Genomic DNA, 461373 nt, shown 5'->3' on the forward strand with positions numbered 1-461373 from the left:
TTTGTGTCTATTGAATGGTCTATGTTCGATTGAATAAAGGCTAATTAAACCTACTTCAACAACTCAACCAACTGCTCCAAATACTCAGCATCGACTTCATCAAAAGTCGCCAGTTTATCTGAGTCGATATCCAATACAGCGATAATCTCATCATCTTTATTTTTCACCGGCACCACAATTTCTGACTGTGATAACGAAGAGCAAGCAATGTGATTGGGATGTGCATTCACATCATCGACGATTTGGGTCTCGCCGGACTGCCAAACCTCACCACAGACGCCTTTGCCATAGTTAATACGAGTACAAGCTAGAGGGCCTTGGAATGGTGCAAGAATAAGCTGATTAGACTCAGTATCAACGCGATAAAAACCAATCCAAAACCAATTAAACGTATCTTTAAGTAGCGCCGTCAGGTTCGCCATATTGGCAATTAAATCACTTTCACTGCTGATTAAACCTTCAGCTTGTTTCAGCAAAAGTTTATATTTTTCAGCTTTATCAGTGTTTGGAACAATAGGGTTCATTGGTTGCATAGTCTTCTCTTATCTATTTTTATTAATGCTTATTATTGATGCTAATGACTTGTTGCTTACGATAAATTGCTTATCACTGGTTTCGCTCAAGCAGCATGGCATCACCATAGCTAAAGAAACGGTATTTTTGCTCGATAGCATGTTGATAGGCTTGCTCAATATTAGGCTTGCCGGCAAACGCAGAAACTAGCATTAGTAACGTTGATTTAGGCAAGTGAAAGTTGGTCAATAGCGTATCAATTACACCAAACTTAAAGCCAGGATAGATAAAGATATCAGTATCTCCCGACCATGCTGAAACTTCTCCCTTCTCATTGGCCGTCTTCTGATAAGCGGTTTCTAATACACGGGTAACTGTGGTGCCAATAGCGATGACTTTATTGCCGTTTTTATGGGTTTGATTAATCAAATCTGCGGTATCTTGCGGTAGATTGGCATACTCACTGTGCATGGTGTGATTAAGCAAATTATCGGTCTTGACTGGTGCAAAGGTGCCAGCGCCAACGTGCAAAGTAACGTAAGCAGTATTAATGCCTTTGTCAGCCAGTTGCTGCAACACTTTGTCATCAAAGTGAAGACTGGCGGTTGGTGCTGCCACGCTGGCTAGCTTGGCTGGGTCATGGAATACGGTTTGGTAACGGACATTATCAGTCTCATCGGCATGACGTTCAAAGTACGGTGGAATCGGCAATTCACCATATTGCTCTAAATCAGGCAAGATTGGATTTTTGAAACTTAAGATAAACAAGTTTTCATGACGACCTATCATCACACATTCGATATTACCATCACCGAGTAACAAGGTCTGCCCAAGTTTCGGTGCTTTGCTGGCACGCACATGACACAGTGCCACATTCTCAAAACTTTGACCATTCTCATCCGTCGTAAACTGCGTATCATCGGTTAAACGCTCAACCAATACCTCAACTTTACCGCCGGTGTCTTTTTGACCAAATAGACGTGCTTTCATGACCTTGGTGTCATTAAACACAATCAAGTCGCCAGCGTTTAGCAAGTCTGGTAAATCAGCGAATTGCTTATCTTGTACACCAACTGTCGAGCCAGTTTGCGCCGGCAAGTACATTAAGCGTGAGGCACTGCGCTCGGCCAGTGGATAACGGGCGATATACTCATCAGGCAGGTCGTAGTCATAATCGTTGACACTCAGATAGCTTTCGCTGTCTGCTGATTGGTCATTGTTTTGATGATTGTTTTGGTCAGTAGAGTGAGTCATATGTGGTCTTAAATCGGTTTGAAAGTATAAGAAACTTGGCCCAGAGTCAGGCTTTCGATAATGGCGGTTAGTTTAACAGAAACACAGCTTTTTTGAGTTAGGTTTTAGTGGCTATCGGTCATATATAGACGCTACAAACCGAATAAATCAGGCTGAACGCTGACATCTTCTAAAGTGGTTAGATTGGAGTAAGTGACACCGACCAGGCGAATGGGTAGATGACGTGGGGCATCGGCAAGCAGCTTTTGCAGCCAATAGTGTGCAGACTCAGCGCTTGGAAAAGGGGTGTGCAAAGTGTGCGAGCGTGTGATTTGGCTAAAGTCTGAATACTTAATTTTAAGGGTAATGGTGTGCGCTAAGCGCTCTTTTTTGGACAGCTGATAAAAGGCATCAGCGTTTTGCTCATATATTTGCGCCAACAAGCTATCGGTATCACTGATATTGTCTCGAAACGTAGTCTCGGAGCCGACCGATTTGTATTTACGTTCCGACTTGACCGGTCTGGTGTCATTGCCGTGGGCAATCTGTGAATAAAAGCGACCGCGTTTACCAAATTCAAATTCCAAGGTATCAACCGGCGTTGCTTTTAGATCAGCGCCAGTATAAATCCCCATTTCATGCAGACGTTTGGCAGTGGCTTTGCCGATACCATGAAAGCGCTCAATGGGTAGGCTGGCGATAAAGTCTGGCGCTTGTTCGGGGGTAATGACCGCAATGCCATTGGGCTTATTGATATCAGAGGCAATCTTGGCCAGCATTTTATTAAACGACACACCGGCGGATGCACGCAGCTGCGTCTTTTCATAAATTTGTGCGCGTAGCCAGTTCGCCATCAAGGTCGCTGAGCCGTGATGCTCTTGGATACCGGTGACATCAAGATAGGCCTCATCTAAAGATAGCGGCTCAACTTTGTCGGTTAAGCTCAGCATAATCTCACGAATCTGTTGACTGACACTGCGATAGACATCGAAGCGAGGGCGCACAAATATCGCCTCAGGACAGCGTCGCTTAGCCTCATAACAGGACATTGCTGAGCGCACACCAAACTTACGAATCTCATAACTGGCAGCCGCCACTACGCCACGACCATTCGGATCACCGCCGACTACCAAAGGCTTGCCGCGCAGCTGTGGATTATCACGCTGCTCAACACTGGCATAAAAGGCATCCATGTCGAGGTGAATAATCTTGCGCTGCGGCTTTGCTTCAGTCGTGTCAGTCACAGTCGGGTCTTTGTTTGAGGCAGTCATCGGGTTCTCGTGGTGTCAGTTACCGTCATCTAAGCTAGTGTCATAGGGGTGCGGCTGGCTTGAGCTTATTATTATAGCATTTCGCTTTATCCACAAAAATCACCCCCAATAGCATCGAAACTATCAGGGGCACACTGTACTTAAACCTATGGAGGAATTTATTAAGGTTAGTATTAAGGTCAATAGTTATTGGTTCTGCTCACTTATTAACTTACTAACTATTTAACCTACTAATTCATTAGCTCACTAACTATTTAACTCACTAACTATGAATCACGTTGTGACTTAACGACTTCGCCACTATTGGCATCAACGTTAATCTCGTGTTTTTCACCATTTTGTACCATTTTAATTTCATACACAGGGCGGTCATCTTCAATATCGAATTCAGCGTCGATCACTTGACCTTTGCTATCGCGTGCGGCAATCTGCATGGCTTCGGTCAGGTCGATTTTGGTCGAGTTTAAAGTCTGGTATTTTTCTTTATCATCAGCGTCTATGCGCTTTTCTTCGCTGCTGTTTACTTTGCCTGTGCGCGAATCAACTTTGACCTCATATTTGTTAGTGGGAGAGGCGAACACTACTTCGTATTCTGAATCATCTTGATCGTATTCAACGCTTTTTAATTTGCCTTGAGCATTTTTCTTAGCAATGGTGATGGCTTGGTTGATATCAATTTGAGTTGCGGCTTGAGTTTCAGCGGCTGCTTGTTTGGTTACAGCGGTCGCTTTAGTCTCAGCAGTAGCCGCTTTGGTCGCAGCAACACTAGGGGCAACGGCGCCAAAGGTTAGCAATAGTGATGTGGCTAATACAGGTAGAGTTTTCATAATGGTCTCCTTATATTATTAACGATTCTATTATTAACGACTTTTAAGATAATAATTGTCTTAACTTTACAGTCTTCATTTTTTAGTTAATTGGTTTATAAACACTATTGAATTCAACTAGATCAAATTTGGCTTTATTAAAATCAACCAGATTAAAACCAGCCAGTATTAAATCCAACAGGTGCTTCGTAATTGATGATTTTATTATTCCAAATCGATTGGCTGATTTCTCGGCAGTTTTTGTTAATACTGAATAAGTCATGTAATCAGATATTTACTAGCTCATGAGTCATTTGTGGTTATGTTATCTAAGTAATCGCCGCGCTAAATCAGCAAAGTTAAGTTGCTGGCTATTGGCTATACTGTGTTTTTTGTTATAAAAAGCGTTATCAATCACAGCGTTTGCAGCACTTATTAAATAAACAAAGAACAGACATTGAGCAGGGAGAAATTAATCAAATGACAACCAATGACATTCAACACGCCTTTCAAGATGATCCATTAATAACGCAGCTGCGTGATGCCAAGCCTGTGTTGTGGCGCAATGACAAGCTAACCACGTTTGAGCAAGCAGTATCCGATGTGGGCCTAACCTTGGCCGATGTCGAGGCGGCGCAGGCGAGATTACAACGCTTTGCGCCTTATATTGAGCAGGTATTTCCAGAGACAGCGGCTGCCAAAGGCATTATCGAAAGTGCGTTTTATCGTACCCCAAAGCTACAACAGGCGCTCAGTGAGTCGGGCACACCTATCAAAGGTGAGCTGTATCTTAAGGCGGACAATGAGCTGCCTATCTCAGGGTCAATTAAAGCGCGTGGCGGCATTTATGAAGTATTGCAATATGCCGAAGCGCTGGCACTTGAGCAGGGCTTAATCCGTGAGACAGATGATTATCGTCAGCTAGATTCTGAGGAATGTCGTCAGTTTTTCTCCCAATATTCGATAGCGGTGGGTTCAACCGGTAACCTTGGTTTATCAATCGGTATTATGTCCGCCAAGCTTGGCTTTCAGGCGCAAGTACACATGTCAGCGGATGCTAAGCAGTGGAAAAAGGACAAGCTAAGATCGCATGGGGTGCAGGTGTTCGAATATGAGGGCGACTATGGGCAAGCGGTCGAAAATGGTCGCAAACTTAGCGAAGCCGATCCGTATGGCTACTTTGTCGATGATGAAAACTCAAAGCATTTGTTCGTTGGTTATGCGGTCGCAGGCTTGCGCTTAAAGCAGCAGTTTGAGCAGGCCGGCATTGAGATTAGTGCCGATCGCCCATTATATGTGTATCTGCCTTGCGGTGTCGGCGGTGGTCCTGGCGGCGTGGCGTTTGGCTTAAAGCTGGCCTTTGGTGATGATGTGCACTGCATCTTTGCTGAGCCGGTGCAGTCGCCCTGTATGCTGCTCGGAGTATATACCGGTTTGCATGATCAAATCAGTGTGCAAGATATTGGGCTGAGCAATCACACCATCGCTGATGGCTTGGCGGTCGGTCGTGCTTCTGGCTTTGTCGGTCATGCGATGCAGCGCTCGTTAGAGGCCTTTTACACCGTAGAGGATGCCCTCTTAAATGAGCTGGTGCGTCAGGTATATCAGTTAGAAGGACTCAAGCTTGAGCCGTCTGCTTGCGCGGGTATCGCTGGGTTGCAGCATTTCGCTGAGGTGGATAATGCGCTACATCTGGTATGGGCTACTGGTGGCAATATGATGCCGGATGAGGTGTTTAAGGCGATATTGCAGGGGTGAGGTGTCGGTTGGAGTTAGGGGTTAATTATCATCGCTAAATAGCAACTTCCCTAAGATGGGATGTTAAAAACCATAAAAGTGTGTTTAAGTTTACACAGGCCATAAAATATTACATATACTGTAATATCGGTTGTGCAAAACAGTCTTATTCAATAGCGATTAGGATGAGACTGATTTATCCAATAATTGAGTATCAGCAGATGCTTAGCCACTGCCGTGTTTGGTGTTAAATAAACGGATTTATTCTTACATTAAGGGTGTGACATTGAGCGCATGGCATGAACCATATAGTTGGTATGTGCCTTGCCGAATCACCCCATAACCATCTGAAAGGAACTCATGATGAACAACACACTATTGTACGGCTTGGCGTTGAGCGGCAGCTTGATATTGGCAGGCTGTGGCGACAAACCACAAACCACTGAATCAAGCGCTGATGAGGTTATCACCCTCAGAATGTCACACTTTATGGCCCAAACCGATCCATTCAATAAGCAAGTATTTGAGCCCTGGGCAAAGAAGATAGAAGAAGACTCTAACGGTCGCTTAAAAATTGACATCTATCCGTCAGCATCGCTAAGTAAACCTGATAATACCTATGACGCGGTGGTTAAAGGCGTGGTCGATATTGGCGTGCAGCCACAAGGCTATTCGAGCGGTCGATTCCCTTTAAGTCAGATTGCTGAGCTGCCAGGTATCGCCAATACCGCTGAGCAATTGGCCTGTGTGTTGCATACCCTTTATGATAATGGGTCGATTTCTGGTGAGTATGAGGATACCCATGTTTTATACATGATGGCTTCTGGACTGCAAGTATTTCATACCAAGGGTAAGGCAATTAACAAGCCGAGCGATCTAAAAGGGATGCGTATTCGTCGTACCTCAACGGTTTCAGCCAGTCTGCTTGAGTCTCTCGGCGCGGTGCCAGTGGGTCTGCCGGTGACCGAAACCTATCCTTCCTTACAACGCGGTGTGATTGATGGTGTGACTCTACCTTGGCAGCCGATTCAGGCGTTTGGTCTTGATGAGCTGGTTGATACGCATAGCATTGTGCCGTTTTATAATGCTGAATTTGTGGTTAATATGAACCAAGAAAAATACAACAGCTTGCCAGACGATCTAAAGCAAGTGATAGACAGTAATTCAGGTATGCAGATGGGGGTTAAAGCGTCGCAAGCATTTGATCGCTTTAACCAAGAGGTGATGCAGGCCGCTATTGATAAAGGCGATACCATTATTGATATTGATCCGGCCAATGATCCGGATTGGCAGCAGCCGCTTGAAGATGGCAAGCAAGCCTATTTAAGTAGCCTTGAAGAGCAGGGGCTTGATGCACAAGCCATCTACGCCAAAGCACAGCAGGCGAGTACCAGTTGTCAAAGTTAGTGTCTGATTCATAGTGCATGTTTAGCCCGTCAAGTAACGGATGAGTGGATAGAGTCAGCCGAGAAAGATTACAGAATGACTTGTAGCCTAGAGCGATTAGACACTAAGGATATCGTCACGTTTAAACGCACTGGCGCTACCGGTCAATTTGTCAGTACGCCTGATAAATTTGAATTAGATGCCAAGCTTGGGTTTTTGTTCAAGAGTTTTCTGCCGAAGATAAAAGAGCAGATTGAACAGAATTTGGATAAGGTTATTGATGCGAAGGGTCTTGAGTAAGTGTTTTGGAGAATGTATTAAAAAGAGCAAAAGATAGCAATCAAGATGTTATCGTTAGCATTAAACCAATTTATGAAGAAGGTAGTAGACGTCTATCAGAGTTTTAGTTGAATAGGTCATAAACAACGGTGAAAAAGTCACAGTAATTCTCAAAAATACATCTACTGGAGAATAGCATGAAAACAGACGACCAAGAAATTTATCAACAATTAGGCGAATTATTATGGTCGGTTATGCCTTTTGAGTCTGAAGAGTTAATATTCAAAGGTCAGTTGTATGTCGAACATCAGGAATTCCAACTAATTAGCAAGACTAAGGACGAAGTCATATCTTTATCAATTCCAACCGATGTATTATTAAGTTCTAGAGATTTGATGAAGAAATTACAAAAGTGTGAAATATATGCCAATGAACCCTGGACACAATTTGAAGTCATTCTGAGTAATGAAGGTAATTTTAAGATTAATTTCGCTTATATACCTGAGAAAGATAGTTGGCCTAGAATTTACATGAAAGGGATAAGTGACTTTTCTGAAAAGGAGTGGCAGGAAACTTCAATACCAAAAGAGTTATGGGAAGAACGAGTTAGGCTAAAGAAACCATCTTAAATTGATATATGTCTCTATTATGGCATATTCCTATTTGGATTATGTGGTTAAAATGAAAGAGATTTTAATCAAAAAAAACTTTAATTAAGAGAGATAAATTGATATTTAATTATAATGATATTCAAGAAATGATTTTCTCATATGCAAGCAAAATAGGCCTGCATAATTCTGAGGTTTTTTTAAATACAAGTGCATCAGATTATGGATATCCGTATATAGAAATTAAAAACAATTTTTATCATTTAGTTGTAAGTGAAAGAGGAAAAGAAGTTTATAGATATACTACTAAAAATATAGATGAATTATTGTATGAGTTTTTCAGTATGAAAATATCAACTATGTCTATTAAATATGAACTAGAGCATAGAGTTGAGAATCAGGATTCAAGAAGAATTATTTTTAGTAGAAGGATATATTTAATGAGTGCTATGAATCCAGAGTGGGGTGAAAAAATGAAAAGAGAAGTTTCGTATATATTGTCAAAAAATCCTTACAATGATATTTCATAATTTAATTAATGATATTGAATATATATTGCAAAATAATTTGTCGCAAAAAGTTTTCGCAGATAATGACTTTGACCTTGTCCCATTGTTAGAGGATTATAAGAGTGAAAAAGAACGGCTTGAATATGCTTACATGATTTTATCGGGAAAAAACAATAGATTATGACGTATTAGGCCTATTAATAGTTGAACGAATCCAGAAACATATAAACCATCTGAAGAAATATATTTACTGTAGGATTTGTAATTATCACTTCATACCCTTCATTATCATTACGGGGAATATAATGCTTAAAACATTTATATACATTATGGAGTGTTATTTTTATCAGGATTGGCAGTCAGAATTCTCTCAAGCGAAAGATGTATTGCTTTATTTTGCTTCAAAAGAGAATCCAATGATATTACATAATTTAATTACTGATATTGAATATATATTGCAAAATAATTTGTCGCAAAAAGTTTTCGCAGATACTGACTTTAACCTTGACCCATTGTTAGAGGGTTATAATAGTAAAAAAGAATGGTTTGAAGATGCTTACATGATTTTATCGGAAAAAAACAATAAATTATGACCTATTAGGCCTGTTATTTGAATAAATATGAATCTAAAGAATCTGCAAACCAGAATGGCTGGGAGAGGTTGAAAGTAACTATTTACTACGTTAAAGATAGTGATTGTTTACGATAAATCTTTGCAAGCTTAAGCTAGAGTTGAAACCAGTGTACATCAGCGTGTACATCAAATATAAAAATTAACATCGCAAAACAAAAAAGCCCCTAAAATCATTTAGGGGCTTAATCATATATGGTACCGGTGGTCGGACTCGAACCGACACGCTTTTAAAGGCAACGGATTTTGAATCCGTCATGTCTACCAATTCCATCACACCGGCGTGTATGGTTAGCTTATCTTGCGTCAAGCTAGGTGACGTATTATAGCAACTTCTCAACCTGGGTCAAGAATTTTTATTGCTAAAGTATGCGCTAATAATTAGACGCGTCTCATCAAGAGCTTAACCACAGTTTTGACTGTTTAGCCAACGAATGCACGCTCAACCACATAATCGGCAGGCTCGCCCATACGTGGAGAGACAGTCAAGCCAAAGCCATCCATAATTTCAGAGATATCTGCGTTGAACGGCATGCTGCCACAGATCATAACGCGGTCATCTTCTTTATTAATAGGTGGTAAGCCGATGTCTTCAAATAGCTTGCCAGACTTCATTAAGTCAGTAATACGGCCAGTATTGCGGAAGTCTTCACGGGTTACCGTTGGGTAATAGATGAACTTCTCACGATACCATTCACCAAATAGCTCATCATTTGGCAGCTCTTCTTCGAACATCTCACGGTAAGCTAAGTCTTCAACCTTACGCACAGCGTGACATAAGATGATCTTATCGAATCTTTCGTAAACTTCAGGGTCACGAGACAGGGCTAAGAAAGGCGCAAGTCCAGTACCTGTTGCTAACATATATAGGTTTTTGCCAGGTAATAAGTCGTCGATGACTAATGTACCGGTTGGTTTTTTACTGATGATAAGCTCATCGCCCACTTGAATGTGCTGTAAGCGTGAGGTCAGAGGACCGTCTTGTACTTTAATTGACAAGAACTCAAGGTGCTCTTCATAGTTAGGGCTGGCGATAGAGTAGGCACGCATCAGTGGTTTACCATCTACCATAATGCCGATCATGGCAAACTCACCGTTGCGGAAACGTAAGCCTGCATCACGTGTGGTTTTGATGGTAAATAGTGAGTCATTCCAGTGATGTACGTAAGTCACTGTTTCGGTATGGAATTTTGACATAAAAGCCTCAGTTAATAATGAATAACAGTGGTTAAATTAAAATGTCTATCTCGGGGGTAAGTATCTTTTTAATTGATAAGTTTAAGTGATAAGTTAAAATTTTTAAGGTCAAAATCTTGTTTAGTGCAAAACTTGTTTATCTTAAAACTTATTTGTCTTAAAAATGGCAACTTATTATATGTAAAGCGTTACGTGTAAAGCGACTTAAAGTTTAGTGTGTGCTCTATCAAGAGGTTTGCTTTATAAATTAAATAAGGGCAAAACGTTTGGTTTACAATGCCATTGAATAAAGCGCGACGCTTTTTTTACGTGGCACATAATAACAAATTATTGTGTATCATAGCGGCTAATCGAGCAAAATTGGATGAAAGCATCATTATAAAATGGAATAACGGCTGTATAAAATATTATAAGCACCGTATTTCGTTTGCTTATGCACTGTGTTTTAATTTATTAATCACAGTGTTGAATGAATTAAATGGCTATTTTTGAGCGGTTTTGGCTTAGCAGTTTTGGCTAAATGAAGCTTATTTAGTGATTTGTTCTCGTTATTTCGATGCATCCTAATCGCAACCATACTGGCAAAACTAAGCCATCTACTGATTAAGGTTCTCAACACTCAATGCACTCAACGATGTCAGACGCCAACGCTTCACACTCATATCCGCAGATATCTGTGCCCATTATCGGTTATCATCGCTCCGCACTGACGCAAAAGTTTGGCATACCCAGACAGCCAAATCTCGTGGCTTTACCGAGTGTGATTGAGTTAATCGTCCCTTATAATACGCCAGAAGCCTTTGACGGTATAGAGCAATTTAGTCATTTGTGGATCAGTTGGCACACGCATCATAACAATAACCTTAAAAATCATAACAACCACTCAAAAAATAATAACAACTTTAAAACTCACACTGCTAATAATGACGAGCACAATAATAATCACAATCAGACCGAGCTAACTCAGCAGCCCTCGGCATTTAAGCCACCAGTATTTAAACCAAAGGTGCGTCCGCCAAGGCTGGGCGGTAATACCAAACTTGGCGTATTTGCGACGCGTAGTACGTTTCGACCCTCACAGCTTGGGCTATCTGTGGTCAAGCTAGAGCGAGTTGAGGTTGTGAATTCACAGGTTCGGCTACATATAAGTGGTGCGGATATGGTTGATGGCACGCCGATAGTAGATATTAAGCCTTATATTGCTTATAGTGATGCGCTCACTGATGCGGTCAGTGGCTTTGCGCCTGATAGGCCGCAGCTACAGCCGGTGTCAATTAATACGGCAGTGCAAGCTGAGCTTGAGCAGTTGTTATCGCCAGCTGATATAGAGATTATTTGCCAGCTCATTGCTCAAGATCCACGTCCTGCGTATCGTAAGGCTCATTCAAAAGCTAATGATGTAGACGGACAAGATCAGCAGCGGGTTTATTTTTTAAGATATAAGCAGTTTGATATTGGTTTTGTTTGGCAGTCAGCAGATGCAAAGTTTTGTATTGTGTCGCTGCGAGTGCTAGATTAGAGGCTGTTTTCACTCAAGCATTCGACTACCAACTTATCGTATTTTTTATTCACTTGTTTATTTAACGGGTAACAGTATTTATGTTTACAGACACTCATTGTCATCTCAATCGTTTGGATTTAACTCAGCATGATGGTCAGCTTGACGGCGTGATTGATGCCATGAAACAGGCTAAGGTCACCCGCGCAATGGCCATTATGTGCGACTTTGCAGAGTATGATGAGATTTATGACATTATCACTAAGTTTGGTGATGATGAGCTTAATCTGGGTATGAGTGTGGGCATTCATCCCTGTGAAGACTTGTCGGTGTTACAGTCTGCTACCACAGAGCGTTTAGTAGAGATGGCTGATGCTGATCATGTGTGGGCCATTGGTGAAACAGGACTAGATTATTACTGGAGTGATGAGAATAAAAAAGAGCAGCAGGCGAGCCTAGCCCGTCATATTCATGCTAGCCAAACCTTAAATAAGCCATTGGTAGTACACACCCGTGAAGCCAAACACGATACCATTGATATCCTAAAAGCAGAAAAAGCAGAGCATGGTATTATTCATTGCTTTACCGAAGATTGGGATACGGCCAAAAAAGCTTTAGACTTGGGCTTTTATATCTCTTTTTCAGGCATTGTTAGCTTCAAAAATGCCCAAAGCTTACGTGATGCCGCCTTAAAAGTACCTAAAGACAGACTGTTAATTGAAACCGACAGCCCTTATTTAGCACCTGTTCCTAAGCGTGGTAAGTCAAATGAGCCAGCTTACGTGGTTTATGTTGCTGAATGCTTGGGTGACCTATTTGGTGTCAGCAGTGAGGAAGTAGGGCGACTAACAACAAAAAATTTCGATGATTTACTAGCACAAAGGGCATAAAATGGGTATCCTATGCAAGGTATGACCAAGCAGTCATAACTCTTTTGTGCTGTAGAGCCAAGGAATCATCCTTTTTTCTATAGTAGATATTTTTGTCAAAGTAGATACAGGTTAGGAGTTTGCATGAGCAGGCAGCAGCAATTCAAGGACCGTGAAGAGAAGATTTTAGCTACAGCTGAGCAACTCTTACTTGAAGCAGGAAGTGGCGATATCACCTTGGATAGTTTGGCAGACCAGCTGGACTTGGCTAAAGGCACCTTATATAAGCACTTTTCAAGTAAAGATGAGCTATATTTACGTATTATTATCCGCTATGAAGAGCAGTTGTTTGATATTAACAAAATTGATGACAGTGTCGCCGCGGGTGTCTCGCGAATGATTTTGCAGCAGCTAATGAACCCTCAAAAAGCACTACTGTTTAATCAAATTGAAGAGCGACTGGCCGCATCAGCACAAGGGCTAAATAGAATGTTCGGCGAGCTATATGAGATACGCCGCGCACGTATGAAGCGCCTGATTGACATCTCTAGCCAGTATCTACAAAGTCAGAACAGTGGATTAAGCACCCGTGATTACTTGTCTACCATTTGGTCAATTGGTCAGGGCGGTGCAAGTCTATTAAACTCAAGCTTTTATCAGCGTTACTTAGGTCGCCGTGATACGCTACGGTTGGCATTGATTCAGCAGATGTTAGATTTACCAAAGCAGTATCCAAGTTTGCAGCAGACGGATGAAGATATGATGGAATTGGTGAATCAAATCGATTTAGAAAGTCAGGCACACCAGCAGTCGCAAGAATAGCGGATTGTTCTGCTTTGATTAAATAAAAACTTTGGTTGAATAAAAAATATAGCGTATAAAAAACGGTCATTTAAACTAATTTAAATGACCGTTTTTTATTTGTGAGTTCTATTTATGCTGATTTAATTTCTATTGAGTCAGTGCTTACTCAATAGAATGGATGATTTAAGGTTAATCATCCGGCATTAAGGTTTCTTCATTTGAGCGCCAGTTTTCGGCACCATAAAACAGCATCTGCGCTTGACGCGTACACTGTCTGAGCATTTGCTCTTTTTTGGCAGTGACATTGTCCGTATCACTGTCTTCATCATGTGCCTGAGAGTAGGTTAGGTCTAACCAGTCAATAATCCAAGTCAAAAATAAGTTCAATCCCGCCTCAGCAAGTAAGCGTCTGTCTTCAGCATTGATGTGTTTAAACGCAGGCTGGATGCCTAAATCTTCACCCATGATTCGGGCGAACAGTTTAATCTGAGCATCAATGGCATTGCGCACCGACTCTGAACCGCCAAAGCGCTCGCTGACCATAAACTGCCAGTAGCGTGGGTGCTCATCAATTGAGGCAAAGAACAGCTGAATACTTTTTGCAATTTGACGATCATAGCTGCGGGTACGTCCCATCTGTAAGCCACTACGTAAGGTCGATAAGGCCTCGCCAAGCTCTTCTTCTACCAAGCTGCGGCCTAAGCTTTCCATATCATCAAAATGGCGGTAAAAGGCCGTAGGCACCACGCCGACTTCACGCGTGACCTGACGCAAGCTGATAGACGCAAACTGTAACTATCCCCTAAAATAACACAGCTCAAACGTAGAATTTCTTATAAAATACCCATAAGGAGTTTTAATATGAGCAAACGAATGACTGAGACCCAAATAGTATCCATTTTAAAAGAAGCAGAAGCAGGAATACCTGCTAAAGAGCTGTGCCGTAAGTACGGAATTGCTAATTCGACTTTCTATAAATGGCGTTCCAAGTATGGAGGCATGGAAGCCTCTGATGTTAAGCGACTAAAAGAGCTTGAAGAAGAAAACCGTAGGCTTAAACAGATGTATGCTGATTTAAGCCTCAAAGCGCAAATGCAGGAAGATATCATAAAAAAGCTATAGCGCCTGCTTGTGAGCGCAAAGTCTGGGCTCAAGAATTGCAGGCGCAGTATGGTGTCAGTATTGCATCGAGCTGTCAGGTGGTCTGTATGAGTCGAACCGCTTATTACTATAAGCCTAAGCTATCTGATGATAGTGAGATTATTGATGTCTTAAATGAACTAACAGATAAGCACAATCGTTGGGGTTTCCCAAAGTGTTTTAAGCGTATACGCAAGCTTGGCTATTCATGGAATCATAAACGAGTACACCGTGTTTATAAAGCTTTAAACTTAAACCTACGCCGTAAGTCTAAAAGACGGCTACCAACACGTAACCCCCAGCCGTTAAGTGTGCCAAACGCATTGGGTCATACTTGGTCTATGGACTTTATGAGCGATAAGCTGCACAATAATATTCGCTTTCGAACCTTTAATGTGATTGATGATTACAACCGCGAAATACTCGGCATTGATATTGGTACCAGCATTCCCTCACTCCGAGTGATTCGCTACCTTGACCAGTTAGCCGAGTGGCATGGTTATCCTAAGCAAATTCGTGTGGATAATGGTAGTGAGTTCACCTCTAAAGTGTTTACTGATTGGGCAACGGCTCACGGTATCTATATTGACTATATTGAGCCTGGCTGTCCTTATCAGAATGCTTATATTGAACGGTTTAATCGTAGTTACCGCAATGAGGTTTTGGATTGTTATTTATTCAATGATTTAAATGAAGTCAGTCAACTGACTGAGGAGTGGATCACGGTTTATAACACCGAAAGACCCCATGATTCACTTAATGATATGACACCTGCCCAGTATAGACAGGTGGCTTAATTATTCTACGATGATGTTGTGTTAAGAATGGGGTATTTACAAAACGATTGCCCCATCATACATAGGTCTAACACCGCATTAAAAAAGGCTTGACGGGTCTGTCGTTTTTTTTGCTCACGACTGTTTAGCGGTGGATTCGATGTTGTACTTGGGTGTGATGTGTTACTCATGTTTAATTGTCTCAGACGAAAAATGAATGCCAGCTTTCGGCTCACGTTGCTTCTACTGATTATGCTTCTTTGCAGTGACTTATTCTACGTTAGTTTTTTTGTGGTCTATCCGTTTTTGTTGTATACCCCTTATTTCATTCTATTTTTATGACAATGTTGATTGCTATATTTTTTACTATAATTTTTTACTGTATTAAGTCAGCTACATAATCAGTGCTTTAAAGATAATATACTAAAACCACCCCATATATCAAAACTTACTGCACACGCACAATTGTATTCACTGCACGCGCATGAGTGTTAAATCATGGACAGTTTTATAGAGTGTGAATAGGCTGTCGGATAGCGATAGGTTATAGAGCAAAGGCCGTTCGTTTTTAAACTACCACACCTTATCACCAATGCCATTTAAATCCTGCGCCAGTCGGTAGGCTTCATGATCATTCATGCCAGTAATATAGTCCAAAATATTGAGCGCATTGGCATAGACATCGGTTCTAAGCTCACGGTGTAGCGTATGCAGATGCTGATTTAACAGTTGGATCAAATGCTTTTGCTCAAAGTGTAACGGCTGCTGCTCAATGGGCAGCAATGCCAGTGGCATAAAAGCATCCAAAAGGGTCTGCAAGCAGCGGTTGGCCATCAGCTCCATACGTATCTTGCTTGGATGAGCGAAGATTTGTGAAGAGGCCAGATGTTTGGCTTCTGCTATACCGTCTTTGACGCTGGGCTCACAGTGCTCAAATAGGCTGCCATGTAGCTCACCTGCTAATAGCGTATCCGAGTGGGTGGCGAAGGCTTGTGTCACCTTATCAACCAAGCGCATCATGGTGCGTCCACGTAACGCCGCTAGCTTTTGAACCACCGGCGCATTTTGAGTCACTTCTGGCGGTGCACCACGTGAGCCAATCAGCCGTAGCATTAACGGCTCAACCTGCTGATATTCCAGCATATTCAGATGAATACCATCTTCTAAGTCAATCAATGCATAGCAAATATCGTCGGCTGCTTCTAGCAGATAGGCTAGGGGGTGGCGGGCGTAGCCATCATGATCGAGTGCATAAGGCAGTCGCAGCTGTCCGGCCAGCTTGTCGAGGACATTGGCATCGTTATAAAAGCAGCCGTATTTTTTGATATTAAGCGCACTAAAGGCGTTGGGCTGTTGCTGAGGGTTTCTGATATTGGCGTTTGGCTCAAGATGGCTGGGATAGTCAGCGGTGATGTTGCTGTGTTTGGCCAGCCAAGGGTACTTCATAAACGCCCCTAAAGTAGCGCAGGTTAAGCGCATACCGCCACGATCGGGATGATGCTCGTTGCGAGTGAGCAGGCGAAAACCTTGAGCGTTGCCTTCATAGCCTTGTAAATCCAGACGCTGCTCTGGACTTAAATAACTCAAAAACGCTTGTTGTGAGGGCTGATTGAACCAGTCTCGTATCGCATATTCACCAGCGTGACCAAAAGGCGGATTGCCGATATCATGCGCCAAACAAGCCGCCTGCACAATCACCCCAACATCGCCAACAGTAATACCGCGTGGTAAACCTTCGGGCAAGATATCATGCAGCCTTTCAGCCGCCATCATGCCTAACGAGCGACCAATACAAGACACTTCAAGCGAGTGGGTCAGGCGGGTATGGATACCAAGCTGATTGGTCAAGGGGTGAACTTGGGTCTTTTGATTGAGCTGACGAAAAGACTGAGAAAAAATCAGACGATCATAGTCTTTATGGAAAGGCGTGCGCGATTTTTCAGAAGTGTTTTGCTTTTTGCGACTGCCCAAACGTCGGTCACTAAATAGGTATGACCAACGTTGGCTGGCACTCAAGCGATTTAAGCTAGATTCATTAAGATGGTTATTTAGATTAAGGCTGGGCTGGGTCATAAAGCATCCATAAAAGCTGTCACAGAAAAGGCGTTATTATTTGTCTTGTCTACTATAGTCATGAACTACTAAGCGGTTACGGTGTTAACCTCGCTAAGCCTACATTTGTAGTACCTGCGCTCAGTTGCCTTGTAACCACTTTAGACTTCTCTGACTATATTATTTTTAGCGCTCAATATTGTATTGTTGAGACAGATAATAGCGTAAAGGGCTTATGACTTAAGCCCTTTAACCCTTAGCATAACAGAAAATTATGAAGCATAAATGATTCAAGCGAGGCCTGATTAGCTTTGCTGCTGGCAGCTATACAGTTTATCGAATTGCTCAAGGTCATTTAGTGATGCTATGGTATCTACTTTTGCCATTGCTGTCGGTACTGAGTATAAGCTGGCAGCTTGTTGATCGACAGTCCATACCAAGCCATGATCGTCTTGCAGACCAAAGTCACTGATATAGGTCTTTTCTCCCAAGTTGCTATCTTGAACAAAGTCGTATTCGATACCGTCTATTAAGATATGCGCTGTACTTGGGGTCTCGTCTTCATGATAGAACACACCCAGTTGCTTTTCAGGTTGGCAATCAAAAACAATGCGGTTGTTGGCATGCTCGTGTCCCTCGTGTCCGGCGTGATCGTGGCCACTGTGGTCATGGTCAGCGTGTTCATCTTCTGCTGCATGCATTTTATCTGCGTGTTCTTCATGTTCTGCATGAGCCTCTTCATCGTGCTCATGTGTGATAGCACTGCTTTCTGATTCTGAGTGCGCTTGTGCATCAGACTCATCGGCAGGCTGACAGCCTGTTAATACAAGGCTTAAACTGCTGCCTAATAGGGCAGTGGTGATAAGTTTTGATAGGGCTGGCTTTGGCATAAAAGTCCTTAAGGTTAAACAGTAATCGTTAGCACAATGTTAATACAATACTTAGTGAAGTATTGTTATGTTATATAATAACATTATTTTGAGAAAATAAAACTGATAGTGACAAGTCAGCTATCAGTTTTATTGATATGAATGTATTAACGCTGTTTTATTTAAGCGCTTTGTTAACTATTAAACGTTAAATCTAAAGTGCATCACATCGCCATCTTGTACGATGTAAGTTTTACCTTCTAAGCGTGATTTACCGGCAGCTGCAGCACCTTTTTCACCGCCATACTCAATGAAGTCTTCATAGGCAATCACTTCTGCACGGATAAACCCACGCTCAAAGTCAGTATGAATCACACCGGCTGCTTCTGGCGCAGTAGCACCCACTTTAACGGTCCAAGCGCGTACTTCTTTAACACCAGCAGTGAAGTAAGTCTGCATATCTAGCAATTTATAGCCTAAGCGGATTACCTGATCTAAGCCTGCTTCTTCCATGCCCATGCCTTCAAGGAAGTCGACTTTATCATCCTCATCTAACTGTGAGATTTCGGCTTCGATTTGGTTACATAGTGGCAGCACAATAGAATCTTCTTTCGCTGCATATTCACGAACGGCATCTAAGTATGGGTTATTTTCAAAGCCATCTTCGCTAACGTTAGCAATGTACATGGTTGGCTTTAAGGTGATTAAACCATAGCTTTTGATCAGTTTTTTCTCGTCATCGTCTAGGTTGGCTAGACGTGCCGCTTTACCTTCGGCTAAGAAAGGTTCGATTTTTTTGAACACATCAAGCGCGGCTTGTGCGTCTTTATCGTTACCTTTGGCTTTTTTGGTTAAGTTGACGATAGCGCGTTCGACCGCTTCTAAGTCAGCCAGTGCCAACTCAGTGTTGATGGTTTCAATATCATCAATTGGGCTAACACGACCATCAACGTGAATCACGTTGTCATCATCAAAGCAGCGAACCACATGTGCGATGGCGTCGGTTTCACGGATGTTGGCCAAAAACTGGTTACCCATACCTTCACCTTGTGACGCACCAGCAACCAAACCTGCAATGTCCACAAATTCCATAGTGGTTGGTAGTACGCGCTCTGGATTCACAATCGCAGCCAGCTTTTGTAGGCGTGGATCAGGAACAGGCACGATACCAACGTTTGGATCTTTGGTACAAAATGGGAAGTTCTCAGCAGCAATACCTGCTTTGGTCAAGGCATTGAATAAAGTTGATTTTCCGACGTTCGGTAAGCCGACGATGCCACAGTTAAAGCCCATGTCTTGTCTCTCTTAATATAAAAGGTTGTAAAAGTAATTAATAAAACGGATAACTTAATAGAAAAAAGGTGTCGAAAATAGACGGTTATCACAAACCGTCTGCTGTCACACACTATCTGCTGTTATAAATTGCCGCTATTGTAGCAAAAACTGGTGATAAAGGGGTGCTATTGTCGCAGTAAATAGGGTAAATCCTACCTGAAACAGGTTGATGCCAGACTTTAATCACCCATTAAATATGGATCAGTATCATGCACTCAGTAATAAGTTAGTCTTTGTCTTCGATCAAGCCCAACATCACGCCCATATTTTTGTCATCTTTATGATCAGTATCAGGGGCATATAGTGCCGAGGCAATGCCGCCATCCAAAAATAGTGCATTGGGGCAGTGCAGCTGTTGCTTGAAGTAGTCTGCAAACTGATAGAAATTGACCGGCTCATGGCTGGTAACAAACTGAATCTGACCCTCAGCGCAAACACCGACACCGTTACGAATCTTTTTGGAAGTGCTGCTTTGATTAAACTTAGGATGGATACTGTCATCAATGACCAACATGGGCCCAGATTGGGTTGCGTACCAAGGGGTTATTTGCTTGTCGTTTAGCAGCTTAGAAAATTGCTGGCTTTCGGTGATCTGCACCTGATTATTGTTATCCCACCACAACACGCCATTGGGTAGCAAATGAAAGTTACCGGCACCTTCATTTAAATTTAACGACAAGATTTGCTTGCCTTGTATCACCGTATAGCCGATGGGCGCAAACTCTCGATCATACATGCCGGCATTAATCGCAAATTTAAGTTCACGGCTCTTAGGTAAATCGGCTAGCAATGCATCAAAGGTGTACAGCGGCGGCAACGCGCTATTCTGATCTGACTCAGCCCGATCATCTTGTCTAGACTTCCAAAACAACTGCAGCGATAGCGGACTATCCGCCTGTTGTAAGCTGTCCTGTGACACGCTACATAAAGTATGCGCAAACGGCGCAGCTTGAGCGCTACAAACCGATTGCCCAGAGGACTGATGAGTGGACTCAATCAAAGCATCCAGATCACCCTCGGTGCAGCCGCTGAGCATCAGCCCCGTTAGTAATGCAGCACCCGCAGAGCGTATCAAAGAGCGATTAGCCATAGTGTTAGCCTTCAGACCGCTTATAGTTTTGACAGCTTTGACAGCTTTGTGCAATGCATGCCCTAGTGAAGGTTGCACATACTGCGGCTGTTTATTTAATGGCTTCTTATTTAATAGCTTCGGATTTGGCTGCTGTGAGTGCTGTTGCATGGGCTGTCCTAGATAGAGTCGTCGCTGCCCATATTATTACTGGCGTAAATATGGCTGTTGTTATTAATACTACTGGTTTGTTTAGAAGGTTTTTTGACACTACGCGAGTCTCTGTTGTAGGCAATATAGGCTTCGTTATCTGCTTTAAAACTATCAGGATCAGCCATTACCCACATCTGGTTGTAGATATCAGAGCGTGCTTCGACGGTCAGTAGTGCGCCTTCATCGATGAAGTAGAAACATCTAGATAATAGCTTGATTGAACCATCATGCATGCGGCGTGCGATATGATATGGCTGCAAGTCATATGGGTGTGATAGTCCGACAGCGCCAACGAAGTTCGCCAATGATTTGATGGTGTTTTTGTGGAAGTTGGCCACGCGTGCAGACTTGCTGGGCACGTCTAACGCTTTTTCACGATATGGATCTTGGGTCGCAACACCGGTTGGGCAGGTATTGGTATGACAAGAGCGAGATTGGATACAACCCACGGCGAACATAAAGCCACGCGCTGAGTTACACCAGTCGGCACCTAGGGCCAACATTTTGGCAATATCAAAGGCAGAAACAATTTTGCCACTGACACCAATTTTGATTTTATCACGAATGCCGGCACCGACTAGGGTGTTGTGTACTAACATAAAGCCGTCAATTAATGGCATGCCCACATTATCCATAAACTCAACAGGCGCTGCACCCGTACCGCCTTCAGCACCATCGACCACAATAAAGTCCGGATAGTTGTTTTCTTCAATCATGGCTTTAACAATGGCCATAAACTCCCAAGGCTGACCAATACACAGCTTAAACCCGACTGGTTTGCCGCCTGATAGCTCACGCAGCTGCTGCCAAAAATGTACCAACTCACGTGGGGTGTTAAAGGCAGAGTGAGTCGATGGAGAGATACAGTCAACGCCCATAGGAATATGGCGGGTTTCAGCAACTTCTTCGGTAATTTTCTCAGCAGGTAATACCCCGCCTTTACCCGGTTTTGCACCTTGAGATAGTTTAATCTCGATCATTTTTACCTGATCTTCAGTGGCATTTTTTTGGAACAAATCAGGGTTAAAGTTACCTTCATCATCACGGCAACCAAAATAGCCGGTACCCAATTCCCAAATCAGGTCACCACCATATTTGCGGTGATAAGGGCTGATGGCACCTTCACCAGTATCGTGGGCAAAGCCGCCCATTTTTGCGCCATGGTTTAGTGCCATAATTGCGCGCCCAGATAAGCTACCAAAGCTCATGGCTGAGATGTTAAATACCGACATAGAGTAGGGCTGTTCGCAATGATCATTACCGACGATGATGCGAAAGTCTTCGACATCTAACGGATGACTGGTTTGAGATTGCAAAAACCACTCTTTATCTTGCGCATACAGATCATCTAAGGTACCAAAAGCGTTGGTATCACTGACGTTTTTTGCTCTTTGGTACACCAGTGCACGTTGCTGGCGTGAGAAGGGCACTTCTTCTTTATCGTTTTCAATGAAGTATTGACGAATCTCAGGACGATAGCTTTCTAAGAAGTAGCGGATATGACCGGCGATTGGGTAGTTATAGAGCACCGCATGTTTCGATTGTAATAGGTCATAGATACCAACCAACATCAAGGCCCCTGCGATAATGGCCAGCCACCATAGCGACAAAAATATGGACACAAAGGTCATGACGGTCACACCTATTAATAGACCGTATCTTTTGACAACACCAACTTGATATTGGCGTTCATTTTGTTCAACCATAGGGATTCTGTTAGGAGCCTTGCTTGGAGATTGTGACATGAAATATCCTCTGTCAAATTTTGGAGCCAGATGTTTAATCAGATGTTTAAAAATAGGATTTTAGTAATGTGGTGTGTTTTGCAATAAAACCTTTATATAATTATAGCCAATATTGACGATTAAGCCTAATGGTGACGTGTTATCAATTGTCGCTAAACCCCGATTTTTGTCGATTTGCACATTTTTTTAATCTGTTTGGTAATAACAAATAACCTATTGGTACAATCCATGTTAAAATCAGCCACAAAATTGGCAATGGGATAGCATAGGCTGCTAAAATTAATCACATCAATTAGTACCTGTCCCTGCATTTACCTTATTTAATAAACCATTACTTAATAAACCCCCACTTAATAAACCCCCACTTAATAAACCAAAGGAGCTTATCATGGCTATCGAACGTACTTTATCAATTATCAAACCTGACGCTGTTGGCGGCAATCACATCGGCGCTATCTACAGCCGTTTTGAAGAAGCCGGTCTTAAAATTGTTGGCGCAAAAATGCTACATCTTGATGATGAAAAAGCAGGCGGTTTCTACGCTGAGCACAAAGAGCGTCCATTCTACAACGACCTAGTATCTTTCATGACTTCAGGTCCTGTGGTTGTTTCAGTTCTAGAAGGCGAAAATGCAATTGCTAAGCACCGTGAAATCATGGGCGCAACCAACCCAGCTGAAGCTGCTGAAGGCACAATCCGTAAAGATTTCGCTTCAAGCATCGACGAAAACGCGGTACACGGTTCAGATTCTGCTGAATCAGCAAAACGCGAAATCGCTTATTTCTTCGCTGATAACGAAGTACTAGACCGTACTCGTTAATTCATGTTTTTAGCCCGTTTTTATTTACTTATCTTAGTTATCTAAAAACGTAAGGTTTTAAACGAAACGGCTGAGCACTTGCTCGGCCGTTTTCATTGTTATTTCACAGGCATCGTAAGATACGACAACATGCGATTAACAAAATTAAGTTATAATGTGTGTTTTAAAGGCAGCACATACCAAGATGCTATCTCAAACTTGTAAAAGCTATCTCAAGATTGTAGGTGTTGTAGACCAAGGTGTTTGCCACATCTTTAAACGTAAAACATATACGCTTACCACTCACACTCATATTAGGTTAGATAAGTTATCATGACCAAAATTCCTATGCAGCCTGCTGACAGCCAGCCGACCTCTTTTGACCCCTCTGATGCCAACGCGAATGACACCCGAACCAATATTTTGGGTATGAGTCAAGAAGAGCTTGGTGCCTATTTCAAAGAGATAGGCGAGAAGCCATTTCGTGCCACACAGGTGATGAAATGGATTTATCAACATGGCGTCACTGACTTTGATGAGATGACCAATCTATCAAAAGGGCTGCGCGAAAAGTTAAAGCAGCAAGCCTGCGTGCGTCCGCCAGAAGTGGTGCACAAAGAGTTTAGTAATGATGGCACGCGTAAGTGGGTGTTCAAAGTAGCAGGCGGCTCTTTGGTTGAAACCGTATTAATTCCAGCCGATGACAGTAAAGTCAATGGCCGTAAGACTCTGTGCGTGTCTTCACAAGTAGGTTGTGCGCTAGATTGCAGCTTCTGTAGTACCGGTAAGCAAGGCTTTGAGCGTGACTTGACCCCGGCAGAAATCATTGGCCAGCTTTGGGTTGCCAACGCCTCGTATATGGAAGGCGTGGACAATAGCGAATGGCATAATAACGTCACCAACGTAGTAATGATGGGTATGGGTGAGCCACTGCTCAACTACAAGCCTGTGGTGTCATCTATGAGCTTGATGCTATCAGACCACGCTTATGGCTTATCAAAACGCCGCGTGACCTTATCAACGTCAGGTGTTGTGCCTAAGATGTACGATTTATACAAAGACATCGATGTGGCACTGGCAATTTCATTACACGCGCCAAATGATGAGCTGCGCAATGAGTTGGTGCCTATTAATAAGAAGTATCCATTAAGTGAGCTGATTGCTGCGGCGAAAGCCTATGTGCATGACAATAATCCACGTCACAAAAAGCACGTTACCATTGAATATGTGATGCTGGCTGGCGTTAATGACAGCGATGAGCACGCGCATCAGTTGGTTGAACTGTTAGAAGGGTTACCTAGCAAAATTAACTTGATTCCATTTAACCCATTCCCGCATGCGCCATACGATCGCTCAAGTAACAACCGCATCCATGCGTTTAGTAATATCTTAAATAACGCCGGCTTTGTGTGTACTATTCGTCAGACCCGTGGTGATGATATTGATGCCGCTTGTGGTCAATTGGTTGGTCAAGTTGCTGATAGAACCCGCCGTTCAGCCAAATGGCAGCAAAGTATTAAAGATCGTGAGCAACAGGCCGCTGGTGAATAAGGTTAGATGAATGGATGGTTTTCTAACTGTATTTAACGCCACTATTTATTAACTATAAAATGTGATAAAAACAGTGCAAACCATTACAAATGGTTTAAGCTGATGTTAATATTATGTGTATTGCTTATGTCTGATTGAGACATGTTGCCAATCAATAAATCTTTATCGATCAATAAACTTAGGATAAGACATGAGCAAGGCTAGGATGGCCAATCAATGACTGTTAATAATGAGTATGACAGGCATGACAGCTGTCAGGAAGCCAGACGTTATCAGTATAATACGCTTGAGTTTAAACCGAGGCATAGTTTTAAACGATTAATATTAACAGCCAGTATCCTGTTGGGTGTTCCGTTATTAGGTTGCCAAACCAACTCATCTGTTAATGGCTTTGATTCTCAAGTAACGTCTCAGACAGCTGGGCAGCCGAATGCAAGCAGTCTGAATAACACAAACATAACGGCAAGCAATCGGTCTAAATCAGGGACTAAAAGCAATCAGCAACAAGCCGCTGAAATTAGAACCCAAATTGCAGCGCAATACCTGCGCGATCGCCAACTTGATGAGGCCAGTCGCCAATTGCAAATGGCCTTCAATGCGGATGCAGACTATGCACCGGCTTATGATATGATGGGCGTGTTGTTGCAGCAAGAAGGCAGCGCTGACAATTTGCTTAACGCTGAGGCTTACTTTTTAAAAGCCATTGCGCTTGATGCTCAGTTTATGCAGGCACATAACAACTATGGCGTTTATTTGTCAAAAGTTGGAAAACCGCAACAGGCGATAGAGCACTTTAAAATCGCGGGCTCAGCGCTAGGTTATTATGGCCGCATTGGTGCGCTAGAGAACTTAGGCTTAACCGCGTTAAAAGTAGGTGATCGCCAGTTGGCAACCGATACTTTTGTTCGAGTGCTTGGCAGTGAGCGTGGTAATATTACCGCTCATATAGAATTGATCGACATATTGATTGACAGTAAACAAGTCGAACAGGCAAAAAACTTGTATAATGAGCTGTTAATATTGTTAAATGATCAGCCTAACCGTCATCCTCGCATCGTCTCGCAAGGTATTCGACTGAGTCAATTAAGTGCGGACAGTTAAGCCTAGATTATGAAATATAGCAGCCAAATGCAGGCATTAAAGCGTGGCTTGCGGTATTTGCTCAGTCTAAGCATATGACACACAGTAAACTGATTGATTTATAATAAAACATAACTTTCTCGACAGCGGCTCGCTGACTCATGACTTAGCCGATTTAGCAGGGATGATATCTGTTGCTAGATCACTAACATGACCCAGCTAATCGTTTGGATTCGTAACCCAGAGGCATCATGGACATAGATAATAAAGAATCGTCAACCCCGAACTTCGACACATCTAATCAAAATTTCGGTTCATTCGGTAATCGACTAAAGCAAGCACGTATCAACAAAAACCTAACCTTAGATGACGTGGCAGGCGAGCTATTTATTTTGCGTCGTCACCTAGAAGCCATTGAAGCTGAAGACTTTAAAGAGCTGCCACAAATGGCGTTTGCGCGTGGTTTTGTCATCAACTATGCCAAGTTTTTGGGTTTAGATCCAGAGCAGGTCGCAGAGAGCTTTAATCGTAACTATCCTGATGAGCTAAAAAGAAAAAGCGTCGATGACATTGAGTCGCCATTGAAGCCAATGGGCACCTTGCAGCGTGAAGGTAGACGTTCTATCCGCATCAATCCATTATTGGTATTGGGTGTGATTGGTCTGATTATCTTAGCGGTATTTTTAATTCGTACCGTGTCTAATGCTCAAGATGCGTCTGCAACCAATGATCAACAAGACAACAGCAGCCTAGCCGATGAATTGTCAGATAGCGAACAATCAGCCGGTGCCGCAATTAATACCACGGGTGCGCTAAGTAATAGTGGTTCAGCGATTGGTGTTGGTGATGATGCCGCACAGTCAGCGACACTAGACTTTTGGATTCAAGGTGATACGCAGCTAAATGTGGTAGACGCTTCAGGCCAAACCTTGATTGCCGGCGAGCAACCTAGAGGCGGCTATAAGTTATCAGGTCAACCACCGTTTAATATTAAGATTAATCCAGCCTCTAGTGCGACCTTAAACTTAAATGGCACACCGGTACAATTAAACGATTATATCGAAAATGGTGCTGCCAACTTTACTTTAGCGCCGTAATCAGCTTAGCGTCATAATCCACTGCTATACTTATTGGCTGGCACAATCTTGTGCTGGCTAATAAACAAGCCGCTAACGAGTTAGTAAGACTCTTAATGGTTAGCCTGTTATGAGTCGACCCCTTTTAAATACATGTATCAGTTAACTGAGAAGCTTTATGTCAACTCCCTCTCCAATTAAACGTCGTGAAACCAAAAAAATATATGTCGGTGATGTGGCTGTCGGTGGTGATGCGCCTATAAGCGTCCAAAGTATGACCAACACAGATACGTGTGATGTGGATGCGACAGTCGCACAGATTGAGCGTTGTGTTGATGCAGGCGCCGATATGATGCGCGTATCGACCCCAACCATGGACACGGTCGCTGCCTTTGCTGAGATTAGAAAACGGGTTGATATCCCGCTGATTGCCGACGTTCACTTTGACTATAAAATTGCATTAGCGGTTGCAGAAGCCGGTGCTGACTGCTTACGTATTAACCCAGGTAATATTGGTAATGATGCCAAGGTGCGTGAAGTGGTTGCCAGTGCCCGTGACCACAATATTCCAATCCGTATTGGGGTAAACGCCGGTTCATTAGAAAAAGAGATTCAGCGTAAGTATAAAGAACCGACTGGGGCGGCAATGGTAGAGTCTGCCATGCGCCATATTGATATCTTAGATCGTTTAAGCTTTGATCAATATAAAGTATCGGTAAAAGCCAGTAATGTGTTTTTGACCTTAGATGCTTATCGTCTATTGTCACAACAAATCGATAACCCACTACATCTAGGGGTGACCGAAGCAGGTGTTTATCGCACAGGTACTGTTAAATCAGCGATCGCATTGGGCGGCTTATTACTAGATGGCATCGGCGATACCATTCGTATTTCGTTAGCCGCAGAGCCAGAAGATGAAATTAAAATTGGCTTTGATATCTTAAAATCATTGGGCATACGTGCCAACGGCATTAACTTTATTGCTTGTCCAAGCTGCTCACGTCAAGAATTTGATGTGATTGGGGTAATGAATGAGCTAGAAGCCCGCTTAGAAGATGTGCGCGTGCCGATGGATGTATCGGTCATTGGCTGTAAGGTCAATGGTCCTGGTGAAGCCAAAGAGAGTGATATCGGTGTGGTTGGTGCCTCTCCAAATTCACTGGTATATTTAGAAGGTCAAAAAAGCCACTTAATTGATACCACTACTTTGGTTGATAATATTGAAAAAATGGTACGTGAGCGTGTGGCGAAAGCAGAAGCACAAGCGGCCAATGAGATATTACGTGTGGATGGCGGTAAATAAGACAGTAGGGCAAAACCGTTTGCATAACTGAATAACAAATTGAAATACTAAAGATTATAAAAACTGGGCGATTATATGATTAAGTCAATCAAAGGGTTTAATGACATCCTGCACGTTGCAACGTCAAGCAGTCAGGCTAGTGGAATTTGGCGCCGTTTAGAAAGCACGCTGCGCAGCGTGTTGGATCAGTTTGGCTACGAAGAAATTCGTCTGCCTATTGTTGAAGAAACGCAGCTGTTTGCCCGTGCCATCGGTGATGCAACTGACATCGTTGAAAAAGAGATGTTTAGCTTTACCGATAAATCAGATCCTCCGACTCCGATTACCCTTCGCCCAGAAGGTACGGCGGGTGCAGTACGTGCAGTGATTGAGCACAACTTATTACGCGGTGATAACCCTAAACTGTGGTACATGGGCCCAATGTTCCGTTATGAGCAGCCACAAAAAGGCCGTTATCGTCAGTTCCATCAATTAGGTGTTGAAGCCTTTGGTAGCGAGCATGTCGATGTCGAAGCCGAGCTGATTGCGATGACCTATATGATGTGGCAGCGCTTGGGTATTGATCATGAATTAACCTTAGAGATTAACAGTCTCGGTGAGCTTGATGAGCGTCATGCTTATCGTGCCGCTTTGGTTGATTTCTTAACTGATAAAAAAGATCAGCTGGATGCCGACAGCCAGCGCCGATTGACAACCAATCCTTTACGTATCTTAGACAGTAAAGACCCAAATACGCAGGCATTATTAACTGATGCGCCACGTCTAGCAGACTTCTTGGGTGAACAAAGCCGTGCAGATTTTGAAAAACTGCAGCGTTATTTAACCGCGCTAGGCATTGAATTTGTCATCAATCCTAAGCTAGTACGTGGATTGGATTACTATAATAAGACAGTATTTGAGTGGGTTACTGACAAGTTAGGCTCACAAGCAACGGTATGTGCGGGTGGTCGCTATGACGGTCTTATCGGTCAGCTAAAGTCTATTGGCCAAGCCAAAAAGTCTGCGGATAATGCAAAACCGGTTAAATCAGATCCAGCAGTAGGGTTTGCAATGGGACTTGAGCGCTTGTTGTTATTAGTGCAAGCCGTTAACCCAATGCCAGAAGAGCCTGCCTGTGATATCTTTGTGGTGGTGCACCCCGATGTGTATGACCAAGGCTTGATTTATGCTCAGTCATTACGCACCGAGCGTCACGATTTGCGCGTTAAGATGGCCAGTGCCAGTAGCTTAAAAGCGCAAATGAAAAAGGCCGATAAGTCGGGCGCAAAACTGACGGTGATTTTGGCACAAGATGAAATTGATACCAATCGCATCAGCGTTAAAGATATGCAAACCGGTGAGCAAAGCAGTCAAGACAGACTGTGGCTACATGACGCGCAAAACTTTAGTGTATAACCGCTTGAGCAGATAGAGCTATTTAAACGTATAAGCATGACAATCACCATCAACGCATTGATGGGCTGCTTTTGAAACTAATTTTTTAATACACGCTCTTTTTTTAATACTCGCTTTTGATAATAGCCAATTAACATATATTAGGTAGATTTATGGCCAAACGTCCCAATCCCGCTACTCCAGAGCAGCATGATCCCAATGCAGACACTCAGTCAATTGAGAAATTAAAGAAGTCTGCTGGTTATATCATTGGCGCCATTTTGATTGCGTTAATCGGCTATTTTGGTTGGAACTATCTACAAAATTCTGGCATGAAGGCAGATACGGTAGCGGCTGATAAATATGCCGCCATTGAAACCGCGAATGATAACTTGCACAGTACGCCAGAAATTGATGCTGAAGCCTCTGCTAAATTAAATAAAGACATTGATGCTTTGGTTGCAGAGCATGGTAAGACGGTCTATGCCTGGCAGGCGCTAATGATCAAAGCACGTAATGCGGTTGATGCTAAAGATAATGACACCGCTTTGGCTGCGCTGAAAAAAGCATTAGAGATTGACCTGCAAGATGCCGGCCTACATTCTATTACTCAGCTGCGCTATGCCACTGTGTTACTGGCTAATGGTAATGTTGATGAAGCATTAACAGAAGCATCAAAAGATGTGCCTGTTGCCTTTGAAGGAACTCAGCAAGAGCTGCTAGGTGATATCTTCTTGGCTCAAAAAGAACAAGAAAAAGCGATACGTGCTTATCAAAATGCATGGAGCATCTTATCTAAGCGCAATGAAAATCGTCCATTTTTATACTTAAAACTGGAAAGCTTAGGTGTTGCGCCTGAGCCGATTGAGCCTGAAGCACAAGTGGTTAATCAAGCTGCGATGCAAGCCAATATGGAAGCTCAGCAAGCGCAAGCGGGTGCTGACTTAGATCAAATGGTTGTTGCGGCAACTGAAGAAGCGCCGGCAGCACAAGACACTCAAGCTACTCAAAATACTGAAGCACAAACTGCTGCTGAAGGTGACGAGGCGACTGAAGCTGCGCAATAAGTTGTCATCAGGCGTTACATGCATATGCGACATAACCTTGTAACGCCTTATGTGCGATTGAGATTGCTTTTAAAATAAATTAGATAACACAGATTAGACTTTTTGTTTACAACCAAATTTGCTATAAATACACAACGAGTTGATTAGCACCTCCGATACCAAATGATGAACGTGCTATGACTTTTAACCTGATTGAGCTGACCAAATTATGTATAACAACACTATCCAACCCTCACGAGCAAAAGCTGTTAACAGTTTGATGCAAGTATCCAAAATTGGTTTATTATGTGCGGCCGTTGCCTTGGTATCTGCTTGCGGTAAAACAATTAAGCCTGAAGTTCATAAGCCCACTAAATTGACTCAAATAGCTGAGTCAGTATCTATCGTTGAGCCTGTGTTCCAGACTTCAATTAACAACCGCTCAAAACTGGCAGAAGTGAATCGCTTCGAAGTCGGTTTTGACGGTCAGCAATTGGTTGTGGCAGGTAGCTCAGGCAATGTTGAAAGCTATAACATTGCTGGACAAAAGCTATGGGAAGCCGACTTAAAAGAAGACATCGTTGGTGGTGTTGCTTTTGATGGTGCCAGTCAGACAGCAGTCGTTACTACTAAGTCTGCACGCGTGATAGCCTTTAATAGCGCAGATGGCTCAATTAAATGGCAAAACAAGATTGATGGTACGGTGTTAGCCCCAGCGTTAATTCATAACAATAGAGTTATCTTGTCGGGCAATGATGGCATTATGTATGGCTTATCATTGCAGACAGGCGACACTATTTGGCAGTTTGCGACTCAGTCACCAAGCATCAGTGTGCGTGGTACTGCTAAGCCGACATTGCTGAATAACCAAACAGCCTTACTTGCCAGTGCTGATGGGCGCTTGCATGGTGTGGACATTGAGTCGGGTATTCCACAGTGGAACCGCCGTGTCGGTGTACCAACCGGTGCCAGTGAAATTCAGCGCATGACAGACATTGATGGCACGCCAACGGTCGATCAAGGTCAACTATTTGCTGTGAGCTACAGTGGTCAGCTATTAGCGGCAGACTTGGCCAGTGGTCAGGTTGGTTTTATTCAAGATGCAGCTAGCAGAAACCGTTTAGCAGTGACCAATGATGCCGTGATTACCACGACCTTAGATGGCGCAGTAAAAGCATTTAGCCGTCAGTCTGGTGATCTGCTTTGGGAAAACAACGATTTGGCATATCGTAAGCTAAGTAACCCTGAGCGTGTGGGCAACTATATCGCAATTGGTGATTTAGAGGGAGTGGTTCACTTCTTATCTCCACAAGATGGTCGTATTGTTAGCCGCACTCAATCAAAAGGTGCTATCAATAAATTAACCTTTGTTAACGGTTATCTATTAACCCAAACACAGTCTGGACAAGTATCGGTTTGGCGTCAACTTCGCTAATATTTGCCACTTAAATCCAAGCTTGTTTCAATAAAAAAGAACCGCTATCACTGATAGTGGTTCTTTTTTTAGGGCTAAATATTAAGCTTTTTCACGTAGATTAGTGATTAAGCTGTCTAATCAACTACCAATACTACTGGCTCAGCATGCTTCATATATAAATTGGTATCTATATCCTCAAACTCTAATGGCTGATAAGGCCAGTGTGCCAAACGATAGCGGCGCCGGCGCAACTCATCTTTATCTAAGCTAGGATCTAAAGGCAGCGGTCTGCTAGCCAGAAAGCTGGCATCATAGAAGTGGCGCTGAGTAAACCATTCAATATAATGCGCTGGGCGTAGCGCCTCTTTATCCAGTGTATCTTGATGTAAGGCCTCCCAGTCACTTCGATTATGCAGACGATGCCAGCGGTGCATAGGGAAGCTGTCATTTAGCCACTCAGGTCGGACAAACGCTCGATCAGTTGCTTGATCACTTGATTGATGAGCGGGCTGAAAAAAGCGACCTTTAAGTACCACATAGCGCTTATCAATCTTAATCTTATGGTAGCCGTCTAAGTCCACCCAGACACTACGAAACGGCTTGCTTTGCATATGTATCAGCTTGCGCTCTAAATTATCACGCGAGTTAATACCCACCCAATTCACATAGTCATAAGGCGCTGAGCCTAAATAAAACTTAATTGCCAGCTCCCAATGCTCGATTTGATCGGTGTCATGATTGCGCAAAATAAAATCTAACTCACCTGTGGTCTGCATACCGTTATACAGCTGCACATTGTGTGCCACCACTTCATAGGGATGTAGCCCAAGTCGGTAGCCATCTTCAAGCCAAAAATGGATCAGCCCTTCAAAGTGGAAACCCAATCGGTACGGGCTAGGTCGGGACATCAAGTAACGGGTTAGATCCTGATAGGCATTAGTATTATCAAGCTGCTGCAAACGCTGCGCATAACGCTGAAACTGACTTTGCCAAAAGCTTGGCTCATGCACAAAAATAGGCGGCGACGCCAAATTAGGCTCGGGCGACTGCCAACGCTTTAGCGCATCGGGACAGGCCAGTGCAAACGCCAAGTCACGTACAAATGGACGTCGATAGGCTTCCCAAGGGGTATCATTATCTGTATTCATAGAAAAACAAATTTGTTAGAGTGGTAGTTGCTGATAAGCGTTAACTGAGTATAACAACTTATAACCCCCAACAATAACCCTTCAAGAACTACGTTAACCAAAAACAATCATTAACCAAGCATAATAATCAGCGACAAGTAACTATCGATGACAAGCTCTAATCAATGAAAAGTAATAATCAACCAAGAAGACCAATATGAAGTCAATCGCATCAAATAATGCTGAACAGCTGTCTGCAACCGGCTTAGTTATAGATACTGAAACCGATCAGGGTCGTGATCCAAGGCCAGTGCAAGTTGCGACCATAGATGTGCTGACCGGGCAAGAGTGGATGTCGTATTTTAATAGTGGGCGTCCAATCTCTGCTTTTGTGACTAAGATTCATGGCATCACCGATGCCGATGTCGCAGGATGTCCTCGATTTCAACTAGAGAAGTTTCAATTAAGCGACTATCTTATTGGGCACAATGTACGTTTTGACTGGGGTGTTATCGGCCGTCCGTCAGTGAAGCTGATATGTACAGTGCGTATGGCACGCGCTGCGTTTCCAGAGTGGCAGGGCTATTCACAGTCTCGATGTATCGAGCAGCTGATTGGGAAGCAACAGGCGGCCAGTATGACCGCATTGGCGCATGATGCACTGGGCGATGCACGTATGTGCTATTTGTTATACCAAGCCTGTTGCGAGCGTTTGAATATTGAACCAACAGATTTTGAGGCAGCGCACCGTATTTCTAATACTGCTAAGCCGCTGGCAAAAATGCCCTTTGGCAAATATAAAGGGCAGCTTATCAGTAGTGTGCCTATTGGCTATATTAAATGGATGCTGGGCAATATAGACAGCTTAACACCAGCGCTTTATTCGGCATTACAGCAGCGCCTGCGTCAGCAAGATGCTGCATTAAAACAAGACGATGTATTAAATGAAAATGAAGTACGAGATGAATAAGCTGTAATGGATTATATAAGCAGTCTTTCTATTCGCAATGTACCTCTATTTGCTATGCGCCTGAATCCAATCGGTAGCCATTTGCCATAGCTCCGGCGCTTTAGCATGGGTTTTACTGCTAAAGAACTTCATATGCCCGATATGCTTTAAGCCAAACTGCTGTGGTGTCATCATGCGTTTTTCGGCCGGCATGGCGGTAAATACAGCCAACATATCATCTACATTTTTAGCATTGGCGATGTCGTCATCTGTGAAGTTTAACCACAGTGATGGTGCCGCAAATTCATCATAATAATGGGTGAATACGGTTTTGCCAAAAGCGGTCTTGATATAGCCTTTGCCATTACACCAATCACGCCATTGTTTGGCCACGCCGCGCGGCAGTGGCTCACCCATATCAAATTTATCAGAAGGGGTGTAGCCCAATAGTAGATTGCCTAAGGTAATCGCGCCATCCATAAATACCATGGCTTGGGCTTTAAATGGCATGTCCATATTCTTAATACGACCAGAAGAGCAGGCCACATTTACTACCGAGCTTAATGCTTGATAGTTTGGCATCAGACCAATGAGCTGTCCGCCGGCACTGTGACCGACTAAATGATAGTTGGCATTGGGGAACTCATCTTGTAGTGCTTCAAGTACCGCCGTAGCATCGTGACGACCCCAACTGATTAACGACGCATCGCATTTGGGCAACGGGCAGGTCAATGAGTCGCCTATACCTTCATTATCATAGGTAATGACCCCAAAGCCTTGGCTGGCCAAATAGCTGGCAAAGCTTTTATAAAACAGACGTTTGATACCGGTTGCGGGGGCAATCATAATGGCGTCTTTTATGTCATCATGGCCTTTGCCGGTAGGGGTGTAGATGCTAGCTGTGAGTGGCTGATTGCGCTCGGTGATAATGGTCAATGTGCTGGTATTGTGAGTCATATAAACTACCCTGTAAATGTGTATGACAAGTCAAAGTGCAACAGTTATGGGCTATCCTAATAAACAGCTAAAATTAAACCGTCTTATTAAAAAGGGCTGCTAAACAGTTTTAGCAAACGGCTGTTTGGTTTTGTTAGGATTAATAGGGGCTGTAAGCGGTTACAGACGCTTGATATCATAAGAGATTTAAACAGTCATTTATAGTAGCAATTAGAAACCCACTGTTCATTATTGTTTGATAATCATCGATTGATAATGGATGGGTTTAGTGTAGGTCGATGTATAACAATAACAGACTAGGTGATAATGATTAATGACCAGCAAATTGATTGAATGCAAATTGCTTGATATATCTTGCGATAGAGTGATTAAAAGGGCAAAAAAAGTTAATAACAAATCAACGTGGTGATAATTAAAAAATACATAGTGATAAATGCCAATCTTTTTGGGTATGTTATTATAATGAGTCTCTATCTATTTATTATAAACACACACTATTTAATCCATACCTATCTTACTTAGGTAACCCATTTACCCTTAAAGGGGGCAGAACTTTATGACACAAGCGGCAAAACCAAGCTATAAAACCATCACCAGTAAAGATGTGGTCAACGTTAGCGATGCAGTGGATAAATCAGATATCACTCAGCCTTTAGTGGCGGTCTACTGCGGATCGCGTACTGGCAACAATCCTGTTTATGAACAAGCAGCCAAAGAGCTGGGTGCTGCACTGGCCAAAAATGATATGGGATTGGTTTATGGCGGTGCCAGTATTGGTTTGATGGGTGCAGTAGCCGATGCTGTGGTGAAAGGCGGTGCACAAGCGGTCGGTGTGATTCCAACCTTCATGCTAGATCACGAAATTGCACACGATGGGCTGACCAGCTTGCATCTGACCGATACCATGCACACCCGTAAGGCCATCATGGCAGAATATGCAGATGCCTTTATCACTCTACCAGGCGGGCTGGGTACGCTTGAAGAGATTATGGAAATTGCCACTTGGCGTCAGTTGTATCAACACGAAAAGCCAATGATTATTTTAAATATCAATGGCTTCTATGATCCGTTAATCGCGCACTTAAAGCACACCACCGAAGAAGGCTTTATGAAGCAACAAGATCTAGACAGATTGGTGGTGTGCAATGACATCGACTCAGCAATCGAGTTGTTAAATAAATACGTGCATATTCATGACCCGATAGCAACCCACAAAATCTAGGGCTGGTAAGGGGTTACTACACCTGCCATTGGCAGTGGGAATGCGCGCTGCTTCGTTAACTGCTCAGCCAGTTGGTCAATAATGGCTTTATCTACCTGTTGTAGATAGTGCCATTGATGCTGATGGCGGGCCTTGTTTTGTGACTCAACAGCACCAATCAATTGTTGCTGCTGCAACTGTCGTACCAAATCATCAGAGGCCTCTAAAGCAGAAGAGGCCTTTACGTTTTCTGCACGCGCGTAATGCTGTTCTGGGTAAAGACTGATATCAGCGACGCGCAACGTATCATTGTCACCAGGAATTTGTTGACCGCCATAGAGTGCATTTTGAGTCGGTTTGGCTGAAGCAAAACGCGGCACAAATTCACTGACCTGTTCTATGGCACGTTGGCTGCGCTGCTGTAAGGTTTTTGGATTCCAACCCTCGTCAATAAAGTCTATATACTTATCTTTCAGCTCAGGCTGAGCATCATCCTTGGTGGCAGCAACCAGACCATCATCAAACAGGGTCACCTTTTTGTTCATGCTATGAATTTGATAGTAGCCATCAGGGTAGGGTGTCAGTTGCACCATGCCCTGCGGCGTACCGCGTGTGCCATGAATAATAATCTCAGGTAATTTGCGGTGATTGCTGTTACTGGTTTGAGTATCCGTGCTTGAGTTTGAGCTTATATCGTTGCCTGAGTTGTCATTACGATCCCAATGGGTAACATAAGAGGCTTTAAACTCAACCATGCGCTCAGCGGAGACACCGACCATATTATCGATCACACCGGTACGAAAACCACAAGCGTTGATTAAATAATCCACTTCTAACAGTTGTGGTTGTGAGGCGCTAGTTGACTCTGTATCAGCTACTGTTTTAGAAGCGTCTGTTTGATTGGTTCGATAGTGCAGCTGCCATTTTTTATGGTTGTCGTTGCTGCTGTCTGTTTGAGTGACATCAACCACTTGGGTGTTTAACAATAAATGAGCATTAGGATAAGACTTAAGTGCCAGCTGCGCCGAAGCCGCTAAGCGGAAGATATTCCAACCATATTCTTGCGCCACGATAAGTGGGAATTTTAATTTATCCAAATCTAATTGCTGTGCAGCCGCTGTCACCCAATCATCCATTTTATCTTTAGGGTTAGCGTGCTCAACCGACTTATTATCACTGTCTGAATTAGACTCAGCGATAAGCGCTTCAAGCTGGTCACGCTGGTACAAACGATAATAGTCTTCTGGCTCACCCAATACCTTATTGGCTGGGTCATCATCGATCATCTGCTGATATTCTTGAGTAAGCAGTTCTAACCGAGGCAATAGGTCTTGTGGGTCACCGTCATCACGGGTAGGAACTGCAAATACCGTAGGGCGTACATCAATACTATAAGGATATAGGCGCAGCATATCGATGGATTGCTTTAATAGCTCAACACAGTCACTGTCTGGAATTTCACGATACAGATTGCCGCCAGCGTGCAAGTGACACATGGGCGGACCATCGATTAAGCTGGCTTTGCTTTCGAGCAAATAAGTGTCTATGCCTAATGCAGCTAGACGAATGGCAATAGTCGATCCGGCAACACCGCCGCCGATAATCCCCACTTTAATAGGTGAGTGAGCGTGGTCGGGTGCGTCAGTCTGTGTTAACTTGGTGTGTACATCAGCATCCATGATTGAGGCCTTAGGGGTTGTATTTATCATTATATTTAACGCAGTTATTATTTGGTTTTTGCACAATAGAGTGAATCGTGTGTTATGTTCTAAAGTTGTGTTTTAACAACAAAAATAATTTAATAAAAATAGGATAAAGCCAGTGCGGCTATGACTAGTTTATGGTGATGATTGCGCTAAGTTGCAAGATTCAAAGTGAGTACGGCTAACAAACCGCTACACTGGCAGAGTATAATAAATATTTAGATGCTAATGAGAAAATAATGACCAAACGCAACAAATCAAAACAACAACACTCAAAAAGATCACGCCGCCAAAAAAGCTTTTCACAACAGCAAAAACAGCAGCTGTTAGTGACGATCGGGTTTTATGTGGTACTGGCTATCTTGGTAATTTCTGGCAGTATTAGCCTATTGGTCGCCGGTTGGTATGTGGCTTTGGGTGTGGTGACTTATGCTGTCTATGCCAAAGACAAAAAGGCAGCGCAGCAAGGGCGCTGGCGTACACCGGAAGCAACTTTGCATCTGCTCAGTGTCCTTGGAGGTTGGGTTGGGGCGATGTTGGCGCAAAATAGATTACGTCATAAAACCCAAAAGCCAGAGTTTCGTATGACCTATTATCTGACCGTTATTATTAATTTGGCAGGATTGTTTTATATCATTACAGGCGGTGATATTTCTCAGCTTTAAATTAGCAGTTTTAAATTCGGCAGTTTTAAATTCGGCAGCTTTAAATTTCTCAGCTTTAATTAATAACCGATTTATATTCGCCATAAAAAATACCGTCTATATTAGCCCAGTGAAACGGGTGATAGACGGTATTTTAGTTTGTTGCAAGTTGGTTTGTCGCTAGGTAGCTATTAACCACTAAGGTTGAACGGCTAATTTGCTTTCTGATACTGGATATTGCGCTTGTTTTCAAAAAACAGCATGTCAATAATGACCAAGGCAACCCCAGTACAAATAGCGATATCTGCCACGTTAAAAATAGGGTAATGCCAGACATCAGCATAATGTACATGGATAAAGTCGATCACTTTACCAATGCGCACGCGGTCAATTAAATTACCAACAGCACCGCCTAAAATCAGCGCTAAGCCCACATTAAGCAGCTTAGCTTGACGAGGCGCGCGGGTTAGATAAACCAGCAAGAATAATGACATTACAAATGACAGACTGGCAAAAAACCACTTCTGCCAGCCGCCTTGATCTGCCAAAAAGCTAAACGCAGCGCCATAGTTATATGCCAATGTCCAGTTCAAATAAGGCTCAATCACAGGTATCGGGTCATGGAAGTTAAGCCGAGTATCTGCCAGCCATTTTGTCCATTGATCGAGACCAATTGCAATTAAAGACAGCACATACCACAACAGCGCTTGTCTGCCGTTGGGTATCAGCTTCGGCCGCTTATTGGGGCTAGGCTCTGGCGTAACATAGGCCGGCTTGGTTGTGCTTGGGTCTGGCTGTCTAGACTCAGGATTTGCGGGGTTAGGCATAGTGGCGAACCTCACCTGAGCCTGCAATGTTGCTTACGCAGCGAGTACAAATGCCAGGGTGTGCTGGGTCAGCATTGACATCTTGACGCACATGCCAGCAGCGAACACATTTCTCGCCTTCAGCAGAGCCGACACTAACACGTAAGTTGTCTAGCTCAGTGGCTTCGCCTTGTTCATCCTCTAACGCTTGCAAGCTAGCGGCACTGGTAATCAACACAAAGCGCAGCTCATCTTCGAGCTTCGCTAAGCTGTTATAAATGTCACCAGCAGCATAAATAGTCACAGCCGCTGATAAGTTGGCATTGATAATCTTTTGCTCACGTGCGTGCTCGATGACCTTGTTAATCGCATCTTTGGCTTCCAAAATCAGGGTCCAATCGGCTTCGCTGATTTTGTCCATTTTGAACTCAGGCAGTACATACCAATCTTGAGTAAACACATAAGCGTTATCGCCTGTGGCACGCTCTTTTAATAACGCTTCCCATGCCTCTTGAGCGGTGAAGCTTAAGATAGGCGCAATCCAGCGCAGTAGGGCATGTGCGATATGATACATGGCTGTCTGTGCTGAGCGACGTGGCTCACCGTCTGCCTTAGTGGTGTACTGACGGTCTTTAATGATGTCTAAGTAGAAACCGCCTAGATCCTGCGAGCAGAATGCAGTGACTTGCTGTGTAACTTGGTGGAAGTCCATCGCATCATACGCACTGATGATCGCTTGTTGTATCGTATGCGCTCTGTGCATGATGTACTTATCTAAGCTCACTAGCTCATCCATTGGCAGCGCATCGCTTTCTGGATTAAAGTCATCGGTGTTGGCCAATAAGAAGCGAATGGTGTTACGAATACGGCGGTACATGTCGGTTGCGCCTTTAAAGGCTTGTTTACCGGCATTCATCTCGTAACGATAATCACTGGCAGCAATCCACATACGCAGCATATCGGCGCCAGTTTTGTTAATTTCATCTTGTGGGTTAATGATATTGCCCAAAGACTTACTCATCTTACGGCCATTTTCATCAACCACGAAGCCGTGGGTCAACACTTGCTTGTAAGGTGCGCGACCATACATGGCTTCTGACGTTAATAGTGAGGTCTGGAACCAACCACGATGCTGATCCGAGCCTTCAAGGTACATGTCAGCTGGATTGGTTAAGCTGTCATCTTGCTCAAGTACCGCAAAGTGAGTGGTCCCTGAGTCAAACCAAACATCTAGAGTATCGGTTGACTTCACGTAAGATTCGGCATCATCACCGATAAATTGAGCAGCATCGGCTTCAAACCATGCCTCAACGCCGCCTTTTTCGATCAATTGAGCGATATCTTCCATCAGCTCAAGGGTATTTGGGTGTAGCTCGTCGGTATCTTTATGAATAAAGAAAGGAATCGGCACGCCCCAAGTACGCTGACGTGAGATACACCAGTCAGGACGACCGGCAACCATCGCTTCAATACGGTTTTGGCCCCAAGCTGGCGTCCAAGTCACATTTGGAATATCATGCATGGTTTGCTGACGTAAAGTGTTATGACGACCTTCTACCTGATGGTCCATACGAATAAACCACTGAGGCGTCGCACGGAAGATAATAGGGCTCTTATGGCGCCAGCAATGCGGATAGCTGTGCTCCATTTTGTAATGCTTTAACAGATGGCCGGTCTCATTTAGAGCGGCGATAATTTTTGGTTGTGCTTTATAGATGTGCTCACCAACAAATACTTCTGCGGTATCCAAATAAACACCGTTACCGGCCACTGGGTTAAACACAGGCAGGTCGTAACGCAGGCTTACCACATAGTCATCGGCACCATGGGCTGGGGCTGTGTGAACTAAGCCAGTACCACTTTCGGTGGTCACATGGTCACCTAGAATGATAGGCACTTGGCGATCAGCAATCAGTGGGTGCTGAGCTTTGATTAGCTCTAATTTGTCACCAGTTAAGGTATTAACCAAACCTTCATTTTCTAAGCCCAAAGCGTTTAGTGCGTCTTCAACTAGGTCGCTGGCAAGTAGTAGGTTGCCTTTACTGGTTTTGACAACGCTGTATTCATAATCAGCACTCACCGCAATCGCTTGGTTGGCTGGCAATGTCCAAGGGGTTGTGGTCCAGATAACCGCTGATGTTTTGTCAGCTGCATCACTTGTGCTGCCTTCAGGCAATACTTGTGAAGGATCGACTAGGTCAAAGGCCACATAGATAGCATCTGAGGTCTTGTCTTCGTATTCGACTTCTGCTTCTGCCAATGAAGAGCCACAATCTAGACACCAGTTGACCGGCTTCATACCACGGGTCACATAACCGTTGGCATAGATTTTTGACAAGGCACGAACGATGTTGGCTTCTTGATGGAAGTTCATGGTCAGATAAGGGTTGTCCCAATCACCGAATACGCCCAAACGTTTAAAGTCTGCCATTTGCATGTCAATCTGACTGCGTGCATATTCACGGCACAGACCACGAAATTCAGTCGCAGAAACTTTTTGACCGACTTTACCGACTTTGGCTTCTACTTTTTGCTCAATTGGCAAACCATGACAGTCCCAACCTGGTACGTAAGGTGCATCGTAGCCTGATAAGGTTTTTGACTTAACAATAATGTCTTTTAGTACCTTGTTTACCGCATGGCCTAAGTGAATTTGACCGTTTGCATACGGAGGGCCATCGTGCAAAATATATTTTTCACGGCCCGCTTTTGCTTGGCGAATCTTGCCATACACATCATCCGCTTCCCACGCCTTTAACCACTCAGGCTCACGCTTAGCTAAATTGCCTCGCATTGGAAATGCGGTATCTGCAAGGTTGAGGGTATCTTTATAGTCAGGGTAATCTGGAGTTGTCTTAGTAGAATCAGTCATAGAAGCCGTCTTATCAAAAGTTAGTCAGTTAAATTAATGGGTTGAATTAGGGTAAAAAGTTCAATACTTACAGTCTATTGTTAGGTTAGCGTAACGCTTGTCGCAAGTTATTATAAAATAAAAACGCAAGCAATTATAAGATAAAAGCTACGTTAAGGGTAATCAGCGTTATTGGTGCTTAAAGCTAGCATAAATTTATTCAGCTGAGCCTGTATCCGTATCTTTATTTGAGTCTGTAGGCTCTTCAATATGTAACCAGCGCCCCATAACCTCAGCCAGCTCATCGACACCTTCTTTTTTCAATGCCGAAAACAGTTGGATACTAAAGGGTAGGTCCAGTTTTTCTAACTCACGTTTGGTCTTTAGCAAAATATTTTTGGCTGGTCCGTATTTGAATTTATCCGCTTTGGTCAATAGCACGTGAACCGGTAGCTCACCATCTTTTGCCCATAATAGCATCTGCTCGTCAAAGAACTTTAACGGATGGCGACTGTCCATTAATAGCACCAAGCCCGATAGACTTTCACGCGACACCAAGTATTCTTCTAACTCAGTTTGCCAAACCAGTTTCATTTTTTCTGGCACTGCCGCATAGCCATAACCAGGTAAATCGACCAAACGGGTCTGTTCATTACCAATGGTAAAAAAGTTGATCATTTGCGTGCGCCCTGGTGTCTTCGACGAGCGTGCCAGTTGACGTTGATTGGTCAATACATTAATAGCAGAAGACTTACCGGCATTAGAACGTCCAGCAAAGGCCACTTCATATCCCACGTCTGGCGGGCACAGTTTAAAGGTCGGAGCAGACATCAAAAACTCAGTTTGCTCTAAGCGTTTTCTAGCAGACAGATGCGATAAATCTGTAGCTGACTCTGGCGCAACATACTCTGGTGCTTTGGCTTTTTTCTTCGATTTTGGTGCGGTACTCATAGGGTGTCTCAGGATGTTAACTTAATTAAGAGTCCCATTATAACGACTCTTAGCTATTATTGATAATTATTGGTAATAAAGTCGGCTACTGCTTAGATAAACTGGCTTTCTAGCAATAAAAAGTGCGCTATTTCTCAGATTTAAGTGCGCTATTAAAGGTGCTATGTAGTGATTGAGATTTGTAATTAACATGCTAAACAATGCAGCCGCCGGGTAAGCACACGTAAAAAATAGTAACCGATACTAGGCTTTTTTCAAATAATTATTTAAAATAGACACTATTAATTAATATTTAAATAATATATCCATATGTTTAGTAATATTTAATTTATTTAAATATAAACTTTGGGTGATAATAACGGATATTAATTAGCTACTAGTGACTCACAACAGTGACTCATAAATAGCGACTAAATTAATATTAATAATGACTTACGCTGTACTGATGTTGATTAGCTTATGACATTAATTGTTGCCTAACAGATTAATTACAGCAATATCTTTTAATGTTAATTGTATTGAAATTTGAGCAAATAGCATCATAATAATAGTTAGTGAATGAGTGTTAACTGAGTTTTTGTGCGTTCTTGTGCGCTTGTACTGAAATATAAGAGATATAAGAAGTGTAGCAAGAGAGCACGAGTGAAGTGACATAGCCAGCTGCTTAGTTAACGATTAAACCCATTATTAAATAAATTCAACTGATTACTATAGTTAAAGATAAATAATCACCTTGGTTGATGTTGCTAGATAGCCTAAACAACGGGCCTAATCGCAACACATCAAAGGCAAGGAGAATACAAATGACACTGAAGCAAGCAATAGCACCGCTATTTTTCGGACTACTGGTCAGTAGTGCCCCTGTGCTAGCGACTGCAAATGTCGCGCAGCAATATGAAGACAGTTGTGCCGCTTGTCATGCTACAGGTGCCTTAAACGCCCCAAAAACAGGCGATAGCGCAACGTGGAAAAAATTAACCGCTCAAAAAGGCATGCCAGCATTGGTCGACTCTGTCAAAGAGGGTATGTCACAAATGCCAGCGGGTGGACTGTGCAGCAGCTGTAGTGATGCTGACTACAAAGCGTTAATCGAATATATGTCTAAGTAGCGGTTATATCTAAATAGTGGTTTATAAGCTAAATTTATTTGAAAAAATATAAACCCTTAAGTCATTAGTAACAAAAAGCCTTGATTAAATCAGGGCTTTTTTGCTGTGTAAGTGACTGATAGCAATATATTTACACAGGCTTTGACTAATATGTCACTCATGGCTAGCTATTTTTACAAAACTATTGATATAATAATGGCATTAAATATTCTCAGTGAGTAGTTATAGCTTACCGCTTAGTGTTATATTATTCTTAACAATTGTTATTTTTAATTATCAATGTTAACAATTGCCACATAATAGGCACTTATTGAAGTTATAAGTACTTAGCTACCGCCTGAAAGACTTAGTAGGATTAGACTACAATGAAAAAATTGCTCGTTGCCACCAGCCTATGTATTGCCAGTCTCAGCGCCCATGCAGTTATTACTGTGCCAAAATATGATGTTGAGGCAGGACAAAAGATAGTTGAAAATAACTGTGCTGCCTGTCATGGCGCTACAGGGGTGAGTGTTATTCCAACACAGCCTAACCTAGCCGGTCAAAACATCCGTTATTTATTCAAACAGTTGAGAGACTTTAAAACAGGATATCGTGTCAACGGTATCATGCAAGGTCAGATTGCTACCTTATCAGAGCAAGACTTAGCGAACGTTGCTGGTTACTACTCTCAACAAAAGCCATGGGGCGCCTTCGCAGGTAACCCAGCGACCACAGACGCAGCGACCAAGCTATTCTTAGGTGGTGATAAAACACGTGGCGTTATCTCATGTGCAGGCTGTCATGATCCAAAAGGTGCTGGTAACGCCTATGCCGCGTTCCCTCGTATCGGTGGTCAACACGCTGAGTACATTGGCCTACAACTTAAGATGTTCCGTGCTGCTGGTCGTGAAGACGATGTTGGTAAAGACCAAATGCGTGTGAACGATGCTCAAAAAGCAGGCGATAAAGGCATGATGCAGATTGTTGCTTCAAAACTTTCTGATAAAGACATCAAAATGTTATCGCAGTACGTGAGTGCACTTCACTAAGCCGACTGACACTATTATTGAGTCAGATCATCGCTTATATGTATCGCATATAATGAAAACCCCGTTCATCGGGGTTTTTTGCTATGAGAGCTTGTTGAAATGGTCACAACACCCCATTAATAATCACGACCAACAATCACTATCAACAATCAAATACGAATACAGTCGTAAAACAGTTGGCTGAATGAGAGCCATAACCTATGCGTTTTATTGTTTACAGACTTTATTTGATTTCATGCTCAATTTGATTTCATGCTCAATTTGATTTAATGCTCTAAAATCGGTTAGATTGTCATCATAAAAACATTAACCCATGGATATTCGCATGCAAAATCGTTCTGCTTCTTTGTTTATTGCTGCACTATTGCCTTTACTGCTGTTTAGATGGTTTTTACCCACGCCAAGTGGTCAGATAGACTTTTGGTTGATGTGGTTGGCTGCCATGTTGGTGGTGGGTTTGCCACTGCTGTATGCTGAGATTGGACTGGCGCATCGCAGTCAAAAGACCCCAGCACGAGGCATCCAGGAATTAACCAGGCAAGCCGACACCAGTACTATTTGGCGTAGCTTTGTGTGGTTGACGGTTGTTTTATCATTAGTTATTGCCAGCTTAAGCATCGATGCGGTCAGCGAAAACTTACTTGATGCCATCAGCAGACTGGGCATGGATCTTCAAGTGCCGTCTTTTGCCTTGGCAGCAGTGATGATGGTGATTGCGGGCTTATTGAGCTTACTAGGTGGTAGTACCTTAATTATCTCTTTGGTACTGATTGCGATTGCCTTTGTGATGGGCGCGGTATCGCAAGCCTCTTCACTAGCACTGGTAATGACAGAGCCAAGTTTGGGTGAGTGGGCAAGAGCCGTCACCTTAGCCTTGGTGAGTGTTGGTGTCGGTACTGGCTTATATTGGTTTAACAATCCGCTGGTCAGTCCTGATCCGAATCACAGTGCTGAGGTGGGACGTAATACCCGTGAGATAGCAACCAAAACAGTATTACCGATTTGGCTAACTCAGCTTTTCATTGGTAGTGTGGCGTTAATCTTTAGCACTGGTGCGCTTACACCGGTAGCTACCTTAGTTTATGCTATTGGTGTTCTGGTGGCCGCTGCCTTCTTTATGCATTACGCCAGCACCCAAATTGCGACCCGTTTCCAACGTTTTGGTATTTGGATTGCCACGTTGATAACCATTATTATTGGCGTATTGATGGTGTTATTGGCAACGCCAAGCGTGTTGTCGGTGTTATTGGTAGTACTGAGCGTGATAAGCGCATTGATACTGGCTATTTTCTCAGGGTGGCAGATGAAGATCAGTCACATGCGTAAATCGTTAAACTTTAAGTCAGAAGCCATTTATAACGTGTGGCGTGTTGCTATTCGTATCTTAGCGCCGCTATTGATTATTGTGGCCGTTGTTGGTTGGTTGTCATCATGAGTCATCTTGATAGTATGCAGCAAGCCAGTCATAGCAATAGCTCGCAGCAGCAAAGCAGTGGTGAAACGCTACCAATCAGCTTGGCCTACGCACCAAGTGCAAATGAGCAGCTTTATCTAGAGATGCAAGTTGCTCCAGGCACACAGTTGTATCAAGCACTGCAGCAGTCAGGCTGGCTTGAGCAATATCCTGAGCTGCAGCAGTGGTGTGCAGCGCAACGCGATGCCACAGAGATAAACAACAAGCAGTGGTTTGTGGGTGTGTTTTCACAAAAGAAGCTACTTAGCTATCCATTGCAAGCGCATGATAGAATTGAGGTATATAGACCGCTAACCATCGACCCGATGCGTAAGCGCAAGCGCAGAGCCAATAAGCAGTAAGTTTATCGGGCATAAACCAACAAGGCGTATTGACTGCTGCCATACGCCTTGTTATTTAAGAGAGTAGATTCTTTAAGCTGCTTAAGATATTAAGCTAAGAGCGACACACAGTAGCGAGGTGTCATTTGATAGATGTCACTGACGCTACAATGCGTAATAAAGCTACTGGTTTTTAACCGGAAGCGTTTCAACCCCTTCAACGCGTGTCACAATATCTGATTCGTCAAAGTAGATAATCAGGTGCTGGCTGGCATTGTGAATGATTTCTTTGCCTTCACGCTTTCCATAAGTTCCTGGTGTATAATCATAGATATAGTCCCAGCGATTTGGTGCAAGCGTATCACGTACCGCAGGGCTACCAATTAAATAAATCACTTGGTTCTTATTCATTCCAGGCTGAATTTGCTGAGCTTGCTGCTGAGTGATGGGCGTGCCCTGTGGTAAATCAATGGTATAAACACCAAAAATTGAACAAGCAGAAAGTGACAGCGTGGCTGTTATGGCGATAGGGTAAAGTAAGGTTTTTAATGGTTTCATAATTTCACGTTTCAATAATCTATTAATATCGCTAAAAAAGTGATTATAGCGAAAGAAGACAGTGACTGGGCTTATCAAGGCTCTGATAAGAAAAATATAAAATGACACTGATTAGGTTTTAATGATTTTGATAGATATTTTAAAGATTCTGATGGATAAATGATACGTCAATTACTTGCAATTGCCTACCACTTACGAGATTATTTAACTAAATTTTGCAATTAAGCTCAATACGCTATTTTTTAGGCCATAAATCAATCATTTAATTCATTACTATACTCATTACAGCAACCGCTTATAGCGAAAAACACATAAAACCAATTATAACGTCTAAGGATCGCAATGAAAATTACCAATCAAGATTTACGTAAAGCTGGATTAAAAATTACCTTACCGAGGGTAAAAATCCTTGAGCTTTTAGAAAATGCAGAAGATCATCACATGAGCGCCGAAGAAGTGTATAAAGCACTGATTGAGCAGGGTGAAGATGTGGGTTTGGCCACGGTTTATCGAGTACTAACTCAGTTTGAGCAAGCCGGCATTGTTGAACGTCACAACTTTGAGAATAATCTATCTGTGTTTGAGATTACCCAAGAAGAGCATCACGACCATATGGTTTGTGATATTTGCGGTAAAATCATTGAGTTTCATAACGAAATCATCGAAGAGCAACAAGAAAAAGTGGCCAAAGAATATGGCTTTACCTTGTCTGGACACTCTCTAGTGTTGTACGGTCTATGTGATAACGAAGAGTGTCATGATGCAGCCAAATAGTCCAAGTAGGGGCTCACTAGGCGTTTAGCCTTGTATTAGAATGCTATCCGTTTTAAACAACTGATAACAAAGCCTGCTCGTGCAGGCTTTTTTTATAGGCTAGGGTTAACGGTTATAATTTAGCCTAAGCAAAGCCATCACTGTGCTTTGCATACTGCTGAGCAGTCGCTGCACTGATAATATTTTGTTGCTGCAGTTTTTTGAGACTGTCATCTAAAGTGACCATGCCTAATTGGGAGCCAGTTTGGATAGCAGAATACAGCTGCGCCAGCTTATTTTGACGAATTAAGTTGCGGGTAGCAGCAGTCGATAGCAGTATCTCAAAGGCCGCCACTCTACCGCCTAAGCGGCGCTTAATTAAACTTTGTGACACCACGGCTTGTAATGACTCAGACAACATGGCTCGAATCATGGGTTTTTCATCAGCAGGGAAAACGTCTATGATACGGTCAATGGTCTTCACCGCTGAGCGGGTATGCAAGGTTGCAAACACCAAATGTCCGGTTTCAGCAGCGGTGAGCGCTAAGCGGATGCTAGCCAAATCACGTAGTTCACCAATCAAAATAACATCTGGATCCTCACGCAGCGCAGCACGTAAGCCGCTATCAAAATTGGGCGTGTGCTGCGATATTTCACGCTGATTAATCAGGCTTTTGTCACAGTGATGTATAAACTCTATCGGATCTTCTAGGGTTAAAATATGCGCTGGCCGAGTTTGGTTAATGTGATGGATTAAAGCGGCAAGCGTGGTCGATTTCCCTGAGCCAGTAGCACCGGTAATCAGCACCAGACCTTGGTTAAGCTGTGCTATCTTTGATAAGGTAGTGCCATGTTCTACGCTTAATTGCTCTAGCTGTAATAAGTTGCTCGCTAGATATCGAAATACAGCGGCACTGCCACGTTGCTGCACAAAGGCATTGACTCGAAAGCGCTCACCACTGGGCAGGCTGATGGCATAGTCTATATTTTGTGATTGTGCAAATTGCTGGCGTTGAGAGTCATTTAAACTGCTGTCAATAAACTGATCGACTTGGGCGGCATCGAGCGCTGGCATATCTACTTTGAGCATATCACCGTCAACACGTAACATCGCCGGTCTGCCTGCTGATAAATGTAGATCTGAAGCCTTATGCTCAATCATGTGCTGTAGTAGCTGATGGATGTGTTCAAACGGGGTAGTGTCAATGGATTCTGACGGTGCTATCTGTTCATTAGTACTGTTGATATTGGGCAAAGCTGTAATGAGGGTTGACATGCACAGATGTCCTTATCTGAATGCGGAGGGGCTGTAAAATGGAGATTGGATTTTGGCCAATCAGGTTTTGACTATACAGCACAATCACAGACGATAGCGCAAAAGCTTGAAAGCTGACGACATTGTTAAACAATAGGGTACACATTAGCAGCGTAATAAGGCGTAAACTAATGCCAGATGAACTTAAAAATTACAAATCGAACATTAAACATCAAACATCAAACATCAAACATTAAACATTAAATAGCGAATAGTGAATACATTGAGCGAAGAGGTGAGTCTATGACACAACAAGATTTTTCGTCTGAACAATTATTACAACACTGGCAGCAAGTAAAGCAGCAAGTAGCTACTGCCAGTGCAGCAGTCGATCGTGAGCCTGTTACCTTACTGGCGGTTTCAAAGACTAAGCCGGCTGAGATGGTCGCTACCCTTGCTAAAGCAGGACAGAGCCACTTTGGTGAGAACTATCTGCAAGAAGCCGTGGATAAAATAGAAGCGGTTAAAGACTTGGTTGCTGATCAAGTAGATACTGACATTGTTTGGCACTATATTGGCCACATTCAACGTAATAAAACTCGTGATATTGCGCAGACCTTTGACTGGGTGCACACCATAGAGCGAGATATTATCGCTAAACGCCTGAATAACCAACGCCCTGAAGGATTGCCAAAGCTAAATGTGCTGATTCAGGTCAATATTGATCAAGAAGAGAGCAAGTCAGGCTGCTTACCAGAAGCGCTTGATGAGCTAGTGAATACGGTTAAAGGTTATGATAATTTATGCCTACGTGGGCTGATGATTATCCCTTCAAAAGAGGGCACTGATGCATTCGAGCGTACTAAGCAACTGTTTGATGAGATGAAGCAGGCGCATCCTGAGCTAACGCATTGGGATACCTTGAGTATGGGTATGAGCGCTGATATGACCCACGCCATTGCACAAGGCTCAACCATGGTTCGAGTCGGCAGTGCTATTTTTGGTGCCAGAGATTAGATATAAAAGCTGACAGGATTCGTGCTAAAACAAACCAAAGGCATATGTTTAAAATAAAAAACCTCCCTATTAGAGTTAACGGTCTAATAAGGAGGTTTTATTTTTTAATGGGTTACTTTTTAATCAATTACTTCTCAATAGTCCAGCCATTAACTAATGGATAACGACGCTCACGGCCAAACGCCTTATGGCTTACCTTAGTACCAATTGGGGCTTGACGGCGCTTATATTCGCTTCTGTCGACCAATAAGATAGTTTGACGAACAATATTAGGATCGAAACCTTTGGCAGTGATTTCATCAAAGCCTAGGTCGTTATCAATATAGTCTTTTAAAATGGCATCTAAAATATCATAGTCAGGTAGGCTGTCTTGATCTTTTTGATCTGGACGCAGCTCTGCAGATGGCGGACGCGTAATCACACGCTCAGGAATCACATCTGTGTCTTCTAAGCGGTTGCGATAATTGGCCAGTGCATAGACTTGAGTTTTATACACGTCTTTTAACACATCAAAGCCGCCTGCCATATCACCGTATAAGGTCGAGTAGCCCACAGCCATCTCAGACTTATTGCCAGTGGTGATAACCAGATGACCAAATTTATTAGACAATGCCATCAAGATCATACCGCGTGCACGGGCTTGGATATTCTCTTCAGTGGTATCAGCTTTGGCTTTGTTAAATAAAGGCGCTAACGTATGGCGCATACCATTGACCGCATCGTGAATTGGGCAGACGGTATAGGACACATTTAGGCGACGAGCCTGTGCTTGAGCATCTTCTAAGCTAATCTGTGAGGTGTACTCATAAGGCATCATCACTGCGTAAACCTTATCTGAGCCTAAGGCGTCTACCGCAATACATAGGGTTAATGCAGAATCGATACCGCCTGATAAACCAACAATCACACCTTCAAATCCTGAATGATTGACATAATCTCGTAGGCCAACCACTAAAGCCTGATAGGTCTCAGACTCAGCGCTCAGTTGTAATGGTGCTTTTTGTTGGGTATCAAAGTGACCGCCTTCAGCATGATAGGTAGCGTATAACAGATGCTCGAGGAATCGTGGGGCTTCATGGGCAAGCTCACCATTGGGTTGAATCACCATTGAGCCGCCATCAAATACCAAGTCATCTTGGCCGCCAACACAGTTACAATAAATAATCGGCAACTGATGATCATTGGCACGTTTGGTCAATAACGCCTGACGTGCATGCTGCTTGCCGGCTTCAAAAGGTGAGGCGTTGATACTAACGATGAGGTCAGCACCTTGTTCTTTAAGGGCTTTAATCGGGTCGTCTTCCCACAGATCTTCACAGATTAGCAGGCCAATAGTCACGCCTTGGTAGTTGAACAATACTTGGTTGCGACCTTTGTCAAAATAACGACGCTCATCAAACACACCATAATTCGGTAAATACTGTTTGTGATAAAAGCCTTTTTGCTGACCATTTTGAATAATAGCCGCAGAGTTAAAGGTGCCATGATAATCGACATGCGGATAGCCGATAATCATCACGATATCATTAATGTCGCTTAATGAGCTTAACGCTGCTTTGACGCGGTCTGCTAGGCTAGGGCGCAGTAGCAAGTCTTCTGGCGGATAGCCCAGTAGTGCCAGCTCAGGAAAGACAATGATATCGGCACCATTATCGCGGGCTTCGATGGCCAGCTGGCGCATCTTTTCAATATTTTCTTGGATGTCACCGACCATAAAGTGGGCTTGAGCCAGTGCAAATTTTAAAGCGCCTCCTTGGGCCGGGGTATTATTATGATTAGACATTATTGGGTCCTATTTGTATAGAATATGGTTTTTAAGTTTTAAGGCGTGAGCACTGCATGGTTAGCCATTCACCTGTCAGCCACACACAGAAGTCAAATTATTGAGTTTTTATTATTGAGTTCCTGTTGTGTACGCGGTGCCAGACTTTGCCCTGTGTTGTCCGCTATTGTGATACGTCGCTGCGACTGACGTTGGCTGGTGCTCTATTGCCTTAGCTATTCATTGCTTTAATAAGTTATCTTTTATGACGACCGTTATTTGTATATGATGGCCATCATTTATTATTAAATTTCATTGTGCCGCTGTGTTGATAGCCATTGTAGTCGAAACACGTGACAAAGGGCTATACTGCTTATGGCTGTATTTTTTATGGTTGCCTAGCAATCTTTAGTATAACATCAATATTTTATCAGTTGTCGTTGTAAGCTTCGCTAAGGTCATGTTAAGCATTTGTAAAGCTATTAAGTTTTATTTTTATGCCAGATAGGTTCTTATAGGAGACGCATGACCTATCTAGACTAATGCTAAGCGCATTGATAACTGTTAAACTGAGCGGTTACTTATTGCTGTCATTTTATAGTAGGGCACTTTTTAAAGCAGGGCAAATGTACTGCTGATAGCAAGGTAAGCTGACAGTGGTCATCTCAAAATACACACCGTTTTAAAACATGACTTTTTAGGAAGACACCATGGCTGCTTTTTTTTCAGTACTTTTTTGTTTGCTAATCATGGCAATCGTGATGTGGGGCTTTTTTAAGTTCATGTATCCTAAGCCGCCCAAGGCCTTTATGCCCAAAGCTGGCGATATCATCACTCCCAGAGACTGTAGCTTTTGTGGTTACCCTTTAGCCGAGTATCGCGGTGTATTGGAGAGTAAGCCTGATCAGGCCTTGCAGCCACAGCAGCAGGCTCAGATTGAACAGCTGACAGCTGAGATTGAGCAGTTACAACAACAAATAGCGCAAAGTAAGGCGGCGTTATTTGGTACAGCGGCCGATACAGTCGATGCCACAGCAGGCACTAAGCCAGCAGTAACGACTAAGCAAGTTGCAACCGAGCAGCTAGAACCACAACAAATGACCCGTAAACAAAGAAAGCAGGCCAAACAAGCTTATGAGCAGCAGCAACAACAGCTTCATGACAAGCAGCAAGCGCTAAAACAGCTAACCACTTGGTTTTTTTGTAATTATGAACATCAAGCCAGCTTTCATACAGAGCAGACTGGCCAATCATAGTTTTGATTTAGCGGCGGCTACATTTTAATCGACAATAGCCTTGGACTTGAGTAGTTCTGAAAAGCTTAGTAATAAAAATAGTTAAGCAATAAAAAAGCCTCTAACATGAATGATGTAGAGGCTTTTTTAATTGTTGCAGATAATAAATGACAGGGGATAGACGATAAGCGTTAAGCTCGAATCGCCTGCATCTCTTCAATCATTTTTTCAATCAACTGATTGGCATGCTCAGCGGTGGTGCTATGTTCAAGCGCACTGGCATCAGCAGTTTTGCTGGCTTGCTGTACTTTGCCAAATAAATCTAAGCAGCAAAGGACCAATAGGTTTTCATAACCAACTTGTGGTGCTTGATCACGGATATTACCAATAAAGTCATTAATATGGTTAGTCGCTAGAGCCAGTTCTTGCTCCTCTCCGACGGGACAGTTGATGTTGTATGAGCGGCCTAGAATATTGATATTAACTGTGGTGTACTCGATAGCATCAGAATCATCTTCGCTATCTAGTAGCTCATCATCTGTCTGTTCATAGGTATCGTCAGACAGCTCAGTCTCTTCTAAGCTCATATCTTCATCTTCAGAATTCACCACTTGCTCTATGTCAGAGTCATTATAGTGCTCATCTTCTGATAGCTCGGTCTCAGCGTCAACGGCGCCGTCAGCGTTATAGTTGCCGTCAGTGTTGTAACTGTCATCAGCGTATGAGCTGTCATCTTCGAAATATTCGGTTTCAACCGCATCTGATTTAGGTGCTATTATTTGCTCCGTCGTTTCTGCAGAGGCATCATCAGGGGTTGTTGAGTCAGTCGCATGAGCATCGTCTGTATCAAGCGGCTGATTTGAGTCGGGATAATTGGTTGACATAATATTCTCTTAAAAAAGTAATACTGAATACCTAATACAGGCAGAACAGCTTATGGTTCGATTGCTATGTGAGTGTTCAAAAATAGCATCCATTAATCCAACGATAATGGGTTAGAATAAGGTCGCTTTTAGTCAGCAGTTTGTCTGATAGCTTATTTGGCTATCAGGAATGTATAACATCAAAACTATATATCAGTCGCTTGGTCAATAAGCGTCAAACGCTGCATAACCAATTTGGTCTTTTCTTTGGCCAAACGGTTCTTTTCTAACTGCTCTAAGCTGGATTGTTCTAGCTGTTGATATTTTTTTAGTAGCTCATTGTATTCATCATTTAGGTTATGATGAGCCTCGGCAAGCGTTTGATAATCTTCATCTAGCTTGTCAAACTGGGCTTGCAGCTCTTGCTGTTGCTGAGCGCTTTGCTCATAGGCATGCTGACTATCATTGAGCTGCTGCTGCAACAAAGTAATTTCATTGCTGTCCGTTTGTGGATCATTTTTTAACGCTTGCAGTTCATTATAAGTGGCATCATAACGTTGGCGTATATCATGTAGCACCGTATCTAAGTATTGCAATTTTTCAATCAAAGGTTGGGTCATAAGTGATCACTTCTAATAAAGACATACCGACTGATAATCAATGTCACTGAATAAAATATCGCTAAGTAAAACATCACGGAGTAAAACGTCACTGGGCAAAACGTGCTTCGAAAATTGGTTTGTATAACCCTGTTGTTTGCCTGTTATCAGGACTTGCATCGCTTGCGATAAGAATGTATCAATAAAATTAAAGAGATATATAATTCTGTATAGCTGCGATACTCGTGCTTTTTCTTCAGTGTATTGAGTTTCAGAATAAGGTATTAGATTAAATTTAAATGCAAGATGATGTGTATTGTCCTTTAATAATGCCATAGATGCCCACATTATATCTAGCATTAGATGTTAATGAATGTGTTTTTAATGGTTTTTGCTAATATCCTGTTGATCATTTTTATTAATATCAATGTAATCAGTTTCAATACAATCATCAGCATGTTAAATATAAACAGATAAGTTAAATACAAACAGATAAAACACCAATCTATTAGACATAGACAATAAGACATAAACAAAAGGTAAAGATTATGAATGATGATATTTCAGGCTGGAACGAATGGAGCCGAACATTTGCAGATTGGACAGATGTGAGTATCAGTGAGCTGCATGGCTTGATGACTGGCTTAATGACAGTGTGCCATGCGCCACAAAAGATCGAAGATTGGGAGCGCTTGTTAACTGAGCTGAGTTTTTCTATTCCAGATGAAGCGGCATTAACCTTGCTGGCAGAAGAGGCGGAAGATACCTCGTTTCAATTAAAAGACAAAGATGATGCCTATCAGTATTCGCCATTGGTGCCAGATGATGAGCATGATCTGTATGAACGAGTGGTCGCGTTGAAGCAGTGGGCAAATGGATTTATGACAGGCTTTGGGGTGACAGATAGCACCTTAACTGCTGAAGAAAACAGCCTGTTTGCAGATTTGGCAAAAATTGGTGGTATTCGCATCGAGCCTGATGATGAGTTTGAAGGCGGCGAAGAATCTTACTTGTACTTATATGAGTTCGTGCGTATGGTCCCTGTGAGCTTGGCTGTTCGTCCACGCAAGTCAATGATGAGCTTACCTTTGATTGCTGGATTGCCAATTAGTGCCAAAACTGCAAAAGAACTTGAAGAAGAGGGTCTTAAGCCTAAAGCGATACCGCCTGTCATTGATGCAATGAATAAAAACAACCCGTCGTAATCGATAACGTAGAGGAGGAGCTATGATTACCGATATCGATAAGCGCCATTTACAGCGTTGTGTTGAGCTAGCAGCAGAAGCGGTCGCTGCTGGCGATCGTCCTTTTGGCAGTGTCTTAGTCAGTGCTACTGGCGAAGTATTGCAAGAAGATCGCAATCGTATTCATAGTGTCGAGGCGACCTATCACCCTGAGATTGCGTTAGCACGTTGGGCGGCTCAAAATATGACAGAGGAGCAGCGCGCACAAGCAGTGGTGTATACCTCAGGTGAGCATTGCCCTATGTGTGCCGCAGCACATGCTTGGGCAGGCTTAGGTCGTATTGTTTATGCCAGCTCATCACAGCAGTTGGGTCAGTGGATGCAAGAGGCCGGTGTCACCGTGCCAGCAGCGGTCAATAGCTTGAGTATTAATCAAGTTGCGCCTGATATTGAGGTTGAAGGCCCTGTTGCTGGTCTGGATGAGCAGGTTAAAGCGTTACATCAGCAGTTATGGTAAGCACAGAGTCAGTAGAGTGAAGCGGCTACCAAAGTGGCCTTTGCCTATTAGGCTGTTTATTGGATTATCACCCAGCCATTACTAAGCTGCCATTACTAAGCTTATGAGTACTGAGACTATTAGTTTTAAAATATTATAAAAAAATAAAGTTTAAGGATGACTTATGAACACTTTAGCGCCACAGTCTGACAGCTTGCAGACAAGCACATCGTCTTATCCTAACAATAGTGTGGATTGGCTAAAGCGTTTAATCGGATTTGATACCGTGAGTCGTCATTCAAACTTAGCCTTAATTGAAGACGTCCAAGCTTACTGTCAAAGCTTAGGGCTTGATCCTATATTGACCTTCAGTGAGGATAACAGCAAGGCCAACTTGTTTGTTACGGTGCCGGCAGGTGACGTAAATAGCGATCATAACAATCCAAACAGCCATGTAAATCCCGCTAATAACATGGCTAATAGTGCTGCGAATAAAAAGTCCAGTCACACAGGCGGTATCGTGCTATCAGGGCATACCGATGTGGTGCCTGTTGATGGACAAGACTGGGCTTCAGATCCGTTTGTTGCACAAATACGTGGTGACAAGCTTTATGGTCGTGGTGCTTGTGATATGAAAGGCTTTATCGCCTGTTCACTTAGCCTATTACCAAAAGCCGTTGCCGCCTCAAAGCAGGGCACGCTTAACAAGCCACTGCATTTGGCTTTATCTTTTGATGAAGAAGTCGGGTGCTTGGGAGCGCCGTTGATGCTGGCAGAGTTGCAGCAACGTGGCATTCAGCCTGATTATTGTATTGTTGGTGAGCCCTCATCGATGAAGATGGTGATTGCACACAAAGGCATTTCTGTCTTTAAGTGCATCGTGCATGGCAAGTCAGTGCACTCATCCTTGACTCCACAAGGGGTGAACGCCATTAGCTATGCATCTAAGTTGATTGGCTTTATCGATGAGTTGGCTTGTCAGTTGGCAGAATCTGCACCTCAGGACAATGAGTTTGACGTGCCATTTTCTACCTTATCAATAGGCACCATTGAAGGCGGCACTGCAACTAACATTGTGCCGAATCTGTGTCAGTTCACCTTTGATTATCGCAATTTGCCTATGATGGGCGTGCAGGATATTTTGCTGGCTATTAAACAAAAGATAGAGGCATTAAATCAGCAAATGCAGCAAGTGGATGCCGATTCAGGTATTGAGCTGCAGCAGCTTGAAAGTGTGCCTGCCATGACAGACAGCGAGTCTCAGGCGCTGCAAGATTTGATTGCAGGCTTGGTAGGGGAGTCTGCGCGTCATAAAGTGGCCTATGCCACTGAAGGCGGTCAGTTTACCAATGCCGGTATACCCACTGTGATCTGTGGCCCAGGCAGCATTGAGCAAGCGCATAAGGCCAATGAATATGTTGAGCTTGATCAGTTGGCACAGTGTGATGTGTTTTTGGCAAAACTGCTTCAATCGCTACACGCTTAAATACAGCCTAGGCGCTTGCATATAACGGAGTATGAACTTAACGGATTATATGTTTAACAAGCGATAGACTTAACCGATTACAGACTTATATAGGCTTCGTGCCTTAATCACCAAACGACTGCCTTTGATTGAAGTAACCCCTTATGAGCTTGTCTTTATTTTTAGTATTCTTTTTTACTGTATTTTTTATATCCGCAACCCCAGGCCCGAACATGTTACTGGCCTTTCAACATGGCATTAATCATGGGGTACGCAAGACATTATGGATGCTCTTTGGGCTCAGTTTTGGGTTGTTTGTATTATTGGTATCTGCGCTATTAGGCATTGATATTATTAGCCGTCGATGGCCTTGGTTATTAACCGCAACCAAAGTCGCGGGCGCTTTATATTTGTTTTATTTAGGGGTGCAGGCTTGGCGTCATGCCGATGAAGAGGTGTCCTTTTCTAAAGGTCGCCAAGCAAAGAATAAAATCCTAAAGTCAGCAAGGCAACGCTTCACTCGTGGGATGTGGGTGTCACTTTCTAATCCAAAAGCTATTTTGTTCTTTGCCGCCTTTTTTCCCAAGTTTATTAATTTTGATGCACCGTTATGGCCACAATATATCATTTTGACGCTTGGCTTTTTTGCCAGTGAGACCACTTGGCAGTTCGCTTATACCATAGGCGGCACTAAGCTGTCCGGCTGGCTAGGCAGTGGCTCAAGACTGTTGTGGTTGAACCGAATATGTGGGGTGTTATTTATAATGATTGCAGTGGCGTTACTTTGGGAAGTGCTTTAACATCTTCAATCAATAATCCAAATGAATAGAGTAGCAGCCAACAAAAAGCGCCCAGTAAATGATTACTGGGCGCTTTTTTAATAAAATCTAGAAGTTTAGATTAAAGATTACGGTCTATAAGACTAGTCTAATACCTCAACCAATTCACCACGCACCATATGCGGGCTTACATAATCCGTAATATGAACCGTCACAAATTTACCCATCAGCTCTGATTTCTGCGCTTCAGTGGCTTTGAATAATACTGAGCGGGTGTTGTCAGCAGTACCCAATAATTGATCTGGATAGCGGTCTGCTACTTCTTCAACCATCACGCGTAAGGTTTGGCCAACCATTTGCTCAGTCTTTTTCAGCGTTGACTCACGGATGACTTGTTGGAAGATGGCCAAGCGCTCTTTTTTAGTTGCAAGACTCACATCATCAGGCAGTTCCGCAGCTGGCGTACCAGGACGTTTAGAGTAGATGAAGCTATAAGAGTGGTCAAAATCTAGGTCTTTGGCCAGATTTAATGTGTCTAAAAAGTCTTCTTCGGTTTCACCTGGGAAGCCAATGATAAAGTCACTCGATAAGTGCATATCAGGACGTACCGCCATCAGCTTTTTAATCTGATTGATATAGACGTCTATGGTGTGGTTACGTTTCATAGCAGCCAAGATTTTATTTGAGCCACTTTGTACCGGTAAGTGTAGGTGTGATACCAGTTGTGGTAGCTTGGCGTAAGCGTCAATTATGTCATCAGTGAACTCTAGCGGATGACTGGTGGTATAACGGATACGCTCGATACCATCGACGTGCGCCACATAATGCAGCAGCTCTGCAAAGCGGCAAATGCTGCCATCGTCTTTTTCACCACGATAGCCGTTGACGTTTTGACCCAATAAGGTAATCTCACGTACCCCTTGTTCGGCTAGGCTATCCACTTCGGCCAGTACATCATCTAGTGGGCGTGATAACTCTTCGCCACGGGTGTAAGGCACGACGCAGAACGAGCAGTACTTAGAGCAGCCTTCCATGATTGAGACAAAGGCACGGTAGCCTTCGACTTTGGGCTCTGGTAAGAAGTCAAATTTCTCAATACTTGGAAAAGAGACGTCAACTGTACCGATACGGTCTTTAGGCTTAACTTGTTTTTGCGAAGTTGATTTGTCATATAGCTCTGGCAAACGGTGTAAAGTTTGCGGACCGAATACCATGTCCACATAAGGCGCACGTTTTTGAATATTGTCGCCTTCTTGCGACGCCACACAGCCGCCAACGCCAATAACTAAGTCTGGGTTATCTTCTTTTAGTTTGCGCCAGCGTCCTAATTCAGAAAACACTTTTTCTTGTGCTTTTTCACGAATAGAGCAAGTATTCATGAGCAGCACATCCGCCTCTTCGATATTATCGGTGACAATCATATCGTGAGATTCACCCAACACGTTGCCCATCTTTTCCGAGTCATAGACGTTCATCTGACAGCCTTGGGTGGCAATAAATACTTTCTTTTTCGGTAGACCAGTGGGTTGGCTTGCTTGGTTGCTACTATCCTCACTCAGGCTATTGGCTAAGTTTGTCGCTTGCTCATCTGGGTTTTGGATAGTCTTTGGGTCAAATATAATAGCACTCATATTAAGCAGTCCAAGGTTGTGTATTGAAAAATGTTTAAGGTAGTGATAACGATAGGGGTGTATGGATAAAACGCTAACCGTGTGTCATTCAAACAGTCAGTCATTTATGTAAGAATAAACAAAGAACGATGGTGGCTGAGTTATGGCGGCTATTATATCATAAGCTTTGCTATGTGGTGCTTATTGTCACATTGTATGTGATGCTGCAACATCAGCTTACATAAAGCATTTTGGGTTCGTTTAGGTTGTTGCCTATAATCTACAATTAGGATAAGCATTCATTTATAATCTTAAGCTTAAATCATTTATAACAAATAACGGACACTGCTGTATTTTACAGATAGTGTTAACTATTGATTATTAACCATTCGCTTTCATTTATTGTTCACTTTTTAATTTAACCACATCTACGCCACGTTTGATTGAGCGGTATTGTATTTAGTCATGCTTGTATTTATTCAAGTAGGCTTATTTACAGCCAGATTAATCGGACATCAGCGTGACTATAATAAGACCGTATTTATGACAAACAACACCCATCCTCATATGAGTAAAACCGCAACAAAGCAGACAAGGCAGACACGATTAACCCAGAATTCGGTGGCGCAAGGACTTGCGAAGACCGGTGTGGTTGCCGGCACTAAGATGGCGCTAGCAACTGGTATTCTTGGTGTGCTTGGCTTGACCCAGATTGCCTGCGCGCAACTGTCTTTTCAAGACAACAGCTCAAACTATGCCAACGACACCAGTGTTAACTATTTTATGGAGGCTTACTCAGCCGGTGAGCGTCGTGACTCAAGCGCTTTATATCAGTATGAGCAGATGATGAATGGCGGTCTATTCTCCATGTATCCTGCCTACTGGCGTCTAAATAATGACATCTCAACCTTAAATCCGTCAGTGGTTATCCAGTTTGCCAATCAGTATAAAGGCAGTGTGATGGCCGAGAAGCTAACCGCTGACTATGCTGAGACCAAAGCTCAATCGGGCGACTATGGTGCGGTCAGACAGGTAGCCAGCTATATTATCAATGCCGATGACAGCGAGAAGTGTGCGGTTGCACTTGGCTATAACAATGGCGGTGATGCGATGCGAGCGATTGCGTTAAAGCCGATGGTATGGCTAGCTGCGACAAAAGATCTTCCGGCACTGTGTAGCCAGCTGGCAATGGAGATGAACAACAATCCTATGATCAGCAATACAGACCGTAAAGCGCGTCTGATGCGTATGCTGCGTGATGGCAATACGGGCGATATTATGGCGCTATCACAAACTCTGGGCACACCAATCTCTTATAGCGAGCTAAGTGAAATTCAGTCTAATCCTTCAGGCTTTATCACCCGCTTTAGCCGTGAGCCTTATAGTGTCAAAAACCAGTACTTATATCTTTATGCCTTGGGCCGTATTATCAACAAATCTTATAGCGAAGGTGCGGTTCAGTTAGGCTATGACATCAACTTGACCGATAGCCGTGGTCAAAAACTAATCAGTGATGACACCCGCCAATATGCATATCGTATGCTGGCCATGCGCCGAGTATATTTCAATACTGATGATGGCTACAGCCAAGATGCGCTGAACTGGTTCCGTAACAGTGCGGGTCAAAGCTATAGTGATGAAGAAGCTGAAGAGTATGCCAAAGTGGCTATTCGCTTCAATCAGTGGCGCGATCTAATCACCGCCATTGGGGGTATGCACAATACAACCCAACAAGAAAATATGTGGCAATACTGGCTGGCGCGCGCCTATGAGCAAGCGGGCAGCAGCAGTGAAAAAGGCTTGTCACGACAGATTTATCAGCAGTTGGCCAGACACAATGACTATTATGGCTTATTAGCAAAAGACAAATTGGGTCAGCGTTTTAGCGCCAGCAGTAGCAGCAGTTTGCCACGTGTCTCAAGTGGCGATACTGCACGTATGCTGAATAACCCAAGCTTTGCGCGTGCCTTTGCCCTATATAACGCGGATGCCAGCCGTGCCTATGCCAACCGTGAGTGGAACTGGGCGGTACAAAGAGCATTGGCGAATAATGATGAAAAAATGGTCGTTGCCGCCTCTAAGTATGCGCATGATTTGGGTTGGTTAGATCGCTCGATTTATGCTATTAACATTGCAGACAATCTTGAAATCTTTAGCTTATCGCACCCAATGCCACATCAAAATCAAGTGGTGAGCTACAGTCGTCAAGTGGGTATCGATCCAGCTTGGGCGTACGGTATTATGCGTCAAGAAAGCCGCTTTGTAAGCTCAGCACGTTCTGGTGTCGGCGCTAGTGGTCTGATGCAAATCATGCCAGACACTGCTAAATATATTGCCCGCAATTTAGGCGAAAGCTATAGCGCCAGCCGCGCCAACAGTGGTGATACCAATATCCGCTACGGTACGTGGTACATGAGTGATATTATGGGCAAGCTGCACAACCATCCTGTTGTTGCAACCGCAGGCTATAACGCTGGACCAAACAAAGCGAAGCGTTGGCAGCCGCCTTACGGCACATTAGACGCAGATCAGTATGTTGAGACCATCAACTATCCTGAAACTCGTGACTATGTTAAGCGTGTGATGGAAAATGCGACCATTTATAGTAGCTTGTTAGGCTCGCCAATGTCGTTATCTCAGCGCATGACCGCTGTACCGGCCAGCTACCAGTAGTAGTTGGTTGCTGTACGATTAATTAGATTTATTACTGTGTGTTAAAGCTAAGGCTAGGGCGCACAGTAACTTTTGATTTGCATAGGCAGCATAAGGAATAGGTAGCATGAGTATTTAATGCTGAATTGTTTCTACTATGCAATACAACATAAATTAAACTAAGACATAATTAGGTTTGAGCAATAATTTGAAAGGTGCTAAACTTTTACCGCGTTTAAAAGTCAGCATTTTTGGTTTTAAAAAGTTTTAAGTGTTAATAACTGAGCCCGTATTCAATAATACAAATAACTCAGCTTGCTGATGACGTTAGATGATATGATTTGTTGATAGACAGTTAAAAAAGCTTTTAGGGTTATAGAAAAAGCACTGTCGCAGCAAAACAGTTATGATAACAATGAACTGAATAATATTTACTTTAAGATGGCAAGCCTGTCATAACCTCAAGGTAAAAACCTCAAAAATACACTAGGAGAATTACATGAAACAACCCGTTCGCGTTGCCGTTACTGGTGCTGCTGGTAATATTAGTTATGCCATGCTGTTTCGTATTGCCTCAGGCGAAATGCTAGGTAAAGATCAGCCTGTTATTCTACAGCTTTTAGAAATCACACCAGCACTTGACGCGCTAAAAGGCGTTGTTATGGAGCTTGAAGATTGTGCATTCCCACTATTAGCGGGTGTTGTTCAAACTGATGATGCAAACGTTGCATTTAAAGATGCTGACTACGCATTACTAGTTGGTGCGCGTCCTCGTGGCCCAGGTATGGAGCGTAAAGATCTACTTGAAGCTAACGCGACTATCTTCTCAGCTCAAGGTAAAGCATTAAACGAAGTTGCTAGCCGTGATGTGAAAGTATTGGTTGTTGGTAACCCAGCAAACACTAACGCATTAATCGCTCAGCGTAATGCACCAGATCTAGACCCACGTAACTTCACAGCTATGACTCGTCTAGACCACAACCGTGGTATGGCTCAGCTTGCTGAAGAGACTAACAGCACTGTAAATGACGTTAAGAAAATGATCATTTGGGGTAACCACTCTTCAACTCAGTACCCAGATCTAACCGAGTGTACTGTTAACGGTAAGCCTGCTTTAGACCAAGTTGATCGTAACTGGTACGAAAACACTTACATCCCAAGCGTACAAAAACGTGGCGCAGCTATCATTGAAGCACGTGGTGCGTCATCAGCAGCTTCTGCAGCTAACGCAGCAATCGCTCACATGCGCACTTGGGCACTTGGTTCTGACGAGAACGATTGGGTATCTATGGGCGTTTACTCACAAGGTGAGTACGGTATCGCTAAAGGCTTAATCTACTCTTTCCCATGTACTTGCAGTAATGGCGATTGGAAAATTGTTGAAGGCTTAGACACTTCTTCAGCTTTCTCACAAGAGAAAATGAAAGCCACTGAGCAAGAGCTTAGCGAAGAGCGTGATGCAGTAGAGCACTTACTTCCATAGTAGTAATTTCTCTGAATCATAAGTAATAAAAAAGCCTGCAAATTTGTAGGCTTTTTTTATGCAATTAGTTTGTGGTGGTGTGCGCATAATTAGGTGAGTTGTTAACATAAACGTAAAGCTTTTCAATAGTAAATGCACAGTATCACACTCGCTATTTGCTACAATTTAGATGTGAATTGAAAAGATAGATTTAAAAGCAATCAGCTGAATTTAAAAGTAATAATACTGAAAACAATAAATTTTTGAGGAGACCAGTATGTTAGGCGAACCAGAATACACAATGAATGACCTATTTGCTCAGTTAGGCTTAGACAGCTCTGATGAAGCGATTGAACAATTCATCAGCGAGCATAAGCTTGGCCAAGATGATAATCTTGTAGAAGCAGATTTTTGGAATGATTCACAGCGTGCCTTCTTACAAGAAGAGTGGAAGCTTGATGCGGTGTGGGTTGAAGTAATTGATGAGCTAAACGCACGTTTACACGAATCTGCTTAGTAGGTTTAGTTGAATCGATTGTAGAATTGGCTGGTTTAGATTGTGAGACAGCTGGTCACTAGTGAGAGTTAGTTGAATATGCGAATCGTGAAGTAACTCTTGTAGTTTGTACCCAATTATCTAACCTGCTCATTAAAATAACTAGCTAATAAAAAAGCGAAGCCCTCATGTGAGGGCTTCGCTTTTTTTAGTTGATGCTAATTAGTTTATGCAAATCTTAGAGTGTTTGAGCTATTAGTTTGCTGATCTTTGGCGCAAAATATCAAACGCTTCTTGCGAATAGCCATTACTGGTCGTCGCAAAAGATGGGATGTTGGCATTGTTATAGCTGGCTGTCAGGGTTTGGCTATTTCTATATAAGCTGTTATAGCGGTCTAACACGCGTTTAACATAGTTGCGTGTTTCTTTAAACGGAGGGATACCGCCGTATTTGTCCACATTACCTTCACCAGCGTTATAGCCAGCAAGAATATGTTCTGTTTTGCCATTAAAGCGCTTAGATAGCCACGCGACATACTTAGCAGCCCCTTCGATGTTTTCAGAAGGATTCCAAGCATTTGACACTTTAAAGCGACGGGCAGTGGCTGGCATTAGCTGCATTAATCCTTGCGCACCAACTGGTGAGCGCGCATTAGGATTAAATCCTGATTCAGTATGCATCATTGCTTTTAGTAGGCCAGGATCAACACCATGACGGTTGGCAGAGGCCAAGATATAGTGGTCATAAGTGTGATTGCTTGCGCCAATCATTTGATTTGAATAGCTAGCGCCTGGATAAACGGGCTCTTGATTGCTGTAGTAGCTTGGTGGATTTAGCTTAGGTAGGGTCTTGTTATTACGTGCTTCTTGTTCAGAGCCGGTGTTGGGATAGTAGGTAACTTTTACCTTTTTACTATATTTATCAAAGTTGCCAGAAGGCTTAACATTGGTAAGTAGTACCTGTCCTGAGTCATCTTTATAGATGTACATATTCCCAGCAGCCTGTGCAGTAAGCATGCTTATTGATGCAACGGCAGTGCTAACAACCAGAGTCGCTGAGCATAAGCTTGCTGAGCGGAGTAGGACTTTATTTAACAAGTTAGACATATCTTTTCACTTTTTTTAAAACAGTTTTAAAACAGAATTTTTATAATGTATTAAGCCAAATCTAAAACAAATACAGCCAAGCTATAACAATGATGTGGCTTGTATTAATGTAGATTAGTTTGACTTAAGTAGTAAGCATGATGGTAAGCACTTTATATGACAAATTATAGCGCATACAGTCAATAATTTTGATGGATTATTGAGACTGATATCAGCTTACTTTATAGAGGATTATATTTATAATTTGGTGCATTAGTTGAGAGCACCATTTATGCGTAATAGGTATTCAGTGCTTAGCGATTGCCGCAAAGCCAGCGCTTAATATAGCACTAATGGAAGTCTATATCTAATGTTTAGTGGCTTTGTTAGCGTATTAACAGCAGTACAGAAAGATTAAGAAACATTAAACAGGCGGGCGTGAGAAGCAAGGGTAAGGGGCGTAACAACTAAATAGTACAAGTAAACAGCATAAGAAGCATATAACCATAAAACTAGCATGAAATTAGGGCGTCTGCCAAATGATTAAAGCATTTTGACAAACGCCGGCTATCATCAAACGGATTAAACAAGACTAATTGATGAGTAATAAAGTTTATGGATAACAACCATAGAACCGCTATAAACAAAATCGCTTAGAGTTAGAGTATGGCGGCCAAAAATATCGGTACCCAAACCGCAGTGACCAAACCATTAACGGCCAATCCAAAAGCTGCGTAACGTCCTGCAGTGTGACTAATCTGCCACGCCTCAACTGTACCAAAGGCGTGAGCGGCTAATCCCAGTGCTAAGCCTTTGGCTCTATCGTCTTCAACATTACGAAACAATACTCTAGCGACCGCGCCACCTAATAACCCAGATACAATAATAATCAAGTTAGCCAAGGCCAAAGGCGCTTTAATAATCTCGGCGACACTCAGGCCAATAGGTGTGGTGACTGAGCGAGTGGCAAACGCCAAAATACTGTCGTGACTTAAGGAGAATCCATAGGCCATGCCCATCGGTAATAATGCGCCCACCACGCTGGCTATAATAACAATGATGGTTAGCTTCTTAAGAGGCAAGCCCTTAAAATTCATAGTGGCTAATGGAATGGCCAATAGCACTGTCACGTAGCCAAGCAAGTGATCAAAAATAGGTTTGGCGACTGCATAATAGTGGTCATAGTCCCAGCTAAACAAGAATAAAAAGGTCAATACCAACATTAAGGCAGTAATCACCATCGGCAAGCCTTGGATGCGTTTGGCCAACACACGGGCAATCACGTGTGCAACCAAAGTCAGCATAAAGGCAGCAATAATAGTGAAGTAAGTGGTGCCAACTGGCATTTGCTGTAATAAATCCATAACCTGCTGCCCCTCTTAACGTGTGTTATCAGAAGATGTGGTCTGAGTATTGTCGTGCATAACCTTTTGCTTAATACTCTGATCAGCCTTTGAGTGCAAGTGCTGACTATCAGCATCGTCAGGATCATTAGAGCCGCCTAGCCAAGCATTGGCCAGTTTTGCTAATGCCCACAACGGTAACAGGGTGCTGACCACCATGGTAATGATAATGCCCCAAAGCTCATCACCTAAGGCAAAGATTAATAGACCGGCACCTGCAGATACCGGCAAGAATGCAAAGCCACTATCGACCAATAAGGTATTACTGGCTTGAGTCAGCCACTCAGGCAGTCCTAAAGTAAATCGCCAAAGCATCAGGATAATAAAAAAGGAAATCATACCGACAATATTGGCCGCACTGGCATAACCGACAGCCTGACAGACGAATACTGCACCTTCACGAATAAAAATTACCAATGCCAGAGTTAGCAATATTGCAATAGGCAGCGGTAGTGGTTTTTTTGGTGAGTGCTGAGTAGCGGAGCTAGAGTTGGTTGTCGCCTGGGTCGCTTCAGTAGATTGCGACGTGTCTTGGCGACTGTCTACCTCTGCCATAGCAGACGTATTGGTCGCTGCAGAAGGTGCTTTGTCGGTAAAAGTTGTCATAATTCATCCTTGATTGCACTATGGATAATGAACAATCGACAGCTTTCAATGAAAACGGCAGTCTTTATTCATAAATAATCGTTTAATGAATGAGTGTGGGGTAACAAGGCAGTTATTATAATAGTAGGACGTGCTAAGCATAGCAATAGATAGAGCCAAACGAATAGTGGGTATTTTTTCAATTTATGGCAGTAGACATAAACGATACGCGATAAAAAAAGCAGACCGATACTCGGTCTGCTTTTTTTGATTGCTTTAAGTTCTAGACAGTTATATAGCAGGTATCACAATTCCTATTTTGGCTGCTGCTCAGAGTCATCATAGCTATCATAATCATAATCAGCATCAATATCACTGTCATCCGATGAAGACTGAGCGAGCTTATCAGCCTCGGCCTGAATTTCTTTCTCAAAAGGCTCAAGCTGGGTAATGACCAAATCAGCTTGTTCTTTTGCTAATACCTCAAGTGGGTCGATATTGGCTTGACCCAAAAGCTGCTGTAGCTTATCAGCAGGCAGTCTTAAGGTTAGCACCTCATGACCCATCTCGTCATAGCTTTCTTGCTCAACTACATCCAAACGATACAGCTCGTTTTTGAGATAGCCAGCATCAAAGGGTAGGGTCAACTCAAAGGTATTTAGCTTACCAGTTAGCAGCTGCTGCACCGCGGTATGAAGCATGCTCATACCCAAATCTTCTTTGGCAGAGACATAAACACGGCTAGGTACATTGGGTTCGCTGTACTTAATGCGAGCCGGCTCACCGGTCAAATCAATTTTGTTATAAACATTAAGCACTGGCACGTCGTTATTAATCTGAGCCAACACTTGCTTAACCGCGGTGATTTGCTCATGCATGTCTGGACTTGACGAGTCAATCACGTGTAATAGCAGATCAGCCTCTAGCGTCTCTTCTAATGTGGCGTGAAACGATTCAACCAATTCGTGCGGTAAGTGACGTACGAAACCAACCGTATCGACCAATACCACGCGTCCCACACCTTGCCAATCCAGACGTCTTAAGGTCGGATCTAGGGTTGCGAACAGTTGGTCAGCGGCATAGATATTCTCATCAACCAAACGGTTAAACAGTGATGACTTACCGGCGTTGGTATAGCCAACCAATGACACGGTCAATACGTCTGACTTTTGACGTTTGGCACGGCCTTGCGCACGGGTTTGCTTCACTTTATCAAGACGTGATTTTAGCTGATTGACACGAATCTGTAGCAAACGTCTATCGGTCTCAAGCTGAGTCTCACCTGGACCACGTAAACCAATACCACCTTTTTGACGTTCCAAGTGAGTCCAACCTCGAACCAGGCGAGTGGCTAAGTGGTTTAACTGTGCCAACTCGACTTGCAGCTTACCTTCGTAGGTACGCGCGCGTTGGGCGAAAATATCCAAAATCAGCCCGGTACGGTCAAGCACACGACACTGGCAAATGGCCTCTAAGTTACGCTGCTGTGACGGCGATAGGCTGTGGTCAAAAATGACGATATCAGCGTCTAAAGCTTGAACTTGTTCTGCAATTTCTTGCGCTTTACCACTACCCACAAAATATTTGGCATCTGGCTTTAGCCTAGAGCCTGTAATGACAGCAAGCTGTTGGGCGCCAGCTGAGTCTACCAATAGCTTAAATTCTTCTAAATCATCGGGGTCAGAAATCTGTCTAATGTCTAAATGTACTAAGATGGCACGTTCGCCACCTTTATGTCGCTCAAAATACTCCAAAAATATTCACCTATTTTTCGTTATTAATTTGTTCATTGGATCTACTGTGTGTTGCATTATTTTTATGAATGCTAGGTCGATCCTGATTAAAGTTGCATGCGTTTAAGAGGAGACAATATGATTATTTAGTCTCTACTCGTTCATTTTATGTCGATTCACTTAAGATGCTACTGTTGTTAATAATGGTGCTTTTTAAGCCAAATTAAAAGGGCTAGACTATAAAAGGATACAAATCTAGTGCCTCCAATGACTTAAAAACACTTTTTAATAGAAATTCCAGTGAACAGTTGGTTACTGGGATTGTTTTTTTGCTATACTTTTGCGCGACACCCATAAATTTAAATATCAAATCATACCTACCTATACACTGAAGGCAGTTATATGAGTCAAAAACAAAATATTGCACGTCGTATCAAGCATAACTTGAGTATCAAACATAATATAAAAAGAACCAAAGTCGCTTCTGGTCTGGTACAAACCATGATTGGCGGCTATCGTGCAGCAACCAAGATCGGGGCGTGGCAAGAACCGCCTAGAGATATTTTGCCAAAATACATCCAAGCCTTTTGTAAAAGTGCAGCAGGTGCCTTTGGTGTCGAAGTGGTGCAGGTCGAACCGGTACCAAAAACACACGCGTTATGGGCATCAAATCACGTGTCGTGGATGGATATCCCTGTTATGGGCTCTGTGTCACCGGCATTCTTCTTATCCAAAGCGGAAGTAGAAAAGATGCCAGTATTTGGGGTATTGGCCAAAGCGGCGGGTACCTTATTTATTAATCGTGGTTCAGGTGATGCCGATACCGTTGCTAACCAAATCTCACGATTCTTGCAGCAAGGCTATTCGGTAATATTCTATCCAGAAGCAACCACTACGGATGGCAAAAGAATTAAGAAGCTACATGGTAAATTATTGCAGGCGGCCATTGATGCAGATAAGCCGGTGCAGCCGATCGTGGTGTGCTATGTCAATGAAAAAGGCGAGTTGGATGAAACCGTTCCTTTTTATGGCATTACGCTAAAAGAAAGTCTATTTAGAGTGATTGATAGTGATTTGCCAGTCAAAGCTTACGTGCTGCCTTTAGAGCCGTTATCACCGACAGGCAAGACTCGATCTGAATTGACCGAAGAGTTGCAACAGCGTATGCAATCTGGCTTAGAGGAGCTGCATAGCCGAGTGCTAAATAAAGGTTAAGTGTGCTAATTAGTAACTAAAACAGCGAATAAAGAAGAGCTAAAGACAGACGCTAGCAGGATTAGTCACACAATTATTAGCAAAAGTCATAAAAATTGGCATACAGTAAACACAGATATAAGTTATGCTAATGTCATTAATACAGCAATGATTTAACCAAGGATTTTTATGACCGACAATGCGCCATTGACAGGCAGCAACCAAACCAAACAAAGCACTAACAACCAATCAACCTCTGGTGCTTTAAAACAGTCGTTAAAGAAGCGTATTCCCAAGCCTGTAACGCGTTTGGCTAAACCAGTAACTACCCAGCTTAACCGTGCTCAAGTACTAAAAGGTATGACTACCACTATGGTCAATGGCTATCGTGCCATTACCAAGATTGACGGTTGGGGCGATGAGCCTAAGCGTGACAAAGTTTTGCGTTATAACAAAATATTTTGTGGAAAAATGGCCAGTGCCTTTAACGTTGAAGTGGTTGAAGTAGAACCAATGCCAGATACGCAAGGCTTGTGGGCAGGCAACCATGTGTCTTGGATGGATATCCCAGTGATGGGTAGTGTGGTGCCAGCCTTCTTCCTATCAAAGGCAGAAGTTGAGGCGATGCCAGCGTTTGGCCGTTTAGCGCGTGCTTGTGGCTCATTATTTATCAAACGCGGCTCTGGTGATTCAGGCAAAGTGTCTGGTCAAATTACTGAGTTTCTAAAAAAAGGCTACTCGGTTCTTTTCTATCCTGAGGGCACGACTACTGATGGCACTCAGATTAAGTCGCTATATGGCAAGCTGCTGCAAGCGGCAATTGATGCTGATAAGCCAGTACAGCCGGTTGTGATTTGTTATGTTAATGACAAGGGTGAAATGGATGACAAGATACCTTTTGTCGGAGATACTACGTTTGTGCAAAGCTTTTTAACGGTCATGGATAGCAATCCTGTGACCGCTTATATTCTGCCTTTAGAGCCTTTATCTAGCACCGGTAAGACGCGTGATGAGCTTACCCAAGAGCTACAACAGCATATGCAGCAAGGTCTAGACTCACTCAAACAGCGTGTGCTAACGCAATCGTCTGCTAAAACATCAGCCTAAAACGTTTATCGTTTACTAAGATGAGTGTTTAAACACGTTTAGAGTCATATAAAAAAAGCCCTCACGTTGAGGGCTTTTTTATTAGTACTACTTTTAGTGTTGCAATTTAAGGTGATGGGTTAGGTTGTCTAGTATGTACTGCTTCGATCGCCTGTAACACATCATCGCTTAGCTCAAGATTGATGCTGTCGATATTAGACTTCAACTGATCCATTGAGGTAGCACCAATGATATTAGCAGTCACAAATGAGCGGCTGTTAACGAAGGCCAATGCCATTTGTGCCATATCTAAGCCGGCGTCTTTTGCAATTTGAGCATATTGCTCAGTGGCTGACTTTGCTTCGTCGTTAATATAACGTTGGAAACGGTCATACATGGTAAGACGTGCGCCTTCAGGCTGCTTACCGTTTAAGTATTTGCCCGACAGTACCCCAAAGCCTAGAGGTGAGTAGGCGAGTAAACCCACATTTTCGCGATGTGATACTTCAGCTAGGCCTACTTCATACAGACGGTTTAGCAGGCTATATGGGTTTTGAACCGTAATAGGGCCTTTTAAGCCATTTTTCTCAGCTTCCCACAAATAGCGCATCACACCCCAAGCGGTATCATTGGATAGACCCCAGGCTCTAATGCGTCCATTTTTGATTTCATCATTAAGGGCCTCGATGGTTTCCAAGAATGGAGTAAGACTGCTTAAGTCTTGCTGTGCCATCTCTTCGGTATAACCTCGGGTGCTAAAGAAGTTGGTCTGACGCTCAGGCCAATGCAGCTGATACACATCGATATAGTCCGTCTGCAAGCGTTTTAGATTGCCATCAAGCGCTTCACTGATGTGCTTGGCGTTAAAGCGAGTATTGCCCTCACGCAAAAAGCTCATTGGTGATATCTTGCTGGCAAGCACAACCTCATCTCGGCGTTTATTTTTCGCAAACCAAGTCCCGATAAAACGTTCGGTATCGCCTTGCTTGTCTTTAGCCGGCGGAGAAGGGTACATCTCAGCAGTATCCCAAAAGTTAACGCCTTCTGACAACGCATAATCCATTTGTTCATGAGCTTGTGCTTCAGAGTTTTGCTGACCCCAAGTCATGGTGCCCAAACAAATCTTAGACACTTTTTCGTCAAGCTGTGGCAAGGTGGTATATTGCATAAGCATGTCCTTTATTACTGTTTATAAGCTATTTTTTAAAAGTTAATTTTTATAAGCTGCTTTTTATAATTTGATGAGTTTTATATTTTAAAGCTGCTAAGTTCTATCATTTAAAGCTAAGCTCTAATGTGAAGATTGATGTTTAAACACCAGTTGAAGCGGTAACTGAATAGCAATTGAATAAGAGTACTTTTTAAAAGCTACTTTATAAACGCCACTTCATAAAAGCTACATTAATTGAATGCCCGTTTGTCCTGGCGGTGTCACCTTAAATACTTGCACTTTAAACAGTACTGACTGTCCGGCCAGTGGGTGATTGAAGTCGACTTCAACTTCTTCATCAGTGACTTTGCTGATGACACCTGGCAAGGTATTTTTTCCTTTATCTTCAAATTCCATCATCATGCCCACTTCAGGATTGGGCTCTGATAATGCAAACTGAGTGCGACTGAAGGTCTGCACGTTGTCTTTATTCCATTCACCAAACGCTTGGTCAGGCTCAAGATGGGCAGTTCGAGTATCGCCGGCACGTAAGTTATTAAGTACACTTTCAAAGCCAGGTAGCAAGCTTTCATCACCAATGGTTAAGCTCACCGGTTCTGGGCGGTTAAAGGTCGAGTCAATCACGGTACCATTTTCTAACGACACTTCAAAGTGCAACACAACTTGGCTGCCATGAGTAATGCGGGTATCTTGGTTGGGAGTGACGAAATCATTTGAGGTTGATGAGGTTGTCATGGGTAGGGCTCACTTTGATGGGTGTTAAAATTATTATTGATGAGAATGTCGTAAGTTCAAGCGAACAGATAGCACTTGAAATTAATCAATGAGGTGCTATATAGACAACTGTTGCTTTTAATACTGCTATTAAAGAATACTGTTATTAAAGTTCGGCGCTTAGTTTATCATAAAGGTTATATGGATAACGATGCGCTTGAGTAAGTATAGACAGTACAAATAACTACCTTAGCTGTACTTCAAGTAAGGTATTATGATGGTTTTAATGTTATAGATTGTCTGTCTATCTAACTCTTTAATTCAATATAAATGCAACACAATGAATCGATTAAACTACTTATTTATGACGAGTAATAATCCCCTTAAAACCATCAACTGCTTTAAACAAGTCACGCACTAAGCTAACTGATAGTAGACTGGCTCATCAATGACTAAAATCATTTGAATTAGGCTGTTTAGCACAATCGAGCCATCCATTTAAATATGGCGAATAACCTCATTAAATACCAAGTCAAAGCAGGGTTTTCGACAGTACTGCTAGGGGTTGAGTATTTAGCAAAAATTCTATATAATATAGTGTCCGAAAAATGGGTAGGCTTACGTATTGAGCGGTTGATTACTGATACGTTCATTACCTTGGATTGTTCTTGATGAATATAAGTCGATTCCACGTGAATGGATTTATAAAGAATTGAGAGCCAAATCAAGGCGATAACCATGATGTAATTGGATCACACAGGTAAGCTTAGTGACCCATTTTTTTGTATTTAATAAACGGGAGAAGGATGCCTTATGGCAACAACTAACCAATTGATTCGTAAGGGTCGTAAAGTATTAAAGGAAAAGTCTGGCGTTCCTGCTTTACAATCATGCCCACAACGCCGCGGTGTATGTACTCGTGTATATACTACCACACCTAAAAAACCAAACTCAGCCATGCGTAAAGTATGTCGTGTTCGCTTAACCTCAGGTTATGAAGTGTCTAGCTACATCGGTGGTGAAGGCCATAACTTGCAAGAGCACAGTGTTGTACTAATCCGTGGTGGTCGTGTTAAAGACTTACCAGGTGTGCGTTATCACACTGTTCGCGGCGCACTTGACTGTGCAGGCGTTAAAGACCGTAAGCAAGGTCGTTCTAAATATGGTGCTAAGAAACCTAAGGTTTAATTAGCAGATTACTAAATTTAATGCGTGGGCTTGGTGCCTAGCCAACATAGCTGACTCAATTAATATTAGCAGGCAGGCATACCGCCACGCAGTAAGGCTGGCTGGTAACCACTAAATTATTAACACATATCTTGTATATGGTTATGAATGCCAGACAACCCTGAAGATAAGGAAAATTATTATGCCAAGACGTCGCGTCGTCGCTACTCGTGAGATCCTACCGGATCCTAAATTTGGTAGCCAAACCATCGCAAAATTCATTAACCACGTAATGGTTGATGGCAAAAAATCTACCGCTGAACGTATTGTTTACGGTGCTTTAGATCAAGTAGTAGAAAAGCGTAACATCGAAGATCCAGTTGCGTTCTTCGAAGAAGTACTTGAAAACGTTCGCCCAATGGTTGAGGTTAAAGCTCGCCGTGTTGGTGGTGCTACGTATCAGGTTCCTATGGAAGTACGCCCATCCCGTCGTACCGCCCTAGCAATGCGTTGGTTAGCTGACGCTGCTTCTAAGCGTTCTGAAAAATCAATGGCTTTCCGCTTAGCTGGTGAGTTATCTGATGCACATGAAGGCAAAGGTAATGCTGTTAAAAAGCGTGACGAAGTTCACCGTATGGCAGATGCTAACAAAGCATTCTCTCACTACCGCTTCTAATTTTTGCAAAAAAGCTGCTTAATAATTCGGTTTAAACATTTGTAATTAACTAAGTACTCAAATTAAATGGAATGCTTCAGCTATAATTAAGGTGTTTAGACCAAAAAAGTAGTACACTATAAGTTCACTCTAGAGCCATTAACAACTTCGGTTAGTAATGGCTACTACGACAAGTAATAAAATATACGTTTTATTAAGCAAGTAAAAGAAAGATAAGTAATAAGCGTTAAGTTTTTGATAAATGCTGATTAAGTTTGAGTCACTGTGCTCATGTGTTAATTAACATTGTTGATATTAATATATGATCAGTGTTATGCACTATATCAAAGATGCATCCAAGCAACGCGAAATATCAGTTGTATAACAACACTGTCATCTTGATAAGCTACTCTAGCTTAATACGTATCACAAACTTGTAAAACGAAATAAATTAAAAGACATTCCATTAGGAAAAAATTATGGCACGTGCAACCCCCCTAAACCGATATCGTAATATTGGTATTTCAGCACACATTGATGCTGGTAAAACAACCACGACTGAACGTATTCTATTCTATACCGGTGTAAGCCACAAACTTGGTGAAGTTCACGATGGTGGCGCCACCATGGATTGGATGGAACAAGAGCAGGAGCGTGGCATCACAATCACCTCAGCTGCAACAACTTGCTTCTGGTCAGGCATGGGTAAACAGTTTCCTGAACATCGTATCAATATTATTGATACCCCAGGTCACGTTGACTTCACGATCGAAGTAGAACGTTCAATGCGTGTACTTGATGGTGCATGTATGGTTTATTGTGCGGTTGGTGGTGTACAGCCTCAGTCTGAGACTGTATGGCGTCAAGCTAACAAGTACAAAGTACCTCGTTTAGCGTTCGTTAATAAAATGGACCGTGTAGGTGCTGACTTCTATCGTGTTAAAGAACAAGTTAAGACACGCCTAGGCGGTAACCCAGTTGCTATGGTTATCCCAATTGGTAAAGAAGATGACTTTGAAGGTGTAGTTGACCTAATTACTATGAAGGCTCTTTATTGGGATACTGAATCGCTCGGCATGAAATATGAAGAGCGTGAAATTCCAGCTGAGCTTCAAGATAAAGCTGTAGAATATCGTAGCCAGTTAGTAGAAGTTGCTGCTGAAGCAAATGAAGAGCTAATGAATAAGTATTTAGAAGGCGAAGAGCTAACTGAAGAAGAAATTCATGCGGCCATCCGTCAGCGTACTATCGCTAACGAAATCATTCCAATGTATTGTGGTACTGCCTTTAAGAACAAAGGTGTACAGAAAATGCTGGATGCGGTTATTCAGTATATGCCAGCACCTCAAGATGTTCCTGCTATTAAAGGTATTCTTGATGACAAAAACGAAACTGAAGGCACGCGCGAAGCATCAGACGAAGCACCATTTGCTGCACTAGCATTCAAAATTATGAACGACAAATTCGTTGGTAACTTAACCTTTGTACGCGTTTATTCAGGTATTATCAAGCAGGGCGAGAGCGTATACAACCCAGTTAAGATGAAGCGTGAGCGTATCGGTCGTATTGTACAGATGCATGCTGACTCACAGCAAGAGCTTGAAGAAATTCGTGCTGGCGATATTGCTGCATTAGTTGGTATGAAAGATGTTGGTACTGGTGATACTCTATGTGACGAGAAAGAAGTTATTACTCTTGAGCGCATGGAATTCCCAGACCCAGTTATCTCTCTAGCTGTTGAACCTAAGACCAAGGCTGACCAAGAAAAAATGTCAGTTGCTCTTGGCCGTTTAGCGAAAGAAGACCCTTCATTCCGTGTACACACTGATGAAGAATCTGGTCAGACCATCATTAGTGGTATGGGTGAGCTTCACTTAGAAATTCTAGTTGATCGTATGAAGCGTGAATTTAAAGTTGAAGCAAACATCGGTGCACCTCAGGTTGCTTATCGTGAAACGATTCGCGCCAATGTTGAGCAAGAAGGTAAATTCGTACGTCAGACTGGTGGTCGTGGTAAATTCGGTCACGTTTGGTTACGTCTTGAGCCACTTGATCTTGACGAAGGTCCTGAGTATGAATTCGCTGAAGAAATCGTTGGTGGTGTTGTACCAAAAGAGTACCACAGTGCGGTTGATAAAGGTATTCAAGAGCGCATGAAGAACGGTATCCTAGCTGGTTACCCAATCGTTGGTGTTAAAGCCACTTTATATGATGGTTCTTACCACGATGTTGACTCGGATGAGCTATCGTTCAAAATGGCTGGTTCTATCGCCTTCAAAAAAGGCTTCATGAATGCAAGCCCTGTACTTCTTGAGCCATTAATGAAAGTTGAAGTTGAAACACCTGAAGAATACATGGGTGATATCATGGGTGACTTAAACCGTCGCCGTGGTATGGTTCAAGGTATGGATGACCTACCTGGTGGTAACAAGCAGATCCGTGCTGAAGTACCATTAGCTGAGATGTTTGGTTATGCAACTAACCTACGTTCACAGTCTCAAGGCCGTGCAACGTACTCAATGGAATTCCAAAAGTACGCTGAAACACCTAAGTCTGTTGCTGAAGAGATCATGAAGAAATTCTCTGGCAAAGACGAAGACGAAGAATAATCAATCGTTACTCTTTTTTATCATTGATTGATGATAGATTTTAGTCATTGTTATAATGATAAATATAAGCAGAAGAAAAACATGTTTGCCAGTCAAGCATGTCTTTTAAACAGTAAAACAAGCCATCTGAGCATTCCTATTAGGAATAGTTTGTAATTAGTTGATGAATTTATGAACAATTGCGTATCAGGGGCTTGTCATTGATGACTGTTTTCTTATATCATTTGCAACTGACTTGAGTATCAATTGCAAGATTATGATTATCTAGCAGCATTATTTTCTAGCAGATAGACGCTTAGTTAGCTTATAATTAATGATCGAATCTGTTATTACTGAATTTTAAATTCAAACCCTATAACTAATTTACAAGAGGATAGACACATGGCAAAGGCCAAGTTCGAACGAAGCAAGCCGCACGTAAACGTCGGTACAATTGGTCACGTTGACCACGGTAAAACTACTTTAACGGCAGCTATCGCAACAGTAGCAGCTAAAACTTCTGGCGGCGAAGCCAAAGACTATGCTGCAATTGACTCAGCACCAGAAGAAAAAGCACGTGGTATTACAATTAACACCTCACACATCGAGTATGACACTGAAGCACGTCACTACGCACACGTAGACTGCCCAGGTCACGCTGACTATGTTAAAAACATGATTACTGGTGCAGCACAGATGGACGGCGCTATCCTAGTAGTATCAGCTACTGATGGCCCAATGCCACAAACTCGTGAGCACATCCTACTATCACGTCAGGTTGGTGTACCATACATCATCGTATTCATGAACAAATGTGACATGGTAGATGACGAAGAGCTACTAGAACTAGTAGAAATGGAAGTACGTGAATTACTATCAGACTACGACTTCCCAGGTGATGACACGCCAATCATCAAAGGTTCAGCTCTAGAAGCCCTAAACGGCAATGACGGCAAATACGGTGAGCCAGCAGTAGTAGAACTACTACAAACTCTAGACACTTACATCCCAGAGCCAGAGCGTGACGTAGATAAGCCATTCCTAATGCCTATCGAAGACGTATTCTCAATCTCTGGTCGTGGTACCGTTGTAACTGGTCGTGTTGAATCAGGTATCATCAAAGTTGGTGACGAGATCGAAATCGTTGGTATCAAAGACACAGTGAAAACCACTTGTACTGGTATCGAGATGTTCCGTAAGTTACTAGACGAAGGTCGTGCTGGTGAGAACTGTGGTGTACTACTACGTGGTACTAAGCGTGAAGACGTACAACGTGGCCAAGTACTAGCTAAGCCAGGTTCAATCACGCCACACACTAACTTCGACGCAGAAGTATACGTACTATCAAAAGAAGAAGGTGGTCGTCACACTCCATTCCTAAATGGTTACCGTCCACAGTTCTACTTCCGTACTACTGACGTAACGGGTGCTATCTCATTACAAGAAGGTACTGAAATGGTAATGCCAGGCGATAACGTTGAGATGAGCGTAGAGCTAATCCACCCAATCGCTATGGACAAAGGTTTACGTTTCGCAATTCGCGAAGGTGGTCGTACTGTAGGTGCTGGTGTTGTTGCTAACGTTAAAGACTAATATTAATTAGTTGTTAGCTACGCATTAAGCGAAAAAGACCGTCTCATTGAGGCGGTCTTTTTTTGTGTGTTGTTTTTTATAAGATACCTATCAACTGCTTATAAATTGCATATCATGCGAGAGCTGTCGTAATATAATATGAACTTGGTATATATCATTAGTATGTATGATAAAAAGCAGCCATATAGTGAGCTTGATTCAAGTTAATAAAGATTGTCACTATTGACTCAATTAGACTAGGGAGTGTTAATGAGTGCACTAAAAGCATTAGAGACGGATTGGCAAGAATGGTTGAAGGTTAATCTAGCTCGTGGCGTACCGGTAAATAAGTTAGCAATTACTTTGTTCAATAAAGGTTGGGTGGATGCAGCTTATGAGCTTATTAGCCGTACCGGTAACTTCAATGCACCGCACATCAATACCACTGGTAATCATATTGAGCTGAGCGATCGAAAAGTATCGTTAGGCTTCACCTGCTATAAGCCGTTTGTTGCCGTCATCAATGATTTCTTAAGTCCTGAAGAGTGTGATGCCTTAATTCAAGATGCAGACAGTAAGCTGAAAAACTCAAGAGTAGTCAATCCTGAGGATGGTAACTTCGTAGAGCATGATGCGCGCACCAGTACTAGCACAGGCTATCAGAGAGGGCAGATAGAGGTGATTAAAACCATCGAAGCACGCATCTCTGAGTTGTTACATTGGCCGGTGGATCATGGTGAAGGGTTGCAGGTACTTCGTTATGAAGATGGTGGTGAATATCGTCCTCATTTTGATTTCTTTGATCCTGCTAAAAAGAGCAGTCAAGTGGTTACCAAAAAAGGCGGACAACGTGTCGGTACCTTCTTAATGTATCTCTCTGAGGTTGATACTGGCGGTTCTACTCGCTTTCCGAAGCTTAACTTTGAGGTGCGTCCCAAAAAAGGAACCGCGCTGTACTTTGCTAATACTGATTTGAGTGGTCAAATTGATCCGCTAACACTACATGCGGGTATGCCAGTGACCGAAGGTGTCAAATATTTGGCCACAAAATGGCTATGTGAGAAACCCTATGTATAAGACAGTCTATAATATTGTATTCATATAGAGTCAAAAAAGGTGCCAATAAGGCACCTTTTTTTACATTCAGATTTAGAGCTAAGATTTGGCTATAGTTAGCTGTAATCTCTTTGACGTAAGGTCTCATACATACACAAGGCACCGGCGATAGCCACGTTGAGACTTTCTTGTCCATTAGGCTGCGGCAGAGCAACTGGTGTGGCTTGTTTCATAATAGCATCACACACGCCTTGGCCTTCATGACCCATCACCCAAGCTACCGGACGATTTAGATTTTGCTTATAGATGATATTATCGGTATGTGAGCTGGTCGCATATACCGGTAAGCGGATATAAGACAATACTTCATCGGCTTCTATGCCTTCATATATGGTCAAGCCAAATTGTGCACCCATACCAGCTCGCATGGTTTTTGGTGACCAAGCTTGAGCGCTGCCTTTGGTAAAGATAACGATATTGATGCCCACTGCAGCTGCTGTACGCAGTAGGGTGCCGACATTACCATTGTCCTGAACATCATTTAAGATAAGACAATCGGTGGTTATCGGTGCTTTTAGTGCATGCAAGTTATGCTCAGGCACATCAACAATAGCCATAATTTCAACGCCATTGCCTAAGCTAGTGATACCTTGGTAAACGCTGTCACTGACCACAGTGAGTTTATTGTCTAAATGATGGTTGGCAATTTCACCAAGCAATGCTTGTACTTCTGGGTGAGACAGACCGCTATAGGAAATGATAATTTGATTAGGGAAGTGTTTGGCTTGTAGAGCGGCCTCAATCAAATGTACGCCTTCAAGGACGGTTTGACCGGCTTTTTTACGTTGGCGCGATTGGGTGAGTAGTGCTTTGGCTAATTTAACGGTTGGATTTTTATCTGAAGTGATAACGGGGTTGTTCGAGTATTTATTGGTGATGATATCGGTCATTATTTGCTCATTTAAATTTAATATTGTGACAGACGTGGTCATAACCATTTAGGTTATGGTGTCTACTGTGAGTAGGGTAGCACATCATTAGTAAAAATGAGCAGATAAATAGTAATCAGGCCTTACTAATGAGTAAGGCCTGAAAATATGAGTAGGTTATGTTGTTTATATTGTTCAGAAACTTCGGAAGTTATGCTTATTGTGCATGTAGCGTTTGCACATGTTCAACTTCATTTTTTGCACCTAATACTACCGCAACACGTTGATGGATATCGGTTGGTTCATAATCCATAATGCGGTTGATAGCATCGGTAGAAGCACCGCCTGCACGTTCAATAAGTAAGCTCATAGGATTGGCTTCATACATTAAGCGCAATTTACCGGCTTTGCTAGGATCTTTGGTGTCTTTTGGATAAATAAAGATACCGCCACGGCATAAGATACGATGCACATCACCGACCATGGCTGCTACCCAGCGGGTGTTAAAGTTCTTGCCACGAGGGCCTGTTTTTCCTGCTAATAATTCATCAACGTATTGCTGCATTGGTGGTAACCAATGGCGATAGTTTGATGCGTTAATAGCGTATTCTTGAGTGTCTTCATCGATGCCGATGTTTTTATTGATTAATAAAAACTCACCACTGTCTGGGTCCAAGCTAAACATAACCACGCCATCATCAATACCAACCTGCTGAGCAAGCTGTGGCGCTAAGGTAAAGGTTAGGATGACAGAAGAGGCGTATAGTAAGTAGCCTGAAGCCAGCTGCTCAGTTCCTTTTTGCAAAAAGTCGCTATCTTGCGCTGCTTGGCCTGGTTTGTTGTGTGGCAAAATAGAGAAGATAGTACCGGTAGGCATGTTAATATCTATATTTGATGAGCCATCTAGAGGGTCAAATAATACCAGTAAGCTGCCCTCTGGATGGGCGGCTGTGGCATGATCCAGCTCTTCACTGGCAACACCGGCACAATGTGCATTAGCGGCCAGTGCATCAAGCAATAGATCATTAGCAATGACGTCTAGTTTCTTTTGCTGCTCACCTTGTACGTTTTCTTGTCCCACTTCACCTAGGATATCCGCTAATGCACCTTTACGTAACAGCTGTGCAATGTCTTTGCCCACATTGGCAATGGTCTCGATCACTTCTGTGGTTGGCTGAATGTGCTGCGTATTTTTTGATTGAAAGGGCTGTAAATACTCAGTTAGGGTGGTCATGTTGTTTATCCTTAAGCGGTAATGGGTATGATAATAACAAACAAAAATTTATAATATGACAAGCTTTTCTTTTTGAACGCTAATAAATCCGCTACACTATTGAGCTATGTTTTAATTTGACTAAATTAGTTAGCCTGAAACACTCAGATAGATAGCAGCGGTTAAACTTTGCAAAGTGTAGCAAAAACGAGTCAATATTTCTTGTGCTAGTTGATTATAATAGGCGTTAAACATCACAACAGCCAAAATATATACGCTATTATTGATGAAAGATAAAGATACGGCTCATTAAGTCAGGTCTCGTTTGTTTTTCGCTTGCTAATCGGTACCCAAGGGTATCATTTTGCTTGCTCATATTGATTTGTATAAAGGATGCGGATAACTACCATGACAGATTCTAAAAAGACATCACAACAAGATATCGACGATCGAGCTGCTCAGCAAGCCGCTTTTGATCATACCACGGCTCGGTTAAATGCTTCTTTAAGTAAGCCTCAGCTGAATGAGGATGGCCATATTCGTCACTTTTTGGCAATAGAAGGTTTAAGCCGTGAGCAGTTAATGACTATTATCAAAAAAGCCGAATCCTACTTTGATGACAACGGACAACTGATTAACTGTCCTGAGCTTGAAGGCTGTACAGTGATGAACTTATTTTTTGAGCCATCAACACGTACCCGCACTACTTTTGAAGTGGCAGAAAAGCGATTAGGCGCTAATGTGCTTAATATCGATATTGCACGCTCTAGTACCCAAAAAGGTGAAAGCTTACGTGATACCTTGTGGAATCTACAAGCGATGACTGCAGATATCTTCGTGGTGCGTCATTCTGCCTCTGGTGCAGCACATTTTATGGCAACTGAAGTGACGCCTGAAATTGCTATTATTAATGGCGGTGATGGATGGCATGCGCATCCGACACAAGGCATGTTAGACATGCTCACCATTTATCGAGAAGCGCCTCGTCCTTTTGAAGAGCTTTCTGTGGCCATTATTGGTGATATTAAGCACTCACGCGTTGCGCGCTCGGACATCAATGCATTACAGACATTGGGCGTAAAAGACATTCGTGTCATTGCTCCACGTACATTATTACCTAAAGGTATTGAGCGTTATGGCGTTTCGGTATTTGAAGATATTGATGAAGGTGTGGTCGACTGTGATGTGTTGATGGGTCTGCGTATTCAAAATGAGCGTATCGGCTCGCCTTTAATGGCAGGCTCAAGTGAATACTTCAAAAAGTATGGCATCACGCCTGAGCGCGTTGCTAAAGCCAAACCCGATGCGTTAGTTATGCACCCAGGACCGATGAATAGAGGGGTAGAAATAGCCTCTAGCGTTGCTGACGGACCTCAGTCTGTGATCTTAAAACAAGTGAATAATGGTATTGCTATTCGTATGGCGGTATTATCGCTTGCCATGCAAGGGCAGCGTGAATATCAAGCGCGTCGTCAGCTTGGCTAAGGCAAGACTGCCTATAATTAGATACTAGCTAGCCAACGTTTATTGACGCTTTACTAAGGTGTTATTCAACACAATAAAAACGATACATATTCAGCGTTAAATGAATAATACCCCTTAGTAACGACCTTTAGAGTCATGAGTCATTCTTATTAACCCGGGCTAATTATCGGCTATCACAGCCAATTATTGGCTAATAATGAACTGGATTTATCATGCTAAACCTACTGCCCAACACTTTTACCCAACCAAATATTGATGCCAAAGAAGGCCATTGGTTATTGCCGCCACTGGTTGATTTATGTGCCCGTTTACGTGAGCCAGGCCGACAGCAACATGGCACCTTAAAATCAGAAGGCGCTGCTGCACGTGCCAATGGCTTTTTGCATGTGGTAACACCGCCAGACACTGACCCTGTATTAGAAAATGGTTCTTTGCTAAAAGGGCTACGTGAGCGTGCTAAGCAAGATGGTGGTATTTATCTGCATATTTTAGGCGCATTGACAGATGGCCTACAGGGTGAGCGCCCAGCCAGTATTGCTGGTCTAAAAAAAGGCGGCTGTATCGCTGTAACTAACGCCGGACGTCCATTTACCAATGATTTGGTTATGCTGCGCACATTAGAATATGCAGCAACCTTTGATCTGAAAGTATTCTTTTATCCTAATGAACCAAGTCTTGCGAAAGGCGGGGTAGCGCATGAGGGCTATATCGCCTCATTCCACGGCTTGCAAGGTATCCCTTGGCTGGCAGAGACAGTTGCTTTGTCTACACAGTTATTGATGGTTGAAGAGACGGGTATCGCTGCGCACTTTAGTCAGTTGACTTGTAAATCTTCTGTTGAGCTTATGCGTTGGGCAAAAGGCAAAGGTTTACCTGTGACTTGTGATGTGGCGATGCATCAGTTGCATTTGACGGATGACAGTCTAGAAGGCTTTAATGCTCAGGCATTTGTATTGCCACCACTGCGTAGTAATACCGACCAAAAAGCATTACTTAACGCTCTGCAAGACGGCACCATCGACGCCATTTGTAGTCATCATGAGCCATTAAACGATACTGCTAAAAAAGCACCATTTGCTGAAACCACACCCGGTATTTCGAACTTTGATACCTTTATGGCATTAGGCTGTAAGCTGGTTGCAGATGGCGTATTGACCCCTGAGCAATTGGTAGACAAAATCTGCCTAGCACCAGCACGTATTGCAGGTATTGAGCAGAGCTACAATGACATAGGCGGTGCTGTATTGGTTGATCCTAATCTACAGTGGCAAGTAACACGTGATAGCATGTTGTCTAAGGGTAAAAACACGCCTTTCTTAAATGACACATTGCAGGGCAAAGTAGTGGAGACTTACTTTGACTGAGGAGCCGCCACAGGTTAGTGGTTCTATTAAAGCAGTCACATTATATGAGATCATTAAAGGGGTTGGGGCAATACTGATTGCCCTTGCTTTATGGAGCTACCACAGTCAGGTGTTGGTATTTATTGATGATGCCAATCAGGCCTGGGTGACTCGCTTTGGCAACCTGTTTGAAGTCCAGGTAGACAGCCTAACTCGCTTGGCACAGCGAGGGGCTGAAAACTGGCAGCTGTTTATGTTGATCATTTTTGGTTATGCCGGTCTGCGCTTTATTGAAGCTTATGGCTTATGGCGTGACAAAACCTGGGCGTATTGGTTTAGCCTTTTGGGTTATGGCTTGTTTTTACCACTAGAGTTTTATTATGTGATTGTGCGCCCGTTTGATTGGTTTAAGCTTGGCGTTTTAATATTAAACATCGTCGTGGTGTATGTGGTCTATCGACAGATGCGACACAAAGGCTTGATTTCTTGAGCGCTTCTTTTATTTGGCTTGGATTATTGGATTAGCGCGGACTATCAGACTAGCTCGGACTATTAGGCTAGTTCGCCATCTTCGACTAGCTGTGCTAGTGTTTTCGCCAGTTTTAACGCTAAGAATGAATAGGCGGTTGAGTTGGGGTGAAAGCCATCGATCGAAAACAGCTCATCTGCCGTTAAGCCAGTGTTTTCAAACTGCATGGGTAGTGCCAATACCTTGTCATATTCTTGGCAAACTTCATTCAGCTTTTGATTCATTAACGCCGTTTTCGCTCCCAAAAATTGGTTTAACGGACGCGGAATGGCTGGCATGTGCTGCATTGGCGGTAAGCCTGGGAATAGCACGTAGCGGGCACCAAATTTGCGTTTGCTTAACTCAATAATCTCTCTTAACTGTGCTTGCCACTGAGTGGGGGACACATTGGCGGTGGTGTCATTAACACCGACCAATACAATCACCACATCCATCGGTGTTTTTGGAATAGGTAACACGTATAGCCGACGCAGCACATCATAACTGGTATGCCCAGAGGTGGCATGTAGTGACCAGTTAATATGGGTGTAATTGTCCGTTATTTGTGGCAGCGTCTGTAGATGGTTTAATAAATGACCGACTAAAGCGTTATGCTGAGAGTCAACGCCCACACCCGCTGCTGAAGAATCGCCTGCCATCATAAAAGTAAGCGTTGATGTGTTATCAGTTTCGGTATTTGGCTTTGATGATGCCAACTCTAAGCTGCCGTAGCGCTCACCTTCTGCTTCTGGCAAACGTACTGCAGTGCGCTTTAGCTTTAAGCCCTGATAAAGATAGATCGGGGCAAGAACAATGTCTTTTTTTTGCATAAAAATCATGGTGTTACTTACTCTTGAAGATGGTTGCTCATAGCGTTATTTCTTAAGCATTTATACATTAATAGGCATATATACACTACTAAGTATTTACACACTAAGATTAAACGCTATGAGCAGCGCTATCATAATCGACTACTGCACCCAGCTTAAGCTAAGCGTGGTGTTAGTAATCAACGGGCATTAAATTCTAAATGCTTATACTACCAACCAGTACGCTCGCGGATTCGGGTTAAATTATCATCAACCAACAGTTTACCGTTTACAAACACGTCTTGTAGCAGGTTGTCAGAGGCATCCGATAACTCGCTCTCTTTGATTGTTTTGATATCACCATTGGTCTGTTTGATTAATGCTAAGCGTCCTTTTTTCGAGCGTTTAGAACGGCTGGTAATCGGGTCTTTGAAAATCTCTTTCCATTCCCCGTTAATCTGAATCGCACTGGCTTTCATGGCCCAGCTCATGGTGTCGCGGTTTACTTGTTGAAGTAGACCACCGCCCATACCAAAGGTGACGTTATCTGCGCTAAAGCCGGCTTGCATAATAGTGTTTAGTATTTTGCCTAGAGTATATGGGCTGATACCATCGCCTTGAATCAGGCGCACACAGTCGGGAAGCACTTTGTAGCCTTTGCTATTAACTGTAGTGCCAAATTTCACAGACAGTCTTTCTAATGCTTCACGCACAACCTTGGCAGGATCACCACTGTCGGGACGAATAACCAAGGTACCGCCCATGGTTTGAATTTGCTCTTTCAGCGCATCACCCCAGATATTATCAATGGCATTCCATAAGTCGTAGCTATCAGATACCACAGCGACAGTGTGACCTTCGCCACCAAACTGCTGCAGCATATTGGCAAATGCTTGTTGCTCATGTTCCCGGCCCCAAGCCGTCATGGTGCTGTGCTCAGCAGCTGGGATAGAGAAGGCAGGCATGTCTTTGTCCATACCATACCAACGGCTGGCAGCAACTAAAGCTGTCATGCTGTCGGTACCTGAGAAGTTAACCAAATGTGCCAAGCTGCCTAAGGCAACGGTTTCCATACTAGATGCGCCACGCGCACCAAAGTCATGTAGCTTGAAGGGTAGGCCGGCTGTGCTGTCTGCCGATTTTTCTAATGCAGCCTTGATAATATTTTTACAGTAGTATGACAGGCTTGCCACAGTAGAGGGATACCAAATTGCTCTTAAAATCGACGTTTCAAGATAGCTTGGCAGCCAATAAAACTCAGGGTCTGTGTTGATAATCTGACAGACCACATTAGAGACAGGAATAATACTGCCTTCAGGAACTGCCTGAATACGAACGGGTAGATAACCACCATGCTTCTCAACCAAGCGCTCCCAACCCTGTCGATTAAAGGGAAGACCATGGGCGGTAATGACGGTTTCTGCTTCATCAATATCAGCAACAGTAATTGGCTTGGCCAGATATTCTTTAATATAAGCTTGAAGCCCAAAAAACAGCACGTCAATATCGCCTTTACGCGCTTCAACATAGCTTGACATATACTCACTGTTAGGCGGATATTGCAGCCAATGCGAGGTTTTATAGCTGTCGGCATTTAAGATAAGGTTAGTTAAATTGCTAGTGTACATCACAGAACTCCTCTGCTTGATGGTAAGACACTCAATAAGTGAGTGCCATTTAAAGACCCGCGGCGTCTATCGCTTAGGGTAGGTATAAAAGGGGTGCTCAACAAAAATTGCCAAGCTATAAATAAATTAAACGCACGATAGGCAGTCATTATAATCCCACCATTTTGGTAATGATGGCGTAATGGTCTTCGAACATTTTTTTCGCATCAAGTTCCGCTAAAGGTAACCAAAAGGCTTTTGCGGCATCATCACCGCCTTTCACTTTCGGCAAACCTTTGGCATCATTTTTTAGATGGAAATAAAATGCTTGAGTGATGGTGCGGCCACGTGCTGAGCGATACGGATCGTCAAAGGTATGTTGGCTATGACGTGATCCTCTAAGCACTGGCTCTGGCACTTTGAGCTTGGTCTCTTCTCTTAACTCACGAATACAAGCATCTAACAAGGTCTCTTTTGGATCAACGAAGCCGCCAGGCAATGCCCACAAGCCTCGACCTGGCATACTGCGGCGTTCAACCAGTAAGATATGCCCAGATTGAACAACCACCGCATCCGTGGTCATAAAGGTTGGCGGATAAGGGGTGTCTTGCCACTGCTTTTTGTAGTTGTCGATGAACCAAGCTTCTTCATGCAGCTTTTTATAGTCTTCGGTGTGCTTAAAGTCTTCTAGCACTGAGCGCGTCGAGTCTGGAGTACGCTCACCAGTAGGGGTGGCGCCCATCAGATAGCCTTCACGAATCGGGGTTGACGATAAGTTTTTGTGATTCGGTACTGAAATAGACTGCCAATTTGGGAATAAAGATAAATAGTAAGAGGAGCTGTCTTTGGAGTGACCAATTAAAGCCACATCTTTGCTGATGTCGCCTGTGACTGAGCGCACGGCTGCCTGTACATACTGAAGCCAGCGTGTGTCATTATATAAGGCATCATTAAGACCGACGCAGTGAATACGCTTTGCCTCTTTTTCAGGGAAGGCGCCTTTGATCATTTTAGTGCGCTCTTCTACCGTAAACGGGTTACGAAGGCTTCTGGGCAGGTTGGCTGAACCGACCAAGATAATAACATGCTCGGCTCGGCTAAGTGCTTCATCAATGACGGCTTTGTGCCCTCTGTGAAAGGGCTGAAAACGTCCGATAAATACCAAGTATTTATAACGCTGTTCCGCTTCTTTTGTCGCTTCGGTTAAGCTTTGGTCAGATAACGCACTCATGGGGCTGCTCCTACAAGACAAGCAATTTATTAGTATCAAACACATAAACCGGCGTTGCTTATTGGTTTAATGACCGGCTTATTTTAGGAGGACTATATTGACATATTAAAGACCTTTATGGCAATTATAAGTATTGTAATTGTTATTTATTAAATACAGCATCATTTATTGAGAGCCGCATCGATGAGCTGGCATCAAAAAACCCCTTAAATACTGATTTAAGGGGTTGGTGTTAATCGAGGCTATGTTCTAACTTCTATATTAAGCTTCTTACAAGTATTAACTAATTAACAATATTAAGCATTGTATTAAGTTTAAATGTTATAAAGCCAGAAGTTCATTACTAAACTAATAAACCTTACAGCGAATTAATTTTTTCTAAACCTTCTTGACGTAGCGCTTCAGTCACAGACTCATCTGATTCGATACGTTTGATGAATGGGTTAAGATTGCTGTAAGCAGCCAAATCTAGCTCAAAGTTTTTCGACCAACGCAGGATCACATACAGATATAGGTCAGCTGTGCTTTTGGTACCGGTCAGATAGTCATGCTTGCCTAATTGCTTATTTGGATAATCAAGTAAGTTGACAATTTTTTGTTTTGCTTGGGCGACTAACGCTTTTTGCTCATCATCACCTTTAATAAAGCCATCTGGTCCAAATACTGGAGCAAAGGCTTTGTGTAAATCTGAGTTTAAGAAGGCCAACCAGTGATAAGCGTAAGCAAGATCAGCAGGGGTGTCGTCTTTACCAAAGATGTGCGCATCAGGGTAAGTTGCATTAATAAAGGTTTGTACCGCTAAGTTTTGTGAGATAACAGTGTCACCATCAACGATAGCAGGTACTGAGCCTTGAGGATTAATACGCAGGTATTCTTCAGACTTGACGCTGTCGTGGTCTAATATTTCTAATTCATAATCAGCACCAGCCCATTCAAGCGCAGTATGTGGAACGAAAGAGCAGGCACCAGGTAAAATATATAACTTCATTATTAGATCCTTATTGAGTTATCAAAATTTCTTTAACTTTTATTTATTTAACTATAGTTATTCAACATTTATTTAACCGCCAAAAACTATCAAGCTGTTTATTGGTCGGGTTTATTATTTTCTGATAACCAGTGTAGGTAGCCAATGAACTCAATTCAATTTCATTGTGTGAAGTTAAGTGTGTCCTATGTAGTCTATTCTGTTAGCTTGTCTAATTAACGCAAATATAGTTTACGCGAAACTAACTAACGCGAGCGCCACGTTGCCATTGGTTCTTGTTACGGCGATTGGCTTGCAGTTGTCGAATAGCGTGCAGCAGCAAAAAGCCAATACCAAGCCAAATAAGACCATAGCTATATAACATGGCCAGCTCAAACGGGTTGCCAAGCACGGTCACTGCTAGCAAGAAGAGTATTGCAGGCTCAAGATAGCTCATCATGCCAAACACGTTCACCGGCAGCATCAGGCTAGCATCGAGATTGGTTCTTAGTGCCAGCACACTAATAATACCCAAGCTAATCACCAAAAATAGTGACAGTGCTGAGCCAGTAGCGATTGAGATACTCTCGGGTGAGACAAATACCAAATAGTATAAGGCAATGGGCAAAAATAAGGTTAAGTCGACCAGCATACCGGTCATGGCGGTAATGCCTTGCATACGGCGTATGATGTAGTAAATCGGATAAGTGCCGCATACCCAAAGGGTTGCCCATGACACGCTTTGAGTGCGTATGATTTCAATAGATATGCCTAAAAACGCAAATAATACAGCCAGCCATTGTAAGCGGCTCAAACGCTCACCGAAAATGACAAATCCAAACAGCACCATCATTAGTGGGAATAAAAAGTAGCCCATCGCAACCTGCACGCCTTGATCATTGACAGGCGCCCACATAAATAGCCATAACTGGCTAAAGAAGATAGGGGTTGGCAACAACAGTCGCAGTAGCTGTTTGGGGGTATTGAGATGACGTAATACTTGAAGGTGCAGCTTTAAACGACCACGGAACAGCAAAAAACTGATCAAGGTAAGCCACATGGTCAGCATTCGCCAAATAAAGACTTGTGTCCCGGTCAGAGGCTGCAATAAGGTGCTATAAAAGTACAATACGGCAAATAATAAATTAGAGATGATGGCAAGTACAGCACCGATCATTAACGTCTTCTGATGAGGGTCATGGGTTGACCATACAGGCATAATCGTCACTCCATGTCGTCAATTTCTATTCTTGTCACCAATAACTGGTTTATCTTTAAATTTTCAGTATCTAAAATCTCAAACTTATAGCCGGCGTGCTCAATGACGTCCGTTTTCTTAGGGATTTTGCGTAGCATATACATCATGAATCCACTAATGGTCTCATAATTTTCAGCATTAGGAAAGTTGAGAATATCCAACGTACGAATCACGTCTTCGATAGGAGTCATGCCGTCGATCAGCCACGAGTTTTCGGTACGCTGTACAATAGGCTGCTCATCAATAGTCACCAGCTCACCCATCACAATACTCATCACGTCTTTTAGGGTAATGACACCGACTACCAGTGCATACTCATTAACGATGACCGCAAAGTCTGTACCTGTGGTTTTGAAGGTCTCTAACACATCAAATAGGGTGAGGGTATCTGGAATAAATAATGCGGTGCGTAATATGTTTTGATCGGTTAAGCGCACCTGCTTTTGCTGAAGCACTTGTGCCAAAAAGGTTCGAGACTCAACATAGCCTAAGGTTTGCTCCAAATCATCGTCGGAGCACACCAAAAATTTATGGTGCGGTTCACGTATCATAGTTTGGATGATCAGCTCTTCTGAGGCATGAGAGTCAAAGTAGACGATTTGTTCACGAGTGGTCATCACTGAGGTAACAGTGCGTTCTTGCATCTCAAAAATATTGGCAATCAGGTGATGCTCTTGATGCTTTAATACCCCAGCTTCGGCGCCGGCATCCATGACCGCATAGATATCTTCTGAGGTCATGTCATCTTTGCGAACGGTAGAAACCCCAAGCACCTTAAAAATACTGTTGGCCGCACCGTCAAAAACCCAAACAAAGGGTTTGCAAATAAAGATAACCACCATCATCGGCCGAACCATGCGAATGGCAATGGCTTCAGAGTTAGACATGCCAAGACGCTTGGGCATTAAATCGGCAAGCAATACAAAAGCACTGGTGACAAACACAAACGACAGTATCGATGAGAGGGCATCATGGCCAGTTAGCTCAACCAAATAAGGGCTGAGCGCAGACTCACCGATAACACCTGCCAAAATAGCGACCGCGTTCAACACAATTTGTACCACGGTAATAAAGCTACCTGGATTGTCTTGCATCGCTAACACATCTAGGGCGCGGGTATCGCCTTCTTTGGCCATGATTTGAAGTTTGACTTTTCGCGATGACGCTAAGGCAAGCTCTGAGCTTGACACCAACGCACTGATTCCAATTAGCAAAAGAATAGAGATAACCGCACTAATGACGCTCATAGATAAACCACTTAACCTTAAACTAACTTATTTAGCTTGTTATACAAAACGTATCATTCATCACTTGGATTCAATAAGTAAAATTGAATTAACCTATTGTCCAAGTTATGCAAAAAATGATTATTCAAACAACCTAGCATCCAAACTTGTTAGACAAGTTGATACCCTGCATTCATTAGGCCGCTATTATAGGCCATCTGCTATTATTTAGCTGTGATAATTGTGCCTAGGTAGCCAGATAGAATAGATTAAGGTAGAAACCAATCAATTCATACTAGTTTACCTTGAATTCTGTATAATCAGCATCATAATAGAGTTATTAACGTTATTGCGTTAAACATTCTAGTTTTAGCGTTAGACAGTCACATTACTTGCAGTTTTGTACACTGTTGCTTATGCACAGTGACTAAATATACAGCTATATACAGTTACACCCACTTTAAAAAAATAAGAGAGCTCTTATGACAGATACAACACCAGTTTCTGCAATTGATACAGAACAAACCGATATCAAAAGCAATATTACGATTACTGAGCCGGCACAAGGTTATCTGGCCGAGTTGCTAGCCAAGCAAGGAACGCCAGGAATTGGCGTGCGTATCTTTGTCGAGCATCCAGGCACACCACGTGCTGAGTGCTGCATGGCTTACAACCAGCCAGGCGAAGAAGACGCGGCTGACTTACAGATGCCTTTTGAGCATTTCACAGCCTTTATCGAAGCCGCTTCAGTGCCTTACTTAGAAGATGCGGTGATTGACTATAATAAAGATCGTTTTGGCGGTCAGTTAACCTTCCGCGCACCAAACTCAAAAGTGCCAAAAGTTGGTGAAGATGCTAGCGTAGAAGAGCGCATCAACTATGTATTGCAGTCTGAAATTAACCCAAGCTTGGCCGCACATGGCGGTAACGTACAATTGCTTGAGCTGATTGAAGATGAAGCTGGCTTGACCGCAGTATTAAAATTCGGCGGCGGCTGTCAGGGCTGTTCAGCGGTTGACTTGACCTTGCGTCAAGGCGTTGAAGTTCAATTAAAGCAGCAAATCCCTGAGTTGATGCAAGTGGTTGATGATACCGATCACAGCTTAACCGACAACGCGTACTATAAATAGCGTGTTATAAAAGTTATTTTTTATATAGAAGCTGAGTTATCATAAGATAGCTCAGCTTTTTTATGTTTTGAGTTTTTAAGTTTTTAAGTTTTTATGCTTTATGGCTTTTAGGCCTGTGCCTGTTGTTATCAACATTTATAGACTGTCATACGCTCATTTAAGTTTGTAGGGTTAAATCCCTCAACAGGTGGCAATAACTCAGAAGGTAAAACAATGTTAGGTGAATGGAAGGATATGATTGGGAATCCTGCTACAGCGCATAACTGTTATGGTGTTGGAACTCAAGCGTGCGCAAACGATGATTTACTTGAAAATGATGAGCCTATGAACTGGGAGCCCGTATACCGCCCAAAAAATAACAATCAAGGAGCAAAAGATGAGTAAATGGATACTTTATATACTAATGACAGCATTGATGACGGGTTGTATTACAAGAATTGACCAACCACTACCAGACGCATGGGAATACTTTTACAAACACAAAAAAGGGGATACGCCTTTTGAAGTGATTGAGAAAGATATGTTGTCCTGTGGCTTCGATAATGCTGGTAGTAGCTATATCGAAGCGAATGATGAGTATAAGACACAGTATATTAATGCTATGTTGTGTATGGAAAGCAAAGGCTATCGTAAGGAGTCTGTAGATGAACCAACGATATGTTTGAATCCAGCTTATAAAGATAAACCCGCTTGTAAAAAGCATCTCGGTAAATAGTTTGGCTTAACTTATCGAAAGACACATTAGCGATTGCTGGTGTGTCTTTTTTGTTTGATAATGAAAAAAAACAGACCCTGTCAGTGGTTTGGTTGTGTAAATACCCCATTCTTAACACAACATCATCGTAGAATAATTAAGCCACCTGTCTATACTGGGCAGGTGTCATATCATTAAGTGAATCATGGGGTCTTTCGGTGTTATAAACCGTGATCCACTCCTCAGTCAGTTGACTGACTTCATTTAAATCATTGAATAAATAACAATCCAAAACCTCATTGCGGTAACTACGATTAAACCGTTCAATATAAGCATTCTGATAAGGACAGCCAGGCTCAATATAGTCAATATAGATACCGTGAGCCGTTGCCCAATCAGTAAACACTTTAGAGGTGAACTCACTACCATTATCCACACGAATTTGCTTAGGATAACCATGCCACTCGGCTAACTGGTCAAGGTAGCGAATCACTCGGAGTGAGGGAATGCTGGTACCAATATCAATGCCGAGTATTTCGCGGTTGTAATCATCAATCACATTAAAGGTTCGAAAGCGAATATTATTGTGCAGCTTATCGCTCATAAAGTCCATAGACCAAGTATGACCCAATGCGTTTGGCACACTTAACGGCTGGGGGTTACGTGTTGGTAGCCGTCTTTTAGACTTACGGCGTAGGTTTAAGTTTAAAGCTTTATAAACACGGTGTACTCGTTTATGATTCCATGAATAGCCAAGCTTGCGTATACGCTTAAAACACTTTGGGAAACCCCAACGATTGTGCTTATCTGTTAGTTCATTTAAGACATCAATAATCTCACTATCATCAGATAGCTTAGGCTTATAGTAATAAGCGGTTCGACTCATACAGACCACCTGACAGCTCGATGCAATACTGACACCATACTGCGCCTGCAATTCTTGAGCCCAGACTTTGCGCTCACAAGCAGGCGCTATAGCTTTTTTATGATATCTTCCTGCATTTGCGCTTTGAGGCTTAAATCAGCATACATCTGTTTAAGCCTACGGTTTTCTTCTTCAAGCTCTTTTAGTCGCTTAACATCAGAGGCTTCCATGCCTCCATACTTGGAACGCCATTTATAGAAAGTCGAATTAGCAATTCCGTACTTACGGCACAGCTCTTTAGCAGGTATTCCTGCTTCTGCTTCTTTTAAAATGGATACTATTTGGGTCTCAGTCATTCGTTTGCTCATATTAAAACTCCTTATGGGTATTTTATAAGAAATTCTACGTTTGAGCTGTGTTATTTTAGGGGATAGTTACAGTTGGTGCAAACTCAAGCACAGGTGGTACGACCAAAGACGGTAATAAGTGGGGTATTGTGAAAGGCATTGGAACAGTGCTAAGCGGTGCCACAACCACAGCGCATAACTGTTATGGGGTTGGAACTAAACAGTGCGCAGAGGATGGCTTACTTGAAAACAAGAAACCTATGAATTGGGAGCCTGTATACCGTCCAGAAAATAACAATCAAGGAGCAAAAGATGAGTAAATGGATACTTTATATACTAATGACAGCATTGGTGACGGGTTGTATTACAAGAATTGACCAACCACAACCAGATATATGGGAATACTACTACAAACATAAAAAAGGGGATACGCCTTTTGAAGTGATTAAGAAAGATATGTTGGCCTGTGGCTTCGATAGTACTCGTACTGGCTATATTGAAGGAGATGATGAGCATGATACACAGTATATTAATGCCTCATTATGTATGGAAAGCAAAGGCTATCGTAAGGAGTCTATTAAAGAACCAACGGTATGTTTGAATCCAGCTTATAAAGAAGAACCCGCTTGCCAAAAGTATCTAGGGGAAAAGCATCTAGGGAAATAGTTTTAGTTAGCTTTTTGAAAAGACACATTGGCAATTGCTGATGTGTCTTTTTTGTTTGAAAATGACGTTAAAAGAACAAGCCTATGAGTCCGACCCTGTCAGTGGTTTGATTGGTGCAAACTCAAGCACAGGCGAATCGGAACACTAATAAAAGTGACGAAGTTTGCTACCCTCCTGCTAGACTTGCAGCACTGAGATTTAAGTTGAGTTATTACTTTAGATAATATACCTATTAATAAAAAGTCATTCTTATTGTAAAGTAGCTGGGTTATCATAGGATAACTCGGCTTTTTTTATGTCTTATTTATATCATAATAAGTCTGTCTTAAAGGTCTTGAACTTCAAGCGTATCAAGACACGTGCTACTATTGACTTGCACTGACCATTTAATTCAATTATCAAATTAAGGAAGAATCATGAGTGATAATCAAACAAACAATCAACGTTTAGAAACCCTTGCTATTCACGCAGGATATAGTGTTGAGCCGACTACCAAAGCAGTGGCAGTACCTATTTATCACACCAGCTCTTATGCGTTTGATGACACTCAGCACGGCGCAGATTTATTTGATCTAAAAGTGCAAGGTAACATCTATACTCGTATCATGAACCCAACCAATGCCGTACTTGAAGAGCGTGTGGCTGCACTAGAAGGCGGTATTGGCGCACTGGCAGTAGCGTCAGGTATGGCGGCCATTACTTATGCGGTGCAAACCATCTGTGAAGCAGGCGATAATATCGTTGCGGTATCTACCCTATATGGCGGTACTTATAACCTGTTCGCACACACCTTGCCGCGTCAAGGTATCGAAGTGCGTTTCTTCGATCACACCAATCCAGAGCAAATGCAAGATCTGATTGATGATAAAACCAAAATGGTATTTGCCGAAAGTATTGGTAACCCACTCGGTAATATTATCGATATTCAACGTGTGGCTGATATTGCGCATAAGCATGGTGTGCCAGTAGTGATTGATAATACGGTAGCCACGCCAGCGCTGTGCCGTCCATTCGAGCATGGTGCAGACATCGTGGTTCATTCATTAACCAAGTATATGAGTGGTACGGGTACCTCAATTGGTGGTGCGATTGTCGATAGTGGTCACTTTAATTGGGGTGATTATCCTGAGCGTTTCCCATTATTAAATCAGCCAGATGTGAGTTACCATGGTGTTAACTTTGTACAAGATATTGGTGCTGCTGCCTTTATCGCTCGCGCACGTGTGGCGCCACTACGTAATACCGGTGCAGCGCTTAGCCCACTTAACGCGTTTAGTATTTTGCAAGGTATTCAGACCCTAAGCTTACGTATGGAGCGCCATGTTGAAAACGCTCAAGCAGTTGCTGAGTTCTTAAAAGGCCATGATAAAGTGGCTTGGGTTAAATATGCCGGTTTGTCTGATCACCCTGATCATCAGCTTGCACAAAAATACATGCAAGGTACGCCATCGGCAATCTTAACCTTTGGTGTTAAAGGTGGCCGTGAGGCTGGCGCGCGCTTTATTGATGCGTTAAACCTGATTACGCGTTTGGTTAATATCGGTGATGCAAAATCTCTTGCCAGTCACCCTGCAACTACTACTCACCGTCAGTTAAACGAAGAAGAGCTGGCCAAAGCGGGTGTGAGTGAAGATATGATTCGCTTATCTATTGGTATTGAACATATTGATGATATCAAAGCAGATCTAGAGCAGGCTTTAGCTAACGCTTAAGACAGAGTGGATTATTCTATATAGTCAGCGAACAACTAAACGGTTACGCTGTTAACCATTTTAGACTTCTCTGAATGTATTATATTGATTAACTTTAAACAAAAACCCTAAACCATCAATGTGGTTTAGGGTTTTTGGTTTTAATTAGCTAGGTTATTAAACAGCTAGGTTAGATAAGCCGTTAATAAGCCTAAGAACACGGGTTTAAACTTAACCTAAAATCTGCTGTGTAATCTGTTGGTATTGCTCAGGCTTCAGTCTAGGACCAAACTGCTGCACGATATGACTGGCTACCTTGCCTGCCAATTTACCACACGTATTCAAATCATGGCCTTGGTGTAATGCATACAAAAATGCACCAGAATAATTATCGCCTGCGCCATTAGTATCTATTACTTTATCTACTTTTGGCGGTGTGACACTGGTCATGCTCATCTCATCTGCTGAAAGGCGCTGACAGATTAAGGTGTCGCTTGGGCCATTAGTGACCACAGCAAGCGTGCTGTATTCAGTCAATGCTTTAGCCGCTTGCTGGATGTTATCAGTGTCAGTAAATAGCATGGCTTCTTCTACGTTACAGAAGATGGCATCCACGCCTTCGGCCAAGATTTCAAGCAAACCGTCTTTGGCAAAATTGACAACCGCTGGGTCGGCAAAGCTAACGGCGATTTTGGTGTTATTGGCTTTGGCCTGTTGGTAAAGCTCACGTAGCGCTGGGCGCAAGGCTTCAGACATCGCCAAGTAGCCTTCATAATACAACCAATCGCTTTCGGCCAATGCATTCAGATCGATGTTATTGGCATCAATCTCACTTGAGGTGCCTAAGAAGGTCTGCATGGTGCGCTCACCATCTGGGGTGATAGCAACCACACATGAACCTGTAACCCCATCTTTAGCAACCGATAGCTCGTTATTGGTGGCAACACCGGCTTTGTTTAAGTCATTAAGATAAAAAGCTCCAGCGTCATCATCACCGACACGGCAGCCATAAAATGAGGTACCGCCAAGACTGGCAAACGCAAACATGGCATTGGCCGCTGAGCCACCACCGGCTTGGTTTGAAGGTTGTAGTTGCTGCTCAACAAAAGTATCAAGCAGCTGTGTTTGTTCTTCTAGGCTGGCAAGGGTCATGCTGCCTTTTGATAAGCTGGTTTGAGTCAGTTGCTCATCGCTTAACAGGTATTCGTGATCGACTAGGGCGTTGCCTATGGCCATAACATTGTACATAGTTGGTCCAATTTTAATGTGTTGTAAGGGTGATGTGATTATTGATTATAAAGGGAATGTTATTATAAAAAATAAAGTTTAGTGATGATATCTAGATGCTAAACCATTAAGGCGCACCTTTAATGCTGCTATCATACTGCATATTGAGTTGTTTTTGCAGGGCAGCGATTAAATCTGTTGGCTTGATAATGTTGGTTTGATAATTTAGCGCAGGCCTTTATGCTTAACTATGTGATGCGATGCGTTGGCTTAAAAAAGCCAAAATCAATGATTTAAAATAAAAAATTAAACCGCTAATACTGGTTAAAAAATAGACAATCTAAGGCTGCGCCTTGAAAATACAAACATAATTGCCAGTAAAAAGCGACTTATCCACATGCTTATCCACAGTCTATGGGGGTAACTGCTGGCTTCGCTATTTTCTTTTTTTGTAAAAGAGTTATTGTAAAAAAGAGGGTTATGCAAAAGAGGGCTATAAGAGAGAGGTTATGAGAAAAATATATCTGGTTCGACATGGTCAAAGTACCGCCAATGCAGGGGGAGACGCACAGCCAAACGCTCAAATAGAGCTCACGGAGTTGGGTCATCAGCAGGCGCAGGAAGTAGCGCAGTGGTTGAGCGACACGTTGGGCGATAATGTGGCATCCATCAATGTGTCTAGCTTTGTGCGGACTCAGCAGACGGCGCAGCCGTATCTGGATCAGATGCAAAGGCAGGCACAAGTCATTGATGGGCTAGAGGAGTTTACTTGTCAAAGCTTTGCCAAAATCAATGGTTTGCCTTTTCAGACTCGGCTGGCAATGGTCGATGAGTATTGGGCAAGTGCGCAGCCAGATGAAGCGCATGGGGCAGACGCTGAAAGCTTTTTAAACTTCTATCAGCGCGTACAGCAGGTGTTGGTATATTTTCAAACATTACCCAAAGGCAATCATGTGGTGTACACTCATGGCTATTGGATCAGCATGGTGATTTGGCAATTGCTAGGGTTGTCGGCAGACACTCAGCAAGAGGTAGCTAAATTCCGCCAATTTGAAAAATCCATCCGTGCCAAAAACGGGGAAGTGTTTTGTTTAACCTTGCCCGAATCGGGTTTCGCCGACAGCTACCCACCTAGTATTACTAAGGCTCGATATTGTTTGGATCAATTTTCAGATTTATCTGCCTAAAACCTCAGTCAATGGCTTTAAAAAACAAGAAACGCCACCATTAATAAAGGTTAGCACTTAAAAAAGTAGCCCGAAATCCGCATTAACCTATCAAATCTATATAACCGTAAATAACAAATAATAATCCATTAAGTTCATCGAATTGAATCGATGACGATAACAATGAGTGAGAATATGACTATAAATGAATCTGTAACCACCAGTGATTCTGCCAAACCATCAACTAATTCAGCAAATAACACAGCAACTAATAATGACCTTGATTTAACCCTGCATCCAAGTTTTAAGTTGCTAGAGCATCGTCAAATCGAAGCCTTATCGCTGGACGTGCTTATTTGTCAGCACGTTGATACCGGTGCGATGCATTATCATTTGGCACACCCAAGTGATGAAAATGCGTTTTTGGTAGGTTTTCGTACCCAGCCAATGGATTCAAAAGGTGAGGCGCATATCCTAGAGCATACCGCGCTTTGTGGATCTGCAAAATATCCGGTGCGTGATCCGTTCTTTTCGATGATTAAGCGCTCATTGAACACCTTTATGAATGCGATGACCGCTGCTGATTGGACCGCTTATCCGTTCGCCACTCAGAATAAAAATGATTATTTTAACCTGCTGTCTATCTATCTAGATGCGGCATTTTTCCCGAATTTACATCCGTTAGACTTTGCTCAAGAAGGCATACGTGTCGAGCTTGATGAGCAAGACAAGCCACAGTTTAAAGGCATTGTGTTCAACGAGATGAAAGGCGCAATGAGTGGTGAGATTGATCAGCTGTATCACAGCGTTGCCTCGCATTTATTCCCAACCACTACCTATCATTACAACTCAGGTGGTGATCCAGCCGATATTCCAGACTTAACGCACCAAGAGTTGGTTGATTTTCATCAAAGTCATTATCATCCATCGAACAGTGTGATTATGAGCTTTGGTAATATCCCTGTGGCTGAAACGCAAGCCAAATTACATCAAGATGCTTTGACCCAGTTTGAAGCAGGTAAAAAGCATGAGTCACGTCGCGAGCAGCGTTTAAGCGCTCCGATTCAAGTGACAGAGACTTACAGTGTTGACAGTGCCGGCAAACAACAAACTCATCATGCTATGGCATGGCTATTACCGACCATCACTGATCCTAAGCAGCGTTTGGCGTTACGTTTGCTAGAAGGGGTGCTCATTGAGCATGCCGGCTCGCCGCTACGTGCCTATTTGGACAGTCATCCATTGGCCACAGGACCTAGTCCGTTATTAGGCTTGGATGATAGCCATTATGAAATGGTGTTTTACGCTGGCGTGCGTGGCTCTGAAGCAGAGCATGCTGATGCGATTGAACAAGGTATTTTAGACCTGTTACAGCAAGTGGCGGACAGTGAAATCGATCCTGATGCCATTGAAACCATTTTGCATCAAATTGAAATCGACCAGCGCCACATTGGCGGTGACAGTATTCCTTATGGTCTAAACTTAATGTTAGAGGGCTTTAGTACGGCCATTCATGATGGTAACCCGATTGATATCTGGCAGGTTGACGAGCATTTAAATTGGTTACGTGAACAGGTAAAAGATCCTAACTGGCTGCCTAACTTATTAAAACAGCATCTGCTAGACAATCCGCATCGCGTGCGTGTCACCTTAGTGCCGGATGAGAATAAGAGCGCTGAATTGGCTGCTGCAGAGCAAGCCCGCTTGGATGCTATCGAGGCCAAATTAACAGACGAAGACAAAGCACAATTAAAGCAACAAGCCGCAGACTTGACCGCACGTCAAGCCGCTGAAGATGACTTGAGCTTACTGCCAAAAGTGGGCTTAGAAGATGTGCCTGAGTCAGTCAGTTTTACTCATGGTGAGCAGCTACCGATCAAACTGGTCGGTGAAGACAGTGTGCTGCATCAATATTTAGCGGGCACCAATGGACTGTATTACTATCAGCTATTAATGCCGTTAGAGGGTCAAGATGAGCTGATTAATCATCCGCTGCTGCCATTGTATTTGGGTCTGTTATCTGAGCTAGGCACAGACAGCCTGTCAGCACGTGAGTTTCAGGCAGTGCAAGCCGCGCATTCCTCTGGGGTTACCGCTCGCGTCAGTCAGCGTACCTCTATTCATCATCCCAATAAGCTGACCAGCTATTTTGTGGTCGCCACTCGTGCGTTAAACCGCAAGCCAGAAGCGATTGATTTGGTGAAGCAAGTGCTTGAGCACAGTGTGTTTAGTGAGCATGATCGTATCAAAGAGCTGCTGCAACAAAGACGTGCTGGTTGGCAGTCACGCTTGGCCAATGCCGGTCATGCGTATGCGATGCAGACCGCCAGTCGTCAAATGAGTCGTCAAGCAGAGCTTGAATATGTGCGTAGTGGTTTGCCGGCGTTAAATGCGCTAAAAGACTTCTTGCAACAAGCGGATGACGACAGTTCGCAGTGGGATGAGTTGGCACAGGCGTTAATGACGTTGCATAAGCGCTTGGCGAGCCTACCGAAACAAGCGGTGTTGGTGTGTGAACCCGATCAGGCAGAGCGTTTACAAGGCTTGATTGAGCAAAGCTGGGAGCAGTCACTGTATACCGGTCAGGTCGAGCATGATAATGAGCAGCTAACCGCGCACATTCCATCACAATACAATCAGCTGTCGCAGCAGTTAACACTATCAACCAATATTTCAGATAAGTCAGAACAGCAATCTGATTCTGCTAGCGAAGCGGATAATAAAGAAGCAGCCCAAGCAGCTGATTTGGCTTGGTTGGTAGCGACCAATGTCTATCATAATGCTGCTGTCTATCCAGCAGTCACTGCCGACCATCCAGACTGTGCACCGTTAATGGTACTTGCTCCATACTTACGTAATGGCTATCTACACAGTGCCATCCGTGAACGTGGCGGTGCTTATGGCGGCGGTGCTGGCTATGATGCCAATGCTTGCGCCTTTAAGTTCTTTAGTTATCGTGACCCACATTGTGCCGAGACCTTTGAGCACTTTGCAGCCAGTATCGATTGGTTATTAACTCAGCCGCAACAACCTGAGCAGCTTGAAGAAGCCATCTTGGGTATTGTCTCTGGTATGGATAAGCCAGGTTCGCCAGCGGGTGAAGCGGTGAAGTCCTGCTTTGCAGAGCTGCATCAACGCGGCGAAGCGTGGCAGCAAAAAATGCGCGGCAATATCTTAGCGGTGACATTGGAAGACCTGCAACGTGTGGCGCGTACTTATCTGCAAGACAAGCCGCACACCAAGGCGGTGTTGGCACCGTATGATAAAGAAGCGGTTGTCACTGAGCTTGGCTTTAGCGTAGATAAAGTCGCCAGTTAAACCCAGTTTGGTTTAATTTTAGACCGGTATAGAGTAAGGCTTATTTTAGGTATGATATGTATCTAATCTAAGTTGGCTTTATACCGGTTTATTGTTATTTGCCTGCTAAACTTATTCTCTACCTATTTTTACTTATTATTACGAGCAATCAGTCCTATGCACAATGAACCCTTGTCGCCACAACAAGCCGCAGAAGCGCATGAGCCAGTTGCCATGCATCAAACTGTACAAACTCAGTCTTACAAGACACTGCTGGGCTATGCAGTGCCTTATACCTTGGGCTATGTGTTTATTGCGCCGATATTAACCAGTATGAAGTTTCCGATCACAGGGCTGGCGTTATCTATATTGGTGGTATTGATGTTGCATGCGCTGCTAATTAGTTTCTTTAAGAAGAGACATGGACGTTATCTAGAACCGCTAGAATGCCATCGATTGGGGCTGTTAATTGCGCTGTTAGCACTGGTGATTACTTCAGTGTTAATGCTACGGTCACTGTATGAGCAGCCGTTAAGCAGCTTAAGTCTTAACCAGATGGTTGAGAACGGCACCATTGCGATGTTGGTTATCAGTGGCGCTATTGGTTTGTTTATTAATTATATGGTGGTTCGCTTTGGGCTGTTGGGACTACAAAAGCTGTGGCCGAAATTTAATGCCAACTAAGGCAGGTTTAATCGCTTAAAGCGACAACTGACATTGAGTCAAGCTCGATGTCAGTTTAATTTGAATCAGTCAGTGATAATTGCTGTTCAAACTGTTGCAGCGATTGGTCTAGCAGCTCAGGTAAGTTGCCGATATTTGGCAATATGTCATCACAGCCGAGTATGCCAAAATGAATATGGTCTAGATAACTGGCCAAGGTGATATTAAGCGCCTGACCATCCATCAAAATAGACGCAGGGTAGAGGGACGATAGTTTTGCGCCATTCCAGTACAATGCTTGCTTTGGTCCAGGGACGTTAGAGATTAAAATGTTAAACGCCTGTTTTTTCGGATACGCACTGGTCAGCAAGTTCACGCCTTCCCAAGCATAGGTCAGAGCGCTGTAATTAATCACTTGCGTTTGCTGCATGCGGCCAAACTTATCTTTGCCAACTCTCATGCTGTCGTGTATCGCTTGTAGTCGCTGCAAGGGATTGTCATAGTGAGTGCCTAAATCACACAGTACTAGCGACGCCTGATTGCCAGAAGCACTGTTGTCTTTGCGCAATGAAACAGGAACAAAGGCAATCAAGGGTTGTTCAGGTAACGCCTCTAACTGCAATAAATACTGGCGCAGTGCTCCCGAACAAACCGCCAATACCACGTCATTGACACTGAACTTGACCGTGTCTGTGGTTAAGGCGTCGGCAATTCGCTGGAATCGATCTAGCTTAAACTCAGTGGTTAACAGCTTTCGAGACCCTGTAATGCGTTGATTAAATCGACTGGCCGGGGCTTGTAGGGTTGAAACATGACCTGGATTGCCACGCTGCTGGCGATCTTGCTGTATCTCTTTGAACACCGGTTTGATACTGGTCACTTGTTCTTTAATCACCTCGCGGGCTTTGCGCTTTGATGGTTTAATCTGTTCTAAATAACGTTTATTGCGGGTGAGCAGCGCCCAAGGCGGCAGTCTCATTGTCTCAGTGGCGCGTGCTGATAATGAGTTTTCTACCAAACGCATCGCGGCGATACCATCGACCAAGGCATGATGGATTTTAAAATAGAGCGCAAAGCGTGTCGGCTGTCCATCAACTTGTGGTTCAATACCTTCAATCACATGGCATTCCCAAAGCGGATGAGATTTATCGAGAATATTACTGTGCACATCAGAGATATGGCTTAAAAAGGCTTGTTTGCTATGCGGCTTGGGTAATACGGTATGATGAAAGTGGTAGTGGATATCAAATTGACTGATCGCCTTCCACAAGGTTTGATTGTGTAAAACTTGATCAAAGGGAAAGGTCGGCCAGATATTGTCACTACGCATTTGCTGCACCAGCTGACGTACAAAATGGCTGTTGTCCTGACTGGTATTGCTGTTCTGATTAGCGTTGCTGTTCTGCCCCGTATTTAGTGAATCAGTCTCTTGATTTTGATTAATACTGTCAGAGTTTGGTATATCAAATAAAAACAGCCCACCGACATGCATGGGCTGTTTGCGCTTTTCTAATAACAACAACAGTTGCTCTACTAAAGAGGTTAGACGCATTTAAGTCCTTCTATCTGGGTGAGTGCTGGCTGTTATTCGCGCACTCCCGTTTCTATTTCGTGACATACTTGTTCAAATTGAACCAGCTCATCTTCTAATAATTTGAGCATGTTTTGAACTTTAGGTAAGGTCTTGCTACAAGCCACAATCCCGAATTCAATACGGTCTAAGTAACTGGCAAGCGTAATATTCATTGCTTGGCCGTTGAATAAGATTGACGCGGGGTACAGCGCTCTTAGCTCAGAACCATTCCAGTATAGCTTCTTTTTAGAGCCAGGTACATTAGAGATAATCAAGTTAAACGCTTGTTTTTTCGGATATATACTGGTCAATACGTTAACAAATTCCCAGCTATAAGAGACCAGGCTGTAGTTAATCACTTCAGACTGAGTCATGCGCCCAAAGCGGCTTTTGCCATCATTCATGCTATTGTGGACCAGTTTTAGACGCTCTAGTGGGCTGTCTAAATGAGTGCCTAGATTACACAAAATAAAGGCAAACTGGTTACCGGCTGCGCTCTCATCTTTACGCATTGAGTAGGGTACCCAAGCAATCAGTGGTTCTTTTGGCAGCTCATTCATAGACTCCAAGTATTGACGCAGAGCCCCTGAGCAGATGGCCAATACCACATCATTGATGCTGACGTTTAAGTTTTTGGCAACCCGTTTAAAGCGCTCAAGATCAAAAGAACCTGCAGTAAAGCGGCGTGAGCTTGAGATGCTTTGGTTTAGGATACTTGCCGGTGCTTGCGTGGTTCTCACAAAGTTAGAGTCTGAGCCCTGACTTAATGATTTGGCTAACTCAGAAACCACAGGCTTCGCAGTTTTTAACTGATCTTTGACAATGGCGCCAAAAGTTCGCTTTGGCGGCAAGATGGTTTCTAATTGATAGCGGTGACGCATCATCAGTGCCCATAGCGGCAAGGTAATGGTCTCATTGGGCGATTGTGACAGTGATTTTTGTACCAAGCGCATCGCAGCCACGCCATCGACCAATGAGTGGTGTATCTTAAAGTACAGTCCAAAACGTTTGGGTCGGCCTTCTGATTCCGGCTCAATGCCTTCGATAATGTGACATTCCCAAAGGGGACGCGCTCTATCAAGTAGGCGCCCGTGTTCTTTAGAGATATAAGCCAGCAGCTCACGCACACGTGCCGGTTTTGGTAAGGCAATATGGCGCAAATGATGCTCAACATCGAAGTCCTCGTCAACCTCCCAATATGCCAGATTATGGAGTACCTGGTTAAACGGGAAAGTAGGCGGTGTCTTTGAAGATTGCATTTGTTGTACTAATGACAGTACATAATCAGGATCAGCATCTTCTGGCTGTTCAAATAAGAACAGACCCCCGACATGCATCGGCTGTTTACGCTTCTCTAGAAGTAAAAATAATAAATCTACAATGGATAATAGACGCATGGCATTCCCTTGCTGTGTCAAATTAAGGTGTCAGTTAATTTGATTGGTGTTTGTAAAAAATAGCTGGTTAACATAAGTTTGCTAGCCTAGTCGTCATAGTAATCTAGTATGAGCAGTCAATAAAAGTTGTAGGTGCTGGTTAAAGACTGTCATATCAGCCTATTTATCTACTTCTTTCATTAACTGTTTCAATAGGATTACACCATTTATTTTGCATAAATTGCAATCACTATCAAGAATTTTTTGTCAGTTTTGGTGACTATTAATTTAAATAACGATTAACCTAAACAGCTGTCAACTAATTTTATAGCTTCTTAACAATACTAATAGCAGTTTACTAACTTTAATAGCTATCCATTAGTTTGAGTAACTATTATTTTTTAGTAACTCACATTTTTTTGAGTAACTGACATCTTTAATGACACAGACCGATGATAACGAAAATTTGAGTGTCAAAACCAACAAAAGCCTATGCTCTAGCAGCGAAGTCGCTGTTATCTACAGAGCATAAGCTTTATCAGTAGTGTTGACTTTAATCAGCTCAGTAGCCAGTCAAATCTTATTGAAAGAAATAACCGGTTTGTGGCGAGCTGGGCACGGCCATTTTGCGTTTTGGCATACGTCCTGCTAAGTAAGAGGCGCGACCGGCAATAACGGCATGTCTCATGGCTTCTGCCATCAACACAGGATGTTGAGCATTGGCAATGGCTGAGTTCATTAATACACCGTCACAGCCTAGCTCCATAGCAATCGCAGCATCTGACGCTGCACCGACACCAGCATCGACTAATACAGGGATGTTAAATTCTTTGGTGTTTTCGACGATAATGCTTAACAGATGCGGATTTAATAACCCCAACCCTGAACCAATTAAGCTACCAAGTGGCATAATAGCGACACAGCCCATACTGGCCAATTCTTTGGCAACGATTGGGTCATCTGAGGTATAGACCATCACTTCAAAGCCGTCATCGATCAGCTTTTGAGCGGCGATTAAAGTTTGAGTGACATTAGGGTAGAGGGTATTTTGGTCTCCCAGTACTTCTAACTTAACCAAGTTATGACCATCCAGTAGCTCACGCGCCAGCTGGCAGGTACGAATCGCCGTATCTGCATCAAAGCAGCCAGCAGTATTTGGCAAGATGGTATATTTTGACGGCGGAATCACTTCTAATAAGTTGGGCTGGTCTTTGTGTTGGCCAATATTAGAGCGGCGAATGGCGACTGTGACGATCTCAGCACCAGAGGCAGCAATGGCATCACCGGTTTGTTGCAGGTCTTTGTATTTACCTGTACCAACCAATAATCTTGATGAAAATTTGCGACTGCCGATGGTTAGGGTGTCTTGAGTCAGTTGCGAGGCTAGGGTGTCAGTGTGGTTTTCTGATAAATCCGTTTTCATAATGGTTTCAATGACCTATGTTTATTATAAGAAGGGTTAATAAGAGAGCTGTGACTCACTGATGACTGCCACCAGCGCTTACTGTGTCTGATTATTAATGCGATTTCTGGGTTAGATGTAGCAGCTAAATGTAGCAATTAAATATAGGAGCTTAGTTTGAGTGTTGCGTTATGCAAAGCTTGCAGCCCATTGCGCCACTCATAAAGCAGTTTATAAACAAATTGGCATAAACAACTTGCGCTGGCATCAGTTATTGCAGACACCAACACATTATAACAAATTGACAATCGGCTGTTGTTTAAAACCGGTACTATTAACCACAAAATCGCTATAAAAAAATGACAATATAATTTTTGGCACAATTAACTTAAACCATCGGCAGAGCAAGGATGCAAAAGCGTGCTAATATAAAGCTAGGATAGCAGACATTAGCCAGTGAATCCTTTATAATCTGCTATGATTTTAAAGGGGTGACCGTCAATAACAGTTATTAAACTCATTTATTAACCTTATTGGTTAAAAAGTTAGGACTGTTTTCACAGTAGCTATATAATAAAGACATAATATAACCCTTTTTTATTTGAATGGGTTTAAGACCTTATTGAACACAAATTATTTAAATTAAAACCAAGTTAAGCACAAACAACGAAGGTGTGAATATGAATTCGTCACGACAATTACTATTGGGTACCGGTGTATTTCTTGGCGGTAGCGTGCTACTGTTCGCTATGGTTAAGCAGATGGATGCGCCAAAAAACAGTAGCGTAGACGACACGCCAAAAGTGGCAGAGGTGAGTGTGTCAAACGCCAAAAATGACAATCCTCTGACTGCCGATGTCGAAACCGAAGAGCGTATCTTGGCTCAAAAACGTATTGAGCGCGAAAACAAAATGGCAGAGCTTGAGCGCCGTACCCGTCAGGTGTTAAGTGAGCAAGAAAAAGCCGAAGCTTTGGCGATGCAAAAAGCGCGCTTAGAAAATGAGCAATATGCAACTAATGCAGCTGAGCCTATTATCGAAGAAAAACCAGAAGATGAAGCGCCGGCTAAAACGCCGGTAACGGTGACTAAGCCTGTGGTTAAAGCGCGTCCTGTGCCTGTTGAGCCGGTTATTGTCGCAAAAAATAATGATGCTAAAACAGAGACTAAAAAAACCGCGCCAGCCAAACCTGCTGAGACCAAAGCAGAAACTAAGCCAGCAGCGCCTCAAACAGCGTCTAATAGTAGCCAAAAATACACCATTAAAAGAGGTGATAACCTGACCAAATTGGCACGTCAGTACAATGTGCCGGTTCAAGCCTTGGCTCAGGCGAATAAAATGGCGACCAATAGCACCTTAAGAGTGGGACAAAGCATTACGGTTCCTGCCAGTGGTCAAGTAGATCGTTTGGTGCGTGATTATCAAGCCAGTAACAAAAGCAGCAACAACACCAAGACTGAGACCAACACCAAAGCTAAATCACAGCCAGCGTCTGGACCAAGCCGTCAGACAGGTTATGAAGTCAAAGCAGGTGATGGTCTGATTAAGCTGGCACGCCAATACAATGTACCGGTATCGGCTTTGGCTGAAGCCAATAACATGAGCACTAACAGTACGCTTAGAGTGGGTCAGAAGTTAACCATTCCATCGCGTGCTCAGGTTGCGAGACTGCAACGTGAGGCAGAGCAAAGACAAGCTGCTGAGCAAAACAAACGTGATGCTCAAAAGCGTCTAGCAGAAGCTCGCAGTAAGGCCGCAAGCGGTGAAGCCAAAGGTACCTTTGGGGTTCAAGTGGCATTGGCCAATAACCAAGCCAAAGCGGATGAGATTGTCAAACAGCTGCGTGCTGCAGGATATCCGGCGAAGACCAGTAAGACCAGTAGAGGGGTGCGCGTTATTGTAGGCCCTGAAAAAGGTAAAGAAGCTGCGCTGGCGTTGAAAGATAAGATTAACGCCGACTCACGCACCGATGTGAATAATGCGTGGGTGTTATATTGGCGCTAGTTATTATTAGTGCTAACAGCTAGCCTAGCTTCCTAGACTGATTTACGATTAGACGGCGTACTTTAAACAAGCAGTATCTATTCTAAAAAGCATGGTTCACATTAAAAAGCACGGCCTTTATGGGTCGTGTTTTTTTATGCCTTATCATAAACCAATGAGCTTGCATTTGATTAACGCACTGTATAAATACTTAACCAAATATAAACAGCTGATACAGGGGTTTTGTTTAATATAAATACAGTACCTAGTAAGGAAAGGCTGTACGATAGTAAAACGGTCATAAGAAACAGTAATAATAGACAGTAGTGAAAAAGGATAAAAAAGACTGATAATAGTTATCACTACTGTTTCTTGAAAATAAATAATAATTACTGCTGATTTAAAAATAAAACAAGATAAATCACTCATCCACAATAAGTTTAGCCAAAAAGGATATGGTAATGAAAGACGATATTAATCATAAGGACCCTGCTCAGGATATGAACCCACACGTTGGCGAGGGCGGAGAAACCCATCAACGTGCAGGCAAAGACAGCACCGTACTAACGACTCAGCAAGGCGTGCCCATTGCAGACAATCAAAACTCACTTAAAGCAGGTCCAAGAGGTCCAGCTTTATTAGAAGACTTCATATTACGTGAGAAAATCACCCATTTTGACCATGAGCGTATTCCAGAGCGTATTGTGCATGCGCGTGGTTCCGGTGCGCACGGTTATTTCGAATTAACCGAATCATTGGAAGAATATACCACGGCTAAAATCTTGACCGAAACAGGCAAGCAAACCCCGCTATTTACTCGCTTCTCAACGGTAGCTGGTAATAAAGGCTCAAAAGATACGCCTCGTGATGTGCGCGGCTTTGCAGTCAAAATTTATACTTCCGAGGGCAACTGGGACATAGTGGGTAACAATATGCCCATCTTCTTTATCCAAGATGCCATCAAGTTCCCAGACTTTGTGCATGCAGTGAAGCCAGAGCCAGATCGTGGTTTTCCACAAGCCGCCTCAGCGCATGATACGTTTTGGGACTTTGTGTCATTGAGCCCAGAGACCATGCATAATCTAATCTGGTTGATGAGTGACCGTGCGATTCCACGTAGTTTACGTATGATGGAAGGCTTTGGTATTCACTCGTATCGTCTGATTAACAAAGAGGGTAAAAGCACCTTTGTTCGTTTTCATTGGAAGCCAAAATTAGGCGTTCAAGGGTTAACTTGGGATGAAGCAGTGAAAATTTCAGGTGCGGATCCCGATTACAACCGCCGTGACTTATTTGAAGCCATTGAAGCCGGTAATTATCCAGAATGGGAATTTGGCGTTCAGTTATTCACGGAAGAAGAAGCCGAGAAGTTCCCGTTTGATCACTTAGATGCGACCAAGCTGATTCCTGAAGAATTAGTGCCGGTGAAAATTATCGGTAAGATGGTGTTAAACCGCTATCCAGATAACTTCTTCGCCGAAACCGAGCAAGTGGCGTTTTGTCCATCGCATCTACCACCAGGTATCGACTTTAGTAACGACCCATTATTACAAGGCCGCTTGTTTAGCTACCTAGATACTCAGTTATCACGTCTGGGTTCGCCTAACTTCGCGCAAATTCCAATTAATGCACCAAAGTGTCCGTTTGCCAATATGCAGCAAGATGGTCATATGCAAATGCAAGTGCCTAAAGGCCGCGTGATGTATGAGCCACAAAGCTTAGATCCGACTAAGCCACGTGAAAGTGCGAAGCAAGGCTTTAACTCGTATCCAGAGCAGCTTGATGATGGCGTTAAAGGTCGTGTACGTCCAGAAAGCTTTGCCGATCATTACAGTCAGCCACGTATGTTCTACCGCAGCCAGACTGAAGTGGAACAAAACCACATTGTTGACGCTTACGTGTTTGAGCTAAGCAAAGTCGATACTGCTCACGTGCGTACGCGTATGCTGAGCCATCTGCTCAATATCGATGAAGATTTGGCCAACCGTGTGGCTGATGGCCTCGGCATGGAGCTACCTGATGCGGCACCGACACATGCGCCTATCGTAGATATGGAGAAGTCACCAGCGGTTCAAACCCTTGGTATCACGCCAAAAACCTTACAAGGCCGTCAAGTGGGCATCTTAGTGGGTGCTGGCTCTAACCGTGAAGCGATTGAGAAGTTTGAAAAGGCTGCCAAAAAAGCAGGCGCCAGTGTGAAGATTGTCGCACCGACCAAAGAGGTTGTGCTTAATGATGATTCGCGTATTCAGGCTGATGAAAGTGTACAAGGCGGTCCTTCGGTTATCTTTGATGCCGTGGTAAGTATTATTATGCCAGATGTGGCTAAAAAGTTGGCCAAACAAGGCCCTGCTTTAGACTGGTTCAATGATGCGTACAATCATTGTAAAGCCATTGCTTATTGCCCAGCCACAGAAGAGCATATCCTAAGCAAGCTGCCAATCAAAAAAGACGAGTTTGTGACGCCGCTTGATGAGGTAGATGCCTTTATCGAAAATGCAAAATCACGCTTATGGTCACGTGAAAGCTAGTTATTAAGACTGGTTATAAGATCTAAGTATCTTTGTAGATATTAGATTAGTCGTGTAATTATCCAAACCCAAATGTGCCCTGTGCATGTTTGGGTTTTTTGGTTGTTTTGGCCGATAAAGGATAATCTGCACAAAAACAGCTTAGGTAGCAGAGGACACACCCTGTACTAAGTGTTATCATTGCGCCTTACGGCCATATAGTATCAACAAGGAAATATTATTAATTAAAACAATTGGTTGTGGTTATATTAGCTGCTGTAAATGACAGCTGTATTAACCGTGTATTTTAACTTCTAAGGTGGTAAGCGTTACGTGGATTTAATGATTTTAGGCGTGATGGTGATGATAGCCCTCATTATCATAATGAGTATTGTCAGCCAGCGCCGTTTTGAAAAAAGCAAAGACAAGCCTGTCAAAGGCGATGAGCTGCCTATTTGGCCATTTGAGCCCATGCCGATTATGACGGATACGGAAGTATTGTTTTTTGCAAAGTTGCAGCAGGCAGTGCCTGAGTATCATATCTTTGGTCAGGTGCAGCTGTCACGTATTATCCAGCCCAGTGACGCAGCAGAAGGCGACCGTAGCTTTTGGCTGAACCGCATTTGCCGTCAGAGCGTGGATTATGTATTAGTTGCGCGTGACGCTCAGACCACGTTATTGGCCATTGAGCTTGATGATTGGACACATGACAGTGCTTCTCGTTCGAAAGCGGATGAGAAAAAGGATAAAGCATTGGCCAGCGCTGGTATTCCTATTCTCAGGTTTCATGCTGAGCGTATGCCCAGCGCTGACATTATTCGCCATGATATTAAGGCAGTGCTGCGTAAGTATGGTTCCGGATAGAAGGTAGTGAATAAATTAGTGGCTTTTGTTAACCCCTAACTAGGGTCTGGCGTCAAATTATTGTCAGAGATGCTGTGCATAAAACTTATCGGTCAACATCAATACTTAATAAATAGCAGTTGGCAGTTTACTATGCGCCAATCTAATTTATTAATTATAGGAATATCATGAGCTTAGTAGATGTTGTTGCTATCAAAGGCCATATTCAAAATACTTATTTGGCGGTATATCCTGATAAATTATTATTACTAGATTCTGGTTGTCGCAGTGATGTCGAGCCTATCTTAAGTTATATCACGCAGACATTGCAGCGACCGGTGACACAGCTTAAAACAGTAGTGGTGAGCCATATGCACCCAGACCATGCCGGCGGTGCTAAGCTATTGCAACAAAAAACCGGTTGTCAGATTGTAGCAGCAGCGGTGTCTAAGCCTTGGTATAGTGGCGTGAAGGGTAGGGTGCAGCATTTAAATGACTTGGCACTGACTTATTATGTCGCCAGTCGCCGAGGCAAGTCGGTTACCAATTTGTGGTATCAGCCAATATTAAAAGCAGATATGACACTTGTTGATGGTGATGCTATTCCAGGCTTTGAGGATTGGATCGCAGTGGCAACGCCTGGACATACTGGGTGTGATCTGTCATTTTGGCATCAGCCCAGCAAGCAGGTGTATACCGGTGATTTAATTTTAAAAATTAAAAATAAGCTAGTATCACCTCTGGTAATCAACTTCCCTCAAGATTATAAACAGTCTTTGGCAAAGGTTCAGGCATTGCAGCCAGAGCGGGTGTTATTGGCGCATGGTGGCAAAGTGATGATGACAGATGCAGACTTTGCAAACTTGATACAAGTAGCACCTGATGAACCGCGTGAGATGAAGATATTAGAGACACTCGATATTAAGTTGCCAAAATTTATAGCAGCTAAGCTAAGTACGGCATGCAAGTAAAATGGCGACTAAATAAAATATAGTCAGCGAAATACTAAGCGGTTACGATGTTAACTTCGCTAAGCCTACATTTGTAGTACTTACGCTCGGCTGCCTTGTAACCCTTTTAGATTTCTTTGACCATAGCAAATTAAAAAACAGTAAATCAGAAACTGCTGGCAAAGAAAAACCCCAATTAAACAGTGTTTAATTGGGGTTTTTAAATATATGGTGGGCCGACCGCGACTCGAACGCGGGACCAATAGATTAAAAGTCTACTGCTCTACCAACTGAGCTATCGGCCCTAAACTTGAAGAGTATTGCTTATCTCTATCAGAGACGAATATTATACTCATCAAAAAACAGATTGCAAGATAAAATTGGTTTAAATCATCAAATTTTTAAATGATTATTAAATTCCAAGTAATCACTTAAAACTTATATCAACCAACAATCAGAGACTTGCTGCTGTAAATAGAAAACCCCAGATTTATCTGGGGCATCTTGAATATGGTGGGCCGACCGCGACTCGAACGCGGGACCAATAGATTAAAAGTCTACTGCTCTACCAACTGAGCTATCGGCCCTAACTTTAAGGAGGGTTTGTCTATCCCCTTAACGTGAGAGCACATTATACGCTTCAAAAATGAGAATGCAACCCTAAATCTAATATTTTTTTACTTTTTTTTAAATCGTAGCCATTTATTTAGATTTAAGCCTCAACCTCACCATTTAAATTAGGCCTAATTGCTCTACCAATCTTTTATTCAAGCCATCGTTAGTTATCGTCTAAGCTGATAGCATAGATTTAAACGCAGACTATCACTAGTCTCTAGATAAAGCCTCAACAGGATCAAGTTTAGCGGCGTTGCGGGCAGGTAAGAAGCCAAACATTACCCCAATAAGGGTCGAACATAAAAATGCTGCAATAATCGATGTTGGTGAATAAATAACAGAGAAGCTTTCTGAGCCGACACTGTTAATAGCCTCACCGATAGCGAAGGCCAACAGCACACCCAGCGCCCCACCTAAGATACAGACCAATACCGCCTCGATTAAAAACTGCTGCATTATATCGCTTTGGCGCGCACCGACGGCCATACGCACCCCAATTTCATTGGTACGCTCAGTGACTGACACCAGCATAATATTCATAACCCCAATACCGCCAACTACCAATGAAATAATGGCAATCGATGAGATTAATACGGTCATGGTGTTGGTTGTCGACTCGACAGTTTGGCGAATTGAGTCAGAGTTAATCATACGAAAGTCATCAGTACCATGGCGGCCTTCAATCAAATCAGAAATTGCCGATTCAGCTGCGGCAGTAGATATATTACTGTCAATTAAGGCCACAAAGCGTTCAATCGTTTCGGTACCGGCAATTCGTGACATCATAGTGGTGTAGGGCATATAGATGGTCGGTGTGTCATTGGATTGACCAAAGCTACCGTCACTGGGGGCTAGTACGCCGATCACACGGCCTGGCACGCTACCGATAAGCATCACCTCGCCAATGGGATTTTGCATCTCTGGGAAAAAGGTGTTTTTGGCATTGTCATCGATAATGATATCTTGCATACGCCGATCAATACTTTGCTCATCAAAGCCTTGACCGATGGCCAAGCTTTCACCGGTGACCTCTAGATAATCTTTACCAATACCACTGACGCTTGAAGACTCCTGAATATTGCGATAACGCACACTGGCTGTGGTATCCAGCTGCGGGCTAACGCTGATGACATAGGGCTGACTGGCAACCGCTTGCGCATCCTCTGGGGTCAAATTGTCATCGTGATAACGGCGTCTGGGGTCACCCCAACGATAGCCGTCACGCACAGTAATGGTATTGGTACCCAGTGAGCTAATACTGGATAAAATCTGCTGCTGCGACCCTTGACCAAGCCCGACCACAGACACCACAGAAGCAATACCAATGATAATGCCTAACATGGTAAGTAAGGTACGCATCTTATGAGCGCGCATCGATAACACAGACATGCGAAAGGCTTCGGTCAAGCGGTCAAAGAATGACCCAATAGCACTTTTTTTTTGACTGGATAGGATTTGCGATGGAGTGCTAGATCTAGATTCAGTTGCGCTTGATTGCGCAGGGGAATAGTGGTGAGTCGCTTGTTGTTGGTTATTTATATTATCGGCCACATCATCAGCACTATTCACTTGCTGTGCAGCAGGGTGCTCTGAATCATCTACTGTGCCATGTCGCTGAAAGTGCTTATTACGATAATCGGCAATAATGAGACCATCTTTAATTTCGATCACCCGCTCTGCTTTATCGGCAATCGAGGGGTCATGGGTGACCATGATAACTGTATGACCCTGCTGATTTAGGTTTTTTAAGATTTGTAATACGTCTTTACCAGACTGGCTGTCTAATGCCCCTGTGGGCTCGTCAGCCAAGATAATATCACCACCATTCATGAGTGCACGTGCTACAGAAACACGCTGCTGTTGACCACCTGAGAGTTGATTTGGACGGTTAGTGACTTTATCTCCCAGTCCTAAGTCGGTCAGTAGCTGCTCCGCACGTTGCTTTCTGGCATCAGTATCCATGCCGGCATATACCGCAGGTACCGCCACGTTATCTCGAGCATTAATATCACCCAGCAAATGATAACGCTGGAAGATAAAACCAAAGTGTTCGCGGCGCAGTTTTGCCAAATCATCGGCATCAAACTTTTTGACTGACTTACCAAAGATTAGATACTCACCGGCTGTGGCCTTATCAAGACAGCCCATGATATTCATCAAGGTTGATTTACCAGAGCCCGATTGACCAATAATAGCGACCATTTCACCTTGGTAAATGGTCAGATCAATCCCTTGTAATACACGTATGGTCTGCTCACCGGCTGGAAACTCACGAATGATGCCTGTCAGCTGCATAATTGGCTTGGTGCCGTTATTGCTGTTAGCAGCAGTGTTATTAACAGGCTGAGTTTGGCTGTGCTCAGCGCTGTTATCTACAAGCTTAGGAGAGTGCTTAGGTGTTGTCATGGCAAGTCTTCTATTGAATCCAAATCAGTTAAAGATAAATCAAGTCAGTCAAACGCAGCTTAGCTTACATGCCTGGTATGCGGCGACGTGAATTTGCGCCTCCTGCTTGATCGCCACTGTTTTCACTGATGATGACTTGTTCACCTTGTTTTAAACCACTGAGAATCTGAGCATTCACTCGGTTATCAATACCGACGGTTACTGGTCTGCTTTCTACATTACCTTCAGCGTCTAATACGCGGACATAAGTGCCGTTACCTTTGGCACTCGCTGTGTTGTTTGAGCTGTCATTATTAGGCGCATTATTACTAGCTGTATTGCTATCAGCGCCGTCATTCGAGTTGCCTGTATTGGCGGGTATTGGACCTTTTTTAAGTGCCGCTGACGGAATAAGCAGTGCATTTTCAGCTTTATCGACTACCACATAGACCTGAGCGGTCATATCAATACGGAAGCGACGCTCAGGGTTCGGCACTTCGATATAGCCGACATAATAAATGGCAGAGTCAGTCGAGCTGGTATCACTGATTTGCTCAGGTGCAGGCTCAATGGCGGTTAGTACCGCATCATATTTTTGGTCAGGATTACCGATGGTATTGAAATAAACCGGCATGCCTGCTTGTACATTAATCACGTCTGCTTCAGATATCTGAGCATTGATACGCACGGTTGATAAGTCAGCGAGGGTCACAATGGTAGGTGCTGATTGATTGGCATTCACCGTGGTACCTTGCTCAGTCACTACTGCAACTACCGTACCATCCATTGGCGCGCGTATGGTGGTATATCCAAGGTCTGTACTGGCCGTGTCAACGTTGGTTTGCGCTTTTTGTAAGTCTGCACGGGTACTGGCAATGTCTGCCTTAGCGGTAATTAAAGCGGCTTGTGCGGTTTTTATGGCTGCTTTGGCACTGTCAACACTGGCAGCAGCGGTTTCCATCGTGGTGCGGGCGGCATCAAGCTCTTGCTCACTAATGGCTTGCTTAGCGACCAATGGCTGTAATCTGGCGTAGTCTGCCTGTGCTTGCTTTAGCTCGGCTTGACGACTTTTTAAATCAGCCTGAGCGCTTTGTAGACTGGCCTGACGACTTTGATAATCGGCTTGTGCGCTTTCTACGGCAGCACGGCTTTGCTCTAACGAGGCTTGTTGATTGGAGAGATTGTTCTTCTGAGTGACCTGATCAATCTGCGCAATAAGGTCTCCTTTTTTGACCTCATCACCCACATCGACATATAGCCGAGTCACTTCACCGGATACCTGAGCACCTACATCAACCGTATTGAGTGCCTTTACTTTACCCGATGCCATCACGTTATTCTCAATGTCACCGATCTCGGCAGCCGAGGTGATATAGTTGATGGCCTCTTCTTTCGGCTTGAATTTGTTATAGGCCAAAACAGCAAGAGCGATAACAACCAGAGCAATGATTGTCCACTTAATTAAGGATTTGCGTGTGAATTTATTTGAGGTAAGAGCCATAATACAATCCGCAAACGAAGTTTAAATAGTTTAATGATAACGGATTGATTTAAAAACACCATGGCTTTAAGTTTAAGAAAGGTTACCAGTCATAACATGATTATTAATATTAGGTAACTAAAAATGATTATGAGATAAGGCGGGCTAAATAATGTGGCTAAGTATTGAAGATGAGTAGTCTTGAAGGAGAAAGAATTAGGTTAAACAATCAACAATACTAAAAGCTGCTTAGTAAAGACATATTCAAACTTAGAGAAGCGGTTAGGCGAATAACTTGACCCCAGTCACTCGTAACGCCGCTTGTAGTATCAACTCCCAAGCCGGTTGTCGATTTACGCCTTTAACCGATTTATCACATTGATACAAAATGTCTGCCCAATCAGCAACGCTTTGCGGGGTTTGACGGCGGCAGGCAGACTGATACAACGATTGCTTGCTGCTCCAAATACCAATGCTTTGAGGATCTTGCCCATCGAGTAGCTGTAGAATAAGACGCATATCTTTACTGATGGCCCATAATACCAAAGGCGTTGGCTCTTCAGTGGCACGCAGCTGCTCAATAATCTTAACCACTTGAGTGGCATTACCGGCAAGCATTGCATCAGATAAGTCAAACACGCTGTACTGGGCATCACTGACCAAGGCGGCTTGTAGCGCTTCAACGTCTATACTAAAGCTGGCCGTTGGCTGCTCAGTGTTTTCACTCTGCGCATTGAGCTCTGCAATTTGGGGTGCAAATAGATAAGACAAGCGCCAAAGTGCCTGATAAGCACTTAGCAGATGGTGCTCAGTTTGTACCATCAAAAACTGCCAAGCTTCAGGCTGTAAGGCTAAACCAAAGCGTTGGGCGTGTAGGGACAATAATTGTTGGCGCTGATTTTCATTATAAAGATTGCAATCTATCACCTGCCCAAATTTAGCAAAGGGTGCAAACCACTTACTGCTTTGAGCACGTTTGTCGACTTTAGCGGTCAGCCAAAGCACACAGTTTTGATTGTTACCGGCATTGGCTTCTATCGCAAAGGTTTCAAGCTGCTGTTGAACGTCCTTATCCGGCTTATGATTGCCTGTAATGATAACCGCTGTGGCATCATCAAATAGCGATAAGCTATTTAGCTCTGTGAGCACCTCAAGCCAAGTTTTGGCTGAGACTAATTCGATACGCTTGATGGCTAGGTTTTGAAGATGCCAAGAGCGGCGCATGGCATCTACCAACCACTGCTGTAGCAGCGGCTCATCACCATGTGCAAGCCATAATCCGGTTAGATTCAGATTATGATCCGCTTGCACCTGGGTCAACTTAGGGTAGATGTTTAAAAAGCTATCTTGCATAGGGGCGTTACTCAGACGTCGAGACTGAGTTGCTAGGAGTTGAGCTACTAGATTGTGAACTGCTGGCAGGTCTCGCTTTGGGCGCAACCCTAGGCAGATTTAACGCCACATATTGGTCAGCAATACGTTGGGCTAAGTTTTGATACAACCAATCTTGAATCTGCTCGCCTTGTTTGTCCTCAATACTGACTGATGCCTCGTCGAACTGATAGGTACGTTCAACTTGGATGGTATTTTTGATAATAACAGGTTGGTTCGAGCGCGTATTGGTCGTATCAATGGTCTCGTAAGTAACATCTGCTGAAAGCACCAAACGAATCTCGGTTAAAATACCGACCAACTCATAACGTCTAAACTCAACGTTGTCTACGCGAATAGTCGCTGAATACAAAGCGTCATTCGGGCTGACCTGACGGCCGACATCATCAGCAACTTGCACGCCGACACTATTTAGCTTCTCTTTTAACGGCTGCTTTAAGCGGAAGCTGACCGGATCGTCATCGATACTGAGCACGGCACTGCTAACAGAATAGGTTAGGGGTGTCTCATAGCCACGTAAATGAAAACCACAACCGCTTAATAACAGCGGTGAGCCAATCACCGCTGCTGCCATCAAGGCAGATAATAAGCGTTTTAAAGTGGTTTTTTTATCACACAGGCTTGTGGAAGCCGCGAGGTGACTGGCACCTTGGCGGCTTATGCCCAAATTACTGCGTAGAGTCGTCATCATTAACCTACCACTACAATGTTAACCAGCTTATTTGGTACCACGATCTCTTTTTTGATTTCGCCAGTGAGGTATTTCGCCACACTCTCGACTTCTTTAGCTTGAGCTTTTAGGCTCTCAGGATCGCTGTTTGGCGCCACTTCCATCTTACCGCGTACTTTACCATTTACCTGAATCACCATGGTGATGGTGTCTTGGACCAGTGCTGCCTCATCGAGTTGAGGGTAGCTTAGGTTTAGCGTATCGACACCTAATTTTTCAAGCAGATGTTCAGCGATATGCGGCGCATAAGCGGATAATAGGGTTAATAGACTAGTAATGGCTTCATGCTGTACCGCTAAGGTTTCAGCAGTATGGGTCTTAGTGCTTGACGCAAAGTTACCCAGCTCATTTTCAAGCTCCATTAAGCTTGATACTGGCGTGTTTAATGATAAACGCTCGCCTAAGTCATTATCAATCTTGGCAATCACTTCGTGTGTTTTACGACGTAAGTCTTTCGCCGCTTTGCTTAACTGAGCAGTATCTAGCTCAGCAATAGCTGGCAAGCTGTCGATCGTTAATGACAAGTCTGTAATCGCTTGGGTGTGACTCTGAACAGTACGCCATACTTTTTTCAAGAAGTTATACGGACCTTTTAATGAATCGTCTGACCATTCAAGGGTCTGATCAGCAGGTGCTGCAAATAGAGTGTATAAACGCACTGTATCTGCACCATATTGATCAATGGTGGTTTGTGGGTCGACGCCATTGTTCTTCGACTTCGACATTTTCTCAATCTTACCAATGGTCACCGGTTGACCGTCTTCTTTTAAGATAGCGCTAACTGGTTGACCACGCTCATCAAACTGAATGTCGACATCATCAGCGAAGTAATAGGTTTTACCGCCCTCAGGATTGTCACGATACAAGGTGCCGGCCAATACCATACCTTGAGTCAGTAGGTTTTTGAACGGTTCATCACCAGATACCAGGCCTTCATCACGCATCAATTTGTGATAGAAGCGAGCATATAGTAAGTGCATCACCGCATGTTCAACACCGCCGACGTATTGATCGACTGGCAACCAAGTATCGGCCGCTGCTTTATCAACCATTTGAGTGTCATCATTTGGGCTGGCAAAGCGAGCGTAGTACCAGCTTGATTCCATAAAGGTGTCAAAAGTATCGGTTTCACGCTCTGCTGGGCCACCACATTTTGGACAAGTGGTATTAACAAACTCAGGCATGTTTTTCAGTGGATTACCACGGCCATCTGGCACCACATCTGTTGGCAATTTAATTGGCAAATCAGACTCTTCAACTGGGACGTTACCACAGTATTCACAGTTGATCATTGGGATCGGACAGCCCCAATAGCGCTGACGTGAAACCCCCCAGTCACGTAGACGGAATTGAATCTTACGTGAGGCTAAGTTTTGTGGCTCAAGTTTGGCTAACATCGCTTCAAATGAACCTTCAAAGTCTAAGCCATCGAACTCACCAGAGTTGACCAGCGTGCCACGCTCAGTGTAGGCGCCTTCATGATCTTCAGGCGTTTCAATAACCGTTTTGATAGGTAGGTTATATTTGGTCGCAAATTCGTAGTCGCGCTCATCGTGCGCTGGTACCGCCATTACTGCGCCTGAGCCGTAGCTCATCAATACATAGTTGGCAACCCATACAGGAATCTCTTCACCGGTTAATGGATGGGTGACAGTTAAGCCCGTGTCCATGCCAATTTTATCGGCTTTAGCAAGATCGGCTTCAGCAACTGAGCCTTTTTTGCACAGTTCACAAAATTCAGCAATTTTTGGATCTTGTTCGGCGGCTAATTTGGCCAATCTGTGCTCAGCAGCGACTGCCACATAAGTCACACCCATCAAGGTATCTGGGCGGGTAGTGAACACGTCTAGCGTGCTGATGTCATCGCTGTTTTTGTATGGGAAATGCACTTCCATACCTTGGCTACGGCCAATCCAGTTGCGCTGCATGGTCAATACATCACTTGGCCATTGACCTTCTAGCTTGTCTAAGTCATCTAGCAGCTCGTCAGCATACTCAGTAATTTTGAAGTAGTACATCGGAATGTCACGCTTCTCAACCGGAGCACCACTGCGCCAGCCTTTACCATCGATGACTTGTTCATTGGCCAATACTGTATTATCGACTGGGTCCCAGTTCACTGTGGCCAGTTTTTTATACACCAAGCCTTTTTTGTAAAGCTGTAAGAAGAACCACTGTTCCCAGCGATAATATTCAGGCGTACAGGTCGCAAATTCACGTGACCAATCAATTGATAAACCTAAGGTTTTTAGCTGCGCGCGCATGTTATCAATGTTGGCAAAAGTCCATTTTGCAGGCGCAACTTGGTTGGCAATCGCTGCGTTTTCAGCAGGCATACCAAAGGCATCCCAACCCATGGGTTGCAGCACTTTTTCACCTTTCAAACGATAATAACGGCTTAGCACATCTGAGATGGTATAGTTACGTACGTGGCCCATGTGCAGCTTACCGCTTGGGTAAGGGAACATTGACAGCATATAACGGGTGCGGCTGTCTTTGCTGATGTCATTGCTGACCTCAAAGCGCTTGTCAGCGTCCCATTTGGCTTGCTGCTTCGCTTCAATGGCTTGTGGGTTATAATGATTAGGATTTACTTGATCAGTTGCTGCAGTGCTCATAATAGGCTCTAAGTTAGATGTTTTTGATAAAGTTCTAGAAAAAAAGAGTAATAAATAATGAGAAAAATCAGATACGATAGAATAGCGCAAATTGACTAAAATTGCGATGGTAAAAGCTGATTTGCTAATAAACATAGTGGGTCATTGCCATCAGCACAGCGCTGAAACTATCATTTATTCTATTATAACGCGCCTGACTGTAAATGAAGCGATAACCCAAGCAATAAAACTAGCAATAAAACAAGCCATAAAGGGAGTCGCTATTGACTCATATTTAAAATCTTAAAACATATCCGTCCAGCAAAGGACAGACGATTGAGTTAAGCTACCCAATTGATTTGTATTACACCAAAGCAAGGTTATGGGGCACATTGAGTGGTGTGTTAGTTATGTTTATCGCTGGGTATTTTACAGTGGCAATGGATCGGGCTGATGCGGATTTGACACTACTGCTGATAGGATGGGGGTTTATGCTGCTTTCTGGGTTAGGATTATTGATTCTAATAATCCGAACGGCGCTAAAAAAGCCGGCGTTACGAATCAATGCAGACAGCTTAGAGTATTTCAATCTGTTTAAAGGTAATAAAAAAACTCATATTGGTTGGAATGAGCATTGTATTGCTGACTTTATGGTTTAAATACACTTAACGCTTTTCAACACCATTAATTTCTTCTGCTATTAATCTTTACTACAGTTAGACTAAACGTTTAGTGGTTTAGTGGTTTAGTGGTTTAGTTAAATAGTTGAGTAAAATAATCAATCAAAAAGGAGCTATTATGACAATCACCGTTTATGGCATTAAAGCTTGTAGCACCATGAAAAAAGCCTTTACCAAGCTTGATGAGATGGGCGTGGCGTATGACTTTCATGATTATAAAAAGCAAGGCATTGATAAGGACAGTGTTCAACGTTGGGTCGATGCGTTGGGCATTGCCAAAGTATTAAATAAACGTGGCACCACATGGCGTAATTTGACTGATGAGCAAAAAGCAGCGGCAGATGCCAGTGTCGATACTGCTATCGACTTGTTGGTAGAAAACACCAGCATGATTAAGCGCCCTATGATTGAGGGTGAGATTAATGGTAAATCGGTATGTCTGTGCGGCTTTGATGACGCAGAGTATGAGGCTGTTTTTGGATAAAGTTTGCTCAATTCGTTGAGTAAAGAGCACAATACAAGCCACATCAGGCATTAGCGATACAAAGCCTGAATGAAAAGTGTCTAATTAAAAAAGCCCTAATTAAAAGAGCCTAACTAAAAAGGCCTCTACAAAAAAGGAATGCTATGAAAAATATTGCATCTGCGGCATCGCTTGTCATAACAGCGGCGCTGCTTGCTACCTCAGCTCAGGCAGCAGAACCAACGACTAAGCTTGTGTTTGCTAAAGGCAGTTATTGCGGCAGCTTCAGCGGTGACTTAAAGCGAGGAAAGCGCTTTAGTTTGTGGCTGCTGGCCAATCAAGAAGTGATTATTCGTAATACAGGTTATAGCAAAATCAAAGTGGCTTACATTGACTCACCCAACGGGCGTGTGAAGGGTGAGCATTTTGATAATATGACCTCTTTTTATACCACCAAAAGAGGCAATCACTATATTAAGATTTATGGCAGCGACCATCATAGTTCAGTTGAGATATGTGCCTATTAGATTGCCCTAGAAGTGTTGGGCGCTTTAGCTCAACGCCTCATCAATATTACGACTGATCAGTTTACCGACACCTTCATTGGTGAAGATTTCAAGAATAGTTTTTATTACTTTTAAAAACCTTGAGTTGCTTAGAGGTAGCTTTGTTGTATTTTTATATTTCACTAAATACCAAGTTGTTCAGCTTTAACAATACGCAACTTATAAAGTTTTAATTATATTATTATCAACAACCTATAAGGTATAAGAATAAATTATATAATTAAAAATTCTAAAATAACTGATTAAATTACATTAATAGTGGTGTCCGTAATATCAAATAAAGCTTGATATTATTAGTTTTTTGTATCATATTTCAAAGTGTAAATGTTTAGTTGTTTTTTGTATTTAAGCTAAATGTAATAGAGTAAATGATAAAAAAAATTAAAGGTTTTCAAAAAATAGTGTTTAGTAAATAGCTAACTATAGGGTGTTTTAGTTAAATCATCTAATTTTATATATATAAACAGGGAGATAGTTTAATGCTACCAAATAAACAGTCCATCTTAATGGACATAACAATAGATAAAATTAGTACCAAATTAAAACCAAGTGTTGTGTTATTGACATCGGTAATTCTTGCTTCATGTGGCGGCAGTGGTTCAGGAGGTAATTATACTAGCCCTACAGAGCTCGTTAGCACTACTGATTCATTGGCACAAGCCCAAATAAGCGACGCTCAAAAAGCAGTCGACACTGCCAAGCGACAAGCCTTAGAAGCGCAAGCGGCAGCAAAAGCAGCCAAACAAGAAGCAGACCAAGCCAAAGCCGAAGCGCAAACAGCTAAACAGCAAGCCGAACAAGCAGGTAGTGACAATACCAAGCTAACCCAAGCGCTACAAAAAGCAGAAGCAGCCAAACAAAGCGCAGAAACAGCAGCCACAGCAGCACAAACTGCTAAAGCAGCAGCAGAGGAAACACTAGCTAAAGCTCAAGCGGCAGCGCAACAAGCAATAGGCGCAGCCAAAGCAGACGCACAAGCCCAAGTTGACCAAGCCAAAGCAGAAGTTGCGGTTGCTAATGAAGCCTTACAAGCAGCAGAGCAAGCCAAGAATGAAGCACTAGCAGCAAAAGCACAGGCAGAAGCCGCCAAAGACACAGCCGTCAAACAAGCACAAGCCCAAATAAGCGACGCTCAAAAAGCAGTCGACACTGCCAAGCGACAAGCCTTAGAAGCGCAAGCGGCAGCAAAAGCAGCCAAACAAGAAGCAGACCAAGCCAAAGCCGAAGCGCAAACAGCTAAACAGCAAGCCGAACAAGCAGGTAGTGACAATACCAAGCTAACCCAAGCGCTACAAAAAGCAGAAGCAGCCAAACAAAGCGCAGAAACAGCAGCCACAGCAGCACAAACTGCTAAAGCAGCAGCAGAGGAAACACTAGCTAAAGCTCAAGCGGCAGCGCAACAAGCAATAGGCGCAGCCAAAGCAGACGCACAAGCCCAAGTTGACCAAGCCAAAGCAGAAGTTGCGGTTGCTAACGAAGCCTTACAAGCAGCAGAGCAAGCCAAGAATGAAGCACTAGCAGCAAAAGCACAGGCAGAAGCCGCCAAAGACACAGCCGTCAAACAAGCACAAGCCCAAATAAGCGACGCTCAAAAAGCAGTCGACACTGCCAAGCGACAAGCCTTAGAAGCGCAAGCGGCAGCAAAAGCAGCCAAACAAGAAGCAGACCAAGCCAAAGCCGAAGCGCAAACAGCTAAACAGCAAGCCGAACAAGCAGGTAGTGACAATACCAAGCTAACCCAAGCGCTACAAAAAGCAGAAGCAGCCAAACAAAGCGCAGAAACAGCAGCCACAGCAGCACAAACTGCTAAAGCAGCAGCAGAGGAAACACTAGCTAAAGCTCAAGCGGCAGCGCAACAAGCAATAGGCGCAGCCAAAGCAGACGCACAAGCCCAAGTTGACCAAGCCAAAGCAGAAGTTGCGGTTGCTAACGAAGCCTTACAAGCAGCAGAGCAAGCCAAGAATGAAGCACTAGCAGCAAAAGCACAGGCAGAAGCCGCCAAAGACACAGCCGTCAAACAAGCACAAGCCCAAATAAGCGACGCTCAAAAAGCAGTCGACACTGCCAAGCGACAAGCCTTAGAAGCGCAAGCGGCAGCAAAAGCAGCCAAACAAGAAGCAGACCAAGCCAAAGCCGAAGCGCAAACAGCTAAACAGCAAGCCGAACAAGCAGGTAGTGACAATACCAAGCTAACCCAAGCGCTACAAAAAGCAGAAGCAGCCAAACAAAGCGCAGAAACAGCAGCCACAGCAGCACAAACTGCTAAAGCAGCAGCAGAGGAAACACTAGCTAAAGCTCAAGCGGCAGCGCAACAAGCAATAGGCGCAGCCAAAGCAGACGCACAAGCCCAAGTTGACCAAGCCAAAGCAGAAGTTGCGGTTGCTAATGAAGCCTTACAAGCAGCAGAGCAAGCCAAGAATGAAGCACTAGCAGCAAAAGCACAGGCAGAAGCCGCCAAAGACACAGCCGTCAAACAAGCACAAGCCCAAATAAGCGACGCTCAAAAAGCAGTCGACACTGCCAAGCGACAAGCCTTAGAAGCGCAAGCGGCAGCAAAAGCAGCCAAACAAGAAGCAGACCAAGCCAAAGCCGAAGCGCAAACAGCTAAACAGCAAGCCGAACAAGCAGGTAGTGACAATACCAAGCTAACCCAAGCGCTACAAAAAGCAGAAGCAGCCAAACAAAGCGCAGAAACAGCAGCCACAGCAGCACAAACTGCTAAAGCAGCAGCAGAGGAAACACTAGCTAAAGCTCAAGCGGCAGCGCAACAAGCAATAGGCGCAGCCAAAGCAGACGCACAAGCCCAAGTTGACCAAGCCAAAGCAGAAGTTGCGGTTGCTAATGAAGCCTTACAAGCAGCAGAGCAAGCCAAGAATGAAGCACTAGCAGCATTGGCAGAAACAAGGCTGGGCAATTTTGTTTCACCAGACTCTGTTATATCAGGTGCACAGATTGTAGCGGTTGGGACAGCCTCTGGTGTATTTACTAGTTCGCCAGACAATTTTGATATGCAAAAAGTTAATGTTAATGATGTTAGTGACAAGTCGTCATTGGCACCGCTTGATATTCAATTACGCGGTGAAGATGATACGGCGTACGGAGATGTAGAGGCAGGATTGAAACAGCACTCTGGCAGCCTAAGTTTCAAAGGTTATGATGGTGTAATTACACTTTATAATCGTAGTTTAAACTATGATTCTATTTATAAAAACTTTGATGAAGTCATGCAGATAGGCCATATCAATGGCGACATTAAAAGTAGTATCTTTTTTAATCAGCCACTTGCTACCGTATATGCACAAGGGCGAGCCACGAACTTAGATGATTTTAATGAGCTGGCAGTTCGAGATGAAGGCAAAGTAAATTACAAAGGTATGGCGACTTATAAAGAGCAAGACACTGACGTTGTTAGTGGTAGTTCTGATTTTGATGTTGATTTTATTAATAAGTCAGTTAATGGTACCTTAAAATTTAAAGACGCTGATTATCAATATATGCCTGAAGGTAATGAAATAGCAATTCAGGCTTTAATAGAAGGCAATAAGTTTCAAGGCAGTAGTCAGGGGATAGAAACATCGGGTGGGTTTTATGGATCAGGCGCCAAATACCTAGGTGGCGTCTATGCAAATTCAGGTGATAATAAGCAGTTTATAGGAACCTATGGTGCTAAAAAGATAGCGCCACCTATCAATCCTGATACACCTGTGCAAGATGAGCTAACTGGCTTTCAAAGTAATACAGTCAGCAACTCTTCAGGATTCGTTGTCAGCGCCAAAATTAACACAGACATACATGATGATAAATCAGATTGGATAGAGACAGTAGAGGAAGATGGGCAGCTCATAGCGATAGACAATCGTGAAGGAGATAATTTCACCAGTTATGATAGCTTTTTAATGCGTTCTGATATGACCAACGCTAAAAAAATCAAACAAAAAGTTGCCATCAATATTAAAGCTGATGATGATGCAAGTTATGGTAATGGATTTAAACTTCATAAAGATAAGACTGAAGTTAAAGGATCTTCTACCATGACTATGGATTATACGACGATTTACAAAGACTTTGATGGTGCAATGCAACTGGGTCATGTCTATGGAGAGCCTGATGGTGGTTTTTGGGTAGGTAAAGATGCGAGGCTTTCAACTGTATTTGCTCAAGGTAATGCGACAAGTTTAGATGATATGCAGTATATGAAAGACTTGGCTCAGTATCAGATTGAAAGTGGTAATAGTGGTGATGGTAAGGTGAGTTATGAAGGTGTTGCTACTTATCTAGAAAACATCCATCAAGGCGATAAAGTTCATACCGGACCTGTTGTCGATGGCGTTTCTAAGTTTGATGTTGATTTTGTCGGCAACTCAGTTAAAGGTGAGCTCTCATTTGATCAAGAGCTAGCTTATAACTCAAGTGGCAAGGTTCGTATTGAAGCGGTTATTGATGGAAATCAATTTTCTGGTAATACCAACAATATTGATGCCTCAGGTAGCTTTTATGGTGAAGATGCCAAGTATATAGGCGGTGTTTATCAACAAGTATTGACTGAAGGTGGCAAAGGAGATGAGCCTGGAACAGCAACTACTTTCCAAGGTACCTATGGTGCGACGCAAGTAGATGCTGTGGTAGTTGATCCTGCAGAGCCCGAAGTTCCAGCAGAACCAAAAAGCAATCAATCAGGTGTACAAACACTACAAGTAGCTGTTGATCTGTTAAACAAAAAGTTTGCAACCACAACTCGAGACTTCGAAGTTGATAATGATAAGGTGGTCGCGCGTACAGATATTATTTCTAATGGGCTGTTACCAAAGCTAGATATTAATTTTAACAATGGTTCAGAAACAGATAGAGGTTTTAATACCGCCACTAATGACACCAGTATCAAGACCGAACTAGGCGAACTGCCAGTAACGTATCAGTCTGTATATAAAAATTACGATGATCAGATGATGATTGGTCAGATTGCTGGTAATGCTACCTTTGCGTCAATGGAGATTCCATTAGAAGGTGCATTTGCTGTCGGTAATGCAACTGCCACAGAGAATATGCCAAGCGAGGGTAGAGTATTATATAGCGGTGATGCGACTTATCGTGATATGAGACAAGCTGATAAGGTTGAGTTGGGCGAGTCATCATTTGTTACAGACTTTGTTGCAAAAGAAATGACAGGCAGCTTAAATTTTGCAGACAACAAAAAAGTAGACTTATCAGCAAGAATAGAGGGTAACCAGTTTTCAGGAACAGCTAGAAATAACAAGGGTTTTGAAACTTCTGGTAGTTTTTATGGTGATTTGGCTGAGCACTTAGGTGGGACGTATCAAGGCAATCATATTATAGGGAGCTATGGTGCGTCAAAGCAAGAAACCCCTGCACCAGACGTTTTACCGAAACCTGAGCCGGTCTTACCGGTTAATGTTGAGGTTGCGCCAGATACAGGATTAAGCGGATTTCAAAGTAATACATTAAGTAGTTCAAAAGGCTCATTTACAGATGATGCCATTGGTTATGTGCAAATTAGAAATGATAAATCAGATTGGGATGAAACCATAAAGCTAGGAGGACAGTTTGGTGATGTTGAGCTTGCTATTGATAATAAACAAGGTGATAACTTTACCAGCTATGACAGTTTTCTAGCCCGCGTAGACATGATAAATCCAGACAGCATTAAGGATAAAGTGACGATAGCTGTTAAAGGAGAAAAGGATACTGATTATGGTGATGGCTTCAAAGAGCATCAAGACAGTGTAACAGTACAAGGTCCTATTGGCTTAACTTTGGCGTATTCAGCAGTATACAAAGACTTTGACTCGCAGATGCAAATTGGACATGTCTATGGCGACCCTGATGGCGGATTCTTTGTTGGCAAGCAAGCCAGATTTTCTAATGTATTTTCTCAAGGTAATGCGACGGATCTAGCTGACATGACCTATATGAAAAATTTAGCACAGTATAATTTAGAGACAGGTGTTAATGATGGCCTAATAAACTATACAGGTGTGGCTACTTATATGGAAAATTTACATCTAGGCGACGGCGCGCGTAGTGGACCGATAACCAATGGAACCTCTACATTTGACGTGGACTTTATTAGTAATACGCTCACAGGAGAGTTGTCGTTTGCAGGTGACTTTAAGTATAACCCAAGCGGTAAAGTATTTATCGAGGCGAATATAGAGGGCAATACATTTGCTGGCGATGCTAATAACATTGATACAGCAGGTGGTTTTTATGGAGAAGATGCAAAATATATCGGTGGTATTTACCAGCAAGCTCTAGATATAGGTGGTAAAGGAGATGTACCTGGTACTGGTACTGCTTTCCAAGGTACGTTTGGTGCTGAGAAGCAATAAAGTAGTCTGTACTCGTTGCAGTTGACAGTAATTTATTTGTCATAATAATAATGAATGAACAAAAAGGCAGTTATAATTAATTATAGCTGCCTTTTTTTATCTCTATGTTCCCTACTAATATAAGTTTGTTTCAATATAAGTATTCTGATAAGGACATCCAGGCTCGATATAGTCAATGTAGATACCGTGAGTCGATGCCCAATCAGTGAATGTGCTAGATGTAAACTTACTGCCGTTATCCACACGAATTTGCTTAGGATAGCTATGCCACTCAGCTAACTAATCAAGGTAGCGAATTACTCGGAGTGAAGGCATATTGGTACTAATATCAATACCTAATACTTCACGGTTGTAATCATCAATCACATTAAAGGTTCGAAAGCGAATATTGTCATGCAGTTTGTCGCTCATGAAATCCATAAACCAAGTATGCCCTAATACACTTGGCGCACTTAGCGGCTGAGGATTGCGTATTGGTAGCCGTCTTTTAGATTTACGGTGAAGATTCAAGTTTAACGCTGTGTAAACACGGTGTACGCGCTTATGATTCCATGAGTAGCCAAGCTTGCGTATGCATTTTAAGCACTTTGGGAAACCCCAACGATTATGCTTGTCCGTAAGCTTATTTAAGACATCAACAATCTCGCTATCATCAGATAGTTTAGGCTTATAGTAGTAAGTGGTTCGACTCATGTAGACCACCTGACAACTTACCGCAATACTGACACCATACTGCGCCTGTAACTTTTGCGCCCAGACTTTGCGATCGCAAGCAGGCGCTATAGCTTTTTTATGATCTCTTCCTGCATTTGCGATTTGAGGCTTAAATCAGCATACATCTGTTTAAGCCTACGGTTTTCTTCTTCAAGCTCTTTTAGTCGTTTGACGTCAGAGGCGCTTCTATACAGCCGTATTTCGATTTAACTTCGCTATCGTTCCGTCTTGCGTCACTAAAACAGTCCCTCAGACTGTTTCTTAACGTCTCTTATTATAAAAAGTTGAATTAGCAGTCCCACATTTACGGCACAGCTCTTTAGCAGGTATTCCTGCTTTTGATTCTTTTAAAATCGATACTATTTACGTTTAAGTCATTTGTTTGCTCATATCAAAACTGCTTAAGGGTATGGTATTTTATAAGAAATTCTACGTTTGAGCTGTGCTATTTTAGGGGATAGTTACACAATCTTATTATCCCAAAACCTTGGTCAAAATCCAAACGTAAGCCATCAATGCAGCTGAGACGTACTTTCTCAGGGGCGAAGTTGAGGTTTAAGGTTTCAGGATGTTGTTGTAGCCGTTGGCACAACTGGCTTAGTTTATCACGGACCAGTTGTACTGGGTTTTTACTATTAACTGAATCGGCAACTTTCGCCGGAAATTCATGCGTGTCAGTGTATTTTCCTGCTGCAGACATCTCATCCGGAGAGGCTGTTTCATTCGACAAATCAGGTTCAAGCTCAGACTCAGATAGGCCGGGGCTTAAAGCTAGGTCAGTTAAGCCTGATAGCGGTAAGTACTCATCTGCGGTGCTGACCAGTGGCGGTAGACCATCTAAGATGTCTGACAGTTGTAGCGATTTGTTTGTCACTAACTGATAGCGCTGGGTGTTATAAACCAACCAGTTTAATAGGCGTAATCCAGCATACATCGCATCATCGTGCAATAAGAAGTAGCCATCGTTGAATAAGAAGTGACCGGATAATTCACCGGCAAATAGGGGGCCTTGCTCTTCAGCGTCAGTTGAGTCAGCAGGAGAATAGTTATCGGCTAACTGACGGCTTTTGGCATATACCGCATGACGCAAGATGCTGCTGCCGGTTTTGCTCATTTGCCCAGTCGCACCGATTTGTTCTAATAGCTGTGGCACTTGATGTGCGCATTTAACATCAAAGATGACAATCGGTTTTTGATTGCTATTGTTATTTGCAGCAGATACTTCTACGCGACTGTTAGTATCGTGATTTAAGTCAACATTGTGCTTGTGACCTAAGTAATAGTCCTCTACCGCCACTTGCGCCAATAGATAAAGCAGATGATCCGGTGCTAATGGTCGACCCAGATTATCGACGACCATTAAGCGGTCACCATCACCATCAAAGCCAAGGCCGATATCGGCTTGATGTTCAATCACCGATGCTTGCAATTCACGCAAGCGATGGGGCTGAGTCGGGTCAGGATCACCTTTTGGGAACTGCCCGTTGGGATCTTGGTTTAATAACACAGCCTCAGCACACAGATTTGACAGTTGACCAAAAAACAACGGCGCAAACGGTCCAGTAGCCCCATTTAGGCAGTCAATGACTACCTTTAATGGCTGAGCATTGGGAATGGCAGTATTGGACGCCATATGTGTGAGCTGCGCTTGATACAGCGGTTGGATATGATCGATGGCTTGTTTGGCGCTAGCAAAATAGGGTGCTGTCACTTGTTCACGGCTTAGCGTGATTAAATGAGTAGGGTCTAAGTTAGTAAGGTCAGCAGCTAATTCAGTGGTTTCAAGTTCAGGAGACAGCTCATAAGTCTCGGTCGCCAGTTGATCATACAGGGCGATAATATCTTCGCTACTGGGCGACTGCCCATGCACCACCCACTTAATGCCATTGATAAAACGGGTCGAATGACTGGCAGTAGTAATCAGACCATGTCCCTGATATTGGTTGGCCCAGAACACCATAATCGGTGTGGTCACCAGCCCCAACCAGATGACCTCAACACCCGCCTGACGACAACTGAGCGCAAATTGCTCAGCAATCGTCTGACTATCTTGACGCATATCATAGCCAATCACAATCTGCGACGCGCCAATGCTATCACGCAAATAGCGGGCAAAAACGCGGCTTAACGCGGCAACAAAAGGCGGGGTGAACAGCGCATGTTTACCACGAATATCATAGGCTTTAAACAAGGGGCGCTGAGCGACAAAAGGATGTGAGGGCAAGAGACAACTCCATAAACGAACGCAGTCATTAGCACAGTGCTACTTACCCGTGATGGCCACAGAGCGGCCTAATTTAAGGTAAACCAGTTATTGGTATGGTCCGTTTACGAGTACGGGTATCAAAGTCCACTGTCAATACAGCAGGCAATAATGCAACTGCTATCTTTAAATATAGCACCCGGCACTCGAGTTTGACAATACACACTCTGTTACAGTCTCAGAGCAAGGCATTTATGGATAATTTTTGTAGGTTGCAAATCAATAAAAGGGGCGAATAGTCGTTAACAATGACTACTAACCACTGTCAAAACTAGGCTTAGGAGCCAATCGTGCTATCCGCTCATATCTGCATCACTCATGGCGTGCAGACTATCGTGGCCAGAGTCATTGCTGTTATCTCGACACTGTCTCTAGCCACAGTCCGCATCGCCATGACTTACTGCAGGATAGCCGCTACTATCACGGCTAAACTCCCGCTTCAGACTCTAATAATGTGCCACACTGTCACAATCATGCAACAATGCAGGCGTTACTGACGACCAGAATGTCCAAAGCCGCCAGCACCGCGCGCGCTTTGTTCATCGAATTCTTCCACGATAGCAAATTCAGGGCGCACAACGGGCACTACCATATACTGCGCCATACGTTCAGCAGGATTCAGCACAAAGTCACTGTCGCTACGGTTCCAGACACTCACCATCAGCTCACCTTGATAATCGGCATCAATCAGACCAACCAAGTTGCCCAGCACGATGCCATGCTTATGACCCAAGCCTGAGCGTGGCAGAATGATACCGGCATAGTTAGGATCGGCGATATAAATGGCTAAGCCAGTGCCGATTAGTTGAGTTTCACCAGCTTTAATCGTGATTGGCTCATCAATGCAAGCGCGTAAATCAATACCAGCTGAGCCGTCAGTGGCACGCGTTGGCAGTGGGAAGTTTGGGTCGTTACCAATTTTTGGGTTTAAGATTTTTACTTGTACAGAATTCATGACTGTCCTTTGGTTTTATAATATAAGTTTTATAGTATAAATAGTGAGGCTCGATTATAAGATAAGCAAACTTGCTAAGCCTAAGAATGACATAAAGCCGACGATATCAGTGACTGTGGTCAAGATGACTGAGGCCGATAGCGCAGGGTCAATATCCATCCGCTTGAGCATTAATGGGATACTGATACCGGCCACATTGGCAGCGGTCATATTAATGGCAATCGCAAGGCCAATAACCACGCTAATCATCGGCGTATGGAACCAGAACTGAGCGATAATGGCCATGATAATCGCCCAGATGATGCCATTTAACGCACCGACCCACAGCTCTTTGTTCAATAACCAGATTCGGTTAGAACCACCAATTTGACCCATCGCCAAACCGCGGATGACGACGGTTAATGTCTGGCTTCCAGCGATACCGCCCATACTGGCGACCACTGGCATCAGTACTGCCAACGCTACCACATGTGCCAAGACCTCTTCAAACTGACCAATCACCGAAGCGGCGAGTAGGGCGGTCAATAAGTTAATACCGAGCCACACGCTACGGCTTTTGGCACTGCGCAAGATAGGCGCGAACAGCTCTTCTTCATCACTCACACCGGCTAAGTGCTTCATGGTACTATCGACGTCATCTTGGATAATTTCCATAATATCTTCAGCGTTAAGTTGACCGACCAGCTCGCCAAAGCTGTTAACGACGGGGGCGTAGCGAATATCTGATGAGCGAAAGACCGCAGCCGCATCTTGAATATCCATCCGATCATTAATGGTCACTGCAGGGTCAATCCACTGTTCAACCAACGACTGCTGTGGGTATTTAATCAAATCGACTAAGCTTAATAGCCCCAACAGCTGATGACTGGCATCGACCACGATCAGCTCTTGAGTTTGGTCATCCAGCAGGTCTTCGTCTTGACGCAGCCAGTCTTGAACTTGTTCTAGAGTAATATTGCCTTGAATCTGAATGGTGTCGGGGTCCATATAGTCACCGACCTCGTACTCTTCATAGGTGTTTAGCTGACTGACCTGTAGTCGAATGTCATCATCAAGATTCGACATCACCTCAGAGCGCACCTTGTCATCAACGGTGTCTAGAATCTCAGCAATGTCTTGTGCATCTAGATCTTCAGCAAGCGTTTCAATTTCGCCGGCTTGCATATTCTCCATCAGTGACGGACGAATATCATCCTCAACTTCGGCCAGTACCTCCCCTTTAATATCTATCGGGACTTGTGTCCAAATCAGCTTACGATCATCGCTAGGGAAAGATTCTAGTAGGTTGGCAATCTCATATTCAGACTGCTCCTCTAAGAAATCAGCCATAAGCGTCAAGTCATTATCTGCGACCAAGGTCTGCAAATAAATGAGCTTATCTTCGGCGCGGTCGTAACCTTCAGGGGGAATATCTTGCTTGGATGTGTGCTCAGTATTACTCGACATACGCGCCCCTAATAGAGTTGATGGTAGATTGGATGATTGATAGTAGAAACAAAAATGACAGGAGTGACTCCTGCCATTTTGAGGTTATTTTACAATATTAACCGACAATACGTTAAGTTTTATTGACACTTATAAGCGGGTATTAATAAATTTTTAAACCCAGTAATGAGTGAGTTGACCCAAAAGCCTGCGTCTTGATAGTGGTCATTGTATGACCTTTGAAGTTGAGCTTTATCCAGTCACCATCCAAGGTTTTAACCTGAATTAATCCATAGGATTGGCGACCTACCATATCAAAACGATAGGGAATGACCAACTTTCCAGAGGTGTTGATAAAACCTAAAACACCGTCTTGCTCAACCGCTGCCAACCCATTTTCAAAGCAATAGGCCATGTCATAGTCAAATGCAATAAGCGGCTCGCCTTTACGATTAATAAATCCATATTTGTCATTGAGTTGAACCGGTGCCAAGCCGGCAACAAAAGCAGCAGCACTTTGATAATTAAAGCCAATAACCACCTTACCTTGATGGTCTAAATAGCCCCAGCTGCCATTTTTATTGGCGGCAATTAATCCCTCACTAAAATAGCCTATCTCGTCATATTCTATGGGAATGATGATATTGCGTTGCGTATCGATGACGCCCCATTTACCAGCTTTATTGACTCTAGCTAATCCATCAATAAAGTCAAAATAGGCCATATCAAATTCAAAAGCTATGACGGTATCGCCTGCGGTATTGATGACACCGGATTTACCGTGTTTTCTCACAGTGCTTAGACCATCACGGAACAGGCTTGCATTATCGTAAAGCGGAAAGGCTAATTCGCCATTTAAATGGATAAATCCCCATTGTTCACCGATCTTCACACGAGCCAGATTGCCGTCAGAAAATGCATGAGCATGATCAAATTTAAAAGGGATAACGACCTCATTATTGCGATTTATAAAGCCAAACTTACCCTGCTTTTCAACAGGCGCGAGTCCCTGTGAGAACGCATAGCCATTTTCATACTCGAGAGGTATGACCGTTTCACCCTCAAGATTGATATAGCCAGATAAGATATCAACATCGTCTTTGTCATATTTAATAACTTGGACGCCGATTAGCCCCTCTGAGAAGCTGGTGATACCATCATATTTAGCAGCAATAATGATATCTCCAGATTGGTTTATCAGACCATACTTTTCATTTTGTTCAAAAATGGCTAAGCCGTCTGTGAATTCGACATAACTTTGCAGCTTATATTTCGAAACTACGACCCCGCTGCGGTTGATAAAGGTATAACGAAATGAGTCACAGACTAAAGCTTGACCGTTGTTAAATGACTCGGCATAGTCAAACTTAAACCCAATAACCTCATTGCCATGTTGATCAATGTATCCATATTGATTGTCTAACGATACTGCCGCTAAGCCTTCAGAGAACGTGGCAGCATCCTCATATTTAAAGTCAATAACAATGTCATGATTGTGATTAACATAACCATATTTGCCATCTCTAGACGCTAACAATAGGTCGTTCGGTAGCTCGCTTTGTGATTGACACCCATATACGAAAATATTGTTAGCCTCATCGTAGCAATCACTCACTGCCACGGCTTGAGCGTTTTGCCTCATCAGTATCGACATCATTGTAGAATCAGGTATCTTCTATTTTTTCTTTTTTTGTAATAGCGCTTTAATGTTGGCCATATACTCATTGGCGACCACTTGTGGATCACGCTCTGCTTTTTTCTTTTTGGCATTGGCTGGCCAGTCTAGATGCTCTTCGGGCAGCTCTTCTAAGAAGCGGCTTTGAGTGGTCGTTCGCATTTGACCGCCGCCACGACGTTGAGCCGCCAAGGTTAAGGTCAGCTCACGGCGAGCACGGGTAATGCCCACATACATCAAGCGGCGTTCTTCTTCGATGGTCTCACCAATAATAGAGTTGCGATGTGGCAACAGCTCTTCTTCAAGCCCCATAATGTAGACAAAGTCAAACTCTAGACCTTTGGCAGCGTGCAAGGTCATTAAGTTAACCTTGTTGGTATTTTCTTCTTCTTGTTGCTGCTCTAGCATATCGAGGAGCACCAGCTTACGAATGACAGCATCAATGGTCTTGTCATCGTCATCATCAGCACGGTTGATTAGCGCTTGAATACTGGTATACAGCATTTCGATGTTATCGAGACGGTTTTTCTCTTGCTGCGGGGTTTTGGAGTCGCTGCGAACAAAGTCAATATAACCGGTCTCATCGATCATTTGACGCACTAAAGGCACTGGATCTGGATGCTGATCTAGCTCACGGGTGTAATGCTCGATAAAGTCACCGAAGTCTTTGAGCGTGCTATAGGCTTTGGTTGGCAGCACATGAGGCAGGCCACCGTGAGTACAGGCAGCCAGCAACGACACGCTATGCTCCTGCGCAAATAGCCCCAGTTTCTCTAAAGTGGCTGGACCCAATCCACGTTTTGGAGTATTGACGATACGCAAAAAGGCACTGTCATCTTCAGGGTTTAGGATAAGGCGCAAATAACCCATCACGTCTTTAATTTCACTGCGTGCGAAGAAAGATTGCCCGCCAGAGAGCTTATAAGGCACCTGTAACTGACGCAGCTGCGCTTCTAGCATTCGTGCTTGGAAGTTACTGCGATACAGTACCGCATATTGCTCCCACTCATTGCCATGACGCAGTTTGTGAGTGACGATTTCTTTCGCTACACGCTCTGACTCATCATCATCGTTGCGACAGTTAATAATGCGAATCTTCTCGCCTTGACCTTTGTCCGACCATAATGCTTTTTCGAACAAATGCTCATTGTTCATGATGACCGTATTGGCTGCGTTTAGAATACGGTTGGTTGAGCGGTAGTTTTGCTCAAGCTTAATCACTTTAAGCTTAGGGAAGTCTTGTTTAAGCAGTGCCATGTTTTCTGGTCTGGCACCACGCCAAGCATAAATAGACTGGTCATCATCACCTACCACTGTAAACTTACCGGTCGGCCCAACAATCAACTTAATCAGCTCATACTGAGCGGTGTTGGTATCTTGATATTCATCGACCAATAAGTAACGGATACGGTTTTGCCACTTGTCACGCAGCTGTGCATTTTCACGTAAGATTTTGGCGGGCAACACAATCAGATCATCAAAGTCTACCGCATTATAAGCACGCAAATTACGCTCATATAAGGCATATAAGTTGGCAAAAATCATGTCTTCTGGATCGTCTAAGGTATCCATGGCTTTATCAGGTTCAATTAAGTCGTTTTTCCAATCAGAGATAAACTTAATGGCTTTGCCAACCAGTTCACGGCTCTCAGCACCTGATAGGTTGTCACGCATCATCAGCTCCATTAATAGACGCTTACTGTCTTCAGCATCCATAATAGAGAAGTTACCTTTTAAGGGGGTGTGTAGCAGCTCATAGCGCAAAAACTGTAGGCCAAATTGGTGGAAGGTCGATACGGTTAAGCCACGGGTCTTTTCTTTAGGCAGCAAAGTGGTTACCCTGGCTTTCATCTCACGCGCTGCCTTATTAGTAAAGGTAACCGCAGTAATACGCTCAGCAGGAATGTTGCACTGTTCAATCAGATAAGCAATCTTACGGGTAATAACAGAAGTTTTACCTGAGCCTGCACCCGCTAGAACCAGTAGGGGACCGGATACATAAGTCATGGCCTCTTGTTGTTTGGGATTGAGCTTGCTCATGGTGCACCTTTTGTGTTGTCGATTAAATAGGGGTCAATCAGTGATAAGTGGTTCAATAATGTCGTTCAGTAGTCGTGTCGTCGTAAAGACCAAGAGTCCGTAGCCATTATCGTCATAAATACAATAATCATACACGGCATAAATGCAGCTTGATGACATTAGATTGATAGGATTGTGGTTTTTGAGTCACTATATTTATAAGTGTTTATAAGTCACTTGATATTTAGATAATCGGTTAAAGCGACTGTATTGTATTAATAACAGGGTATTTATAACGAGGTCTTAAATTATCGGTAAATAGGCTATTAATATAGCAGTGATAGACGATACGTTAATGACGTTAAAGGTTATCAATGGGGAAGATGTATTATAGGGGGAAATGCTGAAATCACAACCGGTTAGCGTGAGAAAAAAGTCCTAATGTCGTTTTAGCTTATCAGTCCACTAACAATACCAATGTACCCAAATCAAGCCTCATTAACCGGCGTTTAACTGGTTGTAAAGCCTTGAATTTTGTTATTATTGATACCTTTTATACAGGTTTTTTGTTACCAGAACTATCATTGCTTAGGTTTTTTTATGGTTATTCTGAGTAGTTTTTGGTTTTATTATCTAATCAAAATTAGGGCGTTATGTCGGAATGCCAGTTAAAACTCTCAATGATGATCTATATAAAAGTATACGATCTAATCTGGGCGCCAGGCCTGATATGACCTATGCATAGTGGCTATTAACAGTTACTTAATTCTCTGAATTTAATGATTAGGTTGATGATTTACAAACTATTTAACAGTAGGTTGTGTTGGTTATATATAGGTCCAAAGATAAGTAAAATGAGGTTATGTTTTTTTGCATATTATTAACGCAGTGCCCTATTTTGTTGAATCAATATGTTTGTCTATTACAAAGCTATTCTGTTATAATAAGCTGATTATAAGTTTTGTTATTGTACCTAAATGTGAAGGTGTGAGGGTTTAATTTAGCTAAGCACTTGTCTTACTCGTTTGTAGGTATCAACCTACAAACTTGGTAGGGTCGACTGTGAAGTCGTATGTTTTTAGTTAAAAAACCTTACTCTTTTTGAGGGTATGTAATATAATAGACTTAGGCGGTTAGGAATCACAACAAGCCAGATTCTAACTGTTTAGATGTCAATAAATAAGCGCAAACACTTTTAGGTTGTTTAATTAAGCTGAAATGATGCGCTTTTACCTATGTACTTAAATTAAGTTGAGGATACTATGATTAAACGTCAAGCATTACTATTAGCTGCTCTAGCTGGTCTAAGCATGACATCTGCAATGGCAGAAACCGCTGGTACGTGGACAGTTGGTGCTGGTGCAGCTTATGTTGACCCAAAAAGCAACAACGGTACTTTAGATAACGGTCTTAAAGTAGAAGTTGATTCAGACATCAAACCTACTTTAACTACTGAATACTTTGTTGCTGACAACGTTGGTGTTGAGCTATTATTAGCACACCCATTCCGTCATGACATCGAATTAAAAGATGCTAACGGTGACATCACTAAAGCTAAAACTCAGTTGTTACCACCAACGCTATCTTTACAGTATCACTTTGACAGCGTTCATAACAACATCAAACCATTTATCGGTGTTGGCGCGAACTACACTGCATTCTTTAAAGAGCGCTTACAAGGTTCTGATGCTGATCTTGAGCTGAAAAACAAATGGGCAGTTGCTGGCCATGCTGGTGTTGACTTCAAAGTGACTCCAACTGATGCAATCCGTTTAGACGCTCGTTACATCGACCTAGATACTGATGTACGTGTTGACGGTGACAAGCTAGGTAAAGTTGAGCTTAAGCCATGGGTATATGGCATCTCTTACGTAAAACGTTTCTAATCGAAACTTAATTTACGAAATGCTATTTAGTGTTTAACCTTTATTCGTTACTCATTAATAGCTAGAGAATAAAAAAATCCCCGTAAAATTTACGGGGATTTTTTTATTCTCTATTAGGGTTAAATAACTGATTTGGCTGTACTAACTTGGCTGACTAATACTGTAGCATCAAAGCGCTTACAAGATTTAGCCAGCCAACTACTGCATGTTGTTTTTTCAACTATCTTATTTTGAATTTAGCGCATTCAACTGTTTGGCTGCTTCTAAGGCAAAATAAGTTAAGATGCCATCTGCGCCAGCACGTCTAAAGCCAATCAATGACTCTAAGATAACCGCATCTGATAACCAACCATTTTGGATAGCGGCCATATGCATCGCATACTCACCGGATACTTGATAAGCAAAGGTCGGTACACCGAACGTATCTTTGACTTCACGGATTAAGTCCAAATAAGGTTGACCTGGCTTAATCATCACCATGTCCGCACCTTCATTAATATCCATTGCTACTTCATGCAAGGCTTCAGCACGGTTACCAAAGTCCATCTGATATTGTTTTTTATGACCACCTTTTAAGTTGCCAGCACTGCCAACCGCATCACGGAACGGACCATAATAGGCAGACGCGTATTTAGCAGAGTAGGCCATTAGACCGGTATTAACAAAACCTTCCTCTTCAAAGGCTTCACGAATCGCTAAAATACGACCATCCATCATGTCACTGGGTGAGATGATATCTGCGCCAGCACGAGCATGTGCTAAGGCTTGCTTAACCAAGACGTCAACAGTATCGTCATTGACCACATAGCCATTTTCATCAAGCAGACCATCTTGACCATGTGAAGTATACGGATCTAGTGCCACATCAGTCATAACAACCATTTCGGGTACATGCTGTTTTAGAGCACGAACCGCACGACATGCCAAACCATCTGGATCATAAGCAGCGCGGCCATCTTCAGTTTTTAAGCTGGCATCAATCACTGGGAAGATGTCTACGGTAGTCACGCCTTCAGCCAATAGCTGTTTGGCATAATCAATCAGTAAATCAATCGATAGACGTTCAACCCCTGGCATACTAGGTACGGCTTCACGCTGATTTTCACCTTCAAGCACAAACACCGGTGCGATTAGATGTTTCGGTAGTAGCTCAACTTCACGAATCATAGAACGGACGTGATCATGGACACGTAAGCGGCGTAAGCGGGTATGCGGAAAGGTACGATTAAAGGTATAACTCATAATAAATCCTAAAAGATATGATAAGAATAAAGTTATCTTGTATGAAAAAGCTATCTTGCATAACAGTAGCTTAAAGCTACCCTGAATTGGATCAACAACCTATGCTCTGAGTTAAGTCATGAGCGGGCATAAGTTGTCAGTATGTGTTGTATTTATTGGAAATAAGCACAGGGCTGATTTAAGCTCCTAGTTTTAAGCATCAGATATTAAGCCTCTATTATAACGCAGAGCTGGGTAGTTTTTGGGTTCAAGAATTGATACAAGTTATAATCGCCTTGTTAACATAACCAATCCTATAATAAGCACCGTTAAGATTAGCAGAGTATAGACTTAGACAGATAAAAACAGACAGCAAACAGACAAGAAGAAGGTAACACTATTATGGGCAATCAAAAGCCAGATCAGAACATGATTAATATTAAGCGCAGACAGCTGTTAACCTACACCTTACTAGGTGCAAGTGGTGCTAATGGCTTAAGTGCAGCCAGTGCGCAAAATAGTAGCTCCTTTGCTATTAATCCAAACAGCGCGGCCTTTTATCCGACAGTTGATACCTCAACGGCTGTGGCGACGCGTCTATTTTCATGCTCTAACCTGGTCCCTGACCCCAGTCCGAATGACTCAGTAATAAGACGCATGGCGCAAGCGGGGTTTGTTATTGAAAATGGTGATATTGTGCCGCGTAGACACCTTCGCTTTGGTGGTACTGATGAGCAGCGCGCCAATGATTTGCAGCAGGTAGCAAACGAACAAGTAGCCACACCTAAGCTGCTATGGGCGGTGCGCGGTGGCTATGGCGCAATGAGACTGCTAGAATCTGTCGATTGGCAGCGACTGGGGCAGGTGATGCGGGAGCGCGGTACTATATTGGCCGGCTTTAGTGATGTGACTGCCATACAGTGTGCGCTGCTGGCGCAAGGCGGCATGAGCAGCTTGGCAGCACCGATGCTGTATAGTGAATTTAACAAACCCGAGCCTGACCAAGTCAGCTGTCAAGGTTTTGTCGATGCTTTAACCAATCCCAATCTAACCATTAAGCTAAAAGATGCTGCACCAGTCGGATCAGAAACATCACTATCCGGTGTATTGTGGGGCGGTAATCTTAGCGTGGTCGCTGCGTTAGCAGGCACTGATTATATGCCAAATCCAGACGGCGGTATTGTATTCTTAGAAGAAGTGGGTGAGCAGCCATTTCGTATTGAGCGTATGCTGTATAGCTTGTATTTGTCTGGTGTCTTTAACAATCAACAAGCCATCGTATTGGGTAGCTTTAGCAATGTCGGCACTGATGGCTATAACAGTAGCTATGGGCTATCTGAAGTCATCAAGCAGCTGCAACAGATGACTAAATTACCAGTGTATACCGGTCTGCCGTTTGGGCATACACCCAATAAGCACAGCTTTCCATTGGGAGCGCAGTGTCAGCTAAACGCCACGTCTGAGGGCGTAACTCTAAAGTTTAGCGGTTATCCTGTGATTGACAGTCGTCGTATCAATGCCCAAGCCCTGTGGGAGACGCCTTTATAAAAGCAGATAGCCGTTAATACAGACAGTCATTAACAAGTCATAACACCGTTATAAAAGCAAACAATCGTTTGGTTATAGCCAATCTGCATATGCTTATGCCCAATTGTCGCCAATACTGGCTTTAAGTTTATAAATTTAGCACTATGATAGAGCCACTATACTGATGCGTGTTTTACAACACCATTATTTATTGACAAGCGATTGTTTTTTGAGGCGATTATGAAAACATCACAAACGGTTCATGTGACGGATATACCGTCAAGCCGTCCATCCGCATCCTCCTTGCAGCTTGCTGCACCACAAAAAGGCTTGGTGGCTGGCGGCAGCTTGGTAGGGCTGGCATTGGTAGTTTATTTGTTTGCGACCCAGCAACTGTCACAACCGATATTAATGATATTGGGCTTTTTACTCGGATTTACTTTATTTCATGCCCGTTTTGGGTTTACCTCTGCTTTTCGGCGCATGACCTCAGTGGGTAACGGCCAAGCCCTGCGTGCGCATATGCTAATGCTGGCCATTGCAGTGAGCTTGTTTGCGCCTATTTTGGCGTATGGCATCAGCTTCTTTGGCGGCCCGGTTGCCGGTTATGTGGCGCCAGTGGGGGTAAGCTTACTGGTTGGCTCATTTATGTTCGGTATTGGGATGCAGCTGGGTGGCGGTTGTGCGTCAGGCACCTTATATGCAGTCGGCGGCGGTCGCTCGGTGATGTTTATTACCTTAATTTTCTTTATTATCGGCGCAACCATTGGCGCCTACCACTTACCGTTTTGGACAGAAGAGATGCCGTCAATGGGCGCTTATTCGCTAGCGACCTCGACCGGCCTTGGCTATGGCGGCGCTTGGGCTGTATCTCTTGTGTTGTTTGCTTTGATTGCCTGGATAACTTGGGTGATCGAGAAGAAGAAACATGCGCCCAAAATGGCACCACTGCCAACAGCACAAGGCTGGGTACGTATCTTTCGTGGTGCATGGCCTTTATTTGCGGCAGCCATCGTGTTGGCGGTGCTTAATGCGTTAACTTTAATGACCCGTGGCGAGCCTTGGGGTGTAACCTCAGCCTTTGCCCTGTGGGGCTCTAAGATTGCCAGTCTCGGCGGCTTTGATGTGGCCAACTGGGGCTATTGGCAAGGCGATAATGCGGCTGCTTTACAGTCGTCTATCTTTGCTGATTCAACCACTGTATTAAACTTTGGCATTATGATCGGTGCGTTTGTGGCATCGGCTGCTGGCGGTTTGTTTAAGTTTACTCAGATTACTTTTGGTAATTTCTTGGCCTCAGTAATTGGCGGTTTGTTAATGGGCTATGGCGCACGTTTGGCATTTGGCTGTAACATTGGTGCTTACTTCGGTGGTATCGCCTCGTTTAGTTTGCATGGCTATATTTGGGGTGTATTGGCGATGGCAGGTACTTTTTTAGCCTTATATCTGCGTCCTATATTTGGTTTGTCTGTGCCGAAGATTACCGATTCGTTTTGCTAGCCATCGTTTGGTTTAGCAATAAATCTAGTAGTGTTAACTTAAAAAGAGCTGAAAGATTCAGCTCTTTTTTTATGCTAAATACAAACTGGCTGTGTTATGTTTGCTTAAGCGAATTTAATTCTATGAGCTAAGATAAATGTTGTTTTTATAAATCAAACTATGATAAATCAAGCTGGTATTAAATCCATTCAAAATATAACGGAGAAGGATAAATAATATATGGATACAGTCATAATTATGGTCTGTACCGCAGTTATTATAATGTGGAGAATTAAAGGCCATCCTTATTTAACTGCTATTATTAAATGTTTCATATTCGCCCTAGGTATATTTTTAAGTGATGTAGGCTCGTATCAACAACAAAACATGACATTAGAGGTTTTAAAAAAAGATTTGATATTTTGCTTACTGATATTTTTAGTACTAGTACCAATTACGTTGTTTAGTGTTAAGGTCCGGCAGATCATTAGAGAAGACTTAGATAATCCTCAGTGAATAAACAATACTAGAATAAGGGTATTTAAATGTCAGCAACCCGTAGATTGAAACTAAAATGAAAAAAAGTAAGTTACTGATTTTTGGAGTAGGGGTGCTGATATTGTTATTAGCATACCCGCTAATTATTAGAGTTGTACTATCTACGATGAGCCTTTGAGTGAGAGTAAAGTTATCACTACGAGCTATTTAATATGACAAGCTAAATAAGATTCCGAAAGTTTTTAATCCTGAAACAGGACTTTCATCTCCTATAAAACCTAAGCAGAAGAAATAAGAGGTATTATTATGAAAGAGTATTTAACACATGAAGAAGCTTATAAAGCGATGTTCGTTTTTTTAGAGAGTTATTATGATAGGTCAAAGTCTGATGATATAGGTGGGCTTTTAGGTTCCATGTCTTTAGTTGAAGGAAAGCCAATTGATCAAGCGCTTTGGGATGACTGGTATGAAGCTATAGACACTTCACTTAAAGCCCATGATAGAGCAAAATTTGAACTATCAGATAAAAAATAAGATTACTATTGTTTTCAAAATCAAAATACAGACCTTGCAGGGGTTAATAGCCCACAGCATCTACTCGCTCATGCCATATTAGGTGCAGCAGTGAGCTATGCTACTGGCAATGATATGGTTACTGGTGGATTGGGTGCCAGTGCTGGAGAAGGAACAGCTATTCTATTAACTAAATATATCTACAAAGTAGATAGCCCAAGTGAATTGACCGCTGAACAAAAGGATACCATAAGTAATATCACTACTTTAGCAGGAGTGGCGATTGGCTCTACCACAGGAGAAGTTACTGATGCAGTGAATGCGGGTGAAACGGCTAAGGTGGCGGTTGAGGATAATTATTTAACAGAAGCTCAGGATCGCTCATACTCCATACTACATAATTCTCAAAATGAGCTAAGAATATTAACATTTGTAATTGGTTTGATTGGCGCAGGTGTAGCTGAATTTACTTCATTAAAAATAAGCTGTTGATATCTTATCTTTAGTTTAAATGATAGTAGTCTGGGTTTTTAGCTCAGCCTTCTTTGAGTAAAGGATTCTATAAGTTATGCAGGATAATCATAAATTAAAAGCTTATCATCAACTAATGAAATATAAAAAAATTTTATATGTTTACCATTTCTGACTATGTTTTTAGGCATAAATATATTAGAAATACTAAATTTACCGATAGTTATTTTAATTATTATATTAGCAATTCAGTTATATATCAGTATGTTTATTTTTCTCTCAAAAAATATCTGCCCGTGGTGTGGGCTTCCTTTTTTTGCTTTCGGCAAGTATGGTTTGAGTTGGAATGGCATTAAGTTTATTTTTCAAAAAAAATGTATAAATTGTCAACAGCCAGATATTGAGTAGGTTGGAACAAGGTTTATAAGGCTGAAAGACGCTATCATTCTTTTAGTGATATGACATCTGTCGAGTATAGGCAGGAGGCTTAGCTGATGCTACACCGTTAATAAATTACGGCAAACGCCTTGGGGTAAATGTAATCATAAAGGGGTATAAATAATGAGTTATAACGCATGCCTTGTTTTTAAGAAGAGCTTTCAAGATGCTAAAAAGGTCTGGGATTGTATTTCACCTCTAATGGTGTCAGAAAAAGTAGATGTTTTTAATTTTGAAAAAAATAAATTAACAAAAAACAAGGTAAGAATGCTAATTGCTAGTGATTTTAATGTGGAGTTTGACGGTTATGAAATCGATTTTACTTATATTGCAAATAGTAAAATAAATATATTAATTATAAAAAATATAGAAATTGGTTTTAATGAGTTAGAGAATATATTGATACCTTTATTTAAGAGTTCGTATTTTCTGCAAGGTCGAGTTTATGATGAAGATTATGATACATGGCAAAATATGGATGATGTTAGTTATTATGAAGTCAACGGAAGAAATTATTCAATGTTACCAAAAAAAAGTAATAGACTACCTTATCCTTTAGATAGAACAATTATTGATACGTCTTCAAATCCTGGACGTTATACTTTTCACAACGGATACATCGAGTTTATTGGTTCTGTTATGTGGTTTAGTAAAGAGCTACTTGATTTATTACAATCAGATATAAAAGGACTAAAAGAACATAGTTTTATAAGCCTAGAAGATTGTGATAGTTATATTAAAATAACATCTCATGATCAACTGTTTCTTGAAAATGACGGCTCAGAAAATAAACAGTTTATTTTAAGAAAGTTAATATATCCAGTTTTCTAAATTAATGGCATATAAAAAAATTTTATATGTTTGCCATTTCTGACTATGATTTTAGGCATGACATTATTAGAAACACTAAATTTACCCATATATATTTTAATTATTATATTAGCAATACAGTTATATATCAGCACCATATTCTTTTACTCAAAAAATATCTGCCCATGGTGTGGGCTCCCATTTTTTATTTTCGGCAAGTATAACGTCAGCACCAGTGCCCTTAATGAAAACAATGGTATTGTTAGGGGAGAGGGTCCTAATGGTGAATTAGGCAACAAGCCTGGCGTTTGTGCTGAACCTGCTTGTGCTATGGTAGCAGGTAATAACCCTAGCCCTGCTACGGGTTCGGCAACGCTATGGTGCGGAAAAGATGGCAATCCATATACAGATAAAGATGCTGATATACTAGATAATCAACAGATGGACCCCTGTTTAACGTGCGCCGAACCAAACATTCAACAGATTTATCAAGATACAGCAATACCAAAACGACAAGGACCCAACCTTTTCAAAGGAGAAGAATAATGGACCTAGTCACCTATATCACAGAGCGTCTGATTTCTTATGCTGATGATATTGTGCCTGTCGATAGGCAGGAGATTATTGATTTTTTTGAATCTGAAAATGCCCCTTATCGTGAAGACCATGTTGATTTTTTAGCAAGGTTTGGGGGTAATCACTTTACCACTTTTTTGAAAAATCAAAATGCAAATTTTTCATTTCAGGAAATAAAAGAGCTGTATCAAGCTGATAAAGATTATCCTGATGAGGTTGAGCTGGCAGAGGGGTGTTGTCACTTTGCTAATCCATATGTTGATAATTGGTATTGTATTGAACAAGCCACAGGCATCATATATCGTGAAGCGGTGGATGAGGATAATAATCCGATATTATCAGAGGTGGTATGGTGTAATATTAAAAGTTTATTGTTTATGTCTTCTTTGTACTATTTGGATAGAGTAGGTACTAGGTTATCCATAAAAGACAACTTAACAGATGAGTTCGTTCAGATATTCCAAGATGAAAACAGAGGATATCGTTTGGATGTGTCGCTTTATGGGGCTTATTATATTAAAGAAGATATGTTCTATTACCTATCATTAACGAGGAATTTTCTGACTCCAACCAAATTACACCCATGGTTTTACGAAGAACTAAAAAACTTTAAAGCCAGTCAATAACAACCCATTCTTTATTTGTAGTAAGCAGGTTAAATAATGGATCTAGTCACCTATATCACAGAGCATCTGATTTCGTATGCTGATGATATTGTGCCTGTCGATAGGCAGGAGATTATTGATTTTTTTGAATCTGAAAATGCCCCTTATCGAGATGACCATGTTGATTATTTAGCAAGGTTTGGGGGCAACAATTTTACCAAGTTCTTAAGTAGTCAAGATGTGAATTTCACATTCAAAAAAATAAAAGAGCTGTATCAAGATACCAAAGATTATCCTGATGAGGTTGAACTGGCAGAAGAGATTAATCAGACTTTTTTAAGTGACAGCAACCCATAGTTTAGTAAACCCAATGTTAAAAAAGTTAGATATAGAAGAGAAGTTGAGTTTATTGAGAGATCCGAAGATCAATATTCTAACTAAATATCAATTAGCTATTACCTTATCAGATACAAAGAATGAGCGAGTTTATTATGCATTATGTGAATTAATAAATGATAATGCTTATTTAAATAAAAGAGGGACTTTTGTACATTGTCTTCGTAACTATCCTCCTGAGAAGTCCTTTGATTTAGCCGTAGATTTAATTTTAAATGGAAACTTTGAGGTCTCACATGAAGCATTTGAGATTATTGATCATTTTGAAAATAAAATAGAAGGTGAGAAAGTTAAATTAAACTACAACAAATTGATAGGCTTTTATAACAGTCATAAAACAGTGAGGGTTGGCGTTTAAGATTAATAGAAACAACATTGAAGATGTTTGATTAGAGTTGATAGGCTGGGCATGTAGCTCAGCCTTTTTTGAGTAAAGGATGATATAGGTTATGCAGGATAGTCATAAATTAACAATGCATGAGATTGAGTTTAAAGCAATACCATTCGACTATAAAATACTAATATAAGTATCATCGATAAGGCAGATGAACAATGAGTTATATAATATTTTTAATAGTTAATTTATTAGCAGTTGCTTTGTTCATAACCTATATGACTAATAACTTCCTTATCAATACTATAAGTTTGGCAGGAAGTTTTTATTTCAGCATGTGTGCGACATTAATCGCCTCATATTTCGTCTTGAGTAAGAAACACGATAAAAAAATTATAGCTCTTATAGCTTCTATTATTCTTTTTATATTTAGCTTACTCGCAATTACTAAAAAAGAGGTGATGGTAAATTATTTGGGAGAAGCTTTTTTAAACATATCGATGATAATTTATATTTTATCGGGAATTATATTTTTCTATCTCATAAATCTTATATACAGTTTTTTTCTTACTACAAATAAAGATCATGCATTTGTATGGTCTACGACTATCGTTATAGCTCTTGTATATTTTATCTGCTCACCTACCATTTATTTTATGTTCTAGCAGCCTTGGGACTCAAGCTGAGAGTGCGCTTTCTATCAGTGATGAGTTTTATTTTGGTGAAGAAGGTTTGGTACTGGTATATCAGCCGTATGAGTTAGGCTCCTTTGCACAGGGCTTTATCGAGTTAACTATTCCGTATGCGATGTTAGAGGGTGTGCTTAGACCGGAATATTTGTAAGTTTAGTCGAGATTAGAAGATGAGCGAAAGGCTGGGCATGTAGCTCAGCCTTTTTTTGAGTAAAGGATTCTATAGGTTATGCATGGCATCATAATGCACAATCAGCACCAAATAATATGCAATTAGTACCAGAAAATATTCACAATATACATGTTCCACATACAGGTCAAAATTCTTTAAAGGAAGGTAAATAGGAAATGCATATAAGCGTATACAAAGATAATGGTTTGAATGATGTTAATAATATATCTCTGATTGAAAAACAACTTAACTATAGTTTGCCTCAATCTTATAAAGATATAGTCAAGGATCATGACGCTCTAAGACCAGAGAATGATATTTTCGATTTTGTTGATATTTATGGAAAGCCTGATGACAGAGATGTTAGTTTTTATAGTTTTAAGCAAAACCATATAGATGGTTTTATTATTGAAGAACAAGTTAATATTAATGATCAAGATAATGGAGGTATAAAAGGTTTAGTCACATTTGCATTTACTGCCAATGGTGATTATATATGTTTTGACTATCGAGAAAATCCTAACGGTGATAACCCAAAAGTTGTTTTAGTTTATCATGATAATATTATTGAAAATAAAGATGGAGCGACTTCAATGGTTGTAAATTTTGTAGCAGATAATTTTGAAGAGTTTATGAGTATGTTACATGACTAGATATTAAAGCTTTAATGAAACTTAGTGTTGAGTTAAGAGATAAAATATTGGAGTTAACAGGCGATAGAATATGGAACTTGACCTTTACTCTATATCCTGATGGTCAGTTCGAAATTGACTATGATTATGATAAACCTGATGCTAAAGATTTGCCTGATGTTAACAAAGAAAGACCGGAAACACCAAATAACAACCATACAGATACGCGAAATAATGGTGTTCCTGATCCCGTTAGCTGTTCATTCCGTGGTGACATGATGGTTAAAACGATTGCGGGCTTTAAACCTATTGAGCAGATACAAATAGGTGAGTTAGTTTGGTCACGCAATCAAATAACGGGATTAATGAGTTTTAATAAAGTCCTACAGACCATCAGCAGTATCGACCCAGATACCGCTTATGTAACCATCGCAGATGAAAATGGCAACAGTCAAACCATCGTATCAGATAGCCGTCATCCTTACTTTGGCAACTATGGCGGAGACGCAACTCCACCAAAACCATCACCAGAAAAAGACTATCTAGGCGACATACAAAATGCTTACTGGATAAATGCAGGTGACTTAGAAGTTGGACACAAAGTGCTAGACGATGACGGCAACTGGCAAACCGTCACAAGTGTACGAGTAGAACAAAAACCACTCAACAGTTATAACCTAGAAGTCAATATAGATCACACCTTCTTTATCCGTGGTATTGGTGGCTTAGATGGTATTTGGGTGCATAATAAGAATTGTTTTGATGAGTTACCAAAGAATGTTGGTGAACCCGTTCGCATTGACGGTAAGGATGTTTATACCATCAAACATCCATTAGATGAATCAAAAACAGTTAAGTTAATATTGAACCCTGATGAAGCAGCCAGAGCAAGAGGTCAAAGGTATGTTGAGGTTGATGTTAAGCCTAGAAAAGGTGAGGTGACAATAAAAGAACCTAACAAACCAACCAATACGTTTGTAAGCTCTCCTTCCAGAACTATTATTGCTGAGGCGGGACAAAAAGGTAACTGGAATAGGTTATTAAATAATTATGACCAATATCCAAATGCCACTATACACACAACAAGAGGTCAAGAATTTAAAATAGACTCTCAAGGTCGAGTAGAAAATGTAACGGCAAAACTTTTTAAAGAAACCAATGACCGTAACGGCAATCAACAAGTAAAAGCAGGGGGTAGCGATAGGCTAGATAACGACCATGGCGGGCATTTATTGGCGGCCATGTTTGGAGGGCCGGGCGAAGGCATTAACTTAGTCGCTATGAACAAAAAGTTTAATGGTTCAGGCGGAGACTGGGGCACATTTGAACGCAGATTAAAGGAAGCAAGAGATAACAATCAAGATGTCATCGTCAACATTAAACCCGTTTATTCAGGCACCAGCAAACGCCCTGATAGATTTGATGTTACCTATTCAATTGATGGTGTAAGACAGAAAGCCATTAGGTTAAATAATAAATAGAGGAATTTATGACAGCAAAACAATTAAACGCAACGGTTATTCAACTGGTTAAAAAGCTGTTAGCCAATCATGGTGACAAAGTGGTTTTTCAAGGTTCAGTTTATCCTGAGCATTGGGGAGTATTATTCTATTGGCTCATTGATGGTAAAAGACATGATTATGGTTTTGATGATGAACCACATGAAGTTGATGAGATTTTAGAACTGATGAGAAAAGAACTAGATTATGAACAGTTCACCATTACAGCAGATAAATCAGGAGAGATTACCTTTGAAACAAGGCATATCCCAGAAGAAGACAGTTGGCCTGGCTTACATATGCGCAGGGTCAGTGAACTTGAGGAACATGAATTAGGCTCTCCTATTTTCATACCTAAAAAAGACTGGGAAGAAAGAAAAGCCCTAGCTGAAATGCCTGATAATGAACGCATCACTATTTTATTAGGAGATGAATTAAATGCGCATATAGATGGTGAACAAGGCGTTCAACTTAAAGTAGATATGACGGATGACGCTAATCCAACCGTTAAACTAGCTCGACTGATGAAAGACGGCAGTATTAACGATATAGAATTGCATCCTCTAACCAAAGCATGGCTAATCAAACAAAGCAGAGAACTAAGAGCCAGCCCACCCTATGCAAAAACCCCATGGGCAAAAATGACCGTAAACTTAGATAATCAAGGTGAAATAAAAATGAACTTTGAGTATTTGGATTAGTCATTTTAATCGTAGATACTACTTTGATTTTGTTTATCAGCCTTAGCAAAGGGTAAGGCCTAATTTAGGCTGCTATGATTACTGTTTCTTTAAAATACTCTAAGTTAAAATGCTAGTATCACAGCAGCTAAAGCACTTAATCTAAGCTTTAATCACTTTTCGAATACTAGCATCCTGCCACTTTCTAAATAAGACAACAAAAACAGTCGCCCCAATCAACGCCATAAACATATCAGACTGAGTATCCCAAACATAACCCTGCGTGCCCAAAAACGCCTCAGCATCTTCACCAACTGCAATCGCCACCCACCACTCAATCATCTCATAAAACGCACTAAATGCCAGACAAAATGAGATGACAAAGGTCGTACGCCAGCGTTCATTTTTTACCACATTAAAGCGTATCAAAAGCTCTCTGGCGATACAGGCAGGCACAAAGCCTTGGACAAAATGACCCACTTTATCATAATGATTGCGCCCCCAGCCAAACCATTCCGCCAACGTATCGAACAAAGGCACTTCGGCATAAGTATAATGACCGCCGACCATCAGCACGATGCAATGCAATAATATCAAGGTGTAGGTCAGCCCTGATAGCGGGAATTTGCGGTAGCTCATTGCCAAGATAATCAAGGCCATAATGGCTGGGGCAACCTCCAAAAACCACGTAAAATAACTTTTGGGTGCGATACCTGACCAAGTTAATACTGCAAAAAATACAGTCAGCCATAGATAGGCTCGGGTAGGAAGGTTGGCTTGACTCATAGGGTGTTTGCCTGTCTGTGCTGATAGTCAGATGTTGTGATGACTCAATTATATAGGATAGCTTAGATGAAACCGCATGTTTTTAACAGCTTGCTACTATTATTGATAGCAATCACTGTGCCAAAGCTGATTTATCCAAAAGCGAGTGTTGATACGGTATATCTACAACTGGAAAGCTAAAATAAGTTGGACAAGTAGAGAGGGCTCACATGTTAGTGTTTCTTTAGATGGGAAGGTCAAACATAAGTGATAATATTATTTTTAAAAACATATTGTATATGCGAAGATAAAAAAGTTGCTGAAAAAATTGCAAAGCAAATGCAACGTCGAATTAATAAATTTGGTAAAGCTTCTTTATTTAAAATTGCTAACTATTGGAAGATAAGTAATTATTATGAGATTTCTTTTGAGATTGACAGTAATCTGAAGATTGATGCTGTATCTAAATTAATAGCCAATAAATGGGAGCGACATGGAAGTTTCTATATTTGTAATTATGAAAAAGAATACTGTTTATTATCTGATAAAGTACGTTGGGCTTCTTTAGAATATATAGAGCCGGCTGTGTCAGGATAGTTATTAGCCAGGATTCTTTACGCTGAATAAAAAAAACGTCAGGCTGAAAAAGTGGTGTGTAATGAATGAGCTTATGATGAGTAGGAGTTAATCAATATGAACTTTAAGTTTTGTTATTTCAAGTTCCCTGACTCTGAAGATTTAAACCCTACTGTCTGTCCTAGCACAACAGAAAGTGATGAAGAGAGTTTAATCTCATCGTACCTGATAGATAGTGGAGGGGTGTCGATAAAATCGCATATTGATTATTTGACAGAGTGTTTAAGGTGTTTAAAAGACATCTCAATATATAACGCAGATATCAGCAGTAACTCCTACGGGGTTGAGATAGATGGTGATAATGTAAAAATATATTTTTTATACAGTAAGAATGAGGAAGCCATAGTAGATCGCTTCAAATTAGGAAAGCTACTATATGCATGGATATTATTCTTAAAAAGAGAACCAAAGCAATGGTATGAAGAGATTGCCAATATAGACTAGCAAGCGTAGGCTGGGCTGTCAGCCCAACATAATTAAGCTTAATAAAACCCACACAAAGAAAAAAGGCTTCCAATTGCTTGGAAGCCTTTTTCTGTTTTCATCGTGCTATATAATGGTACCCGGAGCCGGACTTGAACCGGCACGATCTTGCGATCGAGGGATTTTAAATCCCTTGTGTCTACCAATTTCACCACCCGGGCAAAACTTTTTAATCTTTTATAACTAAGTTCTTGGTAGTGAACTCGTTAAGTGCGCGTATATTAGCATAAAAATAATATTCGTCAACACTTTTTTTCTTTAACTTATTAAAAGTTTAAAAAAAAATTTGGAGGCTGAGGTCGGAATCGAACCGGCGTCCACGGATTTGCAATCCGCTGCATAACCACTCTGCCACCCAGCCATTTGAGGTGACTTATAATACCAAAAAAAAATTAAAATACAAGCCATATTAGCAATATATTTCAAATTAATCGGCCAAACTAGTAAAAATTGAGCAAAAGTCGCATTTTGATGGTAAGCGACTCGGATTATTGGTGCATCATGGGTTACAATATAGCCGTTATAATGGATTTGATTATCCTGTTGTTGATTATCCCGTTTTAATCCTTTCAGATTTTAGACATGATGGAGCCAGATATGACTGATGCCACCGCAACACGCCTTGATGGTAAAGCACTTGCGAAACAAATTGAGACAGACTTAAGCCAGCGCGTTGCTGCCCTTATCGAAAAAACAGGTCGTACCCCTATATTGGCGACCATTTTGGTTGGTGATGATCCGGCATCAGCGACTTACGTACGCATGAAAGGCAATGCCTGTAAGCGTGTGGGTATGGAGTCTATCAAGGTTGAAATGCCAGCCAGTACCACCACTGAGGAGCTGTTGGCCAAGATTGATGAGCTTAATAATAATCCAGATGTACACGGTATCTTGCTACAGCATCCAGTACCTGAGCAGATCGATGAGCGTGCTTGCTTTGACGCTATTGATTTAGCGAAAGATGTGGACGGCGTGACCTCACTGGGCTTTGGTCGTATGAGTATGGGTGAGCCAGCTTATGGTTCATGTACCCCTCAAGGTATTATGTATCTACTTGAGCATTATGGTATTGAATTTTCAGGTAAAAATGCAGTGGTCGTCGGCCGTAGTGCTATCCTAGGTAAGCCAATGGCACAAATGCTATTAAATGCCAACTGCACTGTGACTACTTGCCACTCTCGCACTGAAAACCTTGCTGAACACGTTGGCCGTGCTGACATTATCGTCGGTGCTGTGGGCGTGCCTGAGTTGATCAAAAAAGACTGGATTAAACCAGGTGCTGTAGTAGTCGATGCCGGCTTCCATCCGACTGATAATGGTGGTGTCGGTGATATCGAGTTGACGGGTATTGAGTCGATTGCATCCGCTTACACCCCTGTACCAGGCGGAGTGGGTCCAATGACAATTAATACCTTAATTCGCCAAACTGTAGAAGCAGCGGAAAAAGCAGCTGGTTTATAGTTTATAGAGGTTTGCTTTAGACAGTCCGCTTTTGTTGTTGACCGCTAATTAGGAATGTTCACTCACTGCTATTGGCTAATTGCTGACTTAGCGGTCGTTAAAAAATAAAGAAAACTCAACCACTTAACTGGTTATATAGTGTTTATTCTTAAATTAAGAGCAGCATGTCTTTAAGTTAACAAAACAAGTAAAGGTGTTTATGCAGCCTAAAAGCGACTGGGATAGTAAGATTCAAGCACTGGGCGAGCTATTGGTTGATGTCAGCCATTATATTGCGCTGTTGGTGATTGGATTTGTAGTGATATGGGCCGCTGGCAGTGAGTTTATCGGTATTATTCAAAACGGTAAAGCAGCATTAAAAGACATTTTGATGCTGTTTATTTATCTTGAGCTGTTGGCAATGATTGGTATCTATTTTAAAACCCATCGCTTGCCGGTACAGTTCTTAATTTATATTGCGATTACCGCCTTGTCCCGACATTTGGTTGTGGATGTGCAGGCGGTATCCGATACCTTCCATCTGTGGCTACTGATTACCATTACGGTGTCTATCTTTATTCTAAGTTTGGCAGTGTTTTTATTGACCTGGACCGCCAGCTTGTATGGTCGCCCTGATGATAATCTGCCATCAGTAGATCACGCTAAACCAAAGTCTGATCCTAAAACACCAGAAAAGCTAACTGAGTAGTATAACTATTTGGTTCAAACAATATCTGGTCCAATCAATATCTTGTCCAAACAGGCGTTGCAACCAAGCGCTATAGCTTTATAGCCAACCTGATTTTTTAAACTGATAATACAATATCAAACAGGTGACGAAGATGGTGCCTAGAATCACAAAATAGGCATACTCATAATGAAGCTCTGGCATGAAGTCAAAGTTCATGCCATATATCCCCGCCACCGCAGTCGGCACCGCTAAGATACCCGCCCAAGCAGCCAGCTTACGTACTACCTCGTTTTGCCCCATATTCACCACTGCTAAGTAAGTGTCCATCGCGACGCTGAGCATTTCGTTGAGTCCATTGACCGCATCTAAAGCGCGTAGTAGGTGATCGTTGACGTCACGGAAGTAGGGCTTGGCGGCATTGGGGAAGGTAGACACTAAGTCGTCTTTTTTGTGATTAATAAAGAAGTTACAGATGTCTTGTACCGGTAACATTACTGCACGCATGTGAACCAGTTGCGATTTTAGCTTGTATAGGCTTTTTAAGGTGTCTTTACTAAAGGTATAAGAGAAGATATTACGCTCTTGTTCGCGCAGATACTCACCTAAGCTGTCGGTAATCGGCAAGTAGCTGTCGACCACATAGTCAAGCACCGCATGCAGCACAAATACTGGCCCCATCGCCATCTTTTCAGGGCGGCGGTGACAGTAAGCTCGCACTGGCGCATAAGAGTTTGAAGCACCAGTGCGGATGGTAATGATGTAGTTATTGCCCATAAACATCGAAGTGGCACCATAATGAATATGGTTATTGGCCAAAAAGGCAGTTCTGACCACCACGAAAATGGAGTTATTGCCATAGTTTTCGATTTTGGCGCGCTGATTTTCATTAAACGCGTCTTCTAATGCTAGCTCATGGATATCAAACGCGCGTTGCACAGTTTGTACCGTCTCGATACTGGGGTCATACAGGCCGAGCCAAATAAAGTTACTTTTATTGGTCAAGGTGCGACTGACTTCATCTAAGCCAATTTTTTCAACAAACTCACCGGTTTTACGCGAGTAAACGCAGCAGTTAATAACCTCATTAATCCCTGAGTGTTCAAAGTCTTCGATACGTTCTGCATCTGGATCATAGACGGCCATGGTTGAAGACATAATCTCTTTGGCAGCCTCAGGGTCTAGTAGTTGTGTATAGTCGTTATAAATATCACCGGTCATCACGGGTTGCTGCTCTGGCTTGGGCTTGCGTTTTAATCTGTCTGCTATTATCCGCTTTTTTTTGGGTTTTATGGTTGCAGAATGATGACTGTTGGCAGCACTGCTTTCGGCTGAGGACTGCTGGACTGAGGATTGTTGAACTGAGCCTTTCGCAGAGGTTTGTTGGGCTTGATTGTTATCAGCCACATTGCGGCTGCGGCTAGCCAAGTCGTTATCGGTCAAGTGAGTGTCGACTGAGTCGTTCGTTGAATTATTACGAGCTAAATCATTATTGGCTGGGTCATTATTTGGATTGGTCATGATATTTTCGCAGTTAAATGAGACTCAGTTGTCAGTGGTGAAATGACAGACGTCACTGTTTAAACAAAACATTAACTATTTAGTTAAATAAAGCAGTCAGTTATATAGAGCAAGCCGTTAAATATAGGCGTCTGAATAAAAGCCGAACGAATAGACACTACTAAGTTACAGCGAATAGCGCTTTAGTGTCTCTATATCTACCAGCTCAAGCAAACTCTCATGGCAAGCTTCAAGCTTAATATTAGGTGCTACGCCATGATCTAAAGCATCTAACCAACGTAGGGCACAAACACACCAGTAATCACCTGCCTTTAAACCCGGAAAGCCGAATTCTGGCATCGGTGTGACTAAATCATTGCCGGTTTTGACTGAAAAGTTTAAAAACTCACTGGTCATCTTTGCACAAACGGTATGCAATCCAACATCTTGTGGCCCAGTATGACAAAAACCGTTACGATAAAAGCCGGTGATAGGGTCAAAGCAGCAGCTGGCAAGGGCAGTACCTAGGACGTTTCTTTGATTTAATTGTGGATCGGGATGTGGTGATGACATAAAGCGCAATCTCTTATATAGCGGTGAACTTACAGTGAACGCATTTAAACGATTTGCGACACGTTTAAGCATATTGTTTCTGTCTAAAATGGTAACATATCTTGTTCAATAAGACTCAGCTCGTATTGCTCTGTTACATACAATTGCTCTATGGCATAGACCACTATATAGCCTATGTATTATAGATAGGCGTGCAATAACGATTATAGAAGGGCGGTTAATATCCTAGTCTCTTATTACTTTAGTTACTCATTAGCTTTAGTCACTCGTTAGCATTGATCCCCCATAAGCATAATTTCGATGAACGCATTGGGCAGATGACACTTTAATAAAATGTTATCATTTTTAATAAAATTAGACTGTTTCTCTAGTCGAAAGTGACCAGCTATGCTAGACTAAAAAGGTTGTGCTTGTTTTATAACGTTGTCAGATAAAAGTGCGATAATAAAGCAATCTATCTTAAACTTAATGATGCCGCTGACCGATTGATGCTAATGATAGCTTGGAGTCAATGGTCTAAAATGTTGGCCAAACTGTCATAGATAGCTGTTATTGATGACGGTTATTATTGATTGTCATTAAAGTTTAAACCATTCAACGTCCCGATTACTTATACTTTAACTAACACACTTTAACTAACGATTTGGTCATGACGCATAAATTTGTATAATGAAGTGTCACTCCCAAACAAGGATTACTTGTGTCTGAAAGTTCTATCTCCTCAAGCAAAAGTCAAATTCAATCGTCCAATAAATTAGCGCATGTCTCTGATACAGATAACATTTGGTTGCTACCTGATGGGGTTAGCGATTTATTGTCTGATGAGGCGCAAAAGCAAGAGTGGTTGCGTTATAAGTTGACCCGCTTATTAATTAGCCGTGGTTATGAGCTGATTTGTCCGCCGATGATTGAGTTTACCGAGTCATTGTTAGGTAATGCCTCAGAAGATTTGAAACGTCAAACTTTTAAAATTATTGATCAGTTGTCTGGACGATTAATGGGGGTGCGCGCCGATATTACGCCGCAAATCCTACGTATTGATGCCCACTTAAATAAAATGGGTAAAGCCAATGAAATCGCCCGTTACTGCTATGCCGGTCACGTGATTCGTACCTTGCCAAATGGCTTGTTCGGCTCACGCACACCGTTACAGTTGGGTGCTGAAATCTTCGGTAGTGATAGTTTAGATGCTGATATCGAGCTAATTGATGTACTTTATGCTTTGATTGATAACTTGAACTTGAAAGATCATTTGCACATAGACATCGGCCACGTCGCTATCTTTGCACGCCTAAAAGAGCTGGCAGGATTATCAGACAGTGATGCCGACGTATTAATGAATTTATACGCCAATAAAGCGCTGCCAGAGCTACAGCATATCTGTGCTGATCTACCGATGGGCAGTGACTTTTATCAATTGGCTGTGCATGGTCATGACATGGCGGCGCTAAAGCAAGCTTTATCAGATACTGCTACCCAAGATGACGCTATTATTAAAGCGGTGAAAGAAGTTCAGACCATGGTTGCTCACATTAAACAAACATATCAGAGCAATGTCAGTGTTGATATTACTGAGCTTGGCTACCATTATCATACCGGTATTGTGTTTAATGCCTACTTTGATAATGAATCGCAAGCGGTGGTGCGTGGCGGACGCTTTAATGGCGAAAGCTTTAGTGCCGCAGCGCAGCAACAGACAGCGATCGCAGAAGAGTTGCCATCACGCAGTGCCACAGGCTTTAGCTTAGAAGTAACGCGTTTGCAGCGCTATATTAGCTTAAATGAAGCTAAGCTGGTGCTGGTACGCTTTGCCGATATGCAAGGGGTGCGTGCTGATGACAATACGCAATTAGCAAAAGACTTGGATAACAAAATCGCAGAATTACGTGATTTAGGTCACAAAGTGGTGCGTCCATTAAGCGAGCACGATGTGCCCAATAATGTGACCCATCAATTGGTTCTAGAAGATGGTGAGTGGGTTTTAACCGCGGTTTAACAGGCAGCGTAACGCCGAATTAAACAGCAAAAAGCCTAAAAAGATGCGCCACTAATGACGCAGTTTAATTTTTACAGTTCAATACAAGTGGTTAAGGATTTGTTATGGGAAAGAATGTCGTAGTACTAGGTAGCCAATGGGGCGACGAAGGTAAAGGCAAGATTGTTGACTTGCTAACCGAGAAGGCGTCTGCTGTTGCACGTTTCCAAGGTGGTCATAACGCTGGCCATACCTTAGTGGTTGATGGCAAAAAAACCGTTCTACATTTAATTCCATCCGGTATTTTGCGTGATGATGTGACCTGCTTTATCGGTAACGGTGTGGTGCTATCACCTGAAGCCTTGTTGATCGAAATGAAAGAGCTGGAAGACAACAATGTGCCAGTACGTGAGCGTCTAAGAATCTCACCAAACTGCCCATTAATTCTGCCATATCACATTGCGCTAGATCAGGCGCGTGAAGCCAAACGTGGTAGTGGTAAAATTGGTACCACTGGCCGTGGTATTGGTCCTGCATATGAGGACAAAGTGGCACGCCGTGCGATTAAACTGGCCGACCTTTTCCGTGATGATTTAGAAGAAAAGCTACGCAACTTAATCGAATACCACAACTTCCAGTTAACCCAGTATTACAAAGTAGATGCCATCGACTTTGATGAGACTTATGCGCTGTGCCAACAGTGGCGTGATGAGCTAAAAGATTTGGTTTGTGACGTGACCGAAGAGCTAAACCAGTTCCGTTTGGCAGGCAAAAACCTAATGTTTGAAGGTGCGCAAGGTACCTTACTTGACATCGACCATGGTACTTATCCGTTCGTAACTAGCTCAAGCGTTACCGCTGGTGGTGTATCAACCGGTACCGGTATTGGCCCACTTTACTTAGACTACGTATTAGGTATCACCAAAGCTTATACGACCCGTGTTGGTAGTGGCCCATTCCCAACAGAATTGTTCGATGACGTAGGCGCGCACTTGGCCAAAGTCGGTCATGAATTTGGTGCGACAACTGGTCGTGCCCGCCGTTGTGGTTGGTTCGATGCCGAAGCATTGCGCCGTGCCGTGGTATTAAACTCACTATCAGGTATCTGCTTAACCAAGCTTGACGTACTAGATGGCCTAGACGAAATTCGTATTGGTGTGGGCTATGACATCCCTGAGTCTGAGTTTGCTGCTGCCCATGATGGCGAGTTCTACGAAACGGTTACGCCTAAGTACGAAACATTACCAGGCTGGAAAGGCTCAACTGTTGGTATCACTAAATACGACGATCTACCAGAAGAAGCCAAGGCTTATATCAAGCGTATTGAGCAACTAATCGATTGCCCAGTAGATATCATTTCTACTGGTCCAGATCGTGATGAGACCATCGTATTACGCGATCCGTATGATGCCTAATCATATAGACTAATAGCGATATAACCGTCTTAACTGATTCGTTTAGCCGCCTAAATCGCTGTAACGGTCGTATGAATGGCTACTTACGATAAGTGGCTTGATAAAAGACCCTGTGTTATCTTAAACGCGGGGTCTTTTTTATAATTATTTAGTTAAGAGTTAACTGTTTAAAATCCATCTCCGACTTTTGATTTTAAAAAAAGAAAGCAGATAAAAATTTTCATGATCAACTATAACTAGGAGAGAATCATAATGGTGCAGCAATTGTATCTTGAAGATATCAACGTAGGGGACAGTTGGGTCAGCCGTGAAGAAACTATTAGCGAAGCGGAAATCAAAGCTTTTGCTAAAGATTATGACCCACAGCCGTATCACCTAGATAATGAGCGCGCCAAAGATACTTTCTTCGGCACTTTAGTTGCCAGTGGTTGGCATACTGCCGGGGTAACCATGCGTTTGATGGTGGAGAGCATTCCAATTGCAACCGGTCTGATTGGCGCCGGAGCGCAAATGAGCTGGCCGATGCCGACCTATCCAGGTGATGTGCTGCATATCAAAGCAGAGGTGGTTGAGATTAAAGCGTCAAAGTCTAAGCCAGATCAGGGTATGGTTGTGGTACAAATTGACACCTATAATCAAGACAATAACATTGTGCAGCATTTTACTTGCACCATGCTGGCGTTTAAACGCAGTGCTGGTATTGTGCCGTTAAATAATGAGCGACTGTTAGGGACTCAATAACTGGCTTCTTTAAGCTTATAGCTGACTAATTAACTAACTCACTAACTCACTAACTCACTAACTAACTAACTAACTAACTAACTAACCCTGACTCACATTGTAACCCGTACTTATATTGATAGGATAATCACTCAAGCTATGCTGCAATTGACCTTCTTGGGCACCTCAGCCGGTATTCCCACCAAGCACCGCAATGTCACGGCGTTGGCGGTTGAATGTATCAATCCCTTTGCTTCTAAGCGTAGTCAGCAAAGCGGCAGCAAAAAGCCTTGGGTATTAATCGATTGTGGCGAAGCAACCCAGCATCAGCTGTTACATACCAAGCTGAGCGGTCAGCAGTTGGCAGCAGTTTGTATTACCCACGTGCATGGCGATCATTGCTATGGTCTACCGGGGCTGTTAGCCAGTTTGGCTATGGCAGGACGCACTGAGCCTTTGACTATCATTGCTCCGAAAGCTATTGAGCAGTTTATGAGTGCGATACAGCAGACCACTGAGCTGTATTTACCCTATGCGATAACCTATATCGCTACTGAAAACTTAGTTGCTGAAAGCGGTCAATCTAATCAGCCTGTGTTATTCGATTTATCAGCCACGCATCAGCTTCAAATTGAGGTAACTAAGTTATCGCATCGTGTTGATTCTTATGCCTATAGCTTGACCCAAAGCGTCGAAACCATTGCGCTAGATAAAGATAAATTACTGGCCTCTGGTATCGAGCCGAGTCCAATTTGGGGGCAGCTGCAAGCGGGCGAAGATGTGATTACTGAAGAAGGGCAGCGACTGGCTTCGGTTGATTTTACACTGCGCAAACAGCAGCAGCTTAAGATAGTCGTCGCCGGTGACAATGACAGTCCAAATCTATTACGACAAGCGGTACAGGGCGCAAGCTTGCTGGTTCATGAAGCCACTTATACTCAAGCGGTGGCGGATAAAATTGCTATGCGTGTTGATGGCTTTGACCCGATGCACACTACTGCAAAAAGTGTGGCACAGTTTGCGCAAGCGGTTAATTTGCCACATTTAATAGTGACTCACTTTAGCGCCCGTTATCAGCCGTACGATGACCCAGACAGTAAGGTTTCCAATATGGCCGATATACGCCAAGAGGTTGAGAAGTTTTATCAGGGCAATGTATGGCTAGCACGTGATTTTGCACAGTTTGAAGTCAGCGCAGATGGTGTTAAGTCTAATGCGAAGGATAAGGTTTAGAGATGACATTGACCATTCGCAATGCAACTCATGCAGATATTCCTAAACTGATAGACATCTTTGAACAATCCATTTTGGCAATTGACGACTTGATATACTCTAAGGCGCAAAAAAGAGCATGGATGACAGTAGAAACAGGACTGGCTACACCCGAGGACTTTTGGAAGCATCGTTTTGCCCGCACTCAGCCATCGGTTGCTGAAAGCGCAGCAGGGGAAGTCGTAGGGTTTATTGAATATTTGCTGTATAAAAATCAGAGCAGTGAAAATGATCCTCAGTGCGCCTATATCGATGGGCTATTTGTACACCCAAATTATCAGCGTCAAGGTGTTGCCCAAGCGTTATATGATAAGACAGTATTCAACCCCTACGGTATGAGTATCAATACTGTCTGGGTGCACGCCTCAAAGCTTGCGTATCCTTTCTTTTTAAAACAAGGATTTGAGGTTGTTGAGCAGCAACAGGTTGAGCGCCATAATGTGACATTATCGCGCTATCTAATGCGCAAGTTCATTAAGTAGGTTAAATTTATGGAGTAAGTGTTAGCTTAGCTGTCTTGATTTAACAGCTTCTGACCAACCCAGTGTCTTGCAAACTGATACGCCACACGCCCTGAGCGCCCGCCACGAGAAGAGGCCCACATCAGCGCTTGTCCGCGTACCGCCTCGTCATATTCTAGGTTTTGTGCCTGTAAATAATGCGCCACAATATTCAAATAAGTCTCTTGATTCATTGGATAGAACGACAACCACAGCCCAAAGCGATCCGATAAAGACACGGTTTCATCAATGGTCTCATACGGATTGACCTCATCGGTTTGGCCGTCATAGATATTGACATTATCCTTCATCAGCTGCGGTAGCAAATGGCGTCGATTACTGGTCGCATATACCAGTAGCTTATCTTGCTCAGAGTCCAGCGCTCCATCGAGTACGCTTTTTAGGGTACGATAATTCTCATCTTGGCCATTAAATGCCAAATCATCACAATATACGATATAACGACAGCCGGCATCTTCGGGTAGCGCACTGATGGCTTGACGAATCTTATCTAGCATCTGCAAATCATCGCGTGCGACTTCAATCATACGCAGGCCATCGGCTTTGAATTCGTTTAACAGTGCTCGAATCAGCGATGATTTACCGGCACCACGGGTACCTGTCATTAGTACATGGTTGGCCGGATAGCCGGCTAAAAACTGACGCGTGTTTTGGCTAATTTTTGCCTTTTGCGTATCCACTCCGATTAAGTCATCTAAGCTAAGCAGTGAGCTAACTTCAATCGGTTCTAGTCGACCTTGACGGCCACCGACCCAGCGGTAGGCGACTTGCTTAGGGTCTAGTTCAATGGTGGGTGTCACCTGCTGTCTTAAATAATCTCGCAATAATCCTGCCAGCTCATTATCCAAGTTTAAGCTATTGACTGTTGTGCTGTTGTTTTGATTTTCGTTTTGGCTCTCGTTTTGATTCTTGTTTTGGTTGATATTTGACATTGGTATCGCACCCACATATTTAAGTTAAAAACCTATACAGCAAAAATAGTGCCAGTAACCCTGACCGAAAGCAAGCGTTATCACAGCAGTTCATACTAAACTAAGACTTTAAAATAGGGGTGTAAACAATAAAATATCACTTTATAAAACGGGCTATGTTTTAAGTTAATCAAGTCATCGGTAATTTTTTTTCAAAAAAATGCTTGCCAACTGAAATTAAATCTATATAATAGTCAGCCACTGAGACACACTAACCCAGTGTGTAGATTCGTTATAACAAGCGAAACTACAGAGATAGTAAAATGGGGATGTGGCGGAATTGGTAGACGCACCAGATTTAGGTTCTGGCGCCGAGAGGTGTGAGAGTTCGAGTCTCTCCATCCCCACCATTTTTAGCGGTTAGTACTCTCACAGCATATATTAAATCCCGCTTTTGGCGGGTTTTTTATTGCCTAAAATTTTAAATAGATTGCTTGTATAAAGGTAAGCGAAACCATAAGTTGGGTTAAGCCATCAATTAAGCTCAAACTTATTGGCGATAAATTGCGAAAAAATGCTTGCCAACTGAAATTAAATCTATATAATACACAACCACTGAGACACACTAACCCAGTGTTGTATGATTCGTTATAACAAGCGAGCATACAAAGAAAGTAGAAATGGGGATGTGGCGGAATTGGTAGACGCACCAGATTTAGGTTCTGGCGCCGAGAGGTGTGAGAGTTCGAGTCTCTCCATCCCCACCATTTTTAGCGGTTAGTTACTCTCATACCGAATATTTGAAACCCGCTCTTAAGCGGGTTTTTTATTGCCTAATGTTTTATATTCTCGAAAATCCTTAGCATCCTAAGTCATAGGCACTGTTTGATCATTTTGTCGGTCTCTGTTGGTTATTGTCTTTGCAGCTGACTGACATCAGAGCACACCTCATCCATACACTGATAGCGGTTATCGACTTGTTTTGCCAATAGCTTATCCATTATCACCTGAAGAGCAGGAACTTGTTTGCTTAATGGCTCTGACAGTAAAGGCAGAGGTTGCTGGCAATGTGATTGCGCCCAACCAGACAGCTTATTGGCTACAAACGGTTTTTCTCCCATAAACACCTCATACAAAGTGATGCCAAGCGCATAGATATCGCTTTGCTCACTTTTTGGCTGACCTTGCCAGCATTCAGGTGGCATATAAGCAGCGGTACCCGACAAGGTAGCTAGGGCGGTTGAAGTGGCATTTGTATTATCGTTTACTTGAAACGCACAAGACAAATCGCTGAGATAAGTGCTGAAATCGGTGTTTGTGCTGCTTATTAAAAAATTGCTCGGCTTAATATCGCCATGCACCCAGCCTAATTGATGCAGTTGTCTTAAGTTGCTAACCATCGCCTGTGCTAGCTTTATTTTATGATGAATATCTAGGCTGTTTTGGTGCAGGTTATTATGTGAGGCTAAGTAGTGTTTAACGCTGCCTTGAGCAAAATAAGGCATCATAAAGCCAACCCCTTGCCAGCGGTGAGCTTGCTCAGTATCAGACAGTATAAAATTATTATCATAAACAAGGATAGGCACTACCGGTGAGCCAGAGTCTATTGAGCTCGTCAAGTGATGAGCTGACCGGCTCTGGTGATGAATAGACTGTAAACACTCTATTTCTTGATATAAGCCAAAAGTAAGATGTGGGCTTTGCTGCTGTTGTTCGTATTTGTTTTGCGATTGTAGCTGCGCTTGAGAATGGCATGGCGACAGTTGCCATTTATAAACATAGGCTGGGCTACCCTCAGATGCAGTGGACAAAACTGCCGATGTCGACTGTGTTACCAGTGTTAAACCTTGGTAGAAGACATCGATTGGCATCCCATCTTTTTGGTTATTGTGGTTGTCAGCACTGTGCTGGCTTAGGCGCAAGTGCTTACTGATTTGATAGCCTCGTTTTGCCAAATGCTGACTGATCAGATTGAGTATCGTTTTATTTGTCATTTATCTGTTTATTCTTAAGCCAAGTTATTATCTAAGCCAAGCAGTTTAATTTTTCGAGTCAAGGTATTGCGTCCCCAACCGAGCAGTTCAGCGGCATCGCCTTTGCGCCCATTGCTGTGCGCCAATGCCACTTCAATCAATACTGCCTCAAACTCAGGGGCCGCTTGTTGCAAGATATCGGTTTGGCCTTCATGCAGTGCATGGGTTGCCCAAGTGCGTAGTTGCTGCTGCCAGCTTAGACTATCAACAGTGGGTAGGTTGTGAGCATGAGCAGACGCTAGGTTGTTAGCGCTATTGTTAGAATGGATATTGTGGCTATCCAATTGGTTATTATTGGATACCTCAGAGTTCAGAGCAGGGTCATTTGTGCTATGAGTAGTAAACTCCGCTGTTTGCGACTCTGGCGCTAAATAACGGGTAGCAAATTCGGTCAAATCTGGCGGCAAGTCTTCAACCGTTAGCATATCGCCTGTGGCCATCACGGTGATCCAGCGGCAGGCATTTTCAAGTTGGCGCACATTACCTGGCCAATCAAAGGCTTGCATGATTGCCATTGCCTGTGCTGACAGCTGCTTGACCTCAGTGCCCATTTCTTTGGCTGCTTTAATCATAAAGAAATCAACCAGTTCAGCGATGTCATCTGGTCGCTCACGCAACGGTGGTAGTGGCAGACGAATCACATTGAGGCGGTAAAACAAATCCTCACGGAATTTGCCTTCTTTCACCAACTGCTCTAAGTTTTGATGAGTAGCGGCAATGATACGCACATCGACTTTGATGGGCTGCTGGCCGCCAACACGGAAAAACTCACCATTGGCCAGTACCCGCAGCAGCCGGGTTTGGGTGCTAAACGGCATGTCTCCAATCTCATCTAAAAACAGAGTGCCGCCATTGGCCTGTTCAAACCGGCCTTGACGCTGAGTGGTCGCGCCAGTAAACGCACCTTTTTCATGACCAAATAATTCTGACTCTATCAGCTCATGCGGAATAGCCGCCATGTTTAAGGCAATAAACGGCTTTTTGCTGCGAGGTGAGTTTTGGTGTAATGCGCCAGCGACCAATTCTTTACCGGTACCAGATTCACCTGTGATTAAGACGGTAATCGGTGAGGCGGCGAGGCGGCCAATGGCTCGAAACACAGTTTGCATCGCCACAGATTGACCAATGATGGGCGAGGTGTTTTCAGCGTGGTGATGGCTAGTCGCTGCTTTGGATAGAGCTGGTTTAGATGATGCAGGTTTGAATGGTTTTACGACTGATGGCTTTTTAGGGTCGGTGCTTATGTTGTCGGCGGCTGTGTCTTTTGTATTTTTAGTGTTTTTATTTATATTTGGGCTTGGGTTTGGATCTGTCTGTAGGTTAGAACTGAATGGCTGTTTGGCGTTTGCTTTAGCCGCAGTTGGATTGGATTGAATCGCTTTTTTAACAACCAATACCGCATGGTCTAAATCAAAAGGCTTGGGCAGATATTCAAACGCTCCGGTGTCATAGCTATCAACCGCTGATTTTAAATCAGAGTGAGCAGTCATGATAATCACTGGCAGTTGTGGGAAGTTTTTATGCATCCATTGACTAAAAGACAGCCCATCCATCATCGGCATGCGAATGTCAGTTAAAATGACATCCGGCAGGCTGTCTACTGGCTGTTGACCTTTTAGTACTTGGTTAAGCTTGGTCCAAGCGCCTTTGGCATTAGAAAACGGGTGTACCATTAACCCAGCATCATTGAAGGTATCTTCTAAGATAAGACGTAATGCAGGATCATCATCGATTAACCAAATGCTGTGTTGCGTCGTCATGAGTGCTCTTCCATTGTGTGATGTGGGGTTAAAAAAATCGTGTTGTTTTATTGGATTAAACTTTTTATTGAGCTAAATGCTTTATAGGTCTAGATATATTATGGGTATAGAGCAGTAGATAGTTAGACTCTAACACCAAACCTAACCAGAAGCAGAGGGTGGATCAACGATAGTCAACGGCAGATACACCGTAAACTGGGTATCGCCTGGCTGTGAAGCAACCTCAATGCTGCCTTGGTGACGATGCACTATCTCTTGCACCAGCGCTAACCCCAACCCTGTGCCATTCGCTCTTGCCGTCACTAAAGGAAAAAAGATGCGCCCAATTAACGCATGACTGATACCGGCGCCATTGTCTTGCACACTCACTTTAATGACCTGTTTGTGATGCACAGTACCTATGGTGTATTGGTGCTCAATACGAGTGGTGATGGTCAGTTGCGGCTGATAGTCTGCGCTCAACGTATTGCTGTCTTGCTCAAGCATCGCCTCACAGGCATTGTTGACGAGGTTTAAAAATACTTGAATCAACTGGTTGTTATCCGCCATCAGTTCCGGCAAAGATAAATCGTAGTCTCTTTTTATATTGACGCTGGGATGCTGAGTTTGAGTCAGTAGTAACACATGCTCTAACGGTTGATGGATATTAATAAGTGCAAATTCGGGCAGTTGATTGGAACCCAGTAACTGCTCAATCAGTTTGGTCAGGCGGTCGGTCTCACTGATAACAATATTGGCATATGTGGTTAGCTTATTAGCATCGACCATCACCGTGGGCTGTTGCTCAGTATGTGTCAAATCAGAATTCGCCGCTAAGCTAGAGCGGGCTTGACGAATCAATAACTGTGCGGCACCACGGATACCGGCCAGCGGATTTTTCACTTCGTGGGCAACGGAGCGTAGCATTTCGCGTGAGACGTCATGTTGTTCTTGAAGCTGCTGTTCTTTGTCCAGTCGATTGCGGCGATCACCATGCCAGATCTCAATCAAAAAGTAAGGCAGGCCCTCTTGCTCAACCGGGGTAACGCTATAGTGCAGGTCTAAAGGCTGATGAATACCACGGATTTGGCGATTATATTCTATAAAGGGCTGCTGGTAGTATTGGGCGTTATGAAACTGGGTTTGCAGCTTGTTATAGGCTTCGGTCAAGGTCGGCAAATGGGGCGTTTGTTTTTCTACTATTGAGTGAGGGTCGTCATTTTTTTCACTGTCATCTAAACGATTGCCGTTAGACGTTTGATGCGGAGGTAATGTGTTTTTTGTATCAATGGATTCTGTGCGGTCAGGGGTTAAATGAACAGGTAATAATAAATCGATAATATTAAGCCCAATCAAGCGTGAAGCGCTGACCGATAAGATTTGCTCGGTTTGGGTATTGACCCAAGCAATACGCAAGTCGTGGCTGACCCAGATCACACCGGTATATAGGTGTTGCAGTAATAGGCGTGGATTGGGTGCGGTCATAAGCGGGCTTTTCGGTTGTGGAGTTATGGGGTTATTCAGTTAGGTAGTTGTTGTGACGAGTTGTGAGCAATAGAAACTGGTTTAACGGTTAATTATTCACAATTATCAATGATAGCAGAGGTTAGAATAACAAGTTTGCACTCTAATAGTGCAGAGTTTGCGGTTATTTTTATATTATGATTTATTTTAGTGCATTTTTTGATGTGGTTGTTGTTGATTTTGACTGAGGCCTGCCTATTTTCAAGCTATATTTAACTCGTTTTCAGCCTGTGTTTAACCAGTAACCACTCATTTTTAGCTTATGCAAGGCTACATCAATAGGGATGGGATGCAGAAGTCAAGTTGATAGGGTTGATGAAAATAAGATGAATAATATTTTGACACTGGTATCATGCGGTTAAAATTCGTACAATGCACCACACAACAAATACGTATTGCGCTTTGTTATACTCCTCATTATTTAAAAAAGTATTCTTTTATGCCAAGCAAATCTTCTATGCCAAGCGATTCTTCATCAGATCCTGTCTCTATTTATGTGCCCAATGCATCTAAAGCAACGAGTGCACCTAAAACAACGAGTCAAGCGCCAGATGCTTCACAGCCGGCCAATTCTTCAGAGTCAGAAACAGCCACTGAGGCCTATCACCACAAGGCCAATCATAATCAAAATCGTAGTGTTAGCGACAGTAGCCAACATGCGGCTCAATCACAACCAGTGACTGCAAAAACAGCCCCCAAAGTCGGTTTTGTGTCTTTAGGCTGTCCTAAAGCGTTGGTTGACAGTGAGCGCATTATCACTGAGCTGACTCGTGATGGCTATCAAGTGGCATCAGATTATGATGGTGCAGACTTGGTCGTGGTTAACACTTGCGGCTTTATTGAATCAGCAGTACAAGAATCATTAGATGCCATCGGCGAGGCGATTAGCCAAAATGGTAAAGTTATCGTTACCGGTTGCTTGGGTAAAGATGCGGATAAAATCCGTCAAATGCACCCGGCGGTATTATCAGTGACCGGCGCACATGCGTATGATGAAGTGATTACTGCTGTATCTACCCATGCGCCAATTGCTAAATCTGATAAGCAGCGCAGCTATGATCCCAAAATTGATTTAATTAATGATGCGGGTGTTAAGCTGACCCCAAGCCATTATGCTTATCTCAAAATATCTGAAGGTTGTAACCACAGATGTACCTTCTGTATCATTCCTAGCTTACGCGGCGACTTGGTATCACGTCCGATTGATAGCGTGATGAATGAAGCCATGGCACTCAAAAAAGCAGGCGTCAAAGAGCTGCTCATCATCTCTCAAGACACCTCAGCGTACGGCGTTGACTTAAAATACAAAACCACGTTTTGGAATGGCATGCCGCTTAAGTCGAAGTTCTTTGACTTATGCGAAGCGTTAGCCAAAGTGGGCATTTGGGTACGTCTGCATTATGTCTATCCTTATCCGCATGTAGATAAAGTGGTTGAGTTGATGGCCAAGCCTACGGATCAAGGCGGTCTGCTACCATACTTGGATATTCCACTGCAGCATGCCAGTCCGCGTATCTTAAAAGCTATGAAACGCCCAGCGCACAGTGAAAACACCTTAGCGCGCATTCAAAAATGGCGTGAAATAAACCCTGATATCGTGATTCGCTCAACCTTTGTGGTTGGCTTCCCAGGCGAAACTGAAGAAGACTTCGAGTATTTATTAGACTGGCTGAAGCAAGCCAGATTGGACCGTGTCGGCTGCTTTACTTATTCAGAAATTGAAGGCGCCGTCGCCAATGATCTGCCCAATCCGGTGCCAGAAGAGATTAAGCAACAGCGCTATGAGCGTTTTATGGCGGTGCAGCAGCAAATCTCTGAGCAAAAGCTACAAGAAAAAGTTGGCAAGCGCATGAATGTGTTAGTCGATGAGATTGATGTGGCCGAACAGATTGCCATTTGCCGCAGCTATGCCGATGCGCCTGAGATTGATGGTCATGTGTATGTCGATAATATCGTACAAAATGGCCAAATAGCGGTAAAAGTAGGGGACATGCTGCAAGTCACCATCGATGAGGCCAGTGAGTATGACTTATTTGCCTCGTTAGCAAATTAGCGCTATAAGCAGATAGCGTTTTTTGGTAAACTTTACCGAATTTAGCTTGGTTTTTTGGCCGGCTAACCAGTTTTTAAACCATATATGCCATTATAAGATAAGCAATTAATACGTTCGTCTTTCATCAGTTAAAACAAAAAGGTGCCTTATGTCTGATAAAAATCCACAATTTTCTCGTATCTTACTTAAACTATCAGGCGAAGCTTTAGCCGGTAATCAGGGTATGGGTATTGATGCCTCGGTACTTGATAAAATGAGCTTGGCCATTGCTCACCTATGCGGGCTTGGTGTACAAGTTGGTATCGTGGTCGGCGGCGGTAACTTATATCGTGGCAGTCAATTACAAAAAGAAGGTTTGGTTGGCCGAGTCACCGGTGATCAAATGGGTATGCTAGCCACTGTGATGAACGGTCTGGCCATGCGTGATGCGCTAGAGCGTCGTAATATCAACACCCGCTTAATGTCAGCGTTACCGATTGGTGAAGTGACTGAAAGCTATAGTAGCCGTAACGCTATTCGTTATTTAAAAAATGGTGATGTGTGTATCTTTGTTGCTGGCACCGGCAACCCATTCTTCACCACAGATACCGCTGCCTGCTTACGTGGTATCGAAATTGAAGCTGGCGTGATTTTAAAAGCGACCAAAGTTGATGGCGTTTATGACAAAGACCCAAGTGTCCACGATGACGCTAATAAATATGACGCGCTGACCTTTGATGAAGTGTTAGAGCAAAAACTAGGTGTGATGGATTTAACCGCCATTGCCCTATGCCGTGAGCACAATGTGCCACTACAAGTATTTGACATGAATAAGCCCAACTCATTGCTGAATGTGATCATGGGCGAAAATGAAGGCACCCGTGTGTTCCATTAATTTGTTATGGTGTTAGTTAATAGTTAGCAGTAACCAAATCACATTGTCTTTACACGTTGATTTTAATAGATAAGTTGAGAAGGAAAAGATTATGATTAATGATATTAAAAAAGATGGCGAAGATCGCATGAAAAAAACCATCGAAGCACTAGAAAATGCCTTTAGCAAAGTCCGCACAGGACGTGCGCACCCAGGCATGTTATCTGGTGTGATGGTTAACTACTATGGCGCAGACACCCCACTAAACCAAGTGGCCAGCGTTAACGTTGAAGACTCACGTACTCTGCTAGTGCAGCCATTTGAGCGCTCTATGGTACAAGCGGTAGACAAAGCCATTCGTGAAGCAGATTTGGGTTTAAACCCAATGACCGCAGACGTGATTCGTGTGCCAATGCCAGCACTAACCGAAGAAACACGCCGTGACATGCAGAAATTAGCGCGTGCTGAAGCTGAAAACAGCCGTGTTTCTATCCGTAACGTGCGCCGTGATATGTTAGGTGACATCAAAGACTTGGCGAAAGAAAAAGAAATTAGTGAAGATGAAGAGCGCCGCGCCAGTGATGACATCCAAAAGTTAACCGACAAATATATCGCTAGCATCGACGGCAAACTTGATGCCAAAGAAAAAGAGCTAATGGAAGTTTAATACTGTATTTTAGTTCCGTTCGTTCCTATCCTAATGCCAATCAAAACAAGCAGCTGTCTAGCGAGTGACGCTAGGCGGCTGTAGACCGACACCTACTATTCTATTCAGATACCTACTATTATGACCAAGCCACAACCGTCACCATCTGCATCACATCACGCCACTGAACCAACACTGGCAACGCCGGCCGTCTTACCGAAGCATATTGCGGTAATTATGGATGGCAACAACCGCTACGGCAAAGCTCATGGGATGGCAAAAGGCCAAGGTCATGTGGCCGGTAAAGAAGCGCTTGATCCCTTGGTTGAGTATTGCGTGGCAACGGGTATTGAAGTGTTAACCGTTTTTGCTTTTTCTAGTGAGAACTGGCAGCGCCCGGCCAACGAAGTAGCATTGTTAATGCGCCTATTGTCAGCGACCATTACCGAACAAATGCCGCGCATGCAAAAGTATCACATTCGCCTAAGATTTATCGGTGATAGAAGTCAGTTAAGCCCAGAGCTGCAACAGCAAATGGCTGATGCAGAAGCTAAGACTGCAGAAAATGACGCCATGACACTGGTGATCGCCATCAGTTACGGTGGTCAGTGGGATATTGCCAATGCCGCAAGTATCTTGGCTGATCAGGTGGCAAACGGTCAGTTGACGCCTGATGAGGTGACGGTTGATGCGCTAAATCAGCATGTGCAGCTTGCTGATGTGCCGGATGTGGATATGCTGATTCGTACCGGTGGGGAATACCGTATTTCTAACTTTTTATTATGGCAGTCAGCCTATGCGGAGCTGTTTTTCACTGATACCTTATGGCCTGATTTTACGCCCAAAGAGCTCAATACTATGCTGTTTGAGTTTTCGCGCCGTCAGCGCCGCTTTGGTAAAACCAGTGAGCAAATTGAAGAACAGGCTGGCTCAGCCAGTTAATTATTAAGGCGTATCTTATTAAAGAGTACAGATAATAGTCGTTAAGATGCGCGCGATAGGAAAACAAGGTCTTAATAAACAGACCTGAAAAGATAGAATTTAATAGACTGATTTAAACAGACCGATCTTAATAAAAATCGATATCCATAGAAGGATGTCAATAAATGAAGAATATAAAGGTGCTCGAATATGTGGACACGTATTAAAACGGCTATCGTTTTGGTTATCATCGTCGGTATCGCACTGTTCGCAAGCGAAACACCTTATTTGATCGTTCCATTATTGGCAGTTGGGGTCACCGTTGCTGCCTATGAATGGACCAAGATGATGCCAAAATGGCACATTCCCTTGTTGTTTGTCGTCCTGGTATTGGCCATTACTTTAGTGACACTGCTTGCGCCGCATACCTGGCCTGCTTGGTGGGCGTTGTCGGCGATTATTTGGCTGATGGCCTTATATTGGGTCGGCCGCTTTCCTGCCTCAACGCCTTGGTATGGCAAACAGCTGTCAGTGATAGGGCTGGTGCTGCTAACCGCTGCGATTAGCGCCATGTTTTATCTATGGCAGTTCTCGCCATTTTGGTTATTGTATGTCTTTTTATTGGTGTGGTGTGCAGACAGTGGCGCCTACTTCGTGGGTCGCAAATTGGGACGACGCAAAATGGCGCCCAATGTATCACCTAATAAGAGTATGGAAGGGCTGGCAGGCGGATTGGCAACCGGATTTGCGGTAGTCATTGCCATTAGTGTGTTTCAGTTAAAGTTAACCGGCACTATTTTGGTATTGTTTGTCGGACTGTCGCTAATCACAATTTTATCCTCCGTATTGGGCGACTTGCTTGAGTCGATGCTGAAGCGCAAAGCGGGCATTAAAGACTCAGGCACTATCTTGCCAGGGCACGGCGGAGTATTAGACCGCATTGACTCTCTATTGGCGGCAACCCCGATATTTGCACTGGGCTTTTGGGCGCTACAGCACGCGGGCTTATTGGTCATTCAATAGTCTGTTTGATGTCTATCTTAGCAATCCAAGTTTGATCTAAGTTGCCATATTTTTAAAGGTCAGTTTGATTTTTTAAAGGTCAGTTTATTTTTTAAAAGCCAATATGTACGGCCCAAAGTTTGCACTTGTAAGTACGCTTGTAGATAACAGTTTGTTTAAAAATTTGCAGTTAACGTTTGAAAGGTAAGTTATGACCCAACGCATTGCCGTCCTCGGGGCAACCGGTTCTATCGGTGACAGCACCCTGTCTATATTGGCTGATCACCCTGAGCTATACCAAGTCTATGCCTTATCAGGTCATGGTCGACTGGACAAATTATTTGCCCTGTGTCAGCAGTTCCAGCCTTCACGTGTGGCAGTTCCTGATGACAAGGTAGATGAGTTTGCAGTACGCTTGCAACAGGCCGGACTACACTGTGATGTGGTCGGCGGTCAAGCAGGATTAGATGAGCTCGCTGCTGATCCACAAGTGGATACAGTGGTGGCCGCTATTGTTGGCGCCGCTGGATTGTCATCGACATTGACCGCTGCGCGTGCTGGCAAACGTGTTTTATTGGCCAATAAAGAAGCGTTAGTAATGGCCGGCAGCCTGATGATGCAGGCAGTCAAAGCGCATGGGGCAACCTTATTACCCTTAGACTCTGAGCACAATGCCATTTTTCAGTGCTTACCTTCAAAAGTGCAGCAACAAAATACTGACATTCATAATGCGGATTACGGCGTCAAAAAGCTGTGGTTAACCGCTTCTGGTGGTCCATTTTTACATAAAAATCTGCAGCAAATGCAAACAGCCAGTGTCAGTGAAGCGGTTAAGCATCCCAACTGGTCGATGGGGCAAAAGATATCTGTCGATTCTGCAACCATGATGAACAAAGGCTTAGAGCTGATCGAGGCCTGTCATTTGTTTGATCTGGCTGAATCAGATATTCAAGTGGTCATTCATCCACAAAGTATTATTCACTCCATGGTAGAGTACACCGATGGTAGTTTCTTAGCGCAAATGGGTAGTCCTGATATGCGCACACCCATTGCACATGCTTTAGCATATCCCAATCGTATTGCCGCCGGAGTTGAGCCACTAGATTTATTTAAGTTATCGGCTCTGGAATTCATTGAACCAGATTTAGAAAAATTTGCCTGTCTAAAATTGGCACGTCAGGCCATGCAATCAGGGCAAGCAGCGACCATTGCTTTAAACGCGTCCAATGAAGTAGCAGTGGAGGCGTTTATAAAACAGCAAGTTTCTTTAACCGATATTGCCTTGATTAATGCAAGGGTATTAGACAAGATGCTAGACGGCGATACAGTGGCTGAGGTCAATCAAAAATCACAAACTAGCAGGGACAAATCTTGTAATCGTGTTGGTTTAAGCCACGGTATTGATCCAAATTTTTCAATGAATATAAACGAGTTAGAAGATATTTTGAATATAGATAAGTTGGCACGTAAGCAAGCGCAGCAAGCCATACAGGAGTGTCGCGGTTAATGTCATTTATGTTAATTGCGTTGGCGTTTATTGCCGTTTTAGGTCCATTAGTCGCGCTGCATGAGTGGGGCCATTATATTGTGGCTCGCTTATGCGGCGTTAAAGTGTTGACCTATTCCATTGGGTTTGGCCCTAAGTTGGCCAGTTGGACCAGCAAGAAGTCTGGCATCGACTATCGTATCTCAGCTTTGCCATTAGGCGGCTACGTGAAGATGCTCGATGAGCGTGAAGCAGAGGTAGCCGATAGCGAAAAACACTTGGCCTTTAACAATCAGCATCCGCTAAAAAAGATTGCCATTGTGGCCGCCGGTCCGATAATGAACTTTATTATCGCCATTGCTTTGTTTTGGGTGTTGTTCTTAGTGCCTAGCGAGCAGCTAAATACTCGCATTGGCTCTGTGCTGCCTGACAGTCCAGCTGCAAGCGTCAGCCTGCCTGTTGGTGATAAAATCGTAGCTGTTGATGGTCATGCTGTAAAAACCTGGGAAGAGGTCAATTATCGCTTGGCTGATCGCATGGGCGAAACCGGTAGTGTTCGCGTGACATTACAACCAATGGATACGACGTCCATCACGAAGCAGACTAGCACTGCATCAGACGCAGATAGCCAGAAGCCAGTTGCTTCGGAAGCGGCTGTTACAGAATCGGCTAGTACAGAATTGGCTAGCAAAGAGACGGCTACAGAGTCAGTCAATCAACAGCCAGCCAAGCAAGTAAACGTGCCTATTAGAGACTTTTTACAAGGCTCAGAGTCTGGCAAAGACACTTTATCTGGATTAGGGATACTGCCATGGCAGCCCCATATTGAGCCAATTGTTGCTCAGTTAACCGAAGATGGTGCGGCTATTCGTCAAGGCATGAAAGTTGGTGACAAAATTATCGCCATTGAGGGCCAACCGATCGACGATTGGATAGATGCCACTCACATTATTCGGGATAACCCAGAAAAGCTGCTTAACTTTACGGTGCAGCGCAAAAACGACGCTGGCGAGATGCAGCAAGTTGATTTGCAAATTATGCCGCAAGGTAAAAAAGCGCAAGCCGGTCAGCGCTATGGCCAAATTGGCGCTGGTGTTGATCCGGGTGAGATTGTTGTACCTGATGAGTACAAAACGATGGTATCCTACGGACCTATTGGTGCGATTACGCAGTCTTTTGCCAAGACCGGTCAATTGGCTACCATGACCTTAAACTCAATGGGTAAGATGATTACCGGCAAAGTAGGCTTAGAGAATCTATCTGGTCCGATTTCAATTGCCGTCGTGAGTAAACAAAGCTTTGATATTAGCTGGAAACAGGTGCTATCAACCGCGGCTATTATTAGCCTAAGCCTTGCTGTGCTTAATCTGTTGCCCATACCTGTATTAGATGGCGGTCACTTGGTTTATTACTTGATTGAATTGATCCGAGGTAAGCCATTGCCAGAGCATATGCAAGCCATTGGCTTTAATATTGGTTTTTTATTGCTGATAGGGTTTATGATTCTGGCGATAACCAATGATTTTAGTCGCTATTTTTAAAAAAACTAACGTTAATTAATTTTATAACCACAAATAGTTTGTTATATTAAATGCTTTCAAATATATGCTTTTATAGAAAGCTTAACAGTATACAAACACGCTTAAATACCTGATGTGTACTTTACGCTCACATTGGTAGCTTAAGAAGTGGTTAGTGGTTATACCAAATGCTAAGAAATCATATTAATATAAGCACCCAAACATAACGTGCTTCGACATTTATTTGACACATAACAGTATTACCTCACCTTAAGCAAGTTCTTTGAATTACGGATTGTATGTATGCAAACGTCTTTATTAAAAAAAGCCCAACGAGTAGCAGTGCCTGCTTTTGTTGCCATGATGGCCATATCAGCACATGCGGCAGACGAAGTATTAACGGATATTGAATTTGTTGGTCTTCAGCGTTTAACCCCAGAAAGCTTATACCCTTTATTAACCACCGAAGTGGGTGGTGTGGTTACCGATCAGGATTTAGCGAACAGTATTCAAGCGCTTTATGCAACAGGTGACTTTGCCAACATTCAAGCCAAACAAGATGAGGGTCGCATTACTTACTTCGTAGTTGAGCGTCCTATCGTGGCGGAAGTGAACTTTGAAGGCAATAAGCTGATTCCTAAGCAAGGCTTAGAAGAAGGTTTAAAATACGCCGGTATTTCTGTTGGTGATGTTTTAAAGCAATCAACTGTTCAAAACGTTGCCAATGAGCTGCAACAACAATATATCAGCCAAGGCTATTACAACAGCGACATCGAAGTTGATCAAGAGCTGCTAGAAGGTAATCGTGCTAAGCTGACCATTCGTTTTATTGAAGGTAAGCCAGCCAAAGTAGTCGATATCAATGTGATTGGTAACGAGTACTTTAGCGAAGACGATATCAAAGACGTATTTGCGGTAAAAGAATCGTCATGGACCCGTTTTTTATCCAAATCTGACCGTTATGCCAAAGAAAAATTGGCTGCCAGTTTGGAAAACTTAAAAGCCATGTATTTAAACGAAGGCTTTGTTAACTTCAGTGTTGATAATGCCACGTTAAATATTAATGAAGAAAAAAATAAAGTCTTTATTGAAGTAAGCGTCACTGAAGGCGAACAGTACCAGTTTGGTGAAGTCAGCTTCTTAGGTAAGCCAAGCTATGATACTGCTGAACTGTTTGAACAAGTAGAGTTCCAGCAAGGCGAGCGCTTCTCACAAGCCAAACTTGAAGCGTCAACAGCAGCTCTTGAAAATCATTATGGTGATGACGGCTTCTATTTTGCCCAAATTCGCCCTGTGCCGCGTATCAACGAAGATACCAAAACCGTTGATATTGATTACTTTATTGATCCTGCACGCCCAGTATATGTGCGTCGTATTAACTTTAACGGCAATATCAAAACTGAAGATGAAGTATTACGCCGAGAGCTGCGCCAACTTGAAGGGGCATTGGCATCAAGCGAGAAGATTCAGACTTCACGCGTGCGTTTAATGCGTACCGGCTTCTTTAAAGCGGTCAACGTTGATGTGCGCCCAGTTCCTAATACCCCTGATCAGGTAGATATTAACTTTACGGTTGAAGAGCAGCCATCTGGTAGTTCAACCATTGCCGCCGGTTATTCGCAAAGTGGCGGTGTGACCTTCCAGCTAGACTTCAGTCAGCGTAACTTTATGGGTACTGGTAACCGAGTTAATGCAGCGTTTTCACGCTCGCAAACGCGTGACTCTTATAGCTTAGGTTTTACCGACCCTTACTTCACCGCTAACGGTGTGTCACAAGGGCTAAGCGCTTACTACCGTAATACCAAATATGATGATCGTAACGTGAGTAACTATGTTCTAGACTCTTATGGTGCGACCTTAAGCTACAGCTACCCAATTGATGAAACCAAACGTATTAGCGCTGGCTTTAACTTTGATAATACTGAGGTCAGTGGTGGCCGCTTTATGGGATTATCAAACGTTTCTGAGCTGTTAAAAGAAGATGGCAAAATGACAGCGTATGAAAGTACTGATGCTAACGGTAATGTTGATAGATTATCCAGTGCCAGCTTTAAGAACGACTATAATACCTATAACCTATTATTAGGCTGGGATTATAGTACCTTAGATCGCCCAGTATTCCCGACCAAGGGGATGAGTCATGATATCAGCGCTACTTTAGGTTTTGGTGATCAGACTTACCAAAAACTAATCTACCGTGGTAATATTTATTTCCCATTGGCCAAAGACTTTGTTGCTCGTGGTTATGCAAAACTAGGTTATGGTAATAAGCTACCGTTTTATGAAAACTTTTATGCCGGTGGTTATGGTTCAGTCCGTGGTTATGAGGCGTCAAGCCTAGGCCCACGTTCTCCAGTCTTTGATTACGCTGCTAACGGTAGCTCTTATCCAAATGGCTTTATCGATGAAGAGGAAGTGGGTGGTAACGCGTTGGCAACCTTTGGTGCTGAGCTTATCTTACCCATGCCATTTAAAGGCGATTGGGCTGACCAAGTGCGCCCTGTTATCTTCGTTGAAGGTGGTCAAGTATTTGATACTACCGATAAAAAAGACCAGACCTTTGAGTTAAAAGGTGAGTATGCCGGTTATAATGACAACTTAGATAAGAAACAAGTACCGCTATTAAGTCGTGATGATGACTTGCGTTATAGTGCCGGTGCGGGTATTACTTGGTTTACGCCAATTGGTCCAATTTCTATCAGTTACGCTAAGCCATTTGGTGATAAAGAAGGCGATAAAACTGAAGAAGTACAATTCCAGATCGGTAGTACATTCTAAGGGTTAGCCTAAGTAATCATTAGACTATTGAGGTAAGTCTACTCATCTTTTATCTTGAACCAACACTAAGCTCTTTATAATGACAAAGGGCTTAGTTTGTTTTCTTCGCAGTGTTTTAATAAGGATACGGTTTATCACTATGGTCTCATTTGAATCTCAAGTTAGCTTAGCTGAAATCATTGCTGCCATTAACACGCGTCAGCCGGTTTTAAATGAGCAGAAGCTAACCAATCAGCAGCTGACCGTATCTGGTATTGGTAGCCTTAATGATGCCAATGCCCAACAGCTGAGTTTTTTAACCGATAAAGCCTATGCTTCAGCACTGCCAACCTCTCAGGCAGCCATCATATTGGTAGCTGAGGCTTTTGCCGATCAAGTTCCTGACAGCAGCGTAGCTGTCATCGTGGCAAATCCTTATGCGGCTTATGCCAGTGTCACACATTTGTTTGATCCACAGCCTGATGCGGCTAACGAGCTCTTTATTCATCCCACGGCGCAGATAGCTGACACTGCGGTATTGGGCGATAACGTGCATATTGGACCTTTTTGCGTAATTGGTGAGCAGGTACAGATAGGTACAGGCACTCAATTAAAGTCACAGGTTCACATTGAAGCGCACGCTCAAATTGGTGAGCATTGTGTGATTTACCCTAATGTCTTTATCGGTCATCGTTGTCAGATTGGTAATCGAGCGCGCCTATATCCTGGCGCCAGTATTGGCTCAGAGGGTTTTGGCTTTGCACCACTGCCCCCAACTGACACTCAAGGTTGGGAACGTATTGTGCAGCTTGGTCGAGTCATTATTGGGAATCAAGTACGGGTTGGCAGTCATACTTGTATTGATCGTGGCGCCATTGGTGATACCGTCATTGGAGACAATGTCATTATCGATAATCTGGTTCAGGTTGGACACAATGTTAAGATAGGTGCAGGTACTGCCATTGCCGGTAATGCCGGTATTGCTGGTAGTACCAGTATTGGCAAACGTTGTATGATAGGTGGTAATGTAGGAATTTCCGGACATATTAATATCTGTGATGATGTGGCGCTTTCAGGCATGACCATGGTGATCAAGTCTATTAAGCAAGCTGGGGTTTATTCTTCCGGGCTGCCTGCAATGCCAGCAATGGATTGGCGCAGAATGGCAGTAAAAGTAAGAGCGCTGGGCAAAAAAGAGGGTTAATCATCAATTGCTAAAGGCTATTTAAAAGTACATTTAGTCTTAGGGCTTTATATAATATAAATTTAACCCCCAATTAACCCTCAATAACTGGCATACTGATTGTATCGATATAGTAGTGTATTAAATGATATCTGATGTGATGTAAGGATGAGCAATGAGCAAAAGTTCTGATAGTGGTGCAATCCAGCAGGCGTCATCGCCAATGGTAACTCGACCAAAAGGGTGGGGTGATGATTGGGAGATGAGTGAGCTTGATGAGCAGTTTTTGGCTCAGAACTCTGTTCGCATGCCGATGGCTTATGATCAGCTAAAAAGCTATTTGCCGCACCGTTATCCGTTTATGCTTATTGATAGAGTGACTGCTTGCTGTCCGAATACGTGGATAACAGGTTATAAAAACGTCTCTATTAATGAGCCTTTTTTCCAAGGTCACTTCCCTGAAGAGCCTATTATGCCAGGGGTGCTGATTGTTGAGGCCTTGGCGCAGTTATCCGGTATTTTGGCTTTTGTTTCTGAAGGTATTACCGCAGAAGATGGTTATTTATTTTTATTTGCAGGTGTTGATAAGGTTCGCTTTAAGAATCCAGTGGTACCAGGAGATCAGCTAATACTTAAATCTGAGCTGATATTGACCAAGCGCAACATCTATAAGTTCGACTGTCGTGCTTATGTGGATGATAAATTAGCTGCTAATGCACAGTTGATGATTATTCGTCAGGATCGTAAGCCCAGAAACTGTAATTAGTTTTTAAGAAGGTTTCAACTGGCTATTTCTTAAACGATAGCCATTAATTTGTTGACTGATAAAGCGTTGATGGACAGATACAGTAAGACCGTTGTTAATTAACGTAATAATAAAGCATCAAACTCACCAACAAATGATTAATGAATGTTGACAGACTAGTATCTAAGCTATTTGTATTCAAAATTAATCAGAAATGTTATATAAATCAAGTGCTAAACAGCTATTATAAGCACAGACAAGACATACCCTTTTATCCAAATATTGACAGGTTGCTTTAATGATAAATATTCACCCCACAGCCATCATTTCAGACACCGCTGAAATACATGAAACGGCAGTAATAGGTCCATACTGTATTGTTGGGGACAATGTCACTATTGATGCCGGCACCAAATTGTTACGTCATGTGGTGGTGACCAAAAATACGCGTATTGGTAAAAATAATGAAATTTATCAGTTCGCCAGTATTGGTGAAGATTGCCAAGATTTAAAATATCAAGGTGAAGAGACCTGGCTTGAGATTGGTGATAATAACTCGATACGTGAGGCCTGTAGTTTTCATCGTGGCACCATACAGGACCAAGGTGTGACCAAGATTGGTAACGGCAACTTATTTATGGTCAATACGCATATTGCGCATGACTGTGTCATTGGTGATGACAATATTTTTGCTAATAATGCCGGTATTGCTGGGCATGTGCACGTGGGTAATCATGTCATCATCGGTGGTCAAGCTGGGGTACATCAGTTTTGCCATATCGATGACTACAGTCTGATTGGCGGTGGTAGTGTAATCTTAAAAGATGTGGCAGCGATGACACTGGTCTCTGGCAACCCTGCCAGCACCCATGGTCTTAATATCGAGGGTATGCGCCGTAAGCAGTGGCCGAAGCCAACCATTAATATCTTGCGAAGTGCGTATAAGCTTATCTTTAGATCAGGCAAAACCACAGATCAGGTCATCACTGAATTAACCGAAGAGTTTTTGCCGCAAGAGCCAAAAGTGCAGCTATTAATTGACTCTTTAGTGAACAGCAATCGTGGCATTACCCGCTAAAATAGAAACTATTTAACCAGAACAAATACTGATTAAAATATAGAATAAAATTGAGCCATAACGGATAGTTATGGCTTTTTTAATTTTCAGTAACTTGACATTTTAATAGATATGAAACAGACTTAGTTTGTTAAAGCATGTAAATATATAACAACCAAATCTGTCTGTTTCTGTCGTAATGTTATTGTCTGTTGCTTATTTTGGAATCAAAATGAGTAACGATAAAGATTAGGTCTAGGACGACCGGAGGAAAAAATATGTCAAGTAAACAAAACCATGCTCAATGGAGCTCTCGAATGGGCTTCATCTTGGCAGCAGTTGGTTCAGCTGTAGGCCTTGGAAACATCTGGAAGTTTCCCTACATGGTCGGTGAGAGTGGTGGTGCGGTATTCGTACTGGTCTATCTCTTATGTATCGCCTTAATTGGCTTCCCAATCTTAGTGGCAGAGTGGATGATTGGTCGTCGCGGTCAGAAAAACCCGATGGACTCATATTCTGCAGTCGCCGCTAGTGAAGGCAAAAGCACAAGCTGGGGCTTTATTGGTATGGTCGGTATTTTAGGTGCCTTTATCATTCTATCCTTCTATAGTGTGATTGGTGGTTGGGCTCTAAACTACATGACCAAGATTGCAGGTGGTCAATTCTCAGGTCTTGATAGCGACGCGGTAGAAGCGGTATTCAATACCATGTTGGCATCTCCTAGCACATTAACCATTTGGCACACGGTGTTTATGCTTATCACCGGTATCATTGTTGCGCTAGGTGTAACTAATGGTATTGAACGCGCCGCCAAAGTACTTATCCCTTTATTGGGCGTGCTATTGTTGGTCATCGTTGGCTATAACCTGATGAATGGTGGCTTCGGTGAGGCGGTAACTTATTTATTCTCACCAGACTTAACCAAGCTAACTGGCGAAGGCTCATCAGATATCGTATTATCTGCTTTAGGTCACGCCTTCTTCACGTTATCACTGGGTATGGGTATCATGATTGCCTATGGTTCATACTTAGGTAACGATGTGAGCCTGTTAAGCATGGCGCGTACTGTTGTTATCTTAGATACAGTAATTGCATTAGCAGCAGGTCTGGCTATCTTCCCAATCATCTTTAGTAACGGTATGGATCCAGCTGCTGGCCCAGGTTTGATTTTCGTCAGCTTACCGATTGCCTTTGGTAGTATGTCAGCCGGTCTAGTGTTAGGTACCTTATTCTTCTTGTTAATTACATTTGCGGCATTAACCTCATCAATCTCGTTGATTGAGCCGTCAATTGAGTTTTTAGAAGAGCGTACGCCAATGAGCCGTACCATGAGTGTTATCGTTGCCAGTATCGCGATTTGGTTATTAGGCGTTGCCGCACTGCTGTCATTCAACGTCTGGTCAGATGTGATGATTATGGGTAACAATATCTTTGACTTCTTAGATAAGTTAACCAGTAAGTTCATGCTACCAATCGCTGGCTTAGCCGCAACCATCTTTGTTGGTTGGGTGATGAATCAAGATAGTGTTCGTAGTGAGCTTGGTTTATCAGGTGGTTCATGGACGCTATGGCAAATTATCGCTAAGTTTGTTGCCCCGATTGGTGTGATCATTGTATTCATCAATACTTTGTTAAACTAACCAGCTAGCAACACATATCTATTAATGACTTACAAAAACCTCAGTAACTTTACTGAGGTTTTTTATTTTTAGTTCAAAAATATGACAGCTTAACGCTCAAAGTTAGGAGTTAAGACAAAACTCTAGTGCTTAATTAAAATGACAAATAATAAATCGAATAAAAAAATAGCCCTGCAAATCAGCAGGGCTATTTTTATGAAGTTAACAAGCTAATGAATTAGTGAATGCTTATTTGGCTTCACGAACAATGTTCAACATACGGCGTAATGGCTCTGCAGCACCCCATAACAGCTGATCACCGACCGTAAAGGCGCTTAGGTACTCAGGACCCATATTCAGCTTACGCATGCGGCCTAGGGCGATGGTTAGCGTACCAGTAACAGCAACTGGCGTTAAACGCTGCATAGTCGCTTCTTTATCATCTTCAACGAAGTCTAGCCATTCGTTGCCACTATTTTTTAGGGCGTCTTCGATTTCTTCAAGAGGGATGTCTTTTTTCAGCTTAATGGTTAAGCCTTGAGCGTGACAGCGCATAGAACCAACACGTACACAAATACCATCAATTGGAATGATATCAGCACCGGTATTGTTTAAGATTTTATTGGTTTCAACGCCGCCTTTCCATTCTTCACGCGACTGCTTGTTTTCAAGTTGGCTATCAATATAAGGAATCAAGCTGCCTGCAAGGGGCACACCAAAGTATTGAGTTGGGAAGTCGCCACTGCGCTGAGTGTCAGCGATTTTTTTGTCAATCGCCAAAATAGCGCTGGCAGGATCAGCAAGTTCGTCTGCCACAGAGTCATGCAGTTGACCCATGCCACTGATTAGCTCACGCATATTGTTAGCGCCTGAGCCACTGGCTGCTTGATAGGTCATAGCCGATACCCACTCAACCCAACCGCGGTTAAACAGTTCACCAATGGCCATCAGCATTAATGAGACGGTACAGTTGCCGCCAATAAAGTCTTTCTTGCCATTTTTAACGGCATCATCAATCACATTACGGTTCACTGGGTCTAAAATAATAATACTTTCATCGGCCATGCGCAGGCTGCTGGCGGCATCAATCCAGTAACCATCCCAGCCAGACTCACGTAGTGGACCATGTACGGCAGAGGTATAGTCACCGCCTTGACAGGTTATAATGACGTCACAGGTACTTAGTGCTTCAATATCATGCGCATCTTTTAACTTGGCATTGGCCTCAGTATGGGTAACACCCTCAAAGCTTGGTGCATCACCGCCAGTATTACTGGTAGAGAAGAAAATAGGTGTAATATTTGCAAAATCATTTTCTTCTACCATACGTTGCATCAGCACAGAACCAACCATGCCACGCCATCCAACAAGACCCACTTGTAATTGACTCATGAAAATACCTCTTGTGTAGTGAATAAATATATTAAGTAATTATCCTTACTTTAATCCCTTTTTTGCTTTAGTATTTATCACAATCAAACAAATAATCGAAATCAGATTGTTCAAAACCATTAAAAGCAGTACGCCCTAAATATTTAAATTTGCGCAACCAATTACATTGCCTTGATATGAGATAAAAAGCAATAGGTGGCTGTTAATTTTTGACATTTTTTTTGATGATACTCATGTATTGATACTGATGTACGGGTGTTCATGTATTGATAGCTATTTCATGTGTTGATATTAAAGACAGTAACCGCTGTCTGTCATATACAGACATTAATGCCTATCAACAACTAATTGACTCATCAGACTGATTAGATTATCTGTTTTATGACTATAAAATTTGAAGCTGTTCAATAATTGTTTACAATAGGTCTTATCACTCTTGTCCGCCGAGGTTGTATGCTTGATTATATTTATCTGGCCAGTCAGATATGTGCAGGACTGGTTGTATTTATCACTGTCTGGGGCTGGTTGCCTTTAGATAACTGGTGGGTGCGTGGTGTCGATTTTCCAAGAATCCAGATTTTAGTGGTTGGAATTATCAGCCTCATTGCTTTATTGCTACTGACACCGCAGTGGCAAGGCCTAGAGATTGGCTTGCTATTGGCATTATTGGTGTCTATTGGGTTCCAATTACGTATGGTGTTGCCTTATACCATATTTTGGCCTAAGCAGGTGCATCACGCGACCGAAATGGACAACCCTGTACAATTAAAGTTGATGGTATCTAATGTATTGACGCCGAATGATAATACTCAAGCATTGGTAGACTTAGTACAACAAAAACAACCGGATATATTAATTACCTTAGAGTCCGACCTTAAGTGGCAACAGGCGCTGAGCGTTATAGAGCCGGACTATCCTTATAATGTGAAGGTGCCATTAGATAACCTATATGGCATGCATTTATACTCAAAGATTGAGCTAATCGATCCGCAGGTAAAATATCTGCTGGTTGATGACATTCCCTCCATTCATACTCAAATACGTCTGTCTAATGGTGAGGTAGTCTGGCTATACTGCTTGCATCCAATGCCGCCAAGCCCGACCGAAGCGGATAAATCGACCACACGTGATGCAGAGCTATTACTGGTCGGTAATCATATTAAACAAAACCAGCAAGTGGCTATTTTGGCCGGTGACTTAAATGATGTGGCTTGGTCAAAGACCACACGTATGTTCCAGCGCATCTCAGGATTACTAGATCCTCGAGTGGGTCGTTTTTTTGTTAATACCTTTCACGTCAATTATCCTTTTTTGCGCTGGGCATTAGACCATATTTTTCATAGTCCTTGCTTTACCTTGGTGGATATTGAGCGCTTGCCATCGATTGGATCGGATCACTTCCCAGTGATGACCACTTTGCAATTTGAACCTTGCGCACGTTCAGAGCAGTCTGAAAATGCAGTCACTGCCAGTAAGCAAGATGAAGAAGAGAGTCGTCAAAAGGTGTCTGAGGGTAGAGAAGAGGGGCGTAAAATGTCGCAGGAACATGCCGAAGAAAACAATTCTTGAGAGTAATAATTATTAACGACGATTATTTTGGAAGTACACTTAAAAACAACAGGCAAGAAAAAACCCAAGCCTAGGGCAGAGACTTGGGTCTTGGGGGCGCGATTTTATTATTATTATTTTCCTTTATTGGCTCATCCTAAGCCGACTTAATGACACTTTTGTTAACGTTATTCATTCTACAGGGCAATAAAATCAATAACGAGTGCTGCAAATCCTAACAGCTTAACGGTGTCACTAACACAACACTGCTATCCTTGCTATCCATGTGTTGATGAGTCTATTGTATGTTGAATGAGGGTGGGTAGCTAGCGGCTAAAAGCCCATTTTTGCGTAAGCATTTGCTTACAGAGTTTAATTAGGCTCTGGATGCTGTTGAGGATATTTAGTTTGCCGCTGCTATTGAGGGCGTTTGGTGTGCTGTTGTTTGGGATGCTGCTGTTTAGAACTCTGACCTTTGGGAACTGGCGGGTTTAACGCATCAGTTTTAGCGGGTTGCGATGGCGTCTTGCGTTTTGCATCTGGGATAGGTTTTAAGCGATTGGTCTCGAAGGGTATGTGCACTTTAGCTTCTAACTGCTTGGTTTGGTACAAGATATTATAGACATCCATCGTCTCTTCAATCATCTGCTGCATGGTAAATAAATCAGTAATGGATGGTCGCATCACGTTTTCTAACTGATTACGAATTACCTTACATAGTGCTCTAGCGTTGTATTCTTTGACTAAGCCTTGAGGATATAGAGGCTTTAAAATCTCACGAAAGGCTGCCTTATTCCAGCCAACCACAGGAGTGCCTAAGTGGATGGCCTGTAACACATTAATACCAATTGATTCTGGCTGATTGGCCAAGCCCAATACGACATTGGCCGCTGCCAGCCATTCACGCATGTCATTGTGCTTTGAGCCAATGAAGGTAAATCTATCCTCTAACTCAAGAGCATAAATACGCTGCTTAAACTCTTCGTGAATCACATCAGATCGCGACGCTTCATCCATGATAATAATATGCAGGTTTGGGAACTGTTCACAAAGGTTACCGACAATATCAATCAGCCATTCTTGACCATATTCTTGACCGATAACGGTTGGAAACAGCAGCCATTTTTTATGCTCTAGCTCAGGATATTCAGCAAAAGTGCGACGAAGCCAGTACACCGAAGGGTTGTAGCGATACGGAAAGCTGCGGGTATCAACGCCACGATAAATACGAATAATAGATTTTGGTGGCGATTTGAGGTCTTTTAGATGGCTCATCAGATAGTCTCTGACACTATCAGATACCGTAATCAGGCGATCAACGTTAAGTAGAGCGCGTGAGTAGTTATTGACTTGATAAAAGCCGTACATGGTCGAGACCAGCTTCGGTTTCTGCTTTAGCGTTGCACCACGTAATGCCCAATGCAAAATCCAGGCCGGGGTGCGTGAGTGCACATGAATGATATCGGGCTGATATTTTTCAATTAATCGGCGCAGTGGCAGGATTTGGCGCAATGACAGCCATGACTTTTTCTCTAATGACAGCTGGTGGTAAATATTGCCATCGCGCTGTAAGCGTTTGACCAAGTCATGCTCTGTATCTGCTGAGGAGATAATAATCGAGGTGTGGTCGCGTTTCACCAGGGCACGGCCAAGATGGAAGATACCACGCTCGGATTCATCGTGCTTTAAGGAGGATAGCAAGCGCATGACTTTCATAAGGGCAATCGGACTTAATCAGTGATAAGTGTAAATCGAAACGGTGGCATATTGTCAGTGAAAATGACGAAAAAAACAATACAAAGACGCGACTATGACACGACTATAAATGACACGACAATAAAAGATATCAGCGATATCAATAATGAGGCTAATGATACACGCATCATAACATGTTATAAACGTTAGAATGAGCCGCGGCTATCAATCTTGAATAGTTCAACCTGTACTAACGCCGTTTAGCAAGATGCTCAGCATTGGGTAACACCTGCTTTTCGCTCAAATACTTCCAATAACGCTGCGGTAGATACTGCTTATGTAGGCGTGGGTTTTTGCGCTCGCTGATGGTGACATTAGCAAAGTACCCTTGCCAAAACTGCTGATAGCGCTTTTCGTGCTCACTATAAACGCTGGCAGGATTGCGAATCACTTGCTCGTCAATATCGACAATGGTTTGTAGCGGTGCTGGTTTATTACCGACCGCTTGGGTTTTGTCATAAAAGATACCATAGCCGCGGTAGATATCATAAATCGCCCATTGTTGGTCTTGATAACGTTGGCGAAAGTGAGGGCCAATCAGCGGCAGCACATTAAAGTCAGGCTCAATACGTGCAAAATAAACATCATCTTCAGTGTGCTCAAAGCGTACAAATGCCTCCATCCGATGCTTTTCTCGGCCGACAGACTTAACGGTCTGAGCCAGTTCAAGCACATCGAGATTGCCTAAATCTTGTAGTACCTGACGATGTGGGTAGTCAAGGGCGTATTTAACTACTTTGAACAAGGTATTGGAAATACCCTCCTTTTCGGATAAAAACCCCCACAGAATTTGACGCATACCTGAGCGACCCAACATGTCGTTGAGCTTGGTTAGCACCCGCTGTGCTTTATAATCATCGGTAGTGACATAAGTTGCGGTATCGATGAGCGAGGGCGTGTAATGATTACTGTCTGTTACCCACAGATAGTCTTGACGCTGCAGCTTGTGCTCATAGATATAAAAAACAGCACTTAGCCATCCCTCAAAGCTGGGCTCATGCACGATAATGGTTGGCGGGACATGACTTAGTTGAGTGCTGCTCATAACCAATGCTCTGTAAACATTAAAAGTAAGCGATTAAAATAAGCTCAATTGACCATTGCGTTGGTCATTAAACTTGGTTTGAGTATGCGATAGAACAAACTGGCGAAAGTTGTCTTTGGTGAGATGTGCTAAGTGTTCATTTTTGCCCGTAGTGGCAATAAAGAACTTGGCACGATTGACTGCGGCGCCCATTTTTTTCAAATGCTCTAAGGTGATTTGATTAAACTTGCGCGCTTTAATAATCTTCTTAGCAGTTTTAACCCCAATACCAGGAATACGCAAAATTGACTCATAAGGTGCGTGCTGAATATTTACTGGGAAATGCTCACGATGACGGATGGCCCAGGCCAGCTTAGGGTCACATTCTAAGTCCAAAAATGGCTGATCAGGCTCAACAATTTCATGCGCACCAAAGCCATAAAAGCGCATTAACCAATCTGCTTGATACAGACGATTTTCTCTCACCATGGGCACAGGCGTGCCAATGGCAGGCAGGCGACTGTCCGAAAGCATGGGCACATAGCCTGAGTAATAAACCCGTTTTAGATTATATTTTTGATAAAAATGACTCGATAACTGAATCACTTGTAGATCGGTTTCATTACTGGCGCCCACGATCATCTGACTGGTTTGACCGGCGGGGGTGAACTTAGGCGCAGATTTGTGCTTTTTACGGCTTTCTTTAATGGTAATGATTTCTTCTTTTACTGTTTGCATTGGCGCTTGCAGCTGCGCATGATCTTTTTCTGGCGCAAGCAAGGCCAGCCCAGATTTGGTAGGAATCTCAATATTGGCGCTGAGACGATCGGCATAAAGGCCGGCTTGATATAGCAGCTCTTTGCTGGCGCCAGGAATGGTTTTTAGATGGATATAGCCATTGAAACGTTCACGGGTGCGCAACAGTTTAGCGACCTCAACCAAGCGTTCCATGGTGTGATCGGCATCTTTGAAGATACCAGAGCTTAAAAACAGCCCCTCAATATAGTTGCGTCGATAAAACTGCATGGTCAGCTCGACCACTTCTTCAACCGTAAAAGCGGCGCGTGGGGTGTCATTACTGCGTCTAGACGTACAATAAGCACAGTCATAAATACAGTGATTGGTCAGTAAAATCTTCAATAAGCTAACACAGCGGCCATCTTCTGTATAACTGTGGCAAATGCCGGATTTTGACGCATCACCAAGTGCACCGCCTTGGTTTTTGCGGTTGCTGCCAGAGGAGGAGCAAGACACGTCATATTTGGCCGCATCGGCTAGAATATTCAGTTTGCCTTGTAGTCGCTCGTAATTGATTGAACTCATACGCCCAATGTCTCCATAAGCTATTAGATAAGCTACGATAGCTAATCTGTTATGGTAACAAACTTAGGCGTAAAAATGAGGCAGTCGCTGACGCTAAGCGACAGTCAGTGTCGTAAATTTTTATACGCTGGGAAAGCGTTCGTCAGGCAAGTGCCGGCTAGGCTAGTGTTAGTTAAACAATGGCTAACAGCTATTTCGTATTATGGGTATAGACAGACATCAACAGCCCAAATCCAGCCATTAAGGTAATCACGGCCGTTCCGCCGTAACTGATTAAGGGTAGAGGAACACCAACCACCGGTAGGATACCGCTTACCATGCCGATATTAACAAATACGTAGACGAAAAATGACAAGGTAATAGCCCCAGCTAACAGTCTGCCATAAGTGTTGCTGTGTATCGAGGCAATGAATAAAGAGCGCGCTAAAATACAGGCGTATAGGAAAATAAGCACACATACCCCAATCAGACCAAACTCTTCAGAGAAGGCGGCAATGATAAAGTCAGTGTGACCTTCAGGTAAAAAGTGCAAATGCGACTGAGTGCCTTCTAAGTAGCCTTTTCCGCTTAAACCGCCGGCACCAATTGCTGTCTTCGACTGAGTAATGTTCCAGCCCGCCCCAAGCATATCCGCTTCAGGGTTTAACATGGTGAGCACCCGCTGCTTTTGATAATCATGCATCAAAAAGGTCCACAGTGCCCATACCATAGGGATCATCATGGCTACCGCTGAGCCAATCATCCACCACGGCAAACCGGCTAAGAACAATACGAATATCCCACTTGAAGCCACCAACAATGAGGTACCTAAGTCAGGCTGTTTGGCAATGAGTAATACTGGTACCACGATAATCGCCAAAGTGGTGGCGACCGTCGTTAAGTTGGGCGGTAAATCACGGCGGGATAGATACCAGGCACACATCATGGGCAGGCCCAGCTTCATAAACTCAGACGGCTGTACACTACCAAAGCCAGGAATATCAATCCAGCGCTGCGCTCCCATCCGCACTTCACCGATGACCTCGACCAATATCAAAGACACCAATCCAATGACATAAAAAAACGGCGTAAAGTCACGATACATACCAGGCGGTATTTGCGCCATGCCGATCATCACAACCAGTGCGATTAGATAGCTCACCATCTGTCGCACCACCATAGACACATCTTGGGTGGAGGCACTATACAAAATCGCCAGTCCAATAAAGCAAACCGTTAATAGGAGCAGCATTAACCAAGGGTCAATATGAATGCGCTCCCAAATGCTGGGGTTGTCATCTCGTCCAAAGTGGTGAGTTTGCCGAGAAAAACGATACTGTTGTTGCTTTGACATAGGATAGTTTTACGAGTGATAGAAACGGAAGAGTGGGATGTTAACGATGTGAGTAGCAATCGCTTTAAATCGTTTTAAATCGCTTAAGGGGCTATAGTTTAGCGTGACTGAGTCAATTTTGATAGTGGTAATCATTGCCAAATATCAACTTAGCACCAAACCGACTGCCAATCAGTTAAATCAATGAATCTGTTGGTTTTAAATAAGTCAACCTATATTTAGAAAATATTTATGATACTTGTGTTAATTAGGTGTATAATAGGTATAAATATTTAACCCCTATTGCCAAGTTTGTTGTTGTCTAACCCGTGTTTACACAACAGTCTCTAAGTCTTTATTTCATTAAGCCTACTTTAATAACCATTTAATGAGTCACTAGTCAATTAGAAGCCCGTTAATTAGTTATTAATCACTAATGTCATTTAGTATTTGCATTTAACAACCGTAACCAAACCATTTTATGGGCTGACGGCTTATAGGCTATGGATATAAATTGAGCTAAGTGTACCGGATAGACGCAAGGCAAAGGATTATAAATACATTGTTTAAGAGAGTTCCCATTGAGATTAAAAACACCGCTGTATTTAGTATTGTTCATGCCCTTATTGGCAATGACACTAAGCGCATGCAAACCCACTGATACTATCATTAATGATTCGCAAGCCAATGAGTGGCAAGATATCAGTGACATAGGCCTACCAAGAACCACCTTGTCCGGATTTGATCAAGCGGATATCGACGGGCTAGAACTTGAAGGTGATGGGCAATCGTCAACCTTAGGACGCAACAAGGCCAAAACAACATCGTTGGCAGATGACCAAGCCAGACTAAAGTTAGAACAGCCGCAGCAGTGCCCAAAAAGCCTCAATCTAAAAGTGGGTGCGAGGGCTATTGACCTAGAGCATGAAAGATTAGTCACTCAGTACTGCGACTATCAGCTTTATCTGCGCAAAGGACAAACCTTAAATGTGTATAGCAATCAGTCGCAGCTGCATGCCTCATTAGTCAGCCCATTAAGTCATGACTTCGATAATGGTGCAGTGCAGGCTACGGCCGATGATAAGTATACGATTCGTATCGAATATGACGGTGTTGAATATCAGTCAACACCGGTCATCTATGATCTAACGGTTAGTGTCAATTAGCGTCCATAAATTGTCTTAAACGCTTAACCCAATTTAATCTAGACTAGACTCTAGATCTAAGGTTAAGGCAACAATCTATAGCAACTATTGGTGCTTTTTTTACGGGTATTTTTTTATCGATACTTTTTTTACTGGTACCTGCTTACTGGTACTTTTTGAGCACTGAGTCTGACGCAATGTCAGGCTGACCAACCGTCACAATTAACAGCTTATCTGGGGTCAAGGTTTGCTTTAACGTATCATTGACCTGTTGCAAGCCTGTTTTTTCTACTCTCTGAATATATTCCGTGATATAGGTATCAGGCAACTGGTTAAAGTTGAGCATACCTAACATCCCATTGATTCCGGCATTACTCGAAAATCCCATCGGATAACTATTAATCAGGCTCTCTTTGGTTAGTTCAAACTCTTCTGTGCTAATACCTTCTGCGACCGTCTTATCGATGGTGTCCAAGGTTGCTTTAATAGCGTCATCAGCCACTTCATTACGGCTAGAGAATCTAATAGTGTAGGGACCGTTAACCTGCATCGGTGTCATGCTGCCATAAATGCCATAGGTATAGCCTAAGTCCTTACGAACCTTACCCATCAAGCGTGAATGAAAGCCACTGCCTGCCAGCACATCATTACCAATGGCAAACTCAGTATTTTGTTGAATACTGGCTTGATCGGGCTGAATACGATAGCCTTGCTGACCAATCATGACAGAGGTTTGATCACTGTCAAAATCAACATGCACCCATTTGCTGCGCTGTAACGGTTTTGGTGTTGGCAGTTGTGGTGCCGGCTTGCCTTTAGGTAGATCTTTGGTCAAGGTTTCGGCCACTTGCTTGGCTTGCTCTAAGCTTAAATCACCCGTTAGACTTAAGCTGGCATTTTCAGCGACTAGGTAAGTGTCATGGAATCGCTTTAAATCGGCAACATTAATCTTCCCAATAGAGTCAACTTCACCGTAAGAAGAATGTGCATACGGGTGAGTGTCATACAGTGCTTTGTTAAAGGTAGTACTGGCAACATAAGAGGGATTTTGCTGCATTTGCTTTAAGCCAAGAATCTGCTGGGCTTTACTGCGCTCAAGCACTTTTGGGTCAAATCTAGGTTCATTGACTACACTGTTCATCAGTTGCAGTGCAGGGGTTAATTGCTCGTCATCAGATAGGCTGCGCAATCTAACCGCAAACTGATCTTTATAAGCAGCACTGGTCAGCTCAATACCCAATTGTTCTGCGGCAGTGGCATACTCGGTTTCATCCAACTGTTTAGTGCCTTTAGTCAGTTGTCCTGCGACCATGCTGGCTAGACCAAAGCCGCCTTTGCGAATACTCTCATCTCGGGCACTGCCGGCGTTAAAGCGTAAATCGACATCTACGATTGGCAATTGATTTGTCTGAAAGAAGATAACCGGCACGCCATTACTGGTGGTAAAGTGCTGAAACTCAGGAATAGTCATATCCAGCTTTTCATCTTGTTGCAGGCTGGTCAGCTTATCAAGCGCTTTAATCGGCTGAGTAATATCCACATCTTGGGTGCTGTGCTCACCGCTAGGCATAGCGTCAGTTGCAGCCTGCGCTTGTATACTGGCAGTTAAGCTGGTAACAGCAACGGTTGCGGTGAAGAGTGATAGCGTCAGTGGTGATAGTAAACGAGAGGGTTTCATAAATTTTCCGTTAATTATTTTTATCTTTTAAAGTCGAATTGGGCTTTTTAGCGTGATGTCTTGCTAGCGGCTGTCGCTGCATTAGTAGCAGGCTCAATATGCATCACAGTTAAATTATTATTCACTAAATATTTGTCGGCGGTTTTATTAATATCTTGACTGCTTACCTTGGCTAGTTGGTCATTTAAGGTGGTGATTAAGCGATCATCTAGGCCGCGCACTTGCATGTTACCTATGGTATAGGCCTGTCCTGAGACACTGTCTTGTGCGAATACAAAGCCTTTAACCACATTGTTGCGTGCACGGTCGAGCTCTTGCTGACTGATGTTTGCACTTTTTAGCGCATCTATTTGTTTAATAATGGCTTGCTGCGCCTGCTCTAGGCTCACACCTTCACGTGGGGTTGCTTGAATAAAGAATAGCCCGTCGCCACGCTCGTATAAGTTGTAGTCTGTACCGACAGAGGCCAATATGCCTTGCTCACGCACTAGATTTTTTTCAAAGCGGGCAGCAAGTCCGCCGTCAAGTACGAACTGAAGCATCAGTAAGTTATAGGCTTCTTGCTCTGGTAAGTCAGCGACTTTGGCACTGTGCAAGCTAGGCACATTAAAGGCCATCAATAGAGTAGGTACATTCACTGACTCTTGAATCTGTTGTTGTTGATAGCCACGCCAGCCTTTTTGTTGTACGGAAGGACGTTGTGGTAGCTGCTTGCGCTGCAGGTGACCAAAGTAGTGATCTACTTTTGCCATGGTTTGTTCAGGGTCGACGTCACCAACAATCACTAAGGTTGCGTTATTGGGCGCATACCAGGTCTTATACCACTGCTCTAAGTCATCAATCTCGATGCTGCCAATCTCATCCATTGGGCCAATAACAGATTCGCCTTTGGGGCTATTGGGTAGCGCAAGTTTACGGAACTTCTCAAATGAACGTGCCAGTGGGTTGTCATCTGTACGCTGGCGGCGCTCTTCCATCACCACATTACGCTCTTGCTTGAACTCTTGGACGAACTCATCACTGTCAAAGCTTAAGTTGGTCATACGATCCGACTCTAGTTCAAGGGCAAGCGCCAAGCGATTGACAGGGAACATCTCGTAATAGCCAGTGAAGTCATAGCTGGTAAAGGCGTTGTGGTTGCCGCCGAATTTGGCGACTAGGCGATCAAAGTCAGCGCCAGACACCTTCGGAGTGCCTTTGAACATCATGTGCTCAAGGATGTGCGAGATGCCACCTTTGTCCTCTGGCTCATCGGTAGAGCCCACGCGATACCATATTTGAGTCATCACCACTGGAGAGCGGTGGTCCTCTTTGATGATAACTTTTAGACCATTATCAAGCAGATATTCATGACGGCTGTCATCAGCGGTAAACTGGGTGTCAGTTTGCTTGCTATAGCGTCCTTGATGGGCTTGCTCAGTACTAGGTGTTGATTTTGAATTTACGGTTCCATTGCTCTGAGAGGTTTGCAGGCTGGTACAGGCACTTAAGCCAGTGATAAGACCTGCACCAAGCAGGCTGCTGTATAACATTGACTTGAGTCGCTTGCTCGTTAATGAGCTTGGTTGTGATTGGCTGGTAGAAGATGGTTGTGAAGTCTTGTCGTTATTCATGCTGCCCTCGAGGTTTAATGGATAGTTTTATGGGTTTGGTTATTATCGTGTTTGATTGTTAAATGGTTTTAGATGTATGGTTCTTATGATGTCATTAATCTAAGTAGCGTCAATTTAGGTACGTCAGAAATATGAATTAATTTATGTAACGTCAGATAATAAGGCACCCAGGTTACTTAATGAGTATGTTCGATGTAAGAAAATAGTAACTAAATGGTAAAGTATAAGCCTATTGCCGGTTAGACATGGTATAAGTCGGGTGAAATTTGTTATAATTGCCTGTTATTTTAATGTTCTGTGTGTCACCATTTCATTTATATTTTCGTTTTTATCCCCATAATCTATAACGCTACTGCATTTGGTATGCGTAAGGGTTGCCATCAATTTGTTGCACCGATTTATTAATCCATTTATCAATCAATATATTAATCAGTTTATTAACAGTCACCTATTAGCTTAACAGCAGGCGAGGCGTATATGTCATCAACATCATCTACATCACATAGCTCTGGTATCACCTATCCAAAGTCCTATGACGTGGTCGTCATTGGCGGTGGCCATGCTGGGACTGAAGCCGCATTAGCCGCAGCACGCATGGGTGCACAAACCTTATTATTAACCCACAATATCGAAACCCTCGGTCAGATGAGTTGTAACCCAGCCATTGGCGGTATCGGTAAATCTCATTTAGTGCGTGAAATTGATGCATTAGGCGGCGCCATGGCGTTAGCAACCGACAAAGCCGGTATTCAATTTCGAGTATTAAACAGCCGCAAAGGCGCTGCAGTACGTGCCACTCGAGCGCAAGCAGACCGTATTTTGTACAAAGCAGCGATTCGCCATACCTTAGAGAATCAGCCAAATTTGGATCTGTTCCAGCAAGGTGCTGACGATATCTTAGTTGAAAATGGCAAAGCCTGTGCGGTAGTGACCTCAACTGGTATCATCTTTAATACCAAAACTGTGGTGCTGACTTCAGGTACCTTCTTAGGCGGCGTCATTCATATTGGTTTGGATAATTCAAAAGGTGGCCGAGCAGGCGATCAGCCTTCTATTAAGTTGGCTGAGCGCTTACGTGAATTAAAACTGCCAGTGGGACGTTTAAAAACCGGTACCCCAGCACGTATTGATGCCAAAAGCGTTGATTTTAGCGTTATGAAAGTACAGCCAGGCGATACGCCATTGCCGGTGATGAGCTTTATGGGTGATGTGAGCATGCACCCTGAGCAGGTCAATTGCTTTATTACTTATACCAATGAAAAAACGCACGATATCATTCGTAAGCACTTAGACAGATCTCCATTATTTTCAGGCAGCATTGAAGGGGTAGGTCCACGCTATTGTCCATCTATTGAAGACAAAATTCACCGTTTTGCTGACAAAGACAGTCACCAGATCTTTGTGGAGCCTGAAGGCTTAACCACTCATGAGCTGTATCCTAACGGAATCTCAACCAGTCTGCCATTTGATGTACAAATTGAGTTTATCCGTACTATGGCAGGCTTTGAAAACGCGCATATTACGCGTCCAGGCTATGCCATTGAATACGATTATTTCAATCCGCAAAACTTAAAACCAACGCTTGAAACCAAGTCAATTGACAACCTATATTTCGCCGGTCAAATTAACGGTACCACCGGTTATGAAGAGGCCGGTGTACAAGGGTTGCTGGCAGGTGTGAATGCAGCGTTATCAACCCAAGACAATCCGGTAATGGACACCTGGACGCCTCGTCGTGATCAGGCTTATCTAGGGGTGCTGGTTGATGACCTGATTACTCATGGCACAAAAGAGCCGTATCGCATGTTTACCAGCCGTGCCGAATATCGCTTGCTGCTGCGTGAAGACAATGCCGATCAGCGCTTGACTGAAATTGGTCGTAAGCTGGGCTTGGTGGATGACACCCGCTGGGAAGCTTATCAGACTAAGATGGAGTCGATTGCTACAGAATCTGCCCGTCTTAAAGAGCTGTGGGCGACACCTAATAACGAGCTTGGCAAAAAATTCACTGAGCAAACAGGCGAGGTGTTATCAAAAGAAGCGACGGCTTATGACTTACTAAAACGTCCAAAAGTGGGATTTGATGACATCGCGGCTATGACAGGCGCTGATGTGGCCAGTGACGTGGGGGAGCAAATTGAAATCTCAGTCAAATATGCCGGTTACATTGACCGTCAGCAAGAAGATATTGAACAAATGAAGCGTCTTGAGAATACCGAGCTGCCTGAAGACTTTGACTTTAGCGTTGTCTCTGGTCTGTCTAATGAGATTGTGCAAAAACTGCAAGAGATTCGTCCGGCAACCCTAGCACAAGCCAGCCGTATTAGTGGTGTGACGCCTGCTGCTATTCAACTGTTGGGTATGACCTTGAAAAAACAGCGTAAAGCCAGGGCATCACTAGATTCATAGTGGCTTCTTAAAATGGTTGTTTTCTAAACGGTTGTTTTCTAAATAGTTATTTTTTAAATAGTTATTTTTTAAATAGTTATTTTTTAAATAGTTATTTTTGAATCAGCTACTCTCAAACTAAACAGCTTTTGTATTTATGTTATTTGAGTACTTAAGCTGTTTGTTTATCAATAACGACTGTCGCTTCATTACCCACAGTGGAATCAAATCAATATCATGTTAGATGCTATTTTATTTGCCTTAACCATTGTCCTGCCCAACCTAATACTGATGGGGTTGGGCTTTTTTATGCGCAAGCAAGGGCAGGTGAGTAAGGCGTTTATTGATCAAGCATCTAAGCTGGTATTTAATTATGCGCTACCTTGTTTGCTATTTTTTAGCGTGGTTCAAAGCAGCGTCGATTTTAGTGCGCAGCTGCCGTTAATTGTGGCCGGTTTTGTGGTGACCCTGATTTTGTTCTTTGGAGCAGAAGGCTATGCCAAGCTGTTTATTGAGCGTGCAGAAGATAAGGGCGTATTCGTACAAGGCGTGTTTCGTAGTAATATGGCGATTATTGGACTCGCAACGGTCGCCAATGCTTATGGCAAAGAGGGCTTAAGTGTCGGCGCGGTATATATGGGGGTTATCACCTTGGTATTTAATGTACTGGCAGTGATTACCTTAAGTCGCACCTCATTAGAAAGTGAGTCATCATCGGCGTCCAAAGCCAGTCATTATATAATGATGCTGGTCAAAAAAATTATCAGCAATCCGTTAATCATATCGCTATTGGCCGCCTTTGCTTACAAAGCGCTTGATGTCAGTTTGTCCTTACCGCCGCTGCCACAAGTGGTTACTTATACCGGAGAGTTATTGGCAGCATTATCATTACCACTGGCGCTGATTTGTGCAGGGGCTACCATTGATATACGCTCGATGTTGACCTTATCGGGTCTGTCGATGCAAGCCAGTATCGGGCGAATTTTGATTGCACCGATAGTGGCAGTCGCCGTTGGTCTAGGCTTTGGTCTCACGGGGGTGCATATGGGGGTGCTGTTCTTAATGGTAGCATCACCGACGGCTGCGGCCAGCTATGTGATGGCAAAAGCAATGGGTGGTAATGAGGTGTTGGCGGCCAATATTTTGGCATTCACCACGGTGTTTGCGCTGTTTGGTATGGCCATCGGTGCCGCTATTTTACGTGGGCTGGGTTGGATGTAAACGAGGCTACGAGAGGCTAGGTTAGATTTGGCATTGATTTGACAGTGACTTAATAGTGATTTGACAGTGTATAGACATCGCACAGATAAGTTCTATACAGGGTGTCATAGATAGGCTATTATAGCCCACAATATGACAGCTTTATGTCAGCGTATGTGAGGTATCTCAACAATTATTTATAGTGAAATTAATATGATCAACAGCAAAAATATTGCCAAAATGCTGCTAGCCAGTGCTTTATTTTCGACAGCACTGACCGCGCAGGCCATGCCTACCAGTGAGGTCACTTTTGAGTCCGGCAGTAACTGTGGTCATTATGAAGGTGACTTAGCCGGTGGTAGAGTATTCACCCTACAATTGGCCAAAGATCAACAGTTAGTGGTCAGCTCAGATGGGCACGTACAAAGTGTGGTAGACAGCAAGGGCACGGCATTAGAGGACCAAGGCGGTGCAAACTACCGTTATGTTGCTTTGCATTCAGGCACACACCAAATCAAAATGGCAGGCCGTGCTACCAGTAGCGCTGACTTCTGTATCAACTAGTTTTTCCTAATTAGGCAGCTGTCAGCTTTAGTAGCAGTTGCTTGGCCCTAAGCACTGCCTCTCTCTATTCCTGTTACTCCCTCAACTCAAAGTCTTAATTCAAATCAAACAACTCAAGCTGAGGCACTAACTCAAGCGACTGTAAGCGTGCTTGCTGATCGTATATGTTGGCAGTGACCATCAGCTCATCGGGTTTATATTCTTCAATAAAGCGCTGCAGCTGAGGGCGAACCTCATCAACAGAACCAATAAAAGACACCGATAGCGCGTCATCTACCATGGCTTTTTCAGTGGCATTCCAATGAGAATCCATTGACTCTACTGGTTTTGGTACCTGACCGCGTCCGCCACGACGTAAGCGTACAAAGCTTTGTTGTGCCGATGTGAAGTGGTAACGTGCCTCATTACTGTTTTGGGCCAATAATAAGTTAGCAGCAAGCATCACATAAGGTTTGTCTAAATAAATCGAGGACTCAAAGTTGTCACGATAGGTTGCAATAGCCTGACCGAGCATACGTGGTGCAAAGTGTGAGGCGAATGAATAAGGCAGTCCTAACTTGGCGGCAAGCGTGGCACCAAACAGTGAAGAGCCTAATATCCAAATGGGCACATTACTGCCGGCACCTGGAAACGCCTGAACTGGACTGCGATCGGAATCATTGCCTAAGAAAAACAGCAATTCTTGTACATCTTGCGGAAAGCGTTCAGCGTCATGCATTTGACGGCGTAAAGCCTGAAAGGTTGCACCATCGGTTCCAGGAGCGCGTCCCAGTCCTAAATCAATGCGGTCACCGTATAGGGCTTGCAAGGTACCAAATTGTTCAGCAACCACCAATGGCGAGTGGTTAGGCAGCATCACACCGCCTGAGCCAATGCGTATCTTATTAGTTTGTGCGCCGATATGAGACAGCAGCACCGACGTTGCCGCACTGGCAATACCGGGCATATTATGGTGCTCAGCCATCCAATAGCGATTCATACCGATGGCTTCAGCTTTCTGTGCTGTTGCTACCGTGTAAGCCACACCTTCGGCTGTGGTTTTGCCTTCTGGCACTGGTGCTAAGTCTAAAAATGATAGAGGGATTTTATTCATGAGTTATCCAAATTTTAAAATATAGCTTTAATGGTTTGCTAAGTTGTTCTATTTATCTAGTTATAGTTTTAGTAATTAAAGTATTTTGGTAATTAAAAATAATAGGCAAGCGTTAATAACAGAGATGCTTCTCTCAGCATAGCTTTTCAAGTGATGACCAAGTGATAGTTACGCACTGCCAACGCAGGTTAATAATTGATAACACAGTCTATTGACTTAAAAAATAACTGTTAAAAAAATAAGCACCCCTAATAGAGGTGCTTATTTTATTTGTGTGCACTAATACTGTTGTTAATACTAGGATAGGTTACAGCCCAGCGTTAAGCGCTGTTTAAACTAGACCTCAGCGTCAAATTGCTGCTGACACAACTTGATAAATTCTTTACCAAAGTGGCGAATCTCAGCGTCATCACGTACCGCAATCCAACTGGTGAAGCGGCCGAAGAAATCAATTGGTATAGCGGTTAGATTTTGATAATGGCTCGGCTCAAACGCCATCTCCGCGATAATACCAACTCCAAGTCCAGCACCGACATAAGTACTGATTACATCGGCATCAAGTGCGGCCAACACCACTTCTGGCTCAAGACCAGCGTCATGGAAAGTCTTATCAATCGCGCCACGTCCCGTAAAGCCGCCATGATAGGTCACCAATGGATAGCTGGCTAATGTAGGTAGGTCTATTTCATCGAGCTGCGCCAGTTCATGGTCTTTAGGCACGATGACTCGGTGTGACCAATCATAATAACGATAACAGCGCAGATAAGAGTTCTGTAAAAGAGCTTCGGTGGCAATCCCGATATCGGCTTGACCACGAATCACCATATTAGCAATGGTTTGCGGGTCAGCTTGTTGTAGCACCAGCTGTACTTTTGGAAATTCGGCTTTGAACTTTTTGATAATCTCAGGTAACACATAGCGGGCTTGAGTATGCGTGGTAGCCAAGGTCAGTGTACCGGTCTGCGGGTTGTTATAATCTAGGCTGATATTTTCAATGGTGCGAATTTCGGTAAAGATGGCCTCAATGTGCGGTAACAGTGCTTCACCCACAGGGGTTAGACCAGTTAGACGCTTGCCTTGACGCACAAAGACTTCTGCTTTTAATTGGTTTTCAAGCGCAGAGATATGCTTAGATAAACTCGATTGGCTGGTATGAAGTACGGCAGCAGCCTGACTTAAGTTATAGCCGTTAATCACGGTATGCCAGACGGTTTCAAGTTGTTTGAGCTGAATTTGTAAGTGTCTTTGGTTAACGACTACGTCAATTGCCATAAAAATATCCTGTCGCCATCAAGGCTCAAAGGGAGTGTGTGAAAAAGCGGATTTATCGATGTTAGATGCTATTGATTGGATTAATCGAGCATTATACCGTTATTCATCCTGTTTTCTCCAGTTGTAACTTGTGTTGTGTGCGCTGGCGGATGAGTCACTATTTGAGCAATGGCAATTGACGATGGTATTTACGGCAGCTAAATTTGTGATATGGCTAGTCAAGCCTATCATTCTCAAGTAACATAGCATTTTTAGTTTTTATTGCGAAAGGTTTCTTATGTCCACCACCCATCAAGCCGACACAAGCGCAACCGGCCCTGCAAAGAAGTCATGGTCTGAGGCGGCCAAAGCCTATTTGGACGCCCGTGTAATCATTATGCTGTTTTTAGGGTTTTCAGCCGGTATTCCGATTTTGCTGATTTTCTCTAGCTTGTCATTATGGTTACGTGAGGCTGGGATTGATCGTAGCGTGGTCACCATGTTCAGTTGGGCCGCTTTAGGATATTCGTTTAAGTTTATCTGGGCGCCTTTAATTGATGCGCTACCGGTTCCGTTTTTGACCAAATGGTTGGGTCGACGTCGTGGTTGGATGGTGGTGTCACAGCTGCTGATTATTTTGGCTATCTTTCTTATGGCCAGTGTGAATCCGATTAATGAACACGTACTGGTATATATGGCAGCCGCTGCGGTGTTGCTGGGCTTCTCTTCAGCGACACAAGACATTGTCATTGACGCCTATCGCATTGAGTTAGCGCCGCCAGCGATGCAGTCGATTTTATCGTCTATCTATGTATCTGGTTATCGTATCGGTATGATTGTGGCCGGTGCAGGGGCATTGTATTTAGCCGATTATTTTGGTTCTAATGAAACCTTATACAGTTATGAAGCGTGGCGTAATACCTATTATATTATGGCAGCGGTGATGACCTTAGGGCTATTAACCACGTTTGCCAGTTATGAGCCCACTGCTGAAACCTTGCAGATGAAAAAGCAGCAGTTAAATTTAAAAATATTTTTATCCTATTCAGGCTTGCTGTTAGTACCTGGGCTGTTATTTGGTATCGTTTATCTGATTAACATGCTGTATAACAAGCTTAGTGATACCTCACAAATGCTGGTGCCAATCGCTGCTATGCCAGGCATTAAGCTGTATTTTATGGTGCTTATTGGCTGTGCGCCGCTGCTGTTATTATTCTTTATTATTAACCAATCAAAAATCGTCAACAAAGCGCCATTGGTTGCAGAAACCCGTAATGATTATGTACGCCTCGTGTTATTGTTCGTCGGCGCGGTCGTCGCCTTTATTAGTGGTTATGTGCTACTGGGCAAAGTATTGCCTGACGTTGAAGGCGCATTTGTCAGCTTTATCAATGAAACCTTGCACTTAATGGCCAGCTTGGCGGTTGCCATGGGTGTCGGCTATGGTCTGGTTCAGATTGGACTGGTGCGCAAAGAAGTGGCGATGGCCACTTGGATTGACCCGGTATTAGATTTCTTCCGTCGTTATGGCAAAAAAGCGTTATTGCTACTGGCGTTAATTGGCTTGTACCGTATTTCAGATATTGTGGCTGGGGTTATCTCCAACGTGTTCTATCAAGACATGGGCTTTAGCAAAACTGACATTGCGAACGCTGTAAAACTAGTTGGTGTCATCATGAGTATTGTCGGCGGCTTCTTAGGCGGCTTGCTGGCACAGCGTTTCCGTATTATGCAGGCGATGATGGTTGGCGCTTTGCTAGCTGGTGCTACCAACCTGTTATTTGTGCTATTAACCTATCATCCAGGCAGCTTGCCAGTAATGTATATGGCAGTCATCTTTGACAACTTAGCAGCAGGCTTAGCCAGTGCGGTGTTTATTGCCTTCTTATCTGCGTTAACCTCTATTCGCTTTACTGCGGTGCAGTATGCCATTTTCTCATCGCTCATGACGTTATTGCCTAAAGTGTTGGGCGGTTATTCAGGCTCTATCGTTGATAACATGGGCTATCCGTTCTTCTTTATATTTACCTTCGCTATTGGCTTGCCGATTTTGCTGTTGATTTATATTGTTGATAAGAAGATTGTCATTGGTGAAAATGATGATCCAGTCGCCGAGCTGACAGAAGAGGGCGGTCAGTCATCGAACAATCAGTCTAAAAACTAGTTAAAAAGTTAGTTTAATAGCCAACTAATCAAATAAACAGCTAGGCAACTAAACAGCTTAAAGACCAAGCAATTAAAGATTAAGGTATGTCCACGCTATGGGTAGCAAGCATCTCGCAGTCAATCAAATTAAGCGTCATAACGTTGATGACCTGCCAGCGCACTGGGTCAGCGATTGGCTGTTGTTTGTGCTGCAAAAGCCCGCTTCATTTTTGATTAGTGATGGTGATTATGTATTAACCGACGCTGAGCAAGCCCAGTTTGATGCTGGCATTGCCAAGATGCGCTCTGGCACACCGCTGGCCTATCTGACTGGTAATCAAGCGTTTTGGTCGCTACAGTTTGAGGTCAATGAGTATACCTTGATACCCAGACCCGATACTGAGGTTTTGGTTGAGCAAGTGCTGGCATGGATTGATAGTTGTTCAGCGTTAAATGCAAAATCCACTGTAGCGATAAATCAATCAGAACCCTTACTGGTGAAGCGTTTATTAGACTTGGGCACAGGCTCAGGTTGTATTGCCATTAGTCTGGCGCATGAGCTGCAATCTTTAGCGTCTAAAAAATATGATCAATGGCAGATCACAGCGATTGATTATTCTCAGCCTGCGCTAGAGGTTGCCCAGAGCAATGCGGCTTTAAACAAGGTCAATAATATTGAGTTTATCCAAAGTGATTGGTTTAGCGCCTTAGATGCCATGGAGCCGCCGCTAAGTTTTGAAGTTATCGTTTCCAACCCGCCTTATATCGTTGATAATGATGAGCACCTAGATAAGCTGAAAGCTGAGCCATTATCAGCTTTGGTTGCACCTGATAATGGGCTGGCTGATATCAAACAAATAGCCGAGCAGGCGAGAGGCTATTTGACTAATGGCGGTCTGCTAGCGGTTGAGCATGGTTATGACCAAGGTGAGGCAGTGACTCAAATCTTTACTGATTTTGGCTACTCTGAGGTTAGAACCATTAAAGATTATGGTGGTAATGATAGGGTAACGCTGGGGGTTTATAATAATTAAATTCATAAACTATGAGAGTAGAGTATGAGACTTAATATAAATTCAATGCTATGTGGCCTATTAATATCGATATCAATGCTTAATGGGTGTACAACGCCACAACCACTACTAAAAACGCATCTACAAGACGGTGAAAAGTATAACTATTTTAAAAATAGTTCTGATAACAGTACTTATTCTAATGAGAGTAAGGCGAATACTTTAGATATATATAGAGAAAATAGAGGCAAACCTGAATCAAATTATCCTGAATGGTATCCTAAAGATCGTCATTCATAGCAGTCGCTTTGAACATTGAATAAATAACTAAAAAGCCCCGCTAACTTAAGGTTAACGGGGCTTTTTTTGAATCATACCGGCCATTACAGCTTATGACGAATCTCAAAGCTGCGATGAATGGGCTTTTTGATATTAAAGTCAAAGCCAATGGTTTCATTGGTAATCTCAGTCACCTCATAACGATCATAGAGTGCTTCATCTAACTCAAACTTAGTAAAGTTATTAGAGAAGTAAATCACCCCGCCATTGGCTAATCGATTCATAGCACGATTGATTAGCGCCGTGTGGTCACGCTGAACATCGAAGGTGCCTTGAAACTTTTTCGAGTTAGAAAAGGTTGGCGGGTCAATAAAGATCACATCAAACTGATCGGTATTGTCCTTAATCCAATCAAAGATATCGGAGGCGATAAATTGATATTTGCTGCTGGTGACATCAAGACCATTTAGCGCAAAGTTTTGTTTACCCCAGTCGAGATAGTTTTGAGACAAATCGACACTGGTCACTGACTTGGCACCGCCTAATGCCGCATGCACACTGGCGGTACAAGTATAGGCAAACAGGTTCAATACATCGGCACCACGGCTGGCCGCACGAATCATGCCACGCATATTACGGTGATCAATAAACAAACCGGTATCTAAGTAATCAGTAAAGTTAACATAGAAGTACGCGCCGTCTTCTTGTACCACATGCAGCTTGCGCTTTTTCTTCGCCTCGTCACGAGCCGCTTGTTTTTTGGCTTCTTCACGCGCTTGCTGGAACTTATTGCCTTTATAACGATAGCGGTTGTCTTTATTCGGCACGTGCTTATCGTCTTTTTTATTATCCGCTTCAGACTTACTGCCGTCTGGGTTACCGTATTGAGTATTACCTACTTGACGTGCACGGGTTTTGATAAACACTTGCTCACGGTCAATGCCGAATACTTCACGGATACCCATTAGAGCTAAATTAAAGCGTTTGCGCGCCGTTTCTGGTGGAATGGTCTTTGGCGGTGCCCATTCTTGAACGTGCACATAGTCGCCATAGACATCAATAGCAACTTTATAATCAGGGAGATCAGCATCATAGACGCGCAAGTTGGTCACATCTTCTTTGGCAGCCAACTTTTTTAGATGCGCCACATTCTTTTGTAGACGATTGACAAAGTCTTGAGCTTCATCGACTTCAATCTGTCTACGCTCAAAGCGGTCTATCAGGGTCTCGTTTTCTTTCGGCAATAATTGACCATGACGGAAATAAACCGTTATGGCACCGTTATGACAACGCAGAGTTTGCGGATCATCCAATGGCAGCACATCTGCTTGCTCAACGTGAGCCGCTAATAGGCCTAACACCGGCTGGTATTTTTGTTTGGCAAAAATTTGCTGTAAGGTCAAACCTAAGCCTTGATATAACGGCTTGATAAAGTCCACATCACCCAAGCGCTCACCATAAGGCGGGTTGGTGATAATCAGTGGACGCTTAAGCTTGCGATCTTGCAGCGGTTTGGCCAATGCAATGTTAAGCTGTGAGACAGGGCGCTGCTCTAAAGTCAGCTGTGGTATCAGCTCGATAAGACCGGCCGCAATCAAGTTTTTATGAGTCGCTTTAATAGCACCAGCATCGGCATCAAAGCCAAGTATAGTTGGCAGCTTGCCAGAAATGGCTTTTTCTAAGCCACTATGAAATCGCTGCTGAGCTTCATTGACACACTGCTGCCATAATTCAGAGTCATGCTCATGCCAGTGATAAAAGCCAAACTGTGATTCTGATTTATCAATACCAACCGCATAATCACAGCGCATCAATAAGGCTTCAATAATAAAGGTACCTGAGCCACACATAGGGTCGATTAAGGCACTGTAGCTGTTTTTAGTTTTGTGCCAACCCACGCTATATAGCAGACCTGCCGCCAAGTTTTCTTTTAGTGGCGCTTCTGTCATGGCAACACGGTAACCACGGCGATGCAAGCTGGTACCAGATAGGTCTAAGAAGATCTCGGCTTGCTTGTCGTTAACCGTGGCATAAATAGAAAAGTCAGGGTTGTTGCTGTCTACATCCGGGCGGCTGTCATACTTAGCACTAAAGGTATCAGCGATGGCATCTTTGATACGTAGCATCGCAAATTGCTGACTGACCGATACCCGTTTGTCGACACTCATGCGAATCGCAAAGGTGTTATCTAAGCCAAACCATTGAGTCCAGTCGACAGTGGTTGCTAGTCCATTGAGCTGCTCAGCGACATCATAGTCTTTATTGATATTGCGCTTTTTAATGGGCAATAACACGCGAGAAGCCACACGTGACCACAAGCAGATTTGATAGATTTGTGCCAAGTTGGCAGTCACCGCTAAGCGGCCGGTGCTCTTAATGTCACTGTGGATATTCATGTGACTTAATTCGGTTTGCAGCGGTGCTTCTAAGCCATCAGCGCAAGTGACGATAATATCAAATAGCTTTGATGGATCACTGTTAACAGGTTGGGTGTTATCTGATGCGGTGTTTTGAGTATTTAGCGGATTGTCTTGTGCCGTATCGACAGAGTTTTCAGCTAGAGGGGTATTTTCGGGGGTGGACATAGTGTGCCTTTACATAGTGTGTTGCTTATAGCCGATGATTTTAACATACTCAGGCAGCCGGATTGTGAAATTAATCTTTTTGCTGGCGAGTGGTAATTTCAAACGGTTTGGTATCGATGGGATAATCGACGTCTTTTGGCATTAAGATGCGCATATGAGGATAGGGGATAGGGATGTCCGCTGCTTGTAGTTGATTTTTGATACCCTCATGCAATGCCTCTTTAATGCGCGGAATACGAGCCACTGCTGACGGGGTCACCCAAAAGCGGACGATGAATACACAGCCAAAGTCACTGATGTGATCTATGGTGGCCGAGGGCTCAGGGCGCTTTAAGATATTATCCATCTCATCAATGACTTGTAGGATAACCTGACGGGCGGCTTCGATATCGGCTTCTAGTGCAATACGGGCGCGGATGTCAAAACGAATAAAGTTCTTTGAGGTAATGTTAATCACCTCAGAAGATGCCACAGTGGAGTTCGGAATAATAACGGTGATATTGTCACGGGTTAGAATGTGCGTGGTGCGCAGTGAAATTAAGATGACACGGCCTTCTCTGTCATCAAGCGCAATCCAGTCGCCCACTTGAAACGATTGCTCAAGCAAAATAGTAATACCAGAAATAAAGTTGGCAATGGTAGATTGCGCCGCGAAACCCACTGCCAAACCGACAATACCCAGGCCGGCAACCAGTGAGACGATATCAAAGCCAAATTGGGCCATAACACTGGCAAGGCCGAGTACCACAATCAGGACGGAGAATACGTTTTTGAGCAGTTGCTCAATAGAAGCGTTTAATCCGTAATGCTTTAAGATACGGCTGATGACATGCTCAGAGGAGGTCCAGAGTACAAAGTAAATACCTGCCCAAATACTGGCTTTAGCTGTGGCTTTTACAGTACCCGAGTCAATACTGGTCTGACTCATGACAGCAATAATACAGCTGACAACCCAAATATAACGCAGTGCAGAGCGCACAATGCCGATACGCTTCTCGGTCAGTTTTAGCCGCTCTTGATTGTGCTTAATGATGTAAGTAAACAGCCAGTATAAAAAGCCTAATATGGCCAGCAAGATAACAATCTTAATGGCGACACTGGCCAGCTCTGCACCGCGTGACGCCCAGTCACGGGTTTCTTCCTCAAGGCTACCGCCAATGGCTAAGTACAAGCTCGTATATAGGTCATGCACAATTTGCTGAAAAAATGCGCTAATTTGTGAGCCAGTTTCTTTTGCCATTGAGTGGAGTTCCTATTCCTTTATTGAACGATATCGCTTGTGAACGACCAAGCCGTTGATTTATCACCATTTTAGACTGGTTTGACTATCGATTTAAACTGCTGTGGCTATCGATGGTAGGCGTCATTCGCTGCGACAGTGTTTTCTTATTTTAGCAGCCATTTGAGTTACTGGCTAATTATTACTGATAGCCCTGTAAACAGTAATCGATTGGGAGTGGAATAGTGAGGTTGGGATGACGAGAAGTGAACTGAACTGAACTGAGCTGAGCTGAGCTGAGCTGAGTTGAACTAATAAGATAGATAGTCGACAAGTTAATTAGATAAAAAACTAACTAACTGAATAACTAACGAACAAATGGTAACTGCTACTGGCCTAGTGAGACCAGTAGCAGCGGGTATCGTGTGATATGGCGTATAGCATGATTGAGTTAAACATTGATTAGCTTACTAGAAATTAGCTTTCTAGAGTGCAACAAGTTATGACTTTAACTTGCTTCTAGTGCGACGCAGCGCTGTACGAAGACCCTCTAAGATAGTTGGGTGATAGTAAGGGCTGGCTAACATGTCATCAAGCGTCAAGGCATTTGTAATCGCAAGACCTAAAATATGCGCAATATACTCAGCATCCGGTCCGACCATGCAGGCACCCAAAATTACACCTGTCTCAGCGTGGGCGTAGATGTTTAATACACCACAGTTGACACCCATGACTCGGCTACGGCCTTGGTTATCAAAGCTAACTTGACCTGTTACAAAAGGCGTATTGGCCGCTTCTAGCTGAGGAAGGGTCTGACCGACACTGGCAATTTGTGGCTCAGAGAATACCACTGCCAATGGTGTGGCTGGCTTGCCTTCATACGGTTTGCCCGTATCTGCCACTGACTTATCGGCATGGATATTGTTGTTGATGTCATCATTAATGCTGTCATCGCACAGCATCTCTGCGCCACAGTCACCGCTGGCCTTAATGGCTTGCACACTGTTAGCAGCAGTGCCCGATTCAGGCGCAGCGCCTATGCTGTTCTTTTCCTGTTCGATCAGCTTTTTAATATGCTGACCTGCGTGATAGCCCTCATTACTGGCCACATGCATTAATGGCATGCGTGTATTGGCATCGCCAACGATATACAGGTTAGTATTGGCAGCTTGACCGGTTACCGGGTCTAGATTAAGCGGACGGTTTCGAGCATCGAGCTCAACACCCACATTTTCGATATGCATTTTATGCAGTGTGTTGCGACGACCGATAGCCAGCAGCACATACTCACCTTGCCAAGTTTTTTGTTCACCATTGGCATCGGTATAGTGCAGTAGCGCTTGCTTGTCTTGAGCTGAGTCAGTTTGTGCCACATCTGTGATGGTCGATGCCAGTTCAGTTTTTAGATCTCCAAGCACACAATCGAGGGCAACTTGGTTAACCTCAGGGTCTTGAATACCGCCAATACGATCACTGCGGTTGAACAAAGTGACATCCACGCCTAAGCGATGCAACGCCAATGAAAACTCTAACCCCATGGCACCGGCACCAATCACGGCGACAGATTTGGGCAGATCAGGGATTTCAAACACATTGTCTGAGTTTAATAAGCGATCGCCCAGCTTTTCAGTCCAGCCTTCAGGCGCATAGGGTGCTGAGCCGGTGCCAACAATGATGTGCTTGGCTTGTACGATTTCACCGGCAGCAGCGATATAGCCTTCTGGAGTGAAGGTGGCATGACCATGAATTTTCTGATCATCACGCCAGTTTTCGACGCTGTTTTGTAAAAATCCAGCAAAGCGATTACGCTCAGTTTGTACCCGCTGCATCACTTGCTTGCCATTAATAATTGGGCTACCTTCGATACCAAACTCGTCTGAGTCGTTGGCATAGTGCGCGCGCTCAGCAGCAGCAATCAGTAATTTACTTGGCATACAGCCAACCGTGGCACAAGTAGTGGTCCAGAAGCCATCATTGATGACAACCACACTGTCGGTGGCTTTAGTCACTTGATGATAGGCGTTATGACCGGCTGTGCCAGCACCAATAATTGCCACATCAACCATGCGTGTCGGCTTAGATGCATTAGGGGTACTCATGGATATTTACTCCAAAACAATCAGTGAATAGGGGATATGATTCATTAAGTTGGCGTCAATTAGCCAAACCTAAGCCAAGGTTTCAAGCAGTCTGTCAGCATAACCTTTGGCACGTAAGTTACGCTGTGCATGAGTGAGTTTGCCGGTTTTATCAAACACAAAGGTTGAGCGCACTAAGCCCAATGTCTTTTTGCCATACATGTTCTTTTCTTTGATGACATCAAAATGTTGACATAGCGCTTCATCGGCATCACTGATCAGTGGGATTAATAGATCATGCTTATCGATAAACTTTTTGTGCGACTCGACACTATCTCTAGACACGCCGATAATGTCATAACCTAATGCAGTAAACTCATTCAATTTAGCAGTAAAATCAGTGGCTTGTGTGGTACAGCCTGGCGTGTTGTCACGTGGATAAAAGTATAAGATCAGTCCTCGACCACTATTTTTGACATAGTCAGCTAAGCTAACATCAGTAACGCTGATGTCCTCAGATTGTTTTTGTACCAAAGGCAGTTTGAATTCAGGTAGTTGGATGTTCTCGTCAGTTGGTTTTGCCATGAGCTTGTCCTTTTATATTGTGAATTATTGATTGTTTAGTTTATAGGTTTTTTAGTGGGTTCTAAATTTTTAATAATGTTCAATCATAAATGATTAGTATCATTTAATAAAAAGCGCTACAAATTTAACAGGGGTTGTTAATGTAAGCTGTAAATAATGCTATAAAAAAAGGCTGACAATTGCCAGCCTAATTTAGTATTACTTGGGTGTCTATACGTAATCATTACTTAATAATCTGCTGTCAAATAAACAGCTTTTAATTAAATAAGCATTTCACTCCTTATATAAGCAATTTATATAAGGAGTGTTGATTAAGGTTTTATTATTACTTAGGTTGTTGAGGTTTGTTCAACTTCAGACCTGAGGCACACTGTTTCATCTGTGAGTTAATACGCTTAGCAGATGCTAGTGTTGATGGATCTTTACCACTTTGAGCGTAGCTTTCGATTTCCCATACTTCGCCCTGTGTCATCTTGCTTTGGACATTAACTGTGCAGTTACACAGTTTAGTGGCTGTGCTTTTATCAGCAACTTTATAGTCAACGGTGCTTTTAACACACTGATTGATCATTTCTTGTTTGATATCTAGTGCTTGCGCTGGGCTCATGAACATCATCGCTGAGGTTGCACCAGCAAATAAAGGTAAAAGCGTTTTTTTCATAAAAGTCATAAAAGAGCATCCTTTGGAGGAAAGTTAACTTGCAAACGCTAACTCATAAAATAAGTAGCTTAAGTAGCTATAGCTAAGTACTTGTAAACGTTGCGTATACTTATAAACGTCAAGTAAAAGGCGTTTGCGTCGTAAATTGATGTTTAAGTGATATAAATTAGTGGCAACAAATAACAATAATCAGTTATCTGCTACCACTTAACTCGTATATTTGGCTTTATACCATACCAAGTCATTGCTCGGATTCATATTGAGTTTTGCTATTAAGTTGCAAAGGGATGTTGCGCTTTAGTTACAAACGGTATAACTAGGCATAGCGCGTTGGGTCTTCGATACCAGCATCTTTAAAGCCACGTTTGCGTAGGGTGCAGCTGTCACAGATACCGCAGGCAAGGCCATTGCTGTCGGCTTTATAGCAAGAAATGGTTTGTGAATAATCAACGCCCAAAGAATGGCCCAGCTGAATGGTTTGTGCTTTTGACAAGGTCTGAAGCGGCGTTTGGATATGTAGCTTATGTCCGGTGACCCCAGCTTTGGTCGCTAAGTTGGCCATCACTTCAAAGGCTTCGATATATTCAGGGCGACAGTCTGGATAGCCCGAATAATCAACTGAGCTGACGCCAATGACGATATGATTTGAATCAGTAACTTCTGCCACTGCCAGTGCATACGATAAAAAGATTGTATTGCGTGCTGGTACATAAGTGTTTGGAATCGCATCATTATCAATGGTATCGGTATGGGTTGGGAATTTGTCAGCATCACCGTCAGGTACTGTCATATCATGATCAGTTAACGATGAGCCGCCCAATTGCGCAATATCGATATCGATAATTTTATGATCGACGCCAGCTTGAGCCGCAATGTTTTTGGCAGCGACTAACTCGCTGTTATGGCGCTGACCATAGTTAAAGCTGACGGCGGTTACTTTGGCATAACGGTCTTTTGCCCAGTATAAGCAGGTGACTGAATCGAGTCCGCCTGAAAGTAGAACGACCGCATTTTGATTGGCATTGCTGGCCGTATTGCTGTTTGCAGAAGAGGAAGTTTGGTTATGGGTCATCATAAGTGGCTCATATGTAGGTATTAGTAGTAAAGGAAATTCAGGAACAGAAAAATAATCAGCTAAAATAAAACCGACTATTTTAACAAAGTCGGGTCAATAAAAGGTTAGCAATTGGTTACAAGTATCGACCTTACAGCCGCTAATCAAAACGATAAATATCCATGCCCAGACTGTGATGCGCCATGCTTTCATGAATCACAGATACACGTTGGCCACAGCCAAGCGCAAAAAATAAAGGCAATAAGTGCTCAGCAGTAGGGTGCACCTTTTCGACGTTATCAAAATCTTGCCATTCTAAAGCAGCAGGAATGTCAGTTTTTAATTTATTGAGCAGCCACAGTTTAAACGCCTTAGCTTGCGCATCTTCACTGCTGGCATCCCAGTGAAGTGCCGCTAGATTGTGGGTAATGCTGCCTGAACCGATAACCAGAATTTGTTCTTGACGCAGCTGTTCGAATAAAGCGCCCAATTGATAGCAGGCATAGGCATCATAATGCTTGGGTAGCGACAGCTGTACGATGGGTACATCCGCTTCTGGATACAAATGAAGCAGTGGCACCCACACCCCGTGATCTAAAGGACGTAAAGGGTTAAGACTGTTATTAATGCCCATTTTGTTGAGTTGAATTGAAAGCCATTCGGCCAACTCTGGATGCCCATTAGCTGGATACTCCAAGCGATTAAGCTGAGGGCTAAAGCCTGAAAAGTCATGCCAAGTTTGCGGGGCAGGGTTACTGGCAATCTCTAGGGTTTGAGTGACCCAATGTGCCGACATAATGACGATGGCTTTAGGTCGAGGCAGATTTTGACCAGTACGTGCTAAGGCATTGGTGGTCGTATTTTTTTCAAGCGCAAAGCTTGGCGCACCATGTGAAATAAATAACGCCGGCAAAGTAGCCAGCGCTTGCATGGAGCGGACGCGTTGCTTACGGGTCTGATTAGACGTCACCGGCTCAAAACTGGTGAGCGGGGTCACTGAATTGGGGGCATTTAAGCGTGAGCCCTGTGCGCTATTTTTATGTGTCATGAGCTAATCATGGGGTCGGGGCGTTAAGTTTTAAAGTTTCGATGTTATCAGGCGCTATCAATTGCTATCCGTATTGAACAAGGCCACCAGTTAACAAATGCATCGGCTAACAAAGTTAATCGTTCAGAAAAATTAATCGCTTAGCAAGTGAAGGCCAGCAGGTGAATTAATTGCCTCGATGATACGGATGATTGTTATTAATACTCATTGCCCGGTATAACTGCTCCATTAATACCACGCGCACCAACGGATGCGGCATGGTTAACGGTGACAATGACCACTTAAAGTCTGCTGCCGCCAACACTTCAGGCGATACGCCATCAGCGCCACCAATCACTAATGCCACATCATCACCCATTTGCATTGCATCACTGAGTTTGTCCGCCAATTGTTCGGTTGACAGCATTTTACCCTTGACATCGAGTACCCACAGCTTCTCACGCGCATTGCTTTGATGAGTGGCCAAAATGGTTTTACCTTCTTGCTCACGATATTGCGCTAAGTTAGCCTCGGAAGGATTTTTGGCACGTTTGGCGGCAGGCAGGTCGACCATATCTGTACTCAACATTGGCTGGATACGTTTGTGATATTCATCAAAGCCAGTGTTGACCCATTTTGGCATTTTGCCGCCGACACTTAAGATACGTAATTTCATGATAATTACTCTGGTTGCTTCATTAGATGATTAATGTATTAGGTGAGTGCTTTATTAACTGATTGATTCATTTATTATTTCATCCGTTTATTAACGGATAGCTAGCTAATAATGGCGCTGGGTAGATGTTTATTTTAATAAATTAAGTTTTCTTGATAGATGTCGAACTAATGCTGCTGTTTTAAAGTTTTGAGCGCTTTGATTACCGCTATTGATTAGGCTGTGCGAACAGTGTGACAACCCTAGGTTTAGATTAAAAATAACAAATAAGTTAGATAACTATAAACCTATAAAGTCAAGACTTTAGCGCTCAATTTTTTGACTTATCCACAGTTAAAATCAGACCCAGTAGTCAAGATGTGAAACATTTGTTATGTCAAATAAAAAACATTGAAAATAATTGAATGACTGGGTCATTGAAAGCTGAATGGTTGTAAATTGTTGATTTTATTAATAAAAATAATTGTATAAAAAATGAACAATTTTATTCAAAGCCCTATGTTATCTAGGGTATAACTTGTCAAGTAGGGGTTTATCCACAGAGTTATCCACAGGTAATGGGGAAAACTCTGCACGCCCTTATCTGTTGTGCCTTTGCAACTGATGGCGTATGTCATAAAAATTTAAAACTCATGTGCTAGACACAGCAGTCTGAGCAAAAAAACATAAAAAAATATCAGTTTACAGATAAAAAGATAAAATAAATGGCGCTAATCATAAACATGTTTCACGATGATGACAGCGCCAATTTCTAATAAGCAGGGCTTGTTTTATGACAAAAATAGCTTAAATTATTAGAACTTAAGCGAATAATGGCATAACCACAGCCATATTCGCTCCATATCACTTGCGGATGCGTTAGCTATCCTAAGCAATCAATTTTAAAAGCGATGAAACTAAGACGATTAACTGTCTTTAGTATAAATTAAATCCCAAACGCCATGACCCCGATCTAAGCCACGTTTTTCAAACTTAGTCATTGGGCGAAAATCAGGGCGCGGTGTGAAATTACCCTTGCCAGCGCTATTGCTTAAGCCCTCAAAGTTATCTAAGACATCAAGCATCCAAAATGCATAATGCTCCCAGTCGGTTGCGGCATGGAACCAACCGCCTGTTTTTAACACACGAGTTACGATTTTCATGCGCTCAGGACTGACGAAGCGGCGTTTGTAATGACGCTTTTTTTGCCAAGGATCAGGGAAGTATAGCTGGATACGGTCGATATGATTCTCTGGCAGCTGCTGCATTAAGCGAATCGCATCACCGTTTAGGATTTTGATATTGGTTAAGCCTTCATCAGCAGCCATCACCGCACATTTGCCAATACCGGGCTCATGTACTTCGATACCGACGAAGTTGCGACTAGGATCTGCTTTGGCCATTTCAATCAGTGAGCCGCCCATACCAAAGCCAATTTCAAAGGTTAGTGGTGCATCTGGGCCATTCGGAGTTTCATTGGTATCAGCAAATAAGTCACGCAAGCTGGTAATGCCATCAATAATGCCTTGGCCTTTTTCATCTGCGCTGTTAACGATGTAGCGAGTGAATCTTGGATCAACCAATGCTTGCTCTGCTTGCTTACTGACATGGGTGCGGCGCTTCATAAAGGTATTAATAAAGCGTGGGAACTGAGGCTTTTTCTCTGATTTTTGCTCAGCATTTTCTGGGGTGGTATGTTGCTCGATTTGCTCGTTTTGCTCATCAGTTGGGTTATGATGGGTGTTGTCACTCATAGGATGCTATCACTTATATTAACGGTTCATTTAAGGGGTGGGTATTGTTAACTTTTGGCGTTATAACCTTTGCGACTAACAATTTGTTACCCAGACCCTAAAAAAAGGCATGATTTTGACGTATTATAACGTATATTTGTGCTAAACATTATCTTTGCTATGTGAGAGGCCTTAGCGTCCATGTTATTCATTGAAGAGACCTCGCCGCCGCCATTTTATCAACATCAGCTGAGCGCTGAGCAGCGCACGCAGCTGGATAAATGGTTTATCGGTCATCGTTCACAGGCGTATTACTTAAAGCGTTTTGCTCAGTTTGATGAGCAAGGCTACCTGTCTGCTAAATGGAACTGGGCTGCTTTTGTGGCCACTTTTGGTTGGCTGTTATATCGTAAGCGTTATCTGGACTGTATTGTTTATACCATAGCAGGATGGTCGTTTATTCAGCTCAACGTGGCCATCATTCTGGTTGCCTTTGAATTTTTATTTATGTCCATGGTGCCCGATGCGCTGCAGATGCTGACCCGATTTGTGATTGCCGGTTTGATTTGGTTATTTTGGTCAGTGATGGTGGCACGCTGGTCGGATGCTTATTATTACCGCATGGCGCGGCGTGAGATTGCCGATGCCCTTGCTGACTATCCTCAGCAGCCAGAAAAACAAAAAGCACATTTGCAAAAAGAGGGCGGCGTCAGCATTGTTGGTCTTGCTGCAGCATTTGGATTATTTACCTTTTTATTAATGGTCATTTACCGCCAGTTCTTACCTTTATATGCCAATCCGATCGAAAAAAGTATTATCCAAGACAGCTTTAGCCTCACTCGGATTGCTACTAGTCGGGTAGAGGGCTTGTATCAGCAGCAAGGGGCATGTCCGGTAGGCGCGACATTAGACAGTTTAGGGTTAGATAGCGTGGAGCTTGATACTGGAGGACTAGGCACTGCAGGCACTCATCTAGACATGCAAGTGGTTGAACGAACAGAGGCGCTGGGTAATAAGCAAAGCAGCTGTGTTCTCATCACACGTATCCAAGCGATTCCATTTCCTAATCGTAACTTAAACGATCAGACTTTTATCATGTACCGTCCTATTGAAACAGAGCAGCAGTCGCAATGGCAGTGCGTGACTTCATTAAATAACAAACAAAAACCAGTGACCTGCCAAGGTGACTAGTGACAGGTAATAGGTAATTGGTTAGATGCGATTAGTAGGAAAGCAAAATATTAAGTTAAAAAATATCCAGTCCGCTATTTAATCTAATCAACCACATAAGTAGCAGATTGAATTAATAGAAGACTGGATAATTTAAAAAGAAGCGATAATTTAAATAAAAAATTGGATGTATAAACCAATGCCTGGCTATTGGTTTAAACGAGTTGTTTAAACAGGACACATTATGAAGGGCCCATTACGAAGAATGTGACTTGTGAATACCCACCGCGGTTTCAATCTCATCTAAGTCTAGCTTTTTGCCCTCATCATGGTCAGAATCAAATAGGCTCTCAAGCTCTTGTAAAGAAGACTGCACCGACTCAATAAGCTTAGCCTCATCTTCATAAATAGCCTGCTGCTGGTTAAGTAGCTCGTCATCATGGTCACGGAATGCAGTGATGGTATCACGTGCCTTTTCAGGTGACATACCCAGTAGCTCGAGTGATTCACGTGACATGTCCAGCGAGCTTAAATAAGTCTCACGCCAAATATGAGTGATACCCACCTCGCGTAACTGATAAAAGTGATTGCGGTTACGTGCACGCGCCAGAATTTTAAGATGCGGATAATTGTTGTGTAAATAGCGCGCAGTGGCAATGGAGCGCTCAACATCATCCATAGCAATGATAAATACCCGTGCTTTTTCAATGCCAGCAGTACGTAGGATCTGTGGGTTTTGCGGATTACCATAATATACTTGGTTACCAAATTTACGCACGAAGTCGACCTGGTTGGCTGAGTTTTCAATAGCGGTAAATTCGATATTATGCATGCGTAAAACGCGACCAATAATCTGACCGACACGGCCAAAGCCTGCGATAATCACCGGATGTTCATGATCTGGGATGCTGTCATATTCACGGTCTGGCTGACGTTTGGCAAATCTTGGCTCCCCCAGCTTCTCTAGCAATACAAAGCCGATAGGGGTCAGCGCCATAGAGATGGTAACAATTAGGTTTAATAAGCTGGCATATTCTGGACGCAGCACGTTTTGGTTGGCCGCTGTGCCGAATAGTACGAATGCAAACTCACCACCTTGAGCCAACGTGACACCAAGACGGATACTGGTCGGCAGACGGTTGCCCAATAAGCGAGCAATGACACTGACCACTGAGAACTTGATAATCATCAATAGCACCGCAGCGCCAACGATGAATAGCGGATGCTCCATAATCAGCTTCACGTCGGTCAGCATACCCACCGACATAAAGAATAGACCTAACAATAGACCCTTAAAAGGCTCAATACTGGCTTCAAGCTCGTGGCGGTATTCAGAGTCAGCCAATAGTACACCGGTTAAGAAAGCGCCCAGTGCCATCGACAGTCCAATTTGTCCCATCAGAATAGACACACCCATCACAATAAACAAGGCAACTGCGGTTAATAGCTCAGTGGCGCCGCTTTGTGCCACAAACTTAAAGAAGGGGCGTACCACATAGCGGCTGACTAAGAACAGCCCGCCGAATACAGCAACCACTTTGGCAAAGTAGATTAGATCATAGGTTTGCTGACGTACCCCAGACAAAAACGGAATTGCTGCTAATAAAGGAATGACTGCAATATCTTGGAATAATAAAATAGTAAAGGCTTCACGACCATGGGTACTGGTCAGCTGTTCTTTTTCAGTTAATACTTGTAGCACAAAAGCAGTAGAGGACAGTGCCAGACCAAAGCCGACGATAAAGGCGGTATCGAGCTTTAAGCTGGTAAATTGATACAGCAGACCCATTAATAATAATCCGGTCACCCCAACCTGCAAGCCACCGAACACGAAGATGGAGTGACGTAGTGCCCAAAGTCGTGATGGCTGCAACTCAAGTCCGATGACGAATAATAGCATCACCACACCAAACTCAGAAAAATGCATTAAGCTTTCCGCATCACCGGCAACATCGAACACACTTGGGCCAAGCAATAAGCCTGTAATCAGATAGCCCAGTACGGTCGAGATATGTAGCCGTTTACCCAAAGGCACCAACAGTAATGCGGCGCCTAAAAAGATAGTGGCTTGTAACATTAGGCCAGGTTGAAGGAAGGAAGCTGCAAGCATGTAGGGTTCTTATGAATGTGTTCGTTGCGTGATGGGGCTGCTCAAACTTAGGGGAAACTTATTTTTTTTTGTACACTTTCCATACGCCGTTGTCTGCCAACGGATTGGTATAAGCATCATTGCGACGCTTGCGCGGCTTTTGACGACTGTCTACAATTTTGAAGTCAGGCAAGGCATGAACAATCAATCCGGTGCGATAAAAACGCAAGCGTTCAGGCTCTAGCATTTCACCTTTGTGGTCGCGGCAAAAGACATAAGCACGTAGGTCAATAAACTCACGATGAGCCACTAGGCGGGCACTCTCATCTTGAGCGAATACTTTCTCTAAGCGTTGGTATTCGTCATCACTAAATTCACCGCATTTACTGATTAAGGCGCCGACTGAGCCAAAATTTTTTGATTCTTTGGCGCGAGTTTTGGTCAGATGTAACCGCTGTACCTGAAACACAAATTGTGGAATCTCTAGGCTGGCAGGTAGTGGCAGATTTTCAGGTGGCAAATAAGCCGCAGGATAAAATTTAAGCGCTCTATCAATCAGCGGTTGCCAACGCTCATGATAGGCAGCTACTTCATCATGATTGCCTTGATAGATAGGTAAGTCTCTAATTTGACTTAAAATATCAGGTGGGAACTGATCATCACGAAAGGCAGCAATGTCTGCTTGCAGTGTTGAGAGCAGTTCTTTGGCGTGTTTTTTGCCCTCAGATGACTGTGGATCTTGAATAATATCTTCCGGGGCGACAAAAGGAGCAGAGCGTCTAGACATAATTGAGGTAGGTTCATTATTAAGAGGGTTAAAACCATGTTATCATAACCAGGTAATCTATCTGTAAACTGTCGTAAATTGTATGACGGGGTTTGGCTTGGCATAAAATCAAACCCTAATTTACAGTGCGATGCTAACCCTTTATGTTGTTAACGGTGACTTTATTGACTGTTTTTATCGTAAAATCATTATTGTCGACTATTGTAGCGATTATTGTAGAAAGTCACTGAACATAACTCAACTTTATTTTAAGTGAAAGCGCCGCTTATTTAATATCTTATTGATTCTTGTTGATTATAAGAATGATTGATTGTAAGCAGGCAGCGTATGACACCCTAACTTAAGGTCAGATAGATTTTCACCCAGTTTACCGAGCACACTATTCATTAATTAATTCAAGTACCCTGATTTAAGCTATTTATTTAGAAATCATTTTATTCTTGACAGATCAAGAGAGATAAACAAGATGTCCATAAAACCTGTCGTTGCCTTAGTTGGCCGCCCAAATGTGGGTAAATCGACAATATTTAACCAAATGACCAAGTCACGTCAAGCGTTAGTCGCTGACTTATCGGGCTTAACCCGAGACAGACAGTATGGTGATGCCACATATAACAACAAATCCTTTGTCGTCATTGACACCGGTGGTATTGGTGAGGCTGATGATGGCCGAGGCAGTATCGATGACTATATGTCTGCGCAATCACATACCGCTATTCACGAAGCAGACATTATTGTGTTTGTGGTCGATGCACGCGCCGGCATGATTGGCGCTGATGCTGAAATTGCCAAAATGCTACACAGCCTTGGTAAGCCAGTGTACTTGGTTGCCAATAAGATTGATGGTGTACATGATGCGGCGCCAGCTGAGTTCTATGCCTTAGGCTTAGGTGAGCCTTATCCGATGACCGCCAGTCATGGTCGCGGCGTGGGTAACCTGCTCGAAGATTTAACCGCGGATATGCCAGAAGACGTCGAAGAAGAAGTGCAAGACGGTTTACGCTTGGCTGTGATTGGCCGCCCCAATGTCGGTAAATCTACCCTAGTGAACCGTATGCTTGGTGAAGATAGGGTTGTGGTCTATGACATGCCTGGTACTACTCGTGACAGTATCTATATTCCTTATGAGCGCAACGGTAAGAACTATGTATTAATCGATACCGCAGGCGTACGCCGCCGTGGTCGTATCGGTGAAAAGGTTGAGAAGTTCTCAGTCATTAAGGCGCTACAAGCGATTAAAGATGCACACGTGGTTATCGCTGTGATTGATGCGCAAGAAGGCATTGTCGATCAAGACTTACACATGCTGGGCTATGCGTTAGATGCTGGCCGCGCTATGGTAGTTGCCATTAATAAGTGGGATGGACTACACGAAGATCAAAAAGAGATGGTGCGCATCGAGCTCGATCGCCGCTTTAACTTCATTCCTTATGTCAAAGTGCATTTCATTTCTGCGCTGCATGGCACCAATGTCGGTAATTTATACCCGTCGATTCATAGAGCCTATGAGTCTTCGATGTTTAAGGTATCGACCAGCCGCTTAACTCAGATCTTAGAAGATGCGGTCGCCGCCAACCCACCGCCTATGTCTGGTGGCCGCCGTATTAAGCTGCGTTATGCGCATTTGGGTGGTCATAATCCGCCAATCATTGTTATTCACGGTAACCAAACTGGCTCATTACCAAAAAGCTATCAGCGTTACTTAGAAAATGAGTTTCGCAAAGTGTTTAAGCTTGAAGGGACACCATTAAAGGTAGAGTTTAAGTTAAATACCAACCCTTACGCTGGCAGAAAAACACCGTCATCGAAAAAGGTACGTCCTGGGGTGTCAGAAGCCAGAGCGAAACGCCGTAGCATGAAATACAAAAAAGGCTCGCATAAGAAAAAGTAGCCGGACGATGTGACTGTGTTAATGCTTTAACGCTTTCAAATAAGGTTAATAAAAAAGGGGCTATCAATTGATAGCCCCTTTTTCTTAGTCAGATATTGATCTAAACAATTAACCTTTCGCTAATTAGAATAAGTTTTTGACCCATTGTACAACATGCTGCCAAGCACGCTTAAAGATGTTTGCTTTTTCAATCTCTTCTGTAGCAACAATAGGCACAGAAGCGACAGACTTACCGTCAACCAAAGCAATCATACGCCCCACTTCTTGGCCTTTGGCAACAGGTGCTTGAATGTCATCAGAGATATTGATAATGCTGCTGATTTTATTCTTTTGAGTTTTGGCAATTAACACTTTCAATGCTTCGCCAGTCGCTACTTTCACACTGTTTTGTTGACCAAATGCAACCGGTAGGGTATCAACGGCTTGATTGGCCGGTGCGACCACTTGAGTCTCATAGTGGCCAAAGCCCCAGTTGAACAGTTCACGTGACTGGTCGGCACGATCTTGCATGCTCTTGCTGCCCATAATCACAGCAATTAGGCGCATATCGTCACGTAAGCTTGAAGCTGCCATACAGTAACCTGCGGCACTGGTGTGACCTGTTTTTAGACCATCAACGGTTGGGTCAGTACGCAGTAGAGCGTTACGGTTGCCTTGGGTGATGTTGTTAAAAGTAAACTCTTGCTCAGAGTAAAGCTTATAGTAATCACCGCCTTGATTGATGGTTGCACGAGCCAGTGTCGCTAAGTCACGAGCAGATGATCTGTGACCTTCTGCTGGCATGCCGGTGGCATTAACGAAGTTGGTATTGGTCATGCCCAGGCTTTTGGCTTCTTCATTCATCAAGATAGAGAAGGCTTGTTCGCTACCTGCTAGATGTTCTGCCATCGCTTTAGAGGCGTCATTACCTGATTGAATGATGATGCCGCGTAGCATATCAATCACAGAGGCCGTGCTATTAACTGGCACGTACATACAAGACTGACTGCTGCTGCCACGACACCAGGCGTTTTCGCTCATTAAGATCTGGTCGTCTTCTTTTAACTCACCTGATAGCAGCTTTTTTTCAATAATATGGCTGGTCATCATTTTGGTTAATGAAGCCGGTGGTAGCGGTTCATCCGCATTTTTTTCTGCTAATATCACACCGGTATCATAATCCATCAGAATATAAGCTGTGTTATCCATTTCAGGCGGGGTAATGGTGGCTGCCAAAGCAGTGCTTGAGACGAGTAGCGCACCGGTCGTGATGGCAATCGATTTCATGCGAGATAGTGATGAGTTGTTGTGGTTTGGGCGGGTTAAGGCAGGTAGAAGCTTGGTTGCAAAAGCAGTCATATTTAAGACACCATTGATAGTTTGGTCATAGTGAGGTTCAAATGTCGCTTATTACTAATAATCGCTGATGGCCAGTTGCTAATAATATGAGTCACTAAATACAGCCACGCTTAAGGTGATACTCAGTGGCATGTGACTTGCTTGGCTGGGGAACGTTACTTAAGTTGACGAGCATAGGATGACGATATTAGCAGGCTACATTTGAAATCATCTAAATTAGGGCTAAAGTTCATTATGTGTCAGGTTGTACATATACATAACAGGGGTTTGATACGTTTAGTTTAACGCTATAGATACCAAACGAAGCTGTATATTATCAAATTGTGCAAACAGGTGAAACAAGTAATTCAGCTTTACCATCAAAACTTATGGTTTCTAACCACTTAGACAACAATTTAGCCAATAGGGTAGTGACTGTTATTGCTAAAAAAACCAATCTGTTGTTAACCGCACAACACTAACTGCAGAAACAAAAAAAGTCGGTCCCGCTATTCAACAGGACCGACTTTTTTTATTACTGATTAATTATTCTATGTTCAACAGTCATTGAATTAGTGACTTATTGATTAGTACTCAGTATTGGCCAAATCAGTACATAACGCTAGGTTTTCTTCAGCAGAGAAACCCATAGTCCAGTTACGCATGCTTGATAAGATGACTTTATAATCTTGCTGAGTTGATAAATACTGAATGGCTGCTTTTGGGTTTTCGATAGTAGGCAGCATTTGCTTTAACTCATAGTTATAGGCTTTGTAGAAGTTGCTTTTTTGCTGATTGTTCAACATAGGCGGGCAAACTTCAGATAGCACTTGTAATACAGCAATTTCGTGCTTAGTCGCAGCGGTACCTGCTAAATCAACCGGAATAGTGGTTTCTGCAGCGTTGGTTAGCATAGAGCCAAATAAGGCTACACTGCCAACAGCAGCGGTTAACATAATTTTGCGCGGTGCAGATTTAGCTTGTGATTGGTTAAACAATTTTTGCATTAGATCTCTCATAGTTTTCATCATCATCTTATTTTATTGTTAAAGTATCTGTTAGCAATACCAATTTGAATAACACGCTTTGTGTTGTTGTTAATGACACTTTTTTATGTCGCTGTCTTTATAACGTATTAGCTTTATATCGCATTAGCTTTCAAATGGACTGTCTGACTTGTTGATTGGGCATTTGATGCAATCATGTGTTTATAATATCAAGCAGCTATTTATCAGATCATCAAATTCCTATGCATCTATTCAACTTCTTATCTTAATCAAATCCCTGAGTATCTATATTGCTATAGAGTGAATCGAGTAACTATAGATGCATTTGGCATAACTACATTATCACATGAATTAATTGCTCAGATGTTTATCAACTGTGACTTAAGTTTTTTAATGCGTAACCCATATTGCTAAACCTGCAATATGCGCTTAATAAATAGGATTTGAATATGCAGTATATTTCTCTATAGCCCTTTAATTATATAGCCTTTAGCTTATCATCTGCTTTATTGTCAGACCATAGTTTATTGTGAAATATTATTTAAATTAGTCTATCATTGTGGCGTTATTATAGCGTTTTTTTACAAATAGGGGATGACTTTTATATTTATAACCGTTAATAGACTAGATAGTGTTGCTAAATAAACACACAAAGTTAGATTAACCCTAGACAGGGGCACCGGTTTGCGTCTAGTATTGTATCCTTTATAATAACTAGGCTTTTTTATAGTCAGCGCATGTATGAGCAGGGTTAAAAACCTTGTTTTACTCCAGTGAATATACTTTATGATGAGTGTTTTTGCGTTTGGCGCCTTGTATTTATGCAGCTATTTAGATTGATAGTTGCACTTATTTTTTAATTGCTTTGATAACATCATGAAGGAGGGATGCATACATGCCTAACACAGCTTATATCAGCAGTACAAAAACGACGGATCAAGGCTGTCAGAATAGCAGCAAAGTTATGGTAAGCAGTGAGGGCCTTGCGCGTAAAAGCGTGTTGAAAGGGGTTACGTTTGCCGCTCTAAGTGGGGTGTTATTATTAACCGGTTGTGCAACCAAGCCGACTTATCAATCAAGTGGACCTACTATCTTGGTAGACTCAAGAGGTGTGCCAAACTATTATCAAGTGAAGTCAGGCGATACGGTCAGTCAGATTGCTGCTCGTTATGGACTTAACTATCGTCAACTGGGTGCGCTTAACCACTTAGACAGTAAGTACACCATTTATGCTGGTCAGTGGTTACAATTATGGCAAGGTCGAAATGGTTCACCTGCTTATGCCAATAACAATAATCGCCCAACCACGACGCCACAACGCGGCAATCAGCGTCCAACGCAAGCGCAGACTCAGCCAAATAGGCCGCCAGTCACAGCGACGTCGCCTGCTAATAATACGCCAACTTATAACACCACTGTTAGCGCCACTAAAGGCTATGGCTATCCAAGCGGCAACCAAGTGATCAAAAACTTTAACGCTGCGGCAAATGAGATGAGCATGTGGTTCAGTGGTAACTTAGGTGACCCAGTATTAGCCAGTAAAGAAGGCCAAGTGCTGTATGCCGGTGATGGTCTGCCTGAATATGGTAACCTGATTATGATTCGTCACGATGCCACTTATATTACGGTATATGCGCACAATAATGAGCTATTAGTCAAAGAGGGTGATCAAGTGAGAACCGGTCAGCGCATTGCGACTATGGGTAGCACTGGTCAAACCAATCAAGTGGCGCTACAGTTCCAAGTTCGTGAAAATGGTACGCCAATTGATCCAAGAGCGGTATTAGGTCTATAAGCAGATAGCAGTTAAATACAAATACTGTATATCTAAATACTGATTTATTTGACCGATAAAAAACACCCTATTTGATAATAGGGTGTTTTTTATTGCATGGTTATTATTGTACGACTATAAAGTTAAAGACCGAAACTAAATCAGGGTCAAAGACTGATACTAATCAAAAACCTGTACGAACGCATTGGCACGTAGCTCTTGCAACCAGTCTTCTTGAGCCTGAGGCGCTAAGCGCTGGAATAAGGCTTCTTGAGCAAGATTGCGTTTAACAGTGTCGCTCACATCTTTTTCACGGGTGTCTTCAACCTTTAAGATGTGCCAGCCAAATTGAGATTTAAACGGTATTGAGAAGTCGCCAACGGGGGTTTTAAGCATCACTTGCTCAAACTCCGGTACCATTTGACCTTTAGCAACCCAGTCTAAGCTACCGCCACGACCTGCTGAACCTGGATCATCTGAGTAAGTGGCAGCTAATGATACAAAATCAGCATCACGACGTAATTGTTCATATAGGTCGTTGATTTGTTGCTCGGCAAGCGCTTCGTTATTGATCTCATCATTCTTAATTAAGATATGGCGAACTTTCCACTGAGGCACAATCATGTTGTCGACATTACGAATATCAACCAATTTGACCACGTCAATACCGGCTGGAGTGACCTGAGGTTTGGTAATGTCACCGGTATCCAACTGTGTGATTTGGTTGGCGATATCAGTAGGTAGACCTGATGCCTGATGGTAGCCCATGTCACCGCCTTGAATTGGGGTAGCGTAATCTTTGGCAATGCCATTAGACAACTGCTCTAATACAGCATCTACATCGTCTGTGGTGCTTAGTAGTGCCTGAGTCTGCTCTGCAATCTGTATCGCTTTTTGTTTTTCGCTATCAGAGATGCGACTAAAGTCATCGCTAAATGGAATACGGATATGAATGGTACGATACTCTGCCGTTTGTAAGCGCTTAGCTTCTGGCGATGCTAAAAAGGCATCAATATCTTGTTCTGTAATACGTACTCGGTTAGACACTTGACGCTGCTGCAAGATTTTAAGCGCTTCTTCTTCTGCGACTTGGGCACGTAGAGCGGCATAACTGCCAGGGCGACGGGCGTCAAGATTTTGCTGCAGTTCAGCCAATGAGCTCATGCCTTGTGATTGTGCAATATTGGCCAGGCTTTGGTCAACCACATCGGCATCAGCGCGGATGCCGGCACGTTTAACCATATCCAACTGTAGCTGACGTAAAATCAGGTTATTCAACACTTCATTCTGTAAGCGTTGTTGGTTTGGCATAGGCTGACCACTGGCTTGAATACGTGCTTGCGCCGTAGCCATGGCAGATAACAGTTGGCTTTTTAAGATAGGCGTATCATTGGCGATGGCCACAATACCATTACTACTTTCTAGCACTGAAATAGGCTGATTGCTCGGTACAGAGTCAGCCTGCATATCAATAGTTGCCGCCTCTGCGGTAGCACTTTGCTCAGTGGTTTGACTGCTTACTTGGTTATCAGCCTGATTGTTTGCTTGATCATCTGCTGCTTGTGCTGCGTTACTCATCACAGTCAGTAATAGTGCTGAAGCGAGTGCTTTAGCTAGGGTGTTTGGCGCAAAAAAACGCAAGCCTTGCTTGTTGGTATTTGTATTAACAGCTGTCATATGCTGGATGTCATTGTTAGTGTGTAATGCGGTCATAGGTAGCCTGTTTTAGCTTGAGTATGGGTATTAAGTATAAGTTCTGAATTCGAATATTAAAGTTTAAAAATGAGTTATCAATATAATCGGTTACTAATAAGTATAATGACTCACTCTTAATAACAGATATCTAATGTTAGTTTTTTAGTAATTAGCCAACTAGACTAATAATAAGCATGATTGGCTAATTAACGAGGTACTAGCAAGTCAGCATCCATTATTTTGAATACTGAGAGTTGCTTCTCCATCTGTCATCAATCGGCTCAAAGCCCATGATTTTTCTGTCTAAGTGCTTGCTTAAACGACCTCTTCTATCACCAAAGCCATTAATTCTAAACTCAGCCATGATAGCGCGGGTTGGTTTTTCCTCAAAGTTTAAGTCATTATAATAACTGCGACCATAGATTGAAAATCCGTAACAGCAGTCTTCATAATCAACGCCAACAGTTGAGTCGATAAAGCGATTGTTATCACTGTCCCATTGGGTTTGTCCCATAAAGCGCCAGTTATTGGTAATAGGCACAATTGCTGATGCAGTTAACGCAGACAGCTTCGATTGACTGGTTAATCTGTCTTCTTTACGCTCGACAACCCCGAAGTTAAATTGACTGTGTGGGCTTGGGCGATAGCGAACTTGGCTCGAGATATAGTTTAAGTTGTTATCAGAGTCTAGTGCGCCGTTAAAGTCAAACCATAAGTTGCGATAAGGCTGAACACTAGAACGCCATGCCACACCGGTTGAGCTTGATTCAAAGGTGCGATCGCCTTCTTCTAAGGTCACTTTTGGTTTGCTTAAGAAGAACTGATCACCAATGCTACCATCAAAGCGGGTAATACCCATCGCATCAATATAACGATAGTTTAGGCCGACAGCCAAGTTGTTATTATCTGAGATACGGTCATAGCCCAGATACCAGCTGTCCTCAAATAACTGGTCATAGTCCAGTGACGCTATACGGGTATCAAAGTTAGGCAGACGACTTTGATCTTTATAAGGAGAATAGCTGTATTTTAACTGAGGCGTTAATAGCTGATAGCCGCCCATGGTGTTATCAAAGATACCAAAAGGTGAACCGGCCTGATAAAAGTTTAATCCAGACTCTAAAGTAAATCTTGGTACAAACACTGACTGCGAGTTGTCATCTTTTGAGATGTTGTTATCGATGCGGCTTTCTTCATCATAAGCAGTGTAAAGATGATGCAAGCTAGCAGTTGGCGTCACATAACCCCAAGTTTTTTCTATTGGATAGCTGGCATTAACTTGGTTATATAGGCGTACCCCACTTTTTTCGTTTTCTGACCCATCATTAATCGATTTTTTGAAGTAAGCAGAGTCATGGGTGCCGGTGATAACAAAGTTATCTAGTACGTTATTTAATTGTGGCAAACGATAGTTAACCGACAACTGAGGCAAGCGTGAATAAGGCTTATCTTTATCAGTTACTGGATTACCATTCACATCCAGTGCTTTAAGACTTTGGAAGGTCTCAACTTTTAATTGTGCGTCAATATAATCATCATAATAATTGACACGGGCACGTCTGGGTAGGTTTAGTCTGTTTTCCGCTAAGCCATAGTCATCAAAGTCACTTAAATAGTTTGGATCTGACACATAACTGAATACCGCATCTGCACTTAGGTTAGGGATGCTTTTTGAGGCCCAGTTATGACGATAAAACACCGCCGATCGGTCTTCACGGTTATATTCTTTGTCATCCGGCATATAAGCAGAGGTCAGTGAGCCTTCACCAAAATTTTCGGTTAAATAGCGTAACTCACCAGTCAGCATCGGATTTCTATTGGTATAGATATCGGTAGTTAAGGTCGCGTCATAATTTGGCGCTAAGTTGAGATAGTAAGGCACGCTTAATCTCAAGCCGCTGTCACTGTCAACACGCACGCTTGGGGTTAACAGACCACTGCTACGACGGTCATCAACTGGGAAGTTGAAGTAGGGCAGATATAGCACAGGCACATTGCCTAAGCGGAATGTGGCGTTGTAAGCCTCGCCACGGCCTTTATCGGTATCGATATCAATATTTTTTGCTTCAATGTGCCACTTACGATTGGCTGGCGGACACGTTGAGAACATCACTTGCTCAAGCTCATAATGGGTGTCATCAGGCTTATTCATCAGCTTAGCGTAACCATGTGCTTGCATCGGCACACTGGCAAAAGCGACATCGTGAGCAGTCGCTGCGCTACTATTGGTATTATAAGCAAGCTCGTCAGCAACGGCGATCAAGCCTGAGTTACTTTGTCTTTTTACCCAGTTATTGGTGGCAGCGCTTTCAAGATCGGTTGGTTGACGGTTGTCATTTGAGTTACCAGAGTCTGCCAATAATACGCCGCCTTTAGCACCTGCAATCCCACTTTCAAGATCCAATGCTAAGTTATCAGCAGTGACCAACTTGCCGTCTTGCATCACTTCAACATTACCCGACAGCTCAACGTAGTTGGCGTTGTCATAATAGGCATAATCTGCTTGAGCGTGTAGGGGTAAACCATTGGTTAATGATAGGCCATCTTGCTGCTGTGCGCGTTGCACCGCTTGTTTGTAGTTGGCATCAGCACTGGCATTGTTTGGGGTAACCCACACGCCTTCACAGCGATAAGCGGCTGAGGCATCAGGTAGATAATTTAAGATTTTGGGCTTGATGACAGGCGCCATGGTCTCAGCTTCAATCACTCTGGCACCACTGGCGGTTTGAGTAACGCCATCTTCTATCCCTAAGCGCTCACGCAGCTCAGAAGATTGCTTTTGATAAAACTGCGACAAGCGTTGTAAGCTTTGTTTGACGCTATCACGCTCAAAGCTGTCAGATAAGTTGTGAGCTTCGTCACGCTGATTATCACGCGCATTTTCAAATGCGTTATTAGCATTTTCTGCTGTCGTGTTAGCAGTCGATTCATTATTAACATCGATATCATCAACACCGGTATTCGCACCGGTCGCATTTGATGACTGATTATTAAGTACAGTAGCATCTATATCAGGGCTGATGATGATGTATTCATCTTCAGGACTGGCAGGCACGTTAGTCACAGCCGTTGTTTGTTTGGCTGAGGTAGTGTTGCTGGTATTTAAATCTGTTTGGTCAGAGTTTGTACGATTTTGGCTGTCAAAGCCAACCGCTTGCAGCGCGTCTTCTTCTGTTTTGATTTGCGAGGCGTTTTTTGCTGCGACTTTTGGCGTTGAATCAGAGTGTGCTTGCTGTGGTCCAGCGTTATTTTGTGCATATAAAGGCAAGTTATTTAAGTATGACAGATCGTCTAAAGCAGCCGTTTCTTCTGCTAACTCTACTTGCGTGGCTAACGCTTGCTCATTAATGGTATTTGCTGTGCTAGATTGGGTATGGTTTAAGCGGCGATAAGTAACTGTTGAATGATCAGTTAGTGTCGTCTTAGGGGATTGGCCCTTTATTACATCATTACCTGCTGCGTCTTTTAATTGAGCAGTGATGGGCGTAGTATCTGTATCTTTTGTATTTATATTTTTCGTATCTAGATTTTCAGCATCTTTAGCATCAGTATTGATTGGATTGGCTGGATCGGCTTGCTGCTCTACCTTAGCTTGTGACATATTTAGGTCAGCAGTAGGCCCTGTCTGAGGCGACAGTTCAGCTTGTGGGCTGATAATAGCGCCATAAGCACTCGGCACGCTAATCAGCAGGGGTAAGCTGATGGCGATGCGGGTTGTGGTTTGCGGATGACATGAAAATTCACGGCAAGCACGCAAAATACTGCGGTAGAGTTGCGAGTACAGCAAAAGATTACCTTTTTAAATGTGATTGAAAAAATATACTTTAGCCTTGATGAGCGACTATTGCCATCCGATTGTAGCGCAAACTGCTTAGCAGTCACACAAGTTGGCAGTCACATAACTGGCTAATTTTAGCAAAAAAATCAGAGCTGTGGATGTTTATCTATATATTGTTACCACTGCTTATTGGGTGACATACGCATCAGCAATTAAAATGACTGCTAGCATAATCCATATTGGCTATATTATATAGTCTTGACAGCAGATAGTAACCATATATATTTGCATAGGTTTAATTCGATGGGTATTGAGCTGATTTTTTGACATTTAGCGCTATAAGATGCTGAGCAGTATAAACAGTTATCATAGTCAAAAAATAGCAAATCAGCTACACTATGCCGAAACCCTTTTAAGTCATTACTCTCTGATTACTGTAAATTTAACCCATAAGCATCCTAATTATGACAAATATCAATAAAAATTCTAGCCCTAATTCAGCAGCCAATGCTAATCCAATTCAAGCGATAGATATCGAAAGCTATCACACTCCTGAGCGCTTTGAGCAATTGACGGCTTTTATTGAATCAGCCTTTCCAAATCATCAGCTGCGTATTGAAAGCCTGCCAGGTGATGCCAGCTTCCGTCGTTATCACCGCGTTATCTTAGAAAACGTTAAACAGGGCGCTGAATTTGATCCTAGCTATATTGTGATGGATGCACCGCCGCAGCTTGAGTCTATTGAAAGTTTTGTGCGTATTGATGAGATGATGGCGTCTCATATTAATGTACCGACTTTATTAGCCAAAGATTTAGAGCAAGGCTTTTTGGTGCTACAAGACTTTGGTAGTGTTGAATTCGCTCATTTATTAGCAGATGCCAAGGTGAAGCAAGATTCAGGCCGTATTGATGAGTTATATCAGTGGGCGATTGACTGTTTAATTGAGCTGCAGTCGTTATCAGTCACTACTGCAAAAGATCAATATGCGGTCGCTGACTATGATGCAGACACTTTACAACGCGAGATGAACTTATTTAGCGAGTGGTTCCTACCTTATATAGATGCGCCGCTCACAGAAGAGGATCAGCAGCTATGGCAGCAGTTCTGTGATGGTCTTATTGAATTGTTATTACAGCATCCGCAAGTGGTGGTTCACAGAGACTATCACAGCCGTAACTTGATGCTAGATCAGTACCATAATGAGCGTTTGGGAGTGATTGACTTTCAAGATGCCTTAATCGGTAGCTACGCTTATGACTTGGTATCCTTAGTGCGTGATGCCTATGTCGACTGGAGTGAAGAGCAGGTAGCCAGTTGGATTGAGTATTATTGGCAGCAAAGACGTCAGCAGGGCTTAGCGACACCTGAGGCGTTGAGTGAGTTTGTCACACAGGTGAATTTAATCGGCTTACAGCGTCACCTTAAAGTACTGGGTATCTTTATTAGATTGGCGCAGCGTGATGGTAAAACACGTTACTTAGCAGATATTCCTAAAGTATGGCGCGATGTGTTGGTTGAGGTGCAGCAGTTATCAGAGCAGGCTAATCCCCAAGTTCAAGCTTTGGTTGTGCCAGTTCAACAGTGGTTGCAGCGACTTGAGCCTAAGTTTGCAACTGCCTTTGCTTAAAGGCGACACTGGGATAAAATCACGAGCACGACAATCAGGTTAACCTCAAATAGGGTAATAGCAGATATGCAACACACTCAAGCAGCCGACAATAGTGTCACTCAAAACGATAGCATCAATCAAAACGATAATACGCCGCGCATTACCCAAGCCATGATCTTGGCCGCAGGTAAAGGCACACGTTTACGTCCTCTGACTTTAACCACGCCAAAGCCGCTGGTTGCTGTCGGTGGTCAGCCATTAATCGTGTGGCATATCAAAGCCCTAAAGGCGGCTGGTATCACAGACATTACTATTAATAGTTCTTGGTTATCCGACAAACTGATTGCTGCTATCGGTGATGGCTCAGATTATGGGGTTAATATTTATTGGTCTGTTGAGGATGAGCCCCTAGAAACGGCTGGTGGGATTGCGCAAGCATTAGCAACAGAGAAGTTAAAGCAGGCGCCGTTTATTTTGATTAATGGTGATGTGTGGAGTGATATCGACTTAGCTACATTGACCCAGCATCAGTTGCAACCTGATCAGCAGGCGCATCTGTTGTTGATTGATAACCCAGCGCACAATCCTGAAGGTGATTTTGGTCTTGATAGGGGGTACGCTACTTTCGAACCTAAAGCATCTGAAGCGCTTGAGCAAACTCAGTCAACCCAACTAACTAAGTTTACCTTTGCCGGTATTAGTGTCATCGCGCCAAGCTTAGTGGCCGAAGTTGCACAAGGTGAAGTTGCCGCTTTAGCGCCGTTATTAAAGCAGGCAATGAGCAACCGTAAAGTCACGGCAGACGTCCTGCAAGCACAGTGGGTTGATGTGGGTACGGTAGAGCGATTAGAGCAGGTGAATACCAGTATTGAGCAGCAAGGAGCTGCTGAAACTCATCCCGGTCGTCCTTAATTAATGTCTCACTTATCGTACTGTTATTACTAGCAAACACGATGACTATTAAGCAATATTATTACTGAATCAATAAAAAACCGATGTCTTTTTTGGACATCGGTTTTTTTATTTATATTGGTTTTTAAGTAGGACTGTCAGTTATCAGTTATCTAATATTGACCTTATAGTTGCTAGTTCCTAAGGCCCTAAGGCGCTTCTGACTCAGCTTGATCATTAGCTGCTGTATTAGATTTTGGTTCGGCTGGTGTTTCAGCTTGAGGTGAAGCAGCCTCTGCAGACTGTGCCTTTGGCTTCATTGTATTAATAAAGTCAGCGGTATTCTTGCCTTGCTCTTCAGCAATTTGGCGTAGCTTTTGTTCTTTTACTTCATTAATCGCATCACTTAATTGGTCACTAAGCTGTTGAGCCGATTGAGCGGTCTCACTAAACCCATGCTGCTGCGCTAAGCGTGTTGCCTGTGCATCAGGCACGTCTCTGGGTAACAGCACCCTCTCATTTGGATTGATTTCTGGTTGAGGCGGCGTATAGGCTGGCGGGGCAGTATTGGGCTGATAGCTGTTTTGTGCGCTGCCACTGTTATTGGTTGCCGATTGGCCTCTGTTGTTAGCGTTTGATGCGTTATTATTATCGTTCTCTTTCGATGTTTGCTTATCGTCTTTTTTATCTTTTTCGTCATCATCGTTGTCTGACTCTTTATCCTCGTCATTCTCCTCTTCGCCTTCCTTGTCTGTATCTTCCTCATCCTCTTCACCTTCAGCGTCTTCTTCCTCTGACTCCTCTTCAGTTAGTGTCAGAAGCACTTCAGGCTCTTCAGTTAAAGAAGGGGTCTCATTGACAGCCGGAGCTTGCTCAGCCTCTTCAGCCGACTTTCTGTGGTTATTAATGATGAGTAAGGTTATGATTAAGATATGAATAGCAATTGCCAGAATGATGGCAGGCAGCCATTTTTTAAAAGTATTGGTTTTTTTGGTAGGCACGGTACTGTTTTCTTGTTTTGAGTAGGGATCTGGAGTGCTCATATACTCAGGTTCCTTGCTGACGGTAAAGACAAATTATTGAGCTAATTAGGGAAGAGTAAACGCTCATTATATCTGTAATGAACAAATAATTATTAGAAATAACAAACTTTTACTTTAGTGCACTAGACTGCGTTCATTTGTGGCAGATAGATGAGTGGATGTACTTGTTTTTTAGTTATATAAAATGTCTTTCAATAGTAAGGTCTTCTACATATATTAGGTTAATTTAAAACGGATTTTATTATTCTTCATGAATACTCATTTTAAATTCATATTTTGTGAGCTTTATTGTATAAGTTTTTAGCTTGTAGAGGTTAGCTAATATTAACTGAAGGGTGTTAATTATAGATTAATGTATTGATGCTGATTTACTTACTTCAAGGTGCTGATATTGCAGTCATACTAATTCGATAACCTTATAATAATAATTAAAAGATGGACATTGTGTCATACGTTGATAATAGCATCTGATTCTTTAACAGTGAATCTATTGCTTGGAATACAACTTAGTGCTTGGATTCTTTTACATAATTAATCTAGTATTTATGATGTGGCAGTAAGGTTAGTTGTTTTCAATATATTGGAGTTTATTCAGCTTGTTATTAAGTACCTGTAGCTATGCAATATAAGCTAAAGCTTTCTTTTTTAAGATAAGTTTATTGTTGTTGTTTGCATGTTAGCAACTGTTTTGGTTTTTATTTAATCCGGATGAGGTACTAATTTACCATGCTTTGACATTTTCAACGTTTAATCTATTGTAGTGGCAATGCATACGATAATCTCAGGTTCGAATAGTTCGATCGGTTCTATGATGAAGGCAAGTTAGGATTTATTTAACTAATGGATAAGAGGTTTTTTATTGACTCGCAAGGGCTTTCATTTTTATTGAACTTTCTTCCAGCAACTACATTTTTATACTTTCACTTACACTTATTAAAAATTTACCTCGACGCACATATTCGGCCTGTAGATTTTTCCATCAAATAGCATTTCATTTATAGCATGAGTTTTATTCATTATACCTGCGTAATTTAAGCCAAACACGCAATCTAAACCAATCAAACAAGCTTAGAAATATCAAATTTGATATAATCACTGCCTAAATCCAGACAGGTGACAGCGATTATTATGCAAACTAATTTCTCAGACCCACAGACCTTTGACCCAGCAGCCTTTAACACTGGCTCGACACCATCTGTTCAGCCGAATGTGTTAAATAATGACGCACCTGATACCACAGATGAGGCGCTTGAATCAGAAGCGTCTGAAGATACTATTGAGCACAAAGGCGTTAAATCTAGCCGCTTCAAAAAGCTACAAAAGAAGCTGCGTAAGCAAGTATCACATGCCATTAAAGACTTCAATATGATTGAAGATGGCGACGTGATTATGGTGTGTGTCTCTGGCGGTAAGGACAGTTATACCTTGCTTGATATCTTGCTATTTTTAAAGCGTATTGCACCGATTAACTTCGATGTGGTTGCTGTCAATTTAGATCAGAAGCAGCCGGGCTATCCTGAAGAAGTACTGCCAAATTATCTACAACAGCAGGGCATACCGCATTATATTCTAGAAAAAGATACCTATAGCGTGGTGAAAAGCGTAGTACCAGAGGGTAAAACCTATTGCTCAGCCTGTTCTCGTTTGCGCCGTGGTTCATTGTATGGATTTGCTAAGCAGATTGGGGCGACTAAAATTGCATTGGGTCATCACCGCGACGATATCTTAGCGACTTTCTTCTTAAACTTATTCCATGGTGGGTCGCTTAAAGCGATGCCGCCGAAGCTGCTTAGTGATGATAAGCAAAATATCTTGATTCGTCCGCTGGCTTATGTGGAAGAAAAAGACATCATTAAGTATGCACGTTATAAAGAGTTTCCAATTATTCCGTGCAACCTGTGTGGCAGTCAGGAAAATCTACAACGTGCGATGGTAGAAGATATGCTGCGTGAGTGGGATGATGCGCATCCTCAGCGTTTGGCGTCTATCTTTAAAGCCATGCAGAATGTGGCACCGTCACAGCTGGCTGATAGAGAGCTATTTGATTTTGAAAGCTTGCATCTAGATCGTGATGACAGTGAACGCGCCTTTGAGGGTCATAATATTCAAGTGGGCGGTCAAGATGAGTTATCAGACATTGGTCTGCCAACCAATCCTGAGATTCAACCCTTTGATGGTACTAATAAGCAAAACGGAGCTCAGAAAAATGCAGCAAGCAAGTCAGTGAACAAAATTCCGACCATTAATCCGATTATTGACTAATTGATTAGCTTATTGAGTATATTTTGTTTTGATTTATAAATTTAAAGCAAAAAAAAGAAGAGCATTGCTCTTCTTTTTTATGACTTCTATTTTTTATTAACGAAATAAAGCTTTATCGTATTTATCTGACTTTGAATGATAAAGCTTTAAAAACGATAAATGCCTAACAATCATTCATTAATGATGACGTGTTTGAGTATTGGCTTTATCTTCGGCTGCAGCGGCACTTTTATTGTCTTCATCAAACAAGTGTAGTGGCTGTAATCGAATCTCATCTTGTGGCAGTTGCGCAGTTTCTTTTAGTCGCCAGTTTGCCTCACCGTCATTACTGACTTCAACATAATATTTTGATTCTAACGGATCCAGCTCAATCTTCGCCGTATATTGATTGCCGCTGTTATGCGTTAAAGTGGCATCTCTATCTTTTTTGATATCAGTGGCATGTGAGATGGATAGGCTCAGCTGCTCTGGATATTTAACAGGCATGCCATTATGTAGCTTCCCAGCCTCAAGACTGTCTTTTGGGTAATTGAGGGTGAAGGTCACCTTTCCATCTTTGGCAAAGGTCATATCACCGCTTAAGCCTAAGTCATGGGCTAATTTGTCACGTGACACATCTTGATATAAGGTTTTGCCATCCATATACCAGTCATCTCGTACCACGGTGTCTTTAATTTGAACTGAATAGAACACAAACCAAATACAGGCAACCACCACAAACAAAGGTAGGCCGATCACAAAGATCATCACCATGTAGTTTTTATACCAAGGTTGTGAGTCTTGGTGGCTAAATTTTTTGGCTGATGTCGTTTTTTTCATGACATACCTTAAATTATGCAAATATAAAAAAGCAAAAATAATGGCCAGTTTATTCCTAAGTTTTATCATAAAACTTGGCGATAAACTGGCTTGATGTTACCGCAACGATTCTACGCTATTTTAGCCAGTCACGTTGCGGATATCGTCTACTAACCGGTTATCGGTCTAGTTAGAGTTAAACACGTTAGATCTTGATGCGTGATAAGTGCCATCGACACTATCTACATTAAAGGTCACAGGAATTTCACCCTTACCAACCACTTTAGGATCGCCAACCACGCTAACAGGCAAGTCATAGCTCTGACCGGCAGCTAACGGTAACGTCTCCATACGTGTACGTAAGCTCAAGCCTTCGGCAGCACTAATAGACAGTTTATACTCCTGACGTTGCTGAGTTTTGTTGGTGATCTTGATAATGTAGCTGTTGACCACTTGACCCTCTGCGTTGGTCGATGACAACTGGTTACGGTCACCACGAACATCGATCTGTAAAGGCACACGATCAAATAGGGCATAAGCGACAACACCGATAAGCACTGTCAAAATGAGTACGTAAGCAGCCAAACGAGGTCGTAAGTAACGACTCTGTTCATTTTCAACCAATTGACGCTCAGTGGTATAACGAATCAAGCCGCGTGGGTAGCCCACTTTATCCATAATCTCATTACAGGCGTCTAAACAAGCGGCACACTGAATACACTCCACTTGTAATCCGTCACGAATATCGATACCGGTTGGACAAACTTGAACACACATTGAGCACTGAATACAGTCACCCAGATGGTCAGGATTGGTGCCTTTTTTACGAGGTCCACGTGGCTCACCACGGTTGTAGTCATAAGATACAATCAAGGTGTCTTTATCGAACATCACACTTTGGAAACGGCCATATGGACAAATGTGAATACACATGAATTCACGCATGTAGGCAGCGTTGGCGTAAGTGGCAAAGGTAAAGATAAACATCGATACCCAAACCCAACTTGGCCAATCGGGGAAAGGAATAATACCGCCAATACTTTGCCAGCTGGTATACATCAATTCAGTACCGGCCACATAGCTCACAAATGTCGTTGCCGTCAATATGGCCATCAGCGCCCAGATGAAATAAATCAGCGCTTTTTTTGCAACCTTACTGGCAGTCACCGGCTGTTTATCGAACTTGATGCGTTTGTTTCTATCACCGATAACCCACTTTTCTACGTGCTGGAATAAGTGAGTCCAAATGGTTTGAGGACAGGCATAACCACACCATACTCGGCCCGCATAGACGGTGACCATAAATAAGGTGAAGGCAGCAATAATAAAGAATGACGCGACAAAGAAAAAGTCTTGTGGGAATAAGGTCAGGCCAAATATGTAGTAATGTTGGCTAGGTACATCAAACCAAATTGCTTGACGACCATCGTACCTAATCCAGGGCAGTACTAAAAATAAAAACAGCAAAAAGTACATACTGAACAAACGTATGCGCTGATAAAAACCATCTGTAAATCTAGGATGAATGCGTTTTTTGGTTGCATCTACCTCATGGACTGGAATTTTATTAGGGGAGGGGGCTGACATAAATGTACCTCTAATGTGTATAGAATCATTATGCTGGCAAAAAAAGTACAGCAAGCATATTGCTGCAAGTTGTACCGCCCAGTAGTAAACATCTATTTTAACATTGTTTACAAGTTTCGGCTAAAAAGGATTAGACTTATCTGTCAGGACTTATGTCAATGACACCTTTAATCTCATCATTTTAAGTACATAACTTAAGTACAAAAAAAGGGCTGTATCAACAGCCCTTTTTATTTTATGGTTTTGGATCGCTTGCTTACTGTGCTTGGACAGCGTTGCTTTCGACAACCGCATTGTTTGATAGAGAGTAAACATAAGAAGCTAGAAGCATAATACGCTCATTACCTAGCTTAGTTTCCCACTCAGGCATCACACCACCACGGCCATTACGAATGGTTTCTTGAATCGTTGCACGATCGCCACCGAATAACCAAATACCATCGGTTAGGTTAGGCGCACCGGTTTCAACCATACCTTTAGCATCAGTACCGTGACAGATAAAGCATTTTTCATCAAAGATGGCTTTACCTTCAGACGCTAAAGCTGAGTCTACTTCAGTCTCTTCTTGGTTCTTAGAGATTGAAAGTATGTATTCAGCTGCAGCACGTACACCTTGCTCACCAATGTCATCACGCTGTGCAGGCATTGGTAATGGTTGAGTTGGGTCAAGGTTTACGTGACGACCGTTTTGGATGGTTACCAAGATATTCTCAGGGTCACCACCGTGTAACCAGTCATTATCAGTTAGGTTAGGATAGCCAGGGGCACCTTGTGCAGTTGAACCGTGACATAGCGCACAGTTCTGTAAGAATAAACGCTCACCAACCATTAATGCTTCTGGGTTATTAGAAAGCTCTTTAATGTAAGGGGCTAGTGCTTCCACTTGCGTAGTGATTTCTTTGTTTAAATCACTAGAGCGTTGAGACTTAACAGGCTCTTTAGCTTGTAAGCTGGCTAAAGTTGCTAACTTTTTATTGGCTTCAGCATTCGGTAATAAGTTGGTCTGGAAGTTTTCAATAAACACGTTATTGTTCTTCTCAAGATCACTATATAGCTCGTTTTCTGAGCTCCAAGGTACTGTTTTACCATCAACTTCAACGGTTGAAAGACCATTAAAGCCATGCGGTGCTAGTGCAGGGAATAGGATGAAATAAAGGATACCCCATACTAACGTACCGAAGAAAATTACCAACCACCATTTTGGTAATGGTTTGTCATATTCCTGGATCACATCGTCATAGGTGTGACCAGTGGTACCATCTTCTGCAAGGTCTGGCTTGTTACGTAGTACAAAAAGCAGCACACCAAGAATACCTAACCAGCAGGCTAGAGTTAAGATGGTGATCCATGAACTCCAAAATATACTCATCTTTTATCCTTATTGCGTGATTGAGGTGTTGACGATCTAATTAGATCGTCATCCAACGCAAGCTGTGCATCTTCTTCAAAGCGCTTCTTGTTTTTAGGGGAATACGCCCACCATGCAATGCTAATGAAGGCAACAAAAGCTGCCACAGTTGCAAAAATTTGAAGGTCGCTGATACTCATTAGCGTTGACCCTCCATCGCTGTACCAAGCTGTTGTAGGTAGGCAACTAGGGCGTCAAGCTCTGTTGCGCCTAATACTTGGTCAGGTGCGCCTTCAATATCTTCTTCGGTATAAGGAAGACCGAAGCGATCACGGAATAAGCGCATTTTTGCTTGAACCTTGCTGCCGTCTACTTCACGTTCTGCTAACCATGGGAAACCAGGCATAACAGATTCTGGTACTAATGAACGTGGCTCGATTAAGTGTTTTTTCTGCCAGTCATCAGAGTAGCGACCACCCACACGGGCTAAGTCAGGACCAGTACGTTTTGAACCCCATAGGAATGGGTGATCCCAAGTTGACTCAGCAGCACGTGAGTAAGGTCCATAACGTTCAACTTCTGCACGTAGTGGACGAATCATCTGTGTGTGGCACACATGACAGCCTTCACGGATATAAATATCACGTCCTTCAAATTCAAGTGGCGTCCATGGTTCCATAGTCGGAAGAGGTTGGTTAACACCACCTTCCTCTCCAGGCTTGGTATCAAAAATCAATGGAACAATCTCTACTAGCGTTGCAAAGCTAATTGCAATCACAATAAAGATGACCAGCAAGCCTGTGTTTTTTTCAATTATTTCATGAGCTGTACCTGCCATGATATCTCCTTAAGCGATTGCTGGTTTATACGTTAACAGGCTGAGTGTCTTCGTCATCTTCGACGACAGGACGATGATTTGTTGGATCTGCTTCTGCTTCGTCAACTGAACGAATGCTTGGCATTTTAATGGTCTTATAAGCGTTATAAGCCATAACAAACATACCGCTAACATATAATAACCCGCCGAATGCACGACCAATATATGGATAATGCGAGAAGGTTACGGTTTCAATGAAGTTATACGCAAGCGTGCCATCTGGATTCGTTTGACGCCACATCATGCCCTGGCCAATACCTGAGATCCACATAGAAACGATGTAGAAAATAGTACCAGCAGTAGCTAGCCAGAAGTGGGTATTAATTAAGCTAATCGAATACATTTTTGGCTTGTTATAGATACGTGGGATCAATACATATAATGAACCCATAGTAATCAAACCAACCCAACCTAAGGCGCCTGAGTGTACGTGACCAACAGTCCAGTCAGTGTTGTGAGACAACGCGTTAACTGTCTTAATAGACATCATTGGACCTTCGAAAGTTGACATTGCATAGAATGATAACGCAACGATCAAGAAACGAATGATAGGGTCAGTACGTAGTTTATCCCAGCTACCAGAAAGCGTTAGTACACCGTTAATCATACCACCCCATGAAGGTGCGAATAGGATTACAGAGAATACCATTGCTAAAGACTGAGTCCAGTCAGGTAGTGCAGAGTAGTGAAGATGGTGTCCGCCAGCCCACATATAAGAGGCAATCAGTGCCCAGAAGTGAACGATTGACAAGCGGTATGAGTAAATTGGACGACCAATCTGTACTGGTACGAAGTAGTACATCATACCTAAGAAGGCTGCCGTTAAGTAAAAACCAACCGCGTTGTGACCATACCACCACTGAACCATGGCATCAGTAGCACCGCCAAACAATGAGTAAGACTTAAATAGTCCAACAGGAATGGCTAAGCTGTTTACGATGTGTAGTAGAGCAATGGTAATGATGAATGCTGCGAAGAACCAGTTAGCAACGTAAATGTGCGAGGTCTTACGCTTGATCAACGTACCAAAGAATACAATCGCATAAGATACCCAAACAACCGCAATCAATAAATCGATTGGCCATTCAAGTTCAGCATATTCTTTTGATGTGGTAATACCTAAAGGTAAGGTAATGACCGCAGCAACGATAACTGCTTGCCAACCCCAGAAGGTAAACCAAGCTAGGTATGGTGCAAATAATCGTGTCTTACAAGTACGCTGTACGATGTAATACGATGTTGCGAATAGTGCAGATCCACCAAACGCAAAAATCACCGCGTTGGTATGAAGCGGTCTTAAACGGCTAAATGTAAGCCATGGAATATCAAAGTTTAGGGCAGGCCAAGCCAGTTGTGAGGCGATGAACACCCCAAGACCCATGCCTATAATCCCCCAGATGATCGCCATGACTGTGAAAAATCTCACAATAGTGATTTCATAATCACGATCAACTGGAGAGACTGCTGTGTTATTTATACTCATTGGAATATTTCCTTTACAGCCTTAAGTATCGGAGGTTTAAACCAAAAAAGAGCCGAAAAAAACTTAATTCTTAGAAGTAAGGCAATGGAACAAACCAACCTTGTCTCGGAAATAAACAACGAATGAAGTTAATAATGGCTCACTCATGATAGGGCAAAAACTTGCAAGATGCCTATCAATTGTTTGGCTTTAATACCTGATGTTATCTAAATATAAAGCTATTGTAACGCATAGGATACAAAATATCATCTGACGAAACAGTCAAAAGTAAAAAAAATCCGTAAAAACATTATGGATAACGCTTTATAGGTTAACTTAAGTATTAAGTGACATAAAGTGGTTTCTATGTTGTCGTGCTTAGATAGCCATAAAATTGGCATCGTCATAATAAAAATGACTCATTAAGTCAAAAACTCACTGTACAGGGCATTTTTTTTGCTACAATCTACGCATAGCGCTGCCGTTAGTTATCAAAAAACTGATTTTAATGAATGACTGGTTTCAGTCTTTTTTTGAATCATCATAACCAGCCAGTGGTTTTTAACGTTGCGCGCCTACTTAAAAGAAACGGCGCTTTACTGCCTAAGTATAATAAAACAGTGCCTTAATTGAAATACAGTACAATTGAAACACAGTGCTTAGCCAGATTAATCCACGTATTATGTATCTTAGTGTTATAAAATGTTTCAGATGCATTGATTACGACGGCTGTATTTTAACTGTATTTTGACAACAACTCTATTTTTTTTGTAGCACTGGGTTAATATTTTATTTTTCATCACAACAGGAAGACAATTATATGGCAATTTTTTTATCAGATGAGTGGTTTGCTGAAGTAGATCGTTTGACTCAAGAAGCCGGTGAATTAAACTTACCGCCAGCGCTGGCAAACATGAAACTAAACTTGAATGTTTCAGATACAGCCAATGGCGATGTTAATGCTTACTTGGCCAATGGTGTATTAAAACAAGGTGAGACCGATGCGGATACAACTATCAAGATTGATGAAGCGACATTAAAGCAGGTTGCTTTAAAAGGTGACATGAATGAAGCCATGAATGCCTTTATGTCAGGTAAGATTCGTATCGAAGGGGATATGAGTCAGGTTATGGCATTACAAACATCTAAGCCAAGCCCAGAACAAAAAGAGTTATTCAAAAAGATTTATGAGATGACTGAGCAGGGTTAATCGTTTAACGCTAAGTTTAACTTAACTTAACTTAACTTAACTGTTTAAAATATTATAGTAGATCAAATAAGACAACAACGCTTGCAGCATTGCAGGCGTTTTTTTATGCCAAATGGAAAAAATAAATCATAAGCAATATACCGCTGATAAAGAAACTAATGGCGGTGAAATCGATGTTAGTCAGATCTATGTTAAATAGTGACTTTGATTCAGAATTTGATGCTGAGTCAGTGAAAACTGAATTGTTGGTGATAAGCGGGCTGTCATTGGAAGACATAGGAGTAGAGAAGTTAGCAGCGGCATCAGTATTTGAGTGTGAGCTGGTAGTTGTTTTTAAGTTGATAGGGTAGTTAGAGGTTTTGGCGTTCACACTTTTAGTTTTGCTAGATTCAGACTCTATACTGTTATTGATGGCTGCTTTGTTAGAACGGTTGTTTAACACTGCTGCTTTAGCTTGAGAGGGATTAGTCAGCTCAGCGCTCTGCGTTGTGGGTGCTGAGTGTAGCGTTAATTTGTCAGCACTCATCATTTTAATGACCTTATCGGTGGTCATGCTTTTGATGTTTTTTGGCTTTAGAAAAATATCTGCTGGACAGTGTAGTGTCGGCTGCAATGTAGATGCTGAATGTATGCTGTTTTTTCTGTTTTTAACAGATGCAGGAGAGCTTTGAATAGACGCATGAGAAATCGCCAGCACATGAGTATGAGCAGCGGAGGGACGTGTTTGATTTACGTTAGAGACGTTCATAGACACACTGATATGAAAACAGCAAACTTAGCTAGTTTACTTCTTTCATTTATAAGAAGTTTATTAATACTACCTTGAAGTTACAGCCTTTGTAAACAGTGGATTTGTGATTTTTGCAAAAAAGTCAACTATTTTTGCAAAACTAAGGCGTTTATCGGCTAAATAATAGATCAATCAGCATAAAAAAAGCTCCCTTTATAAAAAGGAGCTTTTTGGGGTAATCATAATTAGCACATAAGATAAAACTAAAATAGTCTAAGCAATTAACGGTTATCAAACACTATTATAAATTTACCCTAAAAATAAGTGGCCTCATTGCAGGCTAGATACGATTAGTCATCGGTTTGGTTTTCGTAATAAATGGCCGCTTGTAGCCAAATATTGGCTTGAATGTAGTCATTGACAATAATTTGACGCGTGTCTTCATTGGTAGGCGTTGCCATACGCACTACGAAAGGATCAGCGTCAGGCTCACGTAAAATAGCCACATCAAATACAGTTAGCTCACGGCCATACAGGGTCTGCTGCTGTTTGCCAAGCACTTGACCTTGACACCAAGCCTCATCTTCTTGACCTAAGGTTTCGCCGAATAAATAAGCACACATATTGCCAAGATTGATCTCAATTGGCTCTAACGCCTCATCGCTGGTTGGCTGCCATTGTTCAATTTGTTGATCTAAGTCAGTGGGGATAACGCCATTGTTCTTGGCAACGATATCATTGTAAGCGCGATGATAGCGAATGGCTTCTGGGTCTTCAACACGAATCACTTCGTCTTGATCACTTAGCTTAATAGAGTAAGCCCAAGCACCGAAGTTAACAAAATAAGATTGGCCTTGACGGTATAAGTCACGGTTCACAGTGTACATCTGATCAAAAGCATAGATAACGCTACCATCTTCGCTGATTAAGCGCAGTACCGCATCTTGGGTATTGTCATTGGCAATAATACGATCGATTTTGCAACTCAAGCCATAAGGGCTGTTAACGCAAGGGAAGGCATTAATGAAATGCTGAGGCTTTCCGTCTTTAAGTGCCAATACTTGGTTGATATGGCACATCTCATTACAAGACAGTAGCAAATTCTTTAGATGCTCTTTGCTTAATGCAGGATGAAGACCGGCAGCAATAGTAGCATCGTCGATAGAGTTTTTTAGCCAGTTAGGTACATCCTCTTCGATATGCTCAGTTAGGATACGCCAGTGATCACCATGACCTGCGGTTTGTTCGTTAGTTAGGGCGATGGTAGTAGGACGTGCGTTTTTATTTGGACCGTATTTATAAACTTGAGTGCTCATAGTGTCTGTACTTTTGTAATGGTTGGCTTAAAAAATGGCGATATGGCTAATTTCTTGAAAGCCATCAGATAAATAAAATTATAAAAATAATATAAAATAATAAATAGCAGCCAGAGTTTGCTACTATACTTACCCTACTTAATTAATAGGGGCAAGTTGGCTGAATACAAGATCTAAGCTGCGGCTATCTTGAATTCAGCAGTCAGTTAAGGCTAATTAAGCGCATTTTTTATGTCACTTGTGCATGTCAAACTGTCAGTTGCACCAATCTAGCATAGCCAAAATAGGTTGGTTTGTGTCAAACTATGGCCCTTTATAAATTAATTATAGTTGTGTTCATTTTATTTTAATATTCAGCTTATCGTGAACTAGCAATTTTGTCGTATTTGGATGACCGGCTCAGTATTAATAGGATAGTGTTTATAGGATGGTATTGAAAGCTGTCATCACTGTATTCAAATGCTGTTGATATCCCCGAATCAAATCAAATTGCGAATGCACAGATAGGTTAAGAGCCTAAATTATGTTTCGACCGTTAGCCTTATTTTTAGGATTACGTTATACGCGCGCAGAGCGCAGTAACCGTTTTATTTCATTAATCTCATTGATCTCCATGGTCGGCCTGACCTTAGGGGTGGCCGTGCTTATTACCGTGCTGTCTGTGATGAATGGCTTCGACCGTGAGCTCAAGTCACGCATTTTAGGGATGGTGCCACAAGCCAGTGTCAGTTCTGGTGAGATTATCCCGGAGTGGCAGGGACTGGCTGATAAAATCTCGCAAGACCCAGAAGTGGTCGCGGTGGCGCCTTTCATTGAGCTTCAGGGGATGCTGACCTCTAATGGTCAAGTTGCCGGTATTATGGTGACCGGTATCGAGCCTGAGTATGAAAAAAATGTATCCATTATTAATGAACACATGGTCGAGGGCAGTATTGATACGCTCAAAGATGGTGAGTTTGGTATCGTGCTGGGTCAAAGCATGGTTGAAGCCATGGGGCTACAAGTCGGTGACAAGGTGACTTTAGTGTTGCCAGAAGCCTCACCGTCGCCAGCTGGGGTGATTCCTCGCTTTAAGCGCTTTACCTTAACCGGGGTGTATAACATCAGCCGTGAGGTCGATAACTTGGTTGCCTTCATCCCAATGGGTGATGCCGCGACCTTACTACGCTTACCCAATGGTGCGCAGGGTATCCGTATGAAGTTGGATAACATATTCTTAGCACCCCAAGTTGCGCAGCGTGCAGCGAGTATTGAGCCTGAACTGCTTTATCCTAATGACTGGACGCGTACCCATGGCAATTTATTCGGCGCCATTCAGATGGAAAAGGCGATGGTTGGATTGCTATTGTTCCTAATTATTATCGTGGCTGCGTTTAACATTGTTTCAAGCTTAGTAATGCTTGTGACCGATAAAAAAGCAGACATTGCTATCTTAAAAACCTTTGGTGCCTCACCGAAGCTGATTATGCAAGTGTTTATGGTACAAGGTTTGGTAATCGGTGTTATCGGTACGGTAGCTGGCACAATCTTGGGTGTGGCACTGGCATTGACCGTCGGTGACTTGTTAGGCTGGGTCAACCAAGCCTTTAATCTACATCTATTTGATGCTTACTTCATCAATTATCTGCCCACAGAGTTACGCTGGATGGATGTGCTTGTGATTACCAGTACGTCGTTCTTGTTAACCTTTTTGGCAACCATTTACCCAGCGCGTCGTGCGGCCAGAATTCAGCCAGCACAAACCCTACGCTATGAGTAAATACATCATAAGAAATATATTGAGAAAAACAGTATGTCAGAAATTTTAGTCGCCAAAAATATTAATAAAATCTACGATGAAGGCAGTATCCGCACCCAAGTATTAACCGGTCTTGATTTGACGGTTCGTGCCGGCGAGCGTATTGCCATTGTCGGTACCAGTGGTTCTGGTAAAAGTACCTTGCTGCACTTACTCGGCGGGCTTGATGTGCCTACATCTGGTGAAGTTTGGTTGCATGGTGAATGCTTAAACCAAATGGATGAGACCGAGCGCGGTAATATGCGTAACCAGCATTTGGGCTTTATTTATCAGTTTCACCATCTATTGCCAGAATTCACTGCCATTGAAAACGTGGCGATGCCACTGCTGCTGCGTAATAGTGTGCCTATTAAGCAAGCACGTGATGAAGCTGTATCTTTGTTAGAGCGTGTTGGTCTGGGTCATCGTTTAGAACATCGCCCTGGCGAGCTGTCTGGTGGTGAGCGTCAACGTGTTGCTATTGCCCGAGCTCTGGTGACCAAGCCTTCCTTGGTATTGGCCGATGAGCCAACCGGTAACCTTGATTATGACAATGCACAAAGTATTTTTGCATTGTTGGCTGAGCTACAAGATACGATGCAGACAGCGTTGCTAATGGTGACCCATGACAGAAACTTGGCAGCGATGGCCGATCGACAAATGCTGTTGAAAAACGGTAAATGGGAAAATTTTGTCGATTAGTGGCTTTATTTAATACAGCTCTGCTAAGCACTTCATATTTAAACAGTAAAACATAAAGCAGCTTTAGCTTTAACCAATCATCACTGAGTTAAACCGCAGCACGTAACCATCATTCACGTAACTGTCATTAAGGATAATGATTTGATTTGGCTAGCAGGGAGCATGGCGCTTGCCGTGGTGTTGGCCGTGTTACAGCTATCACCAGAGCAGCTGACGGTCATTAGCTTAGGGGTGAGTGCTGAGCGTTGGCAACTGTCTGCTTATCTCTTCATGGCATCGTGGTGCCTGCTTTGGCTATTACCCTATGGCTACCGTCTGTTTTTTAGCCCTTCAGGCTTAGCGTCCTCTTCCGAAGTTTCTGCTTCAAACCAACCGCTGCATCACACGCAACCCCTTAAAAAATTCTCCTCTCAATTAGCATCCTTTCTACATACCAGTCAGCCCATATATGCTCTAATGATGATGAGTGTATTTTGGTTGGCTATTATGATGAATAGCGTGGCGCAGAGGATGGTGGCAATAGAGCAGTCAGTGCCACGCGTGATCTCAGTTGAGGCCAATGTTACACCGCTAGGCGTGAGTGATAGGCGCTTAGCTTTTGAGTCTGATCAGCAGCAAGTATTGAAGCAAGGCTATCGGCAACTGGTTACCTTGCATGATATCAAGCCCTATACCCGTCAAAATAACAGTGCACTGGCGACTCAAGCCGAGCAGAATATAACCACTAATACTTCCCAAGCTAATACCGAAACTAATAAAACCAAATCAGGCACGCCTGCCAAACAACAATTGCAACACAATCCACTATCAGTTGATACCAGTCAGTTAGAACATACATTATCGATAACAGCGTCTACTGCAACTAATCATTCAACCAATGATCAATTACCGACAACCATGACAGTCATGTTGTCTGGATATAAGCCGCCATTAATGGCGCTAAATGACTTTGCGCCTGATGAGCAGTTACGGATGCAGCTGCAATTAAGCCCGATTGAGTTGCTAGAGGATGACAGTGAAGGTGAGTTTGATGAATATCGTTGGCTGAGCAGCCGCCATGCCACAGCCAAGGCTAAAGTATTAAGTGCAGAGTTTGACTCAAAACAAAAGCAACAATCGACATTAAGGTTATGGATTGACAGTAAGCGCTTTGGTTTGCGTGAGCACTTCATAAAGCTAACTGAAAACCAACAGCAAGTCAGTTCTAACGATCAGCTTCAGCACCGGACAATACCGACTACAGCAGATGCCATTGCCGTCACCTTAAGCCTACTTACCGGTGATCGCAGCTTAATCAGCAATCAGATAACTGAGCTTTATCGCTTTGCTGGTATTTCTCATTTATTGGCCATTTCAGGTACTCATGTTTTATTTTTGGCCATGTTATGTGCGGGGTTAGTGACAGGATTGCTAACTCATTTTGCACCAGGATTTTATCGTGTTGTGCCACGTTGGCAGTGTGCCTTTGTTATTTCAGTGATTGCCGCTTTTGGCTATGCCTTGTTTGCCGGCTTTGATGTGCCCGCTCTGCGAACAGCGTGTATGCTGTTGGTAGTAGGCGTGCTGCGTTATGTATTAGCCAGTGCTTCGATATTTAAAGTTTTGTTGGTATTGGCAGTGGCCATGGTTTGGGCCGATATATTCGTGCTTTGGCAGGCAGGATTTTGGTTGTCCTTTATTGCGGTAGCTGTATTGGTTATCTATAGCCAGCGCTGGGAAAAGGACGAACGCTTGCGACCGCAACAACAGCAGTCAGACAATGTTGATTCAAGCAAGCTGTCTCAAGTATGGCAGGGTATTAAGCAAGCTGTTTGGGGGGTATTTAAGTTACAGCTGTGGATGTCTTTGGCGTTGTTACCCATCAGTTTGTGGTTATTTGGGCAGGTGTCTTTATGGGGTTTTGTGGTGAATTTATTTGCCATTGGTTTGTTTGGATGGGTGATAGTGCCTATTAATCTGCTGGCAGGGGTGTTGCATGCGGCCTTGCCTAATTATCCACATATTTCTGATAGTCTTTGGTCTGGGCTGTTTTGGCTTTTACAGCAGTTGCATAGTGGCTTGTTTGCGCTGCAAAGCACTTGGCAGCAAACTGGGTGGATATATGCCAGCCCAAGCTTAGTACTGTTATTATTAATCACATTGGCTGCAATACCTTGGATATTGCCCAAAGGCATATTAAGCCGATTGCTATCACTGCCGCCATTGTTAGTCATTGCCACTATGGCTATATATCAGATGCAGCAGCAACAAAATTTGTTGCATATCCAAGTACTAACTCCGCCTAAGCAAGTTAAATCAGCTCCCTTATCGGCTACTTTAATCTGGCATCAGCAGCAATCTTGGTTATTACTGTCTGCTTATCCTCAGACAGGTTATGCTAAAGCTAAAAGTAATAATAATACTAAACAAGGCAGTTTTAATACTAAGCCACAAGCTTTATGGGATTTGCAGCAACAACAACAGCTGACCCAAAGTCTGTATGACCAAATCAAACAACAACAAATCGGTCATTTAACCGGTGTGATAGTACAAACCGCTACGCCACAACTGGTCACTATGGTTGCGCAGTTAAGACAAATGCTACCCATATCTTATTACTGGCAAGCCGGGCTATCAGCGAATAGTTCCTATGTCGAATCAAAGTTGGCTAGCTCTGGAATGACCGCTCAGGGCTGTCATGTGGGCCTATCATGGCAATCTAATATTGATCATGATTATTCCAGCGACAGTGCCAAACCCCGAGAAGCTCAAACCAAACAAGGGTTTATGATAACCGCCGTCACCGGATGGGATGAGGTGCAAAGCGAGTCAGTTTGGGGTTGTGCGATAGATTTAACCACCGATGCAGCGCTAGATTTACCTAAATCAGTGAGGCTTGCAACCATTGATGCTGCTGAAGCTGTTAACAGTGGCGTAGCTAAGGCAGGACAGCCACAGCAGTTTTTGTTTTACAGCAGTGCCAAGCCGGCACTGGGTCAATTGTGGAATTTGATGTGTGAGGGCGATGCAGATATTGCCAACAAGCAAACGGCACGCCATCATTGGCTAAGCACATCACAGGCGTCTATTGATAAACAGCTAGTGAGTAATCGTCAGCCACTATCTTGGCATATCCTAGATGAGTCAATCTTGCCAGCGACGCTGAAACAAAAACAAACCCATCTGTATTGGCAGCAGCAACCGCTAAGCGTTAAGTAAAAAAGCTGCATTAATATTTTACAGAATTACCCCTGACAAACCGCCATTCATTAATGTATTGTTGTTAGCAATATTGGTTTTGGCTATTTTTAGCCCAATGAAATACAATTGTATATATTGTTGTACAATGTATTGTATTAATGAAGACACGTCTTTGTGTCACCCCTTTATTTAGAACCATCACCGTATCAATATTTTAGTAGGATTCACATTTTATATGTCAAACTGGCCACCCGATCCAAATAAGGTTCCGGATAATCAACCATCTAATAACCAACCACCTCAAAATCCCAATAACAAACGACCACACACTGCACAAATAGCACCTGTTACAGGTGGGCGTGAGTGGCACTTGTTAGAAAAAACATTACTGGCAAGCATTGAAGAGCAGCGCAGAGCGCGTCGCTGGCGGGTTATTTCTAAGCTATTAAGCCTGGGTACCTTATTGCTGGTTATCTTTATGCTTAGTAAAGGCTGTACGCCTTCTGAAAAAGGCTTGGCCACTGTCGATGTCAATAAACCGCATATTGCTGTGGTTGAGTTGCAAGGTGTGATCAGCGCCAATGATCCTGCTAATGCTTATGACGTCAGTAAAGCATTGACCGAGGCCTTTGAATCAAAAGGGTCTAAAGCGGTGGTGATGAATATTAACTCACCAGGGGGCTCACCGGTGCAGTCAGATGAAATCTGGCAGACCATGATGGATCTACGTGAAGAATATCCTAAGAAAAAGCTATACGCTATCATTGGTGATATGGGCGCATCAGGTGCTTATTATATTGCCTCTGCTGCGGACGAAATTTATGTTAACCCGTCAAGTTTGGTTGGTTCAATTGGTGTGATTATGCCAGGCTACAATGTCGAGGGCCTAATGGATAAGCTTGGCGTTGAAGATAGAACCATTACCGCCGGTGAATATAAAGATATCCTAAGTGTGAGCCGTGAGCTGACTGATTTTGAACAGCAACATGTACAAAGTGTGCTAAGCAACACCCATAAGCACTTTATCAATGCTGTTAAACAAGGCCGCGGTGATAAGCTTAAAGATGCTGAAGAGAATAACTTATTCTCCGGCTTATTCTGGACTGGTGAGCAGTCTATTGAACTTGGGCTTGCTGACAAAAAAGGCAGTCTGATGACGCTTGAAAAAGAGCTTGATCTGGATAATGTGATTAACTACACACCTGTCGATCCAATGCAGCAGCTGTTAGACAGCTTTGCTATCAAAATGGGTGCAGGTATTGGCTCTAGCGTCGATATGAAGCTACTACCACAGGAACAATCAACGACCGAGATGAGATAAATGTCAAACCATTTAACCTGTCCTGTTAATTTGGATTTTTCTAAGTTACCCGTATCGAAGATTACGGGTAAGCCTGTTATCCACTTTGCGCACGCCAATGGCATGCCAAGTCGGGTTTACCAGCCTATTTTTGAACTTCTAGAGCAGCACTTTACCGTCGAGTACATCCCAACGCTTGGCTTTGATGAGCAAGGTCAGTCAACGTATCCGATCGATAATCATTGGAAGAGCTTAACTCAGCAAGTAATTGATAGCGTCAAGGCAGTTTCCAAAAAGCATAAAGTGCCAGTGATTGGCTTAGGTCATTCACTTGGCGCTCTGTGTACCTTGCAAGCCTTGTACAAGAAGCCGAAACTGTTTTTGCAAGTGGTGCTGATGGATCCGCCATTAATATATGGGCGTGATAATTTATTTTGGCATTTGGCCAAGTGGTTCTCGCCAAAGCATGTCGATCAAATCTCGCCGGCAGGGATTTCCAAAAATCGCCGTGATGTTTGGGACAGCCGTGAGCAAGCCAGAGAGCTGTTAGGCCCAAAACGTTTCTTTAAGAACTTTGATCCTCGCACCTTTGAAGGCTATATCCAGCATGGTATGCGCAGTCTACCAGATGGGCGAGTGACCTTAACTATTCCAAAACAGGCAGAAGTGGCCGTATTTCGCACCAATCCGTCATGGTATTGGCTAAAGCCCAATAAGCCGCCCAAAGAGCCAGCGACCTTATTAATTGGTGACCACAGTCAGTTTTATCAGCGTGGTTTTCCGCCAAAGGTGCGAAAGCGTTTATCTATACCCTTCAAACTGCATCCAGGCGGACACATGTTCCCCTTAGAGTATCCTGACTCTGTCGCACAGTTGATTATGACCACTATTATGGAGCAGATACAGTCTTAGCCGTCCAATATCAATAACCCTTGTCGGGAGTAACATGTCCTGACAAGGTACGCTAATCTTCCATCCATACTTAATATGATAGCTACTATAAGCCTATGCCTATAAAGCCAAAACGCACACTATTTGCCATTCCTGATCAGGCAGTACCGCCTATTTCGCTGTTTTCAAAGCCAGGGGTGGTGATGCTGTATATTGGCATGGTTGGGTTGTTTTTTATATTTCAATTAGTCGGGGTGTATCTCTTTTCGCCGATAGTGATAGATGACCCAAGCCTAACTACTGCCCAAGCGTTTGCGATGGGCAGCTTTAATGGGACGGTCACCAGTTACGCCATGCTATTTACTTTATTAATGCTGCTGTTATTTAGCTATGCGTTAATTAAGATGTTACTCAAAATGCATCCATCCCAGCGTCATAAAGTGTCTTCTTCAAAACAATATGATTCTATCAGTTATGGCGTTAAAGACTATCTAGCCATCAAGCCCTTTGCATTGCATATTGCGATGGGGGTGATTGGTCTGTGGTTGGTATTTGTCATTGGTACCGAGACCCTAACTTACCTTTTGGACAAAGATCCGACAGCCTTTGTCGATGATCTGTACTTTAGTGCTGATCCAAAGTGGCTGCTGATATTGGTGATGGTCGTGGTCGCGCCCATCTATGAAGAAGTGGTATTCCGAGGTGTCTTGTGGTCTGCGATAGTGGAACAGTATCAAGGTAAAAAAGGGGTGTGGGTGGCCAGTGTGGTGACCAGTGCCATTTTTGCGTTGATTCATCTTCAATACGAACTGTATGAGATGAGTGTTATCTTTCTATTGGCCTTATTATTAAGCTATGCCCGCGCCAAGTCAGGCTCTTTGCTGCTGCCTATCGTCATTCACATTATCAATAATGGCGCTGCCATGTGGTTATATTTGATGCTTATCTAAGTTAATAATCAAAAACACTCTTAGAATTTAGCGCCAATTAATTATCTATCAACCAGTCACTTTATACCGCAAGCTATTGATGACTGTTTAAGCTGTCTATCTTAGATGGCTTATATCTTTTATACAGTTCTTATCTTTCAAGCGGTTCTTTCAATCTCTACAAATCCTCTGCGCATACACAGCAACTGTTTTGGTTTAATTGAACACCTATTTGATTAAACAATTTAAACAAACATTTAAAAAGCTATTCCAAATAACTAACCTTATAATTTATAATCATTTTTTACCTTTGCCGGGTTTGGTTAAACCAATAGAGTGGTTTAACACTATAAGCCTTATGGTAAATGCTTAAACAAGCGAGTATCAAGGGTCGTATGCTTGATGCTACAAAATTACAGGGTCCTAGGGATAGTATGAAACAAGTTAAATTTAACGGTACTGGCGCTGAGTATTTTAAGATATGGATTATTAATCTCATCTTGTGCATCATCACTTTTGGTATTTATTACCCATGGGCGAAGGTGCGTACCCGTCGATATTTTTATGCCAATACTGAGTATGCGGATCGATTCTTTGATTATCATGCCACCGGTAAGCAGCTATTTTTTGGCTACTTAATTGGGGTATGTATCCTCATTGTTCTTAATATTATCAGTGCTATCTTTCCCACGGCTGGCTTTATATTACCGGTCATTTTATTTTTCTTTGTTCCCTGGATTATCTGGCGTAGCTTAAAGTTTAATATGCGTATGACCAGCTTTAGTAACGTGCGCTTTAGCTTTGATGGTAGTCTAAAAACCGCCTACTTTATTTATATGCTCATTCCTATCGCGATCTACATCGCCATTATTGTGCTGATGGTGGTGGGTTTCGCGAGTATGGCTGGGTTTTCAAATATGTCTGATGTTAATATGGATAGCATAAACACCGGAGGCATCGTTATCTTTGGGATAGCTGTGATTTTAGCGCTGGTATTGATGGTTTATATGACTGGATTATTGGCCAAAAAGTCAGCCGAATATCAGATTGGTGAGACAAGATTTGGTCAAGGTCGCTTCTTTATTAATGTCAACACCAAAACCTTTGTAATGATTGCGTTTAAAACAGCATTAATCAGTGTGGTGTCACTGGTACTGTTTATGACCTTCATTGGTTTGAGCTTTTCTTCAATGCTGTCTGGCGAAGTGGGTGGCAGTGTGGGTAACAGTGCGGCAAGCTCGTTTTTTATGGGTTCGTTCTTTATTGTCTACATTGGCTTTATCGCTGCATCATTATTCGCCGCAGCTTATACTTACAGCCGTCAGCGCCAATATATTTATGCCAATACCACATTGGATCAAACGATCCGCTTTAAATCCAGCGTCGGTGCCAAAGCCTATTTTGGTGTGTTAATTACCAATATGCTGCTGATAATCGTCACTTTGGGTTTCGGAATGCCTTGGGCCAAAGTTCGTGTCGCACAGTATTTGGCAGATAATACTTGGATTGATGCCGAAGATATGGATATCAACCAATACTTAACCCAAAAAGAACAACATCAATCGGCGATTGGGGAAGAGATTGGTGATGTGTTAGATATTGATATCAATATTGCCATCTAGCCAAAATTGAGTAATCTATTATGAGTGTTATATCTGGTAAGTGGTATCCAAAAGACAGCTCAACCCAATATCAGGCGCAGATTGAGGTAACCGGTGACAACTATCAGCTGCGTCTTGAGCCGGCGACATTTGAACAAACTAATAGCCTAAGCGGGTCGTGGTCGCAGGTTAAGATTAGTGATCGTCTTGGCAATACTGAGCGTAAATTAACCTTGGCAGATGGCTCATTATTTACCACAGCCAATAATGATGCCATCGACCAGTTAATCAGCCAGCACAAAAGTAGTACCCATTCGTCGTGGAGCTTATGTCTGCACCGTCATGAGACCAAGATGAGCAGTGTGCTGAGCATGTTTCTATTAACCGTGGTGTGTGTGTTTGGCTTTGTAAAGTGGGGGCTACCGTGGACCAGTCACTGGGTTGCACAGGCTCTGCCACAAAAGACCGGTGAGTTCATTGGTAAGCAGTCACTCGACTTTCTCGATGAGTACTTTTTGACACCCACTGAGGTGAGTGACAGCACGCAACAGCAAATTATTACGCGCTTTAACAGTCGTCTGAAATCAGCAGGAGATGATCAAAACATTAATTACCAGCTGCATTTTCGTGACATGACCATGGCGGGTATGAGCATGCCCAACGCATTCGCGCTGCCGTCTGGTGATATTGTATTGACCGATAAGTTTGTTGAATTAAGCAGCAATGCTGATGAGATTGATAGCGTGCTGTTGCATGAAATGGGGCATGTTGAGAAGCGACATGGTCTTGAGATGTTGACCCAAAACTCACTGACTACCATGATTGTTATCTTAGTGCTTGGTAACCCGGATGGTATTAGTGAGCTGGCCACAGGCTTAGGCACTGCTTTGGTATCGAATCATTATTCACGCCAGTATGAGACAGAGGCGGATGAGTATGCGTTTGATAAAATGCTGCAAGTGGATATTAATCCACAAGCTTTTGTTGATATTTTGACGCGCATGGAAGAGTATAGTGGTCAGGATATGGACAGTGAAAATGCTGACAGCGACCGCTTGTCTGACTTTTTATCGACCCATCCGAATACTCAGCAGCGTGTGGATATGGCCAAAAAATACAGCCAATGTTTTGAGCAAGGCTTACGCGTTTGTGATTAATAGACGCAGGCTAATGCTTTAATAACCCAAAACTATAAATAATGGACTATAAAACCGAATGCCACTTTCCTTTTTTAAACCGTCTGTCCTAACAGCTTCTGTATCAGCTCAGCATTATTTACCACGTTTGCTAAAGCTTGCGCTGGCTGGTGCGCTCAGCATGAGTGTATCCCATGCTTATGCCTCTAATTTTGGCTGTCAGCTCAATCCAGGCTATGAATTGCCTGAAGATATTGCGCTTAATTGGCTTTGCAGTTTTAATAATGAGATAGCGCCTGCCCAACATAGATTGACCCAGAAGTATGGTGCTGTTAATCGGCAAGGTGAGGTCGTTATACCGTTTGACTATGAATCACCGGTTACCTTTTATGATGGCAAAGCGTGGGTGCAAAAAGGCGATAAGTGGGTCATCATTAACAGAGATAATCAGATTCTTGGTAAATTTGATATTCAACAAGTTTATGGTTTTACTCGCAAAGGAATGGCTTTGTTTCAACAAAACGATAAATGGGGTGTGATGAATATTGATGGTGACGTCATTATAAGGCCTCAATTTGATGATTTTGTTTACAGTTTTGGTCATGGCTCATTCAGTCAGCCCGATACGGCGATAGTCGAGATCGATGGCAAGCAGGCTGCTATTAGTGAAGCTGGCGAGATTATTTTACCGCCTAAGTTTGATGAGATTAGACAAGACAATGAGCTATTATTGGTGGTCAATGATGACAAAATGGGCGTCTATGACTTGCAAGGGAACATGCAGCAGCCTATTGAATTTGAGCCAATTAGTGGTATATCGAGAGATGAGCGCTGGGAAGACAAATATTGGTTACTGCTTGTCGATGCTAAGAGCGGTAGAATTAAAATGGGTGCCGCCAATAAATATGGAAAGACCATCGTGCCGGTTGAGTTCGATGACGTCGATAGGATAGGCGAAAATAAGTATAAAGTGTCAAAAAATGGCAAGTATGGCATTTATGGCGTAAATGGTCTTATCACGCCGATTCACTTTGATGTGATATCGGATACTCAACAGGGACCAACGCTGATTAAATATCAAGGACAGTGGGGGTATTTAAAGGACTTTAACTCACTGCTGTTGGTTGACTATGACGTTGTTGATGAGTTTTCTGAAGGCTTAGCAGCTGTCGCTAATTATCAGCATAAGCCAGATAATAACGATTCTGGCGCAGCGCAAACCACACTGTCATGGGGCTATATCAATACGTTAGGTAAAGAGGTTATTCCGTTACAGTATCAAAGCGCGAAGCCATTCAAGGATGGGCTAGCGGCTGTCAAGAATAATGACAAATGGGGTGTGATTAATTTTGAAAATAAGCAAATTGCACCCTTTGAATACGATGCCATTAGCGGTTTCAAACAAGGTTATGCTGTGGTAGGCAACTACTTACCAGACGTTATGGTTGTCGATGACATATCCGATTTTTACCGCTTAGATGAGCCATCGAGCGAGCAAGCGTCAGATGGATCAGCAGCGGAAGCGGAGGCTGAGGCTGAGAATGATGTTATTAATGGTACGCAAGCGTTAGCCAGTGATGCCATTTATGGCATTGAAGATATGACATCTCGTGAGTCATTACCGATGCGTTTTGGGTTGTTAAGTAACCAAGGCTCGCTTGTCTTTCCAGCGACTTATCAAAATATAACCAGAGCCTCTGAAGGTATGATTGCGGTTAAGAAAAACGATCAATGGGGCTTTGCGAATCAACAAGGTGATCTGATATTTGACTATCAGTTTGATCAAATCTTCCCGCCGTTTGAGCAGGGTGAAATGCAAGTAGATAACTGCTATGACGACGCGGGTAATCGTCTATATTGCCACGCTGATGAGGTGAATATTAAATCCTTACACATTAACAAACAGGGTGATATTATTTATGGTTTAAGCTCGGAGATGAGCTATGCGACAGAAGAGGCAGCAGAGTAAAACAGTTTATTGTTAAACTATAAACGTTAAACTTAAAAAAGCCATGCTAAATGCTTAAATTCTAAGTGCATTTAGTAGGGCTTTTTTTAATGTCTGTTTTTCTGATGTTGATTACGCCTCTTCTAAAGAATTCATTAAGGCGCTAACTATTTTATTACTGGATTCTTTTAGTGAAAAGATTACCTCATCATAGGTCGAACTTAGCTCTATAATAGGCAGTTTGATCACCCCCTCTTTGCGTGTTGCACTTTCACTCCAAGCAAAGCCGATGCCTAAATTTTGGTGTACCGCATCAAAAACGCTCTCTTGAGTATTAACGATATAGGTCGGGGTTAGGGTTAACTCTAATTTTTTTAGAGCATTATCAATCAGCTTTTGAGTGGTCGAGCCTTGAGTGCGAAAAATAACCGTTTCTGAAACCAATTCATTTAAGCTGATGGCTTTTTTGCTGGCGAAAGGATGATCAGGTGAGCACAAAGCAACCAGCCTTTGGGTCGCGCATTTTTTCAGCTTTAGCCTGTCGTCTTGCGGTACATTGGCCAAAATACCGACATCAACGTCACCTGCGATAACCCGATTAAAGGTCTCTTGAAAGTTGCCAAAATAAATCTCAGTTTGCAGCTTAGGGTAGGCGGCGGTGAATTGTTTTAAGATTTCAGTCCCTGGCATGGCACTACACATACCAACCTTTAATACACTGGCTTCAAACACTTCGCTTCTTTCAATCAGGGCATCAATGCCGCTTTCAATTTCTTGCATCTTACTGGTCAAAGCGCCTATCTCAAGACAATAATCAGTGGGTACCAGATATCGCCCCCGTTGTATAAATAACTTCACATCCAAGTTGGTCTCTAGCCGAGTGATGGCTTGGCTTACTGCGGACTGCGACATACCTAAGCACTTGGCCGCTTGAGTGTAGTTACCTTCCTCTAATACGGTATTTAATATCTGTAATTGATTATAGGTATAAGGCTTTTTTGTCATCATTTCACCATGGTCTAACATTAAAATTACAACTAATCTCAATGTTATACAGGTTAAATAATACGAAATCATGACAGCTATAAGGTTGGCTTATGCCTGACATAGTTTTGTCATATCTATCCTCTATATTGGTCGCATTCAAAAGTACTGTCTGTTGACGCCAACGGTTAACGTCCCTGTTAACGCTAAGATATAAGTATAGGTTTGCAACTATGTTAGAGCTCAAAAATGTGACTAAAAAGTATGATGGCAAAGTTATCTTCGAAGACTTGTCAATCAAGGTCAATAAAGGAGAGATCGTCTCCATTTTAGGTCCATCAGGCTGTGGTAAAACCACGCTACTGCATATCATTTTAGGCTTAACCAATATCAACGATGGCCGTCTTGCCTATAACGGTGAGGACATCACTCGGGTGCCGATGAAGCACAGGGGCTTCAATATTGTATTCCAAGACTATGCGCTGTTCCCAAATTTAAACGTTAAACAAAATATCGAGTATGGGCTACGCAATAGACCAAACGTCAGTACTCAAGCTGAAGTCGATGAGCTGGTCGATTTACTTGATATCAAAGCACATTTGAATAAGCGTATCAGCCAGTTATCAGGCGGTCAAAAACAGCGTGTGGCGCTGGCTCGTACCTTGGTGATGAAACCTAAAATCTTGCTATTGGATGAGCCATTATCGGCTTTAGATGGTGTCATTAAAGAGACCATTAAGGCGCGTATTCGTGAAATTGCTGAGCGCTATGAGCTAACGACTTTGATTGTGACCCACGACCCTGAAGAGGCGATGACACTATCAGACCGTATTTTATTGCTGTCAGATGGCAAAGTGGCTCAGTACGCCAAACCTGCAGAAATCATCCGCAATCCTGCCAACGACTTTGTCAAAAACTTTATCTTAAATCAGCTGAATATCAAACGCCGTAACATTCTAAGTTTGTTTGAAACGGATGATGCGCCAGTTGATCCATTAGAAAAATACACGCAAATCCAACCTGTGCGCGACATGCCTGTAAGCGAAAGTAATGCACAGGCGGGCACGGTGACTGATGAAATCAAATCAGTGATTCAGCGCGCTGCTTCTAATCTTGAAAAAGATACCACTCAAAGCTAACAGCATCACTGCCTGTTGTCTCTTAAATACGATCAAATGCGTTAGGATATTATGAAACTTAATAACTCTCCGCTGATTAAAGCCTTGTGGCTGTTTATTGGTGTGCTGTTTATCGCCTTTATGTTTATACCGCTTGGCAAAATGTTGATGCTGTCATTGAATGTCGGTGATGGTATTGGCCTTAGTAACTTCACCGATATTATCAACAGTAAAAACTTTAGACAGGTCATGTTTAATAGTTTTTTTGTTGCCATCGTTAGTGCGATGAGTGCCACATTTTTGGCATTTATCCTCGCTTATACTGTGCATTGGACCAATCTGCCAAAGGGCTTTAAGCAAACCATTAAGCTGGCATCCTTGTTTCCAATGCTATTACCGACAGTCACTTACGGTTTTGCCATTATCTATACCTTTGGTAAACAAGGACTGTTGACTAAGATGATTGGCTTTCAGTTGTTTGAGGAGATTTACGGTTTTTATGGAATGTGGCTTGGCTACACCATTTATACCTTGCCAGTGGCTTTCTTATTACTCAACAACACTTTCCAGTATTTAGACAAGAAGTTTGTGATTGTGTCTGAGTTGATGGGTGACTCACGCTGGCGTCAAATCGATATGACAGTCATTCGTCCTTTAATCGGTACCTTTGCCGCCGCCATTATCCAGTGCTTTTTTTTAGCCTTTACCGACTTTGGTATTCCGGCCTCTATTGGCGGTCAATATAACGTGATTGCAACCGAGCTATACACTCAGATATTGGGATCATCGCCGTCATTTGAACGTGGTTCAGTGGTTGCCTTATTTATGCTGATTCCGTCTATTTTGAGTATTCTACTGCTGTGGTATGTGGCGCGTTTTAATATTCGTTATGACTCGGTCGAGCACTTTGATTTACCGACCTCAAAAATCAAAGACAGGCTACTTGCTGTCCTATCTAGCGGTATTTTGTTCTCCTTGCTGTTTGTATTCGCGGTCATCTTTATTATTCCGTGGGTCAAAACCTGGCCCTATCAAATGGAATTTAGCACGGATACCTTTACCAAGGTCATCGAGTCATCAAACCTAATGCGAGTGTACAAAAACTCATTAATCGTAGCGACGCTAACCGCCATATTTGGCACCATCATCACCTACGCAGCTGCCCTAATTTATGAGCGCTCAAGCTTGTTTAAAGTAGGTAAATTTAGTATCGAGAGCTCAGCGTTGGTGACAAATACCGTACCGGGCATGGTGATTGGTATCGCTTATTTGATGGTGTTCTCAGGCTCATCTATCTCAAATACCATCTTTATCATCGTGATTAGTAACATCATTCACTACTTCTCAACGCCGTATCTGATGAGTAAAAACGCCTTATCAAAAATGAATTTAGGCTGGGAGACGACCGCATCGTTACTGGGCGACTCATGGCTGCAGTCATTGCGCCGTATCGTTGTACCCAACTCAATTTTCACCTTGATCGAAGTGGCGTCTTACTTCTTTATCAGTGCCATGGTGACGATCAGTGCAGTGATATTTATCTCCGGTGCTCGCACGATGGTGCTAACAACCAAGATTGTCGAGTTGCAGCATTTCGCTCGCTTTGATGAGATTTTCATTCTCTCGCTGATGGTTTTACTGACCAATATTACAGCGCTGATATTCTTTGCTGTGGTGCGCACTCTGTATAAAAGAAGCCTGTACGGAACCGCAAAAATTAAAACCGAAGACGCTTTGACAGCGCCAGTTGTGTAGCACTGGCTGTCTAGAAAGTGTCGTCTAGTAAACAGTTAACTAGTAAATAGCTAAAGCTCATTGATTCATAAAATAATTCAAATCAATTAAAACAACCCATAATAATTAGGATGAACCATGAATATCTTTAAAAATAAAACCTTAAACACCTTAATGGCAGGTCTAACTTGCGGACTGTTGGTAACGGGCTGTGGCTCGCAATCGTCTGAAAGCGCTTCAGGCGCAGACGGCGACTACGAGGAAGTGGTTATCTATAGTAATGCCGATGAAGAAGCGGTTGAGGTGATTCAAGATGTGCTTGATGACGCAGGCTTTGAAGGTCAGTATGTGTTTCAGTCATTTGGCACCGGTGAGCTTGGCGGTCGTCTGCTTGCTGAAGGTCAAAATATTGAAGCCGATATGGTCACTATGAGCTCGTTCTATATTGAGAGTGCCCAAGCCAAGCATCCGATGTTTAAAGACTTAACCTTTGATGCAAATCCTTTGGTTGAAACGCCTAAATACTATGCACCTATCCTAAGCTTTACCGGTGCTATCTTGATGAACACCAAAGAGATGGAAGCCAATAACCTGCCAGTACCGACCAGTGCCAAAGATTTAGCCAAGCCTATTTATAAAGACCACATTGCTATGGTAGATCCAAATGGCTCATCAACCGGCTGGTTGTTTGTGCAAGATGTCGCTGCTGAATACGGTACCGACGCAGAAGGTCAAAAAATCATGAACGCCATTCGTGAAAACGCAGGTCCTAACCTAGAGTTATCAGGCTCTGGTCCACTGAAGAAGGTAATGGCAGGTGAAGTACCAATTGGTTTTGGTTTGCGTCACCAAGCCGTTGCTCATAAAGCAGAAGGTTTACCGATTGATTATGTTGATCCAAGTGAGGGTAACTACACATTGACAGAGTCGGTTGCGGTCATTGATAAGGGCGATAAAACCAATCCAAATGCTATGAAAATGGCAGAGCTGATTGTGACCAAAGCACGTCCTGGTCTGTTAGAGATTTATCCAAATGTGGTTTATGATGGTGAAACAGTCGCTCCTGAAAACCAAATCAAAAACGTTAAAACGTATCCAGAGGCGTTAACTGCTGAGCTATTAGACAAGCATCGTGCATTTTTCCATGGTGAATAGTTAAAAGATCTTATAGTCAGCGAACTACTAAACGGTTACGGTGTTAACCTCGCTAAGCCTACATTTGTAGTACTTACGCTCGGTTGCCTTGTAACCATTTTAGACTTCTTTGACTATATTTGGGCTTATCGTTAATTAAACGCGTTGTTTATTGTGTTAAGAGTCAAAAGAGTTGATATGGTTATGAATAAAAAACTTTCAGACAAAAAGTATGATGTGGTCGTTGTTGGCGGCGGTATTGTAGGGCTGGCGAGTGCTTATGCGGCAGTCAAGAAAGGATTAAGTGTTGCTGTGGTTGAGCGTCATTCACAAAACAAAGATGCCTCTGTGCGTAACTTTGGATTTGTGACGGTCAGTGGTCAACGCCGCGGTGAGCATTGGCAGCGCGCCATGCATTCACGCAATGTCTGGGCAGAGGTCGCGCCAAAAGCAGGTATTCAAGTTGAGCATTCAGGACTGCATATGTTGATGCAGCGACCAGAAGCTATGGATGTGGCTGAAGCGTTTTTAAAAACAGAGATGGGCGAGGATTGTAAATTACTCACTCAGTCAGAGATTGATGACGTTGCCCCATATCTTAAAAAAGGGCAGGGCGTGTTTTATAGTCCGCATGAGCTAAGAGTAGAGTCACACTCTGCTATTGGTAAGCTGGCGCATTGGTTAAAAGAGGCGCAAGGTGTGGACTTTTATAATCAAACCAGCGTAACGTCGATTGAGCTGCCGAATGTATATACCAGCCGAGGAGTCTTGAGTGCTGAGCACTGCGTGGTATGCCCGGGTACTGATTATAGTAGTTTATATCCTGATTTATTGGCCACGACCAAGGCTAGAATGTGTACGCTAAATATGATGCGCGTTAAGCCAAAGCAGGCCTTTACGTTAAATGCAGCAGTGATGTCAGACTTAAGCTTTGCTCGTTACGATGGGTTTGCTCAGCTTCCTGAAGCCGATGCTTTAAAGAACCTATTGGATGATATCCAAAGTGAAGAGCGTCAGGCAGGCGTGCATTTAATCGTGGTTCAGTCAGAAGATGGCTCTTTGATTATTGGTGACAGCCATGACTATAGTGATAGGGAGCTGCCGTTTAGAGACACGCGCATTGATGACTTAATCCTTAATGAGTTTTATCAAGTGATGGACATTGGTGACGTTGATATTACTCAGCACTGGCTAGGTGTTTATCCAAGTGCTGATGATGTGGTATTTAAAGCCTCACCAGAAGCAGGCGTCGTTGTTGGGTCAGTCACAGGCGGTACGGGCGCATCGACAGGATTTGCCTTTGGTGAAGAGTTAATCGAAATGGTATTGGAGTCAAAATAATGAATACGCAAAGTCATAATCAACAAAACAGCAGTACACAAGAGTTTTTAGACCGTATCAAAGCGCAATTTGACAACATTAAGCTGTGTGTATTCGATATGGCAGGCACGACAGTTAATGAAGACAATTTAGTGTACAAAACCGTACGTGACGCCATTAACCAAGCCCTTGAAGACGCTGGTGAATCAGATAAGAAAGTCAATCTTGAGCTGTGTTTAGAGCACGGTGCGGGTAAAGAAAAGCGCAATGCCATTAACGATATTTTAAACACCCTAGACTTATCGGACGCAGATATTGAATCTTTAACCAATACAGCATTTAAGACGTTTAAAAGCAGCTTAGCGACTGCTTATAGTGAAGATACCTTAGCTGAATTTGAGGGCATGACGACTTTGTTTGAAGCGCTTAAACACAGCGGCCGTCATGTGGTATTAAATACTGGTTATGATGCCAAAACAGCCAATAAAATATTAACTATTTTAGGTTGGTCAGAGGGCAATCAAATAGATGCGCTAGTAACGGCCGATGATGTCGATAATGGCAGACCAGCGCCGGATATGATTACACTGGCGATGGATAAATTCGGTGTCGCAGACTCACAGCACGTGCTAAAAGCAGGGGACAGTGGTATCGATATTGAAGAGGGTAAAAACGCTAACTGTGGTTTGGTCATAGGTGTTTTATCTGGTGCACAAAATCAAAAGCAGCTTGATAAATATAAGCCGGATGCTGTGCTAGAGAATTTGACGGATTTGAGTGCGCTGATATGACTTCAGCTAAATGTATAACGCACTAACCAAAAAGGTCATACTAAGATTTTAGTATGACCTTTTTTTAAGCTTAAAAAACTTATTCTCTGGTTAGACTAAGCTAGTATCGATTAGATTTAGTACCTGCTTGATACGGTCTGACTCTAAAATCTACGTATTATTTTTTTATTTTTTTCTGGTCATGATTAGAAGCAATTTCAATCAGCAATGCTGAGCTTTCGGTCTTATAGCGCTTTAGACGATCCATCCGTTTAAATTAAAGAGATATTAGGTGTAATATAACTGTTTCTTATCTAAATCTTATAGGTTGAAAGGCTAGCCTATTGCGGTAAGGTCTACTAAGGTTAAGCCAAACTTAAACTTAAATCCGTTATGAAATTGGTTTGCCAACGCTTATCAAGCATCGTTTATCGTATTACTTCAAGATGGCAGATAGAGTAAATAAAACAGAGTTAATTATGTTTTTGTATTTTATTTATTAAAGACAGTAGCGCATTAATAACAGTTGGTTTGCTTACTCATCGAGCAGTGGTTAATTTATAGATCTTCCATGACTGGCAACAATCAACTGACCTATAAAACCATTAGAAAAAAACAACTAAAAATAGAGCTAGCTGTGCAATATCATCGACGCCAGTAAACTGTGTATTAATTGTGTCCCCTCATATAATGTCATTAATGACTTATTCCATAGCGATACACTTTCTCGCCACTCACTTTGGTATTTGGTTTTTACCCAAAGGGAGTCTGATAAAACTCAGGCAGATAACCAGTGATCGCACACATTATGTACAGATTTTCTTTCTCTAGTCCTCGGTGTAGAACAAGCAAACCATGTTTGTCAGTGATATGTGCTTTATATAAAGATGCTTGGTATGAGTGCATCGAACACATATAGATAACTGTATCGTCATTGCTTTCATTATACTTGAGCTGCAAACAGGTTTTAATGTTTAAAAACGCCTATCCAAAAGTATCATGGATATTCATTGCAATAGCCAATGTTTTTGTACCAAATGCCACGATATCTGCATCTTCTGTTGTTCGGTATCATGACTTATGTCGGTAAGGGCGACTGCAGTACCTGCTTAGCGTAAGCAATTGCTCTATACTACTATCGATACAGCAACTATAATTAATATAATCTTGCCGATCAAATCTTGATTGACGGCTAGAGTGTCTTAATCCTAGAAGTTATTATTTTGAATAAGAATTAATGTGGATGGTTATAAGATGAGTATATTGACTTCATATATGGTTAAAACTTAGCAAGTGGTAAGGGTATAATGAATTAAGCTGATAATAGTAGCGAATAAGACAGTTTTATGGTAGCGGGCATCTCTGTCTAATTGCTATAAAAGCTGTAAATCAGGCCAACGTAAGCACTGACATTGGCCTGATTTACAGCTTTATATTTGTACTATTGACTGTTTCATTGATGAATTAGTTTTAATAAGTTGGTTTGGTATTATATAAATGAAGGGGCTGAAGTAGATAAGGGTTAAATATCACACCATTTTCTCAGAATTTTAAGCTGATCAGGTGGTGACACATAATTAAATATAAACTCACACTCTTTTAAAAAAAAAGTGGAAGTTCTTTTTATCTATTCCATTATATTTTCTAAGAATACGTTTAGACTGATTCCAGAATTTTTCAATGCCATTGGTGTGATTACGACCTTGAGCAAACTCTTTAGAATGATTTACTCTAAAATGCTCAAACTAGCTCACATCTAAGACATTATAACTAAGATAGTTATGGGTGTAGACAAAGCTGTCAGGCTTTATTTTACGCTTAATAGCAGGAATTAGAGTACTCTGTTTGGTATCATTTACAACAAAGGTATAAGCCTTACCGTTTCGTTTTAAAATACTAAATACGGCTATCTTACCAGCAGCGCCTCGACCTCTTTTACCTTTGCGTACACCACCAAAATAACTTTCGTCTAATTCAACTTCACCATCGAAGATTTCACCTGCTTCAAGTGATAGATAATAGTCTATAACGAGTCTTATCTTTCGATAGAATAATATAGCTGAATATCAGCCGCTGAACAGCAGTTACTTCAAGTACAAAGTACACAAGTAACTTTAACTGTACTTTTTTACTTAATTTACAACGGGTTAGCTTCATAAAAGCTGTTTAGCATAACCCTTATTTACTTCAGTCACTAAATCAGCATATTAATTTTTTGTTTTAATTCGGGTCAATATCTAGGTATTTTGTTTGTTTGTAGCTGAAATTAAATCCATATCTTTAGTACTGTATTCGGATAATGTATAATATTATTGTCGATAGTTACGTATTAATTGAATTGTATAATAAAAATTTTGATGCTTCACAACAAGGAAAGGAGTATTCACATAGGCCTATACTGCCTGCTCCCTTATTGTTATTTTTGAATTGAACAACTATTTATTTCTACTAAACAACAACTTAATTTCTATTTCCACTCAAGTTCACTCTTTATGGTCTTCAGTGTTAGAAAATCTTTTAAAACCAAAATTTGGACTTATTTATCATGAAAAACCTTAAATATATCACCTTATCTGTAATGGCATTAGGACTATCATCATGTGTTGGTAGTCCATCACATATATCGAATGGCGAGAATGCCAAGGCAGTTGGTCACGTCAACTGGCAAATAAGTAATCCAATAAATCCTGAAGAGTTAATTAATAAACCAATACCTGAAGACAGTGTGAGTATCTTTTTTCTAAGACCACAAGACAATGATCCTGAACAAACCAGCGCTAATATCGCCATAAATGATCGATTTCAAGTGAGTTTACACCCAGGGCACTATACTCAGGTTTATTCATGCTCAGGCATTAATAGATTAAGTGCAGAGATTACAGGACTTAAAACAAACGATTTATTAGCAAATAGCATTGATTTCAATCTTGCACCAAATAGTAACTATTTTTTCTATGTTGATGTTGATAATGAAGGCAATTCAACCATTCAAGAGGTTACAAATGAGAAAGCTTTAGAGTATTTGCAAGACAAGAGTTACCAATCGCACCAAATCACACGCGTGGTACCAAACTGTCCAGTAGCTGAACCTAAGCCTATACCTCCTGTAGTTGAGCCGGCGCCTGTATTAGAAAAAGAAGTGAGCATAGAACTTGAAGTACTGTTTGACAACGATAAAGCAATTGTCAAGCCTCAGTATTACAATGAAGTCCAAGAGCTGGCTGAATTCATGCAAAAATACAGTAACACCACAGCAGTTATTGAAGGACATACTGATAGTAATGCAAGCGATGAATATAACCAGAAGCTTTCAGAGAGACGCGCGAACGCAATTAAATACATTCTAATCAGTAAATTCAACATCTCACCAGATCGTCTAGAGGCTGTAGGTTATGGTGAACAACGTCCAAGAGCAACAAACAAAACAGCAGAAGGTCGTCAACTGAATCGCCGAACTATTGCCGTTATTAGAGAGCGAGTTCGTGTTGATCAAGATGGCAACCAGATTATTAATTAAAAAATTATTATTATGATTTAAATAAAACTACGTAAAATATTTAAGTGTTAAATTTCAAAATTTAGGGGTAACCATGAAAACAGTTATCGTAAAAGTACATAACAGCAAAGAGACTATTCAAGAGATACAGGTTGTCACAAAAGACGGACAGCCTGATGTTATTAAAGCGGTGAAGAACGTCAACTATGAATTTTTTGACGAATCAATTGGACGTGCGCCAAACCACATTATCACCAAACGCATCAACAATGCTTTACATGTCTCATTTGAACGAGAAGGTAAAGAGACCGACTTAATTATTGAAGATTTTTATAGCACCACAGAGAAGCAAGAAGAAGCAAACCAAATTGATGAAGAAGCGGAAAATCAGCAAGCATTAATAGGTATTGCAGAAGATGGTAGTTATTATTACTACATACCAGATACTGGTGAAGTATATGACTATGTAACGCAGTTAGAAGTGGGTGCTACTGAAGGTCAAGCACTCGGTGGAGAAGAGTTATACGCTCCATGGTGGGTAGCTGCGCCAGTAGGATTTCCATGGTGGTTAGCTGGTTTAGGTATCATTCCATTTTTATCAAATGACGACGATGATAACTATACACCGCCTAATAATAAACCAATCGCTGAGGACGATATTAAAGAAGGTAACGTAGGCGATTCAGTGGTTATTAACGTATTAGAGAACGATAAAGATCCAGATGGTGATCTTGATCCAACGAGTGTACAACTAATTGATCTGACCCCTGCCGTCAAATCCGTACACCTAAACTTGGGAGATTTTGATCAGGCAGCTTGACGATAGAAATCCATCCAAACTTGTCTTGGCGATCTCATACCTAAACTCTGCTGAATCCTGACTTGATTGTAATCTAACTCGATATATTTTATGATACTGTTGATTGCTTCAAATCGAGTTTTGTAATTATGATGATATATCAGCTCATTCTTTAAAACGCCCCAGAAGCTCTCTATTGGCGCATTGTCATAACAGTTACCTTTCGCACTCATAGATCCTTTAAAACCGTATTTACTGATCATTTTGCGATAATCTTCGCTGCAATACTGGCTGCCTCTATCTGAATGTACAATAAGCCCTTGGCTAGGTCGTTTATCCTTGATTGCTTTATTTAAGGCTCTACAGACTAAATCTGCTTTCATGCGTTTATCGATAGCGTAGCCAACCAATTCTTTGGTATATAAGTCTTTGACGCCTGCTAAATAAAGCCAGCCCTCATCTGTCCAAATATAGGTTATATCACTGACCCAAGCACAATTAGGACGGTTAACGCCAAACTGTTGTTTAAGAAAATTAGGATAGACTCGCTTGTTATGGTCTGAGTCCGTTGTCACTTTAAAGCGTTTATGACGTCTACATTTGATGTCATGTTCTTCCTTGATACTACGCACCATGTACTTGCTAATCTCATGTCCATGCTCACTTAAATGTGCATGCAGACGCTGATAACCATATCGCTCTTTAGTCTCACTATGCGCAGCTTTTACAAGCAGCTCACAGCGGTTACGATGTATTTGCTGAGCACTGATATTACGCTTGGTCCAGTCATAGTAGCTTGATGGTTTAATATCAAGGGTTTTACACATGCTGGTAATGCTAAATTCATATTTGTGATGGTCAATAAAGGCGTACCTTACTGACCGTGTTTCGCAAAGTACGCCGTGGCCTTTTTTAGTATCTCTCGTTCTTCTTGTGCTATTTTTAGTTCACGCTTTAAACGCTTCATTTCTTCAAGGGCTGAAACAAGCTCTGGATCGTATTGCTTAGTACCCTTGAGCATGCCTTGATTGGCTTTTCGTTGCCAGTTAGCCAGTGTCTGCATTGGCAGCCCTAACCGCCTAGCTGTAGCACTAACATTGCCACCATTATTCTCTATTGCTTTAACTGCTTCTGCTTTAAATTCTTCACTGTATCTTTTAGCTTTCTTTGTCATGGTAAACTCCTATTTGTCTTCCTTAGTTTACCAAGTTTTTGTCTACGGTTTTTTCAGCATAGCTCAGATCCAGAAACAGGCAAACCTACGGATCAACCAGTTAAAGTGCCAGGTGAGGGTACATGGACCGTTAATCCAAAAACGGGCGAAGTGACCTTTACTCCAGAGAAGGGGTTTAGTAAAGATCCTACGCCAATTGACTATACAGTAAAAGATAAAGCAGGTAATACATCGAATCCTGCAACGATTACTGTTGATTATCCACAAAACCCACCAGTAGCCGAAGACGATACCAAAGAAGGTAACGTAGGCGATTCAGTGGTCATTAATGTATTAGGGAATGATAAAGATCCTGACGGTGACCTTGATCCAGCGAGTGTACAACTAATTGATCCAGAAACAGGCAAACCTACGGATCAACCAGTTAAAGTACCAGGTGAGGGTACATGGACCGTTAATCCAAAAACGGGCGAAGTGACCTTTACTCCAGAGAAGGGGTTTAGTAAAGATCCTACGCCAATTGACTATACAGTAAAAGATAAAGCAGGTAATACATCGAATCCTGCAACGATTACTGTTGATTATCAAAGTAATCCACAGATAATCATTCCACCAAACGAGCCAACGGATCCAGCACCTGTTGACCCAACCGATCCAGATACACCTATTAATGAAGGTAACCCTGCAACACCTGAGAATCCAAATGGTGCAGGTGATAAGACCGTCTATGAAGGTGACGGACCGGTAGAGGGTAGCTTCACCATTGACAAAGACCCAGCCTCAACGATCACCAACATCAAAGTTGGCGGCACAGACATACCTGTTGATAAAGATGGCAACATCACAGAGACCAGCATAGATACAGGTAAGGGTACACTTGTCATCACAGGCTACAACCCAGAGACAGGTGAAGTGACATACACCTATGATCCTGAAGTACAAGATCACACCACAGATGCGCCTGTTATGGACAACATCGAGATTGTGGTAACAGACAGTAATGATAAGACAGGCACAGACAGCCTAGACATTGCTATTACTGACAGTGCGCCTGTGGCTAAAGATGACAGCAACAGTGTTGATGAAGACGCTACTGACAACACAGCGACCGGTAACGTCATTGACAATGATGTGTTTGGTGCAGACGGGCAAGGCACACCTGCGGTAACGCCGATTGCTGATCAAGCGCTTGAATACGGTACGATTACCATCAACGAAGATGGTACGTATACCTACACGCTAGATAACACTAATGATGCGGTTAATGCGCTTAATGATGATGAGACGCTAACTGACACGGTTGAATACACCATTACTGATGGTGATGGCGACACGACGACTGCGAAGCTAACGATTACCATTAATGGCCGTACGGATGAAGCACCACAAGTGGTTATTCCACCAAACGAGCCAACCGATCCAGCACCTGTAGATCCAACCGATCCAGATACACCTGTTAATGAAGGTAACCCTGCGACACCAGAGAATCCAAATGGTGCCGGTGACAAGACCGTCTATGAAGGTGACGGACCAGTAGAGGGTAGCTTCACCATTAATAAGGACCCAGCAGCAACGATCACCAACATCAAAGTTGGCGGTACAGACATACCTGTTGATAAAGATGGCAACATTACAGAGACCACGATTGACACAGGTAAAGGTACGCTTGTCATCACAGGCTACAACCCAGAGACAGGTGAGGTGAGCTACACCTATGATCCTGAAGTACAAGATCACACCACAGATGCGCCTGTTATGGACAACATCGAGATTGTGGTAACAGACAGTAATGACAAGACAGGCACAGACAGCCTAGACATCGCTATTACTGACAGTGCGCCTGTGGCTAAAGATGACAGCAACAGTGTTGATGAAGACGCAGAAGACAACACAGTGACCGGCAACGTCATTGACAACGATGTGTTTGGTGCAGACGGTCAAGGCATTCCTGCGGTGACACCGATTGCTAATCAAGCACTTAAGTACGGCTCAATCACCATCAATGAAGATGGCACGTACACCTACACGCTAGATAATGACAATAGCGAGGTAAATGCGCTTAATGATGATGAGACGTTAACTGACACGGTTGAATACACCATTACTGATGGTGATGGCGACACGACGACCGCGACCCTGACTATTACCATTAATGGTCACACTGATGGTGAGCCTGACATTAAGATCCCAGTTGATCCTGAAGTACCAGGAACACCTGAGAATGAAGGTGCGCCTGAAGGCTTTGGTGATAAGATCGTATATGAAGGTGACGATGCGGTACCTGGCACCTTTACCGTCACAGCAGAAGCGGGTGTTGACACCATTACTGTGGGCGGTCAAGAGATTCAAGACGCCACGGCAGATAACCCTGTCACCATCACTCGTGATGCCGGTACGCTGGTTATCACAGGCTATGATGCGACAACCGGTGAGGTGAGCTACACCTATGATCCTGAAGTACAAGATCACACAGGCTCTGAGCCGAATGTGGACAGCTATGCGGTTGTGGTCACTGATAAAAACGGCGTAAGCTCAAACGATAGCTTAGATATCGTTATCACTGACAGCTTGCCACAAGCCGCTGATGACGCGAATAGCGTTACAGAAGATGCTGAGAACACCGTATCTGGTAACGTGACTGACAACGATAACTTTGGTCTTGACGGCGAAGGTACACCTGCGGTGACGCCGATTGCTGATCAAGCGCTTAAGTATGGCTCAATCACCATCAATAAAGATGGCACGTACACCTACACGCTAGATAATGACAATAGCGAGGTAAATGCGCTTAATGATGATGAGACGTTAACTGACACGGTTGAATACACCATTACTGATGGTGATGGCGACACGACGACCGCGACCCTGACTATTACCATTAATGGTCACACTGATGGTGAGCCTGACATTAAGATCCCAGTTGATCCTGAAGTACCAGGAACACCTGAGAATGAAGGTGCGCCTGAAGGCTTTGGTGATAAGATCGTATATGAAGGTGACGATGCGGTACCTGGCACCTTTACCGTCACAGCAGAAGCGGGTGTTGACACCATTACTGTGGGCGGTCAAGAGATTCAAGACGCCACGGCAGATAACCCTGTCACCATCACTCGTGATGCCGGTACGCTGGTTATCACAGGCTATGATGCGACAACCGGTGAGGTGAGCTACACCTATGATCCTGAAGTACAAGATCACACAGGCTCTGAGCCGAATGTGGACAGCTATGCGGTTGTGGTCACTGATAAAAACGGCGTAAGCTCAAACGATAGCTTAGATATCGTTATCACTGACAGCTTGCCACAAGCCGCTGATGACGCGAATAGCGTTACAGAAGATGCTGAGAACACCGTATCTGGTAACGTGACTGACAACGATAACTTTGGTCTTGACGGCGAAGGTACACCTGCGGTGACGCCGATTGCTGATCAAGCGCTTAAGTATGGCTCAATCACCATCAATAAAGATGGCACGTACACCTACACGCTAGATAATGACAATAGCGAGGTAAATGCGCTTAATGATGATGAGACGTTAACTGACACGGTTGAATACACCATTACTGATGGTGATGGCGACACGACGACCGCGACCCTGACTATTACCATTAATGGTCACACTGATGGTGAGCCTGACATTAAGATCCCAGTTGATCCTGAAGTACCAGGAACACCTGAGAATGAAGGTGCGCCTGAAGGCTTTGGTGATAAGATCGTATATGAAGGTGACGATGCGGTACCTGGCACCTTTACCGTCACAGCAGAAGCGGGTGTTGACACCATTACTGTGGGCGGTCAAGAGATTCAAGACGCCACGGCAGATAACCCTGTCACCATCACTCGTGATGCCGGTACGCTGGTTATCACAGGCTATGATGCGACAACCGGTGAGGTGAGCTACACCTATGATCCTGAAGTACAAGATCACACAGGCTCTGAGCCGAATGTGGACAGCTATGCGGTTGTGGTCACTGATAAAAACGGCGTAAGCTCAAACGATAGCTTAGATATCGTTATCACTGACAGCTTGCCACAAGCCGCTGATGACGCGAATAGCGTTACAGAAGATGCTGAGAACACCGTATCTGGTAACGTGACTGACAACGATAACTTTGGTCTTGACGGCGAAGGTACACCTGCGGTGACGCCGATTGCTGATCAAGCGCTTAAGTATGGCTCAATCACCATCAATAAAGATGGCACGTACACCTACACGCTAGATAATGACAATAGCGAGGTAAATGCGCTTAATGATGATGAGACGTTAACTGACACGGTTGAATACACCATTACTGATGGTGATGGCGACACGACGACCGCGACCCTGACTATTACCATTAATGGTCACACTGATGGTGAGCCTGACATTAAGATCCCAGTTGATCCTGAAGTACCAGGAACACCTGAGAATGAAGGTGCGCCTGAAGGCTTTGGTGATAAGATCGTATATGAAGGTGACGATGCGGTACCTGGCACCTTTACCGTCACAGCAGAAGCGGGTGTTGACACCATTACTGTGGGCGGTCAAGAGATTCAAGACGCCACGGCAGATAACCCTGTCACCATCACTCGTGATGCCGGTACGCTGGTTATCACAGGCTATGATGCGACAACCGGTGAGGTGAGCTACACCTATGATCCTGAAGTACAAGATCACACAGGCTCTGAGCCGAATGTGGACAGCTATGCGGTTGTGGTCACTGATAAAAACGGCGTAAGCTCAAACGATAGCTTAGATATCGTTATCACTGACAGCTTGCCACAAGCCGCTGATGACGCGAATAGCGTTACAGAAGATGCTGAGAACACCGTATCTGGTAACGTGACTGACAACGATAACTTTGGTCTTGACGGCGAAGGTACACCTGCGGTGACGCCGATTGCTGATCAAGCGCTTAAGTATGGCTCAATCACCATCAATAAAGATGGCACGTACACCTACACGCTAGATAATGACAATAGCGAGGTAAATGCGCTTAATGATGATGAGACGTTAACTGACACGGTTGAATACACCATTACTGATGGTGATGGCGACACGACGACCGCGACCCTGACTATTACCATTAATGGTCACACTGATGGTGAGCCTGACATTAAGATCCCAGTTGATCCTGAAGTACCAGGAACACCTGAGAATGAAGGTGCGCCTGAAGGCTTTGGTGATAAGATCGTATATGAAGGTGACGATGCGGTACCTGGCACCTTTACCGTCACAGCAGAAGCGGGTGTTGACACCATTACTGTGGGCGGTCAAGAGATTCAAGACGCCACGGCAGATAACCCTGTCACCATCACTCGTGATGCCGGTACGCTGGTTATCACAGGCTATGATGCGACAACCGGTGAGGTGAGCTACACCTATGATCCTGAAGTACAAGATCACACAGGCTCTGAGCCGAATGTGGACAGCTATGCGGTTGTGGTCACTGATAAAAACGGCGTAAGCTCAAACGATAGCTTAGATATCGTTATCACTGACAGCTTGCCACAAGCCGCTGATGACGCGAATAGCGTTACAGAAGATGCTGAGAACACCGTATCTGGTAACGTGACTGACAACGATAACTTTGGTCTTGACGGCGAAGGTACACCTGCGGTGACGCCGATTGCTGATCAAGCGCTTAAGTATGGCTCAATCACCATCAATAAAGATGGCACGTACACCTACACGCTAGATAATGACAATAGCGAGGTAAATGCGCTTAATGATGATGAGACGTTAACTGACACGGTTGAATACACCATTACTGATGGTGATGGCGACACGACGACCGCGACCCTGACTATTACCATTAATGGTCATGATGATCCTACAGAGATTAAGCTTGGTCCAACGCCTCATGTCTCAGAGGAAAGGCTGCCTAACGGAAATCCTGATAATTCACCCAAAGGTATTGATACTACAAATGAGTTGAAATCAGCCAGTACTATTAATATCAAAGATGTTGATACGGACTTATCTGAGGCAACCGTTGTATTTATAACACCACCAGAAAAAGGTGATATTACCTCTAAGGGGCTAGATGTTGAATGGGTAAAAGATCCGAACAAGCCAAATGATTGGATAGGACAAAAGACAGATACAGAAGGTAATACTAAAGAGGTTATTCGTTTATCTGTAGCAGAAAAAGGAGTCAAGCAAGACGATGATAGTTATAACTTTGACTATACGGTAACACTATCAGATCAAGTAGATCATCCGAATCCTCAAATTGAAGATAACTTGGATATTCACTTTGATATTGAGGTTAGAAACGGTGAGACTGTGTTAGCGACTATAACTGATAAAGCTGTAGCAGTTGTTGAAGATGACTCACCCGTAGCTTATCCGGTTATCTACAATATTGATGTACCTATTGACACGATTCAAATTAAAGGGTTGGAGACTGGTTTTGTAGAAACTGAGTTTACAAACCCAGCAAGTAACTTTAACGTAGCAACCCAGCTGAAGGATATTAATGGGTCGCGTCCAGGAACAGGACAAACTGCAGTAGAAGCTAAGTCTTATGCAAGACTTAATAGTTATGGACAGGTTATTGAACGTAATATTGAGCGTGCTCAGCAAGATACTGACGATATGGATGAGGGTGTCTATTGGGGAGGTCCTTATTACAACGCAGGTAACTATCTACAGCCTGCAGGTTATGAAACTCACGAGAATGAAGTTTATACCAAATCAGGTGTGCAGTTAACTGAAGGTGTAGACTCCTTTAAACTAGGCACCTTTACGCATGAAAACTATACGGTAGCTTTATCTGATGGTGTATTAAAAGATACTACCTTGCGAGTCCAATTTGACTTTACGGTTAATGGGGAGGCATCTAATATTGTTGAAAACTTTAAGATGTATCATATAGAAACACCGAATACTCGTTATGATGTTAGTCAGAGAAAGATTATTGATATGAAGGATATTTATAATCCTGGATACTCTAGTACTACAGCAGATGATTTCGTTGTTATCGATACAGCAACAGACCCAGTAGTTATTGGAGGTAAAGAGTATCGCTTAAAGCTTGAAGGATTTACTCCTGTCGAAGGTAGTGGACTTGGAGAAGGTACAGAGGCTGGGCTGCTACATGACAGCGTGCAAAACTATGAGTATCTGTTAGGCTTGAAAATCTACTACACACAGTTGATTAACTACTATTCTCAAGTATTAAATACGGGTGGCTATGCTCAAGATCAGTATAACGATGCCAATTTCCAAAAAACTTTATTTACGAATGCTAGAGATGCTATAGACAGAGCGCTTAATAGTGTTACTCGTGAGCAAGTTGAAAATGGCGACTTCCTGATAGTAAATAGTCCAGAGAGAGGAACCAACACCTTTGATATCGAAGCATCATTTACCCCCTTGATTCCAACACCTGAACTCAAGGACAACTTGGTAATCAGTGAAAAGATATTATTAGGTGGTGATATTATTGACTTTAATGATCCGGAGCAAAAAGCGGTAGTATGGTCAACTACGGATGAAGATGTTATAGACATTACGAATCCTAAGGTAGGTGTGACTGAGTTTGCTTCTAAATATGGAGTATTCACAGCATCTAAAGATGGTAGTTACTTCTTTACTGCTGCTAAGGATATACGCCAGCAAGTTGATCTGAACGAAGATGATGTGTTGACTTTCAACTATACATACTCTGATTATGATGGTGATACAGTTGAGTCAACGGTTGTCTTAAACTTTAACGACTATGCACGTCCTAAACCTCTCCAACCTAAATTCACTGAGGGTACAGAGGACTATGACTATATAGTTGGCACCGAGTTTGCAGACACTTTAAAAGGTGGTGACGGTAATGACACGCTCGTAGGTCTAGCCGGCGCTGACACCTTATTGGGTGAGGGAGGTGATGATCGCATATATTACAACCCAGAAGCCAAGATTATAGATGGCGGTGAAGGTAAAGATACGCTTATTATGGATGAGTCAAAAGTATCCTATGATAAGTTTGATTTTTCAAATGTTCATAATATTGAAGTCATAGATACCAAAGATGGTGTTCAGCAGAATATCAGCCTTTCAGTATCAGATGTTACTAATATGACAGATGAAAATAATACTTTGTTTGTCAAAGGTGATAGTAATGATAGCTACAAGCTAACAGGCTTCACTGAATCATCAAGTGACCAAACTGGTTATTCGATGTATACAGGTGATAATGGAGTGACCTTATATATCGATACTGAGATAACGAACATTATTTTGTAATCTAAGTTCGATTGTTTCAATAGTTATAAGCTGAATTTAAGAAAGCCAGATACGTAATGTATCTGGCTTTTTTTATTTTTTATAACTATGAATGGAAACTTAATAAGAAGCGCTAGCTATGCTCTAAACAGAACAATTTAAATGTGAAATATCTTATGAAATATATTTCAGGAGTCTTTAAATTTGAGCAAAATATTCACTGCAATTTAAATATTATCCATTTTAAAAGAAGCTGATATAGGAATACCTGCCAAAGAACGATGCCATAAATAAGTTATTGCCAGCTCCATCTTCTATTATTAAGGCTGCTAAAAAAATTAGGTAACTGTTTTAGTGATATAAGCTTTATTGATAGCAGAGTTAAATTCAAACACGCTTGTAAATAGGTTTCTGATGTAAAAATTTTTAAATAAGAAAGCCATATATTTAAACAGGTGTATGCTGATTTAAACCTAAAGGTGCAAATGTAGGAAAATATTATAAAAAGCTATAGCGCTAACTGCATATTCTAATCAACATAACCATTCACTAATATATGATGTGACTAATCAATCTTATGAATAATCCATTAATATCAACGCATAATTACTAACCTCATTTAAACTATTAAATAAATAGTATTTTAAATGAGATTAGTAAATTTACTGAAGAATAAATCAAGATATGCAATACCAAAAGACTCCACGATTCATTTGATGATATGACATCTGCTAAATATAGACTGGGAGATTAATGGTTCTACAATTATGTTGTGTTAAGAACCAGGTGTTTATATTATTTGATCTGTTAGTTTTTAGTCCTGTCTATTTTATAATTCCTTATGCTCATTTAATATGGATTATAAGTAGCTTTTCATATACATAAACAAAGTTTGAAAATGAAGACCTTCTGTTTCCAATATACACTCAATTAAATGGACCTAAGCTTAGATTAATTAAAAAAAGTAAATAGTGGCTACTCGATTGCATTGGTAATTTGGTTAATCTATTGGTTTTAAACGAATAAATCTTAATTATTTTTTGATTTTTGTGTAAATATACTAAAAATAAAGTACTTTTATAGTTAATTGTTTAGTGGGTTGTTACAGTTTCAATCAATTAACTATTCCCAATTTATTAATGTTAGTGTAAGCTCTTTTGTATATAATATCTTTAGCTATTATAAAAGTATAAAAGCATTTTCATTATAAATAGTTTGCTTTATAAGTTGCTTTTTTGAGACGTTAGCTGAGTATATTTCAATATATAGCCGATACTATCTATGGAGAATTATCTTATCAGTTTTCTAGCTGTATCGGTTTGATGCTTATTTAAAATCAATACATTTAATAAGTTAAATGGTAATGTTGTACCAAAAAATAGGCAACTGTTTAAGAGATTATTAAGTTTAATTAAAAAAGGAAGTATGTTGTTATATTGTATATACTTATATAGCCCTAGGCTTTGATTTAAGAGAGTGCTATATATGAAACAAGAAAACCCAATTAAACTCGAAAACCTAAGTGTCCATAAAGAAACAATTTTAGTATATAGAAAAGCTTTGGTAGACTACTTGTTTTCCATTAATAGAGCGCAAGATATACCAGAAGTTATAGCTGGGTTTGTCGACTTAGATCAAATTCCTGGTAATAGAGTAGCAGTGACTGTGGTTATTGATAACTTGCATACGATCATGACTTATTTTCAAGATGAGTTTATAGGGTTAAAAGTTGTGAACTTTATTGATATTAAAGCGTTGCGTTTATATCAAGGTCTAAGTAAATGTATTGCCCCTTTATCTCAAAATGTGAGCCAAGAAGTATTGTTCATCGTGTCTTGTCGTTTAATCATAGGCTATTTAACAATGTTGACGGATATGGTGGAAATCAATCTGATGACAGATGATAACAAGGTATGCTTGGAATTTCGGCCAGTTGCTGAACATATGATTAACAAAAACCATATGGATATGATTGTTTTTATTATTGTAAAAATCGTGCACGCTATTAGTGGTATTAAGCCTACACATTTAGACGTTCCTTACAGAGTGGCTACCCATGATTTACGGTTTTATAATACGTATGTTGGGGTTAAGGCGAAGTCATCTAAGCATAATGCTCGCTTGAATTACTATTTAGGGCAAAGTATTAAAACTTTATTTAAAAGCTCTACCTATGCTAGTTTTAGAAAAGTATCGAAAGGCAATTTGTTTATTAACCCTATTAATAATATGTTGAACGATGAGTTTTTACCTTTAAGTTATATAGAAAAATGCAGACGTGTACTTTTTACGACTATGGGTATTTTTGAGCCTACTAGAGATCAAGTATCGCAGGCATTAAATATGAGTATTAGTAGTTTACAACGTCGGTTAAGCGATGAAAACACCACCTTCAATGATGTGCTATTAGACTTAAGAAAAGAGTTGGCATATAAGTACTTGATTCAACATAGAATGCCGTCATCTTATGTTGCATATTTATTAGGCTATAAATCCAGCAGTCAATTTTTTACAGCCTTTAAGCGTTGGTTTGGAGTGACACCTAAAGCGTATCAGCAGCTACACCTAACCGAATGATATATCATTCGTATTATCAAGTAACCTAGCGCTTATCTGATAACTCAATAGGGTTGAGAGTAACTCCAGTCATGACTAAAAGGCTTAGGCCCTATAGAGCAAAGAAACCCAATAAATAAGCCTTAATCAAAAGATTGAGGCTTATTTTTATAGAAGCGTTTATGCTTAATGAAAAAGATTCGCTAACCTCTACAGCAACTCTTTACGCAGCTGTGCAGGGGACTTCGGTGACAATAAACCAGGGGCAACGTCAAACACTGTTTTTGCACCGCTGTCACCAGCAGCATTCATCTTATAAGCTGCGCGCGCATAAGCGACTAGTACACTGGCGGTAAACTCAGGGTTGCTGCCAAGCTTTAATGAAAACTCCATCGCTTGTTCATGCTTATTGTTATAGACACCGCTGTTGCCACTCCGCATCACAAAGCCGCCATGAGGCATGCTGCGATGGTCACGCTCAAAGGTTGCTTGATCGATAAAGTGAACGGTAGTGTCATAGTCAGCGAAGTAGTCTGGCATAGTGACAATGGCGTTACGAACCGTCTCTGCATCCGCACCTTCTTCTAGTATCACATAGCATTCACGGGTGTGCTTTTCACGTGTGGTTAGGGTCGGACGCTCGCCGCTACGTACGCGCTCGATAGCCGACTCAGAAGGCAGCGTGTATTGGACACCTGACTTAACACCATCGACACGGCGCACCGCATCTGAGTGACCCTGGCTTAAGCCTTTACCCCAGAAGCTGTAAGTCTCACCAACCGGAAAAATGGCTTCACCGTATAAGCGATTGATTGAAAATAAACCTGGATCCCAGCCAACCGATAATAGGGCAATTTTGCCGCCTTTTTTAGCAGGCGTATCGAGTGATTCATAGTACTCAGGAATCTTAGCGTGGGTATCAAAGCTATCGACAATATTAAACGATTCAGCCAATTGTGGGCCTTGCTCAGGTAGATCAGACTTCGAGCCACCACATAAGATCAGCACATCGATTTCATCTTTATGTTGCTCGATATCATCCATGGCATAGACAGGAACGTTGTCATCAATCAAGGTGACCGAAGCGGGATCACGGCGACTAAAGACGCCGACCAGCTGCATGTCTTCACATTTTTCGATCGCCGCTTGCGCGCCTCGACCTAGATTGCCATAACCGGCAATCGCCACTTTAATTACTGATGTCATGATAAATAAGCCTTATATCAATGTGTGTTTAACAGATGTAGTGTTAGCAAAAGGTAGAAAATACCAAATGTATTAACATGATTTCGATTATAACAAACAGCGATAGTATTGAGCCAGATTGGCAAGCAATAAGTCTGAAACACACCAGGTATTTTGGTCTTATATGTTTTTATTAATAAGCTTTTGAAATATAAAACTTGTTTAATAATTCACCCTATAGGTACAATGGGTTTAGGTGTCCCCCCTTTTGTTGACTGTATTAATTACAGTTTTGTTTATAGTTGTACTCACTGTGGAGATAACGTATGGATACAATGCTAACCACCCCAATCACTGATAAATGTGCATGGCAGGGCAAGGATATTGCTGATAAAGACGATTGGATTATCAGATTAGACGCACATTTAATGGCTGTATTAGACAGTGCGTTAAAGACGATTGAGGCGAAAAATTTACACGCGCCAGACTTTGAAAAAAGCGATGTACCTATTGAAGATGATGCTTTTTTAAAGATGGTTAATGCGGTGTCTGAAGAATTAGAAAACGGCTATGGCTTTATTGTCATCAAAGGTCTTGATGTCTCGGTCTATAACGAGCAGCAGCTAACCGATATCTTTTATATTTTAGGTTTGTATTTAGGCGTGCCGGTTATTCAGAACAAAGAGCGCCAACTTTTAGGCTTTGTAGAAAATGTCGGCGATGTCAATGACAAGCAAACCCGAGTGTATCAGACCAATGAAAACCTACCGTTTCACGCAGATTTATCCGATGTGGTTGGATTGCTGTGTGTGCGTCAAGCAAAGACTGGCGGTGAGAGCAGTTTGGTGAGTTTTTCTGCAGTTTATAACACCATTTTAAAAGAATATCCTGAGTACCTAGCTTATTACTATCATCCTGCTTACCTGAATCATTTGGGTAAAGATGGTCCCGGCCTGACGCCTATGTTTAGCTACTGGGATGGCAAGCTGGCGTGTCGCTATCTAAGAAAATACATCGAGACTGGCCATGAAATCATGGGTGTGCCCATGTCTCGAGTGCAAATTGATGCGTTAGATATCTTTGATGAAATCAGCCATCGTCCAGAGTACCGATTGGACATGATGCTTGAGCCAGGCGATATCCAGCTGTGTAATAACTATGTGGTGATGCATTCTAGACAGTCGTTCGAAGATTATCCTGAAAAAGAGAAAAGACGTAAGTTGGTTAGATTGTGGCTAAAAGTGCCTAATGCCAGAACGCTTGCGCCAGATTTCCCAGGTAAAAATGGATACACCTTGTAGTCGTATGGATGACTGACAACTATAAAATCATACCTGCCGCAAACCCTAACCGCTTTAACCACAAGGACCCCTTTATGAAACCTGTCTATCTTGCCCTAAGTTTATCTATCGCCGCTTTAATGGGATGTAGTAACAATGATGGCAATACAAATCCTGTATCTGCAAGCGACGGCGATAAGCCACAACAGGCCAGTGCGGATGATTCAAAGCAATATGAGCCTTGCGTCATACCAGAAGTAGAGGGTTATCAGCAAGTGGGCTGTCTGCGCGATGGACTGGCAGGTGTGATTGGCTTTAATGAAGCCGATCCATACACCATGAGTAATCGAGTGGGTTATATCGATGAAAATGGCAAAGTGATTATTCCTTTTGAATATGATGCGATTATGACTGGTGAGGGCGGGGAAGCCCTGACCTTTAATGACTTTTCTGAAGGGTTGGTCGCTGTTGTCAAAAATGATAAATACGGCTTTATTGATAGCAAAGGTGAAGTGGTTGTGCCGTTGCAATACGAATGGGCCAGCAATTTTTCAGATGGGCTGGCTGTGGTACGTGATAACGAGCTGTACGGTGCGATTGATAAAACCGGCAAAGTGGTTATCCCTATTGAGTATGCATCGCTCGGTGATTTTAATGATGGCTTTGCGGCGGCGGCACGTCCTGCCCAAGATATGAACTATCAATATGGTCTGATTGACAAAGACAATAAAGAAGTCATTCCTTTTATGTATGAGCAAATGGGTCGCTTTAGTGAAGGCTTAGTGGCGGTACAAAAAGAAGGCAAGTGGGGCTATGTCGATCCGTCGAATAAACCGGTTATTGCAATCGATTTGGATTATGAGGAAGTCAATGACTTCTCAAGTGGCTTAGCGGCTGTGTTTAGCTATAAAGAAAATAGCGACAACATGAAGTATGGTTATATTGATAAGACCGGTGAATTGGTCATTCCGATGAACTTCACCCGTATATTTTGGCAAGATTCTGAAGGCAAGATTGACTTTAAAAATGGATACGCCATTGTCAATGGTGATGATGACGAAGAGTTTTGTATTGATACCAAAGGTGAAAAAGCGGAGTGCCCAGAAGGTATTGATAGTACGCATTGGTATTCTGGCAATGATGAGTATGCTGCAGCAGATGTGATGGCTGAGGAACAAGTTGGTGCTGATACTGGAGCGGTAGATATCCATACTCAGCCGGTATTAGACACATTGAATAAAATGCGCAATGTTGATTGGACTTGGGATAACTTTGCTGCTTTACCGGATACAAAAGGGTTGGAGCAAGACTACGAAAATCCAAACAATTATAAAATGGTTCAAACAGTGGTTGAAGGTGACCCAGAGACCACGGTGACCTTCTATGGTAGTCAGCAGCGTCCCGAAGCGGCAGTCATTGAGACTCGACGTTGGGGTGGCGAAGATGCCTATGCAAGATTAGATACCTTATCAGGCAATGTGATATTAAGTAGTAACTGTAACTTTAAACAAGTATCGGTTAGCGAAAAACATCAAGATCCAGATGGTAATGAGTATGAAGAAGGTGGTTATTTAGAATTTCAACAGACCTATCTATTACCTAAAGGTATGCAGGTCATAGGCGCCGCTCACAAAGATCTATACATGGCCAGCTTGCAGGCCAGCTCCTATGTTGTCACTGGATCTTATCAAGAGCAGGGTTATACTAAATCTATTATTACGCCTAATAAAAATAAGCTCGGGCAGTATATGAATCACTATGGCTGGAATACTGATAAAAATGGTAATAATATCAGTTGTCGGGTGGATTAATAGCAGCGCTGCTGTAACTTGCCCATTTAAACCAGGACTTAGCTTCAACTCGGAAGAAGCGCTTATAAAGACGTATTAATGGAATGAAACAACCTGTGGATTCTCTTAGATTTAGAAAGTACCCCTCAACAACTGCGCTGCAATGCTTTGAAGCGGCAGCGCGGTTGCTTAGCTTTACTGGGGCTGCCCAAGAGCTGTATATGACTCAAAGTGCGGTGAGTAAGCAAGTCGCTCAGCTCGAGGATATGCTCAATATTTCCTTGTTTTATAGAACTTCTCAGCGTATCTCTTTAACGCCGGCAGGTAAGCGTTATTATCTAGAAGTGTTTAATATTTTAAGCTCTATTGAAAGCGCTACTGTCTCATTGATGTCACATGTGGATAACGGAGAGACGTTAAAGTTATCCGCACATCCTACCTTTTGTGCGCGCTGGCTGATTCCTGCGTTAGCCGGATTTAATGACGAATATCCTTCGATTAATTTAGATATCAGAGAACAAGAAGGGCCGTTTTTTAATGAGGACCATGATATAGATGTCGCTTTTTTATATGGCGATGGGGTCTGGACTGGCATGGAGTCGGTCAAGTTGTTAGAAGAATATTGCATCGCTGTCTGCAGTCCTGATTATTATGATAAGCACATCAAGGCAGTAGATACTGAGGATAACCACAAGCTGGCAGGTTGTACCTTGTTACACCTGAATTCACGACTGAGTGCTTGGTACGATTACTTTAAGCAGCAACAGCTTCATGTGGAAGGCACCTTTGTGGGGCCAAGATTTGATACCTTCCATTCCTGCATTTCAGCAGCCTTGTTAGGCTATGGTGTGGCGCTGGTACCACGGATTCTGGTAACCCCAGAGATTAACAGCGGGGCATTGATACAAGCCGATGATTATTATGCCAAAACCAAAAGTGCTTATTACATTACTTATCCGCTGACTTTGGGCAATAGTCAAAAAGTTCGGGCAGTCATTAAGTGGGTATTTGAGTATATGGACCGAATTAATAGAAATTAAAACCAGTTCTATCAATGATTTAAATGCTGCCATAAAAAAAGGAATAGTTGCTCAACTTTTATTCGTTTGCCTGTTATTCGTGCTTTTGGTGAAATGAACGTATCAATCATGGAAGATATGAGACGTTTATGACCAACTTATACAATGTGACCGATGCCTTTGCTATGGTGCATCCGCTCACCCTCATCAAAGGAAAAAACGCAGTCGTTTGGGATAAGGACGATAAGCGCTACATTGATTTTGTTGGCGGTATTGGTGTTTTAAACTTTGGCCATTGTCATCCTAAAATTGTTGATGCCATTCATCAGCAAGCCAGCAACCTTATTCACTATGCTTACAATGCCGCCGGTCATCAGCCGTATCAAACGCTGATGCCACGGCTTTGTGAGCTCATTCCTATAAATAGTCCTCTATCAGGCATGTTCACCAACTGCGGTGCAGAAGCCACAGAGAATGCCCTAAAAATCACTCGTATCAAAACCGGACGCGTTGGGGTTATTGCCTTTGACGGCGGTTTTCATGGGCGCACTTTGGCCGCGGTGAACCTTAATGGCAAAGTCGCTCCTTACAAAACGGGTCTCGGTCCTCTAGCCGGTAGCGTATATCACATTCCTTTTCCAAGCCCAGATAATGGCATCAGCGATCAGCAAGCCATTGAGGCATTAGATCGTATTGGTACGGTCGAAACCGATATAAATAATATCGGAGCCATCATCATGGAGCCGGTGCAGGGCGAGGGCGGTTTTCAGATGATGTCCAAAGGCTTTGCGCAATACTTACGAGCCTTCTGCGATAAGCATGGCATTTTGCTGATTATGGATGAAATTCAATCCGGCTTTGGTCGCACTGGCACACCGTTTGCCTTTACTCATTTAGAGATTGAGCCTGATCTTATTTTACTGGGAAAGAGTATTGCTGGCGGTCTACCTTTGGGTGCGGTTATTGGTAAAGATTCGGTTATGAATGGACTGCCTAAAGGCAGTTTGGGCGGGACTTATTCGGGCAGCCCTGTGGCCTGTGCGGCAGCCAATGCCACGTTAGATATTATGGAGGAAGGGTCAGTTTGGGAATCTGCCAAAGCGTATGAGCAAACGTTAGTCAGCAACTTTGAGAGTTGGAAAGCTGAAGGCGTGTCTAACTGGCTACACAAACTAACCGGCATTGGTGCAATGCGTGGGATTGAACTGCGTCATCCAAAACACGGCACCTCACCTGAGATTATGACCAAAATATTATCAGAAGCTCGTGATAAGGGCCTACTGCTGATGCCAAGTGGTAAATATCGCCACATTATCCGTTTATTGCCGCCTTTGACCATTGAGCCTGAACTATTACAACAAGGACTGGATATCTTAAAACAAGTGCTCAGCGCTCTACCTGATGAGTTGGCAGAAGTTTCATAAGGCGCCAATCAAGATATAAAATCAAATAAAAAATTCAAACAACACACTAAGTTAAACCATTAAGGTGACCATTATGACAGTAGTAGACTTTATGAAAACCGATGAGATTCGACATCAGTTCTCCCAAGCCATGTCGACGATGTACCAAAAGGAAGTGCCTTTATATACCGAGCTAATAGAGCTGGTCAATGAGGTTAATGAGTCGGTGATGCAGCAGCAACCTGAGATTAAGCAGCAGCTGATCAATACCGGTGAATTAGACAGATTGGGGGCAGAAAGACATGGCGCAATTCGCTTAGGTACGGCTGAAGAGCTTGAAACCATGCGCCGTTTGTTTGCAGTGATGGGCATGTTTCCAGTCGGCTACTATGATTTAACACCAGCAGGCGTGCCGGTGCATTCTACAGCGTTTCGTGCGGTGAGTACCGAAGCCTTAAATATCAGTCCGTTTCGAGTGTTTACTTCTCTTCTGAGATTAGAGCTGATTGAAGATGAATCGCTACGTAGTAAAGCTAAGCAAGCACTAGAGAATAGAAATATCTTTACTGATAGAGCGATAGAGCTGATTGAAACGTTTGAAAAGCAGGGCGGTCTAACCTCAGAGCAGGGTGAAGAGTTTGTGCGTGAGGCGCTAGAGACGTTCCGCTGGCATGAAACCTCGCCAATTAGTAAGTCGCTATATGATCAGCTATTAAGCCAGCACGGCTTGATTGCCGATATTGTTGGCTTTAAAGGTCCGCATATTAACCATCTAACGCCCAGAACCTTAGATATTGATTCGGTTCAAAAAGGCATGAGTCAGCGTAATATTCCGCCCAAAGATATTATCGAAGGTCCGCCACGCCGTAATTGCCCGATTCTACTGCGTCAAACCAGCTTTAAGGCGTTAGAAGAGGCGGTTAATTTTACAGGAGAGGCAGGAGAAACTGTCGCTGGGACTCATACTGCCCGCTTTGGTGAGATTGAGCAGCGCGGTGTTGCACTAACTCCAAAAGGCCGTGCTTTATATGACCAGCTACTAAATGCGGCGCGTGCCAAGCTTGGTGCGACACCAAACGCCAGTAATGCAGATCAATATTATCAGCTACTTTCGCAAGAGTTTGAGGCCTTTCCAGATGACTATCAAAGCTTGCATGAGCAGGACTTGGCGTATTTTTATTATCAATTAAATGAAGACGCAGACACAGATTCTGTATCAACGCAGCAGGCTAACGAGCTTGTTAATCAAGGCGTGTTACGTATAGAGCCGATTGTTTATGAAGACTTCTTACCGGTGAGTGCAGCGGGCATCTTCCAATCGAATTTAAAAGAAGATAAGCAAAGCAGTTACCAAGGCAATTCAAACCAAGCTGACTTTGAAAAAGCTTTGGGTAGACCTGTTTATGATGAGCTTGAGCTGTATCGTAAACTTCAAGAGCAAAGTTTGGAGCGTTGTTTAGACACGCTACAACGTGTTAGCTAGGCGTTTTACTCAGACTCATAAGTTATTAGTTAAGCTATTTATAGGGTCTGATTTAGTTATTCTTAAGTGTTTTAAATGCCATTCCAAAAGGGAATGGCAGCAAGAAAATTTTTATTTTGCAACCCAGCGGTGAGTTGGGTAGATTGATAGTGTGCAAAGGAATTCAATTATAATTAACGAAGGAGCAGTTATGATTAAGCAATACATGTCAGCTATGGGCGTTGAAGAGAGCCTATATCAAAATGGTAACTTTGAAGTAAAGACCCCAATTGATGGGTCAGTTATCGGTAAAGTTACCCTTCATCAAGTCTCTGATGTAGAGACTCAAGTTTCAAATGCCAAAAAAGCGTTCAAAGAATGGCGCACTGTGCCTGCTCCAAAACGAGGCGAATTAATTCGTCTATTGGGTGAAGTGCTGCGTGAGCATAAAGAAGATTTGGGCGCATTGGTTTCTTATGAAGCCGGTAAAATCAAAGAAGAGGGCCTAGGTGAAGTTCAAGAGATGATTGATATCTGTGACTTCGCAGTGGGTCTGTCGCGTCAGCTATATGGTCTAACCATCGCCTCAGAGCGCCCAGGTCACCACATGCGTGAGACTTGGCATCCGCTAGGAGTTATTGGTGTGATTTCAGCATTTAACTTCCCAGTTGCGGTTTGGTCATGGAATACAGCGCTGGCTATCGTCTGTGGTAACCCAGTCATCTGGAAACCTTCAGAGAAAACACCGCTAACTGCGCTGGCTTGCCAAGCCTTATTTGAAAAAGCACTGGCTAAATTTGAGGGTGCACCAGAGCATCTATCACAAGTACTTTTAGGTGAAGCAGAGGTAGGTAATGCGTTGGTTGAGAACAAAGGTGTGGCCTTAATTAGCGCAACTGGTAGTACCCGAATGGGTCAAATCGTGGGTCCAAAAGTGGCCAATCGTTTTGGTAAGTCGTTACTAGAGCTGGGCGGTAACAACGCCATGATTCTAACGCCAAGTGCCGACTTAGAGCTTGCTCTACGGGGTATTTTATTCTCAGCTGTGGGTACCGCAGGTCAGCGCTGTACGACACTGCGCCGCCTGATTGTGCATGAGTCAGTAAAAGATGAAATCCTACCACGCGTCAAAGCCGCTTATGAAAATGTCAGCATCGGTCATCCGCTTGAAGGCAACCTAGTAGGTCCTCTAATTGACCAAGACAGCTTCGATAACATGCAAAAATCGCTTGATAATGCCAAGAAATCTGGCGGTAAAGTCACGGGCGGTAAGCGTGTGTTAGATAGTGAATATCCGGAAGCGTATTACGTGAAGCCTGCCATTGTCGAAATGGATGAGCAAAACGATGTAGTCCGCAACGAGACGTTCGCACCTATCTTATACGTGATGACTTACAAAGACTTTGATGAAGCACTAGAGATGCAAAACGATGTGCCACAAGGCCTATCTTCTTGTATCTTCACCAATGACATCCGTGAAGCAGAGCAGTTCTTAAGCGACTGTGGTAGTGACTGTGGTATTGCCAACGTTAACATTGGTACCAGTGGTGCTGAAATTGGTGGTGCCTTCGGTGGTGAAAAAGAAACCGGCGGTGGTCGTGAATCAGGCTCAGATGCTTGGAAAAACTACATGCGTCGTCAGACCAACACCATCAACTACTCAACTGAGCTGCCGTTAGCTCAAGGTATTAACTTTAACTAGAGTTTTTAAGTTAGTCTTCAGTTCTGATGCGCTTCTAAGCGGCTTATTTTCTAAAACCTTTTCCAAAACCTTTTATAAAAGGGTTTGGAAGTAGGTCTGCTTAGAAGGCATCCCAAGTTCGTTCATTTGTTAGATAAGTGTTTTGTGGGCAATAAGGTTTATTGCCCCTCATTAAGTGACTGTCAATTATTAACTATAATTAAATCTGTATATTAATAAGAATTTATAGTTTATTGGTGGTTTAAGCCAAGGATATGGCAAATATTACTATGGATAGGTAAATATTATGATGACAGAAAAACCTAAAAATCCATCAAAAGATGGATATCCAGCGTCGTCGAGCTTTATGTTAGATATCGCTCCACTGGTTCTCACCTCTATTATTCTAATGGTTCAGTTTTTTGTTTTTAAAGACTTTACGCCACACATTCCTTTAGCCTGCGGCATCTTGATCACAGCATTATTTATGAAAATGCGTGGCCGTGGATGGGGTGGTATGGAAGAGAGGTTTTTAAAAGTAATTAAAATTGGTCTACCTGCCATGATTATCCTGATGGGCGTTGGTATGTTAATCGGCGCCTGGATTATCGCAGGAACAGTGCCAACCATTCTTTATTATGGCTTTGGTATTTTTAGCCCGTCTTCATTCTTAGTATCGGTGTGTGTCATTTGTGCCATTATTTCTGTGGCCACAGGTACCTCATGGGGAACGGTTGGTACCGTTGGTCTGGCTATGATGGGTATTGGTCTGGGACTGGGTATTCCTGCTCACTTTGTTGGTGGTGCCATCGTTTCGGGTGCCTTCTTTGGGGACAAAATGTCGCCTTTATCGGATACCACCAACTTAACGCCTGCTGCTGCCGGTGTTGATTTGTGGGAGCACATCAGAGGTCTATTGCCAACCACTGTACCGGCCATGCTTACCGCGCTTGCCCTCTATGCTTGGATTGGTGCCGGTTATAGCGCCGATTCTGCAGATTTATCCTCTATTAAAGCCATTCAAGACAGCTTAGCAAGTAACTATAACTTAAGCATTATTACGCTATTGCCTGCGGTTGTGGTCGTTGCTGCAGCGGTGATGAAAATGCCAGCCATTCCAACCGTATTAAGTGGGGTAGTGGTTGCTGCGGTGATTGCTGTGGTGATGCAAGGCGTTGGCATCCATGATGTGTTTAACGTTCTACAAAATGGTTTCAAAAGTGAAACTGGGTTTGACGTTGTTGACCAGTTATTAAGTAAAGGCGGGGTCATGTCGATGACTTGGGTTATCACCTTAACTATCTTTGCTTTGGCTTTCATTGGATCACTAGAACATTACGGCACGCTTAAGGCGATTATGGCCAAGTTAGATAAGATTATTAAGACCCGTTTTGGTCTGGTTCTATCAAGCTACGGCAGTGTGCTAGGGGTCGGTACTATCATTGGTGACGTGTATACCACCTGTGTGTTGCCTGGTCGTTTGCTACAAGGCAAATATAAAGAAATGGGCTATAAGCGTACCACGCTCACACGCTCTATTGAAGACTGCGGTACCTTACTATCACCCCTTATCCCATGGAATATGGGCGGTAGCTTTGTCGCAGCGACATTGGGCATTGCAACCTTAACTTATGCACCTTTTGCCTTTGCTTGTTGGTTATCTCCTCTATTTGGTCTGCTGTGGTTAACACTGGATAAGTTTATTCCTCGTGAAACGCCAAGCACGGAAGCCGAAATCAATGAAGAGTCATCAGTGGTCGTAAGCTAGAACGCTAGTATGGACTGGGAGTTATCGAGATGTTACAACAACAATGTGTATGGAATGTTATAGCGCCAGAATGTGACCGGTTTGAGTCGTTACAACAAGATCTTAAAGCTCAAGTCTGTGTTATTGGCGGCGGTTACACTGGCTTGTCAGCGGCCATTCATCTGGCAGAGCAAGGCTATAATGTGGTTGTTTTAGAGTCCAATAATATAGGCAGTGGCGGCTCAGGACGTAGTGTTGGCTTCGTAAACGCTGGTACTTGGTCACGCCCAAGCGACTTGAATGACATCTTAGGTGAGGAGGTCGGTACCCGTTTGACCAAAGAGCTTGGACTGGCACCAAGCTATGTATTTGAGATGATTGATAAATACAATATTGACGCTCAAGACACACGCACCGGTAATATTCACATGGCACACAACGCCACTGGTGAGGAGGATGTGGATATTCGTTATCAGCAGCTAACCGATCTGGGTGTTAATGTTGAGCTATTAACCGGCAGTAAGTGTCATGAATATTGCGGTACCACTCGGATTAACAAAGCGCTTTTAGATCATCGTGCGGGAACCATTAATCCACTGGCTTATGTCAATGGATTGGCAAAAGCCGCTAAATCATTGGGAGTGAAGATATATGAAGGCACTCAGGTAACTTCTATTGAGAAATCTGAGGGCAAGTGGTTTGTTAAGACCAGTGATCATAGTGTCGAGTCTGAAAAAATCATCATCGCAACCAATGCTTATACCCAAGGTGAATGGACACAGATAACCAAGACCTTCTACTTGGTAGAGTATTATCAGATAGCGTCTGAGCCGCTAACTGGGCTGGCTGCCGCTAAAATATTACCTTATAAAACAGGGGCTTGGGATACGCGTACTGCTTTATCGAGTATTCGCCGCGATAAAGACAATCGATTGCTACTAGGGACGGTTGGCGGTAAAAAGATGAAGCCCAACTCCTTTTATCAGTCTTGGGCCAACGTCATTCAAAAGCATTATTATCCAGATTTGCCTAAGTTTGAATGGCAATATGAATGGGTAGGGCAGTTTGGGTTTACTCAAGATCATGTGTTTAGAGTATTTGAGATAGATGACAGTATCTTAGCCGCCTGCGCATATAATGGTAGGGGTATCACCACGGGAACAATGATGGGTAAGTGTTTTGCCGATTATATTGTTAGTGGCGATCGCAATAGCATACCGCTGCCTTTTAAGAATATAGAAGAGGAGGTTGTACCATATCAAAGCATGCGCTCTAGTCTGACAGAGGTTGGTATTTCTTTGTATCATCTCGGGCAGTGTATGCGAATTGTGCGGTAGAAATTGATTACGTGATTTTTTAAAAGGTGTACGTGATTTTTTAAAGGGTGACAGGGGTCTGGATATAAAACGATTGAGCAAATCTTGAATCGTTATTTGATTATGCTAACTCAATAAAAGATAATAAATGCTATTAAGAGGGTTTATTCAAATTTAAATAGTTATCCAAATTTCTAAAGTAATCATAGTAAGTGTTTATATTTGGGATTATTATTAAAGTATCAGACCGCATAGCTTGAATGATAATTTAACATCTTTAGCTAAAGGGAAACTTTACTTCAACAAAACCTATTATGAATTGTCTAAAAAAACTTGACCACTACAGTTTAAGGTGGGTGTTAAATAGTGAACGTAACTCTAGGGATAAAAAAAGGGTAGGCGCAGCTTGGGCATATTCTGGGCACAGCTATTTTTTACAGTGTTAAATCCATAAGATGGAAGCAGTCATTATGATTATCTTTAAACACCTTTAACTCCTATAAATCAAGCACAAAAAAAGCCCCAATCATTAAGATTGGGGCTTTCAAATTTGGTAGGCACAACTAGATTCGAACTAGCGACCCCCACCATGTCAAGGTGGTGCTCTAACCAACTGAGCTATGTGCCTGTATAGGTCGCATATTCTAGCATGTTTTTTAGGCTTTGCAAGTCTTTTTTATACCGTTGCTAGCAATTAAGACACTTTTTTTAAACCATTATAGAAGTTTATAAACATGTTTTTAGGTAAGTACACTTCTACCGGTCGATGTTCAGAGTACAAGTTCAAAGAGCCACCATTGGCGTAATAAAATAAGAACGCCATGCTAATCTCCATGTCATAAGCCCGCTCATAACGACAGTCACCCTTTGCATTACAATAGTCGGCGGAACCTTCTTTGGCTGGGGTTAATTTAAAAATACGGCCGTCCCCATCGATAACCTGTGTAAAGTCGCGAGTCGGGTGTAATTTTTTGACTGAGTTACTGACACTGGTATCTGTATCAAATTCGCCAGTACCGGTGGAGGAAACAAAACGGATACTGCTACGTACCACTTCTTTGGTCTTGGGGTCAACCAATGCCAGTAGGGCATAGCGAACACCGCCTCCGATGTGTTTGGCATAGGCATAGTCGGTTTTGATCAAGTCATAGCCATTTATGCGTTTGATGGTTGGCATGTGTACCGCGTAATCGCCTGTATCTGACTGATAGCGGTTGGTCGGTAATAGTGCATTTGTTTGTGACTTCGAGTAGCCTAAGTTTTCGATGCGATTGATTTCACCGATAAACATCTCTGGGGTTTTTTGAGTCTGTTCGTTGATAACGGTGTTAGTGCTTGTTGCTGCAGTGCCTGTTTGGGCAAGCGCAGGGAGGTCTATGCTTGAGCAGGCACTCATCGATAGCGGAAGGATAACTGCCAATACCAACATCCATTTTGTTGACGGCTTATGTCTGTCTAATGTTTTAATTATCTGAGGCATAACATCACTCCTTAATGTATTGCACTTATTTTGCTTATTTTATTCTACTTAAAGTTATTAGCTTAATGTTGTTCGTTTAATTTATGAACTGACGATGACGTTAAGTATTGTCACTATCAGTTAGCGTTAAAATACTTATCTTTGCTTGAGTCATCGATAACAAGGCTGTCGCTTTTAAAGGAGAAGCTTTTGTTATTGAAAGTACCTATCATGATGGTTTCAATCAAAGGTTTCACGCGGGCAGTACCGCTTTCAATAGCGACCACAAAGTTGGCACCATCGCCGCCAGTATCATCAAGCTTTTCAACGATATAATTTAATGTACCCATTGGCGGCAGCTCGATTGACTTGCTCAAATAAGGGCGTACATAGTCACCCTTGGTATTATAGTAGTCAATTTTGGTGACATAAATGCTATGGTCCAGGCTGGTATTACGGATACTAAGTGTGGCCGATAGCATTACTTTCGGGCTGTCTTCATCGACATAAATATTTGAATAGACCGGCACATAAAACAGCTTTTGAAACGGCATCTCTTGGTCAGGTATCACATCGACCTCAAGCTCCTTTATCGGATCTTTGTGCTCTTCATTGTATAAAATATTCGGGTCATGCTCTGGCGCGTTACAGGCGGTGACACTGGCTGCAACTAACAACAAGTATAGTTTTTGGCTTAACGTTTTCATAGGCTTTCCTCATAACTGCTCAGCTTATCCAACCAATACAGAGGCTTCTGGATAATGGACTCGAGACTGTTTCGGTGTTGCGATTAGATAGGCTAGGGTAAGTGGACCCACTCGGCCAGCGAACATCATAAACATAATCACTACTTCACCAGTATCGCTTAATTGGGTGGTGAGACCACGGGTTAATCCGACGGTGCTTAATGCAGAGACCACTTCAAACAACACGTCTTCTAAGGCATGCTCAGTCTCAACAACCGATAGCAAAAACACACTAAAGAAAATCAACATCATAGTGATACTGACAATCGCCAGAGACTTACGTACCAAGCGATCGGGAATACGTCTTTCAAAAATAACCACATGATCACGTTGGCGCAAAAAGGCCCAAGTGGTCAGAAGTAGCACGATAAACGTACCAATTTTGATACCACTGGCAGTAGATAGCGATCCGCCGCCGATGAACATCAAAAACATGGTCAAAATGGTGCTGGCATCGGTCAACTGATCAATAGGTATGGTGTTAAACCCTGCCGTACGCGGTGTAATGGCCTGAAACCAAGCAGCAATCAGCTGATCATCAACGCTTAAATTAGCCAAAGTAGCTGTAGCCGGTCGCTAAAAATGAGAATCGCAACCAGTCAAAATGAGAACAAAAAACCCAGTTAAAACGCCTTTTAAACGTTCCCATTTTAACTGGTTTTTATTGCTTTGTATTGTATATACTAACCTTGTTAAAGCATCTTTGAGGCTATTATAAATAGCATTTAAAGATGCTTTAATCGTCAGTCCAAGCTGTACTTATTTAAAAGTGGCTTGTGTCGATAACCAAAAAGTCGATTGCGGAGCTGGATTCAAAGTTTTCGAATGGGGGTGCGGTGGTTACTGCTTTTGTATACCAGCACAACTCTCCTTGTTCTATAGTCCATACCGTAGTAATAAAGTACGCGAGATTAGCAACACCTCCAAGTTGGATGATGAATGGTATTTTATTAGGGACAATTGCTAAGTTAGTAGTACCGTAATTACGTCTGCCGTGTCTTTGAGCATCAATCCCAGCATCAGCTTTGATATGATCAATAACATTCAGACTTGGGTAGCGACTACTAAATGTAATTACACCATCGCTGTCATATACTTCTAGCCCATACTCATTTTGTCGTGCCTGAGGCAACATATAATCAAATATATGCACTTTAGCACCTGTACTACCAGCTATCTGAATCAATCCGTCTGGTTTATTGGGATTGAAGAACAGGTGAGTAACACCGCTATCGTCATCTGCAACGGGTTGCAGTGCGTATATTTTACTTGGATCGATATAAGTAGCACTTGCTTGCTGTTGTATAATAGTTGATGTCAGTGACAGATCATAAGCTTGGTTTGCAGTCACTTGTAGTGATCCATCAGAGTTATACACCTCGAACATTAGTACACTCCAATAATTACTTTAGTTTTTGAAAAGTCTCTATATCGATAGTTAAGAGCTGTAAACGTAACCGTGCACTTAGTACTTTCGAACTGCACATTAACACTGACACCCACACTGCTTAGTACCATTAATGGCTTTATCATATAAAACGGCGTTTGCTCAGCGAGCAAGGGGTGTGTAAAACTAACAGTCCTTGTTATCTCTGACTGATTTATGCCTTGCACCTCTTTTAAAATTTTGAAAGTGGTAAATGACGTATCTAATACTTTTTTACCTTTCTCATCCCATACTTGTAACCCTTGCATCATTGCTCCTTAATTTAACTTGCCCAATCTGACACGTAACCGCCCAGCGCTGTCATAGACTTCGATTTTTTCATGCGTGATTTTCAGTCCAGTCTTAGCTGTGCTACTTTGGATAGTCGTGTTGCCGTACTTATCAACAATAAAACGGTTGTTGATATTTAACTCACCGCCTTGTATTTTTGGTGCTGATAGTGTTTGATTGGCTTTGATGTGCTTACCCAAGATTGTGCCGTCTGCGATCAAATCGCCATTAAAGACCGCTTGGTTATTAAGCACAGTAAACATTGGCTTGACGACGCCATCACCCGCATCTCTGACAACGCCAAACTTATCAGCCATAACAATGACTTCGCTTTCTGCTGTTTGCTCATTTGCCATTGCCCCAACAGCAATGCCTGCGAGAGCTCGTTTACCGCCAGCAATGGCTTGTGTTTTGATGGTGTGAGTAGATTGGGCTTTGTCTTTGGTTACTGACGTTTGCTGTAAAGACGTGATCTTGCCTTCAGCGTTATCAATACGAGACAGCGCCTGACTATTAACAACAGTTTGAGCTTGGTCTTTAGATGCTTGAGTCTGCTTAAACTCATCAAGACTTGCTTTTGTACTGTTAATTTCTTCAGCAATGTCTTCTGGCGCTGGCGTCCAGTCTGTTGCTTTGTTGCCTTTTTCTAGCTTAATAGCACCGACACTGGCGTTGCTAACAAAAGCGGTACCAAAATTATGGTTATATACTTGCAGGTTTACAGCTGCACGAGACTCCAATGTGAATGTATGAGATAGCTTGACAGTATCCCCATCTACATAATCACTAGGCGCTCTAAAATAACCTATAGTATTTTTCCCATAAATTCTATACACCCTAAACTGACCCTCTGAGCCATTGTTAGCAAAACTAGCCAACAATGAGAACGTATAAGTACCTGGCTCAAGCCAAAATGCTTTTAGCAAGTCCTCTGACGTTTTATTAGAAAATGTGAGTGTTTGAAACTCACCATCTATATTTGGTGTATATTTATATCTTTCAGAAATCAGTAAGTTACGCCCACCAATCTCAATAGCGTCTGCATGAGCTTTAGCTGCTGACTCAGCTGCATCTGCCTTGGCTTTAGCGTCCGCCTTAGCAACAGCTAGTTTAGCATTGGCATCGTCAATAGCCCTTTGCTCTTCAGCACTTACGAGACCGTCAGCGTATGCTTTATCACTAACGCTCTTAGCATTAATTTGAGCGTTAGCGTATTCTTGAGCAGCAGACTTGGCCTCATCTGCCTTAGCTTTGGCATCTGCTTTGGCAGCATTGATTGCTTGCTGTTTAGCTGTATTCGCTGCACTTTGCCATTCACTCTGCAGCCCAGTACGTGCAAGGCTCACTACCTCAGACTTAGAGGCTTTGGTGCTTTGCAGATTGCTGATACTACTTTCGGCACTATTGATACGAGACAGTGCTTGGCTATTAACCACAGTCTGAGCTTGGTCTTTAGTCGCTTGAGTCTGCTTAAACTCATCAAGACTTGCTTTTGTACTGTTAATTTCTTCAGCAATGTCTTCTGGCGCTGGCGTCCAGTCTGTTGCTTTGTTGCCTTTTTCTAGCTTAATAGCACCGACACTGGCGTTGCTAACAAAAGCGGTACCAAAATTATGGTTATATACTTGCAGGTTTACAGCTGCACGAGACTCCAATGTGAATGTATGAGATAGCTTGACAGTATCCCCATCTACATAATCACTAGGCGCTCTAAAATAACCTATAGTATTTTTCCCATAAATTCTATACACCCTAAACTGACCCTCTGAGCCATTGTTAGCAAAACTAGCCAACAATGAGAACGTATAAGTACCTGGCTCAAGCCAAAATGCTTTTAGCAAGTCCTCTGACGTTTTATTAGAAAATGTGAGTGTTTGAAACTCACCATCTATATTTGGTGTATATTTATATCTTTCAGAAATCAGTAAGTTACGCCCACCAATCTCAATAGCGTCTGCATGAGCTTTAGCTGCTGACTCAGCTGCATCTGCCTTGGCTTTAGCGTCCGCCTTAGCAACAGCTAGTTTAGCATTGGCATCGTCAATAGCCCTTTGCTCTTCAGCACTTACGAGACCGTCAGCGTATGCTTTATCACTAACGCTCTTAGCATTAATTTGAGCGTTAGCGTATTCTTGAGCAGCAGACTTGGCCTCATCTGCCTTAGCTTTGGCATCTGCTTTGGCAGCATTGATTGCTTGCTGTTTAGCTGTATTCGCTGCACTTTGCCATTCACTCTGCAGCCCAGTACGTGCAAGGCTCACTACCTCAGACTTAGAGGCTTTGGTGCTTTGCAGATTGCTGATACTACTTTCGGCACTATTGATACGAGACAGTGCTTGGCTATTAACCACAGTCTGAGCTTGGTCTTTAGTCGCTTGAGTCTGTTTAAACTCATCAAGACTGGCTTTTGTGTTGTTGATTTCTTCAGCGACGTCTTCGGGTGCTGGTGTCCAGTCTGTAGCCTTGTTGCCTTTTTCTAGTTTTACTTTCTGAACAAACACATCTCCTAGACTGTCTATAATTAAGTTGGTATTGCCTTTACTGCTAATGACAAACGAATATGGTAAATACTCACTATCAGATTTTAGTGTTACATAACCAGTCCTTGAACCTCCTCCATATCTACATAATATAGAGCCATTGCCCCTGCACCAAACAGTAGCTATCAATGGAGTGCTAGCAATTACTCCTGTTTGGTAAATATCAGCACCTTTAGTTAACCGCATGGTGCCATCTTTTTCTAATGAAGAACCTGTCGATTGCTTGTACCAAAAATTTAAACCTTGATTAAACTCACTATTTCTTAATAAATTCCGACCACCTATCTCAATAGCGTCAATATCATCACGCCACTCGCTTTGTAGTCCGCTGCGTGCAAGGCTTGCTACTTCGGTCTTGCTGGCCTTTGTAGATTGCAGAGTGTTGATACTGCTTTCAGCAGAGCCAACTCTGCTTACCAACGTTTGACGAGCCTCAGCCTCAGCATTGTCACCCGCAATACGTGCTGTCCGTTCTACTTCCAAACCAGATGTTAAATTGCCTTGTTTAGCCGTCAATGTTGTTAACTGCTTAGCTTGAGCATCATTGACAGTCTCAACCGCACTAATTTGCGTGCCAAGCTGTTGAGCTTTAGCAGTCAAAGCGTCTGTTTGCTTTTTGTCTTGTGCTGCCAGTGCTTTCTGCCGTGCTGTGACTTCAGCTTGTATTGCATCAGCTCGCTTGGTCGCTTCTGCTTGCAATGCTTGAGCACGTTTAGTGGCTTCAGCGGCTACTTTATTATCAGCGTTAACATTGGCACTGTTAATAGCTTGGGTTTTAGCCGTATTAATATCAGTCTGTAAGCTATTAATTAATGCTTGCGATAACTCAGTTCGGGTGATTTTGCCGTTAATGCTTGCGACAATTTGCGATGTGTCACTACTGCACTGACCACTCACAGTTACCCAGTCGCCCATATTGCCCTGGTCATCGATTAAGCGTAACCAAAAGTAATGTGTTTCCGATAACTTAACGCCATTTTGAATAAATGTATCGGTGGGGTAAGACAAAGTAGCAACTTTGGTTGCAGTCGCTCTGTTATTGCTTAAGCTACGATATATCTCAATCTTGGCTTTATTAATAACCCTCGTTGGGTTGGTCCAATCCAGCTTAATCGCAAACAGCTCAGATGTTGCTTTTAGCCCTTTGATGTCATAGTCGATAGACCATGTCTTGATAACTGGCTCAGTCAGTTGCCCGTTTGCTGATTTACCACGGATTTCGGCTTTATACTCACCATTCGGTAAGCCTTTAAGTTTAATCTCGGCACTGTCTTGGCTGTAGCTGCGGTATAGCTCTCCGTCTTTATAGATTTTGATCAGATACTCAGTGGTGTTAGTGCCTTCCCACGCAATTAGTAATTCATCGCCATCTTTAGAGACACGGCCATAGCTAACTTGAGGCGTGTGTTTGGTCGCTGTATCATCTTGTTCAAAAGTTACACCTTTATCAACGATGGCTTCTTTGTTTTCATCGTGTTGTACGGCACTGATTGTGTAAGTGTCGCCATCTTCTTTAATGCTTAAAGCCCTAAATAAACGGGGTTTAACGTCTGTTTTAGCAGCACTAAATACACCTAATTGCTCGATGCCATTTGGGGTATCTGTAAGCGTGATTTTGGTATCATTTACTGATTGCACAGACACAGTTTTGCTATGGCCGTTAGCATAGTAGCGGATACTGCTGATATCAGTCATTGCACGGTCAACAGTGATTGTATTGCCAGTGACTGACAGCACACGCCCAGCGATCATATCGCCAGCGTAGTCATTGTCAGCGATTTCAATGATGTCAAACGGCAAATGGCGGATACCTTCACGACCGATCTTAAAATTAACCATTTGTTGCTCACGAATTGAGGTTTCAATGAGCCATTTACCGACACGGGCTGCTTGCCCACGGCTAGTACAACCAAAGGCGGTGACTTGTTTAACATTGAGTCCATAACGCTTGATTGCATCATCGTTTGCGACGTATTCGGTCTTTGTTGCGTAGTTGTCGGCTTTGTCGTTGTATTTGACATGCACAGCAGTAAATATGGTCTTTTGAGCTGCACCAGAGTATGCAAATGCACCGTCCACCACGTTAGCATTAGTGTAAGTGGCAACTGGGTCTTTTTTGGCGTCTTGCAGTGCCGTCACCATTTGACCATCCCACACAGCAATGCCACGGAACACGCTTGCTAAGTCATCAAGCAGTGCTTTGGCGTCTCGCGGCTCGCTTAGATACGCATTACAGGTAAAGCGGGGTTCTTCACCGCCAAAGCCGTCTGGTACAATCTGATCACAGTATTTAGCGATTTGATACAGTGACCATTTATCACAGCCAAAGTCGCCAAGACGGTCGCCCAAGCCGTAGCGTTTATCAGTCACTAAGTCATAAAACACCCACGCTGGATTATCACTCCAAGCGGTCTTAAATTCACCCGTCCAAATACCATCATACGTGCGTTTGATTGGGTCGTAATTGTCAGGTACTTTAATCTGTGTCCATTTGTTTAAATAAGTACGTTTTGGGATTTTGCCGCCAAATTGTGCAGAATCAATCTCAAGACCGACTACTACAGAATTTGGATAGCTAAATTTAGCATCGATTGACTCAACATAGCTTACCCAATGCGTAGCGTTGCTTGTACTGTCGCTAGTGCTGTCTGGTGTGTTGCGATGTACGCTGATATTAAATGGTGTATCGGGCAAATCAGTTAAAACAACATCTTGATGATATGCAGACGTAGTTTTACCTGTTATGGTAACTGGATAGCTTTTATTACCGCATCTGACGGTTAGTGATACAGAGCTACCGACACGGTCGCCATTGTTCTTCATCTCAACTAACGACCCCAGCGCCAATGTTACCCTGACGCTATCAACAAGCGGATCTGTGATGGTACGGGTAATTGGCTTATCTGCTTTTACTTCAGCACCGACGGATACGATTTTATCCGTGCTATCAAAGCCTGCTAGATAATCCTGATTATGGGTACCAGGTAGTGCAGACACACGGATACCCGTGAAGTTATAACTACCATCTTGGTTTTGGATTGGCGTATTGTCCAGATAGATGTTTTTAAAAGTCACATCTTGACCTGCCACGCCTTCACATAACAAATCTATGATTTTCAGCTTCTGTGCTGATTCTAGTGTGTTTGGTTGCTCGATGGGCGTATGTCCGCCGCCGCCACCTTTTCCGCCGCCACCCATTAATCTACCCTCACTATATAGTTAACTGCTCTCACAGAGTCATCATCTGCATCTAAGTTATAGTTATCAAACGCTGTTGGCACATGATAATCACGAGTTTGCACTAGCTGTGCCGCATCTTTTGCAACAACATCACCGCTCACTTTATAGCTCTCAATCGATTGTGAGATGACTTTACTGCCAATCATTATTTCGCCATATGCGACTGGCACACATGAGCCTTGAGCAGTATTATTACCTAGGCTACTAAACGATGATGAGCGTGATTTATTGGTATTACTCGTATCGCCAAAGCTGGGCTGCTTTGTCAGCATCTGGGCGACACCGCCCAATACCATGCCAATACCAGCAGTTAATAGCCCTGTCGATAAGGCACCCCATGCTGCAATCGATGCACCACCTGTGAAAAAGGCCGCACCAATCATTGCCGTGCCTAAGATAATCTGACCAAACTTACCGGCCCCCGCAATTTCTGGTACAACATGGATCACATCGTTATCCGTTAAATCACGGCTAAAGTCAGTGCCTATCGTATTATCTGTCACATCTTTGCGAGCAACACGCACAAAATAACCGCCCTCGCTAATACGCCTTTGCAGCCCGTCTATTTGAGTAAATAAAGCACGCATGGCTTCACCCGCTGTTTTAACCTTTAAGTCAAAGCGGGTGCCAAAATCAGTCAAGTCGCCATATAGTCTTACGATTGCCATTATCTTGTTGCCTCTAAATCATTGAGTATTGCCGTCATCATGTCTGGTTGCCAGTCTTTATGACGCCATACGCTGTGCATCTGCTTGTGCCAGACGTCACAAAACCCCTCACGCCGTGATAGTCCGCCGTATGGGTGGTGTAGTACTTGCTCATTACCCAGATAGATGCTTGCGTGGTTTGCGTTGCCACGGATTGACGTTAAGATGACATCACCAGCTTGCATCTCAGCCAATTCAACTTGGTAAAATCCAGTACGTGGAAAGTTAACAATAAAAGCGTTATCCGCTATTTCTTGGGCTTCGCCTTTGCGTTTATAAGCCATTAGCTCAATACCGCACAGAATATAAGCATCTTCAACAAGCGAGTAACAATCATGTTTGCCATATTCAAAGATGCGACCACGTAACAGAGGGGAGTAACGATATTTGATTAACTCCCAGTTATCAGAGCCATTAACAGCAATCCACCAATCACAGCGCATCTTATGCTGGGCTTTACGGTCTGCATCGCTCAAATAACGCTGACCTTGCGGGTGCGAATGCACGACTACATCAGCAGGCTGCCACTCATCGTGACTAATCCTAAAGGTCTCTATGGGTTTGTCTGCGACGTTGTCACATGGGATATAAACAGCGTCAACAATAAGACCACAGCACTCATTGGGCAGGGCTTGCTTTGCATGGTCAATTATTTGCTGCTCTAACGTCATAACTTATCGACTCCAACAAAGCCACCAAACGGCAGTACCGCTTTACGGCCAAACCTTGCACGGCAACCTTGTAGACACTTACTGCATTTGTCTTTATCAGGGTCATTGGTAGGCTGATCAAACTCATCAGCGACAGGATGACCCGTATAACCACAGCCATCGCCACGATACGTCCAGCCACACGTATTGGCGACAATGATACGGCGTGGCAACATAGCGCCGTCAGTTTCGCTAGGTACTGCCAACTCAAAGGTGGCTGATTGATTATTTAACGCTGAATAACGCTCAATGACATAGCGAGACACTAATTGTTGATTAGGATCAGCGTTTGGGTTGCCGTTGGCAAAATTAGCTGCGTCTAAATGCTGGGCATAGACTTGACGTCTTGTAACCACTGCACCAACACCACCTTGGTAATCTTCAACGACAGCAGTTACCAAGCCATATAGATTAGACAGCGTGACATTAGGGCGATTGCTTGCACCCGTATTTTTAAGCTCAAATCCGTCAGCAGTGATGGGATATGGCAGATAAGTGACGCCTTGCCAGACGATCGGCTGACCAAGCTCATTGGTCTGATTGCAAAAGTGATAGACGTCGCCACCAAACTTGGTAAAGTCGATATCAAACAGCTCAAGCAGTACGTCTTGCTCAAGCTGAGTGATTGCTTTATTTTGCTCTGGTGTTAACTCTCTCATGCTTCTGTGTCTACTTGCTCAGCATCAGACTCAAAGCCAAGTTCAATGCTTAAAACATCATCTACAAAGGTCAGCACAAATGCATTGACGTTTTTATTTTGATAAGAAAAAGTCTTAATTTGTTGATCAGCCCATGCAGTAATTTCAGCTTGTAGTTTCGAGAAACGACCAGGACGCACATTATTTTCACTGGTCGTAACTAAAAAATCTTTGTATTCGTTATCAAAATCAATACTGACTTGAGCTGTATCTTCTTTATCCCAAGCTTCTTTCGCATAATGAAAGCTCATCAAGACTGATAGTTCGTCAAGAGTGACCGTTTTAGTTGTGTTTGTAGATTCGCTCATAGTTTGCTCCGTTTGGATTGGTTGGGGGTGTGATTGTTATTACGCTAGTACTTGTTGCATCGTCCAATTCAGCGTCCATTTACTGCCACCCTGTGGGCTGCGTGATATATCTTTGGCTATGTATTTACGCAAAGGCTCATCACTTGTGACACGCCATAAAAACGGCGTTACTGTGTGTGCATCAAGGAAGGCTTTGATCTCATCAATAGTGGCTTTATTGCCAACTTTGCTTGCTTGCCAATGCTCTAAACGTGGTGCAAGACCTTTGGGCTGACGCTGGGCATAGCCGTCACCAAATTGCACAATCACAACATCGTTGTCAGTGCTGCCTGCCGCTTGTATGCCAATGTCATAAGTAAATGTTTTCATATACTTAGATTAGCAGGGCGTGAGTTATGCGGTTATTAATGTGGTTTACTGATTTTTAGGCATTAAAAAAGCCCTTGATAGTTATATCAAGGGCTAGAATCAATGACCTGAGTCATTCATCAAAACTTATAAATCATATTATCAACATAGCGGGCTTTATTATTAATATTCGATGTTTGACTAATTACATCATAGTTGCCCAGCTTATCCCATGCCTTTGCATCAAACTCTTTTATATAGTCTAAATAACTTAACAATTCGCTGCGTGTGCTACTGAACATAATATATGGAGGGCTAGTTAAGTTCATAAGTTTTAAAAATTGCACCATGCCAAAGTATTCGTCAAGTGCATATGCCCCTTGTTTAGTGCTGACATAAGGTGGGTCTAATATAAACAGTGTCTTATCGCTATCTTGATGCTTTGGCATTAGTGATTCAAATGATTCGCAAGTTATCTCAATACCATCAAAATAGCCATCAGCACCTTGATATTGAGTGCGTCTAATAGTGTTATACATCGTATGTTGCCACAACTCATCCAGCGTGCTGACTTGCTTACCGCTAAACAACAACCAAGTGCTCAATGTCTGCAAATCTACAAACCCATTAAAGCTAGTAACTACAGCTTTGATCCTTGCTTTTACTTCTACAGATAGCTTTTTGCCTCGTTGTGAGTCTTTAAGCACCTCTGTTAAAAGTATAAGCAGCCTATTAGTATCTGCTATATTCCTCAATCTACTGCTGTAATCATCAAAGTCGTTATAGATAACATGAGCTTTGGGCAATAGATGCTTAGCATTATTTGCTAATAAACCACTACCGCCAAAGACATCAATAATCGTCCAGCCTTCACCGCCATCACTAATGTGTTCAGTAATGACTTGACGAAAGGCTTTTAAAAAATTACGTTTTTGACCGACAAACGGAGTTGGTGCTTTGTTGTATAGCTTGGGTATTTGATTGTCCACGAGTCTTAACCTGAATAGTATGAGACTCATGGTCTTCTTGTAAGGCGTTCCTGACGCTCAGTTTATTTAAGAGTTTACAACGAGGGCATTTGATTTCTAACTGTTGATATCTTGCTTTGGCTAAAAGCTTATTACATGATTTGCATCTAATTGATTGCATAATTACACCACCATTGATTTTAACAAAAAATATAGGTAGGCTATGCGTTCTCCGTACGGGGAGGCAAGCCTTGCCAATGGTGGTGTTTTCACCTGCGGGGCTAGTAGATACTGTCAATATCTGCTGGCCGCTTGTTCTACATTCTTATAATAGCTCTAAAACTATATTATCTTTATTAAAGTGATTTACTGATTTTTAGGCATTAAAAACCCCTTTAACGGTTGGTTAAAAGAGCTTTAAAAGATAGTTATCACTGTTTATTAGTTACAGTTTGCCTCACCGATGGTTTCCCATTTATCTGAGCTAACAAGCTTATCAATATCAATAATTCTTACAATAACAGCCTGCTTAACATTAAAGTCTGATTTAAGCACTTCGCAAGCATACTCTGCATATCCGTCACGATTGCCGCTGTCATTATGCATACCTAACTTTAATGTGTCATAAGGGAATAATGCATCAAGAACATTCGGTTCATCATTACCCTTAAAATACTCAATTATTTCGGCTTTTTTTGCATCAGACAGTTTGCCGTCATCCGCTTTTTTTTCTTTCAGCTTTACAGTCTCAGCCTCTTTAGCTTCTTTTTCTACTTTGGCAGGTGGTGTTACTGTTTTGGTGTCTTCAACGGGTGCAACCTCTGTTGGTGTCATGTCAGGTTCTGGCTCTACTGATACTTGCTCAGGTGCCACTTCAGGCGTTTCTGTTTCTGTAGCCGTCATTTCTACTGGTGTCGCCTCTACCGTTTTATCTTCTGGGCTTTCAGTAGTATCTTCACCTGCAAAAAAGCCAATTATTAGGATAAATAGTAAAAATAAACCAAAACCAATTAGGATTTTCTTAATCATAACTCAACCTTATCTGTGCTCGTTTAAACTTTAATCATACCCTGTTATTACTAATCACTGCAAAACATTTAGACAGGGGCTAACATTCCCCCTGGTCTTATCTCGTTCTGCAACGTTTGCAACACAACTGCCTTTAAAGACTCAGCAAGTTGTTTGCTGTCTTGGGTAGTTGTCTGTACGTCTGCACTAGCACCGTCACTATTGATATGTATATCAATCTTCACTTGATTAACAACACCAGCAGATTGATTATTCTGTTTGCTGTTAAAGACTTGTACACCTAGCTTGCCATTAGGTCCACGAGTTAATGGCATAACCGCTTCAGGGCCTGCTTCACCCATGACACCAAGACCACCAGCATGCCGGAAAGCTGTTGGCTTATTAAAGATGTCGCCATTGGCATAGTACTGGATGCCTTGATTATTAAACGCACCGCCTTTAGCAAGCTCAAGCAGACCGCTGCCAGCAAAAGCACCACCGTCTTCAAACATACCCACAGCCATTTTAGCGACACGTAACATAGCAAACTTAATCAGCATCTTACTAATATCTTGTAAGATAGATGCGGTTAAGTCTTTAAAACTGCCTTTGCCCGTCGCCACAAAGTTACTAAAGCTGTCACTCATTTTGTTAAAGGCGCCAGTCGTGGCCTGTTGCATAGTTTCATTCAAGCTCTTAGCGCCATCAGATAAGCTTTGAAAGCCTGACTGCAATCCATCGACCCAGTTATTATCTTGTAGCGCTTGCTGTTGCTTGCGTAGCTCAATCAGTTCTTCACGCTGTGCTATGATTTTTTGGGTTGCCTGTTCTGATAAAGTAATACCTGCTTGCTCCGCTTGGTTTAACAAGTTACGTTCAAAGCGCAAGCGTTCAACCTCATCGGCTTGCTTGCCAATCAGTGAGGTTTCAAAAGCGTATTTTTCTAAAGCTGATTGCTGTCGAGCAGTAAAGTCTGCCATCTTTTCAGCTTCTTGTTTCTTAGTGCGTAAAGCAACCAATTCTTCACGCTGAGCAATGATTTGTTGTGTGGTTGCCAACAACTGCTGTTGGGCTTGCTCAGATAAATCTTTGCCATCTTGTTTGGCTTGATTAAGTAGGTTGTGACTAAACCGCAAGCGCTCAACTTCATCGGCTTGCTTGCCGATCAGCGATGTTTCAAACGCATACTGCTCTAAAGACGTTTGCTGTCGAATCGTAAACTCATTTACTTTGTTTATTTCGGCATCCAGTTTGATTAAATCTTCTTTTGCTTTGATTAAATTGCGATAGCTGTTTAATACGCTGTCTTTGATACCCTTATACATACCGTTTGCACGGTCATAATCAAAGCTGGCTAACTCACTATTTTTGCCGAATAAAGCGATGTCTTTTTTAATGCCACTCATCGCATTATAGATATTTTGAGCCAGATTTAGCGCCGCTTGTACAGCCTCGCTTTGCTTGCCTTTAATACCCAAGCCCAAGCCTATTGACAGCCATTCACCAAACTTTTTAAATAGTCTTGATGGCGATCGGATGACAAAGAAGTTTTTGACAGTATCGCTGACACTACTTGCTAAATTGCGAGCAACATCAATCGCACCGCTGATTTTTTCCTTAACACCATTAATGAGACCTTGTACAGCATCCCGTCCAATCTGCAACAGCTTAGATCCCAAAGTGCCAAATGCATCAACAAACTGACTGATTGCTGTTTTAGCAATGCCTTTTAGCTTATCCAGCCCTGATTTAATCGTTGTTTTAAAGCCCTCAATATCGCCTTTTGCCAGCGCTTTAATCGCATTAAAAGCAGTTTTAACAACCGTTTTAACCGTATTAAACCCTGTGTTAAATACAATAGCGACAGCGGTAATGCCTGCTGTAAAGATAGCTTTTAAGGCCTGCCAACCATCTCTGGCAAAGGCTTTTATACCATCCCATGTATTTGATATGGCGGTCTTTAAACCATCAAACGCAACTTTAGTCACTGATACAACGATATCAACACCAGCACTCACAGTTGACTTAATCGCTTCCCAGCCAGTCGCTACAACACCTTTGATACTCTCAAATACAACAGATGCAGCCGCTGACAGGCCATCCCAAACCGTGCTAAAGACTTCTTTTGCGCCTTGCCAAATGACAGTAATTTGTTCGACAGCCCACAGTGCCTTGTCTGCAACAAACTCAAAAGCAGCAACAGCCAGATCTTTGATACCAGTAAACATAGACTGTATATTGGTAATCATGTCTTGCACCGGCTGCGGTAAGCCCGCCACAGTATCGACAACTTTCTGCTTGATGCCGTCCCATACTTCGGCTACTTTACTCTTGATGCCTTCCCATACTTCGGACGTCTTGGCTTTAACACCTTCCCACGCTTCAGACACATAGTTTTTGATGCCTTGCCAGACTTCACTTGCTTTTGCAGACAACTCATCCCAGTTGCGGTATAAATAGACACCGACAGCGACTAAGCCTGCGATTGCTGCTAATATCAGAGTGACTGGACTGGTGGCAATACCGACAGCAATACCAAATGCCGTAGTTACTGCGGTTGCTGCTGTACCAATTGCTGTCCAAGCAGCAATCACACCGTTTAATAACAAAAATGCGGACGCTGCCGCCGCAACACCGCTCGCTAACGCGATAACAATCTCTTTGTTATCAATTAAAAAATCTGTTACTTGACCGATGACATCAATTGTTTGTGATGCAAAATCTTTCAAATCATTAAAAGCATCACCCAGCGCATCCAATGCACTATGCATTCTTTCGATATTCTCAGGTTGGCTCATTACTTCGATGACATGCGCAATAACATCTTTTGCTTGATCAACAAAGCCTTGCAGTTGATTAAAAGCATCACCTACTGACTCAATAGCACTTTTGAGCTTAGCGGCGTTTTCAGGCTCTCTCAACGCATCTGTCATCCTTGCTAGACCGTCAGACGCTCTGATAACGATGTCTTGTATGACATCACCAATACCTGATTGCACTACCGCCAGCTTCAAACTATTGAAGTTGTCACCCAAATTACTAAGCGCACCATCCAAGGTCTTGGCTCGGTTAGCCATCGCATCACCAAACTTTGTCTCACCGATAGCTAATAGATATTCCTGAATTTCTTTTGAATTTTTACCAACCGTTGTAGTGACGCCTTGGAAAGTAAACGCTACTTTATTGCCTTGCTGACTAGCTTTGATACCAAACTCTTTTAATCGCTCAAACTCAAATGTAGACGCATCAGCAACGGCTTCAATCATCTGATTTAAGTCTTTACCCATAGCCGCTGCAAAGTTGCCGTAGCTTTGCATACTACGCATGCTTGGATCTAAGCCTAAGTTTTTGAGCTGCACAAACCCACTGACAGATTGCTCCAGAGCATAAGGCGTTGTTGATGCAAACTTAGTCAACTCATCGAATGCAGCAGCCGCTTCTTTTGTTCCGCCTGTTGCTGTAACAAGCTGAGAGTTAAGCACATCAAACTGACGTTGAGTATCTACGAGAGAATTTAAACTTAACGCACCTGCCAACGTACCAACTACACCGCCAAACATGGTTACTTTTTTAGCTACGTTGGCTAGCGTGCCACCGAAACTCATTGCACGTTGTCGCATCGTATCAAACGTTGTGCTTGTGCTTTTGCCTGCCTTGTCTGACGTCTTATCAACGTCATTTAGACCGTCTTCAAGTTCTTCAAGTGTACGTATCGCTGCTGTGCCGTCAGCAGATATAACTAGCCCAAACTTTAGCTCTTCAGCCATTTATTTATCCTTTAATATAAATACAAAAAGCCCAGTGTTTAAGATAAACACTGGGCTTGCTGAGTATTATTAAAGCTGTTTACTGTTTAGGCTGTAGAGCCATGTGTTAAATGCTCATTGATGCTATTCACATAGCCATCGGTGGCGGCTCTAAAGTTTGCAAAGTCATCTGGCGTTACAGTGACATCTTCTCGTCTTAGCAAAATATCTACTGCAATCCAATCAATCCCCATAACATGACCGTTAAAGCTATTGTGCTGTAATACAATGTAGTCAAATAACGGCAAGATTGGTTCAAACTCACGCCATATTGTCATCACTTCAAATTCAAACTCTTCTTTTTCTGCTTCAACGCCAAACTCTGCAAATGCGTCATCAAGGGCTTGTTGGTCGGCTAGGTAGGTTTGATAGGCTTGCCGTTGACAAGCCACATGACTACCTAGCGCATGGAGTTTTTTTGCTTTAGCTTGTCACCAGCCACACTGTCAAAGTAGCCATCAATAACAGCTTGGCGAAACTCTGAAATAGTCAGCACTTGGCGTTTAGTATCGTCAGTAACTTCTAAGTCGTCACCATTCTCATCTTTCACTTGACCTGCATGCCAACCAGCAAAGACCTTATCAAAGAAGTCGTTTTCAACTTCTTCTACGCTTTCAACGTCTTGCGTTGTTTGGATACGCTCCATTAAACGCATACGTTCATCATGTGGTAAACGGTTAAAGTCCACTTTTACAGTTGTCTTTTTATAACTGCCGTTATGTGGCATCTTAATAGTTACTGTCCAAGGATAGGTATCGGTGACATCGCTAAGTTTAAACATGGTTTTATTCCTAATTTAAGTGGGTTTAAAAGCAGTTAAACGGGTTAACTGCTAGGTTAGAGTTGGATTGATGAGTTAACTAAATACAATGGTGTATGGTGGCTTGCTTGCTGATTGCATGACGCTGCACTCAATCTCGTAGCCCAATGCACCGTCCATATCGGTCGCTTTGGGGATATCTAAAGCTACCGCTGGATAGTCCAGTTTGATTTTCTGACCGGCCGTGGTGCCGTGCTCAAGCACCAATGGCATTTCTTCACCGTCCCAGGCTTTTTGATATAAGTTAATCTCGCTTAATTGCGGCGCACCAACGGTAATAGAAACCACAGGTTTGCGGTCACTAATCATGGATGATTGGTGGTTGACCATATCAAGCGAGGTCACCTCATTGCCTGTGGTGTGGCTGAAGCTTTTCATGGCATAGTCTTTATTACCCAGCTTAAATACAGGCGTGTTAGCGAAGTTAACCGCTTTTGGTGTTTTATAACCTTCAACGATTGTATTTAAGTCGCTCGGTTTTTCGATTGGCACAGTACCGCCTACCATGCTAATTTCAAACTCCCAGTAGCCAAGTTCGCCACTGTTCGCTGATAGTTTGACTTCAGCTTGGGCCTTTTTGCCAATGTGAAACTGCCCATCGAGTAAAAACGCCACGGTGCCATGATTGGTGTCTGTGGTTTCAGGCGTATAAGTGACTGTACTTCCTTCTTCTGATACAGTTTCACTATGCCCAGCCATCAAGAACAAGTCACGATAAGCAGGGGCGGTACCGGCGGTGCCACTTGCTGCAAATGCGACTTTACCTGTGATTTTGACCTTATCTGTTGTACGAAACTTCTTGTTAGCACCCCAGCTTTCACCGTCTTTTTCTTGCTCGATGGTGTCACCTTCAAAGCTAATATCGACATCCTTAGTTTCAACGGGTGTCAGCTCGTTAGCGGCGAGGTCACCAATACCCCATAGCAATAGCTTTTTCTTGAATTTACGACTTAATGCAACTTGTGGCATCATTTACTCCTTTATTGCTGATTAATTTGTTGGGTATAGCCCAGCTCATATATGTCCGCCCACACGTGCAAGCTGTCTTTTAGATCGACCAGTCCGCCAGTGACAAACTTGAGCGGGTCAGTGGTGTCACCTTTTTTAGTACAAATAAAGCCACTAATAGCGTTAAACACCGTATCTTGCATGGCTTCCGCACGTTCACCAACCGCTGCACCATAGCTATCTGTGTAGTTACTGCAAATAGTAATAATCTGATAACGCTCCGTAACGGCTTGATAGTATTCGCTTTGGCTTTGCGCTTGCGTTTCCAATTTGATGACATAACAAGCTTCAGTTGTACTTCGGTTTCTTAGCACCTCATCAAGTTGCCCGCTGTCAGCAACCTCAATAAATAACTGGTCATGAGCTTGGTCATAGTCATTGATACGCTGGGCGATTTGTTGTCTAATTTGCATCTCTTAATGCTCGCTTAATGTGCTTGATAATGGCGTTGCTGTCATCATTACTAATCCCCAAAAATGGACGTTCTGCTTGGACATATTTAGCATATTCTTCAGTTGCACCAACCACTACTTTGCGTTGAGTAGGCACGTTGTATGTAATTGATTGCAATAACATGCCTGTATATACAAGTAAGCCACCGCTTGATTTTCGGCTTTTATATCTGGCGTACTTTTCAGTGAGAGGTTTCCACGCTGTGCCTTCAGGCGTTTTCTTTTCATCAGCGATACGCTCTTTTGTACTTTCAGTGAGCTCATGACCAATGGTGTCGAGTATTGGGGTCAAGTCGTCAGTCTGCTCACGCAATCTTGCAAAAAGCGCTCTACAATCAGCCAAGCCTTGCCATGTTATCGCTGTACTCACATCAAACCCTTTTTAAATCGCTTTAAACCCTTTTTAAATTTGTTCAAAACTTAATTATGGTGCTATGACCGCTTTTTATCTTTACGACGGCTCAGAGGGCGTCTGAGAAGCATGATCTTCAAAATAGCTTTTAGCAGCGCTAGTTAAAAAATCGACTGTAAATTCGAATTTATCACCAGTTGCAGCTGCTAGCTCATGACAAGCTAATATAAACAAAGCTTTTGCATAGCCTTTTTTTTCATTTTCTAAACTTAGATTAGCAATAATAGGACGAATAACTTCATTAAAATCTTTTATCGCTTGCTGGGCGCTTTTTTGTTCATCAGATGCGTACATAACCCAACCTCTTAATATTTTTATGCTAAGTTAAACGACCCATCTTATTACGAGTAAACTGCCGTGGCTCACTGCTAATGTCTGCATGATCACTGGTTTGATTGGCGTCATCATCACCATTATCTTCAGGAATAGCTAAGCCAAGACTGGTGTCGCCCTTGGCAAATCGCTCAAGATGCTTGATGGCATCATCGTATAGCTTAGTAGTAGCGTTATCCGCATTGCCTGTATTACCAAGCTTGACCTTTAGATAGTACACAGCTAAATCAATAGCCAGCGTCTTAACTAAAGCAGGTACGATATCAAGCGGCAGGCTCACACGCTGACCGATATAGCTATCAATAATGCCAGTGGCATCTGCAATAGCTGCATCAGCAACTGGCGTATTAATGCTGTCAGCACGGCGCTTCGGGTTAGTCAGTTCAATAACTGTCTGCGTGCCCAAGCGCAATTCTAGATCTGTGACAGCGGCATAGCTCATTCTGGGATACTCTCGGTATATTCGGCAACAAGCACATCCCAAGCGTGATCACGCTCTTTTGCGCTCACATCAAGACCAGCATCTTTAAGCTCTTTGACAGTTGGCTTATCTGCTGTCATATCAAGATTTAAGCCACGCATTGACTCAGTGATGACAGCTAAACGCTCAACAGATGCCTCTGAATCATCATCGCTTTCAGTAGCATTTGCACCTGCATCATCGCTTTGAGCCGTATCAGCACCTGAATCTGCTGCGATATCTTCATCAACGCCCAATGAACCGCTTGCATTTTTGATATCAGCATCATCGGAGAGCACCTTAACTTTAAGATAACTATCGGCTTCAAGCGCTGCCAGCTCGCTTTGCGTAACCTCAATATCTCTTGGTGTCTTTGTGAATTGCATGCCATTACGAAATCGACTTAGGCAACCGGCTGCCATCACTGATACTAAAACTTTGTTACTCATGTTTGTGTCCTTTGATTTTTATAAAGCTAAGTTATTAAGTTATGTGATTTAAGGGCTGGGCGTTTTAGCCCAGCTTGGTGTTAAATCGTTACATTAAAAGATTGGTTACACTCGCTGAGTGACTAACACATCAACCACATCTTTGTTGATGTTGGTCTGACCATTCGCCAAGCGTTCCGCTTTTACGAGCTCTAACGCTTTGGCTCGTAGTGATGGTGGGACAACTAGCAAAGTAGGCTTAATATCAAGCTCACGGCCACCGTCAGCCTTTTGTGACTGCATATGTGCAATGGCAGCGTTTAGATTGTCGCTAGTTAATGGTTTATTTGACATATACGCCATTTGCCAAAAGCCATAGCCGACGTTATGACGTGCTCGAGCGCCCCAACGGAAGATGTCTTGCATAAATACTGACTCATCATCCAGCTTGGTCATGCTTGTCAGCTCAACGTCTTTACGCTTCTGAAAGATGATTGGCTTGATGATGTTGCTGGTATCTAGCAAATACCACGCTGGTTCACCAGAGTCAGCATCGTAGTCAAGGTTTGATACAGTGGTGGCAGAGCCAGTACCATCGTGCTTTTCATACACGGGATGATCAGTATCAAAGAAGTTTTGGCCGTCATAGCACAGTTGGTTGCGACCGTCTTTTAATGCACCAAACACCAGCTTATCTGGATGTTGCATCGCACGGCGGCCATGTGCTTCTGCAAGTGGGGTTAATGTGCCAAGATTGTCATCTTCGATATCAGTACGTTTCACCGCAATCGTTGATTCATACAGCTTATTAACAATGGTGTAACCGTGCGTTTTAATATCATTTAGCACACGTTCACCGATCCATTCCCGCATGTCCGGCATTTCACCCAGCCATCCGTAAGTGTTGCTGGCAGTGCTAGAGGGTACGACGGTCGCAATCTGGGTGTATTCAGGTTCAACACTGTCCAAACCTTTTTGGAATGTCTGTTTAATCGCCGTATTGAGTGCTGATAGCGTTGCAGCATTAACTAAAGCCATGAGCTTGTTCCTTATGTTTTATGATTTACTTGAATAAATTTACTGATTAATAAAGTGTTAAAGCAGGTGTTGCTTAATCTAAGACAACACCCATTTGAGCCAGGACTGCTTGTTGCGCACTGTTTAGCTCTGTGCTTTTGTCATCTTTGGGTGATGTATTTGGTAAGTTACTGTCGCCAATAATTGCTGCTTTGGTTGATACAAACTTATTAAAGTCAGCCAAGCCTTGCTCAGTTGAGCAACATTTTGTGTAAAACTCTTTATCAGCAGGGGCAATCTTTTTATCTACAATAGCCGTGTTAATGGCCGTCTCTACTGCTTCTTGATGCTTTGCAGCTTTCATGTCTGCAAGCTGTTGTTTAGCAGTATTAAGCTCAGTGACCACTTGAGTGTGGGTTGCTTGCGGCACAAAGCTATTTAAATCAGGCGTTTGTGGCTCTTTTTCTGACTTAGCAGCTTTTAATGCTTTGATAGCGTCAAGCACTGCTGCTTGATCAGCATCCTCAGGTAAGCCAAGGGCTTTTAATAATTCTGGATCCATAGGAGTGTCCTTTTGCGTTGGGTTGGTGGTTGCATTATTTAGGGCGGGTACATTTAAGTTCGGCTTGTTGGTCAAGCCGACACTAGCTAGTGCATGTACCACGCCATCTTTGGTGACGTTAAAGGCGGGGCTGTAGAATTTATAACGCTTATCGGCTATGACTTGTTTGCCAAGACCATTGAGCTCAAGCAATCCCAAGATATGGTTGTTCTCAATCTTAAGCTGAGTTATCCAGCCGCTAGCTTCAGTGTTTGGTGTGGTTTCACTGGCATGGTCGATATCTAAGATAAACGGCAGGGTGGTGTTTTTAATGACCGCTTCAGGGTCGCTGTTGTTCCAGCTACGTCCATCACGTCCACTAAACTTACCAATGGGAATAAGCGGCAACCATAGCCCGCTGTCTGTATTAGAGTCAGACGGCAAGCTACGGCAAAGTGCAGTGATAACGTCACTTTGACTTTGATTGGTATTGTTAAGCGTGGTATATAGAGGTGTTTTCATATTGCTTAGATTAGCAATATGTCAAGGAGGGTATTATTAAAGTGGTTTACTGATTTTTACTTGATAGGAGTGGGGTTTGGCGTATAATATTAGTTAGTTTTTATGTTGTAGAGCCCAATTCAGGTAGAAGGGATTGTTAACTGTGGTTTTGTAGTATTATGATGGCGGTATTACAAAAATAGGTTAGCAAGTGACGTTGGTTCAAATCCAACCCAACATAAAAACGCCATCTTTTCTTATAACTCCCCCCACAGTAGTTCAAACGCCCTTAAAGTAGATAGCTCATCCTTAGATAACGCCGACCCTGTTTTTACCAAATTCAATAAAATTTGTTTTTTCTCGCCATTGGTATCTTTTGTTTTGACAGCATAATCAACTTTAACGAGTAGCTTTCCATTTTGTTGAGCGTAAACAAACACTAATGTATCAAGTGCATTCTTTTGCCGTTGTTGCTCTTTACTCTGTAATAAAATTGCAGTAGGGTTTTGTAGCTCGATTGGTAAGTTTTGCCAGAACTCTATATCTAAATGCTTATCTAATTTCTGCTTACTATCTCTTAAACCATGCAATATATCCACATCTCGTACGGCAATAATGCGATGGTATGGCGCTTTACCCAGTTGCTCAAGCTTATCAACAACCTCATCTTTTATAGTGCCAACTGCCAGCGTATTGCCATAAGCACGCTTATTCTCAGCAATATCAGTAACCATGTCATGTACCACTTTAGCTATCATCGCTTTTTGAGCTGTATCATTAAGCAAGGCTGTCATGGTGGCATTGGCTAAGCCTGGGTTTTGCGTCACGACCTGTGACAGCTTATCTGTCACCATCTCAAGCGCTTTATGTTCGTGATGCTTACCGACATTATATTCAAATCCTGGATCAATACCCTTGGGCACTTTATGAATACGACCAGTTGATTTATTCACCCAGTCATGCAATTCAACCTCGGGTGATTTGCTGATACCCATTTTCTCCGCTTTTTCAGCAGTTAGGCTTTGCACCCAGCACTTACAGCCCCAGCCATTCATAGGCATATGTGTTTGCCAGAACGGGTCATCAACATGCAATACCAAGCTCTCAAACCCTTTGTGTTCAAGTCTATGTTCTTTGCTTGGCCCAAGGCGATAGCGTAAGTAAGGGTGAGTGGCTTTGTTAGTCTCAAACCGATGCCAAGAGCCTGTGTGATAAGACTGAGTTTTATTAACGCTGTAGACCTTTCTTAATCGACGGTTTGACAATCGGGTTATTTTTTCGCCAGTTACCTCATCTGCTTGCTCAAAGTTACCCCAGCCAGACTCACCAAGTCGATTAAGTATGCCTTTTTTAAATGTGTAAAAACTTTGTCCTTCAGCAACGGCTTCAATTACAGATTGATGGATGTCATCTAATACATCCATCTCCATAATCTTAGCAACCGTAAACTTTGAGGCATGCTGTTGTGCGTATATCTCTGACCAGTTATAGCTGGTTGCCAGCTTTTTACTCTTAATATAAGCAATGGCCTCATGAGGTATAACTTTGGGTTCGTCATCTAAAAGTTTGTCCGCCATTATTTAACCCCATCAGCAAAAGCCTTAATGCCAGCCAATGCCAACGCATCCGCAATATCACTGGTGTTTAATTGAGCGTCATTAAGAAGAGTTAGCATCTCATCAAAGCTATTTGCGCTTTGTAGCTGTGTGACCAACGCTTTAATAGATTGCTCGGTCACATTGATAAAGCCGTCTAAATCATCGTCATCTTCAATATCCAAAGCAGGATTAGCCGTGTTTAACTGTGTTGTACTGTTTAGAGGGGGCATCTGATTAGGCATGATGCCTTGAGCCGTTGGTGCTACCAGCAACTCCTCATCCTCTTGTGGATCAGGGATGCCAAGTTTGTCACGAACAAAGTTCTGTGGCACTTTAAGCCCCAGTGGTATCAGCTTTGATAGACCATCAACCAGCCCTGCAATGTCCTCAGGTTCTGGTACGTGCAGGACAAATTTCGGGTAGACCTCTTGTACGCCATAGTTAAAGTCAATGTACGGCTTAATCAGTTGCTGATTAATCGTAGCCGCCAATTGCTTAGCATCAGCTTTGAGCAAGTCCAAGCGCACTTCGTTGTGTACTTGTGACTGAGCATTGCTGCTGCCATCATCAGCCGTCATCGTCTGCCCAAGCACGGCTTTGCTGATTTGCTTGTCCAGCCAGTTTGCTAGATTCTCAAACAGACTTTCGCCACCCGTTGAGCTTGCGGCTTGGATAAACTCCAGCTGCATACTCTCAGGTATAATGGCCGCCGCATCTGTACCAATATTTGCCACAGCACGCTTTAAGATGGTTTTGTCTTGATCCGATGCGCCATTGCCGTATTTGCCCACACGGATGGGCATACCAAAGACCTCGCAGAACGCCATCCAGTCTGTTAGGGCATAGGTTTTACACATATAGCTAAGTGCTGCCATGCGTGCAAGGCCACCACGGATGGGCACACCCGCTTTTAGCTTGGGTTGATGCACCACAAACTTATAAGCAGGCAGATGCTGACCTGCCGTGCCGTCCTCATTGCGTAGCCTGAGTGTATATGCATCGTCAGCTGCATAAGTAAAATAACGAGGGTCGCACCATTTATATTCTGTTGGCTTAAAGCTCTGCCACATTACTTCACACGCAGCAAAGCCTTTGCCAAGCCCATCAACTAACGCACTGATTAGGTCATCAAATTCAGCTGACTGCACCAAGTTATTGATATCATCAGCAATCTTTTGTCCTAATTCGTCATCACTGCCAGGCTCAACGTGTCTATCTAATCCCTCAATTGCCAGCTTACGAGTGCGAATCACACTGCCATAGTGTGGCTCACGCTCTTCCATTTCTTCGGCAAGCGTTAGGTAGTCGTATATATCACCTTGGTTAGCAGCCGCTAGTACATTGGCAAGCTTAACAGGATTTAACCCCTTGGCTATGCTGTCATCATTCCAAGCACGGCGCACACCAGTCATGGATGCTGTCGCAATCTCTTGCTCTAATATTCTTTTGCCTTTTTTGCTGGTTGGCTCAATTTCTTTCACAGCACGCCTCGCTTAAATCCATAAAATTCGGTGTTGTCATCATCTTGATCAATAGTGTCGTTTTTAACGCTCTCATAGCCGTATTCACGCACCTTGGCTTCAATAGTAAACTGTGCATGACGTAGCAGTAATAACGATATGGCAGTATCAGCATGGCGTTTGATGCCTTGTCTGTCTTCACTAGCCGTCGCAGTGGGTATCTTTGGTATACCTCTAACCACTCTAAATGCCCGTAAATCCGCCAGCACTCGATCTGTTTTAGGTATCTTCTTAAACGTACCATCTTCTAATGCAGATTTTAAAGGCGGGGTATTGTTTCTATACCACGGGTCACTAAAGATGACCTCATCAATCAGACCAGTTTGCTTTTTTTCATCCCAGCGTCCAAACTCATCTGCTGCTGCTTCAGCCAAATACCCGCCGTTGCCTCGGGCATCAAATGCACCGCCCGCAAAGTTAGGCAGTCGCTTTAAAATATAATCAACGATGATTTGTTCTTGTTGCTTGTAGGGCATCTTGCCAAGCTCAACAATAAACTGTACTTCCAAGTCCAAGTTATGTTGTTCAGCTCCCACGCTCAGTGAAGTCAGGTTACTACTACGGGCAAAGTCTTCACCGACATAGTGCTTTAAATTAGGATTTAAGCCGTCTAAAAGGGGCTTTAAATGTTCTTCACACCAGTCTTGTATTTCGCTACGTCTGATATGCTCATCAACCAAGCTAAAGTCATCTGTTTTAATAAGACTAATAACAGGCGTGCCTTTATCCATATTCTTTTCAATCATGGCACGGGTCAGCCAGTTACCAGAGCCATGCTTGGGCACACACATATATTCTTCTTGAGCGTCTTCTTCACTTTCGGTATCGTTCAGCAAGTTTTGTATCCACTGACGCTCGCCCTCAATCGTGTATTCACCGCCAGTGACTTGGCATTTACCCAGCACCTGACAAATACGCTGATACAAGCCATCACGGCAAGCATCTTCAATGGTGATAGTGTGTACAGAGCCACGCTTTTTACCAGATCGGCAATCTTTAATGTACTCATTAAAAGGACTGTCATCGCCATTGTGCGTAGAGATAATGCGGACTTTACTGCCCCACATAGTTAAGGCCATTGCAGCCTTTAATACTTCAGCAAAGCGGTCGTGGAATGCCGCCTCATCAATGACCACGTTACCTTGCATACCACGCAGGTTTTTTGGACTGGATGATAAGGCTTTAACTTTAAAGCCTGACGCAAAGTAAATAACAAAGACCTGAATGTCTTTGTCTTCATCGTTAAACACATCTTCCTGTGTTTCACTTGCAGCATAACCGTAAGCCTTGGCCCACATAGCGACGGCGTCAATATATTCGCGCGCCATCTCTTTATTTGAGCCAATATAGAACGTGTCACAACCGCCCGCTGTACGGCTCATACTGGCATCAAGCGCATTGTCCGCAGCTTCCGCCCAGGTCAAGCCAATACGGCGTGATTTTTCGCCAACCTTGATTTGGCTATCATCGGCTATCCAGCGTTTTTGATAGCCCAACAAAACATCATTTTTATTAAACGCACTAAAGCTATCTAAAAAGTTTTGACACTCATTAGACAGCTGATTAAGTGGGCGCTCATTAACGGCATTAGTCATTAGCGATACCAAGAATTTGATGTTTAATCATCTTGACTGTATCAGCAGACAATCCAGCTTCTGATACGGCTTGCTCGGCGGTATCGGCGGCAAGTGTGGCGATCTCCTTACGTATCGCTTGCTCACGCTTAAAGCTACTGGTTTCAGCTTGCTCAACACGCTGTACCACAAGGGCTAACTGGTTAAGTGCTTTGATATCAACGCCGTCTTCACTTTCACCCACGGTCATTGTGGTTTCAAAAGCCAGCTGCTTGATAAACTCCATCAGCATTTTGCCCACATCGCTTTGCGGTGCTTCACCAAACTGCTTAGTCCAAATCTCTGCCATCTCACGGCTTTCACGAATACGGGCAGACATTTGCTCCATACGAGTGCTAAAGCGATTAAGCCCGCTACGACTTAAGCAGTGTTCCTCATCAAGACCGGCGTCCAAGATGAGCTGATTTATCTCAGATAATATCTTGGCCTGTGATAGCTTTTTATCACGTAGCATCAGCGTTAGTTGGCTTTTGATGTCACTAGGGAGTAGATCCACTTTGCTTGCACGTCCTCGTGTCTTGTCAGTCATAGCTATCCTTAATACTTCGGATTAGGCTTTTTAACACCATCAACGACGCTCACGCCGTTTGTAACATCAAGACCACGCTGGGTGATTGTTGCTACTAATAAGTCAGAGCCTGTCACATCAATATGATTTACTTTAACCAGCCCTTGCTCCTCAAGCCACAGCATATGGTTACGCACTAAGTCCATGCTGATACTGTGACCGTATTGAGCGAGGCAGGTTTGCAAGATGTTTTGGTTGGCGTCGTTATTGCAAGCAACCAATGCTTGAAGCAGTGCTAGGCGCTGATCTGCTATAATTAAATTGGTCACGCTATTTATCTCCTTTGTTTACTTCTTTCTCAACGAGCAAATCAACCAGTCGAGACAATCCTTTAATGCTGGAACGTAATGCATATGTTTCGCCCCTCATTTCTTTGATGGCCGCTTGCAGCCCCATTAGGTCTTTGGCTGAGGGTAGATGTTGTAACTCTTGTTCCACTTTATCGACTCGATTTTCCACTTCATCAAATTTTAGATTGAGATAATCTAAGCCTTCTTTAATCTCTACTTTACGTGCATAACGTGCATCTAGTATCAAATACACGATAGAGCCAACTGTACCGCATAGCGTCAAAAACACTGCCCAATGAGCTGTAATGTATTCAAAGATTTGTCGCACCAGCTATCCTTTTTTTTCATAGTCTTGCTGGCAACCAATACAGCGCAAAGTCAGCCCCAGCTTGACTCGTTGTGGCTCTACCAGCTCGCCACAGTCAATACACTCATAGTCACCATCACTGTTTTGATTGTGAGTTGTTATGACTTGTGCTTTCGCGTGTGCAATAGCTAATTGCTGTGCCAGCATAATATCTTGCTGTTTTTGTGCATAATCGACGTTATCCATAGCTATCTTTTGTGTCTATATGTTTTGTTAAAGAGTAACCACGCCGTTGCACCCAATGTAATCAATGCGCCAACTGCTGTATCAAGCTGTTCCGCATTGAGTAAACCGCTTTGTACCAAGTTAGTACCTAGACCGATAAGCGAATAACGGATGATGGGGAATAAAATGCTGTCTTGCTTATCCATGTTAGATTCCTAATAACAAGTTATTTGCTAAATTTGAAAGTGGGGGTTATCGTACTCACCACGCTCATGCCAACGGCTATCGCCATCCCAATTACCGCCCCACGTTATATCAATACCAAGTTCTGCACCCGCTGCATACATGGCTTTAGCGACTTCTTCAAATAAGTCGATGCGCTCCCAGACAGCATTCGTGTAGGGTGCGGGGAACACATCAACCGCATGACCATAACCATCTGCATGCGCACGGTGTTTAGATCCCAGCGGATTGTTTAGCCACGTCACTTTTCGTACTTTAGGTTTTGCGTATTTAACAGGTACGCCTTTAGCTCGCAATTGACTAGCCGTTCGACCTTTCCCGTACATTTCCCACATCTTCTCTTTACTACGTACACCATCGATCACTTTAAATGGGGTCGTAGTAAGTTCAGCAGCACGGCGCACGACTTTAACTAAATCAGGATGCACACCTTTAAGCTTGGCATCCCAGTCATCCTTCCAATCACCGGCAGCAGGTTTAGCTGGTTCGACTTCTTTTAATCCACTGTCAGCAATCATTTGATTAAATGTCTTTAATGTCTCTTTACCTGCGACACCATCGACTGCTAAGTTGTAACCAAGTCGTCTTAGTGTGTGTTGCATCTGTAAAACGTATCTGTCACCCATATTTACTCCAGTCATAGACATAAAAAAACTCTAACTAATGTGTATTAGTTAGAGTTTATCGAGTGTGTGACTGTGAGGTTATTAAACTGGTTTACTGATTAAATAAGGAGTTATCAGTTGACCGCTTCATCTAAGCTTTTACCAGCTTTAAATTTGGCCACGTTTTTAGCAGGGATTTGCAAAGATTCGCCAGTCTTAGGGTTACGGCCAATACGTGACTTACGCTTTGCAGTACTAAAGGTGCCAAAGCCAACCATTTGCACGTTATCACCATTTGCTAGTGCTTCTGTTACGCCATACTCAAACGCTTGTAGTGCAGAGCGAGCTTGCTCTTTTGTGATACCAGCGTCTTCTGCCATTTTGTTAATTAGATCTTGTTTATTCATCGTTTTATTCCTTAATTTAGTTTGATTTACCAGTACCCGACTGGTGGCGGCTAACTATAACTGTTTAGGTTGTTTGGCTTGCAATGCTTTACCTAACTTTTTACCGAATCGCTCTATTTTGCGTCTTACTAAAATTCGAAAAAGTAAATCTTCTTCCTCAAGTCTAAGCTTTCGTTGAACACCACCGATATAAACCAAGTTCCCATGTTGTTCATAGAAAGGAAATACTTTACGCATTTTGCTAATCTTCATTTCTACCCCCAATTTTCACAATATTCACGAAGCTCTGTATTATTCATTGCCATTAGCTTTTTGAATTTACGTTCATCAAGCCAAAAGCTGATACCGCCTCTGTCATCAGCAGCAAAGCGATTGATAAACCACTCTTTAAAACTTCCATCCCAATAAACGTGCATATTTAATGCATTTAAACGTTTATTGAGAGGTTGCACATGCTTAATCAAACGGCTCTCAGCAGCTTTGACATCAGCTATCAGGGCACTCATAGTTTTAGCCATCGAAGTCTCCTATACCTTGCTAAAGTCTAGGGTGATTTGCTGATACTTGCCTTTTTCATCACGCTCATAAAAGCGCATATATTCAGTGCTGCTAGTTACTTGCATAGCATCCGCAATGGCTTCCATTGCTTTTTCCCACTTGGGATGCTCAAAGTTGTGACGGCGTAGGCCAAGCACACGCTGGGTGCTAACTTTACCTTCTTTATCCACTTGGAACGCATCATTAACTAGGGTCATAATCTCTTTGGCACTGCTTGCACCCCATTCTTCAATACATGCGTGAACAAGGTTTTGGGCTATCTGCAAGCGTTCATCAAAGACAATATGATCTTGGATAGCAATCTGTACTTTGTATTTACCGTCAAAGCTTGGCAGACTGACATTGCCTTTTTTACCACCATATTCAGTGTCATATTCAGCAGCAGACAAGTCCAAAAAGTCTCTAAAATCAGCAAATAAAGAGGCCTTAATATCCTGCATCACACCTCGTAAGTGCTTGGCATCCTTAATCATCATTTTGACTTGCTCATCTCGTAGCCTATCAATAGGTTTTATCTTATCGATAGGCACGTGATAGCCTTTTTCGTTGAGCATATAGCCTGCTGGCACTTGTTCTTGATGTTCTTGATAATGAGTCATACCGCAATTCCTTTTATTATTAAATAAGTTATATCTGGCTACTTACTGTGCAAACCACAGCATCAGTTGCATAGCCAGCACCAGTACTAACATTGCTACCCCCACACGCAGCCACAGATGCACTGTGTCTACATGACGCTTCATCTGTGCAATATCACGCTCAAGCGCATTGCGTCTGTTGTCTGCACGCAACCAGTCTTGGATGCTTCTCTCTTTACCGGTTTTAGCGGTTTTGGCAGGTTCAATATTTTCAATATATTCATCTAACATCGTCTTATCCTCTTAATGTGTTTTAAACGTCTTTAAAGCTAATTTAAAACAGGTTTGGTTGGTTTTTATCTTGCATCTGTTTGCGAACACGCTTTATCACTGCATATACCCAAGCTACGCTACAGCCAAACTCTTTTGCTAGCTGATTATGATTGCTGCCGTCAAACTTTTCGTACATCTCCATATCTCTATTGCTTATCTTCACGCTCAAAGTAATAGGGATATACACTTGCGTACCGCCAGCTTGCTCAGCAAAAGCTAAGGCAACATCTACGCCAAGCTTGTTAGCTACGATTGGTGTAAGACCATAGTGCTTAACACCGACATGGGCGACTGTGCCCGCCAAGTCTTTGATCAATTCAGGAGCGGATACATCAAACACATCAAGCGACATACCAGCCGCACTTACTTCTTCTTTTTTTATATCCGCCATGATTAACCCCTTACTTGTCGTTTTTCAGTTTTTGTAGTCGCAACTTATCTTCTTCTCGTTGCTGCCAGCTTTTTAGTGTTTCGATTAACTGCCAAAGTTCTCTATCATCAGCACCACGCAAGTTGATAATCAGCGGCTTATCATCCTGCTTGCGCTGTTTGTTAAATAGCTTACGTGCAAAGGCATTTAACGCATTGTCACTACCGTCTTTCACAAAGCCCTGCTGGTGCATCGTGATCCACAGCGCTTGGACTTTGCCTAGCATAGGCCGTTCAATCCTTTGCTCATCTTTATTGCGGACAGAGTTGTCTTTTTTACCACTGTACTTACCACGTCTGGCCTCAAAGCCTTTACTACGCATCTCATCAATCACGCCGTTAAGCTCAGCCAAAGTCATGTTTTTGATGCTACGCTTGGCACTGCCACTGGCACGCTGGCTAACGTTAGCCAACATATCTCTGTAAGTCGCATCATCCAGCTGTAGCGCATGCATGCCAGTCTTTATAGTGCGTTTGAGCTTGTTCTTATAGATAGTCGTCGTATTAGTCGTCATAACTCACCCCATTTGCTTCTGTGCTGATAAGATCAGCGGTAGCGTGATTGGCTCATTGCGAGCCTTGGCAGTTAGTCCTGCAAGTTGCAAGTAGTTGGTTAGGGCACGCAATGAGCCAGCACCTTGACCAATGCTATATAAGGCATTCATCAGCTTGGTGTCAGACAGCTCAAGCCCCCAAGCCTGTGCTACTGCATCGATATCCTTTTTGCTGTTCTGTTGTACTGATTGTCTTTTGGCGTTACGACTCCAAAGCCGTGCAAACTGGTGACGCTGGTTAAATCCGCCTTGCATTTGCGTGTACACTTTGTCGTTACCAATCAGCATAAAGCCGACTTCACTGTCTTCTTGCAAGATGCGTAATTCTTCCAATACTTTCAGTGGCAAGTGGTCAGCTTCATCAATAATCATCAAGCCCTTAGTGCCAGACAGCTTCGTCTTTAAGATACGTGACAGTTTGCCTGCACGTTTTGGCGCATCAGTAATGCCAAGCTCCAATGCCATCTCGTACAGCACTTCATTGATAGTACAGATGCTAGGGCGGGCGGTTATCATCCACACATTGTTGTTGGCTTTGGTATATTGGCGAGCCGCTTGCGTCTTACCGACACCAGATGCGCCATAGACAACGCCCATCTTGCCGAACATCTTCAAAAAGTCGCAGTCAGCAAATATCTTTGTCGCAGTAGGTGTCTCTACAAAGTCAGGAGCAGAGACAAACGTAGCAGTCTGCTTTGTTTGTGCGTCATACCAGCTTTGCAGTGACGCCTCCAGCTTCTCGTTATCACCTTTATAACTACCCTTAAAAAAGCTGCTTAACGCACCAGAGCTAAAGCCACATTCTTTGGCAACTTGGGTTTGAGTTAAGCCTTTTTCTTCTATCAGTTGTTTTACTTGATCTGTTAATGTCATAATATTTTCTCTCTTCTATTTAAGAGGTTCGTTATGCTTAAGTTTTATAATACGCCACTCACCGTATCCAACAGCTTTCAAAATATGTTTTACACCTTTCACGAGATGCAACGTATTGCTTTTGAGGGTTGGAGTGATGAGGACTTTATTAATCTAAAAAGATGCCTTTTAATTGTAGGTAGCGATGAATTTTACCGATGGGAGCATGCCAACAAAAACGAGATCTTTTCTTTTTGCCTTGCTGATACAACACGGCGCAACAAGACAAAAAAGTGGCAAACCCCTGTCGCTCGTCTTTTGTTAGCTTGCACACGTTGGCGAATGCTCTGCTATTCACAAGAGTTGCAATCTGAGCTTGAAGATCTTGAAAATTTTGAGTCTGTATCTGAGATGAAAGAAATTCAAATGTCGGTGCAGTTAGTAGCCGACTGTCATGCAATTTTTGACGGTATTCCTGTGCTTCCTCCCGAAGCTGGTGGTCTTCTAGACGACTTAAATCAAACCCCTTGGTCTTTTTGGCAGAAGATTGTTGCAACTGATTTTGGTCAGCTTCTGCTTTCAGACATGGTGCTAGACGGTGATCACTATCGTTTGAAAGATTTTTAGTTTGCATTGGGTTTTTTGCTTGTGTTGTCTTACTCATCACTCATCTCCTTTTTTAACATTGCTATATAATTCATATAGTCATCTTGATGTTCCCACTCGTCATCTGCATCAGCTGTCTGCTTCCGCACCGTATTTCCTTCTATTCTCATAATCTCAGTAATACTTGGTATTGGAGGTGCATCATCTTTCACCTCAATCGCCGCTTCAAGCTCCGCATACTGTCTCTTAGTCATCTTCAACTGTGCTTTAGCAGCAGCTTTCTCATGTCTAATACGCTGTCTAAGATCTCTACTGTGCTCACGAGCCTTAGCCGTATCACCAAAGGCGACTTTCTTGGTACAAACTGCTTCAGCCAAAAACCTACCATCCAAGCTATATACCAGCACATTCTCATGTAGCTTTTGAGGATCAAAGCGGATAACCACTTTCTTATGATGACTACCGATTAAGTCCACCGCCTCATAACGGTTTTTCTGTCCATCAATGCTACCGCCAGAATGAGACTCAAACGTACCATTGTGTTTCAACGTCACCGCCTCACTGGTTAGCATTAGCAGGCGCATCTGCTCAGTGGTGGCACGGCGTATCGTCGCTTGTGCATAATCACGCTCAAACACTTGGTTAAAGCTATACCGCTTTAAACACAATTCAGTATCACGCCCCTCACGGTTGTTCCAAAGATCAACTCCCTTATCCAATGCGGTAATAAAGTCTTCATAGCTTGCTCCACGTTTACCACCGTGATAATTATCAGGCTTATCTTTAGCACTACCACCCGTGTTATGTCCTCTAAGTAGCATGTCTTTATCTACCGTTTCACCAAGGCCGCCGTGACTAAATGCACGTTCAATTGGTTTTGCCTGACCATGCCCTTTGCCATAGTTCACACTCGTCCAATGCACCTTGATACCAAGTATTTTCAAAATCCCATCAGGCTCGTCCTCTTTCACTTTGAAGCGGTAACGGTTAGGCACGCCACCTGTCATCTTCTTGTTAGCAGCCGCACGGGTATTATCAATAGTTGCTTCACGAGGTATGCCGTAGCGATATATCAAATCCATTAAAGATAAACGGATAGTGTCAGTGTTTTCAGACTTATCAGTACGGTAAGCAAGTATCTTGCGAGTACGCACGTCTTGCCAAAACCACGTCACTGGTCTGCAAATCTCCCCATCAGGAAACTCAACAAACACATTGTGTTTGTAGCCATCGCCATTAATCCACTCCATAGCCTCAAGTGACTCAACACTACGTTGTAGAGATGGGTACATTTCAAACAGCTTATGATCTCCTTGACGTAGTAACACTTGCTGGGTCATCGGCACTTCACGCTTAAGCTTACGCTTGACACTGCTAAGACTAGGTATCGTCCAACCATGCTCTTTTGCTAAAAGTTTTAAACGCTCGTAGCAAGTACCCATCTGTGGACGTTCAAGGCGTAAGTAATCTGCTTTAAACGCCTCCCATGCTTCAGGGGTAAAGTCCGCTTGACGCTTTTTGCTTTTGTGATAGTTACCGATTAATATTGGCAACCAATCACTACGCTCAAAGTTGCGTACCTTGTAATACCAGCGCTTTAATGAGCCTTTGCTAACACCGGTATCGGCAGCAACTTGCTCAATCGCTTGCACAGTACCCATGCCCGTGTTGATTAAGTCATCAACAGCAAAGCAGTTACCCACTTGTTCAGTAGCTTTCTGTTTTTGCTTAGCTGTAGCATCCTCCCAGCCACTCCAAAGCACTTCTGGCAAATAGTTTGCCTGTTTAGGTTCATCTGCCTGTTTGGGCTGATTGTCTTTTGCTTCACGAGCTTGTTGCTTTGCTACCTGCTTGGCAACCTTGATATGGATTTCGTTTTGAGCATCCTCAGGCAGGCTTTCAAAGGCGTATTCAAGACCACCACCACGCCCAACCCGTTTTCGAGTAGTCCAGTTGCTTTTTTTTGCTTTTTTCATGACACCCACACGAGTATGTGGTAAACTTTTTAACTGTAAATCCGCCAACTCCTGTGCTGTATAACTTGTTTCTAGGTTCACAATCTATCTCCAAGTTAATTAACCTGTATAACGAGTCGGCCAAATATCTTTAGGCTCAACGCCAATTGCCTCAGCAATAATACGTTCAGCTTTTGGATAGGGACGATACAACGCATTGCGTAATGCACCACGACTGTACCCGTGAGCCTCAGACAATGCAGACATATTAGTCCCACTTTTTTTAAGCGATGCGATAATCTCCGCTTGGTGCCAGTCTTCCACCACTGGCGCTTTTTTTTCGGTTTGATTTGTACGCATTTAATAACCTCATTTACTTATTGCTTGTGTATATAATACCTGTAACAAGGTTATTAATCAAGTAAAAAACCCTGTAACAGGTTATTTTTATTACAAAAATACCTCTTTATAATCTAAAACGCAATTAAAACAAGTACTTAAAGAACCTGTAACAAGGTATATTAGGTCATTAAAAGGTTACATCTTATGAGCCAACAACCTGTAACGAGTATCTTTGATAGAAAGGTTTTTGCAGATCGACTAACTAAGGTTAGAAACAATGCGAATCTAACTAGAGATGAAGTGGTTGCTTTATCTAATAACGGTTTTGCTCGTAGCTCACTGCAAGCCTGGGAGGTGGGTGATAGAGAGCCTAAAATTGACAATATATTTGAATTAGCAAAAATTTATGGTATTAGTCCTCATTACTTAATATTTGGTGATACAGAGGCTCAACCACTACAGCAGGTAGCATCTGACTCAGAAGCGGTTAATGATGATGAGTACGTTCATATACCTGCATATGACATCGCTGTCAGTGCAGGGCATGGCATGTTCAGTGATGGCGCTATTAAACCCAGCAAATACCTAGCGTTTCGCCGCCGTTGGGTTCAAGCAAGAAGCTTAACAGTTAAATGCTTGGCAGTGCTATTCACAGAAGGTGACTCAATGATTCCTACCATTCCAGAGAATGCAGCTATCGTCATTAATAGAGAGCGCAACCAAGCGCTGGATGGCAAAGTGTACGTCATCCGCATTGATGACAGGCTGTATGTCAAGCGTACTCAGTGGATACCGACAGGCGGGCTAAGGCTTATCAGCGATAACAAAGCCTATGACAGCTTCGATATATCCAAGCAGGATATGCAAGCTAATGATATTGAGATATGCGGTCAAGTCATCCATGCCAGTTACGATCTTCCTGACTAATCTTTGCCCACGAAAAAGGGCAGCCTAAGCCACCCTTTTAAAACTCATTTAAACATCTTTTAAAGCCCGTCAGCGTATTCCCATTTTAACTGGCTATATCGCCCTAAATCGGCTGGTGTGCTAAAATGAGAATAATTTAAAACGTCGAACTTTTGAATCTTTCAAACCTTGGAATTACGTGGACTTCATGGGGCTTGTCCCATCTATTCCCGCATAGTTTAACTTATTCCCATATTTAGTGATTGGTTACAGTAGCCGGATTGTTATGCTCTAATAACCAAAATAGCATAAAGGCAATCAGGTTTAAGCCCAGCGTTGATACCAAGATTAGTTTGGTATTGATATTAATCTTGTGCCAACTGCGGTTATCAGCCAAGTCTTTAATCACCAAAAATCCGAGTCCGCCAATAATAATTAAGCTGGTAATAATAAAGTTAATACCAGCATGGTCGACATAGCCACTTAAGCTGTCACTTGATAGGGCAAAGCCTGCGTTATTAAAAGCTGAGATGGTATAAAAGAAGCCTTGATATAACGCCTGACCCCATGACATTTCTGGCAAAAAGCATAAGGTTAAACCAATAAATCCAATCATCTCGACACAGATGGCAATCATAAATACCGACTTGGCGGTGTTGGTAATTTGGCTAAAGCTGGTTTCGGCAAAGGCTTCGCGGGCAATTTTTTGACTAGTGAGGTTTAATCGGCGCTGCAAACTAAAAAAGGCCAGTACCGCAAAGGTCATAAAACCCAGCCCCCCGAATTGAATGAGCACAATAATCACCAACTGCCCAAAATAGGTATAGTTGGCAGTATCAACCACGGCCAATCCGGTGACGGTGACTGCAGAAGTAGCAGTAAACGCAGCTTCTAGCCAACTGACTGATTCAATCGTAGCAAAAGGCAGTTTTAATAATGAGCTGCCTGTGGCAATTAAAAATAAGAAGCCCACAGCAAGAATCATGGGCGGTGACAGCCACAGATGACCGTTATTATTGGGCATCATTTTATTTTTTGCAGTATTGCTTTTTGACGTTATCTTTTTAGGCAATGTTTGGTTGGGCATGGTGTGGGCCTTTATGCAACTAAAGATATGGCTTAAGGTTTAACGTAACAGCGCAGAATAAGAGTCAAACAACAATCATTTTAGTGCTCAAGTTTTGGGTGCTACTGTTCTAACGCAACTGTTGAAGCACGACGCAAGTTAAGCACGACGCAAGCTAGGCAATAAAATACTTAGCCAGTAGCTTTAGGTCTTCTACCAAACCGGCATAAATCAAGCAATCAGGGTATTGCACTATCATAGAGTCATCAAAATCACGTAGGATTTCTTTATCACGAATGACTAACACCAAAGGCGTGTAAGGGTGTTTGTTTTTGATTTTGCCAATAGTTTTTGGTTCCCAGTTCTTAGGAATATCAATGCGAACCATATACTCTTTATTGCCCAAAGATAAATACTGCTTCATCATAGGGTAGGCCATCGCTTGAGCAATACGAATGCCCATGTCTTGTTCTGGGTGAATGATGTTTTCGACTCCCAAGCTATCTAGGATGTCATGATGGGCATCGGTTTTAGCTTTTACCCACAGGTTTTTCACTGGCAGTTTAATTAAGTTTAAGGTACACAATAAGCTGGCTTCTAAGTCGTCACCGATACTGACAATGACCCCATCAAATTGGCTAAGATTGAGCTCTTTTAAGGTCTCGTTGTCTGTGGCATCTGCAATGACGGAGTGACTTAAAATGTCACTCACTTTGTTTACTTCTTGCTCATCCATATCAATGCCTAGCACTTCGTTGCCTTGATTTTGTAGTTCAAAGGCACAAGCACGTCCAAAGACACCCAGTCCGATTACTGCAAATTGCATGGTATGGTCACCTTATAGCTGAATGATATTGTTACTATCAAATGGTTTAATATCAGGTTGTTTAATATCAATAATGAAGTAAGGTTTAAAGCGTCCACTAAGCGGATAAGCGCAATGAGTTTAACTGTGCTTAATGGCGCTTAAAGTTGTATTAATTACGATTATAACGCTAAACTTATTGTTGTAGATAAAAAATTTGTGTATTCGATAACTAAAAAGCACAAAAAAAGAACGCCTTGATAGTCAAGACGTTCTCTTATTTGTGCTATTAATTTAACGAGGCGCTTAATGAGATGCTTAATAAGACACTTAATATGAGATATCGATTAAGCTTCTAAAACAGCCAATAATTCATCACGGCTAAGTAGCTGCTTTTCACCATTACGGCGATCCACATACTCGTACTTATCTTCTGCTAAGTTGCGATCTGATACAACGATACGATGTGGAATACCGATTAGTTCTAAATCAGCAAACTTGACACCAGGACGCTCATTACGATCATCAAGCAACACATTTAAGCCTTTTGCTTTTAACTCTTCATAAAGTGCTTCAGCGGTATTGATTACCGTATCTTGTTTTGATTTCATCGGTACGATGGCAATATCAAATGGTGCGATAGAGTCTTTTGGATCTGGTGTTTTGGCCCAAATGATGCCATTGTCATCATGATTTTGCTCAATCGCCGCTGCGATGATGCGACTGACACCGATACCGTAACAGCCCATCATAAGGGTCACTGGCTTGCCGTCTTCACCCATCACAGTACAGCTAAGCGCTTTAGAATACTTATCGCCTAACTGGAAGATATGACCCACTTCAATACCGCGCTTGATGCTTAAGGTACCTTTACCATCTGGTGAAGGGTCACCATCAACCACGTTACGGATGTCAACGACCTTGGTGATTTGTGCATCTCTATCCCAGTTCATGCCGGTAGTGTGCATGTCATACTCATTGGCACCTGAGACGAAGTCCGCCATAGCGGCTGCAGCACGGTCGACATACACAGGGATATCAAGATCAACACCAATATAGCCTTTTTTCAGTCCCGCCGCTTTCATCTCTTCTTCAGTAGCGAAGGTCAGTGGTGTTGCCACTTCAGCAATTTTCTCAGCCTTGATTTCATTTAAAGTATGGTCGCCACGAACCACTAAAGCGATTAATTGTGGCTCGCCTTCAGTGCCGTCTTCGTTCAGCTGATGACCTTTTACGATTAAGGTTTTTACTGTTTTTGCTAGTGGGATATCTAAGAAGGCCGCTAAGTCTTCATTGGTTTCAATTTTTGGCGTTGACACATCTTTTCTGTCTTCTGAAGCAGCAGGGCGCTCATCAAAGCATACCGCTTCAGCCAGCTCAACGTTGGCTGCAAAGTCTGAACCATCAGAGAAAGCAATCGCATCTTCGCCACTGCCAGCTAATACGTGGAATTCATGTGATGCTGAGCCGCCAATAGATCCTGTATCGGCCAATACCGCTCTAAAGTTTAGACCAAGACGATTAAAGATACGGGTGTAGGCCTGATACATATCTTGATAGGTTTGCTCTAATGAGGCCTGGTCAATATGGAATGAGTAGGCATCTTTCATGGTGAATTCGCGGGCACGCATGATTCCAAAGCGTGGGCGAATCTCATCGCGGAATTTACTTTGAATTTGGAAGAAGGTCATAGGCAGCTGTTTATAGCTACGTAATTCGCCACGGGCTAGGTCAGTAATGACTTCTTCGTGGGTAGGGCCTAATACAAAGTCGCGGTTATGGCGGTCTTTGAAGCGTAGTAGCTCTGGGCCGTAGTCTTCAAAGCGACCAGACTCCTGCCATAATTCAGCAGGCTGGGTCATAGGCATATACACTTCTTGCGCGCCGATGTTTTGCATCTCTTCACGCACAATTTTTTCTACTTTTTGTAATATTTTAAGCCCCATAGGCAACCAGACGTAAAGGCCAGAAGCAAGCTTACGGATAAGCCCAGCTCTAAGCATCAACTGGCTTGATACGATGTCTGCATCACTTGGGTTTTCTTTTAAGGTAGCAAATAAAAACTGGCTGGCTCTCATAATGGACTCGACTTTACTTAATGTAGTGAAATGACACAGTAACAAAAATAATCTGTAAATGAATGTGGTTTGGTTAAAACTTAAGCTTTAAATTAGTGTTAAATAAATAATCAGCAACACTGTGACGGTTTAATATTTCATTGATATCTAACACAAGTAATCGATATCTAACATAAGCTGTCTAAAATAAAAATATAAACAAAATCTAAATTAGAAATCAATCTAAGTTGATAATGAAGTTTGGTTTTAAACCACAACCTGCCTATGTTAGGTAAAGTTTGCCACTGACGCAATCCTTTTTTATATAACACTGCTAATTAGGGCTGTATTTAACCTATCTAGGCCGCTTTTTACACGGTCATCAACCTATTTCATCACTTGCTATTTGGCCTCAATGACCTAATGATAGTGGTATAAACCGTGTTTGGCGATGACAAACCATTAATTATAACCTTAATGATGATAAATTATGAATAACAAAACTCAAAAAATGGCAAAATCTGGTGGTGTTTGGTCCAAGCTAATTTTGCTACTGATTATAATTGTGCTCAGTGTTCTATTGTGGCAGCAATTTACCAAGGATACTTCAACTCAAATTCAAACCCTAAGTCGTGAAGGGGTAGTGAGTCGAATACAGCAATTAAATCGCTTGGAGACGGTCGCTTATAATGTCGATACTGTCATTACTAGTGAGCAGCAAGGCTCTTGGCAGCGCTTATGGCAAGACCAGCAAAAGGGCTTGTTTATCGCACGTGGTCGTGTGGTCGCGGGTGTTGACTTAAGCCAATTAAGTCCTGAAATGGTACAAGTGTCTGACCCCACTGAGCAGCAAATCGAAGAAGCAAAGAAGCAAGCAGAGGCCGACGGTAAACAAGGTGGCACGCTAACCTTGATGCCGAATGTGATGGTAACTGTACCGCCTGTTGAAATCTTCACCGTCTATTTAGATGATGTTGAGGTGTATGACTGGCAGGCAGGAGGTTTCTTTGGCATGACAAATGCTGAGCCTGAAATTCTAAAGCAAGCGCAAGCCAGTGCTAAGCAAGAAGTATTAAAGCGTGCTTGTGCTGATGGCGTGATGCTTCAGGCTGAAAATAATGCAAAAACTGCGATAGAACAGTTATTTGCAATGACAGGCGCAGAGGTAACGGTGGCGACTCAAGGTGCCGGTGCTTGCCAGCCAGTCGATTAGGTTAATTAAAATTAGCCATTGGACTTAAACTGTTCAATGGCATACAGTCTAGCTGTTTTATGCTCAACCATCGGCTGCGGATAATTAACATCGGCAAAGTCACCTTGTGGGCTTAATGCCTGACGCAGCTTTGATTCATCATGTAAGATTTTGGCAGGGATGTCTTTTAGCTCAGGTAGCCAAGTTTTGATAAATAAAGCCTCTTTGTCATGGGTTTTGCCTTGGCTAAACGGATTCATAATCCGAAAATAGGGCGCCGCATCGGTGCCTATGGATGCGCTCCATTGCCAGCCGCCATTGTTAGAAGCAAAGTCACCATCAATCAGTTGCTGCATAAAATAGCGCTCACCCCAGCGCCAATCAATCAACAAATCTTTGGTCAAAAACATGGCGGTTACCATACGCAGGCGATTGTGCATAAAGCCCGTTTGATTCAGGCAACGCATCGCTGCATCGACCAAAGGCACACCTGTCATCCCCTCACACCAAGCCTTAAAGTCGTTTAGATCATAAGACCAGTTTATCTTATTATCAGTTTCTTTTTTATAGGCATGGTGTTTAACAATATCGGGTCGATCGACAATAACATGTCGATAAAAATCACGCCACGCCAGCTCTTTAACCCACGTCAATATATCCTCTGAGCTCGAATCAGTTCGTGCCAGTGCGTCAATCGCTGTTACATAACACTGCCTTGCTGATATTGCGCCAATGGCCAGATAAGCAGAAAGCTGACTGGTTGCCATCAGTGCGGGTTGTTCTCTGCTGATTTGATACTCATCGATGTCTTGTTTTACAAAGTCATTTAGCTTTTGCTGTGCCGCCCATTCGCCGGCAGGGTAGGCCTTATGGCAGGCTTGTAGCTGAGATTGGTTTGTATTTGATGAATGTCGCTCTAAAAATAGCCTAAGCATTTGCTGATGCAGCTGATCTATTTGCGCCAGTGTATCCGATGGTTCATTACATTCATCTGAGGCTTGAGTTTGCGAGTCAGCAGATTGCTCAATATCATATAAATGCACAGGGCTGGCATCTAGCAGACTTTGCCAACGCTTATAGAACGGAGTGAATACCTGATACATCTTATTTTCACCGGTTTTTGATGTCACCATCACTGAGCCTGGCGGTACAATGCATTGGTCATGATGTAGATCAAACTGGATGCCTTGTGCGCTAAGCTGTTTGGCAATCTGATCATCACGCATCCGCTCGTTAATCTCATATTCGGCATTGGCAGCAACATGGGTGATGTTATTAGCAAGACAGTACTCTGTTATCCGCTCAACCGATTGTTCAAAGGTATCACAGTGGATGAGCTGTAACTTTATATTGAGTGTTGATAAGCGGATGGCCAATTGTTTAAGCGTACGCAGCATCAAATCCATTTGCACCAATGACATATCATGCTGTAGCCACTGTTCTGGAGTGACCACAAAGATAGCTGATAAGCGTGCTGGCGAGCTGTTTACTTCTTCTTGTTCATGTGGGTTTAACTGATGGTTTTGCGCAGTTTGTGATACCAAATCATGAAGCAGGGTTAAAGCGGTATTGTCATCAATGCGTAAATCGCGTCGGAACCACATCAGAGCATTAATGCTTGAGTTTTCAGTGGTGGTTTTGAGTGCTGTTTTTGTTGTCATAGTCGTTGTCTTAGCCGTTATTATCTTGCTTGGAGTAGATAAAGCGCAAATCGGGTTAATATTCATAACACTCACTTGTAATTATGCTAGGATAAGTTTTAAATGTGATAGCTAAAGCATAAAATTTGATTTGATGTGCAAGCAACCCGAACACTCATTGAGTGCGCTATAACAGCTTACATCAATTAAGTATCACAATTGATTTTTAATATAGAAAATTTAGCAATTAGTGGCGATAAGACGTTTAAATGACAAGCAATAAGCAAGTTAAATTTTGTGGGTTTACCCAAGCAAAAGATATCGAGCAAGCGGTTAATATGGGAGTGGATGCCATTGGTTTGGTCTTTTATCCGCCTAGTCCGCGTGCGGTAACCATTACTCAAGCGGCTGAGTTGATAAAGGCAGTGCCTGCTTTTGTTAGTGTGGTCGCTTTGGTTGTTAATATCAGTGAGCATGAGCTTGTTGAGCTTGCGCAAACGGTTGCATTTGATGTCATTCAGTTTCATGGTGATGAAACCCCTGAACAGTGTGAGCGACTGGCTAATTTAGTGCACAAGCGCTGGATCAAAGCACTACGTATTAATCAGCAGACGGATAGCGTGGAGAGTATAGAGGCAACGATTGACACTTATGCACAAGCCGGCGCCAGCAGTATCTTGCTTGATGCTTATCATAAGGATGCTTATGGCGGTACCGGTGAGCGTTTTGATTGGTCGTTAATTCCGAATAATGCCAGTTTGCCCATTATATTGGCTGGCGGATTGACACCGGATAATGTCAGCCCAACCCAGCAGCTACCGATACAAGCGTTTGATGTTAGTGGTGGAATTGAGTCTGCGAAGGGCATTAAAGATGCCGATAAAATGGCTGCTTTTCTTGGGGCGGTTCGTTAACCTAAATCAGTAAGCAATTAAGTAAAAAGCGGTTGGCTTTTTATTTTAATGAGTTGTCTTAACCCAGGAGTTATCTACTTAATGGTAAGTTACACTGAAATTAGGCATAGGGTGTTAGATAGCTTTTACTCGTATCTGCTTGATAAACCTCAAGATTGTAACAGTTACGAGTCTATTTTGGGATATACGCTATACGATTTTGAAACAGGGTTTTCAGATATAGAAGTCTTTATTATTGATTTTGTCGTCTATGTTCTGTGTCAAGATTTTGCTGATTCACAAGACTTAGCTAAAACACTTAAAAAGTCATTATTAGAACGTATTGATTATGATTTTGCTGGATTTATTCGCCAAATCAAGCCTGGAATAGATGATAGAGAGGAGTTTTTAGCTGATTTGTATTCGATGGGTCTAATTTCTGAGCAAAGAAGACAAGGTTAAATAAATAGCGGTCAGTGAGTATCTAGCTTTAGTATGTGGCTCTCGTATGTATTGAATGTTCGTTTCAGGGCATTGCCATCAGGGTTAAAATATGGCAGGTTATGGTTTACACATTATGATGCTATGATGCTGAAATAGATTGTGATGACAAATAAAAAACATGCTACATTTAAAGCTATTGCGCTAGCACATTAATTTTAATAAATAATAAAACAGGGTGAGTGACGGTTTATGACAAATTTTGATAATGTACCCCATAACGACCAGTTGGATGATATTCAAGACTTCAACCAGTTTCCAGATGCCAGTGGCCATTTTGGCATTCATGGCGGTCGATTTGTGTCTGAAACATTGATGGCGGCATTAGAAGAGCTTGAAACCTTGTATTATCAGGTCAAACAAGACCCTAAATTCTGGCAAGAGTACCATAATGATTTGATCAATTATGTGGGCCGTCCGACTCCGCTGTATCATGCTAAGCGATTAAGTAATGAGATAGGCGGTGCTCAGATTTATTTTAAACGTGAGGACTTAAACCACACTGGTGCGCACAAGGTTAACAATACCATTGGTCAAGCACTACTGGCAAAAATGAGCGGTAAAAAACGCATTATTGCCGAAACAGGTGCTGGTCAACATGGTGTGGCGACCGCTACCATTGCGGCACGCTTGGGCCTTGAATGTATCATTTATATGGGTGCCGATGACGTTGAACGTCAAAAAATGAACGTATATCGCATGCGTCTGCTGGGTGCAAAAGTTGTGGCTGTCGATTCAGGCTCACGTACTCTAAAAGATGCGATGAACGAAGCGATGCGTGACTGGGTGACCAATGTCGATACCACTTATTACATTATCGGAACCGTCGCAGGTCCACACCCATATCCGCTGCTAGTGCGTGATTTCCAAGCCATTATTGGTAAAGAAGCACGTATTCAGCACCTCGAGAAAACCGGCAAATTACCGGATGCGTTAGTAGCTTGTGTTGGCGGTGGCTCTAATGCCATTGGTCTGTTTTATGAGTTTTTAAATGACACCGATGTCAAAATGTATGGTGTTGAAGCAACTGGCGATGGTATCGAAACCGGTCGTCATTCAGCACCACTTGCAGCCGGTCGAGTGGGCGTGTTACATGGTAACCGTACCTACTTAATGGCAGATGACGAAGGTCAAATCCTAGAGACCCACTCTATTTCTGCTGGTCTAGATTATCCAGGCGTTGGCCCTGAGCATAGCTTCTTAAAAGATGTTAAGCGCGTCGAATACGTGGGTTGTACTGACAAAGAAGCGCTAGAGGGCTTCCATGAAGCCACTTCAAAAGAAGGTATTATCCCTGCGCTTGAGTCAGCGCATGCGGTCGCTTATGCCTTAAAGCTTGCTAAGACAATGACGCCTGAGCAATCGATTATCGTCAATATGTCAGGCCGTGGCGATAAGGACTTGCACTCTGTTATGAAAGCAGAAGGCATTGAGCTATAGATTGCTGACGGCTATATAACCAAATTAAGTTCGTAATACAGAACATAAAAACAGATTAATTAAGGGAAACTCATGACCCGCATTGAAACCACATTTGCAGCACTGAAACAACAAAATAAAAAGGCCTTGATTCCGTATGTGATGGCCGGTGATCCGTCTCCGAATAGCTTTGTTGGTCTATTACACGATTTGGTAGAGCATGGTGCCGATATGATCGAAGTCGGCCTTCCTTTTTCAGATCCAATGGCTGACGGCCCGACAGTGGCCTTAGCAGGTGAGCGTGCTTTGGCTGGCGGTACCAGTACTCTAAAAGCACTGACCATGGTCAAAAAGTTCCGTGAGACCAATGACACAACGCCTATTATTCTTATGGGCTATCTAAATCCGATAGAAATTATTGGCTACGATAAGTTTATGAATGCCTGTCAGGATGCGGGTGTGGATGGGGTGTTAGTGGTTGATCTACCGCCGGCTGAGTCGGGTGATTTTGTTCAGCGTTTGGCTGAGCATGAGATGAATAAGATTTTCTTACTTGCACCAACCACTTTGCCTGAGCGCCGTAAGCAAGTGATGACCTATTGTGGTGGTTATATTTACTATGTGTCATTAAAAGGGGTGACAGGATCGGCAAGCTTAGATACCGAAGCGGTTGGCGAGCAGGTTCAGGCGATTAAGCAAGAAACTGATTTACCAATTTGTGTTGGATTTGGTATTCGTGATGGCAAATCAGCCGCTGCAATTGGTCAATATGCCGATGGTGTGATTGTTGGTAGTGAGCTGGTCAAAAACTTCGCTGGCCTTGATAGTGACTCAAGTGATGAGCAAATTGCCGCCGCCCAAGCCAAAATAATGGCAAAAATGGATGAGCTACGCCAAGCATTAGACTCGCTTTAAGTTATAATGTCAGTGCTTTAATTTGTCGGTTAAATATAGGCTCACCCTAAGTGGTGCTGCCTATTGTATTTTGATAATAGCCCAATTATTCTTTAATAGCCCAATTAAAAAAAGTAAAGCAACGTCGTTTTATTCACTGTAAAAGATAAGCTTAGTTGTTAATAGCGACTAGGTCAGTTTTAAAACAGGTTGTAAGACAACGTATAAAACAATAAGTTCATTAATAAAAAATAAAGAGAAGATTATGGAAAAGGATGACAGTAAGGACACCGTAACCCTTGATAAAGCGGAACAAAAGTGTAGTACATGGCTTTCACGACCGGTACCACGGGTCAAGCGTCATAGCTTACCGCAGCTGACGGCGGTTGAGACCGAGCCTTCGACACAGTGCCCGCAATGTCATTCAATGACAACCAACACGGCGCTTATCTTTAATTGCTATGTTTGTCCACATTGTGACTATCACTTAGCGATGACTGCACGTGAGCGGCTAAACGGCTTTTTAGATCAAGTGGATGCCGAGCTTGGTCAGCAGTTTCAAAGTAAAGATCCTTTGCACTTTACAGACAGTAAGCCATACCCAGAACGTATGCAGCAAATGCAAGACAAAACCGGTGAAACAGAAGCGCTGATTGTGTTAAAAGGTAAAGTGCGTGATCTAGATGTGGTGTGCTGTGCCTTTGACTTTCGCTTTATGGGCGGCTCAATGGGGTCGGTTGTCGGTGATCGCTTTGTAGAAGCGGCTGAAAAAGCGCTTGAAGAGAAAATCCCATTGATTTGTTTTGCTGCTTCCGGTGGCGCGCGTATGCAAGAAGGTCTGCTGTCGTTAATGCAGATGGCACGTACAGGTGCAGCAGTAGAGCGATTGCGCTTGGCCGGTATTCCTTATATTGTGGTGTTAACCAATCCAGTATATGGCGGTGTTACTGCCTCATTGGCCATGTTGGGTGATATTCACTTGGCAGAGCCAAAAGCCATGATTGGCTTTGCCGGCAAACGTGTTATCGAGCAAACAGTGCGTGAGACATTAGAAGAGCCGTTCCAGCGTGCAGAGTATTTGCTAGAGCATGGCGTGATTGATCAGGTGGTACATCGTCATCAATTAAATGACACCATCTATCGACTGCTTGCTAAGCTGATGCATGTATAATGGTCAAGATAGCGCTTAACTGAACCTAGCTAATATTTAACAACAGCAATCGACACTCAAAGCGATTGCTTTTTTAATTGAGAATTGTTGTGACTAAAGATACCCAAACCACACCAGATGTAGCACCTACCAAAGCCAGCCCGTTATCGGACTGGATTTATTACATGCAGCAAATTCATGTGTCTGCGATTGACATGGGGTTATCTCGGGTGTTGCCGGTTGCCGAAAAGCTGGGATTGTTACAATCAGCAAAAGAAGATGCCTATGTGTTTACGGTTGCAGGCACCAATGGCAAAGGCTCAACCACAGCCATTATTAGTGAGATTTGTCAGCAGGCAGGCTATAAAACTGCCTTGTATCAATCACCACATTTAATCGACTTTAACGAACGCGTTCGTATTGATGGTCAACCCGTCGGTGATCAGCGTTTAATTGATGCGTTTTATCAAGTCGAGCAAGCGCGCTTAGCTTGTGAATTGACCTTGTCATTTTTTGAGATGACCACCTTGGCTGCCATGCTGATTTTTGCGCAAGCCAAATGTGATGTTTGGGTACTGGAAGTTGGGCTTGGCGGTCGCTTAGATGTGGTCAATATCATTAATCCTAATCTTGCTGTGATTACCAATATTGGCATTGACCATGTTGAATGGCTTGGTGACACACGTGAGAAAATTGGCTATGAAAAGGCAGGAATTTTACGTGACGGTATTCCTCTAGTTTATGGTGAGCCCGATATGCCGGACTCTGTGCGTCAGCGCATTGAGGCGTTAAACTGTCCTTACTATCAACTGCAGCAGGACTATGACTTTACATTAGTAGATAGTGAAATGGACACTGACACAGCTACAGAATCAGCCGATCAGTCGCAGTGGCAATTTAGCAGTGCTCATGTCACCTTGCAGCTGCCAAAGCCAAAGTTATCACTGCTTAATACGGCCAATGCAGTTGCCGCTTTACTTGCCAGTGAGTTGAAGATTAATAGTGCACATATCAAGCAAGGCTTACAACAGGTGAAACTGGCAGGGCGTTTTGATCAACGTCAGTTGTTTGAGCGGCATTGGTTGTTCGATGTTGCTCACAATGAGCGAGGTGTTAATTTCTTACTGCAGCAGTTTAAGCCGTTATGGCAAGCGCACCTAGCCAAATATCCGCAGGCTAAACTGCATCTAGTGTTTTCGATGTTGGCTGATAAAGATATTGAGCAGGTTGTAGAGCTATTAGTACAGTCTGGGCTACTCATTAGTCAATGGTATATCGGTGAGATAGATCACCCGCGTGCCGCTGGCTTACAGCAGTTAAGTGAAGTATTACAACAGCATCAACAGTCTGTTAGCAGTTATGCTAGCGTAGCCAAAGCCGGTATGGCCGCTATTACTGAGACTATGCCAGACGATTTAATCTTGGTATCAGGCTCGTTTCATACCATCGGTGAAGTACTTCAACAGCTTAACGTTAGTGCTTAGTAGTTTTAGTTGTTATCCACTTTAGCAATATCTTTTAGGTGGTAAGGGTAGATACGGTGCCTTAATCACTGTATTAGAGTTAAAAGACATTAGCTTTGCAATGACCGTTTAAAGCAATTGCTTGCGATAATTTGTCATTGTTAAAAAAAATACTATACAATGCAGAACGATAAGTCATGAATGATAAAAACGCTGATTAAGCAGTAATGATAAACTTACTGTTAAAAATTACGTTGCGTTTAATAAATTATTCGGCACTTTAAGTCTCTGTGTTGATATAATGTCATAAAATGACTGTTAAATTAATATACTATGTTGTGTTGTTAGAAGTTGTGACAGCTAAGCGATACCTGCTTCACATTGGTCTTTGTAGCCATGATGCCTATTCATTAGACTGTGCTTTAACGGTATTTAAGAAAGTTATGCTTCCATAACGCTTTATCCTTCAATCAAAAAGTTAATACATTATGATGTTTCGTCCAAATAAATTAAAAACTAAACTGCTACTGGCCATGGCGTTGATGACAGGGGTTTCTCTGCCTACCTATGCCAATACAGTCATCACTGATGTACAAATTAACTCGTTAATATCACAAGCCATTGAGACCCATCCCTTAGTCAAGTCTGCGCAAGCAGAGCGTGAGGCGACGGCAGAAGGCATTAGCGCGGCTAAATTAAACCTACTGCCGACACCCAGTGTTACCACCAGTTATAACGATAATGATGACTTGGTATCAGAGCTTGGTATTCGTCAGCCATTGTGGACAGGTGGGCGTCTGACGGCCAATGTTAACCAGGCTATTTTTGATGATAAAGCGGCAAGTGAAAATATCTATGCCCAACAAAACGATGTGGCAAAGACCACTATTGAAGCGTGGCAGACTTATATCGATTCTGTTGCTCAACAGCGCGTTTATCTAGAAAACCTCACCCAATTACGTAATTTTGAGCAGATGATGCAGCGCCGAGTTAACCAAGGGGTTTCAGCCCGTATTGAATTAGACTTGGTGACCAACCGTATTTTGCAAGAAACCAACGCCTATGAAGCGGCTCGTGAGCAGCAACATATTGCTGAGGCACGACTGCAACAGATTACAGGGCGTCCGCTACCAGCGGGTAGTGAGCATAATGTGCCAAGCTTAAGTAAACTGGTAGAGCAAGCAAAAGTAGCTTCAGCTGGGTTTGAACGTATGGCCTTTAGTGAAGCCAGTTTTTATAACCCAACTGTGGTTAGAGAGCTGTTCCAAATTGAATCAGCGAAACAAGAAGTTAAAGCACAAAATGCTTCTAAATTCCCGACCGTATTTGCAGAATATACGCATACCTTCGATCATGACAATAACGAAGATGATGGTCGTTTCTTTGTGGGTCTAAACTATCAGCCCGGTGCTGGCTTCTCAAACTTTGCATTGACCCGTGCATCACAAGCACGTGTAAAAAGCTTGGTTCAAAGTAAAGATGCCGCGCAACGTGGGGTAATGGAAGACATCCAGATTCAATATCAGCAGTTTGCCAGTGCTAAAAGTCGTGAGCTGTCATTGGTTTCGGCAGTTGCCGGTGCTCAAATTGTTTTAGAGTCGTACCAGCGTCAGTTTATTGCCGGTCGTAAAAGCTGGCTTGAAGTGCTAAACGCGGTTCGTGAGCTAAGTGATTATCAAATTCGCTTGGTACAAACCCGCTCTAATATCTTAGGCTCATTTTACAAGCTACAAGTTGATTTTAGTTTAATGCCATGGCAGCAAAGATTTTCACAAAACCGCCAACCGGTGAAAATGTTTAATGCAATTGATCCGGTTAAAGACTGGATGAACAAACAACCCAAAACAGTTAATACCAGTCGCTTTGGTTATGGTCAGGCAGACAACAGTGGTTATAATTCTGGTGGCTATAATACGACCAACATCAATACGGGTGGCTTAAATAACTTAGGTAGCTTAGGCGACTATGGTGATGATGATTACGTTCATATCGCGTTACCAGCCTCAGTTGAGCAGCAGCTTGAAGATGGCTCATACATTATGATTGATGATCAGGGTCAGCCAGTCGTTGTCCAGCCAGATGCCGTTGAAGTGTCATCGGCTCCAGCTGTGACCGTTAGCGAGCCGACACAAGTGTCAGTGGCACAAATGGCAGAAGATGCAACCGCAGTGGATGAGCTAAGAGCTGATGAACAGGATGCAGTCGCCAACGCTGCAGTAGCCAGTAGTGCTAAGGCAGCATATGATGAACAGACATCGGTAGTGACAGTAGCGGATGAATCAGATTATGTAGAAGTAGTTGAGCCGGCACCTGAGCCAGTATTCCCAGGTATAAATAAGCCAAAAGCCAGTTTTCCAGAAGATGAACCGGCAGAAGTTACCAACTCAGAGCAACTAAACAGTGCCGATCTAGCGTCTAAGCCAGATGAATGGATTGAGACAGCGCCAACTAATACCACTGAAACTGACATGTTAGATGATACTGTTACTGACTCAGTAGCAGGTTCTGAAATGCCTGGTGATTTTGTAACAGTTGATTCTGCAACGACAAATTAAGGCTAAGCTGCCTAAAGTAAAGGGTTAAAGCAACCTCAAATCTCTGGTGTTATTGTGCACCAATTATTCCTATTCGGTAGCTTAGAGCAAGCGAATGCGACAAAATTATATTAATAAGTGTTTATTATGAGTAATAACCAAAACCCATCAGATAACAATATGGCAGCAAGCTCAGCCTCGAAAGGTGAGTTGGTACATACCAGCGATTTAACCACAGCTGAATCCTTAAGAGATGCGTTAAAGCATATTTTGAGTCAGCAAGGCTATCCCATTGATAATATCCGACTACAGGATGTCATCAGAAAGCATGACAATCAAACAGCGATTGAGCAGGGCCGTGGTATCAATACCTTAGGCGGTGTGGTTGGTGTATTGGCTGGCCTTGGTGTCGAAGAAGCACCTGAAATTTTAGAGCAGCCAGATGCTGCTTTTTTGCCGTTATTGGCTTATCATGCACGGTTTGGTTGGGGTGTTATTGATGGCCAAACGCCGCAAGGCCTTTGGAACTTGCGTCAAGAGCAGCAAACACGCGCTGTCATGTTAGATGAGGTCAAACTTATCTTACGCTTGCGTTTGCAAGAAGATCATGTCAAAAAGCGTAATGCGACTTTCACCTCTTTACTAAAAACAGACTTGTTTAAATATAAAGGTGTGGTCATTGAAGCGGTTATTGCCTCATTCTTAATTAACTTTATAGCACTCGCCGTCTCTTTATTCTCGCTTCAAGTTTATGACCGCGTCATTCCAACCCGAGCGGTAAGTACCTTAATTATCTTAGCCAGTGGTGTTGCACTATTCATTCTATTTGAAGCATTCATGAAGTTTGCGCGCTCTAAGATTATGGATAAAGTGGTCGTTGGTTTAGATCAGTATTTATCACGTGAAGTGTTCCAACGCCTATTAAAAGTGCGTATTGACCAAATGCCTGGATCGGTGGGTTCAATGGCGGCTCAGCTGCGTAGTTATGAGCAGGTCAGAAGTTTCTTCACAGCCAGTACCTTATTCGGGCTAGTTGATTTACCGATGACTATCATTTTCTTATCGTTAATTGCTTATATTGGTTCACCTTTGGTGGCGCTGGTACCCATTTTGGCGTCAATTATTGCTATTATAATGGGCTTATCTGCACGTAAACGTATCGATGCCATTGCTGCTGAAGGTGCACAAGCTTCATATTATAAGACAGGTTTATTGGTTGAGACGGTAGAAGGTGTTGAGACCATTAAAGCCGGTGCAGGTAGCTGGAAGTTCTTATCACGTTGGTTAGATGTGATGAATATCACAATCAAAAATGACCTAGATATGAAACACGCCAATGACTATTTAAGCTATTCTACTCAAATGCTACAACAGACCAGTTATGTCGGTATTGTCATTATGGGTGCTTTTGTGGTGATGAATGGTGATATGACAATGGGGGGCTTGATTGCCTGTTCTATTTTAGGTGGCCGTGTGTTAGCGCCGGTTATGGCTATTCCTAACTTATTGGTTCAGTACTCGCATGCGAAAGCAGCACGCAGCATGATTGAATCTATTTTTCAATTAGAGCAAGACAACCATGGTGTTAACTATCCTTTATCACCAACTAAGATTCGTGGTCATTATCAATGTGATGATATGACATTTAATTATTTAGGTAATGATCGTCCAGCGGTAGTTATCAAAAAACTGGTTATCCAGCCAGGTGAGCGTATTGCAATCTTGGGTCCTATTGGTTCTGGCAAATCAACCTTATTGAAACTATTGTCAGGGCTATATGCACCGACATCTGGCCGTATCTTATTAGATGGCTTGGATATTCAGCAAATTAGCCGTGAGGCTTTAAGTGAACAAGTTGGCTATCTGCAACAAGATCACCGCTTATTCCAAGGTACATTACGTGAAAACTTACTGATTGGTATGCCAGCTCCAGACGATGATGTGTTGCATGATGCGCTACAGAAAACAGGTCTGATTAACTTGGTCGCCAATCACTCAAGCGGCTTGGATTTGCCTATTAGTGAAGGTGGTCGTGGCCTGTCAGGTGGTCAAAAGCAGCTGGTTGCTTTCACTCGGTTGTTATTAACAAAGCCATCAGTATTTTTAATTGATGAGCCAACAGCCTCAATGGATAATCGCCAAGAGCAGCGTTGTTTGCAAGTGTTACGCGATGAGCTACAAGATGGGCAGACTTTAATTGTCTCAACCCACAAAACTGCTTTATTGGATCTGGTTGATCGCATTATTATCATGGATAACCATCAGATCGTAATGGATGGTGCTAAAGAGGCCGTGTTAAAGCAATTAATGCAAAATGAGCAAGCCAAGCGTCAAGGCGGGGCGGAGCAGCTGATGCAGAAGAATAAACCTGCAGCGCTTAAAGCAACGCCACAGCAGCCTAAAGGGCCACAAGGGCCTAACAATCAGGGTCCTAATACGCAAGGTCCTAGCAATCCGGCAGCACCAACAGCTCGGCCTCAAGCTAATACTGGCGCATCTGCTAATCAAGCAACATCAACTAATCCAGAGGGCCAGCAGCCAACGGTTAAGCCTGATAATGCAGCCGGCTCAGCGTCTCAGATCGTGATTAAACCGGCCTCTGAGTCAGCAACAACCAATCAGTCTGGTGCGGCTAAAAACCAATCTGGCGCTAATGCTGATGGCAGTGCTCAATCTCAACAAGCAGCAAGCCAAAATACGACCAAAGCCAAGCCCAATACCATTATTATCAACCCCAAATCTGAAGAGAAGTAGGCATGTCTGAATATCATTACACTCCCACTAAGCCAAAAGTTGGCCGTGCGCGCCTCACTATCTGGATTGCCCTAACGGGTATTATTATATTGTTGGTGTGGGCATATTTTGCCAAAATCGACCAAGTAACCCGCGCCAAAGCAACCGTTATTGCCAGTGCGCGTACTCAAGAAATCCAAGCCTCAGAGGGCGGTGTGTTAACCCAAATCTTGGTTGCTGAAGGTGACGATGTCAAAAAAGGCGAGCTTTTGGTAGTGCTTGAGGAAGAACGTGCAAAAGCGGCTTATGATAACTCAGCGACTAAAACGGCTGCGTTGCAAGCTAAATTAGCGCGTCTGAATGCAGAAATCTTTGATAGACCGTTGGTTTTCCCAGACAGACTGGATAAATACCCTGAATATGTAGAAAATCAGACCAACCTTTATAATCGCCGTAAGCAAGCGATTGATGAAGAAGTGTCTTCACTTGAGCAAATGTTGGTATTGGCTAAGCAAGAGCTAAGCATGAACGAGCCACTGCTTGAGTATGGTGACGTGAGTCAGGCTGACGTTATTCGTCTACGCCGTCAGGTTGCCGATATCGAAGCACAAATTAATAACAAGCGTAATAAATACTTCGAGGAAGCGCAGGCAGAAATGACCAAAGCGCAAGAAGAGTTAGACAGTGAGATGGAGCAGTTACGTGACCGCTCACAAGTGCTTGAAGAAAAGCGTCTATTGTCTCCACAAGATGGTAAGGTAAACAGCATTAATATAACCACTATCGGTGGTGTTGTTAAGCCAGGTGAAGTTATTATGGAGCTGTTACCGACTACCAGTGACTTAATTGTACAGGCTCAAGTGAGCCCCGCAGATATTGCCTATGTTAAAGAAGGGCAAGCAGCATCAGTTAAATTAGATGCCTACGACTTCTCAATCTTTGGTGCGATGAATGGTACAGTTACTTATATCAGTCCTGATACCTTAATTGAGAAAACACCGAAAGGCGAAGAACCTTATTACCGTGTGTTGATCAAAATAGGTAAAGCAGAGTTTGCTGATCGCGGTGACGAGATTGTCATTAAGCCTGGTATGACTGCAAGTGTCGATATTAAGGCAATGGAGCGTACGGTATTATCTTACTTAACCAAGCCAATTACCAAAACCTTGTCTGAAGGCCTAGGTGAGCGTTAATTAAGTTTGTTCAGTGTTCACTCAATCAGATGTTGTATAAATGGGTGAACACTACTCAGATTGATGTTGGATATGTAAATTGCATAAAGTTATCAGTCCATTCAGAGTTGTGAGCTAATAGTAAATAGATCGAATATTTGGTAAAATCCTTGGTAAATCAAAGCTTTTTTAAAAAAATCGAACTTTTTTAAAAAAAGTGCAAAAAAAGGTTTGACACCCAGATTAAAATCTATATAATACACATCCACAGCAACGGAGCTTAGTTATAAAAACTAGCTTCTTAGCAAGTTTCTAAAATGTTATTAAGATAGAAACAAAGGGTGATTAGCTCAGTTGGTAGAGCGTCTGCCTTACACGCAGAATGTCGGCAGTTCGAGCCTGTCATCACCCACCACTCTTTATAGAGTATCACTTCTTTAGAAAGTGGCTAAACATTCTAAAGCGACCTAAGCAGCGGTAGTTCAGTTGGTTAGAATACCGGCCTGTCACGCCGGGGGTCGCGGGTTCGAGTCCCGTCCGCTGCGCCATATTTTAAAACAGATTTAAACCTTGTCGTTTAAACAAGTTTCAATCCCAAACTTCCCCTAGTTTGGGGTTTTTTTGTGGGTGATGGTTTTAGGTGTTTGCTTTAAAAGTCTTTGTTAGTAAGGGATTTAGTGGTTCTGAAACTTGAGGATGAAACTGATATCAATGACTTTTCATATTTCTTAATATCTTTTATTGGATGTTTAAGGGGTGAAAAACTATTAAGAAATTCTAATGATGGTTTAAGCTAAACTACGGTGACCAAATGCTCGGTGACCAAATGGTGACCATTTTGTGACCAAAGTAGGAAAAGACAGGAGTTGGTTGCACGCTTGACATTACCTTCCTATTTAATCCAGTCAAACCATATACACGATAAATAGACCGATCGTATTATTCATGTATTATAGATACAATAGAGCTAACTATTGATAATATATCAATAGATGACCTAAATTAAATTATCTGGTTGTGTTTCAAAAAGTATGCTGACATTAGACATAATTAATATAACAGAACAGCATATCAAAATTCTTAAAATGATTATCGAACTTTTTAGAGAAACCACAAGTTTTTCTAACGGCTGGTCTTAATCTTTGTCTTATTCGACAGTTATTGCCTTCAATACCAACAGTATGTTGTTTACCAACTCGTTTATGGACAGCTTTAAAAGCAGTTATAAAGCTGTCCATAGCTATATACCCATAGTCAACTTTAAGTTGCTTGAGAGGGGCTCTAAGCTTCTTAGCTGTCTTTAAATCTTTACCCCATACATAAGCGACTATCTCACCTGTGATGCGGTCATAGGCATAAATAAGCCAGACTTTACGCTTGTTCTTGCCTACATACGTCCAAAACTCATCGACTTCAAGTTTTCGGTAGTACTGTCGCTTCGGGGTGAGTTGGTATGCCCAACCTTGTATCGTGTTTAGCTAGCGTAGGCTGGGCTTTTAGCCCAGCTTTTTTGTGTATAAGCGATTATTAATACATCAACACCTTTGGCAGACGTATTGCTAAAAACAGTCAAACACAAGTTAAAACCAAGCTGATTAATCGTCAATATTCAAGAATACATAAATATCATATACAAGAAGATAAAACACAGTTTGCAAGCGTGCGTTTCCTATGGGATGGTAACAGGCAACTACAAGAACAAACCGATACCCATACATTTACCACCATCTATGAGCAAAACTCGTTTGAACCAGTAGCGAGATTGGTTTGGTTAAAAGATGAGTTATTAAAATCCGCCAATGATGAGATAAAGAAGGCGGAGCGAGAAAGCTGGGAAGATGAACCTAAACTTATTCCAAATATTACAGTTTATCATTATCATAATGATAAACTCGGTACGCCCAATGAGCTGACTAATGATGATGGTGAGGTGGTTTGGCTTGCGGATTATGAGGTGTATGGTAATACTGCTAAGGTTGTTTACACCCTATTGAATTGAGCAGTATTTCTGTTTCTGTTGATGAGCTTCAGCCGTTAAGATTTCAAGGTCAGTTTATAGACCGAGAAACGGGTCTGCATTATAATCGGTTTAGGTATTATGTGAGGAGCGTGAATAAAAGGTCTGGGAGACCTTTTTAGCGACGCAAGACGAAGAGCTATGCTCGTAGTGATTTAGGGATGTTTATCAGCCGTGACCCTATTGGGTTACTTGGTGGTATTCCAGTATGCACCGAATCCTACGGGATGGATTGATCCGTTTGAGTAGGAGTACGGCTGGTAAACAGCAAAAAACTAGAGCATTAGCTATTGATTCAAATCAACCAGAATATGTTAGAGGATGGGTTCGAAATGAAATTCGAAGAGTTGAAAGACTTAAATCACAAGGTATTACTAGACGATTAAGAATTCCACCAGGTTTTGATTTGGCTCATTGGAGAGGACATGAAAGCAAGAAAGGTTTCGATTACACATATACAGATTTAAATACTAAAGGTTTACATCGGACTCAACATAGGCACGATAATAAAGGACGTAAGAATAAACCACGTTCTTCGAATAAATGCTTAGGGAGAACGAATGAGGTTATTAGAGCATCTAGACTATAAAATTGGAAGAATGAAATGAATATTCAGAAAAGGTATGAGTCTATATTAAAACTTGATAGTAATAAGAGATATGAGTTTTCTGTTAGTACCATTGCAGAAAGCGAAGAAGTATTCTTTCTATCAAATGAAGGTTTAATCATTTTATCAGATTCAAATGATAACAAATTTATACCAATTTGGCCTGAAAGGGAGTTTGCTGAAGCATATAAAGATCAGAATAGAAAAGAAACTATTGTGAAAGTGACTTTAGAAGAATTAATTTTCGGAACTGTTCCAGACTTATTAAATAAAAATATTAAGTTGGCTATATTTCCAGTTCTAAAATAGTACTGAAACAAAGATTGCTCTAAAAGATTTTGTATATGACTTAAACCAGTATCTTATAGAATTTCTCGATGAAGGTTATGACATACCATATTTGTAAGGTTAAATATATATTTAAACTTAGCTGAATATATACTCAGAAAGTAGGTTGGGTGAAGCTGGTGACACCCCACAACATAAACCGAAAAAGGCTTTAACTTAACCACGGTGACGACTCATTATCACTATGATTTCTTTGGACGCCGTATAGCAAACACAGCGTTTTAATATTTATTGTGATTTTATCTAGATGACATAATAAAACTCAGAGTTTGTCAATCGCCCCCAATTTTGGGAGTTTCCTACAAAATCAACAACACCCTACCATCCGAAAAATAATCGTGTAAACCATCCTCAACAACAGGTTGCCCTATGGTCAATAACCGAGTGGTTAAATGGCTGGCATGCTGAGCGACCTCTTGGGCAAAGCTATCTCTTTGGCTATCTATATCGGCATCCACCTTATGTAATAAGGTTGGAATACCGCCATGAAAAGTCACTGCCAATCCATCATCATAGCTAATCGCACCCAGCCACCGCTTTTTACCAGTCTCAAGGTCTATCCCTGCATACCACCAGCGGATATGCACCCGTTTGCTTAGCGTGCCCGCCTTTTGATAGGCATAATCTTGTGGCTGACCCTGCCAAAACAAATCTGAAACAGGCGGTGTTTTATTTTTCAGCAACTGCCAATAGTCACCAATTTCAAGCTCATCACGAGAGAAGGTCTTATTCTCTATCCAGCCCATGGCTTGCATTAAATCTTTTGGGCTGTCGCCACTGAAGATAATATTGATGCCTTGTGCCTCATACCCATACGACTGCCCTGCATAGGTTTTTAGATTATCATTCAAACCATTATTGTTTGACAGCGGTTTTAAAGACAGCGGTTTTAAGGATTGTTGCAAGAGTGCCAAATCATTTGTTTTTATATGCAGGGGCTGAGACACCAAAGGCGAAGTGCTAATAAAGTTATCACTTTTCTCAAAAAAATGGCTGTAGTTTTGCCAGCCAATACCCCCTAATAAAACCATTATGAGCGATGTTTTATAATAAGGTATAGACCAAAGTCGATGGCTTAGCATCACTAACAATACCAATAATAAGATTATTAAAGCACTTTGATGCTCTATCAAAAATATATTAAGCTCCGCCCACCAGCCACTTAAATAAGGGAAAAGCAGTAGGCTTGTATCGATACCTGAGGCTAAAAGATACCCCCAAAATACCCAAAGCCCAACACCTAAAACCAAACCGATGCTTGAAAACAAGCTAAATCTTTGCCATTTGACTTGTTGACTGCCTGCTAAAAAAGGCACAACCCATGCAACAGGTCCTAGTAAACGTGCAAACATCAACAAGAAGTTACCTTGTGTTTGCATTAGCAGACGAAATCGAGCAATGGGACGCTTGGTTTTGGGTTGCCAACCCATCAGCCAGCGTTGGGCATTTGCACCCATTTTACGACCAATAAAAAAGCTGGTTTGGTCACCAATAAGACCGCCCATTGCTACCGCTAATACACCAAGCCATGAACCATGAAATAGCTGATACCCTGCGGTGAGTAAAAAAGGCTCACCGTGTACAAACAGGTTAATGCCAATAACTGCATCAAAAAAAGCACCCAAAAGTAAAATAAATATGGACATGATGGTTTTTGCCTAAAAGTTGCGCCTAAAAATTGCGCTGATGGTTTGTGTTTAAGAATTGCTAATAGGTTTACTTTCTAGCGGTTTTTGCTTAGTGTTATAGTGACCAAATTGATATTCAATTTCGTTATTTTTGAGCTCTCCAAAGAAGAATCTACGTACGTTTGCATGCAAATATTTTAATCCAGTGCTAAAAAACCCATCTTGTTTAAGTCGTCTTGGGTCAAAAGAGAACGCCACAGGAATAAATCGAAATCGCCATGTCTTAGACGCTCGTTTGACATAGTCACAGTCTTCACAAAGCTGAATCTCTTGGTCAAATCCACCCAACTGGTGATGCGCTCGTTTGGTTGATAAAATACAAGCCCCCACTGCTGTGGGAAAGCCAAATTGCGTGACATACATGCCCGCATTAAATCCCATATATGCAATCTTATAGTGCAGTGGCAAGCCTTTGGCACTCATATACACACCTGCCACCTCAATACCACTAGCACTTAGATGTATCTCTGCTTTGGCTAAAAAGTCTGGCTCAAGACGAACATCGGCATCTAAAAATAACAATCGTTCATGCTTGGCAAGCTTAGCACCCGTATTCCGCCCTAAGCTGACGCCTTTGGTGTGCATATTATGAACGGTCAGGTCTGGGAGGCGATTGGTAAAGGCTTTTGCTAAATCTCTTGTGTTGTCATCACTGTCTGAGTCGACGACAATAACCTCGAAGTTTTGGTAGGTTTGCTTGGCAATATCAGATAATAAGTTTTCGATTCGCTCAGACTCATTAAGGGTGATGATAACGATGCTAAAAGGATTGCCTGTGATTGTGATATTCATTTATGTATTCCTTGGCTAGATAAAAGGTCAGTTGTGTTTTGATGTTTTAAGTTTAGCAAGGGTTTCTGAACACTTTCTGAATAGCCTGATAGAGAACGCTTTTTAGAATAAAAAAAAGGAAATCAGCTTTTAGACTGACTTCCCGTGGAGAAAGGGTTTTCATTATTTTTATTTTTCTTATTATCTGTTTACCTTATATATTCTAACCACCAAATATGAAGGAAACCTGAACGGCAAATCTGATATTAAAAAAGTATCCAAAACCTCAATACGTTATCTTTCTTCCCATGATAGTCAATATTATTCTATTATTTTCTGAGAGGGCTTTGCACTGCCATTGTAAAACGCAAATAACCTTAGATCACTTAAATCACTTAAATACTCTATGAGTAATGACAGACCAATAACCAAGCCAACAACACCCGATACTATTAGCATCTGCCAACCACTACTGACACCCACATAAGCACGTACCAGAAGTAAAATTGAACAGACAAAGTGTGCACTAATGATAAATAACATTGATTTGCCTGTTAGCAAGGACGCCCAGCGCTGATGATACTTATTAAACCAAGCGATGCCCACAATTACTGAAAACCAGCCTAAGGACGCACCAAGCACCACATCCAAATACCAATGTGCACCAACAGCCACCCGTGCCAAACCAACAACCCCTGCAAAAACAACCCCCAATATCATCCACATGGCGTGCGTCTTATTGTTTATTTTAGGGAATAAACCGATAGTAATGGCAATAATTCCTGTAAATGCAGTTATGGTATGACCTGATGGCAAGCTGTTGTGTGCTGTCAAAAAGTCACCAATCACCACAAACTGTCCTGCCTCTAATACAGCACCAGGGCGAGGCACATCCAATAAATGCTTACCTACCGCTGAGGCAAGCGTCGCAATAGGTGCAGATGCCAATATAAGTAGCCATACTCGCTTTTGGTACAGTAAGATTGGGGACAATAACATTAACAGAACAGAGGTATCCCCTAACTGTAAATACCCCATTCTTAACACAACATCATCGTAGAATAATTAAGCCACCTGTCTATACTGGGCAGGTGTCATATCATTAAGTGAATCATGGGGTCTTTCGGTGTTATAAACCGTGATCCACTCCTCAGTCAGTTGACTGACTTCATTTAAATCATTGAATAAATAACAATCCAAAACCTCATTGCGGTAACTACGATTAAACCGTTCAATATAAGCATTCTGATAAGGACAGCCAGGCTCAATATAGTCAATATAGATACCGTGAGCCGTTGCCCAATCAGTAAACACTTTAGAGGTGAACTCACTACCATTATCCACACGAATTTGCTTAGGATAACCATGCCACTCGGCTAACTGGTCAAGGTAGCGAATCACTCGGAGTGAGGGAATGCTGGTACCAATATCAATGCCGAGTATTTCGCGGTTGTAATCATCAATCACATTAAAGGTTCGAAAGCGAATATTATTGTGCAGCTTATCGCTCATAAAGTCCATAGACCAAGTATGACCCAATGCGTTTGGCACACTTAACGGCTGGGGGTTACGTGTTGGTAGCCGTCTTTTAGACTTACGGCGTAGGTTTAAGTTTAAAGCTTTATAAACACGGTGTACTCGTTTATGATTCCATGAATAGCCAAGCTTGCGTATACGCTTAAAACACTTTGGGAAACCCCAACGATTGTGCTTATCTGTTAGTTCATTTAAGACATCAATAATCTCACTATCATCAGATAGCTTAGGCTTATAGTAATAAGCGGTTCGACTCATACAGACCACCTGACAGCTCGATGCAATACTGACACCATACTGCGCCTGCAATTCTTGAGCCCAGACTTTGCGCTCACAAGCAGGCGCTATAGCTTTTTTATGATATCTTCCTGCATTTGCGCTTTGAGGCTTAAATCAGCATACATCTGTTTAAGCCTACGGTTTTCTTCTTCAAGCTCTTTTAGTCGCTTAACATCAGAGGCTTCCATGCCTCCATACTTGGAACGCCATTTATAGAAAGTCGAATTAGCAATTCCGTACTTACGGCACAGCTCTTTAGCAGGTATTCCTGCTTCTGCTTCTTTTAAAATGGATACTATTTGGGTCTCAGTCATTCGTTTGCTCATATTAAAACTCCTTATGGGTATTTTATAAGAAATTCTACGTTTGAGCTGTGTTATTTTAGGGGATAGTTACATAACATATTTATATTACCCCAAACTTCTGCTGGCAAGACCGTCAACGCCTCGGTATTTAAAAATAAAAAGGTGTCCATTTGTGATTGCCAGTAGCTTGCTACAGATATCTGTGCATGAGGTGCAATAATAATATTTAAACAAAATAGGATGAATAATAAGGTCGGTACAATCATCCACTTTTTAAGCGAAATATTTTGATACGGTGATATATTGCGATACGCTGGTATGGGTTTATTTGCGGATTTATTCATGACATGCCTTTATAATATTCGCCTAAATAGCCATCGCTATTTGTATGTTTAAAGAATTTTATGTTTAAAGAATTTTATGTTTAAAGAATTTTATGTTTAAAGAATTTTGTATGTTTAAAAAGTTTTGTATGTTTAAAAAGTTTTGTATGTTTAAAAAATAGAGAGGCAAATATATCTGTAAAACCTGAAGGTTTTCTGAATACTTAAGACTGTCTGTTATTGATTTGGCTTTTTGTTATTGATTTAGCTTGGTTCAGAAACCCTTCAGTTTGGTTTGTTATACTCAGTATTTAAAAAACTCTAGACTGTGAAGATTAATATGCGAATACTAATGCTTGAAGACGACCTTGGCATTGGCGATGCTCTGTCAAGTGGTTTAAATGATATGGGCTTTAATGTGGATTGGCTCACAGATGGTGCGTTAGGCTTGCACGCACCTGATACTGCCCCCTATGAGGTCATTATTTTAGATTTGGGTTTGCCCAATATTGAGGGGATAACATTGCTAAACCACTGGCGAGACCGAGGGATAAAAACCCCTGTCCTGATTCTGACGGCTCGTGATGCCCTACCAGAGCGTGTGGCAGGGTTAAATGCAGGGGCAGATGACTACCTTTGTAAGCCTTTTGAGATAGAAGAGGTCGTCGCCCGTTTATATGCACTGGGTCGTCGGCAACGTGGACAAAGCAATAATGAGGTTGAATTTGGTGCATTGACGCTTAATCGCACCAATAAAGTAGCAACCCTAAAAGGAGATACGGTAGCACTTAACAAACAAGAGTATCAATTATTAGACTTACTGCTATCGCACCCAAATAAAATCTTCTCTCGTGCTGATATTGAGGAGAGCTTATATAGCTGGGATGATGATATTGAAAGCAACACAGTAGAGGTGTATATCTCTCGACTGCGTAAAAAGTTTGGTAAATCTTTGATTAAGACATGGCGCAATATGGGGTATCAGCTTGATAAAAAACCATAACTGTAACTTGTATCAATAATTTGTATCAATCAGCCATATTTATAGTTAGCAAATATCAGCTATTAGGAATTATTTTGTGAAGTCTAAAGACGATAAAGCCTTAGATGCTCAACCCTTAACCGCCCAGTCGCTAAGCGCTCAAATCATAAAAACTCACGCAAAGCATAATCAGTCTTGGTGGCATAGCACCCTAGATGATATGTCACATATTACCCATACAAATAGTATTAAAGGCAGTCTATTACGCAAGATGCTGGTCGGCTTGCCGTTAATTTGGCTTGTCGCATTAGTCTTAGCGAGTGTCTCTATTTTTCATGAAACCAATCGGCAAAATGACATTGAAATAGAGCAGATGGCACATTTATTAAACGCTATCATCAGTAACAAGCGTCTATATAACAACGATGTCATTCCCGATGTGGTGTTACCCAAAAAAGAGGATGACTCACAGTTAGATGCAGGCTTTGCTGTTTGGGACACTCATAATAATCTACTCATGGTCAGCGAATTGGGTCGCCAATTTCCCCTAAAAACAGACACTGCGGGTTTTATTGATAGTAGCCACTGGTGGCATGGTGATGCTAACCGTATCTTTTATCTAAAAACAACAGATGGCAACACCATCGCTGTTGGGCGTAAATGGGATGAACGCTTAGAGATTACCCAAACGTCTATTATATCCATCGCTTTGGCTTTTTTTCTGACCATTCCCATACTCATCATATTTGCTCTGTGGACAATTCGTAAAGGCTTAATGCCAATGCAAAGTTTGTCTTTAGAATTAGACAAACGTAACGCCAGTGATTTAACAAGGCTAGATAAGACCGTGCCAGATGAATTAGACCCTTTTGTACAAGCGTTAAATAGATTGTTTTTAAGAGTCAAAAAAACAATGGAGCAAGAGCAACGCTTTACCGCTGATGCCTCGCATGAGTTACGCACCCCTTTATCAGCGATTAAAGCTCAAAGTGAGGTGCTGATGATGACAAAAGACAGGGAAAAGCAAAAACATCATGCACAAAAAATATCTCAGTCTGCCGATAGAGCCACCCACTTAGTAGAACAACTGCTTACGTTATCTTGCTTAGATAGCATGGCTAATGACAGTGGCAGTGGCAGTGGCAGTGACAGCCATATAAATAAGAATACCCAAAACGATAATGTCGATTGGATTGAGGTGAGTCATCAAGCCTTAAAAAGCGTACATCGGCAAGCTCGTGAAAAGCGTGTGACGTTAAAACGACATATCTTAGTTGATGATAAAGCCGTGCTACCTTTAACAAAAGGGCAAACAGGTGATGATACGCTGTTAATGCTATTGCTTAGAAATTTGCTCGATAACGCCATTCGTTACGGAAGTAAAAAATGTGATGAGAATAAAAAAAGTGATGGGAGCAAAGAGACGGACAACCTCGTTGAGCTAACCTTAGCCTCTGACTATATTAGCGTGCGTGATTATGGTGAAGGCATTGCAGAAAAAGATAGTAAACGCATTCAAGAACGCTTTTATCGTCCAGCAGGTCAAACCGAAACAGGCAGTGGTCTTGGACTGTCTATTATTGAACGCATTACCCAACTATATGGCTTAACCTTTTCGCTAGAAAACCACCCTGAAGGTGGCGTTCTCGCAAAAATTCAAAAACCTAACCCTTAAGGGTATTTTATGGCAAGCGGTCAAGCTGTGGATGGGTTTTATCGATATGCTAAAGCATTGTAAATCAAGAGTTAAGACTTCAAATTAAGAGTTAAGACTTAAAATTAAAATGCTCAAAATGAAACGCATTCGGAGCAAGCCCTTCTTCTATAAGTCTGGTACGGATACTCTCACGCATGGCAGTACCGCCACAAAAATAAACGCCAGCCTTTGCAATGTCTTTGTTATTGAGATGCGCAACATCATGCAAAATCCTATCTGGCGTTAATCTTGCTTGCTCCGACAACACCAATTGATAGTGAATACTGGGGTGGCTTGATAACAGTGATAATATTTCATCATGATAAATGGCTTCTTGCTTGGTGCGTACACAATAATAAAAATAGACGTCAATGTTATCGGTGTTGATTGTACTGTGTAACCATGCCAAAAATGGGGTGATACCAATACCTGCCCCTATCCATACCTGTGTTTTACGCTTGGGGTTAAAAATAAAGTCGCCATAGGGCATCTCAAGCTCAACCAAGTCATTTTTCTTAATGTGCTTTCCTAATTTTTTGGTATAGTCCCCTAGACCCGCAACCGAAAATCTAGGTGCATTCACAAGGTTTTTATCCTTAACTTGATGCGACCCAATAGACGATGAGATAGTAAAAGGATGTGGCTCTTTGGGTATGTTGTTATTTTTTAGAAAATTAATAAAAGCAAATTGCCCTGCCCGCCAGTGCACAGTATTACCAATCGGCTTTATCGAAAACTCAGTCACCGTATCTAAATGACGTATTTCTTTGACCTTTCCTAACATGCGCTTAGACTTATTAAAGCCAAAAGCATAATAAACCCAAGCCCAAATACCGATAATAGAGACTGCCATAAGTAATAGACCAATGGGCGACAGTAATGCAAATGGTTTTACCGCAAAAAATAAGTGAAACACACTAACAAGAAACACAATGCCCATCAGCTTATGCGTCCACTTCCAAATTTGATAAGGAATAAAACCTGAAAAACTAATGGCAACCAACCCCAATAATAGCCATGTTGCCCATTCGCCCATATCGCTACCGATGGATGCCATACTCGCATCTGGATAATTAATAGGTTGTGGCACAAACCACCAATGTAAAAATATACACACCACGGCTAACATGCCAGCCCAGCGATGCAATATATAAAGCTTATCGAGCCCACCAAACAGCGTCTCCAATATAGCGTGGCGTGTCGCCATGACAAAGGATATCATCATCGCTGTGAGTGCCAACCCTGCATTATAAGCGGCAAACCACCGTCTGATTGAAAGCTCATCGGGTAATAATGCACCTAATGAAATCAATATTGCCAAAAAGCAAATAAAAGCAAACCATTGCTGTTTTGTTGTGCTTCTAAAGAGATGGTTAATGGCATTAAAAAAGGAGGAGATTTTGCTCATGAAGATTTCTACATTTTTTATTTAGGTTTTGCATAATGTTGGTAAATTAGGGTGCATCTTCCATACCAACAAACTATCAAACGATTAAATGGAAGATGCGCTTTAATAATAAACTATCTAACCGCCTATTTATGGAACTCTTCAATATGGCGTTGTAACCAATCTTCGCCATAGTCATTTGATGGATCTCTTACAATTGTATGAGGATGTGTATTCCAGTCAAACCCTGTACGTTGGTCAGCGAAGTCGATCAAAATAGATGGACCATTGACTCTAAAGAATATTTTCTCACTACCATCTGTCGGTCCCATCCACATAAAGTACAAGTTATTTATTCCGTCTTGTTTAATTTTTTCTATCCAAGCTTCAGCAATATCAAAGTCAGCATTCCCAACATATTCTTCAATTAATACCCATAAAAGCCTTTGCTGAGCATCTGTAAGCTCATCGCCTCTAATACCACGATTCTCAATTGGAACGTCTTTTTTACCTGGTCCTTTAAAATCAATAGGTCCAAATCTATTCGATGGGTACTCGATATTAATTAGTGCTTTTTGTTGTTGTTCAGCATTTAAGCTATTAAAAAGCTCCCAGCCTCGGTTTCTCTCTTGAGGTAAAAATGTATAGCCTGCGTGTTGTCCTTGAGATATAGTAGCTGGGTCAGACCCATAAAACATTGGTACAAAGGTGGTTTGACCATCTATAACTGTAAAATTAGCAGCTAGATGATGCCCTGTAATCATATACCCCCACTTACTATCGGTAGTTGGGTCTCCATAAAATGAGACGTAATAACCAATTGCGCCTAAGCTACGATTTTTAGTAAAAAACTTATCACTATCAAGCTCACGGTTTTCACCCTCACGTTTTAACTCATCATCACCTTGCACAGCAGCCCATATTTTATAATAACCTTGGGAGCTGGTGGATGCTTTTAGTAGGTTATGTAGTAACTCACGTTGCTCAATACTAAAACGACCTATGGGTAAGCCATTTCTGCTTTGGCTATCTGTTGGGGCATTTGTCCAGTAGGTACGAGCGTTATCATCATTAAAATCATAGATTACGCTTGCCTTTTGGTCATCACTTAAGCTGTTGATCAATGCTTGAGCTGCCACAGTCATTTGAGTTGCACTGCGAGCGAAGTTAGGCACTTCATCATGCTCATGCATATGGGTTGATGAGTCATGCGTGTGAGTATGTGGGGTCTCATTATGCGTGTGACTTGATGAGTTGTGGGTATGTGTTGGTTGGATATTGTATGTAGGAGGTTGTGTAGAGCTATCATTTATAACTAACTCTGCATTGGCAGTCTGCACTAAAGTTAACGTTAACACACCTAAAATGATTGTCTTTTTCATATATACACCTTATGAGTTAAAAAAATTATTGTTAATTTAGATTATGATTATAACGATAATTCTGAACGTTTTCTGAACCGATATCCTTTTTAATAAGTGTCGTTAAATTCTTGAACACTACAATTACGCACTTTAAGTTTTATTGCTATTTTGTCTAGGTAGCATGATAAAACTCAGAGCTTGATGCCCGTATCATTTTGATTTAGAGTAAGGCATTACGCAGGTTCAGACACTCCCTCCAATTTTCACCTAGTCTGATAAGGCTCTAAACATGTTAAAAAGTCGTTATATACAATACATTATTTTTATTTTATTATTAACCAGTACGCTTATGGGTTGGAGTTGGGCGTGGGGACTTTTATTTGTTTTTTGGACGATACCTGCCTACTTTTCAGGTGAGGTTTTCTCTATCAATATGGTTGAGCGACGCTACGAGCCTGTGTTTTTTTGGGTGATTATTACTACATGGATAGTGCTTGGGGTTTCGATGATTGCGATGGATATACCTCTACTCTTAGCCCTATTGAAGACTTAGATTATAATGTAGTGGCATAATTAAATAGGACAGTCAATAAGAGGTTATACTATCACCATAACTGGAGAGAAGATATACCCCCCAAACGCGGACGTTACAGTACTGAGTTCAAGCTAGAAGCCATACAACTGGTTGAAGAACAAGGTAGAAAGATACCAAAGGTAGCCAGTTCATTAGGTGTTAGTAATAAAACCTTAGAGAGTTGGGTATACAAATACCGTAAAAAACAGCAAGGCATCATGCCGTCAGAAGGTAAAGTGCTAACGCCTGAACTACGGCGTATCCAAGAGCTTGAGAAGCAAGTCAAGCAGCTTAAAATGGAACGTGATATTTTAAATGAGGAGGGATAAAGCGAAGCACTGCTTCGCCCCGACGCAAGGCAAGAGCTATGCTCGAGTGAAGCATCTGCTCTGCTAGCCCAAGACAACCTGAACGTGTATCGCTAGTGAATGAGTTAGCAGAGCAAGCAAACCTGAGTAAACAAAGGCTATGTGAACTGTTTAGTGTGATCAAGAGCAGTTATTATTACAATGCCAAAGACAAACCAATAGACATTGAACTGATAAGGCTTAAAGCCTTAGTCAGACAAGTGTTTGAGCAATCAAATGGCTCAGCTGGCGCAAGAACAATATCTGCCATTGTCACCAATCAACATGGCATCAAACTCACCCGCTACAGAGCAGGTAAGCTTATAGATAAGATGGGACTGGTGAGTCGGCAAATAAAATCACACAAGTACAAGTCAGATGATACCTCTCATAAAGTGTATGACAACGTACTTGAGCGTCAGTTTGCCCCTAGTGCACCCAACCAAGTATGGACAGGTGATGTGACTTATATCCGCATTAAAGGGGGTTGGTGCTACCTTGCCATCGTTATGGACTTGTATGCTAGACGTATCGCTGGCTTTAAGCTATCAGACAGTCCAAATACTGCACTTACGACATCGGCTTTAAAGATGGCATACCATACAAGGCTTGAGCCTACCGATGTTCTGTTTCATTCAGATCAGGGTACTCATTATACCAGTGAGGCGTATGCTCAGTGTGTGACTGAGTGTACTGGTATGACGCACAGCATGAGCCGTAAGGGTAACCCACTACAGGCATAGCCTGCCGTCTTACGTCAGGGCAAAGCAGTGCTTTGCTATTTCCCTCTTCATGGGATAACGCCCCCACTGAACGCTTCTTTAGGAGCTTTAAGATAGAATAGAATGGTGAGGAGCGTTAAGAAACAGTCTGGGGGACTGTTTTAGTGACGCAAGGCGTAGCGATAGCGAAGTACCAAAAAACGGTTATGACAATATTGATGAGCCTAGACAGGCTGTGAGTGCTTATATTTGGGACTATTATCAGAATGTGAGACCACACAGTTTTAATGAGTATTTAACACCGTTCGAAAAAGAGAGACTTTATTTCAACAAAACCTCTTAAATTCTGTCTAAAAATACTTGACCACTACACATACACTTGAGTACTTACTAAACTAACTCCTAGAGACTTTCCCAAACTTTGTGTAACTGCTTATAATCCATAGTAAAGGAGAATAAGCAATGACAAAAGAGACAGAACTAAAAAAACTAGCCGAACAAATGGCCAAACACGTTGGCAGCTTTGAAGACATCAAAGCATTTCAAAAAGAGCTCATGCAGTCATTTATTGATACTGCATTAGAGGCCGAGATGGAAGGCCATCTAGGCTATCCTAAGCATGAAAAGGCGGATACTCCAAACAAGCGCAACGGTCACACCAAAAAGACAGTACGCAGTGACACAGGTGAGATTGAAGTATCCACACCCAGAGACCGTGAAGGAAGCTTTGAGCCTGCACTCATACGTAAGCACCAAACCCGCATAGAGGGATTAGATGATAAAATCATCATGTTTTACGCCAAAGGCCAGACAACCACTGAGATTGTTGAGAGTATCAAAGATATCTATGACGTTGATATCTCAACCAGTCTCGTTTCAAGGGTTACTGACAACATCGTAGATGACATCACAGCATGGCAGAACCGCCCACTAAGTAGTTTATATCCTATCGTATACTTAGACTGCATTGTCGTTAAAGTACGTCAAGACAAGCAAATCATTAATAAAGCCATCTATCTGGCTTTAGGCGTCAATCTTGAGGGCAAAAAAGAGCTACTGGGTATGTGGCTATCAGAGAGTGAAGGCGCTAAGTTCTGGCTAGGCGTTCTCACAGAACTACAAAACCGTGGGGTTCAAGATATTCTTATTGCCTGTGTAGCTGGTTTAAAAGGCTTTAGCGAGGCAATTAACACGGTATATCCAAACACGCAGGTTCAGCTATGTCTTGTGCATATGGTACGTTACTCTATGAAGTTTGTACCATGGAAAGATAGGAAAAAAGTAGCGGCTGGTTTAAAGGCGGTTTATGGTGCTGATACGCTGGAGCTGGCAGAGGCTAACCTTGAGCAGTTTAATGAGGTCTGGGGCGATAAATACCCACATGTGGTTACCTCTTGGCGCAATAATTGGGAGGGCTTAACCGTGTTCTTTAATTACCCGAAAGACATCAGAAAAGCCATTCATACGACCAATGCTATCGAGTCATTAAATAGCGTGATTCGTACCGCTGTGAATAAGCGTAAGATATTCCCATCAGACAAGGCGGCGTTAAAGGTTGTTTATCTAGCGACCCAGCAGGCGTCTAAAAAGTGGGCGATGCCCATCCGTAACTGGACGTCTGCTCTTAATCGCTTTATGATTATGTTCGATGAGCGTGTTAGTAAGCATTTAATCTAAATTGCAGTTACACAGAATCTGGGGTGGGCTCAACTCCTAAAATAGCAAGACTAATAAATACTTTATTCATAAAACTATTCTCCTTACGAAATAGGTCTAATTAAATATATTTAATTAGGCCCTGTTCTTATTACGAAGTATATTCTAGTAATATATCTAATAAACACCTATCACTAGTATAAGTTAGGTTGTGATTTTACTAAAAATAAACAGCGTATCTTATATTCTTATTGAACACCTCTTCACCTGTTTCAAAGTTGTAAAAACTAATTTCCATAAGCTCTGGATAAGCAACAATAAAGTTGTCAAAACCTTTTAACCTAAAGTAAACATTACCTTGACTACTAAGTTTATTTGTTGATCTAAGATTCTCAATACTTCTAGCAATTTCTTCGTTATCAATTTTTAAACTATTACATTCATCTAACTCTGCAACACGACCAGCATCTATACCGTATCTTGCAATCATTTCATGATTAAATTGATAAATTTGAATGTCTTGTGGATTATAGATATCAAATGCAAATGGCATGTACCCACAAAAGATAGGAAAGCTTTGGCTTTGGAAATCATAAGCTTCTATTGTGTTATATGACTCTACATAAGCTTGAGTTAGATTGTTTTTTTTCTTGATGATCTTTGAACTCACTAATAACACTAGGTGTTACTGTTAGCATAGGTACCTTGATACCATAGTCGCCAGAGTACTGCGCAATTTGTCTTTCTATTTGAGGCAATAGAGTTTGCTTAAGTTCTTTTTTCTTAAATGCATCTGTTTCGTTATAGTATTCAGGTGATAACAGGTTCAGTTTATCCTCATCAGTAAAGTCTCTTGATGATTGAGCGATAAATAACGGTGTGACCCATGAATAATCACTATCGATATTAACATCGTGATACTCATCCAAAGATAGCCTAGCTAAGGGCTCTGCTTCAGCTAGTGAATTTTCATCTGTCGTCATCTCGTTATCACGAATCGTCGCAGTTTCTGTTTCTGAGGAAACCTCTTCAGTGTTGGTTTGTTCTTGTTGAGTCTCACCATTCATATCGCTTTGTGATGCTTCTTGGTTACATCCACTTAAAGGCAGAATTGACAAGAATATTGATATTGCGATTAGATTATTTAATTTCATAATAGTTCCTAAAGATAATATTTAAGCATACTCTTAGTATATGATGTTATCCCTTATCAACTTTCTTTGTGCTTTAAGAGCGTTTTTGCAATTTTCCGCAAGCACACCTTCAACCTCATATCCCTTATCTTGTTCAGCCTTGCATTTATCTAATACATCTCTAGCAGCCTCCGCATTTTTTTCATAATAGGACACCGTTCTGGTTTTCTCAGAACAAGCCGATAAAGTAAGTAACATAGGTAAGATTAAAGCAGGTAACATTCGTTTTTTTATTGACATAATTCACCTCGAAACTGTTTGTTATATAAATTCTTAATTTAGATTGGTTATTGATATTGAAGAATGTTTTAACCAATTAATAACTGGATTTAAGTATAGAAAGAATATATGCACCTAAAACAGGTTCATCCCATCATGAACCTAAAATAGGTTCAATGAGTAACTTACGTAAATCTATCCATTCGTCTGAACATGAATTTCTGCGTCGTTTATTAAAAGAGCGTAGAGAACAATTGGGTCTGTCACAGCGTGCCTTAGGAAAACGCATGGACGTGATTTATTCCTTCATTGGCAAGGTGGAAACAGGCGACAGACGCTTAGATGTCATTGAATTTGTTGAATACTGTAAAGCTCTTAATTTAGATGCCAGCGATGTGATAAAACAAATTCAAACTGAAGACTTTAAAAGTGATAAGTAACGTATGTAATGCAACAATTTAGAAGCTAAAGACTAGGTTGGTGAAAGCACCCCAGTTTTAGAACCATTACTTATCTATCAATAGCGCCTGCTAATCAATGACTACCGTTTCACCATTATATTTTGAGCAATCCTCACATATCCAACTTGTCTTACCTGTTATAAAAGCAACATCAGCAGGCACTTCAAGCGGATAGTAACAACTACAACTGACACAACTAACCTAATCAAAACACACATAGCATTCCTCAACAGCACGAAATAACTTTTGTGTTATCACGTTGTGTTGGTGGCATAGCTGGTATGCTGATGTAGTCCTATTTACCATCAAATACCCAGTATGCCTTACAGATATCTTTATCTAGCTCGGATGACCTACTATTAAAATTTAGCCTGATAACCAGAGCGCTACTCCAATCTTTTAAAAATCTTAAATTGAATACGGAATACCATTTAGCTCCATAAGACCTAAAAACATTGACTCTAAATGACTCAAAGTAAACCGATTCATGGGTAAGCCTTCATCTAACTCTCTTTGTACCCATATTCTGATAGCTTCATCGTTATAAAATATAGGACTTAGACCAAGTAAAGTGGCCAGATTTGAGCCTTGTTGAATGTGTAGATTAATCATCAGTTTAGTAGATAATTCAATAGCTTCTCGGCTTAGCCAAACTGATGGATTTGGATTTTTAATATTTTGCATAATATAAACTTCTGTAGATTAATATGTTTATTAATTAGCTAAAAATGACTTACTGCAGGTCATATTATGCACATAAAAAGACCTATTGCAACTGAAAATAATCTATAGAAAGTTATTTTTATCTGTAATAGGTCTTTTTTTACTTAAATCTTTCTGAGCTGCTTAAAATATAAGGGGGTAATCATACCCCCCCCAAAGTATGTAAAAATGTTAACGTCTTGATATTTATTTTTAGTCAGCTCTCGTCATCGACAACTTCATATAACTCACCGACGTCAATTTCTAAGTATCGACATAACTTTTCTATCACCTCTAAATCAACCCGAGTTGCTTCCTCATGGTACATACGGGTAATCGTACCTCTGTTTATCTCCGTATCTCTAGCAACATCTGCGATTTTGAGCCGTCTCTCACCCATTAATGTAGATAAATGGCACTTCAACATAATCTTCTCCATAGCAAAATGTTCTATAGTAAATAAAAATAACTTGCAAAAGATTAAAAATAGTGTAGATTATGTTCTGTAGGAGGTCATAAAGACCGTAAACGATAACACTTTAATCTTGTATAGGAATTCTACTATGAACTACACCTATTTAACAACCGAAGAACTCTCAGACCGAATTAAATATGACAGTCGAACCATTCGCAATCAGCTAAAAGATTCTGTCCTGATAGAAGGCGTTCACTATATACGACCTTTTAACGGACGCAAAATATTATTTATTTGGCAAAAAATTGAAGAATTAATGCTTAATGGGTATGACGATGACATTCCATTTGTAGGGGGTGCATAACCATGGCAAGTATCAATAGCAGAAATAATAAGTTATACATTGATTTTCGTTACTTTGGTAAACGTTGTCGTGAGCAGACGTTATTAACTGATACTAAAGCAAATCGCAAACGCTTGGCTAACTTTATCGAAAAAATGGAAGCGGAGATAAAACTTGGTAGCTTTGAGTATGAAAAGCACTTTCCACAAAGTAAAAAACTGGCTGAATTTAAAGCTTTGGAGCTAATACGTGCCAGCAATAGTCATGATGATGCCAATATTAATTTTGAAAAGTTTAGTCGTATTTGGTTAGAGGAAATGAAACCACAATGGCGACCATCACAAATACAGAATGTTGAAGATATTTTTCGGATTTATCTATATCCAAAATTTGGCATGTTACCTATTAATACTATCAGCAAAGCAATGATTATGACCTTTAGAGGGCAGTTAGTTAAGAATGGTAATAATGGACGTGCTTTATCTGCTTCTCGTATCAATCATATTATGACGCCACTGCGAATGCTACTTGTAGAAGCATCAGACAGGTATGAGTTTGAGAGTCCGTGGAAAAATATTAAGCCATTAAGTGAGCCTAAAAGTAAAGTATCCCCTTTTACTCTAGATGAGGTCGTCTTAATCCTTAATACGGTTCGTAAAGACTTTAAAGCATATTATACAGTAAGGTTCTTTACTGGCATGCGTACAGGTGAGATTGATGGACTACCTTGGCGTAATATTGACTTTGAGCGTCGGCAAATTATTATTGATCAAGCCATTGTCAATGGTGTGGTCGGACCAACTAAAACAGCAGGGTCTAATCGAATCGTACAAATGAATCAATTAGTTTATGATGCCTTATTAGAGCAACGAGAGCGAACCCAACCTTTAAGTGACTTTGTTTTTTGTACAAAAGCGGGTACACCTTTAAATCATCGTAATGTCACCAAACGAGTTTGGTATCCTCTATTGAGGTATTTAGGGCTAGAGAAACGTAATCCTTACCAGACTCGTCATACAGCGGCAACACTATGGCTTGCGGCGGGTGAATCCCCAGAGTGGATTGCTTCACAACTAGGGCACAGTAGCACTAAGATGCTATTTACAGTGTACTCTCGCTATGTACCTAATCTCACGAGGCAAGACGGCAGTGCCTTTGATAAAGTTTTAGAAAACTATAATATAAGTTAATAATGCAGATTTTACTTATATTCCGAAGTTGCCCGCTAAAAAAAGCGGGCTTTTTTGTGGATGTCAGTTTATTTCTGAGATACGCTATGACATATGTTCAACTTATGGAATAGTCATGTCTAGTGATAAAATACTGATACATAACTGGTTGAATGATGAAATAAAATCTAAAGTTACTCAGGATAATATTGAACCACTTGTCATTGAATTACATTATCTTTTGGACCTCTTGCCACCATCATACAATGAATTTGATAACGAAAAAAAAGCATTGAAAGATTGGTTAGATAACTATTCATTAGACTCAACAGTCAGAGAGTCAAGTGTATATAAAAATGGAATTAATAATGAATCCTTTTTAAAAGATATTATTGAAAAGCCTTTAATTGCATTTTTGGCTAGTCGTGCCGATACAAACAAAGTTAATCAAATTCGTTCTGTTTATCTGTTTGTATGCTTAAAAATGGTCGTGCTAACCAAATATAAAAGCCGTATTAAAACCACGCTCGACGAGTGTAGATTACTAACCACAAAATACCGCGATTTTTTAGTTCAATTCTTACCTGATGTTAGAAACTTTACCAGTTTACGTAAACTTTTAAGTGCTTTAGAAGAGATCAAAAATTCAAATCTTTATGAAATATGGCTCAATGAGAATAAAGAGTCTTTGGAAAGCTTTATCTCCAAAATTAAAGCACGTCCACATATAGATGAAAAAGATAAAGACTGGACAGATCCTGATTTATGCAATTATAGATTATCAAAATACTTATATGATTTTATTCTTCCCATAGAAAAAGTAGTAGAACAAAAACAAGGTATTACCAGAAAGTTTTCCTCTGTAGGCAAGCCAAAGGTTATATCAACAGATATTTACGTTGACGAGTTGACTGGAGATGCAACTGCAACGATTTATAGCATTAACTTACCACCGAATGAGAATCAGACATCAGAGACATTCGAAATAGATGAGCGTCAAGATGATGACAATGAAGCTGTATTCGAAGTCAAACTTGATAAACCAACTTCTTATCATTTAGATATTGTTAACGCTCAGCAACAGATAAATATGCGACGTAAGCGCTCTATGCTACTTAATACAGATGTACAAGTAGCTAAAGATTATGAAGTGAAAATCTTATTTGATGAGTTATTTACGGACTTAAAAACTTATGATATTAGCTATCTAGATGATAGCAATCATATGATTGCGTTAAATACGAAAGAGCAGATAGCAACTTACATATTAGTTATTATGCTTACTGGAAGTACTAAGATCATTAGAAATTACGATGTAAAAGAACAATACGATCGCTACTGCATTGATTTGGAATTTTCACCAACAAGAGCAAAGCTAGATGAGCAATACAGTAGTGAGCTATCAACGGTTGAAAATGACTCTCTGGAATTAACATTACCAAGATTAATCGGTATTTTGATAGAGAGCTTTAAGGTTTCAATTAAAAAGAGCGAAAATAAAGATAAAGTTTTTTTTAATAACATTGAAAAATCAGCGAAGAATAGAATCAAGGAAATAAACAAGAGAAATAACATACGTCTATCTTTAAGTAAATTAAAAAACCATATCAAGCATGTACTTTTACATTCAGGTACTGATACCGCTGTCATTGATGTTATTACATCGTCACCTGTGAACCACTTATCTGCATTGCCTTATTTCAGTATTACAAAAGGTGATATTTATTATGCTCAATTTCATTATTTTAGTTATCTTAAATATAATCTGCTTATGGCAAATGACAACACATCAAATCGAGAAACAGCCAAAAATAAAATGTAACTATCCCCTAAAATAACACAGCTCAAACGTAGAATTTCTTATAAAATACCCATAAGGAGTTTTAATATGAGCAAACGAATGACTGAGACCCAAATAGTATCCATTTTAAAAGAAGCAGAAGCAGGAATACCTGCTAAAGAGCTGTGCCGTAAGTACGGAATTGCTAATTCGACTTTCTATAAATGGCGTTCCAAGTATGGAGGCATGGAAGCCTCTGATGTTAAGCGACTAAAAGAGCTTGAAGAAGAAAACCGTAGGCTTAAACAGATGTATGCTGATTTAAGCCTCAAAGCGCAAATGCAGGAAGATATCATAAAAAAGCTATAGCGCCTGCTTGTGAGCGCAAAGTCTGGGCTCAAGAATTGCAGGCGCAGTATGGTGTCAGTATTGCATCGAGCTGTCAGGTGGTCTGTATGAGTCGAACCGCTTATTACTATAAGCCTAAGCTATCTGATGATAGTGAGATTATTGATGTCTTAAATGAACTAACAGATAAGCACAATCGTTGGGGTTTCCCAAAGTGTTTTAAGCGTATACGCAAGCTTGGCTATTCATGGAATCATAAACGAGTACACCGTGTTTATAAAGCTTTAAACTTAAACCTACGCCGTAAGTCTAAAAGACGGCTACCAACACGTAACCCCCAGCCGTTAAGTGTGCCAAACGCATTGGGTCATACTTGGTCTATGGACTTTATGAGCGATAAGCTGCACAATAATATTCGCTTTCGAACCTTTAATGTGATTGATGATTACAACCGCGAAATACTCGGCATTGATATTGGTACCAGCATTCCCTCACTCCGAGTGATTCGCTACCTTGACCAGTTAGCCGAGTGGCATGGTTATCCTAAGCAAATTCGTGTGGATAATGGTAGTGAGTTCACCTCTAAAGTGTTTACTGATTGGGCAACGGCTCACGGTATCTATATTGACTATATTGAGCCTGGCTGTCCTTATCAGAATGCTTATATTGAACGGTTTAATCGTAGTTACCGCAATGAGGTTTTGGATTGTTATTTATTCAATGATTTAAATGAAGTCAGTCAACTGACTGAGGAGTGGATCACGGTTTATAACACCGAAAGACCCCATGATTCACTTAATGATATGACACCTGCCCAGTATAGACAGGTGGCTTAATTATTCTACGATGATGTTGTGTTAAGAATGGGGTATTTACAAAAAGTCTTACAAAAAGTGATTTATTAGACTTCCCAGATGATAGATATACCCATAAAAGCGAGCGTCAAATGGGGTCAAGGCTGGCACTACAAAGCTCTCAAATTAAATCAAAACTAGTTATTCCTATCCTAAAGGAGCTCAACGTTCTAAAAGCTGTACAAAGTCTCAATACAAATAATTTTGTTAACTTTCACAATAAGTTAATGGATTATCTGTACCTCATGCTTGGGCTGTCATCAGGTTACCGTCCAGTTAAAGAGACATTTGGACGTTTAGAGGATATTGATATTGAAACGGGTTTCTATTTTATTTCTGATAAAGAAAACAGAGTGCATGCACAAGGAAGATTTATTATTCTTCCTGATATGGTTAAATTGCAATTACAAAACTATGAAAACTATCTTTATAGAAATATGAAGCTATTTAATAACCAACATCATCACCTTGGTCAGTTACTTCAAGCTATTTATGAGAGTAACGTTAGTATAATTAGTTACTTAGAGATTAATGATGTCGATGACGTATGTTTTATGGCAAATCAAAATAATGACTTTATAACCAAAAGGTTTAAACCTTATGCTCATTTGCCACTTAATTGGTACCGCCATCATATCAGGTCTTTAAAAGAGATAGACCATAGTTTATTCAGTAGTAATATTACTGAAATAAATGACGAAGTGATTTGTAGCTGGATGGGACATGCGGATCAGTTAGGTTTTGACTACTATGATGTTTTTAGCGGGCTAAAACGTTCTGAGCAGGCTAAATTAGCTAACCATATTAATGGCAAACTTGAAGAGTACGGTTTTGAAGCAGTTGAGCTAATGGAGTGACACATGTCAAATAATAGCCTCTCAGGTAAAGAACAACGCAAACAGAATAGAGAAAAGAAACTGCAATTAGCTATGCATAAAGCTTTTGATATGGCTAAGAAACATCTTAGAGTGTCTGAGCTTGTGAGTAATAATAATTACCAAAATGAGTTTAATAAAAGGTGGCACAAGTTTGATGAGTCGCTAAAATCTAAAAAGGATTTTAAAAATCATATCGTCTACGCTAAGAGCTACAATCATGCGCTTAAAGAGATACAGAAAGAATGTAATGACTGTGACTTGGATATTAGTTTTCCTAAATATATCGTATTCGAGCAAAGACCAAAAGTATTTAGAGATGGGCAGTGGTTTCAAGATGCAAAGAAAACAAAAGCCATCTATCAAGCATGGATGAACGAATTTGAGAATAGTAAGGCTATTAACATCTATGATGTTTTCTTTTCGCTAGTTTTTCATAATGCCGTACTGCAAGCGAGTTTACTCGAATGTATTATTCGAAAGTTACTTACCAAAAGTCTAGTCATCTATAACATTTATGATTTACCTGTCATCAGAGTTGAATTTAATAAAGAGGGTTATAGCACTAACGTTAAAAGTGACGACGTTAAAGATGAAAGACTAACCTCTCAAAACATTTTCTTATCACCTATAACTGCCACTCTAATACGTTTATATAATGTAGAAGAGGATTCTACAGTCAGCAAGAGCCTAAAGAAAAATGGTCTTATAGATATCATGACGCTCTATCAAAACTTACTACACCATAAGGCACTAAACAATAAGCTACCTAGTAATTTGAAGGGTTTTCTGAAGGCAAGTGTTTATGTATTTGAAAACTTCAAAGATGCCAACCTACCCGAGTATTGGTTGTATATACTTTTAGGTATTAGAAAGACCTATTCGTTACCAGTCGATAACTGGCAGTGCCTCATATACAATCGTCCAAAGTCGAATGATATAAATATCATAGAAGACTTCAGCACGTACTCACCGAATAAAAGTACTTTGCAGACAAAAAAGTATAAACATCTTGCATCTTTGGTATCAAAATTGTTTAAACCTGAGTTAGAAAAGAACTCTAAGAAAGTATCAGGAAAACTATTTGACCACAGATTAAAAGAATGTATAGGGAAGTTAGAGGCAGACACTGCTCCTGTTAACGAAATTGCATTGCTTACATGGTTTCGGCATAAGCGATTAACCAATAAACCTAGTAGCATTCATACCTATAGTAATAACATTACAAACAGATGGCTGGCATTAACTTATGGACAAAATATCGATGATTTTGATGAGGCTGATTTTGAATTTTTTTATGCTGAGATAATCGCATTGAGCCGTACGCCTTCAGCTAAAAACGAGACTGCCAAGCTATTAGATAGTTTTCATGAACATTTAGTCAATGAATACGGTGCTGAGCCTGTCGAGCCTATGTCGGTCGGTGCCGTAGCTCATGTCAAAGCGGGTTATGTATCAGAATCAATGTTTCAAGCGATATTGGATGCCTGTGAAAAGTTAGAAATGAATAAAGAACGTAGAGATGCTATTTACGTGTCTTTGATTCTTGGGCAACGTCTCGGTATGAGAGTAGGCGAAATAGCCAAGCTCAAACTTAGTGAAATATCAGCAAATATGGAGTATTTAGATGTTCGTAATAATGATGTGGGTAGCAATAAAACCTCTTCGGCTTTACGTAGTCTTCCTATAAAACTGCTATTGAAAAAAGATGAACTCAGAGTCTTCTCATCGCTATACCATAGACGTGTCGACGAAAAAGGGGAAACTTTAATCTGTGACACAGGTGGTCAGGCATTCTCTAAGAATAAACTATCACAGATTATATCAGGACTAATTAAGCAGACGACTAGACTGTCATATTTGACAGCTCATAATCTTAGACACAGTTGCTTGTCTAACCTCCAGCTATTGCATGCTCTTTATGAGTTAGAGGCTTCAAATTGTATTAGTGTTAAAAAGAAACTGATGAAATTAATACCCTATTCAAATGAGGAGTTGATAGATATCTACCATACGCTCTTTGGTGCAAAAAAATCTATCAGTAATTATGCTATCGCTGGCATTGCAGGGCACGGTGAACCTAGTGTTAGCTTTAATAACTACATACATTTTACAGATATTCAAATAGGTCTCTGCTTATGGAACATTGACTATGAATTGAATGACAAGCAAAAACAGCATTTGGTTAAGTTGCCTAGACGCAAAATAAGCCTCAACCATGAAGCAACCAATGATTATTTACTCAACAAACTTCAAATACATCCACTACCAGCCCCACGAGGCAAATCTGGTAGTTTTTTAACCCATAATAAGAAAACAAAGCGTGAGTATGGATTTAAAGAGGTTGCTAAGATTCTGCACAGCTACTCTCAGCACGACGACTTTCAACAGTTATTGATATTGTTCGATGTATCGAATAATCAATTTAGACGATGGTATGACAAAATTAATCATTTAAAAACTGAGCCAAAGTATCAAACGAAATTCGGTCGTTCGAGAATATTTTCTTCTAAACAAATGAATTTACTTGTTCCAAGTTATAATTTAGTCACCGAAGACCAGAAAGTTATGGAGAAAATGGAGCTAGCATTTAACAAGCTATATACGCTAAAGAAGCACAAAGAACATCTCATCTGGTTCATACAATACGTTTTGCAACATTGTGAATATCATCAAAACCATATTTCTTTTACTAAGTTTGAAGATTTTGAGCTATTTTTGCTGTATGTCATTAAATTAATACCAAGTAAAATAATTCATATTAAAGTTAGAATACCTCAAACCTATATGGATAAAAGAACGTTAAATAAATGGAAAAATCGCCTCAGTAATTTACCATCTTCTAATGTGGACTATCAGTATATTGATAGTGAAAAGCAGTTAAAGCAAGTCAAGGCAAAGCTGAGCACTGCTAGCGCTTATGAAAGGTTTAGAAATAACAAGCCTTTCGTAAGCTTTAATCGCTTATTGCAGGTTTTTTGTTTTTATCAATGTGTTATTTTGAATGACATCAAAGTCTAGTCCAGCAACCGTATCTACTCTTTAAACTAAGCATCTAAAACATCTGTAGAGCAAACAAAACATGAATAAGTCCATCGTTAAAAGAATTGCTGAAAATGCGGATATATCTTGGCATCCACTGACTGAGGACCTGCATAAATCTTTTATGCAGTCATATAATAGAGAGTTTCATGGCAAGATTATTGAAATGTTCAAAGATAAATCAGAACACAACTTTCAAACTCTTTATGTGACCTCAAACCATGAATCAGTCAAAGTACTTAACAAGAAGAATAAAATTAAAGGTGATAAAACAAGACATAATATTGACTATACAATAATCGCAGGATGCTTTAATCCTTGGTTTGATAAAGATATCCTAAAAGACAGTAAGCAACTGGTCGCGATAGAGCTAAGACCTATGAATAATCAAAGTAAAGAATCATTTGAAGAAGCGTTACAAGAGGTAATCTTACTCGACTTTCTCAAGTCACTCTGTCAAGCGAATATGTCATATTTAGGTAGTAATTTTTTTAGCTTAAAGAAAGCTATCGGTAGCTCATCAAAGCTAAAGCAACTATATACCGAATTGATGGGTCGTAAATTGAGCGCCAAACAATACGCAGATTATTTTGGTCATAAGCGAGATTTTGTATATAAGCATAGACAAAAATGAATTAGGACTCAGTTTTACTGTAAGAATCGGATCAGTGTATGCATTTCAATTCAGCGTAGTAGTAAATGCTTTAAAAGCCTACTGAAGGCTGATAAAAGGATATTTATTATACCTTGAATATTATAGAGACATAAGACACTGAAATATCAGCTATAAACGACAAGAATCTCAATGATGTTACACTTATTAAATATGAAAACTGTAAAAAAATGCCTCTTAAATAATACACTTTTAGTGACCAAAATTTTAATTATAGACCCAAAAAAATGCTTTAATTTACGCTAAATGTCACTCTAGATAAAACTATCAACATACTGTATAGTAAAGCTTTGTAGGCTAAAATAACTTAACGTATTTTAAAGTTGTTTGTTAGTTTCAGCCTGTCACGCCGGGGGTCGCGGGTTCGAGTCCCGTCCGCTGCGCCATATTTTAAAACTTAATAAGCTGATATTGGCTTAACAGTTTCAACCTCAAGTAATTATTATTAATTTTATTAATGATAACCACTTGAGGTTTTTTTGTGTGCGTGGCTTTTAGCAGTTATCCTATTAGATACTATTTTAGTGATAAGAGGGTATTGTCTTATGTGTGCCAACTTTGAGCCCATCAGTATCAAACAAGCTCATCTATTTACTTCACATCCATTGGATTTTGATTATTCAGATGATATTTACCCCAATCATCTAACCCCATTGTTATTTGCAGCACCTGGAGATGACCAGATGCAATGGCGTTGTGTCCACTTTGGCATGGTGCCTAAGTGGGCTGATAACACAGATATTACCCGTTACACCTATAATGCCAGAAGTGAAACGGTACATCAAAAGCCAAGTTTCAAAAATGCTTGGTATAACAATCAGTTTGCATTGATACCGGTTAATACGCTTTATGAACCGAAATACATTAATGGTAAAGCTGAGCGCTGGGGTATCAGTCGTATTGATGATGAACCTTTTACGGTTGCAGCGTTATATGAGATAGCTCGTGTAGGCGGTGAAATTGTACGTTCTATGTCAATGTTGACTATCAATGCTGACCATCATCCATTCATGTCACAATTTCATCGTCCTGAGGCAGAGAAGCGCTCAGTAGTGGTTATTCCTCTTGAGATGAGGATGGACTGGCTACAAGGTCATCACAATAAGGCTCTGCAGTTCTTACAGCCAATGAGCGATAGTTTTAAGGCCAATCAAAAGCCTAGAGCCGCTAGATTACCTGTTGCAAATACGGTTGACCCAAAGCAAGGGCAACTGTTTTAATCTCATTGAAGCTTTCGATTGGTATAGTATTTTAGATATTAATCCAATAATAGTTTATAACAGCGTTCAACATTCAACGTTATTTCTATCATTAAGTAGCGTTTTTATTTAATTCATTAATACCTTCGCTAGGTCAGTCATAGTGTCACTTTAGTCAGTATAATTTATTTTATTTTAAAAACAATTAATCATATTTAAAAATAAAGCTTGCTTAACTGTGGCATTGGTATATACTGGGCACCTGCTTAAGAGAACCGCAGCAAATCATTACCTCGTAGTATTAGCATTAATCCTCCGTTTTAAGATTTACAGAAGTTGCTCCAAGCGTTACCGACCAAGTTGGTCATTATGTTTTAAAATTAGGATTATATATATGTCAGATACTATTAAAGGTACAGTAAAGTGGTTTAACGAAGCTAAAGGTTTTGGCTTTATTGCTCCAGAATCAGGTCCAGACGTTTTTGCTCATTACAGCGAAATCGCTAGCTCAGGTTTCAAAACCCTAGCTGAAGGCCAAGAAGTTGAGTTCACAGTAACTCAAGGTGCTAAAGGCCCACAAGCCCACGGTATTACAGCTATCTAATAGCTAAGATAATTTAAACTGTGGTTATACTAATAACACAGTTCTAAATGAATCAAAAAAAGCGAATCCTGAATAAGGGTTCGCTTTTTTGTTGCCTGTCATTCGTGACCCTATGTCATCTTCTCCCTATGATACCTTCTATCGTCTATCGCTATCGTTAACAATCTATCAGTATCTGAGCGGTACATTTCATAAAACATCGGCACACCTTTATTACTTGGCAATGATTACATTAATAGCCGGCTGCAAACATCTTTTATAAACTCCATAACAAAAAACAATGGTAACTGGCTTGAGCATTACCTATGCTATTGATGACTACTTATAGATATAACTTATATAGTCTTATCTCGTATAAAAAACCAGAATGATCGATTCTAACTAATATAAAACCAAATAAAATAAATAGGTAATCATATGCAAAATTTCTATCCTCTATATTTAGCCAACAAAGCGCATGAAGGCGCTGATGATGCACTAGAAGTGATTAACAAATACAGTCAAGATGTGGTCGCTGAAGTGGCACGTGCAGACAGTGATCTTCTTGAGCAAGCGATTGATGCGGGCGTTAAAGCGATCCCAGCAATGAAAGCATTAAAGCCATTTGAAAAACAGCGCATTTTATTACAGTGTGTGGATAAGTTTAATCAGCGCTTTGATGAATTTACAGAAGCCCTAGTTGCTGAAGGCGGCAAGCCTAAAGGCGCTGCTGAAACCGAAGTAAAACGTCTTATTAGCACCTTTCAATTTGCTGCTGACTCAGTGACTGCCTTGTCAGCTGGTGAGGTCATCTCATTGGATGTGACGGAGGCCAGCGCGGGCTATCGTGGCTTTAGTAAGCGAGTACCTATCGGACTGTGTGGTTTTATCTCACCATTTAACTTTCCATTGAACTTAGTGGCACATAAGATTGCACCTGCCATTGCTGCTGGTTGTCCATTTATTTTGAAGCCTGCTAGCTATACACCAATTAGCGCATTGCTAGTCGCTGAAGTATTGGCTGAAACTGATTTACCAGAAGGTGCTTTTTCTATTATGCCAATGTCGTCTGACGTGGCGGATGTGTTGGTAACAGATGAGCGTATTAAGCTGTTGTCATTTACCGGCTCTGATAAAGTTGGTTGGGACATGAAGGCCCGTGCAGGTAAGAAAAAAGTCGTATTAGAGTTAGGCGGTAATGCCGCGGTTATGGTAGAGCCTGATGCTGATCTGGATGTGGCACTACCACGTATTATTACCGGTGGCTTTAGTCAAGCCGGTCAAGTTTGTATTAGTGTTCAACGAGTCCTGATTCACAAGGACATTTATACACAAGTCAAAGACAAGCTAGTGGCTCTTACTAAAGAGGTGAAAATTGGCGATCCAAGCACAGGTGATGTCTTGGTTGGGCCTATGATTAACGAAGGTGAAGTTGAGCGTCTGAAGCAGTGGGTTGATGAAGCTGTAGAAGGCGGTGCAAAAGTGTTGTGTGGTGGTGAGACCGATGGCGTGATGCACTCGGCTACTATCCTCGAAAATGTACCCCATGATGCCAAGCTATATAAAGATGAAGCGTTTGGTCCAGTGATGATTTTAGAATCGTATGATGACTTTGAATCAGGAGTAGCTTTAGCAAATGACAGCCGCTTTGGACTTCAGGTCGGAGTTTATACTGCGAATATTAATAAAGCATTACAGGCGTGGGATGATATCGAAGCGGGCGGAGTCATTATTAATGACGTACCAACATTCCGTGTCGACAATATGCCATACGGCGGTGTCAAAGATTCAGGCTTTGGTCGTGAAGGCGTCAAATATGCCATCGAAGATATGACAGAGCTGCGCTTAATGGTAGTTAAAGGTTAAGCACGGCAATCTATAGGCTTCATAAGCCCATTTTCAATACAATAGGTTTTGATGGGTTTAAAAGTAAAGGTTCAAGTCCTAGCTATAGGGTTATATGCTAGGCTTGAGCCTTTACTGGCTTAAAATTAATAGCTAATGAATTAAAATAGCTGACAAGTTAAAACAGCCGATGAGCTTAAGCTTGATTAGCTCTATTAACTTAGATGCAGTTTAAGAATCTGCCAAAGCTCTTCATCGTTAGTAACAACATCTGCCAATGTATAATTATCCAGCACTTGCAAAAAGGCTTGAATAGCTTCGGCAAACACTGATTTTAAATGACAAGCAGGGGTAATAGAGCAGGACAAAACTGGTTTTGCTTCGGTTTTCCCTGTTTGTTGTTTTAATGGAATGGTTTCTTCTGGAATAGGCTTGGCTTTAGAGGTGTTAGACTTTGACGTTTGAGCCTTATTTTTGGCTGAATCATCATCTGAGCCATGAGGTGGCTGAAAGCAAGCGACCATATAAAAATCAGGCTCGGTATGACGAATCACATCACCCAAAACAATATCTTTTGGGTCTTTTGCCAATCGAATACCACCATTTTTGCCACGGATACTTTCAATATAACCAATTTGAGCTAACTGGTGTATGACCTTAGTCAAATGGCTTCTAGATATTTGATAGCTGTTGGCAATTTCAGTAATGGTGGCCAGTGTATCCTCATCAGCTCTAACAGCCAAATACATTAATGTACGTAAGGCAAAGTCACTATAATTGGTGAGACGCATAATATGTATTCCTTTTGGTAGAATAACGTAAGCTAATTCAGACACGTGTTTATTATACAATCGGTACTATTATAGCGAATCCTTTTATCACTCAACAAATAAATAAGCCGATATTATGAATTATGTTTTAATTGTCCATTTATTAGCTGCCACGATTTGGACAGGTGGGCATCTAATTTTGGCATTCGCTATATTGCCTAAAATATTAGCAACTAAAGACGTTGCTGGACTTTTAGACTTTGAACAGACATTTGAAAAGGTTGGTATGCCAGCCTTGTTATTACAAATAGCAACTGGCTTGTGGATGTCCTATAAGATGCTACCCAGCGTAGGCGCTTGGTTTAGCCACGATAACGATATCAGTATATTAATTACTACCAAATTGATTTTATTATCTTTGACCTTGCTGATCGCATTACATGCGCGCTTTCGAGTAATTCCAACTTTATCCAAGCGCAGTCTTAACTTCTTTGCCTTGCATATCTTTGCGATAACGATAATAGGGGTGAGTTTTGTGATTGTGGGTTCGCTGTTTAGGACGGGACTGGGTGGTTAATATATTTAGCAGGATAACTTTGTCCAGCTAAGAAGCCGTTAATTTAAGCCAGTTTGTCTAACTACAACCAAACTGGCTTAAATCTAAGGTGTTTAATAATGAACTTAATTTAAATAAATAACAGGCTTAACCAAAAAGACCGTCGGTTCTAGGTTTGGCCAATATAGGTAAATAACTGACACAAAATAGTGTAAAACAAGCAATCCAAGCGGTTTGTGCAATCATTATCCAAGTCATATATTGATCAATTGCAATCAGCGGCATGACCACTCGAAATACAAAAGCAAGCACCATAAGCACAAAGATAGCGGTCACCGTTGCAGGAGGAGCATGAATACTGCGACCTGTATGCCCCAGTGAGACTCTAGCCATCATGGCAACAGTCATTAGACCAATACCGGATAACGCCAATGCATGTACTGGGATACTATGCGCAAAGTTCATCCAGGGTTGAATTGCAAATAAGACAAAGCTTAAGCACATACCTAAGAAGGCAATAAACAGTGACCACAGCAAGGGTTTTTGCCACAATTGAGGTTGATGCCAACCGGCTAATCTTACCCCATTAACTAAGGCCACCATAGTAGCGGTTATTGTGATTAGATAGGGGTTAGGATAAAACACATCGGCCAACATAAAGATTAAAAATGACAGTAAGCTGAGTGAATCAAGCAAATTACTGTTTTTAACAGTGACCGGTTTATCGCTATCATGGCTTAAGCCACGTTCGATAAAAAACGGCACCACACGGCGACCAATGGTGAGCACGATGCCCATAATAAGATATAAGCCTAAATATACACCAATGCGCTGGTAATCTTGATCGGCACTAATAATACCCCAATAGCATAACGCATTACCGATGCTAAGCAAGACCAGCTTTGAGATGATGCCCATTTGTTTGTATTGCTTGACTGCTATAACCGCATGAATGACTGCGCCTGCACTACATAACATAAACAATAAGTCAGCTAAGGCTGCCACTGCAAGCCATAGATCAAGACTACCAACACCTAAGCCAATAAGCATCCAACACATACGTGCCACTGCCCAAAATGCAAATATACCGGCCAATCGATAGCCATAAGGCATCATCACGCCAGTCCATGTTTTGACCGCGGTTAATAAAAATCCGGCAACGATTGCCATTGCATAACCATAGAGCATCTCATGGGCATGCCAGTAAAATGGATTGATTTCGGTTGCGTTGAGTGCTGTTTTGCCAGTAAATACGAAACTCCACAGTAGCATGGTCACAATAGCAAACAGCGCACCACCGCTAAAAAAGATGCGGAATCCTAAATTTAAAATAGGATGCGGTGCATGAGGCGGTTGACTTGGGGGTTGTATGTGAAGCATAAACTACCTCGACATGGCATGGGCTTAGAAAAACAATGTTTATAAGATATATTTTAAATGAATGTTTTATTATAGTCTTTTATACGTGTTATTGATAGTAGGTTTTCACTTTGAGTGCGTTTATTACCAGATGACTTACTAAATGCTTGTTACTGAAAGCTTCAATCTAAGATTAGGGTAGGGAGCAAGTAAGTTGCGAAATAATTTAAGCAGCTCGTAATGTAATGAATAGTTAAATTACAACGGGCAAAAAAATACCCTCTACTAAAGCTAAGTGAGTAGAGGGTAGGAGAAACGGGGTGATTTATATTTATTATTATCTGTTATTCATTATTTTTGCTCTGCAGTCGTCTGTTGATACATTTGAAGCTAAAAAATTAGGTCAATGAATAGGCCAAAACGACCAATGGAAACTGCAGAATATTATAAAGAAACCGCCTTAAAAAGTAAATAATAATCGTTATCAATTATACTGTATTATTAACACAACCCAAGTGTTTAAGCAAAAATATATCAGTAAGGAGTATTGCTGTGGACTAACTAAGCGGGCTTAAGGTAAGTGAGTCAAAGCTTGTTATAATATATGCAATCAACATAATTAAGTGAGAAGCGACGTGTCACATGAACTAAATTTAACCGATGAAGAGTTGCTGCGTTATTCACGCCAAATTCTACTGCCAAGTTGGGATTTGGAAGCGCAGCAGCGATTGAAATCGAGTCAAGTTGTTATCTTAGGCGCAGGCGGCCTTGGTTGCCCAGTTTCTGAGACCCTTGCTCGTGCAGGGGTAGGTGCCATTCATCTAATCGATGATGATCATATTGAAGCCAGTAACTTACAGCGACAAACGTTATTTACCGCAGCAGATATTGGTAAAAATAAGGCCAAGACTGCATGCCAAGCGCTGCAAAAGATTAATCCACATGTGCAGCTAACCTATGCTGAGCAGCGTCTAACGGCAGATAATGCAGCAGAGATATTATTAGTGGCTCAAGCTCAGCAGTCATCTACGCCGTTTTTAATACTCGATTGCACTGATAACTTTGCGGCACGCGAGCGGCTTAATGAGATAAGTGTTCAGTATCAGCTGCCCTTATTGTCAGCCTCTGCCATCGCTATGTCCGGACAGTTGGCTTTATATGAGCCTGCCAAGCAAAGTGGCTGCTACCACTGTGTGTTTGGAGACAGTATTGCAAGTGGCTCAGATGAGGCAGTCGAAGACACCCGTAACTGTAGTAATTCAGGAGTGCTGGCCAGTACCACTACGGTGATGGGTAATCTACAAGCCAATGCGGCATTGCAGTATTTGGGTTTGAGTATCAATCCGCTGGCAGGTCAGCTGTTAATATGGGATGGCCAACGTATGAGTCAGCATAAGCTGCGCTATCGCCAAGATAAGCAATGCCCGGTATGTGCTAACAGTTAGCTTATTGGTCTAAATAAGCTTTTAGATAAATCAGTGTTAGGGCTAGTATTAATAATCAATACTGCTAATCAGACTTAGTAATCAATATAGTGTTTGACCAATGGGCTCAAATCAATCTCAACACCGAGGTTAACTAAGTTCCAATATTGACCTGACACCGTACGATCCACCATCATAGTGGTTGCTGAGGGCTGAAACTGTTTAAAGTACTTTAAGCCTTGCTTGGCCTGACTGATTGCTTGATGGTGTACATGACTGCTTGCAAAGTCGAAAGGGCCACTGTGATAAGGCTCAATCGATAGAGGGCTAAGTCCGATAGCAAGCCAATCCTGATAAAAGGAGCCTGGTATCAGCACATCATCTTCGCGGCGAATATCTAAAGCAACCAAGTCTTGTTCCAGTGCAGTGACGTCACCGCGTAGAGCATGCTTAGCAAAGCGTCTAAATAGCTGTATCTCATCGTGGCTATACGAGCGAATACCGCCAAAGTCATAAGCGATAACACTGCCGTCTTCACGAAATGCAAAGTTTCCTGGATGCGGGTCACAATGCATTCGGTACAGCTCAAATAACTGACCGGCACTAAAGTGAAACAGACGCGTGGCTATTTTCTGTTTGATCTCATTGTCCCAAGTCGCTGCCACACTCAGTGGCGCGCCTAACTCTTCGGTTAAGGTTAAAATGCGACGAGTGGAGTGACTTTTGATGACCTTGGGAATGATTAATCCCTCATCATCGGCGTGAAAGGCACCAAATATGGCTAAATTTTGAGCCTCTTTGACGTAATCTAATTCATCATGCAAGCTGTCACGAATCTCATTAAAGATATGATCTTGCAAATCACGACTCATGCTTAACACGCCTGTCATTTTTAATGCCAAACGCACTTGCTTTAGATCACTATCGCAGTTTTTATCCACATCTGGATACTGCACTTTGACTACGACCTGCTGACCGTCAGGCAAGGTCGCTTTGTGTACCTGTCCGATAGAAGCTGCTGCAAAGGGTTGCTCTTCAAACTGAGAGAACGCCTCATGCATTGGTTTTCCAAGTTCGCGCTCTACTTGAGCTTTAATTTGCGAGTAGGGCATGGCTGGCGCGTCATTTTGTAGCTTCTCCAAAGCGGCGGCCACTTCAGGGGGAAATACCTCTTTGTACTGCGAGGCAATCTGTCCAACCTTCATAACAGCACCCTTCATTTCCCCTAAAGTCTCAGCTATTTGAATGCCAACATCCTGCAGCATTTGTGAGCGCGCTTCGGTTCTTTTTTGCTCATCACTAGAGATATTTTTAAGGGAATTTTTTGCCGCTTTACCAGCGATGCTAGCCGTCATGCTGGCCAGTTTCATAAAACGTTTGCCGGAAGTTGCCATAAGTACGATGCCTTAAATACAATACCTTAAAAAAGGAAATGGGTTAGAGTTTGCGATAGAGGGTGATGATCAAAATAAAACCACTAGTGGTTCAATGAGCTTAAGCTGTTTGTTGATAGTTGGTTTCTTTAATTTTTCTATAATTCGTTTATTTCGTTTCTTTATACTGAGCTAAGAAATAGTCTAACGCCATATCGTAGCCTAAGTGACCGAGACCACAAATAACACCTACCGCTTTGTCGCTAAAATAAGAGTGTGTACGAAATGGCTCACGGCTGTGTATGTTAGACAGATGCACTTCAATAAAAGGTTTTTCAGTCGCCAAAAGCGCATCACGAATCGCTACCGAAGTGTGGGTAAAGGCAGCAGGATTGATAATCACCGCATCTACCATGTCGTTGTTAGCGTCAGTATTAGCATTACTGTCAGAATGAGAAAGGCTTTCGGCTGCTAATAAGCCATGATGTTGAATATAATCAACCAGTTGCCCTTCATGATTGGATTGTAAGCAAATCAGTTCAACTCCCTGAGCATTGGCTGTTGCTTTTAAACGCTGTTCAATATCGTCGAGGGTTGTTGAGCCATAGATATGAGGCTCACGTTTGCCTAGTAAATTTAGATTGGGACCATTTATCAATAAAATTCGGCGATAGCGATAGGTTGGATTGTTAGATGCTTGGCTCATGACAGATAAACTCACAGGTGATTTATGGATAATTATAACATTACCTTAGTGCTGACAAATAGGGATACAGGGCGTTCGTTTTAATTGGTTTTTATCTGTTGCCATTAAAAATTTGACAAAATATTAGCTTTTGAGTGTGAAAGTTATGTTAAAACACTTTGTCTAAATAAAATGACATGCTATGATTAGTTTTAGATAACAAACGTGTCTGTAGTGTTACTATATCTGTTATTGTAAGTGTATAGCATAACAGGTAGGCTTGTTATTAAGTGGCATGTTGCCACTTTTGCACCCAGTATTAGCATGACAGGCTATAGCTTAAATGCTTTAATTGGGGTTAAATTGAAGTTTTGTTAATTAAGTTTTAGGAAGTAAATTATGTCAGCTCGTGAGCAAGGTACTGTTAAGTGGTTCAATGATGCCAAAGGATTTGGTTTTATTCAGCGTGAAAGTGGCGAAGATATCTTCGTTCATTTCCGTGCGATTCAAGGCGATGGTTATCGTTCGCTACAAGACGGCCAAAAAGTTGAGTTCGTCGTTACTGAAGGTGAAAAAGGCTTGCAAGCTGAAGAAGTTACTAAAGTAGACGAATAATTCAAAACGCATAATATGCGGATAAGCAGTTAGTTGTGGTTTAACCAACGTTGAACCACTTCTGATTGGTTATTATTAAAAGCCAACCAGCAACATAAATAGCATTCCAGTCTATTTACAATTGCTGCGTTGGCTTTTTTTATTTATCTATTTATTTATTTATTATCCATTCACTTACTAATTTATTTATCAATATACATTTTCCCTCTGTGCAGCAAATATCCTCTCAATGACCTATAATGAATAATGGCCTATAATAGGGTATCCATTCAATTGAGTGACTAATAAAAAATAACGGTCTAAACAATAGGTTAAACAATAACATAAGCTAATAATAAAGATAAAACAATGTATTAATCTATCAGCTCATTGAAGCCAAAAACAATTAACCAATAACACAATTTGATCAAAATTAAGGAAGTTTAATGGACGGATTTATCAAATTTAGTGACTTGCCGCTAAGTAATAGTATTTTGTTGTCCGTAAGCGACCTAGGGTTTACTCAGCTTACGCCCATTCAAGCTCAAATTCTACCCTATACTTTAGCAGGACAAGACGCCATTGGGCAGGCTCAGACCGGTACCGGTAAGACAGCCACATTCTTAATTACCATCATCGAAGCGCTGCTAAAGCGTCCGTTTAAAGAAGATGAAGCGCGTTATGTGGGTGAGCCAAGAGCTTTAATTTTGGCGCCAACCCGTGAGCTTGCCAATCAAATCTTTGAAGATGCCATTGCGTTGACCAAGCATACCGATTTACACAGCGTATGTGTGATGGGCGGGGTCGATTATGACTTGCAAACCGCTGAGCTAGATAAAGCCTTTACCGATATTTTAATTGCTACTCCAGGTCGATTAATTGATTTGGTTCATAAGGGCCATGTATTTTTAGACCGGGTTGAGGCGTTTGTGTTGGATGAAGCAGACCGTATGTTGGATATGGGTTTTATACCAGATATTAAACGTATCATGCGTTATATGCCGGCCAATACAGACAGACAAAGTTTGTTATTTTCGGCGACCTTTAACCAAGACGTGATGAATTTAGCCTATCAGTGGTTACTTAACCCTGTCTTTGTCGAAATTGAACCTGAGCATAAGACCAGTGACTTGGTTGAACAGCATTTTTACTTGTTGACAGAGGCGGATAAGTATCAAGCACTAAGCGAGATTTTAAATCAGCCAGACAGCCAAAAAGTGATTGTTTTTGCCAACCGTAAAGATCAAGTCAAGCGTTTGTACAATCGTCTAGGTAGCGAGTTTAATGTGGTGATGCTTTCTGGTGATGTTGATCAGAGCAAGCGAGAGCGTTATTTAGAGAAGTTCAAAAACGGTAATGCCAAAGTACTGGTAGCTACTGATGTGGCAGGTAGAGGGATTCATGTTGATGAGGTCAGTCATGTCGTTAACTATACGCTACCCGATCAAGCCGATGACTATGTACACCGAATTGGACGTACTGGGCGAGCAGGTCAAAAAGGCATCAGTATCAGCTTTGTGAGTGAAGATGATGCCTTTAATTTACCTGCGATTGAAGCGCATTTAGATACCAAGCTCAAACTTGAGCAGTGGGGCTAGTGGATATTGATGTTATTCATTCACTATTAAGCAGTAAAATCTAACTGTCTACAATAGCCAGCTTCATTATTGTGAAGCTGGTGCAGGATGATGCTGATGTTCACTCATCTCCATCTCGGCCATGTCTGAAGCTGGCATGGTGTGATTGGTATGTTCATTCATATTGTGTTGGTTCATACTGTTTTCGTTCATAACAGTATCAGATGTCATATGCTGTTGGCTGTGAGTCGTATGAGCGGCATGTTCAGCATGTCCGCCGTGAGCACCATGACCTCCAGAATGCTTCATTGCAAGCGGTAAAAAGATAACGGCAAGCCCAGATAGCATCATAATTATTCCGTTTAGCTGACGTAAACGAAAGCGCCCAATCTGCTTATGTAACCAGCCAACCGTTTCTTGAGTGGCAACTAACATAGGCACTGTACCCAGGCCAAAAGCAAACATAATCATAGCGGCTGACACCACATCATTGCCAACAGCGGCCATTAATAGAGCGCCGTATACTAAGCCGCAAGGTAAAAAGCCCCATAATAAACCGGCAGCCAATGCCCGCGGAAAAGTGGTTATTGGGAACACTTTTTGACGTAGTGGTGATAGCTTTTTCCACATGCCCATCCCGACCTTTTCTAGCTTTGCTAAAAAGGGCAGTCCCAGCATATTTAAACCAATAAATATCAATACCGCACCAAGTAATATTCTTGGCAAGCTGTTGCCAACCATGATTGGTGCCAGAACCGATGTGCCAATAATGCCCGCCACGATTCCCAACAACGAATAACTTAACAAACGGCCAAAGTGATAAGTGGCCACCAGCGCACGCTTCTTAGCAGCGCTGAGATTCTGCATCGACAATCCAAATGCAGTAACCAGTCCGCCACACATACCCAAACAATGTGGAGAACCAAAGAAGCCCATGGCAAAGCCGGCAACAAGTAACGCAGTGTTCATAAGCTGAGTCCAAAAATCAAAATATTATTAATATGCTATTACTTTAGATCTATAAAAAGTTAGCCATCCGCACCACCTGAATCACTTGATGAGCCTCCAACATCTGAATCTAAGCTTGGATTGTCTGGGCCATTGTCTAAGTGGCTGGATCTGTCATCGGCGGTTTGCTGTGGTTTTTTTACAGCAGGTTGGATTGGATTGGACATGCCAGCAAGCGTCTGACGTCGCTCTTGACGATCGTCTAGAATAACCCGCTGTGATTCGTTATCTAAGTCTTCAAATTGGTTTGATTTAACCGCATAACGCACTGCCCAAATACCAATCACGAACAGCATTAGGCTAAGTGGGATGAGCAAATACATACTAACCATAATTATTTACCCTTGTATAACTAAATCTAAATAGATGTGCTTAAAAGGTTTTAACCGCTTCAGGCTTGCGACTGTGTAATAAGGTCGCAAAACTAACGTCGTCAGCTTGACGGCAATTTTGTTGCGGAGCAAAAATATCCCGAGTATAGGCCGCCAATTCATATATGGTGCGTCTTGAATGTTGAGCATTGTCTTTTGGTCTAGACCAACTTTTTTGCATAGGCAGCGGCGCGACAATAGGGCTGGTTTGTATATTATTCAATGCAAATTGCCTACGTGTACGAGTCATGTGATAGGCATCGGTTACCAGATAAACATTGGATAATTTTAGTCGCTTTGCTGTAAAACGCGCATTTTCGCAAGTATTCATGCTGGCGTTTTCGGTAATCACGTTTTCAATACCATAGCTGGTCAGCCAGTCGCGCATCCAAGGGGCTTCCACGCCGGTGACTATGATGGGTAGGGGGTGAATCTTGTAATGAGCAACCACTGTTTTCATACGGTTAAGGCTATAGTCATTTAATACGATGTTATTGGCGGACAGTGGTGTATTAGTTGGCTTATCATCTTGCGTGTTTGTATTGGTATCAGTATCTGGCGCAGCTGCCTGCTTTTCATCATCACTACTGGCTTCGGTCAGTCCGCCACCTAACACCACATAGGCCGTTGGTTTATGCAGTATATAATGATTAGCTGTTGCGGCTGGGGCAATTTGGTTAATATCATTTGGCTTAGCAGAGTTAGCCGCTTTAATGTCACTAGGGTCATCTAAAGCGCTACTCAGTGGATGTCCACTGCTGTTTTCTAATAGGTTTTGATACTTTTCTAATTTATGCTGATCCGAGCGCCTGCTAAAGGCCTCGCTAGCTTTTGAGGTGCTAAGCGCGGTAACCTTTGGAATGGGTAGGTGATTTAACAGCCAAAGACCAACTGAAGAAAATAGAGGCGTAAAAAAGCTTAAAACGCAACATGTAATCAGTATTAGGGAATAGAAAAGAACTTTTTTCATCCCCAGATAACAGCGTTTTAATAACGAGCTCATGATTGACTTCACTTAAGTTTTTAACAGACCTTGTCAATTATAGCCAACAATGACGATTTAGGATACGCAAGAGTTTAAGATAACAGGTCATAACCTAAAATTAGATCATAATTGCATAATCCAATATGTTTTGATTCAGCATAAGCCCAAACCCAAGTGACATTTAGTGTATCACTAGGGCTTAGGCTTAGCGCTGATGATACTGAAACTAAAGCTAAATAATAGCCCTCATTATTCAATTTCTAGAGTCGCGTAACAATCTAAGCAAATAGGCTCACGTTCAAGAGAGATTGCAAACTTGTCAGCAATCACCTGTTGGATAAAGCCTTGAGTCGCCAATACATCTGCTTGGGTAGCTGGGTTGTCTTTACCACTGTGATTGACCAATACCAACGCTTGCTTGGTATGGGTCAAAATGGGGTCAATACCTTTGCCTTTTAATCCGGCTTTATCAATCAGCCAACCAGCGGCGACCTTGGTATGCTGGTCATCCATAGGGTAGCCAACGATATCAGGGAAATGCTGTTGCAGCTGTACAAATTGCTGATGATCGATAATAGGGTTCTTGAAAAAACTGCCGCAGTTTGGAAGCTGCTTAGGGTCTGGTAGCTTAGCCTTACGGGTTTGAATAACCGCCTGCATCACATCAGTCGCCGTGATTTGTTGGCGCTTATCTTGTTCAGCTAATTGCTGAGCTATTTGAGCAACATCACCATAGTTGGCATTGACCTTAGTAGGGTGCTTATGCAGTGCAAATACCACTTTGCTAATTAACCACTGGCCGGCTTCACGCTTGAATTTACTATCACGATAGCTAAACTCACAATCAGCAGTATCAAACTGATGCCACTGCTCTGTGGGTAGGTGAAAGGCCGTTAAAGAAGTGATGCGATCTTCAACTTGTACGCCATAAGCGCCAATGTTTTGTACCGGCGAGGCACCGACCATTCCAGGGATAAGCGCTAGATTCTCAAGACCGTACCAGCCTTTATTAACGGAATAAGTGACGAGCTCATGCCAGTTCTCACCTGCCATCACCTCAATCTCGATATTATCCTCATCTTCCGTTAACACACGAATGCCTTTCAGCGCAGGCTGAATAACACTGGCATGTAAACGGCTTGGTAAGATAACGTTACTGCCACCAGATAAGATAAACAGCGGCTGAGTAAGTGCTTTTAGTTGCTGGATAACAGGGACAATTTGAGACTCATCGTTAAGGATAATCAGCCGATCTGCATGGCTTTGTAGCTGCATGGTATTGAAGTGGCTTAAATCTGCATTAATATGCACTAAGTCTGAGCTCAAATTTAATGTCGCCGCTGTGTTGTCAGAGTTGTTCATAGGCTTAGATCATCCAAGTGTCTATCCAAGCATCCACAGAGGATTCAAGGCGAGTAATAACGTCTTCAAACCCATCTTCACCGCCGTAGTAGGGGTCGGGTACGTCTTGTTTGTTGTAGGTGCTATCGACTTCACTCATCAGGGCAAGTCGTGCTAATGGCTGCGAATCAAACTGCTGTTCTGCTTGTTTTTTGATTTGTTCTAAATCTGCAAGGTTTTGCGCATCCATTGCTAAGATAAGATCAAAATCGACAAAGTCTTTTGGGCCAACTTGGCGCGCAACCAACTTGCTAATATTATAGCCATGTTGTTTGGCATGTTTTTGTGCACGTTCGTCTGGATGCTTGCCGATATGCCAGTCGCCAGTGCCGGCTGAATCAACCTTTAAAGTAAGCCCAGCAATGGCGGTACGTTGGCGCATAATGCCTTCTGCAGTTGGTGAGCGGCAAATATTACCAAGGCATACTAACAAAACTGATTTGGGCATAGCGTCTGAGATTGGCATAAAAACCTCTGTCATTATGAGAATGTCTGTTGAAGACGATTTAGAAGATAACCACAATAAAATATAACGACACAAGGATGATGTTGGTCGTTAGTTACAAATGCTGCCTATTCTACCAATCTTGGCTTAGAAACGATAGAGCAGCAGCGGTTATCAAAGATTATATAAAAGCTGATAAGGTGTGAAAGCTCAAAACAATGAGTTATCAGGTTTAATCAGACTGATATTTGAAGCGTTGAAGCTCGCGACGCTGCTTTTTATTAGGCTTGGTATCTGGACGGGCAAGATTGGCAAGTTTACGCTGCTCAGCAAAATAGGCACGGCGCTCGATACTTTCTTGCGTTTCTTCATATAGGGTCTGGGCAATCGTAGCATTGCCTCTTTGGGTTGAGAGGTCTTTGACGATGATGGTTTTTTCAGTCATGGCAGTGGCTGCACCTTGACGAATGGTGAGCTCATCGCCAACACTGATTTCTTTACTGGTTTTGACTCGGCTACCCGCAAAGTGAACCTTACCGCCTTCAATGGCTTGCTTGGCTAAGCTGCGGGTGCGAAAAAAGCGAGCCGCCCACAGCCATTTATCGAGGCGAACTTTTTGCAGTTGGGCGCTGGATCCAGCGTGCTTTGAGTGTGACATATTTGATTTATTATCCTAAACAAAAATGAGTCTACATTGTGTGGATATGGTTATTGAAACCTACCTTACCAACCAATAGTAGACTCACAGCCTGCCAAACTCAATCACTGGTTTGGCTAAGCATGAACACCGAAAATAAGCATTAGCGTAAATAGTCAACTATTAACGCAAGAACAATTGATAACCTATGTTATCTGAAACAGGCGTACAGTCATAGCCGATGTCTAGTAGGGCATCTTGTAGCTGGCGTGAGTTGGTTTCTGTGGTTTGGATACCAACCAATACGCGGCCATCAGCAGCCCCATGATTGCGATAGTGGAATAAAGTGATATTAAAATCAGGGCCTAGCTTTTCTAAGAAGTTAAGCAATGCACCAGGACGCTCAGGGAAGCTGACTTTAAATAAATGCTCGTTTTGTAAATTGGCATGACCACCGATTAAATAGCGAATATGCGACTTGGCAATGTCATCATCAGTGAGGTCATGTGCGTTGTAACCAGCCTCAGCCAGTGAGTCTGCAATGATATGACGCTCTTTATCACCTTCTTTTAGTGCAATACCGACGAAGATAGCCGCCGGCTCTAATGAGTCAGGCGATGCCTGGCTGCGGGCACGATAGTTAAACTCGGTAATATTACGGCCTTTAAGGTCACGGCAGAATTCTAAGAAGGCGCCAGTACGTTCTGGAATGGTTACTGCAAATACCGCTTCTTTTTTCTCACCAATCTCGGTACGTTCAGCAATATAGCGCAGTCGGTCGAAGTTCATGTTGGCGCCTGAGATGATGGCGACGCAGTTTTTACCAGTTAACTGATGTTTGGTAATGTATTTTTTCATACCAGCGATGGCCAGTGCGCCCGAGGGCTCAACGATGCTTCTTTTTTCTTCAAACACATCTTTTACCGCGGCACACACCTCATCATTACTACAGGTGACGACTTGTTGTTCGATTAATTTGCCAGAACCATCGCTTTTTTGTAAATTAAATACTTCAAACGGCAGCTCACCAATTTGAGCAACCGCAGTACCATCAACAAATAAGCTCACTTGGGACAGTTTTACGCGTTCATTGGCTTCTATTGCTGCTTTTAAACTGGCAGCACCTTCAGGCTCAACCGCAACTACTTTAACATGCGGCGCAACATCGCCCAAAAATGCAGCAATCCCAGCCAATAAGCCACCACCGCCAACTGGTACAAACACATATTCCACATCACGCCACTGCTGATTAATCTCAAGGGCGACAGTACCTTGTCCGGCAATGACCAGTTCGTCGTCGTAAGGCGGGATATAGGTCAGTCCCTCTTTATTGGCGCGCTCAATGGCGTATTGGTTCGACACATCGAAGCTGTCACCATATAGATCGACGTTACCGCCAAGCACTTTTACGGCTTTGACCTTAATGTCGGGTGTGGTTGTTGGCATCACAATGGTATTGTTTAAGCCCAATTTGGTGGCAGAAAAAGCAACGCCTTGAGCATGGTTACCGGCAGAGGCGCAGATAACGCCACGTTCTTTTTGCTCTTGAGTCAATTGACTGATGCGGTTGTATGCGCCACGTAATTTAAAAGAAAAAACGGGTTGTAAGTCCTCTCGCTTTAAACGAATTTCGTTATTAAAACGGGCAGATAGTTTAGGAGCGGTGTCTAGAGGTGTTTGGATAGCGGCATCATATACCGTGGCTTGAAGAATATTACGAACCCATTTTGAAAGCATACATTATCCTAATAATCTTACAGTGGTTGACAGATAGATATGATTTATAAGTAAATAAAGATAAGCCTATGCTGTTTTTTTGTAACCTGCAAGGCTTTGAGCCAAAATATTAATGACAATCGGTTATTGTTATACAAACTTTTCTTTAAAATCACGACTCCCAATCTCATACTCTCATTCAATTCGCCATATCAAAATCATATAAAACCAATGGCATCAGCAAATAAAAAACCAATCTCGAAAAAAATTACTTGCAAACAGATTACCATTGCAGTCGAACAGTTGTTAAAATAGCGGGGTCGCTATTTAGGTTAGTTTTCTGCCAACTAAACAGCCATTTATTACCAATCAAATGTAGCCATTCAATATAGCAACAATCAATACAGTAACTATCAAAACAGCAACTATGTTATGCCAATCACCTATGGGGCATAATCAACAAGACAATAAAACAAGAAGGGTCGCCATGAGTCAGCAACAAAATCAGCTTAAGCAACAAGTCGCCGCCGCCGCATTAAAGTATATTGATGAAGGTATGATCTTGGGCGTAGGCACCGGGTCTACCGTCAATTGCTTAATCGATCTATTGCCACAGATAAAGCTTAAGGGTGCAGTCGCCAGCTCTCAGGTAACACAAGATAAACTTGAAGCGTTAGGCATCGAGGTGATGGATTTAAACTACGTGGGCGAGCTTGATTTATATATCGATGGCGCTGATGAGGTAAATCCAAACTTACAGCTGATCAAAGGTGGCGGCGGGGCATTAACCCGTGAGAAAATTGTCGCAGCCGCGTCAAAGCAATTCATCTGTATGGTCGATGAAAGCAAATGGGTGACTCAGCTAGGACGTGAGTTTCCAGTGCCCATTGAAGTGTTGCCACAAGCACGCTCGTACGTGGCTCGTGAGTTGGTAAAACTAGGCGGTGAGCCAGTGTACCGTGAAGGTTTTGTAACCGATTATGGTAATGTTATCTTAGATACTTATCAGCTTGATATTGATAGTGCCAGCGAGATGGAGCAAATCTTGAACAATATCGTTGGTGTGGTGTGCAATGGTATCTTCGCTGCCAATCAAGCCGATACATTGTTAATTGCCAAACAAAGCGGTGTAGAGACCTTAAAGCGCTAATCACGCGTCACAAAAGACACAGTTTATTATGAAAAAACAAAATACCGGTGTGGGTCTTGGGTTTAACATTATCTCTGCACTATTGGCGTTTATGCTATGGGGCAGTTGGGCTTATTATGTCAATGCCGGCGCAGAGACGCGGCTGATATCAGCATTGACTCAAGGCTTTGCCAGTTTTTGTATTACTCTGGTTTTGGTGCGCATGGTGACTTATATTTTTAATCGTCTTCCGCCATCACCACTGCGGGTTGTGCTGCCTGCACTGTTGTCAGTGAGTGTCACAGGCTGTGCGCTGATATTGGCGCATACGCTTGCCCGCACTTCAAACATTGTGTATACCATTGCACCGGCATTAACGGTTGCTTTTATATTCTGTGTATTTACCGCATTAAAACTGCAAAAACTAGCCGCTCATGAAAAGGATGATCATGTCTGAACCAGCCGGTCGTCGACCATTAAAGGTGCGAAGTGCCAAAGCTGCTACCAAGCTTGCTAAAGCTTTAAGTGAAAAAAACATCACTCCAAATCAAATTTCAATATTAAGCATCGTATTTGCGGCTTTGGCTGCGGCTTGTTTAATGGCACTACCTCATGTCAGCGGTCATTATCTATGGATACTACCACTGTGTGCGGCACTGCTGATTCAATGTCGACTGCTGTGTAATTTATTCGATGGTATGGTTGCGGTAGAAGGTGGCAAGGGTACTGCATCTGGGGAGCTGTTTAACGACATTCCAGATCGTATTGCTGATCCTTTGTTGCTGATTGCAGCAGGCTATAGTATTAGCGGTGTCGATTGGGCATCTACATTGGGCTGGGCAGCGGCTTTGCTGGCAGTGATGACTGCTTATATACGCACATTAGCGCTGAGTATTGGTGCGCCTGCTAACTTTGCTGGACCGATGGCTAAGCAGCATCGCATGGCAATTTTGACGGTGGCTTGTGTCTTAACCGCGATGCAGCCAGCGTTTATTAAGCTAATACCCGCTGCTGCATCATTTTGGTCGTATGGCTCAGTGATGTTAATCACTTTGATTATTATTTGTGTGGGCTGTATTTTGACCTGTTATAAGCGCACGCTGAGCGCTTATCGTTATCTGGAAAACAAAGTTTAAGTAGCCAGATAACTTGCGGTTATTTTTTAAATGAGCATCTATATCTTTTTGCATATGCCTTATTAAACAGGTCTATCAGCTTAGCTTGATTTTGTCTTTTAACAAAAATTCCATCAATGCCTTTTGGGCATGTAAGCGGTTTTCAGCCTCATCCCAAACCACTGAACGGGGATCATCAAGCATATCATGTGAGATTTCCTCACCTCTATGCGCTGGCAAGCAGTGCATGAATAATACCTCTGGATCTGCCTTATCTAATAACGATGGCGTGACTTGATACGGTGCAAAACGGCGAGCACGCGTATTTTGTTCACTCTCTTGGCCCATGCTGGCCCAAACGTCGGTAACAATCAGGTGCGAATCTTTGGCCGCATCTTGTACATCTTCGACAAGATTGACGCAATGCTTAAAGCGTTCCATCAAGTCTGGATCCGGTTCAAATCCATAAGGGGCTGCAATTCTTAGCTCAAAGCCAAACTGATTGGCTGCGGCCATAAACGACGAGCACATGTTATTACCATCACCAACCCAAGTGACAATCTTATCCTTAATGCTGCCTCGGTGTTCATAATAGGTTTGCATATCGGCAAGCAGCTGGCAGGGGTGGAAGTCATCGGTTAACGCATTGATGATGGGCACCGAAGAGTATTTCGCAAAACGTTCGACCTTTTCATGCTCAAAGGTGCGAATCATAATGATATCAACCATACTAGAAATTACACGCGCTGAATCTTCAATAGGCTCGCCGCGACCTAGCTGGGTATCTTTTGGTGATAAGAATATAGCATGACCACCAAATTGGCCCATGCCAGTCTCAAATGAGATTCGAGTACGGGTCGATGATTTTTCAAAAATCATGCCCAGTGTACGACCCACAAAAGGCTGATAAACCTCACCAGCATGTTGCATTTTTCGGAGCTCACTTGCTCGCTGAATTAAGGCTTCAAGCTCGGCCGGAGACAAATCAAGTAGAGTTAAAAAATGACGCACGCTCATGAGATTCTCTTTAATTAATAGAACGGGTTGGTTGATAAAAATAACAGCTTAATATGATTAGCAAACTAATATCAATAATAAGGCAACTGATAATTTAACCGTGAGTTAGACTTATTATTTTGCTAAAGCTGTTATGCCGAAATAATAGTAAACCATCAGTATAGCGAACTTTATGGCACTGTGAAAACACCAAACTGCGGTTTTTACTAATTTATTCATCCAATGGCGATTCTACTACCTGTCTTAACGGACGTTGAGTGGTTCGGCATAATAGCTCATAACCTAAGGTATGCGCAGAGTGCGCAATATCATCAACACTTGGTGCGCCTTTGGCAGTATCACCCCATAAGGTTATGCTGTCACCAACCTTTGGATTGGGCACATCGGTTAAATCAATGGCAATCATGTCCATTGCTACCCGTCCAATAACTCGGCATCGATAGGCTTTGATAGGTGAGTCTTTGTCTATTTCTGCAGGATTAGGATGTAAGCTCACCCATGCTGAGCCATCTACCACACGTGGATAGCCATCACCATATCCAATGCTGACGATGCCTTTTAGCATTGGACGGTTAGCGATAAAGCGGCTGCCATAACCGACAGAGGTCCCTGCAGCAATGTTGTGGATGGCCATAATACTGGCTGCAAAGGTCATCACGGGTTGCAGCTGTAAGTTTTCAGCACTGACTGCTTCAAGGGGTGTGCTGCCATATAGCATGATACCTGGGCGCACCCAGTCAAAGTGGCATTGTGGGAAATTGATGATGCCTGCTGAGTTACATAAAGACGCCTGAATATTAGGATCAACTTGTTGCTTTAATTCAGCAAGGGCTTGATTAAAGGTGTCAATCTGTTGCTCGTTTGAAGGATGTAGTGGGGTATCGGCGTTGGCAAAATGACTGGTTAAAATAAGCTGATAACCGGCTTTGACTAGAGGTTTGGCAACGTCAATTAGCTCGTCTGGTTCAAAGCCAAGACGATTCATACCGGTATTAAGCTTTAACCAAATTGTGCGACACGGTGAGTCGTCTTCTGGCAGATGCGACAACGCCCAGTTGACTTGATCTTGATGATGCACAATGCTTTGACATTGCGCTTGTAGTGACTGTTGCCATTCCTCTTTACTAAACACGCCTTCAATTAATATTAACTGTTTGCTCCATCCCAACTCACGGATTTGTAGCGCTTCACTAAAGCAGGCAACACCTAGTCCATCTGCCTGCTGCAGAGCAGGTAGGCACGCCTCAACGCCATGACCATACGCATTGGCCTTTACCATAGCCAATACCTTGGTCGTCGGTGAGATTCGCTGTTTGACCTGATTTAGGTTGTGACTTAGCGCAGAACGGTTGATGGTAATGGTTGCATGACGCATGGCGAACTCTCACTTAATGAATCAAGGCGGCTGGTTTATTTAAGCTGATTTAACTAAAGATATAAGCAATAAATAGATAAATTAAGATAGCCGCTGAGTTAAAAATAAAAATTAATAATACGAGCTATGTATCATTTACATAGCTATTTAAAGCAAATAACGGTTTAACTTATTAGCCTAAAATAGGTTAGCCCAATATACGCCACATGACAAAGCAGATGGCCAATAAGTAAAAGAGTGGCGATAACCAACCAATCACTTGAGTGGCAATCGCAACACAAATCACAAAGCCGGATAAAGCAATCCAATCACGGCGTCTGTCATTAAGCATATCGGCTCGAATTTGCTGAATTTCGCGCAATTGCTGATCTTGGCGGGCACCTTGTGATGCCATGCTTTGAATGCCTTGATCTAATAACTTAGGAATCTGAGCGGTCGATAACATCAACTCAGGCATCTGTTCTCGTAACTTACGCATATTATGAACCGGATCAAGCTGCTCTTTTACCCAGCTAGTTAGAATAGGTTTGGCAAGTGACCAAATATCAAGCTCAGGGTATAAATCACGGCCCAAGCCTTCAACGTGAACTAAGGTTTTTAATAACAGTACCAGCTGTGGCGGAATACTCATATGGTGACGACGAGCAATATCCAAGATTTGCATCAATACGCCCGCAAAATCAATCTCATTGATCGGTTTTAATACCATAGGCGCGACAGTTCGGCGCATATCACGGGTCAGTGCGTGCTTGTCGGTATTTGGCGGAATCCAGCCGGCACGACTAACGATATCAACCAGATTGGCAAAGTTGTTATTCATCACTGCCAGTAGCATGCGTGCAACGATCATCTGATCTTCGCTAGACAGCTCACCCATAATGGCACAGTCTAGGCCGATATAACGCGGATAGTAACGATAGGGCTCTGGCGTATTCTCAGGGAGTACTTCAACGAATACGTTACCCGGGTGCATGTCAGCATGGAAGAAATTATCACGGAATACCTGAGTGAAAAAGATGGTTAATCCTTTTTCAGCCAGTGCTGCTCGGTCATAACCGCGCTCATCAAACAGATGGGTTTGTGAAATAGGCACGCCTTGAATGCGCTCCATCACCATCACGTTCTTAGCCGCGGCATAGACTTCTGGCACATACATCATGCTAGAGCCTAAGAAGTTGTTACGCATCTTAGTGGTATTGTCAGCCTCAAAGGTGAGGTCTAGCTCATTGAGCATGATTTGACGGTAATCTTCTACCACTTCGATAATACGAACCGCGCGAGCAGCTTCAATGCGGGCAGAGGTCCACTGTGCCATGTCGCGCAGTAGCTCAAAGTCAGCAACAATCTGCTCACGGATATCTGGACGCACAACTTTGACCACCACTTCACGGCCATCATGTAGCGCAGCGGTATGAACTTGTGCAATAGACGCAGCGGCCAATGGTTTGGTATCAAAGCGGGCAAATAAGGTGTCTAGTGTTTGGCCCAAGCCAAGTTTTTTGTCTTCAATTTGCTCAATGGCAATGCTGACGTCAAACGGTTTTACTCTGTCTTGCAGCTGAACCAATTGATCAATGATTTCAGGCGTCACTAAGTCACGGCGAGTCGATAGCAGCTGACCAAGTTTTAAAAATAAAGTACCCATTTCTTCTAGGGCCAACTTGACGCCATTAGGTTGATGCTTCTTACCCCAAGCCGCTGGATGCGATTTGATCATTCTGGCGACAGACTGTAGCTGCGGCGCTTCTTCTAAGGGAAGATGGGTGTCTAGACGATGGTGTGCGGCAATACGCCAAAGTTGAAACAGTCGTTTACGGTGTGATAACAGCATGTGGAGCCACCCATTTAAGAAGCAAAAGTTAAGAACAAATGATAAGAATAACAGATTAAAAATAATGGTTAATGATACCACGGGTGGCAGCTTTTAAGAATGGGGTAGATTTGATGGTTGCTGTTTTTTAAAGGTGTGTTATCAGCCTAGTTTGAGGTGTATTTAATCAAGGACTAGAAGCGATAACTGGCAATAAAAAAGCCATCTATAAAGATGGCTTAGTAGATAGTGTATTAAGAGAGATTAAGAGGCATTAAGAGTTAAGAGACTAATAACTACTGAAAGTAATGATTAGCGTTCGCCTTTTAACCGTGCTTGTTCCGCTTTAATCATGGCCAAACGCGCTTCTTCACGTTCAATATCAGCACGTAGCTTAAGTAGCTGTTGCTTTAAGTCGGTGACTTGTGCCGCTTCAACTGGATCAGCGGGGGCATTACCTGCCACATCATTGGCCCAGTCAGCCACATCATTAAAAGCATGCTTGGCTGTATGCGACACATTGCCTTTTAAGAACTTAATCAATAAGTTTAACTGCATTGCCAGTGAGCTACCGATAATAGGCTCAAGTTGGCCGGCAATATCAGGATTAAATCCGGCGATTAACTGCTTAACCTGCATTAATACCTTGTAGTCACCATCAATGGGTAGGTTGCCACTGGCATCACGCATTAGGTTGAGTAATTCTGCGATATTATCAACACTAATGGTGCAGTCTGGCTTTAGGCTACCGATAGCAGCATAATCTTGCCAGGCTTGTGTGCGCTCATCTTCAGCATTGCCCGGGGTTTCAAACACGCTGTGTTCAATGTCAGTGACTGGCTCAAAACGGATATGGTCATCGTGGAAATGAATATCAACGTCGAAGGTTGGCATAGCAATGGACAAGCGCAGTACTTTGCCTGCTAAGGGAGCCAATCCTGCTTTGGTAATCTGATCGCTTAAGATAGCAAAATTAATCAGCTTTTCTGCAGCAGTTAAAAGTAGAACGGTAATCATAAGATATTGCCTAGTTGCTAATGATGTAATAGTAGCGAAGTGCTAATAAATGGCTGGTTTAGTAATGCAAGCCATTATTTTTTAAAGCCACGGTGTACGGCCACAATACCAGCAGTCAAGTTATGATAATCACAGTTAACAAAGCCTGCATCTTCCATCATGTTTTTCAGGGTTTGCTGATCAGGGTGCATTCGAATTGATTCGGCTAAGTATTGATAGCTTTCAGAATCGTTGGCAACCAATTTACCCATCATAGGTAGCGCAGTAAATGAGTAAATGTCATACGCTTTTGATAATGGCTCAAAAATTGGTTTTGAGAATTCTAATATCAACAAGCGGCCGCCTGGCTTTAACACACGGTACATAGAGCGTAGAGCCGCATCTTTATCGGTCACATTGCGTAGACCAAAGCTGATGGTCAATAAGTCAAAGCTGTTGTCTTCAAAAGGAGCCAGGGTTTCAGCGTTGGCCAATACAAAGTCAACATTATTACAGCCAGCGTTGATTAGGCGCTCACGACCCACATCAAGCATGGCAGCATTAATGTCTGATAATACCACTTTACCCTGACGACCGACTTCACGACTAAAGGCCTTAGCAAGATCGCCTGTACCGCCTGCGATGTCTAGTACATGTTGGCCGGCACGAACGCCAGATAGACTAATGGCATAGCGCTTCCATAAGCGATGAATACCAAATGACATCAGATCATTCATGATGTCATATTTTTTGGCAACGGAGGTAAATACGTCTGCAACTTTGGCTTGTTTTTCAGCTTTTTTAACTTTTTTATAGCCAAAATGAGTTTCTTCTAAGCCGTCAGTATCAGGGGTGTGTGGATTATTAATGTCATCTTTTGGATTAAAGCGTGGCAAGTTTTCTGCCCCTGTATTTTGGCTAGCCTGGCTGCCATTGATTTGATTACTGGCATTGGCTTGGTTATTAGTCACAGGCGCTTGTGTGTTGCTTTGAAAAGGTAGAGTCGCTTGTTGACCTTGAGGGGTGCCGGTTGGTAAATCTGACACATCGCTAAATTGGTCGTTAAGCACGGTTTTTTTATCTGTCATTTGTTGTAAATTACCTTGTAATGATTGTTGCACTTTGGCATTGGTCTGCTGATGATCACTGAGTGTTTTTTCAACCATTCTGGTTTGTAGGTTAGCGGTATTGTCTTGATCAGACGTACTTTGCTGACTGGTTGAATTTGATGTTGGCGCTTCTTGGCTCATGGATACGTCCTAAGTTAATCGTGCAATTTTTCTTATTATGGGTTGTTAATGTTTCAAGTTCTTGGACATTGGCCATTAACTAGCTTGAGTGAACCTCTTTAATGATTTCTAATTCACGCTCACAAAACGGATCAATGAAGCTGGCCACGCTTTTTAACGGCTTCATTGCTGCAAAACCAGAATCAATGAAGTCATATAAAGGCTGTAAGTTATGTTTATACGCTTGTTTTTTGGCAAGCTTGAATGCTTTTTGTAGAATGAATGAGTTTAGATATTTGTCACTACGATAGCACACTTGCTTTAGGTCAGCGATTTGCTGGCGACGAGCGGCTTCATCATCAACCGCTAAGTAAGCCTCATGCATATTATCGGCATTAACGTCTTTATTATTGTCCAGTAGCCATTCTGCTAATTTAAGGTCAAGTTTGGTTGAAGTAATGGCAGTTTCAACGCCTAAAGTACCGGTTTCAAGGGCGGCAGTAGGGGCTAGCTTTTCAAGTTTACGCGCTTTAGGCACAATTCTTTCTAGTTGACTGACGATTTGATTCAGCGTATCGCCGCCATACAAATGATTTAAGAAATACTCTGCCATCGGTTTATTTTTTGGCTGTGAAAAAAGCTCAGCATGGGTTTGACGAATACGGTCTTTTTGCCAGGCTTGAACCTGTTGTAATTTTTGCGCCAATTCTGGGTTATTGTGGTGTGGCAGTTGCCAAAATTGTTTAAGTTCAACACCAAGCTCAGATAATGCAGACATAGATGGACTCCTAGATTTAGTTTGGATGAATATAAGGTATTTGGAATGAATGGTTATAGAGGGTTATTATAGGACATATCAGACATATGATTGATATTATAGATTAAATAGCCAGATCACGGTTAAGCTAAACTGGGCTGAATACAACACTGGATTCAAGTGGTTTATAGGTAGCTAATTCGCTAGCCAATATTGACAGATAAGTAGCGTGTTGTTTATTGGTTATCTATTATCTATAACCAACTCTTTATGATGATACTATTTTATTATAGTACTATAAGTTAAACACAGATGATATCAAAGCATGGGTCTATTAATAAACTTTTTAGCCACACGCAGATATGATTGAGCGTTGATAAAAGCCAACAAAACCCTTAGAGTCATTAGAATGTAAGCTCGCTGGTGTATAACAGAATTAAAATCAAATCAAACAGCGATGCACTATTCTATTCAATTAAAAATACTAACCTCAAATAAAGTACCTATAAAATCAACGACAAATAAAATAATTTAACGACAAATAAAAAAGGAAGCACTATGTCAAAAAAAGACGACAAATCACAGGGCAAAGAGATGTTAATTGAAGCCGATCCACTCAGTACGTTTCATATGGATGAAGATCAACTGCGTTTTGAGTTGGTAAAAGCGCAATATGCACTACGTGAAACACGTGAGCACGGGCAGGCGACAGGGCTATTAATCTTAGTCAATGGTATGGAGCTATCGGGTAAAGGCGCTGCGGTTACTCAGCTGCGTCAATGGGTGGACCCTAGATTATTAAACGTGGAAGCCTGCATTGGTAAAGTGCCTAGTGAGCATGAGCCGATTTGGCAATCACATGCAGCCAAGTTACCACGCCATGGCAATATTACCGCCTATTTTGGTAACTGGTATGCTGATCTTATCGAAGGCAGTCTCAAGCTGATGCAGCAAAGCAAAGGTAAAGATGAGCAAGATATTCCTGAGTGGGAGTTATACCTACGCACTCAGCTTAATATTTTGGCAGAGTTTGAGGACGACCTAACGACTAACCATACCAAGCTATTAAAGTGCTGGTTCCATATTGATGAAGATACCTTGAAACTACGTCTAAAAGATGATAAGCAAGATCCGCAGTGGCTATATCACATGGACTGGCGTGATAAAAAGATGGTCAAAAAATTTAATGAGGTTGCCAAGATTATTCTAAGTCAGCAGCAAGATTGGATTATCATTGATGGTAGCGAGTGTGACGAGAAGAAAGCCAAGAAGAAGTCTTACAAAGACCAAGGCTTTAATGAAGAGGCGAACGTTCAATTTTGTCACGAAGTGCTACATGCCACTCAAGCAGCCTTGATTACTAGTCAACAAAATGACAGCAGTCACCCTGTGATGGCCAATGTGTCGCGTAATATTAACGCTGCTTTCTCTTGGGCAGATGTGCCTGATAAGCTAACTGATATCGATGATCCTGATTTGGATAAATCTGATTATCATAAAGCGCTGGCGAAGAAGCAAGACAGACTGGCGCAGTTATTACGTGCGCGAGGCAGCAGTGATAAAGATGGTAAAGCAAATGGTCATCATCATGTGATTTTTGCCTTTGAGGGTATGGATGCAGCAGGTAAGGGCGGTGCAATTAAGCGTTTGGTGTCACCATTAGATCCTCGTGAATACCAAATCTATAACATATCGGCACCGAATCAAATGGAGCTGCAACATCCGTATTTATGGCGCTTTTGGAAGCGTATGCCAGAGTATGCGCCTCATTCTAAAGAAGAGCGTCTGAGCCGTATCGCTATCTTTGATAGAACTTGGTATGGGCGTGTATTGGTTGAGCGTATCGAAGGCTTTGCCAGTGATGCCGCTTGGCAACGTGCCTATGATGAAATCAATCGTATGGAGCGTGACTTAGCAGACAAAGGCACCATTATTATCAAATACTGGTTGGCCATTGACAAAAAGGAGCAGCTCGAGCGCTTTGAAGATAGGAAAGAGACGCCGCACAAGCAGTTTAAACTGACCGAAGATGATTGGCGTAACCGCGATAAGTGGCAAGATTACGTACAAGCCGCCGCCGATATGCTGGCACGCACTAATACGAAGTACGCCCCTTGGCACGTGGTCGCAACCAATGACAAAAGAACGGCGCGTCTTGCCGTGCTTGATCATGCTATCGCGCAATTAGAAAAAGAGATCAAGATATAAGCTTGATAAACTTATAATAAAGAAGGAACTTAGGCGTTTGGCCCTGATAGACAAAAACAACAGTTTCAAGTTTTCATAGACATGGGTATAATGTATGTCAGCGAAAGCTACCTATTAAGTTAAGTGTAAATCAACATTAAATACAGCTGTTGCTCGTATTAAGCTGTTATTGCTGTTTGCGAATTCGTAAACAGTGAATAGCAGTGGGATAGTAATGGCTAGTGTTCATTCATTGAAGCCCCGATTACTCGGGGTTTTACATTTTCACATCCGATTGGCTCAGAAAATATCATGCTTCCAAAGTCAACTACACCAACTAATACTCATTTTAAAGGTTCACAAAAAGCGAATGTGATTTTTGGTTTGTTTCTTGCCATTATCACCGCTTACTTCATCTGGTGGGGGCTGGATTATACCAACCATCAACAGACGCCTTTATTCATCGTGGCCACTGTGTTTGGCATATTTATGGCCTTTAACATTGGCGGTAACGATGTTGCTAACTCTTTCGGTACCTCAGTAGGTGCAGGCACACTAACCATCCCCCAAGCGTTAGCAGTAGCCGCTATCTTTGAAGTGTCTGGTGCAGTTATTGCCGGTGGTGAAGTGACCGATACCATTCGTAAAGGTATCGTCGATCTTGATGGCCTTCCTATTACCCCCAACCAGTTTATCTATGTGATGCTGTCTGCCTTGATTGCGGCTGCCTTTTGGTTGTTATTTGCGACTAAAAAAGGTCTGCCAGTATCTACTACCCATTCTATCATCGGTGGTGTGGTCGGTAGTTCGGTTATTATGGGTATTCAGATTGGCGGTACTGAGGTGGCGCTGTCAACCGTTCAATGGGATCAAATCGGTCAAATCGCCTTATCTTGGGTGTTATCACCTTTGTTAGGTGGGGTGCTGGCATATGCCCTGTATAAGCAAATCAAGATCAATGTTTTGTATTACAACGACCGCGCTGAAGAACGTATTAAAGAGCTAAAAGCTGCCAAAAAAGCACTGAAGAAGCGTCATAAAGAGTGGATTAATGAGTTGGCAGAATCGTTGCAAGTCTCCTATACCTCAAAGATGGTACGTGACCAAGAAATCTACAAAGACGATGATACAGAGCGTGATGATTTAGAAACAGAATATTACCGTGAGCTTTACGATATTGAGCGTGAAAGAGGCAATATCGATACGCTTAAAGCTTTACGCCAGTGGGTGCCATTAATCGCTGCATTCGGTGGTGTTGTAATGACCGCCATGGTGGTGTTTAAAGGCTTAAAAAATGTCGACTTTAGCTTAACCACTTTGCATGGCTTTTTATTAATGATTATGGTCGGTGCCTTGATTTGGTTGACCACGTTTATTTATACCAAGAGCATTAAAGGTAAGCAAAAAGAAGACCTAACGCGCGCCACCTTTATTCTATTTAGCTGGATGCAGGTATTTACTGCAGCAGGTTTTGCTTTCAGTCATGGTGCGAACGATATTGCTAACGCGGTTGGTCCTTTTGCTGCGATTATGGACGTGATCCGTACCAATCAGATTGCCAGTGAAGCGGCTGTACCGACCGCTGTGATGGTTACTTTTGGTGTGGCCTTAATTGTTGGTCTTTGGTTCATTGGTAAAGAGGTTATTCAAACCGTGGGTACCAATTTGGCACAAATGCACCCAGCGTCTGGTTTTTCGGCTGAGCTATCAGCAGCGGCAGTTGTGATGGGCGCATCAATGCTAGGTCTGCCTGTATCAAGTACGCACGTACTAGTTGGTGCAGTATTGGGTATTGGTATGGTGAATAAAAATACCAACTGGGGTCTAATGAAGCCAATTGGTTTGGCTTGGGTAGTGACCTTACCAGCAGCGGCTATTATGTCGATGATCAGTTATCTGGTTTTAACTAATATCTTTTAATACCAGTGTTTAAATCTTAAAACTAAGCATACGATTAAATATATATGCATTAAAAAAGGCCATTGTTATGACAATGGCCTTTTTGATTGACAGTTACGTTATTAATCAGTGAATTACGCTGATTTATATAGTGCTAATGAATTACACATTGTTGCCGTGTTGTTTTTGCTGAATGCTTTTCGCCAGCTTGTAACACTCATTGATGTGGTCATTAGCGATTTTTTTGAAAATCATATAGCCCATTGTCGCAGCAACCAATTGACCGCCTAGAGGAATAAATTTAGTCACTTGCTTGGCCACGATGCGACCGCCATAACCTTGCACTGTCTTTTTAACAACGCCACGTGTTGCCATTAAGCCTGCAAAATCAACAGCACGATTTTTCATTTCACTCCAGTGAACTTCCTTCGCTTGTAAATCAATCGCAGATTCACGCTCTGAAATAAGACCAAAGCGCGCGCTGATTTCAGGTAACAACTGAGTCAGTATGCCCGCATCGATGGCAACATCCGCAAAAGGTACTGGAATAACGGCAGCACCTGCTGAATATTTAGCACGTTTTTTGACCATTGCTTGGCATTCTTTTTTAACTTTTTCTAGATCTAGGTCTGGATCAATGCTATCAGGAAGTTTTTCTACAGCGGGAAGGGTAATCATAAAGTATCCTTATGTTGAGTGAAAATTTGTTGTGTGAAAATTGATATGTAAAATTATGGGATAAAAACTATTTCAATTTTAATGAAACTTTTAGACTCGCTAAGCTTAAATGCTAAGCTCAAATCGTTCGATAATCAAAATAACGTTATAAGATAATTTATAAATAGCAACGTTATAAAATAGTGGGTTAACCTATTTAAACCTTACAGTATTTATTAATTTTAGAATAATAGTCGACTGTAGAATATAGTGATGCTGTAAAAAATTAATTAATAAGGCTATTTTTTTGTAAATATTAGATTTTTTTAATAAAAAATCCAGTACAGATAACCATAGTTTATAAACTGGCTAATGCTTGTTATCTGTTCAAAAAATGATAACCTGTTGTGCTTACTATGAAAGTAGACTAATAGACTTAGACTAATATACTAATGTAAACAGCCACGCTAACACATAAAACAGAATGAGAAAAACAGAACAATAAATAATGGCTAAGCAATAGCAAATAGACTCATAAGGTTGAAGAAAAAACCTAACGGCAAACAAAAAATAGCTTATCAACCAAAAGCTGACTCTAAACGATAAAAAACAACTAAACCAGTTACACTATAAAAACTAGTTACGCTATAAACAGTCACACTATAATGGCAATCCAAAACATGACAAACACTCATATGCTCAACTTAACCCCACGTTTTAAAGGCAAGCTACCAGATGACTTACCGGCAGGATTAACAGAACTGTACCAGCAAGCGCCAACCTTAACTCGCCTGCTGTTATCAAGGGGCGTGACCGATCTTGGTGCGTTGGACTATTCATTATCGTCTTTGCTGGCCGCAGAAGGGCTGCGTGATATCGATAAAGCGGTGCAACTATTGGATGAGGCGATTGAGACTCAAAAGCGCATACTAATTGTCGGTGATTTTGATTGTGATGGGGCAACCAGTACTGCCTTAATGATGCGTGTGCTCACCAAAATGGGCGCTCAAGTTGACTTTGTGGTGCCAGATCGCTTTAAGTATGGTTATGGTTTAACACCAGAAATCGTTCAGCTTGGTATCGATGAATATAATCCTGATTTGATTGTCACTGTTGATAATGGCATCTCTAGCCATGCGGGTGTGGATAAAGCCAATGAAAATGGTATTCAAGTCATTATCACTGACCATCACTTAACCACTAAGGCAACTCCAGACGCCGCTGCTGTAGTCAATCCCAATCAACTAGACTGTCAGTTCGCCAGTAAAGCTTTGGTCGGTGTTGGTGTGGCCTTCTATTTACTGGGTAGGTTATCAAAGTATCGTCGTGAGCAGGGCCGTAGCAGTGTACAGGTCAGCCGCTATTTGGACTTAGTTGCACTGGGCACCATCGCTGACGTTGGCGCCTTAGATCACAACAACCGTACTTTAGTCAGTCACGGATTAGCAGGCATTCGAAGTGGCCACTGCTGCGCTGGTATATTGGCGTTACTAGAGCTAGCAGGACGTGATTATCATAAGATAAGCGTGCAAGACTTTGGTTTTGTTATTGGGCCTAGAATCAATGCTGCGGGCCGTATGGATAACATGCGCATTGGTATTGAATGTCTATTGACTGATGATCCTACTCAGGCCAAGCAATTGGCATTTGAGCTAGATAAGCTTAATAAAGAACGTCGATTCGTTGAAGGCGGGATGCGTGAAAAGGCCGATGAGATTCTTGCACAGTTGCAAGTTGATCAGGATCAGGCTAATCAAGAAAATTCAGCCACTAATGAGGATAGCAAACAAGATCGCAGTCTGATTCTATATCAAGATGATTGGCATCAAGGGGTGATTGGTATCGTTGCCGGTAGATTAAAAGAAAGCTACTACCGACCTGCTATTATCTTTGCGCCAGCCGATACTGATAAACTTGGACCTGAAGATGCGATAAAAGGCTCTGCTCGTTCGATACCAGGCATTCATATTCGTGATGCCATTGAACACATAGCCCAAGAGCAACCGCATCTTATATCACACTTCGGTGGTCATGCTATGGCGGCAGGTCTTACTATCCAAAAGCAGCATTTTGACGCTTTTAATCAAGCGTTTGAAGATTTGATGCAGCAACAAGATAGTACGTTGTTTGAGGAAGAGCAGTTTACTGATGGGGCATTGGTCGCCCAAGACTTTAGCTTACAATTTGTCGATGCGTTGATTAATCATCATATTTGGGGGCAGGGTTTTGTGCCGCCTCAGTTCGACGGGTTATTTAGCGTACAACAGTTTAAAATTTTAAAAGACAAGCATTTGAAGTTATCGCTGGCTTATCCTGGTGTGATGTACCCCATTGACGCTATTTGGTTCAATTACGATGTCAGTAAGTGGGATTATAGAGCCAGTGAGGTACATGTGTTGTTTGAGTTGAATATCAATGAATGGAATGGTAATCAGAGCATTCAATTGATGATTAAAGACTTAGCGGTGTCTAAAATAGAATAAATAGCGTGCGTTGATTTATTTGACTAAGCGAATTATTTGACCAAGCGAATAGATGGTAAGTGCCAATCAAAACGTAGCGCCAAAATACGCACTGCAAAGATAACGCCTAGGGTAATTAAGTCATTAACGCCGGTTTCGACACCATAGGATCTGAGCACCAAGTACACACAAGAGCCAATGAGGCTGGCAGTAATGTAGATCTCTTTTTGCAATACTAAAGGGATCTCATTACAAATAATGTCACGCACCATGCCTCCAACAATAGCAGTACACACCGCCATTAATACTGCCACAACCGGCGCCGCATCATGATTGAGTGCCACTTCTAAGCCAATCACACTAAACGCTGCCAATCCAATGGCATCGAACAGTTTTAGTGCGGTATCGATTTTATGATAGAGATGAAAAAATATCTGTAAAATCAATGAAGTGATGGTGATAACTAATAAGTAGTTCAAATCCAACATCCAAAATAACGGATGTCGGTCAATCACAATATCTCGGATTGTACCGCCGCCAATGGCATTCACCATTGATACGAGGATACAGCCAGTCACATCAAAGCCTTTGTGCTGTGCCAGTAAGGTGCCTGCAATAGAACAAGCAATCACCCCAACCATATCAAATAGATAGATTAGGTTTTCAGTACTCGCAAGATAGCTCAGCATTTATTTTAAAACCCTCAAGCCAGGTTTGTTTTCACGTTTAGTTTTCTTAGTTTTGCTGCTATCTTCAGCTTTAGTGGTCGAAGGCTGCTCAGACTCTTCTGGATTAAAGTGATCATACTCACTTGGATCAAATGGCATGGCAATCGATTGATTCTCTTTTGCAAAGATAGCAATGACTGCTTGCATCGGAATCCATAACTCTTTAGAAACCCCACCAAAACGTGCATTGAAGTTGATATAGCTGTTATCAATAGACATATTGCCTGTGGCGCGGCTGGCAATATTTAGTACGATTTGCCCATTTTGAACATGTTCTGTAGGAATGACCAGGTTATCCTGAGTGGCATCTACCAACAAATAGGGGGTTAGTGAATTGTCTTCTAGCCATTCATAAAAGGCGCGAATCATATAAGGGCGAGTAGGGGTTAATTGTAAATCTTCCATGCGAACCTCCATCATTGTTAAGTTATAGTTATAAGGGCAATATAATAACTGTTTACAGGCTAATAAGCTTTTATAGGCTAAGTAAGCTAATTAAAAGCGAAAAACTAAGCTTGAAAATATGCCGGTTAAAATAAAAAGATCGTTTAAAAACGATCCTTATAATTAAGATAAGATATTGCAAGTATTAAATATTAAAACAGTTGGCGGACTAATTTAGATTGATGTTGTTTAAGATTAATACAGATTATTCAATGGTCTGTATAAAGCTATCACGTTCAAATAAGCGCTTTTGATAGTCGATAAGAGGGCGGCATAAATGTTTAGGTAATTCAATATGCATCTCATCGAGTCGATATAGCATGGCACCGAGCAACACATCGCACCATCCAAATTCATCGGCCATAAAGTAGGTGGTTTGACCAAACACTGGTGATAGGGTCACCAAGGCATCAGAAAGCTTTTGTCGGGCAATAGTTGCTTGGTTGGGGTTAATACTGTCTTTATGGGTTAATAAAATACGTCCTAGTTTGAGCCAATCGTTTTGAATACGCCACGCTAACTGTCTTTGTAGAGCCTTTTGCTTCGGCGATTCGGGAAGCAGTTTGTGCCCATGATACCTGTCTTCTAAATACTCAAAGATAACATTGAGCTCGTACAAACTAAAATCACGATGTACCAAAACAGGCAGCGTATTATAAGGATTTAATTGACGCAAGTCTTCTGGTCGCTCACTGTCTAAGAGCGATAAATAATAGTTAATCTGTTTTTCAGCCAATAATAACCTGACAACGTGGCTATCGTAGCCATCGTCGGCATACAGTACAAGCTGGCTTTCAGGTATATCTTTAGGATCAATCATATAGGACAAGACGCAATAAATAGACTAGCATCGTAACCAAACTACCGACGTTAATCAATAGCTTAATTATTAACTGCTGACTTTGATTCCGCTCACCACAAGGGAAGTGCACACTTATTTCAACTTAGCAAAGTAAACAGCAGACATATTATTAATGGGTTTATCAATTAAATAGTTAAATAATTATAAGCTCTAAAAACTAAAACTATAAACACCTAAAATAAAAAGCACAAAAAAGGCGATAGATGAACTATCGCCTTTTTTAAATTTACGCTATTAGATTATGTGTTGAAACCAATTATCTATTTATAAATAATTTTAGCTTCGAGAAAAAGTTAATTACTTAACGTCTTTCCAGAATTCTTTGTTCAATAGATAAACTGGGATTAATAATACCAATAAGAATAGGATAACAAAGAAACCGTAACGCTGACGATCTTCACGAACCGGTTCAGCCATCCAAGCCATAAAGTTGACTAGGTCACCAACACGGCTACGGTATTCTTCTTCACCCAACTCGTTTTGCAAGTTTAATAGTACATGAGGCATAGCCGCATTTTGTAGTACTAAGTTGTTTGCACCCCAAGGACGGCTTGGATCTTCATAGAAGCTTAATAGGTATGTGTAGACCCAGTCATCACTACGTAAACGAGTTTCTAGTGATAAGTCTGGAGGCGCAGCACCAAACCAACCTGCTTGTACTTCTGGATCAATACCAGCATCGATATGATCACCGATTTGATCTGAAGTCACTAGCAAATACTTCTCAACCAACTCAGGTGGAATCTCTAAATCCTGAGCGATACGTGAGTGACGAACATATTTTGCAGTATGACAACCCGCACAATAGTTCATAAACATGGTCGCACCACGTTGTAATGAACCTTTGTTTGAGAAATCAATAGGTGCCGTACTACACGCTAAATGCTCTTGAACACCCTCAGCGTTAGTAAAGGTACCACAACCTGCACTCCCTGCCGCTTGGGCAGAGGTGGTGGCCGCAAGTGTTAAAGCAACACCAAATCCGAATCCGGTCAATGATTTAGTTAAAGCACTCATTAGTGACCTCCAGTAACACGTTCAGGTGGTTGCTTACATGTCTCGATTGATGTGTAAATAGGCATCAATAAGAAATATAAGAAGTATAAGATAGTAAATATACGGCCTAAGATGGTGTTAATTGGAGTAGAAGGTGCGACACCTAAATAACCTAGGAATACGAAGCTTACTACAAAAATAGCCAGCGCAATCTTAGACAAAATACCTTTGTAACGGATAGACTTCACAGGTGAACGGTCTAACCAAGGTAGTAAGAATAACATGGCAATAGCGCCGCCCATAGCGATAACACCACCTAGCTTATCAGGAACTGCACGTAGGATAGCGTAGAACGGTGTGTAGTACCAAACAGGGGCAATATGCTCAGGCGTCTTCAATGAGTTAGCAACTTCAAAGTTTGGTTTTTCTAAGAAGAAACCACCGCCTTCTGGGAAGAAGAATACCACGGCAAAGAAGATGATAAAGAAGACAACGATACCAACCATGTCATGCACAGTGTAATAAGGATGGAATGGAACGCCATCTAAAGGTACGCCATTTTTATCTTTAAGTTTTTTGATGTCAACGCCATCAGGGTTGTTAGAACCAACATGGTGAAGAGCGACTAAGTGAATGAATACTAAGCCCACTAATACCAAAGGAATAGCAACAACGTGTAGAGCGAAGAAACGGTTTAGCGTGATACCAGAAATTAGATAGTCACCACGAACCCATTCAGCAAGGCCGTCACCGATAACAGGAATAGCAGCAGGTAAGTTAAGAATAACCTGAGCACCCCAGAATGACATGTTACCCCAAGGTAATAGGTAACCGAAGAAGCCTTCAGCCATTAGACATAGGTAGATACCCATACCGATGATCCAAATAAGCTCACGAGGCTTCTTATATGAGCCATAGAGCATACCGCGGAACATGTGTAGGTAGACAACCACGAAGAAGGCAGAAGCACCGGTAGAGTGCATATAACGAATCAACCAACCGCCTTTAACATCACGCATGATGTATTCAACAGAAGCGAAAGCGCCTTCAGCACTTGGGTTAAACATCATGGTTAGCCAAATACCAGTTACCAGCTGGTTGACCAATACGATCATCGATAACACACCAAAGAAATACCAAAAGTTAAAGTTCTTTGGCGCATAGTACTTTGACATATGATATTCATACGTCTCAGTGGCAGGGAAGCGGGCATCAACCCAACTCATCATTTTTTTACCAAAACTCATGATTATGCCTCCCCAACAGTTAAGATAGGACCTTCAACACTATGCTCTGGTACTGGTAAGTTGGTAGGGGCAGGAACACCCTTAAAGACACGACCAGCTAAGTCATATAGTGAACCGTGACAAGGGCAGAAGAATCCGCCGTACCAATTTGAACCACCTAAGTCAGCAGCACCCACTTCAGGACGATAGTTTGGTGCACATCCTAAATGCGTACAAACCCCTTCAACAACCAAGATAGATGGCTCAAGTGAACGGGTTGCGTTTTTAGCATAGTCAGGTTGTATCGATTCATCTGATTCAGGGTCGCTTAACATGGGTTTAACTTTCTCCAAGTTAGCAACCATCTCATCCGTACGTTTGACCACAAATATCGGCTTACCGCGGTATTTGACGACAATCATTTGGCCATCTTCGATAGCACTAATGTCTTGAACAACAGCAGCACCTGCAGCTTCAGCTTTGGCACTTGGATACCAAGAGCGAACAAAAGGTGTTGCCACCGAAGCAACCCCTACTGCGCCTATAGCAGCAGTAGAAGCGATCAGAACTCTACGGCGTTTTACGTTGACGCCTTCGGCATGGCTCATTAAAAACTTCCTCCAGATAAAAGTCATGAAACGACGGCCCCTAGTATATAAGGAACCGTCAGCGTTTCATACTGGTATGTAAAACCCAATGCAATAAGAAGACAATAACATGTAATTCCATTGTGCTATTTGTCATTAATAATATAATTTGGGTTACATTGGCTTTGCCTAATATTACTAATTGTGTCTATTCTAAGCTATTTTAGTAATAAAATAAATTCGCTTGTGTAAAAATAAAAAAACCCTTGAGTCAACAAGGGTTTTTTTAGATAAAACATGCAAATAATATGTAGCTCGTTACATAAATTAACGTTTAGAAAATTGTGGACGTTTACGCGCTTTGCGTAGACCCAATTTCTTACGTTCAACTTGACGTGAGTCACGTGTAACAAAACCAGCTTCTTTAAGTGCAGGCTTTAATGTTTCGTCTGATTCGATTAGCGCACGAGTGATACCGTGACGAATCGCACCAGCTTGACCATTGATACCACCACCTTTAACAGTAGCGTAGATATCATAGGTTTCAGCAGCGTCTAGAAGTTCTAGTGGCTGACGAACAACCATGCGTGATGTTTCACGACCAAAATATTCATCAAGTGGCTTGCCGTTTACAACGATGTTGCCAGTACCTTTTGATAAAAAGACGCGGGCAGTTGACGTTTTACGACGACCAGTTCCGTAATTGCGTTCCATAACTTACTCCTGATTATGCGATTAAATGTCTAGTTCTTGAGGCTGCTGGGCGGCATGTGGATGCTCAGTACCCGCATATAGCTTCAACTTCTTGATGGTAGCATAACCAAGAGGGCCTTTAGGTAACATGCCTTTTACGGCTTTTAAAAGAACTTCTTCTGGCTTATGAGCGATCAGCTTAGTAAAGTTAGTTTCTTTAATGCCGCCAGGATAGCCACTGTGACGATAGTATTTTTTGTCTTGGGCTTTCTTACCAGTCACTTTTACTTTGTCAGCATTAATAACAACGATATAATCGCCAGTATCAACGTGTGGAGTAAAAGATGGCTTATGCTTACCGCGTAAACGGGCAGCAATTTGGGTGGCAAGACGACCTAAAGTTTTACCTTCAGCATCGACGATATACCAGTCGTGAGTAACCTCAGCGGGCTTTGCACTTTGTGTTTTCATGATTAAACCTTAAGTTGTCGAGTGAAGCAGGGATCACGGAAATTATGACTTTCTGCTTCACTGTCGTTGAGAGTGTTAGGGGAAACGGGGCTCTCAAAAAACAGACGCACATTGTATGCATTACACAGACAAAATGCAACCAGTGAATGTAAATACAGGCGTTTTATTTTGTGATTTTCACCGTTTTAGAGCGTATTTTGCAAAAACATCCTAAAAATGCTGCTCATTTTGGTGAGACTAGCATTTAATTTGAATCAGATTGGCATGGATTTGACCGACTTTAGTAGACTTTAAAACTTCATAGGCAAGCGTAAATCCGTCTAAGGTTTCAGATAGTTCTCGTCTGTCTTCAATATAAATCAAGCTGTCTGAGTCGATAAGCTTATTTTCAATCAATTGTTGCAGTATTGGCAGCCATAAATCTAAATCATAAGGCGGGTCAATAAATACTAAATGATAATAGTTATTTGCAGTTACCGATGACTCGCCTGCTAGCTGACCATTAGTTATGTGGTCTTGTTGTAACTGAGCACTTGATTGGTCAATAACTGATGCAGATAAGTGGGGTAGGACGCTTAGGGCGTCGCCAAGATGCAGCTCAAATTGTGTGTCTACTAGTTTTAACTTTTGAGCGGTTTCATTAATCAGCTCCGCTTGCTTTGATTGTAATTCAATAAAGGTAACATGAGTAGCGCCACGTGACAGCGCTTCAAAACCCAATACGCCACTACCAGCACACAGGTCCAACACACGAGCATCGGCCAATTCAAATTGTAACCAGTTGAACACCGTCTCTCTTAATCTATCCGGACTAGGTCTTAGGCCGTCGGCATCGATAAAAGGCACCCATTGACGCTTGAATTGACCACCAATGATACGTACCTGACTGACCGCCTTAACGGCCTTGGAACGAGAGGCTTTGCCTTTGTGTCTGCTGCGTTTGGCACTCATAGTCAGATACTCTTTATTCAGTTATAAACGACTGCTTATTAAATGATAAATTATGGCTCGCAATTATCTTATTAATAGATGCTATAAGTTATTCGCTTCTATTCTTATATATTTCTTATATATTGCTGCTGTCTTAGTTAGTGCTGTCTGCATCTTCTTCAATGCTTTCGCCAGCAGCTTCTGCTGCTTCCTGAGCTTCGCGTTCAGCATCGAGTCGTGCTTTTTCTTCAGCTTTTTTGGCTTTTATTTCAGCAAGCTCTTCTGGGGTTGGCGGTAAAATAGGGTTGTTTGGACGCTGTAATACCCAATAATCAAACAGCACACGTCCAATAGGGGCCGCTGTACTACTACCACCGCCACCGTTTTCTACTAAGATAGCAATCGCAATTTGCGGATCATCAACCGGTGCAAACCCAGTAAACCAAGCATGGTCCCAGTGGCGTTCATCAAGGGCTGCCTTGTTATAGCTTTTGCCTTGGGCAATTGACTTAACCTGAGCGGTACCGGTCTTACCTGCCATGCGGTAGCGAGGGTTGTAAATACGACGAGCCGTACCACGCTTGACCGTTTGTTCCATGGCACTTTGCATTTTTTCCCAATCTTGTTGGGTACCATTAAACTCAATCTCTCCGGTTGGCCTATCAATCGGTGTTACTTTTGCTGCACCTTCAGAGCGCTTAAGCATGTGCGGGGTAATAATTTTGCCTGAGCTGGCAGTCATTGCGGTAGCATTAGCAACTTGTAGTGGGGTGGCCAAAAAATAACCCTGACCAATACTCACTGAGATGGTCTCACCGGGCAGCCAATCTTTATCATAGGTGTCTTTTTTCCACTTTGGCGAAGGCATAATCCCAGACTTTTCGTTGGGTAGGTCAATACCAGTGTCTTTACCAAAGCCAAATTTGACCATCCAATCATGCAGGCGCTGGATACCCAATTTATGCGACAGCTTGTAATAGTAGGTATCTACCGACATCACAATAGACTTGGTCAGGTCAACCGTGCCATGACCGCCTTTTTTCCAGTCACGGAAACGGTGACTGTCACCCGGTAAGGTAAAGTAACCTGGATCATAAATGGTATCGTTCCAGCCCATAATCCCATAATGAATACCCGCTAAGCCTTCGAACGGCTTAATGGTCGAAGCTGGGGGATACATGCCCTGTAGCGCACGGTTATATAATGGCTGATCTGGGTCATCACGCAGCGCGCCGTAGTCTTTAAATGAAATACCTGAGATAAAAGGGTTGGGGTCAAAGCTTGGGTTACTGACGAAGGCCAACACATCGCCATTACGCGGGTCAATGGCCACAATCGCACCGCGACGACCATTTAATTGGTCTTGAGCTACTTTTTGTAGACCATAATCCAAACTGAGATAGATATCGTTACCAGGTACCGGCGGTATGCTTTCAAGCTTGCGTAGGACATCACCATGTACGTTGGTTTCAACCGCTTGGTGTCCAGGCTGACCGAGCAATAAGTCTTCATAGTATTTTTCGATACCAATTTTGCCGATAAGGTCGGTACCGGCATAGCGCTCTTTATCGATCTCTTTAGTTTCTTTGTCATTAATACGGCCAACATAACCGATAACATGCGCAAACAGCTCATCATAAGGATAGCTGCGCGTCAGCTTGCTTTGAATGCTAACCCCTTTAAAGAAAGGTTTGCGCTCACTAAACTGCGCCATTTGCTCATCTGTGATGTCAATTTTTACGGTTACCGGATCGTTTTTGTTTTTATCAATCCGCGCCAAGATATCGGTAATCTCTTCATCAGTAAGATTAAAAATCGGCGCTAATAGCTCTAGCGTGCGTTGTGGGTCACTGACTTCATCCGGACTTAGCATGGCAGTAAATACGGGCTTGTTATCTGCCAGCAAAATACCGTTTCTATCATAAATATAGCCACGCGAAGGCGGATCTGAGATTAGCTTAACTCGGTTATTCTCAGCTTGGGTGATGTATTTTTCATGTGAATAAACCTGCAAATACCAATAGCGAGCCATGAGTACGGCCAACCCCAATAGTATAAATATGGCAGCAAACACGATGCGGTTAGTAAACACACGGTTTTCTTCGCGAGTATCGGTAGAGATAGGTTGTTTCATTAAGGATATTTCATTAGTAAAAGAAAGTTGTTTCGTTGGCTCATCATCTGCAAAGCGACCCTAAAAATAACCATAAATTATATCATATCAGGGCTGTAGAGATATTAAAAAGCAAACCCTAAGCGTATCAAATTATAATTGGTCGTTAAATGGGTTATAAAAGGGCATGAAGTTGTAAGTAAGATAGTTAAGTAGGGTCTAAATGGCTAAGCAAAGAGGGCGTATCTTACCTGAATCAATAGGGTGAATAAACGATAAGTTTAAGAAATAACATCAGACAATGACTGTTGATTTACTAATAACTGATTTAATAATAACCAACTATCTAATATGGTCTGTTAAGTCATAAATTAATTTTTAGATTATCGGTTGCAGGCTTTATAGTTAACAGGCTATTATCAATAACTTAAAAGGATTAGTCATGCTAAATCAACGCCTTATCTGGTCAGATATGCATTATGCTACACTATGACGACAAATCAGGTTAGAATTTAGCATTCTAAAATGACAATAAACATGGAAATAGATTGTTATAAACAGTCTAAGTATAAGTGATATACCCAACATGCTCTCTTCAATCTGGCAATACTTAAGTGCGCATCCTGAATTCTTCGCGATGATGACCATTCCCTTTGTGACAGCATTTGTTACATGGGCGCATGTGTGGATGGCGTTAAAGATGTTATTTTACCCCATCAAATTTTGGGGTATTAAAATTCCAAATCTACCCTATGACTGGCAAGGATTAGGTTGGCAGGGGATTGTACCGCGTAAAGCCGGCAAAATCTCAGGTGTTATTGTCGATCAAACCTTATCTAAGTTGGGTTCGCTAGATGAGTTCTTTAAGGCAATGGAGCCTGAAGAGATGGCAGATTTCATCACTCAAACTGTTGATGAAAACTTAGAGCAGCTGATTGATGAAATTATGAATGAGCGCTCAGCTTCGCTGTGGACCAACCTGCCTTATGCAGTCAAGCGCCGTATTTATGCCTATGCGCATGAGCAGTTGCCAGAAATCATGCGTGATTTGGTGGTTGACTTGACGCACAATGTTGAAGAGCTGGTGGATATGCGCCAGATGATCGTCCGCACTATGGAAAACGATCGTCGCTTAATGGTCAATATGTTCCTAAAAGTAGGCCAAAAAGAGATTAACTTTATTTGGCATATCAGTGCTTTGATTGGTTTTATATTCGGTATTATCCAGATGTTTATTTATCTGTTGGTACCTCAGCATTGGACAGTGCCGTTCTTTGCGGCAATTTGGGGCTTTTTGACCAACTGGATTGCTATTTGGATGGTGTTTAACCCAGTAGACCCGCGTCCGGTAAAATATTTACGCTTATTTAAACGCATCAAAGGGTTCCCCTTTATCGTGCCTGTTATCCCTCGTATCGATACCTATAACTGGCAAGGCGGCTTTATGAAACGTCAGCCTGAAGTGTCAGAGGTGTTTGCTGGTATTGTGGTTGAAGAGCTGGTGACCCTTGAGAACATCATGAATGAGATGATGTATGGTCAGAAAGCGGCTAAGACCCGAGTATTAATGAAAGAGCATTTATATACCTTATTAGAGTCGCCTGTGGTCAGCACCACTTTACGAGTCGGCTTAGGGCGTCGTGAATTTGGTCAGTTAAAAAACACCATTATTGATAAGTCGATTGACGCCACAATGGTGCCTATTCGTGATCCTGAGCTGAATGAAAGTCGTGCCAGTAAAATATATGGCTTATTCTGTGAGCGAATCAAGGCCTTGACCTCACATGAGTTTCAAAACTTATTACGTCCTGCGTTCCGTGAAGATGAAACCACGTTGATCATTCTAGGTGGTTTGACAGGCTTCTTAGCAGGTTGGCTGCATTTGATATTGGTATTCTTCCCGGTCAGCGGCTAGATTGCCTGAGCCATGCGTCTGCATATAGGAGTATAAGCCGAGTATAGAGCGTGCTATAATGCGACTTAACTTGATAGACCGCGATAATTTAAAGCGCTATGACATTCAATAATGGTAATAAATATAGCGCTAAACGATAAAGCCACTCGACTAAAATGAGTGGCTTTGTTCGTAATGACACTAGGCTAATCTAAACAGTCCATCAAGCAGGGTTAATAAGTTGTTTATAAGAGTAGCGCATTAGAAAAGTCGCTATGATTCAGATTTGAATTGGCTTTGTTATTAGCCGTTAATGTATAGCTAAAGCAATCTATTTATACTGGTTGGATTAAGGCTGTTAAAAAATAGTAAAACCGAATAAGTGATAAATAACAGATAAGTTAATTGATTTGATAGCGATTCTTAACAGGCTATCATTCGCTAAAATTAAGCTTAAATGTTAATCAGTGCGAAATAAAACACATACTGAACCCATAGTAAGTATTCATACGCTTAATCAACGCTGAATTATGCTAAATTAGACCATAATTTAAGCATTCGTATTAAGCAACAGCGACGTAGTTTTAGGGCGAGCAAATATGTTAATCACTGAGCTAGGATATTTTGCATTAGTTGCATCATTGATATTGGCTTTATTGCAAGTTGTACTACCAAGCTTTGGTATTACACGCGAGCAACCGCATCTGCAGCGTTTGGCACCCAGTTTGGCATGGGCGCAATTTGTTGCCGTCTTTGTGTCATTTCTGACCTTAATGGCCGGTTTTTATTACAATGACTTTAGCTTGGTCTACGTAGCCCAGCACTCCAACTCATTATTGCCTTGGTACTATAAGCTGTCTGCGACTTGGGGCGGTCATGAAGGCTCGCTATTATTATGGGTGACTATCTTAGCTGCCTGGTCAGCATTGGTGGCTTGGTTTAGCCGTGGTCTGCCATTGAATATGCGTGCTAGAGTGTTGGTTATCCTAGCCGCAGTGCAGTTTATGATGCTGGCGATGCTGATCTTTACCTCATCACCTTTTGATCGCACCCTACCTAATATTCCTGTTGACGGCGCTGATCTCAACCCTTTACTTCAAGACCCTGGTCTTATCTTCCATCCGCCGATGCTTTATATGGGCTATGTTGGCATGTCTGTGCCTTTTGCATTTTGTATGGCAGCCTTATGGGCAGGTCGATTGGATGCGGTATGGACACGTTGGTCACGTCCATGGGCATTAGCAGCTTGGGGCTTTTTAACGTTAGGTATCGCTTTGGGTTCTTGGTGGGCTTATTATGAGCTTGGCTGGGGCGGCTGGTGGTTCTGGGACCCGGTTGAGAACGCGTCGTTGATGCCTTGGCTGGCGTGTACTGCTTTGATTCACTCACTGGCAGTCACCGAAAAGCGTGGTGTATTTAAAGCATGGACCATCATGCTGTCTATCTTTGCGTTTGCGTTAAGCTTACTGGGTACCTTCTTAGTTCGCTCTGGTGTGATTACTTCGGTGCACTCATTTGCTGCCGATCCGACACGCGGACTCGCCATTTTAGCTATTTTAGGTATTGTGATTGGTGCCGGTCTGTTGATGTTTGCTGTACGTGGTTGGCGCTTAACAGTAGAGAGTCATTACGGGCTGAAATCACGTGAGACCTTACTGGTTATCAACAACATTATTATTTTAGTTGCAACCTTAGTTGTGCTACTAGGGACGCTATATCCTATTATCGCTGATTCATTTAACCTAGGTCAGGTTTCGGTAGGTCCTCCATACTTTAATGCGCTGTTTGTGCCATTAACTTGGTTGTTGCTATTGGCACTGGGCATGGGTTCGAACCTACGCTGGAAGCAAGACAAGCGTCCATTATTAGGCGTGGTCAGCACTATCTTTGTTAGTAGCGCATTATTAGCCGCTATCGCTACCTATATATTCACTCAAAGCTTAAACTTACAAATTGTAGTGACTGGTTTGCTGTGTCTGTGGGTGCTAGGCTGGATAGTGTATGACATCAAAGACAAAACCCGTAATGCCACGTCTTTATCTAAAGGTCTACGCCGTTTAAAAGCGCATTACTGGGGCATGCACATTGCTCACTTTGGTATTTTAGTGCTTGCTATCGGTATTGGGGTGACCAGTGCATTAAGCGTTGAGCGTGATGTGGCGATGCAAGAAGGCGATTCTGCAGAAGTCAGTGGCTATGTGTTTAACTTGGTTGAATTTGATGAAGTGCGCGGCAAAAACTATGATGCCACGCAAGCAGAAATCAGAGTGACCAAAGATGATAAGTATGTCACTACTTTATATCCCCAAAAGCGTAACTATGTCGTCAGCAGCATGCCAATGACAGAAGCCGGTATTAACACCAGCTTTATGCGTGACCTATATGTCGCACTTGGCGAGCCGATTGATGACACAGATCCTGATGGTAATTGGGCAGTGCGTATTTATGTTAAGCCTATGATTGCTTGGCTGTGGACAGGTTCTATATTAATGGCGTTAGGTGCTTTGGTTAGTATGCTGGATCGTCGTTATCGTCTTAAGAAATCTTAGTCTATCAAAGCTTTTGGCAGCAGTAGGTGACCATCAGCTGCAGCATTAAATAAATCGATGCATAAGATTGTTTGTTGAGGAAAATAAGATGTCAGACCCTATTATGAGTAAGTCACAATTTAAAGTCTGGTTTTTGATCCCATTGATCGTATTTGCAGGGCTTATCGTGATGTTCTTTACGCGACTGGGTAAGCCGACCGATGTGGTTATTGATAATGCTTTAAATAGACCGGTGCCTACTTTTGATTTACCGCTGCTATCAGACACATCAAAAAATATGACCAATGCTGATTTGCCCAATCAGCCTTACTTGATGAATGTGTGGGGCTCTTGGTGTCCAACTTGTATTGTTGAGCATCCATTTTTGATGGAGCTACACAATCGTGGCGTACCTATGGTTGGTGTCAACTATAAAGATGAATTAGACAATGCGCATCAATATTTGAACGATGGTGGTGATCCATTCTTATTTAGCTTCCGTGATGAGTCAGGCAGCTTTGCTATCGATTTAGGCTTAACGGGTGCCCCTGAGTCATTTATTGTTGATTCAGAAGGTAACATTCGCCAACACATTATTGGTGAAGTGAGTGAAGAGAATTGGCAAGCACGCATTGAGCCTTGTATGTCATTATTATCGGAACTTGGCAGCCAACAGGTTGATTTAAATAGTAATGATACGGCTACTCGTATTGCTGAGGTTTGTAAATGATAAGCTCAATCTACGCTAACACTATTGCTGCTAACAAAGTCAGCAAAACCAGTCTGACCACTATTTTTGCCAGTATCTTGTTAATGCTAGCGATGGCAGGTATTAGCCTGCAAGCGCATGCGGCAATTGAAGTCTATGAGTTTGAAAACCCGCGCCAAGAAGCACAGTATAAAGGGCTGATTGAAGAGTTTCGGTGTCCAAAATGTCAAAACCAGAATTTAGCGGGCTCAGACTCTCAAATTGCTCAAGATTTAAAGCGTAAAACTTATGAAATGGTAGTCGCTGGTCAAACAGATGCTCAAATTCGTGAATATATGTACGAGCGTTATGGTGACTTTATTAGCTATAAGCCACCAGTGCGTCCATCGACTTGGATTCTATGGTACTTTCCACCTGTCTTTTTATTATTGGTTGTCGCAGCTTGGTTATGGCGTACTAAGCGCAGACAGTTCCAAGCCAGTCTTAATGCTGGTGCTGGATCTGAAGGTGTCAATGAAGCACAGGTTAAACCTGAGGTATCAGAGATTGGTGCCAACTTATCGAGTGAAGAGGCGGCCAAATTAAAAGCGTTATTAAAAGAACATGGTGTTAATGATACTGATGTTAATAGCGCTACAAAAAAGTAAACGCTAATCATGCACAAGTAAGCTAAACCAAAGATAAGTAGCTATTAATCAAGATAAGTAGCTTTTACTTAAGATAAAAAAGACTACCAAATAAAGCACACATCAACTGTCTTATTGGCGACTAACTAAAAGAGCAATTAAACGCCTTATCGCGTATCGCTCACCCAATAGGTTTGTATCTCAACTTGTAAGGAGTTAACACATGCCAACGTTAGTGATTTTTGTCGCGCTGGCAATTATTTTAGCAATTTTATTGGCAGTGATTGTATTGCTGCCATGGTTGCGAGTGGATAAATCTGCGCAAAATAATCAACTAATCGCGCTTAATGTTGAGGTATTCAAAGAGCGACTGGCTGAGCTTACCGCTGATTATAGTAACGGCAGTATGACTGAGTCTGAGTTTAATACTCAAAAGACCGAACTTGAAAGACAGCTGCTGTTAGCCAGTGAAGATAAAAACAGAGTAGTGGTAGACCAAGGATCGTTAAATAGCGATTCGACAAACGCGGCCTTGTTAAAAGCCAAACGCGAGATGCAAGTCACTCGCAGTGGTAAAGCACGTTTGACCATACTGGTGTGTGTGCCTTTATTAATTGTCTTAGGGTATTTTTTATCTGCGGATCGCAGTGCTGTGGTTCAGTTTTGGCAAGCACAAGATAATGTTGGTCAAGTCGCTGATGACTTATTAACTGGCAAGATTGATGCACCGCCTGAGTGGGCAGCAGAAGACAGCGCTGGCCTGATGGCTGCGATACAAGCCAACGTTCATCATCACGCACATGATGCCAAGCGCTGGATGCGTCTTGCCGATATTTACTTAGCATTTGAAGCCGTTGATCAGGCTTTAGAGGCTCAGTCTCGAGCGTATCGTTTGGCACCTGAAGATGAAGAAGTGGCTGTGGGTTATGCACAGACAAGATTCTTTGCTAGTGGTGGTATGCTAGACAGTAGTGGTCGCCGTGCATTACAGACTGCGCTACAAAAAAATCCAGATCATCAAGGCGCACAAATGTTAATGGCGATGGGTGAGGCGCGTGCGGGTAATTTTGAGCAAGCGCATGCCTGGGTTGCCCGTCTTAAAGAGGGCATCTCAAAACGTGATGGCGATCACTCAGCGGCTTTAAATAGCTTAGATGAGTTAAGTCGTAGCATTACTGAGCAGCAACAAGCGGCCAGTCAGCAAGCGGCTAATGACGCTAATCCACAAGTAGACAGCACACAGTCAATTACTGCTCAAGCGGTAGCAGTTACATTAACTATAGACAGTGAGATTGCCAAAGCTGTCTCAGACAGTGATACTCTATTTGTCAGTATCCAGCAGCAGCAAGGCGGCGCACCATTGGCTGTAAAGCGTCTACAAGCTAAAGATCTGGTTAACGCTAAGCAAGGGTTAAGCGTGCAGCTATCAGATAATGATGCGATGATGCCAACCCATACGCTGTCAAAAGCGATGAGTGCGGGTCAAGAGTTGGTTATCAAAGCCCGAGTTAGTAAGACAGGCAAAGCGATGCCTGCTTCTGGTGACTTGGTCGCAGCCGATAGCAAACTTGATTATCAAGATAGCGAGCAGCAACAGGTTGAGGTCAATATGAATATCGACCAAAAACTGCCTTAATCATATCTAGAATAGAACGATATTAAGTTCGAGAAATTAGGGTAAACTTTAACTGACTAATAAGTTTTGGTTATAGCGATATTTATTAATAAAATAACTTGAGCTTTTTTTCATCACAATGTAAGGTATTTATGCTTTATATAACAGTGGATACGATGGGATGGAGAATATAGACAACCAAAACCATCAATCTCTGACAGTGCTTTCAGTTGTAACCACCTGGTAGTGTATTTAGTAATTAGGGCTAGTGGTTATGGGTTATAGGCGCTTAAATTAAAGATGATATTTGCTCATCTATACAACACAAGAGGATAACAATTATGATGCGTATTATTTTGCTAGGACCGCCAGGAGCAGGTAAAGGAACCCAAGCACAGTTCATCTCTAAAGAGTATGATATTCCACAGATTTCTACCGGTGATATGCTACGTGCTGCCATCAAAGAAGGTACTGAGCTGGGCAAACAAGCTGAAGGTATTATGAAGTCAGGTGGTCTGGTATCAGACGATTTGATCATCAACTTGGTTAAAGAAAGAATTAGCAAGCCAGATTGTGCCAATGGCTGCATTTTTGACGGTTTCCCACGTACTATTCCTCAAGCAGAAGCATTGGTAGAAGCCGGTGTTCGTATTGACCACGTGGTTGAAATCAGCGTTCCTGATGACGAGATTGTTGCGCGCTTATCGGGCCGTCGTCAGCATCCAGGTTCAGGCCGTGTATATCACCTAAAATATAATCCACCTAAGCAAGAAGGTGTTGATGATGTGACTGGTGAGCCTCTAATTCAGCGTGAAGACGATAAAGAAGAGACCATTCGTGATCGTCTAGCTACCTATCATGCACAGACTTCAGCTCTGGTTGGTTTTTATCAAACCAAAGAAAAAGAAGATGCTGATGCTGCGAAATATCATCAGTTCGACGGTACTAAAGACATTGATGTGGTAAAAGAGAACATCCTAAGCTCATTAAAAGGTTAATATAACCCATTAATCTGACTGTATAAACTGCATAAAAAAACCGCTTTCATAATCATGAGAGCGGTTTTTTTGGTCTAAACTTTGGCTTTGAACTGATTTTTAACTGACTTCGATCGCCTTATCAATAACAAATCGAAGTCTAAGCTCAGTTTGGCTTAAAATTAAGCATCACCTTCAGCTTGTTGCTGGCTTTGAGCATAAGCTTGGTCAAAGTTTACAGGTGCTAATAATAGCTGTGGGAAGCTACCACGTGTTACGATGTCGCTGATCACTTCACGTGCATATGGGAATAAGATATTTGGGCAATATGCACCTAGAATCTGACCCATTTGATCTTCTGGAATATCTTTGATTAAGAAGATACCGGCTTGATGAACTTCAGCGATAAATGCTGGGGCATCAGCGTTTTGAGCATTAACAGTAACGGTTAATACGACTTGATAGTGATCTTCATCTAGCTTTTCAGCGTTGGTTGCTAGGTTGATATCTAGCTCTGGTTGCCACTCTTTAGTGAATACCGATGCGCCTGGTACTTCAAGTGACATGTCTTTTACATAAATGCGTTCTAGGGCTAATTGTGGTTGTGCTTGTTGTTCTGCCATTAGGTTTGTCCTTAATAATTGGCTGTGATGGGTTAAAAATTAAATTGAATTATTAATAAAAAAATAATACAAATTAGGCGTTTAGCATCTCATCAAGTTTACCGCTTTGATTTAATGCGTTTAGTTCGTCAAAACCACCAACGAAGGTGTCGCCAATAAAAATCTGAGGCACTGTTCTATAGTTATTGGTCTTTTTCATCAATGCCATACGCTCATCTGAGCTAATATCGTGCATACCAATTTCTTTATAATCAATATCTTTTGACTTTAACAATTGCTTTGCATTTAAGCAGTATGGGCAAATTGGTGTGGTATATACAGTAACAGGAGCTGTCATGAGTTATCCTTATGGTTGTACATGGGTGAGTAAATGAATCTTAATGGCGCTCAATTTAAATGCCGCTAAAAAGGGGTATTAGGTTAGCCTACAGGCTTCGCGTAACTGATTTAACGCACTTTTTTAACGAGCTTTAGCTTTACCCGTAACAGTTTTACCTTTTTTGCCGCCAACTAGGGGCATGCCTGCAGCTTGCCATCCGCCAATACCGCCATCTAAGCGAAAGACATTAGGCTTACCAATTAACTGTACCGCAGCGCCTGCTTGAATACCCATATCACAGACGATAACCACTGGTACATCAATAGCACGAATCTCTTCAAGATGGTCTTTTAACTGTGTAAATGGGATGTTGCGGCTGCCTTGAATGTATCCCGTTTCAAACTTCTTTTTGGCTCGGATATCAATAATTTGAGCGTTTTGCGAGTTAACCATAATCCCTAAAGCACTTGGTGCAATTTTTTTGCCACTGCGTTTGTTCTCTAGTGTAAAAAACAAAAAAATCAGAACCAATAAAGTACCAAATAACACAGGGTGGTTACCCATAAACTCAAGCCAACGATCTAGTGACAAAACACTTCTCCAGTAAAAAATTATGTTGCAAATATTATAACGTGATACAGCAAGGATTGCATTAGCTCAGCAAGATTTAGCGGCATCTGTTATCAATATGTGGGGGTGTCTGCCTCGGCTTGCAAGGTGACTAAGCTTTCGACACGTCTTTGCATCACTTTTCCTTCAGCAACTGCCTCCCATAAAGCACAGCCTTTACTGTTGTGAGTGTGTTTACAGTCACGGAATTTACAGTGGCCAGCAAGCGGCGCTAATTCGACAAAGCCTGCCATAATATCCTCAGGTGTTAAGTGCCAAATACCATATTCACGGATACCTGGAGTATCGACAATACCGCCCTGAGTTAAATCTTCAGGCACGAAGGGCAGTAGGCGACTGGTGGTTGTTGTGTGCTGTCCTAACTTGGAGTTGGTTGAGATGACATTCACGCTTTGATCAGAGTTGGGTAATAAGGCATTCACTAGGGTGCTTTTACCAACACCAGACTGACCGGCAAAAATTACCAGTTTATTTTTAATCTTTTGCTGCAAGTCACCTAAGCCCAGCTCTGTGACTTGTTTAATGTCCTCTAAGCGCTCGGAGTCGATGTTCTCAGGGTCAACTGGACTGTTTTTAGAGTCTGTGTTAGCAGCGTCTTGAGAGTCTTTTGAATCGGCTTGCAATAAGTTTTCTGGACATGGGGCTGCAGTTAATACCGTCTCATAACCAAGCGCTTGATATTCAGTAAGCAGATTTTGAGTAAAGGCATAGGCTTCAATGGTCAATAAATCTGCTTTATTTAATACCAATAACGGCTCAACATCGGCATGATGACAGACTACTAAGTAGCGATCAATTAAGCTGGGTGCAGCCGCTGGCAATGGGGCAAAAACAATGGCCAAAATATCGACATTAGCCGCCACAGGCTTTAGCTTATGATAACGATCAGGTCGTGATATCAAAGAGGTGCGTGGCTGCACAGATTCAATACGACCAAAACCAGTATTGGGGTCTGCAATCCAGCGAACATGGTCACCGGTGGCAATCATTGGCAAATTGGTGCGTACATGGCAGCGCCAAATATCGCCCAGTTCAATCTGTTGCCAAAATGGCTCTGGATCACCTTCGGCAACCTCTGGCGGAGTAGGGATGATGCTTGGCATCGAGGTAACTTGAACTTCAAGCTGCTTGCCGTAGTGAGCCATGACCACACCATCTATCAAGCTGCCATCGAGCGAGTCTTGCTGCTCAGCTTGTTGTTTATCAATACGTCTAAGTTGTTGTTTGGTGAGCTTACGTTGTCGTATCAGCGCCATAAAGTTTCGTTACCTATTATTTTATTGTTTAATGTATTTGTTGTATTGAATGTACTTTTTTTAGTCAATACAGGTATGTGTGTCAAATATTTAGTTGGATTGGTTTAGTGGGCTTAGATTAATAATATAAGCCTGATTATTTAAGTTGAATGTTTGATAAGTGAGTTAATAATCTGGTTAAACTGAGTATGTTATGACTCATTGAATTGTCTTAGATTATAAGGGGGAATGCGTCTATAGCATATCGCTTTTATCATGCTTAAACAATTTTATTAAGAATATACAAGAAAGTGAACAAAACTGAAGTCTTAGTGGCACGAAATTTGATACCATAGTGATGTTATCAATATTTATCATATTTAACAGCGCGATTTATAGTTAAGTTGAGAGTTAATCATTAACTTTTAATGTATTTTTAGGAAAAAAAATGAGTGACCATCCGAATAAAATTAGAATTAGAAATCAGGGCAAAAAAGGGCTGATTTGGATAGACCTAGAAATGACAGGTCTAGACACCATGAATGATGACATCATCGAGATTGCTACCATTGTAACGGATGATGATTTAAACGTATTGGCCGAAGGTCCTGTGCTTGCTATTAAAGTATCTGATCAAAAGCTCAACGCTATGGATGATTGGAATACCAAGCAGCATGGTCAATCAGGTCTGATTGATAGAGTGCGTAGAAGTTCGGTGACAATAGAAGAAGCAGAGCGTCAAACCATTGAATTTTTAAGCAAATGGGTTGATGAGGGTAAGTCGCCAATGTGTGGTAACTCAATCTGCCAAGACCGCCGTTTCTTAGCGCGTCAAATGCCCCAGCTTGAGAAATTTTTCCATTATCGCAATTTAGATGTGTCTTCTATCAAAGAGCTGTGCTACCGCTGGCGCCCAGATATCTTGAAGGGAGTAGAGAAGTCAGGCACTCACTTGGCCATGGATGATATTCGTGACTCGATTCGTGAGCTTAAACATTACCGTCAGCACTTTTTTAAGCTGCTAGACTAATAAGTTACTAAATTAATGGGTTTAAGACACTAATCGATTTAATATCCGTTTTATGTTATAAGCTTAAACCACAAATTTAAGCAACTGTAAGCGCTCATTTAGCAACTCGCTAGATTGGGCGCTTTTGTTTTTCTGAGTGCTTTTATTTTTCTGTGTGTTTTGTTGGGTGCGAGTCTGCTGCTGCAACTCTGATTGCTCGGTTGGTTCGACTGTCGTGACGGCGATAACCGCTTCAACTTGCTGTCGAGAGCTGTCACGGTGAAGTACACGCCAATCACCGAGCACATAACGAAAGTGAGTATTGTCTGAGCGAACGTTTTTTCTGCTAAATTTAGATAGCAGCTTTGTTTTTTTATTTTGATTAATAGAATGATCAGCGTCTTCAACCAAATGAATATCTGGTCGGTGGGTGTGGCCATGTAGTAGGTTATCGACATGCTGCAAGGCTTTGATAACCGCCTGTTGATTGACATCCATGATGGCCATTGGTTTATGCACCTTATCTTCACTGCTGTGTCGGCGCACTTTTTGAGCAAAATTTATGCGTTTTGATAAAGGCTGCTTTAAGAACAACCATTGAACTGCACGATTACGTGTCACTCGGCGAAAGCGCTGATATGAGATATCGTCAGTGCATAAGGCATCGCCATGCTCAAAGCGATAGCGTTTGTTACCCAGAGTTATCAAATAAGGCTCATTAATCAGCTTACCTGCGAAAGTATCGCAGAACGGCTGACCCAGTAAGAAATCACGATTGCCATGCATGACTAAGGTTTGACAGCCATGCTGCTTGAGCTGATAGAGCTTGTCGATAATGGGTGTCATCCAGTGCACTCGCTTTTGCTTGGCAGATAACGATAAATAAACATCATCACCGACCCAAGCATCAAACCAGTCACCTAGGATATAAAGTTCAATAATATTGGGTAATTGCAATAAATCATCGAGTAATGTCAAAAAAGCCTGCACTAAGGCAGGCTCTTCAGCAGACAAATGCAGGTCACTGATGACTACCCGGCGAATATCATGCGGCCGAGTCGTGATCAAGTGGCTATAGTTTGGTAGTAAATCCAATGAACTTACCGTTGAATCCGACAATAGCGATTCTGCATTGGTCATAATGGATAACTCATACGAGATGGCGTTAATATTATTCGCTGATAACTTTAGCAGAGTTAATTACTACTGGCTCTGTTGGTACGTCAGCGTGCATGCCGAAACGACCGGTTGGAACGCCTTCAATTTTCTTAACCACGTCCATACCGCTGGTTACTTTACCAAATACAGTGTAGCCCCAACCTTGCATGTTTTTGCCAGAGTGGTTTAAGAAATCGTTGTCTTTAACGTTAATAAAGAACTGGCTAGTTGCTGAATGTGGGTCTTGCGTACGCGCCATAGCGATAGTGCCTTCGTCGTTCTTAAGACCATTATCTGCTTCGTTTTCGATAGGGGCGTTGGTGCTTTTTTCATTCATTTCAGCGTCCATACCGCCGCCCTGAATCATGAAGTTTGGAATCACACGGTGGAAGATAGTACCGTTGTAATGACCTGCATTCACGTATGAAACAAAGTTTTCAACGGTTTTAGGTGCTTTTTCAGCATTAAGTTCGATAGTGATGTCACCCATAGAGGTGTTAAGTTGTACTACTGGCATATCTGTATCCTTAGTTTTTGTGGTATTAGTGTTTGTAGCAACGTTGGTGCTGCTGTTTTGATTGGTAGTGGTCTGAGTTGAACTGGTGTTAGAACAACCCATTAAAAATAATGGCAACATTAAACTGCCATAACCGAAAGCTTTAAGTGCTGTCACTGTGTATCCTTTTTGTTGTCTTGTTTAATGGCCTGTCTATTTTGTTAGCTTATTAAATTGCTTAAGTTATTAGTCAGGTCATTGACTGCTTTTAGGGTAAACTAAACTTGTTTAATGAACACATCAACTCAATATAGTTTATATAGGCCGGTTTTTATTAACAGCCACCCGTTTATACAGTCTTATTTTTTTGAAAGTGGTTAAATTTAACCGGTAGTCTAACCTCTTTTTTTTAGGTTGTCATCCTTCAAGCTGTTACACGCCTTATTAAACCTGATAGAATGGGGCACAATTTTGACTGCTTTTTAAGTTTTGAACAGTAAAATCTAAGATAGCGTTCATTTATTACCTTTTAAATCATTACAAAAATAGATTGGTTTAAGTCAGTTATTGGAATTAATTAGGAGAAGTTAGTCGATGAGCAATGAAAACAATAAAGCCTCTGCGTCACACAACGAAGAGCAAAAAAATGACTTTATTCGTCATATTATCCGTGAAGACTTAGCGCAAGATAAATACCAGCAAATCGTCACCCGTTTTCCACCGGAACCAAACGGTTATTTGCACTTGGGTCATGTGAAGTCGATTTGTTTAAACTTTGGTATTTCTGAAGAGTTTGACGGTATTTGTAATTTACGTTTTGATGACACCAACCCAACTGCTGAAAAGCAAGATTACATTGATAACATCAAAAACGATGTTGAGTGGCTTGGATTTAAGTGGGCAAACCAACCGTATTATGCGTCAGGTTATTTTGATCAGCTTTATAAGTGGGCGATTCAGCTGATTGAGCAAGGTGACGCTTACGTTGACTTGCAGACGCCTGAGCAGATTAAAGAAAACCGTGGTTCATTTAATGAGCCAGGTAAACCATCGCCACAGCGTGATGCTAGCGTTGAAGAAAACTTGCAACGTTTTGATGATATGAAAAATGGCAAATACGAAGAAGGCGAGGCAGTATTGCGCGCCAAAATCGATATGGCCAGCCCAAATATGAACATGCGTGATCCGGTTATTTATCGTGTGATGAAACAGTCGCATCACCAAACTGGCGATAAGTGGTGCATCTATCCGATGTATGACTATGCGCATCCATTATCAGATGCGATTGAGGGCATTACGCACTCATTATGTACGCTTGAGTTTGAAGATCATCGTCCGTTTTATGATTGGGCCGTGGAAAAAATCGGCTTTGACTTACCGCCACATCAGTATGAGTTTAGTCGCTTAAATGTAGATTACACCATGACCAGTAAGCGTAAGTTAAAGCAATTGGTTGATGAAGGCATTGTTAGCGGTTGGGATGATCCGCGTATGCCGACCATCGCTGGTATGCGTCGCCGTGGTTATACACCAGAAGGCTTGCGTGATTTTTGTGACCGTGTGGGTGTAACCAAAGCAGACAGCGTGGTGGATTATCGCCTACTTGAATTTAGCATTCGTCAGTCGTTAGAGAACACCACAGCACGTGGTATGGCAGTGTTGAAACCGCTTAAAGTGACCATTACTAACTTCGAAGAAGCAGTGAGTGAGTGGGAAAGCTTAAAAGCCGATAGCGTTAATGCACGCTGGGATGAAGACAATCAGACCTTATGGTTAAATCAGCCTAAGCACCCAAATATCGATATGGGCGAGCGTGAGATTCCGTTTACTAAGACCATTTATATCGATCAGGCTGATTATGAGCTTGAGCCGCCTAAAGGCTATAAGCGTCTATCTCCTGAGAAGACAGAAATCCGTCTGCGCAATACTTATGTGTTAGCGGTGACTGAGCATGTACTTGATGATGCCGGTAATGTGGTTGAGCTAAAAGCGACGATTGATAAAACCACATTAGGCAAAAACCCAGAAGACCGTAAGGTGAAAGGCGTTATCCACTGGGTATCAGCCAGCCAGGGTGTACCGACCAAAGTACGTCTGTATGAGCACTTATTTAATGTCGAAAACCCAGGTGCGGCCGCAGATATTCACGATGTGCTAAATCCAAACTCATTAACTGAGTTGGACGCTGTCGTAGAGCCATCGATTGCTAATGCAGAAGCAGGTAGCCGCTTCCAGTTTGAGCGTGAAGGTTACTTTGTGGCGGATGCGAAAGAGCACAGCAGCGATAAGCCAGTATTTAACCAAATCGTAAGCTTACGTGATAACTATAAACCTGAATAAGGGCTATCAGCCTGAATAACGGCGATAAGTCTGAGTAAAAACAGTAAGCCTAAGTCAGTAGGGCTTACCGTTAATAAAACAGTCGCAAATAAAAAAGGTGCTCAATTAAATTGGGCACCTTTTTTTATCGAGATTTTATAAATAGTACTAAATTTTATAGATAGCTGTTTTGAATATAACAGGGCAACAGATTTTATGAGACCAGAAGTTCAGTGCCGTATTGCTTACGCTTATTGGCAAAGAAGCGATCCAGTCTGTCCATGGCATCTTCTAAGTCCAGTAAGTTAGGCAAGAATACCACACGGAAGTGATCAGGCTTATCCCAGTTAAAGCCTGTGCCTTGAACCATCAACACTTTTTCCTCAATCAGTAAATCCATCATGAACTGCATGTCATCTTGAATCGGATAAACCTCAAGGTCTATCTTAGGGAAGCAATAGAACGCACCTTGCGGCAGAGTACAAGAAATACCTGGAATCGCATTTAGACGCTCAACCGCCAGCATGCGCTGCTTGTACAGACGCCCTGATTCAACGGTCAAATCTTGCATACTTTGATAACCGCCCATCGCAGTCTGGATGGCATGTTGGGCTGGCACGTTGGCGCACAAGCGCATAGATGCCAACATATCCAAGCCTTCGATAAAGTCGCTGGCATGCTCTTTGTAACCAGATAACATTAACCAACCAGCACGGAAACCAGCAATGCGGTGTGATTTAGATAAGCCGTTATAAGTCAGTATTAACACATCTTGTGCCAGAGTACACATTGGAGTATGTACCGCGTCATCATATAAAATGCGGTCATAAATCTCATCGGCCATAATCACTAGATTATATTCACGTGCCAACTCTATGATTTGCAGCAGCAACTCGTCTGAGTATAGGGCGCCGGTTGGGTTATTGGGGTTAATGACTACAATACCACGGGTTTTGTCCGTAATTTTGGCACGAATATCTTCGATGTCAGGCTGCCAATTGTCATCTTCATTACAGCGATAGTGTACCGCTGTACCGCCAGCAAGGTTGGCTGCAGCTGTCCATAGCGGATAATCTGGCATTGGAATTAATACTTCATCTCCGTCGTTCATCAAGGCTTGCATGGTCATGACGATCAGCTCAGACACACCATTACCCAAATACACATCACGCACATCTACTGCCGATAACAGCCCTTTAGATTGATAATACTGAAGGATTGCTTTGCGTGCTGAAAAAATACCTTGTGAATCAGAATAGCCGGTCGCATTGTGAAGATTTAGCGCGACATCTTGCAGAATCTCGTGCGGTGCATCTAAATTGAACGGGGCAGGGTTACCGACGTTTAATTTTAAAATACGTTGACCTTGCGATTCCATCTGGTTGGCAGTTCTTAACAGCGCGCCACGGATGTCATAGCAGACGTTTTGAAGTTTGGTTGATTTTCTTAAAGGTTTTTTATTGGGAGTAGCTGGAGAGTTTGTCATAATGCTATTGCTCGCACTGTGAGTGGGTGTGGTTGTTTCAGATGTTGATTTGGTTTGAGTATTTGATGCTTTCTCAGAGATGGCGTCTTGGGCTACATTACCTTTAGAAGCCTCTTGGTTTTTTCCTGAGCCTGTGGATGAGTTAGTCTGTGTCGAAGATTCTGACTCGCCACGTAACAAGTAGCCCTCAGAGCAACCCAAGATGGTAGCCAAAGTAGGCAGTTTTGAAGAGACAATACCATTGATGCCTCGCTCCCAATTTGAAATGGCACCACGGCTCACTTTAGAGCCAGCTTCTGTCATGGCGCTGGCCAACTGCTCGGCGGTCAGTCCTTTTGCCTTACGCAATTTGCTCAGGCGCTCACCTTGGGTTTTATAATCGGATGGTTCGCTCATAAGGGCACTCAATTATCAGACTAAATTGGATTGTTAGTAAAGTTGTCAATTAATAAGTTAGTAAAATAGAAGGGTCAATAATCAAGCTGCAAACAGAAAGTTACTATAAAAAGTTACTATAAATTAAAAAATGCAAGTTTGTTGCTTGTGGCATATTTAATCTCAACCTTAATGCAAGATATTATTGCATTATCAAATTATTTTCAAGGATTAATTATGCAAGTTATTCTTGCATTTGTTGTTATTGATTTATCCAACGTTAGACCACATAGTGTTATCCATCTACAGCAATAACAATAAGCATAAGCAGAACAATAATAACACCAATAAGTTATTAGTATTGAAAGCGATTAGTTGCTACTATTAGATGAATCGTTATTCAACTTAACCGTTATCTAAATTCAAATATTTAAATATAAATATCTAAATTGAAATAAAAGTGCCAACAAATAGGAAGTAGGGGAAGTCATGCAAGATTCACAATTAACCGCTCAACAAATTGCACAACTTACTGAAGCTGATTGGCGTCAGCGCTTAACCGATGAAGAATATAGAGTGCTGCGTGAAAAAGGAACAGAGCGTCCGTTCACCGGTATTCATAATGATATGAGCGAAGAAGGTGTTTATCGCTGTAAAGGCTGTGGTGCCAAGCTGTTTGATTCTAATAATAAATTCGATGCAGGTTGTGGTTGGCCAAGTTTCGATGCCACTATCGATGAGTCGGCAGTAGAGGAGCATTTAGATACCTCTCATGGCATGCGACGCATTGAAGTGACTTGCCGAAACTGCGGAGGACATCTGGGGCATGTATTCCCAGATGGCCCTAAAGAAACGACCGGCATGCGCTATTGTATTAACTCAGTGGCCATCGACCTTGATGAAAAGTAGCTTTTTATAACCAAGAGGTAGGTTATAACCAACAAGTTGATCACGATAATAAGCAGGTCATAAAAGAATTTATAGGTCATAAAAAGCCATAGGTAATTCATTAATAACAAATAATAGCCTAAGCAAATAAAAATGCGTAAGAATGGGTAACACTTAGTGGTGTTATCCATTTTGTTTTTTGGCTATAGTGCTACACTATATATAACTTTAGTTTTGTGAGAGTCCACATGCGAATACGTAAGCTTTTTAAATTTGAAAACGCCCACATTGTGCGTAATTGTAGCTCTGATAGATGTAAGCGCTCGATTCATGGTCACAGTTATCAAATTGAACTGATATTGCAAGCCGATCGCCTAGACCATGGGCAGATGGTGTATGACTTTGGCTTATTAAAGTCATCAATTAAAGACATTATTGACAGTTTTGATCATGCCATTTGTTTTTGGAACAAAGACGATCCTGAATACATAAAAATGTGTAAAACCTTTAGTGCGCGCTGGATTAGCTTACCAGTTTCACCTTCTGCCGAGCAATTTTCACGGGTGATTTTCTTTTGGGCACAACAAATTTTGAACCAAACCAAGATGGTTAATGGTGAAGCGGATGTCAGTGTATATTCAGTAATCGCTCATGAAACAGCGACCGGTTATGCACAGTGCTTTGCAGAAGATGTGGCCAATGAGCAGATGGGTAAATTATCACTTGAAGACTTTGAATTTAGTGATCAAATTAAGCAAGAGTGGCACGACCCTTCAATGTATGACAAATTGATCGCTGGCGAGTGCTTCGTTAATCCACAAGTGCAAATGCAGGTTGAGCCTTAGGTTAATAGGTTAAACTAAGTATAGTTACACATTAATTCAGCTTGATAGATAATAAGCTGTTATAGCTACTACAACTATTTAAATCCAAAATTTAATAAAATAAACGAGTGTTGATATGACCCGTCCTGATAAGTCATCAAAGTCCGAACAACAAGTGCTGCTAACCTCTGAGGCTGACACCCAAGCTTTGGCTGAGCAATTGGCCGCTGCCAATATCCATGGCAGTGTTTGGCTATCCGGTGACTTAGGGGCCGGTAAAACCACGCTAACCCGCTACTGGCTCAGAGCACTGGGTCATCAAGGCTCAGTAAAGAGCCCGACTTATACCTTGGTTGAGCCCTATCAGCTACAGCATTCCGCACAAGGTCATGTGGAACAAGGTATGGTTAAGCGGGTGTATCACGCTGACTTATATCGCCTTCAAGATCCAGAAGAGCTGTCGTTTATCGGCTTTGAAGAATATCTAGATGATGAGCAAGCGCTTGTGATTATTGAGTGGGCGAGCCGCGCCGATGGTTATTTACCACAGCCGATGATGACTATTAATATCACGGTTGAGCAAGTAGATGGTCAGCCGGTTAGACGGGTAGTCATCGATTGTGATGACAACACGCACTTTGAATTAAAGCCATTGCATTAAGACGTTTCGATTTTAGCGTTTTATCTAAAGTCGCGACATCGGTCATAGCTGATATATTTAAAACTTGCTAATACCAGTCAACATAATCTTTTAATCCATAAGTAGATAATGAGCGCCAGCATCAATCAAAACAGTAACTCCTCACAAAAACGTATCAAAAAGCTGCCTCCGTTATTGGTTAATCAGCTGGCTGCCGGGGAAGTTGTCACTCGCCCAGCCTCAGTGGTGAAAGAGCTGATTGAAAACGCACTTGATGCTGGCGCGCGACATATCGATGTCCGAATCACTCAAGGCGGGATGGGCAGCATTGAGGTTAGAGATGACGGTGAGGGCATACATCCTGATGACATGGTAATGGCTGTTACTCGCTTTGCGACCAGTAAAATTGCGGATGTGGCACACCTTCAAGGCATTGCTACGCTAGGCTTTAGAGGTGAGGCATTGGCAGCGACGGCAGCGGTGTCTCGCTTAACATTAACGAGCTGTGCCGATCAAAGCGGTATTGGCCGAGAGCTCAATGTGGCGGGTATTTTAGAAGATACCCCAGAGTTGGTGCCTGTGGTTCATCCCCAAGGCACGACTGTGATTGTCAGGGATTTATACTTTAACGTGCCGGCTAGGCGTGGCAATTTAAAATCAATCTCGACCGAGTATGCGCACATCGAAATGGTGGTCAAGCAGCTGGCGTTAGTCGCAAGTAATGTCAGCTTTAGTCTTTGGCATAATGACAAGCGCCGATTTCATCTAGAAGCGATTGATATTGATTATCAAGACATGAGCGTCAATCCTTTAGCTGGTCAAGTGTCTGGGCAAAATACAACAGACCATCACTCAACGGTTAGCAATAATAACCATTATCACGATAGCAACAATAATAGATTGTGTCACCCTGATGTCATAACAGACACTAATAATGATAGTAGTTCTAGTGATGATAACAGTGCCGATAAACATTCAGATGGCTATTCAGTAGGGCATAAAGACAGTCCAAATAAAGACATTTTAAGTACCTCGAACACTCATCAATCCGCTTTAATGCAGGCCGTTTTGGCTCGGTTAATGGCGGTGCTACCAGCAACCCATGATCAGGCAGAAGTGCTACATTCAGACAACCTTGAACCTATTGCGTTGAATTTAGAAGGGCTGCTTAAGCAACAAGCAACGTGGCCACAGCCGAATAATGACAGCAGCAGTATTGGTAGTAGGGACAATGTCAATAATACGAATAGTACGAGAAATGATGGCTTTATTGGAATAACTGGCCTGTTAATTCCTAGCGCAAAGTCTTTGACCAATGCCGCTTACAAGCTGATTTATATTAATGGACGCTTGGTAAAAGATAGGCGTATTGCACAGTGTTTGCGTGAATGTACGAACAGTGTCGAAGGATTGCAAAGCCTAGGGTATGTGCTGTTTTTTAACGTACCCACAGCTTGGCTAAATATTAATGTGCACCCGTCAAAGCAGTGTGTAAAGGTGCAAAATTTAGCCAATATTGTGGCGCACTTGCAGGTAGGGGTGTCTGCTGGTTTGCAACGTTGGAAAAATCGCCAACATGAGCTTGCCCAGCAACAACTGCGAAAACAACAAGAACAAATAAACCAACACTCAAATCTGTCTGATAACACTCATTTAGATGATGCGCAGCATGCACAACCATATTCACAACCTCAGCAAACGCCTAATAAGCTCAGCGCGGTAACACAGTCTAATCGAGACTATCGCCGCAATTATCAAACAGATATTGAATACAGTCGTTCAAATGCTTCTGCAATGGTTGGCTCCGTTACTGGTAGTTTTGATAGTTCTAAAGATATTGATACCTTCAAGAGTGTTGATGCGTTGTCCGTATCTGAGCCGCTGCAGTCTTATCAGGCTCATAATAATAACCCTCAGTTATCTGCGCATGCTTTACATCAACAGACTCAAAATAAGCAGTCTTTAGATGAGCAAACACTAGCCGCAGAAGTTCAATGTTTATTTGTCGGGCCTTTAGATTCAAATTTAGAGATGACTGATTGTGCTGATGACTCATCAAAAGATGTAATAACAGAGCCTTATGTTTTGCTGCTGATTAAAGAGGTGTTATATGTCTATTCAGAGCAGGGAGTGTTATCTGCGTTAGATAACTCACAGTTGCTGGGTAGCCTTAATACGAAGCATTTTAATTTGTCCAACACCGATTTGAGTGAATCTGACTTGAACCAAACTGATCTGAGTAGTACTGAGCATACAAGTGCTGCGATACAGTCTTATGCTCATTATCATCAAGCAGATACCAGTGCTAAGCAGCAATTAATTAATAAGTGGTTGCAACAGATAATAACCACAAATCAGACCAAAGACAGTCAGCTCAACCAGCTTACTAATAACGCCCTAGGCAAACTATCGTTAGCGCAATTGATGAGCCAGATGCTGTCTTAAATTTAAAACTAAAAATCCGTCTGCCACTTTATTCATTCGCAATATTGATTATTTATTCATAACATCTAATTGTAATGAGGCAATCCAAAGCGCAGCAGACGTAAAAGAGTATACAACATGAGCAATGAGTCACAGATAGAGTCAAATAATTACCACACATCCAGTGGCAGTGCTAGTGCTACTATTAATACTACTGAGCTGCCCGATAACGCCGTGGTGTGCTTAATGGCACCAACTGCCAGTGGCAAGACAGCCTTGGCTTATCAATTATATGACTCGGGTCGCTTCGAGATTGTATCCGTAGATTCTGCTTTGATTTATCGAGATATGACTATTGGTACAGCCAAGCCAACGCCACAAGAGCTGGCACGCTATCCACATCATCTGGTTGATATCATTGATCCAACCGAAAGCTACAGTGTGGCCAATTTCGTTGCTGATGTGGAAGCTTTGGTTGAGCAAATTCATGCGCGTGGCAAAATCCCATTATTAGTGGGTGGCACTATGATGTATTACATGGCTTTATTTACTGGGATGTCTCCGGTGCCCGATACCGATCAACAGATACGTGATGAAGTCGAAGCTTGGCGCCAAGCAGAGGGTATTGAGGCGTTACATGAGTACTTAAAGCAGTTTGATCCTGTGATTGCAGAACGTTTGAACGCCACTGATACACAAAGAGTGACACGTGCAGTTGAAGTGTATAAACAAACCGGTAAGCCACTTAGCGAATGGCAAAAACTGCCAAAACAAGCGCTTGCGGATAACACTGAGCAGTATTGGCTAGGGCTTGCAGTGATGCCAGATAGACCTTGGTTGCATGAGCGTATTGCCTTGCGTTTGCAAATGATGTGGGATGACGGATTGGTTGAGGAAGTACTGCAACTGGTCAATGACTATCAACTGTCGCCAGATACACCCGCTATGCGCTGCGTTGGCTATAGACAGGTAGTGGACTATCTGTTAGCAGTCGACCATCTGCAACTAAAAAAAGGTATACTAAGTGTTAACCCTGAGGTTTCTAACGGCGGGTTAAGTACTGATATAGACAGTGACGCTGCTTGTCAAGATATGAAAAATAAGGCACTATATGCGACAAGACAGTTGGCAAAACGCCAGTACACGTGGCTTAGGAACCTAGTTGCGACTCATGGGCCAGATGAAAGCAACCAGGCTGCCAATAATAAAGTGGTTTGTTCTTTTTCAAGCATGGATGAAGTTAAACAGTATCTTTTCGCTTCAGCTAACCAATAATTACCGCTACTTTTGGGTTAATAATCAGGTTTAGGGGTATTTGATACAAATCTTCACCTGTGTTTTGTAACAAAACTATAATTATAACTACCAATAACAAACCCTATATTATTAAATATAATTTAACATTGTTTAGGGGTGTAATTTTTCATAACTTATTTGTCATCCACTTATAATAAATTAGAATTAAGGAGACAGCTCATGTCAAAAGGACAAACATTACAAGATCCGTTTTTAAACGCTTTGCGTAAAGATCGCATTCCTGTATCTATCTTTTTAGTTAACGGTATTAAGCTGCAAGGTCAAATTGAGTCTTTCGACCAATATGTGGTTTTATTAAAAAACACTG

386 protein-coding genes, 10 tRNA genes and 4 pseudogenes (1 of these 400 running past the window's edge) are annotated in these 461373 nt (G+C 42.4%); 199 read left to right on the plus strand and 201 right to left on the minus strand.

What is annotated here, in order from left to right:
- Nucleotides 1-50: 50 nt before the first annotated feature.
- The 4 genes from A6J60_RS10400 to A6J60_RS10415 all read right to left on the minus strand — a co-directional run bounded on the left by A6J60_RS10400 (nucleotide 51) and on the right by A6J60_RS10415 (nucleotide 3844).
- Complete coding sequence (locus A6J60_RS10400; RefSeq protein ID WP_096065935.1) at nucleotides 51-533, minus strand: GAF domain-containing protein; 483 nt, start codon at nucleotides 531-533, stop codon at nucleotides 51-53.
- Nucleotides 534-606: 73 nt separating this feature from the next.
- The gene (queA, locus tag A6J60_RS10405; RefSeq protein ID WP_096065936.1) at nucleotides 607-1767 is read right to left on the minus strand and encodes a tRNA preQ1(34) S-adenosylmethionine ribosyltransferase-isomerase QueA; all 1161 of its coding nucleotides are present in this window, start codon (nucleotides 1765-1767) and stop codon (nucleotides 607-609) included.
- Nucleotides 1768-1898: 131 nt separating this feature from the next.
- Nucleotides 1899-3017, minus strand: a complete 1119-nt coding sequence (dinB, locus tag A6J60_RS10410; protein ID WP_096065937.1) for a DNA polymerase IV — start codon at nucleotides 3015-3017, stop codon at nucleotides 1899-1901.
- Between the two features lie 266 nt (nucleotides 3018-3283).
- Nucleotides 3284-3844 carry a PepSY domain-containing protein gene (locus A6J60_RS10415; RefSeq protein WP_096065938.1) on the minus strand — a complete coding sequence of 187 codons (561 nt, stop codon included), beginning with the start codon at nucleotides 3842-3844 and terminating at the stop codon, nucleotides 3284-3286.
- 459 nt (nucleotides 3845-4303) lie between these two features.
- Between A6J60_RS10415 and A6J60_RS10420 the strand changes: the two genes are divergently transcribed.
- The 6 genes from A6J60_RS10420 to A6J60_RS10445 all read left to right on the plus strand — a co-directional run bounded on the left by A6J60_RS10420 (nucleotide 4304) and on the right by A6J60_RS10445 (nucleotide 8935).
- A complete protein-coding gene (locus A6J60_RS10420) occupies nucleotides 4304-5581 on the plus strand; it encodes a D-serine ammonia-lyase (protein WP_096065939.1) in 1278 nt (425 codons plus the stop codon).
- Between the two features lie 339 nt (nucleotides 5582-5920).
- The gene (locus tag A6J60_RS10425) at nucleotides 5921-6967 is read left to right on the plus strand and encodes a TRAP transporter substrate-binding protein (protein WP_227526120.1); all 1047 of its coding nucleotides are present in this window, start codon (nucleotides 5921-5923) and stop codon (nucleotides 6965-6967) included.
- Nucleotides 6968-6973: 6 nt separating this feature from the next.
- Nucleotides 6974-7246: a polyhydroxyalkanoic acid system family protein gene (locus A6J60_RS10430; RefSeq protein ID WP_227526193.1), complete on the plus strand. Its 273-nt coding sequence runs from the start codon at nucleotides 6974-6976 to the stop codon at nucleotides 7244-7246.
- A 176-nt stretch (nucleotides 7247-7422) separates the two neighbouring features.
- On the plus strand, nucleotides 7423-7854 hold the full coding sequence (locus tag A6J60_RS13320) for an immunity protein YezG family protein (protein WP_127891446.1): 432 nt from the start codon (nucleotides 7423-7425) through the stop codon (nucleotides 7852-7854).
- 98 nt (nucleotides 7855-7952) lie between these two features.
- Nucleotides 7953-8363, plus strand: coding sequence for an Imm63 family immunity protein (locus A6J60_RS10440; protein WP_096065942.1), 411 nt, complete (start codon nucleotides 7953-7955; stop codon nucleotides 8361-8363).
- A gap of 284 nt (nucleotides 8364-8647) precedes the next feature.
- The gene (locus tag A6J60_RS10445) at nucleotides 8648-8935 is read left to right on the plus strand and encodes a contact-dependent growth inhibition system immunity protein (protein ID WP_102993968.1); all 288 of its coding nucleotides are present in this window, start codon (nucleotides 8648-8650) and stop codon (nucleotides 8933-8935) included.
- Between the two features lie 234 nt (nucleotides 8936-9169).
- On the opposite strand, the gene A6J60_RS10450 is transcribed toward A6J60_RS10445, so the two are convergent.
- Nucleotides 9170-9256, minus strand: a tRNA-Leu gene (locus tag A6J60_RS10450).
- Between the two features lie 140 nt (nucleotides 9257-9396).
- Nucleotides 9397-10170, minus strand: coding sequence for a ferredoxin--NADP reductase (locus tag A6J60_RS10455; protein WP_096065943.1), 774 nt, complete (start codon nucleotides 10168-10170; stop codon nucleotides 9397-9399).
- Between the two features lie 634 nt (nucleotides 10171-10804).
- Here A6J60_RS10455 and A6J60_RS10460 point away from each other — a divergent pair.
- The 3 genes from A6J60_RS10460 (at nucleotide 10805) to A6J60_RS10470 (ending at nucleotide 13359) form a co-directional block, all read left to right on the plus strand.
- The gene (locus A6J60_RS10460) at nucleotides 10805-11689 is read left to right on the plus strand and encodes an SAM-dependent methyltransferase (RefSeq protein WP_096066559.1); all 885 of its coding nucleotides are present in this window, start codon (nucleotides 10805-10807) and stop codon (nucleotides 11687-11689) included.
- A gap of 80 nt (nucleotides 11690-11769) precedes the next feature.
- Nucleotides 11770-12558 carry a TatD family hydrolase gene (locus A6J60_RS10465; RefSeq protein WP_096065944.1) on the plus strand — a complete coding sequence of 263 codons (789 nt, stop codon included), beginning with the start codon at nucleotides 11770-11772 and terminating at the stop codon, nucleotides 12556-12558.
- A 123-nt stretch (nucleotides 12559-12681) separates the two neighbouring features.
- The gene (locus A6J60_RS10470; protein ID WP_096065945.1) at nucleotides 12682-13359 is read left to right on the plus strand and encodes a TetR/AcrR family transcriptional regulator; all 678 of its coding nucleotides are present in this window, start codon (nucleotides 12682-12684) and stop codon (nucleotides 13357-13359) included.
- Between the two features lie 171 nt (nucleotides 13360-13530).
- Here A6J60_RS10470 and A6J60_RS10475 read toward each other — a convergent pair.
- A pseudogene (locus tag A6J60_RS10475) lies at nucleotides 13531-14130 on the minus strand (TetR family transcriptional regulator); the annotation flags it as partial.
- Nucleotides 14131-14202: 72 nt separating this feature from the next.
- Between A6J60_RS10475 and A6J60_RS10480 the strand changes: the two are divergent.
- Nucleotides 14203-15278, plus strand: a protein-coding gene (locus A6J60_RS10480; protein ID WP_413772355.1) for an IS3 family transposase whose coding sequence is annotated in 2 segments (ribosomal slippage) — nucleotides 14203-14458 and nucleotides 14458-15278 — 1077 coding nt in all. Because the reading frame shifts where the segments join, the coding sequence is not laid out codon by codon here.
- 14 nt (nucleotides 15279-15292) lie between these two features.
- On the opposite strand, the pseudogene A6J60_RS10485 reads toward A6J60_RS10480, so the two are convergent.
- From A6J60_RS10485 to A6J60_RS10510, 6 genes and pseudogenes are all read right to left on the minus strand, one after another.
- Nucleotides 15293-15448, minus strand: a pseudogene (locus A6J60_RS10485) (TetR family transcriptional regulator); the annotation flags it as partial.
- A 382-nt stretch (nucleotides 15449-15830) separates the two neighbouring features.
- On the minus strand, nucleotides 15831-17330 hold the full coding sequence (locus tag A6J60_RS10490; protein WP_227526123.1) for a deoxyguanosinetriphosphate triphosphohydrolase: 1500 nt from the start codon (nucleotides 17328-17330) through the stop codon (nucleotides 15831-15833).
- 284 nt (nucleotides 17331-17614) lie between these two features.
- A complete protein-coding gene (locus A6J60_RS10495) occupies nucleotides 17615-18199 on the minus strand; it encodes a hypothetical protein (protein WP_096065946.1) in 585 nt (194 codons plus the stop codon).
- Between the two features lie 180 nt (nucleotides 18200-18379).
- Nucleotides 18380-19471 (minus strand): redox-regulated ATPase YchF, encoded by a 1092-nt coding sequence (ychF, locus tag A6J60_RS10500; protein ID WP_096065947.1) that lies wholly within the window; start codon nucleotides 19469-19471, stop codon nucleotides 18380-18382.
- A gap of 268 nt (nucleotides 19472-19739) precedes the next feature.
- Entirely contained in the window at nucleotides 19740-20753 is a 1014-nt protein-coding gene (locus A6J60_RS10505; protein WP_227526124.1) for a phosphodiester glycosidase family protein, read from the minus strand.
- Between the two features lie 8 nt (nucleotides 20754-20761).
- Nucleotides 20762-22540 carry an FMN-binding glutamate synthase family protein gene (locus A6J60_RS10510; RefSeq protein ID WP_227526125.1) on the minus strand — a complete coding sequence of 593 codons (1779 nt, stop codon included), beginning with the start codon at nucleotides 22538-22540 and terminating at the stop codon, nucleotides 20762-20764.
- 388 nt (nucleotides 22541-22928) lie between these two features.
- Between A6J60_RS10510 and ndk the strand changes: the two genes are divergently transcribed.
- The 8 genes from ndk (at nucleotide 22929) to bamB (ending at nucleotide 32204) form a co-directional block, all read left to right on the plus strand.
- Nucleotides 22929-23360 carry a nucleoside-diphosphate kinase gene (gene ndk / locus A6J60_RS10515; RefSeq protein WP_077448028.1) on the plus strand — a complete coding sequence of 144 codons (432 nt, stop codon included), beginning with the start codon at nucleotides 22929-22931 and terminating at the stop codon, nucleotides 23358-23360.
- Between the two features lie 312 nt (nucleotides 23361-23672).
- A complete protein-coding gene (gene rlmN, locus A6J60_RS10520) occupies nucleotides 23673-24890 on the plus strand; it encodes a 23S rRNA (adenine(2503)-C(2))-methyltransferase RlmN (protein WP_096065948.1) in 1218 nt (405 codons plus the stop codon).
- A 216-nt stretch (nucleotides 24891-25106) separates the two neighbouring features.
- Nucleotides 25107-25991: a tetratricopeptide repeat protein gene (locus tag A6J60_RS10525; RefSeq protein ID WP_193778054.1), complete on the plus strand. Its 885-nt coding sequence runs from the start codon at nucleotides 25107-25109 to the stop codon at nucleotides 25989-25991.
- A gap of 230 nt (nucleotides 25992-26221) precedes the next feature.
- Complete coding sequence (locus A6J60_RS10530) at nucleotides 26222-27067, plus strand: RodZ domain-containing protein (RefSeq protein ID WP_096065949.1); 846 nt, start codon at nucleotides 26222-26224, stop codon at nucleotides 27065-27067.
- Between the two features lie 157 nt (nucleotides 27068-27224).
- Complete coding sequence (gene ispG, locus A6J60_RS10535; RefSeq protein ID WP_096065950.1) at nucleotides 27225-28349, plus strand: flavodoxin-dependent (E)-4-hydroxy-3-methylbut-2-enyl-diphosphate synthase; 1125 nt, start codon at nucleotides 27225-27227, stop codon at nucleotides 28347-28349.
- 75 nt (nucleotides 28350-28424) lie between these two features.
- The gene (gene hisS, locus A6J60_RS10540) at nucleotides 28425-29744 is read left to right on the plus strand and encodes a histidine--tRNA ligase (RefSeq protein WP_096065951.1); all 1320 of its coding nucleotides are present in this window, start codon (nucleotides 28425-28427) and stop codon (nucleotides 29742-29744) included.
- Nucleotides 29745-29896: 152 nt separating this feature from the next.
- A complete protein-coding gene (locus tag A6J60_RS10545) occupies nucleotides 29897-30790 on the plus strand; it encodes a YfgM family protein (protein ID WP_096065952.1) in 894 nt (297 codons plus the stop codon).
- Nucleotides 30791-31049: 259 nt separating this feature from the next.
- Nucleotides 31050-32204, plus strand: coding sequence for an outer membrane protein assembly factor BamB (bamB, locus tag A6J60_RS10550; RefSeq protein ID WP_227526126.1), 1155 nt, complete (start codon nucleotides 31050-31052; stop codon nucleotides 32202-32204).
- A 116-nt stretch (nucleotides 32205-32320) separates the two neighbouring features.
- Here bamB and A6J60_RS10555 read toward each other — a convergent pair whose 3' ends face one another.
- A complete protein-coding gene (locus tag A6J60_RS10555; RefSeq protein WP_096065954.1) occupies nucleotides 32321-33334 on the minus strand; it encodes a DUF1853 family protein in 1014 nt (337 codons plus the stop codon).
- Between the two features lie 196 nt (nucleotides 33335-33530).
- Here A6J60_RS10555 and A6J60_RS10560 point away from each other — a divergent pair, with 196 nt between their 5' ends.
- Nucleotides 33531-34283: a putative quorum-sensing-regulated virulence factor gene (locus A6J60_RS10560; protein ID WP_096065955.1), complete on the plus strand. Its 753-nt coding sequence runs from the start codon at nucleotides 33531-33533 to the stop codon at nucleotides 34281-34283.
- A 45-nt stretch (nucleotides 34284-34328) separates the two neighbouring features.
- Here the strand turns inward: A6J60_RS10560 and A6J60_RS10565 are convergent, their stop codons facing one another.
- A complete protein-coding gene (locus A6J60_RS10565) occupies nucleotides 34329-35219 on the minus strand; it encodes an alpha/beta fold hydrolase (protein WP_096065956.1) in 891 nt (296 codons plus the stop codon).
- Nucleotides 35220-35775: 556 nt separating this feature from the next.
- On the opposite strand from A6J60_RS10565, the gene A6J60_RS10570 reads away from it, so the two are divergent.
- On the plus strand, nucleotides 35776-36441 hold the full coding sequence (locus tag A6J60_RS10570; protein WP_096065957.1) for a TIGR00730 family Rossman fold protein: 666 nt from the start codon (nucleotides 35776-35778) through the stop codon (nucleotides 36439-36441).
- On the opposite strand, the gene A6J60_RS10575 is transcribed toward A6J60_RS10570, so the two are convergent.
- Nucleotides 36438-38129: an FAD-dependent oxidoreductase gene (locus A6J60_RS10575; RefSeq protein ID WP_096065958.1), complete on the minus strand. Its 1692-nt coding sequence runs from the start codon at nucleotides 38127-38129 to the stop codon at nucleotides 36438-36440. The genes A6J60_RS10570 and A6J60_RS10575 overlap by 4 nt on opposite strands.
- Nucleotides 38130-38362: 233 nt before the next feature.
- Here A6J60_RS10575 and A6J60_RS10580 point away from each other — a divergent pair, with 233 nt between their 5' ends.
- The gene (locus A6J60_RS10580; RefSeq protein WP_096065959.1) at nucleotides 38363-38788 is read left to right on the plus strand and encodes a DUF1294 domain-containing protein; all 426 of its coding nucleotides are present in this window, start codon (nucleotides 38363-38365) and stop codon (nucleotides 38786-38788) included.
- A 191-nt stretch (nucleotides 38789-38979) separates the two neighbouring features.
- Here A6J60_RS10580 and lspA read toward each other — a convergent pair whose 3' ends face one another.
- From lspA to yihA, 3 genes are all read right to left on the minus strand, one after another.
- Nucleotides 38980-39594 carry a signal peptidase II gene (lspA, locus tag A6J60_RS10585; protein ID WP_096065960.1) on the minus strand — a complete coding sequence of 205 codons (615 nt, stop codon included), beginning with the start codon at nucleotides 39592-39594 and terminating at the stop codon, nucleotides 38980-38982.
- A complete protein-coding gene (gene ileS / locus A6J60_RS10590) occupies nucleotides 39587-42445 on the minus strand; it encodes an isoleucine--tRNA ligase (protein WP_096065961.1) in 2859 nt (952 codons plus the stop codon). Before ileS ends, lspA begins: the two co-directional genes overlap by 8 nt.
- A gap of 195 nt (nucleotides 42446-42640) precedes the next feature.
- Entirely contained in the window at nucleotides 42641-43375 is a 735-nt protein-coding gene (yihA, locus tag A6J60_RS10595) for a ribosome biogenesis GTP-binding protein YihA/YsxC (protein ID WP_096065962.1), read from the minus strand.
- Nucleotides 43376-44178: 803 nt separating this feature from the next.
- Here yihA and A6J60_RS10600 point away from each other — a divergent pair.
- The 4 genes from A6J60_RS10600 (at nucleotide 44179) to A6J60_RS10615 (ending at nucleotide 47330) form a co-directional block, all read left to right on the plus strand.
- Nucleotides 44179-44484, plus strand: coding sequence for a c-type cytochrome (locus tag A6J60_RS10600; protein WP_096065963.1), 306 nt, complete (start codon nucleotides 44179-44181; stop codon nucleotides 44482-44484).
- 365 nt (nucleotides 44485-44849) lie between these two features.
- Nucleotides 44850-45515 carry a c-type cytochrome gene (locus A6J60_RS10605; RefSeq protein ID WP_096065964.1) on the plus strand — a complete coding sequence of 222 codons (666 nt, stop codon included), beginning with the start codon at nucleotides 44850-44852 and terminating at the stop codon, nucleotides 45513-45515.
- Between the two features lie 325 nt (nucleotides 45516-45840).
- Nucleotides 45841-46950, plus strand: a complete 1110-nt coding sequence (locus tag A6J60_RS10610; RefSeq protein WP_227526127.1) for a hypothetical protein — start codon at nucleotides 45841-45843, stop codon at nucleotides 46948-46950.
- Nucleotides 46947-47330: an RnfH family protein gene (locus A6J60_RS10615; protein WP_227526128.1), complete on the plus strand. Its 384-nt coding sequence runs from the start codon at nucleotides 46947-46949 to the stop codon at nucleotides 47328-47330. Before A6J60_RS10610 ends, A6J60_RS10615 begins: the two co-directional genes overlap by 4 nt.
- 162 nt (nucleotides 47331-47492) lie before the next feature.
- Here the strand turns inward: A6J60_RS10615 and A6J60_RS10620 are convergent, their stop codons facing one another.
- Entirely contained in the window at nucleotides 47493-47867 is a 375-nt protein-coding gene (locus tag A6J60_RS10620) for an outer membrane protein assembly factor BamE (RefSeq protein WP_096065966.1), read from the minus strand.
- A gap of 342 nt (nucleotides 47868-48209) precedes the next feature.
- Here A6J60_RS10620 and fur point away from each other — a divergent pair, with 342 nt between their 5' ends.
- On the plus strand, nucleotides 48210-48641 hold the full coding sequence (gene fur, locus A6J60_RS10625) for a ferric iron uptake transcriptional regulator (protein WP_096065967.1): 432 nt from the start codon (nucleotides 48210-48212) through the stop codon (nucleotides 48639-48641).
- A gap of 124 nt (nucleotides 48642-48765) precedes the next feature.
- On the opposite strand, the gene A6J60_RS10630 is transcribed toward fur, so the two are convergent.
- The gene (locus tag A6J60_RS10630) at nucleotides 48766-49896 is read right to left on the minus strand and encodes a type IV pilus twitching motility protein PilT (RefSeq protein WP_096065968.1); all 1131 of its coding nucleotides are present in this window, start codon (nucleotides 49894-49896) and stop codon (nucleotides 48766-48768) included.
- Nucleotides 49897-50178: 282 nt separating this feature from the next.
- Here A6J60_RS10630 and A6J60_RS10635 point away from each other — a divergent pair, with 282 nt between their 5' ends.
- Complete coding sequence (locus A6J60_RS10635) at nucleotides 50179-50892, plus strand: YggS family pyridoxal phosphate-dependent enzyme (protein WP_096065969.1); 714 nt, start codon at nucleotides 50179-50181, stop codon at nucleotides 50890-50892.
- Between the two features lie 127 nt (nucleotides 50893-51019).
- Here the strand turns inward: A6J60_RS10635 and A6J60_RS10640 are convergent, their stop codons facing one another.
- Entirely contained in the window at nucleotides 51020-52675 is a 1656-nt protein-coding gene (locus A6J60_RS10640) for an NAD+ synthase (protein WP_096065970.1), read from the minus strand.
- 689 nt (nucleotides 52676-53364) lie between these two features.
- Here A6J60_RS10640 and A6J60_RS10645 point away from each other — a divergent pair.
- On the plus strand, nucleotides 53365-53910 hold the full coding sequence (locus tag A6J60_RS10645) for a hypothetical protein (protein ID WP_227526129.1): 546 nt from the start codon (nucleotides 53365-53367) through the stop codon (nucleotides 53908-53910).
- A gap of 170 nt (nucleotides 53911-54080) precedes the next feature.
- Here the strand turns inward: A6J60_RS10645 and A6J60_RS10650 are convergent, their stop codons facing one another.
- Together A6J60_RS10650 and A6J60_RS10655 are read right to left on the minus strand one after the other, a co-directional pair.
- Entirely contained in the window at nucleotides 54081-54773 is a 693-nt protein-coding gene (locus A6J60_RS10650; RefSeq protein WP_096065972.1) for a cell division protein ZapA, read from the minus strand.
- 185 nt (nucleotides 54774-54958) lie between these two features.
- Nucleotides 54959-55372, minus strand: a complete 414-nt coding sequence (locus A6J60_RS10655) for a hypothetical protein (protein WP_096065973.1) — start codon at nucleotides 55370-55372, stop codon at nucleotides 54959-54961.
- Nucleotides 55373-55899: 527 nt separating this feature from the next.
- On the opposite strand from A6J60_RS10655, the gene A6J60_RS10665 reads away from it, so the two are divergent.
- The 4 genes from A6J60_RS10665 to A6J60_RS10680 all read left to right on the plus strand — a co-directional run bounded on the left by A6J60_RS10665 (nucleotide 55900) and on the right by A6J60_RS10680 (nucleotide 59296).
- Nucleotides 55900-56556: a UPF0149 family protein gene (locus A6J60_RS10665; protein ID WP_096065975.1), complete on the plus strand. Its 657-nt coding sequence runs from the start codon at nucleotides 55900-55902 to the stop codon at nucleotides 56554-56556.
- Between the two features lie 22 nt (nucleotides 56557-56578).
- Nucleotides 56579-57052: a nucleoside deaminase gene (locus tag A6J60_RS10670; RefSeq protein WP_096065976.1), complete on the plus strand. Its 474-nt coding sequence runs from the start codon at nucleotides 56579-56581 to the stop codon at nucleotides 57050-57052.
- Between the two features lie 163 nt (nucleotides 57053-57215).
- The gene (argE, locus tag A6J60_RS10675) at nucleotides 57216-58517 is read left to right on the plus strand and encodes an acetylornithine deacetylase (RefSeq protein ID WP_096065977.1); all 1302 of its coding nucleotides are present in this window, start codon (nucleotides 57216-57218) and stop codon (nucleotides 58515-58517) included.
- A gap of 143 nt (nucleotides 58518-58660) precedes the next feature.
- On the plus strand, nucleotides 58661-59296 hold the full coding sequence (locus A6J60_RS10680; protein ID WP_096065978.1) for a LysE family translocator: 636 nt from the start codon (nucleotides 58661-58663) through the stop codon (nucleotides 59294-59296).
- A 122-nt stretch (nucleotides 59297-59418) separates the two neighbouring features.
- Here A6J60_RS10680 and miaB read toward each other — a convergent pair whose 3' ends face one another.
- Nucleotides 59419-60906: a tRNA (N6-isopentenyl adenosine(37)-C2)-methylthiotransferase MiaB gene (gene miaB / locus A6J60_RS10685; RefSeq protein ID WP_096065979.1), complete on the minus strand. Its 1488-nt coding sequence runs from the start codon at nucleotides 60904-60906 to the stop codon at nucleotides 59419-59421.
- Nucleotides 60907-61551: 645 nt separating this feature from the next.
- Between miaB and A6J60_RS10690 the strand changes: the two genes are divergently transcribed.
- The 3 genes from A6J60_RS10690 (at nucleotide 61552) to A6J60_RS10700 (ending at nucleotide 65516) form a co-directional block, all read left to right on the plus strand.
- On the plus strand, nucleotides 61552-63558 hold the full coding sequence (locus A6J60_RS10690; protein WP_227526194.1) for a lytic transglycosylase domain-containing protein: 2007 nt from the start codon (nucleotides 61552-61554) through the stop codon (nucleotides 63556-63558).
- Between the two features lie 478 nt (nucleotides 63559-64036).
- Entirely contained in the window at nucleotides 64037-65020 is a 984-nt protein-coding gene (locus tag A6J60_RS10695) for a malate dehydrogenase (protein ID WP_096065980.1), read from the plus strand.
- A 256-nt stretch (nucleotides 65021-65276) separates the two neighbouring features.
- Nucleotides 65277-65516, plus strand: coding sequence for a DUF2789 domain-containing protein (locus tag A6J60_RS10700; protein WP_096065981.1), 240 nt, complete (start codon nucleotides 65277-65279; stop codon nucleotides 65514-65516).
- 234 nt (nucleotides 65517-65750) lie between these two features.
- On the opposite strand, the gene A6J60_RS10705 is transcribed toward A6J60_RS10700, so the two are convergent.
- From A6J60_RS10705 to hflX, 4 genes are all read right to left on the minus strand, one after another.
- The gene (locus A6J60_RS10705; RefSeq protein WP_096065982.1) at nucleotides 65751-66602 is read right to left on the minus strand and encodes a lytic transglycosylase domain-containing protein; all 852 of its coding nucleotides are present in this window, start codon (nucleotides 66600-66602) and stop codon (nucleotides 65751-65753) included.
- Between the two features lie 638 nt (nucleotides 66603-67240).
- Complete coding sequence (locus A6J60_RS10710; RefSeq protein WP_096065983.1) at nucleotides 67241-67945, minus strand: LrgB family protein; 705 nt, start codon at nucleotides 67943-67945, stop codon at nucleotides 67241-67243.
- A gap of 15 nt (nucleotides 67946-67960) precedes the next feature.
- A complete protein-coding gene (locus A6J60_RS10715) occupies nucleotides 67961-68590 on the minus strand; it encodes a CidA/LrgA family protein (protein ID WP_227526130.1) in 630 nt (209 codons plus the stop codon).
- Nucleotides 68591-68883: 293 nt separating this feature from the next.
- Nucleotides 68884-70323: a ribosome rescue GTPase HflX gene (hflX, locus tag A6J60_RS10720; protein ID WP_096065984.1), complete on the minus strand. Its 1440-nt coding sequence runs from the start codon at nucleotides 70321-70323 to the stop codon at nucleotides 68884-68886.
- A 381-nt stretch (nucleotides 70324-70704) separates the two neighbouring features.
- Here hflX and A6J60_RS10725 point away from each other — a divergent pair, with 381 nt between their 5' ends.
- Both A6J60_RS10725 and A6J60_RS10730 read left to right on the plus strand, forming a co-directional pair.
- Nucleotides 70705-71517: a lysophospholipid acyltransferase family protein gene (locus A6J60_RS10725; protein WP_096065985.1), complete on the plus strand. Its 813-nt coding sequence runs from the start codon at nucleotides 70705-70707 to the stop codon at nucleotides 71515-71517.
- A gap of 168 nt (nucleotides 71518-71685) precedes the next feature.
- Nucleotides 71686-72603, plus strand: coding sequence for a lysophospholipid acyltransferase family protein (locus A6J60_RS10730; RefSeq protein WP_096065986.1), 918 nt, complete (start codon nucleotides 71686-71688; stop codon nucleotides 72601-72603).
- A gap of 106 nt (nucleotides 72604-72709) precedes the next feature.
- Here the strand turns inward: A6J60_RS10730 and A6J60_RS10735 are convergent, their stop codons facing one another.
- Nucleotides 72710-73750, minus strand: coding sequence for an NADP(H)-dependent aldo-keto reductase (locus A6J60_RS10735; RefSeq protein ID WP_096065987.1), 1041 nt, complete (start codon nucleotides 73748-73750; stop codon nucleotides 72710-72712).
- Nucleotides 73751-73978: 228 nt separating this feature from the next.
- Entirely contained in the window at nucleotides 73979-74488 is a 510-nt protein-coding gene (fkpB, locus tag A6J60_RS10740; RefSeq protein WP_096065988.1) for an FKBP-type peptidyl-prolyl cis-trans isomerase, read from the minus strand.
- Nucleotides 74489-75280: 792 nt separating this feature from the next.
- Here fkpB and rpsL point away from each other — a divergent pair.
- The 5 genes from rpsL (at nucleotide 75281) to A6J60_RS10765 (ending at nucleotide 81526) form a co-directional block, all read left to right on the plus strand.
- Nucleotides 75281-75655 (plus strand): 30S ribosomal protein S12, encoded by a 375-nt coding sequence (gene rpsL, locus A6J60_RS10745; protein WP_019672235.1) that lies wholly within the window; start codon nucleotides 75281-75283, stop codon nucleotides 75653-75655.
- Between the two features lie 181 nt (nucleotides 75656-75836).
- Nucleotides 75837-76310 carry a 30S ribosomal protein S7 gene (gene rpsG, locus A6J60_RS10750; protein WP_096065989.1) on the plus strand — a complete coding sequence of 158 codons (474 nt, stop codon included), beginning with the start codon at nucleotides 75837-75839 and terminating at the stop codon, nucleotides 76308-76310.
- A gap of 458 nt (nucleotides 76311-76768) precedes the next feature.
- Nucleotides 76769-78898 carry an elongation factor G gene (gene fusA, locus A6J60_RS10755; protein WP_096065990.1) on the plus strand — a complete coding sequence of 710 codons (2130 nt, stop codon included), beginning with the start codon at nucleotides 76769-76771 and terminating at the stop codon, nucleotides 78896-78898.
- Between the two features lie 381 nt (nucleotides 78899-79279).
- Nucleotides 79280-80470: an elongation factor Tu gene (tuf, locus tag A6J60_RS10760; RefSeq protein ID WP_096065810.1), complete on the plus strand. Its 1191-nt coding sequence runs from the start codon at nucleotides 79280-79282 to the stop codon at nucleotides 80468-80470.
- Between the two features lie 249 nt (nucleotides 80471-80719).
- A complete protein-coding gene (locus A6J60_RS10765) occupies nucleotides 80720-81526 on the plus strand; it encodes a 2OG-Fe(II) oxygenase (protein WP_096065991.1) in 807 nt (268 codons plus the stop codon).
- A gap of 95 nt (nucleotides 81527-81621) precedes the next feature.
- On the opposite strand, the gene A6J60_RS10770 is transcribed toward A6J60_RS10765, so the two are convergent.
- Both A6J60_RS10770 and A6J60_RS10775 read right to left on the minus strand, forming a co-directional pair.
- Nucleotides 81622-82455 (minus strand): TrmH family RNA methyltransferase, encoded by an 834-nt coding sequence (locus tag A6J60_RS10770; RefSeq protein WP_096065992.1) that lies wholly within the window; start codon nucleotides 82453-82455, stop codon nucleotides 81622-81624.
- Nucleotides 82456-82651: 196 nt separating this feature from the next.
- On the minus strand, nucleotides 82652-83668 hold the full coding sequence (locus A6J60_RS10775; RefSeq protein ID WP_096065993.1) for a class 1 fructose-bisphosphatase: 1017 nt from the start codon (nucleotides 83666-83668) through the stop codon (nucleotides 82652-82654).
- 387 nt (nucleotides 83669-84055) lie between these two features.
- On the opposite strand from A6J60_RS10775, the gene A6J60_RS10780 reads away from it, so the two are divergent.
- The 3 genes from A6J60_RS10780 to A6J60_RS10790 all read left to right on the plus strand — a co-directional run bounded on the left by A6J60_RS10780 (nucleotide 84056) and on the right by A6J60_RS10790 (nucleotide 86965).
- Nucleotides 84056-85132 (plus strand): aspartate carbamoyltransferase catalytic subunit, encoded by a 1077-nt coding sequence (locus tag A6J60_RS10780; RefSeq protein WP_227526131.1) that lies wholly within the window; start codon nucleotides 84056-84058, stop codon nucleotides 85130-85132.
- Between the two features lie 212 nt (nucleotides 85133-85344).
- Entirely contained in the window at nucleotides 85345-86496 is a 1152-nt protein-coding gene (locus A6J60_RS10785) for a dihydroorotase (protein ID WP_096065994.1), read from the plus strand.
- Complete coding sequence (locus tag A6J60_RS10790) at nucleotides 86489-86965, plus strand: DUF2127 domain-containing protein (protein WP_096065995.1); 477 nt, start codon at nucleotides 86489-86491, stop codon at nucleotides 86963-86965. Before A6J60_RS10785 ends, A6J60_RS10790 begins: the two co-directional genes overlap by 8 nt.
- 62 nt (nucleotides 86966-87027) lie before the next feature.
- Here A6J60_RS10790 and A6J60_RS10795 read toward each other — a convergent pair whose 3' ends face one another.
- The 6 genes from A6J60_RS10795 to A6J60_RS10820 form a co-directional block, all read right to left on the minus strand.
- Nucleotides 87028-87813: an SGNH/GDSL hydrolase family protein gene (locus A6J60_RS10795; protein ID WP_227526132.1), complete on the minus strand. Its 786-nt coding sequence runs from the start codon at nucleotides 87811-87813 to the stop codon at nucleotides 87028-87030.
- Between the two features lie 209 nt (nucleotides 87814-88022).
- Nucleotides 88023-89420 carry a nicotinate phosphoribosyltransferase gene (locus A6J60_RS10800; RefSeq protein ID WP_096065997.1) on the minus strand — a complete coding sequence of 466 codons (1398 nt, stop codon included), beginning with the start codon at nucleotides 89418-89420 and terminating at the stop codon, nucleotides 88023-88025.
- Nucleotides 89421-89568: 148 nt separating this feature from the next.
- On the minus strand, nucleotides 89569-90630 hold the full coding sequence (locus tag A6J60_RS10805) for a bifunctional nicotinamide-nucleotide adenylyltransferase/Nudix hydroxylase (RefSeq protein WP_096065998.1): 1062 nt from the start codon (nucleotides 90628-90630) through the stop codon (nucleotides 89569-89571).
- Between the two features lie 358 nt (nucleotides 90631-90988).
- On the minus strand, nucleotides 90989-91618 hold the full coding sequence (locus A6J60_RS10810; protein WP_096065999.1) for a glutathione S-transferase family protein: 630 nt from the start codon (nucleotides 91616-91618) through the stop codon (nucleotides 90989-90991).
- Nucleotides 91619-91859: 241 nt separating this feature from the next.
- Nucleotides 91860-92816 (minus strand): EamA family transporter RarD, encoded by a 957-nt coding sequence (gene rarD, locus A6J60_RS10815; RefSeq protein ID WP_096066000.1) that lies wholly within the window; start codon nucleotides 92814-92816, stop codon nucleotides 91860-91862.
- Between the two features lie 5 nt (nucleotides 92817-92821).
- Nucleotides 92822-94102, minus strand: coding sequence for a hemolysin family protein (locus A6J60_RS10820; protein ID WP_096066001.1), 1281 nt, complete (start codon nucleotides 94100-94102; stop codon nucleotides 92822-92824).
- 461 nt (nucleotides 94103-94563) lie between these two features.
- Between A6J60_RS10820 and nfuA the strand changes: the two genes are divergently transcribed.
- The 3 genes from nfuA (at nucleotide 94564) to A6J60_RS10830 (ending at nucleotide 95926) form a co-directional block, all read left to right on the plus strand.
- A complete protein-coding gene (nfuA, locus tag A6J60_RS10825; RefSeq protein ID WP_096066002.1) occupies nucleotides 94564-95211 on the plus strand; it encodes a Fe-S biogenesis protein NfuA in 648 nt (215 codons plus the stop codon).
- Nucleotides 95212-95445: 234 nt separating this feature from the next.
- Nucleotides 95446-95595, plus strand: coding sequence for a hypothetical protein (locus A6J60_RS13395; RefSeq protein WP_193778055.1), 150 nt, complete (start codon nucleotides 95446-95448; stop codon nucleotides 95593-95595).
- On the plus strand, nucleotides 95588-95926 hold the full coding sequence (locus A6J60_RS10830; protein ID WP_096066003.1) for a hypothetical protein: 339 nt from the start codon (nucleotides 95588-95590) through the stop codon (nucleotides 95924-95926). The genes A6J60_RS13395 and A6J60_RS10830 overlap by 8 nt, the downstream gene beginning before the upstream one ends.
- A gap of 136 nt (nucleotides 95927-96062) precedes the next feature.
- Here the strand turns inward: A6J60_RS10830 and A6J60_RS10835 are convergent.
- Nucleotides 96063-97138, minus strand: a protein-coding gene (locus tag A6J60_RS10835; RefSeq protein WP_413772355.1) for an IS3 family transposase whose coding sequence is annotated in 2 segments (ribosomal slippage) — nucleotides 96063-96883 and nucleotides 96883-97138 — 1077 coding nt in all. Because the reading frame shifts where the segments join, the coding sequence is not laid out codon by codon here.
- A 128-nt stretch (nucleotides 97139-97266) separates the two neighbouring features.
- Here A6J60_RS10835 and A6J60_RS13400 point away from each other — a divergent pair.
- The 3 genes from A6J60_RS13400 to A6J60_RS10845 all read left to right on the plus strand — a co-directional run bounded on the left by A6J60_RS13400 (nucleotide 97267) and on the right by A6J60_RS10845 (nucleotide 99495).
- A complete protein-coding gene (locus A6J60_RS13400; protein ID WP_193778056.1) occupies nucleotides 97267-97437 on the plus strand; it encodes a hypothetical protein in 171 nt (56 codons plus the stop codon).
- Entirely contained in the window at nucleotides 97430-97783 is a 354-nt protein-coding gene (locus tag A6J60_RS10840) for a hypothetical protein (protein ID WP_096066004.1), read from the plus strand. Before A6J60_RS13400 ends, A6J60_RS10840 begins: the two co-directional genes overlap by 8 nt.
- A gap of 416 nt (nucleotides 97784-98199) precedes the next feature.
- Nucleotides 98200-99495, plus strand: coding sequence for an O-acetylhomoserine aminocarboxypropyltransferase/cysteine synthase family protein (locus A6J60_RS10845; RefSeq protein WP_096066005.1), 1296 nt, complete (start codon nucleotides 98200-98202; stop codon nucleotides 99493-99495).
- A 210-nt stretch (nucleotides 99496-99705) separates the two neighbouring features.
- On the opposite strand, the gene A6J60_RS10850 is transcribed toward A6J60_RS10845, so the two are convergent.
- Entirely contained in the window at nucleotides 99706-100722 is a 1017-nt protein-coding gene (locus tag A6J60_RS10850; protein WP_096066006.1) for an adenosine kinase, read from the minus strand.
- A gap of 488 nt (nucleotides 100723-101210) precedes the next feature.
- Here A6J60_RS10850 and A6J60_RS10855 point away from each other — a divergent pair, with 488 nt between their 5' ends.
- From A6J60_RS10855 to A6J60_RS10865, 3 genes are all read left to right on the plus strand, one after another.
- Nucleotides 101211-101888: a histidine phosphatase family protein gene (locus A6J60_RS10855; RefSeq protein ID WP_096066007.1), complete on the plus strand. Its 678-nt coding sequence runs from the start codon at nucleotides 101211-101213 to the stop codon at nucleotides 101886-101888.
- A gap of 174 nt (nucleotides 101889-102062) precedes the next feature.
- Nucleotides 102063-105185: an insulinase family protein gene (locus A6J60_RS10860; protein ID WP_096066008.1), complete on the plus strand. Its 3123-nt coding sequence runs from the start codon at nucleotides 102063-102065 to the stop codon at nucleotides 105183-105185.
- A gap of 156 nt (nucleotides 105186-105341) precedes the next feature.
- Nucleotides 105342-105848 carry a hypothetical protein gene (locus A6J60_RS10865; protein WP_096066009.1) on the plus strand — a complete coding sequence of 169 codons (507 nt, stop codon included), beginning with the start codon at nucleotides 105342-105344 and terminating at the stop codon, nucleotides 105846-105848.
- 55 nt (nucleotides 105849-105903) lie between these two features.
- Here A6J60_RS10865 and A6J60_RS10870 read toward each other — a convergent pair whose 3' ends face one another.
- From A6J60_RS10870 to A6J60_RS10880, 3 genes are all read right to left on the minus strand, one after another.
- A complete protein-coding gene (locus A6J60_RS10870; RefSeq protein ID WP_096066010.1) occupies nucleotides 105904-107379 on the minus strand; it encodes a WS/DGAT/MGAT family O-acyltransferase in 1476 nt (491 codons plus the stop codon).
- A 32-nt stretch (nucleotides 107380-107411) separates the two neighbouring features.
- A complete protein-coding gene (locus tag A6J60_RS10875; protein WP_096066011.1) occupies nucleotides 107412-108797 on the minus strand; it encodes a WS/DGAT/MGAT family O-acyltransferase in 1386 nt (461 codons plus the stop codon).
- A gap of 559 nt (nucleotides 108798-109356) precedes the next feature.
- Nucleotides 109357-110199, minus strand: coding sequence for a thiazole synthase (locus tag A6J60_RS10880; RefSeq protein WP_227526133.1), 843 nt, complete (start codon nucleotides 110197-110199; stop codon nucleotides 109357-109359).
- Between the two features lie 659 nt (nucleotides 110200-110858).
- Here A6J60_RS10880 and A6J60_RS10885 point away from each other — a divergent pair.
- The 4 genes from A6J60_RS10885 (at nucleotide 110859) to A6J60_RS10900 (ending at nucleotide 116484) form a co-directional block, all read left to right on the plus strand.
- On the plus strand, nucleotides 110859-112181 hold the full coding sequence (locus A6J60_RS10885; protein ID WP_096066012.1) for an SPOR and LysM peptidoglycan-binding domain-containing protein: 1323 nt from the start codon (nucleotides 110859-110861) through the stop codon (nucleotides 112179-112181).
- A 440-nt stretch (nucleotides 112182-112621) separates the two neighbouring features.
- Nucleotides 112622-114691 (plus strand): catalase, encoded by a 2070-nt coding sequence (locus A6J60_RS10890; protein ID WP_096066013.1) that lies wholly within the window; start codon nucleotides 112622-112624, stop codon nucleotides 114689-114691.
- A 321-nt stretch (nucleotides 114692-115012) separates the two neighbouring features.
- Complete coding sequence (locus A6J60_RS10895; protein ID WP_096066014.1) at nucleotides 115013-115534, plus strand: DUF2726 domain-containing protein; 522 nt, start codon at nucleotides 115013-115015, stop codon at nucleotides 115532-115534.
- A 167-nt stretch (nucleotides 115535-115701) separates the two neighbouring features.
- Nucleotides 115702-116484: an MBL fold metallo-hydrolase gene (locus A6J60_RS10900; RefSeq protein WP_096066015.1), complete on the plus strand. Its 783-nt coding sequence runs from the start codon at nucleotides 115702-115704 to the stop codon at nucleotides 116482-116484.
- Nucleotides 116485-116692: 208 nt separating this feature from the next.
- Here the strand turns inward: A6J60_RS10900 and A6J60_RS10905 are convergent.
- The 7 genes from A6J60_RS10905 to leuS all read right to left on the minus strand — a co-directional run bounded on the left by A6J60_RS10905 (nucleotide 116693) and on the right by leuS (nucleotide 125683).
- Nucleotides 116693-116768 (minus strand) — tRNA-Lys (locus A6J60_RS10905).
- A gap of 206 nt (nucleotides 116769-116974) precedes the next feature.
- Nucleotides 116975-117050: transfer RNA gene (locus tag A6J60_RS10910), tRNA-Lys, on the minus strand.
- 238 nt (nucleotides 117051-117288) lie between these two features.
- Nucleotides 117289-119373, minus strand: coding sequence for a MacB family efflux pump subunit (locus A6J60_RS10915; RefSeq protein WP_227526195.1), 2085 nt, complete (start codon nucleotides 119371-119373; stop codon nucleotides 117289-117291).
- A gap of 175 nt (nucleotides 119374-119548) precedes the next feature.
- Nucleotides 119549-120964 carry an efflux RND transporter periplasmic adaptor subunit gene (locus A6J60_RS10920; RefSeq protein WP_096066017.1) on the minus strand — a complete coding sequence of 472 codons (1416 nt, stop codon included), beginning with the start codon at nucleotides 120962-120964 and terminating at the stop codon, nucleotides 119549-119551.
- Nucleotides 120965-121225: 261 nt separating this feature from the next.
- On the minus strand, nucleotides 121226-122296 hold the full coding sequence (gene holA / locus A6J60_RS10925; RefSeq protein WP_096066018.1) for a DNA polymerase III subunit delta: 1071 nt from the start codon (nucleotides 122294-122296) through the stop codon (nucleotides 121226-121228).
- A 7-nt stretch (nucleotides 122297-122303) separates the two neighbouring features.
- On the minus strand, nucleotides 122304-123026 hold the full coding sequence (locus tag A6J60_RS10930; protein WP_227526134.1) for a hypothetical protein: 723 nt from the start codon (nucleotides 123024-123026) through the stop codon (nucleotides 122304-122306).
- Nucleotides 123026-125683: a leucine--tRNA ligase gene (gene leuS, locus A6J60_RS10935; protein ID WP_096066567.1), complete on the minus strand. Its 2658-nt coding sequence runs from the start codon at nucleotides 125681-125683 to the stop codon at nucleotides 123026-123028. The genes A6J60_RS10930 and leuS overlap by 1 nt, the downstream gene beginning before the upstream one ends.
- Nucleotides 125684-126072: 389 nt before the next feature.
- Between leuS and A6J60_RS10940 the strand changes: the two genes are divergently transcribed.
- The 4 genes from A6J60_RS10940 (at nucleotide 126073) to A6J60_RS10955 (ending at nucleotide 133718) form a co-directional block, all read left to right on the plus strand.
- Nucleotides 126073-126321: a hypothetical protein gene (locus tag A6J60_RS10940; protein WP_096066020.1), complete on the plus strand. Its 249-nt coding sequence runs from the start codon at nucleotides 126073-126075 to the stop codon at nucleotides 126319-126321.
- Nucleotides 126322-126460: 139 nt separating this feature from the next.
- On the plus strand, nucleotides 126461-126826 hold the full coding sequence (locus A6J60_RS10945) for a Spx/MgsR family RNA polymerase-binding regulatory protein (protein WP_096066021.1): 366 nt from the start codon (nucleotides 126461-126463) through the stop codon (nucleotides 126824-126826).
- Between the two features lie 143 nt (nucleotides 126827-126969).
- Nucleotides 126970-127332, plus strand: a complete 363-nt coding sequence (locus tag A6J60_RS10950; RefSeq protein WP_096066022.1) for a hypothetical protein — start codon at nucleotides 126970-126972, stop codon at nucleotides 127330-127332.
- Nucleotides 127333-127850: 518 nt separating this feature from the next.
- Nucleotides 127851-133718, plus strand: a complete 5868-nt coding sequence (locus tag A6J60_RS10955; protein ID WP_096066023.1) for a transferrin-binding protein-like solute binding protein — start codon at nucleotides 127851-127853, stop codon at nucleotides 133716-133718.
- A 279-nt stretch (nucleotides 133719-133997) separates the two neighbouring features.
- Here the strand turns inward: A6J60_RS10955 and A6J60_RS10965 are convergent, their stop codons facing one another.
- The 6 genes from A6J60_RS10965 to A6J60_RS10990 all read right to left on the minus strand — a co-directional run bounded on the left by A6J60_RS10965 (nucleotide 133998) and on the right by A6J60_RS10990 (nucleotide 142790).
- Nucleotides 133998-134411, minus strand: coding sequence for an IS3 family transposase (locus A6J60_RS10965; RefSeq protein WP_096066025.1), 414 nt, complete (start codon nucleotides 134409-134411; stop codon nucleotides 133998-134000).
- A gap of 466 nt (nucleotides 134412-134877) precedes the next feature.
- Entirely contained in the window at nucleotides 134878-136656 is a 1779-nt protein-coding gene (locus A6J60_RS10970; RefSeq protein ID WP_096066026.1) for a phosphoglucomutase, read from the minus strand.
- A 529-nt stretch (nucleotides 136657-137185) separates the two neighbouring features.
- Entirely contained in the window at nucleotides 137186-137650 is a 465-nt protein-coding gene (dut, locus tag A6J60_RS10975) for a dUTP diphosphatase (protein ID WP_096066027.1), read from the minus strand.
- Nucleotides 137651-137704: 54 nt separating this feature from the next.
- Nucleotides 137705-139096: a magnesium transporter gene (gene mgtE / locus A6J60_RS10980; RefSeq protein ID WP_096066028.1), complete on the minus strand. Its 1392-nt coding sequence runs from the start codon at nucleotides 139094-139096 to the stop codon at nucleotides 137705-137707.
- 142 nt (nucleotides 139097-139238) lie between these two features.
- Nucleotides 139239-140717, minus strand: a complete 1479-nt coding sequence (locus A6J60_RS10985) for a WG repeat-containing protein (RefSeq protein ID WP_193778058.1) — start codon at nucleotides 140715-140717, stop codon at nucleotides 139239-139241.
- A gap of 33 nt (nucleotides 140718-140750) precedes the next feature.
- Nucleotides 140751-142790, minus strand: a complete 2040-nt coding sequence (locus A6J60_RS10990) for a UvrD-helicase domain-containing protein (RefSeq protein ID WP_096066030.1) — start codon at nucleotides 142788-142790, stop codon at nucleotides 140751-140753.
- 1241 nt (nucleotides 142791-144031) lie between these two features.
- Between A6J60_RS10990 and A6J60_RS10995 the strand changes: the two genes are divergently transcribed.
- The gene (locus tag A6J60_RS10995) at nucleotides 144032-144655 is read left to right on the plus strand and encodes an OmpW/AlkL family protein (protein WP_096066031.1); all 624 of its coding nucleotides are present in this window, start codon (nucleotides 144032-144034) and stop codon (nucleotides 144653-144655) included.
- Nucleotides 144656-144880: 225 nt separating this feature from the next.
- Here A6J60_RS10995 and hemB read toward each other — a convergent pair whose 3' ends face one another.
- Entirely contained in the window at nucleotides 144881-145897 is a 1017-nt protein-coding gene (hemB, locus tag A6J60_RS11000; RefSeq protein ID WP_096066032.1) for a porphobilinogen synthase, read from the minus strand.
- A gap of 381 nt (nucleotides 145898-146278) precedes the next feature.
- On the opposite strand from hemB, the gene A6J60_RS11005 reads away from it, so the two are divergent.
- The 14 genes from A6J60_RS11005 (at nucleotide 146279) to A6J60_RS11085 (ending at nucleotide 157219) form a co-directional block, all read left to right on the plus strand.
- The gene (locus A6J60_RS11005; RefSeq protein ID WP_096066033.1) at nucleotides 146279-147424 is read left to right on the plus strand and encodes an LD-carboxypeptidase; all 1146 of its coding nucleotides are present in this window, start codon (nucleotides 146279-146281) and stop codon (nucleotides 147422-147424) included.
- Between the two features lie 219 nt (nucleotides 147425-147643).
- Complete coding sequence (locus A6J60_RS11010; RefSeq protein WP_096066034.1) at nucleotides 147644-148903, plus strand: YeeE/YedE family protein; 1260 nt, start codon at nucleotides 147644-147646, stop codon at nucleotides 148901-148903.
- Nucleotides 148904-149686: 783 nt separating this feature from the next.
- The gene (locus tag A6J60_RS11020; RefSeq protein WP_096066036.1) at nucleotides 149687-149914 is read left to right on the plus strand and encodes a hypothetical protein; all 228 of its coding nucleotides are present in this window, start codon (nucleotides 149687-149689) and stop codon (nucleotides 149912-149914) included.
- A gap of 90 nt (nucleotides 149915-150004) precedes the next feature.
- Nucleotides 150005-150385: a VENN motif pre-toxin domain-containing protein gene (locus A6J60_RS11025; protein WP_096066037.1), complete on the plus strand. Its 381-nt coding sequence runs from the start codon at nucleotides 150005-150007 to the stop codon at nucleotides 150383-150385.
- 540 nt (nucleotides 150386-150925) lie between these two features.
- Complete coding sequence (locus tag A6J60_RS11035) at nucleotides 150926-151633, plus strand: hypothetical protein (protein ID WP_096066038.1); 708 nt, start codon at nucleotides 150926-150928, stop codon at nucleotides 151631-151633.
- A gap of 57 nt (nucleotides 151634-151690) precedes the next feature.
- Nucleotides 151691-152158 carry a hypothetical protein gene (locus tag A6J60_RS11040; protein ID WP_096066039.1) on the plus strand — a complete coding sequence of 156 codons (468 nt, stop codon included), beginning with the start codon at nucleotides 151691-151693 and terminating at the stop codon, nucleotides 152156-152158.
- Nucleotides 152158-152814, plus strand: coding sequence for a hypothetical protein (locus A6J60_RS11045; RefSeq protein ID WP_096066040.1), 657 nt, complete (start codon nucleotides 152158-152160; stop codon nucleotides 152812-152814). The genes A6J60_RS11040 and A6J60_RS11045 overlap by 1 nt, the downstream gene beginning before the upstream one ends.
- A gap of 36 nt (nucleotides 152815-152850) precedes the next feature.
- Nucleotides 152851-153150 carry a hypothetical protein gene (locus A6J60_RS11050; RefSeq protein WP_096066041.1) on the plus strand — a complete coding sequence of 100 codons (300 nt, stop codon included), beginning with the start codon at nucleotides 152851-152853 and terminating at the stop codon, nucleotides 153148-153150.
- Nucleotides 153134-153547, plus strand: a complete 414-nt coding sequence (locus tag A6J60_RS11055; protein WP_127891447.1) for a hypothetical protein — start codon at nucleotides 153134-153136, stop codon at nucleotides 153545-153547. Before A6J60_RS11050 ends, A6J60_RS11055 begins: the two co-directional genes overlap by 17 nt.
- Nucleotides 153548-154144: 597 nt before the next feature.
- Complete coding sequence (locus A6J60_RS11065) at nucleotides 154145-154366, plus strand: RsiV family protein (RefSeq protein WP_096066044.1); 222 nt, start codon at nucleotides 154145-154147, stop codon at nucleotides 154364-154366.
- Between the two features lie 71 nt (nucleotides 154367-154437).
- On the plus strand, nucleotides 154438-154560 hold the full coding sequence (locus A6J60_RS13740; protein ID WP_102993977.1) for an HNH endonuclease: 123 nt from the start codon (nucleotides 154438-154440) through the stop codon (nucleotides 154558-154560).
- A 33-nt stretch (nucleotides 154561-154593) separates the two neighbouring features.
- Nucleotides 154594-155040 (plus strand): SMI1/KNR4 family protein, encoded by a 447-nt coding sequence (locus A6J60_RS11075; protein WP_227526135.1) that lies wholly within the window; start codon nucleotides 154594-154596, stop codon nucleotides 155038-155040.
- Nucleotides 155041-155054: 14 nt separating this feature from the next.
- Entirely contained in the window at nucleotides 155055-156500 is a 1446-nt protein-coding gene (locus A6J60_RS11080) for a polymorphic toxin-type HINT domain-containing protein (protein WP_096066045.1), read from the plus strand.
- A gap of 8 nt (nucleotides 156501-156508) precedes the next feature.
- A complete protein-coding gene (locus A6J60_RS11085; protein ID WP_096066046.1) occupies nucleotides 156509-157219 on the plus strand; it encodes a hypothetical protein in 711 nt (236 codons plus the stop codon).
- Between the two features lie 141 nt (nucleotides 157220-157360).
- Here A6J60_RS11085 and A6J60_RS11090 read toward each other — a convergent pair whose 3' ends face one another.
- Nucleotides 157361-157984, minus strand: coding sequence for a DUF2238 domain-containing protein (locus A6J60_RS11090; protein ID WP_096066047.1), 624 nt, complete (start codon nucleotides 157982-157984; stop codon nucleotides 157361-157363).
- Between the two features lie 246 nt (nucleotides 157985-158230).
- Here A6J60_RS11090 and A6J60_RS11095 point away from each other — a divergent pair, with 246 nt between their 5' ends.
- Together A6J60_RS11095 and A6J60_RS11100 are read left to right on the plus strand one after the other, a co-directional pair.
- Complete coding sequence (locus tag A6J60_RS11095; protein WP_096066048.1) at nucleotides 158231-158560, plus strand: hypothetical protein; 330 nt, start codon at nucleotides 158231-158233, stop codon at nucleotides 158558-158560.
- Between the two features lie 96 nt (nucleotides 158561-158656).
- Complete coding sequence (locus tag A6J60_RS11100) at nucleotides 158657-159043, plus strand: DUF5376 family protein (protein ID WP_096066049.1); 387 nt, start codon at nucleotides 158657-158659, stop codon at nucleotides 159041-159043.
- A 113-nt stretch (nucleotides 159044-159156) separates the two neighbouring features.
- Here the strand turns inward: A6J60_RS11100 and A6J60_RS11105 are convergent.
- Nucleotides 159157-159243, minus strand: a tRNA-Leu gene (locus tag A6J60_RS11105).
- 126 nt (nucleotides 159244-159369) lie between these two features.
- A tRNA-Cys gene (locus A6J60_RS11110) sits at nucleotides 159370-159443 on the minus strand.
- Nucleotides 159444-159679: 236 nt separating this feature from the next.
- Between A6J60_RS11110 and folD the strand changes: the two genes are divergently transcribed.
- Together folD and A6J60_RS11120 are read left to right on the plus strand one after the other, a co-directional pair.
- Nucleotides 159680-160543: a bifunctional methylenetetrahydrofolate dehydrogenase/methenyltetrahydrofolate cyclohydrolase FolD gene (gene folD, locus A6J60_RS11115; protein WP_096066050.1), complete on the plus strand. Its 864-nt coding sequence runs from the start codon at nucleotides 159680-159682 to the stop codon at nucleotides 160541-160543.
- 199 nt (nucleotides 160544-160742) lie between these two features.
- Nucleotides 160743-161231: a phosphate-starvation-inducible protein PsiE gene (locus A6J60_RS11120; protein ID WP_227526136.1), complete on the plus strand. Its 489-nt coding sequence runs from the start codon at nucleotides 160743-160745 to the stop codon at nucleotides 161229-161231.
- A 78-nt stretch (nucleotides 161232-161309) separates the two neighbouring features.
- Here A6J60_RS11120 and corA read toward each other — a convergent pair whose 3' ends face one another.
- Both corA and A6J60_RS11130 read right to left on the minus strand, forming a co-directional pair.
- Nucleotides 161310-162368, minus strand: a complete 1059-nt coding sequence (gene corA / locus A6J60_RS11125; RefSeq protein WP_096066570.1) for a magnesium/cobalt transporter CorA — start codon at nucleotides 162366-162368, stop codon at nucleotides 161310-161312.
- A 528-nt stretch (nucleotides 162369-162896) separates the two neighbouring features.
- On the minus strand, nucleotides 162897-163283 hold the full coding sequence (locus A6J60_RS11130; protein ID WP_096066051.1) for a DUF2237 family protein: 387 nt from the start codon (nucleotides 163281-163283) through the stop codon (nucleotides 162897-162899).
- A gap of 700 nt (nucleotides 163284-163983) precedes the next feature.
- Between A6J60_RS11130 and A6J60_RS11135 the strand changes: the two genes are divergently transcribed.
- From A6J60_RS11135 to A6J60_RS11155, 5 genes are all read left to right on the plus strand, one after another.
- A complete protein-coding gene (locus A6J60_RS11135) occupies nucleotides 163984-165279 on the plus strand; it encodes an ATP phosphoribosyltransferase regulatory subunit (protein WP_096066052.1) in 1296 nt (431 codons plus the stop codon).
- A gap of 104 nt (nucleotides 165280-165383) precedes the next feature.
- Nucleotides 165384-166673, plus strand: coding sequence for an adenylosuccinate synthase (locus A6J60_RS11140; protein ID WP_096066053.1), 1290 nt, complete (start codon nucleotides 165384-165386; stop codon nucleotides 166671-166673).
- A gap of 252 nt (nucleotides 166674-166925) precedes the next feature.
- Nucleotides 166926-167414, plus strand: coding sequence for a MaoC family dehydratase (locus A6J60_RS11145; RefSeq protein WP_096066054.1), 489 nt, complete (start codon nucleotides 166926-166928; stop codon nucleotides 167412-167414).
- A 138-nt stretch (nucleotides 167415-167552) separates the two neighbouring features.
- Nucleotides 167553-168626 carry a ribonuclease Z gene (locus tag A6J60_RS11150; RefSeq protein WP_096066055.1) on the plus strand — a complete coding sequence of 358 codons (1074 nt, stop codon included), beginning with the start codon at nucleotides 167553-167555 and terminating at the stop codon, nucleotides 168624-168626.
- Nucleotides 168627-168628: 2 nt separating this feature from the next.
- Nucleotides 168629-169147, plus strand: a complete 519-nt coding sequence (locus A6J60_RS11155; protein WP_096066056.1) for a GNAT family N-acetyltransferase — start codon at nucleotides 168629-168631, stop codon at nucleotides 169145-169147.
- A 26-nt stretch (nucleotides 169148-169173) separates the two neighbouring features.
- Here A6J60_RS11155 and A6J60_RS11160 read toward each other — a convergent pair whose 3' ends face one another.
- The gene (locus tag A6J60_RS11160) at nucleotides 169174-170118 is read right to left on the minus strand and encodes an ATP-binding protein (protein ID WP_096066057.1); all 945 of its coding nucleotides are present in this window, start codon (nucleotides 170116-170118) and stop codon (nucleotides 169174-169176) included.
- A 304-nt stretch (nucleotides 170119-170422) separates the two neighbouring features.
- Here A6J60_RS11160 and A6J60_RS11165 point away from each other — a divergent pair.
- Nucleotides 170423-170507, plus strand: a tRNA-Leu gene (locus tag A6J60_RS11165).
- Between the two features lie 272 nt (nucleotides 170508-170779).
- Nucleotides 170780-170864: transfer RNA gene (locus A6J60_RS11170), tRNA-Leu, on the plus strand.
- A gap of 144 nt (nucleotides 170865-171008) precedes the next feature.
- Here A6J60_RS11170 and A6J60_RS11175 read toward each other — a convergent pair.
- From A6J60_RS11175 to A6J60_RS11185, 3 genes are all read right to left on the minus strand, one after another.
- Complete coding sequence (locus A6J60_RS11175) at nucleotides 171009-172091, minus strand: protein kinase domain-containing protein (protein ID WP_096066058.1); 1083 nt, start codon at nucleotides 172089-172091, stop codon at nucleotides 171009-171011.
- A gap of 14 nt (nucleotides 172092-172105) precedes the next feature.
- Nucleotides 172106-173890, minus strand: coding sequence for a sigma 54-interacting transcriptional regulator (locus A6J60_RS11180; protein ID WP_096066059.1), 1785 nt, complete (start codon nucleotides 173888-173890; stop codon nucleotides 172106-172108).
- Nucleotides 173891-174031: 141 nt separating this feature from the next.
- Nucleotides 174032-175354, minus strand: a complete 1323-nt coding sequence (locus tag A6J60_RS11185; RefSeq protein ID WP_096066060.1) for a two-component system sensor histidine kinase NtrB — start codon at nucleotides 175352-175354, stop codon at nucleotides 174032-174034.
- A 496-nt stretch (nucleotides 175355-175850) separates the two neighbouring features.
- On the opposite strand from A6J60_RS11185, the gene rimO reads away from it, so the two are divergent.
- From rimO to A6J60_RS11245, 12 genes are all read left to right on the plus strand, one after another.
- On the plus strand, nucleotides 175851-177446 hold the full coding sequence (gene rimO / locus A6J60_RS11190; protein ID WP_096066061.1) for a 30S ribosomal protein S12 methylthiotransferase RimO: 1596 nt from the start codon (nucleotides 175851-175853) through the stop codon (nucleotides 177444-177446).
- Nucleotides 177447-177594: 148 nt separating this feature from the next.
- Complete coding sequence (gene pyrH, locus A6J60_RS11195) at nucleotides 177595-178320, plus strand: UMP kinase (RefSeq protein ID WP_096066062.1); 726 nt, start codon at nucleotides 177595-177597, stop codon at nucleotides 178318-178320.
- Between the two features lie 91 nt (nucleotides 178321-178411).
- Nucleotides 178412-178966, plus strand: a complete 555-nt coding sequence (frr, locus tag A6J60_RS11200) for a ribosome recycling factor (RefSeq protein WP_096066063.1) — start codon at nucleotides 178412-178414, stop codon at nucleotides 178964-178966.
- Nucleotides 178967-179086: 120 nt separating this feature from the next.
- Nucleotides 179087-179887: a polyprenyl diphosphate synthase gene (gene uppS / locus A6J60_RS11205; protein ID WP_096066064.1), complete on the plus strand. Its 801-nt coding sequence runs from the start codon at nucleotides 179087-179089 to the stop codon at nucleotides 179885-179887.
- 189 nt (nucleotides 179888-180076) lie between these two features.
- On the plus strand, nucleotides 180077-180889 hold the full coding sequence (locus tag A6J60_RS11210; protein WP_096066065.1) for a phosphatidate cytidylyltransferase: 813 nt from the start codon (nucleotides 180077-180079) through the stop codon (nucleotides 180887-180889).
- 190 nt (nucleotides 180890-181079) lie between these two features.
- Nucleotides 181080-182375 (plus strand): 1-deoxy-D-xylulose-5-phosphate reductoisomerase, encoded by a 1296-nt coding sequence (ispC, locus tag A6J60_RS11215; protein WP_096066066.1) that lies wholly within the window; start codon nucleotides 181080-181082, stop codon nucleotides 182373-182375.
- On the plus strand, nucleotides 182375-183895 hold the full coding sequence (gene rseP, locus A6J60_RS11220; RefSeq protein ID WP_096066067.1) for an RIP metalloprotease RseP: 1521 nt from the start codon (nucleotides 182375-182377) through the stop codon (nucleotides 183893-183895). Before ispC ends, rseP begins: the two co-directional genes overlap by 1 nt.
- A gap of 282 nt (nucleotides 183896-184177) precedes the next feature.
- Nucleotides 184178-186652, plus strand: a complete 2475-nt coding sequence (gene bamA, locus A6J60_RS11225; protein ID WP_096066068.1) for an outer membrane protein assembly factor BamA — start codon at nucleotides 184178-184180, stop codon at nucleotides 186650-186652.
- 139 nt (nucleotides 186653-186791) lie between these two features.
- Nucleotides 186792-187835 carry a UDP-3-O-(3-hydroxymyristoyl)glucosamine N-acyltransferase gene (lpxD, locus tag A6J60_RS11230; RefSeq protein WP_096066069.1) on the plus strand — a complete coding sequence of 348 codons (1044 nt, stop codon included), beginning with the start codon at nucleotides 186792-186794 and terminating at the stop codon, nucleotides 187833-187835.
- A 202-nt stretch (nucleotides 187836-188037) separates the two neighbouring features.
- Nucleotides 188038-188580, plus strand: a complete 543-nt coding sequence (gene fabZ / locus A6J60_RS11235; protein WP_227526196.1) for a 3-hydroxyacyl-ACP dehydratase FabZ — start codon at nucleotides 188038-188040, stop codon at nucleotides 188578-188580.
- 277 nt (nucleotides 188581-188857) lie between these two features.
- Nucleotides 188858-189637 (plus strand): acyl-ACP--UDP-N-acetylglucosamine O-acyltransferase, encoded by a 780-nt coding sequence (gene lpxA, locus A6J60_RS11240; RefSeq protein ID WP_096066071.1) that lies wholly within the window; start codon nucleotides 188858-188860, stop codon nucleotides 189635-189637.
- A gap of 257 nt (nucleotides 189638-189894) precedes the next feature.
- Nucleotides 189895-191256, plus strand: a complete 1362-nt coding sequence (locus A6J60_RS11245) for a sodium-dependent transporter (RefSeq protein ID WP_096066072.1) — start codon at nucleotides 189895-189897, stop codon at nucleotides 191254-191256.
- A gap of 228 nt (nucleotides 191257-191484) precedes the next feature.
- On the opposite strand, the gene asd is transcribed toward A6J60_RS11245, so the two are convergent.
- The gene (gene asd, locus A6J60_RS11250) at nucleotides 191485-192627 is read right to left on the minus strand and encodes an aspartate-semialdehyde dehydrogenase (protein ID WP_096066073.1); all 1143 of its coding nucleotides are present in this window, start codon (nucleotides 192625-192627) and stop codon (nucleotides 191485-191487) included.
- A 453-nt stretch (nucleotides 192628-193080) separates the two neighbouring features.
- Between asd and A6J60_RS11255 the strand changes: the two genes are divergently transcribed.
- On the plus strand, nucleotides 193081-194196 hold the full coding sequence (locus A6J60_RS11255; protein WP_096066074.1) for an endonuclease/exonuclease/phosphatase family protein: 1116 nt from the start codon (nucleotides 193081-193083) through the stop codon (nucleotides 194194-194196).
- 396 nt (nucleotides 194197-194592) lie between these two features.
- Here A6J60_RS11255 and A6J60_RS11260 read toward each other — a convergent pair whose 3' ends face one another.
- The 4 genes from A6J60_RS11260 to rodA form a co-directional block, all read right to left on the minus strand.
- The gene (locus A6J60_RS11260) at nucleotides 194593-195891 is read right to left on the minus strand and encodes a glycosyltransferase family 4 protein (RefSeq protein ID WP_096066075.1); all 1299 of its coding nucleotides are present in this window, start codon (nucleotides 195889-195891) and stop codon (nucleotides 194593-194595) included.
- Nucleotides 195892-196120: 229 nt separating this feature from the next.
- Complete coding sequence (locus A6J60_RS11265; protein WP_096066076.1) at nucleotides 196121-196975, minus strand: TIGR03915 family putative DNA repair protein; 855 nt, start codon at nucleotides 196973-196975, stop codon at nucleotides 196121-196123.
- A gap of 33 nt (nucleotides 196976-197008) precedes the next feature.
- The gene (locus A6J60_RS11270; protein WP_096066077.1) at nucleotides 197009-198277 is read right to left on the minus strand and encodes a putative DNA modification/repair radical SAM protein; all 1269 of its coding nucleotides are present in this window, start codon (nucleotides 198275-198277) and stop codon (nucleotides 197009-197011) included.
- Nucleotides 198278-198467: 190 nt separating this feature from the next.
- The gene (gene rodA, locus A6J60_RS11275) at nucleotides 198468-199610 is read right to left on the minus strand and encodes a rod shape-determining protein RodA (RefSeq protein WP_096066078.1); all 1143 of its coding nucleotides are present in this window, start codon (nucleotides 199608-199610) and stop codon (nucleotides 198468-198470) included.
- 560 nt (nucleotides 199611-200170) lie between these two features.
- Between rodA and A6J60_RS11280 the strand changes: the two genes are divergently transcribed.
- Nucleotides 200171-200755: a hypothetical protein gene (locus A6J60_RS11280; protein WP_127891448.1), complete on the plus strand. Its 585-nt coding sequence runs from the start codon at nucleotides 200171-200173 to the stop codon at nucleotides 200753-200755.
- Nucleotides 200756-200897: 142 nt separating this feature from the next.
- On the opposite strand, the gene A6J60_RS11285 is transcribed toward A6J60_RS11280, so the two are convergent.
- The gene (locus tag A6J60_RS11285) at nucleotides 200898-202412 is read right to left on the minus strand and encodes a M16 family metallopeptidase (RefSeq protein ID WP_096066080.1); all 1515 of its coding nucleotides are present in this window, start codon (nucleotides 202410-202412) and stop codon (nucleotides 200898-200900) included.
- 47 nt (nucleotides 202413-202459) lie between these two features.
- Entirely contained in the window at nucleotides 202460-204025 is a 1566-nt protein-coding gene (locus tag A6J60_RS11290) for a M16 family metallopeptidase (RefSeq protein WP_096066081.1), read from the minus strand.
- A gap of 513 nt (nucleotides 204026-204538) precedes the next feature.
- Here A6J60_RS11290 and mnmG point away from each other — a divergent pair.
- From mnmG to A6J60_RS11305, 3 genes are all read left to right on the plus strand, one after another.
- Nucleotides 204539-206434: a tRNA uridine-5-carboxymethylaminomethyl(34) synthesis enzyme MnmG gene (mnmG, locus tag A6J60_RS11295; RefSeq protein ID WP_096066571.1), complete on the plus strand. Its 1896-nt coding sequence runs from the start codon at nucleotides 204539-204541 to the stop codon at nucleotides 206432-206434.
- Between the two features lie 216 nt (nucleotides 206435-206650).
- Nucleotides 206651-207634 (plus strand): AEC family transporter, encoded by a 984-nt coding sequence (locus A6J60_RS11300; RefSeq protein ID WP_096066082.1) that lies wholly within the window; start codon nucleotides 206651-206653, stop codon nucleotides 207632-207634.
- A gap of 192 nt (nucleotides 207635-207826) precedes the next feature.
- On the plus strand, nucleotides 207827-208177 hold the full coding sequence (locus tag A6J60_RS11305; protein ID WP_096066083.1) for a hypothetical protein: 351 nt from the start codon (nucleotides 207827-207829) through the stop codon (nucleotides 208175-208177).
- Nucleotides 208178-208271: 94 nt separating this feature from the next.
- Here the strand turns inward: A6J60_RS11305 and A6J60_RS11310 are convergent, their stop codons facing one another.
- Nucleotides 208272-209270, minus strand: a complete 999-nt coding sequence (locus A6J60_RS11310; RefSeq protein WP_096066084.1) for an LLM class flavin-dependent oxidoreductase — start codon at nucleotides 209268-209270, stop codon at nucleotides 208272-208274.
- 336 nt (nucleotides 209271-209606) lie between these two features.
- Nucleotides 209607-210542 carry a LysR substrate-binding domain-containing protein gene (locus A6J60_RS11315; protein WP_096066085.1) on the minus strand — a complete coding sequence of 312 codons (936 nt, stop codon included), beginning with the start codon at nucleotides 210540-210542 and terminating at the stop codon, nucleotides 209607-209609.
- Between the two features lie 277 nt (nucleotides 210543-210819).
- Here A6J60_RS11315 and A6J60_RS11320 point away from each other — a divergent pair, with 277 nt between their 5' ends.
- Together A6J60_RS11320 and prmC are read left to right on the plus strand one after the other, a co-directional pair.
- Complete coding sequence (locus A6J60_RS11320) at nucleotides 210820-212685, plus strand: AmpG family muropeptide MFS transporter (RefSeq protein WP_096066086.1); 1866 nt, start codon at nucleotides 210820-210822, stop codon at nucleotides 212683-212685.
- A gap of 97 nt (nucleotides 212686-212782) precedes the next feature.
- The gene (gene prmC, locus A6J60_RS11325; RefSeq protein WP_096066087.1) at nucleotides 212783-213700 is read left to right on the plus strand and encodes a peptide chain release factor N(5)-glutamine methyltransferase; all 918 of its coding nucleotides are present in this window, start codon (nucleotides 212783-212785) and stop codon (nucleotides 213698-213700) included.
- A 362-nt stretch (nucleotides 213701-214062) separates the two neighbouring features.
- Here the strand turns inward: prmC and rlmKL are convergent, their stop codons facing one another.
- From rlmKL to trmB, 9 genes are all read right to left on the minus strand, one after another.
- Entirely contained in the window at nucleotides 214063-216543 is a 2481-nt protein-coding gene (gene rlmKL, locus A6J60_RS11330; protein ID WP_096066088.1) for a bifunctional 23S rRNA (guanine(2069)-N(7))-methyltransferase RlmK/23S rRNA (guanine(2445)-N(2))-methyltransferase RlmL, read from the minus strand.
- A gap of 70 nt (nucleotides 216544-216613) precedes the next feature.
- Nucleotides 216614-217783 carry a mechanosensitive ion channel family protein gene (locus A6J60_RS11335; protein WP_096066089.1) on the minus strand — a complete coding sequence of 390 codons (1170 nt, stop codon included), beginning with the start codon at nucleotides 217781-217783 and terminating at the stop codon, nucleotides 216614-216616.
- A 479-nt stretch (nucleotides 217784-218262) separates the two neighbouring features.
- On the minus strand, nucleotides 218263-219861 hold the full coding sequence (locus tag A6J60_RS11340; RefSeq protein WP_096066090.1) for a dihydrolipoyl dehydrogenase: 1599 nt from the start codon (nucleotides 219859-219861) through the stop codon (nucleotides 218263-218265).
- Between the two features lie 69 nt (nucleotides 219862-219930).
- The gene (locus A6J60_RS11345) at nucleotides 219931-220425 is read right to left on the minus strand and encodes a peroxiredoxin (protein WP_096066091.1); all 495 of its coding nucleotides are present in this window, start codon (nucleotides 220423-220425) and stop codon (nucleotides 219931-219933) included.
- Nucleotides 220426-220750: 325 nt separating this feature from the next.
- On the minus strand, nucleotides 220751-221095 hold the full coding sequence (locus A6J60_RS11350; RefSeq protein WP_096066092.1) for a hypothetical protein: 345 nt from the start codon (nucleotides 221093-221095) through the stop codon (nucleotides 220751-220753).
- A gap of 307 nt (nucleotides 221096-221402) precedes the next feature.
- Nucleotides 221403-222158 carry a 7-cyano-7-deazaguanine synthase QueC gene (queC, locus tag A6J60_RS11355; protein WP_096066572.1) on the minus strand — a complete coding sequence of 252 codons (756 nt, stop codon included), beginning with the start codon at nucleotides 222156-222158 and terminating at the stop codon, nucleotides 221403-221405.
- Nucleotides 222159-222300: 142 nt separating this feature from the next.
- Nucleotides 222301-223071: a DODA-type extradiol aromatic ring-opening family dioxygenase gene (locus A6J60_RS11360; protein WP_227526197.1), complete on the minus strand. Its 771-nt coding sequence runs from the start codon at nucleotides 223069-223071 to the stop codon at nucleotides 222301-222303.
- Nucleotides 223072-223354: 283 nt separating this feature from the next.
- Nucleotides 223355-223843: a 23S rRNA (pseudouridine(1915)-N(3))-methyltransferase RlmH gene (gene rlmH / locus A6J60_RS11365; RefSeq protein WP_096066094.1), complete on the minus strand. Its 489-nt coding sequence runs from the start codon at nucleotides 223841-223843 to the stop codon at nucleotides 223355-223357.
- A gap of 905 nt (nucleotides 223844-224748) precedes the next feature.
- A complete protein-coding gene (trmB, locus tag A6J60_RS11370) occupies nucleotides 224749-225447 on the minus strand; it encodes a tRNA (guanosine(46)-N7)-methyltransferase TrmB (RefSeq protein WP_264755599.1) in 699 nt (232 codons plus the stop codon).
- A gap of 309 nt (nucleotides 225448-225756) precedes the next feature.
- On the opposite strand from trmB, the gene A6J60_RS11375 reads away from it, so the two are divergent.
- On the plus strand, nucleotides 225757-226746 hold the full coding sequence (locus A6J60_RS11375) for a DUF2628 domain-containing protein (RefSeq protein WP_096066096.1): 990 nt from the start codon (nucleotides 225757-225759) through the stop codon (nucleotides 226744-226746).
- A gap of 235 nt (nucleotides 226747-226981) precedes the next feature.
- On the opposite strand, the gene A6J60_RS11380 is transcribed toward A6J60_RS11375, so the two are convergent.
- On the minus strand, nucleotides 226982-228835 hold the full coding sequence (locus A6J60_RS11380) for a monovalent cation:proton antiporter-2 (CPA2) family protein (protein ID WP_096066097.1): 1854 nt from the start codon (nucleotides 228833-228835) through the stop codon (nucleotides 226982-226984).
- Between the two features lie 58 nt (nucleotides 228836-228893).
- Nucleotides 228894-229601 (minus strand): hypothetical protein, encoded by a 708-nt coding sequence (locus A6J60_RS11385; protein WP_096066098.1) that lies wholly within the window; start codon nucleotides 229599-229601, stop codon nucleotides 228894-228896.
- Nucleotides 229602-230067: 466 nt separating this feature from the next.
- Here A6J60_RS11385 and der point away from each other — a divergent pair, with 466 nt between their 5' ends.
- Nucleotides 230068-231492, plus strand: coding sequence for a ribosome biogenesis GTPase Der (gene der, locus A6J60_RS11390; RefSeq protein WP_096066099.1), 1425 nt, complete (start codon nucleotides 230068-230070; stop codon nucleotides 231490-231492).
- A 123-nt stretch (nucleotides 231493-231615) separates the two neighbouring features.
- On the opposite strand, the gene A6J60_RS11395 is transcribed toward der, so the two are convergent.
- Both A6J60_RS11395 and A6J60_RS11400 read right to left on the minus strand, forming a co-directional pair.
- Entirely contained in the window at nucleotides 231616-232758 is a 1143-nt protein-coding gene (locus A6J60_RS11395) for a D-alanyl-D-alanine carboxypeptidase family protein (RefSeq protein ID WP_227526198.1), read from the minus strand.
- Nucleotides 232759-233396: 638 nt separating this feature from the next.
- Complete coding sequence (locus A6J60_RS11400; RefSeq protein ID WP_227526137.1) at nucleotides 233397-233816, minus strand: MCR_0457 family protein; 420 nt, start codon at nucleotides 233814-233816, stop codon at nucleotides 233397-233399.
- Nucleotides 233817-234711: 895 nt separating this feature from the next.
- Between A6J60_RS11400 and A6J60_RS11405 the strand changes: the two genes are divergently transcribed.
- The gene (locus A6J60_RS11405; protein ID WP_096066101.1) at nucleotides 234712-235611 is read left to right on the plus strand and encodes a peptidoglycan DD-metalloendopeptidase family protein; all 900 of its coding nucleotides are present in this window, start codon (nucleotides 234712-234714) and stop codon (nucleotides 235609-235611) included.
- Nucleotides 235612-235770: 159 nt separating this feature from the next.
- Here the strand turns inward: A6J60_RS11405 and A6J60_RS11410 are convergent, their stop codons facing one another.
- Nucleotides 235771-237303: a peptidylprolyl isomerase gene (locus A6J60_RS11410; protein ID WP_227526138.1), complete on the minus strand. Its 1533-nt coding sequence runs from the start codon at nucleotides 237301-237303 to the stop codon at nucleotides 235771-235773.
- 217 nt (nucleotides 237304-237520) lie between these two features.
- Entirely contained in the window at nucleotides 237521-241072 is a 3552-nt protein-coding gene (gene lptD / locus A6J60_RS11415) for an LPS assembly protein LptD (protein ID WP_096066102.1), read from the minus strand.
- A gap of 455 nt (nucleotides 241073-241527) precedes the next feature.
- Here lptD and A6J60_RS11420 point away from each other — a divergent pair, with 455 nt between their 5' ends.
- Together A6J60_RS11420 and murU are read left to right on the plus strand one after the other, a co-directional pair.
- Nucleotides 241528-242691 (plus strand): aminoglycoside phosphotransferase family protein, encoded by a 1164-nt coding sequence (locus A6J60_RS11420; protein WP_096066103.1) that lies wholly within the window; start codon nucleotides 241528-241530, stop codon nucleotides 242689-242691.
- 153 nt (nucleotides 242692-242844) lie between these two features.
- Nucleotides 242845-243585 (plus strand): N-acetylmuramate alpha-1-phosphate uridylyltransferase MurU, encoded by a 741-nt coding sequence (gene murU, locus A6J60_RS11425; RefSeq protein ID WP_227526199.1) that lies wholly within the window; start codon nucleotides 242845-242847, stop codon nucleotides 243583-243585.
- A 188-nt stretch (nucleotides 243586-243773) separates the two neighbouring features.
- Here the strand turns inward: murU and A6J60_RS13405 are convergent, their stop codons facing one another.
- Nucleotides 243774-244607, minus strand: coding sequence for a hypothetical protein (locus tag A6J60_RS13405; protein ID WP_096066105.1), 834 nt, complete (start codon nucleotides 244605-244607; stop codon nucleotides 243774-243776).
- Between the two features lie 1122 nt (nucleotides 244608-245729).
- Between A6J60_RS13405 and ttcA the strand changes: the two genes are divergently transcribed.
- Complete coding sequence (ttcA, locus tag A6J60_RS11435; protein ID WP_413772386.1) at nucleotides 245730-246869, plus strand: tRNA 2-thiocytidine(32) synthetase TtcA; 1140 nt, start codon at nucleotides 245730-245732, stop codon at nucleotides 246867-246869.
- A gap of 177 nt (nucleotides 246870-247046) precedes the next feature.
- Here ttcA and A6J60_RS11440 read toward each other — a convergent pair whose 3' ends face one another.
- From A6J60_RS11440 to ccoN, 6 genes are all read right to left on the minus strand, one after another.
- A complete protein-coding gene (locus A6J60_RS11440; RefSeq protein ID WP_096066107.1) occupies nucleotides 247047-247688 on the minus strand; it encodes a FixH family protein in 642 nt (213 codons plus the stop codon).
- A gap of 165 nt (nucleotides 247689-247853) precedes the next feature.
- Complete coding sequence (ccoG, locus tag A6J60_RS11445) at nucleotides 247854-249254, minus strand: cytochrome c oxidase accessory protein CcoG (protein WP_096066108.1); 1401 nt, start codon at nucleotides 249252-249254, stop codon at nucleotides 247854-247856.
- A gap of 256 nt (nucleotides 249255-249510) precedes the next feature.
- Nucleotides 249511-250623, minus strand: coding sequence for a cytochrome-c oxidase, cbb3-type subunit III (gene ccoP / locus A6J60_RS11450; RefSeq protein ID WP_096066109.1), 1113 nt, complete (start codon nucleotides 250621-250623; stop codon nucleotides 249511-249513).
- Nucleotides 250620-250802 carry a cbb3-type cytochrome oxidase subunit 3 gene (locus A6J60_RS11455; RefSeq protein ID WP_096066110.1) on the minus strand — a complete coding sequence of 61 codons (183 nt, stop codon included), beginning with the start codon at nucleotides 250800-250802 and terminating at the stop codon, nucleotides 250620-250622. The genes ccoP and A6J60_RS11455 overlap by 4 nt, the downstream gene beginning before the upstream one ends.
- The gene (ccoO, locus tag A6J60_RS11460; RefSeq protein ID WP_096066111.1) at nucleotides 250802-251440 is read right to left on the minus strand and encodes a cytochrome-c oxidase, cbb3-type subunit II; all 639 of its coding nucleotides are present in this window, start codon (nucleotides 251438-251440) and stop codon (nucleotides 250802-250804) included. Before ccoO ends, A6J60_RS11455 begins: the two co-directional genes overlap by 1 nt.
- Nucleotides 251441-251465: 25 nt before the next feature.
- Nucleotides 251466-252962 (minus strand): cytochrome-c oxidase, cbb3-type subunit I, encoded by a 1497-nt coding sequence (ccoN, locus tag A6J60_RS11465; RefSeq protein WP_096066112.1) that lies wholly within the window; start codon nucleotides 252960-252962, stop codon nucleotides 251466-251468.
- A gap of 799 nt (nucleotides 252963-253761) precedes the next feature.
- Here ccoN and A6J60_RS11470 point away from each other — a divergent pair.
- On the plus strand, nucleotides 253762-254151 hold the full coding sequence (locus tag A6J60_RS11470; RefSeq protein WP_096066113.1) for an SCP2 sterol-binding domain-containing protein: 390 nt from the start codon (nucleotides 253762-253764) through the stop codon (nucleotides 254149-254151).
- A 103-nt stretch (nucleotides 254152-254254) separates the two neighbouring features.
- Here A6J60_RS11470 and A6J60_RS11475 read toward each other — a convergent pair whose 3' ends face one another.
- Nucleotides 254255-254899, minus strand: coding sequence for a hypothetical protein (locus tag A6J60_RS11475; RefSeq protein WP_096066114.1), 645 nt, complete (start codon nucleotides 254897-254899; stop codon nucleotides 254255-254257).
- Nucleotides 254900-255231: 332 nt separating this feature from the next.
- On the minus strand, nucleotides 255232-256197 hold the full coding sequence (locus A6J60_RS11480; RefSeq protein ID WP_096066115.1) for a hypothetical protein: 966 nt from the start codon (nucleotides 256195-256197) through the stop codon (nucleotides 255232-255234).
- A gap of 523 nt (nucleotides 256198-256720) precedes the next feature.
- On the opposite strand from A6J60_RS11480, the gene A6J60_RS11485 reads away from it, so the two are divergent.
- From A6J60_RS11485 to A6J60_RS11525, 9 genes are all read left to right on the plus strand, one after another.
- Nucleotides 256721-257956, plus strand: a complete 1236-nt coding sequence (locus A6J60_RS11485; RefSeq protein ID WP_096066116.1) for a lipoprotein-releasing ABC transporter permease subunit — start codon at nucleotides 256721-256723, stop codon at nucleotides 257954-257956.
- Nucleotides 257957-257989: 33 nt separating this feature from the next.
- A complete protein-coding gene (gene lolD / locus A6J60_RS11490; RefSeq protein ID WP_096066117.1) occupies nucleotides 257990-258676 on the plus strand; it encodes a lipoprotein-releasing ABC transporter ATP-binding protein LolD in 687 nt (228 codons plus the stop codon).
- 141 nt (nucleotides 258677-258817) lie between these two features.
- On the plus strand, nucleotides 258818-261874 hold the full coding sequence (locus tag A6J60_RS11495; RefSeq protein ID WP_127891449.1) for a ComEC/Rec2 family competence protein: 3057 nt from the start codon (nucleotides 258818-258820) through the stop codon (nucleotides 261872-261874).
- Nucleotides 261875-262091: 217 nt separating this feature from the next.
- Entirely contained in the window at nucleotides 262092-263177 is a 1086-nt protein-coding gene (gene sppA, locus A6J60_RS11500) for a signal peptide peptidase SppA (RefSeq protein WP_096066119.1), read from the plus strand.
- A complete protein-coding gene (locus A6J60_RS11505) occupies nucleotides 263178-264068 on the plus strand; it encodes an alpha/beta fold hydrolase (RefSeq protein ID WP_096066120.1) in 891 nt (296 codons plus the stop codon).
- A 95-nt stretch (nucleotides 264069-264163) separates the two neighbouring features.
- Nucleotides 264164-264997 carry a CPBP family intramembrane glutamic endopeptidase gene (locus tag A6J60_RS11510; protein WP_227526139.1) on the plus strand — a complete coding sequence of 278 codons (834 nt, stop codon included), beginning with the start codon at nucleotides 264164-264166 and terminating at the stop codon, nucleotides 264995-264997.
- A 413-nt stretch (nucleotides 264998-265410) separates the two neighbouring features.
- Nucleotides 265411-266598: a YjgN family protein gene (locus tag A6J60_RS11515; RefSeq protein ID WP_096066121.1), complete on the plus strand. Its 1188-nt coding sequence runs from the start codon at nucleotides 265411-265413 to the stop codon at nucleotides 266596-266598.
- Nucleotides 266599-266618: 20 nt separating this feature from the next.
- A complete protein-coding gene (locus A6J60_RS11520; RefSeq protein ID WP_096066122.1) occupies nucleotides 266619-267734 on the plus strand; it encodes a M48 family metallopeptidase in 1116 nt (371 codons plus the stop codon).
- Nucleotides 267735-267894: 160 nt separating this feature from the next.
- A complete protein-coding gene (locus A6J60_RS11525) occupies nucleotides 267895-269682 on the plus strand; it encodes a WG repeat-containing protein (protein ID WP_193778061.1) in 1788 nt (595 codons plus the stop codon).
- A 111-nt stretch (nucleotides 269683-269793) separates the two neighbouring features.
- On the opposite strand, the gene A6J60_RS11530 is transcribed toward A6J60_RS11525, so the two are convergent.
- Nucleotides 269794-270666, minus strand: coding sequence for a LysR family transcriptional regulator (locus A6J60_RS11530; protein ID WP_193778062.1), 873 nt, complete (start codon nucleotides 270664-270666; stop codon nucleotides 269794-269796).
- A gap of 212 nt (nucleotides 270667-270878) precedes the next feature.
- Here A6J60_RS11530 and A6J60_RS11535 point away from each other — a divergent pair, with 212 nt between their 5' ends.
- The 5 genes from A6J60_RS11535 to A6J60_RS11555 all read left to right on the plus strand — a co-directional run bounded on the left by A6J60_RS11535 (nucleotide 270879) and on the right by A6J60_RS11555 (nucleotide 276742).
- Entirely contained in the window at nucleotides 270879-271784 is a 906-nt protein-coding gene (locus tag A6J60_RS11535) for an ABC transporter ATP-binding protein (RefSeq protein ID WP_096066125.1), read from the plus strand.
- Nucleotides 271785-271835: 51 nt separating this feature from the next.
- Nucleotides 271836-273518, plus strand: coding sequence for an ABC transporter permease subunit (locus tag A6J60_RS11540; protein ID WP_096066126.1), 1683 nt, complete (start codon nucleotides 271836-271838; stop codon nucleotides 273516-273518).
- Between the two features lie 117 nt (nucleotides 273519-273635).
- Nucleotides 273636-274652, plus strand: coding sequence for an ABC transporter substrate-binding protein (locus A6J60_RS11545; RefSeq protein ID WP_096066127.1), 1017 nt, complete (start codon nucleotides 273636-273638; stop codon nucleotides 274650-274652).
- A gap of 183 nt (nucleotides 274653-274835) precedes the next feature.
- The gene (locus A6J60_RS11550; RefSeq protein ID WP_227526140.1) at nucleotides 274836-275972 is read left to right on the plus strand and encodes a TIGR03364 family FAD-dependent oxidoreductase; all 1137 of its coding nucleotides are present in this window, start codon (nucleotides 274836-274838) and stop codon (nucleotides 275970-275972) included.
- On the plus strand, nucleotides 275972-276742 hold the full coding sequence (locus tag A6J60_RS11555) for an HAD family hydrolase (protein ID WP_096066129.1): 771 nt from the start codon (nucleotides 275972-275974) through the stop codon (nucleotides 276740-276742). Before A6J60_RS11550 ends, A6J60_RS11555 begins: the two co-directional genes overlap by 1 nt.
- Before the next feature lie 1501 nt (nucleotides 276743-278243).
- Here A6J60_RS11555 and A6J60_RS11560 read toward each other — a convergent pair.
- A pseudogene (locus A6J60_RS11560) lies at nucleotides 278244-278878 on the minus strand (IS1595 family transposase).
- 388 nt (nucleotides 278879-279266) lie between these two features.
- Here A6J60_RS11560 and A6J60_RS11565 point away from each other — a divergent pair.
- Nucleotides 279267-280238, plus strand: coding sequence for an OmpA family protein (locus A6J60_RS11565; RefSeq protein WP_096066130.1), 972 nt, complete (start codon nucleotides 279267-279269; stop codon nucleotides 280236-280238).
- A 73-nt stretch (nucleotides 280239-280311) separates the two neighbouring features.
- Entirely contained in the window at nucleotides 280312-281037 is a 726-nt protein-coding gene (locus A6J60_RS11570; protein ID WP_096066131.1) for a hypothetical protein, read from the plus strand.
- Here the strand turns inward: A6J60_RS11570 and A6J60_RS11575 are convergent.
- Nucleotides 281025-282190, minus strand: a protein-coding gene (locus A6J60_RS11575) for an IS3 family transposase (protein ID WP_096064200.1) whose coding sequence is annotated in 2 segments (ribosomal slippage) — nucleotides 281025-281932 and nucleotides 281932-282190 — 1167 coding nt in all. Because the reading frame shifts where the segments join, the coding sequence is not laid out codon by codon here. The genes A6J60_RS11570 and A6J60_RS11575 overlap by 13 nt on opposite strands.
- On the opposite strand from A6J60_RS11575, the gene A6J60_RS11580 reads away from it, so the two are divergent.
- On the plus strand, nucleotides 282125-290413 hold the full coding sequence (locus A6J60_RS11580; protein WP_227526200.1) for a VCBS domain-containing protein: 8289 nt from the start codon (nucleotides 282125-282127) through the stop codon (nucleotides 290411-290413). The genes A6J60_RS11575 and A6J60_RS11580 overlap by 66 nt on opposite strands.
- A gap of 1464 nt (nucleotides 290414-291877) precedes the next feature.
- A complete protein-coding gene (locus tag A6J60_RS11585; RefSeq protein ID WP_096066133.1) occupies nucleotides 291878-292969 on the plus strand; it encodes a helix-turn-helix transcriptional regulator in 1092 nt (363 codons plus the stop codon).
- A gap of 189 nt (nucleotides 292970-293158) precedes the next feature.
- Here the strand turns inward: A6J60_RS11585 and A6J60_RS11590 are convergent, their stop codons facing one another.
- A complete protein-coding gene (locus A6J60_RS11590; RefSeq protein ID WP_096066134.1) occupies nucleotides 293159-294154 on the minus strand; it encodes a diaminopimelate dehydrogenase in 996 nt (331 codons plus the stop codon).
- Between the two features lie 305 nt (nucleotides 294155-294459).
- Between A6J60_RS11590 and A6J60_RS11595 the strand changes: the two genes are divergently transcribed.
- The 8 genes from A6J60_RS11595 (at nucleotide 294460) to A6J60_RS11630 (ending at nucleotide 305852) form a co-directional block, all read left to right on the plus strand.
- Nucleotides 294460-295434, plus strand: a complete 975-nt coding sequence (locus A6J60_RS11595; protein ID WP_096066135.1) for a TauD/TfdA family dioxygenase — start codon at nucleotides 294460-294462, stop codon at nucleotides 295432-295434.
- 74 nt (nucleotides 295435-295508) lie between these two features.
- On the plus strand, nucleotides 295509-297224 hold the full coding sequence (locus A6J60_RS11600) for a WG repeat-containing protein (RefSeq protein ID WP_193778063.1): 1716 nt from the start codon (nucleotides 295509-295511) through the stop codon (nucleotides 297222-297224).
- A gap of 83 nt (nucleotides 297225-297307) precedes the next feature.
- The gene (locus A6J60_RS11605) at nucleotides 297308-298243 is read left to right on the plus strand and encodes a LysR substrate-binding domain-containing protein (protein ID WP_096066137.1); all 936 of its coding nucleotides are present in this window, start codon (nucleotides 297308-297310) and stop codon (nucleotides 298241-298243) included.
- A 128-nt stretch (nucleotides 298244-298371) separates the two neighbouring features.
- On the plus strand, nucleotides 298372-299646 hold the full coding sequence (locus A6J60_RS11610; RefSeq protein WP_096066138.1) for an aspartate aminotransferase family protein: 1275 nt from the start codon (nucleotides 298372-298374) through the stop codon (nucleotides 299644-299646).
- A gap of 73 nt (nucleotides 299647-299719) precedes the next feature.
- Complete coding sequence (locus A6J60_RS11615) at nucleotides 299720-301108, plus strand: VOC family protein (RefSeq protein ID WP_096066139.1); 1389 nt, start codon at nucleotides 299720-299722, stop codon at nucleotides 301106-301108.
- A 190-nt stretch (nucleotides 301109-301298) separates the two neighbouring features.
- On the plus strand, nucleotides 301299-302789 hold the full coding sequence (locus A6J60_RS11620; RefSeq protein ID WP_096066140.1) for an aldehyde dehydrogenase family protein: 1491 nt from the start codon (nucleotides 301299-301301) through the stop codon (nucleotides 302787-302789).
- A 286-nt stretch (nucleotides 302790-303075) separates the two neighbouring features.
- Nucleotides 303076-304536 carry a Na+/H+ antiporter NhaC gene (nhaC, locus tag A6J60_RS11625; RefSeq protein ID WP_096066141.1) on the plus strand — a complete coding sequence of 487 codons (1461 nt, stop codon included), beginning with the start codon at nucleotides 303076-303078 and terminating at the stop codon, nucleotides 304534-304536.
- 29 nt (nucleotides 304537-304565) lie between these two features.
- Nucleotides 304566-305852: an NAD(P)/FAD-dependent oxidoreductase gene (locus tag A6J60_RS11630; RefSeq protein ID WP_096066142.1), complete on the plus strand. Its 1287-nt coding sequence runs from the start codon at nucleotides 304566-304568 to the stop codon at nucleotides 305850-305852.
- A 530-nt stretch (nucleotides 305853-306382) separates the two neighbouring features.
- On the opposite strand, the gene A6J60_RS11635 is transcribed toward A6J60_RS11630, so the two are convergent.
- The 43 genes from A6J60_RS11635 to A6J60_RS11845 form a co-directional block, all read right to left on the minus strand.
- Nucleotides 306383-306459, minus strand: a tRNA-Val gene (locus A6J60_RS11635).
- Nucleotides 306460-306525: 66 nt separating this feature from the next.
- Nucleotides 306526-307311 carry a hypothetical protein gene (locus tag A6J60_RS11640; protein ID WP_096066143.1) on the minus strand — a complete coding sequence of 262 codons (786 nt, stop codon included), beginning with the start codon at nucleotides 307309-307311 and terminating at the stop codon, nucleotides 306526-306528.
- A 116-nt stretch (nucleotides 307312-307427) separates the two neighbouring features.
- Complete coding sequence (locus A6J60_RS11645) at nucleotides 307428-307997, minus strand: DUF3124 domain-containing protein (RefSeq protein WP_096066144.1); 570 nt, start codon at nucleotides 307995-307997, stop codon at nucleotides 307428-307430.
- A 24-nt stretch (nucleotides 307998-308021) separates the two neighbouring features.
- A complete protein-coding gene (locus A6J60_RS11650; protein ID WP_227526141.1) occupies nucleotides 308022-308594 on the minus strand; it encodes a potassium transporter TrkG in 573 nt (190 codons plus the stop codon).
- A 205-nt stretch (nucleotides 308595-308799) separates the two neighbouring features.
- Nucleotides 308800-309423, minus strand: coding sequence for a hypothetical protein (locus A6J60_RS11655; protein ID WP_096064224.1), 624 nt, complete (start codon nucleotides 309421-309423; stop codon nucleotides 308800-308802).
- Entirely contained in the window at nucleotides 309423-309731 is a 309-nt protein-coding gene (locus A6J60_RS11660; RefSeq protein ID WP_096064223.1) for a hypothetical protein, read from the minus strand. The genes A6J60_RS11655 and A6J60_RS11660 overlap by 1 nt, the downstream gene beginning before the upstream one ends.
- A 9-nt stretch (nucleotides 309732-309740) precedes the next feature.
- Complete coding sequence (locus A6J60_RS11665) at nucleotides 309741-315491, minus strand: phage tail protein (protein WP_096066145.1); 5751 nt, start codon at nucleotides 315489-315491, stop codon at nucleotides 309741-309743.
- A complete protein-coding gene (locus tag A6J60_RS11670) occupies nucleotides 315491-316201 on the minus strand; it encodes a tail assembly protein (RefSeq protein ID WP_096064221.1) in 711 nt (236 codons plus the stop codon). The genes A6J60_RS11665 and A6J60_RS11670 overlap by 1 nt, the downstream gene beginning before the upstream one ends.
- Complete coding sequence (locus tag A6J60_RS11675; protein WP_096064220.1) at nucleotides 316201-316911, minus strand: C40 family peptidase; 711 nt, start codon at nucleotides 316909-316911, stop codon at nucleotides 316201-316203. The genes A6J60_RS11670 and A6J60_RS11675 overlap by 1 nt, the downstream gene beginning before the upstream one ends.
- Nucleotides 316908-317609, minus strand: a complete 702-nt coding sequence (locus A6J60_RS11680) for a phage minor tail protein L (protein ID WP_096064219.1) — start codon at nucleotides 317607-317609, stop codon at nucleotides 316908-316910. Before A6J60_RS11680 ends, A6J60_RS11675 begins: the two co-directional genes overlap by 4 nt.
- Nucleotides 317606-317956 carry a hypothetical protein gene (locus tag A6J60_RS11685; RefSeq protein ID WP_096064218.1) on the minus strand — a complete coding sequence of 117 codons (351 nt, stop codon included), beginning with the start codon at nucleotides 317954-317956 and terminating at the stop codon, nucleotides 317606-317608. The genes A6J60_RS11680 and A6J60_RS11685 overlap by 4 nt, the downstream gene beginning before the upstream one ends.
- Before the next feature lie 39 nt (nucleotides 317957-317995).
- Nucleotides 317996-318325, minus strand: a complete 330-nt coding sequence (locus A6J60_RS11690) for a phage tail protein (RefSeq protein ID WP_096064217.1) — start codon at nucleotides 318323-318325, stop codon at nucleotides 317996-317998.
- A 119-nt stretch (nucleotides 318326-318444) separates the two neighbouring features.
- Nucleotides 318445-319293, minus strand: a complete 849-nt coding sequence (locus A6J60_RS11695; RefSeq protein ID WP_227526000.1) for a DNA adenine methylase — start codon at nucleotides 319291-319293, stop codon at nucleotides 318445-318447.
- Entirely contained in the window at nucleotides 319229-319453 is a 225-nt protein-coding gene (locus A6J60_RS13745) for a Com family DNA-binding transcriptional regulator (RefSeq protein ID WP_096064215.1), read from the minus strand. Before A6J60_RS13745 ends, A6J60_RS11695 begins: the two co-directional genes overlap by 65 nt.
- Nucleotides 319454-319713: 260 nt before the next feature.
- The gene (locus A6J60_RS11705; protein ID WP_096064214.1) at nucleotides 319714-320301 is read right to left on the minus strand and encodes a hypothetical protein; all 588 of its coding nucleotides are present in this window, start codon (nucleotides 320299-320301) and stop codon (nucleotides 319714-319716) included.
- Nucleotides 320302-320369: 68 nt separating this feature from the next.
- Nucleotides 320370-324047 carry a phage tail tape measure C-terminal domain-containing protein gene (locus A6J60_RS11710; RefSeq protein WP_096064213.1) on the minus strand — a complete coding sequence of 1226 codons (3678 nt, stop codon included), beginning with the start codon at nucleotides 324045-324047 and terminating at the stop codon, nucleotides 320370-320372.
- A gap of 86 nt (nucleotides 324048-324133) precedes the next feature.
- Nucleotides 324134-324478 carry a hypothetical protein gene (locus A6J60_RS11715; protein ID WP_096064212.1) on the minus strand — a complete coding sequence of 115 codons (345 nt, stop codon included), beginning with the start codon at nucleotides 324476-324478 and terminating at the stop codon, nucleotides 324134-324136.
- A gap of 8 nt (nucleotides 324479-324486) precedes the next feature.
- Nucleotides 324487-324867 carry a hypothetical protein gene (locus A6J60_RS11720; RefSeq protein ID WP_096064211.1) on the minus strand — a complete coding sequence of 127 codons (381 nt, stop codon included), beginning with the start codon at nucleotides 324865-324867 and terminating at the stop codon, nucleotides 324487-324489.
- A gap of 75 nt (nucleotides 324868-324942) precedes the next feature.
- On the minus strand, nucleotides 324943-325878 hold the full coding sequence (locus A6J60_RS11725) for a hypothetical protein (RefSeq protein WP_127891419.1): 936 nt from the start codon (nucleotides 325876-325878) through the stop codon (nucleotides 324943-324945).
- 8 nt (nucleotides 325879-325886) lie between these two features.
- The gene (locus tag A6J60_RS11730; RefSeq protein WP_096064209.1) at nucleotides 325887-326327 is read right to left on the minus strand and encodes a hypothetical protein; all 441 of its coding nucleotides are present in this window, start codon (nucleotides 326325-326327) and stop codon (nucleotides 325887-325889) included.
- A complete protein-coding gene (locus A6J60_RS11735) occupies nucleotides 326317-326736 on the minus strand; it encodes a phage virion morphogenesis protein (protein WP_096064208.1) in 420 nt (139 codons plus the stop codon). Before A6J60_RS11735 ends, A6J60_RS11730 begins: the two co-directional genes overlap by 11 nt.
- A gap of 81 nt (nucleotides 326737-326817) precedes the next feature.
- Complete coding sequence (locus A6J60_RS11740; protein WP_096064207.1) at nucleotides 326818-327072, minus strand: hypothetical protein; 255 nt, start codon at nucleotides 327070-327072, stop codon at nucleotides 326818-326820.
- A 25-nt stretch (nucleotides 327073-327097) separates the two neighbouring features.
- Nucleotides 327098-327553 carry a gp436 family protein gene (locus A6J60_RS11745; protein WP_096064206.1) on the minus strand — a complete coding sequence of 152 codons (456 nt, stop codon included), beginning with the start codon at nucleotides 327551-327553 and terminating at the stop codon, nucleotides 327098-327100.
- Nucleotides 327550-328020, minus strand: coding sequence for a hypothetical protein (locus A6J60_RS11750; protein WP_096064205.1), 471 nt, complete (start codon nucleotides 328018-328020; stop codon nucleotides 327550-327552). Before A6J60_RS11750 ends, A6J60_RS11745 begins: the two co-directional genes overlap by 4 nt.
- A 105-nt stretch (nucleotides 328021-328125) precedes the next feature.
- Nucleotides 328126-329037: a Mu-like prophage major head subunit gpT family protein gene (locus tag A6J60_RS11755; protein WP_096064204.1), complete on the minus strand. Its 912-nt coding sequence runs from the start codon at nucleotides 329035-329037 to the stop codon at nucleotides 328126-328128.
- Between the two features lie 73 nt (nucleotides 329038-329110).
- Entirely contained in the window at nucleotides 329111-330079 is a 969-nt protein-coding gene (locus A6J60_RS11760) for a phage protease (RefSeq protein WP_096064203.1), read from the minus strand.
- 236 nt (nucleotides 330080-330315) lie between these two features.
- On the minus strand, nucleotides 330316-331635 hold the full coding sequence (locus A6J60_RS11765; RefSeq protein ID WP_096064202.1) for a phage minor head protein: 1320 nt from the start codon (nucleotides 331633-331635) through the stop codon (nucleotides 330316-330318).
- A complete protein-coding gene (locus A6J60_RS11770; RefSeq protein WP_096064652.1) occupies nucleotides 331635-333137 on the minus strand; it encodes a DUF935 domain-containing protein in 1503 nt (500 codons plus the stop codon). The genes A6J60_RS11765 and A6J60_RS11770 overlap by 1 nt, the downstream gene beginning before the upstream one ends.
- On the minus strand, nucleotides 333134-334771 hold the full coding sequence (locus A6J60_RS11775; protein WP_096064653.1) for a terminase large subunit domain-containing protein: 1638 nt from the start codon (nucleotides 334769-334771) through the stop codon (nucleotides 333134-333136). Before A6J60_RS11775 ends, A6J60_RS11770 begins: the two co-directional genes overlap by 4 nt.
- Nucleotides 334764-335339, minus strand: a complete 576-nt coding sequence (locus A6J60_RS11780) for a DUF3486 family protein (protein ID WP_096064654.1) — start codon at nucleotides 335337-335339, stop codon at nucleotides 334764-334766. The genes A6J60_RS11775 and A6J60_RS11780 overlap by 8 nt, the downstream gene beginning before the upstream one ends.
- Nucleotides 335340-335347: 8 nt before the next feature.
- Nucleotides 335348-335647: a hypothetical protein gene (locus A6J60_RS11785; RefSeq protein WP_096064655.1), complete on the minus strand. Its 300-nt coding sequence runs from the start codon at nucleotides 335645-335647 to the stop codon at nucleotides 335348-335350.
- A 1-nt stretch (nucleotide 335648) separates the two neighbouring features.
- Nucleotides 335649-335996, minus strand: coding sequence for a DUF2730 family protein (locus A6J60_RS11790; RefSeq protein WP_193778014.1), 348 nt, complete (start codon nucleotides 335994-335996; stop codon nucleotides 335649-335651).
- A 3-nt stretch (nucleotides 335997-335999) separates the two neighbouring features.
- A complete protein-coding gene (locus A6J60_RS11795) occupies nucleotides 336000-336221 on the minus strand; it encodes a TraR/DksA C4-type zinc finger protein (protein ID WP_096064657.1) in 222 nt (73 codons plus the stop codon).
- A 2-nt stretch (nucleotides 336222-336223) separates the two neighbouring features.
- A complete protein-coding gene (locus tag A6J60_RS11800) occupies nucleotides 336224-336406 on the minus strand; it encodes a hypothetical protein (protein ID WP_096064658.1) in 183 nt (60 codons plus the stop codon).
- A 27-nt stretch (nucleotides 336407-336433) separates the two neighbouring features.
- Nucleotides 336434-337090: a M15 family metallopeptidase gene (locus A6J60_RS11805; protein ID WP_264755562.1), complete on the minus strand. Its 657-nt coding sequence runs from the start codon at nucleotides 337088-337090 to the stop codon at nucleotides 336434-336436.
- Between the two features lie 92 nt (nucleotides 337091-337182).
- A complete protein-coding gene (locus A6J60_RS11810; protein ID WP_096064659.1) occupies nucleotides 337183-337455 on the minus strand; it encodes an HU family DNA-binding protein in 273 nt (90 codons plus the stop codon).
- 54 nt (nucleotides 337456-337509) lie between these two features.
- Nucleotides 337510-337692 (minus strand): hypothetical protein, encoded by a 183-nt coding sequence (locus tag A6J60_RS11815; RefSeq protein ID WP_153048558.1) that lies wholly within the window; start codon nucleotides 337690-337692, stop codon nucleotides 337510-337512.
- Nucleotides 337693-337709: 17 nt separating this feature from the next.
- Nucleotides 337710-337973 carry a hypothetical protein gene (locus A6J60_RS11820; protein WP_096066147.1) on the minus strand — a complete coding sequence of 88 codons (264 nt, stop codon included), beginning with the start codon at nucleotides 337971-337973 and terminating at the stop codon, nucleotides 337710-337712.
- A 9-nt stretch (nucleotides 337974-337982) separates the two neighbouring features.
- Nucleotides 337983-338612, minus strand: coding sequence for a DUF3164 family protein (locus A6J60_RS11825; RefSeq protein ID WP_096066148.1), 630 nt, complete (start codon nucleotides 338610-338612; stop codon nucleotides 337983-337985).
- A gap of 42 nt (nucleotides 338613-338654) precedes the next feature.
- Nucleotides 338655-338882: a hypothetical protein gene (locus tag A6J60_RS11830; protein WP_096066149.1), complete on the minus strand. Its 228-nt coding sequence runs from the start codon at nucleotides 338880-338882 to the stop codon at nucleotides 338655-338657.
- Between the two features lie 43 nt (nucleotides 338883-338925).
- Entirely contained in the window at nucleotides 338926-339315 is a 390-nt protein-coding gene (locus A6J60_RS11835; RefSeq protein WP_096066150.1) for a Mor transcription activator family protein, read from the minus strand.
- Nucleotides 339316-339325: 10 nt separating this feature from the next.
- Nucleotides 339326-339868 (minus strand): regulatory protein GemA, encoded by a 543-nt coding sequence (locus A6J60_RS11840; protein WP_096066151.1) that lies wholly within the window; start codon nucleotides 339866-339868, stop codon nucleotides 339326-339328.
- A 3-nt stretch (nucleotides 339869-339871) separates the two neighbouring features.
- Nucleotides 339872-340780, minus strand: a complete 909-nt coding sequence (locus A6J60_RS11845) for an AAA family ATPase (RefSeq protein WP_096066152.1) — start codon at nucleotides 340778-340780, stop codon at nucleotides 339872-339874.
- A 33-nt stretch (nucleotides 340781-340813) separates the two neighbouring features.
- Between A6J60_RS11845 and A6J60_RS11850 the strand changes: the two genes are divergently transcribed.
- Nucleotides 340814-341386, plus strand: a complete 573-nt coding sequence (locus A6J60_RS11850) for a hypothetical protein (protein ID WP_096064667.1) — start codon at nucleotides 340814-340816, stop codon at nucleotides 341384-341386.
- 29 nt (nucleotides 341387-341415) lie between these two features.
- Here the strand turns inward: A6J60_RS11850 and A6J60_RS11855 are convergent, their stop codons facing one another.
- Both A6J60_RS11855 and A6J60_RS11860 read right to left on the minus strand, forming a co-directional pair.
- The gene (locus A6J60_RS11855) at nucleotides 341416-343422 is read right to left on the minus strand and encodes a transposase domain-containing protein (protein ID WP_227526142.1); all 2007 of its coding nucleotides are present in this window, start codon (nucleotides 343420-343422) and stop codon (nucleotides 341416-341418) included.
- An 18-nt stretch (nucleotides 343423-343440) separates the two neighbouring features.
- On the minus strand, nucleotides 343441-343680 hold the full coding sequence (locus tag A6J60_RS11860; RefSeq protein ID WP_096066154.1) for a helix-turn-helix domain-containing protein: 240 nt from the start codon (nucleotides 343678-343680) through the stop codon (nucleotides 343441-343443).
- A gap of 186 nt (nucleotides 343681-343866) precedes the next feature.
- Between A6J60_RS11860 and A6J60_RS11865 the strand changes: the two genes are divergently transcribed.
- Nucleotides 343867-344589 (plus strand): XRE family transcriptional regulator, encoded by a 723-nt coding sequence (locus tag A6J60_RS11865; RefSeq protein ID WP_096066155.1) that lies wholly within the window; start codon nucleotides 343867-343869, stop codon nucleotides 344587-344589.
- Between the two features lie 235 nt (nucleotides 344590-344824).
- Here the strand turns inward: A6J60_RS11865 and A6J60_RS11870 are convergent, their stop codons facing one another.
- From A6J60_RS11870 to A6J60_RS11880, 3 genes are all read right to left on the minus strand, one after another.
- Nucleotides 344825-345655, minus strand: coding sequence for a potassium transporter TrkG (locus A6J60_RS11870; protein WP_227526143.1), 831 nt, complete (start codon nucleotides 345653-345655; stop codon nucleotides 344825-344827).
- 154 nt (nucleotides 345656-345809) lie between these two features.
- Complete coding sequence (locus A6J60_RS11875) at nucleotides 345810-346460, minus strand: potassium channel family protein (RefSeq protein WP_096066156.1); 651 nt, start codon at nucleotides 346458-346460, stop codon at nucleotides 345810-345812.
- Nucleotides 346461-346786: 326 nt separating this feature from the next.
- Nucleotides 346787-348517, minus strand: coding sequence for a proline--tRNA ligase (locus A6J60_RS11880; protein WP_096066157.1), 1731 nt, complete (start codon nucleotides 348515-348517; stop codon nucleotides 346787-346789).
- 469 nt (nucleotides 348518-348986) lie between these two features.
- Between A6J60_RS11880 and A6J60_RS11885 the strand changes: the two genes are divergently transcribed.
- The gene (locus tag A6J60_RS11885; RefSeq protein WP_096066158.1) at nucleotides 348987-349709 is read left to right on the plus strand and encodes a DUF4230 domain-containing protein; all 723 of its coding nucleotides are present in this window, start codon (nucleotides 348987-348989) and stop codon (nucleotides 349707-349709) included.
- Nucleotides 349710-349720: 11 nt separating this feature from the next.
- Here the strand turns inward: A6J60_RS11885 and A6J60_RS11890 are convergent, their stop codons facing one another.
- Nucleotides 349721-351349 carry a cryptochrome/photolyase family protein gene (locus tag A6J60_RS11890; protein WP_096066159.1) on the minus strand — a complete coding sequence of 543 codons (1629 nt, stop codon included), beginning with the start codon at nucleotides 351347-351349 and terminating at the stop codon, nucleotides 349721-349723.
- A 248-nt stretch (nucleotides 351350-351597) separates the two neighbouring features.
- On the opposite strand from A6J60_RS11890, the gene A6J60_RS11895 reads away from it, so the two are divergent.
- The 11 genes from A6J60_RS11895 (at nucleotide 351598) to A6J60_RS11945 (ending at nucleotide 364635) form a co-directional block, all read left to right on the plus strand.
- A complete protein-coding gene (locus A6J60_RS11895; RefSeq protein ID WP_096066160.1) occupies nucleotides 351598-352242 on the plus strand; it encodes a phosphoribosylanthranilate isomerase in 645 nt (214 codons plus the stop codon).
- A 177-nt stretch (nucleotides 352243-352419) separates the two neighbouring features.
- Nucleotides 352420-352683 carry a hypothetical protein gene (locus tag A6J60_RS11900; RefSeq protein ID WP_127891450.1) on the plus strand — a complete coding sequence of 88 codons (264 nt, stop codon included), beginning with the start codon at nucleotides 352420-352422 and terminating at the stop codon, nucleotides 352681-352683.
- 231 nt (nucleotides 352684-352914) lie between these two features.
- Complete coding sequence (gene trpB / locus A6J60_RS11905; protein WP_096066162.1) at nucleotides 352915-354162, plus strand: tryptophan synthase subunit beta; 1248 nt, start codon at nucleotides 352915-352917, stop codon at nucleotides 354160-354162.
- Nucleotides 354163-354234: 72 nt separating this feature from the next.
- A complete protein-coding gene (trpA, locus tag A6J60_RS11910; protein WP_096066163.1) occupies nucleotides 354235-355056 on the plus strand; it encodes a tryptophan synthase subunit alpha in 822 nt (273 codons plus the stop codon).
- 244 nt (nucleotides 355057-355300) lie between these two features.
- Nucleotides 355301-356206, plus strand: a complete 906-nt coding sequence (gene accD, locus A6J60_RS11915) for an acetyl-CoA carboxylase, carboxyltransferase subunit beta (protein WP_096066164.1) — start codon at nucleotides 355301-355303, stop codon at nucleotides 356204-356206.
- Between the two features lie 164 nt (nucleotides 356207-356370).
- Nucleotides 356371-357669 (plus strand): bifunctional folylpolyglutamate synthase/dihydrofolate synthase, encoded by a 1299-nt coding sequence (locus A6J60_RS11920; RefSeq protein WP_096066577.1) that lies wholly within the window; start codon nucleotides 356371-356373, stop codon nucleotides 357667-357669.
- A gap of 467 nt (nucleotides 357670-358136) precedes the next feature.
- Entirely contained in the window at nucleotides 358137-360203 is a 2067-nt protein-coding gene (locus A6J60_RS11925) for a TolC family protein (RefSeq protein WP_096066165.1), read from the plus strand.
- A 126-nt stretch (nucleotides 360204-360329) separates the two neighbouring features.
- On the plus strand, nucleotides 360330-362936 hold the full coding sequence (locus A6J60_RS11930) for a type I secretion system permease/ATPase (protein WP_096066166.1): 2607 nt from the start codon (nucleotides 360330-360332) through the stop codon (nucleotides 362934-362936).
- 2 nt (nucleotides 362937-362938) lie between these two features.
- Entirely contained in the window at nucleotides 362939-364108 is a 1170-nt protein-coding gene (locus A6J60_RS11935) for an HlyD family efflux transporter periplasmic adaptor subunit (RefSeq protein WP_096066167.1), read from the plus strand.
- Between the two features lie 318 nt (nucleotides 364109-364426).
- A tRNA-Val gene (locus A6J60_RS11940) sits at nucleotides 364427-364502 on the plus strand.
- A 56-nt stretch (nucleotides 364503-364558) separates the two neighbouring features.
- Nucleotides 364559-364635, plus strand: a tRNA-Asp gene (locus A6J60_RS11945).
- Nucleotides 364636-365127: 492 nt separating this feature from the next.
- On the opposite strand, the pseudogene A6J60_RS11950 reads toward A6J60_RS11945, so the two are convergent.
- Nucleotides 365128-365565 (minus strand): annotated as a pseudogene (locus tag A6J60_RS11950) (IS1 family transposase); the annotation flags it as partial.
- A 182-nt stretch (nucleotides 365566-365747) separates the two neighbouring features.
- Between A6J60_RS11950 and A6J60_RS13550 the strand changes: the two are divergent.
- The 4 genes from A6J60_RS13550 (at nucleotide 365748) to A6J60_RS11965 (ending at nucleotide 367020) form a co-directional block, all read left to right on the plus strand.
- Nucleotides 365748-366086 (plus strand): RHS domain-containing protein, encoded by a 339-nt coding sequence (locus A6J60_RS13550; RefSeq protein WP_227526145.1) that lies wholly within the window; start codon nucleotides 365748-365750, stop codon nucleotides 366084-366086.
- Complete coding sequence (locus tag A6J60_RS13555) at nucleotides 366083-366226, plus strand: RHS repeat-associated core domain-containing protein (protein ID WP_227526146.1); 144 nt, start codon at nucleotides 366083-366085, stop codon at nucleotides 366224-366226. Before A6J60_RS13550 ends, A6J60_RS13555 begins: the two co-directional genes overlap by 4 nt.
- A gap of 86 nt (nucleotides 366227-366312) precedes the next feature.
- Nucleotides 366313-366693, plus strand: coding sequence for a polymorphic toxin type 8 domain-containing protein (locus A6J60_RS13750; RefSeq protein WP_102993972.1), 381 nt, complete (start codon nucleotides 366313-366315; stop codon nucleotides 366691-366693).
- A 15-nt stretch (nucleotides 366694-366708) separates the two neighbouring features.
- Nucleotides 366709-367020 carry a DUF2750 domain-containing protein gene (locus A6J60_RS11965; RefSeq protein WP_096066170.1) on the plus strand — a complete coding sequence of 104 codons (312 nt, stop codon included), beginning with the start codon at nucleotides 366709-366711 and terminating at the stop codon, nucleotides 367018-367020.
- 338 nt (nucleotides 367021-367358) lie between these two features.
- Here A6J60_RS11965 and A6J60_RS11970 read toward each other — a convergent pair whose 3' ends face one another.
- The 5 genes from A6J60_RS11970 to A6J60_RS11990 all read right to left on the minus strand — a co-directional run bounded on the left by A6J60_RS11970 (nucleotide 367359) and on the right by A6J60_RS11990 (nucleotide 371982).
- Nucleotides 367359-368705, minus strand: coding sequence for an LssY C-terminal domain-containing protein (locus A6J60_RS11970; RefSeq protein WP_193778065.1), 1347 nt, complete (start codon nucleotides 368703-368705; stop codon nucleotides 367359-367361).
- Nucleotides 368706-368756: 51 nt separating this feature from the next.
- Nucleotides 368757-369539: a glycosyltransferase gene (locus tag A6J60_RS11975; protein WP_096066172.1), complete on the minus strand. Its 783-nt coding sequence runs from the start codon at nucleotides 369537-369539 to the stop codon at nucleotides 368757-368759.
- A gap of 300 nt (nucleotides 369540-369839) precedes the next feature.
- Nucleotides 369840-370556 (minus strand): phosphatase PAP2 family protein, encoded by a 717-nt coding sequence (locus A6J60_RS11980; protein ID WP_096066173.1) that lies wholly within the window; start codon nucleotides 370554-370556, stop codon nucleotides 369840-369842.
- 27 nt (nucleotides 370557-370583) lie between these two features.
- Nucleotides 370584-371659, minus strand: a protein-coding gene (locus A6J60_RS11985) for an IS3 family transposase (RefSeq protein WP_413772355.1) whose coding sequence is annotated in 2 segments (ribosomal slippage) — nucleotides 370584-371404 and nucleotides 371404-371659 — 1077 coding nt in all. Because the reading frame shifts where the segments join, the coding sequence is not laid out codon by codon here.
- Nucleotides 371660-371709: 50 nt separating this feature from the next.
- Nucleotides 371710-371982: a hypothetical protein gene (locus tag A6J60_RS11990; RefSeq protein WP_096066174.1), complete on the minus strand. Its 273-nt coding sequence runs from the start codon at nucleotides 371980-371982 to the stop codon at nucleotides 371710-371712.
- Between the two features lie 319 nt (nucleotides 371983-372301).
- Here A6J60_RS11990 and A6J60_RS11995 point away from each other — a divergent pair, with 319 nt between their 5' ends.
- Together A6J60_RS11995 and A6J60_RS12000 are read left to right on the plus strand one after the other, a co-directional pair.
- Nucleotides 372302-372964 carry a response regulator gene (locus tag A6J60_RS11995; RefSeq protein WP_096066175.1) on the plus strand — a complete coding sequence of 221 codons (663 nt, stop codon included), beginning with the start codon at nucleotides 372302-372304 and terminating at the stop codon, nucleotides 372962-372964.
- 76 nt (nucleotides 372965-373040) lie between these two features.
- Nucleotides 373041-374618: a histidine kinase dimerization/phospho-acceptor domain-containing protein gene (locus tag A6J60_RS12000; protein ID WP_096066176.1), complete on the plus strand. Its 1578-nt coding sequence runs from the start codon at nucleotides 373041-373043 to the stop codon at nucleotides 374616-374618.
- A 91-nt stretch (nucleotides 374619-374709) separates the two neighbouring features.
- On the opposite strand, the gene A6J60_RS12005 is transcribed toward A6J60_RS12000, so the two are convergent.
- Nucleotides 374710-376047 (minus strand): ferric reductase-like transmembrane domain-containing protein, encoded by a 1338-nt coding sequence (locus A6J60_RS12005; RefSeq protein WP_096066177.1) that lies wholly within the window; start codon nucleotides 376045-376047, stop codon nucleotides 374710-374712.
- A gap of 125 nt (nucleotides 376048-376172) precedes the next feature.
- The gene (locus tag A6J60_RS12010) at nucleotides 376173-377408 is read right to left on the minus strand and encodes a DUF3500 domain-containing protein (RefSeq protein WP_096066178.1); all 1236 of its coding nucleotides are present in this window, start codon (nucleotides 377406-377408) and stop codon (nucleotides 376173-376175) included.
- Between the two features lie 271 nt (nucleotides 377409-377679).
- On the opposite strand from A6J60_RS12010, the gene A6J60_RS12015 reads away from it, so the two are divergent.
- The 4 genes from A6J60_RS12015 to A6J60_RS12030 all read left to right on the plus strand — a co-directional run bounded on the left by A6J60_RS12015 (nucleotide 377680) and on the right by A6J60_RS12030 (nucleotide 380710).
- The gene (locus A6J60_RS12015; RefSeq protein WP_096066179.1) at nucleotides 377680-377943 is read left to right on the plus strand and encodes a hypothetical protein; all 264 of its coding nucleotides are present in this window, start codon (nucleotides 377680-377682) and stop codon (nucleotides 377941-377943) included.
- Nucleotides 377944-378017: 74 nt separating this feature from the next.
- Nucleotides 378018-378293 (plus strand): transposase, encoded by a 276-nt coding sequence (locus tag A6J60_RS12020; RefSeq protein WP_096066180.1) that lies wholly within the window; start codon nucleotides 378018-378020, stop codon nucleotides 378291-378293.
- A gap of 53 nt (nucleotides 378294-378346) precedes the next feature.
- Nucleotides 378347-379054 carry an IS3 family transposase gene (locus tag A6J60_RS12025; RefSeq protein ID WP_127891451.1) on the plus strand — a complete coding sequence of 236 codons (708 nt, stop codon included), beginning with the start codon at nucleotides 378347-378349 and terminating at the stop codon, nucleotides 379052-379054.
- Between the two features lie 441 nt (nucleotides 379055-379495).
- On the plus strand, nucleotides 379496-380710 hold the full coding sequence (locus A6J60_RS12030) for an IS256 family transposase (RefSeq protein WP_096066182.1): 1215 nt from the start codon (nucleotides 379496-379498) through the stop codon (nucleotides 380708-380710).
- Between the two features lie 199 nt (nucleotides 380711-380909).
- Here A6J60_RS12030 and A6J60_RS12035 read toward each other — a convergent pair whose 3' ends face one another.
- The 3 genes from A6J60_RS12035 to A6J60_RS12045 are packed head-to-tail and all read right to left on the minus strand — an operon-like array spanning nucleotide 380910 to nucleotide 382122.
- Nucleotides 380910-381242 (minus strand): hypothetical protein, encoded by a 333-nt coding sequence (locus tag A6J60_RS12035; RefSeq protein ID WP_096066183.1) that lies wholly within the window; start codon nucleotides 381240-381242, stop codon nucleotides 380910-380912.
- Nucleotides 381243-381297: 55 nt separating this feature from the next.
- Nucleotides 381298-381843 carry a hypothetical protein gene (locus tag A6J60_RS12040; RefSeq protein ID WP_096066184.1) on the minus strand — a complete coding sequence of 182 codons (546 nt, stop codon included), beginning with the start codon at nucleotides 381841-381843 and terminating at the stop codon, nucleotides 381298-381300.
- 33 nt (nucleotides 381844-381876) lie between these two features.
- Nucleotides 381877-382122, minus strand: coding sequence for an EexN family lipoprotein (locus A6J60_RS12045; RefSeq protein WP_096066185.1), 246 nt, complete (start codon nucleotides 382120-382122; stop codon nucleotides 381877-381879).
- A 155-nt stretch (nucleotides 382123-382277) separates the two neighbouring features.
- Here A6J60_RS12045 and A6J60_RS12050 point away from each other — a divergent pair, with 155 nt between their 5' ends.
- Nucleotides 382278-382541 (plus strand): helix-turn-helix domain-containing protein, encoded by a 264-nt coding sequence (locus A6J60_RS12050; protein ID WP_096066186.1) that lies wholly within the window; start codon nucleotides 382278-382280, stop codon nucleotides 382539-382541.
- 429 nt (nucleotides 382542-382970) lie between these two features.
- On the opposite strand, the gene A6J60_RS12055 is transcribed toward A6J60_RS12050, so the two are convergent.
- Both A6J60_RS12055 and A6J60_RS12060 read right to left on the minus strand, forming a co-directional pair.
- Nucleotides 382971-383246 carry a hypothetical protein gene (locus A6J60_RS12055; RefSeq protein ID WP_096066187.1) on the minus strand — a complete coding sequence of 92 codons (276 nt, stop codon included), beginning with the start codon at nucleotides 383244-383246 and terminating at the stop codon, nucleotides 382971-382973.
- A 235-nt stretch (nucleotides 383247-383481) separates the two neighbouring features.
- Complete coding sequence (locus A6J60_RS12060; protein WP_096066188.1) at nucleotides 383482-383691, minus strand: helix-turn-helix domain-containing protein; 210 nt, start codon at nucleotides 383689-383691, stop codon at nucleotides 383482-383484.
- Nucleotides 383692-383827: 136 nt separating this feature from the next.
- On the opposite strand from A6J60_RS12060, the gene A6J60_RS12065 reads away from it, so the two are divergent.
- The 10 genes from A6J60_RS12065 to A6J60_RS12110 all read left to right on the plus strand — a co-directional run bounded on the left by A6J60_RS12065 (nucleotide 383828) and on the right by A6J60_RS12110 (nucleotide 396411).
- Entirely contained in the window at nucleotides 383828-384043 is a 216-nt protein-coding gene (locus tag A6J60_RS12065; protein ID WP_096066189.1) for a hypothetical protein, read from the plus strand.
- A 2-nt stretch (nucleotides 384044-384045) separates the two neighbouring features.
- Complete coding sequence (locus A6J60_RS12070) at nucleotides 384046-385212, plus strand: site-specific integrase (RefSeq protein ID WP_096066190.1); 1167 nt, start codon at nucleotides 384046-384048, stop codon at nucleotides 385210-385212.
- A 115-nt stretch (nucleotides 385213-385327) separates the two neighbouring features.
- Nucleotides 385328-387013, plus strand: a complete 1686-nt coding sequence (locus tag A6J60_RS12075; protein ID WP_096066191.1) for a hypothetical protein — start codon at nucleotides 385328-385330, stop codon at nucleotides 387011-387013.
- 66 nt (nucleotides 387014-387079) lie between these two features.
- Nucleotides 387080-388155 (plus strand): IS3 family transposase gene (locus A6J60_RS12080; RefSeq protein ID WP_413772355.1). Its coding sequence is split into 2 segments (ribosomal slippage): nucleotides 387080-387335 and nucleotides 387335-388155, totalling 1077 coding nucleotides; the frame shifts between segments, so codons are not numbered across the junction.
- Between the two features lie 263 nt (nucleotides 388156-388418).
- On the plus strand, nucleotides 388419-389030 hold the full coding sequence (locus A6J60_RS12085) for a hypothetical protein (protein ID WP_127891452.1): 612 nt from the start codon (nucleotides 388419-388421) through the stop codon (nucleotides 389028-389030).
- Nucleotides 389031-389033: 3 nt separating this feature from the next.
- Nucleotides 389034-392069: a site-specific integrase gene (locus tag A6J60_RS12090; protein WP_096066193.1), complete on the plus strand. Its 3036-nt coding sequence runs from the start codon at nucleotides 389034-389036 to the stop codon at nucleotides 392067-392069.
- A 61-nt stretch (nucleotides 392070-392130) separates the two neighbouring features.
- Nucleotides 392131-392724 (plus strand): hypothetical protein, encoded by a 594-nt coding sequence (locus A6J60_RS12095; RefSeq protein WP_096066194.1) that lies wholly within the window; start codon nucleotides 392131-392133, stop codon nucleotides 392722-392724.
- Between the two features lie 584 nt (nucleotides 392725-393308).
- Nucleotides 393309-393983, plus strand: coding sequence for an SOS response-associated peptidase family protein (locus A6J60_RS12100; RefSeq protein ID WP_096066195.1), 675 nt, complete (start codon nucleotides 393309-393311; stop codon nucleotides 393981-393983).
- Between the two features lie 373 nt (nucleotides 393984-394356).
- On the plus strand, nucleotides 394357-394566 hold the full coding sequence (locus A6J60_RS12105) for a cold-shock protein (protein ID WP_096065671.1): 210 nt from the start codon (nucleotides 394357-394359) through the stop codon (nucleotides 394564-394566).
- 417 nt (nucleotides 394567-394983) lie between these two features.
- A complete protein-coding gene (locus A6J60_RS12110; protein ID WP_096066196.1) occupies nucleotides 394984-396411 on the plus strand; it encodes an aldehyde dehydrogenase family protein in 1428 nt (475 codons plus the stop codon).
- Nucleotides 396412-396605: 194 nt separating this feature from the next.
- On the opposite strand, the gene A6J60_RS12115 is transcribed toward A6J60_RS12110, so the two are convergent.
- Nucleotides 396606-397181, minus strand: coding sequence for an Rrf2 family transcriptional regulator (locus A6J60_RS12115; RefSeq protein WP_096066197.1), 576 nt, complete (start codon nucleotides 397179-397181; stop codon nucleotides 396606-396608).
- Between the two features lie 115 nt (nucleotides 397182-397296).
- Between A6J60_RS12115 and A6J60_RS12120 the strand changes: the two genes are divergently transcribed.
- The gene (locus tag A6J60_RS12120; RefSeq protein ID WP_264755580.1) at nucleotides 397297-397737 is read left to right on the plus strand and encodes a CopD family protein; all 441 of its coding nucleotides are present in this window, start codon (nucleotides 397297-397299) and stop codon (nucleotides 397735-397737) included.
- Between the two features lie 126 nt (nucleotides 397738-397863).
- Here the strand turns inward: A6J60_RS12120 and A6J60_RS12125 are convergent, their stop codons facing one another.
- Entirely contained in the window at nucleotides 397864-399096 is a 1233-nt protein-coding gene (locus A6J60_RS12125) for an NnrS family protein (RefSeq protein WP_096066199.1), read from the minus strand.
- Nucleotides 399097-399710: 614 nt separating this feature from the next.
- On the opposite strand from A6J60_RS12125, the gene A6J60_RS12130 reads away from it, so the two are divergent.
- The gene (locus tag A6J60_RS12130; RefSeq protein ID WP_096066200.1) at nucleotides 399711-400520 is read left to right on the plus strand and encodes a HesA/MoeB/ThiF family protein; all 810 of its coding nucleotides are present in this window, start codon (nucleotides 399711-399713) and stop codon (nucleotides 400518-400520) included.
- A 74-nt stretch (nucleotides 400521-400594) separates the two neighbouring features.
- Here the strand turns inward: A6J60_RS12130 and A6J60_RS12135 are convergent, their stop codons facing one another.
- Together A6J60_RS12135 and A6J60_RS12140 are read right to left on the minus strand one after the other, a co-directional pair.
- Nucleotides 400595-401893 (minus strand): ABC1 kinase family protein, encoded by a 1299-nt coding sequence (locus A6J60_RS12135; protein ID WP_096066201.1) that lies wholly within the window; start codon nucleotides 401891-401893, stop codon nucleotides 400595-400597.
- Nucleotides 401894-402041: 148 nt separating this feature from the next.
- Nucleotides 402042-402578: a type II 3-dehydroquinate dehydratase gene (locus A6J60_RS12140; protein ID WP_096066202.1), complete on the minus strand. Its 537-nt coding sequence runs from the start codon at nucleotides 402576-402578 to the stop codon at nucleotides 402042-402044.
- Between the two features lie 378 nt (nucleotides 402579-402956).
- On the opposite strand from A6J60_RS12140, the gene A6J60_RS12145 reads away from it, so the two are divergent.
- Both A6J60_RS12145 and A6J60_RS12150 read left to right on the plus strand, forming a co-directional pair.
- Nucleotides 402957-403172 (plus strand): cold-shock protein, encoded by a 216-nt coding sequence (locus tag A6J60_RS12145; protein WP_096066203.1) that lies wholly within the window; start codon nucleotides 402957-402959, stop codon nucleotides 403170-403172.
- A 425-nt stretch (nucleotides 403173-403597) separates the two neighbouring features.
- Nucleotides 403598-404749, plus strand: a complete 1152-nt coding sequence (locus tag A6J60_RS12150; protein ID WP_096066204.1) for a DEAD/DEAH box helicase — start codon at nucleotides 403598-403600, stop codon at nucleotides 404747-404749.
- Between the two features lie 66 nt (nucleotides 404750-404815).
- Here A6J60_RS12150 and A6J60_RS12155 read toward each other — a convergent pair whose 3' ends face one another.
- From A6J60_RS12155 to ilvA, 7 genes are all read right to left on the minus strand, one after another.
- Nucleotides 404816-405697: a sulfite exporter TauE/SafE family protein gene (locus A6J60_RS12155; protein WP_096066205.1), complete on the minus strand. Its 882-nt coding sequence runs from the start codon at nucleotides 405695-405697 to the stop codon at nucleotides 404816-404818.
- A 59-nt stretch (nucleotides 405698-405756) separates the two neighbouring features.
- Nucleotides 405757-406068, minus strand: a complete 312-nt coding sequence (gene ccoS / locus A6J60_RS12160; RefSeq protein ID WP_096066206.1) for a cbb3-type cytochrome oxidase assembly protein CcoS — start codon at nucleotides 406066-406068, stop codon at nucleotides 405757-405759.
- A 40-nt stretch (nucleotides 406069-406108) separates the two neighbouring features.
- A complete protein-coding gene (locus A6J60_RS12165; protein ID WP_227526147.1) occupies nucleotides 406109-407110 on the minus strand; it encodes a YdcF family protein in 1002 nt (333 codons plus the stop codon).
- A gap of 231 nt (nucleotides 407111-407341) precedes the next feature.
- Complete coding sequence (gene murB, locus A6J60_RS12170) at nucleotides 407342-408454, minus strand: UDP-N-acetylmuramate dehydrogenase (RefSeq protein WP_096066207.1); 1113 nt, start codon at nucleotides 408452-408454, stop codon at nucleotides 407342-407344.
- A 4-nt stretch (nucleotides 408455-408458) separates the two neighbouring features.
- The gene (locus A6J60_RS12175; protein WP_096066208.1) at nucleotides 408459-408959 is read right to left on the minus strand and encodes a low molecular weight protein-tyrosine-phosphatase; all 501 of its coding nucleotides are present in this window, start codon (nucleotides 408957-408959) and stop codon (nucleotides 408459-408461) included.
- A gap of 211 nt (nucleotides 408960-409170) precedes the next feature.
- A complete protein-coding gene (locus A6J60_RS12180) occupies nucleotides 409171-409596 on the minus strand; it encodes an RNA-binding S4 domain-containing protein (RefSeq protein ID WP_096066209.1) in 426 nt (141 codons plus the stop codon).
- A 162-nt stretch (nucleotides 409597-409758) separates the two neighbouring features.
- Nucleotides 409759-411312, minus strand: a complete 1554-nt coding sequence (gene ilvA / locus A6J60_RS12185; RefSeq protein ID WP_096066210.1) for a threonine ammonia-lyase, biosynthetic — start codon at nucleotides 411310-411312, stop codon at nucleotides 409759-409761.
- 466 nt (nucleotides 411313-411778) lie between these two features.
- On the opposite strand from ilvA, the gene rpiA reads away from it, so the two are divergent.
- From rpiA to A6J60_RS12200, 3 genes are read left to right on the plus strand one after another with little or no spacing between them, the layout of a single operon-like run.
- A complete protein-coding gene (gene rpiA, locus A6J60_RS12190; protein WP_096066211.1) occupies nucleotides 411779-412441 on the plus strand; it encodes a ribose-5-phosphate isomerase RpiA in 663 nt (220 codons plus the stop codon).
- A 28-nt stretch (nucleotides 412442-412469) separates the two neighbouring features.
- A complete protein-coding gene (locus A6J60_RS12195; RefSeq protein WP_096066212.1) occupies nucleotides 412470-412877 on the plus strand; it encodes a hypothetical protein in 408 nt (135 codons plus the stop codon).
- Nucleotides 412870-413556 carry a CDP-alcohol phosphatidyltransferase family protein gene (locus tag A6J60_RS12200; protein ID WP_096066213.1) on the plus strand — a complete coding sequence of 229 codons (687 nt, stop codon included), beginning with the start codon at nucleotides 412870-412872 and terminating at the stop codon, nucleotides 413554-413556. The genes A6J60_RS12195 and A6J60_RS12200 overlap by 8 nt, the downstream gene beginning before the upstream one ends.
- A 75-nt stretch (nucleotides 413557-413631) precedes the next feature.
- On the opposite strand, the gene argF is transcribed toward A6J60_RS12200, so the two are convergent.
- The 6 genes from argF to A6J60_RS12230 all read right to left on the minus strand — a co-directional run bounded on the left by argF (nucleotide 413632) and on the right by A6J60_RS12230 (nucleotide 420740).
- On the minus strand, nucleotides 413632-414552 hold the full coding sequence (gene argF, locus A6J60_RS12205; RefSeq protein WP_096066214.1) for an ornithine carbamoyltransferase: 921 nt from the start codon (nucleotides 414550-414552) through the stop codon (nucleotides 413632-413634).
- A gap of 211 nt (nucleotides 414553-414763) precedes the next feature.
- Complete coding sequence (alr, locus tag A6J60_RS12210) at nucleotides 414764-415927, minus strand: alanine racemase (RefSeq protein ID WP_096066215.1); 1164 nt, start codon at nucleotides 415925-415927, stop codon at nucleotides 414764-414766.
- 187 nt (nucleotides 415928-416114) lie between these two features.
- Nucleotides 416115-417758 carry an ABC1 kinase family protein gene (locus tag A6J60_RS12215; RefSeq protein WP_096066216.1) on the minus strand — a complete coding sequence of 548 codons (1644 nt, stop codon included), beginning with the start codon at nucleotides 417756-417758 and terminating at the stop codon, nucleotides 416115-416117.
- A gap of 291 nt (nucleotides 417759-418049) precedes the next feature.
- Complete coding sequence (locus A6J60_RS12220; protein WP_096066217.1) at nucleotides 418050-418754, minus strand: SCP2 domain-containing protein; 705 nt, start codon at nucleotides 418752-418754, stop codon at nucleotides 418050-418052.
- A gap of 74 nt (nucleotides 418755-418828) precedes the next feature.
- Nucleotides 418829-419821 (minus strand): bifunctional demethylmenaquinone methyltransferase/2-methoxy-6-polyprenyl-1,4-benzoquinol methylase UbiE, encoded by a 993-nt coding sequence (gene ubiE / locus A6J60_RS12225; protein ID WP_413772387.1) that lies wholly within the window; start codon nucleotides 419819-419821, stop codon nucleotides 418829-418831.
- 241 nt (nucleotides 419822-420062) lie between these two features.
- Nucleotides 420063-420740 carry an FFLEELY motif protein gene (locus A6J60_RS12230; protein WP_096066218.1) on the minus strand — a complete coding sequence of 226 codons (678 nt, stop codon included), beginning with the start codon at nucleotides 420738-420740 and terminating at the stop codon, nucleotides 420063-420065.
- Between the two features lie 537 nt (nucleotides 420741-421277).
- On the opposite strand from A6J60_RS12230, the gene A6J60_RS12235 reads away from it, so the two are divergent.
- Both A6J60_RS12235 and A6J60_RS12240 read left to right on the plus strand, forming a co-directional pair.
- Entirely contained in the window at nucleotides 421278-422927 is a 1650-nt protein-coding gene (locus A6J60_RS12235; protein WP_096066219.1) for an ATPase, read from the plus strand.
- Between the two features lie 291 nt (nucleotides 422928-423218).
- Nucleotides 423219-424826, plus strand: a complete 1608-nt coding sequence (locus A6J60_RS12240) for an inorganic phosphate transporter (protein ID WP_096066220.1) — start codon at nucleotides 423219-423221, stop codon at nucleotides 424824-424826.
- Between the two features lie 141 nt (nucleotides 424827-424967).
- On the opposite strand, the gene A6J60_RS12245 is transcribed toward A6J60_RS12240, so the two are convergent.
- The gene (locus A6J60_RS12245) at nucleotides 424968-425483 is read right to left on the minus strand and encodes a hypothetical protein (RefSeq protein ID WP_096066221.1); all 516 of its coding nucleotides are present in this window, start codon (nucleotides 425481-425483) and stop codon (nucleotides 424968-424970) included.
- Nucleotides 425484-426157: 674 nt separating this feature from the next.
- On the opposite strand from A6J60_RS12245, the gene recJ reads away from it, so the two are divergent.
- A complete protein-coding gene (gene recJ, locus A6J60_RS12250; RefSeq protein ID WP_096066580.1) occupies nucleotides 426158-427945 on the plus strand; it encodes a single-stranded-DNA-specific exonuclease RecJ in 1788 nt (595 codons plus the stop codon).
- 32 nt (nucleotides 427946-427977) lie between these two features.
- Here recJ and A6J60_RS12255 read toward each other — a convergent pair whose 3' ends face one another.
- The 10 genes from A6J60_RS12255 to mrdA all read right to left on the minus strand — a co-directional run bounded on the left by A6J60_RS12255 (nucleotide 427978) and on the right by mrdA (nucleotide 436995).
- Complete coding sequence (locus A6J60_RS12255; protein ID WP_096066222.1) at nucleotides 427978-428613, minus strand: trimeric intracellular cation channel family protein; 636 nt, start codon at nucleotides 428611-428613, stop codon at nucleotides 427978-427980.
- Complete coding sequence (locus tag A6J60_RS12260; RefSeq protein WP_096066223.1) at nucleotides 428614-429057, minus strand: ClpXP protease specificity-enhancing factor; 444 nt, start codon at nucleotides 429055-429057, stop codon at nucleotides 428614-428616.
- A 244-nt stretch (nucleotides 429058-429301) separates the two neighbouring features.
- Nucleotides 429302-429916: a glutathione S-transferase N-terminal domain-containing protein gene (locus A6J60_RS12265; RefSeq protein WP_096066224.1), complete on the minus strand. Its 615-nt coding sequence runs from the start codon at nucleotides 429914-429916 to the stop codon at nucleotides 429302-429304.
- A gap of 339 nt (nucleotides 429917-430255) precedes the next feature.
- Entirely contained in the window at nucleotides 430256-430975 is a 720-nt protein-coding gene (locus A6J60_RS12270) for a cytochrome c1 (protein ID WP_096066225.1), read from the minus strand.
- On the minus strand, nucleotides 430975-432180 hold the full coding sequence (locus A6J60_RS12275; RefSeq protein WP_193778110.1) for a cytochrome b: 1206 nt from the start codon (nucleotides 432178-432180) through the stop codon (nucleotides 430975-430977). Before A6J60_RS12275 ends, A6J60_RS12270 begins: the two co-directional genes overlap by 1 nt.
- A 23-nt stretch (nucleotides 432181-432203) precedes the next feature.
- Nucleotides 432204-432788 (minus strand): ubiquinol-cytochrome c reductase iron-sulfur subunit, encoded by a 585-nt coding sequence (petA, locus tag A6J60_RS12280; RefSeq protein WP_096066227.1) that lies wholly within the window; start codon nucleotides 432786-432788, stop codon nucleotides 432204-432206.
- Between the two features lie 306 nt (nucleotides 432789-433094).
- Entirely contained in the window at nucleotides 433095-433481 is a 387-nt protein-coding gene (rpsI, locus tag A6J60_RS12285) for a 30S ribosomal protein S9 (protein WP_019672792.1), read from the minus strand.
- A gap of 21 nt (nucleotides 433482-433502) precedes the next feature.
- Nucleotides 433503-433931, minus strand: coding sequence for a 50S ribosomal protein L13 (rplM, locus tag A6J60_RS12290; protein WP_096066228.1), 429 nt, complete (start codon nucleotides 433929-433931; stop codon nucleotides 433503-433505).
- 237 nt (nucleotides 433932-434168) lie between these two features.
- Nucleotides 434169-434882, minus strand: a complete 714-nt coding sequence (gene rsmD, locus A6J60_RS12295; protein ID WP_096066229.1) for a 16S rRNA (guanine(966)-N(2))-methyltransferase RsmD — start codon at nucleotides 434880-434882, stop codon at nucleotides 434169-434171.
- A gap of 133 nt (nucleotides 434883-435015) precedes the next feature.
- On the minus strand, nucleotides 435016-436995 hold the full coding sequence (gene mrdA / locus A6J60_RS12300; RefSeq protein WP_096066230.1) for a penicillin-binding protein 2: 1980 nt from the start codon (nucleotides 436993-436995) through the stop codon (nucleotides 435016-435018).
- 565 nt (nucleotides 436996-437560) lie between these two features.
- On the opposite strand from mrdA, the gene A6J60_RS12305 reads away from it, so the two are divergent.
- The 6 genes from A6J60_RS12305 to adk all read left to right on the plus strand — a co-directional run bounded on the left by A6J60_RS12305 (nucleotide 437561) and on the right by adk (nucleotide 445344).
- The gene (locus A6J60_RS12305; protein ID WP_096066231.1) at nucleotides 437561-438889 is read left to right on the plus strand and encodes a DUF445 domain-containing protein; all 1329 of its coding nucleotides are present in this window, start codon (nucleotides 437561-437563) and stop codon (nucleotides 438887-438889) included.
- A 578-nt stretch (nucleotides 438890-439467) separates the two neighbouring features.
- Nucleotides 439468-441417, plus strand: a complete 1950-nt coding sequence (locus A6J60_RS12310; protein WP_096066232.1) for a heme lyase CcmF/NrfE family subunit — start codon at nucleotides 439468-439470, stop codon at nucleotides 441415-441417.
- Between the two features lie 88 nt (nucleotides 441418-441505).
- Nucleotides 441506-442126 carry a DsbE family thiol:disulfide interchange protein gene (locus A6J60_RS12315; protein WP_096066233.1) on the plus strand — a complete coding sequence of 207 codons (621 nt, stop codon included), beginning with the start codon at nucleotides 441506-441508 and terminating at the stop codon, nucleotides 442124-442126.
- Nucleotides 442127-442209: 83 nt separating this feature from the next.
- Nucleotides 442210-442752, plus strand: a complete 543-nt coding sequence (locus A6J60_RS12320; protein WP_227526202.1) for a cytochrome c-type biogenesis protein — start codon at nucleotides 442210-442212, stop codon at nucleotides 442750-442752.
- Nucleotides 442753-442954: 202 nt separating this feature from the next.
- Complete coding sequence (gene ccmI, locus A6J60_RS12325) at nucleotides 442955-444367, plus strand: c-type cytochrome biogenesis protein CcmI (protein ID WP_096066235.1); 1413 nt, start codon at nucleotides 442955-442957, stop codon at nucleotides 444365-444367.
- Between the two features lie 323 nt (nucleotides 444368-444690).
- On the plus strand, nucleotides 444691-445344 hold the full coding sequence (gene adk / locus A6J60_RS12330; RefSeq protein ID WP_193778111.1) for an adenylate kinase: 654 nt from the start codon (nucleotides 444691-444693) through the stop codon (nucleotides 445342-445344).
- Nucleotides 445345-445505: 161 nt separating this feature from the next.
- Here adk and secB read toward each other — a convergent pair whose 3' ends face one another.
- From secB to rsgA, 4 genes are all read right to left on the minus strand, one after another.
- Nucleotides 445506-445946, minus strand: coding sequence for a protein-export chaperone SecB (gene secB, locus A6J60_RS12335; protein WP_096066237.1), 441 nt, complete (start codon nucleotides 445944-445946; stop codon nucleotides 445506-445508).
- A gap of 73 nt (nucleotides 445947-446019) precedes the next feature.
- A complete protein-coding gene (gene grxC / locus A6J60_RS12340; RefSeq protein WP_096066238.1) occupies nucleotides 446020-446283 on the minus strand; it encodes a glutaredoxin 3 in 264 nt (87 codons plus the stop codon).
- Between the two features lie 123 nt (nucleotides 446284-446406).
- Nucleotides 446407-446829: a rhodanese-like domain-containing protein gene (locus tag A6J60_RS12345; RefSeq protein WP_096066581.1), complete on the minus strand. Its 423-nt coding sequence runs from the start codon at nucleotides 446827-446829 to the stop codon at nucleotides 446407-446409.
- Between the two features lie 119 nt (nucleotides 446830-446948).
- Nucleotides 446949-448151, minus strand: coding sequence for a ribosome small subunit-dependent GTPase A (rsgA, locus tag A6J60_RS12350; protein ID WP_096066239.1), 1203 nt, complete (start codon nucleotides 448149-448151; stop codon nucleotides 446949-446951).
- Nucleotides 448152-448578: 427 nt separating this feature from the next.
- On the opposite strand from rsgA, the gene orn reads away from it, so the two are divergent.
- Nucleotides 448579-449160 carry an oligoribonuclease gene (gene orn, locus A6J60_RS12355; RefSeq protein WP_096066240.1) on the plus strand — a complete coding sequence of 194 codons (582 nt, stop codon included), beginning with the start codon at nucleotides 448579-448581 and terminating at the stop codon, nucleotides 449158-449160.
- Between the two features lie 63 nt (nucleotides 449161-449223).
- Here the strand turns inward: orn and A6J60_RS12360 are convergent, their stop codons facing one another.
- The gene (locus A6J60_RS12360) at nucleotides 449224-450279 is read right to left on the minus strand and encodes a UDP-2,3-diacylglucosamine diphosphatase (protein WP_096066241.1); all 1056 of its coding nucleotides are present in this window, start codon (nucleotides 450277-450279) and stop codon (nucleotides 449224-449226) included.
- A 31-nt stretch (nucleotides 450280-450310) separates the two neighbouring features.
- Entirely contained in the window at nucleotides 450311-450814 is a 504-nt protein-coding gene (locus A6J60_RS12365) for a peptidylprolyl isomerase (RefSeq protein ID WP_096066582.1), read from the minus strand.
- A 573-nt stretch (nucleotides 450815-451387) separates the two neighbouring features.
- Between A6J60_RS12365 and A6J60_RS12370 the strand changes: the two genes are divergently transcribed.
- The gene (locus A6J60_RS12370) at nucleotides 451388-453133 is read left to right on the plus strand and encodes a glutamine--tRNA ligase/YqeY domain fusion protein (protein ID WP_096066242.1); all 1746 of its coding nucleotides are present in this window, start codon (nucleotides 451388-451390) and stop codon (nucleotides 453131-453133) included.
- A gap of 193 nt (nucleotides 453134-453326) precedes the next feature.
- On the opposite strand, the gene A6J60_RS12375 is transcribed toward A6J60_RS12370, so the two are convergent.
- Complete coding sequence (locus A6J60_RS12375) at nucleotides 453327-454994, minus strand: aminotransferase class I/II-fold pyridoxal phosphate-dependent enzyme (protein WP_096066243.1); 1668 nt, start codon at nucleotides 454992-454994, stop codon at nucleotides 453327-453329.
- A gap of 468 nt (nucleotides 454995-455462) precedes the next feature.
- Here A6J60_RS12375 and msrB point away from each other — a divergent pair, with 468 nt between their 5' ends.
- The 6 genes from msrB to hfq all read left to right on the plus strand — a co-directional run.
- Nucleotides 455463-455882, plus strand: coding sequence for a peptide-methionine (R)-S-oxide reductase MsrB (msrB, locus tag A6J60_RS12380; protein ID WP_096066244.1), 420 nt, complete (start codon nucleotides 455463-455465; stop codon nucleotides 455880-455882).
- Nucleotides 455883-456109: 227 nt separating this feature from the next.
- On the plus strand, nucleotides 456110-456706 hold the full coding sequence (locus A6J60_RS12385) for a 6-pyruvoyl trahydropterin synthase family protein (RefSeq protein ID WP_096066245.1): 597 nt from the start codon (nucleotides 456110-456112) through the stop codon (nucleotides 456704-456706).
- 115 nt (nucleotides 456707-456821) lie between these two features.
- A complete protein-coding gene (gene tsaE, locus A6J60_RS12390; RefSeq protein ID WP_096066246.1) occupies nucleotides 456822-457346 on the plus strand; it encodes a tRNA (adenosine(37)-N6)-threonylcarbamoyltransferase complex ATPase subunit type 1 TsaE in 525 nt (174 codons plus the stop codon).
- A 108-nt stretch (nucleotides 457347-457454) separates the two neighbouring features.
- Nucleotides 457455-459770, plus strand: a complete 2316-nt coding sequence (gene mutL, locus A6J60_RS12395; RefSeq protein WP_096066247.1) for a DNA mismatch repair endonuclease MutL — start codon at nucleotides 457455-457457, stop codon at nucleotides 459768-459770.
- A 225-nt stretch (nucleotides 459771-459995) separates the two neighbouring features.
- Complete coding sequence (gene miaA / locus A6J60_RS12400; RefSeq protein ID WP_227526204.1) at nucleotides 459996-461024, plus strand: tRNA (adenosine(37)-N6)-dimethylallyltransferase MiaA; 1029 nt, start codon at nucleotides 459996-459998, stop codon at nucleotides 461022-461024.
- Between the two features lie 201 nt (nucleotides 461025-461225).
- On the plus strand, nucleotides 461226-461373 hold the beginning of the coding sequence (hfq, locus tag A6J60_RS12405; RefSeq protein WP_096066249.1) for an RNA chaperone Hfq. The gene runs 458 nt beyond the window's last position; the window shows 148 of its 606 coding nt (coding positions 1-148); it begins with the start codon at nucleotides 461226-461228; the stop codon falls past the right edge of the window.

The organism is Psychrobacter sp. FDAARGOS_221 (genome assembly GCF_002313155.2).
Lineage (GTDB): Bacteria > Pseudomonadota > Gammaproteobacteria > Pseudomonadales > Moraxellaceae > Psychrobacter.

Bases quoted from the DNA above. Each gene is read 5' to 3' on its own strand.
- A6J60_RS10400 (WP_096065935.1), bottom strand. From the start codon at position 533: ATGCAACCAATGAACCCTATTGTTCCAAACACTGATAAAGCTGAAAAA.
- queA (WP_096065936.1), bottom strand. From the start codon at position 1,767: ATGACTCACTCTACTGACCAAAACAATCATCAAAACAATGACCAATCA.
- dinB (WP_096065937.1), bottom strand. From the start codon at position 3,017: ATGACTGCCTCAAACAAAGACCCGACTGTGACTGACACGACTGAAGCA.
- A6J60_RS10415 (WP_096065938.1), bottom strand. From the start codon at position 3,844: ATGAAAACTCTACCTGTATTAGCCACATCACTATTGCTAACCTTTGGC.
- A6J60_RS10420 (WP_096065939.1), top strand. From the start codon at position 4,304: ATGACAACCAATGACATTCAACACGCCTTTCAAGATGATCCATTAATA.
- A6J60_RS10425 (WP_227526120.1), top strand. From the start codon at position 5,921: ATGATGAACAACACACTATTGTACGGCTTGGCGTTGAGCGGCAGCTTG.
- A6J60_RS13320 (WP_127891446.1), top strand. From the start codon at position 7,423: ATGAAAACAGACGACCAAGAAATTTATCAACAATTAGGCGAATTATTA.
- A6J60_RS10445 (WP_102993968.1), top strand. From the start codon at position 8,648: ATGCTTAAAACATTTATATACATTATGGAGTGTTATTTTTATCAGGAT.
- A6J60_RS10455 (WP_096065943.1), bottom strand. From the start codon at position 10,170: ATGTCAAAATTCCATACCGAAACAGTGACTTACGTACATCACTGGAAT.
- A6J60_RS10460 (WP_096066559.1), top strand. From the start codon at position 10,805: ATGTCAGACGCCAACGCTTCACACTCATATCCGCAGATATCTGTGCCC.
- A6J60_RS10465 (WP_096065944.1), top strand. From the start codon at position 11,770: ATGTTTACAGACACTCATTGTCATCTCAATCGTTTGGATTTAACTCAG.
- A6J60_RS10470 (WP_096065945.1), top strand. From the start codon at position 12,682: ATGAGCAGGCAGCAGCAATTCAAGGACCGTGAAGAGAAGATTTTAGCT.
- A6J60_RS10490 (WP_227526123.1), bottom strand. From the start codon at position 17,330: ATGACCCAGCCCAGCCTTAATCTAAATAACCATCTTAATGAATCTAGC.
- A6J60_RS10495 (WP_096065946.1), bottom strand. From the start codon at position 18,199: ATGCCAAAGCCAGCCCTATCAAAACTTATCACCACTGCCCTATTAGGC.
- ychF (WP_096065947.1), bottom strand. From the start codon at position 19,471: ATGGGCTTTAACTGTGGCATCGTCGGCTTACCGAACGTCGGAAAATCA.
- A6J60_RS10505 (WP_227526124.1), bottom strand. From the start codon at position 20,753: ATGCAACAGCACTCACAGCAGCCAAATCCGAAGCTATTAAATAAGAAG.
- A6J60_RS10510 (WP_227526125.1), bottom strand. From the start codon at position 22,540: ATGTCACAATCTCCAAGCAAGGCTCCTAACAGAATCCCTATGGTTGAA.
- ndk (WP_077448028.1), top strand. From the start codon at position 22,929: ATGGCTATCGAACGTACTTTATCAATTATCAAACCTGACGCTGTTGGC.
- rlmN (WP_096065948.1), top strand. From the start codon at position 23,673: ATGACCAAAATTCCTATGCAGCCTGCTGACAGCCAGCCGACCTCTTTT.
- A6J60_RS10525 (WP_193778054.1), top strand. From the start codon at position 25,107: ATGACTGTTAATAATGAGTATGACAGGCATGACAGCTGTCAGGAAGCC.
- A6J60_RS10530 (WP_096065949.1), top strand. From the start codon at position 26,222: ATGGACATAGATAATAAAGAATCGTCAACCCCGAACTTCGACACATCT.
- ispG (WP_096065950.1), top strand. From the start codon at position 27,225: ATGTCAACTCCCTCTCCAATTAAACGTCGTGAAACCAAAAAAATATAT.
- hisS (WP_096065951.1), top strand. From the start codon at position 28,425: ATGATTAAGTCAATCAAAGGGTTTAATGACATCCTGCACGTTGCAACG.
- A6J60_RS10545 (WP_096065952.1), top strand. From the start codon at position 29,897: ATGGCCAAACGTCCCAATCCCGCTACTCCAGAGCAGCATGATCCCAAT.
- bamB (WP_227526126.1), top strand. From the start codon at position 31,050: ATGCAAGTATCCAAAATTGGTTTATTATGTGCGGCCGTTGCCTTGGTA.
- A6J60_RS10555 (WP_096065954.1), bottom strand. From the start codon at position 33,334: ATGAATACAGATAATGATACCCCTTGGGAAGCCTATCGACGTCCATTT.
- A6J60_RS10560 (WP_096065955.1), top strand. From the start codon at position 33,531: ATGAAGTCAATCGCATCAAATAATGCTGAACAGCTGTCTGCAACCGGC.
- A6J60_RS10565 (WP_096065956.1), bottom strand. From the start codon at position 35,219: ATGACTCACAATACCAGCACATTGACCATTATCACCGAGCGCAATCAG.
- A6J60_RS10570 (WP_096065957.1), top strand. From the start codon at position 35,776: ATGACACAAGCGGCAAAACCAAGCTATAAAACCATCACCAGTAAAGAT.
- A6J60_RS10575 (WP_096065958.1), bottom strand. From the start codon at position 38,129: ATGATAAATACAACCCCTAAGGCCTCAATCATGGATGCTGATGTACAC.
- A6J60_RS10580 (WP_096065959.1), top strand. From the start codon at position 38,363: ATGACCAAACGCAACAAATCAAAACAACAACACTCAAAAAGATCACGC.
- lspA (WP_096065960.1), bottom strand. From the start codon at position 39,594: ATGCCTAACCCCGCAAATCCTGAGTCTAGACAGCCAGACCCAAGCACA.
- ileS (WP_096065961.1), bottom strand. From the start codon at position 42,445: ATGACTGATTCTACTAAGACAACTCCAGATTACCCTGACTATAAAGAT.
- yihA (WP_096065962.1), bottom strand. From the start codon at position 43,375: ATGAGTACCGCACCAAAATCGAAGAAAAAAGCCAAAGCACCAGAGTAT.
- A6J60_RS10600 (WP_096065963.1), top strand. From the start codon at position 44,179: ATGACACTGAAGCAAGCAATAGCACCGCTATTTTTCGGACTACTGGTC.
- A6J60_RS10605 (WP_096065964.1), top strand. From the start codon at position 44,850: ATGAAAAAATTGCTCGTTGCCACCAGCCTATGTATTGCCAGTCTCAGC.
- A6J60_RS10610 (WP_227526127.1), top strand. From the start codon at position 45,841: ATGCAAAATCGTTCTGCTTCTTTGTTTATTGCTGCACTATTGCCTTTA.
- A6J60_RS10615 (WP_227526128.1), top strand. From the start codon at position 46,947: ATGAGTCATCTTGATAGTATGCAGCAAGCCAGTCATAGCAATAGCTCG.
- A6J60_RS10620 (WP_096065966.1), bottom strand. From the start codon at position 47,867: ATGAAACCATTAAAAACCTTACTTTACCCTATCGCCATAACAGCCACG.
- fur (WP_096065967.1), top strand. From the start codon at position 48,210: ATGAAAATTACCAATCAAGATTTACGTAAAGCTGGATTAAAAATTACC.
- A6J60_RS10630 (WP_096065968.1), bottom strand. From the start codon at position 49,896: ATGTCAACCCTCATTACAGCTTTGCCCAATATCAACAGTACTAATGAA.
- A6J60_RS10635 (WP_096065969.1), top strand. From the start codon at position 50,179: ATGACACAACAAGATTTTTCGTCTGAACAATTATTACAACACTGGCAG.
- A6J60_RS10640 (WP_096065970.1), bottom strand. From the start codon at position 52,675: ATGTCTAATCATAATAATACCCCGGCCCAAGGAGGCGCTTTAAAATTT.
- A6J60_RS10645 (WP_227526129.1), top strand. From the start codon at position 53,365: ATGGCTGCTTTTTTTTCAGTACTTTTTTGTTTGCTAATCATGGCAATC.
- A6J60_RS10650 (WP_096065972.1), bottom strand. From the start codon at position 54,773: ATGTCAACCAATTATCCCGACTCAAATCAGCCGCTTGATACAGACGAT.
- A6J60_RS10655 (WP_096065973.1), bottom strand. From the start codon at position 55,372: ATGACCCAACCTTTGATTGAAAAATTGCAATACTTAGATACGGTGCTA.
- A6J60_RS10665 (WP_096065975.1), top strand. From the start codon at position 55,900: ATGAATGATGATATTTCAGGCTGGAACGAATGGAGCCGAACATTTGCA.
- A6J60_RS10670 (WP_096065976.1), top strand. From the start codon at position 56,579: ATGATTACCGATATCGATAAGCGCCATTTACAGCGTTGTGTTGAGCTA.
- argE (WP_096065977.1), top strand. From the start codon at position 57,216: ATGAACACTTTAGCGCCACAGTCTGACAGCTTGCAGACAAGCACATCG.
- A6J60_RS10680 (WP_096065978.1), top strand. From the start codon at position 58,661: ATGAGCTTGTCTTTATTTTTAGTATTCTTTTTTACTGTATTTTTTATA.
- miaB (WP_096065979.1), bottom strand. From the start codon at position 60,906: ATGAGTGCTATTATATTTGACCCAAAGACTATCCAAAACCCAGATGAG.
- A6J60_RS10690 (WP_227526194.1), top strand. From the start codon at position 61,552: ATGGCGCTAGCAACTGGTATTCTTGGTGTGCTTGGCTTGACCCAGATT.
- A6J60_RS10695 (WP_096065980.1), top strand. From the start codon at position 64,037: ATGAAACAACCCGTTCGCGTTGCCGTTACTGGTGCTGCTGGTAATATT.
- A6J60_RS10700 (WP_096065981.1), top strand. From the start codon at position 65,277: ATGTTAGGCGAACCAGAATACACAATGAATGACCTATTTGCTCAGTTA.
- A6J60_RS10705 (WP_096065982.1), bottom strand. From the start codon at position 66,602: ATGTCTAACTTGTTAAATAAAGTCCTACTCCGCTCAGCAAGCTTATGC.
- A6J60_RS10710 (WP_096065983.1), bottom strand. From the start codon at position 67,945: ATGGATTTATTACAGCAAATGCCAGTTGGCACCACTTACTTCACTATT.
- A6J60_RS10715 (WP_227526130.1), bottom strand. From the start codon at position 68,590: ATGACAACTTTTACCGACAAAGCACCTTCTGCAGCGACCAATACGTCT.
- A6J60_RS10725 (WP_096065985.1), top strand. From the start codon at position 70,705: ATGAGTCAAAAACAAAATATTGCACGTCGTATCAAGCATAACTTGAGT.
- A6J60_RS10730 (WP_096065986.1), top strand. From the start codon at position 71,686: ATGACCGACAATGCGCCATTGACAGGCAGCAACCAAACCAAACAAAGC.
- A6J60_RS10735 (WP_096065987.1), bottom strand. From the start codon at position 73,750: ATGCAATATACCACCTTGCCACAGCTTGACGAAAAAGTGTCTAAGATT.
- fkpB (WP_096065988.1), bottom strand. From the start codon at position 74,488: ATGACAACCTCATCAACCTCAAATGATTTCGTCACTCCCAACCAAGAT.
- rpsL (WP_019672235.1), top strand. From the start codon at position 75,281: ATGGCAACAACTAACCAATTGATTCGTAAGGGTCGTAAAGTATTAAAG.
- rpsG (WP_096065989.1), top strand. From the start codon at position 75,837: ATGCCAAGACGTCGCGTCGTCGCTACTCGTGAGATCCTACCGGATCCT.
- fusA (WP_096065990.1), top strand. From the start codon at position 76,769: ATGGCACGTGCAACCCCCCTAAACCGATATCGTAATATTGGTATTTCA.
- tuf (WP_096065810.1), top strand. From the start codon at position 79,280: ATGGCAAAGGCCAAGTTCGAACGAAGCAAGCCGCACGTAAACGTCGGT.
- A6J60_RS10765 (WP_096065991.1), top strand. From the start codon at position 80,720: ATGAGTGCACTAAAAGCATTAGAGACGGATTGGCAAGAATGGTTGAAG.
- A6J60_RS10770 (WP_096065992.1), bottom strand. From the start codon at position 82,455: ATGACCGATATCATCACCAATAAATACTCGAACAACCCCGTTATCACT.
- A6J60_RS10775 (WP_096065993.1), bottom strand. From the start codon at position 83,668: ATGACCACCCTAACTGAGTATTTACAGCCCTTTCAATCAAAAAATACG.
- A6J60_RS10780 (WP_227526131.1), top strand. From the start codon at position 84,056: ATGACAGATTCTAAAAAGACATCACAACAAGATATCGACGATCGAGCT.
- A6J60_RS10785 (WP_096065994.1), top strand. From the start codon at position 85,345: ATGCTAAACCTACTGCCCAACACTTTTACCCAACCAAATATTGATGCC.
- A6J60_RS10795 (WP_227526132.1), bottom strand. From the start codon at position 87,813: ATGCAAAAAAAAGACATTGTTCTTGCCCCGATCTATCTTTATCAGGGC.
- A6J60_RS10800 (WP_096065997.1), bottom strand. From the start codon at position 89,420: ATGTACACTAGCAATTTAACTAACCTTATCTTAAATGCCGACAGCTAT.
- A6J60_RS10805 (WP_096065998.1), bottom strand. From the start codon at position 90,630: ATGAGTGCGTTATCTGACCAAAGCTTAACCGAAGCGACAAAAGAAGCG.
- A6J60_RS10810 (WP_096065999.1), bottom strand. From the start codon at position 91,618: ATGAAGTTATATATTTTACCTGGTGCCTGCTCTTTCGTTCCACATACT.
- rarD (WP_096066000.1), bottom strand. From the start codon at position 92,816: ATGCCTGTATGGTCAACCCATGACCCTCATCAGAAGACGTTAATGATC.
- A6J60_RS10820 (WP_096066001.1), bottom strand. From the start codon at position 94,102: ATGAGCGTCATTAGTGCGGTTATCTCTATTCTTTTGCTAATTGGAATC.
- nfuA (WP_096066002.1), top strand. From the start codon at position 94,564: ATGACAGATACAACACCAGTTTCTGCAATTGATACAGAACAAACCGAT.
- A6J60_RS13395 (WP_193778055.1), top strand. From the start codon at position 95,446: ATGATTGGGAATCCTGCTACAGCGCATAACTGTTATGGTGTTGGAACT.
- A6J60_RS10830 (WP_096066003.1), top strand. From the start codon at position 95,588: ATGAGTAAATGGATACTTTATATACTAATGACAGCATTGATGACGGGT.
- A6J60_RS10840 (WP_096066004.1), top strand. From the start codon at position 97,430: ATGAGTAAATGGATACTTTATATACTAATGACAGCATTGGTGACGGGT.
- A6J60_RS10845 (WP_096066005.1), top strand. From the start codon at position 98,200: ATGAGTGATAATCAAACAAACAATCAACGTTTAGAAACCCTTGCTATT.
- A6J60_RS10850 (WP_096066006.1), bottom strand. From the start codon at position 100,722: ATGTACAATGTTATGGCCATAGGCAACGCCCTAGTCGATCACGAATAC.
- A6J60_RS10855 (WP_096066007.1), top strand. From the start codon at position 101,211: ATGAGAAAAATATATCTGGTTCGACATGGTCAAAGTACCGCCAATGCA.
- A6J60_RS10860 (WP_096066008.1), top strand. From the start codon at position 102,063: ATGACTATAAATGAATCTGTAACCACCAGTGATTCTGCCAAACCATCA.
- A6J60_RS10865 (WP_096066009.1), top strand. From the start codon at position 105,342: ATGCACAATGAACCCTTGTCGCCACAACAAGCCGCAGAAGCGCATGAG.
- A6J60_RS10870 (WP_096066010.1), bottom strand. From the start codon at position 107,379: ATGCGTCTAACCTCTTTAGTAGAGCAACTGTTGTTGTTATTAGAAAAG.
- A6J60_RS10875 (WP_096066011.1), bottom strand. From the start codon at position 108,797: ATGCGTCTATTATCCATTGTAGATTTATTATTTTTACTTCTAGAGAAG.
- A6J60_RS10880 (WP_227526133.1), bottom strand. From the start codon at position 110,199: ATGAAAACGGATTTATCAGAAAACCACACTGACACCCTAGCCTCGCAA.
- A6J60_RS10885 (WP_096066012.1), top strand. From the start codon at position 110,859: ATGAATTCGTCACGACAATTACTATTGGGTACCGGTGTATTTCTTGGC.
- A6J60_RS10890 (WP_096066013.1), top strand. From the start codon at position 112,622: ATGAAAGACGATATTAATCATAAGGACCCTGCTCAGGATATGAACCCA.
- A6J60_RS10895 (WP_096066014.1), top strand. From the start codon at position 115,013: ATGATTTTAGGCGTGATGGTGATGATAGCCCTCATTATCATAATGAGT.
- A6J60_RS10900 (WP_096066015.1), top strand. From the start codon at position 115,702: ATGAGCTTAGTAGATGTTGTTGCTATCAAAGGCCATATTCAAAATACT.
- A6J60_RS10915 (WP_227526195.1), bottom strand. From the start codon at position 119,373: ATGCAGCTGACAGGCATCATTCGTGAGTTTCCAGCCGGTGAGCAGACC.
- A6J60_RS10920 (WP_096066017.1), bottom strand. From the start codon at position 120,964: ATGGCTCTTACCTCAAATAAATTCACACGCAAATCCTTAATTAAGTGG.
- holA (WP_096066018.1), bottom strand. From the start codon at position 122,296: ATGCAAGATAGCTTTTTAAACATCTACCCTAAGTTGACCCAGGTGCAA.
- A6J60_RS10930 (WP_227526134.1), bottom strand. From the start codon at position 123,026: ATGATGACGACTCTACGCAGTAATTTGGGCATAAGCCGCCAAGGTGCC.
- leuS (WP_096066567.1), bottom strand. From the start codon at position 125,683: ATGAGCACTGCAGCAACTGATCAAGTAAATCCTAATCATTATAACCCA.
- A6J60_RS10940 (WP_096066020.1), top strand. From the start codon at position 126,073: ATGTTTATCGCTGGGTATTTTACAGTGGCAATGGATCGGGCTGATGCG.
- A6J60_RS10945 (WP_096066021.1), top strand. From the start codon at position 126,461: ATGACAATCACCGTTTATGGCATTAAAGCTTGTAGCACCATGAAAAAA.
- A6J60_RS10950 (WP_096066022.1), top strand. From the start codon at position 126,970: ATGAAAAATATTGCATCTGCGGCATCGCTTGTCATAACAGCGGCGCTG.
- A6J60_RS10955 (WP_096066023.1), top strand. From the start codon at position 127,851: ATGCTACCAAATAAACAGTCCATCTTAATGGACATAACAATAGATAAA.
- A6J60_RS10965 (WP_096066025.1), bottom strand. From the start codon at position 134,411: ATGAGTCGAACCACTTACTACTATAAGCCTAAACTATCTGATGATAGC.
- dut (WP_096066027.1), bottom strand. From the start codon at position 137,650: ATGAATTCTGTACAAGTAAAAATCTTAAACCCAAAAATTGGTAACGAC.
- mgtE (WP_096066028.1), bottom strand. From the start codon at position 139,096: ATGTCGAGTAATACTGAGCACACATCCAAGCAAGATATTCCCCCTGAA.
- A6J60_RS10985 (WP_193778058.1), bottom strand. From the start codon at position 140,717: ATGAGGCAAAACGCTCAAGCCGTGGCAGTGAGTGATTGCTACGATGAG.
- A6J60_RS10990 (WP_096066030.1), bottom strand. From the start codon at position 142,790: ATGAGCAAGCTCAATCCCAAACAACAAGAGGCCATGACTTATGTATCC.
- A6J60_RS10995 (WP_096066031.1), top strand. From the start codon at position 144,032: ATGATTAAACGTCAAGCATTACTATTAGCTGCTCTAGCTGGTCTAAGC.
- hemB (WP_096066032.1), bottom strand. From the start codon at position 145,897: ATGAGTTATACCTTTAATCGTACCTTTCCGCATACCCGCTTACGCCGC.
- A6J60_RS11005 (WP_096066033.1), top strand. From the start codon at position 146,279: ATGGGCAATCAAAAGCCAGATCAGAACATGATTAATATTAAGCGCAGA.
- A6J60_RS11010 (WP_096066034.1), top strand. From the start codon at position 147,644: ATGAAAACATCACAAACGGTTCATGTGACGGATATACCGTCAAGCCGT.
- A6J60_RS11020 (WP_096066036.1), top strand. From the start codon at position 149,687: ATGAAAGAGTATTTAACACATGAAGAAGCTTATAAAGCGATGTTCGTT.
- A6J60_RS11035 (WP_096066038.1), top strand. From the start codon at position 150,926: ATGAGTTATAACGCATGCCTTGTTTTTAAGAAGAGCTTTCAAGATGCT.
- A6J60_RS11040 (WP_096066039.1), top strand. From the start codon at position 151,691: ATGACATTATTAGAAACACTAAATTTACCCATATATATTTTAATTATT.
- A6J60_RS11045 (WP_096066040.1), top strand. From the start codon at position 152,158: ATGGACCTAGTCACCTATATCACAGAGCGTCTGATTTCTTATGCTGAT.
- A6J60_RS11050 (WP_096066041.1), top strand. From the start codon at position 152,851: ATGGATCTAGTCACCTATATCACAGAGCATCTGATTTCGTATGCTGAT.
- A6J60_RS11080 (WP_096066045.1), top strand. From the start codon at position 155,055: ATGAAACTTAGTGTTGAGTTAAGAGATAAAATATTGGAGTTAACAGGC.
- A6J60_RS11085 (WP_096066046.1), top strand. From the start codon at position 156,509: ATGACAGCAAAACAATTAAACGCAACGGTTATTCAACTGGTTAAAAAG.
- A6J60_RS11090 (WP_096066047.1), bottom strand. From the start codon at position 157,984: ATGAGTCAAGCCAACCTTCCTACCCGAGCCTATCTATGGCTGACTGTA.
- A6J60_RS11100 (WP_096066049.1), top strand. From the start codon at position 158,657: ATGAACTTTAAGTTTTGTTATTTCAAGTTCCCTGACTCTGAAGATTTA.
- folD (WP_096066050.1), top strand. From the start codon at position 159,680: ATGACTGATGCCACCGCAACACGCCTTGATGGTAAAGCACTTGCGAAA.
- A6J60_RS11120 (WP_227526136.1), top strand. From the start codon at position 160,743: ATGCAGCCTAAAAGCGACTGGGATAGTAAGATTCAAGCACTGGGCGAG.
- corA (WP_096066570.1), bottom strand. From the start codon at position 162,368: ATGTCTTCAACCATGGCCGTCTATGATCCAGATGCAGAACGTATCGAA.
- A6J60_RS11130 (WP_096066051.1), bottom strand. From the start codon at position 163,283: ATGTCATCACCACATCCCGATCCACAATTAAATCAAAGAAACGTCCTA.
- A6J60_RS11140 (WP_096066053.1), top strand. From the start codon at position 165,384: ATGGGAAAGAATGTCGTAGTACTAGGTAGCCAATGGGGCGACGAAGGT.
- A6J60_RS11145 (WP_096066054.1), top strand. From the start codon at position 166,926: ATGGTGCAGCAATTGTATCTTGAAGATATCAACGTAGGGGACAGTTGG.
- A6J60_RS11150 (WP_096066055.1), top strand. From the start codon at position 167,553: ATGCTGCAATTGACCTTCTTGGGCACCTCAGCCGGTATTCCCACCAAG.
- A6J60_RS11155 (WP_096066056.1), top strand. From the start codon at position 168,629: ATGACATTGACCATTCGCAATGCAACTCATGCAGATATTCCTAAACTG.
- A6J60_RS11160 (WP_096066057.1), bottom strand. From the start codon at position 170,118: ATGTCAAATATCAACCAAAACAAGAATCAAAACGAGAGCCAAAACGAA.
- A6J60_RS11175 (WP_096066058.1), bottom strand. From the start codon at position 172,091: ATGACAAATAAAACGATACTCAATCTGATCAGTCAGCATTTGGCAAAA.
- A6J60_RS11180 (WP_096066059.1), bottom strand. From the start codon at position 173,890: ATGACGACGCAACACAGCATTTGGTTAATCGATGATGATCCTGCATTA.
- A6J60_RS11185 (WP_096066060.1), bottom strand. From the start codon at position 175,354: ATGACCGCACCCAATCCACGCCTATTACTGCAACACCTATATACCGGT.
- rimO (WP_096066061.1), top strand. From the start codon at position 175,851: ATGCCAAGCGATTCTTCATCAGATCCTGTCTCTATTTATGTGCCCAAT.
- pyrH (WP_096066062.1), top strand. From the start codon at position 177,595: ATGTCTGATAAAAATCCACAATTTTCTCGTATCTTACTTAAACTATCA.
- frr (WP_096066063.1), top strand. From the start codon at position 178,412: ATGATTAATGATATTAAAAAAGATGGCGAAGATCGCATGAAAAAAACC.
- uppS (WP_096066064.1), top strand. From the start codon at position 179,087: ATGACCAAGCCACAACCGTCACCATCTGCATCACATCACGCCACTGAA.
- A6J60_RS11210 (WP_096066065.1), top strand. From the start codon at position 180,077: ATGTGGACACGTATTAAAACGGCTATCGTTTTGGTTATCATCGTCGGT.
- ispC (WP_096066066.1), top strand. From the start codon at position 181,080: ATGACCCAACGCATTGCCGTCCTCGGGGCAACCGGTTCTATCGGTGAC.
- rseP (WP_096066067.1), top strand. From the start codon at position 182,375: ATGTCATTTATGTTAATTGCGTTGGCGTTTATTGCCGTTTTAGGTCCA.
- bamA (WP_096066068.1), top strand. From the start codon at position 184,178: ATGCAAACGTCTTTATTAAAAAAAGCCCAACGAGTAGCAGTGCCTGCT.
- lpxD (WP_096066069.1), top strand. From the start codon at position 186,792: ATGGTCTCATTTGAATCTCAAGTTAGCTTAGCTGAAATCATTGCTGCC.
- fabZ (WP_227526196.1), top strand. From the start codon at position 188,038: ATGGTAACTCGACCAAAAGGGTGGGGTGATGATTGGGAGATGAGTGAG.
- lpxA (WP_096066071.1), top strand. From the start codon at position 188,858: ATGATAAATATTCACCCCACAGCCATCATTTCAGACACCGCTGAAATA.
- A6J60_RS11245 (WP_096066072.1), top strand. From the start codon at position 189,895: ATGTCAAGTAAACAAAACCATGCTCAATGGAGCTCTCGAATGGGCTTC.
- asd (WP_096066073.1), bottom strand. From the start codon at position 192,627: ATGAGTCAATTACAAGTGGGTCTTGTTGGATGGCGTGGCATGGTTGGT.
- A6J60_RS11255 (WP_096066074.1), top strand. From the start codon at position 193,081: ATGCTTGATTATATTTATCTGGCCAGTCAGATATGTGCAGGACTGGTT.
- A6J60_RS11260 (WP_096066075.1), bottom strand. From the start codon at position 195,891: ATGAAAGTCATGCGCTTGCTATCCTCCTTAAAGCACGATGAATCCGAG.
- A6J60_RS11265 (WP_096066076.1), bottom strand. From the start codon at position 196,975: ATGAGCAGCACTCAACTAAGTCATGTCCCGCCAACCATTATCGTGCAT.
- A6J60_RS11270 (WP_096066077.1), bottom strand. From the start codon at position 198,277: ATGAGTTCAATCAATTACGAGCGACTACAAGGCAAACTGAATATTCTA.
- rodA (WP_096066078.1), bottom strand. From the start codon at position 199,610: ATGTCAAAGCAACAACAGTATCGTTTTTCTCGGCAAACTCACCACTTT.
- A6J60_RS11285 (WP_096066080.1), bottom strand. From the start codon at position 202,412: ATGAAACCCTCTCGTTTACTATCACCACTGACGCTATCACTCTTCACC.
- A6J60_RS11290 (WP_096066081.1), bottom strand. From the start codon at position 204,025: ATGAATAACGACAAGACTTCACAACCATCTTCTACCAGCCAATCACAA.
- A6J60_RS11300 (WP_096066082.1), top strand. From the start codon at position 206,651: ATGTTAGATGCTATTTTATTTGCCTTAACCATTGTCCTGCCCAACCTA.
- A6J60_RS11305 (WP_096066083.1), top strand. From the start codon at position 207,827: ATGATCAACAGCAAAAATATTGCCAAAATGCTGCTAGCCAGTGCTTTA.
- A6J60_RS11310 (WP_096066084.1), bottom strand. From the start codon at position 209,270: ATGAATAAAATCCCTCTATCATTTTTAGACTTAGCACCAGTGCCAGAA.
- A6J60_RS11315 (WP_096066085.1), bottom strand. From the start codon at position 210,542: ATGGCAATTGACGTAGTCGTTAACCAAAGACACTTACAAATTCAGCTC.
- A6J60_RS11320 (WP_096066086.1), top strand. From the start codon at position 210,820: ATGTCCACCACCCATCAAGCCGACACAAGCGCAACCGGCCCTGCAAAG.
- prmC (WP_096066087.1), top strand. From the start codon at position 212,783: ATGGGTAGCAAGCATCTCGCAGTCAATCAAATTAAGCGTCATAACGTT.
- rlmKL (WP_096066088.1), bottom strand. From the start codon at position 216,543: ATGTCCACCCCCGAAAATACCCCTCTAGCTGAAAACTCTGTCGATACG.
- A6J60_RS11335 (WP_096066089.1), bottom strand. From the start codon at position 217,783: ATGGCAAAAGAAACTGGCTCACAAATTAGCGCATTTTTTCAGCAAATT.
- A6J60_RS11340 (WP_096066090.1), bottom strand. From the start codon at position 219,861: ATGAGTACCCCTAATGCATCTAAGCCGACACGCATGGTTGATGTGGCA.
- A6J60_RS11345 (WP_096066091.1), bottom strand. From the start codon at position 220,425: ATGGCAAAACCAACTGACGAGAACATCCAACTACCTGAATTCAAACTG.
- A6J60_RS11350 (WP_096066092.1), bottom strand. From the start codon at position 221,095: ATGACTTTTATGAAAAAAACGCTTTTACCTTTATTTGCTGGTGCAACC.
- queC (WP_096066572.1), bottom strand. From the start codon at position 222,158: ATGACCCATAACCAAACTTCCTCTTCTGCAAACAGCAATACGGCCAGC.
- A6J60_RS11360 (WP_227526197.1), bottom strand. From the start codon at position 223,071: ATGCAAGCGCTGGCTACTTTGCCGGCGTTATTTATTTCACATGGTGCG.
- rlmH (WP_096066094.1), bottom strand. From the start codon at position 223,843: ATGAAATTACGTATCTTAAGTGTCGGCGGCAAAATGCCAAAATGGGTC.
- trmB (WP_264755599.1), bottom strand. From the start codon at position 225,447: ATGAAGCGCCGCACCCATGTCAGTAAGCAAGCAGAGCAAGCATTGGTT.
- A6J60_RS11375 (WP_096066096.1), top strand. From the start codon at position 225,757: ATGTTATTCATTGAAGAGACCTCGCCGCCGCCATTTTATCAACATCAG.
- A6J60_RS11380 (WP_096066097.1), bottom strand. From the start codon at position 228,835: ATGCTTGCAGCTTCCTTCCTTCAACCTGGCCTAATGTTACAAGCCACT.
- A6J60_RS11385 (WP_096066098.1), bottom strand. From the start codon at position 229,601: ATGTCTAGACGCTCTGCTCCTTTTGTCGCCCCGGAAGATATTATTCAA.
- der (WP_096066099.1), top strand. From the start codon at position 230,068: ATGTCCATAAAACCTGTCGTTGCCTTAGTTGGCCGCCCAAATGTGGGT.
- A6J60_RS11395 (WP_227526198.1), bottom strand. From the start codon at position 232,758: ATGAAATCGATTGCCATCACGACCGGTGCGCTACTCGTCTCAAGCACT.
- A6J60_RS11400 (WP_227526137.1), bottom strand. From the start codon at position 233,816: ATGCAAAAATTGTTTAACCAATCACAAGCTAAATCTGCACCGCGCAAA.
- A6J60_RS11405 (WP_096066101.1), top strand. From the start codon at position 234,712: ATGCCTAACACAGCTTATATCAGCAGTACAAAAACGACGGATCAAGGC.
- A6J60_RS11410 (WP_227526138.1), bottom strand. From the start codon at position 237,303: ATGACCGCATTACACACTAACAATGACATCCAGCATATGACAGCTGTT.
- A6J60_RS11420 (WP_096066103.1), top strand. From the start codon at position 241,528: ATGACAAATATCAATAAAAATTCTAGCCCTAATTCAGCAGCCAATGCT.
- murU (WP_227526199.1), top strand. From the start codon at position 242,845: ATGATCTTGGCCGCAGGTAAAGGCACACGTTTACGTCCTCTGACTTTA.
- A6J60_RS13405 (WP_096066105.1), bottom strand. From the start codon at position 244,607: ATGAGCACTCCAGATCCCTACTCAAAACAAGAAAACAGTACCGTGCCT.
- A6J60_RS11440 (WP_096066107.1), bottom strand. From the start codon at position 247,688: ATGAAAAAAACGACATCAGCCAAAAAATTTAGCCACCAAGACTCACAA.
- ccoG (WP_096066108.1), bottom strand. From the start codon at position 249,254: ATGTCAGCCCCCTCCCCTAATAAAATTCCAGTCCATGAGGTAGATGCA.
- ccoP (WP_096066109.1), bottom strand. From the start codon at position 250,623: ATGAGTATATTTTGGAGTTCATGGATCACCATCTTAACTCTAGCCTGC.
- A6J60_RS11455 (WP_096066110.1), bottom strand. From the start codon at position 250,802: ATGAGTATCAGCGACCTTCAAATTTTTGCAACTGTGGCAGCTTTTGTT.
- ccoO (WP_096066111.1), bottom strand. From the start codon at position 251,440: ATGGCAGGTACAGCTCATGAAATAATTGAAAAAAACACAGGCTTGCTG.
- ccoN (WP_096066112.1), bottom strand. From the start codon at position 252,962: ATGAGTATAAATAACACAGCAGTCTCTCCAGTTGATCGTGATTATGAA.
- A6J60_RS11470 (WP_096066113.1), top strand. From the start codon at position 253,762: ATGGCAATTTTTTTATCAGATGAGTGGTTTGCTGAAGTAGATCGTTTG.
- A6J60_RS11475 (WP_096066114.1), bottom strand. From the start codon at position 254,899: ATGAACGTCTCTAACGTAAATCAAACACGTCCCTCCGCTGCTCATACT.
- A6J60_RS11480 (WP_096066115.1), bottom strand. From the start codon at position 256,197: ATGAGCACTCAAGTTTATAAATACGGTCCAAATAAAAACGCACGTCCT.
- A6J60_RS11485 (WP_096066116.1), top strand. From the start codon at position 256,721: ATGTTTCGACCGTTAGCCTTATTTTTAGGATTACGTTATACGCGCGCA.
- lolD (WP_096066117.1), top strand. From the start codon at position 257,990: ATGTCAGAAATTTTAGTCGCCAAAAATATTAATAAAATCTACGATGAA.
- sppA (WP_096066119.1), top strand. From the start codon at position 262,092: ATGTCAAACTGGCCACCCGATCCAAATAAGGTTCCGGATAATCAACCA.
- A6J60_RS11505 (WP_096066120.1), top strand. From the start codon at position 263,178: ATGTCAAACCATTTAACCTGTCCTGTTAATTTGGATTTTTCTAAGTTA.
- A6J60_RS11510 (WP_227526139.1), top strand. From the start codon at position 264,164: ATGCCTATAAAGCCAAAACGCACACTATTTGCCATTCCTGATCAGGCA.
- A6J60_RS11515 (WP_096066121.1), top strand. From the start codon at position 265,411: ATGAAACAAGTTAAATTTAACGGTACTGGCGCTGAGTATTTTAAGATA.
- A6J60_RS11520 (WP_096066122.1), top strand. From the start codon at position 266,619: ATGAGTGTTATATCTGGTAAGTGGTATCCAAAAGACAGCTCAACCCAA.
- A6J60_RS11525 (WP_193778061.1), top strand. From the start codon at position 267,895: ATGAGTGTATCCCATGCTTATGCCTCTAATTTTGGCTGTCAGCTCAAT.
- A6J60_RS11530 (WP_193778062.1), bottom strand. From the start codon at position 270,666: ATGACAAAAAAGCCTTATACCTATAATCAATTACAGATATTAAATACC.
- A6J60_RS11535 (WP_096066125.1), top strand. From the start codon at position 270,879: ATGTTAGAGCTCAAAAATGTGACTAAAAAGTATGATGGCAAAGTTATC.
- A6J60_RS11540 (WP_096066126.1), top strand. From the start codon at position 271,836: ATGAAACTTAATAACTCTCCGCTGATTAAAGCCTTGTGGCTGTTTATT.
- A6J60_RS11545 (WP_096066127.1), top strand. From the start codon at position 273,636: ATGAATATCTTTAAAAATAAAACCTTAAACACCTTAATGGCAGGTCTA.
- A6J60_RS11550 (WP_227526140.1), top strand. From the start codon at position 274,836: ATGAATAAAAAACTTTCAGACAAAAAGTATGATGTGGTCGTTGTTGGC.
- A6J60_RS11555 (WP_096066129.1), top strand. From the start codon at position 275,972: ATGAATACGCAAAGTCATAATCAACAAAACAGCAGTACACAAGAGTTT.
- A6J60_RS11565 (WP_096066130.1), top strand. From the start codon at position 279,267: ATGAAAAACCTTAAATATATCACCTTATCTGTAATGGCATTAGGACTA.
- A6J60_RS11570 (WP_096066131.1), top strand. From the start codon at position 280,312: ATGAAAACAGTTATCGTAAAAGTACATAACAGCAAAGAGACTATTCAA.
- A6J60_RS11585 (WP_096066133.1), top strand. From the start codon at position 291,878: ATGAAACAAGAAAACCCAATTAAACTCGAAAACCTAAGTGTCCATAAA.
- A6J60_RS11590 (WP_096066134.1), bottom strand. From the start codon at position 294,154: ATGACATCAGTAATTAAAGTGGCGATTGCCGGTTATGGCAATCTAGGT.
- A6J60_RS11595 (WP_096066135.1), top strand. From the start codon at position 294,460: ATGGATACAATGCTAACCACCCCAATCACTGATAAATGTGCATGGCAG.
- A6J60_RS11600 (WP_193778063.1), top strand. From the start codon at position 295,509: ATGAAACCTGTCTATCTTGCCCTAAGTTTATCTATCGCCGCTTTAATG.
- A6J60_RS11605 (WP_096066137.1), top strand. From the start codon at position 297,308: ATGAAACAACCTGTGGATTCTCTTAGATTTAGAAAGTACCCCTCAACA.
- A6J60_RS11610 (WP_096066138.1), top strand. From the start codon at position 298,372: ATGACCAACTTATACAATGTGACCGATGCCTTTGCTATGGTGCATCCG.
- A6J60_RS11615 (WP_096066139.1), top strand. From the start codon at position 299,720: ATGACAGTAGTAGACTTTATGAAAACCGATGAGATTCGACATCAGTTC.
- A6J60_RS11620 (WP_096066140.1), top strand. From the start codon at position 301,299: ATGATTAAGCAATACATGTCAGCTATGGGCGTTGAAGAGAGCCTATAT.
- nhaC (WP_096066141.1), top strand. From the start codon at position 303,076: ATGATGACAGAAAAACCTAAAAATCCATCAAAAGATGGATATCCAGCG.
- A6J60_RS11630 (WP_096066142.1), top strand. From the start codon at position 304,566: ATGTTACAACAACAATGTGTATGGAATGTTATAGCGCCAGAATGTGAC.
- A6J60_RS11640 (WP_096066143.1), bottom strand. From the start codon at position 307,311: ATGCCTCAGATAATTAAAACATTAGACAGACATAAGCCGTCAACAAAA.
- A6J60_RS11645 (WP_096066144.1), bottom strand. From the start codon at position 307,997: ATGAAAACGTTAAGCCAAAAACTATACTTGTTGTTAGTTGCAGCCAGT.
- A6J60_RS11655 (WP_096064224.1), bottom strand. From the start codon at position 309,423: ATGTTCGAGGTGTATAACTCTGATGGATCACTACAAGTGACTGCAAAC.
- A6J60_RS11660 (WP_096064223.1), bottom strand. From the start codon at position 309,731: ATGCAAGGGTTACAAGTATGGGATGAGAAAGGTAAAAAAGTATTAGAT.
- A6J60_RS11665 (WP_096066145.1), bottom strand. From the start codon at position 315,491: ATGGGTGGCGGCGGAAAAGGTGGCGGCGGCGGACATACGCCCATCGAG.
- A6J60_RS11670 (WP_096064221.1), bottom strand. From the start codon at position 316,201: ATGGCAATCGTAAGACTATATGGCGACTTGACTGATTTTGGCACCCGC.
- A6J60_RS11675 (WP_096064220.1), bottom strand. From the start codon at position 316,911: ATGACGTTAGAGCAGCAAATAATTGACCATGCAAAGCAAGCCCTGCCC.
- A6J60_RS11680 (WP_096064219.1), bottom strand. From the start codon at position 317,609: ATGAGAGAGTTAACACCAGAGCAAAATAAAGCAATCACTCAGCTTGAG.
- A6J60_RS11685 (WP_096064218.1), bottom strand. From the start codon at position 317,956: ATGAGCGAATCTACAAACACAACTAAAACGGTCACTCTTGACGAACTA.
- A6J60_RS11690 (WP_096064217.1), bottom strand. From the start codon at position 318,325: ATGAAAACATTTACTTATGACATTGGCATACAAGCGGCAGGCAGCACT.
- A6J60_RS13745 (WP_096064215.1), bottom strand. From the start codon at position 319,453: ATGCAATCAATTAGATGCAAATCATGTAATAAGCTTTTAGCCAAAGCA.
- A6J60_RS11705 (WP_096064214.1), bottom strand. From the start codon at position 320,301: ATGATTAAGAAAATCCTAATTGGTTTTGGTTTATTTTTACTATTTATC.
- A6J60_RS11710 (WP_096064213.1), bottom strand. From the start codon at position 324,047: ATGGCTGAAGAGCTAAAGTTTGGGCTAGTTATATCTGCTGACGGCACA.
- A6J60_RS11720 (WP_096064211.1), bottom strand. From the start codon at position 324,867: ATGTTTAAACTTAGCGATGTCACCGATACCTATCCTTGGACAGTAACT.
- A6J60_RS11725 (WP_127891419.1), bottom strand. From the start codon at position 325,878: ATGATGCCACAAGTTGCATTAAGTCGTAAATTCAAGAAAAAGCTATTG.
- A6J60_RS11730 (WP_096064209.1), bottom strand. From the start codon at position 326,327: ATGCAAATTAGACAACAAATCGCCCAGCGTATCAATGACTATGACCAA.
- A6J60_RS11740 (WP_096064207.1), bottom strand. From the start codon at position 327,072: ATGTACGCATCTGATGAACAAAAAAGCGCCCAGCAAGCGATAAAAGAT.
- A6J60_RS11745 (WP_096064206.1), bottom strand. From the start codon at position 327,553: ATGAGCTATGCCGCTGTCACAGATCTAGAATTGCGCTTGGGCACGCAG.
- A6J60_RS11750 (WP_096064205.1), bottom strand. From the start codon at position 328,020: ATGAGTAACAAAGTTTTAGTATCAGTGATGGCAGCCGGTTGCCTAAGT.
- A6J60_RS11755 (WP_096064204.1), bottom strand. From the start codon at position 329,037: ATGGCTTTAGTTAATGCTGCAACGCTATCAGCACTCAATACGGCGATT.
- A6J60_RS11760 (WP_096064203.1), bottom strand. From the start codon at position 330,079: ATGAAAACACCTCTATATACCACGCTTAACAATACCAATCAAAGTCAA.
- A6J60_RS11765 (WP_096064202.1), bottom strand. From the start codon at position 331,635: ATGGCGGACAAACTTTTAGATGACGAACCCAAAGTTATACCTCATGAG.
- A6J60_RS11775 (WP_096064653.1), bottom strand. From the start codon at position 334,771: ATGACTAATGCCGTTAATGAGCGCCCACTTAATCAGCTGTCTAATGAG.
- A6J60_RS11780 (WP_096064654.1), bottom strand. From the start codon at position 335,339: ATGACTGACAAGACACGAGGACGTGCAAGCAAAGTGGATCTACTCCCT.
- A6J60_RS11795 (WP_096064657.1), bottom strand. From the start codon at position 336,221: ATGGATAACGTCGATTATGCACAAAAACAGCAAGATATTATGCTGGCA.
- A6J60_RS11800 (WP_096064658.1), bottom strand. From the start codon at position 336,406: ATGGATAAGCAAGACAGCATTTTATTCCCCATCATCCGTTATTCGCTT.
- A6J60_RS11805 (WP_264755562.1), bottom strand. From the start codon at position 337,090: ATGTCTATGACTGGAGTAAATATGGGTGACAGATACGTTTTACAGATG.
- A6J60_RS11810 (WP_096064659.1), bottom strand. From the start codon at position 337,455: ATGAATAAACAAGATCTAATTAACAAAATGGCAGAAGACGCTGGTATC.
- A6J60_RS11815 (WP_153048558.1), bottom strand. From the start codon at position 337,692: ATGCGTAAAGTATTTCCTTTCTATGAACAACATGGGAACTTGGTTTAT.
- A6J60_RS11820 (WP_096066147.1), bottom strand. From the start codon at position 337,973: ATGGCTAAAACTATGAGTGCCCTGATAGCTGATGTCAAAGCTGCTGAG.
- A6J60_RS11825 (WP_096066148.1), bottom strand. From the start codon at position 338,612: ATGACTCATTATCAAGAACATCAAGAACAAGTGCCAGCAGGCTATATG.
- A6J60_RS11830 (WP_096066149.1), bottom strand. From the start codon at position 338,882: ATGTTAGATGAATATATTGAAAATATTGAACCTGCCAAAACCGCTAAA.
- A6J60_RS11835 (WP_096066150.1), bottom strand. From the start codon at position 339,315: ATGGCGGATATAAAAAAAGAAGAAGTAAGTGCGGCTGGTATGTCGCTT.
- A6J60_RS11840 (WP_096066151.1), bottom strand. From the start codon at position 339,868: ATGACGACTAATACGACGACTATCTATAAGAACAAGCTCAAACGCACT.
- A6J60_RS11845 (WP_096066152.1), bottom strand. From the start codon at position 340,780: ATGACATTAACAGATCAAGTAAAACAACTGATAGAAGAAAAAGGCTTA.
- A6J60_RS11850 (WP_096064667.1), top strand. From the start codon at position 340,814: ATGCTTAAGTTTTATAATACGCCACTCACCGTATCCAACAGCTTTCAA.
- A6J60_RS11860 (WP_096066154.1), bottom strand. From the start codon at position 343,680: ATGCGTACAAATCAAACCGAAAAAAAAGCGCCAGTGGTGGAAGACTGG.
- A6J60_RS11865 (WP_096066155.1), top strand. From the start codon at position 343,867: ATGAGCCAACAACCTGTAACGAGTATCTTTGATAGAAAGGTTTTTGCA.
- A6J60_RS11870 (WP_227526143.1), bottom strand. From the start codon at position 345,655: ATGCCCAACCAAACATTGCCTAAAAAGATAACGTCAAAAAGCAATACT.
- A6J60_RS11875 (WP_096066156.1), bottom strand. From the start codon at position 346,460: ATGCAATTTGCAGTAATCGGACTGGGTGTCTTTGGACGTGCTTGTGCC.
- A6J60_RS11880 (WP_096066157.1), bottom strand. From the start codon at position 348,517: ATGAGAGCCAGCCAGTTTTTATTTGCTACCTTAAAAGAAAACCCAAGT.
- A6J60_RS11885 (WP_096066158.1), top strand. From the start codon at position 348,987: ATGAATAACAAAACTCAAAAAATGGCAAAATCTGGTGGTGTTTGGTCC.
- A6J60_RS11890 (WP_096066159.1), bottom strand. From the start codon at position 351,349: ATGACAACAAAAACAGCACTCAAAACCACCACTGAAAACTCAAGCATT.
- A6J60_RS11895 (WP_096066160.1), top strand. From the start codon at position 351,598: ATGACAAGCAATAAGCAAGTTAAATTTTGTGGGTTTACCCAAGCAAAA.
- trpB (WP_096066162.1), top strand. From the start codon at position 352,915: ATGACAAATTTTGATAATGTACCCCATAACGACCAGTTGGATGATATT.
- trpA (WP_096066163.1), top strand. From the start codon at position 354,235: ATGACCCGCATTGAAACCACATTTGCAGCACTGAAACAACAAAATAAA.
- accD (WP_096066164.1), top strand. From the start codon at position 355,301: ATGGAAAAGGATGACAGTAAGGACACCGTAACCCTTGATAAAGCGGAA.
- A6J60_RS11920 (WP_096066577.1), top strand. From the start codon at position 356,371: ATGCAGCAAATTCATGTGTCTGCGATTGACATGGGGTTATCTCGGGTG.
- A6J60_RS11925 (WP_096066165.1), top strand. From the start codon at position 358,137: ATGATGTTTCGTCCAAATAAATTAAAAACTAAACTGCTACTGGCCATG.
- A6J60_RS11930 (WP_096066166.1), top strand. From the start codon at position 360,330: ATGAGTAATAACCAAAACCCATCAGATAACAATATGGCAGCAAGCTCA.
- A6J60_RS11935 (WP_096066167.1), top strand. From the start codon at position 362,939: ATGTCTGAATATCATTACACTCCCACTAAGCCAAAAGTTGGCCGTGCG.
- A6J60_RS13750 (WP_102993972.1), top strand. From the start codon at position 366,313: ATGCACCGAATCCTACGGGATGGATTGATCCGTTTGAGTAGGAGTACG.
- A6J60_RS11965 (WP_096066170.1), top strand. From the start codon at position 366,709: ATGAATATTCAGAAAAGGTATGAGTCTATATTAAAACTTGATAGTAAT.
- A6J60_RS11970 (WP_193778065.1), bottom strand. From the start codon at position 368,705: ATGTCCATATTTATTTTACTTTTGGGTGCTTTTTTTGATGCAGTTATT.
- A6J60_RS11975 (WP_096066172.1), bottom strand. From the start codon at position 369,539: ATGAATATCACAATCACAGGCAATCCTTTTAGCATCGTTATCATCACC.
- A6J60_RS11980 (WP_096066173.1), bottom strand. From the start codon at position 370,556: ATGGGGTATTTACAGTTAGGGGATACCTCTGTTCTGTTAATGTTATTG.
- A6J60_RS11990 (WP_096066174.1), bottom strand. From the start codon at position 371,982: ATGAATAAATCCGCAAATAAACCCATACCAGCGTATCGCAATATATCA.
- A6J60_RS11995 (WP_096066175.1), top strand. From the start codon at position 372,302: ATGCGAATACTAATGCTTGAAGACGACCTTGGCATTGGCGATGCTCTG.
- A6J60_RS12005 (WP_096066177.1), bottom strand. From the start codon at position 376,047: ATGAGCAAAATCTCCTCCTTTTTTAATGCCATTAACCATCTCTTTAGA.
- A6J60_RS12010 (WP_096066178.1), bottom strand. From the start codon at position 377,408: ATGAAAAAGACAATCATTTTAGGTGTGTTAACGTTAACTTTAGTGCAG.
- A6J60_RS12015 (WP_096066179.1), top strand. From the start codon at position 377,680: ATGTTAAAAAGTCGTTATATACAATACATTATTTTTATTTTATTATTA.
- A6J60_RS12030 (WP_096066182.1), top strand. From the start codon at position 379,496: ATGACAAAAGAGACAGAACTAAAAAAACTAGCCGAACAAATGGCCAAA.
- A6J60_RS12035 (WP_096066183.1), bottom strand. From the start codon at position 381,242: ATGCCATTTGCATTTGATATCTATAATCCACAAGACATTCAAATTTAT.
- A6J60_RS12040 (WP_096066184.1), bottom strand. From the start codon at position 381,843: ATGAAATTAAATAATCTAATCGCAATATCAATATTCTTGTCAATTCTG.
- A6J60_RS12045 (WP_096066185.1), bottom strand. From the start codon at position 382,122: ATGTCAATAAAAAAACGAATGTTACCTGCTTTAATCTTACCTATGTTA.
- A6J60_RS12050 (WP_096066186.1), top strand. From the start codon at position 382,278: ATGAGTAACTTACGTAAATCTATCCATTCGTCTGAACATGAATTTCTG.
- A6J60_RS12055 (WP_096066187.1), bottom strand. From the start codon at position 383,246: ATGCAAAATATTAAAAATCCAAATCCATCAGTTTGGCTAAGCCGAGAA.
- A6J60_RS12060 (WP_096066188.1), bottom strand. From the start codon at position 383,691: ATGTTGAAGTGCCATTTATCTACATTAATGGGTGAGAGACGGCTCAAA.
- A6J60_RS12065 (WP_096066189.1), top strand. From the start codon at position 383,828: ATGAACTACACCTATTTAACAACCGAAGAACTCTCAGACCGAATTAAA.
- A6J60_RS12070 (WP_096066190.1), top strand. From the start codon at position 384,046: ATGGCAAGTATCAATAGCAGAAATAATAAGTTATACATTGATTTTCGT.
- A6J60_RS12075 (WP_096066191.1), top strand. From the start codon at position 385,328: ATGTCTAGTGATAAAATACTGATACATAACTGGTTGAATGATGAAATA.
- A6J60_RS12085 (WP_127891452.1), top strand. From the start codon at position 388,419: ATGCTTGGGCTGTCATCAGGTTACCGTCCAGTTAAAGAGACATTTGGA.
- A6J60_RS12090 (WP_096066193.1), top strand. From the start codon at position 389,034: ATGTCAAATAATAGCCTCTCAGGTAAAGAACAACGCAAACAGAATAGA.
- A6J60_RS12095 (WP_096066194.1), top strand. From the start codon at position 392,131: ATGAATAAGTCCATCGTTAAAAGAATTGCTGAAAATGCGGATATATCT.
- A6J60_RS12100 (WP_096066195.1), top strand. From the start codon at position 393,309: ATGTGTGCCAACTTTGAGCCCATCAGTATCAAACAAGCTCATCTATTT.
- A6J60_RS12105 (WP_096065671.1), top strand. From the start codon at position 394,357: ATGTCAGATACTATTAAAGGTACAGTAAAGTGGTTTAACGAAGCTAAA.
- A6J60_RS12110 (WP_096066196.1), top strand. From the start codon at position 394,984: ATGCAAAATTTCTATCCTCTATATTTAGCCAACAAAGCGCATGAAGGC.
- A6J60_RS12115 (WP_096066197.1), bottom strand. From the start codon at position 397,181: ATGCGTCTCACCAATTATAGTGACTTTGCCTTACGTACATTAATGTAT.
- A6J60_RS12120 (WP_264755580.1), top strand. From the start codon at position 397,297: ATGAATTATGTTTTAATTGTCCATTTATTAGCTGCCACGATTTGGACA.
- A6J60_RS12125 (WP_096066199.1), bottom strand. From the start codon at position 399,096: ATGCTTCACATACAACCCCCAAGTCAACCGCCTCATGCACCGCATCCT.
- A6J60_RS12135 (WP_096066201.1), bottom strand. From the start codon at position 401,893: ATGGCAACTTCCGGCAAACGTTTTATGAAACTGGCCAGCATGACGGCT.
- A6J60_RS12140 (WP_096066202.1), bottom strand. From the start codon at position 402,578: ATGAGCCAAGCATCTAACAATCCAACCTATCGCTATCGCCGAATTTTA.
- A6J60_RS12145 (WP_096066203.1), top strand. From the start codon at position 402,957: ATGTCAGCTCGTGAGCAAGGTACTGTTAAGTGGTTCAATGATGCCAAA.
- A6J60_RS12150 (WP_096066204.1), top strand. From the start codon at position 403,598: ATGGACGGATTTATCAAATTTAGTGACTTGCCGCTAAGTAATAGTATT.
- A6J60_RS12155 (WP_096066205.1), bottom strand. From the start codon at position 405,697: ATGAACACTGCGTTACTTGTTGCCGGCTTTGCCATGGGCTTCTTTGGT.
- ccoS (WP_096066206.1), bottom strand. From the start codon at position 406,068: ATGGTTAGTATGTATTTGCTCATCCCACTTAGCCTAATGCTGTTCGTG.
- A6J60_RS12165 (WP_227526147.1), bottom strand. From the start codon at position 407,110: ATGAGCTCGTTATTAAAACGCTGTTATCTGGGGATGAAAAAAGTTCTT.
- murB (WP_096066207.1), bottom strand. From the start codon at position 408,454: ATGAACAACTCTGACAACACAGCGGCGACATTAAATTTGAGCTCAGAC.
- A6J60_RS12175 (WP_096066208.1), bottom strand. From the start codon at position 408,959: ATGCCAATCTCAGACGCTATGCCCAAATCAGTTTTGTTAGTATGCCTT.
- A6J60_RS12180 (WP_096066209.1), bottom strand. From the start codon at position 409,596: ATGTCACACTCAAAGCACGCTGGATCCAGCGCCCAACTGCAAAAAGTT.
- ilvA (WP_096066210.1), bottom strand. From the start codon at position 411,312: ATGCTTTCAAAATGGGTTCGTAATATTCTTCAAGCCACGGTATATGAT.
- rpiA (WP_096066211.1), top strand. From the start codon at position 411,779: ATGAGTCAGCAACAAAATCAGCTTAAGCAACAAGTCGCCGCCGCCGCA.
- A6J60_RS12195 (WP_096066212.1), top strand. From the start codon at position 412,470: ATGAAAAAACAAAATACCGGTGTGGGTCTTGGGTTTAACATTATCTCT.
- A6J60_RS12200 (WP_096066213.1), top strand. From the start codon at position 412,870: ATGTCTGAACCAGCCGGTCGTCGACCATTAAAGGTGCGAAGTGCCAAA.
- argF (WP_096066214.1), bottom strand. From the start codon at position 414,552: ATGAGCGTGCGTCATTTTTTAACTCTACTTGATTTGTCTCCGGCCGAG.
- alr (WP_096066215.1), bottom strand. From the start codon at position 415,927: ATGCGTCATGCAACCATTACCATCAACCGTTCTGCGCTAAGTCACAAC.
- A6J60_RS12215 (WP_096066216.1), bottom strand. From the start codon at position 417,758: ATGCTGTTATCACACCGTAAACGACTGTTTCAACTTTGGCGTATTGCC.
- A6J60_RS12220 (WP_096066217.1), bottom strand. From the start codon at position 418,754: ATGATTACCGTTCTACTTTTAACTGCTGCAGAAAAGCTGATTAATTTT.
- ubiE (WP_413772387.1), bottom strand. From the start codon at position 419,821: ATGACAGATAAAAAAACCGTGCTTAACGACCAATTTAGCGATGTGTCA.
- A6J60_RS12230 (WP_096066218.1), bottom strand. From the start codon at position 420,740: ATGTCTGCATTATCTGAGCTTGGTGTTGAACTTAAACAATTTTGGCAA.
- A6J60_RS12235 (WP_096066219.1), top strand. From the start codon at position 421,278: ATGTCAAAAAAAGACGACAAATCACAGGGCAAAGAGATGTTAATTGAA.
- A6J60_RS12240 (WP_096066220.1), top strand. From the start codon at position 423,219: ATGCTTCCAAAGTCAACTACACCAACTAATACTCATTTTAAAGGTTCA.
- A6J60_RS12245 (WP_096066221.1), bottom strand. From the start codon at position 425,483: ATGATTACCCTTCCCGCTGTAGAAAAACTTCCTGATAGCATTGATCCA.
- recJ (WP_096066580.1), top strand. From the start codon at position 426,158: ATGCTCAACTTAACCCCACGTTTTAAAGGCAAGCTACCAGATGACTTA.
- A6J60_RS12255 (WP_096066222.1), bottom strand. From the start codon at position 428,613: ATGCTGAGCTATCTTGCGAGTACTGAAAACCTAATCTATCTATTTGAT.
- A6J60_RS12260 (WP_096066223.1), bottom strand. From the start codon at position 429,057: ATGGAAGATTTACAATTAACCCCTACTCGCCCTTATATGATTCGCGCC.
- A6J60_RS12265 (WP_096066224.1), bottom strand. From the start codon at position 429,916: ATGATTGATCCTAAAGATATACCTGAAAGCCAGCTTGTACTGTATGCC.
- A6J60_RS12270 (WP_096066225.1), bottom strand. From the start codon at position 430,975: ATGAGTGCTTTAACTAAATCATTGACCGGATTCGGATTTGGTGTTGCT.
- A6J60_RS12275 (WP_193778110.1), bottom strand. From the start codon at position 432,180: ATGAGTTGGGTTGATGCCCGCTTCCCTGCCACTGAGACGTATGAATAT.
- petA (WP_096066227.1), bottom strand. From the start codon at position 432,788: ATGAGCCATGCCGAAGGCGTCAACGTAAAACGCCGTAGAGTTCTGATC.
- rpsI (WP_019672792.1), bottom strand. From the start codon at position 433,481: ATGGAACGCAATTACGGAACTGGTCGTCGTAAAACGTCAACTGCCCGC.
- rplM (WP_096066228.1), bottom strand. From the start codon at position 433,931: ATGAAAACACAAAGTGCAAAGCCCGCTGAGGTTACTCACGACTGGTAT.
- rsmD (WP_096066229.1), bottom strand. From the start codon at position 434,882: ATGAGTGCCAAACGCAGCAGACACAAAGGCAAAGCCTCTCGTTCCAAG.
- mrdA (WP_096066230.1), bottom strand. From the start codon at position 436,995: ATGAAACAACCTATCTCTACCGATACTCGCGAAGAAAACCGTGTGTTT.
- A6J60_RS12305 (WP_096066231.1), top strand. From the start codon at position 437,561: ATGCTCTCTTCAATCTGGCAATACTTAAGTGCGCATCCTGAATTCTTC.
- A6J60_RS12310 (WP_096066232.1), top strand. From the start codon at position 439,468: ATGTTAATCACTGAGCTAGGATATTTTGCATTAGTTGCATCATTGATA.
- A6J60_RS12315 (WP_096066233.1), top strand. From the start codon at position 441,506: ATGTCAGACCCTATTATGAGTAAGTCACAATTTAAAGTCTGGTTTTTG.
- A6J60_RS12320 (WP_227526202.1), top strand. From the start codon at position 442,210: ATGCTAGCGATGGCAGGTATTAGCCTGCAAGCGCATGCGGCAATTGAA.
- ccmI (WP_096066235.1), top strand. From the start codon at position 442,955: ATGCCAACGTTAGTGATTTTTGTCGCGCTGGCAATTATTTTAGCAATT.
- adk (WP_193778111.1), top strand. From the start codon at position 444,691: ATGCGTATTATTTTGCTAGGACCGCCAGGAGCAGGTAAAGGAACCCAA.
- secB (WP_096066237.1), bottom strand. From the start codon at position 445,946: ATGGCAGAACAACAAGCACAACCACAATTAGCCCTAGAACGCATTTAT.
- grxC (WP_096066238.1), bottom strand. From the start codon at position 446,283: ATGACAGCTCCTGTTACTGTATATACCACACCAATTTGCCCATACTGC.
- A6J60_RS12345 (WP_096066581.1), bottom strand. From the start codon at position 446,829: ATGGGTAACCACCCTGTGTTATTTGGTACTTTATTGGTTCTGATTTTT.
- rsgA (WP_096066239.1), bottom strand. From the start codon at position 448,151: ATGGCGCTGATACGACAACGTAAGCTCACCAAACAACAACTTAGACGT.
- orn (WP_096066240.1), top strand. From the start codon at position 448,579: ATGAGTGACCATCCGAATAAAATTAGAATTAGAAATCAGGGCAAAAAA.
- A6J60_RS12360 (WP_096066241.1), bottom strand. From the start codon at position 450,279: ATGACCAATGCAGAATCGCTATTGTCGGATTCAACGGTAAGTTCATTG.
- A6J60_RS12365 (WP_096066582.1), bottom strand. From the start codon at position 450,814: ATGCCAGTAGTACAACTTAACACCTCTATGGGTGACATCACTATCGAA.
- A6J60_RS12370 (WP_096066242.1), top strand. From the start codon at position 451,388: ATGAGCAATGAAAACAATAAAGCCTCTGCGTCACACAACGAAGAGCAA.
- A6J60_RS12375 (WP_096066243.1), bottom strand. From the start codon at position 454,994: ATGAGCGAACCATCCGATTATAAAACCCAAGGTGAGCGCCTGAGCAAA.
- msrB (WP_096066244.1), top strand. From the start codon at position 455,463: ATGCAAGATTCACAATTAACCGCTCAACAAATTGCACAACTTACTGAA.
- A6J60_RS12385 (WP_096066245.1), top strand. From the start codon at position 456,110: ATGCGAATACGTAAGCTTTTTAAATTTGAAAACGCCCACATTGTGCGT.
- tsaE (WP_096066246.1), top strand. From the start codon at position 456,822: ATGACCCGTCCTGATAAGTCATCAAAGTCCGAACAACAAGTGCTGCTA.
- mutL (WP_096066247.1), top strand. From the start codon at position 457,455: ATGAGCGCCAGCATCAATCAAAACAGTAACTCCTCACAAAAACGTATC.
- miaA (WP_227526204.1), top strand. From the start codon at position 459,996: ATGGCACCAACTGCCAGTGGCAAGACAGCCTTGGCTTATCAATTATAT.